Below are 461373 nucleotides of genomic sequence, written 5' to 3'. Positions count from 1 at the left end.
CGCCGAGGTGATCGCGGCGGGCGTCGATTCGGTCAGCCATGTCTGTTACCTCGGCTATGAAGCGCAGCCCCAGATGCTCGCCGCCTATGAAGACCGGACCCCGGTGAAGGATGAATTGCTGGCGCCAAGCGGCGACGATCCGGTCGTCGCCCGGCTGTTCGACGCGATGCGCAAAAAGGGCACGATCCTCGATGCGACGGGCAGCCTGTTCGTCAAGTTCGAAGCCGAGCGCAAAGCCGACCCCAAGGCCAAGCCGCTGCGCTGCACCGGCGCGCGCACGATCCGCCTGACGCAGCAGGCATGGCGCGCGGGACTGCCAATCTCGACCGGCACCGACTTTACCAACAAGGCGGGCGACGCCTGGCCCGAGGTCCACGCCGAGCTGCGCTATCTGGCGCACGACGTCGGCATGCCGCCGCTCGCGGTGATCCACTCGGCAACGCTCGTCGGCGCGCGCGCGGCCGGACAGGACAAGGACATGGGATCGATCGAGGCGGGCAAGCTCGCCAATTTCGTCGTGCTCACCGCCGACCCGCTCGCCGATATCGACAATATCGAACATATCGACATGACGGTGAAGCGCGGACGCGAATATCGGCGCGCCGATTATGTCGCACCGACGGGGAAGGAACTGGGCGATGAGAATTGACAGGCGCGCGATGATCGCAGGCGCTGCGGGGTTGGCCGCGACGTCGATGTTGCCGGCGGCCGCGCGCACAGTGGCGCCCGACAGCCGCAAATGGATCTTCGTCAACGCGCTGGGCGGCCTTGCCGACCCCAATGTCCGCGATGCCTCCGATCCCTTTTCACCGCGCGCGCTGGCCGAAGCTCATGCGTCGGGGATCACGGCGATCAACAGCACGCTCGGCTACGTCGCCGGGCCTGCCGAGCCGTTCGAAAAGAGCGTCGCAGATGTCGCCGAAATGGACATGCTGCTGCGCCGCTATCCGCGCGACCTCGTCAAGATATTGAGCGTCGCGGATATCCGCCGCGCCAAGGCCGAGAAGAAGATCGGCATCATCTATGGTTTCCAGAACGGCGCGATGATGGGCAAGGACGCCGCGCGCGTCGATATCTTCGCCAATATGGGCGTACGGATTTTCCAGCTCACCTACAATCCCGCGAACCAGATCGGCGACGGGTCGATGGCCCCCGAAAACCGCGGCCTGACCCCGTTCGGGCACGAGGTGATCGAACGGCTGAACGCGCAGCATATGATCGTCGACCTGTCGCACAGCGGCGAGAAGACCTGCCTCGAAGCCGCGCGCGCGTCGAAAGCGCCGATCTCGATCAATCACACCGGATGCCGCGCGGTGACCGACCTGCCGCGCAACAAGACCGACGCCGAACTGCGGCTGGTCGCCGAGAAAGGCGGTTTTATCGGCATCTATTTCATGCCCTTCCTCAATATCTCGGGCCATGCCCGCGCCGAGGATGTCGTGCGTCATATCGAGCATGCAGTGAATATCTGCGGCGAGGATCATGTCGGCATCGGCACCGACGGCCACGTCGGCCAGATCGACGACCTCAAGGCCTATGAAGCGGTGCTGGCAAAGGAAATCGCCGATCGCCGCGCCGCGGGGATCAGTGCGTCGGGCGAACGCCCCGATACCTATCCCTTCGTCGTCGACCTGCGCGGCCCCGACCAGTTCCGCAAGCTGATCAGCCTGCTCGCCGCGCGCGGCTATTCGAGCCGGCGGATCGAGAAAATCATGGGCCTCAATTTCCTGCGCCACGCCGAAAGCGTCTGGGGTGGCTAACGCGATCCGCTTCATCGATGCGGTCGAAGTCCGCCGCCACCTGCCGCACGATATCTGTATCGGGCTGATGCGCCCCGCGATGATCGCGCTCGCCGAAGGGCGCAGCCGGCAATTGCTGCGCGGGATCATCGATCTGGGCGCAGGCGACCTGTTCGGGGTGATGCCCGGCGCGCTCGACGGTGCGGGCTTCGGCGCCAAGATCGTCAGCGTCTTTCCCGCCGCCGCCGCGTACGGCAAATCGCATCAGGGCGTCATCATCCTGTTCGACCGCGCGAGCGGCGCCCCCGTGTGCGTCATCGACGCCGGCGAAGTCACCGCGATCCGTACCGCGGCCGCCTCCGCCGCCGCCACCGATGCGCTTGCCCGGCCCGATGCCCGCCGTCTCGCGATATTGGGCACGGGCGAACAGGCCTGGCAGCATGTCGCAGCGATCCGCCACGTCCGACCGCTGGGCGAAGTCCGCATATGGGGCCGCGCCGCCGACAAGGCCGAAGCGCTCGCAAAACGCATCGCCGACGATTTCGGCATGGCCCCCACGGTTGCAAATTCGGCGGCCGAAGCAGCGAGAGACGCCGATATCATCTGCACGCTGACCGGTGCCGCCGATCCCATCTTGTTCGACGTCGACGTTGCCGAAGGCACGCACGTCAATGCCGTCGGGTCGAGCCGCGCCGGCCCGTCGGAAATCGATGAAGGGCTCGTCGCGCGGGCGCGCTTCGTCCCCGACCACCGCGAAGGCGTGCTGGCGCAGGGCGCCGAATATCACCGCGCGCGCGACGCCGGGCTGGTCGGCGAAGCGCATGTGCTGTCCGATATCGGCCATGTCTTCGCGGGCACCGAAGCCGGCCGCATCGCGGCATCGGACGTCACCATCTATAAATCGCTGGGCTCGATCGTTCAGGACCTTGCCTGCGCCGCGCATCTGTGGCGCACGCGCCGATAAGCCATAACCCGCGCCTATGGGGCACCGCGATTTTCGCCGTGTCTTGCGCGGTGTCCGACACCTAGGAAGCGGCATTGTCCAGCTACCGGGAGAAGATCATGTCCGCACCGCCCCTGTCTGCCGCCCGCACCGCCGGCAACCTGGTCTTCACTTCGGGCCAGCTCGCGCGTGGCACCGACGGCGCGATCATTCCGGGCGGGATCGAGGCGCAGGCCGAACGCGTGCTCGCGAACCTTGTCCGCGTGCTTGCCGACGAAGGCTGTACGCCGCGCGACGTCGTCAAGGTGACCGCATGGCTCACCGACGCCGCTTTCGGCCCGGCGTTCAACGCGGCCTATCGCCGGATCTTCGATGCGCCCTATCCCGCCCGGTCGACCGTCGTGTCGGCGCTGCTGGCGCCGGACGCGCTGATCGAGGTCGAAGCCGTCGCGCAGCGCCCATGACCGCAAACACCGTTGGCCCGCGGCTTCTGCGCGGGTACACACGGGTCATGCGCTTTCGTCAGATCGAGGTTTTCCACGCCGTCTATACCCACGGGTCGATCAGCGCCGCCGCGCGTGCGCTCGGCGTGTCGCAGCCCTCGATCTCGAAAACGCTGCGCCATGCCGAAGACAGCCTGGGCTTTCCCCTGTTCCAGCTCGCGCGCGGGCGGCTGGTCCCCACCGACGAGGCGCATGCGCTGATCCGCGAGGCCGGCGACGTGTTCGATCGCCTCGCTTCGTTGCAGCAGACGGCGCGCAACCTGTCCCAAGCGGGTGGCGGGCATATCCGGCTCGGCATCGTTCCCAGCCTCGCGCTCGACGTGGTGCCCCAGGCGATCGCGCAGTTCCGCCGCGACTGGCCGCGCGTGACCTTCGAAGTGCATACCCATCACCACGATGACCTCGTTCGCTCGCTGATCGAGCGCGAGACCGATATTGCCGTCGCCTACACGCCGCCGCCGCACCCCAGGCTGACGCGCACCCTGCTGACCGAGGGTGAGCTGGTGATCTTTGGCCCGACCGGGACCTTCGGCGCGATCAAGGACCGGCTGCCGCTCGGCGAACTTGCCGACCGCGACCTGATCGGCGTCGCGGCGACCGGACCGATCGGCGACGTATTGACCCGCGCCGCGCGCGAACGCGGCATCGCGTACCGCGAAGCGGTGTCGGTGCAGACCTTTTTCATCGCGGCGCGGCTCGCCCAGCTCGAGGGGAGCGTCACGGTGGTCGACGAATTTACCGCACGCGCATGGCAGGCACCCGGCTTTTCCTGGCACCGTACCGAACCGCCGCTCGGCTTCACCATCTCGTGGGTCACGCTCGAAGACCGCCAGCCATCGAAAGTGGCGCGGCTGTTCCTGCGCACGCTGGAAGATGTTCTCGCCGCCAGCCGGACGGCAAAACCATAACCCCAGTCTATATCAGTCCCAAATGATTACAGCTTTGCGACAGCCGACGGCTCGATAATCTGTCAGCCAAGGAGGCGGGCACCGCATGGGCATGCGGGCGCGACCTCAAGGGGATCGGGTCGAAACATGCGGGCAGAATTTCGCCTTGGCGAAGCGATGGTGACGACACGGCCACAGGAACTGGTCGTCGTCGGGGCCGGCGTCGTCGGCATGGCGACCGCGCTCACCCTGTCGGATCGTGGGCATCGCGTCACCGTTATCGAGCAGGCCGACGAACCCGGGCATGGCACGAGCTTCGCCAATGGCGCACAATTGAGCTATTCCTACACCGACGCGCTCGCCAGCCCTGCGACACTCGCCCAGTTTCCGCGCCTGCTGGTCGCGCGCGATCCCGCCTTCCGCTTTCATCCCAGCCTCGATCCCGATTTCCTGCGCTGGACGCTGGCTTTCCTTCGCAACGGCAGCGCCGGCCGCTTTCGGCGCAACACGCTCGAAGGGCTGGCGCTTGCCATCGAATCGCGGCGCGCGCTCCACGCGCTCACGCGCCGCCACCACATCGACTTCGCGCATGACAGGCCCGGCAAGATCATCCTCTATCGCGCGGCCAAGAGCTTTGCCGCAGCGCGCGCCATCGCGGCCGACAAGGCGGTGGCCGGGACCGAGCAAAGCTTCGTCGACGCCGACGGCGCCGTCGCGATCGAACCGATGCTTGCGTCGATCCGCTCCGAAATCGTCGGTGCGATCCACACCCCGAGCGAAGAAGTGGGCGATCCCTATCGCTTTTGCATAGGCGTCCAGGCCGCGCTCGCCGCAGCCGGAGCGGAGGTTCGCTGCGGCGTCGCGATCGACCGGATCGACGCCGACGGCAAGCACCCTGCCGTCGTCATGCGGGGCGGCGAGCGCCTTGCCGCCGATCGCATCATCCTGTGTGCGGGCATGGCTTCGACGGGGCTCGCCCGTACGGTCGGCGCGCGGCTGCCGATCATGCCGATGAAGGGCTATTCGATCACCGCCGCGCCGGGCAGCGCGGCACCCCGCGTCAGCGTCACCGACGCCGCGAACCGCGTCGTCTTCGCCCGGCTTGGCAATCGGATACGAATCGCCGGGCTTGCCGATCTCGGCCGCCGCGACGCCGGTGTCGAGCCGGACCGCCTCGACGCGCTGATCGACAGCGCGCGCGCGGCACTGCCCGACGCCGCCGATTATGACGCGATCGAATCGAGCTGGGCCGGCCTGCGGCCGATGACCCCCGATTCGCTCCCGATCACGCGGACGATCGCCCCCGGGGTGATCGCCAACGCCGGTCATGGTGCGCTCGGCTGGACCTACGCCGCGGGATCGGCCGAACGCGTCGCCGCCATCGTGGAGGGAGAGGGCTGAGAGGCTCGCCGCAACAACATCGTTTCAGAGGGAAGGGCATAATGATGAACAGGGGTCTTCGTATCACCAGCTTGATGGGCGGTATTTCGCTCCTCGCCAGCGCGAGCGCCGCGATGGCACAGGACGCACCGCAGGCCGAGGGGCAGGCCGACGACGAAATCGTCGTGATCGGTTCGCAGATCAGGGGCGCCGACGTTGCGGGATCGCTCCCCGTCACCGTCCTCGGCGAGCAGGATATCGACGCGATCGCCGCGACCAACGGCGACGAACTGTTCCGGGCGATTCCGCAGGCGGGCGACGTCGCCTTCAACGAAAGCCGCGATGCCGGCGGGATCAACGACGCGCGCGGCGACGTCGCGTCGATCAACCTGCGCGCGCTCGGCACCGGCAACACGCTGGTGCTGCTCAACGGCCGCCGCATGGTGCTGCACCCCGGCACCCAGTCGGAAAACCTCGTACCGGTGCAAAGCGTCAATACCAACACCATTCCGGTGCTTGGCGTCCGCCGCGTCGAGGTGCTGCTCGATGGCGCCGCAGCGGTCTATGGGTCGGACGCGGTGGCGGGCGTCATCAACACCGTGCTCAAGGACAATTTCAACGGCCTGCGCGTTTCGGGCGAATACAGCCTGACCGACGACAGCGACCAGCAGGAATATGAACTGTCGTTCGAGGCCGGTCACACCTTCAACGACGGCCGCACCAACATCTCGCTGTTCGGATCGTTCAACCACCGCGACCCGCTCTATGCCCGCGAGCGCCGCAATTCGCGGTCGGCAGACCTGCGCCCGCTCGTCGCCGGCACCCCGTTCGAGGGCGACAGCGATTTCGACAATACCTCGGTCGACAGCATCTGGGGCGAATTCCAGCGGCTGACGGGCAGCTATGCCCGCTCGACGACCGCAGCGCAGGTCAACGGCACAACGCTCACCACCAGCGGCATCTTCCACATCCAGCCCGACACCAACGACGGCTGTATCGCGCCGACGCAATATGCGGGGACCTGCTGGGACAACAGCTCGCTGTCGACCGCATCGACCGACAACAACCTCAAATATGACATCAACGATCCGCGCACGATCCTCGGGCGCAACAACCGGCTCAACCTGTTCGGATTCTTCAATCACGAGTTCGATTCGGGCCTCGAATTCTATGCCGAGGCGGGTTGGTATCACGCCAAGTTCCAGTCGATCCGCGAACAGGAGACCGCGCTCGCCAGCCAGCGGCTGATCATTCCGGCCAATGGATATTGGAACCCCTTCGGCCCCGTCGGCAGCCCCAACCGCATTCCCGGCCTGACCGGGGTCGCGGCGGGCGGTGTGCCGATCGAGCTGATCGATTATCGCCCGGTCGATGCCGGCCCGCTGGTCGTCAATGTCAAGAACGACACGACGCGCTTCCTCGCCGGGTTCCGCGGCGACCTGCTCGGCTTCGACTTCGATACCGCCGCGCTCTATTCGAAGGCAAAGACGACCGACAAGATGCGCACCGTATCGCTGAGCCTGTTCCAGGAAGCGCTCTCGCGGACCGACGCCACCGCCTATAACCCGTTCAACGGCGGCGATCCGCTCAATCCCGGCCGGCTCGATTCGACCCCGAACCCGCAAAGCGTGATCGACAGCTTCATGGTCGACATCGGCCGTGCGAGCACGACCGAGCTGTTTCTCGCCGATTTCAAGCTCAGCAAGAACGACCTTTTCACCCTGCCAGGCGGGCGCGTCGGCATCGCGGCGGGCGTCGAGTTCCGGCACGAGACCTTCAAGGACGACCGCGACGACCGGCTCGATGGGACGATCTTCTTCACCGCGCTCGACGGATCGTCGAACGGCAGCGACACGATGGGCGCCAGCCCGACGCCCGACAGCAAAGGCTCGCGCGACGTGCTGTCGGCCTATCTCGAATTCGCCGTGCCGCTCGTTTCGCCCGCAATGCGCGTACCGCTGATCCACTCGCTCGACCTGCAACTCGCCGGGCGCGCCGAATCCTATCAGGGCTTTTCCTCGGTTGCGAAGCCAAAGGTCGCGCTCAGCTGGTATCCGGTCCCGAACCTGCAATTCCGCGGGTCCTGGTCGCAAAGCTTCCGCGCGCCGAACCTGCCGCAATTGTTCGAAAACGGCATCCAGCGGTCGAACACGCGCACCGACTGGGTCCGCTGCGAGGCTGATTTGCGCGCCAATCGCATCACCAATTTCGACGACTGCACGCAAAGCCAGGGGATCGTCAGCAACCGGTCGGGCAGCAAGGAACTGCGCCCCGAAACCGCTGAAAACCTGTCGCTGGGCGGCACGTTCCAGCTCAACATGGGCGCGGCCGGCCGGCTGACGCTCACGACCGACTATTGGGAAATCCGGCAAAAGAACGTGATCGGGCTGTTCGGCGATTCGAACGCGCTGATCCTCGATTATCTGCTCCGCCTGCAGGGATCGTCGAACCCCAATGTCGAGCGCGTCGATCCGACGCAGGCCGATATCGACGACTTCGCCGGGACCGGCATCGCCCCGGTCGGCGACGTCATCCAGGTGGTCGACAATTACACCAACCTCAGCCCGCGCAAGGTCCGCGGGATCGACTTCGGGCTCTATTATCAGGTTCGCGACACCGGCATCGGCGAATTCAACCTGCGCCTGAACGCGGCGCGCCTGCTCGAATTCTACCAGACGCCGGGCCCCGTGCAGCAATCGCTGATCGACGCACAGGGAGCGGGCGACATCGATCCGACGATCATCATTGCCGGCGCAGAGGATCTGATCGAACAGAATGGCCGCCCGAAATGGCGCGGTTCGGCCAGCCTCAGCTGGCGGTACAAGGGATGGGGTGCGGGCTGGTTCGCCAGCTATGTCGGCCCGGTCAGCGACACCTCGGCCTCGCTGGCCGACGGCACGCGCTTCCGCGTCAAGGATTTCACCTCGCACAGCGTCTATGTCCAGTATGAGGCCGAGAAAGGCCTGCTCGAGGACACGCGTTTCCGCGTCGGGGTGCGCAACCTGTTCAACAAGCTCGCGCCGCTCTCGGATCAGACCTATGGCTATATCGGCGATCTCTACAGCAATCGCGGCCGCCAGTTCTACGCCTCGATCAGCAAGCGTTTCTGACGCATGTCCGGGGGTGAGGATATCATGACCGATACATCCGCCGCCACCCCGCCCCCGACGCCCGGCCCCCTCGGCCGGGCGCTGCGGGCGTGGTTCGGTATCGCGCTGTGGAAACGGATCCTCGCCGCGCTGGTCGTCGGTGCCGTCGTCGGGGTGCTGTGGGGCGAAGGCGCGACGGCGATCGGCTGGATCGGCGAACTGTTCGTCCGCTTGATCCGTATGCTCGTCGTCCCGCTGGTCTTCCTGACGATCGCGTCGGGGGTCGCGGCGCTGGCCGATCCCAGAAGGCTCGGCAGCATCGGGATCAAGACGCTCGGCATGTATGTCTTCACCACCGCGCTCGCGGTAACGACCGGGCTGGTGGTCGCGACGCTGATCGGCCCCGGTATCGGCGCCAGCTTTGCCGATGCGGTGCCGCGCGCGGTCGCCGAGCCGCAGGACCCGGCGCGCCTGTTTATCGAGATTATCCCCGACAATCCGATCGGCGCGATGGCGAACGGCGCGACGCTGTCGGTGATCTTCTTTGCGATCCTCGTAGGCGCGGGCGTGATCGCCGCGGGCAAGGAAGCCGAACCCGTCCGCCGCCTGCTCGCAAGCGGGACCGAGGTAATGCTGCGCATCGTCGGCTTCGTGATGGAAACCGCGCCCTTCGGCGTCTTCGCGCTGATCGCGGTCGTCATGGGAACAAGCGGTCCCGCGAGCTTCCTCGCGGTGCTCAAGCTCGCGATCTGTGTCGTCGTCGGCGCGACCTTCGTCACGCTGGTCGTCCACGGGCTGATCGTCGTCCGGCTGCTCGCCTGGTTGCCGACCCTCCCCTTTTTCCGCGGCATCGCCGACGCGATCATGGTCGGTTTCTCGACGTCCTCGTCCAGCGCCACGCTGCCCGTCGCGATCCGCGTCGCCGAACGCAATCTCGGCGTCTCGCCGCCGGTCGCCTCGACCGTCCTGCCGCTGGGCGCCACGATCGGCATGGACGGCGCGGCGATGTATGTCGCGATGCTCACGCTGTTCGCGGCGCAAGCCTTCGGCGTCGACCTCAGCCTTGCCGATTATCTCGTCATCGCCGGGACGACCACGATCGTCGCGATGGGCGTCGCACCGGTGCCGTCGGGGTCGCTCTTCGTGCTCGCCGCGGTACTCCACGCCATCGGCATCACGCCGGCGCAGACCGCCATCGTCGTCGGCTTCATCTTGCCCTTCGACCGCATCCTCGACATGATCCGCACCGTTCCCAACGTCACCTCCGACCTGTCGATCGCAACCGCGGTTGCGCGCTGGGAAGGTGAAATGGACGTCGCCGTCTATCGCTCGCGCGACGATGTATAAGGAAATTCCGATGATCTTCCGCCGCCTTCTCGCCGCGACGCTGTCGTTCGCGCTCGTCGTCCCCGCCCCGCTCGCCGCGCAGAGTCGGCATCTGCTCGAATATCCGTCGATCCATTCACCGACGGTGGGCACGCGCGGCATGGTCGTCAGCCAGAATGCGATCGCGAGCGAGGTCGGCGCAGAGGTGCTACGCGACGGCGGCAACGCGGTCGACGCCGCCATCGCGATCGGCTTTGCGCTGGCGGTGACGCTGCCGCGCGCGGGCAATATCGGCGGCGACGGCTTCATGACCGTCTATGACGCCGCGTCGGGACAGGTTCGCGTGCTCGATTTTCGCGGCGTCGCGCCGCGCGCGGCCACGCCGGCGATGTTCGTCGACAAAATGGGCAAGGAGCGTGACGCTGCAAGCTATGGCTATCTTGCCCCCTCGGTCCCCGGCACCGTCGCCGGTCTCGATCTCGCGCATCGCAAATGGGGCAAGCTGCCGTGGGACCGTCTCGTCGCGCCCGCGATCAAGCTGGCCGCCGACGGCGTTCGCCTCACCGCCGATGAGGCTTTTGTCTTCAGCTGGGGCAAGGAGCGCCTGTCGAAAAGCACAAGCGGACAGGTGACCTTCTACAAGCCGGGCGGCGCGCTCTATGCCAAGGACGAAGTGCTGAAGCAGCCCGATCTCGCCTGGACGCTGGGCGAGATCGCCAAGCATCGCGCCGATGGATTCTACAAGGGCGCGGTTGCCGGGCGCATCGCCGCCGACATGAAGGCGCATGGCGGGCTGATCACCGCCGTCGACCTTGCCGCCTATCGCCCGGTCGAACGCGATCCGCTCGTCGGCAGCTATCGCGGCTACACCATCTATACCGCCCCGCCCGCAAGCGCGGGCGGGGCGACGCTGCTCAACATCCTGAACCAGCTCGAACATTTCGACATCAAGGCCATGGGCGCAAACAGCGCCGCGTCGCTGCATGTCATGGCAGAGGCGATGAAGCTCGGTTATGTCGACCGTTACCGCGCGCTAGGCGATCCCGCTTTCGTTACCGCGCCGGTGGGGGGCTTCATTTCGAAAGATTATGCCGCCGAACGCGTCAAGCTGATCGATCCCGCCAGGGCGAAACCCGCCGCCGACATGCCGTTCGGCGATCCGCTCCGCTATGAGAGCCCGTCCACGACGCATTTTTCGGTCGCCGACAAGGACGGCAATGTCGTCTCGACCACCTATACGCTGGGATCCGATTTCGGTTCGGGGGTGATGATTGAGGGCACGGGCATATTGCTCAACAACCAGATGAACAATTACAGCCACGAACAGGCGTGGGAAGCCAAGCGCGACGGCACGCCGCCGCCGCTCAACGCGCTCGCTCCCGGCAAAAGAATGCTCTCGACGATGATGCCGACGATCGTGATGAAGGACGGCAAGCCCTGGCTCGTTACCGGGACGCCGGGCGGCAGTACGATCATCACCTCGGTCGTGCAGGTGATCGTCAATACGATCGACCATGGCATGAATGTTGCCGAAGCGACGCACCAGCCGCGCATCTATCAGGGCAATGTCGATGCGCTGCGCGTCGAGCCCAATTTCAATCCCGACACCGTCGCGGCGCTGAAGGCGATGGGTCATCCGATCACGAGCGACGAAACGATGGGCAGCGCACAGTCGATCATGATCGAGAACGGCCGCTTCCTCGGTGCCGCCGATCCGCGTCGCCCCGGCGCGATGGCGGTCGAGCCATGAAGCACGCGTTTCTTCTCGTCGCGGCGCTTATCGCCGCCGGCGCGCCTGCCGCCGCGCGCGAACCTGCAACCAGAGCGGGCGAACGGCAAGCGTTCGTGGCGGCAGCACATCCGCTTGCCGTCGAGGCGGGGCTCGACGTCCTGCGCCGCGGCGGAAATGCGGTCGACGCGGCCGTCGCGATCCAGGCGATGCTTGGGCTGGTCGAGCCGCAGAGCTCGGGGCTCGGCGGCGGCGCCTTTCTGGTCCATTATGACGCGGCGACGCGAAAGATCGGCGTCTACGACGGCCGCGAAACCGCACCCGCAGGCGCGACCCCCGACATGTTCCTCGACGATGGTGGCAAGCCGATCGCCTTTCGCACCGCCGTCGTGAGCGGTAGCGCCACGGGCATCCCGGGCGCGGTGGCGATGCTTGCCCTCGCGCACAAGGAACGCGGCAAGCTGGGCTGGAGCACCCTGTTCGGCGAGAGCGAGCGCGTCGCGCGCGCGGGATTCACCGTCAGCGCGCGTCTCGAACGCTTCGTCCACGGCCCCTGGCCGCAAGCGTCGGCGCCCGATGTCGCGCGCTATTTCAGCGACGGAAAGGGCGGCAAGATCCGCGCCGGCGATACGCTGCGCAACCCCGCCTATGCCGCCTTCGTCCACCGCCTCGCGAACGAAGGTCCGGATGCGCTCTATCGCGGCGAGACCGCCAGGCGCATCGTCGCGCGGCTTCGCGAAGGCGATCTTGCGAGCAGCATGACCGAGGCCGATCTGGCCGGATACAGGCCCGTCGTCCGCGAAGCCGTCTGCAACGGCTATCGCATCTATATCCTCTGCGCCCCGCCCCCGCCGTCGAGCGGTGTCGGTCTGCTCCAGCTGATGGCGCTGATCGAACATACCGACATTGCCGAACGTGGCCCTGGCGACCCTGTCGCATGGGTCGAATATGCCGAAGCCAGCCGGCTGATGTACGCCGACCGCGACGCCTATGTCGGCGATGTGCCGGGCGTCCCCGTTCCGGGCCTGCTCGACCCCGCCTATGTCGCGGCCCGCGCAGCGCTGATCGGCGAGACCGCCGGACCGCCTCCCGAGGCAGGAAACCCGCCCGGCGTGACGCCCGCGCGCATCGACGCGACCGCCGAAGTTCCCGGAACCTCGCATTTCGTCGTCGTCGACGGCGACGGCAATGCGGTGTCGATGACGACCACCGTCGAAAGCTTTTTCGGATCGGGACGGATGGTCGACGGCTTTTTCCTCAACAACCAGATGACCGATTTTTCCTTCGTTCCCGACGGCCCCAATGCGATCGCCCCCGGCAAACGCCCGCGATCGTCGATGACCCCGACGATCATCCTGAACCGCGACCATAGCCTGGCCGGCGCGATCGGATCGCCGGGGGGCAACGCGATTCTCGCCTATGTGTCGAAGGCGCTAATCGGCGTTATCGACTGGAAACTACCGATGGATCAGGCGTTCGCGCTGCCCAATCTGGTCGCGCGCGGCGGCAGTTTCGCCGGCGAAGCAAGCCGGTTCACCGCCGAACAGCGCGCCGAAATGGCAAAGCGCGGCGTCGAAGTCCGCGCCGGCTCGGGCGAGGATTCAGGCCTCCATGGCATGCTGATCCGCGACGGGCGTTTCGAGGGCGCCGCCGATCCGCGGCGTGACGGTGCCGCGCGGACGATCATATTGCCGGTGAAGAAATGATACGCCTCCTTGCCCTTGCCGGCTCCATCCTCCTCCCCCTTCCTGCGGCGGCGCAGCAGGTCGCGGTCGAGCCGGTGGAATTCCTCAGCCGCGACGGCAAGACCGACATCAACGGCTATGTCTTCAAGGCGGCCACCACGGCGGCCGAAGCACCTGCGGTCGTCATGATGCACGGCCGCTCGGGCGCCTATTCGGGACGCGCCAACGGCAAATATGGCGCAGAGACCCTGTCCGCGCGCCACAAGGCCTGGGGCCGGTTGCTCGCACGGAATGGCTATGTCGTGCTGATGGTCGACGATTTCGGCCCGGTTGGCTATCCGGGCGGTTTCAAGGCCGGAACGTACAAGGACCGACCTGCTGCAGTGGACGAGGTCGCGAACCGCCCGCTCCATGCCTATGGCGCGCTCCGCTATCTGCAACAGCGGCCCGACGTCGACGGCGGCAAGGTCGCGCTGCTCGGCTGGTCGAACGGCGGCAGCGCCACACTCGCAGCCATGGCCGACGACAAGCCCGGCGATATGCGCAAGATCGGCTTTCGCGCCGGGGTGTCGATCTATCCCGGCTGCGGACTCAAGAACCGCTTCGAGAAACAGGGGTACCGGCCCTATGCGCCCGTCCAGCTTTTCATGGGTAGCGCCGACGAGGAAGTGTCGCCGGCATCGTGCGAGAAACTCGTCGCGCGTGGCCGTGCCAAAGGCGGGGACATCACGCTCACCTCTTTCGCCGGCGCAACGCACAGCTATGACACGCCGATCGAAAGCCGCCGGTCGGTGAAAGCGAATGCCGACGCGAAGGCCGCGACCGAATCCGCCGTTCTCGCCTTCCTCGCCCGGATCCTCAAGGAGCGCTGACATGTCCGACCTCGCCCCCTTCCACTTCGCCTTTCCGGTGCACGACCTCGACGCCGCACGCCATTTCTACGGCACCATATTGGGTTGCCCCGAGGGACGCAGCGACAGCGAGTGGATCGACTTCAACCTGTACGGCCACCAGATCGTCGCGCATTGCGTCGGCGCACGGCGCGATGCCGTCGCAGGACATAATCCCGTCGACGGTCATGCGGTGCCGGTGCCGCATTTCGGCGTTGTTCTTCCCCCCGCCGAATGGCGCGCGCTTGCCGACCGCCTACAGGGTCATGGCGTGACCTTCGTGATCGAACCGCACACGCGCTTTCCGGGGCAGGCCGGCGAACAATCGACGATGTTCTTTCACGATCCGTCGGGTAACGCGCTCGAATTCAAGGCTTTCGCCGACCTCCGCCAGCTGTTCGCGAAATAGGCAGGGATATGCGGGGAATCGGACGGTTGCTGGGATCGACGGGCGCCGCGCTCGCTCTCGCTTTCGGCATGGGACAATGTTCCGCCGTCGCGGCGGGCGAGACCCGAACGGCCGCGGCCGCGATACAGGAGGTCTCCGGCTCGCTGCGGATCGTGGGGGGCGAGGTCGACCCAAGCACACTCGATATCCGCATCAACGGCGAGCCCGCACGCGTCGCCGGCAATGGCGACATCGCGGCAAAGATGGCGGCAGCCGACCTTTACCAGCTCAGTGTCAAGGGACCGGGCGTCTTCGACGCCATCTTCACCTTTGGCGCGGCCGAGGTTGCCGGGCCGGGCGGCACCACCGCCCTGCCCCCGGTCGAAGTCGTTGCGCGCGCCCCGGGCCGCGCCGAATTTTTCTTTGGCGGCGATACGATGATGGGCCGGCGCTTCGAAGCCCCGGCACGCGGCGAGCGCATCCTGATCCACCCCGGAAGCCGCGCGGCCGACATGGCCCGCCTGCTCGATCCGATGCGCCCCTATTTTGCCGGCGCCGACCTGGCTTCGCTCAACCTAGAAACCGTATTGGCGACGTCCGATCTGGGCGATGCGCCCGACAAATCGGTCGTTTTCTATACGCATAGCGACGCCGCGAGAGCGCTGGCACAGGCAGGCATCGATTATGTCAGCCTCGGCAACAACCATGTCTATGATTATGTCGAGCCGGGCCTTGCGGCGACAACCGCCGCGCTGGACGCAGCCGGCCTCGCATGGTCGGGCGCCGGCCCGGACGAAGCCGCGGCGCTTGGGGCCGCACGGATCGACGTTGGCGGCCACCCTTATGCGATGCTCGGCTTCGTCGGCTGGAAGGGCAAGGTCGAACCGAATCAGGTCGCCGAGACGGCCAAGGGCGGCGCGGCGTTCGGCAGCGACGAGAATATCGCCGCGGCGGTCGCACGCGAAGTCGCGGCGGGCCGCGCCCCGATCGTCCAATATCATGGCAGCAGCGAATATAGCGACCACCCGACCGACATCAGCGAGCGCCGGATGAAGCTCGCGATCGACAAAGGCGCGGTGCTCGTCGTCTCGCACCATCCGCATGTCGCGCACGGGCTCGAACTCTATAAGGGCCGCCTGATCGCCTATTCGCTCGGCAATTTCCTCTTCGACCAGGATTTTCCCGAAACGCAGGCGACTTTTGCGCTCAAACTGTGGATGGACGGCGACAAGCTGTTCCGCGCCGAAATCATCCCGATCCAGATCCTCGATTATCGCCCCGTCCCGGCGGTCGGCGGGATGCGGCAGGCGGCGCTGCGCCGGATCATCGACCTTTCGGCCGAACGCGGCACGCGGATCAGCCTTGTCGGCGGCCATGGTGTGATCGTTCCCGGCGAACAAAAGACGGTTCCACAATTGTGCGCGACGCCAGCCATTCGCGCGATCGCGCCGCTCGGCTATTCGCTTGCCCGGCCGGACGCTCATTGCGCGGCACCCGCCGGGAGGGCGAGAGGCCGCGACATTCTGGCGCGGGGAGATTTCGAAGCCATGGCTTATGGCGACGCCATGGATCGGACCTGGGAGGCACAGGGCGGCACGCTGAGCCCTGCGCCGGAGGGTTATGGCGGCGGCCGCGCGCTGCGGGTGCAGGCGCCGGCGGACCATCCCGCCGCGCTGGCACCCAAAAGCTTCTTTCGCTCGCCGGGTGTGCGCCATTATTCGCTGGTCGGGCGGATCAGGGCCGAGACCCCGGTAGAACTCGAAGCGCTGGTGCAGCAGCAACCCAAGGGCAGCAGCCGCGCGAAGGCGCTCGAAACCGCACCGCACCACCTGTTCGGCGCGATGCCGGTACCCGCGGGCGACTGGCAGGATTTTCGCTTCGACATCGACCTTGGCGTCGAAGCGGAACGGCTGCCCCTACGCCCCTTGCTGCGGACAGGCTCCGGTAGCCGGGTGCTTTTCGATGATGTCGCCTTGATTGCGTGGGACGATGATGCATCCGCCGAAAGCCCCGGCCCGGGCCATTCGCACGCGACAGAAGCGCGATAGGCTGCGATTTCGCTCAGCCTAGGTTCAGCGTCGGTGGTGCAGGGACGGCGATCAAATGGCTCCAATGGCGGATTGCGCTGGACCATCGGGCGTGTCCGCTGATACGGAGCGTGCCGGTAATTCTCGAATAGGGTAGCAATGACCAGATTTTCGACCATGATTGGCCTGATCGCCGTGGCCGCGGGCATCACGCCGGTGCTGGCGCAGACCGTCACCGACAGCGACGTCCCGACGACCAGCCTCAACATTCCGGGCAATGTCCAAGTTTACGGCGACGCCAAAGGCAATGTCTATCGCCCCTCCGCCACCGTGAATGGCGAGATCATCACGGCGACCGATATCGAACAGCGCATGGCGCTGATCCGTATCGCAAACAGCGATGCAGCGCTGCCGCCCGAGGAACTGCAGCGGCTGCGCGCGCAGGTGTTCAGCAACCTGATCGACGAAAAATTGCAGATTCAGGAAGCCAAGGCGGCGGACATCACGATCGACGAGAATGTCGTCAACGATCAGTTCGCCCGCCTCGCCGCGCGTTTCAAGCAGACCCCCGACCAGTTTTCGACCTATCTGGCATCGAAGGGATCGTCCGCGGGCGCCGTAAAACAGCAGATTCGCGGCGAGTTCGCGTGGGATCGTCTGTTGTCGCGCAACATCCAGTCGACGACCAATGTGTCGACCGACGAGGTTCAGGCCGTCGAAAAGCGGCTGAACGATGCCAAGGGACAGGATGAGTTCCATCTCGGCGAAATCTATCTGTCGGCGACGCCCGAAAATGCCGCCGCCGTGATGGAAAATGCGCAGAAGATCATTCAGGCGCTGCAGACGGGCGGCAGCTTTGCCGCCTATGCGCGCCAGTTTTCCGAGGCCTCGACCGCCAGCGTCGGCGGCGACCTTGGCTGGGTGCGCCCCGCGCTGTTGCCGCAATCGATGGCCGATGCTGCCGCCCAGATGCAGCCCGGCCAGCTCGTCGGCCCGGTCGAAGTGCCCGGCGGCATTTCGATCATGCTGATGATCGACCGGCGCCAGGTCCTGACGGCCGATCCGCGCGACGCGATCCTGAGCCTGAAGCAGATTTCGCTCGATTTCCCGGTCGGCACGACACAGGCCAGAGCGTCCGAACTGGCGGGCCAGTTCGCCGAAGCGACGCGCGGTATCGCGGGTTGCGGGGCCGCCGACGACGTCGCCAAATCGCTGGGCGCGAGCGTCGTCGCGCGCGACAATATCGAAATGCGTGCGCTTCCGGCACCCTTGCAGGCGACGCTGATCAGCCTGCAAGTCGGCCAGACCACGCAGCCGTTCGGCGCTGCGAACGAAGGCATCAGCGTGCTCGTCCTCTGTGGCCGCGACCTGCCGCAGACGGCGACCTCGGCAAACAGCGAGCAGATCGAGCAGCGCCTGCTCGAAGAGAAGGTCAACAAGCGTGCCCAGCGCTATCTGCGCGACCTGCGCCGGGATGCCGTGATCGAATATAGCTGATGCCCGAGTTCAACAATCCGCGGCCGATCGCGGTCACCATGGGTGACCCGGCCGGCGTCGGACCCGAAGTCACCGCCCGCGCCTGGGCGGCGCGGCGCGAAAACGCCCTTCCTCCCTTCCTTGCGATCGGCGATGCGGCGGCGATCGCGGCGGTTTGGGATGGTCCCGTCGTTCGTATCGGCGACATGGACGAGGTGGCGCGGACGTTCGACGCGGCGCTGCCGGTCTGGCATCTGGAGGACAGCGGCCCGTTGACCCCCGGCGTCCCGACGCCGGCGGGCGCGACCTGCGCGCTCCACGCGCTCGAAACCGGGATCGGGCTGACGCGCACGCAAGCGAGTTCGGCGCTCGTCACCGGATCGGTGTCGAAATATGCGCTGCACGGTATCGGCTATACGCATCCGGGACAGACCGAATTCATCGCCGAACGCTGCGGCGTTACCGCGACCAACGCGGTGATGATGCTGGCAGGCCCCAGCCTGCGCGTCGTGCCGCTGACGGTCCATATCCCGCTGTCCGAAGTGTCCGAGCGGCTGACCATCGAATTGATCGTCGCCAAGGCGCGGATCGTCGTGCGGGGACTACGGCGCGATTTCGGCATCGGTGCGCCGCGTATCGCAATCGCCGGGCTCAACCCGCACGCCGGCGAAAGCGGTCAGCTCGGCAGCGAGGAAGAGCGGATCATCGCCCCCGCGGTCGCCCAACTTGCCGAGGAAGGGATCGTCGTCGACGGCCCGCTGGCGGCGGACAGCCTGTTCGCGCCGACGGTTCGCACGCGCTACGACGCGCTGCTCTGCGCCTATCACGATCAGGCGCTGACGCCGTTCAAGGCGCTGCATTTCCACGACGGAGTCAATCTGACGCTCGGCCTGCCCATCATCCGCACCTCGCCCGACCACGGCACCGCGTTCAATATCGCGGGCACCGGCCAGGCCGATCCCGGACCGACAATCGCCGCGATCGCGATGGCCGGGCGGATGGCGCTGGCGCGCGAACGCAACCTCGCCCCCGCCGCCGCAAAGTGACCGTCCAGCCGCTCACGCCGCTGCCGCCGCTGCGCGAGACGGTCCGCGTCCACGGGCTGTCGGCGAGCAAGGCGCTGGGCCAGAATTTCCTGTTCGACGAACAATTGCTCGACCGGATCGCCGCGCTTCCCGGCAACCTCGACGGCGCAACGGTGTTCGAGGTCGGCCCCGGCCCCGGCGGGCTGACGCGCGCCTTGCTGCGCGCCGGAGCGAAGGTGATCGCGGTCGAGCGCGACGACCGCTGCCTGCCGCTGCTCGCCGAACTGGGCGATGCCTTTCCGGGCCAGCTGACGGTGATCGCCGACGATGCGATGGCGGTCGATGTCGACGCGCTGACCGGCGACGCGCCTTATCATATCGTCGCGAACCTGCCCTATAATGTCGGGACCGCGCTGTTCACGCGCTGGCTGGAACCGGCGGCATGGCCGCCGCGCTGGCAATCGCTGACCCTGATGTTCCAGCTCGAGGTCGCCGAACGCATCGTCGCGCCCGTCGGGACCGACGCCTATGGGCGGCTCGCCGTGCTCGCGCAGTGGCGGTCGAACGCCAAAATCGCGATGAAAGTGCATCGGTCGGCCTTCACGCCGCCGCCGAAGGTCATGTCGGCGATCGTCCATGTGACGCCCGCCGACGAACCCGCCGGCGTCAATCCGAAACTCCTTTCGAAACTGACCGAAAAGGGCTTCGGACAGCGCCGCAAGATGCTGCGCCAGAGTTTGAAAGGCGTCGAAGGCGCGGTCGATGCGGCCGAGGCGATCGGCATCGATCCGACGCGGCGCGCCGAAACGGTGAACGTCGCCGAATGGGTCGAACTGGCACGAACGCTGGGTCGCTGACGCAACACTGCCCTGCGTTGCGGCGACCGGACTGTCGGCTTTGGGGTGGAAAGCTGCCACTCCCAATATCCGTCATCCCGGCGAAGGCCGGGATCTCACCCTCTCGAAATGACGCGCCGGCGAGATCCCGGCCTTCGCCGGGATGACGAGGATAGAGGCGGCAGCAATCGGTCGCTCGCCGCTATTCCCGATTGTAACCCGGGCAAGCGTGGGACGCGATCAATTCTGGCTGCTGCTCGCGCCGACGGTCGCGACGACCGGCTTTGGAACGAGCACTTCGGCGGCGACGACGCGCTTCGATGCGCTGGCGGCGATCGTCTTTTCGAGGCTGGCGACTTGCGGGCAGTTCGCCTTGCAGACCCGCTGCGCCTCGGCGAGCTTTTCGCGCGCGAGTTCGAGCGCGCCCTTGTCGGCCAGCGCTTCGCCCTGCCCGGTCAGCGCGACAAGATCGTTGGGATCGAGCACCAGCGCCTCGCGATAGAGGCCGATCGCCTTGCCCGGCAGCCCCTGCGCACGCGCGACCTGTGCGAGTGCGATGATCGCCGAACGATTGCGCGGGTCGGCGGCGAGCGCCGATTCATAGAGGCCGATCGCAGAATCGAGTTCGCCGGCCTCCTGCGCCTTTTGCCCTTCGTGCTGAAGCGCGATCGAGCGCGGGAGAATGTCGTTGTCGGCGCGTTGCGCATCGGATGCGGTGGGCAGGCTGGCGAGGATCAAACCCGCAGTTAGAGCCAAAAAGCCGACGCGCATCGCATTCTCCCATCGCTTCATTGCAGGCGATGCTAACATGGCGCGGTCAGCCGTGCGAGAAAAAATCCGTCGCAGCCGTCACGGCCCGGCGTGAGCAGAAAACCGCTGCCCGCCGCGCGGCCGATACCACCCGGCAGATAGCCGGTGTCGGCCGTCCAGCCCTGATGCCGGTTCAGAAATTCGTCCACCTGTGCCCGCCCCTCGCGCGTGATGATCGAGCAGACAGCATAAAGGAGTTTGCCGCCCGGCGCCACAAGATCGGCGCCGATATCGATGAGCTTCGCCTGATCGGCGAGATGGCGTTCGAGCCGCGCGGGGGTGAGCCGCCAGCGCAGTTCGGGGCTGCGCCGCCAGGTCCCGCTGCCCGAGCAGGGGGCGTCGACGAACACGCGGTCGGCCTTGCCATGCCAGTCCGACAGCATCACAGGTTCTTGCCCGGGGTTGAGCAGCCGCGTCTCGATCCGCGTTGCCCCGGCCCGCTCGGCGCGTGGCGGCAGTTGCTGAAGTCTCGGACGATTGGTGTCGCAGGCGAGGATTTCGGCATTATTGCCGGTCAGCGAGGCGATCGCGAGCGTCTTTCCCCCGCCGCCCGCGCAGAGATCGACGATCGCCTGCCCCGCCGCCACGTCGAGCGCGGCCGACGCATATTGGCTGGCGGCGTCCTGCACCTCGAAGCGCCCTTCGGCATAGGCCGGATGCTGGATCGCCGCGGTTTCGGGCGGGAGGCGCCAGCCGTCGGGGGCGCCAGCAATCGCTTCGCCTGCGGGAAAGAGCGATGCAAGATCGTCGCGGTTCGCGCCGATGCGGTTGGCGCGGAGGTCAAGCGGCGCGCGCGCCAGCATCGCCTCCTGCTCGGGCTCCTCCACGAGCGGGTCGAACAGGTCGACCAGCGCCTGCGCGGCCAGGCCCGTTTCGGCGCGCGGTTCGTCGGCCGAGACCGGTGCGGGACCATAGGCAGAGCCGTCGAAAAGCGCCGCAAGATCGGGCTGCGCATCGGCGAGCGCGAGCATCGCCGCGCGCCCCGACGCCGGCGCCGAACGCACGGCCCGGATCGCGTCATAGACATGGGCGCGGATCGCGCGCCGGTCCTTCGATCCCGCATAGCGCCGCGCGCGCATCGCTTCGGCAAAGATCGCGTCGGCGGGCGCCCCGCCCTCGCGCGCGGCCGCGGCGATGGCGTCGAGAATCTCGATCGCCGCCTGAATGCGCGCTGCGGGCGTCACCGGCCGGCCTCAGCCCGCGGGATAGTTCGGCGCCTCGCGCGTGATCGCGACGTCGTGGACATGGCTTTCGCGCAGGCCCGCGTTGGTGATGCGCACGAATTTCGCGCGCTCGCGGAAATCCTTGAGCGTGCGGCTGCCGGTGTAACCCATCGCCGCCTTCACGCCGCCGACCATCTGGTGGATGACGTCCTTCGCGGGACCCTTGAACGGGACTTGGCCCTCGATGCCTTCGGGAACCAGCTTCATCTGGTCCTTGATATCCTGCTGGAAATAGCGGTCGGCGCTGCCGCGCGCCATCGCGCCGACGCTGCCCATGCCGCGATAGCTCTTATAGGTGCGGCCCTGATAGAGGAAGGTTTCGCCCGGCGCCTCACTGGTGCCCGCGAGCATCGATCCGACCATCACGCTCGACGCGCCCGCCGCCAGCGCCTTGGCAACATCGCCCGAGGTACGCAGGCCGCCGTCGGCAATCACCGGAACGCCGAGCTTCGCCGCTGCCTCGACGCTGTCGAGGATGGCGGTGAGCTGCGGCACGCCGACGCCCGCGACGATGCGCGTCGTGCAGATCGAGCCGGGGCCGATGCCGACCTTCACGCCGTCAGCACCCGCGTCGATCAAGGCCTTGGTCGCGTCGCCGGTCGCGACATTGCCCGCGAGCACCTGCACGCGGTTCGACAATTTCTTGATGCGTTCGACAGTCAGGCCGACGCCCTTGCTGTGGCCGTGCGCGGTGTCGACGACGATCAGGTCGCATTCGGCCTCGAGCAACGCCTCGGCGCGCTCGACGCCGCTATCGCCGGTGTTTGTCGCCGCGGCGACGCGCAGGCGGCCGCTGCCGTCCTTGGTCGCGTCGGGGAAATTGACCGCCTTTTCCATATCCTTGACGGTGATCAGGCCGATGCAGCGATAGTCGTCGTCGACGACGAGCAATTTTTCGATGCGGCGCTGGTGCAGAAGCTTGCGTGCCTCGTCCTGCCCGACGCCGGGGCGCACGGTAGCAAGGTTTTCCGCCGTCATCAGCTCGCGCACCGGCTGGCCGGGATTGTCGGCGAAGCGCACGTCGCGGTTGGTGAGGATCCCGACGAGCTTGCCGCCCGTTTCGACGACTGGAATGCCCGAAATCCGGTGCTGCGCCATCAGCGCGGTCGCATAGGAGAGCGGTGCGTCGGGGGTGATGGTGATCGGGTTGACGATCATGCCGCTTTCGAAGCGCTTGACCTGCCGCACCGCAGCAGCCTGTTCCTCGACCGTGAGATTGCGGTGGAGGACGCCGATGCCGCCGATCTGCGCCATCAGGATCGCCATGTCGGCCTCGGTCACCGTATCCATCGCCGACGACAGGATCGGGATGTTGAGGCTGATTTCACTGGTGAGTTGGGTCGAGAGATTGGCATCCGACGGCAGGATATCCGACGCGCCCGGCACCAGCAGCACATCGTCGAAGGTCAGGCCGGTGATGATTTCCATGGGGTGCCACTTTCTGCTGCGGGCGGCGCCTGCCCCGGATTTCGGGGCGACACACGCGATTCGTTTGGTGGCGGCCCATGTAACCAGTCGGACCCGCGCGCGCCAGTGGGTGGCGAACGATTATTTCGCGCGAGGCCCGATCATTTGCGCTAACATAAGAAAACGTCGCCGATGCAGCTGAATGTAACCGGTTGCATTGCCGTCGGCGTCCCGTTAGACCGCGCGTATAACATAGTTTCGGCGAAGAGGATATTCCGGATGAACGAGCCTAGCCAGGCGACCGCCCAAGGTGGCGGCCGGTCGACCGCCATGGCGGCCTTTGCCGCGGTTACCGTGCTTTTCTTCGCCTGGGGCTTCATCACCTCGCTGATCGACCCGCTCGTTGCTGCGGTGAAAGGCATCTTCACGCTGAGCGATGCCGAGGCGCAATTGTCGGCCTCGGCCTTTTTCATCGCCTATGGCCTTATGTCCTTCCCGGCGGCCGCGCTGATCGCGCGCTTTCATTCGGTGCCATCGATCCTGACCGCGCTGTCGACAATGGTCGTTGGCTGTCTCGTGATGCTCGCCGCGGCCAACCTTGCGGTCTACCCGCTCGTGCTGGCGGGCCTGTTCATCCTCGCAAGCGGCATCACCATATTGCAGGTTGCGGCGAACCCGCTCGCGGCGGCGCTCGGCGATCCGAAACGCAGCCATTTCCGCCTGACCTTCAGCCAGACCTTCAACAGCTTCGGCACCTTCCTCGGCCCGCTGATCGGCGCGCACCTGTTCCTCGAAGGCGTCGAGGTCAAGGAAGGCACGGTGGTCACCGAAGCGGTGCGCGCGCAGGCGCTTGCCGGCATCGACGCCGCCTATTTCTGGATCTGCGGCCTGATCGTCGCGCTGCTGCTCTTTTTCTGGGTCAGCCGCCGTATCGTCAACGAAGCGGTGCCGCCCGCCCCGATCGGCGCGCGCGCCGGGATGGGCGAGTTGATCCGCGAGGCCTTTTCCTCGCGCTGGGCGCTGCTCGGCGGGCTCGCCATCTTCCTTTATGTCGGCGCCGAGGTCGCGATCGGAACGCAGATGGCGTTGTTCCTCAACAGCGATGCGATCTGGGGCCAGTCGGATGCGCCCTTCCCCCTGTTCGGCTGGATCATGGGCAATGACGGCGTCGCCGGCGTGTCGCTCCAGGAGGCAGGCAAGGCGGTCGCGCTCTATTGGGGCGGCGCAATGGTCGGCCGCGCGATCGGTTCGGTGCTGCTCGCGCGCTTCTCGGCATCGAAGATGCTTGCGACCTTTACCGCCATCGCCGCCCTGCTCTGTCTTTATGTCGTCTTTGTCGGCGGGGTGAACGCGGGCTTCGTCGCGCTGTCCATCGGCCTGTTCAATTCGATCATGTTCCCCGTGATCTTCACGCTGACGCTCGAGCGTTCGACCGCGCGCGCCGAAGCGACGTCGGGGCTGCTGTGCACCGCGATCGTGGGCGGCGCCGCCATCCCCTATCTTGCCGGGCATTTATCCGACGCGGTCGGCTATGCCGCGGCGCTGGGCCTTCCGGCCGCCTGCTATGTCGCACTGTGCGTCTTCGCCGTCGCCGCGGGGCGCGAACCCGCGCGGCAGGCATCGGCCAGCGCGACGGTTCACTGAGGCCGCGCGGCGCGAGGGGGACCATGGCCGGGCTGTCGATCCGCGATGCGCGCAAGAGCTTCGGTTCGACCGAAGTGCTGAAGAGCGTGTCGATCGACGTTGCCGATGGCGAGTTCACCGTGATCGTCGGCCCGTCTGGGTGCGGCAAGTCGACGCTGCTCCGTTCGGTCGCGGGGCTGGAGGAACTGACGAGCGGCAATATCGTCATCGGCGACCGCGACGTGACCCGCTTCGCGCCGTCGGAACGCGGGATCGCGATGGTGTTCCAGTCCTATGCGCTCTACCCGCACCTCTCGGTCTATGAGAATATGGCGTTCGGGCTGCGCATCGCGAAGACCGACAAGGCCGACATCGCACGGCAGGTCGAGCGCGCAGCCAAAATCCTGGGCATCGAGTCATTGCTCGGCCGCAAGCCTGCCGAACTGTCGGGCGGTCAGCGCCAGCGCGTCGCTATCGGTCGCGCCATCGTCCGCCAACCGGACATCTTCCTGTTCGACGAGCCGCTGTCGAACCTCGATGCCGACCTGCGGGTGCGGATGCGCTATGAATTTGCCGAACTCCACCGTCAGCTCGGGACAACCACGCTCTACGTCACCCACGATCAGGTCGAGGCGATGACGCTGGCCGACCGGATCGTCCTATTGCGCGACGGACGGATCGAGCAGACGGGATCGCCGCGCGAACTCTACGAACGGCCGGCGAACATCTTTGTCGCACAGTTCCTCGGGACGCCGCGGATGAACATAGTGGCGGCGACCGCTACCGAAAACAGCCGCGCGGCGCTTGTCGACGGACGCGACATCGCCCTGCCCCCGCTCGCGGCGCCGCTTGCCCCCGGAACGCCGCTGTCGATCGGCATCCGCCCTGATGACATCGCAATCGGCGACGCTCCGGAAGCGCTGACCTTTACCACTCGCTTTGTCGAGCGCCTTGGCGGGCTCGCGACGCTGCACCTCGAGGGGCCCGGGGCCGCTGTGCCGCTGGCGTGCCAATTGCGCGACGACGGGAGTTTCGATGAGGGCGACAAGATTCTTGCCTCATTTCCTCCCGCGCGTTTGCACCTGTTCGACGCCGACGGCCAAAGGTTGGAAAAGGCGGGGGAATGACCTTGCATTTCGCCCATGTAACCGGTTACGCTGTGAACGTTTCCGCGCCCGGCGAACGAAGAGGATCGGAGTCGCAAAAGCGGCCCGGCGCCATATGAGGGAAAGGGGGCCAGCGGCATGGCTACATTGAGGGACGTCGCCCGCGAAGCGGGGGTTTCGGTGGCGACGGCATCGCGGGCGATCAACGGACTCGGCAATGTCACTGCGCCCACCAAAGCGGCGGTCATGGCGGCGGTGAAGAAGCTCAACTTCGTTCCGCACAGCGGCGCGCGCAGCCTGACTCGCAAAAAGACCGACACCGTGGGCGTCATTCTGCCCGACTTGTTCGGCGAATTCTTCTCCGAAATCATTCGCGGTATCGACCTCGTCGCGCATGAATCGGGCATGCATCTGCTGCTCGGAAACATGCACGGCAGCACGCACGAGACCGCGGCCGCGATTGCGGCGATGCGCGGGCGTGTCGACGGGTTGCTCGTGATGCCACCGGACCTGAAGCCCGAATTGCTCGCCGACTATCTCGACCCTGCATTGCCGACGGTGTTGCTCAATTACGATGCGGGCTCGCTCGACCTGCCGTTCGTCGCGGTCGACAATTATCGCGGTGCCTATGCAATGACCGAGGCACTGCTGGCCGGCGGCGCGCGGCAGGTCGTCCATATCGCGGGGCCCAAGCATAATCGCGATGCCCGCGACCGCCAGCGGGGCTTTGTCGATGCGATGAACCGCGTTGCCGGCATCCGCAATCCCGCCATCTTGCCGGGCGATTTTTCCGAGGAAAGCGGTGCCAAGGCGGCGAGCCTTCTCGTGCAGGGACAATTGCCCGCCGATGCCGTCTTTGCCGCCAACGATCAGATGGCGGTCGGGCTGATCGCCGGGCTCGCGAAAGCAGGCAAGTCGGTACCGGGCGACGTGATGGTTGCGGGCTTCGACGATATCCCGCTGGCCCGCCATCTCAACCCGTCGCTGTCGACGATGCAGGTCAAGATCGATCAACTCGGTTCGACCGCGATGATGATGTTGCTGCGCATTTTGCGCGGCGAGACGCTGGGCAGCGCGAGCGCAACGATCCTGACCCCGGCGCTGATCGCACGGGGAACGACCGGCGGCGCCCGCGCCACCGCCGCGCAGCCCATGACCGCAAATTCATGAGCCTTGCCGGCGCCCCATGCAATTGACGCGGCGCCAGATGACGGGCGCGCTCGCGGCGGCGCCCCTGCTTTCCATGCTCGGCGCGTGCGGCGGGCGCGGAGACAGCGGCCTGACCGTCTGGGCAATGGGCAATGAGGCGGCAAGCCTGCCCGACCTGCTGAAGGACATCGACTGGCCGAAGGGCGCACCGCCGATTTCGGTGCAACCCCTGCCATGGACCGCAGCACACGAAAAATTGCTTACCGGTTTTGCCGGCGGTTCGCTGCCGAGCGTCGGACAGGTCGGCAACAGCTGGATCGCCGAGCTTGCCGCGATCGGCGCGATCATGCCGGTACCGGCGCATGCCATCGCGTTGCTCCGCGACCAATTCGGCGCAGTGACCGACACCAACCGCATCGCGGGCAGGAGCTGGGGCGTCCCCTGGTATGTCGACACGCGGCTGCAATTTTATCGCAAGGATCTGTTCGCGCGCGCCGGCTATGCCGCGCCGCCGGCCGATTGGGCCGGGTGGAAGGTCGCGCTCCACAAGGTCAAGAAGATCGCGGGCGACGGCAATTTCGCCCTCCTCTATCCGCTCAACGAATATGAGCAGCTGACGACGCTTGCGCTGTCGTCAGGCGCGCGGATGCTCCGCGACGAGGGCGGACGCGGCGCCTTTTCGGACCCCGAATTCAAGGCCGCGCTCGCCTTCTACAAATCGATCTTCGACGAGGGGCTCGCGCCGCGCGTGTCGATGGCGCAGATTGCGAACGTCTGGACCGAATTCGGACGTGGCTATTTCAGCTTGCTCCTCTCAGGCCCCTGGACGATCGGCGACATGAAGAGCCGCCTCGCGCCCGAATTGCAGGCCGCATGGGCCACCGCACCGAACCCCGGGCCCGACGGCATCGGATCGGCCGCCCCCGGCGGGTCGAGCCTCGTGGTTTTCGCGGGCCGCGCGCACAGCGACAGCGATGCAGCATGGGACCTTGTGTCGCGGCTGATGGCGCCGGGCGCACAGCTCGCGCTGCACAGGGCGACGGGCGACCTTCCTGCGCGGCGCTCGGTGTGGGACGCGGCCGGGCTGGCGAGCGACCCGGCGGTCGCGCCGTTCCGTACCCAGCTCGAGCATGCAACCGCGCTGCCCAAAGTGCCAGAATGGGAGCGCATCGTTACCGAAATGCAGATCGTCGCCGAGCGTATGGTGCTTGGGCAATATAGCATCGACGAGGCTGCGAAAGAGATCGACGCGCGCGCCGACCGGCTGCTCGAAAAGCGGCGCTGGATGCTCGACAAGGGACGGGCTCTATGAGCGCTATGGGCCGAACGAACGAAGCCCGCGCGGGGTGGGCGATGTCATCGCCCGCGCTCGCGGCGATCCTGCTCTTCTTCGTCCTGCCCGCCCTCGCGTCGCTGGTCCTGAGCTTCACCGATTTCGACATCTATGCGCTCGCCGACATCGGCAACCTGCGCTTCGTCGGTTTCCAGAATTATGAAAGGCTGACCCAAAACCCACTGTTCTGGAAAGCGATGACGAACACCCTGCTGTTCGTTGCGGTCGGCACGCCCTTCATCGTCGCGCTGTCGCTGTCCGCTGCCATGCTCGTCAATTCGCGCTGGCTGAAATGGCGCCCGGTGTGGCGCGTCGCGCTGTTCGCGCCCTATGTGACGACGCTCGTCGCGACGGCAGTGGTGTGGCGCTACCTGCTCCACACGCGCTACGGCCTGCTCAACTATCTGCTGTCCGTCTTCGGGGTACCACCGATCGACTGGCTCGGCAGCCCGAACGCATCGCTCCCCGCGATCCTGATCTTCGTCGGCTGGAAGACCTTCGGCTATAATATGATCATCTTCCTCGCCGCGCTGCAGACCGTGCCACGCGAGCTCGACGAGGCAGCGCGGATCGACGGTGCCGGCTGGTTCGCGCGGCTCCGCCATGTCGTCCTGCCCGCAATCGGCCCGACCTTGCTGCTCGTGTCGGTGCTGACCGTCGCGGGCATGTTCCAGCTGTTCGCCGAACCCTATGTGATGACGCAGGGCGGCCCCGCCCAGTCGACCGTGACCATCCTCTATTTCATGTATGAGGAGGGCTTCAAATGGTGGAACCTCGGGTCGGGTGCCGCGGTCGCCTTCCTGCTCTTCCTCTGCATCCTCGCCGTGACCTTGGTGCAGTTGCGGCTCGCGAAGCGGAGCGGCGCGATATGAGCCTGCGCCGCTGGTCCGTCACGCTGCTCGCCGCGCTCGTTGCGCTGATCACGATCGCGCCGCTGTTGTGGATGGTCTCGGTCAGCTTCATGGCGCGCGGCGAGGCGGCGCAATTCCCGCCGCCGTTGCTGCCAGCCAATCCGAGCTTCGACAATTACCGCATGTTGTTCGGCAGCTTCGGGATCAGCCGCTTCCTGCTCAACAGCCTGTTGATCTCGACGCTTGCGACGGCGCTTGCGCTGCTCTTCACGATCCCGGCAGGTTATGCCTTTGCCAAGCTGCGCTTCAAGGGCCGCGACGCGACCTTCCGCCTGCTCGTCGCCGCGCTGGTCGTGCCCGGACAGATCGGGATGCTGCCGCTGTTCCTCGAGCTCAAGGCGATGGGGCTGGTCAACAGCTATGCCGGCGCGCTGATACCCTGGCTCGCGGGGATTTTCGGTATCTTCCTCGTCCGCCAATATTGTCTGTCGATCCCCGACGAAATGCTCGAGGCGGCGCGTATCGACGGCGCAAGCGAGGGGCAGATATTGCGCCGCATCGTCGTGCCGATCCTGACCCCGGTCATCGTCACGCTCGCGCTCTATGTATTCCTGTCAAGCTGGAACGATTTCATGTGGCCGCTGATCATCCTCGCCGACCAGCAGCTCTACACCTTGCCCGTCGCACTTGCCGCGATGAGTCGCCAGCATGTGCAGGACAATGAGTTGATGATGGCCGGCGCGGTCGTCACCACCCTCCCCGTGCTCATCCTCTTCCTCGCCCTCCAGCGCTATTATCTGAGCGGGCTTCTGACCGGGAGCGTCAAGGGATGAGCCGTTCAACCGAGGAAAGCATGATGAAATACTGGACCGCGGCGATGCTGGGCCTCTCTCTCGCCGCCTCCCCTGCGCTCGCAAGGACGAAAGCGCCGCCGGTGATCGAAGGCCAGACGGCACAGCAGCCGGTCGCGCCAGGCAATTATCCGTATCAGCTGTTCGTGCCCAAGGGCTATCTGGCCGACATCGCAACGCCATATCCGCTGCTGATTTTCCTCCACGGCTCGGGCGAGCGCGGCGACGATGTCGCGAAGGTGAAGGTGCACGGACCGCCGAAGATCGCCGACCGCGACCTCGACTTTCCGTTCCTGACCGTCTCGCCGCTGCTCGGCACCGATCAGGATTGGGATATCGAAAAGCTCGATACGCTCGTCGACCATATCGCCCGAACATACCGCGTCGATCCCGCGCGCATCTACCTTACGGGTCTCAGCCGCGGCGGTCACGCGAGCTGGCGCTGGGCGATCGCCGAACCGAAGCGTTTCGCCGCCGTCGCCGCGGTCGCCGGGCGCGGCAATCCCGGCGAGGCGTGCCGGTTGATGGATCTGCCCGTCTGGGCCTTCCACGGCGACCGCGACGATGTCGTCGTCCCCGAAGGCAGCTTCGCCATGGCGCGCGCGATCCGCGCCTGCGGGGGCCGCAAGGTCCGCCTGACCATCTATCCCGACCTTGGCCACAATGCCTGGGATCCCGCCTATGACGACCCGGCGCTTTACGCCTGGCTGCTCGAACAGAAACGCCCCTCCCCGATCGCCACCGACAAGGACAAGAAATGACGCAGACTGTTTTCCCCGACGATTTCCTGTGGGGCGCGGCGACCGCCGCCTATCAGATCGAGGGATCGCCGCTCGCCGACGGCGCGGGCGCCAGCATCTGGCAGCGCTTCAGCCACGACCCGCGGCTGATGGCGGCGAAGGGCGACACCGGTGACGTGGCGTGCGACCATTATAACCGCATGCCCGCCGACGTCGCGCTGATGAAGGAACTGGGGCTGAAAGCCTATCGCTTCAGCGTCAATTGGGGCCGGGTGCTCCCCGAGGGCATCGGGCGCGTGAACGAGCCTGGCCTTGGCTTCTACGAGCGGCTGGTCGACGAACTGCTCAAGAATGAAATCGAACCGCTCCTGACGCTCCATCACTGGGATCTGCCGGCAGCGCTCGACGACAAGGGCGGCTGGCTGAACCGCGACAGCGCCGACTGGTTCGCCGATTATGGCTCGGTGATGTACCGCCGCCTCGACGATCGCGTGAAGAAATGGGTGACGCTTAACGAGCCCTGGGTGATCACCGACGGCGGCTACCTCCACGGCGCGCTGGCGCCCGGGCACCGCAACCTGTTCGAAACGCCGATCGCAAGCCACAATCTGATGCGCGCGCACGGCCGCGCGGTGCAGGCCTATCGCAGCGAAGGCGCGCACGAGATCGGGCTCGTCGTCAATATCGAGCCCAAATATCCGGCGAGCGACAGCGCCGAGGACGTCGCCGCCACCGCTCGCGCACACGCCTATATGAACCGCCAATATCTCGACCCGGCGCTGAAGGGCAGCTACCCCGACGAACTCGCCGAGATATTCGGCGAAGCCTGGCCGCAGTGGCCGGCCGAAGACCTGCAAGACGTCTGCCAGCCGCTCGATTTCATCGGGATCAACTATTACACGCGCAACGTCGTAAAGGCCGACCCGAACCAGTGGCCGGTCGGCGCGTCGCCGGTGCGGCAGAATGCGACGCATACGACGACCGACTGGGAAGTCTATCCGCCCGCGCTCACCGACATGCTCGTCTGGTTCCGCGACACCTATGGCGATATCCCCGTCTATATCACCGAAAATGGCGCCGCCTTCTACGATCCGCCGAAGGCCGGGCCCGACGGGATCGACGATCCGCTGCGCTGCGATTACCTCCGCACGCATATCTCGGCGATCGGCGATGCGATCCGGCAGGGCGTCGACGTGCGCGGCTATATGGCCTGGTCGCTGCTCGACAATCTCGAATGGTCGCTCGGTTTCTCGAAGCGCTTCGGCATCGTGCATGTCGATTATGAAACGCAGGTCCGCACGCCGAAACGCAGCGCGCGCTTCTACAGCCACGTCATCGCGGCGAACGGCGGGAATCTCGGATGACCCGCGGGCTGCTGATCCTCGCTGCGGCGCTGCTCGTGCAGCCCGCGACGGCGAAGGAACGCGCCGACCGTTACAGCGCGATGACCTATAATATCCGCCTCGACCTTGCCTCGGACGGCGACAATGCGTGGCCACACCGGCGGGGCGCACTGACAAGCCTCGTCGCCTATTATGCGCCCGACCTCGTCGGGATGCAGGAGGCGCTGCTGCACCAGAAGCAGGGCGTCGAAGCCGACCTGCCCGCCTACCGGTTCGTCGGCGTCGCGCGCGACGACGGCAAGGACAAGGGCGAATATTCGCCGCTCGGTTTCCGCCGCGACCGCTTTGCCCTTGTCGCTTCGGGCACTTTCTGGCTGTCGCCGACCCCCGACGTGCCGGGCAAGGGATGGGACGCCGCCTATCCGCGCGTCGCGAGTTGGGCGCGGCTGACGGACAAGACCGCGCGGCGCAGCCTGCTTGTCGTCAACACGCATATGGACCATGTCGGCACCACGGCACGGCTGGAGGGCGCACGGCAGATCCGCCGCTGGATCGGCGCCAACCGCAAGCCCGGCGACAGCGTCATATTGATGGGCGATTTCAACAGCCCCGCCGACAGCCCGGCGCACGCCGCAATCACCGACGCGACGCCCGGCCAGATTGCGCTCCGCGATACGATCGAAATCAGCCGCGCCCCGCATTTCGGCCCGCTCGGCACCTTCACCGGTTTCAGGATCGAACAGAATGAACCGAGCCCGATCGACCATATTTTCGTGAGCGATGGCGTCGCGGTGCTGCGCCACGCGACGCTGACGCAGCAGACGGGCGGCAAACTGCCTTCGGACCATTATCCGGTGCTCGCCGACCTGTGCATCGGCAAGGGTTGCTAAGCCTTATTCGGCCTTCGCCCGATCGAGCCAGCCGCCGGTAAAGCCGATGCGCTTCAACCCGCGGACGATGTGCGGGTTCTTGCGCATCACCTTCCAGACGAGGCCGCTGCGGTGATTTTCCATCATCGCGAGGATCGGCCCCTGATCGATGCCGAGATAATCGTTCGCGATCCAGCCATGGACCGGATCGATCGTCCCGCTGCGCGAGCCAACCTCGGTGAAGGTGAAGCTGGGGTTGAAGGCGTCCTTGAAGCCGTAGCGCGTATAGAGGCGCTCGCCGTATTTCTGGCGCATCGCCATTAACGACGGGATAGTCACCTCGGGCGCGAAGGCGACCGAGCCGCCCGCTGCCGTCGGCACGATCGTGCCGTCGTCGACGACGCGGATCGCGCTGACGCCGCGCGCCATATAGGTGTTGAAGTTCCGGGGGGTGCGGCCCACGACAAGCTTGCCCTCCGAATAGGTCGGGCCGTCCGACGCGGTCCAGCCCCAGAAATCGGCGCTGTAGCCCGTCCACTTGTTCGGATTGTCGATGCCATAGGCACGCTGCGCCAGCGTCGCACGGCGGCTGTTCTCGAAATAATCGATGCCCTTGCCGCGCATGAAATCGTCCTGGATGCCGCGGAAATCGACCCAGACGTGGCTATACTGGTGCCCGAACAGCGGCTCGAACTGTAGATGCTGCTGCCCGTAATAGCTGCCCCAGTCCTTTTCGAGATCGGCCGCCCAGCCCTTGTCCCACGCATCCTTGCCGACGGGGTGCGTCGGCGAACCAAGCGCGAGCACATAGACGAGCATGCCCTCATTATAACCGATCCAGTCGTGCGTCTCGAAACCCTTCTCGGGCTTCCAGCCCATCGTGATGCCATGCGACCCCGGATGGTTCGCCGCATCGGTTCCGGTGTTGGTGCGCTGGACGAAAGTCCAGTCGACGCGCGTGTATATCTTCTCGGCGAGGGCGCGGATCTCGGCTTCGACCGGATCGTCGCGGTCGAAATAGCTTTGCGCGAACAGCGCCCCGCCAAGGAACAGGCTGGTGTCGACGGTGGAAAGCTCGTTGGTCCGGAAGCGCGTGCCGTCGTCATTTTTCAGGAAATGATAGAAAAAACCCTTGTAGCCGGCCTTGCCCGCGGCCTCGGGGCCCTGCGGTGCGGTCCAGTAAAAGCGCAGGCAATCGCGCGTACGAAGCGCCGCCTCGGCGCGCGTCACATAGCCGCGCTCGGCGCCGATGCCATAGGCGGTCAGCGCAAATCCCGTCGCCGCGATTGAAGAGAAAGGCTTGCTCGGCCAGCGGTCGGGCGCAAGGCAGCGCTCGGTATCGGTCGTGTCCCAGAAATAGCGAAAGGTGCGCTGGGTCAGATCTTCGGAAAAGGCCGCCTCGCTCAACGGCGCGACGGATATCGCTGCGGGGGTGGGAGCGGTCGGTACGGGCGTGACGGTGCAAGCGACGAGAAGCGCCACGAGGGGCAACGACAAGGCCCCGGTCCGGAACGGCATTCGGTACTCCAAAAATTGGGCGCCCGGCCCACGGGAGGGGGGGTGCGGGCCGGGCGCCTGGTCAGCCGGTCAGAAAGAGAAACCGGCCGATAGCTTAATCGTCCGCGGCGGGCCATCAATCGCATAGTCGGTCGGGTTACGCAGACCCGTGACGCCGTTGAAGCCGCTGAAATTGCGGTCGTTGAACAGGTTGATGATGTCGAGACGGAAGCGCAGCCGCGTCTCGTCGCTCACGAACTTGAGCGGAACATTCTTCGTGATCGAGAGGTCCATCTGGCGATAGCCCCACAGGTCGCCATTCCCCTTGGTTTTCGTCGACACGATGTCGCGGCTGAGCGGATCGCCCGGCGTGAACACGAATGTGGAGAGATATTTCGGCGACGCGATCTGGAATTTGCCCGACAGCGTAATTCCGTACGGGATATCGACCGACCCCGCCATCACGAAGCGATGCTTGCGCACGCCCGTCGAGGTGATGAAGGGATAGGCATCCATGTTCGGGAAATCGAGGCTGAAGGTTTCGCCGAACTGCCGGTTTTCCTCGGCATCGGTGAAGGTATAGGTCGCGTCGAGGCTCCACGGCGAGAACTCGGTATAGCGCTTCGTCAGCTTGAAATAGGCTGTGTTGGCGCGCGTTTCGATCCCGTTTGTGCCGATGATGATGCTGCCGAACGGTGCCGGAGCGAAGCCGAAAGGCGAATCCGGGTTGCCCGTCGCAGGGAAGAAGCTGCCGTTCGCCCGGCGGTTGCCGAGCAGATAGACGAAGCCGTCCTTGCTCTCGACATAGGAATAGCCGACTTCGAGATCGAGCAGGTTGAACTTGCCCCGGACGCCCAGGCTGAACTGGTCCGAATAGGGCACCTTCAGGTCGTTCTTGATGAAGCGCAGCTCGCGGCCGGCTCCGACCGGCAGCCCGGCGATCAGCGCAGCGCGGCCTTCGGGGGTCAGATACGCCGGATTCCACGCAATGCAGGTCGCGCTCGGCGCGCAAGTGTTCGTCGTGTCGCCCGGATTGTTGAAGTTGAAAGTGCGCGTTGCGAACAGGCCCTGCGTCAGTTCCTGCTGGATATTGTCGAACTGCGTCCGATCATAGGAACGGCCGTAGCCACCGAAAATCGCGAATCTTTTTTCGTCGTCGAGTGCATAGGTGAAGCCCAGGCGCGGCTGCCAGGCGCCCTTGAACGCCTTCCGCTCGTTGCCCGTCGAGATATAGTCGTTGATGTCGTAATCGGCGTTGGCAAGATTCGCATAGGGCGGCGTTACCACGCCGTTCGGTCCGGTATAGGACGCACGGCCCGCGACGAATTCGGCGATCGCCGGATCATGCTTGTAGTTCAGGAAGGCCGGGGTCCGCTCATAATCCCAGCGCAGGCCGATATTGAGCGTCAGGCGGTCGTCGATTTCCCAATCGTCCTGCGCATAGATACCGAACTGGAAATTCTTCGACCGGATGTTCGGGTCCCCGCCTTCGACGGGCGCACTGAACACCATCCGGTACGGGATGTCATCGTTGAACGTGCCGCCGTTGGGGTTGTAGTTCACATTGTAGGTGAAGACGGGGTTCACGCCATTTTGCGTGTTGGTGTTGAGTTCGACCCACTTGCCCTTCACGCCGACCTTGAACGTGTGCCCCTCGAGCCCGGTGTAGGTGAAGTCATTCGACACCTGCCAGCCATTCTGGCCCTTGTCCTGGAAATTGCTGCCCGCGCCAATGCGCAGGATGTCGCCGCGGCGGCTGGTCGTCGCCGGCGGCGGGTTCGGCACCGTCGCGTTGAAGATCGAGACATTGCCGAAATTGAGCGGGCGCGGCCCCCAGGTCACATCCTCATAGGCAACCTTGAAGTCGTTGACCCACGTGTCGGCGGTATGCTCCCAGCGAGCGAGGCCGCGCCATTCCTCGACCTTCGCGATCGTCCGCGTTTCGAACGCAGCAAAACCGCTGTTGAACTGTTCGCCGCTCTCGTCGCGATATTTGACCGAGAATTCGAACAGGTCGTTCGACGTCGGGGTGAAGTTGATCTTGCCGAAATAGAGGTTCTCGTTGAACGTCTCCTTCGCCGATCCGAAGACATCCTGATATTCCGACGGAAAATAGCTGACGGGCAGTTCAAGCCCCGGCGTGATATCGCGCGGGTTGACCCGGCGCTTGCCTTCATAAGTCACGAAGAAATGCAGCACGTCCTTGATAATCGGGCCCCCCAGCGCCCCACCGAACTGGAGATCCTTCGACCGGACTTTCGGAATATAGCGGGGAAAGTTCTCGGCCGGCCGCCGGTCGCGCAGGCTCTGGTTGGTGAAGTCGATAAAGCCTTCGCCGTGAAATTCGTTGGTACCCGACTTGGTGACCGCCGTGACGGCAACCGAACTCACTTGGTCGAATTCAGCCTTATAGTTCGAGCTTATGACGCGATATTCGCCGATCGCGAGCTGCGGGAACGGGTTGCCCTGTGTCGAATCCTGGCCGGTCACGCCATTTTTGAGCACATAATCCTTCTGCCCGATGCCATCGATGAAGATGTTCACCGAATTGCTGCCCTGCGCGCCGCCCTGCAGGCGCGACTGGTCGCTGCCGTTGGTGAGGAACTGGACGCCCGGCGCGAGGTCCGCGAAAGCAAGGAAGTTACGGTTGTTCTGCGGCAGCACCTCGATCAGGCGCTGCGAGATGTTAGTCCCGACTTCGCCGCCCTCCATCGAGCGGATACGGCTGCCGGTCACGATGATCGCATCGTCGCCGCCTTCGGCAATGTCAGGCTGCGAAAAGTCGAAATCGAGCACCGCGCTCTGCGCGACGCTGAGGGTGAATTCGTCGGTGTTGCGAACCCCGCCCGAGGTCGTGATCTCGAGACGATAGGTGCCCGCCGGAAGCGAGGCAAAGGTGTAGCTGCCGTTCGAGCTGACGCCCGAGGTACGCGTCAGGCCGGTGTTGACGTTGATCGCTTTCACTTCGGTCGCGCCGCCGTCCGCCTTCACCGTCCCGCGGAGCGACGCGTTCGACACCTGTGCATGGGCGGGAGCCGCGACCGCAATGGCCAGCGCGGCGGTCGCGCTGCTCCACGCCAAGGCGGCAGCGAGCGAACGTGCGCGCGACTGGCGTGCGGAAACAGTCTGAAAATCATGCGGAAACTTCACGGCATCCTCCCTTTTTGTGCCCCCGACATTTCCCGCGCTCGCTTCATTCGCCGACCGGCCTTGCCACCGGTCGCCGACGAGTCGCGGGAAACCGCGTCGTGTTTTTTTGATTTGTAACCGGTTTCACGATCACTGTATAGGGGGAAGCGACGCAATGGATGCAATCGGGGGCCAGCCGGTTTTCAGCCGAAATTCGGCCAATCCGCGTGACAATGTATAAGCAAACCCGACCGGGAAGGACGAATCATGCCGCCGATGAAGCGCAATCTCACATGCCTGACGCTGGCCACCCTGATGGTGGCGGGACAACTTGCCCCCGCCCCTTCGCTCGCGAAACCGGCGACGAGCGAACAACAGCCGGCTCCCGCCGATTCGGCGGGCTGGATGCGCCCCGATCCGAAGATGGACCGCTTTATCGCGGACCTGATGGCAAAGATGACGCTCGACGAGAAGGTCGGCCAGCTGAACCTGCTGACGAGCGACTGGGAATCGACCGGACCGACGATGCGCGCCGGCTATCAGGACGATATTCGCGCGGGCCGGGTCGGCGCGATCTTCAACGCTTATACCGCCAAATATACGCGCGAGTTGCAGGCGCTGGCTATCGAGGGAACGCGGCTCAAGATTCCGCTGATCTTCGGCTATGACGTCATCCACGGACATCGGACGATCTTTCCGATCTCACTCGGCGAAGCCGCGAGCTGGGACCTGCAAGCCATTGAAAAATCGGCCCGCGTGTCGGCAGCCGAGGCGTCGGCGGAAGGCATTCACTGGACCTTTTCGCCGATGGTCGACGTCGCCCGCGATGCGCGGTGGGGCCGCATGTCCGAGGGCGCCGGCGAGGATGTCTATCTGGGCAGCCTGATCGCGAAGGCGCGCGTGCGTGGCTATCAGGGCGACGACCTGTCGCGCCCCGACACGATCCTTGCGACCGCAAAGCATTTCGCAGCCTATGGCGCGGCTCAGGCCGGGCGCGACTATCATACGGTCGACATTTCGGAACGGACGCTGCGCGACATCTACCTGCCGCCCTTCAAGGCGGCGGCCGACGCCGGCGCCGCGACCTTCATGACCTCGTTCAACGAATATGACGGCGTCCCCGCATCGGGGAACCATCATCTGCTAACCGACATCCTGCGCAAGCAATGGGGCTTCAAGGGTTTCGTCGTAACCGATTACACGTCGATCAACGAAATGGTCCCGCACGGTTATTCGAAGGACCTGAAACAGGCGGGAGAACAGGCGATCAACGCCGGGGTCGACATGGACATGCAGGGCGCGGTCTATATGGAAAACCTCGCCAAATCGGTCACCGAGGGCAAGGTCGACATCAAGCGCGTCGACGCCGCGGTCAAGGCGATCCTCGAAATGAAATACCGCCTCGGCCTGTTCGAGGATCCGTATCGCTATGCCAGTGAGGCGCGCGAAAAGGCGACGCTCTACAAGACCGAATTTCTCGAGGCCGCGCGCGACGTCGCGCGCAAATCGATCGTGCTCTTGAAGAACAGGGACAATGCCCTGCCCCTCGCCGCCACCGCAAAGTCGATCGCGGTGATCGGCCCGCTGGCCGACAGTAAGGAGGATATGATCGGCAGCTGGTCGGCCGCGGGTGACCGGAAGACCCGTCCGGTCACATTGCTCGAAGGATTGAAAGCGCGCGCGCCAAAGGGAACGAGCGTCGGCTACGCCAAGGGCGCGAGCTATGACTTCGCCGCCGCGGGGAAAACCGACGGATTTGCCGAAGCGGTCGCGCTGGCGCAGAAATCCGACGTCATCATCGCCGCGGTCGGCGAGCATTGGAACATGACCGGCGAAGCCGCAAGCCGGACCTCGCTCGACCTGCCCGGCAACCAGCAGGCACTGCTCGAAGAACTCAGGAAGACCGGCAAGCCGCTGATCGTCGTGCTGATGAGCGGGCGCCCGAACAGCATCGGCTGGGCCGACACGAACGCCGACGCAATCCTCGAAGCCTGGTATCCGGGCACGATGGGCGGCCACGCGATTTCGGACGTCCTGTACGGCGACTATAATCCATCGGCCAAATTGCCCGTCACCTTCCCGCGCAATGTCGGGCAGGTGCCGATCCATTATGACATGAAGAACACCGGCCGTCCGATCGAACTCGGTGCGCCGGGCGCCAAATATGTCTCGCGCTACCTCGATGCGCCGAACACGCCGCTTTATCCCTTCGGCTATGGCCTGAGCTACACCAGCTTCACCTATTCACCGGTCACGCTCGACAAGGCCGCGATCCGGCCGGGCGAAAAATTGACCGCCACGGTCAGCGTGACCAACAGCGGGACGCGCGATGGCGAGGAGGTGGTGCAGCTCTATGTCCGCGACCTCGTCGGGTCGGTGACCCGGCCGGTGAAGGAGCTCAAGGGTTTCGAAAAGGTCGCGCTCAAAAAGGGCGAGACGCGGACGATCCGCTTTACCCTCAGCGACAAGGATCTCGCCTTCACGCGGCAGGATATGAGCTGGGGCAGCGAACCTGGCCAGTTCAAGCTGTGGGTCGGCCCCTCGTCGGCCGAAGGATCGGAAGCCGCGTTCGAACTGACCGAATAGCCGGTTGCCGCAGCGGGCGTGCCGGTTTACCCGCCGACAGGTGAGTCCCGACACGCCCGCCCCGCCGTCCGCCTTCGCGCCGTTCCGTTATCCCGCCTTTCGCGCGATCTGGATCGCGAACCTCGCGTCGAACATGGGGTCGATGATCCAGTCGGTCGCCGCGGCCTGGCTGATGACCGAACTCACCAGTTCGCACCTGCTGATCGCGCTGGTGCAGGCGGGGACGACGATCCCCGTCATGCTGCTCGGCGTCTTTGCGGGTGCCATCGCCGACAATTTCGACCGGCGGCGCGTCATGCTCGCGGCGCAGACGGGGATGCTGATCGTATCGGCGGCACTGACGTTGATCACCTATATGGGCGCGATCACGCCGCTGACCCTGCTGTTCTTCACCCTTGCCGTCGGGTGCGGGACCGCACTCAACGGCCCCGCATGGCAGGCGTCGGTACGGCTGCAGGTCGGCCCACGCGATTTGCCGCAGGCGATCGCGCTCAACACGATCGCGTTCAACCTCGCGCGCAGCGTCGGGCCCGCGCTCGGCGGCATCTTGATCTCGATCGTCGGAACCGCCGCCGCCTTCGGGCTCAATGCGCTGAGCTATATCGCGCTGATCGTCGTCCTGCTGCGCTGGCATCCCGAGACGGTACCGCCGCGCCGCACCCCGATGTTGACCGCGATCGTGGCGGGCCTTCGCTTCTGCGCGCAGTCCGACCCGGTGCGCCGCGTGCTGATCCGTGGTTTCGCTTTCGGCCTTGGCGCTGCGGGGTTTCAGGCGCTTTTGCCCTCGCTCGTCCGCGATCGGTTGCACGGAACCGAGATCATCTATGGGCTGTGTCTCGCGGCTTTCGGCGCGGGATCGATTTTCGCCGCACTGTGGATCGGCGCGGCGCGGCGGCGCTGGGGCAGCGACCGTGTCGTCACCGTCGCGTCGCTCGTCTTTGCCGCGGCGATGCTGCCGGTCGCGCTGACCGCCAGCCTGCCGCCCACGATCCTTGCGGCTTTCGTCGCCGGCGGCGCGTGGGTCTCCACACTGACAACGCTCAACGTCGCGATGCAGCTTCGCTCGCCCGAGGAAATCCTCGGCCGCTGCCTGTCGATCTATCAGGCGGTGACCTTCGGCGCGATGGCGCTCGGCGCCTATACGCTCGGACTGGTCGCCGACCTCGCCTCCCTGCCCGCCGCGATCCTCGGTTCGGCGGGCTGGCTGCTGCTGACCGCGCTGGTCCTGCGCTTCGTCGCGCCGATGCCGCAGCGCGACGAAGGCCGGATCATGCCCTGACCGCCAGATCGATCTGGATGGTCGCGTCCGCGATGTCGAACCGGTCGTGGAGCAATCCGGCGATATTGCGCTGCAGCGCACCGATGTCGCTTCCTGGCAATGCGACGGCCCGAACCGTCGCACAGTTCAGTCCGTTGCTGATCGACCAAAGGCGCAGCTGCGGCAGCTTGACGATGCCGGGGACGCCCTTCACCATGCCGCGAACTTCGCTGAGGTCGATGCCGTCGGGGACGCCTTCGAGCAGGACGTTCACCGTGCCGCGCAGCAGCACCCATGTGCGCGGCAGCACCCACAGGCCGATCAGCACGGCGACCACCGGATCGATCCATGTCCAGCCGGTAAAGCGGATCAGGACCGCGCCGGCGACGACGCCGACCGACCCGATCATGTCGGCCCAGACCTCGAGATAGGCGCCCTTGACGTTGAAGCTCGCATCTTTGCCTGCGGCAAGCATGCGCATCGCGATCAGGTTAACGACGAGCCCGACGGCGGCGACCGCCATCATACCCCACGACTGGACCGGTTGCGGATCGCGGAAGCGGTCGATCGCTTCGACGAAGATATAGATGGCGATCGCGAAGAGCATCAGCGCATTGAAAACCGCCGCGAGAATCTCGACGCGGCGATAGCCGAAGGTCCGCCGCTCATCGGGCGGCTTCGCACCGAGCCGGATCGCGAGGAGCGCGATCGCGAGCGCCGCGACGTCGGTCAGCATATGCCCCGCGTCGGACAGGAGGGCCAGGCTGTTGAAGTACAGCCCGCCCACCACCTCGACGACGAGGAACGTTGCCGTCAGCGCCAATGCCCCGCCGAGCATGCGGACATTCGCGCCCGCGACAGGATCGTGGCTGTGGTCCTGTCCCATCGTCATGCTCCTTGCGGCAAGGCGCCCGCAGGCGCCGTTTCGGCGTCCGGCGTGCGGGCGCGCGGCCTGCCGTACCGCGCATAGAGCGTCGGCAGCACGAACAGCGTCAGCAGCGTCGCGGTGATCAGCCCGCCGATGACGACCGTGGCGAGCGGCTTCTGCACCTCCGCCCCCGCGCCCGTCGCAAGCGCCATCGGCACGAAGCCGAGCGAGGCGACGAGCGCGGTCATCACGACCGGCCGCAGCCTTGCAAGCGCACCCGCCCTTGCCGCTTCGGCCCGCGTCCCGCCCTCGGCGATCAACTGCTGGATCGACGTCACCATCACCAGCCCGTTGAGCACCGCGATCCCCGACAGCGCGATGAAGCCCACCGCCGCCGAGATCGAGAAGGGCATCCCGCGCAGCGCCAGAGCCAGCGTTCCGCCGACGAGCGCAAGCGGAACGCCGGTGAAGACGATCGCCGCGTCGCGCACGCTGCCGAGCGCACCGTAAAGCAGCAGTAGGATCAGCGCGAAGCATGCCGGAACTACAAGGGCGAGGCGGTCGCGCGCCGAGGCGAGATTTTCGAACTGTCCGCCCCATTCGACATATTGACCTGCAGGCAAGCGCACCTGTTCGCGTATCGCCCCCTGTGCGTCCTCGACCACGCTTGCGACGTCGCGGCCGCGGACATTCGCCTGAACGACGATCCGCCTTTTGCCATTCTCGCGGCTGATCTGGTTCGGCCCGTCGACGACGGCGAGCTTGGCCACGCTTTCGAGCGGCACGAAACTGCCCCCCGGGGTCGGTACGGGGACCTGTCCCAGCGCCGCGAAATCGGCGCGCGCGGCGTCGGACAGGCGGATGGTGACCGCAAAGCGCCGATCGCCTTCGAAAATCACCCCGGCATCGCGACCGCCGACCGCCGCAGCGACCGTTTCCTGCAGCACCGCGGCGGTGATCCCGAGACCGGCCATTGCGTCGCGGTTCGGCCGGATATCCAGCATCGGCAAACCTTCGGTCTGCTCGACGCGGACGTCGGTCGCGCCCTCGGTCTTCCGCAGCACCGCCGCGATCCGGTTCGCGGTCGCCGCCATCGTGTTATTGTCATCACCGAAGATCTTGACTGCAACGTCGCCGCGAACCCCGGCGATCAGTTCGTTGAAGCGCATCTGGATGGGTTGACTGATCTCGAAGGCATTGCCGGGAAGGCCGGCGAGCGTCTTTTCAACCTTTGCCGTCAGTTCGGCCTTTGACAGGCGCGGATCGGGCCAGTCCTTCCGGTTCTTCATGATGATGAACGTGTCGGAGATATTTGGCGGCATCGGGTCCGACGCGAGTTCCGCGGTGCCGGTCTTCGAAAAGACAAACTTGACCTCGGGCAAGGCCGCCAGCGCACGTTCGGCGCGAAGCTGCATCGCCTGACTCTGATCGACCGACGTTCCCGGAACGCGCAGCAACTGCGCCGTGAGGTCGCCTTCGTCGAGTTGCGGCAGGAACTCCTGCCCCAGCGTGACATAGGCGCCCGCACCGACGACGAGCGCCGCCACCGCAGCCAGCATCGTCTTTCGCGGTTGTCGCATCGCCCGGTCGAGCCCGGGTTCGTAGCGTGCACCGAGCCAGCGCATGATCCGCCCTTCCTTTTCCTCGACCGGCTTCGACAGCCAGATGGCGAGCATCGCAGGCACGAAGGTCAGCGACAGCACGAAGGCGGCGGCGAGCGCGACGATGACGGTCATCGCCATCGGGGCGAAGGTTTTTCCTTCGACACCGGTCAACGTCAGCAACGGGACATAAACGAGGATGATGATCGCTTGCCCGTATACCGACGGCCGGATCATCTCGCGCGCCGCCGCAGCGACAACGCCGAGACGTTCGTCGCGTTCGAGGGTACGCCCGAGCTGATGTTGTCTTTCGCCGATGCGCCGCAGCGCATTTTCGACGATGATGACCGCGCCGTCGACGATCAGCCCGAAATCGAGCGCGCCGAGGCTCATCAGATTGGCCGACACGCCACCCTTGAGCATGCCGAAGCTCGTCAGCAGCATCGTGATCGGAATGACGAACGCCGCGATCAATGCTGCGCGGAAATTGCCGAGCAGCAGGAAGAGGATGACGATGACGAGCAGCGCACCCTCGGTGAGGTTTTTCGCAACCGTCTTGACCGTCGCCTCGACGAGCCCGGTCCGGTCGAGCACCGGCTGGATGACGATATCGGTCGGCAGCGACGCGTTGATTTCGTCGAGGCGCCCGGCCACGCGGCTCGCCACGTCGCGGCTATTCTCGCCGATCCGCATGATCGCGGTGCCGACGACCACCTCGCGGCCGTTTTCGGACGCCGACCCCATACGGATCGCCTGTCCCGTGCGCACGCTGGCGACCTGATCGAGCTGGATCGGAACCCCGCCGCGCGTCGCGATGACTGTCTTGGCAAGCTGCGCGGTGCCGTCGATCCGCGCGTCGGAACGCACCGCGAGCCCTTCGCCATTGCGGTCGACGACCCCCGCACCGATCGCGCGGTTGTTCGCCTCAAGCGCGGTCGCGAGATCGCCGAGGCCGAGACCGAGCGCCGCCAGTCGCTGCGTATCGGGAACGACCTGATATTGCTTCACATAGCCGCCGATCGTGTCGACACCCGCCAGCCCGGCCACGGGCTTGAGCAGCGGCGTGACGATCCAGTCCTGCGCGGTGCGTAAATAGGTCGCTTTTTCGGCGTCGGTGACCAGCCGGTCGCCCTCGGGCGTGATATAGCTTCCGTCGGGCTGCATTCCCGGTTCGCCGGGCTTGTGCCGGTCGTCCTTGCGATGCTCCATATGAACCGTCCACATGAAGACTTCGCCAAGCCCGGTCGCGATCGGACCCATTTCGGGGTCGACGCCTTCGGGCAACGCCTGCTCGGCAGCGCGCAGCCGTTCGGCGACTTGCGCCCGCGCGAAATAGATGTCGGTCGCGTCCGTGAACACCGCGGTGACCTGTGCAAAGCCGTTGCGGCTCAGCGAGCGCGTATTTTCGAGCCCGGGGATACCGGCGAGCGCGGTTTCGATCGGAAAGGCGACCTGCCGTTCGACCTGTTCGGGCGAGAGTGCGGGCGCACGCGCGCTGATCTGGACCTGATTGTTGGTGATGTCGGGAACGGCATCGATCGGCAGACGGCTCAGCGCCCAGGCGCCGATCAGCGTCGCGATCGCGGTGAGAAGCAGGATGAACCAGCGCCGCGCGACGGCGAAATTGACGATGGAGGCGATCATGTCAGTGCCCCCCATGTTCGGCTTCGCCCTTGGCGAGTTCCGCCTTCAGGGTAAAACTGCCCTCGCCCGCAAGACTCTCGCGACCCGACAGCCCGGTGACGGTGGCCATACCGCCGACGCGCGAGCTCACGGTCACGGGGACGGCGCGGAATCCCTCCTTCGTCCGGACGAAAACGCTCGTCCGGCCCTCGACGGTCTGGATCGCGCTGTCGGGTATGCTGAACGCATCGCCCGAAGCACCAATCTGCAGGATCGCAGTGACCGGTTCGCCGGGGCGCCAGGTGCCGCCGCCATTTTCGAGCAGCGCAACCGCGGGGACGAGACGTGTTGCGGTATCGAGGACAGGCGACACGAAATGGACGCGCGCGGTGGCCGTGCGCGCGCCCGACCGGACCTCGACGGGCGTGCCCGCGCGTATACGTCCTGCATCGGCCGGGGTCAGCGACAGATTGATCGCGACACGGCCGAGATTGGCGACGCGGAACAGTTCGGCATCGGGCGCGACGGTCTGCCCGAGCACGACGCTGCGCGCGGTTACCTGCCCGCCAATCGGCGCGACGACGCCGATGCGGTTGAGCGAACCGCCCCCGACGCCCGCCGCCGAAAGCTGCTGCCCGGCGAGGCGCAGCGCGATATTCGCCTCGGTCATCGCGGTGCGTGCGGCGATCAGGTCGCGTTCGGGCGAGACCTTGAGCGCGAACAGCCGTTCCTCGCGCGCGAGGTTGGAGCGCGCCAGATTGGCGCGCGCCTGCGCGGCCTCGACCTCGGCGCGCAATCCGGCGGCGTCGCGGCTTTCGATCACCGCGACGACTTCGCCGCGCCGGACGCCCTCACCCAGATTGCGGTTGAGCGCAACGACGCGGCCGCCGATTGCCGCCGAGACGACCTGCGTCGCCTGCGGGTCGCTTTCGATCGTCGCGGGCAGGCTGAGCACCCCCGCGCCGGCGGTCGGGCGAACAAGGGCGATTCCCGCCGCCTTGATCTGCTGCGCAGTCAGATGGACAACGCCCTCGGCTTCGGCCTCTTTCGCTTCGGCCTTTTCGGCCGGCGCCGCCGCCTGCTGGCCGCAGCCGGCGAGGATGAGCGTCAGCGCGAGCGGTAGCGCCGCCCGGTATCGATACAAGATGGTCATTGATTGTCTCCCTCGGCAGGCAGCCGGGCCGTCAGCCGCGCGAGGCGCGCGACGGCGTTATGATAGGTGGCGCGCGCGTCGATGCCGGCGCGGCGCGTGTCGAGCAGGGTCCGTTCGGCGTCGAGTAGGATGAGCTGGTCGAACTTGCCCTCGGCATAGCCGAGCCGCGCGATACGCGCCGCCTCGGTCGCGGCGGTCAGTGCCGGTTCGGAAGCCCGGACCGCCGTGGCCGCACGATCGCGCTCCGCCTCCGCCGCCGTGATTGCCCGCTCGGCGTCGAACCGCGCGATCCGGCTTTGCGCGTCGGCGCGGTCGCGCTCGCGCGCGGCCTGCGTCATCGCCGCCCTCCCGCCGTTGAACAGCGGCAGCGGCACCGAAACGCCGAACACCATCGCCTGATCGTTGCTTGCCTCGAGCCGCCGCGTGCCGGCGGTCAGGGTCAGGTCGGGCGCGCGCTGGCTGCGCGCCAGCCGCAACCCGGCTTCGGCCGTGGCGGCGTCGGCGTCGGCCGCGGCAAGCGCCAGCGTTCCGCGTATATCGACGGGGGTCGAAGGGCCCTGCCTCGCTGCCGCGGCCATGTCGAACCAACGCTGGTCGAGCGCCGAGCGAGCGCCGTCGCCGACATATTGCGTCAGCGTGACGCGCGCCGCGATGGCGGTCCGCAGGGCGGTTTCGGCGTCGGTCGTCGCGCGCACCTGTTCCAGCGCAGCGCGCTGTTCGTCGATCGGCGAATTGGCGCCAACCATCACCCGGTCGCGCGCGATGCGCAGATTTTCGGTCGTGACCACAACCTGCGCTTCGGCAACGGCGGCGCTCCGTTCCGATGCGATGGCCGCGACATAGGCCTCGGTCACCGCAAGGCGCCTGTCGGCCTCGGCGACCGCAAGGTCGACCTGAGCACGCTGGATCCGCGCGTCGGCGACCGCGATGCGCGCCGACCTTTTTCCGCCGAGTTCGACGGGCATCGCGAAGGCTATCGTCGTGTCCGATTCGCCGAAACCGCGATAGGGCCCGGTGCCGAGCGCGTTTTCGGTGTCGACGCTGATCGACGGATTGGGACGAAGCCCGGCAACGCCGCGCCCGGCCTGTGCAGCCCAGACGCCTGCTTCGGCCGCCTGCGTCAGCGGGGTGGTCGCACCAGCATCGGCCAGTGCTTCGTCAAGGGTGAGCACGTCGCCGCCCGCGGACGGGGGCGAGGTTTGCGCCTGCGCCGGCAAGGCGCAGAGCGGCGCGGCCAGCATGGCCGCCCATAATGATTTCATTGTGATTTATCCTGAACAAGCCAAAATCAGCTGCCGGATATCCGGCAGCGCGGGCTGGTTCAGGCGATCGGCGGCCTCAGGTTCGCGCCGGGAATCAGTTGCGGCACAAAATCGTGACCGGTGGCGTAATTGACGCCGTAAAACGGCAGGTGCGTGACGAGGTCGCCGGCGGCGGGAGTGCCGACCTGATGATGCCCGTGGCAGCCGCCGTGATTGTGGAGCCCCATCTTGTCGGGATCGTTCGCGGGTTCGTCTTGCGTGTGCCCGGCGTCTTCGGCGCAGGCTTCGGCCGCAACCGGAACCGGCGCCTCCACGGCATGCGCAACGCTCCCCAGCCCGATGGACAGGGAAATCAGCAACCCGATCAGGAGGCGCATCAGCGTCCGCATGCAGCGCATATAGGAGGTAAAGAACGCAATGTCACGCGGCACCCGCACTACCGTCGGCCGTGTCGATCGTGAAGCTGCTGTTCGACAGCTGCAGCTCGTCGCCGCAATGACTGCACGCGGCGACCATCCGGAGATCGTGACCGCAAGGACGATGCGTGAGCAACAGCGGCGGCCCCCGCTCGTCGGAGAACCATTTGTCCCCCCACTGCAAAAGCGCGAGCAACACCGGATAAAGGTCGCGTCCCTTGGCGGTCAGGCGATATTCGACGCGGTCGGCGTGGCTCGAATAGGGGACGGTCTTTAAAATGCCCTGCCGCACCAGCCGTTCAAGCCGCCCGGTCAATATATTCGTCGCCATCAGCGTGTCGCGCTGGATATCGTCGAAGCGGTTGATGCTGGTGAACATCGCGCGGACGACGAGTGTCGCCCAGCGATCGCCGAACAATTCGATCATCGTGTCGACAAGCGGGCGACCACCCGGCCGCCCCGCGCCAATGTCGCCATTGAAGCGGCGGCGCTCGTAATGCGGGACCACCTGCGCCAGCCCCGGCCCTTCGCGCCAATCGACATCGCGCGGGTCGACCTCGGCATGGCAATGCGCGCAGGCCGGGACAGGTTCGGTCGCGTGGCCGCAGGCGGCGTGGTGCAGCCGGACCTGGAAATCGCGGCTGTCCGCTTCCCAGCGGTGCTGCCAGCGCAGCATCATCAATGCGTTGGGGAACTGGTCCCGCCCCTTTTGGGTCAAGACATAATGAAAACCGCGCCCGCCCTTTTTCGGAACCTTGGCAAGGCAATCCTCTTCAACCAGCTTCTTCAGGCGGCCATTGACCACCGAGCGCGCGAGGCCGGTGCGCGTAACGAATTCGTCGAAGCTGTGCGTGCCGAGGAACGCCTGTTCCATCAGCAGCAAGACGGGAACGTCGCCGATCACATCGAGCGCGCGCCAGATCGAACAAGCCCTGATCGTGCGGTCGTGTTTCAAATAAGCCGTCCCTACTTCTCCCCGCCCCCTAAACGAAGCACGGGATGCCGACAAGGCTGGCACCGGCAACAGGGGGGCGGCGCAGAACCGCCCTCCCCGCCAAATCAGAAACGCCCGGTCAACTGGACCGCGATCGTGCGCGGGCGGTCGACGATACCATTATAGGCGTTGCCGGCATTGCGCGTGATCGTCGTCGCGAGCGGCATCGAGCTCGCGGTCTGAAGGATGCGCTGGTTGGTGAGATTGCGCCCAATCAGCGCGACCTCCCACCGGTCGTCGACCTGCGCGAGCGCAAGCCGAGCGCCGAGCTTCACATAACCGTCCTGATGCGTGCGCGGATCGAGGTTCGCCGCGGCGATGTAGGAGGAAGAGAAGTCGGCGTTGACGTTGAACGCGACCTTCATGTCGCTCGTCACCGGCGTGGTATAATCGAGGTTCAAATTGCCCGACCATTTGGGGCTGAGCGCGTTGCGCTTTCCCGAATAGTCGCAGAAGCCGTTCGCGCCCGGCGTCTGCAGATAATAGCATTGGCCGTCGGTGAAGTTCGAGAATTTGAAGTCGAGATAGGCGACCGCGCCGCTAATCGTCAGCCCGTTGGCAATCGCCGCGCGGAAGTCGGCCTCGACGCCCTGCGTGCGCGCTTCGGCGGCGTTGCGAACATTGAAGTTCAGCGTACCGTCGAAAATATTGACCTGCAGATCCTTATAATCGGTGCGATAGAGCGACAGGTTGAACGCGACGTTGCGGCCCTTGTATTTGAGGCCCGCCTCGAAATTATCGGCGCTCTCATCCTCGAACATGAATGCACCCGGCTTTGCGACGGTGGTCGAGCCCGGCAGCGAGTTCGAACGGATGTCGAAGCCGCCCGCCTTGGTCCCCTTGGCATAGGAGGCGTAGAGCATCAGATCGTCGGTCGCATCGAACTGGACGTTGACCATCGGATTGAAGCTGTCTTCGCTGAGTTTGCCCGATACGCTGTGCGCCTCGATATTGAGCGCGCGGAACACGGCCGCGACGACGGGTGCCGGCGCGGTGCTGAGCGGCCCCTGCACGATCGCAAGCGTCCTGCTGCCGGTCTTCTTCTCATGATTGAAACGCGCACCCGCCGTGATGCGAAGCTGGTCGGTCACCGCCAGTTCGCCTTGCGCAAAGGCCGAGATCAGGTCCGATTTCTGGGCATAATCGCGGTCGTTGCGCGTATCGCCGAGCGCGTTGAACGGCGCGCCGAGTGCGAGGAAGGTCGGATTGAATAGCGTAAAGTCCTGCACGTCCAGTTTGGCGTGCTGGTAATAGACGCCCGCGATATAGTTGAACGCCTCGCCGCCCGGAGAGGTCAGGCGAAGCTCCTGACTGAACTGGCGATAATCTTCGCGCAGGTTCGTGCCGTCGAGGAAGCTGATGCCGGAAAAATCGACGTCGACGATCTCGCGCGTCTTGTAATCGAGCAGCGACGAGACCGAGGTCAGCGTATGCTCGCCAAGTTCGAGGTCGGCGTTAAGCGTCGCCCCGAACACCTTGTTCTTGCTTTCATATCCATTGTCCTCGCGGACATAGTCGGGGTTCGTGCTGACGAAGAAGGGCCCCTGGAACACCGTGTTGTAATTGCCGACCGCCCCGAACACGTCGCGCGGTTGCCCCTTCATTTCGAAGTCGGCATATTCGAGCTTGAGTTCGGCAGCGAACGGCCCGCCCTTGTCGAACTCGAGCTTGCCGCGGAAATAATATTCGTCGACGTTGGGCTCGTCGCGATCGAGCTTCTGGTTATAGAAATAGCCGTCCATCGAGCGGTGATAGCCGACGACGCGCGCCTCGATCCCGTCGCTCAGCGGCCCCGATAGGACGCCGGTGAGCTGGAATTCCTTGTGGTTGAATTCATAGAGGCCGCTGATCGAGCCTTCGAATTCGTCGGTCGGGCTGCGCGTCGTGATGTTCACAGCACCCGCGATGGCATTCTTGCCGAACAGGGTTGGCTGCGGCCCGCGCAGCACCTCGACGCGTTCCATGTCGACGAGCGGCAGGCGCGAGAGCTGGTCGCGGCCGTAATAGACGCCGTCGACGAACATCGCGACCGACTGTTCGAAACCCTTGTTGTCGCCCGACGCGATGCCGCGGATCGCGATGCGGTTGGCGATCGCGGTCTGGGTGATCTTGAGGTTCGGGACCGACGAGGAGATTTGCTCAAGGTTGGTCTGGCCGTAGCTTTCGACCTGCTTGCCGCTGACCGCCGAGATCGAGATCGGCACGTCCGACAGGCCTTCGGCGCGTTTTTGTGCGGTGACGATGATTTCCTCGAGCCCGCCCTGATCCCCGGCGGGCGCCGCGTCCTGCGCAAAGGCAGCGGCGGGGCTGGCAAGCGCCGATGCAGCGAGCAGCGCGACGAAATGCTTCTTCATGAACTCTCTCCCTCCCACCATCGTCGGATTTGCCCCGCGATGTTTTTCTGGCCTTGCGACTCTTATCGTCTTTAAGTATCGTTATGCAAGTCAGATAATTCGGGAGAGCATAACAGTGCCGAAAAACGGCCTTCCACCAGCATTGACGCGGGGTTTGCGCCTGCCGGCGATCGCCGCGCCGATGTTCCTTGTCTCGGGCCCCGAAATGGTGATCGCGGCATCGCGCTCGGGCGTGATCGGCAGCTTCCCCGCGCCCAATGCTCGCACATCGGCGGACCTTGAGGATTGGGTGAGCCGCATCGATTCGGCGCTGTCGAACGATCCCGACGCCGCCCCCTGGGCGGTCAACCTCGTCGTCCATCCGTCGAACAGCCGCCTTCCCGAAGATCTCGCCTGTGTCGTGCGCCACAAGGTGCCGCTGGTGATCACCGCGCTCGGCAGCCCGGCGCGCGTGGTCGAGGAAATTCACAGCTATGGCGGGCTCGTCTTTGCCGACGTCAATTCGGTCGGCTTCGCGCGCAAGGCCGCGGCGGCCGGGGTCGACGGCCTCGTCCTCGTCGCCGCCGGCGCGGGCGGGCACACCGGTGCGACCGCGGGCTTCGCCTTCGTCGAGGAGGTGCGGCAATTCTGGGACGGGCCGCTCGTGCTCGGCGGTGCAATCTCGACCGGGCACGCCGTCCGCGCCGCCGAAATCCTCGGCGCCGACCTCGCCTATCTCGGCACCTCGCTGATCGCCTGCGCCGAGAGCATGGCGGTGCAGCCCTATAAGGATATGGTCGTCGCGGCGGGCGCGGAGGATATCATTCCTTCAAAGGGTATCACCGGTGTGACCGCCAACTGGCTGAAATCGAGCCTGATCGCTGCGGGATACGACCCCGCGAACATGCCCGAAGACAAGCGCCCGAACTTCTCCGACGCACAGGACGACGCCAAGGCGTGGAAGAATGTCTGGTCGGCCGGGCAAGGCGTCGGCGCGGTGCGCGGTGTCGAGCCTGTTGCCGCCATCGTCGACCGCCTTGTTTCCGAATATGATGCCGCCGCCGCAAGGCCGCGCTTTGCTGCCGCCGAAGGAGTCCCCGCATGACCGCCGAACTCGTCGACACGATCCGCACCACGATCCAGCCGAACGACCATCCCTATATGAAGGACGCGTGGCGCCCGACCTATAATGAGTGGAACGCGATCTTCGCCAACGGCGATGCCGAGGTGATCGGCAATATCCCGACCGACATCGACGGCGTCTATGTGCGCACCGGCGAGAACCAGATCCACGAACCGATCGGCCGCTATCACCCCTTTGATGGCGACGGCTTCATCCATGCGATCTCGTTCAAGGATGGCCGCGCGAGCTATCGCAGCCGCTTCGTGCGCACCAAGGGGTTCGAGGCAGAGAAGGAAGCCGGTTGCTCGCTCTGGGCGGGGCTGATGGAGCCGCCGCACAAGTCGACGCGCCACGGCTGGGGGGCGCAGGAATGGCTGAAGGATTCAAGCTCGACCGACGTCGCGATCCACGCGGGAAAGATCATCTCGACCTTCTACCAGTGCGGCGAAGCCTATCGGCTCGACCCCTTCACGCTCGAACAGTTCGGCACCGAAAGCTGGGTGCCGCTCGACGGCATTTCGGCGCATTGCAAGGTCGACCTTGCGACCGGCGAGCTCATGTTCTTCAACTATTCGAAGCACGCGCCCTACATGCACTACGGTGTCGTCGGCGCAGACAACAGGCTGAAGCATTATATCCCCGTGCCCTTAGCCGGGCCGCGACTGCCGCACGACATGGCGTTTACCGAGAATTACACGATCCTCAACGACATGCCGCTCTATTGGAACGAGGAGCTGCTCGAACGGAACCTGCACGTCGTCCAGTTTCATCCCGACGAGAAGACGCGCTTCGCGATCATCCCGCGCCACGGCCAGCCCGAGGATATTCGCTGGTTCGAGGCCGAGCCGACCTACACGCTCCACTGGCTCAACGCGTGGGAGGAAGGCGACGAGATCATCCTCGACGGCTATTATCAGGAAGAGCCGATGCCGAAGTCCTATCCGAACGCGCCCGAGGGGCTCGAGCGGATGATGGCCTATCTCGATCAAGGTCTTTTGAAGCCGCGCCTCCACCGCTGGCGCTTCAACCTGAAGACCGGCGAGACTGTCGAGCAAAGGCTCGACGAGCGCGACCTCGAATTCGGCATGTTCAACCATCGCTACGCGGGCAAGCCGTACCGCTACGCCTATAGCGCAATCCCCGAGCCCGGCTGGTTCCTGTTCCGCGGGCTCGTCAAGCACGACCTCGATGCGGGCACGAGCGAAGAGTATGAATTCGGCCCCGGCCGCTTCGGCAGCGAGGCGCCCTTCGCGCCGCGCATCGATGCCAGGGACGAGGACGACGGCTATCTCGTCTCCTTCATCGCCGACCTCGAAACCGACCGCTCCGAATGCGTGCTGATCGACGCCAAGAATGTCGCGGCGGGACCGGTGTGCCGGATCATCCTGCCCGAACGCATCTGTTCGGGCACCCACACAGTGTGGGCGAGCGGCGACGATATCGGCATGGGCCTGAACAGCGTGCTGGCCGCCTGAGATGATCGTTGCGGGAGAGGATAAAAGGCAGCGGTACCGTGACAGCGGCTGGTGGGGCGACAAGACATTTGCCGACCTGTTTTTCGCCAATGCGGTGGCGCATCCCGACCGGCTCGCGCTGGTCGATGCGCCCAACCGGGGCGACTTCGCCTTCGGCGAGCCGAAGCGGCTGAGCTATACCGAACTCGAGGCGGAGATCGACCGGATCGCGGGCGCGCTGATCGTCGCGGGGATCGGCAAGGACGACGTGCTGCTCGTCCAGCTTCCGAATATCAGCGAGTTCGTCGCGCTCTATTTCGCGGCTGCTCAGATCGGCGCGATCGTCAGCCCGGCGGCGGTGCAATATCGCAGTCACGAGCTGAAGGGCATGATCGGCGTCGTCGAGCCCAGGGCTTTTGTCTGCGCGACGCAGGTGAAGGGTTGCGATCATGTCGGCGTCGCAGAGCCGCTGCTGGGCGGCATCGCGCTGATGACCTTCGGACCGAATCCGCCCGCCGGCGCGCTCGACCTTTCGGTCGCGAAAGGCGACGAACGGGCGCTCGCCGCGCATGTAGCAGCGAACCCGGTCGATGCCGACGATATCTTCACCATCTGCTGGACCTCAGGCACCACGGGCGTACCCAAGGGCGTACCGCGCAGCCACAACCACTGGATTGCGGTCGCGGGCGCCGGCTATGAGGCGATGAAGGTCGGGCCGGGCGACGTGCTGCTGAACCCCTTCCCGCTCATCAACATGGCGAGCATCGGCGGCATCACCATGTGCTGGCTGACCAGCGCGGGTACGATGGTGCTACACCATCCCTTCGACCCCGGCGTGTATCTGAAACAGATTGCGACCGAACGGCCGAGCCTGACCATCGCCCCGCCCGCAGTGCTCAACATGCTGCTGCAGAATGAAGCTTTGCTCGCATCGGTCGACCTGTCGAGCCTGCGCGTCATCGCCTCGGGCTCGGCGCCGCTCGCGCCCGCGATGGTGCGCGGTTTTCAGGAAAAGCTTGGCATCATCATCGTCAATGTCTTCGGATCGAACGAGGGGATGAGTTTCATCACCGGCGAGGGCGACATGCCCGACCCCGACAAGCGCGCGAGCCTGTTCCCGCGGCGCGGCACCTATCAGCGCCCCTATGGCGAGGGCCGCGCGCCCAATATCGAGAGCCGGCTCGTCCCGCCCGGCGGCGGCGATCCGATCGAGGCCGACGGCGTCTCGGGCGAATTGCAAATCCGCGGGCCGACCTTGTTCGAGGGCTATCACAACGCCCCCGACCGCACCGCCGAGGCCTTTACCGACGACGGCTGGTTCCGCACCGGCGATTTGTTCGAGATCGCCGAGGGCGGCGACTTCTATCGCTTCGTCGGGCGCTGCAAGGATCTGATCATCCGCGGCGGGGTGAATATCTCGCCCGAAGAGATCGACCAGCTGCTCGGCGGGCATCCACTGCTGGCCGAGGCGTGTGTCTTCTCGCTGCCCGATCCGACGATGGGCGAGCGCATCGGCCTCGCCTATGTCCCGCGCGGCGCCGACGATGTCGGGATCGGCGAGGTCGCCGACTATCTGCGCGGCCACGACCTTGCGGTGTTCAAACTGCCCGAGCGCCTGTTCCGCTTCGACGCCTTGCCGCGCAACGTCACCAACAAGGTGATGCGCAGCGAAGTGCGCGAAATGGCGCTCGCCACTCTCGAAAAGGAAGCCTGACATGGCGAAAGACGTCTTCATCCTCGGCGGCGCGCAGAGCGATTTCTCGCGCAACCTCGAACGCGAGGGCGGCGGCTTGTTCGAACTGTTCCGCGACGTCGCCGAAGCGGCGTTCTTCGCCACGGGCATCGAACCCAAAGAGGTCGAGACCGCGCATGTCGGCAATTTCGTCGGCGAACTCTTCGCGGGACAGGGCCAGCTCGGCGGCTTCTTCGGCCATGTCCATCCCGACCTCGCGGGCATTCCCGCGTCGCGCCACGAGGCCGCCTGTGCGTCGGGCAGCATCGCGATCCTGGCCGCCGCCGCGGAGATCGAGGCCGAACGCTATGGTCTCGCGCTGGTGCTCGGCATCGAGCTGATGCGCAACGTCCCCGGCCAGCGTGCCGCCGAATATCTCGGCGCTGCGGCCTGGGCGGGCCGCGAGGCGCAGGAGGCGCGTTACCTGTGGCCGTACATGTTCGCGCGCGTCGCCGAGGAATATGACGAACGCTTCGGCCTCGACCGCGCGCATCTGCGTGGGATTTCCGCCAACAACTTCGCCAATGCGAAGAAGAACCCGTACTCGCAGACGCGCGGCTGGGCGATCACGGACGAGCATCTCGGCGAGAATGACGAGGTCAATCCGCTGATCGAAGGGAGCCTGCGCAAGTCCGATTGCGGGCAGGTCACCGACGGCGCCGCCGCGATCTTCCTCGCCTCGAGCGAAGTCGCCGAGGCCTGGGCCAAGCGCCGCGGGATTCCGCTGGAGAGCATCCCGCGCATCAAGGGCTGGGGCCATGCCACCGCGCCTTTGCTCTATTCGACCAAGGTCGCGGACAGCCGCGGCGGCGATTATGTCTTCCCGAGCGTGCGCAAGTCGATGATGGATGCGCTGCGCCGCGCGGGGATGCCCGATATCTACGCCTGCGACGGGGTCGAGGTGCATGATTGCTTCTCGATCACCGAATATATGGCGATCGATCATTTCGGGATCACCAAACCGGGCGAAAGCTGGCGTGCGGTCGAGGACGGGACGATTGCGCTGGGCGGCAAATTGCCGGTCAATCCATCGGGCGGCCTGATCGGGCTGGGACATCCCGTAGGTGCCACCGGGGTGCGGATGCTGCTTGACGGCTGGCGGCAAGTCACCGGAAACGCTGGCGATTATCAGGTCGAAGGCGCCCGCAACTTCGCGACCTTCAACGTCGGCGGCAGCGCAACGACCGCGGTTAGCTTCGTGGTCGGCGTCTGAGTTGCCGCATCCCGTCTATCTGTACGACGCCGTACGAACCCCGCGCGGCAAGGCGCGGCCCGACGGCGGGCTGGCGAACCTGAGCCCGCAGGAACTGGTACGGCAGCAGGCCGCCGCGCTGGCCGCACGCTGCGGCGAGATCGCTGCGACGCCCGAGGCCCTGATTCTGGGATGCGTGACGCAGGCCGGCACGCAGGGAGGGCATATCGCGCTGGTGTCGAAGCTGCACGCCGGCCTGCCCGACCAGACAGCCGCGCACAGCATCAACAATTATTGCGCATCGGGACTGTCGGCGATCGGCCAAGCGGTTGCGAAGGTCGCGAGCGGCGAAGCCACGCATATTCTGGCGGGCGGCGTCGAAGCGATGAGCGCGAGCCAGTTTTTGAGTGATCGCGCGGGTTTCTATACCAACGACGAACTGCCGCCGCGCGCGCGCTTCGTCCCGCCGGTGCTCGGCGCCGACCGGCTGGCGCATGCCGAGGGGATCACGCGCGCGGAGCTCGATGCGGTGGCACTCGGCTCGCAGCAGAAAGCGGCTGCGGCCGAAAACGACGCCGCGCTGCAGGCCTCGCGCATCGCGACCGGCGCGCTGGCGGGCGAGGAATGTATCCGGCCGCAAACGAGCGCGGAATCGCTTGCCGCCGCACCAGCGGCCTTTGGCGAACTGCAGGCGCAATATGCGGGCACGCTCGAAGGCGCGACCTTTGAGCCGTTGCACAGCATCGCGCACGCGCCGCCGATCTGCGACGGTGCGGGGCTGGCGCTGGTCGGCGGCGAAGGTCTGGGCATCGCGCCGCGCGCGCGCGTTGTCGCCTTTGCCGAAAGCGGCGGCGACCCCGCTGCCTCGCTAACTGCGGGGTTCGCGGCGATGGACAAGGTGCTGACGCGCGCCGGACTGACACTGGACGACATGGACCGGATCGAGTTCATGGAAGCTTTTGCCGTCACGATCGCCAAATTCCTGCGCGACCGCGACGCCGATCCGGCGCGGATCAACGTGAGCGGCGGGCATCTGGCCAAGGGGCATCCGATGGGGGCGAGCGGCGCGATCCTGACCTCGACCCTGCTCGACGCGCTCGATGCGTGCGGTGGCCGCTATGGCCTTGTCGTGCTGACCGGCGCGATGGGGGTTGGCGCGGCGATGGTGGTCGAGCGCCAATAGCCATTGCGCAAAAGCGGCATTCCGCTATGGGCGGCGCGTGCGGGGCTTGCCCCGCGCATGATCGCGCCGGTGCCCGGAAGGGCTTAAAACGGGAACGCGGTGAAGGGGTTCGTCCTGAACCCCCGAAGCCGAGGCTGTCCCTGCAACTGTAAGCGGCGAGCGAGATGCACCGGTCCGACGCGTTCGGATCAGCCACTGGGGTCACCTGGGAAGGCGTGCATCGAGCCCTGACCCGCGAGCCAGGAGACCTGCCGGCGTGGGTCGCTCAATGCCAAGGCTCAGGGAAAGGCCGCGGCACGGAGGTTTCCGTCGAGCGACGACCAAGCGGCTGGAGCCGCTTCGGTGCGGTGCCGCAGGCGTTACGCCACTTGCGACGCCGGCATCGGCCGGTCGCGCCCGCGCATCGGCAGGCTCCGCCTTCGTTGCCGGCGTGCGGGGGCCTACCCATGTTGAAATTCACGACCATTTCCTTGCTGGCATTGGCGGCGTCGCCCGCGCTGGCCGAAACGACCGATAGCGAGCGCGACGACATCGTCGTCACCGCATCAGGGATCGAGCAGCCGCGCGACGAGGTCGGACAGGCGATCACGGTCATCGACGCCGACACGATCGAAAAGCGCCAGACGGTCGATATCGTCGACCTGCTCGCGACGACGCCGGGCGTCCGCTTCAATCGCACGGGCAGCACCGGTTCGGTCGCGGGCATTTCGCTGCGCGGCGCGGAAACGACGCAGACTTTGGTGCTGATCGACGGGGTGAAGGTCAACGACCCGAGCGGCATCGGCGACGGATATGATTTCGGCCATCTGCTGACCGGCAATATCAACCGGATCGAAGTGCTGCGCGGGTCGAACTCGGTCGTGCACGGCAGCCAGGCGATCGGCGGTGTGGTGAGTCTGATGACCGCAACCCCGGCCGAAGGCTTTGCGGCGGGCGCCTCGGCCGAATATGGCTATAGCGATACGGTGAATGCCAAGGCCGATATATCGGGCACCGCCGGGGCGATTTCGGGCGGGATCGGCGGCGCCTATTTCCGCACCGACGGCATTTCGTCGGCGGCGGTCGGCACCGAGAAGGACGGATACAAGAATTTCGCCGGCAACGCGCGGCTGAAGATCGCGTTCGGCGATGCGCTGAGCCTCGACCTGCGCGGCTATTACATCAACGCCGACCTTGATTATGACAGCTTCTTCGGCGCGCCCGCCGACAGCGCCGACGTTGCCAAGCTCGACCAGTATGTCGGCTATGCGGGGCTCAACCTTGGCCTGTTCGACGGCAATTTCACCAGCCGCGCGGCGGTGACGTGGATGCGCAACGAGCGCGATTATTATTTCGTGCGCGGGACGGCGCCCGATTACGGCTATTCGGGCACCAATTTGCGTTTCGAATATCAGGGTGTCGTGACGCCGGCCAGCCAAGCGAAGCTGATCTTCGGTTATGAGCATGAACGCCCCGACTATGATTTCTTCGGCTTTGGATCGACCGACAGCCAGAAGGCCAATATCGACAGCGTCTATGCACTGGGGATCGTCCAGCCCTTTACCGGCCTGTCGCTGTCGGGCGGCGTCCGTCACGACGACCACAGCCAGTTCGGCGGCGCGACGACGTTCGGCGCCAACGCCAATTATTCGCCGAATGCGGGCGCGACCAATGTCCGGCTGAGCTATGGCGAGGGCTTCAAGGCGCCGTCGCTGTACCAGCTTTACGATGCATTCAGCGGCAATGCGGCGCTGCGTCCCGAACGGTCGAAAAGCTATGATATCGGCATCGACCAGAATCTGGCCGACGGCCGCGCGCTGATCTCGCTGACCGCATTCCTGCGCAACACCGACGACCAGATCAATTACGACAATGCGACCTTCACCTATGGCAATATCGATCGCACGCGCGCCAAGGGGATCGAGGCGACGCTGGCGCTGAAGCCCGTCGACGCGCTGAACGTCACCGCATCCTACAGCTATATCGACGCGCGTGACCGGTCGGGACCCCCCGCGTTCGACGGCAAACGCCTGCCGCGCCGCGCCGCGCATGCGGTCAGCCTGTCGGCCGATTATGACTGGTCGTTCGGCCTGTCGACCGGCGCGACGCTGACGCTGGTCGGCGACAGTTTCGACGATGCGGCAAACGCTGTGCCGATCGACGGCTATGCGCTCGCGGGCATTCGCGCGTCCTTCCCCGTGGGCGGCCATTTCGAGATTTATGGCCGCGTCGACAATCTGTTCAACGCCGATTATGCGACCGCGTTCAATTACGGCACCTATGGCCGCGCGGCCTATGGCGGCGTCCGGGCGCGCTTCTGATGAAGGCGCCCACCGACGCCGAACATACGGCGAAGATGAAGAAGATTCAGGCCGCGCAGAACAAGAAGGTCGCGACCAAGACGGTCGAAAAGGGGCTGGTGATCGTCCACACCGGCCCCGGCAAGGGCAAGACCTCCGCGGCGCTCGGCATGGCGGTGCGCGCGATCGGGCACGACATGAAGGTCGGGGTCGTGCAATTCGTGAAGGGCGCGATGACGACGGGCGAGAAAGCGGTGTTCGATCGCTTCCCCGACCTGATGGAATTCAAGCCGATGGGCGAAGGCTTTACCTGGAACACGCAGGACCGGACGCGCGACATCGCGGTCGCGCGCGAAGCGTGGGACGAGGTCAAGCGCATGATCGCCGATCCAAGCTATCAGATGGTGATCGCCGACGAGCTCAATATCGTGCTGCGGTACGACTATCTGCCGGTGGATGAGGTGCTGGCGGCGCTGGGTGCGAAACCGCATATGACGCATGTGATCATCACCGGGCGGAATGCGCCGCAGGAGTTGATCGACGCCGCCGACCTCGTCACCGAGATGGCGCAGGTGAAGCATCCGTTCCGCGAGCAGAATGTGAAGGCGCAGAAAGGGATCGAGTTCTGATGCGGCGGCGCGCGCTTGCGGCGGCAGCGGCGCTCCTCGGTGGCGCGGGGCTGCTCTGGGCGGCCTCCCCCGTCCCGCCCGCCAAGGCGCCCGCAGTGCCGCAGCGCATCGTGTCGATCAACCTCTGCGCCGACCAGCTCGTGCTCGCGCTCGCCGACCGGGGGCAGATCGCCGGGCTGACCAAAAACGCGACCGATATCGAAATGTCGGGCGAGGCGGCCAAAGCCGCAGGCATCCCGCTGCTCAGCAATTCGGCCGAGCAGATATTGGCGATCGAACCCGATCTGATCGTCGGCATGCCCGCGAGCCGCAGCGCGGCGCTGCGCGCGCTGCCGCGGCAGGATTATCCGCTGCTCGACCTCGCCACCGCGAACACGCTCGATGAAATCTACACCTCGATCCGCGAAACCGCGGCGGCGGTCGGCCATCCCGAGCGCGGCAGCGCGCTGATCGTGCGGATGCAGGGTGAACTGGCGGGATTGCCCAAGCCCGGTCGCGGCCGGGTCGCGGCCTATTATCAGCGGCGCGGCTATATGACCGGGACCGGAACGCTGATCGACGAATTGATGGGGCGTGTCGGGCTGGTCAACCTCGCGGGCAAGCTCGGCAAGCCGCCGCTGTCGCAATTGAGCCTTGAGGAAATGGTCGCGGCGGAGCCCGATTTCCTGATCGTCGAGAGCGCGACCGATGTCGTGACCGACCAGGGGAGCGAAATGCTGCACCATCCCGCGATCAAGGATATTCCGCGCATCAGCATCCCACAGGCATGGACCGTGTGCGGCAGCCCCGCCTACACACAGGCGGCGCGCAGCATGACCGCGCAGATCGCGCGCATCGACGGGGACCGATCATGAACCGCCTTGCCCTGCCCCGCTGGTCGCTGATCGCGGCGCTGCTGCTGCTGACGCTCGTCGCCGCGACCGGATCCCTGCTGTTCGGCGCGGTCGACCTGTCGGTCGCGCGGCTGATCGCGGCCGCGACGGGCGACGGCGACCGGGTGGCGTCGGTGATCCTGTTCGACCTTCGCCTGCCACGCACGATCCTCGCGCTCGGCGTCGGCGCGATCCTCGGGCTCGCGGGTGCGGCGCTGCAGGGCTATCTGCGCAATCCGCTTGCCGAACCGTCGGTGCTCGGAACGTCGAACGCCGCGGCACTCGGCGGCGTCGCGGCGCTCTATTTCGGGATCGCCGAACTCCATCCCGTCATGCTTCCCTTGCTCGCGACGGGCGGCGCGCTGCTGTCGCTCGCGCTGCTGTTCATCCTGTCGGGCAAGGCCGAAAGCCCGCTGACGCTGATCCTCGCGGGGATCGCGGTCGGTACGCTCGCGGTCGCGGGGACCAGCCTTGCGCTCAACCTGTCGCCCAACCCGTTTGCGGCGATGGAGATCATGACCTGGCTGCTCGGCAGCCTCGAGAACCGCTCGTTCGACCATGTGTGGATCGCACTGCCATGCATCGCGATCGGCGGGGCGATGCTGCTGTGGAACGGGCGCGCGCTCGATGCGTTGACGCTGGGCGAGGATGCCGCGCAGGCGCTGGGCACGGACCTTCGGCGAACAAGATTGCGGCTGCTGATCGGGACCGCGATCGGGGTCGGCGGCGCGGTTGCCGTGTCGGGATCGATCGGTTTCGTCGGACTCATCGTGCCGCATCTGATCCGGCCGCTGACCGATCGCAGCCCGTCGGCGATCCTGTTGCCCTCGGCCATCGGCGGCGCGGCGCTGCTGACGCTCGCCGACCTTGGCGTCCGGATCATCCCGACGACGAACGAGCTGAAGCTGGGGGTCGTGACCGCCTTTCTGGGGGTGCCGATCTTCCTCCTCCACCTGATGCGGGAGCGACGGATATGGTGAGCATCACGCTGAACGATATCGGCGTCGCGCTCGGGCGCCGACCCGTCGTGCACGGCGTGAGCGCGGCCTTTGGCGCGGGCACGCTGACCGGGATCGTCGGTCCCAATGGCGCGGGCAAGTCGACGCTGGCGCGCGCGATGCTCGCGCTGGTGCCCGCGAGCGGGCGCGCCGAGGTCGATGGGGTCGATGTGACGGCGATGCCGCGCGCCGAGCTGGCGCGGCGGATCGCCTATGTGCCGCAGGGGCAGACCTTGCACTGGCCGCTGACGGTCGAGCGGCTCGTCGGGCTGGGGCGGCTGCCGCACCTCGCCCCCATGTCGCGGATTTCGGATGGCGATACGGCGGCGATCGAGCGCGCGATGGCGCGCGCCGACGTGCTGGAGCTGCGCGACCGGATCGCGACCGAGCTGTCGGGCGGCGAGCGTGCGCGGGTGCTGTTCGCGCGCGCGCTGGCGGTCGAGGCGCCCGCGCTGATCGCCGACGAACCGCTCGCGAGCCTCGACCCCGGACACCAGATCGACGTGATGGACATGCTGCGCGCCGAGGCGGCGGTCGGCGGGCTGGTGATCGCGGTGCTGCACGACCTGACGCTCGCGGCGCGATATTGCGACCGGCTGCTGCTGATCGACGAAGGGCGGATCGTCGCCGACGGCACGCCTGCCGAGGTGCTGACCGCCGAGCGGCTGCGCGCGGTTTACGGGATCGATGCGGCGGTCGAGACCGGCGGCGAATGGCCGACGATCACCTTGTTCGGGCGCGCACGATGAAGGCAGCGGCGCAATTCGCCGAGCAAGGATATGCGGCCTTGCCGCTGTTCGATGCCGAGCAGGTCCGCGCCGCAGCGGGCGATATCGCCGAGCATATCGACCGGGTATCGCGGGCACTTTACCTGCCGTTCGAGCAGAGTTGCCCGGACGCACAGCTGAACGAGCGGATCGACCAAGTCTATGCGAAGGAGCGCAGCGTCGCGAATTTGTTGCGCGTCGCCGTCTGCACCGACGCGCATCGCGGCGAACGGCTGCAGGCGCTGGCGAATGATCCGCGGCTGGTCGGTGCCGCCGAAGAATTGAGCGGGCGGGCGCTGGCGGGCAAGATCGTGCGCGTGCGCGCGAGCATCGCCTGCTTTCCCGAACATCGCCACGCCTGGCACAGCGACGTCGCACGCGACGACGGCACCGGATGCGGCAAGGTGCTCGTCACCGCATGGATCCCGCTGGGCGATGCGGGACCGGCGAGCGGCGGGCTGGAGGTTGCAGCGAAGCGCCAGCCCGCGCCGCTCGCGAGCGAAGGTGACGATGGCTATGAAATTCCCGAATGGCGGCTCGCCGGACTGCCGCGCGTGCAGCCCACATGCCCGGCGGGGACGGCGCTTTTCCTCGATCGCTTTACGCCGCACCGCACGCTGCCCGCAAAGGCGACGCGCTTTGCGCTCGTCGTCTGGCTGAAGGCGGCCTAGCCGCTCCCGCCGCTGCGACAGAAGCCGACGACATAGTCGATGATCATCCGGTCGCGTTGTGGCGACGGCGGACCGAGCACGCCCTGCGCATGCGACGGCAGATGGTCGACCGCATGCGTCGCGCCCTCGCCGAAGACATAATGGTCGAACCAGCTTTTCCACGCGGCGCGCTCGGCATCGGGAAGCTCGCGGATCGAGTGCATCGCGAGCATCAGCGCGGCGAAGGGAAAGCGGTCCTGCCGCTGGCCGAACCAATAGTTCACGAGGACGTTCAGCGCCCCTTCGCTGCGCACATGATGCCACCACATCGGCGGCATATAGATGGCGTCGCCGGGCGTCAGATCGGCGACCAGCTTGTGGCGTTCGGCCTCGGTATAGAGGGGGTAGCGCGCATGATCGGGATGGTCGGGGTCGACCATGCTCGTCGGCTGGCCCGCGATCGTGCGTTCGACAGGGCCGACATAGAGGTTCGCGATCTGCTCGGGCGGGAACAGCGTGAAGCGCCGGCGGCCGGCGACGACGACCGCGATATTCGCCGCCATGTCGTAATGCGGCGCGATCCGGCTTGCATTGCCGACCCAGATACGCGGATCGACGCCGGTATCGAGCGGCAACGGATTTTCGACGGCGAAGGTCGCGACACTTTCGGGCGTCGGGGTCGACCCGGCGTAGAGGCTGGGCGCATCGGTGGTGCCGCGCAGCGCGACGAGACGTTCGACGAGCGTCGCCATCGGCATTTTTTCGCTGCGAAAATTCACGCCGCGCATGTCGTCCGAATAGAAATAGCGGCCGCCGGTTTCGGGCGGGCCGACGAGCACGGTGAGTGGCCTGCCGCCATCGCGCGCTGCGAGATAGGCGGCGATCTCTTCGTCACCGTCGCGCGCGGCGGCAACGGCGGGCCAGTCCTTCGCGATGCCGCGAATGACCGCAGGGCGATCACCCGCCGCGACCACGCGCGCGATTGCGGCGCGGTCGCTCCCGGCGATTTCTTCGAGGCTGGCGTCCACTTCGTCTCCCCTGCCCTCAGCGGGCCGGTTCGACCCGAACCGTCCGGCTGGCGCGCTTGCCGTCGGCGGAACGGCTGCGCAGCTCCGCCGCGCCGCCGACGGCGACGGGTCCGGCATAGCGCGTCCACGCGCCGCCCTCGACCCGATATTCGATCGCGGTGCCGGGGAACATGCTGTTCGCTTCGAGCTTGCCGTTCGCGATACGCACGCCCGGCGGCGCGACGCGATAGGCGACGCCGATCTTTTCCAGCATCGGGAGCTGTGCGGTGACGCGCCCCGCGAAATCCTGCCAGCCGGTTTTCAGCTTCGCCGCGTCGACCCGGCGGTCGCCCCATTCATAGCTGGCGCCCGCCTGATAGACGGGGGTCCAGGGTGCGGGCGCCCAGGCGCGTTCGGCGAGCGCAAGCAGGCGCGGGAACAGCATATAATCGACCTGCGCGTCGGTGCGGATCGTCTCGCTCCAGAGCTGCGCCTGCAACCCTGCGACGCGGTGGCCGGGTGCGAGGACGGGCTTGTCCTCGATCGCCTTGCCCTCGGCATGGATGTTGCGGATCGTCGCGGCATTGGCGGGCAGATTGTCGGGCATGAAGCCATAGACCTGATACGGATCGACGCCGCGCGAGGCCCAGTCATAACCGCCCTCGTCGGGATGCGGCGCATAGGGCATGTCGAAATAGCCGAGGTCGGGGATCGACAGCACGACGTCCCAGCCGCGGTTCAGCTGGTCGTGCCCCTCGCGGATCGCGCCGGTGTGCAGCACGCCCCAGATATTGGTCTGCACCATGTGCGGCGCCTTGGGCATCGCCGCGGTTTCGGTGTGACCCATGCCGTCGCTCCAGCCGCCGGTGCGCAGGCCCTTGGCCGCAAGGCTGGCAGTCACGCGCTCGATGAAGCGCGGGGTGAGCTTGCCCGCATCGCCGCCATTCTCGGCGATCATCGCCTTGCACGCCGGCGATTTGATCCACGCGCCCGCGGTCTCGTCGGCGCCGAGGTGGAAGGTTTTGAGCGGCGCACCCGCCTGTTTGTGCATCGCGGCGAGCGCATCGACGACGGTATCGACGAAGCGATAGGTCGCGGGAATGCAGACGTTGAGCGTGTTGTCGCTGTAATTCTGGATGCTGCGATATTCGGTCGTGTCGGCGGGGTCGATCAGGCGATATGCGTCGGCCTCGGCCTTTTTGCCCGCCGCGGTCAGGCGCGCGTGGCGGACCTCCATCGCCTTGATCGCGGCGCGGCTGTGGCCGGGCATGTCGATCGACGGGATCACCTCAATCTGCCGCACTGTCGCCGCCCGAACGATCGCGACATAGTCGGCGGCCGTCAGATAGCCGTTAACGCCGCCCGTGCCGTCGGGACCGGCGCCGAGCTGCGGCAGGATACACGTCTGCTCCGAAGGATCGTGACAGCGTTTCGAGCCGATTTCGGCAAGTTCGGGGAGCGCCGGAATCTCGATCCGCCAGCCTTCGTCCTCGGCGAGATGGAGGTGGAGCTTGTTGAGCTTGTAAGCCGCCATCGCCTCGACGAGCTTCAAAATCTCGTCGCGGCTGTGGAAGTTGCGGCCGAGGTCGATATGGAGACCGCGGAAGCCATATTCGGGCGCATCCTCGACGCGCAGCGGGGTCAGCCTGCCCTTTTCGAACGCCGCCTGCTGCGCGAGCGAGCGCAGGGCGTGGCTCGCGCCGGCGGCATCGTGCGCGGTGATCGCGATCCCCGATGCCTTGGCGTCGAGGACATAACCCTCGGGCTTTGCCACCGCCGCCGGGTCGATACGGATCGCGAGCGGCAATGCGCCTTCGGGCGCGCCGAGCGCTGCCAACGCGGGCGCGACCGCGCTGCGCTCGACCCCGTTCAGCGTCAGCGCGACGCCGCGGGTGAGGTCGACCGGCTTGCCCTTGCCCTGCGCCGCCTTGGCGGGCTTCGGCAGGATGACGACCCCCTTCGCCTCGGGCGCGAGGCGGTCCGCCTGCACGGCGAAGGCGCGCTCGACGGTCAGCCAACGCGTCTTGTCGGCATCGCTCTTGGTCGCGAGCTTCGCCTCGTCGGTCATCGGCGCGACGAAAGGCAAGGTTTCGAGACCGGTGTCGGGATCGATCACCGCGCGGGTCGCCGCGATCGTGCGGGGTTCGAGCCCGTCGGCGACCAGATAGGCGTTGGGCATGCCGAACGCCTTCGAGAAGTTCGAGCCGACGCCCCACAGCTTGATTTCATGCGTCGAACCGGGGCGCAGCGTGGCACCGGGTTTCAGCGTCAGTTGCTGGACGTCGCCGTTGATCAGCCGATGCGTGAAGATATCGCTTTCGACGAGCGGCAGCCGATTGACGAAGCTGAAATAGAGCGCGAGCCCCTTGGGCACATCGGCGGGCAGCGTTTCGGGCACGGTCAGCGTGATCGTCGTAAGGAAACAGCCTTCGATCCCCGCCGGACAGGTCGGGCCGTTGTCGACCATCGTAAGGCGGTAGCCGAGCGTATCGGCGAGGCGGTCGAGCGACGCCTGCGACGGCACCTGCGCTACAACCGCCTGCGGCGCGGCAAGTGCCGCTATCGCCATCGTGATCCACCCCGCAGCCCGCATACCCATTCTCCCGCTCGACAATTTGTATCTAATTTGTCATGCAGTCGGCGGCGGGTCAACGCCTTTCAGATGGGACGGAATTGAAAGGAAAATCGGCAAAATGACAGATATTCGTATTTTTCGCCTCATTACCGCAATCCTGATTGGTTTTACATTAGTATTGTCGTCGGCAACGCACGCGGTCGAACCGCGACGCCCGATTGTGGTCGGCTATCTCGCGGCGTTCAAGGGGCTCGACCTGTCGATCGCGCGCACCGACCTTCCCTCTTTCACCCATTTCAACCTGTCCTTTGCCAATCCCGATGCCGACGGGCGCTTCGTCCGTGACGGGCGGATGACGTGCATGGGCGACGAGACGGGCGCCAACCTGTCGGTCGAGGCGCTGCGGGCAACGGTGGCGCGGCTGCAAGCGAGCGGCGCCAAGGTGCTGATCTCGACCGCGGGCGGCGTCATTCCCGGCTGCTCGGGCGACTGGAAAGCGCTGCTCGCCCCCGAACGCCGCGCCGCGACGGTCGCCGCGCTGGTCGAACTCGCCGACACGCTGGGACTCGACGGTGTCGATATCGACATCGAAGGGCAATTGCTCACCGAGATCGATCGCGCCGGCGACTATACGCCCTTCATCGCCGCGCTGTCGGGGGCCATGAAGGCGCGCGACAAACTGCTGACCTGCGCCACGGCATCCTATGAGGGCGGGATGATACCCGTCGGCTCGATCCCTTATTTCGATCTGGTCAACATCATGTCCTACGACGCGATCGGGCCGAGCTGGGGCGAGGCGGGCGCCGAACACAGCAGCTATGCGATGGCGGTGCGCGACCTCGACCTGTGGCTTTCGCGCGGGGTCGCGCGCGAGCGACTCATTCTCGGCGTGCCCTTTTACGGCTATGGCTTCGGTGGCGAAAAGGCGAATTGGTCCTATCGCGACCTCGTGGCCGCACATGGCCTAAATGCGACCAAAACCGATGTGATCGGCGATCGGTGCGCCGGGTGCCGCTATATTACGCACAACAGCCCGGCGACAATCGAAAGCAAGGCGCGCCTTGCCGCCGAAAAGGCCGGCGGCGTGATGGTTTGGGAGCTGTCTCAGGACAGCCCCGACCACGCGCTGACGAAGGCGATCGGACAAGGGATTTCACGCGAATAATTCGCAACAAGCTTGACGTAAGGATACCAATGCAACACATGCTGCGCTAAGGCTGGTCTTATCGACCGGCTTTGCCGGGGCCATCGGGTGGAGCATCGTCCTTGTCATTGATCGAACGCGTGGGTCCGCTCCAGAAAGACGACCCGACACCGCTTTACCTCCAGCTCCAGAAAATCCTGCGCGACGCGATCGAGGGACAGGTCGTGAAGGCCGAGGAAGCGATCCCGACCGAGCGCGACCTCGCCGAAGAATTCGACGTGTCGCGCATCACGGTGCGCAAGGCGATCGACGGGCTGGTCGGCGACGGCATCGTCACGCGCCGCCGCGGCGCAGGCACCTTCGTCACCCGGCCGCGCGTCGAGAAAAGCTTTTCGAAGCTCACCTCCTTTTCGGAAGACATGGTCTCGCGCGGACGCAAGCCCCACAGCAAATGGGTGAGCAAGACGGCTGGCGCGGTAACGCCCGAAGAGGCGCTGTCGCTCGGCCTCTCGCCGGGGTCGCTCGTCTATCGCTTCCACCGCATCCGCTACGCCGACGACACGTCGATGGCGCTCGAGGTCGCGACGATCCCCGCATATTGCCTGCCGTCGGTCGAGGCCGTCGGCGCGTCGCTTTACGAGGCGCTGGAGGCGGCGGGACATTTGCCCGTCCGCGCGCTCCAGCGGCTGCGCGCGATCGCGGCAACCGCCGAGCAGGCCGAAATGCTGGAGATCGAACCCGGCACGCCCGGCCTGTTCATCGAACGGCGCGGTTTCCTGGCCGATGGGCGCACCGCCGAATTCACCCAAAGCTTCTATCGCGGCGACGCCTATGACGTTGTGGCCGAGCTGAACGGCTGAGCCGGACGACTCAAGATCATCACCGTGTCCCCGCGAAGGCGGGGATCCATCTCCGGTTGGCGCAAGATAACGCGATCGGGTGATGGGCTCCCGCCTTCGCGGGAGCACAGCGGCAAATTAGTTCAACCTTCGTAGAAATTCGATGTGCGGCGGCAGCTCGGCGAGCTGTTCGGCGACGCGGCCGCGCAGCGTTGCGAGGCGCGCGGCGAGTTCGGCATCGGAGAGACCATCGGCGATCGGGTGCCAGCTTTGCGGCCGCACCCCCTGCCCCATCAGGACGGCGTACCAGTTCGTCGGACCGAACAGATCGCCGGGTTCGAAGAGGATATTGCCCGTCGCGCGGAACGCCTCGATCCGCTCGGCGAGCGTATCGGGGATGCCCGCCGCCGCGACGTCGCGCCAGAAGGGCGTATCGTCGCGGCCCGCCAGCGCATAATGCGCGATCACGAAATCGCGGATGGTCCGATATTCGTGCAGCGCGTCGCGATTGAAGCGCGCGACGACATTGGGGTCGATCGCATCGCGCGGCAGCAACGACAGCAGCCGGATGATCGTCGTCTGGATCAGATGGATCGACGTCGATTCCAGCGGTTCGAGGAAACCGCCGGCGAGCCCGATCGCGACGCAATTGCGGCTCCAGATCGCCTTACGATGCCCTGCAACGAAGCGCAGCCGGTTGGCGTCGGCGAGCGGCGCACCGGGCAGGCGCGAACGCAGCAGCGCCTCGGCCTCGTCATGGGAATGATGCGCGCTCGAATAGACATAGCCGTTGCCGTCGCGGTGCTGGAGCGGGATGCGCCATTGCCATCCCGCCTCGCGCGCGGTCGAACGCGTGAAGGGCGACGGGTCGCCCTCGCCCTCCGACGGCATTGCGACCGCGCTGTCGCACGGCAGCCAGTGGCTCCATTGTTCGTAACCCGTTGCCAGCGCGCCTTCGATGAGGAGGCCCCGAAAGCCCGAGCAGTCGACGAAAAGATCGCCGTCGACGATGCGACCATCCTCCAGCGCGAGCGAAGTAATAAAGCCATCCTCGCCATCGAGGCGGACGTCGGCGACCTTGCCCTCGATCCGCACGACGCCCTTGTCCTCGGCATAGGCGCGCAGGAAACGGGCATAGGCGGCGGCGTCGAAATGGACCGCATGATGGACCGGGCCATGGCGCGTCGCGGGCGCGAAGCGCCCTTCGCGCGCGGCCATCGTTTCGAGATTATAGGGACCATGATCGGCATCGCCGCCCGCGGCGAGATGGCGCAGCCAATAGTGGTGGAAATGGATCCCCGACATCTCGATGCCGAGATAGCCGAAGGGATGGAAATAACGGTGGCCTGCCCCGCCCCAGCCTTCGAACTCGATGCCTAGCTTGATCGTTCCATGGGTTGCGCGGAGGAATTCGGCCTGGTCGAGCCGCAGGTAGCGGTTGAATTCGTGGATCGGCGGCACGGTCGCCTCGCCCACGCCGACGGTGCCGATCGCTTCGGATTCGACAAGCTTGATGCTGTGTGATGGCCCCGACAGCGCGCGTCCGAGGGCCGCTGCGGTCATCCAGCCCGCGCTGCCGCCGCCGACGATGACGATGCGCCGTACCGGGCGCCGGCGCGCGCTCATCCGCGGACGCGCCGCAGCGCGTCGGCGTGCGTTTCCATTGCACGGACGTCGCTCGCGACGGCGCGCAGCTGGTGCTGGAATTCGGCCATCAGCTCCTGATCCCCGGTCAACAATGCCTGCGGGTCGAAACTGCGCGGGGTGACGCCATGCCCGGCCATGACGAGCGCCCAGCTGTCCTCGACATGCGCCTCGTGACTATAGTGCGCGAACATGCCGCGCGCGGCGAACAGGTTGATCTTCGACGCAAGTTCGGCGGAGATCGGCGCGGAACGCGCAGCATCCCAGAAAGGCTCGCCGGCGCGGGCGTTCAGGCGGAAATGCTGCGCGGTGAAATCGGCGACACGCGCCCTGGTTCCGGCGAGTTCCTGATTGTAGATATCGGCCTCGGGCATCGCGGCGCGGTCGATGGGCCAGAGCAGGACAAGCTGCGCGATCGCAAGCTGGAGGAGCAGTAGCTCGGCGCCATCGAGCAGCGGGGCATCGCCGGCCGCGGGGCCAATCGCGACGACATTGCCGCTCCACAGACGCGGGCGCAGGGCGCCGGCGACGGCGACCGGCGGTGCGGCCTCGACCGGGCGCCCGAGCGCTGCCGCGAGCGCGGCGGGCGCCTCGGCGTCGGACAATGATGCGCTGTCGTAGGCGAATTCGATAGCGGTGCGGTTCGCGAGCGGGATCAGCGTGATCCACCCGGCAGGATGCGCGGCGACGCGGCTGTAGAGTGGCAGCGGATCGAAGGCGGGCGCCGAGGCACGGACGATGCGATCGCAGAAGCCGGGGCGCGCTTCCGCGCCGCCGTCGACTGCGGCGATCAGCGCGCCGTCGGTGTCGATGAACAGGTCGGCGCCGAGCTGCTCGCCATCGGCAAGGTCGATGCGGTCGAGGGCCGCTCCGCCCCGCTGCGCGACGGCGCCCGCGCCCGCGATGATGCGGATATCCGCCTGCTCGCACGCGGCGCGCAGCAGCTTCGCATATCCGGCGGCGTCGAGATGCCAGCCCCGCTTCACCGCCTGCCGCGTCGCGCTGTCGCGCGGGTCGCCGGTACATCCCTGCTTGGCGGCGGCGGCGGCAAGGCAGAAATCCTCCAGCGCGACGCGGAGCCCCGCGGCGCGCGCGCGCGTCCAGTGCTGGACGAAAGGCAGCGAGGCAAAGGCGCTGCCCGCGTCGCCATAGGCATGGAGGAAGGCGTGATCGCCACCCGACCAGCCGGCGAATTGCTGGCCCATGCCGATCGTCGCGGCGGCGTGGCGGACGAGCATGGCGTCGTCGATACCGAGCAGGCGGTGGAAGGTCGCAAGATCGGGCGGCGCGACCAGCGCCGCGTGGGGGGCAGGCGCATCGCCGGTATCGACCCAGATCACATCGGTGCCGAGCCGGGAATAGGCGCGGCCTATGGCAAGCGCCGCCATCGCCGCCGCAATCCCGCCGCCGAAAACAACGACCCGCTGCACCGAACCGGTCATGGCGCCGGTGCCGGGCAATAGCGCGCGATGAAATCGGCGTGCGACGGAACCGTCGCCGCCGCGTCGGCGATCGTCGCCGCAAGGTTCGATAGCCGCTCCTCGACCGTCGCTGCGGGCAGCACGTCGGCGAGGCGGTCGGCGGCGAGCGGCTCGATCCCCTGCCCGACGAATACGGCCTGCCAGCTCGGCGGACCGAACAGCCCGTCGCGATAGGCCTCGATATAGCCGCGATGGCGGAAGCGCTCGATCTTGCCCGCGAGCGTATCGGGCAGGTCGATCGTAGTCACCCGCTCCCACAGCGGCGCATCGGGCTCGTTCGCGATATAATGGAGGATCAGGAAGTCGCGGATCCGGTCATATTCGACGTCCATCACGCGGTTGAATTCGGCGGGCAAAGCCGGGTCGATCACGCGTTCGGCGGGCATCAGCGTCAGCATGTGCATGATCGCCATCTGGACGAGATAGATGCTGGTCGATTCGAGCGGTTCGAGAAAACCGCCCGCGAGCCCCATCGCGACGCAGTTCTTCGCCCAGGCCGCCTCGCGCTTGCCCGCCTTGAAGCGCAGCACGCGCGGGTCGGCGAGCGCCTCGCCGTCGAGGTTGGCGAGCAGGGTCGCCGCCGCCTCGTCGTCCGAGATGTCGGCGCTCGAATAGACATAGCCGTTGCCGGTGCGGTGCTGGAGCGGGATGCGCCATTGCCATCCGGCCTTGCGCCGCGTCGAGCGCGTATAGGGCGTGAAGTCGGCCGATCGCACTGACGGCACCGCCTGCGCGCTGTCGCACGGCAGCCAGTGCGACCAATCCTCGAGATCGACGCCCAGCGTCCCGCCGAGCAGCAGCGAGCGGAAACCCGAGCAGTCGACGAACATGTCGCCCGCGATGCGGGTGCCCGATGCCAGCTTGACCGCCGCGACGTCGCCGCTTTCGCCATCCTGCTCGACCTCGACGATGCGGCCCTCGACGCGTTCGATCCCGCGCGCCTCGGCCCAGCCGCGCAGATAGCGCGCGTAGAGGAAGGCATCGAGATGATAGGCATAGGCAAAGGCGCTGCGCACGTCGTTCGCGTCGCCGTTCGGCAGCATGAAGCGGTTCTGGAGCGCGGTGACGATCGGGAAACAATAGTCGAAGAGCGATGCCGCGGTGCCGGCGCGGTTCGCGCGGATCCAGTAGCTGAAGAAATCGGCCTCGCCGATCGGACGGCCGAAGGTGCCGAAGGGGTGGATATAGCGGACACCCTCGGCGCCCCAGTTCACGAACTCGATGCCGAGCTTGAAGCTCGCCTGCGTCGCCTTCATGAACTCGACTTCGTCGAGCCCGAGGAAGTCGTTGAAATCCTTCATCTGTGGGAGCGTCGCTTCGCCGACGCCGACCGTCCCGATCTCTTCGGACTCGACAAGGCGAACGCTAAAACGCGCCGGGTCGAGCTTGGCAGCGCACGCCGCGGCGCACATCCACCCCGCGGTCCCGCCGCCGACGATCACCAGTTCGAATTTATCCCCCATGGCGGGTCCAGCTTAGCGCGGAAGAAAGAGGGCGCCAGTCCGATTTGACACGGCTGACGCCCCTTCCCCCTTTTAGAAATTGAGCCGCACACCAAGCTGGTAACGGCGATCGTTCTTGAACCAGGCATTGGGTTTCAGCGTCCCCGCCGAATCCACCTGCTGGTAGAGGACCGTGTCGGTGCCGAGCAGGTTCGTCCCTTCGAGCACGAGCTCGATATTGGCGGCGGCCCGCAAGCGGATCGACGCATCCATGAACGCCGTATCCTTTTGCCAGATCGGCAGGCCGACGCAGCAATCGATGGCGGTCACCAGATATTTCGAACGCCAGTTATAGGCCACGCGCGCCGACAATATGCCCTTTTCATACATGCCGACGAGATTGTAGCTGTGCTTCGAAATGCCTTCGAGCGCATTGGGTTTGACCGCCGACGTATCGTAGCTGATCCCGCCGCCCGACGTCCCGGCGCCGGTTTCGTTAGTCAGGTTGCTCGTCTCGATCCCGTTGTTCTTCACATAGGTGTAGTTGGCCTGCACCCCGAAACCGTCGAACGGCGCCGGCAGGAAGTCGAAGAAGGTCTGGAACGCCACTTCGGCGCCGTAGATGCTCGCGCCCTTGCCATTGAACGGCCGCGAGACACGCACCTCCTCGGTCACACCATTGTTGGTGATGTCGAGAAGGAAGCTGCCCGACTGGATATAATCGTGGAACTTCTTGTAGAAACCCGTCGCGGTGAACGAACTCGACTGCCCGAAATAATATTCGAACGTCAGGTCGAACTGGTCCGCCGTGATCGGTTTGAGCCCCGGATTGCCCGACTGGCCGGTATATTGCCAGTCATAGGCGATCGCATTGCCCTGTGCGTCGCGCGTGACATTGTCGTCCGAAAAATCGTTGAGGTTCGGCGTCAGGCGATTGACTGTCAGGAAGTTGCGAAGCAGCCCGAAATCGGGCCGCGACATCGCCCGCGAATATGCGAAACGCGATACCAGCTTGTCGGTCAGGTCGAACTTGACGTTGAGGCTGGGCAAGGCGTGGAAATGATTGACCTTGGTCGTATCCGCAACGGTCGCGCCATTGCTGAAATCAATCTCTTGCTGGGTCACGACGCAGCCCGACGACGCGGTCGGCCGCGGCGGCGGCCCGGGATCGGTTCCGCGCGTACAGGTCAGCCCCGCCGGCGTGAACGGCACGGGCAGAGTCGTCGCGCCGACCGTATCGTTGCGCGTCCAGATCAGGCGGACGCCGATATTGCCCGAAACGGGAATGCCACCGATCGTCAGGCTGTCGCCGCCGAATTTCGCCATCGCATAGGTCGCGACCGTGCGTTCGCTGACCTTGTGGATTTCGCTGGGCAGGTAACAGCCATAGGATTTTTCGACGGCTTCGCCGGCGCGATAGCCGGCGCCCGAACAGACCGGATAATAATCGCCCACTCCGATCGACGGGCGGCCCAGCGCCGCCGCGAGTTGTTCGCGGTTCTGCAGCATATCCATGTTGAAGAAGGCGAAGCTGTTGTGGTTGATCCGGTTGCCGTCGAAAAAGCCGCCGTCGAACGTGTGCAGCTGATTGCTGCCGGCGGGATAGACCGGCCGGTCGATGTTGAAATAGGGCGCCTGCGTAAAGGTCCAGGTGTTCGAGATATTGGCCCAGTTATAGGCGCCCCAGCGCACCGTCTGGTCCCGATCCGAATAGCGCGCGCCGACCTTGATCGCGTCGAGCCAGCCTGAATCGACGTCATATTCGACGTCGGCGCGGAAGGCGACTTCCTTGCCGTCGCTGTCCTCGGTGTGGTCGGTGACGGCGTAGTAGAAATAATTGTTGGGGTTGTTGAGCCCGCCGTTCGACAGGTTGATATTCTCCGCCTGGTTCGGCAGGAATTCGAGCCGCGGATATTTGCCGGTCAGGTCGACGAAGGTGTCGGCGAAGGTGCGCGCGGTCACCGATGCGTTATAGTTGCTCACGCTCGCGTCGACATATTGGGCGTCGAGCGTCACGCGCACCCGGTCGGCGACGTCCCAGCGGAAATTGACGCCGAAGTCCTGCGTGATCTGCTTGTTGCGAAGCGCATTGGCGGCGGTGTCGACCTGCGGCGCACGCTGCTGCGGGACGCAGCCTTCCCAGCCGTAGCAGCGATTGAAGAAGGCTTCGCCATCCTCGTTGACGCCGAGCCCGAGATTGTCGTTGCCTTCGCCGACATAGGGGCGCGGCGCCGACCACCAGCCGCTGAGGAAATTGCCGTCGTCGTCGAAGGTGAACGGCGCCCGGCCGGTCCCCGGCGCGACCAAAGTCGGGTCGGTGACCAGATAGTCGCTGGGCTGGCCATAGATGCTGAACGCGCTCGAATAGAGCGCATATTCGCGCCAGCTATTGTTATATTGCGACCGGTTATATTGCGCGGTCAATTCCATGTCGCCGTCGTTCGACTGCCACTGGAACGCGCCCGCAACGCCATAACGTTTCCGGTCATATTCATTGTCGCGCATGAAGATGCCGCTCGGGATATATTGCTTGCCCGGCCCGAACACGCCGTCGAAGATCGCCATGCGATCGAACTGGACGCCCTGGCTCGCGGTGATCGAATGCGCGTAGGCGCCGTTGATCAGCAGGCCGATCTCGCCGATCCCCGTCTGCCAGCGGTTCGACAGGATGCCCGAGATTTCGGGCGTCGATTTCTTGGCGATGTCGCCATAGGTGTTCTTGATCGAGAAAGAGATCAGCCGGCCATCCGAATTGAACGGCAGGCGGGTTCGCAGGTTGACCGTACCGGCGATACCGCCTTCGATCATCTCGGCGGTCTGGTTCTTGTAGGTGTCGATGCCGCCGAGCAATTCGGGGGAAATATCCTGCCAGCTGAGCCCGCGCGACGAATTGGCGCTGAACGTGTCGCGGCCGTTGAATTCGGGACGCACCTGGCTGAGGCCGCGGACGATGATGCCCGAAGGCTCGGCCGAGAAATGCGCGGTATCGTCGGTACCCGCGAAGCGGATGACCGTGATGCCGGGAACGCGCTGCAACGCTTCAGCGACCGACTTGTCGGGGAAGGAGCCGATGTCTTCGGCCGTGATCGAATCAACGACCGTATCGGCGTTGCGTTTGCGATTCTGCGCCGATTCAAGATTCTTGCGAATACCCATGACGATGATGTCATTGGGATTTCCCTCGCTTGCCTCAGCCGGAGCGGCAGCTTCCTGCGCCGCGGCGGGAAGGATCATTGCGCTCGCAAGTGCCGTTCCGCAAATACCGTGAAGCAGACCGCGGCGAATCCCGTTTGTCTTGGCAGGCCCCTTAACCATTATGATTTCCCCCATCCAGTCCGGTCCAGATTGCCTTCCCACAATCTCTATAAGACCAATTGCGTCCTTGGAATATTACCAATAGACTACAAATCCAACGCGCTGTCCATTGCAAATTTATGGCAGCGTGAAGATGTTGCCTGAGGGGGCGACGGCGACCGGGGAGGCAAAGCCATGCGTTTGATTTCGCTCGATGTCCTGAGGGGGCTGACCGTCGCCGGGATGATCTTGGTGAATTCGGCGGCCGCGATGAAATATGGCGCAGAGGCGAATGTCGCACCGATCCTGCTGCACGTGAGCTGGGATGGAATCACGCTCGCAGACCTTGTTTTTCCGGGCTTTTTGACGATGGTCGGGATCGCGATCCCCTTTTCGATGCGCGATACGACGCTCGATTCGGCGCAGCGCGGGCATATACTTGGCCGCACCGGACGCCTGCTCCTTCTGGGTTTCATTCTCAGCAACCTTTACTGGTTTACCAGCTTCGCCTCGGGCGAATGGCGCCTGTTCGGCGTGCTCCAGCGAATCGGGCTGGTTTACTGCGCCTGCGCCCTCCTCTTCCTGCTCGTCGGTCCGCGCGCGCGGATGATCGCCATTGCCGCGATTCTGGCGCTTTATTGGCCGCTGGCGCTGCTGCCGTCGCTCGACGGCCTCGCGACCGACATCTGGGTCCGCGGCCATAATTTCATCGCCTCGGTCGACCGGCTGCTGCTCGGCACCCACCTCTATGTTCAGGGGCCCGAAGGCTATGACCCCGAAGGGATTCTCGGCACGCTGCCCGCGATCGCGCAAGGCCTGATCGGCGTCGCGATCGGCGAAATGCTCATTCGCCGCGAAGGCCCAGCTGCGCGGAAGCTCGCGATGGTCGGCGCCGCAATGCTCGTCACCGGCGGCATCTGGAGCCTCGCCTTCCCGATCGTGAAGGATATCTGGTCGAGCAGCTTCGTCCTCGTCACCAGCGGCATCACGATCCTCGCATTGGCCTTGCTCCACCACTGGCTCGACCGCGAGGGCCGCCAGCCCGGCATCGCCGCGACCGCGATGCTGGCCTTCGGCGCCAACGCTATCGCGGCCTATACGCTGCACCAGGTCACCGCGGGCGTCGTCACCTGGGACCTGTTGCTGCTGCCGTTCCGCGCGCTGCGCGAAACGCTCGGCGATCCGGTCGCGTCGCTGCTGCCGATCCTCGTCTACATGTTGCTGATCTGGGGCGCGATGGAGTGGCTGCGCCGCAAGAATTGGATCATCAAAATCTGATCGCGCAAACATACCTCTTGATGAGACATATATAACCTATATAGTACCAATATGACGAACGCCGTATCGGGCGCTCGACCGGAGACGATGAATGATGCTGAACGCCGCAACAGACGGACGACAGACGCTGATGGAGCAGGAAGCGGGCGAGGCAGCACGGGTGGTGGCGAATATGCTCGCCGCGAATCGCGACGCGTTCGCCGCGATCGGCCGGCGGCTTCGCGCATCGCCCCCCGCAGCGGTCGTCACCTGCGCGCGCGGATCGTCGGACCATGCCGCAACCTATGCCAAATATCTGATCGAGACGATGACGGGGACGCCGACCGCTTCGGCCGCGCTGTCGATCGCGTCGCTCTATGACGCACCCGCCGTCGCCGGGAACCGGCTGTGCCTCGCCGTGTCGCAGTCGGGCAAGAGCCCCGACCTGCTGGCGGCGGTCGGGCAGCAGCGCGATGCCGGCGCCTTCGTCGTCGCGCTGGTCAACGCCGAAGGGTCGCCGCTCGCCAGCCTCGCCGATGTGGTCATCCCGCTTTCGGCCGGTGTCGAACGGTCGGTCGCGGCGACCAAATCCTATATCGCCTCGCTCGCGGCGATCGCCGCGCTCGTCGCGGCCTGGGCCGGGGATGAGCCGCTCGACGCCGCGCTGACCGCCCTGCCCGGCCAACTCGCACAAGCGTTCGCGCTCGACTGGTCGCCCGCGGTTGCCGCCTTTCGGGACGCGACGAACCTCTTCGTCCTTGGCCGCGGTTACGGGCTGGGCGCCGCGCAGGAAGCGGCGCTCAAATTCAAGGAGACCTCGGGGCTCCACGCCGAAAGCTTCAGCGCGGCCGAAGTCCGCCACGGCCCGATGGCAATCGTCGGCGATGCTTTTCATGTCCTGGCATTCGGCGGATCGGACCGCGCGGCCGCCGGCGTTCGCGGCGTTGCCGACGAGTTCCGGGGCCGCGGCGCGACCGTCCTGCTTGCCGATCCCGACGGCGGCGACCTGCCCGCGATGGCCGCCCATCCGGCGATCGAGCCGATCCTGATGATCCAGAGCTTTTACCGCATGGCGAGTGCGCTCGCACTGGCGCGGGGCCACAACCCCGACTCGCCTCCGCATCTCAACAAGGTTACCGAGACGCTATGATCTTTCGTTTCCACAACGGGCGGGTCGCGCTGCCGACCGGTGCCGTCGGCGCGGTCGATATCGCCATCGCCGACGGCATCGTTTCCGCCGTTTCGACCGCCGGCGACGCGCCGGTGGATCGCGAGATCGATCTGGGCGGCGGGTGGCTGCTGCCCGGCTTCGTCGATACGCAGGTCAATGGCGGCGGCGGCGTGCTGTTCAACGACCAGGTCGACGTCGCCGCGATCGCGGCGATCGGCGAAGCGCATGCGCAGTTCGGCACGACGGCGTTCCTTCCGACCCTGATCAGCGACACGCCGGCGCAGATCGCCGCGGCGCTCGCAGCGGTCGACGCCGCGGTCGAACAGGGCGTGCCCGGGGTGGTCGGCATCCATATCGAAGGGCCGTTTATCAACGAGGTAAAGCGCGGCATTCACGAAGCGCACCGTATCCGTCGCCTCGATGCCGATATATTGGCGACGCTGATCGCGCCACATCGCGGGCGCGTGATGCTGACGCTCGCGCCCGAATTGTGCGACGAAGCGGATATCCGCACGCTTGTCCGTCATGGTGTGATCGTCAGCGCGGGGCACAGCGACGCGACCTATGACGAGGCGCAGCGCGCGATCGCCGCCGGGCTGTCGGGCTTTACCCATTTGTTCAACGCCATGTCGCCGCTGCATCACCGCAATCCGGGCGCGGTCGGCGCAGCGTTCGATTCCGATAGCTGGTGCGGGCTGATAGTCGACGACGTCCACCTGCACCCGGCCGTCGTGCGCCTTGCGGTGACGGCCAAGGGCAAGGAGCGCATCATGCTCGTCACCGACGCGATGCCGAGCGTCGGCACCGACGTCAGCGAGTTCACGCTGCAGGGCAAGCGGATCGCGGTGAAGGACGGCGTCTGTATTTTCGAGGACGGCACGCTCGCGGGCACGCATCTCGACATGGCGTCGGCGCTGCGCAAGACGGTCGAGGTTACGCGCCTCTCCGTCCCCGATGTGTCGATCATGGCGAGCGCGACGCCCGCCGCCTTCCTGTCGCTCGCGGATCGCATCGGCGCGATCACACCGGGGCAGCGCGCCGACTGGGTTTGGCTCGACTCCGACCTCATGCCGCGCGCTACGTGGATCGGCGGGCGAGCCATTTCCGAACCGACAGCGGGACTGGCTCAAGCCGCACAGGGATAAACGAGCCGCACGACAGAAGCGGCCGAAGTTTTGGGGATTTATCGATGGGTCTGATCATCACCTCTCCGCTCCGAGGGTGGGCGACGACGTTGGACGAAGTGCCCGATCCGGTCTTTGCCCAGCGGATGATGGGTGACGGCGTCGCCATCCAGCCGCTCGGCGATACCGTCGTCGCGCCGTTCGACGGCGAGATCGTCACGCTCCACGAGGCGGGCCACGCAATCTCCTTGCGCAGCGCCGAGGGCGCGGAAGTGCTGATCCACATCGGGCTCGATACGGTGATGCTGAAAGGCGAAGGCTTCTCCCCGCTCGTCGCCATCGGCCAGACCGTATCGCGCGGCGACCCGCTGATCCGCTTCGACCTCGACGCCGTTGCGCAGGCGGCAACCAGCCTGATCACCCCGGTGATCGTGACCAACGCCGAGGCTTTTGCGATCAGCCGCCGCACCACCGACAGCGCGATCGGCGCGTGCGAAGCGCTGATGACGCTCGTCCCTGTCCAGGCCGAAACGCGCCGACGGTCGGACGACGGGACGATGGTGGAACAGGCAGTGACGCTGTCGCTGCCGCACGGCATCCATGCGCGTCCCGCCGCGCGGATCGGCGAGGCGGCACGGCAGTTCGAGGCCGAGGTCCATCTGGTCCGCGGCGACAAACGCGGCGATGCACGCAGCACGGTCGCGCTGCTCGCGCTCGGCACGACATTCGGCGACGAGATTGTCGTGCAGGCGCGCGGCGACGATGCCGAAGCAGCCCTTGCGGCAATTGCAGCGTTGCTCGCGACCGACATGGGCGAAGGCGCGCCCGTAGTCGCAACGCCCGCCGCGTCCGCCCCTGCGGCATCGCTGGAAGCGGGACAAATCGGCGGCGTGATCGCGTCGCCCGGCCTTGCGATGGGTCCGGCGGCAAGGCTGCGGCAGGCGGACATCGCGGTTGCCCGCGACGGAACGGGCCCCGTCGAGGAGCGCGCGGCATTGATCGCGGCACGCAGTGAGGTTCGCGCGAGCATCGCGGCGCGGGCCGACGAAGCCGGCGGCGGCGTCGCTGCGGTGATGCAGGCGCATCTCGCGCTGATCGACGATCCCGAGCTGCTCGCGGCGGCCGAAAAGCGGATCGCCGGCGGGAATAGCGCGGGCTTTGCATGGCGCGGTGCGATCCACGACCAGATCGACGCGATCCGCGCGACGGGCAATGCCCATCTGATCGAACGCATCGACGACCTGATCGATATCGAACGGCAATTGCTCGCGGTGCTGACCGGCACATCGCTGAACGGCGCGAATATCCCGGTGGGCGCGATCGTCGTGGCCGAGGATCTGTTGCCGTCGCAGCTGGTGACGCTCGCTGCGGCGAAACCCGCAGGCATCTGCCTCGTGCGCGGCGGCCCAACCTCGCACGTCGCGATCCTTTGCGCGGGCATGGGCTTGCCCGCGCTGGTGGCGATGGGCGATGCGCTCGACGCGGTCGACGACGATCTGCCGCTGCTGCTCGACGCCGAGTTGGGTCATGTCACGCTGGCCCCGTCGGCCGCCGATACCGATGTCTTTGCCGCACGGCTCGCCAAGCGCGACGCCCGCCGCGCCGCCGCACAGGCGGCGGCGAACAACGCGTGCCACAGCGCCGACGGCACACGCATCGAAATCTTCGCCAATGTCGGCAGCGTCGACGAAGCGCAGACCGCCGCAAAACAGGGTGCCGAAGGATCGGGTCTCGTCCGCAGCGAATTCCTGTTCCTCGATCGCGAGACAGCGCCGTCGGAAGACGAGCAGCTCGCCGCCTATCAGGGGATTGCCGAGGCGCTCGCGGGCAAGCCGGTGATCGTCCGCCTGCTCGATATCGGCGGCGACAAACCCGCAGCCTATATCCCGATCGATGCCGAGGAAAATCCGGCGCTCGGCCAGCGCGGCATCCGCGTCGCGCTGGCCCGCCCCGACCTGCTCGACACCCAGCTTCGCGCGATCCTGCGCGTCGAACCCGCCGGTTCGTGCAAGATCATGATCCCGATGGTCGCAAGCGTCGACGAGCTCAGGCAGGTGCGTGCACGCGTCGACCGGCTGCGCGCCGACATGGGAATAACCGTCCCGGTCGAGCTCGGCGTCATGGTCGAAACCCCCGCCGCCGCGATGACCGCGGACCTGCTCGCCGCCGAGGCCGATTTCCTGTCGATCGGAACCAACGACCTGACCCAATATGTGCTCGCGATGGATCGTGGAAATCCGGCAGTCGCAGCAGGCGTCGATGCAATGCACCCTGCAGTCCTCCGCATGATCGGCGAGACCTGCCGCCTTGCCGCCATTCATGATCGCTGGGTCGGCGTCTGCGGCGGCCTCGCCTCCGACCCTGCAGCGCTGCCGATCCTCGTCGGGCTGGGTGTGGCCGAATTGTCGGCGGTGCCGAGTTTTGTGGCCGAAGCGAAGCAGATTGTGCGTGGCCTGACCCTGATTGAGGCACGCGCGCACGCCGAACTCGCGCTGCAATGCAAATCGGCGGCCGAAGTACGCGCGCTCGCCCGCGCATTCGAGGAGACACGGCGATGAGAAAAATTCTCGAAACGCTTCAGCCGCTCGGGCGCGCGCTGATGCTGCCGATCGCGGTGCTGCCGATCGCCGGCCTGCTGCTGCGCGTCGGCCAGCCCGACCTGCTCGACATCGCCTTCATCTCGGCGGCGGGCGCCGCGATTTTCGACAATCTCGGCATATTGTTCGCAATCGGTGTCGCGGTCGGCTTTGCGCGCGACGGCAATGGCGCCGCGGCGCTCGCGGGTGTCACCTGCTACCTTGTCACGACGACCGGCGCGCAGACCTTCATGGTCGCGCCGCCCGATGTCGCCGCCGGCCTGCCCGACGCGGCCGCGGCGCTGGCGGCGAAGAATTGGGCGCTCACCCAGATCGACAAGCTCGAGGTCCCGATCGGCATATTGTCGGGGCTGATCGGCGGCAATTTCTACAACCGCTTCGCGACGATCGCACTGCCCGAATATCTCGCCTTCTTCGGCGGCCGGCGCTTCGTGCCGATCGCGAGCGGGATCGCCGGGCTGCTGCTCGCCGCCGTGATCGGTTATGGCTTTGCGCATATCAGCGGCGCGATCGACGCCGCGAGCCGCACCGTGGTCGAAAGCGGCGGCGCCGGCCTGTTCGTCTATGGCGTGCTCAACCGGCTGCTGATCGTCACCGGGCTGCACCATATCATCAACAACGCCGCCTGGTTCGTGGTCGGCGATTTTGCCGGCGCGACGGGCGATCTTCGCCGTTTCTTCGCGGGCGATCCCAATGCCGGCGCGTTCATGTCGGGCTTTTTCCCGGTGATGATGTTCGGCCTGCCCGCGGCGTGCCTCGCCATGTATCATGAGGCGCGGCCCGAGCGGAAAAAGGCCGTGGCCGGCATGCTGTTCAGCCTTGCCTTCACCAGCTTCCTGACGGGGGTGACCGAACCGATCGAGTTCACCTTCATGTTCGTCGCGCCGCTGCTCTACGCGATCCACGCGCTGCTCACCGGCGCGTCGATGGCGCTGATGAACGCGCTCGACGTCAAGCTAGGCTTCGGCTTTTCGGCGGGCTTGTTCGACTATGTGCTGAACTACAGCCTGGCCACCCGCCCGTGGATGCTTCTGCCGATCGGTGCCGTCTATGCCCTGCTCTATTACGGTCTCTTCCGCTTCTTTATCCGCCGGTTCGACCTGAGCACGCCCGGACGCGAGAAAGGCGCGGTCGGCGAAATATCGGCCGCGGCAGCGGGAAGCGCGCGCGGCGATGCGTTCGTGGCCGCGCTGGGCGGTGCGGCCAATCTGGTGAGCGTCGACGCCTGCACGACGCGGCTTCGCCTGATTGTCGCCGACCAGAAGGCGGTCGACGATGCGGCGCTGTCGGCGCTGGGTGCGCGCGGGATCATCCGGCCGTCGGAAAATGCGGCGCAGGTCGTGCTCGGCCCGGTCGCCGACCTCGTCGCCGAAGAGATTCGCGGCGCGCTGGCAAGCGGCGGCGCGGCGGCTGTCCCCACGCAGGCTCGAAAGAAGGCCACGCGCGACGCGCCGCTACCCGCCAACATCCTCTATGCGCTGGGCGGGGGCGGCAATGTCCGCAGCGTCACCGCGCTCCATGGGCGGTTTCGCGTCGAGATCGTCGATCGCGACGAGATCGTCGACGACCGGCTCGCGCAGCTGACGCGCGGCGTCGCCTATCCGCACCCCGGCGTCTGCCACATCCTGATCTGAACGGGGCGGCGGTCTTCCCGCCGCTTGCCCCCGGCGCCCGCCGTGACCCTGTCCAAGGGCCGGCGGGCGTCGCAATCTCATTCGGCGGGCGGAACCGCGCCGCGCGGCCGTTGCCGATAGACGCGGACATGCTCGATCTCGAACCGGACCGGGAAGATCGCATCGTCGACCTCGCCGCCCATCGCGCCGCCGACCGCGAGATTGAGCAGCAGATATTGCGGCTGGTCGAACGGCCATTGCGCAGTGCCCGTCCCGGCATTGGCATAGCGATGATAGGGTTTGCCATCGACGGCGAAACGGATCTCGCGCGGGGTCCAGAGCATCTGATAATCGTGGAAGGCGTCGCACGCGTCGTCGACCCGCGCCTGGCCGCCGTTGCCGAACGTCCCTGCGGTCGAGCGGTTGTGGATCGTGCCGAATATATCGCCCGGCGTCTTGCCGACATGTTCCATGATGTCGATCTCGCCGCCGTCGGGCCAGGGTGCATTGGCGCCGAGCGTCCAGATCGCAGGCCAGCTGCCCTTGCCGCACGGCAGCTTCGCGCGCACCTCGATCAGGCCATAGGTGAATTCGGCCTTGCCCTTGGTGATCAGCCGCGCCGAGGTATAGCCCTGTCCGCCATGATCGGCGCGGTCGGCGAGTGTTTCCCTGCGCGCGGTGATGATCAGCCTGCCGCCTTCGACCCGCGCGTTTTCGGGGCGGTCGGCGGCGTAATATTGCAGTTCCTTGTTGTACCAGCCCGCCTTGTTCGCATGGGTGTCCCAGCTCCATTTGGCGGGATCGGGCGGTCCGTCGGTGTCGAATTCGTCGGACCAGACGAGGTCAAAACTGCCCTTTGCCGTTTCCTGCGCGGAAGTTGTCGAAGGTGCCGCGCAGAGCAGCATGATCGAACATCGCATCACCAACCGCATCGCCGTTCCCCCTTCGGTAAATTGGTATTAGATTGATATCTTACTTGTCATTATAAGATCATGCAATCGAGTCGTTGGGGGAGACGCATGATGACCAAATTCCGCACCGCTTTGCTGGCTGTCGCCATCGCCCTTGCCGCTGCGCCGGCATCGGCCGAGGAGGAAGCCGGCGCGCCGCATATGCTCAACGAGCCGACCGCGGGCTGGACCGTCTATGGCCCCGGCCAGACGCACAAGGCACGCAAGGACGGCGCGGTACAGGGCGGCAGCGCGATGCGCGTGATCATCACTGCCAAGCCGGCCAACCCGTGGGACATCGGCGCGTCGGTGCCGATCAGGGACGCCATTGCCAAGGGCGACAAGCTGATCCTCGCGCTCTGGGTCCGGCTCGCGGAAGGTGCCGCCGGCGACCCCGCCGAGCTTGGCGCCGCAATCCAGCAGAATAGCGCGCCCTATGCGCCGATCGTCGCCGGACGCGTCGCGATCACGGGCGAATGGAAGCTCGTGCACATCAAGGGCATCGCCGCCGAGGCCCATCCGGCGGGCAAGGCCAATGTCGCGCTGACGCTGGGCGACGCCGCGCGCACGATCGACCTCGGCCCCGCCTTCGTGATGAAAGCCGACTAGTCCCAATCGAGCGCGCCCTTTTTCCATTCATAGACGAATCCGATCGTCAGGATGGTGAGGAACAGCATCATCGCGCCCCATGCCTCCCACCCCAGATCGTCGACGACGACCGCCCAGGGGAAGAGGAAGGCGGCCTCGAGGTCGAAGACGATGAAGAGGATCGCGACGAGATAGAAGCGGACGTCGAACGGCTTTCGCGGCGCTTCGAACGCCGGGAAGCCGCATTCATATTCGGAGAGCTTCTCGCTGTCCGGCGCATGCGTCCCGGTCAGGCGCGACACCGCCATCGGCAGCAGGAGGAACAGCGACGACAAGATCAGCGCGACGCCCATGAAGATGAGGATCGGCAGATATTCGGTCAGCATCGCGGGGACCGCGAGCGTAGACGCAGCGGCAACGGGTTCGGGGGATTCGGGGCGCACGGCGGCCTCCTTCGAAGGTCGCCGGGCCGTCCCGGACCTGTGCCGGCGCGCGATCACGCGCCGGGGAGGACGTGGCCCCGCTTGCGATGGGCGCCGATCAGGCGGGCGACGACAGCTTCATCAGCAACAGCCCGCTGACGATCAGCAGCGCCGCGACGATGCGCGTCGCATTCGCCTGTTCGCCGAGGACGAAGATGCCGACAAGAAAGGCGCCGATCGCGCCGATCCCCGTCCAGATCGTATAGGCGGTGCCGAGCGGCAGCGATTTCATCGACAACGACAGCAGCGCGAAACTCACGATCATCGCGGCGATGGTGACGGCGGTCGGGCCGGGGCGCGTGAAGCCGTCCGACTGTTTCATCGCAAACGCCCATATGATTTCGAAAATTCCGGCAATCGTCAGATAGATCCAGGCCATGACAGCCTCCTTCCAAAGGCTGCCGGGCCGTCCCGGACTTGAAAACCCGCGGGGTGCGCGAGCGAGGACGTGGCCTCTTTCGGTTGCGGCGCCCCGATATCAGTCAGGAGGCCAAGACGCAAGGAGAGCCCCCGAACTGGCGTTGCCGCGGCGATTGTCTTAGCGAATTTGCCGCTTTTCGAGCTTCCGCGCGAGCGTCCGCCGGTGCATGCCGAGGCGGCGGGCGGTTTCGGAAATATTGAACCCGGTTTCGACGAGCGTCTGGTGGATATGTTCCCATTCGACGGTCTTGATCGACGACTGGCGGCCATCGAGCGGGGTTTCGGGATTGCCCTCGGCGCGGTCGAACGCCGCCTCGATATCGTCGGTGTTCGAAGGCTTGGCGAGATAATAGGAGGCGCCGAGCTTGATCGCCTCGACCGCGGTCGCGATACTGGCAAAACCGGTGAGCACGACGATCCGCATCGTCGCATCGGCGGCGCGCAGCGTCTGCACGCAGGCCAGCCCCGAGGCGGCGCCGAGTTTCAGGTCGACGACCGCATAGCCCGGCCGGAAAGCGACCAGCAGCTCACCCATTTCTTCGGGACTGTGCGCGACCTCGACCACGTAGCCGCGCCGTTCGAACGAGCGCTTGAGCGTCCGTGCGAACGCCTCGTCATCCTCGACGATCAGCAAGTGCCGCTGCTTGTTCATGCCGCTTCTCCACCCGGGCTCGCAAGTGCCGAAACGGGCAGGAAAATCCGGACCAGCGCGCCGCCGGCGTCGCGGTTCGACACGCTGGCGCCGCCGCCCATTTTCCGCAGCACATTGACGAGCAGGAACAGGCCGAGCCCGCCGCCGGGCCGCCCCTTCGTCGAACGATAGGGCTGGCCGAAATTTTCGAGCATCTCGTCGCTGAAACCGGGGCCGCGATCGGCAATCTCGATCACCAGCATGTCACCGTCGCGCGAGGTCGTGAAGCTGGTCCAGTCGGGCGACACCTCGGCCGCATTGTCGAGCACATTGCCGATTACCTGTCGCAGCGCGGGGTCCGACACGATCGCGATATCGGCGCCGAAACGGTCGTTGAATTCGACCGTGCCGGGGCGCCGCACCGCACGCGTGTGCGCGACGATTTCGTTGAACGCGGCGCGCATCGTCGTGAGCTGCGGCGCCTCGCCACGCGCTTCGCCCGCCGACATCAAAATGCCGCCGACGATCGCCTTGCAGCGCTGGACCGCGGTGTCCATGTCGGCGAGGTCTTCCTGCAATTCACGGTCGTCCTTCAGCCGCGGCGCCGCCTTCCAGTCGCCGATCAGCACCGACAGCGTCGACAGCGGCGTCCCCAGTTCGTGCGCCGCGCCCGATGCGAGCAGCCCCATGCGGACGATATGATCCTCCTCGGCCGCGCGCTGGCGGCTGGTCGCGAGCGCGGCGTCGCTGTCGCGCAGATTGCGGCTTATCCGCGTGACGAAGGCGACGAGCAGCACCGCGATCAGCAGGAAACAGACGAAGCTGCCCTGCAGATAGAGCTTCATCGGGTCGGCCGCATAAGGGGGCGGCAGCACAAGCGGCGTCGGATCGACGCGCAGCGCGGCGAGCGCGGCGAGCGCCGCCGCGACGATCGCCCACGACGAGCGCGGCGTGAGCAGGATCGCACCGATCACGACCTGCAACAGGAAGAGCGAGGCAAAGGGGTTTTCGAGGCCACCGCTGTGGTGAAGCTGCCAGCCGAGCGCCGCGACGTCGAAGAGCAGGACGGCGGTGAGTTCGGCATTGGTCACCGCGCGCCCGCGGCGCAGCGCCGCGATGCTGGCGAAGTTGATCGCGATCAGCACGAGGATCGCCGCCAGCAAGGGAGCGCGCGGCAGCGAAATGCCCATCGGTCCGCTGACGATGCCGATCGTCGCCAGCTGCCCGCCGACCGCCAGCCAGCGCAGCTGGATCAGCAGCGTCATGTTGCGGCGCCCGGCAGGAGCGCGGGCGGGCGTCGCCGGCAGGATCGTCGGGTGCGTCATCAGTCCCGGATACGCCACAGACGCCAGGCAAAAAAGAGGCTGAGCGCAGAGAGCGCGAACCAGGTCAGCGCGTAGACGAGATGATTGTCGGGAAAGCGGACGACGGTCAGCCCGCCGACCGGATAGCCGCCGGGGTTCGCCTGGGCATCGGCGTCGATAAAATAGGGCGCCGTGCGCCCCAGCCCGCGTGCCTTGGCGATTGCCGCGACGTCGCGCGAGAACCAGCGATCGGCCGCGGGATCGTTCCAGCGGAGGAAGGCGCCGCCCGGTTCTGTGACGCGGAGGAGACCGGTGACGGTCACCGGGCCCGCGACGTTGCCCGCCGCGCGCGCCGCCGCGTCGCGCCGGTCCTTGGGCACGAAGCCGCGATTGACGAGCAAGGTGAAGCCCGGCGTTTCGAGCGGTGTGACCACCCAATAGCCCGGCCCGCGATCGGTCACCGCCTGGACCAGCGTCTCGCGGTCGTGGCGGAACAGGCCCGTCGCGGTCACGCGGCGATAGGCGTCCTGCCTTGCGCCCATCCGTTTCCAGCCGTCCGGCCCCGGCGCGGCGACGGGTTCGGCGTCGATGCGCTCCGCGACCGCCGCGACCAGCTCATGCTTCCACACGCGCCGTTCGAGCTGCCAGACGCCGAGCGCCGCGAGCGCCGCGGCCGCAACCAGCGCCGCGGCGGCGAAGGCCGCGCGGCGGGTGCGTGTCACGGAATCTGGCTCGCCGTCTGGCTCGTCGGTTCGTGCGGCATCGGCATCATGTTGGTGTTGAGATGGTGCATCACCCACAGCGAGCCCGCGAGCATGATGACGACGACGATCACGGTGAAGATCAGCGAGGTCAGCGACCAGCCGCCCTCGGCCTTCGGCGTCATATGGAGGAAGAAGACCATGTGGACGACGATCTGGACCACGGCGAAACCCATGATGATCGCGCCGGTTGCGCCGGCGCTCAATGGCATCGTCATCACCAGCCAGAAGGGAATGGCGGTCAGGATCACCGACAGCACGAAGCCGATGACATAGTCGCGCATCGTAGCGTGCGGCATCTCGATCTCGTGGTGCGCGTCGTGCGCGTGCGTATCGTGGCTCACCGCAGCACTCCCATCAGATAGACAAAGGTGAAGACGCCGATCCACACGACGTCGAGGAAGTGCCAGAACATCGAAAGGCACATCACGCGGCGCTTGTTCGCGGCGATCAGCCCGTGCTTCGAGAGCTGGAACATCAGCGTGACGAGCCAGACGATGCCGAAGGTGACGTGGAGCCCGTGCGTGCCGACCAGCGTGAAGAAGCTCGACAGGAAGGCGCTGCGCTGCGGCGTCGCGCCGATTTCGATCAGGTGGTGGAATTCGTAAAGCTCGATCCCGAGGAAGGCGAGCCCGAACAGGCCGGTGATCGCGAGCTAGAGCTGCACGCCCTTCACCTTGCCCTGCTGCATCTGGAGCACCGCAAAGCCGTAAGTGATCGACGAGAAGAGCAGCATCGCGGTGTTGAGCGCGATCAGTTTGAGGTCGAACAGATCCTTCGGCGCCGGCCCCGCGGCATAGCTGCCACCGAGCACGGCGTAGCAGGCAAAGAGGATCGCGAAGATGAGGCAGTCGCTCATCAGGTAGATCCAGAAGCCCAGCATCGTGCTGTGCCCTTCGGGATGCGCATGCTCGTCGAGGTCGTAGAACTGGACGGGTTCGTCCGCGGCGATGGTCTTGGCACTCATCGGATCAGGCTCCGGCCGCCAGCTGGCGGGTCCGCGCGTCCTCGACCGCGGTGACCGTGGCCGCCGGGATGTCGAAATCGCGCTTGTAGTTGAAGGTGTGATAGATCGCGCCGGCGATCGTCGCGACGAAGCTCAAAGCGACGAGCCACCAGATATGCCAGACGAGCGCAAAGCCCATGACGAGGCAGAAGCCCGACAGGATCATCCCCGTACCGGTGTTGCTCGGCATATGGATGTCGCGATAGCCATCGACGGGACGCTGATGCCCGCGCGACTTCATGTCGTACCAGGCGTCGAGGTCGTGGATCACCGGCGTGAAGGCGAAATTATAGTCGGGCGGCGGCGAACTGGTCGCCCATTCGAGCGTGCGGCCGTCCCATGGATCGCCGCCCGTCATGTCGCGCAATTCCTTGCGGCGCCAGATGCTCACCGCAAACTGGACCAGCATCGCACCGATGCCCGCCGCGACGATCAGCGCGCCGATGCCGGCAATCACGAACCAGATTTGCAGGCTCGGGTCGTCGAACACGCGCATGCGCCGCGTCACGCCCATCAGGCCGAGGATATAGAGCGGCGTGAAGGCGACCCAGAAACCGACGACCCAGCACCAGAAGCTGACCTTGCCCCAGAAAACGTCGAGCTTGTAACCGAACGCCTTGGGCCACCAGTAATTGATCGCCGCGAACAGGCCGAACAAGACGCCGCCAATGATCACGTTATGGAAGTGGGCGATCAGGAACAGCGAGTTGTGCAGCACGAAGTCGGCGGGCGGCACCGCGAGCAGCACGCCGGTCATGCCGCCGATGACGAAGGTCAGCATGAAGGCGATCGTCCACATCATCGGAAGTTCGAAGCGGATGCGGCCGCGATACATGGTGAAGAGCCAGTTGAAGAGCTTGGCCCCCGTGGGGATCGAGATCACCATCGTCGTGATGCCGAAGAAGCTGTTGACGCTGGCGCCCGATCCCATGGTGAAGAAGTGGTGCAGCCATACGATGTACGACAGGATGGTGATGCACACCGTCGCATAGACCATCGAGGTATAACCGAAGAGCCTTTTGCCCGAGAAGGTCGAGGTGACTTCGGAGAAGACGCCGAACAGCGGCAGCACGAGGATGTAAACCTCGGGATGGCCCCAGATCCAGATCAGGTTCACATACATCATCGGCGATCCGCCGAGATCGTTGGTGAAGAAATTGGTGCCGACATAGCGGTCAAGGCTCAAAAGCACGAGCGTCGCGGTGAGGATCGGGAAGCTGGCGACGATCAGGATGTTCGAGCAGAGCGAGGTCCAGGTGAAGACGGGCATCTTCATCAGCCCCATGCCCGGCGCGCGCAGCTTCAGGATCGTGACGACCAGGTTGATCCCCGACAGGGTAGTGCCGACGCCGGCTATCTGCAGGCCCCAGATATAATAGTCGACGCCGACATTCGGACTGTAAGCGATCCCCGACAAAGGCGGATAGGCGAGCCAGCCGGTCTGGGCATATTCGCCGACGAACAGCGAGATCATCGTCAGCACCGCGCCCGACGTCGTCATCCAGAAGCTGAAATTGTTGAGGAAAGGAAAGCTGACGTCGCGCGCGCCGATCTGCAGCGGCACGACATAGTTCATCAGGCCGGTGATGAACGGCATCGCGACGAAGAAGATCATGATCACGCCGTGCGCGGTGAACACCTGGTCATAATGGTGCGGGGTCAGATAACCCTCGGATCCGCCGAACGCCATCGCCTGCTGCAACCGCATCATGATCGCGTCGGCAAAACCGCGCAGGAACATGATGAGGCCGAGGATCATGTACATGATCCCGATGCGCTTGTGGTCGACGGTGGTGAACCATTCCTTCCACAAATAACCCCAGAGGCGGAATTTGGTGATCAGGCCGAGCACGGCGATGCCGCCAAGGACGACGCCGATGAAGGTGACGACGAGGATCGGCTCGTGCAGCGGCAGCGCCTCGAGCGACAGCTTGCCGAGGATCGGACCGGTTTCGGGTGCGGGATGCGGGATGGTCATGGTGATCTCGGGCTTCTTCAGGACAGCGGGCGTTCGGCGGCGGCGGGTGCACGCAGCGCCGTGCGTTCAGGCTTGGACGGGTGCGGAAGCCCCTCGCCCTTCAGTTTCTCGGGCGCGACCGGCGCCGCGTCGGGGCGGTCGTTCGACATCACCGGCGAGCTGCAGAGCGCGGCGACATAGCGCATGCTCCAGCGCGCGGCGTCGACGGTGCCGCGCGCGGCGAACTTGTCATAGGTGACCTGCCGGACATTGCCGATGCCCGCGATGCCCGCGCCGCCCGCGGCATCGAGCGCCATCATGTCGTGCATGCACATCTTGCCGGGCTCGACGCACATGTTGACGACCGCGTCGAACAGTTGCGGGTCGCTCGCGGCGAAGCGGCGTACGGGTTCCTTGTGTGTCGGCTTTTCGAGTTTCAGATAGGCATCGCGGCTGAGGTCGCCTTCGGCCGACGCCTTGGTTGCCGCGACCCATTTGTCGAACTCGCCCGCGGGCAGGCTCTTCACCGCGAAGCGCATGTTCGAAAAGCCCCAGCCCGAATAATTGGCCGAGAAGCCTTCGTAATTGCCGGTCTTGTCGAACACGCCGTGCAGCTTGGTTTCCATGCCGGGCATCGCGTAGATCTGCCCCGCGAGTGCGGGCACGTAAAAGCTGTTCATCACCGACGAGGAGGAGATGCGGAAGCGGACCGGCCGGTTCACTGGCAAGGCCAGCTCGTTCACCGTCGCGACCCCCTGTTCGGGGTAGATGAACAGCCATTTCCAGTCGAGCGCGACGACCTGCACGTCGAGCGGCTTGACCTCCGCCGCGACGGGCTGGCCGGGGCCGGTGCGCGCGAGCGGGCGATAGGGATCGAGCAGGTGCGTCGCGACCCACGTTACCGCGCCGAGGCAGATGATGATGAGCAGCGGCGCCGACCAGATGACGAGCTCGAGCTGCGTCGAATGGTCCCAGTCGGGCTTGTAGGTCGCCTCCTTGTTCGACGCGCGATATTTCCACGCGAAGAAGATCGTCAGCGCCATCACCGGCACGATGATCAGCAGCATCAGCACGGTCGACAGGACGATCAGGTCGCCCTGCTGGCGCGCGACGTCGCCGGCGGGATCGAGCACGACCAGCCCGCAGCCCGACAAAAGGGGCAGCGCGGCGAGCAGCGGCAGGAGCCGCAACCGGACGGGAAAACGAGGGAGATTGCTTGGCATGATGCGCGCCTAGGCCTCCTTTGTTGCACTGCACATAGGACATTTTGTCCAATCCCGCGACCGCTCATCATCGCGCAGGGGCATTTTCATTCCGGGCGATTTTGCCCTATGACCGACTCGTGCCGCCGCATCCTGTCCTGCGAACGGCGCCAGCTCAAGGATTGTTACCATGGCTGCCGATACTGTGCCCACGACCGAGGCCGAACGCGACGCCCGCGCCCTCCACGGTGCAAGCGAGGATGGGGGCAGCCACCGCATCGACCCCGCCGAAATCGCGATCGGCGTCATCATCGGCCGCACGTCCGAATTCTTCGACTTCTTCGTCTATGCCATCGCGTCGGTGCTGGTTTTCCCGAAGCTCGTCTTTCCGCATCTCGACCCGCTGACGGGCACGCTCTGGTCGTTCGCGATCTTCGCCCTCGCCTTCGTCTCGCGCCCAGTCGGAACGATCATCTTCACCGCGATAGACCGCGCCTATGGCCGCGGCGCGAAGCTCACCATCGCACTGTTCCTGCTCGGCGGGTCGACCGCCGCCATCGCCTTCCTGCCCGGATATGAATCGATCGGCATCGGCGCGGCGCTGCTGCTCGCGCTGTTCCGCATGGGACAGGGCGTCGCGCTCGGCGGGTCGTGGGACGGTCTCGCCTCGCTGCTCGCGATCAACGCGCCGGAGAAGAAGCGCGGCTGGTACGCGATGATCCCGCAGCTCGGCGCGCCGCTCGGCCTGATCGTCGCCAGCCTGCTGTTCATGTTCCTGATCGCAGCGCTGCCCGCGGAGGATTTCCTCGCCTGGGGCTGGCGCTATCCCTTCTTCGTCGCCTTTGCGATCAACGTCGTCGCGCTGTTCGCGCGGCTGCGCATCGTCGTGACCCCCGAATATGCCGAATTGTTCGAGAACCGCGCGCTCCAGCCGGCGCCGCTGCTCGAAACACTGCGGTCGGAATGGAAGACGATCGTCATCGGCACCTTCGCGCCGCTCGCGAGCTTTGCGATGTTCCACATGGTCACCGTCTATCCGCTGTCGTGGGTGTTCCTGTTCACCGAAGAAACCCCTGTGCGCTTCCTGATGATCGAAGCGATCGCCGCGGTCGTCGGCGTCGGCGCGATCGTCGCGTCGGGTATCCTCGCCGACCGCATCGGGCGCCGCACGCTGCTCGGCGTCACCGCCGCCGCGATCGCGGCGTTCAGCGGTTTCGCACCGCAGCTGCTCGACGCCGGCGAATTTGGCGAAGCGACTTTCATGATCCTCGGCTTCATCCTCCTCGGCCTGTCGTTCGGCCAGTCGTCGGGCGCGCTGTCGTCGAACTTCCAGCCGCGCCACCGCTACACCGGCTCGGCCTTCACCTCGGACCTTGCCTGGCTGTTCGGCGCCGGCTTCGCGCCGATGATCGCGCTGTGGCTGTCGAGCCAGTACGGGCTGATCGCCGCGGGCGGATACCTGCTGTCGGGCGCGATCGTCACGCTCGTCGCGCTGTGGCTCAACCGCGAGCTTGCAAGCACCATCGACTGACGGTTTCCGCGCTCGGGATTATTGACATTGGTTCGCAATAGCGATTAGGGCGCCCCCGATATCCATTTTTCGGGGGCCTCCATGACAATTCGCACGACGATCCTGACCGCCGGCACGGCCATGCTCGCGCTGGCCAGCCACGCCGCACAAGCACAGGAAAGCGAAGCCGCGGGCGACATCGTCGTCGTCGGCGCACTGACCGACGTCGAGATCGACCGCGAGGAAATCGAAGTCCTGCAGGCAAATGACCTCGCCGACCTGTTCCGCGGCGTGCCGTCGGTGTCGGTCGGTGGCGGCGTCGGCCTCGCCCAGAAAATCTATGTCCGCGGGCTCGAGGATTCGCTGCTCAACGTCACGATCGACGGCGCACCGCAGCGCGGCACGCTGTTCCACCATATCGGCCGCGTGACGATCGAACCCGAAATCCTCGAAACCGTCGACGTACAGGCCGGTCCGGGCGAAGCGACCGCAGGATTCGGCGCGGTCGGCGGCGCGATCCGTTTCCGCACGCGCAACGCGGTCGACATGCTGCAGGACGGCCGCGACATCGGCGGCATCGCCAAGGCGGGCTGGTTCAGCAACGACGGCTACAAGTTGAGCGGCACGGTCTACGGCCGCATCGTGGGCGACATCGGCATCCTCGCCTCCTACGTCCATGTGAACCGCGATCCGTACAAGGATGGCGACGGCGTGCGCCAGCTTGCGACGGGCGCCGAGCAGAACCTTGGCTTCGTCAAGGTCGGCGGCGAGCTCGGCGGCGGGCACCGTATCACCGCAAGCTATGAACAGCGCCGCGAAAGCGGCCGTTTCGGCCAGCGCCCGAACTGGCCGGTGCTCGCCGGCGACCGATTGTTCGAGGCGAAGGGCAAGCGCCAGACCGCCATCCTGAACTATGGTTTCGAGGGTGATAGCGGCGTCGGCATCGAGGCGACGGGGTATTGGACGCGGACCAACTTCACGCAGGACCGTTATGACCGCTGGGGCCTTTATGGCGCCGAGATCGAAACCTATGGCTTTGACGTCCGCGCGAAGCTCGCCATCGCGAACCACGACATCACCGTCGGCGCCGAACATCGCCGCGACCGCGTGACGAGCGAATATCTTGGCGCCCCCGCGATGTGGCAGGACTGGGCGTGGGATCCCAATATCGGCCGCTTCACCGAAAAAGGCTCGCTGATGGGGGTCTATGTCCAGGATCATTGGCGCGTCGCCGATCCGTTGCTGATCAGCTTCGGCGCGCGGTACGATGCCTATGACCTCGACCAGAAGACCTATCGCACGGGCACCCAGAGCGATGGCCTCAGCTTCAATATCGGCGCCGAGTTCGAAATCCTCCCCGGCCTCAGCCTCAATGCCGGTTTTGCCGAGGCGTTCCGCGGCAAGGAAATCGGCGACGCCTTCACGCTCGAAAAGCGCCCCGGCCGCCTGTCGCTGTCACCGACGCTGCGCCCCGAGCGCGTCGACAATCTCGAGGGCGGCGTGAAATACGACCTCGGCGGCTTCACCGCGTCGGCGGTCTATTACGAGATGACGATCAAGAACCTCATCCTCGACCAGCTCGGCCGCGATGCGTCGCAGCCGATCCAGGACGCGGTCTATTATGAAAATGTCGGCAAGTTCAAATCGAAGGGTATCGAACTTCGCGCGGGTTATCGCACCGGGCCGTTCAGCATCGACGCCTATTACAACCATTATGATTCGCGCCTGAACGGCAACCGGATCGAGGGTTATGAGCATATCGCGCTGGGCAATTCGATGGGCGACAACTGGGCGGTGACCGCGGGTTTCCAGCCGAGCGACTATTTCAATTTCCGCGCCAGCCTGACGCGCTATGAAGACCTCAACAATATCGAGGTGCTGTTCCGCGAAGTGCAGCTCTATCCCGACGATATTTCGGAGACGCAGTTCATCGACAAGCCCGGTTATACGACGGTCGACCTGTTCGGCAGCTGGCGTCCGTTCGGGACGGACCGGCTCGAATTGCAGGCCGCCGTCTACAACTTGTTCGACAAGCGCTATATCGCGCATGCCAGCGTCGCCGATTACGGCCAGCTCGGCCTGCCCGACTATGCGATCGTGTCGGGCCTGCCCGAACCGGGCCGCAACGTCCGCCTGACCGCGTCTGTCCGCTTCTGATGGCGCGCGCGGCCGTCCGTCGGCGGCCGCGCCACGCCCTGAAGCTGTGGCACCGCTGGTTCGGGCTTATCGCCGCGCTGTGGCTCGCGCTGCTCGCGGCGACGGGCATCGCGGTCACTTTCTACGACGAACTCGATACTGCGCTGAATGCCGACTGGCGAACGGTTCCGGCCTCGGACACGTCCGCGCCGATCGACGTCGCCGTCAAGGCGGCCGAACGCGCGCTGCCCGGCTTCGCGCCGAACATGATCGAGCTGCCGGGGCATGCGGGCGACAGCCTGTGGCTGATGGGCCGCGCGCCCGTCGACGGCGCGCCGCGCCCGATCCAGGTCTTCGCCGACCCGCGCGACGGATCGATCCTCGGCTGGCGCGAGAGCGGCGCGATCAAATTCGACCGGCGGCATGCGATGGACGTGCTCTACGGCCTCCATATCGACCTGCTCGCGGGGCCGTGGATGATGTGGTTCTTCGGGCTCGTCTCGCTGCTGTGGGTGATCGACCATGGCGTCGCGGTCGCGCTCTCCTTTCCGAAGGGCATGCAGTGGCTGCGCGCTTTCCGGACCGAGGGGCGTCGCGGCAGCCTGAAGCGCCTGTTCGATTCGCACCGCGCATGGGGGCTCTGGTTCCTGCCGGTGACGCTGGTTCTCGCCGTCACCGGCGTCACGCTCGCCTGGCCCGACGACAGCCGCGAAGCCGTCGCGCTCGTCTCGCCGATCACCGGGCGCCTGCATGAAAACATGGCCGACGTGCCCGAAGCGCCGCCGGCGATCGACGTCGACGCCGCAATCGGACGCGTCACCGGCACAAGCGGCGAGCCCGTCCATAGCGTCCGCATCTTTCCCGACCATGGCGTCTATGCCGTCCGCACCTTCGACGCGCGCGACCGCGACGACCAAGGGCGGCTGTGGACCTATGTCGCGATGGCCGACGGGCGGATCGTCGGCACGCGCCACGACAATGGCACGACCGCGGGCGACCAGTTCTTTGCCTGGCAATATCCGCTCCATTCGGGGAAAGCCTTTGGCCTTGCCGGGCGCCTGCTCGTACTTGCCGGAGGCGGTGTGACGCTGTGGCTCTGCCTCAGCGGCCTGAAGCTCTGGTGGCGGCGCCGGCGGCAGCTGATCTGAGACCCTGGGCCGGACGGGCGGCGCGCGTGCTTGTCAAAGCCCGGGCGCGCCATTATCCCACGCCGATCCTGTTCCAGGCAGCTCGACCGGCGCGCGCCTTTCACCAAAGATTGTTTCCGCTGAACCCCGTTCCAGCCACTTCCCACGTCGAACAGCTCAACATCGGGGTGGGCCGCCGCGCGCTCGCCATCGGCCTGTCGCTGCTGATCCCGGCGCTGATGCTCGTCCTGCTGCTGTCGTTCCGGCTCGAACCGCCGCCCGTGCACAAGCAGGAGAGCATGAGCGTGGTGAGCATCGAGGCGGCCGGCGCGCCCGAGCCGGCCCCGGCGCCCAAGAGCACGCAGCCCGAACCAAGCGACGAGAGGGTCGCGCCGCCGCAGCCCGCCGCGCCCGCCCCCACGCCGCCTCCCCCGCCGACCCCGGCGCCGGCGGCCGCGCCGACGATCCCGCCGCCGAGCGCCGCGCCGCCGCCCCCGCCCGCCGCGCCGCGTCCGCCGAGCGGGCGCGTCTATGGCCCGCCGAATATCGGCGGCAGCCCCTCCTCATCCTTCCGCGATTCGGAACGCGTGGGAACCGCGCCGAACGGCGAGGCGCTCTATGCGGCGAGCTGGTACCGCGAACCGAGCGATGCCGAGCTGCGCGGTTACCTGTCGACCGCGAGCGGGCCCGGCTGGGGGCTGATCGCCTGCCGCACCGCGCCCGATTACCGCGTCGAGGATTGCGTCGCGCTCGACGAATATCCGAACGGTTCGCAGATCAACCGCGCGGTGCTGGCGGCGGCCTGGCAGTTCAAGGTGCGCCCGCCGCGGATCGGCGGCAAGTCGCAGGTCGGCGCGTGGGTCCGGATCCGGATCGACTATGGGACCCGCCGCGGGCGCGGCTAGGCCTGATCCAGCCGGCTGCGGCGCTGTCCGTAAACCGCATAGATGCCCAGGCCGATCAGGTTCCAGACGAGGCACCAGAGCAATGTTTCGGCAGGCAGGCTGAAGAAGAGATAGAGGCAGCCGCCGATCGTGCCGAGCCCGACCGGCCACGCCCAGCGAAGCCGGAACGGGCGCGGCGCGTCGGGCGCGCAGCGGCGCAGGACGAGCAGGCAGACCCCGACCGCGATGAAGGCGATCAACGTCCCGGCATTGGCAAGCGCCGCGACCTTTCCGATCGGAAGCAACCCGGCGAGGATCGCGACGATCGCCGCGGTCAGCAGCGTGATACGTGTCGGCGTCCCCCGCCCCGAGATATGCGCGAGGCGCCGGGGCAGGAAGCCGTCGCGCGCCATCGCAAGGAAGATGCGGCTTTGCCCGTAGAGGAAGGCGAGCAGCACCGTCGGCAGCGCGACGACCGCGGTCGTTGCGACGATCTGCGCGATACCGCCCTGCCCGATCGAGCGCAGGATCAGCGCCAGCGGTTCGGGGCTGTCGGCAAAGTTGGCGAATGGCGTTGCGCCCACCGCGGCCGCGGCGACGAGCATGTAGATCAGCGTGCACGCCGCCATCGAACCGATGATCGCGATCGGCAGGTCGCGCGCCGGACGCTTCGTTTCTTCGGCCGCGGTCGAAATCGCATCGAAGCCGTAGAAGGCGAAAAAGATGATCGCGGCGGCCGCCATCACCCCGCGCTGGACGCCCTCGCCATCGACATGCGCGGCATAGCCATAGGGCATGAACGGATCGAGGTTGGCGGCGTCGAAATAAGGCAAGGTATAGCCGACGAAGAGCAGCAATGTGACGATCTTCACGGCGACGAGGACCGCATTGATGCGCGCGCTTTCGCGGGTGCCCAGCAGCAGCAGCCCGGTGACGACAGCGATGATGACGACCGCGGGAAGGTTGATCAGCCCGCCGAGTTCGGGCCCGCGCGTCAGCGCCTCGGGAAAGCCGATCCCCATCAATAGCGGCGAGGCATAGCCCGACCAGCCGACCGCGACGGTCGAGACGACAAGCGAATATTCGAGGATCAGGCTCCAGCCGACGACCCAGGCGAAAACCTCGCCGAGCCCGGCGTAGGAATAGCTGTAGGCGCTGCCCGCCGCGGGCATCATCGCCGACAGCTCGGCGTAGGCGAGCGCCGCGCAGGCGCAGACCGCACCCGCGATCGCGAAGGAGATCAGGACCGCCGGCCCCGCGCGATCGACGCCGACGCCGATCAGCGTGAGGATGCCGGTGCCGATGATCGCGCCGACGCCCATCGCCATCAGCTGCGGCCAGGACAGGCTCGGCGGCAGCGCGTCGGCGCTGCGTTCACCGGGCGGCACAAGGGGTTTGCGGCGGGTCCAGTTACTCACGATGCGTCTCCCAAATATCCGGCCCGGTCATCCGGGTCCGCCGCTCACCCCTGTGCGTCCGTTCGATGGTCCGTTCAGGGCTTTTCGTTCGGGAACAGCAGCAGCCAGTCGGCCTCCGCCTGGATCCGCGCGAAGAAGCTCCAGCTGTCGACATTGATCGAACGCTTGAGCCAGGGCTTCGCCTTTTGGGGCTCGCCGCTCAGGATATAATAGTTGGCGAGGCTGTAGGCGGTCGACGCGGCGACCCCGTCGGCGGTGGCGAAGGCGCGGCCGCTGTCCTTGTCGCTGAAGAAGCTGTCGGCGGCGCGGTTGCCCTTGAACAGCTGGATGCCGTCGAAATAGGTGTCCGACCCGCCCTTCGGATGCACTTCGAACAGCGTCAGGTCATAATCGTCGAGCAGCTTTTGCGCCTCGCGAAGATTGCCGGCGCGCGCGAGCGACAGATATTCCCAATAGGTGTTCGCCGTGCGCGCCTCGACGTCGTGCGTGAAGGCCGCCGATTCGGCGGATTTGGCGAACCATTTTGCGGCATTGTCGAAATCATGCTTGCCGAAATAGGCCTGGCCGAGATGGTAATAGAGATAATATTGCACGACATCGGGGTCGCCCGGGAAATAATCCGGGCCCGGCTTTTCGCGTTCGAGCGGCTGGTTCTCGTAGAGCTTCGCTGCCTTCAGCCCGAGTTCGATCGACTTGTCGAATTCGCGCAGCGAGAAATGGCGATGCGCGCGGTGGCGCAGCAGCTTGCCCGAATTGGGGAACCGCTTCAGCGCCTGATCGTAAACCGCCGCCGATTCCTTCGTATAGCCCTGATAGAAAAGGATGCGGCCGTACCAGGTCGCGCTGTCGACGGTCATGTTCGCCTCATACGCCGCCTTGGCGTCGCGCGCGGCGCGTTCGAGCGTCTCGGTCGCCGCGACGTTCGCGTTGCGCGAGGGCGCGGTCACCATCGGCTGGCCGAGCAGCGAGGTGCCCTGAAAGCTGCCTTCCTGCGCGAACGCCGGAACGGGAGCGGCGATCAGCAGCAGCGCGGCCGATGCCAGCAATTTCAAATGCCTGGGGTTCATTTTATATCCTCTTCCGAAACAAATCATGCCTGCAATGTCTTCAATCGATATCGAGGTCGAACTTCACACCCTGCGCAAGCGGGAGCGAGGTCGAATAATTCACCGTCGCGGTAACGCGGCGCATATAATTCTTCCAGCTGTCGGAGCCCGACACACGGCCGCCGCCGGTCACCTTCTCGCCGCCGAAGGCCCCGCCGATTTCGGCCCCGCTCGTGCCGATGTTGACGTTGACGATGCCGCAGTCGCTGCCCGTCGCCGACTGGAAGCGCTCGGCCTCGCGTACGTCATTGGTGAAGATGCACGACGACAGGCCCTGCGGCACGCCATTCTGGAGCGCGATCGCCTCATCGATATCCGCATAGGACAGGACATAGAGGATCGGCGCGAAGGTTTCTTCGCGAACGATTTCGCTCTGCGCGGGCATCTCGACGATCGCGGGACGGACATAATAGGCGTCGGGCGTTCCCGCGACCTCGATCCGTTCGCCGCCATGGACGGTGCCGCCCTCGCTGCGCGCGCGGTCGAGCGCGCGCTGCATCCCGTCGAACGCTGCCTTGTCGATCAGCGGGCCGACGTGCGTCGCATCGTCGAGCGGGCTGCCGACATGGAGCGTCGCGGCGGTCGCGATCAGCCGCTTCACGAAATCGGCGCGGATGCTGTCGTGGACGATCAGGCGGCGCAGCGTCGTGCAGCGCTGGCCGCAGGTGCCCGTCGCAGCGAAGATCGTGCCGCGCAGCGCGAGCCCGATATCGGCGCTCGGCGCGACGATCGCGGCATTGTTGCCGCCGAGTTCGAGGACCGAGCGGCCGAAGCGGCGCTGGATGCGCACGCCGACATCCTGCCCCATACGCACGCTGCCGGTCGCGCTGACGATCGAAATCCCGGGATGGTCGGCGATGATACCGCCGCATTCGGCATCGCCGATCGCGATCTGGACCAGATGTTCGGGCGCAAATTCGTAATCGGCCGCAACCTTCTGGAGCAGCTTCGCAAAAGCGAGCGCGGTCAGCGGGGTCTTTTCCGACGGTTTCCAGATCGCGCTGTCGCCGCAGACCAGCGCGACGGTCGTCCCCCATGCCCACACCGCGGCGGGGAAGTTGAATGCCGAGATCAGCCCGAGCGGCCCGAGCGGGTGCCAATATTCGGTCAGCCGGTGCTCGGCGCGCTCCGACGCGATGGTCAGCCCGAACAGCTGGCGGGAGAGGCCTACGGCATATTCGCAGATGTCGATCACTTCCTGCACTTCGCCGCGCGCTTCGGTCAGGATCTTGCCATTCTCGATCGTCAGCAGGCGCGACAGCGCCTCCTTATGATCGCGCACGAGCTGGCCGTAACGCCGGATCAGCTCGCCGCGATGCGGCGCGGGCACCTGTTTCCACGCGAGGAAAGCGGTGCCGGCGTTGGCGACCATCGCATCCATGTCGGCGGCGCGGTGCATCCCGAGCGTCGCGAGCGCCGAACCGTCGATCGGCGAAAACACCGCAAGGTCCGATCCGAGGTCGCCCGCGAGCGACAGGCCGAGTTCGCCGAACAGGTCGGCGACTTCGCCCGCAAAGGCGCCGGAAACCGGCGAAGAGGAGAGAGATTTATCGATAGCGTTCATTATGATGTCCGTTGAAAGCGTTAGAAATGATGGCGAAGCGGCCGGATCAGGGGGCGCCCGGTCCGTCGTGAAGGATGATGCGGCCGTCCTTGATGACGGTGGAGACATGCTCCAGCAGCGTGATGTCGCGATAGGGATCGCCCGCGACGGCGATCATGTCGGCATATTTGCCGACCTCGATCGTGCCGAGATTGTCGGACTGACCCAGCAGCGCAGCGGCGTCGACCGTCGCCGAGCGCAGCGCCGCCATCGGCGTCATCGGCCCCTGTTCGACCATCAGCCGGAACTGGCGGGCGTTCTGCCCGTGCGGCGACACGCCGGCGTCGGTACCGAAGGCGAATTTGACCTTATGCTGGACCGCGAGGCGGATATTGCGCCCCGCGACACGGCGCGCTTCGGCCATCTTCGCCTGCACCGCCGGGCTGGCATCGGCTTCCTTGCGCCCGTCGAGCAGGCCGAGCGTCGGCACCAGCCAGGTCCCGCGCGCCGCCATCAGCTTCGCCGTCTCCTCGTCGAGCCAGGTGCCATGTTCGATCGAATCGACGCCCGCGCGCACCGATGCGGCAACGCCCTCGCCGCCATGCGCATGCGCCGCGACCTTGAGACCGAGGCCGTGCGCGGTGGTGACGATCGAGGTCAGTTCCTCGTCGCTCAAATGCTGGCCGAGCCCGCGCGCCTGCTGCGAATTGATCCCGCCCGTCGATGTGATCTTGATCAGGTCCGCGCCATATTTCGCCGCTTCGCGAACGCGCAGCGCGCATTCGACCGCGCCGGTGCAGGCACCGGTATAATCATAGGGGTAGAGCGCCTCGGTCGCCTTACGGTTGAGCCCCGACATGTCGCCATGCCCGCCGACGATCGACAGCGAGGTGCCCGACAGGAAGATGCGCGGGCCGACGACCGTTCCGTCATTGACCGCGTCGCGCAGCGCGTGGATCGAATAGCCGTCGGACCCGACATCGCGCACCGTGGTAAAGCCCGCCTCCAACGTCTTTTTCGCATTGGAAAAAGCAAAGAGCGCGACATCCTCTGCCGTGTCGATCGCCGCCGACCAGAGTTTCGTTTCGGGCGAGAAGCTGAAATGGACATGGGTGTCGATCAGCCCGGGCATTAGCGTCCGGTCCTTGAGATCGATCGATCGCGCATCGGCGCGCTCGACATGCCCCGGCAGGATTTCGGCGATTCGCCCGCCACGAACCACCAATGTCGTCGGCCCCAGCGGCTTTTCGCCCGGGATCGCGATGACATTGACCGCGTGGATCAACAAGGTCCCCGCGGCGTCACCGCCGGCCGGCGCCGCGACCGCCGCATTCGAAAGCGAGATGCCGATCGCCAGCATCGACAATTTCCTCAAGCCGCCCAAGCGAAATTCTCCCGTCGGTCCACGCCGCGAGGCCGCCCCTGCAGCGCTCGCCATTTGCATAGGAAGTTTTTGCTAGTTGAGCAATAATTTTTATGATAGGAAAAATTTAGAAATTATGACACATGACGGAAATCACAGCATTTCCGGGTGAGGAAACGGGTCCAAAAGGAGGGAAAAATGTCGAAGTTCGTGTCACGCCTGTTGTTGTCGTCCGCGCTCGCATTCGCGATCACGCCGATGGCGCATGCCCAGTCGGCGCCGCCCGAAGCGGATGGCGCAGAAGCCAGCGAGGGCGGCAGCGACATCGTCGTCATCGGTACGCGCCGCAAGGATCGCTCGATCACCGACAGCTCGGTCGCGATCGACGTCATCTCGCCCGAACAGATCAACGCGACGGGCTATTCGGACGTCAACGACGCGTTGCGCACGCTGGTCCCCGCGTTCAACGCGCAGCGCCTGCAGGGCAATGACGGCTCGTCCTTCGTGCGCCCGGTGACGCTGCGCGGCTCGCCGGCGGACCATGTGCTGCTGCTGATGAACGGCAAGCGCCGCCACCGCGCCTCGATCGTCCAGATCGGCACCGGCCACGCCTCGACCTCGGGCTCGCAGGGCCAGGATTTCAACGTCATTCCGCCGATCGCGCTGTCGAGCGTCGAAGTGCTGCGCGACGGCGCATCGGCGCAATACGGTTCGGACGCGATCGCCGGTGTGATCAACATGGAGCTGAAAAAGGCCCGGAGCGGCGGCTCGATCATGGCGCAGGTCGGCGAATATTATGAGAGCGAAGGCCGCACCTACGACATCCAGGGCCATTTCGCGGTCCCGGTCGGCGACAACGCCTATTTCAACATCGCGGCCCAATATACCGATCAGGCGAAGGCCTATGCCAAGAAGGCGACGCACGCCGGCGCCGAGGCGCTGAAGGCGCTGGGCGTTCCGGGCGTGCCCGAGCATCCCGAAGGCAATCTCGATCCGCGGTACATGGCGTTCAAGGCGGTGTGGAACGCCGGCATCGAGCTTGGCGACGAGCTCGAGCTCTATAGCTTCGGCAACTATATGACGGGCAAGAGCTCGGTCACCTTTGGCCTGCGCCAGCCCTTCACCGCCGGCGGCCTCAACGGCCATGGCACCTATGCCAATTCGGCGTTCGACCTGTCGCCGGCGCACCCCGAGCTGTTCAACCTCGCCGCCATCTATCCGGGCGGTTTCACGCCCGAATTCCGTGGCCATCTCGAGGATTTCAGCGCGCTCGTCGGCCTGCGCGATCAGGAAGGCCCGCTGACGTGGGACCTGTCGGCACGCTATGGCACCAACACCGTCGATTACACGATCACCGGCACGATCAACGCGTCGATGGGCGTCAAGTCGCCGACGTCGTTCAAGCCGGGGTCGCTGACGCAGCGCGAAGTCCAGTTCGACGCCGAAGTCTCCTATGAACTGAACAAGGACATCCTGGTCTTTGCCGGCGCCAGCCACCGCAGGGAAACCTATGTCATCGGCGAAGGCGATGTCGCGAGCTACACGACCGGCCCGCTGCAGGACCTGCCCGCCGGATCGAACGGATTTCAGGGCTTCTCGCCCGAATTCGCCGGCAGCTTCGATTCGAACAGCTATGCGGTGTTTGCCGAAATCGACGCCGATATCACGCCCTGGTGGAACCTGTCGGCGGCCGCACGGTACGAGGATTACGACCAGTTCGGCGACAATTTCAGCTACAAGGCCTCGACGCGCTTCGAGCTGAGCGACGCTTTTGCGCTGCGCGGTTCGGTCAGCACCGGTTTCCGCGCCCCGGCGGCGGGACAGGTGTTCGGCACCAGCCTGACCTCACAGCTCGACGGCGTCGGCGGCTTCATCCTCGACGCCGTGCTCGTCCCGGGTTCGCCCGCGGCGCAGGTCTTCGGGTCGAAGGCGCTGACCCCCGAAACCTCGTTCAACATGTCGGCGGGCATGGTGTTCACCGGCCTCGACGGCTTCCTCGCGACGCTCGACTTCTACCAGATCGACGTCGACGACCGTCTGCTGCTGACCCCGTCGCGGAACACGACCGCTGCCGAGCGCGCCGCGCTCGCCGCGATCAACTTCCCGAACGGCGCCGACATCGAGCAGGTGCGCTATTTCCAGAACGAAATGGACACGCGCGTGCGCGGTTTCGACCTTGTCAGCACCTATCGCCACAGCTGGTCGGACAATGCCTCGACCGATTTCAGCCTCGCGGTGAACTATAACGAACAGCATCTGCGCGGCGCGCCGCCTCCGGGTTTCAGCCCGGCGATCGTCACCGAGTTCGAGCGCGGCACCCCGCGCTGGCGCGGCAATTTCTCGGCCACGACCAAGGTCGGCGATTTCGGCTTCATGGCGCGCGCGATCCATTATGGCGCGTGGCGCCGTCTCGACGGCGCGAGCTTCCTGCCGCGCAAGGCGGTGACCCTGTTCGATGCCGAAGTGACCTATTCGGGGATCCAGGATGTCGAGCTGAGCATCGGCGCGCGCAACCTGTTCAACATCTTCCCCCCGGGTCGCGGCCCTGCCCGTGCCCGCGCCGGCCTGATCTATGACAACCACAGCGTATTCGGGGTTGCCGGCGGCTTCTATTATTTGAATGCAAAGTATAAATTCTGATCTCGTCCGATCGGGATCGGGCCTCTGTTTCCGGTGGGCATATACGGAGTTGGCATAGCGGATATGCCAATTCCGTAGCCTATCGGAAATTTGTGCCCTATAGTGGCGGCGGCTGATCGGCCGGACTTCTTCCTCCGGCCGTCCCCCATTGGCCGATGCCATGCGATCTCGAGCAAGTTAAGGATTGGAGATATATGCCGCCCAGAAATGGAGACGAGCCGGAAGTTCTGGGTGCCGTTCGTACCGCGAAGCGGCCTCGATCCGAAGGCTTTCACCTGGGCGAGCGACTGCGCCAGTTGCGCAAGGAACGCGGCATGACGCTGGAGGACGCCGGGCGCCTGACCGCGCTCGCCGCCTCGACATTGTCGAAGATCGAGAATGACCAGATGTCGCCGACGTTCGACGTCGTGCAGAAGCTGGCGACCGGTTTCGGCATCGACATTACCGAGCTGTTCGCGAGCAATCTGGGACAGGATGCCGCGGGCCGGCGCAGCGTCACCATGGACGGCGCGGGGCGGCTGATGGAAACCGAAGTCTATCGCCACCGGCTGATCGCCGCCGAGCTCAAGAACAAGAAGATCCTGCCCTTCGTCACGACGATCAAGGCGCGCAGCCTCGAGGATTTCAAAAGCTGGTCGCAGCACAGCGGCGAGGAATTCCTCTATGTGCTCGAAGGCGAAATCTGTTTCCAGACCGAGCATTACGAGCCCGCGATCCTGGGGGTCGGCGACAGCATCTATATCAACAGCAGCATGCAGCACGCCGCTTACTCGACGAGCGAAGAGGATGCCGTCGTGCTGTGGGTGAACACCGGTTAGGCGATCGCTCGCTCTATCATCGGGCTTGCAATAATTTTCCGATACGCTAATTTCTTTCCAATAGAAAATTGGAGAGGGCGAAGCGATGGACAGACGGAATTTCATCCTGTCGGGGGCGGCCGTGTCGGCCACGATGGCGCTGGCACCTGCGGCAGGGGCTTGGGCGAAGACGCGCCCGCTCACCTTCGACGCGATGGGCGAGGTGCGCTTCGAATATGATGCGGCACTGATCGGACAGATGCGCGCGAGCGGGCTCGACGCGATCACAATCACGCTCTGCGATCCCAAGGCTTATGAGGGGCAGGCGTATGAAGAGGCCATCCAGGCCGTTCTCGATCATGACGCGCATATCGCCAAGCATAACGACCTGTTCCTGAAGGCGACGAAAACCGGCGACATCGACGTCGCGCGCGCGCACGGCCAACTCGCGCTCTTCTACCTCTTCCAGAACAGCACCCAGTTCGGGCGCGACCTCGACAATGTCGACCTGTTCTACAAGCTCGGCGTCCGTTCGGCGCAGATCACTTACAACGACCAGAATTGGGCGGGCGCGGGGTGCAAGGAACTCGGCGCGAACGGGCTGACGCACTTCGGCCGAGACCTCGTCGGCCGGATGAACGAGCGGGGCATGCTGATCGACCTGTCGCATGCGAACATGCAGACGATGGCCGACACGATCAATGCGTCGAAGGTGCCGGTGATCGTCTCGCACACGGCGTGCATGGCGGTGCATCAGAATATCCGCAACACGACCGACGCGAACCTGCGCCTGCTCGCCGACAAGGGCGGCGTCGCGGGCATCTGCCAGATGCGGCCGTTCCTGACGACGAAGCGCGACGACGCGCTGCCCGAATATTTCCGCCACATCGACCATGCGGTGAAGGTGATGGGCGCCGACCATGTCGCGATCGGCAGCGACCGCGACCACCGCGTCGTCGAGATGACCGACGCCTATATCGCCGAACTGAAGCGCGAAGAGGGCGCCAATTTCCACGAGCCCGACTGGCCGCTGTTCATCAACGAACTTAACGGCCCGCGCCGCATGGAAGTGGTGTGGGATGGCGTGCGCAAGCTCGGCTACCCATCCGCCACGGTCGAAAAGATCATGGGGACGAATGTCCGCCGCATTTACCAGGAGGTGATCGGATGAGCCCGCGCGCCGCGATCCGCCGCTCCGCCCTCCCCCTCTCTCTTGCCATGCTGCTGATGGCAGCCCCCGCGTCGGCGAGCCAGACAGTCCCCGGCGCCGACGCGGGGAATTGCGCCACCAGCCTGATCGGCACGCCGCTGACGATCCCGAAATATTCGGCCGCGACGCAAAAGATGCTCGACGAGGATATCGCGATCGCCGCGGCGGCGCTGCGCATCGCGCCCGACCGCGAGGACAGCCACATCTGGTATGGTCGCCGGCTCGACTATGCCGGGCGCATCTGCGACGCCGTTGATGCCTTCAGCGCCGGGATCGCGAAGTTCCCGGACAGCTACAAGCTCTATCGCTTCCGCGCCCGCGACCTCACGCGCGCGCGGAAGTTCAAGGCGGCGCTCGCCGATTATGAAAAGGCGCTCGTGCTGATGGGCGATACGCCCGATACGTTCGAGCCCGACGGCATGCCGAACCCGATCGGCCTGACGATCAGTACCTATCGCGGGAATATCGTCTATTATCACGCGCAGACGAGCTTCGCGACCGGCGACTATCCGACGATGGTGACGGGCATGGCGAAATCGCTCGACCTGTCGGCCGATTTCGCGCGCGACGACATGCGCGTGCCGACCGCCTACTGGACCTATCTCGCGTACCGGAAGATGGGGCAGCACGACAAGGCGCGCGCGGCGATCGACGCGATCGAACCGGGGCTCAAGCTGATCGAGAATTTTGCCTATTATCAGGCGGTGCAGATCATGCAGGGGCGGCTCGATCCCGCGAGCGTCAAGGACACGCGCGACAGCACGATCAAGTTCGCGATCGCGATGGAACGCCGCTTCGCCGGCGACGAAGCGGGCGCGAAGGCGCTGCTGACCGAGATCGTGCGCGAAAATCCGCAAGGTCACTGGCCGTCCGAAGCCGAACTCGCGAGCCCCGACCGCAAGGGCTATTAGCCGCACCGACAGGCTGCTCGCCCCTTGACGGCGCGGGCGGCGCGGTCGATGGCGCGCGAAGGTCGATGACGGCCCGGAGCGAAGCGTGATCGACCTTTCCACCATCCTGATCGCGGGTGGCGCGGGCCTGCTCGGCGGCGCGATGAATGCGCTTGCCGGCGGCGGCACCTTTGCCACCCTGCCCGCGCTGATCGCGCTCGGCCTGCCCGCCAATATCGCCAATGCGACGTCGAACGTCGCACTGCTTCCCGGTGCGGGAACGAGCGCCTGGGCCTATCGAGGCGAACTGGGACCGGTCGCGGGCATTTCGGTCCGGCTGCTCGCGGGCCTGACCTTTGTCTTCGGGCTCGTCGGCAGCCTGCTGCTCGTCGTCACCCCGACCGAGACCTTCGACAAGCTTATTCCCTGGCTCCTGCTCTTCGCCTTCGTCGTGATGGTCTTCGGCAAGCGCGCCGCCGACTGGCTGCACGCGCGCGTCACCATCGGGCGGCCGACCCTGCTGGCGGCGCAGGCGCTGCTCGGCATCTATGGCGGCTATTTCGGCGGCGGCGTCGGCCTGATCACCACCGCGCTCTATGGCCTGCTCGCCAATATCCAGCCGCGCGAACTGTTCGCGATCCGCACCCTGATGCTCGCGGTCGCGAACCTTGCCGCCGCGCTGATCTTCATCGGCTTCGCGATGGTGTGGTGGTGGGCGTGCCTGCCGATGCTCGCCGGATCGATCGTCGGCGGATGGCTGGGTGCGCTCGTCGGCAAGCGGCTTTCGCCCCGTGCGGTGCGCGTCTGGACCTTGCTGGTGACGGGTGTGACGACGGCGGTGTTTTTCGTCCGCGCCTATGGCGGCTAACCGGGCGCGCCATGACTTTGGGCTTTGACCGGGAGTGATGATACCCTATATCATAGCGAATGCAGACCGACACTGACGATCACCAGCCCGAGGCCGGGCTTTTCCAGGAAATCGAGAAAATCCAGGGGCGCCTTAGCTGGGGCAGCCTGCTCGACGCGGGGACCGGCACGCATTCGATCGGCTGGGTCGGATCGCTCGCGACCGAGCGCTGGACCGCAGTGAGCGGCGCCGAAGCCCATGCCGCGCAAACGGCCGATGCCATCGCCGCAAAGCGCCGGCCGGACGACCGGATCATCGTCGGCAACTGGGCCGATCCGGCGCTGCTCGCGGGCGAGCGGTACGACACGGTGCTCGCCGACTATCTGCTCGGCGCGATCGACGATTTTGCGCCCTATTTCCAGCACCGGCTGTTCGCGCGGCTGCGGCCGCTGGTCGGGCGGCGGCTTTATGTCGTCGGGCTCGAGCCCTATGTCGTCGGCGAACCCGACAGCGCGGAAGGACGGATCGTCCGGGATATCGGACGGTTTCGCGATGCCTGCCTGCTGCTCGCCGGCGAGCAGCCCTATCGCGAATATCCCGCACAATGGGCGGTCGATCATCTCGAGGCGTCGGGATATCGCGTCATCGCCGCCAAGCGCTTCGCGAACCGTTACAAGGAGCGCTTCGTCAACAGCCAGATCGACATGTGCGCCCCGCGGCTCGCGAAGATTGCCGATCGCGGCCTCGCCGCCGCGCTCGCCGCGCGCGGGGAAGCGCTGCGCGCCGAAGCGCTGGCGCTTGCCGACAGCGCGAACGGGCTGCGCCACGGCTTCGACTATATATTGGCGGCCGAACCCGCCTGACCGGTCCGGCCATGATCGGCGGAAGGAGGGGCGCGAGACTGATGCCCCTCCTTCCGGCCGCCCCCTTTTGCCTAGAAGCTGGTCCGCAACCCGAAGACGAAATTGCGTCCGCGCAGCGGCGACGCATTTTTGATGAAGGATGCGTGGTTATAGGCGAGCTCGTTGGTCAGATTGGTCGCGCGCACGAACAATTCGGCATCGGCCTTCGGCCCGAGCTCCATCTTGTAGGCGAGCGTCGCGTTGAGCATGTCGTAACCTTGGGTCCGCGTCTCGAACGCCGCGATCCGGTCCTGTTCGAAGACATGATAATATTCGACGTCGGCGGATAGCGGGCCCCATTGCCCGTCAGCGCGCGCGCCGAGGCGCCCCGCCGGAATGCGCGGCAGGTTGCCGAGCCCGTCCTTGAACTTCGCGCGGACATAATCGCCGAACAGCGACACGCCGAAATCGCCGAAATCATGCCGAACCTCGCCGTCGATCCCGGTGAAGGTGGCATCGGCGGCAGTGTAGCGGATCAGGCGGAAGTCCTCGAACTGGTCGAGCGTGTTGGCGAAGATATAATCGTCGAAATCCTGATGATAGGCGCCGATCGTGAAGGTCGTCGCCCCCTTTGTCTTGCGGAAGGTCAGGTCGATCGACTTGCCCGTTTCCTTGCCCAGCGTCGCGGTGCCGAGTTCATAGGTGTTGGTCGCGAGGTGGATACCGCGCGCATAAAGTTCCTGCACATTTGGCGCGCGCTGCGAGCGCGCGAGCGACAGCGCGAGCGAATAGTCGCCGCCGATGTCCCAGATCGCCGCGCCCGAGATCGAGAAGGGCTTGTGGCTGACCTCGCGGTTCAGCGTCGTCTCGATCCGCTGCCATTCCTGCCGCGCCGCGAGTTCGAAGCGAACCGGACCGGCCGTCAGCGTTTCCATCAGGAACAGCGCGGTACTCCGCGTATCGCTTTTGGGGAGGAAAGCTTCTTCGCCGACCGCGCTGAACCGGCTTTCCGAATGCTGCACCCCGAACGCGCCGCGCAGCGGGCCGATCGGTTTGTGCGCGAGTTCGAAACGCAGCTCGTGCGCCTTGTTCTTGAAGGTCGTCGCGACCTCGTCATGTTCGATCTCGTCATGCTCATAATCGGTGAACGACAGACGGAAGCGGACCTTTTCGAAGCCCGGCAGCGGATCTTCATATTCGCTGCGGATATCGAACCGTTCGCTACGCAATTTGACGAACGGCACTTCCTCATGCTCGTGATCATGGTCGTGATCATGATCCTCGTCATCATGGCCGTGACCGCCGCAGTGCAGGCTGCTGCCGTGCGGGTGGCAACCTTCATAATCATGGTTGTGGCCGGGCAGGCCATATTCGCTGCGCTGGCGCGTATAGGCGACGCCCAGATAACCGCCGCTGCCGACCCATGAGCCGCCGACGGTGAAGGTCGAGGTGTCGTTGTACGACCCGTCGACATGGCGTTCGCCGAACCCCTTGGGCACGCGATAGTCGTTCGACGAGCGATGGACGCCCTCGACGCGGAGCGCGAGCCCCTGCCCGCCGATGGTGATCCCGCCGACCAGCGAGCGTTCGTCGTCGGCAGTACCGAAACGGCCCTCGACCGTGCCCGCGATGCCGCCGTCGGGGATCGACGTCGGTACCTTCTCGTCGAGCAGGTTGATCGCGCCGCCGATCGCGCTGCCGCCATAGAGCAGCGCCGCGGGACCGCGCAGCACCTCGATCCCGCGCAGCAGCAGCGGTTCGGTCGTCACCGCATGGTCGGGAGAAATCGCCGACGCGTCATGGACGCTGGCGCCGTCGGACAGTGCCTGGACACGCGGCGCGGTCTGCCCGCGGATGACCGGCCGGCTCGCGCCGCCGCCGAAATTGTCGAAGTTGATGCCCGGCTGCCCGGCGAGCGTGTCGCCCAGCGTCGCCTGCCGGCGATGGACCAGTTCTTCGCCCGAAAGCGTGATCACCGGCGTCGCGGTCTCGTCGGCGCGCAGGCCAAGGACATTGGCCGACACGACAATCTCGGGATCGGCGGTGCTGCCGGCCTGCAGGAAACCGGCCTGGGGCGCGGGGGCCGGGCGGGCGGGCGCCGGCGGCACCGATTCGGCCGCGAGGGCGACATGCGGAACAGCCGCCGGAACCGCGGCGGACAGGAGGAGAGCTCGAAACTTCACAAAAACCCCTTTCTTCTTTGGAGGCGAGCCCTATATGATACGTTATCTCATATCACAACCCTGACAGGGCTTTTCTTTCATGTGCGCTCTCCCCTCGCGCCCTTCGCGGCGCTCCCCCACGACCGATATGGTGGAAGGTGCGGCCATTTCGGCCTCGCTCCTCTGCCTCGTCCACTGCCTCGCCCTGCCCTTGCTGCTGCTCGCGCTGCCAGCGATCGTCGGGGCCATCTTCGAATCGGAGATGTTTCACATTGTGGCTGCAGCGCTCGTTGTGCCGGCGGCAGCGCTCGCTTTCCTTCTCGGCTATCGCCGGCACCGCAGCCTGCGCCCCGCGATCCTCGGATCGGCAGGGGTCGCCTGCATCGTCGCGGCGCTGTTCCCCACGCTCGGCGAACCGGCGGCGGCGGCCATCACCGCCATCGGCAGCCTGCTGCTGATCGGCGGCCATATCTTCAACTGGCGGCTGCGCCGGACCCTTGCCTGATGCACAAGACCCGCCCCGCCCGCCCGATGACGGCGAAGGCCGCAAGCCTGCGCGCGGCGGCGCGAAACGGACGCCCGCCGAGCTGGAAACGATCGTCCTGTCGATCCTGCGCGCCAGCCCGCGGCCGCTGGGCGCCTATGTGATCGCACGCCAGAGCCGGTCGCTCGGCGTCCCGCTGGCCCCCAACCAGGTCTATCGCATCCTCGACCGGCTGCGCGGACGCGTCCGGCGGGTCGAGACGCTGAACGCCTATTGCGAGGTGGCCGGGGACGGCGGCGCGATCATGTCGTGTCGGGCGTGCGGTCATACCGCCACGCTCGCGATCGATCTCGACGACCGGCTTTCACGGGTCTGCGGCGCGATCGGCTTTCGACCGGACCGCACGATCGTCGAGATCGTCGGTTTATGCGCGGCTTGCGCCCGGAAGTGACGGCCTCACCGCCCCGCCATCCTGTCGGCGTCGACGATGGCGCGCGCAAAATCCTGCGGCGCTTCCTGCGGCAGATTATGCCCGATGCCACCCTTGCTCGTCCGATGTTCGTAGGGACCGGTGAATTTCGCGCGATAATCCTGCGGCTGCGGATGCGGCGCGCCATTGTCGTCGCCCTCGAGCGTGATCGTCGGCACCGCGATCGCCGGGAAGGTCGCGAGCTTTGCTTCGATCGCATCATAGCGCGCTTCGCCCTCGGCGAGCCCGAGCCGCCAGCGATAATTATGGACGCTGATCGCGACATGATCGGGATTGTCGAGCGCCGCCGCCGAGCGCGCGAACACCGCGTCGTCGAACGCCCAGCCCGGCGAGGCCGTTTTCCAGATCAGCCGCGCAAAGTCATGCGTGTTCGCGGCATAGCCCTGGCGCCCGCGTTCGGTCGCGAAATAATATTGGTACCACCAGCGCCGCTCGGCTTCGGGTGGCAGCGGCTTGGCATTCGCGGCCTGGCTTCCGATCAGATAGCCGCTGACCGAAACCAGCGCGCGAACACGGTCGGGATGGAGCGCCGCGAGGATGCACGCAGTCCGCGCGCCCCAGTCGCAGCCGCCGACGATGACCTGGCGGATCCCGAGCGCGTCGAGAAAGTCGAGCGCATCCATCGCGAGCGCGGCCTGCTGTCCGTTGCGCGGCGTCGCATCCGACAGGAAGCGCGTCGCACCATAGCCGCGCAAATAGGGTATGAGGACGCGGTAGCCCAGTGCCCCCAGCAGCTGCGCCGCATCGGCGTAGGTGTAGATGTCATAGGGCCAGCCATGGATGAGCAGCACCGGCACACCGTCGGCCGGCCCGACCTCGGCATAAGCGATGTCGAGCAGGCTGGTGCGAACATGCTTCAGCGGCCCAAACCCGGCGGGCGATGCCGCCGCGCGCGCCGGTGCGGCAAGCAGCATCGTCGCGGCCGACCCGGCCAGCGCCTGCGCCATGAAGCCGCGTCGATCGGTGTTCTGAAACGGGGTCATCATAGGGTCTCCTTGGGGCGTCAGGGGATGAGGAGCAGCTTGCCGGTGCTGCGGCGGCTTTCCATGTCGGCGTGCGCGCGCGCCGCATCGGCGAGCGGGTAGATACCGCCTATGTCGACCTTCAGCCGTCCTTCAACTATCCATTGGAATAGTTGCGCAGATCGCGCGCGCAGCAATGCGGGCGTCGGAATATGGTCGGAGAAGACGGCATAGCCGAGCTTGATGCTCTTTGGCAGGCTCATGATGTCGATCGGCCCCGGACCGCCGAGCACCGGTCCGAACCAGCAAAAGGTGCCCGACCGCCGCAGCGACGCAAGCGACCCGGCGAAGGTCGCCGGCCCCGAACCGTCGAACACGACATGCACGCCCTCGCCGCCCGTCAGTGCGAGCACTTCGTCGGCGAAAAGGCCGTCGGCATCGACGATGACATGATCGGCGCCGGCGGCGCGCGCCGCCACGGCCTTTGCCGCGTTCGACACGCGCCCGATCGCCGTGCCGCCGCGCAGCTTGACGATCTGCGTGAGCAGCATGCCGAGCCCGCCGGCGGCGGCATGGACCAGTGCGACGTCGCCGGGCTGCACGGGGTAGAAGTCGGTCGCGAAATGGCTGGCGGTCAGCCCCTGCATCATGACGGCGGCCGCCGTCCGGTCGTCGATCGCATCGGGAACCCGGACCAGCGCGTCCGCCGGGATCTCGACGCGCTCCGCATAGCTTCCGGGCGCATAGACCCACGCGACGCGGTCGCCGATCGCAAAGTCGGTGACGCCCCCACCGAGCGCGGCCACGCGCCCCGCGCCTTCGACCCCGATCACCTTGGGTTCGGGCACATCGGTCCACGCCATGCCGCGGCGTACCCCGATATCCATTAAATTGACCCCCGCGGCGGCAATCTCGACGACCAGCTTTCCCGGACCGGGGACAGGTTCGGGGAGGTCGATCAGGTCGAGGTCGCCACCCGGCGATGTCATTGCAATGGCTTTCATCTCATCTTCCTTATTGAATGATCGTTCCATAATTAGGCAAAAAAAGGGGTCAGCGAAGCGCGCGAAGCGTCAATTCTCCCAGGCTGGCGAGATGCTCGTCGCGCGCGCCGCCGCGCGCGGCGATCCGGATCCCGGCAAAACTCGCGACGAACCATGTCGCGACGGTATCGGGATCGAGGTCCAGCGCGATGTCGCCGTCGGCCTGCGCCGCCTGCACCTGCGCGACGATCGCGGTGCGGAGCGCATGATCGGCGGCCGCGCGAATCTCGTTGAGGACGGGCCAGGAGGTCCCGAGTTCGGCGACCGAATTGACGCCGAGGCACGGAAGGCGCGCCTCGCGAACGACGCGGTCGACCATCGCGCGAATGCCGTCGATCGCGCGGTCGCCGGTCCGAAGCGCGGACCGGTGCGCGTTTGTCTCGCCCGCCGCATAGCGGCGCACGGCCGCGCCATAGAGGCCGGCCTTGTCGCCGAAGCTGTTGTAGAGGCTTTGCCGGCCGATCCCCATCGCATCGACGAGCATCTGCGCCGACGTGCCCTCAAAGCCATGCTCGCGAAACACGCCGATCGCGGCGTCGAGTGCGACATCGTCGTCGAAGTTTTTCGGTCTCGCCATATATGCCATATAGACGTTATGGAACGAATGTTCAATAACCATTTGCGAGCCTGGAACGCTCGGAGCACCGCTCGTCGCGCTGGCCGATGAACTGGGTCTCCGCTCCGACTAGTGCTCCGAAAGCGTATGGTCCCGGGCGCCATCCCGATAGGTCGACATTTTTTTGAACTCGAGTTCGGGGAAACCTTCGGCAGCCGATTTGTCGAGCGCGTCATAGTAAAGATTGGCGCCGCCGAAATAGATGAGGACGCGCGCGCCCTTGTCGTCGCGGTTGGCGCCCATCATCCATGAATTGACCTTGTCGCCTTCGTTCATCAGCGTCTGGCCGTGGATATCCGCCGTTGCCGCAGTCCATTCGCGCTCGGCCTCTTCGCGCGGCTCGAAGATATCGAGCCCCTCGCGTTCCATCTTGCCGATACAGCGCGAGATCCAGATCGCATTCTGCTCGATCGAGGTCGGCAGGTTGGCGAAAGGTGCTTGTGGGCCGGTCACGGTGAACATGTTGGGGAAGCCCGCGACGCAGACCCCCATGATGCACGCCGATTGCTCCTGCCATTTTTCGCGCAGCGTCTGACCGCTGCTGCCACGGATCGGAAAGGCTTCGAGCGCGCCGGTATAGGCCTTGAAGCCCGTCGCCAGAACGATGATGTCGAATTCATAGTCGGCGCGCGCCGTGCGGACGCCGGCTTCGGTGATCTCGACGAGCGGCTCCTGCTTCTTGATGTCGACCAGATGCACATTGTCGCGGTTGAAAGCTTCGAAATAGCCATGGTCGAGCGGCGGGCGCTTGGCGAACAGCGGATAGTCGTCGAAGCTGGGCGTCAGCAGATCGGCGAGCGCGGGATCGTTGACGCGCTCGCGCATCTTGGCGGCGATGAAGTCGCCAGCGATCCGGTTGGCCTCGGGACTGGCGAGGAGATCGTCGAACGTCTCGAACACCCAGCGGAAGCTGCCGGTCCAATTCTCCTCGAAGATGCGCTGCCGCTCCTCGGGCGCCGTATCCATCACATTGCGGCCGACCGGGCTGTCGAAGGCCATGCCGAAGACATGGTTGCGGCATTTGGCGACGATCGCGGGATAATTGTCCTTGATCTCCTTTTCCCACGCGGGGGTCATGTCTTTCTGCATCGCGGGGAGGACATAATTCGGCGTGCGCTGGAACACTGTCACGCTGCCCGCGGTTTCGGCGACGACGGGCAGCATCTGCACGGTCGTGGCGCCGGCGCCGATGATCCCGACCTTCTTGCCGGCATAGTCCAGCCCTTCGTGCGGCCAGCGCGAGGAATGGAAGAGAGGTCCCTTGAAGCGATCCATACCGGGAATCTTCGGGATCATCGGTTCCGAAATCATGCCCATGCCGCTGATGAAATATTTGCTGGTAAAGACATCGCCGTCGCCCGTCGTGACTTGCCAGCAGCCGCGGTCCTCCAGATAGTCCGCCTCGACAATTTCGGTATCGAGCTGGATGTGCGGCCACATGTCGCATTTGTCGGCGACGAAGCGCATGTAATTCTGGGTTTCCTCGCGGCCGGGATAGCGTTTCGTCCACGACCACTCCTGGAGCAGTTCGGGCGAGAAGGTCAGGCAGTAATAATAGCTTTCGCTGTCGGTCGCGGCGCCCGGATAGCGGTTCCACGTCCATGTGCCGCCGATATCCGACGCGCGGTCGAACACGCGGACGGAGAGGCCGAGTTCGCGCAAATAATGGATCAGCGCGAGGCCCGCAAAACCGGCCCCGATCACGATCGCGTCATAGTCCACCGCGGGCCCGCTTGGATTATTCTTCTCGGTCATCTGTCTCACTCTCCACAAATCCGACGGCGCCTTGTCCGGCGCTCGCCCTGTTCGTCAAAACCTCTCAGCCCGCACCCACGCGATCGGGGTCCACCGCGCCGATCTCGGCGAGGATCGCCGCGCGATCGGAATCGCGCCGCCACATTCTGGGCGCAACGACGTCGGTATCAGCAAAGCGCGGCGCGGGATGCGGCTGCATCCAGCCATCGGCCTCGACGTAGCTGCCGCGCGCGCGGCTGTGCTCGTGCGCCGGGGCGTCGTCCATCGTCAGCACTTCGCTGTAACAACAGTCGCGCGATTGCAGCCGCAGGGTCCAGGTCGCGCGTGGTTCGCCAGCGAAAATCGCGGCGAGCCGCGCCTTCATCGCGGGCCATCGCTGCTGGTCGTGCTGCGCGGCGAAAAGCGGGTCGTCATCCAGCCCGAGCGCGTCGACGAGCCGCGCGTAGAATTGCGCCTCGATCGCCCCGATCGCGACATAGCGGCCGTCGGCGCAGGCATAGCAGGCATAAAAAGGCGCGCCGCCATCGAGCAGGTTCTGACCGCGCCCGCGGTCCCACATATCATTGTGCCGCAGCGACCACATGCCCGCCATCAACGCCGCAGCACCATCGGCCATGCTGCAATCGATCACGCGCCCCGCGCCGCTTTGCCGCGCCGCGAGCAGCGCCGATACGAATCCGAATGCCAGCAACATCCCCCCACCGCCATAGTCGCCGATCAGGTTGAGCGGCGGCATCGGCGGCTGGCCTTCGGCGCCAAGCGCCGCAAGACAGCCGCTGATCGAAATATAGTTGAGATCGTGCCCTGCCTTGTCGGCGAGCGGACCATCCTGCCCCCAACCGGTCATCCGTCCGTAGACCAGCGCCGGGTTGCGCTCCATCAAGACGTCGGGTCCCAGCCCCAGCCGTTCGGCCACGCCGGGACGAAACCCCTCGATCAGCCCGTCGGCGGTTTCGACAAGCCGGGCGACGATCTCCACGGCTTCGGGTCGTTTCAGATCGAGCGTGATCGACCGCCGCGAACGGAGCAGGACATCGCGCCCCTGATCCTGCGACAGCGGATCGCTGCCGCCCGGCCGGTCGATACGGATCACCTCAGCTCCATGATCGGCGAGCATCATGCCGCAAAAGGGGGCCGGCCCGATCCCGGCGAGTTCGATGACGCGCACACCCGCCAGCACAGGCCGCATCGACCCGCCGTCGACGATACGGTGCGAGCGGTTCATCCGACGGTGTTCCCGGCAGCGGGGCGGAGAAACAGGCGCCGCACAAATCGCGGTGGCACCGCCGGGTCGGCCGAATGGGCCGATATATTCCGCAACAGCGGATCGACAGCCTTTGCCAAGCCAGCTCTCCCAGTCTTCAGTGCCGTCACCGACATCTTGAATTTATTTGTTAGCGTCTAGCAAATGAAAAATCAAGCGCAAAGACCATCATTCAATTGCCTGTATTAAAAGGATTTATCTCGGATAGCCGAAGAGAATCAGTAAGCGATTCCAAAGGCCTTCGCGGTCGAACGGCGATAGGCTTCGAACTGTTTGGGCAGGTCGACATTTTCGGGGGCGACGAGCCACTGATAGATCGTCCCGAAGATGAAACTGCAAAAGCCGAAGGCATAGCATTCGGCGTCGACCGACGCGTCGATCTCGCCCGCGGCGATGCCCTCTTCGACCCAGTGCGCGACATCGCTGCGATAAATTGCGTGATAGGCGGACAGATGATCGCGCACGTCATTGTGCGAACTGATCGATTCAAACCACAGGATGTACATTGCCTGCATATAGCCGGAGTGGCTCGACAGGAATCCCTCGACCGCGCGCAAGGCGGCGAGACAGGCCTGTGCGCCGCCACGCGTGCCGACCTTGTTCGCCAATTCGCGTGTCCAGCTGGTGTTGAAATGCAGTACCAGCTGGCCGAACAGCGCATCCTTCGATCCGAAACGGCTCGATGCGAGCCCGCGCGAATAGCCGGCGCGTTCGCCAACCTCCTTCAGCGTCGTCGCGTGCGTCCCCTGTTCGACGATCAGCTGCATCGCCGCGTCGAACATCCGGGCGTCGGACAGCGCGGTGCGTTCTGCCTGCGTGCGGCGAACGGCGCGCGGCTTGGCGCGCACCTTGGCGGGAGCCGGCTGGACCTCTGTCACCTCGCGCAGCGAGGCCTTGCCCTTCATCGACGACGGTGCGTTCATGAAGATTCATCAATCCTTTCAAAAGCCGTTTTGCCCGTCGCGACGGCCTCGCGCAGCGCCTGCTTGTCAATCTTGCCGACGCTGGTCAACGGCAGAGTGTCGGCGTGCGCCCAGTATTCGGGTATCCAGAAACGTGCAACGCGGTCGTTCAGAGCGCGGCGCAGTCGCGCGAAATCGGGTCTCGCGCCGTCGGTCGTGGTGACGATGGCGAGCGGCCGCTCCTCCCAGCGCGGATCGGCGACGCCGATCACCGCGGCGAGGTCGACGCCGGCAAGGCTGGCGACATGGTTCTCGAGTTCTGCCGATGGTATCCATTCGCCGCCCGACTTGATCAGATCCTTCATCCGGTCGGTGACCTGGACATAGCCGCGCTCGTCGATCGTCCCGGCATCGCCGGTATCGAGCCAGCCGTCGGCAGTCAGCACATCGGCACCCGCCCCGCGGTGATAGCCGCGCGCGATCCACGCGCCGCGCAGCTGCAATCGCCCGACGCTCTTGCCATCCTCTGCGACGCGCTTGCCGTCATCGTCGACCAGTCGCACCGACACCCCCGCGACCGGACGTCCGCTTTTCGCGCGTAAATGCCGCGCCGCCTCGCCAGCCGTATCGGCCGCCGGGTGCGACAGCACGCAGAGCGGGCTGGTCTCGGTCATCCCCCACCCCTGGATCAGCGGCACATTCCAGCGGCGCTCGACCTCGGCGATCAGGCCTTCGGACACCGCCGACCCGCCCGCGACGATGACGCGGAAACTCGCCATGTCGACCGGCTCGGCTGCGTCGGCGCGGAGCAGATCGTTGAGGATCGTCGGCACGGTCGCAGTAAAGGTCGGCGCGGTAGCACGGATCATCCTCCGGATCGCCTCGGGCTGCAAATGCGGCCCCGGCAGCACGAAATCGGCGCCCGCAAGCCAGCCCGAATAGGGGAGCCCCCACGCATTGGCATGGAACATCGGCGGCATCAGCAGGATCGTGTCGCGGTCGCTGAGCGCAAACGCATTCGCCGCCATCGACGCGAGGCTGTGCAGGAAGATCGTACGGTGCGAATAGACGACCCCCTTGGGGTTGCCTGTCGTCCCAGAGGTATAACAGGTTGCGGCCGCCGCCGTTTCGTCGGGCACCGGAAAGTCGGCGAGCGGCGCATGGTCCGCGATAAAATCCTCATAGGACGTCCAGGGCTTTTCCAGTCCGGCGAGCCCGGCCGTGTTGCCGGTGACGATGACACGCTCCAGCCCTTCAAGCGAATTGACCTGCGGCAACAGCCCGGCGAGCAGCGGGCCATCGGCAATCAGCAGCGCATCTTCGGCGTCGGCCATGATGAAGCGGATCTGGTCGGGGTGCAGCCGCAGGTTGAGCGTGTGGAGCACCGCGCCCATCGCCGGCACCGCCAGATAGGCCTCGAAATGCGCAAAATCATTCCAGCTGAGCGTCGCGACGCGCGTGTTCGAACGCACGCCCGCCGTCTGCAGCGCCGCCGCAAGGCAGCGGGCGCGTTCGGCGGTCTCCGCAAAGCTGCGCCATGCCACCTGCTCGCCGTCGAACAGACCGATACGACTGGTCGCGTGGATGCGCTCGCCATGCGCAAGGATCGTCGCGGTACCCAGCGGTTCGTGCATCATCGTGGCGTCCATCACGCCATCCCCTCGCCGCGCGCGATCCGCCGCGCGGCGTCGAGCAGCGCCGGCACGTCATGTTCGAGGCCGCGTTCATACGGTCCGTCAACCTGCCCTTCGCGAAAGAGGACATAAGCACCCTCGACGATCGCGGCGAGGCGCCAGAGCGCGAAGGCCTGAAAATATCCGAGCCGGTCGATCGACAGCCCCGTCGCATTGGCCCAGCGCCGCGCGAGATCGGCGCCGCCGACGACGCCCGCGACGTTCGACACGCGCTGAACGAACGCGAAGCCGAGCGGCAGGTTTTCGTCGCGGTTCCACATCGCGGTGACCAGCCCGACATCGACGAGCGGGTCGGCGAGCGTCGCCATCTCCCAGTCGAGGATCGCCAGAACCTTCGGCTCGGCCAGATCCATCAGTACATTGTCGAGATGATAGTCGCAGTGGACGATCCGTACCGCCTCGGGCGCCGGCGCGTTATCGGCGAGCCATGCGCCGAGCGTTTCGATCAGCGGCAGGTCGCGGACCGCGTGCGCTGCCCGCACGCCGCGCCATCGCTCGATCTGGCGGCTGACGAAGTTCCGTGCCTTGTCGGCATCGCCCAATCCTTCAGGAACCGGCTTGATCGCATGGACGCTCGCGATGGCGTCGATCAACGCGTGACCGACCGCATCGCGCGTCGCGACATCGTCCGCATAGCCAGCCGGCAGCGTATCGGTGATCGCCGCGCCGCGGACGAAGCGGGTCAGCGAAAAGGGCGCGCCGAGCACTTCGCTATCGTCACAGAACAGGATCGGTTCCGCGACCGGCGCCTTGCCCGCGATCGCCGAGATGAAGCGAAATTCGCGCGCGATCCCGGCGCCCGCGAGGTCGGATACGGTATCGGCCGGGGGATGCCGCAGCACCATCGGGCCGCTCGCGCTTTCGACGAGGCTCGTGACATTGGCGTTGCCGCCGGTCAGCCGGCGGACGATCCGCGCGTCTGCAATCCCTGCTTCAGCTTCCAGCCAGCGCGACAACCGCTCGGCCGGATCGCTCACAATCTGCACAGCAGGCCGCCGTCGTTGGAGATGATCGAGCCCGTCATATAGGGCGACCCCGCCACCCACCAGACGACGTCGGCCAGTTCCTCGGCGGTACCTTCGCGGCCGAGCGGAATGCCGGCCACCAGCTTGGCCTTGGCGCGCGCCGATATCCCGTTGGTCATTTCGGTCGAGGTCAGCCCCGGAATGACCAGGTTGACGCGAATGCCGCGCCGCGCCAGCTCGACCGCCAGCACCTGGGTCAGCCCCACGAGCCCGGCCTTGGACGCGCCGTACGCCGCGTCGCCCGAAAAGCCGCGCAACCCGACGACCGCGCCGATATTCACGATTGAAGCACCCTCGCCCAGATGCGGCAAGGCCGCGCGCACAAAATTGAACGGGCCCGACAAATTGGTATCGAGCACCGCCTGCCAATCGTCCTGCGCCAGCGCGCCGACCAGCCCGCCGCGATGGAGACCGGCGTTATTGATGAGCACATCGATGCCGCCCCAGCGCTCGACGACCTCGGCGCAGAGCCCCGCGACCGCCGCCGGATCGGTCACGTCGGCGGCCAGCCCGATTGCATTGGCGCCGATCGATCGCGCCTGCGCATCGATATCGGCGCCGCGTGCGACAAGCGCGACCTTGTCCCCCTTGCTCGCGGCCAGCCGGGCGATTGCGAGGCCCAGGCCTCGCGATGCGCCGGTGACCACCCATCTGCGCTGTTCAGGCTTCGACGTCTTGGCCATTCCGGGTTCCGCTCAGAAAGCCTGCGTCACGGCAACGCCCCACGTCCGCCGCGGTCGCGGTGCGGCATAGCTCCACACCCCCTGCACATCATAGCCGATCGTCCAGCCCTTTTCGTTGGCCAGATTCTTGCCGAACAGGCTGACCGTCGTCTTGTTGAAGCGGGCGTTGATCGACGCGTCGACCAGATACTGGCCGCCGTTGCGCAAGTTCGGGTTGTTGAGGAAGGTGATCTCGTGCGCGCCGACATAATGGACGTCGCCCGAAATCCATGCCGACGCATTGCTGCCGATATCGGCTTCATAGGTCCCGCCGACGCTCCACGTCCATTTCGGGGCGCGGCGGATCTTGAGGAAGCTCGCGTCGATCGGCGTTCCGGTGCTGTAGATGTCGCCGACGAAATCCTTATATTTCGCGTCGAGATAGCCGAGGTTGCCGTTGAGCGTGAAGCCATCGGCGACGCGCGCGGTGAGGTCGAGTTCGAACCCCTTGAGTTCGGCCGACGCCGCATTGATCGTGCGATTCTCACGCCCGGTCGAGGTCCCCGGCGCGGGCACGTCGAGGTCCTGCTGCATATCGTCATATTTCATCAGGAACGCCGCGCCGTTCAGGCGCACGCGGCCGTTTGCGAACTCGGTCTTGAACCCGGCCTCATAATTGTCGAGCGTTTCGGGATCATAGGGGATCGTCGCCGCGCCGATCGTCGACGGGCGCCCGTTGAACCCGCCGCCGCGATAGCCGCGCGACCATAGCGCATAGATCATCGCCTCGTCGGTGATTTCATAGCGAAGCGACACGCGCGGGGTGAACTTCGACCAGCTCTTCTTCACCGGATCGGCCATGACGATCACGCCGGGCGCGCTTCCAGTCGGATTTTCTTCGACCGTCGTGCCGTAGAAGAAGATCGGCAGGTCGTTGACGATGCTCGATTTCTTGTCCTTGGTATAACGCGCGCCGACCGTCAGCGTCAGCCGGTCGACGATCTCGTAATCGGCCTCGCCATAGATCGCCCAGGACTTGTTCGTTTGCCGGACATCCTGCGCGCTGGTGAGCAGCGGCGGCCCCGCGAAGCCGATATAATTTTTGAGATTGATCGTGTAGCGCGAGTCCCAGAGGTACCCGCCAAGGACAAAGGTCAGCGGCCCCGATCCGCCCTTGGTCAGGCGCAGTTCGTTCGTCGTCTGGCGCCAGCGCGCGGGCCGGTCGGTGTGATAGAGCGTCTGCGGCCCGGCGTCGAAATCCTGATTGATTTCTTCATCGGTTTTCAGCCAGCCGAAGATATAGTCGACCTGCATGTCGGACCCCAGGTCATAGGTCGCCTTGGCGATCGCCATGTCGAGCTTGAAGGTCGCATTCTTCTCGAGCCGGCCGTCGGATACGCTGACATAGCGGTCGCCCGACGTCGGCACGCCCGGCGCCGGCGAACATTGGTTATAGGCCGTGCAGAACAGATCGGTCGGCCGGTTGACCGCGAGCAGCTGCGGCGGGTCCTGCTTCGTCTTCTGATGATCGTAGCTCAGCTGGATGTCGAGATTGTCGGTCGGCTCGAACAAGAGCGCCCCCGACAGCGCATAAAATTTGGACCGCTGTCCGTCCTGGTTCTGGAAGCTGTTGAAAATATAGCCGTCGGATTTTTCGTACGCGCCGCTGACCTTGACCGCGATAGTGTCGGAGAGCCCCGTACTGGCCACGCCTTCGACCTTCCAGCTGTCGAAGCGGCCATAGGTCAGGCGCGCCTTGCCCGTGAGGTCGTAGGTCGGGCGCGAGCGCGCGAGGTTGATGACGCCGCCGGTGGCATTGCGCCCGAACAAAGTGCCCTGCGGCCCGCGGAGCACCTCGACGCGGTCGATATCGATCGCCTTCAGCAAGCTGCCCGAGCTTTGGCCGATATAGACATCGTCGAACACCACGCCCACCGCCGGATCGACCGACTTCTCGACGTCAGCGACGCCAATGCCGCGAATATAGACCGCGGCGACGCCTCCCGGCCCCTGCTGCGTGTCGTCGATAACGATGTTGGGCGACGAGTCGGCAAAGTCGCGCACGTCGGAATCGAAACGCCGGTCGAGCTCGCCCGCGGACAAAGCGCTGATCGACGCAGGCACGTCCTGCATGCTTTCCTCGCGCTTGCGGGCGGTGACGACGATTTCCTCGAGACCGCCAGACGATTCCGCTCGGGTCTCGCTGGGCGCTTCCTGCGCGCTGGCGACCGATGCCGGACACAAGATGACTGCTGCGGTGGCCAGAAGGCGCACGGATTTCACGCGATCGATCATGATGAATTCTCTCCCATCGACGGGCGCATTGGTCGCTCGCGGCCGCTTGTGCGGTTCTCGTGAGTCACGCTCCGATCAAAGCATGCCCCACTTGTTTGTTATCGACAAGCAAATTTTATATTTCCGCATCAAAGCCTCGGAAAGAATTATTTTATCTAGTTGATATTATATATTATTTATGGTCACTACGGTGCAGAAAATTATTCTTGCTTGTTCTCATCTAGTAAGTGTGCAAGAAGATTCGCCAACGATAAACACCGAATGGGAGAGTGAATTATGGCAGACCGGCTGGCCGGTAAGTCGGCCTTGATCTCGGGCGGCGCGAGCGGCCTGGGCGAGGCGCAGGCGATCCTTTATGCCCGCGAAGGCGCGGCGGTTCTGATCGGCGATGTGCAGGCCGACAAAGGCCACGCGGTGGTCGCCGCAATCGAAAGCGAAGGCGGCAAGGCGGCCTTCATCCATCTCGACGTTTCCGACGCAGGCAGCTGGGATGCAGCCGTAGCCGATGCCGTCGCGCGCTTCGGCAAGCTCACGACGCTGGTCAACAACGCCGGCATCTTCCACCCCGGCGGCATTACCCAGGAAACCCGGCAAGGCTGGGACCGCATGATCGCGATCAACCAGACCGGGGTCTTCCTCGGCATGAAAGCGGCCGCCCCTGCCCTGCTCGCCTCGGGCAATGCGGCCATTGTCAACGTCAGCTCGCTCTATGGTCTTATCGGCAGCCCGAACGCCATCTCCTACCATGCGTCGAAGGCAGCGGTGCGCGTGATGGGCAAGGCCGGTGCGCTCGAATTCGCCAAGCAAGGCATCCGGGTCAACACGATCTTTCCCGGCCAGATCAAGACCCCGATCCTCGGCGACATCACCCCCGAACAGGACGCTGCGATCAAGGCATCGATCCCGATGGGCATCGTCGGCGATCCGATGGATATCGCCTACGCGAGCCTCTACCTCGCCTCCAACGAGGCAAAATATGTGTCGGGCGCCGAACTCTGGGTCGATGGCGCATGGTACGCCGGACAATGAGCGAAAGGGCAGCCCGCTGATGGCCTGGGACTTTTCGACCGATCCCGAATTCGAGAAACAGCTCGAATGGATGCGCGGTTTCGTCGCCGAGGAGGTCGAACCGCTCGACCTCGTCTTTCGCGACCCCGCGGCGCATGTCGACCCGCATTCGCCCGCCGCGCGCGCGATGGCGCCGCTCAAGGAAGAGGTGAAGAAGCGTGGGCTCTGGGCGTGCCATCTCGGCCCCGACCTCGGCGGCAAGGGTTTCGGGCAACTCAAACTGGGGCTGATGAACGAAATCCTCGGCCGCAGCCGCTTTGCGCCGACCGTCTTCGGGACGCAGGCGCCCGACACCGGCAACGCCGAAATCCTCGCACGCTTCGGCACCGAGGAGCAGAAGGCGAAATATCTCCAGCCTTTGCTCGATGGCGAAATCGTCTCCTGCTATTCGATGACCGAGCCGCAGGCGGGCGCCGATCCCGGCGAATTTACCTGCCAGGCGCGCCTCGACGGCGACGAATGGGTGATCAACGGCGAAAAATGGTTCGCGAGCCACGCCTGCATCGCCGAATTCCTGATCGTCATGGTCATCACCGATCCCGACGTCCCGGTGCACGAGGGCTCGACGATGCTCATCGTCCCGCCCGACGCGCCCGGGCTCGAATTCGTGCGCAACACCGCGGTCGGCCCGAAGGACGAGATCGGCAGCGGCGTCCACGGCTACCTCCGCTTCACCAATTGCCGCGTGCCCGAGGCGAGCCGGCTCGGCCCCGTCGGCGCGGGCTTCAAGGTCGCGCAGTCGCGGCTCGGCGGCGGACGCATCCACCATGCGATGCGCACCGTCGGCATGCTCAACAAGGCGATGGACTATATGAAGGAGCGCGTCGTCAGCCGCGTCACCAAGGGCGAACGGCTGGCCGACAAGCAGATGGTGCAGGAAAAGATCGCCGACAGCTACACACAGATCCTGCAGTTCCGCCTGCACGTGCTCTATGCGGCCTGGCTGCTCGATCGCGACAAGAGCTACACCCGCCCCGTGCGGCGCGAGATCAGCGCGATCAAGGCAGCGATGCCGGACGTGCTCAAGGACGTCGTCTATCGCGCGCTCCATCTTCACGGCTCGCTCGGCATGTCGAACGAAACGCCGCTGATGGATATGTGGCAATATGTGCCCGAGATGGGGATCGTCGACGGGCCGACCGAGGTCCACAAGATCGGCGTTGCCAAGGACATATTGCGCGACGTGCGCCCCGCCGAAGGCACCTTCCCCTCCTATCATGTACCGACGCGCCTAGCCGCCGCCCGCGAAAAATTCGCCGCCTATCTCGACTGAAACGCCAAGCCCCGGGAGCCCCGAATGACCGAAAACATCGAACAGCGCCTCGACCGCGTCGAGAGCCGGTTCGCGATGCACGATCTCGTCAGCGACTATTGCCACGGCTTCGACAAGCGCGACTGGGACCGCTTCGCCGCGATCTGGTGGCCCGACGCCGTGTGGGACATCGGCCCGCCCTTCGGCAGCTTCGAGGGAGCCGAGGGGATCGCGCATGTTACCAAGGACATCCTCTGGGACGCCTGGCTCGCCTCGAGCCACTATACGACCAACCTCGTCATCACCTTCGACGGGAAGGATCGCGCGACGGGGGTATGCGACGTCGACTGTATCGGTACGACCTCGGACGGACAGGCGCAGACCGTCGCGGCGAGCTATTTCGATATTTTCGAGCGGCGCGGCGGCGTCTGGAAGATCGCGCGCCGCAAGGTGAAGATGTATCACTTCAACCCGCTGCCCGGCGTCACGCTGTCGCCGCCCGTATAGGAGCTTCTATGGCCTATCTCGACACCGACGACGGCGGCCGCGTCTATTACGAATATCACCGAGCCCCCAAATTGCCCGTCGTGCTCGTCCACGGCTGGGGCATGTCGGGCGACTATTGGGCATCGGCGGTCGAGGCGCTTCTCGCCGACGGCCATGCCGCTATCACGATCGACCATCGCGGTTGCGGCCGGTCCGACCGCGACTTTGCCGACATGTCGATCGACGCGATCGCGCGCGATGTCGCCGCGATCGTCGACCGCTGCGGCGCGCCGCGCGTCGCGCTCAACGGCTGGTCGCTCGGCGGCGCGGTGGTCGTAGCGGCGGCCGGACTGCTCGGCGAGCGCGTCGCGGGGATCGTCCTCACTTGCGGCGCGTCGCCGCGCTATGTGCAGGGCGAGGGCTTTCCGCACGGGGGCACGGCGGAAGATGTATTGGGCATCGGCGCCGCGATTACGGCCGACCGTCCCGGCTTCTTCCGCGCGCTCGCCGAGGGCGCGTCGGGCGAAGGCGCGAGCGAGGCGATGATCGGCTGGGTCGAGCGCGGCTTCATCGCGACGGGTCCGCGCGCAAGCACCACCCTCGCCTGTCTCGCAACGCTCGATCAGCGCGACCTGCTCGCCTCCTTCGCCTTTCCTGTCCTGTCGATCGGCGGCGTCAGGGACACGATCGCCGATCCGGCGATCGCGGGCTTTGCCGCCAACTGCGCGCAAAACGGCACGCTGCTGACGATGGATACCGGCCACTCGCCGCAACTCGAGGCGCCGACCGCCTATAACGACGCCTTGCTCGCCTTCATAAGGACGCTAGCCTGATGACCACCGCGCCGCTCGACGATCTGGCCGCCCTGCTCGCGCCGCTGCATACCCCCTTCACCTGCAAGTCGCTGAAGGCGCCGAACCGCTTCTGCATGGCGCCGATGTCGCGCTATTTTGCACCGGGCGGCGTGTTGACCGGCGACGGCGCCGAATATTACCGCCGCCGCGCCGCCGCCGGGATCGGCACGATCATCACCGAGGGCACCGGTGTCGCCATCGACCACACCGTCGCCGCCGACACGGTGCCGATCTTCGCGGGCGATACCCCGCTTGCCGCATGGAAGGGCGCAGTCGACGCGGTGCATGCCGAAGGCGGCATGTTCGTTCCGCAACTATGGCATGTCGGCGGCTGCATCGATTTCAACTTTCCCGACTCCCCGCATGCAGAGCTCGTCAGCCCGTCGGGCTTTGCCGGGCCCGATGTGCCCGGCGGCCGCGCGATGACCGACGAGGATATCGCGGACACGATCGCCGCCTTCGCCGAATCGGCGCGTGCGGCCAAACGGATCGGCTGCGATGCGATCGAGCTCCACGGCGCGCACGGCTATATTTTCGACCAATTCTTTTGGGACCGGACGAACCTGCGCGGCGATCGTTATGGCGGCCCCGACATCGCCGACCGTGCGACCTTCGCGGCCGAAGTCGTCGCCGCCTGCCGCGAAGCCGTCGGCGAGGATTTCGCGATCATCATGCGCGTCTCGCAGTGGAAGACCTATGATTATGACGTCAAACTCGCGCGCGACCCCGACGAGATGCACCGCTGGCTCGATCCGATGGTTCGCGCCGGGGTCGACATCTTCCACGCCTCACAGCGCCGCTTCTGGGAACCCGAATATGCGAGCGACCCGAAAAATCTGGGCGGCTGGATCAGGGAGGTCACCGGCAAGCCGGTCATCACCGTCGGGTCGGTCGGCATGGACCGCGACCTGATGCAGGATTTCGTCGAGGGCATTTCTTCGCCGATGCTGGCTCGACTGGAGGACCTTGTCGCGATGTTCGACCGCGGCGAGTTCGACCTCGTCGCGCTCGGCCGCGTGCTCCTCGCCGACCCCAACTGGCTGGAAAAGATCGAGCAGCGCCGTATCGACGAGTTGACCGCCTACGACCGCGCTATTGCGCTCGCGCAATATGAGCATGATTGACGTCCGCGCCGGAATACCGGTTCTGTACGCCCGAAGGCCTTATTGAGCCTGTCTCGCCAGCCAGCCCGTCAAGCCCGTGGGCCGCGACCGATGCGTTGGTCCCGACCATTGGAATCGCGCGCGAGCATTCACCATACTCGCCGATCGGCCGTCAGGCGGCGGCGAAGAAGCTGTCCAGTTCGGCGAGCAAAAGGTCCGGCACCTCTTCCTGGGGACTATGTCCGCACGGCAGCGCGCGTCCGCGCATATCGACCGCCCTCGGCCGCCAACTTTCCATGACGTCGAACAGTTCGCCCACCGTGCCCCGCTCGCCCCACAACAGCAACAGCGGCGCCTCGATCCGTCGGTCGGCGTCGGCGGCGTCATGATCGAGATCGATGCTCGCCGCGGCACGATAATCCTCGCAGATCGCATGGCGCGTCGCGGGATCGCGATAGCAGCGACGATATTCGGCAACGACGCGCGGATCGAGCGAACCCTCGACCTTTATCTGGCCCGCGAGATGACGGTCGAGGAAATGGTCGGGATCGGCCGCGATCATCCGTTCGGGCAGGTCGAACGGCTGGATCAGGAAGAACCACCAGAAATAGCGCGTCGCAAATTCCTTGCTCGTCTGCGCATACATCGTCGCCGTCGGCGCGATGTCGAGCAGGGCGAGCCGCGCAACGCGGTCCGGATGGTCGAGCGCCATCCGGTGCGCGACGCGCGCGCCGCGATCGTGCGCGACGAGGTCGAAGCGGTCGAAACCGAGCGCCGCCATCACCGCGACCTGATCGGCCGCCATCGCACGTTTCGAATAGTTCGCGTGCGCGGGATCGCCCGGCAGTTTCTGGCTGTCGCCATAACCGCGGAGGTCAGTCGCAACGACGGTAAAACGTTCGGCCAGCGCGGGGGCGACCTTGAACCAGGTCAGGTGCGTCTGCGGATGACCGTGGAGCAGCAGCAGCGGCGGTCCCGATCCGCCGATCGCCGTGCGGATGCGCACTCCATCGGCGTCGACATCCTGCCAGCGGAAGCCCGGCATCAGTTCGGGATATTCGGGGCTAGGGCTCATCGCTGCCAGCATTCATAAGCCAAGGCTTGCGGCCGAGATAGGACTTCTCGAACGCGCGGATCTGTTCGGCGTGCGTCAGCGTCTCGCCGATCCGGTCGAGCCCCAGCATCAGCGCGCGCCGCGCCGCCGGGTCGATGTCGAAATCGCCCGCATAGCCGCCCGCCTCGATCCGCTGCGCCTCAAGGTCGACGGTCATATCGCCGGCGCGGTCGTCGAGTTCGCCCACCAGCGCCGCAACCTGTTCGGGCGGCAGCGACAGGAGGAGAAGGCCATTATTGGCCGCATTGTCGGCAAAGATCGCTCCGTAAGAGGAACCGATGATGCCGCGAATGCCATATTGGAGCATTCCCCACACCGCATGTTCGCGCGACGATCCGCAGCCGAAATTGGGTCCGACGAGCAGGAAGCGCGTAGTTGCCATATCGTCGCGATTCAGGATAAAATCGCCGCGTACCGCGCCATTTTCGTCGAAACGCAGGTCATGGAAAAGACCGATGGCGAGCCCCGATCGATCGATGCCCTTCAGAAACGCCTTCGGCATGATGACGTCGGTGTCGATATTGGCCGCCGGCATCGCCGCCACGCGCCCCGACAGGCGGAGAAAACGCTCCATCAGGCGGCCCCCTCGGCAGCGAGCGTCCGGACGTCGGCGAGCCGCCCCGTGACCGCGGCGGCGGCGACCATCGCCGGGCTCATCAGGTGCGTCCGGCCGCCGATCCCCTGCCGCCCCTCGAAATTGCGGTTGGTGCTCGACGCACAACGCTCGCCGGGCGCGAGGCTGTCATCGTTCATCGCAAGGCACAGCGAGCAACCCGAGCGGCGCCATTCGAAGCCCGCCTCGATGAAGATGCGGTCGATCCCCTCTTCCTCGGCCGCGCGGCGCACACCGCTGCTGCCAGGCGAAATCATCGCGCGCACGCCGGGCGCGACCTTACGACCCTTCAATATCCGCGCGGCATCGCGCAGGTCGCTGAGCCGGGCATTGGTGCACGACCCGATGAAGGCGCGGTCGATCGCGATATCCTGCAGCGGGGTGTGCGGCGCGAGATCCATATAGGCCATCGCGCGCACCGCGTCGGCGCGGCGTTCGAGCGGCAGTTCGTCGGGATCGGGCACGACGCCGGTGATCGCAAGCGACTGGTCGGGGCTGGTGCCCCAGCTCACCATCGGCGGAATCTCGCCGGCGTCGAGCCTGACATCCTTGTCGAAACGTGCACCGGGATCGCTGCGCAGTGCCTGCCATTCGCTGCGGGCCTGCGCGAGCAACGCCGCCGAGGGCGCACGCGGACGACCCGCTATATAGTCGATCACCTTGTCGTCGGGCGCCATCAGCGCGACGCGCGCGCCGCATTCGACCGCCATGTTGCAGATCGTCATACGCGCCTCGACACCCAGTGCCTCGATCGCCGTCCCCGCAAACTCGACCGCATGGCCCGCAGCGCCGTCGGCGCCGATCCGGCGGATCACCTCCATGATCAGGTCCTTCGCCGTGACCCCCGGTGCGAGCATCCCGTCGATCGCGATCCGCATCGTCCGCAGGCGGCGATAGACGAGCGTCTGCGTCGCCAGCAGATGTTCGATATCCGACGTGCCGATGCCGAATCCGACGACGCCGAAGGCGCCATAGGTGGTCGAATGGCTGTCGCCCGCGGCGATCACCATGCCGGGCAGCACCAGCCCCTGTTCGGGCATTACGACATGTTCGATGCCCTGGCGCGGGTCGAAGAGGTCGAATATCTCGATCCCGAAATCGCGGCCGTTTTCGCCGAGATATTCGATCTGCCGGCGCGCGCCGTCGTCCAGATGTCCGGCATTCCGGTCGGGGTTGGTCGAATTGACATGATCGACCACGCCGAGCGACGCGGCGGGGCGCCAAGGCGTCCGGCCGGCCTCGCGCAGGCCGCTGAACGCCTGGGGGCTTGTATATTCGTTGAGCACCGTTCTATCGATATAGAGCAACAATCGTTCGCCGGCGCCGCCAGATTCGCCGAAAGATAATATGCGGTGTTCGTCGACGATCTTATCGTAAAGCGTTTTTGGCGCCGACATTCTTCTACCCTTCACTGCGGAATCGCAGGTGGGGCTTACCGTGCGCGGCTCGAACGAAGCCAATGCCGGGACAGTATCAATTGATGCGACGAGTGGACTGCAAATGGATATCATGTGGCTCGAGGACTTCATCAAGCTTGCCGATGAAGGCAATTTTTCCCGCGCGGCCGAAGCGCGCAACCTGACCCAGCCGGCGTTTAGTCGCCGCATCCGGGCGCTGGAGGATTGGGTCGGTGCGACGCTGGTCGATCGCGACACGCACCGGATCGCGCTGACCGAGGCAGGTCAGGCGTTCCGTGTGCTGGCCGAGGAGATATTGCGCCGGCTGACGCTGGGCCGCGACCATGTCCGCGAAATCGGCGGGACGCTCAGCAACGAAATCCGCTTCGCATCGACCCATGCGCTGTCGACCAGCTTTTTCCCCGCATGGCTCCGCAGCCTCCACGACGGGCATGAAGCCGGGACGATCACCCTGATCGCCGACCATATGGTCGCCTGCGAACGCTTCATGCTCGAGGGCAAGGCCGATTTCCTGCTGTGCCATCACCACACCGCCGCCGCGCACCGCCTCGACCCCGCGGGCTTTACCTCGCTGGCGCTCGGCGAGGATGTGCTGATGCCGGTGACCGCACCGCTGGGCGATGGCGCGCCGACGCATGTGCTGCCGGGCAGCGCGGACCAGCCGCTGCCCTATCTGGAGTTCGAGGAAAAGTCGGGCATGGGCCGCATCCTGCAGGCGGCACAGGTGATCTCGGCCGGATCGGCGGCGCTGCGGACGGTCTTCCGCTCGCATATGGCGACCGCGCTTCTTTCGATGGCCCGCGACGGACGCGGGGTCTGCTGGGCGCCGCTCAGTCTCGCGGGCCCCGACCTTGAAAGCGGCCGCCTCGTCGCCGCCGGCGATGCGCGCTGGCATGTTCCGATCGAAATCCGGATCTACAAACCCATCGCGCGGCGAAGCCCGAGCGTCGAAGCCTTCTGGACCATGCTCAAGAACCGGCTGAAGGCCGAAGCCGCCTGACGCGCGACGTAATAATGCTGCGCAGACGCCGCTTACGCCGCACGAATGATTCTATGTCGAACCGGCATTGGGATCGATCGCCGCATGTCCATAGACAGGCTGGGCCCTTGCACTAACCGACGAACGGACGGCTTTGGCAGGGTTCAGGGCGGAGAAAAAATATGATCCAGGGACCGGCAACGGCTGTCGCAAACGGCAAGCTCAGAATTTCCACATCGCTTTTCGCACTCTCCCTTTGCGTCGGCCTCGCGGGCACGGCGCAGGCACAGGAAACGGTGGCACCGACCGAGGAACAGGCAATCGACGGCGGCAGCGATATCGTCGTCACCGGCTCGCGCATCGGCCGCCCGGTACTCGACCTCCCGACGCCCGTCGGCGTCGTGACGTCGGATGCCCTCGACAATAATAACGCCCAGTTCGACATCGGCCGTGCGCTCGCACAGCAGCCGTCGATCGGCTTTTCGGGCAGCATGCAGCAAAGCCAGCAGTCGGGCGCTTCGGGCTCGCGCGGCGAGAATAGCGGCGGCCTCGCACTCGTCGATCTGCGCAGCCTCGGTTCGAACCGCACGCTGGTGCTCGTCAACGGCAAGCGCCGCGTCGCCGGCGCCACCGACAGCACGGCCATCGACCTCAATTCGATCAACCCCAACCTGATCGAGCGGATCGAAGTCATTACCGGCGGCGCGTCGGCAATTTATGGTTCGGATGCCGTGTCGGGCGTGGTCAACATCATCCTCAAGGATGATTTCGACGGCGTGCGCCTGTCGTTCAACGGGTCGCAGCCGACACGCGGCGGCGAAGGCCTGACCTATGGCGCCAGCCTTGTTGCCGGCATGAACTTCGGCGAAGGCCGCGGCAACATCACCGTTGCGGGCGACTATACCAAGGTCAAGGAAATCACCCCGCGGCAGGCCGACATGAAAAATTATGTCGCGATGCTCAATCCCGCCGACACCGGCCCCGACGACGGCATCCCCGACCTGATCGTCGTCCCCGGCGGCGAAGCGCTGCGTTTCTCGGGCTATGGCGTGGTCGGTTTCGGCGGCGACACCGGCGGGCTCGGCCGCTTCGTCTTCAACGACGACGGCACGCCGCGCCCCTTTCCGACGCCCAGCCTGACCGACGGCAGCCTGTTCGGCATTTTCGACAATTGCGGCGTCGCCTGCTTCCGTTTCGACGATTCGATCTCGATCGTCCCCGATATCGAACGCTATAACCTCAACCTCAGCGCCCATTATGATTTCAGCGACAGCGTGCGCGGCTATTTCGGCGTCGATTACAACAATACGTCGAGCTATGGCCGCGGCCAGCCGGTGATCCGGTCGGGCGTCGCGATCAACGTCGCACAGAACGCCTATCTGAACGAGGATTTCCGGCAGGACCTGCTTGCCGCCGGCGCGACCACGCTGCGGCTCGACCGCCTCTATACCGACGTCGGCCTGCGTTACAGTCAGGTCGACCGCAACAGCCTGTCGTTCGTCGGCGGATTCAAGGGCGAGTTCAAAACGGGCTTCGCCGACCTTCGCTACGACATCTACGGCACCTATGGCCGGACGAAGGCGAAGTTCATCGGCTACAATCGCCTTGTCGTCCCGAACCTGCTCGCCGCGCTCGACGCGGTCGTCGACCCCGGCAGCGGCCAGATCCGGTGCCGGATGGACGTGCCGGCCCTGCAGCCGGTCGGCTATGTCCGCCCGAACATCCAGGGCAGCGCCCCCTGTTCGCCGTTCAATCCTTTCGGATCGATCGCGAGTTCGCAGGACGCCCGCAACTTCGTGAAAGCGACGACGGTGTCGGAGGCGTTCATCCGGCAGACGACCGCGGGCTTCTCGCTCGCCGGCGACACCGAGAAGTTCCTGACGATGCCCGGCGGCGGCGCGGTCGGCTTCGCGCTCGGCGCCGAATATCGCAAGGAACGCAACGGCCGCACGACCGACCCGCTGGTCAAGGCGGGCCTCACCAACCAGGCGGCGACGCAGGATTATGAGGGCGGCTATCACGTCACCGAATTTTTCGGCGAGCTCAGCGTGCCGATCCTGACCGACATGCCTTTCTTCAAATTGCTGTCGGTCGAAGGCGCGGTTCGCCACGCCGATTACAGCCATGCCGGACAGGCGACGTCGTGGAAAGCGGGCGCGATCTGGGAGCCGACCGACGGCCTGCGCCTGCGCGCGACGATCAGCCGCGCGATCCGCGCACCCAATATCTTCGAAGCCTTCCGCCCGAGCGAGGGGCAGACGACGAACGTCAACGACCCCTGTGCGCAGACCAACCTCGGGCTCAACCCGAACCGCGCCGCCAACTGCGCCGCGCTCGGCCGCCCGGCGGGCTTCACGCCGCTCAACGGCGGTGTCGGGGTGCCGTTCATCGTATCGGGCAACCAGAATCTCAGCCCCGAAGTGTCGGACAGCTGGACCGCAGGCATCGTGCTCACGCCCAACTTCCTGCCCGGGCTCCAGATTTCGGCCGACTGGTTCAACATCGAGATCGACGATGCGATCAGCTTCCTGAGCCCGCAGCAGATCGCCGAAAATTGCGTCGACCGTGCGGGCGGCCCCGATCTCGACCTCTGCGCGCTGATCACCCGCGAATCCAACCCCGCCAGCCCGAACTTCTTCGGCATCACGACGGGTAACAGCACCTATGTGAACACGTCGAAGCTGGAAACGTCGGGGCTCGATACGCAGCTCTTTTACGCACGGCCGGTCGGCGGGGGCCGCATTTCAGCGAACCTCGCCTTCACCTACCTGCACCGCCTCCGGACCTACACCTTCCAGTCGCGACCCGACCTCTACACCGTGCTCGAAGGCTTCTATGGCTACCCCAAATATAAGGGTGTCGTCGGGCTGACCTACAGCAATGGTCCGCTGACGGTGGGTTGGCAGGGGCGCTATCAATCGAGCCAGGCGCTGACCGACATTTCGCCGGGGATCAGCCGCGAACTGCTGTCGCCCGACCGGACGGGATCGCGCTTCTACAACGATATTTCGGCATCCTACACACTGTCCATGAACGGCAAGCAGGAAGCGAAATTCTCGTTCGGCGTCACCAACCTCTTCAACGAAAAGCTGCCGGTGATGGAATCGGTTCAGGTGATCGACCCGTCGGGGGGCGGGTTCGATCAATTCGGTCCCGTCGTCCGGGTCGGGCTCGAAGTGAACTTCTGATCCCGACCGACAGGGTGAGGCCCGCGTGACATTCCCGCGCGCGGGCCTCATGTCGTTTTCGAAGGAGAATCCACCTTGGCCGGTCAGGAAGGCGCGATCATCAGTGCCGAAACCATCCGCCCTTCCCGGCAGAGGGGCTTCCTCGGCGTCGTCGAACGCGTGGGCAACCTGCTGCCCGACCCGACGATCATCTTTCTCTACCTGATCGTCCTACTGATGATCGTGTCGGCGATCGGCGCAGCGCTCGGGTGGAGCGCTTCGCTGCCCTATTCGGGCAAGGAGGCGCCCGCGGGCGCCGAACTGGCGGGCGGCATGCTCACCTATCGCGCGTCGAGCCTGTTCTCCGCCGACAATATCGCGCGGCTGTTCACCGAAATGCCGCGCACCTATGCCAGTTTCACCCCGCTCGGCATCATCCTGACGATCATGATGGGTGCCGCGGTGGCCGAGCGTTCGGGCCTGTTCTTCGCGCTGATCCGCGGATCGCTGCGCGGGACGCCTCGCCGCTACATGACCCCGATCATCGCGGTCGTCGGTATGGTGTCGCACCACGCCGCCGATGCCGCCTATGTCGTGCTGATCCCGATGGCCGCGATCCTTTTCGCTTCGGTCGGGCGCCATCCGCTCGCCGGAATCGCCGCCGCGCTCGCCGCCGTTTCGGGCGGCTATGCCGGCAATATCATGCCCGGCCAGCTCGACGTGCTGTTGTTCGGCTTCACGCAGGAAGCCGCTCGTATCGTCGAACCCGGCTGGACGATGAACCCGCTCGGCAACTGGTATTTCATCCTCGGCATCGTCGTCTTTTTCACGCCGATCATCTGGTTCATCACCGACCGCGTCGTCGAACCCCGGCTCGGGACCTGGAACGAGGAAGTCGACGAAGAGCTTCGCGCCGATCTCGAAAAGGGCGAGCTCAGCGATGCCGAACGGCGGGGGCTTCGGCGCGCCGGCATCGCCGCGCTGTTGGTCTCGGCGCTGTTCGCGGCGCTCTGCCTCTGGCCCGGTTATACGCCCTTTATCGATCAGGACGCCGAAGGTCCGATCCGCTTGCAACCACTCTACGCATCGATGATCGCGGCGCTGTTCCTGATGTTCCTGCTCACGGGTATCGTCTTCGGCCGCACCGTCGGTACGGTCAAAAATTCGAACGACGTGATCGCGATGATGCGCGAGGGCGTAAAGACGATCGCGCCCTATCTGGTCTTCGTCTTTTTCGCCGCGCACTTCGTCGCGATGTTCAACTGGTCGGGCATCGGCCCGATCATCGCGATCGGCGGCGCCGAAAAGCTTCAGGGCCTGAACCTGCCGCCGGCGCTGCTTCTCGTGTGCGTGCTGCTCCTTTCGTCGATGATGGACCTGTTCATCGGATCGTCCACGGCGAAATGGAGCGTGCTGTCTTCGGTCGTCGTGCCGATGTTCATGCTTCTCGGCATCAGCCCCGAAATGACGACCGCCGCCTATCGCATGGGCGACAGCTACACCAACATCATGACCCCGCTGATGAGCTATTTCCCGCTCGTCCTCGTCTTTTGCCAGCGGTGGGACAAGTCGATGGGGGTCGGATCGCTGCTTGCGCTGATGCTGCCCTATGCGCTCTGTTTCATGGCGACAGGGATCATGATGGTCGTCGCGTGGGTAGTGTTCGACCTGCCGCTCGGACCGCATGCGCAGGTTTTCTATCAGGTCGCAGCGCACGCCGTACCATGAGGAAGACGATGACGAATTTCGCCGGACGACATGCAACCATGTCCAATAAGCATTGGGGTCGGCCCGATGTCGCTCCTAGCCTGACTTCGCCGCTGCGCCAGGAGGAGCGTCCCCATGTCCGTTGACCTGACATCGCTCGAAGCCGACATGACCGCCTGGCGCCGGCACATCCATCAGCATCCCGAACTCGGATTTCACGAAGACGGCACGGTGCGCTTCATTCTCGACCTGCTCGAGGATTTCGGGGTCGACGAGGTTCACGCGGGCATCGGGGGAACCGGGATCGTTGCGACGATCCGGTCCGGATCATCGGAGCGCGCGATCGGCATCCGCGCCGACATCGACGCGCTGCCGATGACCGAACTCACCGAATCCGATCACAAATCCTGCACCCCCGGCGTGATGCACGCGTGCGGCCATGACGGGCATACGACGATGCTGCTCGGCGCCGCGAAACACCTTGCCGCCACGCGCAATTTCGACGGCGTGGTGCACCTGATCTTCCAGCCCGCCGAGGAGTCTCTCGGCTATCAGGGCCCCGGCGGCGACCCCGACGGCGGCGCCAGCGCGATGATCCGCGACGGGCTGTTCGAGCGCTTTCCGATGGAGGCGATCTTCGGGGTCCACAACCGCCCCGGCATCGCCGCCGGCAAGCTCGCCGGGCGCGCGGGCGCGCTTTACGCCGCCGCCGACAAGTTCGAGATCGTCGTCACCGGCAAGGGCGGCCACGCCGCGCGGCCGCACCTGACGATCGATCCCGTGCTGGTCGCGGCGCAGATCATCGTCGCGGTACAGAGCATCGTTGCGCGCAACACCGATCCGATGGACGCCGCCGTGGTGTCGATCTGCAAGGTCGAGGCGGGCACCGCCTTCAACATCATCGCCGACGAAGCGCGCATGGGCGGCACCGTCCGCACCCTGTCGCGCGCGAGCCAGGACGCGACCGAGCAGCGGCTGCGCGACATCGTGACAGGGGTTGCCGCATCGTTCGGCGCGACCGCCGAACTCCATTATGAGCGCGGCTATCCTGCCCTCCACAACCCGGCCGACCTTTACGCGAGGGTTCGCGACATCGCGATCGGCGTCGTCGGGCCCGACCGCTTCGTCGACCTCGACACGCCGGGCATGGGGGGCGAGGATTTCGCCCGCTATCTCGACGTCGTTCCCGGTTGCTTCCTGCTGCTCGGCAATGGCGACGAGGGGCCGGGTGCGGTGATGCTCCACAATTCGCACTATGCCTATGACGACAGCATTTCGCCGACGGGTGCGGCGCTGTGGGTCGCGCTGGCCGAAAATTTCCTGCCGAAATAAACAAATCCCGGAGACCGTCCCGATGCGCCGTTCGATTGCCGCCCTGCTCCATGGTTCCGCCGCACTGTGGCTTGCAGCGGCGCCGACCGCGCAGGCGCAGGAACGGGTGAGCATTTATCGCGACGATTTCGGAGTGCCACATGTGCAGGCCGAAACATCGGGCGCGGTGATGTTCGGCGCCGGCTACGCGATCGCGCACGATCGGCTCGCCGCGATGGAACTGGCGCGGCACAATACGCAGGGGCGCCGCGCCGAACTGGTGGGCGCATCGGCGATCGAAACCGACAAGGTGATGCGCGGCCGCAAGCTGTCCGACGCCGTGCTGATGCAGCGATACAAGGCGCTCGCGCCCGAGCACCGCACCATGATCCAGGCGATGGTCGACGGCATCAACAAGCGCATCGACGAAGTGAACGCCGATCCCGGCCGCCTGACGCCGCTCGAATTCATCCGCTGGGGCATCAAGCCGACGCGCTGGAGCCTGACCGAATATCTCGCGCTGATTACCGCCGCGCCGCTCGGCCGCGACACCTACGAGATCCGCAATCTCGAATTTCTGAAAGCGATGACCGACCGTCATGGCGCGGAAAAAGCGTGGCAGATTTTCAACGACGTCGTGCCGATTTCCGACCCGGATTCGCCGACGACCATTCCGGCTGGCGACGATCTGGCCCCGGTGCGTCCGACCCCGGCACCGGTCCGTGCCCCGGTCCAGTTGCCCGGCGACAAGGATGCGGCGTCGGCGGCGGCTCAAAGTGCGCCCGCCGCGCCGGTGAAGGGCGCGAGCCGCTGTCTGGTCATCGGTCCCGAAAAATCGGCGAGCGGAAAGGTGCTGATGCTCGAGGCGACCGCCGACGGCCCCGAAATCCATTTGCACGGCGGCGGGTTCGACAATGCCGGGTTCGGTTCGACCGGCTGGGGCGTCCCGACGATGGGACGTGGCGCCCAGCATGGCTGGCTGCTCGTGTCGGGCAGCAGCGAGGCGGGCACGACCTTTGCCGAAAAACTCAACCCGAAGAACCGCTACGAATATTGGTACAAGGGCGCATGGAAGAAGATGGAGCACCGTACCGAGACGCTGAAGATCAAGGACGGCGCGCCGGTCACGCACGAGGTCGCATGGACGATCCACGGTCCGGTGATCGCGTGGGACGCGGAGAATGGCACCGCCTATTCGCAGCAGATGGGCGTCCACGGGCGCGAACTCGACACATGGGTGGCCTTCGCCGAAATGGGGCGCGCCAAAAGCCTCGCCGAATTCCGCGAAAAAGGGGTCGACCGGCTCGGCTGGAACCTCGGCGCCTGCTATGGCGGCGAGGATGGCACGATCGCCTATTTCGAGGGCGGCGCGCTCCCCAAAAAAGCCGCCGGGGTCGATCCGCGGCTGCCGACACCGGGCACCGGCGAATATGAATGGACCGGCTTCCTGACGCGCGACGAAAAGCCGCACATGATCGACCCGAAGCAGCATTATTTCATGTCGTGGAACAGCAAGGCCACCGGCTGGTCGCAGGAAGGCGACAATGCCCGCATCGGCGCGACCTTCCGCACCTGGCTCGGCGACCGGCTCGCCAGGAACGGCAGCGCGGTGACCCTGCTCGACATGCGCGAGTTCAACGGCAAGATTTTCAATGCGCTGGGTGCGGTCGACCGCAATCAGGCCGCGCCCGACTTTTTTGCGCCTTATGTTCGGGGGGCCATCGAAGCGAGCGACGACCCCGAGGTCAAGCGCGCCGGCGAATATATGCTGGGGTTCAACGGCCTCTATCAGGACCGCGACGGCGACCAGCGATATGACGATCCCGGCCTGACGCTATATCGCACCTGGCTGGAAGTCGCGCCGCGAACGCTGTTCGGCGACGATATGGGCGACTGGTGGAAGACGATCGATACCGATCGCTACCTGACCTATCAGTCGAGCCTGTTGCTGCGGGCGTTTCAGGGCGATGCCGCCGGCGCGCCGCTTGGCGTCGACTATTTCGGCGGGCGCGATCGCACTGCGGTGATGATCGACACGATCAAGGCGACGATCGCCGAGGTCAAGGCACGCTTCCCCGGCAAGGACATGGCCGAGTGGAAGCAGCCGATCTTCTGGAAGTATTTCGACGCATCGCTCGAAACCCCGGACCGTCCGCAGATGGCCGAGGACGCGCCCGAACGCCGCCTGTCTGCCGTGATGCGACTGGGGCCCACGATGGCGCCGCATAATGGCGGCGAAAGCTGGGTCGGGCTGATGGAGATCGGCGCGGACCGGCGCGCGCTCTATTCGGTCGTCGATGCCGGAGGGCAAAATCTGTTCATCGACCCTGATGGCAAGGGCAATCGGCACCTCGCCGACCAGACGATGATGCACGAGACCAATGAGCTCAAGAAGATCACGCTCGTCCCCGACGAAATCCGCAAGACGGCGACGTCGAGCGTGACGCTCGAATACAGCCCCCCGGCGCGCTAGCGGGCGGCGGCGGTGCATGCCCCCCGACCGACGGTGACGCCGCTGCCCCGGCGCGCGATGCTGGGGCTGATCGCCGGACTGCCGCTCGCAGCCTGTACGCAGAAGCAGCGCGGACCGAACGAGATATGGGTCGGCTCCTCGCCCACCGGCGTGCCGTTCAGTTTCGTCGATCCGGCGACGAACGAGCTGACCGGCGCGATGATCGATATCGCGAGAGCCGTCCTCCGCCACCTCGGGACAGAGGGCGACTATCGCGCCGCACCCTTTTCGGCACTGATCCCGTCGCTGACCACGGGGCGGGTCGACATGATCGCGGCGGCGATGCAGCGGACGCCCGACCGCGCGAAGATCGTCGATTTTAGCGCGCCGGTCTTTTCCTATGGCGGCGGACTGGTGGTGCGAAGCGACGACGGCGCCGCCTATCCCTCGCTGTCGGCGGCGCGGCGCCTGCGCGTCGGGGCACAGGTCGGCACGCGCTTCGTGGATCAGCTTCATGCCGCCGGGGTTGCGCGCGTCACCACCTATGACGGATTGGGCGAGATCGTCCGCGACCTTGCTAACGGCCGGATCGATGCCGGCTATGGCGACGACCCGATCCTCCGCTACCAGCTTCGCGTCGGCCCGCGCCGTCCTGTCCGCATGTCGGCGGGGTTCCGCCCACCGGTCCGCGAAGACCTCTGCCTGATCGTCGCCAAGGGCAGCCCGCTGCTCCCACGCCTCGACGATGCGATTGCTCTCCTCAAGGCGGCCGAAATTCCAGCGATCCTCCATCATTGGGAGCTCGGTTGATGGAGGCGTTCCTCGCCGACGCCGCCCAATTCCTGCCGGTGCTGCTGCGCGGGCTCGGCATGACGTTGCTCCTCACCGGCGGCGCACTGATCGTCAGCATCCTGCTGGGCCTTATCTGGGTGCTGATGGGCTATTCGCGTTTCGCACCTTTACGCTGGATCAGCCGCGCGATCATCAATGTCATTCGCGGCATCCCGATCATCGTCCAGCTGTTCTGCATCTATTTCGTGCTTCCCGAATGGGGCGTCGACCTGCCGCCCTTCGCGGCAGGCGTCCTCGGCCTCGGCCTCGCCTATTCGGTCTATCAGGCCGAAAATTTCCGCGGCGGGCTGTCGTCGGTCGACAAGGATCTGGTCGAGGCTGGAACCGCGCTCGGCATGCGCTGGCCGGTGCTGATGCGCCGTGTCGTGCTGCCTCTCGGCATACCGGCGGCGCTGCCCTCGCTCGGCAACACGACGATCATGCTGCTGAAGGATTCGTCGATCGCCTCGACGATCACGATCGCCGAACTGACGCGCGCGGGACAATTGCTCGCCATTTCGACCTTCAAGAACGGAACCGTCTATCTGCTCATCGCCCTCCTCTATCTGGCGGCGAGCCTGCCGATGGCGGCCGGGGTCCGCTGGCTCGAACGACGGTTCGCACGCCGATGATCGAGGTTCGCAACCTTCAGAAGAGCTTCGGCGGCCGCGCGGTGCTGAAGGACGTCAGCCTCGACGTCGCGGCGGGCGAGGTCGCGTGCCTGATCGGCCCCTCGGGATCGGGCAAATCGACGATCCTGCGCTGCATCAACGGGCTCGAAAGGCACGACGGCGGATCGATCGCGGTCAACGGGTTGCCGGTGACGCCGCAGTCGCTGCCCGCGATCCGCGCCTCGGTCGGCATGGTGTTCCAGCGCTTCAACCTCTTCCCGCACCGCACCGCGCTGCAAAATGTGATCGAGGGCCCCGTGCATGTGCTGAACCAACCGGTCGCCGACGCGCATGCGCGCGCGATGACGCTGCTCGCGAAGGTCGGCATGGCGGACCATGCCGGCGCCTATCCGCGCCAATTGTCGGGCGGCCAGCAACAGCGCGTCGGCATCGCCCGCGCGCTGGCGATGGAGCCGCGCGCGATCCTGCTCGACGAGCCGACCTCGGCGCTCGACCCCGAACGCGTCGGCGAGGTGCTGAAAGTGATGCGCGACCTTGCCGAGGGCGGGATGACGATGATCATCGTCACCCACGAGATCGCCTTCGCGCGCGAGGTGGCCGACAAGATCTTCTTCGTCGACGAGGGTGTGATCGCCGAACAGGGGCCCGCCGCCGACTTGCTTTCCAACCCCCGCGCCGAACGCACCCGGCTGTTCCTCAGCCGGGTCCGCCATCCGCTATGACATCAATATCAGGGAGCCGTCCATGACCGCCGACGCGATCAGCCTTTTTCGCCCGCACGAACTGCTCGCCGCCGCCGCGATCGCCCCCGTCGCCGAGCCGCTGGGTCAGCCGGTGTCGCAGGTCCGATCGGCCGCGATCCCTGGCGCGGGCGCCAGCCGTCACGGTGTCTGGCACTGCACCCCCGGCGTCTGGCGCCGGCAGGTCGTGCAGGCCGAATTCTGCCACTTTCTCTCCGGCGAGGCGATCTTCCGGCCCGACCAAGGCGAGGCCATCCACATCGGCGCCGGCGACGCCGTCTATTTCCCGCCGCGCAGCAGGGGGACATGGGAGATTTTGAGCGACAGCGAAAAAATCTTCATCGTCTTCGACGAGGCGGAAGCCGCGCGATGACGCGCCCGCTTTCTGCCGCCCTCCCCCCCGCCGACGTCGGAAGCTACTGGCTCGCCAGCACCGGCGACGACCTGACCCCGCGCGCGCCGCTCGCCGGCGACGAGACTGTCGACGTCGCGATTCTGGGCGGTGGTTTTTCGGGGCTATGGACCGCATGGTTCCTGCTGCAGGCCGACCCGACGCTGTCGATCGCGATCGTCGAGCGCCAGTTTTGCGGCTTCGGTGCGTCGGGACGCAACGGCGGCTGGTGCTCGCCGCGCTTTCCGATCAACCCGGCCGCCCTCACCCGCCGCTTCGGCGCCGAGACCGCGCGCGCGATGCTGTTCGCGCAGCAGGCGATGGTCGACGAGGTCGGTCGCATCTGTGAACAGGAAGGCATCGACGCCCATTTCAATCCGGTCGGCGTCCTCACCATCGCCCGCAGCGCCAAACAAGTCCCCTCGCTCCTGCATTCCTACGACGCCTATGCGAAACTTGGCATGGCCGATGTCTGTGAGTTACTCGACGCCGGACAGGCACATGAGGCGGTGCATGCGACCGACGTGCATGGCGCGCTGCGGCTGCGCGTCGGCGGCACCATCCACCCCGGTCGGCTGGTGCGCGGGCTGGCGCGTGCGCTCGAACGGCGCGGCGTCCGCATCTATGAGGGGACCGAGGTGCTGCAGGTGAGCGCCGGGATGCTGCCCGCGCTCGTCACCACCGGCGGCACGCTGCGGGCGCGGCGCGCGGTTCTCCTCGCCGGCGAGGCGTTCCTGACCGGCCTGCCCGATTATCGCCGCCGGCTGATCCCGATGGCCTCGACGATCATGCTGACCGCGCCGCTGACCGCCGAGCAGTGGGATCGGGTCGGCTGGGCCGGCGGCGAGTGCCTCAGCTCCTATGTCCACACGACCAATTATCTGACGCGCACCGCAGACGGGCGCATCCTGTTCGGCAGCCGCGGCGCCCCCTATCGCTACGGCTCCGACATGAGCGAGACGGCGCTGCGCGAAAATGCCAATTTCGGCTGGATCCGCGACCGGCTGCTCGAATGGTGGCCGTCGCTGGAGGGCGTCGAGTTCTCGCACCGCTGGGCGGGCTATCTGGGCGTGCCCCGCGACTGGTTGCCGACGGTGGACTTCGACAGCAACCGCCGGATCGGTCACGCCTATGGCTATACAGGGCATGGCGTCATCACGAGCGCGATCGCGGCGCGCGCGCTCGCCGGGCTGGTCGCCGGCGCGGCGCCCGATCCGCACGCGCCCTATCTGCGCCCGCAGGCACCGAACTGGGAAGTCGAGCCGCTGCGCTGGGCGGGCATCCGCTATGTCCAGAATGCCTTTTTGCGGATGGACCTTGCCGAGACCGCCGGACGGAACCCGCCGCTCGACGCGCCGCTCGCGACCTTTTTGGGCGAACCCTGAAAAGTCGCGCTGCGGCGGGGCTTATTTCCCCGCCGCGACCCCGCCGCCGCTCGCCTTGAACGCCTGCTCCAGTCCTGGGACGAACGCCGCCCCGGCCTTCAGCTCGACGCGCGACCCGGCAAGGTCGTTGCCATAGGGCTCGGCCGGCCCGCCGAGGCATTTCGACAGAAAATGCTCGGCGATCGCGGCGAAGGAGATGTTCGTCGCATCCTTCGCATAGACATGGCCTTCGTCGGGATAGAAGGCATAGGTCACCGGCTTGCCGCGCACCTGCATCGCATCGACGATTTCCTGCGACTGGTCGGGAAAGATGCGCGGATCGTTCGCACCGTTGGTGACGAGCAGCGGCTTGCTGATCGCATCGACGCGCGCGATCGGCGAGCGCCGCATCAGGTCGGCCGCGCCTTCCGTCGTCGCCGGATCGCCGACGCGGTTGACGAATTGCGGGCGCTGCCAGGTCCACCAGTCGGGCATCGCACCGATCAGCCGCGTCAGATTGCTCGGCCCCGCCAGATCGACGCCGCACTGGAAACGGTCGGGGGTAAAGCTCAGCGAGACGAGCGTCGAATACCCCCCATAGGACAGCCCCATCACTGCGACGCGGTCCTTCGCCGTCACGCCCTTGTCGACTGCCCATTGCACCGCGTCGAGCAAATCGTCGTGCATCGTCTCCGACCATTTCCGGTCGCCCTTCGCCATGAAATCGCTACCGAAGCCGCCCGATCCGCGGAAGTTGACCGACAGCACCGCATAGCCGCGGTCGGCGAGCCAGGCGTGCTGCGGGTCGAAAGCCAGATCGTCGCGCAGCCAGGGCCCGCCGTGGACGAGCAGGACGAGCGGCACCGGGGTCGCCGGCATGCCGTTCGCGCCCAGCTTCGCGCCGGCCGGCAGCGTGAGATAGCTCGGCAGGCTGAGGCCGTCGCGCGACGCGATCGTGACCGGCAGGCGGCGCGCCAGCGCGCGCTTCGCCAGATCGGGCCGCGTCGATAGCAGGGGCGCCAGCGTGCGGTCCTTGCGGTTCCACCAGCTATAACGGTCGGGCCGGTTCGGAACCGTTTCCAGCAGCAACCAACGGACATTGTCGGGGGTCTGCCCGACGATCTTGAACGGCCCGGTGACGGCGGCCTCGAGCGCTGCGAACTCGGCGCGCGCGGTGTCCGAACGTACCGTCCACTCGCTCACCAGCGGGTCTTCGCGCGTCGCGAGCAGCGCCCCGTTCTCCTCGTCGAGCAGGGGTTCGACGATATCGGCGCGCACGGCGGCGGCGAGCAGCGTCTTCTTGCCGGTCGCCAGATCGACCGAGACAAGGTTTGCCTTGTCGCCGTCGCGGCTGTCGAGCATCGCGATCTGTCCCTTCGCGTCGATACCGAAAATCTTCGAGTTGCGCAGCGAGGCAAGCGGGATCGTCATGAATTCGCTCGGGCCCGCGGGGTCGAGCCGGAAATAGGTCGACGATCCGTCGGCATTGCCGCGAACCCCCATGCGGATGTTGAAATCGGGATCGGCGACGACGTCGATATAATTCGCCGCATTGCGGAACACTTCGGTCCGCTGCCCGGTGGCAAGGTCGATGCGATAGATATCGCGGTAGCGCCGGTCGCGGATGTTCATGCCGACGAGGATCTCACCCGGGCGCTTCTTCGACACCTTGACGATCTTCGTCTGCACCGCGGGATCGTCGGTCGCGTTGACGACGGTCTGCTTTGCGGGATCGGCGATCCACAGCTGATGATGTTCCTCGCCCCCGACATCCTTCTGGATCAGGATGAATCGTCCGTCGGCGCTCCACTGGAATGCGTCGGGCGGGCGGTTGTCGAACCTGGTGACGGGCTTCGCCGCCGCCGGATCGTCGATCGGCGCGACCCAGACATTGAGGACACCGTTCAACGGGTGGAGAAAGGCGAGCTGCTTTCCGTCGGGGCTGATCTGCAATTCGGAATAGGTCGGCGCGCGAAAGAGCTGGTCGCGCGGCACCAGCGTCGATGCCGCCGCCTCGGCAGCCGGCTTTGCCGACGCGCCGGGAACCATGACCGCGCAAATCGTGGCAGCGGCCCAGACCAGACCGCGCGCGTTGCGGCGCGGCAGCGGCCCGCGCAGGATGTTCGAAGCCATCGTCTCTCACTCCCTGAAACCGCCCTCGCGCTCCGGCCCATTTCGGGCGCCAGGCGAATGCGGTATTTCCCTCGACCAGCACAGACTGCCAATCGCCGCACGCCGGGGCCAATGCAGAATATGGATCAAACCATGCATGACAGGAAGGCTGGGCGATCGTGCGCTATCGGCTACAAGGACGGAATAAGCCGAAAGGGATTGGCACGATGGAAATGGCCTGGCTGGAGGATTTCGGCGCGCTCATTCGCGCGGGCAATTTCTCGCGCGCCGCGTCGGCACGTTGCGTGACGCAGCCTGCATTCAGCCGCCGCATCCGCTCGCTCGAGGATTGGCTGGGTGTCGAACTCGTCGACCGCAGCACGCACCAGATGACCCTGACGCCCGCCGGCAAGCGCTTCGCCGCGATCGCCGAAACCGTGCTCCGCGACATCGAGCACGGCCGCCGCGAGGTGCAGGAGATCGCAGGCACCTCGGCCTCGACGGTCAAGATCCTCGTCACGCACGCGCTCGCCCTCAACTTCTTTCCGCAGTGGCTTGGCCGGCTTCAGGCGATGATGGAAACGGTCATCCCGATCCAGCTCAACGCCGACAATATGGGCGCGTCGGAACAGATCATGCTCAATGGCAAAGCGCATTTCTGCCTCTGCTATTTCCACGCCGGCGCCCCGTCGGTCCTCGACGGCGCGGGCTTTCAGTCGATCTCACTCGGCGCCGACGTGCTGGTGCCGGTCAGTGCGCCCGATGCCGGCGGCACGGCGCCGCTCCATCCACTCGTCGGCGAAGGCGGCGGTCCGGTCAGCCTGCTCGCCTATGGCGCGGAATCGGGGATGGACCGCATCGTGTCGGCGAGGCTCGGCGCCAACGCGACACCGGTCGGCTTCACACCTGTCTTCACCTCGCACACGCTCGTCCTCGCGCGCATGGCAAAGGACGGCAAAGGGCTCGCCTGGCTCCCGCTCGGCATCGTCGACGACGACCTTGCGAAAGGTGCGCTGGTCCGCGCCGGCGACGAGGCGTGGGACATTCCCGTCGACATCCGCCTCTACCGCCCGCGCGGCCGGCAATCGCCTTCTGCCGAAACCTTCTGGCGGCTCGCGGCCGCTTAGGTCGGCCGTAATGGCCGGCCCGCCAACATGCTTACCGAGCGGCATAATTCCATCCGCAACAGGCATTGGCCGATGCCGTCCGATCCCTGTTAGTCGCGGTCCGACACAAGGGCGCCGCCCGGATCGGGGTGCCCGGTCCCCGGCCGGCGAAACGGGATTCGGAGCTCAGCCTATGAAACAGATCGCCCCCGTCGAAGCGGTCGTCTTCGACCTTCTGACGGCCCTGCTCGATTCCTGGTCGCTGTGGAACGGCGCCGCAGGATCCGCCGCGGACGGACTGCGCTGGCGCCGCGCCTATCTGGCGCTGACCTATGGGTGCGGCGCCTATCGCCCCTATGAGGATCTGGTGCGCGAAGCGGCCGTCGAGGCGGGCATATCGCCCACCGCCGCCGACGCGCTCTCCGCGCACTGGAACAGGCTCCAGCCCTGGCCCGAAGTTCCGCGCGTTCTCGGCACGCTCAGCGCGCGCGGCATCCGGCTCGGCGTCGTCACCAATTGCTCGACCACGCTCGGACGACAGGCGGCCGACCGCGTCGGCGTGCCTTTCTCGGTCGTCGCGACCTCCGAAGAGACCGGCTATTACAAGCCGCACCCGCAGCCGTATCGCGCCGCGCTCGATCGGCTGGGCACCGATCCCGCGCGCACCTTGTTCGTGGCGGGGTCGCCCGCCGATATTCCGGGCGCGGCAGGTGTCGGCATGCCCGTTTTCTGGCACAATCGGGCGGGGCTGCCGTTCGTCGCCGATACAGCGCGCCCCCTGTTGATCGCGGACACGCTCGATCCGCTGGCGGAGATCGTATGACGGGACAGACATATATGTTCGATGGGCTCGATACACCGCGGCTGATCCTCGATGCCGCGCGGCTCGACCGTAATGCCGAACGGATGCGCGTGCGCTGCGCAAACCTCGGCGTCACGCTCCGCCCGCACCTCAAGACCGCCAAGTCGGTCGATGTCGCGCGTGTCGCCGCGGGCGACGAACAGGGACCGATCACCGTTTCGACGCTCGCCGAGGCCGAATATTTCGCCGCCGCCGGCTGGCGCGACATCCTCTATTCGACCGCGATCGCGCCCGCGAAGCTCGCCCGCGCCGACCGGATCCAGCGCGATACTGACGCACGGCTGCTGTTCGTCGTCGATGACAAGGACGCGGCCGTGCTGATCGGACAGGCGGCCGCCGCCCTCGACGCGCGCTTCGGCGTGTTGATCGAGGTCGACTGCGGCGAGCATCGCAGCGGGGTCGAACCGGCATCGCCCGCGCTACTCGGGGTCGCCGACGCCATCGCCGCCGCTGCGCCGTATCTCGAACTCGCGGGCATCCTGTCGCACGCGGGCCATAGCTATGCCTTTGCCGAACCCGAACCCGTTCGGGCGCTGGCCGAAGTCGAACGCCTCGCCGCGGTGTCTTCGGCCGACTATTTGCGCGAGCGCGGCCATCCCTGCCCGATCGTCAGCATCGGTTCGACCCCCACCGTCCTGTTCGCCGGCCATCTGGATGGTGTCACCGAGGTCCGCGCCGGCATCTATCTGTTCCACGACCTGGCACAACTCTCGCGCGGCGTCTGCACACCGGAAGACATCGCCGTCTCGGTGCTCGCGACGGTAATCGGGCACCAGCACAACGGCCCCAGCCTGATCCTCGATGCCGGCGCGCTCGCGCTGTCGAAAGATGTCGGCGCCAATCGCTTCATGCCCGAGGCGGGCTATGGCCTCGTCTGCGACCCGGTCACGCTCGAACCGCTCGCTTCGCTTGCGGTCACCGTCGTGCATCAGGAGCATGGCAATGTGCCTGTTCCCGACGAAAGCTGGTTCGACCGCTTGCCGATCGGCAGTCTCGTCCGCGTCCTGCCGAACCATGCCTGCCTGACTTGCGCAGCCTATGCATCCTATGATGTGCTGCGCGACGGACAGATTACCGAGCAATGGCCGCGCACGGGCGGGTGGTGAATTAATCCGGAGAGTGACGATGACCCAGAAGCTGACCGAAATCCGTTGCGCCGACGCCCCGCCGCCGGGCGGCCATTATGCGCAGGCGGTCCTCCATCGCGATACGCTCTATGTGTCGGGCCAACTCGGCGTGACCAAGGATACGCCCGACGCCGAAACCGTATCGATCGCCGATCAGGTGGCGTTCGCGCTCGGCAATATCGAGGCGATCGCCCGCGTCGTCGGCGCCGCGAAGGAGGATGTCATCCGTTGCACCGTCTATGTCACCGATGTCGAGCATTGGGGCGAGGTCAACCAAGCCTACGCCGCCTTCTTCGGCGCTCATCGCCCCGCCCGCTCGATCGTCCCCAGCGGCCCGCTCCACTTCGGCGCGCTGGTCGAGATCGAAGCCGTGATCGCCGTCGGCTGACCCCGATAGCGATTTGAAGACAGGCAGCTTAATCCCGGTCGATCGCGCCCGCATCGAGCAGCGGTGCGGCGTCGTCGTCGCCCGCACCCAACAGGTCGGCCAGGCGCTCCGTTCCCGCCAATATCATCGCCTGTTCCCAACCGGGCAGCATGGCAAACGCCGCCTCGAATTCCACCTGGAGCATATCGGGCGCATCAACGAGACGACGACGCCCCGCGCCCGTCACCTCCAACAGGACTTTTCGCTTGTCCTGCGCGCTGCGCGTCCGGGTCACGAGATCGAGCGCAACGAGGCGATCGACGATCGCGGTGATCGTCGCGTGACTGAACTTCAGTCGCTGCGCGACGACGCCGGGCGTGACGTCTTCGCCTGCGTCGATCTCGCGCAGAACCAGCAGCTGCGATGGCGTGAGCCCGGTCGCGACAGCCAGCCGGCGCGTCCCTCCGTCGGTCGCGCGAAGCACGCGTCGCAGGGCCCGCAAGGTCGCATTGGCAATTTCAGATTCCATACGGACTGGTAGCTGCTGGAACCGCCGGCGCAAATCGATTTCGCCAGCTCCGCAGAGTCCATATATTTCGCATTGTGAAACATAATTTGGTCGACGGGGGTTGTCGATGCGCCGATCAGCCCTATATTTGCGCCGAATCACCGCCACGATGAAGTGGCTTGATCATATATTATTTCAGGAGATGAAAGATAATAGTTCGGCAAAAAGACGAAGAGTCATTGCCTCCAGGGACTGATTTGGACGCGACCCCGGCCATAAAGGCCGACATGGAGTTTCGAACGCCGACGGCTGCGGACGGCCCGGCGATTACCGCGCTGATCGCGGCCTGCCCGCCGCTCGATCGTAACTCGCGTTATTGCAACCTGCTTCAATGCGAACATTTCGCCGACCATTGCATCATCGCTGAAAAAGCGGGTCGGATCATGGGCTGGGTATCGGGCTATCGCCCCCCGTCCGACCCCGATGCCTTTTTCGTCTGGCAGGTCGCCGTGGCCGCCGAAGGGCGCGGGCGCGGGCTGGCGAGCCGGATGATCGGGGAGCTTATGACCCGTCCGGCACAGCGAAGCGCGACGCACCTGATCACCACCGTCACCGGGGACAACGAAGCCTCGTGGGCACTGTTTCGCGCGCTCGCCAAAAATTGGGGCGCGGCGATGGAACGCGGTGCCCTGTTCGAACGCGAGCCCCATTTCGCCGGCGCGCACGATACCGAATATCTCGCCCGCATCGGGCCGATCAATCACGACAAGATCCACGAAAAGCGGGGATAAGATAATGAATATGAAGCCAAAGCCGTCCGGATCGATTCCGGACCGGACGCTCTATGAACGCCGCGAATCCGAAGTCCGCAGCTATGCCCGGTCGATGCCGCGCCAATTCGGCCGCGCCGAAGGCGTGTGGATGCACGACGATCAGGGCGGTCGCTATCTCGACTTCCTGTCGGGTTGCTCGACGCTCAACTACGGACATAACCACCCGATCCTGAAGCAGGCGTTGCTCGACTACATCGACGGCAACGGCATCGCGCACGGGCTCGACCTGCACACCGACGCGAAGCGCGATTTTCTGGACGCATTCGAGACGCTTGTCTTGAAACCGCGCGGACTCGACCATCGCCTGATGTTCACCGGTCCGACCGGCACCAACGCCGTCGAAGCGGCGATCAAGCTCGCACGCAAAGTGACCGGACGCGAACTGGTGATCGCCTTCACGAACGGGTTTCACGGCATGACGCTGGGCGCGCTTGCCTGCACGGGCAATGCCGCCAAGCGCGGCGGTGCGGGCGTTCCGCTCGCACATGTCTCGCACGAACCCTATAACGGCTATTACGGCCCCGACGTCGACACCGCCGACCTGCTCGAACAGCGCCTCGCCGATCCGTCGAGCGGACTCGACGCCCCTGCGGCGATCCTCGTCGAAACGGTCCAGGGCGAAGGCGGGCTCAATGCCGCCTCGCCCGAATGGCTGCGCCGGATCGCAGCGATCGCGAAGGCGCATGGTGCATTGCTGATCGTCGACGACATCCAGGCCGGCTGCGGCCGTACCGGCGGCTTCTTCAGCTTCGAGGATATGGGCTTCATCCCCGATATCGTGACGCTCGCGAAATCGCTGTCGGGCATGGGCCTGCCCTTTGCGCTGACCTTGCTGCGTCCCGACCTCGACCAATGGGCGCCGGGTGAGCATAACGGGACCTTCCGCGGCAACAATCATGCCTTCGTCACCGCAACCGCCGCGCTCAGGCATTTCTGGAGCACGGACGATTTCCGGCGCGACGTCGAACGTCGCGGCGACCTTCTGGCGATGCGGCTCGACCGGATTGCCGCCGAACATGGCTTCGAGGTGCGCGGCCGCGGCATGATGCGCGGCATCAATGTCGGGTCGGGTGAGCTTGCCGCCGTGGTAACCGCCGCCTGCTTCGACGCCGGCCTCATCATCGAGACCAGCGGCGCGCACGACGAGGTGATCAAGGTGCTCGCCCCGCTCGTCATCGACGACGCCTTGCTCGGCGCCGGTCTCGACATCCTCGAAACCAGGATCCGCGAAGCGATGGCCGCCGATTACGCCGTCGCCGCCGAATAAACACAGGAGATATCCACATGATCGTTCGCAACCTCAACGACATCCGCAAATCCGACCGCAACGTCCGCTCGGACGGCTGGGCGAGCGCCCGCATGCTGCTGAAGGACGATGGCATGGGCTTTTCCTTCCATGTCACCACCATGTTCGCCGGCACCGAACTGAAGATGCACTATCAGAACCATCTGGAATCGGTGTTCGTCCTGAAGGGCACAGGCACCATCGAAGATCTCGCGACGGGCGAAATCCACCGGCTGGAACCCGGCGTGATGTACGCGCTCAACGACCATGACCGGCATATCGTACGGCCTGAAACCGATATTTTGACCGCTTGCGCCTTCAACCCGCCGGTCACCGGCAAGGAAGTGCACGACGAAAACGGCGCCTATCCGGCCGATGCCGAGCTCGTCACCGCAGACTGACAACCAGACAAAGAAAGGGAGGCGTCCGATGCAAGACCTCTACCCCTCACGCCACGCGGCCGAAGCAGAGATGCGGCCGCGGCAGGACGCCGTTGTCCATAGCGACTGGAGCAACGACGCGCCGATCACCGCGCGGCAGGCGGCGCAGTTCGACCGCGACGGCTATATGATCCTCGAAGACATTTTCTCGGCCGACGAAGTCGCGTTTCTGCAACAGGCCGCAGGTCGGCTCCTCGCCGACCCGGCCGCGCTCGACGGCGACACGATTGTCACCGAGCCGCAGAGCGCGGAAATCCGCTCGATTTTCGAAATCCACGCGCAGAGCCCCGTGATGGCCCGGCTCGCCGCCGATGCGCGCCTCGCCGACGTCGCGCGCTTCCTGCTCGGCGACGAAGTCTACATTCACCAGTCGCGGCTCAACTATAAGCCCGGCTTCAAGGGCAAGGAATTCTACTGGCACAGCGATTTCGAAACCTGGCATGTCGAGGACGGCATGCCGCGCATGCGCGCGCTGTCGATGTCGGTGCTTCTTGCGGAAAATACCGCCCATAACGGCCCGCTGATGCTGATCCCGGGATCGCACCGCACCTATCTCACCTGCGTCGGCGAAACCCCCGACGATCATTATCTGAGCTCGCTCAAGAAACAGGAATATGGCGTTCCCGACGAGGAAAGCCTCGCCGAACTCGCGCACCGACACGGCATCGTCGCGCCGACCGGAAAGCCCGGCACGGTGATCCTGTTCGACTGCAACCTGATGCACGGATCGAACGGCAACATCACACCCTTCCCGCGCGCCAACGCCTTCCTCGTCTATAATGCGGTCGGCAACCGGCTGGAAAAGCCGTTCGGCGCCCTCAAGCCGCGTCCCTGGTTCCTCGCCCGCCGCGGCGAACCCGAGCCGCTCGTCCCGCAGCATGGCGCACTTGCCGAGATGGTGGCGGCATGACAGGGCATAGCGTCGAGAAGATCGGCGGCACGTCGATGGCCGCGACCGCGACCCTGTTCGACAATGTGCTGATCGCGGGCCGGTCTGGCACCGATCTCTACAACCGGATTTTCGTTGTTTCAGCCTATGCCGGAATGACCGACCTGCTGCTCGAGAACAAAAAAAGCGGTGCGCCGGGCGTTTATGGTCGCTTCGTCGCCGACGACAATGCCGATGGCTGGCGGGGCGCGATGGAGGCCGTCCGCAGCGCGATGCATGCGCGCAACGCGGCGATGTTCGTCCGGCCCGAAAGCCGGGCCGAGGCTGACGACTTTGCAGACGCGCGCATCGCCACGGTTGCCGCCTGCCTCGACGATCTCGCGCGTCTCCGCAGCCACGGCCGCTTTTGCGTCAAGGAACAGTTGATGACCGTGCGCGAACTGCTGGCCGGGATCGGCGAGGCGCATAGCGCGCATAGCACCGCGCTGTTGCTGCGCGACCGCGACGTGAACGCGCGCTTCGTCGACCTGACATTGTGGGATCAGGACGATCTTCGCAGCCTCGACGCGCGGATCGGCGACGCCTTCGCCGGAATCGACCTCGCCACGACGCTGCCGATCGTCACCGGCTATGCGGGCTGCGAGGGCGGCATGGTGCGCCGCTATGCGCGCGGCTACACCGAAATGACCTTTTCGCGGCTCGCGGTCCTCACCGGCGCGCGCGAGGCGATCATCCACAAGGAATTCCACCTGTCGAGCGCCGATCCCCGACTGGTCGGCGAGGACAAGGCACGCAAGATCGGCCGCACGAACTACGATGTCGCCGACCAGCTGGCAAACCTCGGGATGGAGGCGATCCACCCCGGTGCCGGGCGTGGCCTCCGCCAGACCGACATCCCTTTGCGCGTGCGCAACACCTTCGACCGCGAGGACGAAGGCACGTTGGTGACCGGCGACTATGTTTCCGACGTGCCGCGGGTCGAGATCGTTACCGGGATCCGCCAGATGCAGGCGCTGACCTTTTTCGAACAGGATATGGTCGGGGTGAAGGGCTATGACGCCGCCATCCTCGATGCGCTGACGCGGCATCGCGTGTGGATCGTCAGCAAATCGTCGAACGCCAACACCATCACCCATTATCTGTCGGCGAGCGCCGACGCGGTGACAAAGGTCATTGCCGACCTGCAAAAAGATTATCCCGAAGCCGCCATCTCGGCGCAGCCGGTCGCGATGGTTTCGGTGATCGGCAGCGATATCTCGCGCCCCGGACTCGTCCCCGACGCGCTGCGTGCGCTCGAGGATGCGGGTATCGGCATGATCGCGCTGCAGCATCAGATCCGCAACGTCGACGTCCAGTTCATTGTCGAAAGCCACGATTTCGACGAAGCCGTGCGGACTCTCCACAAGGCCCTCGTCGAAGACGCCGCCCAAACCGACGAGGACCGGCGCGCCGCATGATGCGGCGGCCAGCGCGGCCGATGCTCGCCACGATCCTGCCCGTCCGGAGCCTGCTGGTCGCGATTTTCGTGATGATGGCGGGCAGCGGCTTCCTGTCGACGCTGATCGGGCTCAGGCTCGAACGCGCGGGGAGCAGCACGATGGTGATCGGCCTTGTCGCGACCGCCTATTTCGGCGGATTGGTTCTTGGCGCGCTCCGCGCCGGGACCGTCGTGCGCCGAGTGGGGCATATCCGTGCCTTCGCCGCTTTCGTGGCGCTGCTGTCGGCGAGCACCCTCACCTATGCCTTGGTCCAGCAACCCGCGCTGTGGGCAGCGCTTCGCCTCGTCGACGGGCTGTGCGTCGCCGGCGTTTTCATCTGCATCGAAAGCTGGCTCAACGATCGCTCCGAGCCGGGCGCGCGCGGGACGGTTCTGGCCTGGTATATGGTCGCGCTCTATTCGGGACAGGCACTCGGCCAATTGCTGCTCCGCTCGGGCAACACCGCGCCGCAGGTCCCTTTCGAACTGGCATCGATCCTGATCACGCTCGCGATCGTCCCGGTCTGCCTGACGCGCAGCGCCGCACCGGCGCTCGAGAATGCGGCTTCGCTGCCGCTCCGGCGCCTGTTCGATGCTTCGCCACTCGGCGTTGCCGGCGCGGGCATGACAGGGTTGATCCTCGGGGCCTTTTACGGGCTTGCCGCCATCTACACCCGGCGTATCGGGCTGGGCCTCGCCGACACCGCAAGCTTCATGACGACCGTGATCCTGGGGGGCGTCGCGCTGCAATGGCCGCTCGGGCGCTTGTCGGATCGCTACGACCGGCGTCGCATCATCATCGCCTGCTTCGCCGCAACGCTGGCAATCAGCATTGCGCTAGGCACCGCGCCATCGGGAACCATGCTCCTGGCGCTCGGCGCCGGCTTCGGCGGCCTCAGTTTTGCGCTCTATCCGCTGTGTGTCGCCTTTGTGAACGACCGCCTGCTTCCATCCGAGCGCGTGACGGCAAGCGGTCAGCTGGTCCTTCTCTATTCGGTCGGCGCGGCGCTCGGCCCGATCGGCGCCGCAACCGCGATGTCGCTGGCCGGCGCCGGCGGCCTGTTCCTGTTTATCGCGGCCGCGGCGGCGGCGATGCTCGGCTTCGGACTTTGGCGGCTCGCGACCACCGCACCCGTCCCCGGCGCCGAGCAGCAGGATTTCCAGATTCTGCCGCGCACGACACCCGTCGCCGCGCTGCTTGATCCGGCCGGACCCATCCATCCTCAACCCGGCAGCCCAATCCGACACACAGGTGAAGTATGAAAAAGCCCGACAGTCTCCATGCCCCGGGGCACCCTCCGCCCTTCCCTGCGCCATCGGCGCTGCACCGGGCGGTCGGCGCCTCGGCGCTCGGCAATGCGGTCGAATGGTTCGATTACGGCATCTACGCCTATGGCGTAACCTATATCTCTGCCGCGCTCTTTCCCGGCGACATGGAGGACGCAGTGCTGTTCGCGCTCGCGACCTTTGCCATCTCCTTCCTCGTCCGCCCGCTCGGCGGACTGTTCTGGGGCCCCCTCGGCGACCGCATCGGCCGCAAGTCGGTGCTCGCGATGACGATTCTTCTGATGGCCGGCGCGACCTTCGCGGTCGGCCTCATCCCGTCCTACGACAGCATCGGCTTCTGGGCGCCGACGCTGCTCATCATATTGCGAATGCTACAGGGCTTTTCGACCGGCGGCGAATATGGCGGGGCAGCGACCTTCATGGCCGAATATGCCCCCGACGACCGGCGCGGTTTCTATGGCAGCTTCCTCGAATTCGGAACGCTCGCGGGCTTTTCCTTCGGCGCGGCGCTGATGCTCGGCTATTCGCTGCACCTCGGCGACGAAGCCATGCAGGAATGGGGATGGCGCATTCCCTTCCTGATCGCCGGCCCGATCGGGCTCGTCGGCATGTATTTGCGGTCGAAGATGGAAGATACGCCGGTCTTCCGCGAGGAAATGGCGGCGGCCGAGAGCCGGAAGCCCCCCGGCATAGCGGCCTTGTTGCGCGATCACTGGCGCCCGCTGCTCGTCGTCGGCGGCCTCGTCGTCGCGCTCAACGTCGTCAATTATTCGCTGCTCAGCTATATGCCGACCTATCTCCAGCGGCGTATCGGGCTGTCGAACCAGCAGGCGCTGCTCGTCCCCATTATCGGCATGGTGTTCATGATGGTCGTCGTGCCCTTCGCCGGCGCCCTGTCCGACCGTGTCGGACGCAGGCCGATGTGGCGCTGGTCGCTGATCGGCCTGTTGATCGGCGTCGTCCCGCTCTACATGCTGATCGGCACCGGCTTTGCGGGAGCCCTCATCGGCTTCGCGCTGCTCGGGCTCCTCTATGTACCGCAGTTGGCGACGATTTCCGCGACCTTCCCCGCGATGTTCCCGACCGCCGTGCGCTTCGCGGGATTCGCCATCGCCTACAATGTCTCGACTTCGATCTTCGGCGGGACCGCGCCGATGATCGGGAGCGGCCTGATCAGCCTCACCGGCGATCCGCTGATGCCGGCCTATTATATGATGCTCGCCTGCCTCGTCGGCCTGATGGCGCTACGCTTCATGCCCGAAACCGCGGGGCGTTCGCTTCGCGAAAATCCCTTTGCGCTGCCCCGCAAAGACGTCACCGAACCGCGACGAGACGATCCTCTTTCGCATTGACCGGAGAATATTCCGGCGACCGCGGCAAGCCGGTTCCTTTCGAAGGCGTTTCGAAAGGCCGCCTTGCTCGCGCGCGACTTTTTCCCGATTGCTGCCCCCCGCAATCCAAATTAGACATCGCGGCACCGCCGGGCGCCTAGCACTTGCGGAACAGGGGGTTGCAAGGGGGTTGCAGCAAATGAACGCGATTTTCGCCCGCGCGGGGCTTGCTGCGCTTGCGCTCGGAATCAGCGCGCCCGCCCACGCGGGCGTGTCGGAAGATTTCTCGGAATGCGACGGGCTCAAGAAGCCCAAGAGCAGCGACGACGGAATGCGGGGCGAGGCGACTTTCCCCTCGTACCGCTTCGGCGGTCGCGATGCACCCAGCCAGACGCTGGCCGCGTGCAACCGCGTGCTTGAGAGCGGGAAGCTGCTGCCCGAACAGACACTGCGCCGCGCCCATGTGATGCGCGCCCGCGCTGCCGCGAAGCTGGAACTCGGGGATGCCGCCGGTGCGCTCGCAGATATCGACGCCGCTCAAGAGGCCGCCAAGGCCTACGCCGGCGATTTCTTTTACGACCGCAGCATGGGCGTCTCGCTGGATCTGCTGCGAGCCCTTGCCCTGAACGAGACGGGCGAGCGCAAGGCAGCGCTGGCGCTGGCTGAAGCGGCCGCCGCCAGGCGCACCTATGCGCTCGAGGTCCAGCGGGTCGCAGCTATGCTCCGCGCCGCCAATGGTGACAGTCCGGCCGATCCGACGATCTGGCAGAGTCTCGCCCGCATCGATCCGGCTACCCGGGGCATTTTCTCACAGTTCGCCCCCGAGTCCGGCGATCTCGCCAAACTGGCGGCCTCGGCCGGGACGCCCTCGGTGGTCATGCCCGAAGCGCCTTCGTTCAAGGCGATTATGACCAATGGCGGAAATATCGCACCGCTGCTGTCCGAGTGGTCGGCCCCCGTCAACCGGGCGATGACCAAGGCCTATGCGCTTGCCGCCCATGGCCAGCCAGCAGCCGCCCGGGCCTGGGTGGAGGCGACCCGCACCGCGCTCGACGCCGCCGGTTCGGCCGGGAAACCGCAGGTCGAGGAGGGCAAGCAGGCTCCCAAGGATATCGTTTCCCTGTTGGTCGAAATGATGCGCGCCGAACATTTCGAACCGATGGCCAATCTGGTCGACGCCCGCATTGCCATCGCCGAGGGCCGGCTGGCCGACGCCGCCGCCGCGCTTCAGGGCAAGCAATTGCGCGCGACCCCGGTGACGGAAGAATTCCACGCCGCCTATGCCGCCGCACGTACTGCGGGCGCCGTGGGCGCACCCGATCTGCCTGCGCTGGCGCCGGCTGCCAAACGCGGTCCGGCGCGCCTTTCCGGAATGGCGGACAATCTGCTGATCCGCCCCGAGTCGCAGCGCAAGCTGATCGACTACGAAAAATCACGCCCGAATATCCTCGGCGCGCTGGTCGGCGCGGCGTTTTCGATGGGAACAACGTTGCTCGGGGGGATCGACCGCACGGCAGGATTCCGTTCGAGCCCGAACGAGGACGGTTCGATCAAGGTCGAATATACCGGCAATACCACCTCCGGGCCGGTGGTTCAGGAAATGACTTTGCTGCGGGCCGCCGAACTCGCACGGGAGGCGGGCAAGACGCATTTCCACGTCGTCGCGCGGAACGATTACCAACGTTATCTCACGCAGACGATGAACGGCGTGCCCATGAACCGGACGCTGACCGGCTATAAGACCGAATTGACCATCCGTCTGCTCGGCGATGGCGAAGGTAAAGGTGAAGCCGACGCGCTCGACGCCGTCGCTGTAATCGACGCGCTGGGGCCGGTTTACTACGAGAACTGAACATGGGCATAAGACCGAGCTCGCAGACGAGAGCGGTACAATGGGTCCCCGTTCCTGAACGAAGAGCAATTTGGGCGCGATCGCCGTGCCCGGCAAACAACGCGCCCCCAATTCTGGTATTCGACCCGGCGGCTATCGCCAGGTCAGGACCCTAGCCCGGCTGAATAAACCCCTGCCATCGATGCATAAGCGATAGAGGCAATCACGGATCATCTTGCGATCCCAGAGTTGCCCGATGTTCGCTTCCATGATGACTCTCCCGCAGATTAGGCGGGGACAGTGCCGCAGCCACGCGCACCGACGAAATCGCGCGGCACGCCGATCGCCATTATCCTGTGCGCGGTGAAAGGCTCCGCGCGTCAGGCGCGTTCGAAGATCGCGGCGATGCCCTGCCCGCCGCCGATGCACATCGTCTCCAGCCCGTAGCGGCCGTCGCGACGCACCAGTTCGCGCGTGAGGTTCGCAAGGATGCGCCCGCCGGTCGCGCCGATCGGATGGCCGAGCGATATGCCCGATCCGTTGACGTTGAGGATGTCGTTCCGGCTGTCGTCGTCCGACCAGCCCCAGCCCTTCAGCACCGCAAGCACCTGCGGCGCGAAGGCTTCGTTGAGTTCGACGAGGTCGATGTCGCCCCAGCCAAGCCCATTGCGTGCGAACAGCCGTTCGACCGCCGGAACGGGGCCGATGCCCATGCGGCTGGGATCGCAACCCGCGGCGGCCGAGCTATGATACCAGGCGATCGGCGTGAGCCCGAGTTCGTCGAGCTTGTCTTCCGCCACGACAAGGCAGGCGGCCGCGGCGTCGTTCTGCTGGCTGGCATTGCCCGCGGTGACGACCCCGCCCTCGAGCGGGCGCAGCTTGCCGAGCGATTCGAGCGTCGCGTCGGCGCGGTAGCCCTCGTCATGCGCGAAGACGAGCGGGTCGCCCTTTTTCTGCGGCACCGATACCGGTACCAGTTCGTCGTCGAACAGGCCGTTCGCCCAAGCGGCGGCGGCGCGCTGATGGCTGCGCACGGCATAGGCATCGGCCTGTTCGCGCGAGATATCATAGTCCTTCGCCAGATTTTCGGCGGTCTCGATCATCCCGGTGATGACGCCGAAGCGTTCGACCGGCTGCGACATCAGGCGTCCGCGCGTCAGGCGATCGTGCAGCATCAGGTTGCCGGCGCGCACGCCCTTTCGGATATCGGTGCTGTAATGTTCGACGTTCGACATCGATTCGACGCCGCCCGCGACGACGACGTCGGACATGCCCGTTTGCACCATCATCGCGGCGTTGACGACCGCCTGCAGGCCCGATCCGCAGCGGCGGTCGAGCTGATATCCCGGAACTTCGAGCGGCAAGCCTGCGGCAAGCCACGACCAGTGACCGATGCTCGGCGCCTCGCCATTGCCATAGCCCTGCGAGAAGACGACGTCGTCGACGCGCGCCGGATCGATCTTCGTCCGTTCGACCAGCGTCTTCAGGATCACCGCACCGAGCTCGCCCGCGGTCATCGACGACAAGGATCCCCCGAACTTGCCGACGGCGGTGCGGATCGGTGCGACAATGGCGGCGCGGCGAAGGGTCATGGCTTGGGTCTCCGGTCAGGTAAAAGGGGGCGGGTCGGCGTCGATCAATTCGCCGCCGCGAATTCGCGCAGCATCTGCTTCGCGATCTGGAGCTGCAGGATCTGCGTCGTACCTTCGTAGATGCGATAGATGCGCGCATCGCGGAAGAAGCGCTCAGCGTCATATTCGGCGAGATAGCCCGCGCCGCCATAAACCTGCACGCAGGCGTCGGCGACGCGGCCGCACATTTCGGATGCGAAGACCTTGAACGCTGCGGCCTTGCGCAGGACATTCTCGCCCGCGTCGGCGCGGCGCGTGACATCCTCCATCATGCATTCGGCGGCGTAGATGTCGATCTCGCTCTGCGCGAGCATCTGCTGGATCAGCTGGAAGTTCGCGATCGGCTCGCCGAACGCCTTGCGCTCGGTCGCGTAGCGGACCGCGCTGTCGAGCGCGCGGCGGGCGTAAGCCGTGGCGGCGGCGCCGACCGACATACGGCCGTTGTCGAGGCTCATCATCGCATAGGCAAAGCCCTTGCCGAGTTCGCCGCCGAGCAAAGCCTCGCCGCCGACGCGGACATCCTCCATGATGACGTCGGCGATATGGCTGCCCGACTGGCCCATCTTCTTGTCCGACTTGCCGATGGTGATGCCGGGGGCGTCGAAAGGCACGACGAAGGCCGAGACATGCGCGTTCTTGGGCAGGTTTTCCTTGCTCGTCCGCGCCATGATCAGGCCGACCTTCGCAAAGGGCGAGTTGGTGATGTAGCGCTTGGTGCCGTTGAGCACCCAGCCGTTGTCGGTTTGCGTCGCGGTGGTCTGAAGTCCCGCCGAATCCGATCCCGAGCCGGGTTCGGTGAGGCCGAAGCAAGCGATTTCGCCCGCCGCGACGCGCGGCAGCCATTCGGCCTTCTGCGCCTCGGTGCCGCCATTTTTCAGCGCCGAGGCGAACATGCCGATGTTGATCGAGATGATCGAACGGAACGCCGGCATCGCATAGCTGATCGTATGGATCGTCCTGATATATTGGCTGACGTTCATCCCCGCGCCGCCGAACTCCTCGGGGATCGTCAGGCCGAACAGACCCATGTCGCGCATTTCAGACAGAATATCGTCGGGAATCGCGTCGGCCTCGATAATCTCCTTTTCCGCGGGGAGCAGGCGATCGCGCACATAGCGTTCGAGCTGTTCGATGAATTGATCGAAGACGTCGCCGTCCATACCGGGGTTGCTCATGGCCTGTTCCTCAAATCGGGTCGTAGGGAAAGACGTGCGCCGAAACCTCGTCGGCACGCGCGAAATCGGGACGGAAGGCGGGAATCAGCTCGTTGGCGATCGCTTCTGCTGTCCAGCCCTCGAGCTTCGCCATCGAACGCACGGGACGCGGTTTCGAAAAGAGCAATATCTCATTCTTGCGGACGCTGAAAATCTGGTTCGTGACGTCCTGCGACAGGTCCGACGCCAGATAAGCGACGAGCGGCGCGATCTTGTCCGCCGACATCGACTGGAGCCGCTTGACGCGCTCCTGTTCGGCGGGCGTCGTCGCGGGGATCGACGATGTCATGCGGCTCCAGGCGAAGGGTGCAATGCAGTTCGAGCGCACCCCGACGCGCGCCATGTCGAGCGCGATCGATTGCGACAGCGCAACGACGCCGAGCTTGGCGGCCGAATAATTGGCCTGCCCGATGTTGCCGATGAGGCCGCTGGTCGATGTGAAGTGGATGAAGCTGCCCGACTGCTGCTCGCGGAAATAGGGCGTTGCGGCTTTCGAGACGTTGAAGACGCCGGTCAAATTGACCTCGATGACGCTCTTCCAGTCCTCGTAGCTCATCTTGTGCCAGATCGTGTCGCGGAGGATCCCGGCGTTGTTCACCACCGCGTCGATGCGGCCGAACTTCGCGACCGCATCCTCGATGATGCCTGCGGCTTCCTTGGGATCGGCGACATTGCCGAAATTGGCGGCCGCCTTGCCGCCCGCAGCGATGATGTCGTTCGCGGTGGTTTCGGCCGGGGCCGCATCGCCGCCGTCGCCCGCCTGCGCCACGCCCGGATCGTTGACGATGACTGCAGCGCCCTCAGCCGCGCAGTGCAGCGCCAGTTCGCGCCCGATCCCGCGCCCCGCGCCGGTGATCGCGACGACCTTTCCGTCGAGACATAAGCTCATGGCCCTTCTCCCATCCGATTCCCGTTCAGAGCGCGATATGGTCTTACGGCAGACATTTCAACATCAGGAATTGTTTTTTCATATATATGAAACTATCGCCCGATTAATGACCGGCCCGGTACGCTCTGTTTCGCAGGCTTTTGCAATTCTCCGCCTGCTCGCGGATTCGAGGGCCCTACCCCTGTCGGACATTGCCCGGGCGACCGGGCTCAGCCCTTCGAGCTGTTTGAACCTGTTGAAGACGCTCGCGGCGGAAGGCGCCATCGAGCGCGAAGCGGGCAAGAAGCGCTATCGCATGACCTCGGCATGGCTCGCGACGCGGATATTGGCCGACGATCGGGCGATGCGGCTCATCGATCGCGCCCGGCCGGGCATGGCGCATTTTGCGCAGACGCACGAAATGGCTGTGGGATTGTGGCGCATTGTCTCGCGCGACCGGATGCAACTCGTCGTTCATGCGGAGAGCGACGCGGGGATGCGGCTGGCACTCGCCGACAACCAGCGCCAGCCGCTCGGCGCGGGCGCTGCAGGGCGCGCGATCGCTGCGGCGCAGGCCATCGACAAAAGCGAACTCGAGCGCCGCTTCTTGCCGGTTCGCTGGCAAGCCGTCCTGCCGTTCGCGCTGTACGCGCAGCAGGTCGACGAGGCCGCGAAAATGGGATTCGCCCTCGATCGCGGCTATGCGCATCGGGGAGTCTATACGGCCGCGGTCGCAATGACCGCGATCGCCCCCGGCTTTTGCTTGACCGCATCGTGCGTCGCCGGATCGCGAACCGACGGCGAGCTCGAAACGCTCGGCACCGCACTCGTCGCGCTGGCTTGCGAGCTGGTCCTGCGTTCCGACTAACACCCCGGAAGCGCATGGTTGTAGACTGTCAGCTTTCGGCCGCGATTTGCCAGAAGCTCACGTCGGCAAGGTGGAGGCTTGCTCCTTCGAAGGCATTTCGAAAGGCCGCTTTGACCTCGACCACCGATGATATATCCCTGATCCAGGGGGGGATAATATCATGACCGCACTCGACCGCGACGATTGGCAGGCGATCCAGGAGCTATTCGATGAACTCGTCGACCTGCCGCCGGATGCCCAGACCCAAAGACTGGCGGCATCGACGCGCGCACCCGAAATCATCTCCGCCGTCCGCGGCCTGCTCACCGCCTCGCGCGGCGAAGGAATCCTCGACCTGAGCCCGCCGCAACTCGGTGCGGAAGCGACAATGGTCATCTATACCTCGCTTGCCGCCGGACAGGGCATCGGCGGGTTCGAGATTGAGCGGCTCATCGGCCGCGGCGGGCTGGGCGAAGTCTATCTCGCACGCCGCGCTGGGGCAGACTTCGACCAGCGCGTCGCGCTGAAGCTGCTGCGTGTCGACGCCGCCGAGCGCGCCGAAAGCTTCGCGCGCGAACGCCGGCTGCTCGCGCGGCTCGATCATCCAGGCATCGCGCGGCTGATCGACGCAGGGGTGGCGCACGACGGGCGGCCCTATATCGTCATGGACTATGTCGACGGCGAACCCATCGATGCCTGGTGCCGCAGCCATGCCGCCGATCTCGACACCCGCCTCAGATTGTTTCGCGAGACCTGCGAGGCCGTCGCCTATGCCCACGCCAACCTCGTCGTCCACCGCGACATCAAGCCGTCCAACATCCTGATCGACCCCGCCGGCAAGCCGCGCCTCGTCGATTTCGGCATCGGCAAGCTGCTCGACGACAGCGCCGCGCTGCCTGCCACGACGCAGGCGATGCTGACGCCCGACTATGCCGCGCCCGAGCAGCTCGACGGCGACGAGGCGACGGTTTCGACCGACGTCTATGCGCTCGGCGTCGTGCTCTATGAACTCGTCAGCGGCAAGAGTCCCTGGCGCAGCGAAAAATCCTCGGTCCCCGCGATGATCCGCCGCATACTCTATGAGGATGCTGCCCTCCCCAGCCGCGCGGCCGCGGGCGCGACGCCGGTCCCGGCGAGCAAGATCGGCGGCGACCTCGATGCGATCGTGATGAAGGCGATGCGGCGCAACCCGGCCGAACGCTATCTGAGCGTCAGCGCGCTGGCCGAGGATGTCGCGCGCCACCAGCAATTCCTGCCGGTACAGGCGCGCGACGGATCGACCCGTTATATGGCCGGGCGCTTCCTGCGCCGCTATCGCTGGGGTGTCGCGGCGACCGCCGCGGTGCTCGCCGCGCTGCTCGTCGGCGCCGGTGGCATCGCGTGGCAAGCGCGCGCCACCGCGATCGAACGCGACGCCGCCTTGGCCGAGGCCAAAAGGTCGGAGGCGATCAACCGCCTGCTCACCGTGATGTTGCGTGATACCGCCGCAACCGACGAGGGTCAGACCGCGACGGTCAAGCAGATGCTGGACCATACTGCCAACAAACTCGCCAATTCGCTCGACCATAGCGCGGAATCGGCTGTTCTCGTCAGCACGCTGTTCAATCTTTACGTCAATCTGGAGGACAATGCCGGCTCCTACGCGCTCGTCAGCCGCGCGCTCGAACGCGGCGTCGGCAGCGACAGCCCCGCCGCGACCGCCGATCTGATGGTCAAAAAGGCGGCCGCCGCGGCCGTGATCGGCAACACCGACGAAATGCCGAAGCTGCTCGCCTATGCCGAACGCGTGTTCACGCCCGATCCGGTCCGCTACCGCCTGGAGATCGTCGAACTGAAACAGGCGCAGGCGCAATATCTGCGCCGGACCGGCAAGACCCAGGAAGCGATCGACCTGCTCGTCGCGACCCTCCCCGATGCCGAGGTGGTGTGGAAGGAAAACCACCGCGACGTGATCGCCATCTACAACAACATCCTCGTTTACATGATCGAGACCAGCCAGCTCGACGCGATGCCGCCGATCTTCGCGCGTGCCGATGCCCTGATCGCGCGGTCGGACGAAAAGAACAGCCCGTCCGACCTCAATATCCGGCAGTTGAAGGCGCTGCGCCTGATCCGGCTCGGCAAACCCGCCGAGGCCGAGCCGCTGCTCCGCGGCATCGTGGCCCAGCGCCGCGCCACGCTCGGGGAGTCGGCGGGGCTCGCGGTCGACCTCGTTCAGTTGAGCCGCGCCCAGGTTCCGCTCGGCAAATATGCCGACGCCCGCAAGGCGCTCGAAGAAGCCTATCCGATGGCCGCCGAAAATCTTTCGCCCAAGGCGATGCCCACGATCATCATCGGCGCCTCGCTGGCCGAAGCCCGCGCCGAAACCGGCGATATCGCGGGCGCGCAGGCGCTGATCACCCAGTTGCAGCCGTTATTCGATGCCGTGCCGCCCGGCGTACCCACGGCCGTGCTCGGTCGCGCCCGCGCCGTGCTGCGGTTGAAACAGGGCCGGATCGCCGAAGCGCGCAAGGAAATCACTGCGGCCGAGGCGCTGTTCCGCCAGGCCGGGCCCGGCGGCGAATCCTATCTCAAATCGGCAGAAACGCTGCGCAAACGGATCGACGCGGCGGGCTAGGCCGCCGCCATCTCCTGGTGGATCCAGGCGCGCGCCTGCACCCACCAACGGCGCACGGTGCGGTCGGTGACGCCCAGCACATCCGCGGTCTCGCGCTCGTCCATCCCGGCAAAGAAGCGGCAATCGACGACCTGCGCCAGATTGGCATCGAGACGCTTGAGCCCCTCGAGCGCGTCGCCAAGCTTCAGCACCTGCTCGTCCTCGGGTACCGCGGCAGCGAGTGAATCGAGGCTTTGGGTGAAGCTGTAGTCGCCCGCGCCGCCGCGCTTCGACGCGAGCCGCGCACGCGCGGCGTCGATCAATATGTGTCGCATCGCGGTCGCCGCGCAGGCGAGGAAATGCGACTGGCTTTCCCAGCCATCGGCGCGGCGCAGTTTGACATAGGCTTCGTTGATCAGCGCCGTCGTCTGCAGCGTCTGCGGCCCACCGGCGCGATAATGCTCGCGCCGCGCGATGGTCCTGAGCTCGTCGTACAGGGCTGCCACCAGCGCATCGGCCGCTTTCGGATTTTTTTCTGAAGAGGGCGTGTCCGGTTCGATCGACTTTTCCCGTCTTACCTTTTGCCGAAAGCTTTGGCGTCCCGATTTTATGCGGGCGCACCAAGGCTTTGGCAAGCGTGATCGCCGGCCCGCCGGAATCGCGCACGGGGGGCCGAACACGCCGCACGAGCGACGCCCCCAAAGGTCGCGTTTTTCATCGCAGCCGCCTGCGGGCGGCGAGGACAAGGGGACTACCGATGCGCAAGACCAGCAAATTTCTTCTGACCGCCGCGCCCGCAGCGCTCGCACTATCTCTGACGATGGCCGCCCCGGCACAGGCCGAGCAGGTTCAGTGCGATTCGACCGCCGAAGCGCCGGCAGGCAGCGTCCCCGGGACCGATGCCACCGTCTGCGGACCGGGTGCGGTCGCGCAGGGCAATCAATCGGTCGCGATCGGCGACGAAGCCGTAGCGATCGCCTCGCAGGACATCACGATCGGGGCCGGCGCGAATACCGGTACCGCTGGCGGCGTTCCCCTGACCTCGCGCAACACCGCGATCGGCCAACAGGCCTTCGCGACCGGCGGCTCGTCCATTGCCATTGGCGATCGCGCCAATGCGGAACGGCTCGATACCATCGCGATCGGCTTGACCTCTTCGGCAGAGAGCGTGGCGAGCGTCGCGATCGGTCGCAGCGCAAAAACGGATCTGCTGGGCAGCGTATCGCTCGGCGCTCAATCCAGGGCCATCGGCCAAGGGGCCGTGGCGCTCGGCGGCGGCGCCAATGCCGACGGCCGATTCTCGACGTCGGTCGGCCACAACTCCCGCGCCGTGGACAGCAGCGTCGCGGTGGGGGAAACGTCGCTCGCGCGGGGTCCCGACACCATCGCCGTGGGCGCCCTGTCGGACGCCAACGAGGATCGCGCCATTGCGATCGGCAGTAGTGCGGTGTCGAACGGGGTCGGCAGCATCGTGCTCGGCTATGACACCGAAGCCCTGAACATCGGCGGCATCGCGATTGGCGCCGAAGCCAAATCGACCGCCGACGACGCGGTCGCGATCGGCCGCCTCAGCGAAGCGTCGGGATCGAACAGCTTTGCGTTCGGCGTCGTCAGCAAGGCGATCGGGGATTTCTCGATCGCTTTCGGCGTCGGCGCGGAGACCGAACAGGCGGGTGCGGTTGCGATCGGCGGATCGTCGATCGCCAATGGCGTCGATGCGGTTTCGCTGGGCAACCAGAGCCTCGCTGGCGGCCTCGGCGCGATCGCGATCGGCGGCAACGCCGTCGCGGGGAACCAGGGCGCCCCCGCGACGATATTCAGCGGCGCCATCGCGATCGGCAACAACGCCAAGAATGAATTCGCCCAGTCGATCACTATCGGCGACGGTGCAAAGGGCAACGGCTTCGGCAACATCGTGATCGGCGGCCGTAACTCTGCGGACGAGGAAAGCGCGTCCGCGGCCCTGTCGGACGGGATCGCGATCGGCCGGTCGGCGCAGACCGGCGGCGTGTCTTCGATCGTGATCGGCCATGAATCGACGACGAACAATAATTTCACGACCTCGCTGGGCAACAATACCAGCAATTTCGGGCAGTGGGGCACCGCGCTGGGCGATCATGCCGTTGTCGGCGTCGGTGCGACCAATTCGGTCGCTCTCGGTGCCGATTCGGTCGCGGATCGCGCGGGAACCGTGTCGGTCGGGTCGAGCAACGGCGGGCGCCAGATCGTCCACGTGGCCAGAGGCACCGAACTGAATGATGCGGTCAACCTCGCGCAGCTGAACGAGGTCGCGGCGAACTCCGCCTATCTGCGCGTCAATAGCACGGGCGGGACGACGACGGCGGGCGGCGACGACGCGGTCGCGCTGGGCCGGAACAGCTCGGCGGGCGGCGACAACGCCATCGCCATCGGCCAGAGCGCGTCCGCAGGAGGCAGTTCGGCGGTGTCCTACGGCGCCGACGCGTCGGCATCGGGCGACAAGGGTAGCGCCCTCGGCGCCGAAAGCATCGCAAGCGGCGAAGACAGCACGGCGGTGGGCTATATCGCTTCGGCCGGCGGTATCGGTGCGGTGGCGGTCGGGTCCAACGCCAGTGCGACCGGCGACCAGTCGCTGTCGGCCGGCATGGGGGCGCAGGCCAATGCGATCAATTCGACCGCGATCGGCAGCGGCGCGGTCGCCGACGGGATCAATTCGATCGCCCTCGGCCATGCGTCGGAGGCGCTGGAAAACAATGTCGTCTCGGTCGGGTCGGAGTTCGTCAAGCGGCGGATTACCAACGTCGATACCGCCATCGCAGCGAATGATGCGGTCAACCTTGCGCAGCTCAACAATGCCATCGCCGGCGTTGCGGCGGGCAACAATCCCTATGTCGGTGTCGGCGGCGGCGGTGCCGCGGCGCAGGCGATGGGCGATGACAGCTTCGCCGCAGGCGCCGGCGCGCAGGCGATGAGCGACGGCGCGACCGCAATCGGCGCGGGTGCGGTCGCGCAGGACGGCAAGGCGACCTCGATCGGGTTCGAGAATGTCGCATCGGGCGACGGCGCAGTCGCGATCGGCGATCCCAATATGGCGACCGGAACCGGCGCCGTGGCGATCGGCGCCGACAATACGGCCACCGGCACGGCCGCCGTAGCGCTCGGCAATCTGAGCATTGCGAACGGCAATTCGACCATCGCCGTCGGCGACCAGGCGAATGCAGCATCGGAAGGCAATATCGCACTCGGCGGAATTTCGCAGGCGACGGGCACCCAATCGATCGCGATCGGTCCCGACAGCCGGGCGACGGATGCGCATGCCATCGCGATCGGTGCGTTCAGCCGCGCGACCGCGCTGGACGCTGCGGCCTTCGGCTGGGGCGCCCGTGCAACGGGCATTGGCTCGACAGCGACCGGCACCTTTGCGGAAGCGAGCGGAGAACGCAGCACCGCCACCGGGCGCGACAGCATCGCGAGCGGAATCGGGGCGACGACGACGGGCAATTTCAGCCGCGCCACCGGGCTCAACAGCACCGCCACCGGCACCGGCGCCCAGGCGACCAGCGAGAACGCCACCGCCACCGGCACCGCGGCCTTTGCCAGCGGAACCTTTTCGACGGCAACGGGCAGCGTCGCGCAGGCGACCGGCAGCCGCAGCACCGCGACCGGCGATTTCGCGCGCGCGACCGCCCTGCAAGCGACGGCTTCCGGTTCGGGAAGCCAGGCATCGGCGATGGACGCCACCGCCACCGGCTTCATCAGTGTCGCGAGCGGCATCGGTTCGACCGCGACCGGCACCTTTGCGCAGGCGATCGCCGAACGCGCGACCGCGACGGGCCGCGACAGCATCGCCAGCGGGATAGGATCGACGACGACCGGCAATCTCAGCCGTGCGACCGGACTGAACAGCACCGCCACGGGTATCGGGGCGCAGGCGACCGCCGAAAGCAGCAGTGCCACAGGTTCGGGCGCCGTCGCCAGCGGCGGCTTTTCGACGGCCACCGGCAGCTTTTCCCAAGCCGCGGGCGGACGCAGCACCGCGACGGGCGACTTCGCGCGAGCGACTGGGTTGCAGTCGACCGCCAGCGGCGCGGGCAGCCTGGCATCGGCGATGGACGCAACGGCCACGGGCTTCGTATCGGAGGCCAGCGCCGAGGGCGCCACCGCGGCGGGCACCTTCGCCCGGGCACAGGCACTCCAGAGCACCGCCGTGGGCCGCGACAGCCTTGCCAGCAGCGATTTCGCGACCGCCCTGGGCAGCGATTCGCAAGCGACCGCGCTAAACTCGGTGGCGCTCGGCAGTTTCTCGATCGCCGACCGCGCCAACACCGTTTCGGTCGGTGCCGCGGGGACGGAGCGCATTATAGCGAATGTCGGCGCCGGCACCGCCGCGACCGACGCGGTCAACCTGGCACAGCTCAACGCCGGGCTCGCCGGGGTCGCCGCGGGCGCCAATCCTTATGTCGCGGTGAACTCGACCGCAGCCAACGCCCAGGCAGGCGGCCTGAAATCGATCGCGGCTGGCGGCGGCGCAGAGGCGACAGGCGACGGCACGGTTGCGATTGGCGAAGAAGCCGCTGCCTCGGGCGCATCGGCGGTCGCGGTCGGCGAAAATGCGACCGCAGCGGGCGCCTATGGCATCGCGATCGGCGGCGGCGACCTGATCCCGACGCGCGCCAGCGGCGATTTCAGCATCGCCATTGGTTCGCAATCGGCGGCCGCCGGCCGAGATTCCATCATGATCGGCAATATCGGTGGGGCCCTGCGCGACGATTCGATCGCAATCGGCGCCGGCGCCTTTGCCATCGCCGACCGCTCTACGGTGATCGGGGATGCCGCCACGGCCACGGCGCTCAACAGCGTCGCGCTTGGAGCCGGTTCGAACGCCGATCGCGCCAACACGGTATCGGTCGGTTCGGCGGGGAACGAGCGCGTCGTAGCCAATGTCGGCGCGGCGACGGCAGGCACCGACGCGGTGAACCTCGATCAGTTGAACGGCGCGATCGCGACGCAGACCGCGAACACCGCGGCGGCGCAGGCCACTGCCGATACCGCGCTGGGCAATGCCGCCACCGCGCAAGGCACGGCAAATACCGCGCTCGCCAATGCCGCAACGGCGCAGACGACCGCCGACGCCGCGCAGGGTACGGCCAACAGCGCCGTGGCCAATGCTGCGGCGGCACAGGGTACCGCCGACACGGCGCTCGCCAACGCCGCCACGGCGCAGTCCGCCGCGCTCGCGGCGCAGGGCACGGCCAACACCGCGCTGATCAATGCGGCGACAGCGCAAGGTACGGCGAACACCGCCCGGCTCGAGGCGGCAAATGCGCAGGCCACCGCCGACACGGCCCGTACAGAAGCGGCGGCGGCGCAGAGCCGCGCCGACGCCGCCTTCGCAAACGCCGATGCGGCGCAGGCGACCGCCGACCAGGCGCTCGCGGCGGGGCAGGCCAACGCGGCGGCCGCAGCTGCCGCGCAAGCCACCGCCGACACCGCCCGCAACGAAGCGGCGACGGCGCAGGCGCAGGCCGACACCGCGCGCGCCAATGCCGCGACCGCGCAGGACCGCGCCGACGCCGCTTTCGCCAGCGCAGGCGCGGCGCAGACGACGGCAAATACTGCGCGTAGCGACGCTGCGGCGGCACAGCTGACCGCGACGACGGCGCGGTCGGAAGCCGCTGCGGCTCAATCGACCGCGAACACCGCGCTCGCCAATGGCGCCTATTTCCGCGCCAACAGCACGGGGCCGGGACCGCAAGCGACGGGCGTGGACTCGATCGCCGTCGGCCCCGGCGCGGTCGCCAGCGGCAACCAGTCGGTAGCGATGGGCGCCAACGCCCGCGCGATCAACGGCCAGGCGATCTCGATCGGCGCGGGGAATACCGCATCGGGCAATGGTGCGGTGGCGATCGGCGATCCGAATATCGCAACCGGGATCGGCGCCGTCGCGATCGGCGCGAACAACAGCGCGGTCGGCACCGGCGCGGTGGCACTGGGCAACGGCAGCAGCGCGACCGGCGACGGAGCCGTGGCGATCGGCAACGGCGCAGTCGCCAGCCGCGCCGGGCAGGTCGCACTCGGCACGACAACGAGCACCTACACGCTCGCCGGAATCGGATCCGCGGCGAGCAATGCTGCGCAGAGCGGCGCGCTCAAGTTGCTGACCACCGACGCCGCGGGCAATCTCGGCACGGCGGCGCTCGATATCGCGACGCTGGGCGGGCTGCCCAACCGGGTAAACCTGCTCGAACGGCAGACGACGGCGCTCAGCGAACGGACGCTGGTGCTCGAACGCCATGCGGTGCAGGCGAACGGCGGTATCGCGACCGCGATGGCCATGGGCGGCACGATGATCGTCCCCGACAGCGACGTATCGGTCTCGTTCAACCTTGCCACCTATCGCGGAGAGCAAGGCTTCTCGGGCGCAGCAGTCGTCCGTCTGGCTCCGCGCGTCTATGTCAGCGGCGGCATCGCGGGTTCGACCGTCAAGGGTTCCACCGGCGGCCGCGTCGGCGTTGCCTTCGGCTTTTGATGATCGATATCTCCGTTCCCGTCGCCGGGAACGGAGATGGCCGGTTGAAGACTGTCGGCTTTCCAGCGCGGAATGGCAGAAGAGGCCCGCAGGCAAAGCTCGCCAAACCCCTTCATTCCTATAGCGCTGGCCGCAAACCGCGGGCCGTGCCCCGACCGATCACCTGCCGCGCTTCAAGGAAGCCGATGTCACCGTCATCCGCAAATGCACCTCGGTCCGCCATTCGGTGTCGGCAGTGAGGAAGGGCGTCGACATGATCAGCATCGACGGCTTCGAATGCGCGGGTCACCCCGGGGAGGACGATGTCGGGCTGGTGGTGTTGCTGCCCGCGACGGTCGATGCACTGCCCGACACCCCGATCATCGCCTCGGGCGGCATGGCCGACGGGCGCAGCCTCGTCGCCGCGCTCGCACTCGGCGCCGATGCGGTGAATATGGGCACGCGCTTTTGCGCCACGGTCGAGGCGCAGATCCACCAGAATGTGAAGCAGCGCATCGTCGATGCGACCGAAACCGACACAGTGCTCGTCGGCCGGACGTTGCGCAACACCGCGCGCGTCGCGAAAAATGCGGTATCGGTCGAGGTCGCCGAAATCCAGCGCGACCCGACCAAGAGCTTCGACGACGTCAAGCATCTGATGGCGGGCGTGCGCGGGCGCGAGAATGTCCTGCGCGACGGCGACGTCGACGGCGGCATCTGGACCAGCGGCCAGAGCCAGGCGCTGATCCACGACATCCCGACCTGTGCCGAGCTGGTGAAGAAGATCATGGCACATGCTGAAGCGGTTCGGGATCGATTGAGCTAATCCAAAAGGCATCACCTACGTAGGTCGCTCATGGCCGGTTCCGGACGGCCCTCTTTTGGCGCCGAGACGGCAGAGAGCAGCCCCTTGTCACCTCCGCCGACACCAGTGGGGGTTAACTTTCGAGACGGGCGACCGATGAAGGAACGCGCGAAGTCTTACGCGATAATTCGCGCACTGAGCATCCATCGGACGATTCCAGGTCAATCCAAAAATATTATGGGGTTGCCGGGAGGCGACGTACCGGCGACCCCCTGCTTCGCGCTCATGTTTTTTCGGCACGCCCCCGCCATCGGAAAGCACCGATAAAATTTAAAACGTAAGCATTTAAAACATGAACTAGAGACTGTAACTAACTTCAGATTCGATTCGAATAATCCATAAAACTCGTCACATGATGACAAGTTCCAATGCGCAACTTAAATGAAATATATTTGAATCATATCTGTCACGGTGCGGAGATAGCTCCGGGAAATCGAACCATCCGTCTTAATTTGAGACAGGATAACTTTTTCCGAGTCGAGGGCTTTCCATTCCGATTTAACTGAATATTAACTCCGCCCGGGTCGCGAATCCCTTGCCAATCAGGCTGGGGTGTCATGGAAGCATTCTGCCTGGGGGGGCACGTGACTCGCTACGTACGATATTTTGCTGCAGCTGCGGCGGCGATGATTTTTGTGCCGATGGCCGCGGCGCAGGATCTGGTCCACGAACCGATCAGTCCGACCTTTGGCGGCAATCCGTTTAACTCGAACCATATCCTCGGAACTGCAACTGCGCAGAATGACTATCGCGACCCGCGCGCTACGAGCTCGTCGTCGCAAGCCGATATCTTTGCGCGGCAGCTCCAGTCGCGATTGCTCTCATCGCTTTCTTCACAGATCGTCGACGCCATTTTCGGCGACAACCCGCAGGAAAGCGGCACGATCAGCTTCGGCGGCCAGACCATCGACTTTTTCCGTTCGCTCGACTCGGTGACGCTCACGATCCGGAACGACGATACGGGCGAGGAAACGAAGATCGTCGTGCCGCTCTTCGTCGAGGTGCAATGATGCGCGGCGCCCTGAAAATTGCGGCCGCCCTGCTTTGCGCGGCTCCGCTCGCGGGCTGCATGACTGTCGGCAAAAGCGGTCGCGACACGTTCGCGCAGAGCACCAGCCTCGCCTATTTCCCGAAAAAGACGCAAACGCAGCTCCTGCTCAACGACCTGCCGAAGCCGCAGCGGCAGGTTGCGGTCGCGGTCTATGGCTTCACCGACCAGACGGGACAATTCAAGCCGACCGAGGCCGGACAGACGCTGTCGCGCGCGGTGACGCAGGGCGCGAATTCGATCCTCGTCAAGGCGTTGCAGGATGCGGGCAGCCGCTCGTGGTTCACGATCGTCGAGCGCGAACGGCTCGATAATCTGCTGAAGGAACGGCAGATCATTACCGAGATGCGCAAGCGCTATCTGGGCGAGGAGGAGCCCGATCGCAAGGCGCTGCCGGCACTATTGTTCGCGGGGGTCCTGCTCGAGGGCGGGATCGTGGGCTATGACACCAATACCGTGACCGGCGGCGCGGGTGCGGCGTTTTTGGGCATCGGCGCGCGCACCGAGTATCGACAGGATACGGTCACCGTCTATTTGCGCGCGGTGTCGGTGCGGACCGGCGAAGTGCTGACGACGGTAACGGCATCGAAGACGATTGCGTCGCAGGCGCTCGGCGCGAGCGCCTATCGTTTCGTCGCCTTCAAGGAATTGCTCGAGGCCGAATGGGGCATCACCAGCAACGAACCCGATCAGGTGGCCCTCCAGCAAGCGGTCGAGAAGGCCGTGTACGCGCTGGTGATGGAAGGGGTCGAACTCGATCTCTGGAAATTTCAGGACATGAATCTCGCAGGGCCGCTTCGCGACTATTATCGCCGCGAACGCGACGGCCTCTATGAGGCGCGCGACGTGCAGGAGGCCGTCGAAAAGGCGGGCTCGCTGTCGGCGCTCAGGATTGTCGAAGACAAGCAGCAGGAAAAGGAGGGTTCCTGACCGAGTATAGTGGGGGGCGGGTGAATATCTCCAGGCCGGCCCCGAAAAATAAGTCGTTGGAGAAAGGGCACGCAAAGAAGCGGTAACTTCGATGCGTGCGAATATTAGGCTGCGATAACCTGAAAACGCTCGGCGTCTCCTGCGCCGTGGCGTGTTCGTTATCGCCTTTTTAAAAAGGTGATGCAATCATGAAAAGCGTATATCTTACCGCCGTCTCGGCCGTCGCGCTTGCGATTTCGGCCCCGGCTTTCGCACAGACCCAGTCGTCGAACGTCGACCAGATCGGCCTCGGCAACGATGCTACGGTGAGCCAGCTTGGATCGAACAGCAGCGATCTCGACCAGACGGGTAACGACAACGTCGCGACCGTCACGCAGGACGGCGCCAACAACTCGGTGATCACGCAGGACGCTCTCGGCGCCGGCGCTTTCGTCACCCAGACCGGCTCGGGCAACGAATCGACGATCGATCAGGACGACGCATCGACCAACAATTCGATCAACCTTCCCGAAGATCCCGAAGCGACGGTCGTGCAGAACGGCACCGATAACGTCTCGAACGTCACGCAGGCGTCGGTCGCGCCGAGCTTCAACCTCGTCGGCAACGCCACCCAGACGGGCGATCTCAACGATTCGAACATCGAGCAATATGCGAATGGTCCGGGCTTCACCGGCTCGATCCGCGCCAACGTCACGCAGACCGAGGCGGCGATTTCGGACGTGATCCAGTCGGCGACCGGCGACAATGCGAAAAATCTGTTCGCGACGGTCAACCAGAGCGCGTCGACCTCGATCGTCAACCAGACCGCGACCGGTGTCCAAGCGGCCGGCGCGACGGCGGTCGTCAACCAGGAGGCTGGTTCGATGTCGACGATCGACCAGACGATCGACGCCAACAACGCCGGCAACCTCTACGCCAACGTCCGTCAGGACAATGGCGCGATCTCGACCGTCGAACAAAATGCCTTCGGCGATGGCTCGAACAACGCCGATGCGAACGTCATCCAGAATGGCGCGAGCAGCTCGTCGATCACGCAGACCTTCGACAATGTCGGCGCGAACACCTTCGCGGCGACCGTGACCCAGACCGGCGATGCTCACTCGTCGATCATCACGCAGGATGACAAGGCTCCGCTCAACCAGGCCGACGCCAATCTCTTTGCGACCGTCGTCCAGACCGGCGAAGGCAATAGCTCGACGATCGATCAGGACAATAAGGGTGCGACCGCGACCGTTACCCAGGCCGGCTTGAACAATGGTTCGTCGGTGATCCAGGACGGTGCGGGCCTCACCGCCGACGTCTTCCAGGCGAACGAGAATAACGACTCGTTCGTGACTCAGGTCGGCGCCCTGAATTCGAGCGTCGATGTCGAACAGCTGGGCGAAGGCGGCACCTCGACGGTCAATCAGGTGCAAAATGCCCGCAACGACACGGCGATCGTACGCCAGCTCGCCGGCTCGATCGGAAACGAGTCGACGATCAACCAATATGGCGCGGTCCCGAGCGCACCGGCGCTCAATCTCGCCACCGTCGAGCAGGGCGGCGAAAGCAATGAATCGCTGCTGACGCAGGCCGGCCTCGATAACGTCGCCTTCGTCGGCCAATATGGCATCGACAACGAAAGCGTCGTCAACCAGACCGGTCTCGATGGCGGCAACAGCGCCACCGTCAACCAGTATTCGGACGGCAATTATTCGAACGTGATGCAGAATGGCGCCGGCAACGTCGCCGTCGTGACCCAGGGCTCGGCGCCCTCGGCCAACTAAGTGGTTTGAAGGGGTGAACTGCACCACCCCTTCTACTCCCGGCGGGCCGGTACTCATGAGGGAACCGGCCCGTTTCGGATGAATACCGACGACAAGACCGCGCAATGGAGCGGCGGAGAAAGGAAGACCCGATGCCGATCGTCAGATTATCGCTCAAGGCCCTGTTCGCGCTGTTTGCCATTCATTCGGTCGCCGCAGCAGAGCCCATGGCTGCGCTCGTCGTTGCCGAACCAATAGGTGAAAGCGGCGCCTATATCGCCCAGATCGGCGCGGGCAACGAGGCGTCGATCGAGCAGGCCGAACCGGGTGCCCGCGCGTCGATCGCCCAGGACGGCAACGGCAATCGCGCGACGATCGTCCAGAAGGGAAGCGGCGAGCATCGCGCCGAGCTCGGCCAGGCGGGTACCGATCATGTCGCCGATATCGCGCAGGATGGCAGCGGGCAGAATTTGCTCGCGATCCTCCAGGCCGGCGGTCAAAACCATGCCGAAATCCGTCAGTATAATGGCGGCGGCTTCGCCAATGCGGCGGTCGCGAGCCAGCAGGGCCAGAATAATGTCCTCGCGCTTGTCCAGGACGGCACCGATAATCAGGCGCATCTCGTGCAAAATGGCGACGGCAATGCTATGTCCGCGTTGCAATCCGGCAATTTGAACCGGCTGGATTGGACCCAGAATGGCAGCGGCCTGTCCGACCTGCACATCGAGCAACAGGGCGGCGCCGCGATCCAGCTCATCCAGAGCAACGGTCCCGGTAACTAGACGCAAGGAGGTTCGATTGGCGATGCTGTTGTTGACGATATTGCTCTTCGCCGAACCGGTGTCGACCGCCATCGACCAGCTTGGCGCCGACGATCGCGGCGAACCGATCGAACAGGTTGCGAAAAGTGGAAACTCCGCCTTTGTCGAAGACGGGCCAGCGCCCGAAAAGCCCGGCGGTGAGGTTCTTCAGCTGTCGGCCGCCGATAATGAAGTTTCGCTGGGTCGGGTCGAAGGTATCGATCGCTGCAGCGCGGAACTTCTTTCCGCCGACGACAAAGCCTATTGCAACCGGCGTATCGAGACAAGGTCGGCGGAGTTCCGATCCGACCTCGCAGCGCCGCTCAGCCTCGAGCAGAAGCTGGTCGGCGAACGTCTCGTGCCGCTTCGCGGTATCGAGAATGCGGCGCGCACCAGCGACGCGTCGGCCAAGGACAGCGATGTTCAGGCACTCGCGTCGATCGCGCTGACGCCGCCATCCATCACCACGCCACCGGGTGATCCGGCCGCGCCGGGCAATCTTTCGACGGAAACGCAAGCACTTATCGACGCCATTGTCACAAAGCTCGCCGGCCCAGGCGACAACTGATCTGCGCAGCCCGGCCGTGTGGGGCCCGCGGCATCATGAAGCAGGAGGGCTGATCATCGGCTGACAATTTCGACCCGCGTCCGCGCGCAGCGTGGCCGGTTGCGGACCGTCGCCCTTTGGGAACAGAATGCGCTATAGTTGCCGTATCACGCAGGCGCGTGCCAACGACAAATGGCGCCATAGTATCCAACTCGGCAATGAGCTGTTCAACGTGCAATAGCCATCATCGAAAATGACATCGCGCCCGCGCGGGTTGGCGGGTCAGTATATGTACCCGCGACTACTCACCTTGGATCGACGAATCCCGGCCAGCGGCGCATATAATGGATGAAGGTGTCGCTTAGCCCTTCATTGCGCAGGTGCTGCACCGATACCGGAAGCTCGGGTGAACGATAGTCCGGATCGCGGCGCACGCGTTCGGGGAAATCGTGGCGCAATATGGCGGCACGGCCGATAACGGCGAAGTCGCACCCGGAATCGAGCACCCACGACGCATCCCCGGCGTCCATCACCTTCCCCGCCGCGCCAAGCCGGACGTTCCCGCGCGGAAGATCGGTAAAAAAGCTCACCAGCGAGCGGCCCTTGAACCGCTCTTCCTCGGGTTCCTTGCGGACGTCCCACAGCGACATGTCGAGATAGTCGATCTTTTCCTGCCGCAGCACTTCGGCCGCGACGTCGCGGATTTCTTCCAGCTCCAGCCCGAACCGTTCAGGCGAAAGCCGCAGGCCAAGCTGGAAGTCGGGGGCCGTCGCCGCGCGAATGCCGTCGATGACCTCGAAGATGATCCGCGCGCGGTTTTCGATGCTGCCGCCATAAGGGTCGGTCCGCCGGTTGCTCGTCGCCGACAGGAATTCGGCGAGGATATAGCCATGCGCGCCGTGAATCTCGACGCCGTCGAACCCCGCCTGTTCGGCGCGCCGCGCGCCCGCGATGAAATCGTCGCGCAGCGCCTCGACCTCGGCTTCGGACAGCGCGCGGACGTTGCGCTCGGGCACCTCCGACGGCGCGACCGGGGCCGCGATCAGCTCGGGCTCGGCGCGGCTCCCCGCATGATGCAGTTGCAGCGACGAGAGCGAACCCTGCGCCCTGATGGCGGCGGCAAGCGCCGACAGGCCCGCGAGATGGTCGTCGGCAAAGACGCCGAGTTGCCCCGTGAAGCCCTGCCCGACCGGCTGGACGTGCGAGGCGGCGGTCATCGTCATTGCGAAGCCGCCCGCTGCGCGCATCTCCAGCCAGCGATGCTCCTCATCCGACAGCGTGCCGTCGGCATGGCTCTGCCGGTTGGTCAGCGGCGCGAGCATCAGCCGGTTCTTCATCGGCGCCCCGCGCGCCAGCGACAGCGGCTCGAACAGCCTTGCGGACGACATATCGCTCAACTCCATATCGGGACGCGGGTGCCGGACCTATCGCAGCGTGAAGCCGCGATAGCCGTCCGCCGCCGCGTCGGAACAGATTTCGCGATAGCGGCCAAGTCCGCCGATGTAGACCGGAAAAGTGCGCGGTTTGCCCGGCACATTGGCGCCGGTGTACCAGGTGTTTGCGGTCGGGTAGAGCGACAGCGATCCCAGCGTCGTCACCTTCTGCATCCAGCCGTCTTCGGCATCGGCATTCGCCTCGATCGAGCGCAGGCCGTCGGTTTTCATATGCTCGATACAGTCGCAGACCCAATCGACATTCTGTTCGTTCAACAGGATAAAATTCGCCAGCGCCGACGGGCCGTTCGGACCCGCGATGACGAACAGGTTCGGAAAACCCTCGATCATCAGGCCGAGGTGCGAGCGTCCGCCGTCGGCCCATTTGTCCTTGAGCTTGCGCCCGTCGCGGCCCTCGATATCGATCGACAGCATCGCACCGGTCAGCGCGTCATAACCGATCGCGGCGATGATGATATCGACCTCGACCTCGCCCTCGGCGGTACGGATGCCCTTTTCGGTGATCTCGACGATCGGATGCTCGAGGCAATCCTTCAGCGTCACATTGTCGCGGTTATAGGCTTCATAATAGCCGGTATCGAGGCACGGGCGGCGCGCAAAGATCGGATAGCCGCGCGGGGTCAGCCGGCGCGCGGTGTCGGGATCCTTCACCACGTCGGCGATCTTGCCGCGCGCGAACTCCGCGACGACCTCGTTCGCCTCGCGATTGGTGAGCAGGTCGGAGAAGAGGCCGAGGAAGGACAGGCCGCTGTGCGCCCAGGCGTCTTCCATCAGCTTCTCGCGCTCGGCGGGCGTCACGCTGAACACCGGGCGGTGGGTGATCGGACGCACGCCGCCGGTCAGCGAGTGGCGTGCCGCGGCGCGCAGCCCCGGATAATGCGCCTTGATGTGCGCGACATAGTCGTCGTCGAGCTTGCGGTTGCGCATCGGCAAGGTGAAGCTCGGCGTGCGCTGATAGACGTAGAGATGTTCGGCCTGCTCGGCGACCACCGGGACGATCTGGATGCCCGACGATCCGGTGCCGATCACCGCGACGCGCTTGCCCTTCAGGTCGACGTCGTGATGCGGCCATTTGCCCGACAGATAGAGCTCGCCCTTGAACTTTTCCGCGCCGGGAATGTCGACCTGCTTCGGCACCGACAGCGGGCCGGTCGCCATCAGGCAATAGCTCGCCTCATAGACATCGCCGCGATCGGTCTCGATCCGCCACAGCGCCGCCTCTTCGTCATAGTGCACCGCGGTCGCGCGCGTTTCGAAGCTGATGTCGCGTTTGAGGTCGAGCTTGTCGGCGACGAAGCGTGCGTAGGACAGGATTTCGGGCTGCGCCGCGAACTGCTCGCTCCACGTCCACGCCTGCTGGATCTCGTCCGAGAAGGAATAGCTGTAATCGATGCTCATCACGTCGCAGCGTGCGCCGGGATAGCGGTTCCAGTACCAGGTGCCGCCGACATCGTCGCCCGCCTCGATCAGATGGACATCGAGCCCCATGCCGCGCGTGCGATGGAGCGCATACATGCCGCCAAAGCCCGCGCCGATGATCAGCGCGTCGAGACGACGGGGAGAGGTTTCGGTATTTTGATCAGCCTGTTGCATGCTCTTCTTTCCGGGGAATGTCGGTTCTGGCGCGACGCGGCTCAGCCAGCGTCGATGCGCGCGCGGGCGATATCCATGCCGCTGCGATAATCGCTCTTGCCGCTCGCATGGCGCGGCAGGACGGCGACGCGGATGATCGTGCGCGGCTGTTTATAGGCGGCAAGGTCGTGCGACAGCGCGGCGCGCAGCGCCTGATCGTCGGGCGCGTCGCCCGCCTCGATCAGCGCAGTGACGACGCTGCCCCATTTGGGATCGGGCAATCCGAACACCATCGCGTCGGCGACGCCGTCGACGCGCTTCAGCGCCTCTTCGACCTCTTCGACAAAGACCTTTTCGCCGCCGGTGTTGATGCACATGCTGCCGCGCCCCAGCAGGCGGAAACGCCCGTCGGGAAGGCGTTCGGCCATGTCGCCGGGGACCGCATAAGCCTGCCCGTCGATCGTGCGATAGACGCTGGCGGTCTTTTCGGGATCGCCGTGATAGCCCGCGCCGAACGGCGGGCGCCGCGCGAGCCAGCCCGATCCGATTTCATCATCGGCGAGCACGCGGCCCGTCTCCTGATCGACGATCACCGTCTGCGGCCCCGCCTCGAACAGCCCGGTCGGGGTCGCGCGCTCCTTGTTGGTGATCGCATAGCCGAAGCCCGACGCTTCCGACGCCCCGAGGATGTCGAGCAGGGTGAGCTGCGGCAGCGCTTCGAGCAGCGCGCCCTTCACCTGTTCGGACCACATCAGCCCCGCCGACGAGATCAGGCGCAGCGCCGACAGGTCCCAGCGCCCCGGATTGGCGAGCAAAGTGTCCGCCATCGGCCGCGCAAAGGCGTCGCCGACGATCAGGATGCGCGTAACCTTGTGCCGTTCGGCCTCGCTCCACAATTCCTCGGCGCTGAACCGGTCCGACGGCAGCAGCACTGCGGTGCCGCCGACCAGAAGTTCGGCAAGCGAGCTGTTGAGCCCCGCGCCGTGCATCAGCGGACAGGCGGGCATGACGCGCCCGGCAGTGCCCTTCAGCACCTGCGCGATATGATCGTCCATGCTCGCGGGGGTCGAGACCGCAACCGGCGATTCAAGCTGCGAGCGGCGCGCATCGGCCGAGCGCCACATCACGCCCTTCGGCCGCCCGGTGGTGCCGCCCGTATAGAGAAGATAGCCGTCGTCGGGCGAACGTTCGATGCCCAGCGGCGACGCATCGCCGTCCGATACGACGGCGTCATAACCACCCTCGCCCCCGATCTGGACCGCATAAGTCAGATGGTTGATCGCCCCGCCGGTCAGCGGAGCGACGACGGGCGCGAACTCGTCCTGATAGAAAAGCCCCGCCGCCTGACAATCGCGCAGGACATATTCGATCTCGGACGTCGTGTAGCGATAGTTGAGATTGACGTGCGTCAGCCGTGCCTTGAACGCCGCGGCCGCAATCTCGATGAACTCGGGAATGTTGCGCGCCAGGATCGCGATGCGCGCGCCGGCGTGCAGTCCCGCCGCGAGCATCGCGCGAGCCAGCCGGTTCGAGCGTGCGTCGAAATCGGCCCAGTAAGTGACCTGGTCGCCGCGAATGATCGCCGGACGATCGCCCGGCACATGCGCCGCGGTCGCGTCCAGCAGGTCGCCGAAATTCCAGTCCATGACGCTAGCCCTCAGCGGCCCTGGAAGACGGGCGCGCGCTTTTCGACGAACGCCGCGACGGCTTCCTGCGCGTCGTAGGAGGTCGACAGCTTCGCGGTGTTGCCCTGTTCGTAGATATAGCCGTCGCGCAGCGTCATATTCTCGATCGTGCGCATGCTGTCCTTGGCATAGCGCGTCGCGAGCGGGCTCTTCGACGCGATCACCGCCGCCATCTCCATGCAATAAGGCAGCAATTCGTCGACGGGCAGGCACGCCTCGATGATGCCGCGGCGATACATTTCGGCGGCCGGGGCGCGATAGCCGGTGAGCATCATCCGACGTGTCAGCGAATGCGGGACGATGCGCGAGGTGTGCTTGCCGCCGCCCATCAGGCCGACGTCGATTTCGGGAAGGCCGAAGACGGCGTTTTCGGACGCCACGATGATGTCGCAGCTCGCGGCGAGGCCGAAACCGGCACCGAGCGCGGGGCCGTTGACTGCGGCGATGACGGGCTTTGCGCAATCGGCGATCGAGTAGGCGACTTCGCGCACGACGCGATTACGGCGCCAGCGCGTACCGGGGACGGTCAGGTCGGGCCGGTTCTTGAGGTCCGCCCCCGCGCTGAAGCATTTGCCCGCGCCGGTCAGCACGGCGACGCGCACATCGTCGCGGTCGTTGAAGCTGTCGAAAACGTCGGTGAGTTCCTGGAGCATGTCGAGCGCGGCGGCGTTGACCGGTGCATTATCCAATGTGACGAGCGCGACGTAATTATCGATTTCGGTGCGAATGCTGCTCATTGATTTGTCTCCCATTTGCCGGGGGTCATTGCACCGCGCAGGCTCGATCGGGACGCGAAAGCCGCGAGACGCGTCGAAAATCTCATTCTGGATTGAAAGCCATCGTGCGGAATCGCGCTTGTGATTATCGGCGCCCTTCCGGCCGCGCGCATTGCTCTTCACGCTGCAAAGCAAGAACGGGGGCCGGTCGCCCTTCACGGGGCGGCGACACGACTTAAAGCCAGCGCACCCCCTTCGAGGCGAATCGCCAACGAACGGAAGAACGGAAGCGCGATTCACGAGGGAGTGGACAATGAACACACACAGCAAGCGTCTTTTAGCGGGAGTCGCCTTTGCGGCCATGACGATGGCGGTGCCCGCATTCGCACAGGACGACGTCGCGCACGACGACAGCGCGCAGGAAGACGCCCAGCAAGACGGCGGCCTCGGCGACATCATCGTGACCGCGACGAAGCGCGGTTCGGCGCAGAATGTGCAGGACGTTCCCATCGCGATCACCGCCTTCGGGTCGAACGAACTCGACAGCATCCACGCGCGTTCGATTGCCAGCGTCAGCTACGCGGTCCCCAACGCCTCGCTCGAAAGCGTCGGCACGACGCCGGGCTATGCGAATTTCTCGATCCGCGGCCTCGGCATCAACAGCTCGATCCCCTCGATCGACCCGACCGTCGGCGTGTTCGTCGACGGCGTCTATCTGGGCGTCAGCGCGGGCGTGCTCTTCGACACCTTCGACCTTGAGGGCGTCGAAATCCTCCGCGGCCCGCAGGGCCTGCTGTTCGGCCGCAACGTGACCGGCGGCGCGGTGCTGCTGCGCACCACGACCCCGTCGAACCGCTTCCGCCTCGACGCCAAGGCGGCGCTGTCGACCGGCCTCGAAAAGCGCGCCAGCATTTCGGTTTCGGGTCCGCTGGCGGGCGATGCGCTGAGTGGCAAGGTCGCGGTCTATTACAACGACGACGACGGCTGGTTCCGCAACGATTTCGACGGCAAGAAGATCGGCGGCAGCGAAACGCTGATCATGCGCTCGGCGCTCCGCCTGCAGCCCAACGATAGCTTCGACCTCGTCCTGCGCTACGAGCATGGCCGCATCCGCGGCGACGGCCCGGCGGTGACGAACCACGGTCTTTTCCCGCGCGACAGCTTCCGCGTGAACCAGAATTACGCCGGTTTCACCAAGACCGACTGGGATCAGGGCATCGCCGAGCTGAATATCGACACCGCGTTCGGCGACGGCAAGATCACCAACATCGCCGCCGTCCGCGCGCTCAGCAATGACTCGGGCGCCGACGTCGACGGTTCGCCCGCGACCAACCTGCACTCGCGCAACAATATCGCGCAGTGGCAGTTCAGCAACGAGCTGCGCTACGCGGGCACCTTTGGCGCGTTCGACGTGACGACCGGCCTGTTCTACTTCAATCAGGACATCAACTATGCCGAACAGCGTCTGCTGTCGGGCGGCGCGCTGACCGTATCGGGCGGCGGGCGCCAGAAGCAGCGCACGGGCGGCATCTTTGCCACCGTCGACTGGCATCTGAACGACATGCTGACCTTCAGCGTCGGCGCGCGCTATTCGGCCGAGGAAAAGGACGTGCAGGTCCGCTCGATCGGCGTTGGCGGCTGCAACCTCGACACGCTGCGCTGCAGCTATGACTTCACCGACAAGGATAGTTGGGACGGCTTCACCCCGCGCATCGGCGTCCAGTTCAAGCCGACCGACGACACGTTGCTCTATGCCTCGTTCGCCAAGGGTTTCCGCAGCGGCGGCTACAACTTCCGCAACCTCAACCCCAATGTCGACCCGGGTCCGTTCGACCAGGAAAAGCAGGACGCCTATGAAATCGGCCTGAAGCAGGAGATCGGCGGCTTCGCACGCGTCAACCTCGCCGGCTTCTACAGCCGCATCAACGGCACGCAACGCGAATTCCAGGCGCCCTTCGCGCCGTTCGGCAACTTCCAGATCATCACCAACGCCGCCGACGTGTCGATCAAGGGCATCGAGGGCGAGGTGCTGCTCAAGCCCGTCGCCGGCCTGACGATCGCCGGCCAGTTCGGCTATACCAAGGGCAAATATGAAGACATTCTCTTCGATCTCAACGCCGACGGCGTCATCAACGACACCGACTATGCGCTGAAACTGCCGCGCCTGTCGCCGTGGAGCTATGGCGGGTCGATCACCTATGCGACGAATGTCGGCGGCGATTTCGACGTCGAGGGCCGCGTCGGCGCCAATTATCGCGACGCCGCTTTCTACAACGACCAGAACACCGGCCTTCTCCGCGCGGCAACGATGGTCGACGCCAGCCTCGCGGTCACGCACGGGCGGGTGAAGGTGTCGGTTTACGGAAACAACCTCCTGAACGAGGCGACCTTCGGGACCGAGGCGCCGCTGCCCTTCTTCGCCGGATCGACCTTCTCCCCGCTCAACAAGGGCCGGGTCTACGGGGTCGAAGTCGGATATAAATTCTAACCTCTCTCTCCCACTGGGGCCCGCCCAAGGGTCCGTACTCCCTTACAGCACCGTCGAGGTTTGGAGAAAAATGGCCCAGTGCGAGGAAAGAAGGCGAAGGAATATGTCGATATTTCAAGACTTCTTGACGACGCAATGGGCCATTTTAATCAAATCCCTTCGGGACGCCCAAATGGCTTCCATGCCGATCCGAAAGCCGCTTGGAAAGGCAACCAGCCTTCCCGGCGCGTCTTTCGGCCCGACCTGTTCGCCATTTGGGCGCCTCGACGGCGCTGTAAGGGAATACGGACCCTGAAGCGGGCTCCATTTTTATGGGCAAACCCACCATGACAAAATCACTCGAAGGGCGCGTCGCGCTCGTCACCGGCGCGTCGCGCGGCCTTGGCCGCGACATCGCGCTCAAGCTGGCCGGCAACGGCGCATCGATCGCATTGCTCGACCGCAAGGCGCACTGGGCCGAAGATCTGGTCCAGCAGATCGCGGCCGACGGCGGCAAGGCGATCGCGCTCGGCTGCGACGTGTCCGACGGCGCCGCCCTGCATGACGCATTCGATACCGCCGCGGCCGAGCTCGGCGGGATCGACATCGTCGTCAACAATGCGATGTGGACCAAATATTCGCCGATCGAGGGCATCGACGCCGAAAGCCTCGACAAGATGCTGGGCGTCGGCATCGCCGGCATCATCTGGGGCACGCAGGCGGCGGCCAAGCATATGCGCGCGCGCGGCAGCGGGTCGATCGTCAATATCGCGTCGGTTTCGGCGCACATGGGCCTCCCCAACGCAATGGTCTATTGCGGGATCAAGGCGGCGGTCGAGGGCATGACGCGTTCGTCGGCGATCGAGCTTGCCCCCTCGGCCATCCGCGTCAACGCCGTCGCGCCGTCGACCGTCGCGACCGAAGGCGTGCGCGCGATGCTCGACGATGCGACCTTCGAGGCGCGTGTCGCCAGCACCCCGCTCGGCCGGCTCGGCGAAACCTCGGATATTGCCGAGGCTGTTCTCTTCTTCGCCGACAGCGACCGTTCGGGCTTCGTCACCGGCCAGTCGCTGCTCGTCGACGGCGGCATTTCGATCGCGCTGCGTTAGGCGTAGACTCCCTCCGCGATCCCCGGGACGTCGAGCCCGCGGATCGCGGTAATCCGCCCCGCTTCGGGGTGGTCGGCGACCAGCCGGTGCCCCGAATTGGCGATGCTCGTCAGATAGAGAATATCGAGCTCGGGTCCGCCGAACGCCGGGCACGACGGATAGGGCAGCGGCACCGGGATCGACCGCAGCAGCTTGCCTTCGGGCGAATAACAGCCGACCGCCTGCGCGAGCACCAGCGCAACCCATATCCGTCCCGCGGCATCGACCGTCGCGCCGTCGGCGCCCGATCCGCCATGCGCCTGGCAATCGACGAGGTCGTGGCGCGCCCCGATCGCGCCGGTCGCCTGATCATAGGCATAGCGGCGCAGCTTGCCGTCGAGGCTGTCGGCGAAATAGAGCGTGTCGCCGCCCGGCGAAAAACAGATGGCATTGCCGATCCCGATCCCGCTTTCGAGCTGCGCCGTCGCGCCGTCGGCGTCGAGCCGGAACAGCGCGCCCGCGCCCAGGGCATCGCCCGTTCGCATCGACGCACACAGGAAACGCCCGGCGCGGTCGGCCTTGCCGTCGTTCAGCCGCGTCCCCGCCGCCATCGCGGGGCGCGCCACAGGCGACACCTGCCCGCTGCGCGTATCGAAACGGCAGAAGCCGTCGGCCAGCGCGACGATCAAACCGCCTTCGGCCAGCCCAATGCTGCCGATCGGCTGCTCCAGCGTCCATTCGGCCTGATCACGCCCCTCGGCATCGCTCGAATGCAGGCGCGCCGCAGTGGAATCGACCCACCAGAGCCGTCCGCTGCGATGATCCCACAACGGGCTTTCACCGAGGCCGGCGACGCCGGCATCCAGCAGTTCGATTTCGACAGGCATAGAATCTCCTTTTCGCCGCGACGATAGACGCCGACGCGGCGCGCACAGCGCATCGCGCGCTGCGGCTCCCGATTATTCCGGATGAAATGCTTATTCGGCCGCGATGGCGTATTCGTCGATATCCTCGTCGCCTGCGGGGCGCTGATCCTGCGGGAAACGTTCGTGAAACTCGGCGATCGTCTCGCGCATGATCTCGACATATTCGGCACGCCGCGGCGACAGCCGCTCGGTCGTGCCGCCGATCCCGATGACGAGCGGAATGCCGTGAATGCTCTCGCCCAGCGGCATCGCGATGGACGCGATCCCCGGCACCGGATGCTCGGGCCAATAGACATAGCCCGTGTGACGGATCCAGCGGATGCGGCTCATCACATCCTCCAGCGTGATCCGCCGGTCGGGGTTGAGCTCATAATAGTTGGAATAACGATAGATCTTGTCGATCTCGCGGTCGCGCATCCGGCTCATCAACGCCATGCCCGACGTCGCATCGAGCATCAGCCGCATCTCGCCCGGATTGGGCGGACGCTTGTGCGGATGGTCGGGCACGCGCATCATCACATACTGGATGAACAGGTCGTTCTGCGTGACGAGGACTATCGTTTCGTCGGTCTTGCGGAAAAGCTCGTCGATCAGCCAGCTATAGCCGCTCCCGAAGGCGACATGGCCGTAAAGCCAGCTTCCGAGCGACGCCACCTGCAGCGTCGGCAGATAGGTGCGCGTGTTGCGGTTGTAATTGAGATAGCCCTCGATCACCATGCTCTTCAGCAGGTTCGTCGTGCTCGACTGCGGATAGCCGAGCGCCGAATAGATTTCGTTGAGGCGCAGCGGGGTGCGGCGGTCGCGGAACAGTTCGAGCACTTCGAAGGTGCGCGATGCCGATTTGACGGGTTTTCTCTTCATCTCTCCATCCCAACAACGAGAAGGCGTCATCGCCTTGAACGGTCGGTCTAATCGCCGTCCTTCGACGGTCTCTGATGAAGACATGATAACTTCAAAGACCGCCAAGCGGCCAAAACCGCGGCTTTCGCAGCCCATATCACATATGTGATTTCCGTGCGACCCTCAGGCGTGCGCGATGGCGGCCGTCAGATGCGCCGAAATCCGCTCGCCCCACGCCTGCCTCAGTCGCGGCGGACCGTCGTGGCCCATCGTCTCGTCGACCTCGAAAACGGCGCCCGGGATCGCCTCTGCGGTCTCGGTCGCGCGGGCCAGCGGGATCACCTTGTCGTGACGGCCATGCAGGATCAGCGCGGGGATGCGAAGCCCGCCGAGCGCCACGCGCAGGTCGGGGGCAGCGAGGCTGGCGGCGAAGTGGCGCGCGGTGCCGCCGGGGTGAATGCCGTGCCGCCAGGCGATCCGCGCCTCTTCGGCAACGCGCTCTGCGTCGAAATCCTCCGCCATGCCGTTCGCCTGCGCGACGGTGAGCTGGCGCGCGACATAGGCCTCCTCGTCCGGAATATTTTCCGTCATCAGCCGGTCGAGCGCGGCGTCGGGAACCGCATCGGCCATCGACCGGCTCATCGCCATGACCAGCGCGAGGCTCAGCACCCGATCGGCATGGTGAAGCGCGAGCTGCTGCGCGACGAGCCCGCCGATCGAACGGCCGACAAAATGCGCCGCAGCGATACCCTCGGCATCCATCACCGCCAGCACATCGGCCGCCATGTCGGCGATGCCATAGGGCGGCTTGGCGTCGCCCGCCCCCAGAGCTGCTGCCTTGATCGCGTGCAGGTCGGGCATCGCGCCGGCCATTGCGGCCGAGCGCCCCGTGTCGCGGCTGTCGACACGGATCGGCACGAAGCCCGCGGCGACGATCGGTGCGCAGAAAGCATAGTCGAAATCGGTCGACGGACGCCCTGCCCCCGCGAGCAGGATCACCGCGGGACCGGCCCCCGCCGCCATGCGCTGATAATCGATGCGGACCGGGCCGTTCATCGCAAGGGCCATGCGCGTTTCTCCTCGCCGACGGCCCTGCGCGGTCCGCGCCGGCCGTGCGAGCGTGACACGACGCGCGCGCGACATATCAGCATGGGGATAATCGCCGCGCGCGGCTGCTCGGCGCCTGCGCCCGGCAAACTCGCGCCTAAGGTGCCGCGATGAAAGACGGGCGATCTGCCCGCCACGGAGAGGCGAATGACCGGCGACACCATCCCCCATACCGACGACACCCGGCCGACGCGCATGCCCTATGGCGCGCTGTCGCTGCTGATGATCGTCTATGCCTTCAACATGCTCGACCGTCAGATCGTGACGATCCTCGTCGAACCGATGAAGGCCGACCTGAACCTTGCCGACTGGCAGATCGGGATGATCAGCGGGCTAGCCTTCGCGCTCTTCTATACATTGCTAGGCATTCCGCTCGCGCGCATCGCCGACCGCGGCAACCGCGTCGGGATGATCGCCATCGCGCTTGCGGTGTGGAGCGGCTTCACCGCGCTCTGCGGCCTTGCGCGCAACTTCACCGAATTGCTGCTCGCGCGCATCGGGGTCGGGGTCGGCGAAGCCGGCTGTACCCCCGCCGCGCACAGCCTGATCACCGACTATGTCCCGCGCGAACAGCGGGGCCGCGCGCTCGCCCTCTATTCGCTGGGCGTTCCGGTCGGCTCGCTCGCGGGCCTTGTCCTCGGCGGCATCTTGCTCGCCAGCCTTGGCTGGCGAGCCGCCTTCCTGATCGCCGGCGTTCCGGGCATCCTGCTCGCAGTGATCGTCTGGTTCACCCTCGACGAACCGCGCAAGCGCGCCATCACGACACAGACCGCCGTCCCGCACATGCCGCTGGGCCAGGTGCTCGCGACGCTGCGCCGCCTGCCCAGCTTCTGGCTGATCTCCTTCGGTACCGCGATGGGCGCCTTCGGCTATTATGGACAGGCCTCCTTCTTCGGTTCGCTCTACATGCGCACGCACGTCGCCGGGATCGACGCGATGGCCGCCGGCTGGGGCGTGCCGCCGACGGTCTTCCTCGGGCTCAGCCTTGGCCTGATCGTCGGCCTTGTCGGCATGGTCGGCACCTTCGTCGGCGGCCAGCTCGCCGACCGCGCCGCACGGCGCGGGATCAAGGGCTATACGCTGGTGCCGTCGACCTCGCTCGTGATCGCGGCGCCGCTGTTCGCGGGCGCTGCGCTCGCGCCGACCGTCGCGCTGTCCTTTACCTTCCTCAGCTGCGCGATCTTCGTTCACGCGCTCAACTATGGCTCGGTCTTCGCCTCGGTGCAGACGCTCGTCCCGGCGCGGGTGCGCGCGATGGCGGCGGCGGTGCAATTGTTCGTGACCAACGCCATCGGCCTCGCATTGGGGCCGCTGTTCGTCGGCATCGCCAGCGACCTGCTCGCCCCCTCGCTCGGCACCGAACAGGGCCTACGCGCAGCGATGGCGCTCGTCGCGCTGCCGCTGGCGATCGGGTCCTTGCTCTTCTGGCTGGCGGGCCGCCGGATCGAAGCCGACGAGGCAAAGCAGGCGGGCTGAGCCCGTTCGCCTCACAAAAAAAGCCCGTTCGCCATCAGCTTGGCGAACGGGCTTTTCGGCATATCTGAAATATCAGCGGGTCAGTTCCGCAAAGCGCGCCTTGTGATAATCGCGGTCGCCGTGCGCGAGGTCGAGCATCATCTGGCGGCGCAGGTGATGGCTGACGATCAGTTCCTCGCTGGTGCCGACCCCGCCGTGGAGCTGCACCGCCTGCTGCGCGACCGCAATGCCGCATTGCGCCACACGCACCTTCGCCGCGGCGATCAGCGACGACGCTTCGCCGCCCCTCGCAAGCTGCGACGTCGCAACCATCGTCAGCGCGCGCGCTTCCTCGCACGCGACGCTCATGTCGACGACCTTGTGCTGGACGACCTGAAAGCTGCCGATGGGCACGCCGAACTGCTGGCGGGTGCGGACATAATCGAGCGTCGCCTCGACCGCCGCCTCCATCGACCCCACGGCCTCGGCCAGATGCGCGACGATCGCGCGGTCGCGCGCCGCGTCGATACGATCCGCTGCCTCACCGATCGCGCCGACCGGAATGCCCGCGACGTCTGTCAGGTCCAGGCTGCAATGGCGGTGACTGTCGACCGACCGAAAGCGCTGGACGGTCAGCCCCTCGGCGCTCGCGGGGACGAGGAACAGGCTGACGCCGTCGCGCTCGCCCGAAACGCCCGCCGTGCGCGCCGACACCAGATACCAGTCGGCATCGGCGCCATCCTCGACATGCGCCTTGGCGCCGGTCAGTTTGAAGCCGTCGCCATCGGCCGCCGCGCGGGACGAAATGGCCGCAGTATCAAAGCCTTCCTCCTCGATCAGCGCCGCCGCAATCCGCACCTGTCCAGCCCCGACCTGCTCGATCAGAGCCGCACAATGCTCGCCGCCGCCCGCGAGCAGCGCCGCCGGAAGCACGCAATGGCTGACATAGGCGTCGGTCATCAGGTGCCGCCCGACACCTTCCATGATCGCCATGACCTCGACCGGCCCGCCACCCAGCCCGCCGTCTTCCTCGGCAACCGGCAGCATCAGCCAGCCAAGTTCCGCCATCTGCGCCCAACGCCGCGCGGCACCTTCGCCAACTTCCGCCAACCGCTTCAACCGGTCGGCAGCATTCCATTCGTCGGCGCCGAAGCGCAGGGCGCTGTCGTGCAGCATCTGCTGCTCGTCGTTAAAGGCGAACTGCATGGGTCTTCTCCCTCAAAGGCCGAGCGCGCGGCGCGCGATGATGTTGCGCTGGATCTCGCTCGACCCGCCGTAAATGGTGGTGACGCGCGCATAGAGCGCACCCTTCAACGCGAAGGGCATGTCCTCCGGCAACTCGCTTTCGTCGCCCAGCGCCGCAAAATGCTGCGCCTTCGGTCCCAGCGCCTCGACCCACAGGGCCGTCGCCTGCTGCGTCAGTTCGGACCAGCGCAGCTTGACCATCGACCCGCGCGGGCCGGAATCGGCGCCCGCTGCAGCGTCGGCCATCAGCCGCAGCACCATCGCCTGCACCGCCATCGCCTCGATCTCGACCTGCGCCAGCTTGGCCCTGAACTCGGGCTTGTCGATCAGCAGGCCGTGCCCGGTCTTGCGCCGCGTCGCCGCCTCGCGCACCGCGCGCAGCGTCTGCGGCAGGAACATCGCGGTCGCCGCAGCCACCATGCGCTCGCGATCGAGCAGCACCTTGCCGTAATTCCAGCCCATGCCTTCTTCGCCGACGACATTAGCGGCGGGAATGCGGACATCGTCGAGGAACACCTCGTTCGTATGATGCTTTTCGTCGAGCGTGTGGATGGGGCTGATGCGGATGCCCGGCGTATCCATGTCGACGAGCATCAGCGAAATGCCTTGCTGGCGCCGTCCTTCGTTCGAGGTGCGGGCAAGGATGAACATGCGATCGGCAACATGCGCGTAGCTGGTCCACATCTTGTGCCCGTTGACGACATAGTCATCGCCGTCGCGGTCGGCGCGGGTGCGCAGCGCGGCAAGGTCCGAGCCCGCGCCGGGCTCCGAATAGCCCTGACACCACCAATCCTCGCCGCTGATGATGCGCGGCAGGTAGAAATCCTTCTGCGCCTGGCTGCCATAGGTGAAGATGATCGGGCCGATCAGTTCGAGACCCTGATGGAATTGCGCGGGCGCATCGGCCGCCGAGGCCTCCGACCAGAAAATATGCAATTGCTGCGGCGTCCAGCCGGTGCCGCCATATTCTTTCGGCCAGGTCGGTGCGCCCCAACCGCGCTCGGCGAGCCGGCGCTGATAGGCGACGAGATTTTCGGGCGACAGCCGCAACCCGGCGCGAACGGTCTTTTTCCAGTCTTCGGGAATCGAGTTCGCGAAAAACTCGCGCACCTCTTGCTGAAACTCCCGGTCTTCGGGCGCCAGGTCCAGATTCATGATCGCATCTCCCATCAATTGCGGCGGGCTTAGCCGCAGCATCGGCCCGCTGGCTCGCGGACGGCGGACGACAGCGCCAATTTCGCAAATGTGATTGTGGGCCTGTGCGCCCTGCGACGCTTCGCACCCGCGCGGTGCTGGGCAATCGTCGCCGCCAATCAAGTCATTAAAGGAGAGGTTTCATGTTCGGCCTGATGCAGGCGCAGCCCCTGACGACCGCGATGCTGATCCGGCACGCGGCGACCAACCATCCGCGGCGCGAGATCGTGTCGCGGCGCGCCGACGGATCGCTCGAGCGGTCGGACTGGCAGACGGTCGAACGCCACGCGCGCCACATCGCCGCGGGGCTCGCCGATCTGGGCCTGCAACCCGGCGACCGCGTCGCGACGCTCGCCTGGAACCGCCTGCCCCACCTCGAACTCTATTATGGCGTCAGCGGCGCCGGGATGGTGCTGCACACCGTGAATCCGCGCCTCTTTCCCGAGCAGATTCGCTACATCATCGACCATGGTGGTGCGCGCGTCCTCTGCGTCGACCCCGATCTGCTCGCGGTCGTCGAGCCATTGCTCGCCGACCTGCCGAAGATCGAGCGTGTGATCGTCCTCGCCGATCAGGCCGACATGCCCGGAACCACGGTCGCCGATCCCATTTCGTACCAGAGCCTGACCGACGGCCCGCGCGCCATTACAAGCTGGCCGGACCTCGACGAGAACAGCGCCAGCGCGCTCTGCTACACCAGCGGGACGACGGGCAATCCGAAGGGCGTTCTCTACAGCCATCGATCGACCGTGCTGCACGCGATGAGCGCGCTCGCCAACGACAGCATGTCGCTGGGCGCGGCGGACTCGATCCTGGTCGTTACCCCGCTGTTCCACGTCAACGCGTGGGGCATTCCCTATTCGGCCGCGATGGCGGGATCGAAGCTGGTGCTGCCCGGATCGGCGCTCGATCCGGTTTCGCTCTATGAACTCATGCGCGACGAGGGGATCACCTTCTCGCTCGGCGTACCGACGATCTGGTTCGCCTTCCTCGATCATCTCGAACGCGAGCGCGCGGTCGAGGATCGCGAGGCGCTGAAGCTCGACCGTATCTTCACCGGCGGCGCCGCGACGCCGCGATCGCTGATCCAACGCTTCCGCAAGTTGCTCGGCGTCGAGACGATGCAGGCGTGGGGGATGACCGAGACCAGCCCGGTCGCGACCGTCTGCCGCCCGCTCGCGCATCACGCCGATCTGGACGAGGAGGCGCAGATCGACCTTCGCGCGATGCAGGGCCGTTCGGTGTTCGGCATCGAACTGCGCATCGAGGATGAGGATGGCAACGAGCTGCCGCGCGACGGCGAAGCTGCGGGCCTGCTCAAGGTGCGCGGGCCATGGGTGCTCAGCGCCTATCACCGTCAGGCGGCGGGCAGCGCGCTCGACGCGGGCGGCTGGTTCGACACCGGCGATGTCGCGAAGATCGACCCCGACGGATTCCTCCAGATCACCGACCGCGCGAAGGACGTCATCAAGTCGGGCGGCGAATGGATTTCGTCGATCGACCTCGAAAATGCGGCGGTCGCGCATCCGAAGGTCGCCGAAGCGGCGGTGATCGGCGTCGCGCATCCCAAATGGCAGGAACGCCCGTTGTTGCTCGTCCAGCTCCACGACGGCGAAGCGTGCACGAAGGACGAGATCATGGACCATCTCGCCGACAAGGTCGCGCGCTGGTGGCTGCCCGACGATGTGATCTTCGTCGGGGAGTTGCCGCATACCGCGACCGGCAAGCTGCTCAAGACCGAACTGCGCAAGCGCCACGGCGATCATTTCGCCGCAGCGGCGGATGCGATCACCTGATCGCGAAGACGTGATACATCGGGCCGTCGTCGGTGCGCATGCCATTGGCGACGGCGACGATGCGGTTCATCCAGTCATAATCGGGATGTGAGGTTACGAAACGCGGCGTCGTGCGCAGGTACAGATCCTCATAGGGTCCGGGCTCGCGCCGCCGGAAACGCTCGGCCGCTTCGGGCGAGGTCGGGACGGCGAGACCGGTGTAGTGCATCGCGATCCGCGCCCCGTCGTCGGTTTCGAGCGAGGTGCGAACGTCGATGATCATCGTGCCGTCCGCCCGCCAGGTGACCCAGTCGGCGCCGTCGGGCATCACGCGGCCCTTCAGGCGCGGCCCCTCGAACGTCCCGCCATGCACCGGGAAAATCCCGAGCCGGCCTTCGCCGCCGATCGGTTGCGCCTGATCATAGGCGACGTTCAGCCGCATCACGAACAGCGGCTCCCACGCCAGCGTGTCGATCCCCATCATGCCTCTCCCTTCGTGCCCGCACCGAACAGCGTATAAACCGGATCGTCGGGCCAGGGGCGCCCGACCGATTTGCGGTGCGCAAAGCGTTCGGCCTCGCTCTTGTCCGGCGCGGGGCGTTCCTCGACCCAGTCGAAGACGACCACACGGTCGGCGACCCGCCATTCGCCGCCGCGTTTCTCGAACCGGTCAACATAGCGCCCATGCATCGTGAGTTCGATCAGCCCGCCGTCGCCGCCGGGCTGGCGCTGCAAGGCGGTAAAATAGCTTTCGACCGCCGCCTCGTCGCCGCGCAGTTCGATCAGGATATTGTGGAGTTGATGAATCCCACGCTCGATCAGCGGCAGCGTCTGCATCGCCCAGTCGATAAAGCCGTCGGTCGTCCCCTGATAGGCGCCATGATCGTCGGTGCCGCCGGGCCAGCAGGCCGAGCGCAGCATTTCCTCGTCGGCGCGGTCGATCCCGCGGCAATAGCGATAGAGGCAATCGCGGATCATCTCGCGATCCCAAAGCGCCGCAATCCTTCGCTCGCCGTTGTCCATTCATTCCGCTCCTATTCTGTTCCGGGAGCCTGCGCCCAATGCCGACAGACATGAAATGATGTCATCGCGCGACGACCAATATCCTATGGGGGATGGTCCCAATCACGCATTTTGGCCGATTACAGACAGTCAGCTTTTGAAAACGAAACGAGGAGAACGGACGGTCGAGGAGTGTGCAATCAGTTCAACCGGTTCTTAACGATCTCGCCGGCGCGCATGATGAGATCTAGCTGACGTCCATCGGCCGCGAGCAGCCCGATGTCCTTGAGCGGATCGCCATCGACGACGATAAGATCGGCATGAGCATCAGGTTTGACGCAGCCCAGCTTACCTTCCTGCAGAAGTATTTCAGCGCCCACCGACGTTGCCTGACGCAGCATTTCCAACGGCGTGAACACCGCGCGGCGGAACTCGAATTCGCGACACTGCTGATCGTATGTTGAACCGAGCAGGTCGGTACCGAAGCCCATCTTCACTCCGGCATCGCGCATATGCTGGAGCCCGTCGATCGCCGCGTCGGCAGCGACCTTGAGCTTGGCCATGCTGTCGGGTGTCATGCCGAGCACAGCGCCGACTTCCATGTTGACGAAGATTACTGACATCGTCGGCACGACGAAGGCGCCGCTCTTCGCCACGAACTGCGCCGTCGCCGCATCGATCAGCGTGGCATGTTCGATGCAGCGGACGCCAAACTCGATAGAACGACGGATCGCACTGACCGGGTGGCAATGCGCCGAAACATAGGTGCGGCGTTCGACGCACTCGTTCACGATCGCCCGGGTCTCGTCTTCACGAAACTGGTTCATCCACATCGGATCGCTCGGCGACATCACGCCGCCGGATGCTACGATCTTGATGCAATGTGCGCCGCGGCGCAGTTCCTCCCGCGCCGCCTTGATGCATTCGACGACGCCATCGACCACCACCCCGCCCCAGTTCATCGAACCGCACGAGCAATAGCCATGGGTATGATGTTTCTCGTTCGGTGTCCGATAATCGACGTGACCGCCCGTCATCGACAGGACCTTGCCCGCGTAAAAGAAGCGGGGTGCCCGTATCAGCCCGTCATCGATGGCCGCCGCAAGCGGATAATCGCCGCCGCCGATGTCGCGGACGGTGGTAAAACCGCAATCGAGTGCATGCCCGAGCTTCCTAATGGCGTGCGCGGTCCGATAAGGGGCATCGCGACTATCGACGAGCTTGGCATTCATGTCAGAAAAATACGCGTGGATGTGGAGATCGATCAGCCCGGGCATGAGCGTCTTGCCAAGGACATTGATCCGCTGCGCCTCGTCCGCCTTGATCGGGCTGTCCGACACTTCGCGAATGATGCCATCCTCCACCAGAACGGACATGCCCTCGGCACAGTCCGGCGAATGGCCATCGAAAATTCGCGCGTTTTCGAAAATGACGTTGGCCATATTTTCCTCGCCGATTATCTTAATGATTTCTTTTCAATGCCGCTCGAAAGCAGGCTTGCGCACGTTGCTCCGCTCGGGCGCTGCTAACTGCGCCGATAGCAGGCGCGCAGGAAGCTGAACCATGCCGGCACCCCACCGCTCAAATGGCTTTCGAGCGGGATTATCTCTGTGGAAACCTGCAAGCCGGCCAGGGGGCGATGCGACGTCTCGGCGAGCATCTGGGCCGTGCCGCGGGCCAGGAGCCGTTGATAGATGCTTGGCTCGGCCAGTTCGCGCGCACCCAGCGTGACATGCAACCGACGGTCCGAATAATCGCGCCCGGAGGCGACAGCCTCGCGGTACAGTTCGAATATCCGGCTCTCTTCCCCGACGATACCCGGGCTGCTGGCGCCGATGCTCTTGAACAAGTCTGATCGCTTGATCGCCACATAGGCTGCAAACAGGCCGCCATAGGATGCACCCCAAAGACCGACATTGGTCCCGTCGATCCGAAAGATTTTCGCCAATTGGGGGTGAAGTTCCTGTTCCAGAAAGCCCAGAAACTTGTCCGCCGCCGGATTGGCGAACATCTCAAGGTAGCGCGCGCCCTCATCCTGCGGAAGCAAGCCGGCCTGGACCGACATTTCCACGGCCTGCAGCATGATTTCGGGAACCGGCTCGCCCGGCGGGAGAAGGTCGCGGACGCGCAGCCACGGCCATGCGTGGCTTTCCTGCGCGCTATAACCGACGGACACGAGAATGAACGGAATCTGCGGCGACATATTGTCGCTTTGTCCCGATTGGTGAAACGGCGCGGTGGCGGGAAAGAACAGATTGCCGTCGACCTGATAGACGATCGGATAGACGCTTTCCGGATCGGCGGCATATTGCGCGGGCGTCGTGACCCAGGCGGAAAAACGCGCTCCGGCGATTTTCGAGTCGATCTCGAAATATCGGGTGACGGGAAAAAGCGTGTCGAATGAGGGCGTCGTTTCCGTCAATTCAAAGGAATCGGCCACCGCCGATCTGCCGGGGCCGTCCGCATCTCTTGCGGCGGAGCTGGGCGCCGCGAGGGCTGCCAAGGCGGCTTCGGTGACGAGTTCGCTACCGATCGGCGACACCTTTTTGGTTTCCACAGGCATGGTCATCTCCAATCCTTCATGGGTTGTGCACCGCACCGACATGGCGATGCGGGCGGCCGACAGGGCAATCTAGAATGTGGTGCTCAGAGCGATCGCAAAACTGCGGGGCCGCATCAGATAGGAGGATGCAGGGGCGCCCGGCATATAGTTCGCAACCCCCTTGCGATCGGTGATGTTCTCGGCGCGCAGCTGCACCTGATAGTTGCGGTAATTCAGTCCTGCGCGCAGATCGAAAGTGGTGCGCCCGGGCAAGCGCATGTTCGGGTCGGAGACGCTGCCCGGGAAGGATGTGAAACGGTGCGACTGATAGCGGAAGGTTGCGCCGAGCTGGCCCTGCAGGTCGCTACCGAGCGGGATGAGCTGATCGATGGTGGCCGACGCTGTCCAACGCGGCGTCTGGGGAATCGGGTCGCCCGCCGCCGCACCGATGATGGCGGTCACGCCGGGGTCGACTTCGGCCAGCCGTGAATTGGTATATCCAAGACTGGCTGTGGCGGTGAGCCGCTCCGTCGGCCGGGCCGTGGCCTGCACTTCGAAACCATCGACCTTTGCCTTGCCGGCATTTGCCAGAAGCTGCGAGCTGTTGAATATCGTGTAGAGCTGGATGTCGTTCCAGTCGATGCGGTACAGCGACGCTTCGAGGCTTAGCTTCCGGTCGAGAAAGTCACCCTTGAACCCGAGCTCATAGTTCCACACCGTGTCCGGGTCGATCTGGGTTTGCGCCCCGGGGGGCACGATCGCGGCGACCTGCGGACCACCCGGGCGATAACCGCTCGCCGCGCGTGCGAAAAAACTCAGCGTCGGGGTCGGCCTCCAGCGCAAGGTCGCCAGATAGGTCAGCTGGTCGTGGCTCGAATGGACGGACGGGAGTGTAACCGTGCCGCCGAGGAACGCGGTATAATATACGCCGCCATAAGAGGCGTTGAAGTCCTCGGTGCTATGCGCAAAACGCAACCCGCCGGTAACATCAAGATTGTCCGCCAGATAGACGGTCAGATTGCCGAAGGCCGAAATCTCCTCATATGTGTCGTTGACCGGCGTCGTAATGATCGTGCCGAGCGGATCGGGAAGTCGAACATTGGTCGTCATGTCGCGCGCCACGATATCGGTCGGCGAGGCGATCCGCTCATGCGTGTAGAATCCGCCCGCGACAAACTCGACGCTCCCCAGCCGCCGCGACACGAACCGCAGTTCGGCAGTTTTCTTGACCGCAGGTATCGTCGACACGACGGCCACGCCGGTATTCGCGGGATAAACATAACCCACCGACGCGAACACGGGAAAAAAAGGCGCATAGGTGGAGGTTACGTCGAGCTCGGTTTGCAATTTGCTCTCGAGGTAGGCCCCCGTGGCAATGATCTGTCCAAGGTCGGTGTCGTACCGGCCGGTGACCGAGGCCAGCCGGTAGCGCACCCGGGTCGGAGCATCGAAGAAATTGCTGTATTCGCGCTCACCATAGAGCGGGTTCAGCGTACCGGTGACGCTCGTCTCCAGCGCAGGACCGCGCGTGTCGATGTCCTGCAACTGGCCGACGACATCAAAGGTCAATTGCTCGGTCGGTGTCCACCGGAGAGCGAGGCGTCCGCCCTTGAAACGGCTGCGATTGACGTTCTCCGTACCGGTGCCGATATTGTCCACAAAACCGGGCGCTTCGCGATAGAATCCGGTGGCGCGCACTGCGAGCCGGTCGGTCACTAGCGGTATGTTGAGCGTGGCGCTGGCCGAATAGCCGACGCCACCACCGTCGATCGCGGTCAGCTCGGTTCTGGCGCTGCCCGAGAACCCCGACGTATCGGGACTCTTCGATACGAGCCGGATGACGCCACCAAGGCTGGAAGCACCGTACAGCGTCCCCTGCGGACCCTTGAGCACCTCTATCCGGTCGATGTCGGTCAGTTCAGGATCCGGCGCGATGAACGCGCCCCCGCCATTGGCCGAGCTCGCGGTGAACGGGACGTCATCGATATAATAGACCGTCGTCGCCGATTGCTGCAGGCTGCCCGTTGTGAGGCCGCGAATGAATATCTTTCCATTGCCCGGGCTGCCGCTGTCCTGGATGGTCAACCCGGGTGTCAGCGTCGCATAATCGCGGACCGACCGGACACCAAGATTGGCCAAAGTGTCCCCGCCCAGCACGGTGATTGCTGACGGCACGTCGCGCAGTTTCTGCTCGCGCTTGCTCGCGGTGACCACGATTTCACCCGAGCCCTGTTCTCCCGAATCCGGGCCCGCTGATGCCGTTGCCTGCGCCGCGGCACCTGTCGCGCCGATACATAAGGCCAGCAGGCTTGCCGACATACAGCAGATCGTCTTGGTCCCGATGCGCATCAGATTTCATCTCCCCATCTGTCGACCTCGTTTTCGTGCCGACATTCAAAATTTGCTCAGGACCAGCTTCCCCTGGCCCGGCAACATTGTCTTGAGGGTCAAATTAGCCGATGCCCGGCCGCGTGGCTTTTCCGAGCCGCCAAAAGAGCTTCGCGCGCCGCCAGATCGCTCGCTGTTACGATGAAGGATAAGACGTGCCGCCTTGACGCAGACGGCCTTGATGCACAAACTTGCTCCATGGCCAACTTTCCTGACAGCGTCGTTCAGACGGGTTCCCAGGTGGTTCCGATGCGGCGTTTCCCGCCTCCGGCGAAAGATGCTGCGCAAACGTCGGTGCGATATGCCGTCGCCGATTACGCAATCGACAGGATCGACTATCCCGATCAGCTTATCGAGACGTTCGAGCCTCTTGGCGACGGTCATTATCGCTGGCAGGTAAAAGAAGCCTTCGGAAGCGGTCGCTACGAATTTTGCGGTCTGACCGACGGATTTTTCGTCACCTTTGCGGAGACCGAATATTCTACGCCGCAGTCGGCGTACTTCAATTCGCCCGACAGTCTGCTCATTTACCTCGCCAGCAACGGCGACGGCGAATATGTCGCGGGCGGTGGCGCGCCCCTGAGCTTCGAGGCGCCAAGTACCGTTCTAATCGTTGAACCGGCCCACCAGCCACCCGCCGCGGTGACACTCGCGGGAGTCGCGCGCTACATCCACATCGTCGTGCACCGCGAGGTACTCAAGACGCTGTATGCGGGAAGCGCACAGGAGCTTCCCGCCTTGCTGCAAACCTTTCTCGAAGGAGAGCTGCGACACACGACCGGGCGCGCCTTGCCTCTCAGCGCGGCTATGCTGCGTTGTCTGGAGGATGTCCAAACCTGTCCTCTCGACGGACGTCGCCGTCGAATATTTCTGCAATCGAAGGCGCTGGAAATAGTCTGCCAGGCGCTTGAAGCGTTCGACCAGACCGAGTGTTTTCAGTCGCCCGAAGCGACCAAGCTGACCGCACGGGGGGTCGTAAAGGCGCAGCGATTTCTGGAATCGAACTACGTCTCGCCTCCTTCGCTGGAAGCACTTGCAGTCGAAGTGGGGCTGAGCCGCAGCGCGCTATGCACCGGCTTCCGCCAGATTTTCGGCCAGTCGGTATTCGACTATGTTCAGGACTTGCGCATGCAACGAGCGCTCGCGCTTCTAAGCGAGGGTGATGATCCCATCACCCAGATTGCCTACGCCGTCGGCTATAATCGCTCCTCGAGTTTTTCCGTGGCCGTGCATCGCCATTTCGGCACGACACCCTCCAAGCTGCGTCAACGCGGCGCGCAATCGGCTTAGGATGCCGCCAACAAAGGGCTAGGCTCCTGCCATGCTTGTTTGTAGCATGGCCGGGCGCAATCTAGCGGCGGCCGGCCTTCATGCGATCCGGCGGAATCGTCCACAGGCGGTTCTCGAGGTCGATCTCATCCCAGACGGCGCCCCTCACCTCCCCCGATCGAGCGGCCGTAGCAATCGCGAATTCGAGAGCGAGCCGGCCCATCGTCTCCTCGCGGAGCCTCGCTGCCAGCCTCAGAAATGCTGGGCTTTCGCGTAGTCACGGGGATGTGGGGAAATGAGAGTTTGGTGGACAGGGCTGGATTCGAACCAGCGTACGGAAACCCGGGCAGATTTACAGTCTGCTGCCTTTAACCACTCGGCCACCTGTCCATTGGGGCCCGCTTTGGGAAGTGGCCCAATGGCGAAACGAGACTTGCCTGTCAATGCCAGTCATGGGAAAGGCGCCACATCATGAGACAATTTTCCCGTCATCGCCGCCCCCAGGGCGGAAATCAGCGTGGTCAGGCCATTCGTTTCTGGGGCCGCCACGCCGTATTGGCCGCGCTCGCCAATCCCGAACGCACCGTCAAGCGCATCTGGGGCACCCGCGAAGCGCTCGGCCAGCTCGACCTGCCCCCGGTGATTCCGATCAGCTACGCCGACGTCACCGACCTCGCGCGGCTCGTCGCGCGCGATGCGCCGCATCAGGGGCTGGTGATCGAAGTCGACCCGCTCGAAAGCATCTATCTCGGCGACCTGCTGCAGGAAGAAAGCGATACCGACAGCAAGCGTCCGCTGATCGTCCTCGACCAGGTCACCGACCCGCACAATATCGGTGCGGTTCTGCGCTCGGCCGCCGCCTTCGACGCCGCGGCGATCATCACGCAGGACCGCCACAGCCCGCCCGAAAGCGGCGTGATCGCGCGCTCGGCGTCGGGCGCGCTCGAAACCGTGCCGTGGGTGCGCGTCGTCAACCTGTCGCGCGCGCTGGAGGAAATCGCCGAGGCGCAATATTGGCGCATCGGGCTGATGGGCGACACCGAAACGACGCTCGGCTCGACACTCGACGGCAGCAAGGTCGCACTGGTTCTGGGGTCCGAGGGCGACGGCATGCGCCACAATGTCATGGAACATTGCGACGTGCTGGCGAAGCTCCCCATCTCGCCGCGGATGGAGAGCCTCAACATCTCGAACGCCGCGGCGATCGCGCTCTACGCGGTCGCAACGGCGAGCCAATAAGGCTCAGTCCTCGGCGGCGATCCGCACGCGGAGGCCGTCGAGCGCATCGCTGAACGGGATCTGGCACGACAGCCGCGAATTGTCGTCGCGATCGGTCGTCGAATCGAGCAGGTCGTTTTCGTCCTCGCTCATCGCGGGCATCGCCGCCTTGTCGCCCGCCTCGACATGGACATGGCAGGTCGCGCACGAACAGCAGCCGCCGCACAGCGCGAGCAGTTCGTCGAAGCCGGCGTCGCGGATATTTTCCATCACCGTCAGGCTCGTATCGCCCTCGATCTCATGCTCGGTTCCGTCGCGCGTCACGACAATCAGCTTCGCCATGCTAGTCCCCATATCTTTGGTGTTGCTGGCGCTATGTCGCGCGTTGCGCGCCAAATCAAGCGTTGCTAAAGGCAACCTTGGGAACAAAAGGAGAATATCGCGATGGGACTCAGCCAGCAGCAGCTGAACGCGGGAATCGATGCGCTCGCGGCGAGCGACACCAATTTCGCGCGCGCGCTCGGCAATGCGGGCTATCCCGAACCGCGCATCCGCGCCCCCGGTTACACCACCCTGCTGCGCACCATCGTCGGACAGCAGGTCAGCGTCGCCGCCGCCAACTCGATCTGGAACAAGCTGGAGGCGCAGTTCGGCGAGGGTTGCCCGGCGGAAACCGTGGCCGCCGCCGATTTCGACACGTTGCGTGCCTGCGGGCTGTCGGGTCAGAAACAGGGCTATGCCAAAAGCCTTGCGCAATTGATCCTCGACGGCGAACTGACCTTCGACGCGCTCCCCGTCGACGACGAAGAAGCCATTGCGCTGCTCACGCGCGTGAAGGGCATCGGGCGCTGGTCGGCCGAAATCTATCTCCTCTTTGCCGAGGGGCGTCCCGACATCTGGCCCGCCGGCGACCTCGCGGTGCAGGAAGCGGTCGGCCGTATATTGCAACTGGAAGCGCGACCCAGCGAGAAAAAGGCGCGCGAACTCGCCGAACCCTGGCGCCCGCACCGCGGCGCCGCCGCGATCTTCAGCTGGCACTGCTATAATATGGATGTGATCTGATAAGGGGCTGCAAACCTCGAACGGAGATTCGCATGACCACCACCCGCGACATCGTCACCGCTTATTATGCCGCCTTCAACGCCGGCGACACCGACGCGATGCTCGCGCTCGTCGCCGACGATATGCGGCATGACGTCAACCAGGGCGAACCGCGCCACGGCAAGCCGCTGTTCGCCGAATTCAATGCGCATATGACGCGCTGTTACCGCGAGCAGCTCACCGACATGGTGATCTTTACCGAGGGCGACCGCGCAGCGGCCGAATTCGTCGTCAACGGCACCTATCTCGCGACCGACGAGGGCCTGCCCGACGCAAACGGCCAGACCTATCGCCTGCCCGGCGGCGCCTTCCTGTCGGTGAATGCCGACGGGCTGATCGACCGCGTTACCACCTATTACAACCTCGCCGACTGGATGCAGCAGGTCGGCGCGTGAGCGTCACGGTCGCGCCGGTGACCGGCGCGGGGCTGGCCGAGGTCATCCCCGCCCTTGCCCGGCTGCGCATTACGGTCTTCCGCGACTTTCCTTATCTCTACGACGGCGACGCCGATTACGAGGCAAGCTATCTCGCCGACTTTGCCGCCCCAGAGGGCGCCGTGATCGTCGTCGCGCGCGATGGCGGCACCATCGTCGGCGCCGCCACCGCGGCGCCGCTCGCCACGCAGGACAAGGCCTGGCAGGCACCGCTCGCTGCGGCAGGTCACGCCATCGACCGCATTTTCTATTTCGGCGAATCGGTGCTGCTTGCGAGCTATCGTGGGCTAGGCATCGGCCACGCCTTTTTCGACCATCGCGAGGCGCAGGCCCGCGCGCACGGCGCCGCGCACGCCGCTTTTTGCAGCGTGATCCGCGCCGACGATCACCCTGCCCGCCCGGCCGGCTATCGCCCGCTCGACGCCTTCTGGCGCGGGCGCGGCTATGCGCCGCTCGCTGGCGTCACCGCGGCCTTCGACTGGAAATGCGTCGGCGAAGCAGGCGAAAGTCGCCACACCCTGCAATATTGGAGCCGCGCGCTATGACCCGCATCGTCCGCGTCGCCAGCGCCGCCTGGCCGATCGAGCCCTATACCGACTGGAAGGCCTATGCCGCGCGGCTCGAACATTGGGTCGGCGAAGCCGCCGGCAAGGGTGCCGGGCTCCTCGTCTTCCCCGAATATGGCAATATGGACCTTGCCGCGCTGCTCGATCCCGCGGTCTCGCGCGACGCCGCGGCGCAGGTCGAGCCGCTCGCCGACATGGCGGGCGACGTCGCGGCGCTCCACGCCGGGCTCGCGCGGCATTACGGCGTCCACATCCTCGCGGGATCGATGGTCGAGCGCGACGAACGCGGCCTGATCGTCAACCGCGCGCGCCTCTTCGGCCCCGAAGGCGGCGCGGGCTATCAGGACAAGCTGATCCTGACGATGTGGGAGCGCACCCACTGGACGATCGCGCCGGGCGCGCCGCAGGTCACTCTGTTCGATCTCGGCTTTGCCAAGGTCGGCGTGATCATCTGCTACGACAGCGAATTTCCGGCCGCCGCGCAGGCGCTCGCCGCGGCGGGCGCCGAGATCTTGCTGATCCCGAGCTGCACCGACAGCCTCGCCGGCTATTGGCGTGTGCGCATCGGCGCGATGGCACGCGCGCTCGAGACCCAATGTTTTACCGTCCAGTCGCCGACGGTCGGCGCCGCACCATGGTCGGCGGTCGTCGATGCCAATGTCGGCGCGGCGGGCATCTTCGCCCCGCCCGACCTCGGCATGCCCGCCGACGGGGTGGTCGCGGTCGGCGCGCTCGACACGCCGGGCTGGACCTACGCCGACCTCGACCTCGATGCGCTGGCCGAACTGCGCAAAAACGGCGCCGTGCGCGGCCCCGCGCATTGGGGCGAGCAGCCGCAGGCGCCGCCGCTCCGGCTTCAGATCCGCTGACCGACAACAAAAAGGCCGGGTGGATCGCTCCACCCGGCCTTTTGCTTCGCCTTGATCAGGCTTATTTCTTGGCAGCGGCCTTCTTCGCCGGAGCCTTCTTCTCGGCAGCCGGCTTTTCCGCAGCTTCGGCCTTCGGAGCCGCAGCCTTCTTCGCCGGCGCCTTCTTGGCGGGGGCTTCGGCCTTTTCTTCCTTGGCCTCTCCCTTCACCGCGTCCTTCTTGGCGGCCGGCTTCTTCGCGGCTGCCTTTTTGGCGGGCTTGTGGTCGTGGTCGTGGTCATGGCCGCAGCCCGGGCCATGGACGTGGCCGTCGTCGTCGGCTTCGATCGCGGCTTCCAGTTCCTCGCGGGTGGTTTCGCGGTCGCTAATCTCGGCCTTTTCGAACAGGAAGTCGACGACCTTGTCTTCATAGAGCGGCGCGCGGAGCTGGGCCGCGGCGAGCGCGTCCTGCTGCACATATTCGATGAAGCGCGTGCGGTCTTCGGGGCGATACTGCTGCGCGGCCTGCGCGATCAGGCGCTGCATTTCCTGGTTCGACACCTGCACGCCATGCGCCTGGCCGATTTCCGACAGGAGCAGGCCAAGGCGGACGCGGCGGACCGCGATCGCGTGATAGTCGTCGCGATCCTTTTCGAGTTCGGCCTTCGCCGCCTCGGGATCTTCCTCGTGGCTGACTTCATGCTCGAGCTGCTGCCAGATCTGGTTGAACTCGGCCTCGACCATCGTCGGGGGCACTTCGAAGTCGTGCGAAGCGGCGAGCTGGTCGAGCAGCTTGCGCTTCATATAGGTGCGCGTCAGGCCGTTCAGTTCCTGCTCGACCTGATCCTTCATCAGCTCTTTCAGCTTGTCGAGGCTTTCGAGGCCGAGCGACTTGGCGAACTCGTCGTCGATCTTCGACGCGGCCGGAACCTTGAGTTCCTTCACCGTGATCGCAAACTCGGCGGGCTTGCCCTTCAGCGTTTCGACCGGATATTCGTCGGGGAAGGTCACCTTCAGCACCTTGTCGTCGCCGACCTTGGTGCCGACCAGCTGGTCTTCGAAGCCGGGGATGAGCTGGCCCGAACCGATTTCGACCGCCATGTCCTCACCGGTGCCGCCGTCGAAGGCGACGCCGTCGACGCTGCCCGCGAAGTCGATGATGACCTGGTCGCCGGTGGCGGCCTTCTTGGTCTTCGGCGCTTCCTCGAAGCGCTTCATCTGCGCGGCGAATTCCTCGATCTTGGCCATCACGGCCTTGTCGTCGGCGGGAACGGTCAGGCGCTCGAGCTTCAGGCCGTCGATCGACGGCGTTTCGATGTCGGGCAGCACTTCGAGGCTGACGGTGATCTCGGCATCCTTGCCGGCTTCGTAATCATCGGCGAGCGTCACCGCGGGCTGCAGCGCGGGGCGAAGCTTTTCCTTGCCCATCAGGTCGCGAACGCCGGCGTCGATCGCCTTGTTCAGCGCGTCGGCGCTCAGCGCCGGGCCATGCATCTTGCGGATCAGGTTCGGCGGCACCTTGCCGGGGCGGAAACCGGGCATGCGGACGGTCGGGGCGATGCTCTTCACCTCGTCGTCGACGCGCTTGTCGATATCCTTGGCGGTGATGGTCACGCGATACTCGCGCTTCAGGCCTTCGTTCAGCGTTTCGACGGTCTTCATTGCCTTGGTCTTATCCTTGCTCAAAATCTCGTATCGAACCCCGCCGGAGCGGCGGAGTTCCCTGTAATCCCGGCCTGCATTGCAGATTGGTGCGGGCGAAGGGACTCGAACCCCCACATCTTGCGATACTGGTACCTAAAACCAGCGCGTCTACCAATTCCGCCACGCCCGCAGGTGCTTTCGGCCGGGTGCACGAAATCGCGCGCTGCCGCGCACGCCCGTGCGGGCCGCGCGGGGCTATAGCAGACGCGCGGCCAAGGGCAAGGGCACAAAGCCGCACAATCCGTGGCCGGAACAGTGGGCGCGCCCGTTCGTTGGTTAACCCAAGGAGACAGACGATGACGAACAACCCCGACCCGCTTCCCAAGCCGAAGCCCGATACGATCGAACCGCAATCGCCGCCCGAACAGCCGGTGCAGCCGACCCCGGTCGAGGACCCCGCCGGCCAGCCGAGCGAAATCCCCGGCCGCCCCGGCGGCGGCGATATCGACCAGCCCGGCCGCGGGCCGAGCGAGGTGCCGCCGCAGCAGGTTTGACGAAGCCTAGCTTGCTAATCACTTGACCCGCCCCCTCCCCCGCCGCCACGATGGCGCCGGGGAGAGACGATATGATACGACCGACCGCCGCCATCGCACTGCTGCTGGCAACCACCGCGCCCGCCTTGGCGCAGGAAACGACGCTTTACCGCGGCGGCCCGATCGTCACGATGGACGGCGACACGCCGCAGACCGTTGAGGCGGTGGTCACCACCGGCACCCGCATCACCTTCGCTGGCCCCGAAAAACAGGCACGCAAGGCCGCCGGCAAGGACGCCGCGATCCACGACCTTCGGGGCGCGACGATGCTTCCCGGCTTCATCGATGCGCATTCGCACTTTGCTGTCGCGCTCCAGATGGCGGGCGGGCTCGATCTTTGGGACAAGGCGCTGCCGCCCGTCACCGACATCGCCGGCCTGCAAGGCGTCGTTCGCGACCATATCGCCCGCCGCGCCATCCCCAAGGGCGGCTGGGTCGTCGTGTGGCAATATAATGAAGAGAAACTCGCGGAAAAGCGGCACATCACGCGCGCCGAGCTCGATGCGGTGTCACCCGACCACAAGATCGTCCTGCTCCACATCTCGCTCCACGGCCTCGTCGCGAACAGCCCCGCGCTCGCCGCCGCGGGCCTGTCGGACGCGAGCCAGCCCGAACCCGGCGGACTGATGCTGCGCGACGCCGCGGGGCGCCTCAATGGCGTGCTGCTCGAAAAGGCGATGTACCGGCTGATGCCCGCGCTGCCGCAGCCGACCGCCGAGCAGAAGCTCGCGATGCTCGACGCCGCGCAGGCGCGCTATTTTGCCGAGGGTTATACGCATGCGCAGGACGGCGCGACCCAACCCGCCGACCTCGCCTTCTTCACCAGCGCCGCCGCACGCGAACGGCTCAGGATCGACCTCGCACTGCTGCCCGTTTTTACCGGGCTCGACACATTGCTCGCCGATCCCGCGCAGCGTTTCGGCACGTACGAGGGCCATGTGAAGCGTCAGGGCATCAAATTCATCCTCGACGGCAGCCCGCAGGCGCGCACCGCCTTTTTCACCCGCGACTATGCGCGCGGCGCCCCCGATGGCGCGCATCCCTGGCACGGCCAGCCGATCGTGAAGCAGGAAGAGTTCGAGGCGCTCGCGCGCAAGGCGACCGACCGCGGCTGGCAGCTTTTCGTCCACGCCAATGGTGACGCCGCGATCGACATGGCGATCAAGGGGTTTGACGCGCTCGGCATCACCGCCGCCGACGACCGCCGCCCGATCGTCATCCATTCGCAGTTCCAGCGCCGCGACCAGCTTGCCGCCTACAAGCGCATCGGCGTCGGCCCCGCCTATTTCTCGAACCACACATGGTATTGGGCCGACGTCCATCGCACCAACTTCCCCGCCGAGGTGGTCGATTTCATCAGCCCGCTGCGCTCGGCGCGCGCCGCCGGGCTCACGCCCTCGAACCATAGCGACTACAGCGTCACCCCGCTCGACACGCGCTTCATGCTCTGGACCTCGATGGCGCGCGTCTCACCCACCGGCACCGTCAGCGGCCCCGAAGAACGCCTCACCGCCTATGAGGCGCTACAGGCACTCACCACCGGCCCCGCATGGCAGGCGCGTGAGGAAGATCGCAAGGGCCGCATCAAAGCCGGCCTGCTCGCCGACTTCGTCATCCTCGACAAGAACCCGCTGACGACGCCGGTCGACGGGATCAAAGACATCCGGGTTATTGAAACGGTGAAGGAAGGAAAGCGCGTGTGGAAGGCGACTACACGCTAAGCCAGCCGTTTCCAGAAGAAGCTAAAACCGCGCCCGCTGCATCATCGCCTGCGCTTCGGGCAGTCCGGCACCGAAATAGTGCAATTGCGGCGCATAATAGTTCGCGACAAACAGCTTACCATCCACGACCGCGAGACGAGCCTCACCAAGGCGCGTCAATTCGTCATTCGGCATCGTGTAACGATATCGAACCAACAGCCCTTTTTTCCCGCCGAGGTCGGTTGGGGCGGACTCGACAATCGTGAAATCGGAAAGCTGGTTCGCCGCACGAAAGCTGCGCTCAAAAAAATCGGCGAGTTCGGGCAGCAGCAGGCCGCTGTCGAACTTTGGCATCGGATTATTCTTCTTGTCGCGCTCCTTGTACAGCGAGCCGCCAGTCGGAATTCCCGAGAAAAACTCAAGCGCGTTGAGGCCTGTACCGTCCTGCGTCCACACGCGCCCCTGCTTGCCCGGCCGTCCGCCCTGATTCCAGTCGCTTTCGGGCGTCACTTTCAAGCCGTCGACTTGCGCGGCCTGTTTCGCGCTCATCAGCTTCCACCCTGCGCTCGCCGATGGGCTCCAAGCCGCGAGCGCAATTGCCACAAAAATCATCGAACGATGATAAATAGCCATGTCAATTCTCCAACAGCATTTTCATCGCCGCGGCATCGGAGGCCTGCGGCATTCGAACCAGATATTCCTGCAGCGCCGCCTTACCGGCAACGCTATCACCCCCGCGCATCGCTGTCAGGCCAGCGCCACGCCACGCCTCGGCCGGCGCCGAACCCGTCGCTATCGCCTGCTCGTAGAACTGGCGTGCAGTCACCAAATCGCGGGGATTTCCGCGCAACCGGTAGAGTTCGCCGCGGGCATGCAGAAGCAAACCATCCCAGCCGAGTGCTTGGGCACGACTCTGGATGACATAGTCGGCCGCGGCAAACTCATTGCCCTTAACCAAGCTACCGAACAGAGTTGGCAGAACGCGCGAAGTCGCATCCCGATAGGCTGCAGCGCCGTCATCGCCCTCCTGCGCGCCGGGCTCCGCTTCGATTTCAGAAAAATAGGCGAAACGCTGCAAATTTGTTGGATGCGTATCTGTCGCACCGGGCGTGAACCGACGGATCTTTCGCTGCTTGCGCTCCTCGCGCAGTGCATCGTCTTCTTCCATCAATCGCTTCCACACGACAGACGCTCGAAGCGGATAGGATGAAGCGCGAATATAGCCTGCGGAAAGGAAATCTGACTGCTGTTCCTGCTCTCGATTAAAACCAGCGAGGCCGGTTAAAAAAGCGCTTTCGGCAACCGCCCCCACATTTTGGCCAACCGCCGCTCCACTCAGGCTCAGCCACATCAAAATGTCACTCCCTGTCCGACGCTTCTTGAATTTATTCAAACTATGCCGAAGTTCGAAGTGAGCAAATTCATGGCCTAAAATAGTCGCCAATTCGGCCTCGGAGTGCAAGCGAGCAAGCAAACCCGTATTGACAACCATCAATCCGTTGGGCGCCATCGTCGCGTTGAAAATATTGTCTTGAACAACATAGATGCGTGCCGCCGCACATCGGTCCTGCCCTACTGTATTGCACAGAACCCGCGTTATATATTTCGTGAGTTCCTCGTCGCGAACGATCAGGGGAGAGTCACGGAAACCACGCTCGTGGTCGTCCAGTTCCATCCAAAGGCCGCGCTCATCCACCCCCTGCGGCTCATAGGCGCCGGCAAAGGTTGGGCGTTCGAATTGCGCCTCCTTCGCAGAGGCCGACCCAAAACCCGCCGATAAAAGCGCCACCGCCAGAATCGCCCGGGCCTTCATTTTGCAGCCGTAACGACCGGCTTCAGCCCCGGAAAATCCTCCAATAACTGACCGACACGTTTCTGCATGCCCTCTTCGGTCCGGACATCACCGCCCATTTGTTCGTCGGCATTCAACCAGACTAGGTCGCCGGTATGCAGGTCAACCAGCCCGGCATAGCCGACGTGCTTGCCCGAACTGACGCCCGCGCCGACCAGCCCGATCGCAAGCACCTGAAACATCTTGCGTCCAAAGGAACCATATTGGTCCTCGGTCCGGACAAACAGACCATATTGCGCACCAGTCCGCTCGGCGATCGCCTTTGTACCCTCTCCCAGCGTCCAGTCGAAAGCCTTGTTCTTTCGGGTAGGAAGCCTGTTTCCGGCGAAGAACTGGTAATGAACGACCGAATTCGCGACCGAATTGAAAAGGGCCCGATGCTCGGAAAACAGCTTGGAATCTTCGCCGACGAGGTCGGGTTCGATGATCAGCTCGTTGCTGAATTCGACCTGACGGCGCGTCAGCTCGGCGTTTAAAAGCTCGCGCGCCTGCGTAGTCCAGTCGGCGTTAGGTTCAGCCATCCCACCGGTCGATTGTTCGCCCACCCATACCGATGGACGAAACAGTAAAATTTTCTTTCCGCTAAGCGATGCAGCAGAAAAACCTTCGCGCACTGCGCCTTTCTCTTGCCCGTGCGCTACCGGCGCCACGACAAGAAGAGAAGCCGTCAGAACGACGGCCGACAGCCATTTGTTAAGCATCCCCCGACCCCCCGGATATTTCGGACTCGGGAGGTGATCCTCCCTACGCCCCAAGTAGATGCATGGTAAAAAGATTCACACGCAGCAAGAAAAAAATAGGAGCCTAGGGCGCGCTGGCCCGCGATAAACTTGATCCATTTTGCACTTTAAAGTCAGTAGCCCGCGCGCCGCTCCGCCACCTCGGCGAGCATCGCCTTCAGCGCCGCCGCATCATGCCAGCGCCCGTTCGCCATCGCGCCGAGCGGTGTCCGCAGCGTCGCGGGCTTTTCCAGCGGATTGTCGGCGACCAGCAGCAGGTCGGCGCGATAGCCCGGCGCCACGATGCCAAACCGCGCCGCGCCCGGTACCGTCTTCGCGATAAATTCGCCCGGCGTGCGCGTCGCCGCCGACAGCGCCTGAAAGGGCGTCAGCCCCGCCGCCAGCATCGCGTCGATCTCGTCGTGCAGCGCGAAGCCCGGCACCAGCCCGGGGATCGTCGGCGCGTCGCCGCCGGCGATCAGCGGGACGCCCGCGTCGGCCATCGCCTTGACGAAGCGCGCCTCGAACGCCACCCGCCGCGACAGGTCGACCGCCTTTTTCTGATAGGATGACCGCGCCCAGTCGATCCGGTCGGCGGGCGACAGATAGCGCGCCTCAGGCGCCGCGAGATAGGCCTTCACTGCCGCAGGCTTGCCGAATTGCGCCGCGATGGTGCGATAGGTGAACAGGTCGGACGTCACGAACGCGCCATGCGCCTTCACCAGCGCGATCGCGTCGGCGATGTGCGCGTCGCCGGGCGGCGCCTGCTGGTCGTCGGCGGGCGGTTCGGGAAAAAAGCCGGTGAAGAATTCCTCGACATGCGCGACCATCGCCTGCCCCGCCGCGAGCTGTTTCGCGAGGCCGACCGCCGTGACATTGTGCCCGACGACGGCGACTCCCTGCGCCTTCGCCTCGTCGGCCAGCGCCGCGAAGGCTTCGGCCGACAAATTTGTGTAGACCTTCATGAAGCTGTAGCCATTGGCCTTCGCCAACCGCACGATCGCGCGCGCCTCGTCCGCGGTGCGGATGACGAAATGCCCATATTGCGGGTCGCCATCGACGACGAAGGCGGTGAAGATGTGCGGCCCCGGAACATCGCCGCGGTTCACCGCGATCCGCGTCCGCCCGGCAAAGGCGTTCGTCGCCTCGCCCATGTTGAGCATCGCCGTGACGCCGTTCGCGAGCAACAGCGTCAGGTCGTCGCGCGTCGTCACATGATTGTGCATGTCGGCGAGGCCCGGCACCAGCCAGGCCCCCTTGCCGTCGATCACCGGCGTCCCCGCGGGCAGCTTCGCCTTGATCCCGATGCTCGCGATCATGCCGTCGCGGACGATCACCGTCGTGCGCGGGATCGCGCGCTCGCGGTCCATCGGCACGACATTCACATCGGTGAAAATGATCGTTTCCGCCCGCGCGAGCGCGGCGCCCGCGAACAGCAGCCACAGCGTCAGCAGCGCGCGCAGGACGCGCCGCACCGCCTCAGCCGGCGCAGAATTCGACAAAACGCGCAATCGCCTGCTTGCCGGCCGCGGTCGCCGCCATGTCGATCGTCCCGTTGTTGTCGGTCATGCGCAGCCAGCCGTTGGCGACAAAGGCGCGCATGAAGGGCGAATCGCCGGCAACCTCGTCGGTGGACGAGAAATAGGGCATATCGTCGGCCTCGGTCGTGCCGGCGAGGCGCAATGTCTGGTCGCCCGTAACAAGGCCGATCGCGGTCAGGTCGGGCGAATTGCCCGAAATGCCCGCGAAGATCCGGTTGCCGCCCTCTTCGCAGCTGAAATTGAGCGGCTGGTCGTCGGTATCGGCGACTTCATAGGCAAGGATCGCGCTCTGCGTCCGCTCTTCGTCGTTGACGCGCATTGCCCAGTCATAGCCGTCGTTCACCGCGGGCGCGCCCGCAGCGCTCGCCGCCACGCCCGTCGCCAGTGCCACTATGCCGCAAACCGGAACCAGAACCCGCTTCATCATCGTCCATCCTTCGCTGTCATTATGCCCTGATTTCAACGCTTATGACAGCGAAGCGCCTGAATTGCCTGTGAACCGGATCACTCGGCGGATCAGCCGAGCGCCTTTTTCAGCAGTTCGTTGACGACCTGCGGGTTCGCCTTGCCCTGCATCGCCTTCATCGTCTGCCCGACGAAGAAGCCGAACAAGGCCTCCTTGCCGCCCTTATACTGCTCGACCTTGTCGGCGTTGGCGGTCAGGATCTTGGCAATCTCGGCCTCGATCGCGCCGGTGTCGCTCGTCTGCTTCAGCCCGTCGCGCTCGACGATCACGCCCGCGGCGTCGCCGCTTTCGAGCATCTTTTCGAACACCTGCTTCGCGATCGTGCCCGAAATCGTGCCGTCGGCGACGAGGCCGAGCAATTCGCCCGCGTGCGCCGGCGTGACCGGGCAATCTGCGAAGCTCTTGCCGAGCCGGTTGAGCGCCCCGAACAGCTCGCTCGACACCCAGTTCGCCGCCGCAGCCGGCTTCGCGCCGGTTTCCAGCAGCGTATCGAACCACAGCGCGCTCTCGACCTCGGCGGTCAGCACGTCGGCGTTGTATGCCGAAATCCCCGCCGCCAGATAACGCGCGCGCTTGGCGTCGGGCAGTTCGGGCAGGCTCTCGCGGCATTCGGCCAGAAACGCATCGTCGAGTTCGAGCGGCAGCAGGTCGGGATCGGGGAAGTAGCGGTAATCATGCGCATCTTCCTTCGACCGCATCGAGCGCGTCTCGTTGCGGTCGGGATCGTAAAGCCGCGTTTCCTGCACCACGCTGCCGCCGCTTTCGATCAGCGCGACCTGGCGCTTCGCCTCGCCCTCGATCACCGCCATCACGAAGCGCACCGAATTGACGTTCTTCGTCTCGGTGCGCGTGCCGAACTCGTCGCCGGGCTTGCGCACGCTGACGTTCACGTCGGCGCGCATCGAGCCCTCTTCCATATTGCCGTCGCACGAGCCGACATAGCGCAGGATCGAGCGCAGCTTGCGCACATAGGCGCCAGCCTCGGCGGGCGAGCGCATGTCGGGGCGCGAGACGATTTCCATCAGCGCGACGCCCGAGCGGTTGAGGTCGACGTAGGACATCGTCGGATGCTGGTCGTGCATCAGCTTGCCGGCGTCCTGCTCGACATGGATACGCTCGATCCCGATGCGCTTCGCCTCGGGCAGGCCCGCCTTTTCATCGGCCTCGATCGTCAGCGAACCTTCACCGACAAGCGGATGATAAAGCTGCGAAATCTGGTAGCCCTGCGGCAGATCGGCATAGAAATAATTCTTGCGGTCGAAGCGCGACCATTTGTTGATCTCGGCCTCGATCGCCATGCCCGTGCGCACCGCCTGACGGATGCACTCGCGGTTCGGCACCGGCAGCATGCCCGGCATCGCGGCGTCGACCAGCGATACCTGCGTGTTCGGCTCGGCCCCGAACGCCGTCGCGGCGCCCGAGAACAGCTTGGCGTTGGAGGTGACCTGCGCATGGACCTCGAGGCCGATCACGACCTCCCATTCACCGGTTTCGCCCTTGATGCGATAGTCGCTCATCTCAATAATCCACCGTAAAAATTACGTTCTTCTTGGCTTGCGCGGCAATGTCGAAAAACTCGACGAGCCCCGGAAGCCAACCCAACGCATATTCAGATACATCGCTCGCATTGCCGGACGCACCAAACTGCTTGTGAACAACATGGAGTCGATCGCGGAAGTGGCCTTCCGGAATTAGCCCCAAACACGCGGAAACAACCTTAACCTGATCTGCCGGAACCAAGCCGACGAAATAATCGTCAGAATTGACCAATTGCTGCGTTCCGATAATCACATATTTCGCTGCACCGACGTCCGGCAACGGCTTCGGCCCGAAAAGGCGTGATACCAAACCGGACTTCGCTGGAGCTGCTAATGTCAACTCGCCGTCGGGATCGGTGCCGTTGAGCGCCGAATGAATATATGCCCACGACTTGTCGGTTTCGCAGGCGTCGGGCGTACCAAACTTCTTTTCTTCCAATTCGTTGGCAATGAAGTCGGGAATCTCGTCGGCCGACATTGCTTCTAGTTGAGCAAGCTCCACATCCGTCAGAGCGATATGCAGTCCCCGGCCGCTCATCTTACCACCACTTCTCCGCCCGCGCCGTAAAGCCCGCGCGTTCCTCGATCGCCAGGCCGGCGTTCAGCACGCCCTGCTCGTCGAACGCCTTGCCGATGATCTGCAAGCCTAGCGGCAGCCCTTCGCGGTTCAGCGCCGCGGGGACCGACATCGCGGGCAGCCCCGCGAGGCTCGCGGGCACCGCGAACACGTCGTTGAGGTACATCGCCAGCGGATCGGCCATCTTCTCGCCGAGCCCGAACGCCGCCGACGGCGCGGTCGGCGCGAGGATCACGTCGCAGCTGGCAAAAGCCTGCTCGAAATCGCGCGCGATCAGCGTCCGCACCTTCTGCGCCTGCGTATAATAGGCGTCGTAGAAGCCCGCCGACAGCACATAGGTGCCGATCATGATGCGGCGCTTGACCTCGGGCCCGAAGCCGTCGGCGCGGGTCGCGGCATACATGTCCTGCAAGCCCGCTTTCTCGGGCAGGTCGCGCAGGCCATAACGCACGCCGTCATAGCGCGCGAGGTTCGACGACGCCTCGGCGGGCGCGATGATATAGTAAGCGGGCAGCGCATATTTGGTGTGCGGCAGGCTGATCTCGACGACCTCGGCCCCCGCATCCTTCAGCATCGCGATACCTGCATCCCACATCGTATCGATGTCGGGGTCGATGCCTTCGAGGCGATATTCCTTGGGAATACCGACCTTCTTGCCCTTGAGATCGTTCGACAAAGCCGCTTCCCAATTGGGCACGGCCATGTTCAGGCTCGTCGCGTCCTTCGGATCGAAGCCCGCCATATTTTCGAGCATGATCGCGCAGTCGCGCACGTCACGCGCCATCGGCCCCGCCTGGTCGAGCGAGCTTGCGAACGCCACGATGCCCCAGCGCGAGCAGCGGCCATAGGTCGGCTTGATCCCCGAAATCCCCGTGAAGGCCGCGGGCTGGCGGATCGAGCCGCCGGTGTCGGTCCCCGTCGCCGCGGGGCAGAGCCGCGCCGCGATCGCCGACGAGCTGCCGCCCGACGACCCGCCCGGCGCGAGCGCGGCATTGCCGCCATCCTTGCGCTTCCACGGGCTGATCACATTGCCGAAATAGCTCGTCTCGTTCGACGATCCCATCGCGAACTGGTCGAGGTTGAGCTTGCCGAGCATCCCGCAACCCGCGTCCCACAATTTCTGCGACACGGTCGATTCATAGCGCGGCACGAAGCCTTCGAGCATATGGCTCGCGGCGGTCGTCTGGACGCCGTTCGTCGCGAACAGATCCTTCATCCCGATCGGCACGCCCGACAGCGGCTTCAGCGTCCCCGCCGAGCGATCGGCATCTGCCTGCTTCGCCGCCGCGATCGCATGCTCGGGGGTCTCGACGATGAACGCGTTGAGCGCCTTCGCGCCCGCGACATTGGCGTTGAACGCCTCGGCGACCTCGACGGCGCTGAAATCGCCCGCGCGGTGCCCGTCGCGGATCTCTGCGACGGTCAGATTGGTGAAATCGGTCATTATTCGATTACCTTGGGAACGCCGAAAAAGCCGTGCTGCGGCGCCGGCGCATTGGCGAGGACATCGTCGCGGCGATTGCCGCCGGTCAGCGGGTCGGCGTCGACGATATCGTCGCGCAGACGGAGCGTGTTGGGGATCACCGCGGTCATCGGCTCGACCCCGGTCACATCGACCTCGCCGAGTTGCTCGACCCAGCCCAAAATGCCGTTGAGTTCGCCTTCCATCGCGGCGGCTTCCGCATCGCTGATCGCGATGCGCGCCAGCGACGCGATTTTCCTTACTGTTGCCTGATCGATTGCCATGATCGCCCTAACTTTAACGAAGCCGCGCCGCTAGCATCCCGCCCCGCGCGCTTCAAGGTGCGCCTATTCGAAATCGCCGCCCACCGGCTTGCCGTTCACGAAAATCTGGCGGCGCGTTACCGTTCGCACTTCGACCGCGCCCTTTTCGACGTCGTCGGCGGTCAATTCGCGGCGCTTCTGTTCGGCCGGGTCGCTTCCTCCGTAATAGTCGTTCCATTTCTTCGTCGCGGGATCGATGGCGAAGTGGAACAGCATGCCGCCACTCGAAACGACCGCGACGCGGCCGTCGTCGACCCATTGCGCGACACAGGGTGTCGTGTGGCAAAGGCTCCGCTCGTCGAGCAACGCATAAAGCTCGGCGGGCAGCGGTCGCGCTGCGGGGAAAACGCGTATCTTCTCCTCGATCCTGCGTGCACCGAAGGCGGCGTCGCGTGGCGTCATCTCGTCGATCTCGCGACCGAGCGTCCAGCGATCCTTCGCTTTCAGCGCCCAGCTCGCGAGACCCGATTTCGTCTTGTCGGCCGACTTCGCCATGTCCGTCAGCGCCTTGCGGCCGCTCGGCCCGAAATCGAACGCCAGCGCCGCCCAGTCGAACTTCTCGACCTTTGTTGCGCCCGACTTCAACCGCGCCACCTGATCGCGCGTTGAAATCGCCCCGAAATCGAGGATCGGCAACGCAAGGAACAGCGCGAGCAGCGCCAGCCCGATCGCGAGCTTCTGCTGGAGCGGCCGCAGCCAGTCGTCGAAATCGCGCCGCCCCTTTACCACCGCCCAAAGCCCCGCAATGCCATAGGCCAGCGCGATGATCGCTGCGATCACCCCCCAGATGCGCTCGGGCGTCCAGCCATACTGGATCACGCGCAGATGCATCGAATAGAAAGCGATGATGGCGAGCGGCAGCACCGCGACCGCCAGCACCGGCGCCGCCCAGCGCAGCGCCGGGTTGGTCGCGCGGTCGTCGCTGCCGTTGCCGATCACCGCATTGGCGAGTAGCACCGCGAACGCCGCCGCGCCCATCATCACCGCCGCGGTCGAAAAGCCCGAGTCCCAAAGCGGCGTCAGCCCCGTCCCGGCGAGCGAGAGCAGGAACAGCACCAGCGCGACCGCAAGCACCGGCGCGAGCACCGCGAGCACGATCATCACCAGCCGCTGCAGCGTCGAAACGAGCCGGTCGCGCTCGCGCAGCAGGCCGACCGCGCCGCCGAACGCTGCGCCCGCGAGCATCCATCCGAACCATTCGTCATTGAGCAGGTCGAAGATCAGGTTGATCCCGATCAGCTTGAACATCTGCCCGATCAGCACCGTGAGCAGGAAGGTGATGCCGACGAAAGCCAGCCCCGCCGCGCCGATCACCGCATCGGTCCATGCATGGCTGTGGAGCCGGTCGTACGGCATCTGCCACAGCTTCCAGAAGCGCCGGTCGGGCGCCACGTCGCGCCGCGTCTGGAACAGCGGCGTCGCGACGAGCACCGCGAGCACGCCCGACCAGAACGGCCATTCGATCGGCGACCCGCCCAGATTATAGCCCGCCGAATGCCAGGTGATCAGCCCCATCACCGCACCCCAGAGCAGCGCGAACCCCAGCGCCCACAGCCAGCGGCGCTGTTCGACCCCCAGCACGAATACGATGGCAGAGAACGCCACGAACGCCGCGAGCGCGTCGAGCAAGGGCGCGGGTTCCATGACATATTCGCGGTCGACGAACATGTGGAACAACAGCCCGGCCACCGCGCAGATCGCCGCCATGATCCACGGGCGGAGCGGCCATGGCGGATCATTATCGTCGAGACGAGCCGAGGCGGGCGGAGCCGAATCGGCGGCGGCGGGTGCGGTGGCATCGGTCATGGGCCGCAGCCTATCCCGTAACTTGGTCATCCTGAACTTGTTTCAGGATCCATGGCCGCAGGCCGCGAATTAGACCATGGATGCTGAAACAAGTTCGGCATGACGAGTTGTTTGTAGGGAGACGCGGGAGCGGCTAGAGAGGCCGAAATCCGTCTCCCCCGACCGCATGGAGCGCCTTTTGGCCCGTAAATTCCTCTACATCATCGCCGCCGTCATCCTGCTGATCCTCGCCGCCGGGGTCGTGTACCAGCTGTTCCCCGGCTGGATCGCGCGCACCGCCTTCGTGCCCAGCACCGAATTCAAACCGCAGGCGGCCGTCGCGCCCAACGCCTATGACGATCCCAAAATGTGGTTCGCGCGCCCGGGGATGGAAAAAGACCCCTCGGCCTGGCGCCCCGCCGCCGACGGAAGCGAAACCCCGGGCACCGATCTTCCCGGCGAGAAGGCCGCCGCGCCGCTGATCCCGCCCGCCAAGGCCGCGCAGGCGACGACAGAAACGCCCTTCCCCAAAGGCGACGCCGCGGTCTTCTTCGTCCATCCGACCAGCTATTACAGCCGCTCGAGCTGGAATGCCCCGCTCGAGGATCGCGATTCGGACCACCGCGCCAACCTGTTCGTGCAGGGCATGGCGAGCGCCTTTGCCGACGCGGGCGAAATCTGGGCCCCGCGCTACCGCCAGGCGACGCTCGGCGCCTTCCTCGCCGAAGACCGCGTCACCGCGGGCAAGGCGATCGATTCGGCCTATCGCGACGTCGAGGAGGCGTTCGATGCTTTCCTCGCGGGCATTCCCAAGGACAAACCCATCATCCTCGCCGGCCACAGCCAGGGCGCGCTCCACCTCACGACCCTGCTCAAGACGCGGATCGCGGGCACGCCGCTCGCGAAACGCATCGTCGCGGCCTATGTCGTCGGCTGGCCGATCAGCCTCGACACCGACATCGCCGGGCTCGGCCTGCCCGCATGCCGGACGCCCGAACAAAAAGGCTGCATCCTCGGCTGGGCGACCTTCGCCGATCCCGCCGATCCGGTGATGGTCACCGACGCCTATGACGGCACGATCGGCTTCGACGGCCGCCCGCGCGCGGGCACGCGGATGCTCTGCACCAACCCCCTCACCGGCATCCCCGACACCGAAGCGGCGCCCGAAGCCAATATCGGCACGCTCAAGCCCACCGAAGGCTTCAAATCGGGCGCGCTGATCGCGGGCAAGATCGGCGCCAAATGCGACGATACGCGCGGTTTCCTGATGATCGGCGATGCGGACGTCGCGAAAAATTACGTCGTCGCGGGCTATGTGCTCCCGGGCAACAACTACCACGTCTATGACATCACGCTCTTCTGGGCGAATGTCCGCGCCGACGTGCTCCGCCGCCTCGCGACCTACGAGGGCAAGCCGTCGCCGGTGCCCCCGCCTGCGGCGCCGATCGCTCCGCCGGCTTCCCCCGTTCCGGCAACTGCCACGCCGAAATCCTGACGATGATCACCACCGCCGCCCCCGACTTCGCCGCAAACTTTCCAAGCGGCGGCCGCCTCGCGGGGCTCGACGTCGGCACGAAAACCATCGGCGTCGCCTTCTGCGACACGAACTGGAGCTTCGCGACCCCCGACAAGACGATCATCCGCAAGAAATTCTCGGTCGACCTCGAAACACTCAAGGCCCTCGTCTCGCAGCACGATATCGTCGGCCTCGTCGTCGGCCTGCCGCTCAACATGGACGGCACCGACAGCCCGCGCACGCAGAGCACGCGCGCCTTTGCACGCAACCTCGCGCCGCTCGGCCTCCCCCTCCTCCTCTGGGACGAACGCTGGTCGACCGCCGCCGTCGAGCGCGCGATGATCGCCGCCGATGTCAGCCGCGCCAAACGCGCCGAACGCGTCGACAGCGCCGCCGCCGCCTTCATCCTGCAGGGTGCGATCGACGCCCTCATCCGCCAATAGCGCCGCGCGCATGACCCCGCGCGCTTGACCGAATATTTCCTCTACTGGCTCGGCGCCGCGAACGGCATCGCCTTCGGCCTGATGGTCATCGACAAGCGCCGCGCCGAAGCGGTCGACCGCCGCATCCCCGAATCCACCCTCCTCCTCTGGGCCTTTCTCGGCGGCGCCTTCGGCACCGTGCTCGCCGCGCGGCTCGTCCGCCACAAGACGCGCAAGCAGCCCTTCGCGACATGGATGCTGATCTGGCTCTGGCTCGACATCATCCTGCTTGTCCTTTGGGCGCTCGGAATATTGGAGCCGCTGCTTGCCTCGGCGCTTGCGAGAATCGCCGCAGCGGCCTAGAGGCGTGGCTTTAATGACAAGCTCAACAATCCGGCCCGCCAGCGACTATCCGCCCGGCGGCGATGCATTTCGCCATCGCCACCTCACCGGCATCGCACCGCTCACTCCGTGGGAGATTAGCTACGTTCTCGACGCCGCCGAAGAGTGGGTCGAACTGAACCGCAGCGGCGCGTCGAAACATGACGACCGGCTCGCGGGCCTCACGATCATCAACGCCTTTTTCGAAAATTCGACGCGCACTTTGCTGTCGTTCGAAATCGCGGGCAAACGCCTCGGCGCCGATGTCGTCAATATGCACGCCGCGCAGTCGAGCGTGAAAAAGGGCGAGACGCTGATCGACACCGCGATGACGCTGAACGCGATGCGCGCCGACGCGATCGTCATCCGTCATGCGTCATCGGGCGCAGTGCAGCTTATCGCCGACAAGGTCGACTGCCCCGTGCTCAACGCCGGCGACGGCCGCCACGAGCATCCGACGCAGGCGCTGCTCGACGCGCTCACGATCCGCCGTCGCTTGGGGACCGTCGAGGGCCTCACCATCGCGATCTGTGGCGACGTCCTGCACAGCCGCGTCGCACGCTCGAACATCCTCGCGCTCACCCTGCTCGGCAACGAGGTGCGCGTCGTCGCGCCGCCGACGCTCACCCCGCCCGCGATGGAGCGCATGCACGTGCGCTGCTTCACCGACATGGACGAAGGCATAAAGGACGCCGACGTCGTGATGATGCTCCGCCTTCAGAACGAGCGAATGGACGGCGCTTACCTGCCTTCCGCGCGCGAATATCACGCGCTCTACGGTCTCACCCCGAAACGGCTCGAAAAAGCGAAACCCGATGCGATCGTCATGCATCCCGGCCCGATGAATCGCGGGGTGGAGATCGACAGCAGCATCGCCGATGATCCCGCGCGCTCGACGATCACCGAACAGGTCGAAATGGGCGTCGCCGTGCGCATGGCGTGCCTCGACATATTGACGCGCCGCAAGCGGGGAGTTGCCGGATGGAACTGAAACCGCTCCACATCACGAACGCGGGGCTGATCGACGGCGAGACGCCCCGCGCGGGCAGCCTGCTCGTGGTCGATGGCCGCATCGCCGCCATCGACCCGACCGATATCCCCGAGGGTACCGAAACCGTCGATGCCAAGGGCCAATGGCTCGCCCCGGGCATCATCGACCTCGGCGTTTTCGCGACCGACAAGCCCGCCTTCCACTTCGGCGGCATCACGCGCGCCGCGCTGATGCCCGACAGCGGCCCGCTCGACGGCGCCGGGCTCGTCGAGCGCGCGGCCAAGGGCGGCAAGCCCGACCTCTGGGTCCACCCGCTCGCCGCTGCCACGAAGGGCCTAACGGGCAAGGAACTCGCCGAAATCGGCCTGATGAAACAGGCGGGCGCGCGCGCCATCGCAACCGGCCGCGGCCGCATCGCCGATAGCGGCGTGATGCGCCGCGTCCTCGCCTACGCATCCTCGCTCGGCCTCGTCACGATCATTCACGCCGAGGATGAGGGGCTCACCGCCGGCGCGGTCGCGACCGACGGCGAGATGGCGACCCGGCTCGGCCTCGCGTCTGCGCCTGCCATTGCCGAGGCGATGGCGATCGCCCGCGACCTCGCGCTCGTCGAGGAAACCGGCGCGCCCGTCCATTTCCGCCAGGTCACCACCGCACGCGGGCTCGACCTGATCCGCGCCGCCAAGGCGAAGGGACTACCCGTCCTTTGCGGCATCACCCCCGCGCACCTGCTGCTCTCCGACACCGCGATCGGCGATTTCCGCACCTTCGCGCGCCTGTCGCCGCCGCTTCGGTCGGAGGACGACCGGCAAGCCTGTCTCGCGGCGATTGCCGACGGCACGATCGACGTCCTCGCCTCGGGCCACGACCCGCGCGGCCCCGAGGACAAGCGCCTGCCCTTCGCCGAGGCCCTGCCCGGCATGGCGGGCGCCGAAACCTTGCTCGCGCTGGGGCTCAACCTCGTCCGCGACGGCCATATCACCCCCGGCCGCCTGTTCGAGCTGCTCGCGGCCACCCCCGCCTGCCTGCTCGGCGTCGACGCCGGCAGCCTCGCGGTGGGCAAGGAAGCGGACCTCATCCTCGTCGATGCGGATACGCCGTGGCAGGTCGATGCGAAGAAGATGGCCGCCTGGGCCGGCAACACGCCGTTCGACGGCATGCCGGTGCAGGGGCGCGCCACCGCCATCTGGAAGGGCGGCCTGCGGATCCGCTGATCCGGGCTTTATCTCGCTGATTTAATTCGATACCCCTGCGCGCGGGGGATCGATAGTCAGCGAGGTTGACCCGATGCGCCGTCTTGCCCTTCCCGCTCTCGCCGCCACCCTGTTCGCGACGGCCGCCGCAGCGCAGATGCAGCCCGTCCAGGGCATCCCTTGCGCGCAGGGCCTCCCCTGCAACGCGCCGCCGCCACAGGTGCTGCAACAGATGTATGGTGACGCACGCCCCCCCGCCCCGCCGGGACAAGTCATCCCCTTCGCGCAGGAAAAACAGGATTATGTCGGCGGCTATATGGTCGACAGCTTCGCCGCGATCGCCTTCTGGCGCTCGGCATCGGGCCAGCCCGGCTATAGCTATGGCGCGCTGCGCGGCGACAGCCGCGAGCAGGCCGAAGGCTATGCGATGACCGCGTGCCGCGAGGCGGGCGGTCAGGGCTGCGTCGTCGGGCTATGGGGCGGCAATGGCCATTTCGCGATCGCGCGCGACAAGGAGGGGCAATATTATGCCGGCTTCGCGGGCACGCCCGGCGGCGCGAAACGTTCGGTGATCGACAGCTGCAAGAGCGCCGGCGCCAAATGCAAGGTCGTCGAGACGCTCGAAAGCATGCCCTATTTCTTCCGCTTCTAATCGTTTTCCGGTGCACTTCGACCTCCCCGCAGGTCGCTACGTTGACCCCCGTCCCGCCAACAGGGCATAAACGGGGCATGCGGATCGCTCCGATCGCCCTCGCTGCCTACCGGTTCCTGACCGATGCCCGTTACCGCCACCTTTATTGGCAGCGGCGCATCGAGAATATCGCCCTGCGCGAACGATGGGCCCACCACTCCGTCGAAACGCTGCCCGCCGCCTCTGCCCCCGCCTCCGCCGAGAGCGAAATCCTCGCACGCGATGGCATCCTGCGCCTCGAATCGCTGCTCTCCGCCAAAGAGATTGCCGATATCCGCGCCTATCTTGAGGCGCACCGGGCCTATGACCCCCACCACCCCCGCCTCGGCGAATTCGACGCCCCGCATGATGCACCGCCCGAAGCGCGGATCGCGCATTATGCCGACACCGTCGTGGTCGCGGCGCCGCATGTGCTGCGCCTTGCCAACCATCCGCGCATCCTGCCCGTCGTCACGCACATCCTCGGCGCGAAACCGACGATCAGCTATATGGCGATCTGGTGGTCGATGGTGCACGGCCAGCCCGCCGAGCGCGAACAATTGTTCCACCGCGACTATGACGATTTCCGTTTCCTCAAATTATTCTTCTATCTGGACGATGTCGACGCCGCGAGCGGCCCGCACCAATATGTGCGCGGATCGCACCGCGACGCGCGGCTGCTCCCGCGCCGCCGCTATAGCGACGACGAAGTCGCGCAAAGCTATGCGGCGGACGACCGGCTCGAGATAACCGGCGCAGCGGGCACGGCCTTTCTGGAAAATACATTCGGACTGCATCGCGGCCTGCCGCCACGGTCGAAACCCCGGCTGATGCTGCAGATACTCTATTGCCTCCGGCCCGACACCGGCGGCCCGCGGCGCCCGCTATGCGCGGTCGCGGCCGATCAGGACGGCGTACAGCTCGATCCCTATATCAACCGGATCTATGTCACCGTTCGGTAGGGTCAGGACCCATTAATTCCACGTTCGAGGCGTCGAAATGACGAAGATATCGGGCTTGGGCGGGTGCAGCGGGTAGCATCGCTACCCGCAAGGCCGCACGGGCCCGAGATCGAAGTCATTTCGGCGTCCCTTCGGGATTTGACCGATTTTGCCCATGGCTTCGTCGGAAAGGTTTGAAATATATTCATATTCCTTCACCTTTCTTCCTCGCCCTGAGCAAAATCGCTTCAAACCTCGATCGCGGAATTAATGGGTCCTGACCCTAGAATATTCGGCGTGCCCAGCCGCGCCCGAACGCGAAAAGGGCGCGGCCTCACGGCCACGCCCTCTCCTTGTTCGGTTCGATCCGGTTTTTAGCGCGAAGCCATCCGCAGCGGGCTGGCCTTCGCCGCCCACTGGATGCTTTCGCTGCCGCCCATCGCGCGGATGAAACAGGTCTGCCCCTGCGCCTTCAATTCGTTGCACAGGCTCGTCGCATCGGCGCGCGTCGCAAGGCCGTTGACCGTCAGGCGATAGAAGGTGCGGCCCTTCACCGTCGCGGCGTGGCTCGATGCCGGGAAACTGGCGAGCACGCTGTTGCGCTTTTTCAGCCCGCCCCATTTTTCCTTGGCGATGCCGAGGCTGTCATAGGCGCCGAGCTGGACGGCCCAGCCGGTCGGCTTCTTGCTGTCGAACGCCTTGGGGACGATCTGCGAAACCATTTCCAGCGCCTGCTGCTGCAACGGACGCAGCCGGCCTTCGCTCGCCACGCGCGGCGCGGCGCGATAGGGCGCGGCGTCGGCCATGATGACGGCGCCTGCGGGCTTCGGCTGCGGCAGTTCGGTGACCGGGACGATACCGTCGGCGCCCCGTTCAGGCATCGGCAATTCGACGCTGCGGATCGTGCCGCCGGCATCGGCGACGACCGGCGGCGGCGGCGCATAGGCTTCGACCGGCGCCGGGTCGGCGCTGGCAAGCTCTACGCCGTCGGCCGCAGCCATCTGCGTTTCGCCGAAATTGCTGAGCGCGAGGCGGACCGGCATGCCGGCATCCTGCCGCACCTTGGTGCCGATCAGGCTCGCGACGCGCATCGGCGCATCGGGCGATTCGGCCAGTTTCGACCATTCGGCCATGCGGGCTTCGAGCTTCGCGGGCGACAGATCCTGCGACGCCAGGATGCGCGCCTGCGCCCAGCGGCCCGACAGGCCATAGGCGAGCGCCAGATTCTGCCGCGTGCGGGCGCTGGCGTCGGGCGCGCGCGCCGCTTCGCTCAGCACATAGATCGCGCCTTCATTGTCACCCGCCAGCGCCAGCGCCAGCCCGATGTCCGATGCGGGCACCGTGTCGCGGTGCGCTTCGAGCAGCACGACGGCGTCGCGGTTCTTGCCCTGCGCGATCTGCGCCAGCGTCAGCGCGATGATCGTGTTGCTGTCGGTCGCGCCAAGTTCGACCGCTTCGCTCAGCGCTGCCGTTGCCGAGGCGAACCGGCCGTCGTTCAGATAGGCCTGTCCCAGCAAGGCGCGATAGCCGGCATCGCGGGGGCTCGCGGCGACGGCGGCTTCGGCGAGGCCGACGGCCTTGCTGACCTTGCCGGCTTCCAGCGCGGCGCGCGCCTGCCCCGCCGACTTGGCGGCGACGGCGGGCTTGCCGGCGGCGCGCGACGGCGCGTCGGCCATCTTGCCCATGCCGCTGCATCCCGTGGCGGCGCCAAGGACAAAGCCGTAGACGGCGAGGTTCATCAGCATCTTGCGGTTCATGACAGGTCCCCTTGTTCGTTCAGCGCGTTCGTTCAGCGCGACATCGTCTGGCGCGTCGGACGCGCCGCCGGCAGGCGGCTCGCCATCGCGTCGATTTCGGGCAGCGATGCCAGATATTCGTCGAGCAGGTCGGTCAGGATCACCTGCGACGACCGGTTGGTAACCGCGCTGGCAAGGCGCAGGCGCAGATGGCGTTCGGCGTCGAGGCGCAGCGTGAAGGCCGCTTTTTCGCGGGCCCGCAGCGCGCGCGGCGCCTTGGCTTTCGGCTCGGCCTTCGGCGCCGGGCGCGCTTCGACCTTGCGCGCCACCGCGGCGACGCGTTCGATCAGCGATTCCTGCTGGCGCACCACTTCGGGCACCTCCGGCGCTTCGGCTTCGAACTGGTCGGCGCCATAATCGTCGGTCAGCCCCGTAAAACCCGGGGTTTCTTCATGGCCGGCTTCATAGGCCGCGCTGTCATCGACCGCATGTTCGGCCTCGACATTATGCGCCAGCACCGATCCGGTCAGCAGCGGCTTCAGATCGACCATGCGCGCGGGTTCGCCCGACTGGTCGGGATCGACATCATAGCCCATGTCGTTCCAGCCAAGATCGTCATAACCGCCCGGATTGAGCGGTGCCGGGCCGCTGCCGAGCGGCTGGCGGCGCATCGCGGGACGCGCCCCGCCCTTGCGGGCCAATAGTCCTGCGCTCAGCGATGCGAGGGGTTTCGGTTCGCCCATGGTTCCCGAGCCCCCCGTCACTGACCAGCGATGCGGCGGCCGAAGCCACCGCCCATCGGGCGGACCGCGCCATAATTGCCCTGCGTCGGAATCGGCGCGGCAAAGACGGTGCGACGGAAATTCTTTTCGAGACGGTCGTTCATATAAGTCCAGAGCTGGCGGATTTCTTCGGCCGACCGGCCGTTGGGGTCGACTTCCATCACGGTGCGCCCGTCGATCATCGACGCGGCATAATCGGTGCGATGGTGCAGCGTGACCGGGGCGACCGTGCCATGCTGCGACAGCGCGACGGCCGCCTCGCTGGTGATCTTTGCCTTGGGCGTCGCAGCGTTGACGACGAATACCAGCGGTTTGCCCGCGCGTTCGCAAAGGTCGACGGTGGCGCCGACGGCGCGCAGGTCGTGCGGGCTCGGACGCGTCGGGACAACGATCAGCTCGGCGACCGAAATCACGCTCTGGATCGCCATGGTGATCGCCGGCGGCGTATCGATGACCGCCAGCTTGAAACCCTGCTGGCGCAGGATTTCGAGGTCCGATGCCAACCGGGCGACCGTGGTCTGGGCGAACGCCGGAAGGTCGGTTTCGCGCTCGTTCCACCAGTCGGCGAGCGAGCCCTGCGGATCGATATCGATCAGGACGACCGGGCCGGCGCCGGCAAGCTGTGCCTGCACCGCCAGATGCCCGGACAGCGTCGTCTTGCCCGACCCGCCCTTCTGTGAAGCCAATGCCAATACGCGCACTGCGTTACCCCCTCGGAAAATCCAGATTTCGGCGACGGGATGGCATGGGGGGCGCTAAAATTGGGTTAACGATGATAAAAAGATGGTGAACGACTTCCGCACGCACATGGTAAACGGGGCCCTAACGCCGGTCTGTCCCATAACGGATCAAATGTGGCGGCTCGCGCGTGTTGCTAACGCCGTGTTAGCCATTTCATCCTTATAAGACCCTCGGGGACTGCATCGGCTGTCATGCCGCGCAAGTCATTGGAGAATAAGATGCGTTCTTTCCGCACTGCCGCCTTGCTGGCTCTTCCGCTGATCGCGGTGTCGCTGGCGGCGCCCGCGCTGGCCGACGTCAAGGACGGCGTCGATGCCTGGCAGGCGGGCAATTACCAGGCGGCGGTCGCCGAATGGCGTCCGCTCGCGATCGCCGGCGACGCCGATGCGCAGTTCAACCTCGGTCAGGCGTACAAGCTCGGCCGCGGCGTCCCCACCGATCTCGGTCAGGCCGAAAGTTGGTATCGCCGCGCCGCGAAACAGGGGCATCTGCAGGCCGAGGACAATCTCGGACTCGTCCTGTTCACCGCGAACCGCCGCGAAGAAGCGATGCCCTTCATCACCCGGTCGGCCGAACGCGGCGAACCGCGCGCGCAATATGTTCTCGGCACCGCGATGTTCAACGGCGACCTTGCACCGCAGGATTTGCCGCGCGCCTATGCCCTCACCAAACGCGCAAGCGACGCCGGGCTCGGCATCGCGTCGGCGCGCCTCGCCCAGCTCGACAGCCTGATCCCGCTCGACCAGCGCCAGCGCGGGCTCGCGATGCTCCCCGAAATCGAGAAAAGCGAACAGCGCGCGCGCCTTGCCGCGGTCAACGCCTCGGCGCCGCCGGCGCCCAAACCCGCAGCCGCCTCGCCGGTGAAGACCGCGAGCCTGCCCGCGTCGGTCCCCGGCACCAGCTATACGCCGCCGCCGGTCATCGCGACGCCCGCGCCGGCCCCGGCGCCCGTGCGCCCGGCGCCGCAACCGATCCGCAGCGTCGACCTGCCGCCTTCGCCCGCCGCGAGCGCCGCGACCGCCGCCGCGATCGAGGCAACCACCGACGCCGCGACCGCAACCGCCGCCGCAAGCAGCGCGCCCGGCACGACCTACAGCGCGCCGCCCGAAAGCGGCGACCTGCCGCCGGCCGCACCGGCAAAGGCTGCACCACCGCCACCCGCCCCGGCAAAGCCGGCGCCAAAACCCTTCAACGACGATCCGATCGAGGTGATCGAAACCCCAGCCCCGGTGCGCGTCCACACCGCCGCGAAGAGCCCCTGGCGCGCGCAGCTCGGCGCCTTCGGGGTCGAGGCGAACGCGCGGAACCTCTGGAGCCAGCTCGAAAAGAAGAATCCGGCCTTCGCCACCCGCCAGCCCTATCTGGTCAAGAGCGGCAAGCTGACGCGGCTCCAGGCCGGCGGCTTCGCGAACAAGGGCGAGGCCGAGGCCTTCTGCGCGACCGTCCGCAAGGGCGGACAGGCCTGTCTGGTCGTCGATAAGTAGGATGCACCCCGGCCTTCGCCGGGGCCCGCACTATTTCCGCTCGCGGTCCAGCCGTTTCGCCAGCAAGCCGCGCGATCGGTCGGCATAGGCGCGGCACGCCCCCGGCTTGTCGTTGAAACGCCCCGCCCCCGCATTGTCGGGATGCGCTGAAATCAGGATGTCGCACGGTATCGCGTCCATCTTGCGATAGCTTTGCTCGAACCCCGCAACGAACGGCTTGCCCGCCGCGCTCAGATAGCGATAGCCGTCCGCCGACACGGGGTTGAGGCTCGACGCGAACACGATCGTCTTGCACGTCCCCGCCTCGCACGCCTTCCAGCTCCAGCTCATGCTGCCCATCGTGTGCCCCGGCGTCGCATGCGCGGTGATTTGCGTATCGCCCATCGCCAGCACCTCGCCATCGGCCATCACGCGCAAACGCTCGACCGCAGGCCAGGTCCCGCCATAGGCAAGCTGCGGATCGTCCGCCGCCATCGCGCCCGCACGCAGCCCCTCGGCGCCGCGTGCGCTCGCGATCACCGTCGCGCCGGTGTCGCGCGCCAGCGCGGCGAGCCCGCCGCCATGGTCGTAATGCGGTTCGGTGCTCAGAATATATTTGATGTCTTTGGGGTCAAAACCCGCCGCGCGGACATTGGCGAGGATCATCGGCACCGCCTGCGGCAGCGCGCCGTCGATCAGCACCAGCCCGTCGACCGTGTCGATCAACGCGACGCTCAGCCCGCCGAAACCGACCAGCCAGCTCTTCCCGAAAATCCGTTCGGGCGGCTGCGGCGCGAGCCATTCCTTCGCGCGTTCCACCGCCATCGGCCGCGTCAGCGGGTCGTCGGCCGCGGGCTGCGACGCCCCCGCCGTCCCCATCATCCACAATGCCAGCGCGATCGTCTTCATCATCGTTCGTCTCCCTTCGGCCACCGGGATGCCAAGCGGAGGGCGGCTTCACAAAGCATCATTTCTCGACAAAGCCATGAGAATATTTCATGTTTCGGCATGGACCGCGCCCAGCTCCCGCTCAACGCTCTCCGCGCTTTCGATGCCGCGGCGCGCCATCTCAACTTCACCCGCGCCGGGATCGAGCTCCATGTCAGCCAGGGCGCCGTCAGCCATCAGGTCGCCGAGCTCGAACGCCGCCTCGGCACCCGGCTGTTCCACCGCCTGCCGCGCGGCCTCGCGCTCACCGACGAAGGCCATGCGCTCGTCCCCGTCGTCGCCGATGCGTTCGACCGCGTCGCCGCGACGCTCGATCAATATGCCGGCGGGCGTTTCCGCGAGACGCTCAAGGTCGGCGTCGTCGGTACCTTCGCCACCGGCTGGCTGCTCCCGCGCCTCGACGCCTTCGCGCGCGCCTTTCCCGCGATCGACCTGCGCATCGCGACGAACAACAACCGTGTCGACCTTGCCGGCGAGGCGCTCGACTATGCGATCCGCTTCGGCGACGGCGCCTGGCACGGCACGCACGCCGAACCGCTCGTCGCCGCGCCGATGGCGCCGCTCTGCACCCCCGCGATCGCCGCGCGGCTCCGATCGCCCGCCGACCTGGTGTCGGAACGGCTGCTGCGTTCGTACCGCGCCGACGAATGGGCGCTCTGGTTCGCTGCCGCCGGGGTCGCCACGCCGGTGCTGCGCGGCCCGATGTTCGACAGCTCGGCGCTGATGGCCGCCGCCGCGGCGGCGGGTCAGGGCGTCGCGCTCGCGCCGCCGTCGATGTTCGCGCGCGAACTCGCCGCCGAACAGCTTGTCCAGCCCTTCGGCATCGCCATCGACGCCGGCCGCTACTGGCTCACCCGCCTGATGTCGCGCCCCGAAAGCGACGCGATGCGGCGGTTTCGCGCATGGATCGCGGGCGAACTCGCCGACGCCGCATAAAGTCCCGAATGGGCGCTGGACAGAATCGTCGCAGCGCCGCTACCGGCACGCGATGGGTATCACCGCGACAATCATGAACACCGCCACCGGCCAGCCGATCCAGAAAATGACCTTCGGCCGCATGCCGAAACCATGGGCCAGCTTCAACCTCGCCACCGGCGAACTCGTCACCGCCGAGCGGATCGACGTGGGCAAGCCCGAACCGGGCAAATTCGCCGCGACGGTGCATGTGTGGGTCAAGGTCAAGACGCCGGCCTGACCCGCAAACCTCGGGCAACAACCCGGCCTGCACGCCGCGCGCGGCAGGCGGTTTCACAAAAAAGATCCTGCCTCAGTGTTGACATTGTAAACATAGACCCCATTTGCGCGTCACCAATGTTAACATCGTAAACACTTGCAGGAGCATCGTCATGTATCACGCCATCGTCCGCCGCCAGGTTCGCAAGATTTTCGACGGCCTCAGCCGCGGCGACTGGGAGTCCGCGCTCGCCGGCATGGCCGACCGGTTCGAACATATCTTCCCCGGCGACCATGCGCTCGGCGGCACGCGCCACACCAAGGCGGGGCTCCGCGCCTGGTTCCAGCGCCTGTTCGCGGTCCACCCCGTCCTCAAATTCGAGATCAAGCATATCGCGTCGAGCGGGACGCCGTGGGACACGACCGCCGTGATCGAATGGCGCGACCGCGCGGTGATGGCCGACGGGGACACCTCTTACGTCAACGACGGCGTCCACATCATCCGCCTGCGCTGGGGCAAGATCGTCAGCCTCCACCCCTATCTCGACACCGCCAAATATGCCGCCGCGCTGAAACGGCTTGCCGATACCGGCTTTGCCGAGGCCGGCGCGCCGCCGATCGAGGATTAGGGACGGCATTGGGGCGGGAAGCAGCCGTTGCAGTAGCGAGCTGATCACCCCTCCCGCTTGCGGGAGGGGTAGCGAGGCTTGCGAGCTTGCTCGCTAGCCGCAGCGGGGTGGGCTGATCGCGGCATTGCTGCCTACCCCCGACCCCTCCCGCAAGCGGGAGGGAGAACGAACGTCCCCAACCGCCCGAAACCCGCCCCTACCCCCGCAAGATCTTCGCCATCGCCTTGCCCTTGGCAAGCTCGTCGATCAGCTTGTCGAGATAGCGGATTTCCTTCATCAGCGGGTCCTCGATATTCTCGACCCGGATACCGCAGATCACCCCGGTGATCAGCTCGCGCGCCGGGTTGAGCTTCGGCGCCGCCGCAAAGAAATCCTCGAAATTCGTGCCCTTCGCCAGTTCGCTCTCCAGCGCCGCCTGGCTATAGCCCGTCAGCCAACGGAATATCTCGTCGACCTCGGCCCTCGTTCGCCCCTTCTTCTCCGCCTTGGCGATATAATGCGGGTACACGCTCGCAACGCTGATCGAATAGATGCGATGTTTGGTCATAGGGGCCTCCACATTTCGCCTCGGTCAGGGCGCGTCACGAACCCTGGATCGGCAGATAGCGTGGCACCTTGGCCCGCAAAAGCCGGACCAGCGCCTCGTCCATGAATTCATAATCGTCCGGGATGTCGAGGCAGATAACGCGCGCCTCCTTCAGCGCAGCCCGATATCGTTTCCGCAGCTTGTTCCGATGCGTCCTTTCCATCACGAAAATCATATCTGCCCAGCCCACGAGTTCGGACGTCAGCGGGTTCTCGGCGTCGTTGTTGGTTCCCGCCGAGTCTGTTTCGATTCCCGGATAGTCGGCGAATATCTGCTCGGCGGTCGGGCTGCGCAGCTTGTTCTGGCTGCACACAAACAGGATATTGGTCACGCTCGCCAAACAGCCCGATCCTACCCCATCACCCACTGCCGCCGCGAATAGCCCTGCGCCCACAAGAGCGCGGTCAGGTCGTGGTGGCGGATCGCCGCATCGGCGGCCTCGCCTGCCGCGGGGTGCGGACGATAACCGATGCCGAGGCCGGCGCTGGTGATCATCGGAATGTCGTTCGCGCCGTCGCCGACCGCCAGCGTCTCGGCGAGCGGCAGGCCGTGCGCGGCGGCTTCGGCCTTCAGCGTCTCGAGCTTCGCCGAACTGTCGACGATCGGTTCGAGCACCCGGCCGGTCAGCTTGCTGCCCGCGATCTCCAGCTCGTTCGCGATCACCTTGTCGAACCCGACCGCCTCGCCCACCGGCCCGGCAAAGGCCGTAAAGCCGCCCGAAATCAGCACCGAATGCGCGCCGTGCGCCTTCATCGTCTGGACCAGCGTCCGTGCCCCGCGCGTCAGCTTCACCCGCTCCATGCGGCAATCGACCAGCGTGCTTTCGGCCATGCCCGCGAGCAGCCCGACGCGTTCGGTCAGCGCGGCGCGGAAATCGAGCTCGCCGCGCATCGCGCGTTCGGTGATCGCCGCGATCTGCGGCTTCAGCCCCGCATAATCGGCCAGCTCGTCGATACATTCGACCGTGATCATCGTCGAATCCATGTCGGCGATGATCAGCTTCTTGGTGCGGTCGCCCAGCGGCTGGACGACGACGTCGAGCGCGCCATGATCCATTAGCGCCAGTTCCTTGCGCGCGCTCACCAGGCTCCCGTGAAAGACGATATCGGCGGCATCATGCTCGTCGAGCCAGTGCGGCGCGCCGACATCGTGCCCCGTCGCGTCGAGCCGGTCGATCGCTTCGCGAACCACCTCGTCGGTCAGCTTTCCGGCTGCTATCAGCGTCGCGACGAACATGGCATCTCCTTCTTCCTTGACCGCGAATGCGCAGCCGCCCGTGGCACTTATCGCCGGACCCACCGCCAGCGGCAAGAGCGCTTTGGCGGTCGCGCTCGCGCAGATGGCGGGCGACGCCGTCGTCGTCAACGCCGACGCGAGCCAGGTCTATGCCGACCTCGCCATCCTGTCGGCGCGCCCGGACGAAGAAGAGATGGGAGGCGTGCCCCACCGGCTCTTCGGCCATGTCGACGCATCGCAAGCGCATAATGCCGCGCGCTGGTCCGACGAGGCGCGCGGCGTCATTTCCCACGCGCATGCCGCGGGGAAGGTTCCCGTTCTCGTCGGTGGCACCGGGCTTTACCTGCGCACCCTGCTCTACGGCATCGCCCCCGTACCCGAAATCGATCCCGCCGTTCGCGCCGCCGTGCGCACGCTGCCGGTGGCCGATGCGCATGCCGCACTCGCCGTCGCCGACCCCGACGCCGCCCTGCGCCTCAACCCCGCCGACACGACGCGCGTCGCCCGCGCACTCGAAGTGGTGCTCTCGACCGGGCGTACGCTTGCCGACTGGCAACGGGCGCGCGAAGGCGGCATCGCGGGCGATATCGCGCTCGCCCCGCTGATCCTCCTGCCCCCGCGCGACTGGCTGCGCGAACGCTGCGACCGGCGGCTCGTGGCGATGTTCGCGTCGGGCGCGATCGAAGAGGTCGAGGCGCTGCTCGCGCGCGGCCTCGATCCCGATCTCCCCGCGATGCGTGCGATCGGCGTGCCGCAAATCGCCGCCTACCTCGCAGGTGACATCGGTCGCGCCGACGCGCTCGAACAGACGCAGGCGGCCACGCGCCAATATGCAAAACGCCAATTTACGTGGTTCCGCCACCAGCCGCCGGCCGACTGGCCGCGCCACGAAGAGTCATTAAACATCGATTCCATCAAGCATTTGGCAATAATATTACGTGATAAGCTGTTGACAGGATAGAATCATATACCTATTGCCCGCACCCTGTTGCAGCGCACAAGCGCTGCCCTTTTTGTATCGGAAGGAGTTTTGTCGTGACGGAAATGAGCGGTGCCGACATGGTGGTTCAGGCGCTGGTCGACCTCGGGGTCGACACGGTGTTCGGCTATCCGGGCGGCGCGGTCCTTCCCATCTATGACGCGCTCTACAAGCACCCGACGATCAAGCACATTCTCGTCCGCCACGAACAGGCGGCGACGCACGCGGCCGAAGGCTATGCGCGCTCGACCGGCAAGCCGGGCGTCGTGCTCGTCACCTCGGGGCCCGGCGCGACCAATGCGGTCACCGGCATCACCGACGCGCTGCTCGACTCTATCCCGATGGTCGTGCTCACCGGGCAGGTGCCGACGACGCTGATCGGCACCGACGCCTTCCAGGAATGCGATACCGTCGGCATCACGCGCCATTGCACCAAGCATAATTATCTCGTGATGGACCCCGACCGCCTCGGCCCGATCATGCACGAGGCCTTCCATATCGCGACGCACGGCCGCCCCGGCCCGGTGGTGATCGACATCCCGAAGAATGTGCAGGTCGCGACCGGCACCTATTCGGTGCCCGAATTCATCCAGCACAACAGCTATCGCCCGCAGGTCGACCCCGATGCCAATGCGATTGCGCAGGCGATCGACATGATCGCCGCGGCCGAACGCCCGATCTTCTACACCGGCGGCGGCGTGATCAACGCCGGCCCCGATGCCAGCGCGGCGCTGCGCCAGCTCGTATCGCTCACCGGCGCGCCCGTGACCTCGACCCTGATGGGGCTCGGCGCCTTCCCGTCGGACGATCCGAAATGGCTCGGCATGCTCGGCATGCACGGCACCTATGAATCGAACATGGCGATGAACCGCGCCGACCTGATCATCGCGGTCGGCGCGCGCTTCGACGACCGCGTGACGGGCCGCCTCGACGCTTTTTCGCCCGATTCGAAGAAGATCCACATCGATATCGACCGCAGCTCGATCAACAAGATCGTGCCCGTCGACCTCGCGGTGGTCGGCGACGCGGGCCGCGCGCTCGACGCGCTGATCGCCGGCTGGGCCGCGAGGGGCCACAAGGCACGCGACCTTGGCGAATGGTGGCGCCGTATCGACGGCTGGCGCGCGACGCGCTGCCTCGATTTCCCCGAAAAGAAGGAAGCGGACGCCGCGATCATGCCGCAGCGCGCGGTCAAGGCGCTCTTCGACGCGACGCGCGGCCGCGACCCGATCATCACCACCGAGGTCGGCCAGCACCAGATGTGGGCGGCGCAGCATTTCGGTTTTGCGGCGCCCAACCGCTGGCTCACCTCGGGCGGGCTCGGCACGATGGGCTATGGCTTCCCCGCCGCGGTCGGCGCGCAGATCGCGCACCCCGACCGCCTCGTTATCTGCATCGCGGGCGAAGCCAGCCTCCAGATGAACATCCAGGAAATGGGCACCGTCGCGCAGTACCGCCTCCCGGTGAAGATCTTCATCCTCAACAATGAATGGATGGGGATGGTCCGCCAGTGGCAGGAACTGACCTACGAAAGCCGCTATTCGAACAGCTATTCGGACAGCCTGCCCGATTTCGTGAAGCTCGCGGACGCTTACGGGTGGACGGGCCTGCGCATCGACACGCTCGGCGAGCTCGAAGCCGGCATCCGGACGATGATCGAGACTCCGGGCCCGGTGATCGTCGACTGCCGCGTCGCGCAGCTCGCGAATTGCTTCCCGATGATCCCCTCGGGCGCCGCGCACACCGACATGATCCTCCAGCCGAACGATATCACCGGCACGATGGATGACGAAGCCAAGGCACTGGTGTAACCTCATGAAAATCAAGACCGAAGCCGGCGAGCGCCATGTGCTCGCCATCACCGTCGACAACGAGGCCGGGGTGCTCGCCAAGATCACCGGGCTGTTCACGGCGCGCGGCTATAATATCGAAAGCCTGACGGTGGCCGATATTACCGCCGATCACGCCCTGTCGCGCATCACCATCGTCACCTCGGGCCCGCCGCCGATCATCGACCAGATCATCGCGCAGCTCGACCGGCTCGTGCCCGTGCACAAGGTCGTCGACCTCAACGACGCGGGCGAGGCGCATGTCGAGCGCGAGATCGCGCTCGTGAAGGTCGCGGGCACGGGCGACAAGCGGATCGAGGCGCTGCGCATGGCCGACGTCTTCCGCGCGAAGGTCGTCGACACGACGCTGTCGAGCTTCATCTTCGAAATCACCGGGACGAGCGACAAGGTCGACCGCTTCATCGCGCTGATGCGCGAATGCGGGCTGGTCGAGGTCGGCCGCACCGGCGTCGTCGCCATCGCCCGCGGGTCGGAGGCGCTCTAGAGTTTTAACAGGAATGACGGTCCAACCTTCGTCACCCCGGATCGCATCCGGGGTGAGAAGACGAATAGGGAAGAAGAACATGCAGGTTTATTACGATCGCGACGCCGACCAGGATCTGATCAAGGGCAAGAAGGTCGCCGTCCTCGGCTATGGCAGCCAGGGCCATGCCCACGCGCAGAATATGCGCGACAGCGGCGTCAAGGAAGTCGCGATCGCGCTTCGTCCCGGATCGGCCACCGCCAAGAAGGCCGAAGCCGCCGGCTTCAAGGTGCTGTCGAACAAGGAAGCCGCCGAATGGGCCGACGTGATCATGATCGCCGCCCCCGACGAACATCAGGCGAAGATCTACGCCGACGACATCGGCCCGAACATGAAGCCCGGCGCCGCGCTCGCCTTCGCGCACGGCCTCAACATCCACTTCGGGCTGATCGAAGCGCGCCCCGACATCGACGTCTTCATGGTCGCGCCCAAGGGCCCCGGCCACACGGTGCGCAGCGAATATCAGAAGGGCGGCGGCGTCCCCTGCCTGATCGCGGTCGCGCAGGAAGCGCAGGGTGCCGGGTCGTCGGGTAACGGCTATGCCAAGGCGCTCGCCCTCTCCTATGCCAGTGCCGTCGGCGGCGGCCGCAGCGGCATCATCGAGACGACCTTCAAGGAAGAGTGCGAAACCGACCTTTTCGGCGAACAGGCCGTGCTCTGCGGCGGCATCACCCACCTGATCCAGGCCGGGTTCGAAACGCTGGTCGAGGCGGGCTACGCCCCCGAAATGGCCTATTTCGAGTGCCTCCACGAAACCAAGCTGATCGTCGACCTCCTCTATGAAGGCGGCATCGCGAACATGCGCTACTCGATCTCGAACACCGCTGAATATGGCGATATCAAGACCGGCCCGCGCATCATCACCGACGAGACCAAGGCCGAAATGAAGCGCGTCCTCGCCGACATCCAGTCGGGCCGCTTCGTGAAGGACTTCGTGCTCGACAACCAGGCCGGCCAGCCCGAGCTGAAGGCGAGCCGCAAGGCCGCCGCCGCGCACCAGCTCGAAAAGACCGGCGCCGAACTGCGTGCGATGATGCCGTGGATCGCGAAGAACCAGCTGGTCGACAAGACGAAGAACTGACGGCGAAAATCCTCCCTGTCGCGAAGCGATGGGGAGGCTTCATGGCCTTCCACATTCGCGGGCGAAGCGCTAGGACCGGGGCATGTCCTCCAACCTCCCCTTCGCCTGCGCCTGCGGCGCCGTCTCCGGCACCCTTCTCGATGTCGGTCCCGGTCAGGGCGACCATGTCGTCTGCCATTGCACCGACTGTCAGGACTTGACGCGCCATCTCGGCCACGCCGACCGCGTGCTCGACGCGCATGGCGGCAGCGCGCTCTACCAGTCGCGCTGCGCGCGTCTGCGCATCGACACCGGCCGCGAGCGGCTCGCCTGCGTCCACCTCACCGACAAGCCGACGCTGCGCTGGTACGCATCCTGCTGCGGCATGCCGCTGTTCAACACCTATGCGAACGGCAAGCTCCCCTACATCACGACCCAGCTCGCCGCCTGCGATCCGGCGACGCGCGACGCGCTGGTCGGGCCGCCGCGCGGTCATCTTTTTACGCAGGACGGTATCGGCGACACGAGCGCGCTTCCGGAAATGAGCATGGGCCAGCTGATGCGCCGCTTCTTCCCGCGCATGATCCGGGACCTGCTTTCGGGAAATCGGCGGCGCTGCCCGCTGTTCGACGCGACGACCCTCGAACCGATCGCCAAACCTCACCGATTGACCGGCGAAGAAATGCTTGCGCTGCGCCGCGGCTGAGCCGGCACGCACGCCTTTGTCATTTCGATCGCATGTCCTAAGGAGCCCCGATGCCGGGCCTCTCTCCTTTCTCCGCCCATCACGCCGATCTCGCCGCGCTCGCGGCCGACAACCGCCGCCGCGCGCTCGCATCGCGCGCCGGCCGCGATTTTGCGTCGAACGACTATCTCGGCCTCGCCGATAGCGAAGCGCTGCGCGCCGCACTCGCGGCGGGCATCGAGCGCGGCCTGCCCGCGGGCTCGGGCGGCTCGCGCCTGCTGCGCGGCAACCACGCCGAACATGAAGCGCTCGAAGTCCATGCCGCGCGCCATTATGGTAGCGAGGCGGCGCTCTTCTTCTCGACCGGCTTTGCCGCCAATGCCGCGCTGTTCGCGACGCTGCCGCAGCGCGGCGACCTCATCGTCCACGACGAGCTGATCCACGCGAGCGCGCACGACGGGATGAAGCTCGGCCGCGCCGGCCATGTCGCCGCCGCGCATAACGATGCCGGCGCCTTCGACGACATCATCGCGCGCTGGCGCGCCGGCGGCGGCGCGGGAACGCCGTGGATCGCGGTCGAAAGCCTCTATTCGATGGACGGCGACCGCGCCCCGCTCGCCGCGCTTGCCGCCGTCGCCGCGCGCCACGACGCGATCCTCGTCGTCGACGAGGCGCACGCGACCGGCGTGTTCGGCGCCGGCGGCGCGGGGCTCGCGCTCGACCTTGTGCGCCGCGACAACCTCGTCACGCTGCACACCTGCGGCAAGGCGCTCGGCGGCGAAGGCGCTTTGCTCTGCGGCCCGCAGATCGTCCGCGACTTCGTCATCAACCGCGGCCGCCCCTTCATCTTCTCGACCGCGCCGTCGCCGCTCATCGCGTGGATGGTGCGGCAGGCGATCGAGATCGTCGCGAACGAGCCCGAGCGGCAGGCGCGCCTCCACAGCCTCGTCCGCCACGCCGCCGAACGCCTCGTGCCGCTCGGCATCCCCGCCAGCGGCACGCAGATCCTGCCCGTCATCATCGGCGACAATGATCGCACGATGCGCATCGCGGGCAGTCTGCGCGATGCCGGCTTCGACATTCGCGGCATCCGCCCGCCGACGGTGGCGCAAGGCACCGCCCGTCTCCGCATCGCGATCACGCTCAATGTTGACGAAGCTAACATCGACGCCATGGCCGACGCGCTTGCCTCTGCAATGGCCGCAGCATGACGCGCTTCGTCGTCACCGGTACCGACACGGGTATCGGAAAAACCATCTTTTCCGCGGGCTTGGCGCAGGCGACCGCCACGCCCTACTGGAAACCGATCCAGTCGGGCCTCGAAGAGGAAACCGACAGCGAGGTGGTCGCGCGCCTCGCGGGCGTCCCGATCCGCCCCGAAGCCTGGCGCCTCGTCACCCCCGCCTCGCCGCATCTCGCCGCCGAAATTGACGGCGTTAACATCGACATCGAAACGCTCGCGCCACCGCCCGGCGACCTGATTGTCGAGGGCGCCGGCGGCGCGCTCGTCCCCGTCACGCGGCAGACCCTCTACGCCGACCTCTTCGCGAAATGGCAGATCCCGGTGATCGTCTGCGCGCGCACCGCACTCGGCACGATCAACCACAGCCTGCTCACGATCGAAGCGCTCAAGTCGCGCGGCGTCCCGATCCACGGCCTCGCCTTCCTCGGCGACGCGGTGGAGGACAGCGAGGCGATCATCGCCGAAATCGGCGGCGTCCGCCGCCTCGGACGCCTGCCGAAGATCGATCCGCTGAGCAGCGAAATGCTGGCAGCGGCGTTCAGGGCGAACTTCGACATCGCGGATTTCGCATGACCTCCCCCGTCTGGCACCCCTTCACCCAGCACGGCCTCGGCGATCCCATCCCGCTGATTTCACACGCCAAAGATGCGAAACTCTACGACGCCGACGGCAACGGCTGGATCGACGGCATCTCCAGCTGGTGGGTCACGACGCACGGCCACGCGCACCCGCGCATCATGGCCGCGATCGCCAAACAATCCGAAAAGCTCGACCAGCTCATCTTCGCCGGCTGGACGCACGAACCCGCCGAGAGCCTCGCCGCCGAACTCATCCGCATCACCCCCGCCCCGCTGACGCGCGTCTTCTTCTCGGACTCGGGCTCGACCAGCGTCGAGGTCGCATTGAAGATGGCGCTCGGCTACTGGTTCAACATCGGCGAGCCGCGCGGCCGCATCCTCGTCCTCGAGCACAGCTATCACGGCGACACGATCGGCACGATGTCGGTCGGCGAACGCGGCGTCTACAACCGCGCCTGGCAGCCTTTGCTCTTCGACGTCGACACCATCCCCTTCCCGCACGAGGGTTTGGAGCAGGCGACGCTCGACGCGCTCGAAGCGGCCTGCGCCCAAAAGCCTGCCGCCTTCATCGTCGAACCGCTCATCCTCGGCGCGGGCGGGATGCTCATCTATCCTGCGTGGGTGCTCGCCGAAATGCGCAGCATCTGCGCGCGCCACAATGTGCTGTTCATCGCCGACGAGGTGATGACCGGCTGGGGCCGCACCGGCACGCGCTTCGCGTGCGATCAGGCGGGCGTGATCCCCGACATCGTCTGCCTGTCGAAGGGCCTGACCGGCGGCAGCCTGCCGCTCGCGGTCACACTCTGCATCGAGGCGATCTACGAAGCCCATTTCTCGATCGACCGCGCCAAGACCTTCTATCATTCAAGCAGTTATACCGCCAACCCGATCGCCTGCGCCGCCGCGAACGCCAACCTCGAAATCTGGCGCGACGAGCCGGTGCAGCAACGCATCGACGCGCTCGCCGACGCGCAGGCCGCGCATCTGTCGCTGCTCGGCCACGACCCGCGCGCCCAAAACCCCCGCCGCCTCGGCACGATCGCCGCGTTCGACATCGTCGCCTCCGACGCCGGCTATCTCTCGAACCTCGCCCCGCGCCTGATCGCCTTTTATCGCGACCACGGCGTCCTCCTCCGCCCGCTCGGCAACACGCTCTACGTCATGCCGCCCTATTGCATCACCGCCGAGGAGCTGGGACAGCTGTGGAGCGCGATCGGGGCGTCGCTGGACGCGGTCTAGGGCGGCGGCCGTTTTCGACCGGAAGTTGCCGTTTCGGTTCTCATAACTTCGTCATTCCCGCGAAAGCGGGAACCCAGTGTGGGGTCAGCTTACGCATACTCTGGGTCCCCGCTTTCGCGGGGATGACGAATATTGGGAGTGGCACCTTCCCACCCCAAACCCAACGCTCGCCTTCACCCCCCGAATTTCGCATCGTCGGGCATCGCCGCCCAATTCTTCTCCGCCGACGCGATGAACCCCGCACGGTCTTCATCCCACTTCGCCTTCACCTCCTGGTTGAAGTTCAGGTACAGTTTGCCGTCGACGATCGCATAAGCGAGCGGGTCGCCCGGCGCGAGATAGCCGCGCGACATCGCCCATGCGCAATGCCCGCCATAACGCGGCATGAACGCCTCGGGATTGGCCTGGAACCGCGCCGCATTGGCGGCATTGGCGAAATGATAGACCGCGCCGTCATGCTCGACGGCAAAGGCCGCCTCGCCCTTCACCGGCACGCCGTCGCCCTCGAAATAGCTGATCGTGTCATAGCCGCTGACGGCAATGTTGCCACCGTCAACACCGACATAGACCGGCCGCGCATAGGCGTCCGGCGTAAAGGCCGCGAAGGACAGCGGCGCCACCACGGCGGCGAGCAGGGCAAAGAGGGCTTGGTTTTTCACGATCAATCTCCATGTCAAAGGGATCGGCCCCGTGCCGGCCCCCGTCGCACCCCGGTTCGCGCCCAAAAGGCAATCGGTTACGGCGCGGGTTCGGCTTAGGTTCATCTCCGCGCGCCAATCTGCGCCGCGGGGATCTGGGGATCTGGGAATGCGATCTGTGATGACGAAAAAAGCCGGCCTCCTCTTCCCCCTTTTCGCGGCACTCGCCTTTGCCGCGCCCGCGCTCGCGCAGGACGAGGATCTCGCGCAGTCGGGCCAGCCACCCCAGCGCACGTCGGTTCTCTACACCTATGGCGACGAACCCTGCCCCGAGCCCAAGGGCGACGAAATCGTCGTCTGCGCGCAGCAGCCCGAATCCGAACGCTATCGCGTCCCCAAGGAATTGCGCGAGGAACTGAAGGAGGATGAGGTGGTCGGCGGCGGCAGCTGGGCCTCGGCGGTCGACGGCTATACCAACGGCGCCGCGGCAGCGGGCCGTCCGAACAGTTGCTCGCCGGTCGGCTCATATGGTTTCACCGGCTGCGCCGCTGCGGCGCTCCGCCAATGGTTCGAGGCACGCCGCGCGCCCTGACCGGCCCTCGCCCGCCGGCGCTTCATACCCCGCCCGGGGTATGCCCTATCGATAAATCGCTGATATCCGGCGCCCAGGGGAGCGTGACCTGTGGGCAGGTTGCGTGGGGGCAATCGTAAACCGGATGCGCGCGTTCCAATGACGGATGCGTCCGGCTGGGGGATATCGGCGGCTGCGACCCGCCGCCGATATCCTTTCCGCATCGACGGAAAGCCGCGCGGCGGCGCGATTATCGCAGCAAACGGTTGATCAGCGCGGTCAGTTCGGCCTCGCGGCCGACGTCGCTCTTGCGCAGGATCGACTTGATCTGCGTGCCCAGCGTCTGCGTGCTCGTACCGCGCGTCGCGGCGATATGCTCGCGCGCGTCGCCATTCGCCAGCCGCAGCGCAATCTCTGCCTCGGCGGCGGTCAGGCCCAGCGCCGCGCGCAACGGCGCGGTCCGCGCCGCGGGAATATCCGCTGCGCGCCGCGCGACGACCAATAGGCGCGGCTCGAACCCGAAATCCCATTCGCGCTGCGGCAGGCGGAACAATTCGCACAGGATGCCCGGCGCGCCCTCGCGCGGCGCGGCGATCCAATATTGCTGCATCGCCGCGCCGCGCTGCGCCCGGCCAATCGCCGCCTGCAACTGCGCATCGGCGTCGCGCCGCGTCGCGCCCAGCCGGCCATGGCGCAGGCACAGCGCGCCGTCGGCGCGGTCGCCGACGATCGCTTCGGCGGCGGCCGACAGCGCCGCGACCCGGTCGTTGCGGTCGATCAGGAACGCCGCGACGCCGATCGCGTCGAACGCGCCAACGGTCATTTCGGCGGCACGCCCCGCCATCGCGCGCTGCATCCGTACCGCTGCCAGCGCATGCGCCGCGCCCGCGGCAAAGAGCTTGCGGTCGCGCTTGCCCGTCCGGCCGTCGCGCTCGGACCGCAGCGCCGCCAGCCCGACGAGCAGCCCCTCGCCCGCGATCAGTGCGGTCTGGCATCCGTTCAGCCCGTCCCAGCGGCGAACATGCTCTTCATAGGCGTCGGTGCCGCTATATTGGCGCGCGACGTCATAATGCGCCTCGCTCAATATCTCGAGCGGCCGGCCGCTCGCCGCGACGCGCCAGTTCACCTCGGGCCGCCAGGCCTCCAGCTCGATGAATTCGCGCTGATAGGCGGCGTCGACGTCGGGCATGAAATTGAACAGGGTCGCGTCGCCGCCGATGCCGATCAGTTGCGCCTGCGTCGCCCCCGTCCGGCGCGCGAGCAGGCGCAGCGCGGCGTCCCAGCCGCCCGCGCCGAACGGCGCCGCCAGAAAGGCGTTTTCGACCTCGCCCGCCTCACGAGCGAACAGCGCATCCATGTCGTCAGGCCCCCGCCCTCATGTTTCGGCCACTTTGCAGCATGAATATTTGTCGCGTACAAGCGACTTGCGACGACATGATGTCGGAACCGCGAACCGAAACGCTGCGTTTCTATGGGCCTTATTGACGCCCTCCCGCCGCTTGGCTTAGCTTCGCCGTCCCCAACAGGAGATTTCCCATGCGCCGCATCCTCCCCTACGCCGCCGCCGCGCTCGTCGCCGTCGTCGCGACCCCGATCGTCCTCGCGCAGGGCGCCTCGGCCCCCGGTGCCCGCGACAAGTCGCGCGTCGCCGCCGGCACCTATGTCGCCGATCCCGGCCACACGATGGTCGTCTGGGAAGTCGACCATTTCGGCTTCAGCAAATATTCGGGCATTTTCGGCGACGTCGCCGGCACGCTCGTCATCGATCCCGCCAACCCCGCCGCGGCGAAGGTCGAGGTGACGATCCCCGTGTCGAAGGTCACGACCGCCAGCGCCGGCCTGACAAGCCACCTGCTGCGCGCGGGCAAGGACGGCGGCAAGCCCGACTTCTTCGGCGCCGCCCCCGCCGACGCCAAATTCGTCTCGACCGCCGTCGTCCTCGACGACGATGGCGACGAAGCCAAGGTGACGGGCAACCTCACGCTCAACGGCGTGACCAAGCCGGTGACGCTCGACGTCGATTTCCACGGCGCGGGCACGAACCCCTATAACAAGAAGGCGACCGTCGGTTTCCAGGCCGAAACGACGATCAAGCGCAGCGATTTCGGCATCGTCTACGGCATCCCCGCGGTCAGCGACGCCGTCGAACTCGAAATCCACGCCGCGTTCGAAAAGCAGTAAGCGTCTTAAAGAGCGCGGCACCGGCCCGCTCCCCCTCCCGGCCTCCCTAGGTTACTATCGTTGGGGAGGCCGGGAGGGGGAGCGGGCCGGTACCGCCGAAATGCGCCGTCAGGCGCATTTCCAAACAGACGCTCCTCAATCTGTCACACGCACCGCGTATGAAACGGGGCGGGACCAGCGATGGCCCCGCCCCTTTTCGTACAGGAGCCATGTGATGAGCGAACTGGTCCGCGAAATTGTCGAAGTGAGCGCCTTCATCGGCGGCGACGAGGAAAATCCGCTGTTGACGGTCGAGGTCGAGGGCCTCGCCCCCACCACGGGCTGGGCCAATGTCCGGCTCGACCCGCATGTCTATATCACCCCGCCCGAGGACGGGTTTCAGGACTTCGACCTCGTCGGCGACCGCCCCGCCGACGCCGCCGGCGAGGCGCTGACCGACGTCGAGGCCGCGTGGGAAGGCCCGTTCGAGGACTGGGTCATCGGCGTGCGCATCCACGCCGTCGACAATATGGTCGAGGACGAGGTGTTCGAGCCCTGGGACGAGGAAGACAGCGAGAGCGAGGCCGCCTGACCCTTCTCTCCGACGTTCCCCTGCACTGCGCCGGGCCGCAAGGCCAGCTTGCGGCCCGGCGCCATTTTTCGGTTCATCGCACAGCCAGCCAAGGCGGCGTAGCCTCCCCATATTCAAGGGAGGATTCTCATGCGCAGCCTGCTTCTCGCTTTCGTCCCCATAGTCGCCCTCACCGCCACGCCCGCGCTGGCGCAGGCCAATCCGCAAATCGACTATCCCGCCTTCCAGGCGCTCACCGCCAGCGTCGCGCCGACGCGCGCCACCCGCCTGATCGCCTTCGACGCCTTCAAGGCCGAGGCCGCGAAACCCGGCACCCTCCTCCTCGACGCCCGCTCGAAAGACGCCTTCCAGCGCGGCCATATCAAGGGCGCGGTCAACCTGCCGCTCACCGATTTCACCGCCGAGAGTCTCGCCGCGGTGATCGGCGCGAACCCCGGCCGCCCCATCCTCATCTATTGCAACAATAATTTCTCGAACCATCAGAGCCCCGTGCCGCTCAAATCGGCGCCGCTCGCGCTCAATATCCAGACCTTCATCAACCTCGTCGGCTATGGCTATCCGAACGTGCTCGAACTCGCCGACGTCGTCGATTTCAACGATCCGAAGGTCGAGTGGGTGACGGGCTGACCCCGCACCCCCACGCAATTTTCGCACTCCCCCCTTGCCAAGCGCGACATTTTGCATCACTAGGGCGGCCATGCGCGGCAACGCCCTTCTTCTTCTGCGACTTACACGCCCTTGGGCGTGACACTGGCTGCGCGCTAGTCGCGGCCACCCGCTCAAGGGTCCGACCGACAAGCACCGCAACCGACAGCAGAAGAAGTTTTCAGACCATGACCATGCTCCGCGACCCCTCGGTCAAGTACAGCGCCTTCCCGCAGGTTCCGCTCGCGAACCGCGAATGGCCCTCGCGCGTCACCACGAGCGCGCCGATCTGGCTCTCCACCGACATGCGCGACGGCAACCAGTCGCTGATCGACCCGATGGATGCCGAGAAAAAGGCCCGCTTCTTCGACCTGCTCGTCCGCTGCGGGTTCAAGGAGATCGAGGTCGGCTTCCCCAGCGCGGGCGCGACCGAATTCGACTTCATCTCGGGGCTCGTGAAGAACGGCCGCATCCCGGGCGACGTCACGCCGCAAGTCCTGACGCAAAGCCGCGCCGACCTCATCCGCACCAGCTTCGACAGCCTCGAAGGCGCCAAGACCGCGATCGTCCACGTCTATAACGCGGTCAGCCCGGCATGGCGCAAGATCGTCTTCGGCATGGAGATGGACGAGATCAAGGGCATCGCGATCGAGGGCGCAAAGCAGCTCCGCGACAATGCCGCGCGTCTGCCCGGCACCGACTGGCGCTTCGAATATAGCCCCGAAACCTTCTCGACCGCCGAGCTCGATTTCAGCATCGCCTGCTGCGAGGCGGTGATGGACATCCTCCAGCCGACGACCGACAAGCCGATCATCCTCAACCTGCCCGCGACGGTCGAGGCGTCGACGGCGAACATCTACGCCGACCAGATCGAATATTTCTGCAAGAATTTGCCGAACCGCGACCGCGCGATCATCAGTCTGCACACCCACAACGACCGCGGCACCGGCGTCGCGGCGGCCGAGCTCGGCCTGCTCGCGGGCGCCGACCGCGTCGAGGGCTGCCTGTTCGGCAATGGCGAGCGCACCGGCAACACCTGCCTCGTCACCATCGCGCTCAACATGTACACGCAGGGCGTCGACCCGCAGCTCGACTTCTCGAACATCGACGAGGTCATCCAGACGGTCGAATATTGCAACAATTTGCCCGTCCACCCGCGCCACCCCTATGGCGGCGAGCTCGTCTACACCGCCTTTTCGGGCAGCCATCAGGACGCGATCAAAAAGGGCTTCGCCGCGCGCGAGCGCCAGAATGACGAGCGCTGGGAAGTCCCCTACCTGCCCATCGACCCCGCCGACCTCGGCCGCAGCTATGAAGCGGTGATCCGCGTCAACAGCCAGTCGGGCAAGGGCGGCGTCGCCTGGGTGCTTGAACAGGACAAGGGCCTGAAACTGCCCAAGAAGATGCAGGCAAGCTTCAGCCATGTCGTCCAGGCACTCGCCGACGAGACGAGCCGCGAACTCGGCGCCGAGGATATCTGGCACGCGTTCGAGGGCCAGTATCTGGCGACCGAAGCCAAACGCTTCCAGCTCGTCGACTGGTCGGAGACGCACTCGGGCACCGACCGCATCTTCGCCGGCAAGCTCACCATCGACGGCACCCCGCGCAGCGTCAGCGGCCGCGGCAACGGCCTGATGTCGAGCGTCATCGCCGCGCTCAGCGAAAGCGGCGGCCCGGTGATGGACATCGTCGACTATAGCGAGCACGCGATCGGCCAGGGCAGCAACGTGCAGGCCGCCGCCTATGTCGAATGCCGCACCGCCGACGGGAAGAGCCTGTTCGGGTGCGGGCTGGATACGGACGTAGCGACCGCGAGTGTGCGGGCGATTTTGTCGGCGGCGAATGGGGCCAGCTGACGAGCGGCGATTGCGTCCCGCCGCCGATGCGCGGATAATACGTGCCTATGTCACAGTCCGCTGCGATCAAAATCCACGTCCGCCTCTACAGCGGTGACGAGATCGCCATGGGGCCGGGGAAGGCCGACCTGCTCGACGCCATCCGCGCCCATGGCTCGATTTCCGCCGCCGCGCGCGCGCTGGACATGAGCTACCGGCGGGCGTGGCTGCTTGTCGATACGATGAACCGGACGTGGCGCGAACCGCTCGTCGAGACCCTGCCGGGCAACGCCAGCGGCGGCGGCGCGCGCGTGTCGCCATTCGGCGAAACCATCCTCGCCGAATACCGCGCCCTGCAACAGGAACTGGCAGCCGCGTCACAATTGTCGGCCTATGATGTGCTGGCCGATGCCCTGCGCGCCGCACCCAAACCGAGCCAAAAGCCCTGATCTCTCGATAAAACAGGTTTACCCGCCTTACCCGAAGCTGCGCTTGTCCAGCTATATTCCTCTGTATATAGGGCAGCCGGCAACAGAGGAAACTTGGGGGAAATCGATGCGCCTGATATCGCTTATGGCCTTGGCGGCCAGCACCGCCATGCCGGCAACCGCGCTCGCCCGGGAAGCGGACGCGCCCGCCGAAGACAGCCCCTTCACGCTTGGCCAGATCATCGTCACAGCACCCCGCTCAGAGGGAATAGAGATCAGCGGCGAAACGCTGACGGCAGAGGCGATCTACGCCTTCAACCGCCCGACCCTCGACGACGCGGTCGGCATCATGCCGGGCGTCGCGGCATCGAACAGCGGCGGTTCGCGTAACGAGCGCCTGATCTTCGTCCGCGGTTTCGACCGGTTTCAGGTCCCGCTGTCGATCGACGGAATCCGCGTCTATCTGCCCGCCGACAACCGGCTCGACTTCGGCCGCTTCCTGACCCCCGACATTGCGGAGGTTCAGGTCGCAAAGGGCTATGCGTCGGTCCTCGACGGCCCCGGCGCCATGGGCGGCGCGATCAATCTGGTGACCAGCAAACCGACCCGCGCGATCGAGGGCGAGGCGCGCGGCACGCTGAACCTCGATTCCAGCGGCGACTATGCCGGCTACACCGTCTACGGCCGCCTCGGCACGTCGCACGAGCGCTGGTATGCTCAGGCATCCTATGCGCGCAATTTTCAGGACCATTGGGACCTCGCCGATGGCTACGCGCCGACGGCCGGCTCGGCGGAGGATGGCGGCGCACGCGATTTTTCGCGCAAGGCGGACTGGCGGATCAACGTAAAGGCCGGTTTCACACCCAACGCCACCGACGAATATTCGATCAGCTATACGCGTCAGGAAGGGTCGAAAAACGCTCCCCTGCACGTCACCGACCCGCTTTCGGCGCAGCGCTTCTGGACCTGGCCCTATTGGAATATCGACAGCATCTACTTCCTGTCGACCACCGCGCTCGGCGACCGCGCGACGCTCAAGACGCGCATCTATCGTAACAGTTTCGACAATTTGCTGCGCTCCTTCAACGACCGGACGCAGACGACGCAGATGCTCGGCCGCGCGTTCAACAGCTATTATGCGGACACCGCATGGGGCGGCTCGGCCGAACTCGGCGTCGACGTCAGCGACGCCGACCGGCTCACCCTCGCCGTGCATTATCGCCGCGACAAGCATGTCGAATGGCAACAAAGCTTTCCCGCCGGAACCACCGAGCCGCGACAGACCAATGTCGAGGATACATACAGCATTGCCGCCGAAAACCGGCTGACCATTACGCCCGCGATCAGCCTGACGGCAGGAGTCAGTTACGACTGGCGCGATCTGAAACGCGCGGAGGAATTCGGGACGCCACCGGGCGGCGGCGCCAGCGCCATTTTCAGCTATCCCCTGCGCAACGCCAATGCGCTCAACGGTCAGGCACAGTTGGTTTGGACGCCCGACGCCGACACTCGCGTCAATCTCAGCGTGTCGTCCCGCACGCGATTTCCAACGATCTTCGAACGTTTCAGCACGCAGTTCGGGACCGCAGCGTCGAACCCCGGGCTAAATTCCGAACGTGCGATCAATTACGAACTCGGCGTCAATCGCCAGTTCGGCAGGGTCAAGCTGGAGGGCGCGCTATTCTATAGCGACATCCGCGACGCGATCGTGTCGGTCCGACCGGCGGGCTTTCCCGCCAACAGCACGCAGCGGCAGAATCTGGGCGACGCGAAATATTACGGCGGCGAAATCGCCCTGACCGCCGCCCTCTCGTCGTCGCTCGAACTCGGCGCAAACTACACCTATATCCATCGCACGTTCGACATCACCGGCGCCGCGCCCGGCACCATCGTTCCGGTCTTCGCCCTCACCGGCGTCCCGCCGCACAAGGGTTTCGCTTATGCCAGTTGGCGCCCCCTGCCCGGCCTCCGGATCCTGCCCAGCGTCGATATCGCCTCCGATCGCAAGACGTCGACCACCGCGGCCACGCCGGTCTATTATGACACTGGCAGCTATGTCGTCGCCAACCTTCGCATCGATTACGAAATCGGCGAGGGAATCGAGATCGGCGTCGCCGCGCGCAACCTGTTCGATGACAATTACGTGCTAACCGACGGATTCCCTGAACCGGGCCGCAGCTTCTTTGTCAGTGGTCGCTTCAAATTCTAGCGACTTTCTTCTTTCCTACATTTCACCTATATGGTTCATTATTTCGGTTTCACCAAACCGAAAGGACGAATCGATGGAAGACTCCACGCACGATCCCCAGAACCACCCTGCCTATATCCCCGCCCCCGGCAGCTATCACTGGACGCCGCGGCTCCAGCGCGAATTTCTGGAGGCGTTCGCCACCAACGGGTCGGTGAAGATTTCGGCGGCGAAGGTCTGCATGTCGCCCGGCGCCGTCTATCAGCTCAAGCAGCGGCCCGAGGGCGCGGCGTTCCGGCTCGGCTGCGCCGCGGCGCTGCTGATCGCGCGCGGGCGGCTCGTCGACGAGCTGCTCGACCGCGCGATCTGGGGGCATGACGAGATGACCACCGTCTATCGCGAGGAGGACCGCAGCCTTTACAAGCGCCGCCGCATCGACAGCCGCCTCGGCCTCGCGATGCTCGCGCGGCTCGACCGCATGGTCGAAACGCAGGCGAAAGCTGGCAAGGAGATGCTGGCGCAGACCATCGCCGGCGACTGGCCGGGTTTCCTCTCGCTCTTCGATGCCGCCCAAGCCGCAAGCGGCAGGGGCGAAGCCGCGCGCACCGTCGCCGCCGACGCCGCATCCGAAGAGACGCCCGAAGGCACCGCCGAAACCGCCCCCGCACCCGCGCCCGAAGGCATGGCCGCCGCGCTCGCGCTCTGGCTCGCCGCCCGCGACAACCGCGCCAACCCGCTCGCGGCCCTCTGGCACGACAGTGGAATCGCGAATGAAGTTTCGCAGTTTTCCGCCGATTTCGACGCCGACCCGGAAAGCGCCGACGAGGAGGGACGGACCGCCGAGCAGGAGGCGGCGACGATGACCGTCTGGCGCAGCCATGCGACCGGAGAGCTGCGCACCAATTTCCCGCCGCCCGACGATTATCTGGGCATCGAGGAAGGCGAATTCGGCGACCAATATTATGCCCGCACGCTCGCCCCCGACGAGGAAGAGGCGTGGGACGCCGCCCGAACCGAAGCCTTCGCGCCGCTGCGCATCGCCGGCGAAGCCGCCCGCCGCGCCTTCTTCGCGCTACCCGACCCCGCCAACGATCCCGCGCCGGAGAGTGGAAAAGCACGGAAATCGGCGAGTGGTTAGATCCTCTCCCCATTCGTCATTCCCGCGAAAGCGGGAACCCAGCGAAACCTTAAGAAACGGCGCGGCAGCGCCGTGCGGCAACCTCGCAACTGGGTTCCCGCTTTCGCGGGAATGACGAGGCAAGAGAAAAGAAGCTAAACCGCCCCCACCCCGACCTGCACCACCCCGCGCAGCCGTTCGGCATCGCGCGACGGCGGCAGGCCGAAGGCGCGGGCATATTCGCGGCTGAACTGCGACGCGCTCTCGTAACCGACCGAATAGGCGGCGCGGCTCGCCTCGCTGCCGCCCGCGAGCAGCCGCCGCGCCGCGTGCAAGCGCAGCGTCTTCTGGAACTGCAGCGGGCTCATCGCGGTCGCTGCCTTGAAATGCCGATGGAAGGAGGCCGTGCTCATCCCCGCAATCTCGGCCAGCGTCGCGGTCGGCAACATCTTGTCGAAATGCTCGTGCATCCACAGGATCGCGCGCCGCACCCGCGACAGCCGGCTGTCCTCCTGCGCAATGGCGCACAGCTGATGCCCCAGCGGCCCCTGCAGCAGGCGATAGAGGATCTCGCGCTCGCGCATCGGCGCCAGCATCGCGACGTCGCCCGGCCGGTCGAGCAGTCCGAGCAGCCCGGCCCAGGCTTCGACCAGTTCCTCGGTCACCGACGCGACGGCAAAGCCCGCGAGGTCGCCCGGCGGCGTGTGGCCGATGCTTGCGGGGCCCATGCTGGCGATCAGGTCGGCCAGCGCGCCGCGGTCGATGCGCAGCGCCGCGGCGACATAGGGTTTGTCGGGGCTCGCCTCGACCACGCGGCCGACTGCGGGCAGGTCGAGCGAGGCGACGAAATAGCTCGACGCATCGTATCGCAGCACCTGGTCGCCGATCACGACCTGCTTCGTCCCTTGCAGGATCAGGCAGGTCACGGGTTCATAGACGGTCGCAACCCCGCTCGTCGGCGCGCATTGCGTCGCGACGACCAGCCGCGGCACCGGCGTCTCATAATAGGGAGAAACCGCGTGGCGCAGCACCTGCGCGCATATCGAGTCGAGCCTGTCTTGCATGGACCCAACATCGGACGCCGCGCGCCCGCGCGCAAGGAGCAGCCGCACGGGCGCCGCCGCTTTGAGAGGATCAGGCAAGCACATGCCATGATCGGGCAGCGAAGCCGCGGGCGCCGCGCCTATCTTGACCGGGTCAGGGCATCCCCCTCCGCCCTGCCCCATCCAAGGAGTTCATCATGACCCGGTTCAATGCCAAATCGACCACCGACGACGTGCTTTCGGGCGTCGACCTGTCGGGCAAGCGCTTCCTCGTCACCGGCGTCTCGGCCGGGCTCGGCGTCGAGACCGCCCGCGCGCTCGCCGCGCATGGCGCCGATGTCGTCGGCGCCGCGCGCGACCTGACCAAGGCCGAAGGCGCCACCGCCGCCGTCCGCGACGCCGCCAAGGCCGGCGGCGGCAGCTTCGAGCTCATCCAGCTCGACCTCGCCTCGCTCGCCAGCGTCCGCGCCGCCGCCGATGCGCTCGTCGCCGACGGCCGCCAGTTCGACGTCGTCATCGCCAATGCCGGCGTGATGGCCGCCCCCTTCGGCAAGACCGAGGACGGGTTCGAGACGCAGTTCGGCACCAATCACCTCGGCCACTTCACCTTCGTCAACCGCATCGCGTCCTTGATCAGCGACGGCGGGCGTTTCGTCAGCCTCGCCTCGTCGGGGCACCGCTTCTCGGACGTCAATCTCGCCGATCCGAACTTCGACAACGGCGATTATGAACCTTGGGCTGCCTATGGCCGTTCGAAGACCGCGAATATCCTCTTCGCCGTCGAATTCGACCGCCGCCACAAGGACCGCGGCGTGCGCGGCATCGCGCTCCACCCGGGCGGCATCCACACCGAGCTTGGCCGTCACCTCGACGACGGCGCGCTCGAAACGCTGCTCGAACAGATCAACGCGACCGCGCGCGCCACGGGCGGCGAGGAATTCGAGTTCAAGTCGATCCCGCAGGGCGCCGCGACCTCGGTCTGGGCCGCCGCGGTCGCCGATCCGGCCGAGGTCGGCGGGCGCTATCTCGAGGATTGCCATGTCGCCGAGCTCGCCAATGACGAAGGGCTGCGCGCAGGCGTGCGCGCCTATGCGATCGACCCCGACAACGCCAAGGCGCTGTGGGCGAAGAGCGAAGAAATGGTCGGCGAGCGCTTCTGACGCCGACGCCGGGGCGGCCCGTTCGCGGGTCGCCCTATTCGGCGTCCCGCTTCGCGCGGCGGCGGCGCCACAGGATCAGCCCGCCGACGCCCAGCCCGAACAGGCCGAACATGCCGGGTTCGGGCACCGGCGTCGCGCCGCCCGAGCTGGTCCCGCCACCGCTCGACGTGCCGCCACCCGTCGAGCTGTCGCCGCCGGTCGATGTGCCGCCCGACGGCGGGGTGACATAACCGCCATTGAAGGTGCCGATATGCATCTCGCCGTCCTGCTTCAGGTTCCCGAACACCGCCGAACCCTGGATATAGTTGCGCGTTTCGGCATCGGCGAGCGGCGCGAGGACCGATCCGCCCCACGCCGTGCTCAGCTTCAGTTCCTCGGCATCGGGGAAGTTCCAGATGACATTTTCGCCGAGGTTGTTGGTGCCGCCGAGGAAATTGTCGTTGAGGGTCACCGACCGGCCGCTGACGTTGACGATCGCAGTGTCGGCGCCGTTCAGGTTGAACTGGATCTCGCCGATCTTGTCGAGGTCGGCGGCGGTGATGTTGAACACCGCGAGCCCCTGCGCATTGGGCTGCGCATTGAACGTCCCGCGGTTGCCCTGCACCGTCAGCTGGCTGTTTGCGGCGAGCGTGCCCATGTCGAACGACAGGCTGCCCATGCTGCTCTTGAGGTCCGATTTCTGCTGTTGCAGGCCGAGACCGAACGCCGGGTTGCTGGCATCGAGGTTCGAGATCACCGTATTCTGGTTGACGTTGGTGTTGCTGATCGACCCGCCGACCTTCACCGTCTGGTTCGGCCCATTGAGGTTGAAGCCGCTCGACACATTGCCGCCGACGACCGCGCCCGACCCGTTGTTCAGATTCTTGTGGCTACCGGTGACGTTGCCGACGACGGTCAGCCCCGGCTGGCCGTTCGGCGAGGTCGTCGCACGGATACCGTAATTCGACGAATTGCCGGTCAGGTTGCCGCCGACAAAGGTGCGCCCCTCGACTTCGGACGAGGATTGCAGGTTGCCGAGCACGACGAGATTCCATTCGCGCAGCGCATCGATGCCGGTGATCGTGCTGCCTTGCGCGAACACGGGCGTCATCACGGTCGCGGCGAGCGCGACGGGGAACAGGATGCGGGTCGAAAAAGCCACTGTCTTGGTATCCATAATCGAAGGGAAGGCGCGCGCGCCCATAGGGCGTTCACCGATGCTCTTACACCGAAGTGCGATAAAGCGTTGTCCCGTAATGAAACAAACGCGCTTCCATACCGCGCAGCCGTGGCAAAAATGCGGCGAGCCCGGCTCAGCCGATCGACAGGAAGGCGGTCACCGTCAACCGCCCCGCGCCGGGGTCCGCCGACAGCCGGCTGTCCGGCGAGATCGCGCCGCTATGAAGGCTCCAGCTGCGATAGAGCAGCGCCCGGTTATAGCGCGCGGGTTCGCTGCGGACGCATTCGAACAGCGGGGTATCGCCGAGCACATATCCGGGCGGCGGCGGCCCGCCGTAACGGATTTCGGTGTCCAGATGGCGAAAGAACAAATCGCGCCGCGCCGCGTCCACCCGCTCGAACCCCGTCGCCCGGTGGCGATAGAAGGCGGTTCCGTCGCCGTCCTCGGGCGACAGATAATGGACGAGCGCGATGCGGTCGGCGGTGAAGGCATCGACATGCGGCAGGCGCTGCGGAATGGAAAGCGCATCGGCGGGGGTCGAGACGATCGAAAAGCTCGCATCGACGACGCTGACCGGGCCGGAGCGACCGAAGGCTTGGGCCGCGACGGCTGCGATCACCGGCAGCTGGTTCGAAAGATAATCGGCGGGCAGTTCGGCGCGAACGCCCGGATAATGGTGGAGCGCAGGGACGAAACCCGCGGCCCCGGCGCTACGCCGCAACGCATCCGGGTCGGGCGCGAAATCGTCGACGATCGCCAGCGGCTGCGCGTCGGCGCCGATGCTTTCGACGCGGAATGCGGTCATGGTGCGCAAGCCGCAGCGCGCGCCAGCAGGAAGTCGCGCTCGCGTTCGTTGCCCGAAAGCGCCGCCGCCGCCTCGAACTGCGCCCGGGCTTCGTCGGTCCGTCCGGCGCGAAACAGGAAATCGCCTCGCGCCGCCGGAAGCGGTGCATAATGGCGCAGCGCCGCCGCATCGGCGATCGCATCGACCAGCCGCAATCCGGCCTCGGGGCCGAACGCCATGCTGTACGCGACCGCGCGATTGAGCTCGACCACCGGCGACGGCATCGCCCGACCCAGCCGGTCGTACAAAGCGGCGATCCGCACCCAGTCGGTTTCCTCGGCCGATCGCGCCCGCGCGTGGCAGGCGGCCAGCGCGGCTTGCAGCGCATAGGGCCCGTCGGCGCCGTCCAGCGCCTCGGCGCGTGCCAGCGCATTCAGCCCGCGGCGGATCAGCAACTGGTCCCAGCGCGCGCGATTTTGCTCGGTCAGCGGCACGAACCGCCCGTCGGGTCCCGCACGCGCCGCCAGCCGCGACGCCTGGATCTCGACGAGCGCAAGCAGTCCCAAAACCTCGGGCTGTTCGGGCATCAGCCCGGCAAGGATGCGCGCCAGCCGCTGTGCCTCGGCGCAAAGCGGCGGACGGACGAGCGACGGTCCGGTCGTCGCGGCATAGCCTTCGTTGAAGATCAGATAGATGACCTCGAGCACCGAGCCGAGCCGCGCGGTGAGTTCGGCCCCGCGCGGCACTTCGAACTGGACGCCGGCCTTGGCGATCGCCTTTTTGGCGCGCGTGATCCGCGCCGCGACCGCAGCGTCGTTCGACAGGAAGGCACGCGCGATTTCCTCGACGGTCAGCCCGCCGACCAGCCGCAGCGTCAGCGCGGCGCGCGCCTCGGGAGAAATCACGGGATGGCAGGCGGCAAAGATCAGCCCGAGCAGTTCGTCGCCCAGCGGATCGTCGATCGCCGCCTCGACGGCTTCCACACGCATATCCGGCTCCTCGTCCAGCTCGCGGGCGATTTCGGCCTGCTTGCGCGTCCGCATCGCTTCATGCCGCGCACCGTCGATCAGCCGCCGTTTCGCCGCGGCGGTCAGCCAGGCGCCCGGCTTGTCGGGCACGCCCGACTTCGGCCATTCGGTGAGCGCGATCAGCAGCGCCTCCTGCGCCAGCTCCTCGGCCCGGTCGACGTCGCGCGTCATCCGCGCGAGCGTGGCGATCAGCCGCGCCCGCTCGATCCGGAACACCGCTTCGATCGCCCGATGGGTCTCGTCTTTCGCCATGCCTGCCTTCTCGGGCAAGGGAGCCGGGGAGGCAAGCATGACGGTAGACATGGCTTATTCGCCGCTCAGCCGCTCGCGCAACTTCTGTTCCTGTTCGGCGAGTTCGGGGGTCAGCGCATCGCCGAAATCCTCCATTTCATAAAAGGGACGAATTTCGAGCTCGCTCGGCCCCGGCATCGGATTGGGGCAGCGCTTGGCCCAGGCGACGGCTTCGTCCATATCCTTGACTTCCCAGACCCAATAGCCCGCGACCAGTTCGCGCGTCTCGGCGAACGGCCCGTCGATCACCGACCGGTTCGGCCCGTCGAACGCGATGCGCTTGCCGTGCGAAGAGGGCTTGAGCCCGTCGCCGTCGACCATCACGCCGGCGTTGACCAGTTCCTCGTTGAACTTGCCCATCGCCTCGAACATCGCGGTCATGTCCTCGGTCGGCGGCAGGCCCTTTTCGCTGTCTTCGGTCGCTTTCACAAAAACCATCACGCGCATTTTCCATCTCCTTTTGATCGGGCCAAACAGCGGCTCGTACCCAGACGACGAACGAGCCGTCGCCAAATCGACACGAGGTACGAAAAAAATTTCAGGCGACCTGTTCCAGCGACTGCGGCGTCGAAAAACGCTGCCGATATTCGTGCGGTGACAGGCCGATCAGGCGGTGGAACAATTTGCGGAAGGCGGCCGCATCCTCATAGCCGACGCTCCATGCGACCTGGTCGACCGTGCGCTTTGTGAATTCCAGCAGCTCGCGCGCCTTGCCGACACGCAGATGCTGGACATATTCGACCGGCGTCATCGCCGTCGCGGCCTTGAAACGCCGCTGGAAGGTGCGCTCCTCCATTCCGGCCTCACCCGCCATTTCGGCGACCGCAACCGGACCCGCGCCCCGCCCCTGCAACCAGTGCTGGACCTTCAATATCGCCTCGTCGCCATGGTTCAGCTTCGGCGCAAAGCTCGCGTAATTCTTCTGCTCGCGCCCCGACGGATCGATCAGCAGGAAGCGCGCGGTCTCCATCATCACCGTCGGGCCTAGCAATCGCTCGACGATGCGCAGCCCCAGGTCGGTCCACGCCATCAGCCCGCCCGCAGTGACGATGTCGCCATCGTCGACCACCATCCGGTCGGCCTCCATCCGCACGTCCGGAAAGCGCGCCCTGAACTCCTCGGCAAAAAACCAGTGCGTCGTCGCCGGCCGCCCCGCGAGCAATCCCGTCGCCGCGAGCGCAAAGGCACCGCCGCAATTCGACGCCAGCACCGCGCCATGCGCATGCCGGTCGAGCAGCCAGCGCGCATAGGGTTCGACCTCGCCGGGTTCGAGCAGCTTGTGCAAGCTCCCCGGCGCGATCAGCACCGCGGGCGAATTGCCCGCCGCTTCACCCGGGTGACTGTCGTACCAGCGGGCAAAGCCGCCACCCTCCTGCAACCGCCAATGGCTGGCCCGGATCGGCTGCCGCCCATGCTCGACCGCAAAGCGCCCCGCGACGTCGAACAGGTCAGTGATCCCGTGCACCATGCCCATCTGGCAGTCGGGATAGGTCATCATCCCGACCTCGATCAGCGGCATATCGGCCGCGTCCGGCACCTTCAGTTTGGGCATTGCGGCTCCCCAATCGCACATATGTCGGAATCGGCCCGCATAATGTCGGGTCCGCCAATCCCGCGCAAGGGCGAGCCCGCCTATTTCCTTTTTCACCGGGACGGACACCCCGCCCTCCACATCGAAAGGAACCATATCATGACCACCATCACCACCAAGGACGGCACCAACATCTTCTTCAAGGATTGGGGCCCGAAGGACGGACAGCCGATCGTCTTCTCGCACGGCTGGCCGCTGTCGGCCGACGCATGGGACGCCCAGATGGTCTTTTTCGCCAACCAGGGCTTCCGCACCATCGCCCACGACCGCCGCAGCCACGGCCGTTCGGACCAAGTCTGGGACAATAATAATATGGACCAATATGCCGACGACCTCGCCGAACTGATCGAACAGCTCGACCTCAAGGACGTCATCCTCGTCGGCCATTCGACCGGCGGCGGCGAAGTCACCCGCTATATCGGCCGCCACGGCACCGCCCGCATCGCCAAGGTCGCGCTGATCGGCGCCGTCCCGCCGCTGATGCTCAAGACCGAAGCCAACCCCGGCGGCCTGCCGCTCGACGTCTTCGACGGCATCCGCAAGGGCACGTTCGACAACCGCCCGCAATTCTTCAAGGATCTCACGCTGCCCTTCTACGGCTATAACCGCGACGGCGCGGTGGTGAGCGAAGCGGTGCGCGACGAATTCGTGCGGCAGGGCATGAACGGCGGCCTCAAGGGCCTGCTCGACAGCATCCGCGCCTTTTCGGAAAGCGACTTCAACGAAGATTTGAAGAAGTTCGACAAGCCGACGCTCGTCCTCCACGGCGACGACGACCAGATCGTACCGATCGGCGCCGCGGCGCTCTCGACCGTGAAGATCGTCAAGCAGGCGGTGCTCAAAGTCTACAAGGGCGGCAGCCACGGCCTCACAGTCACCGAACAGGACCGGTTCAACGCCGATCTTCTCGACTTCATCAACAGCTGATAGGTAAGAGGCGCGGGCCCCCGACCGCGCCTCCTCACCAAGATAAGGAGACGTGTCATGATCCTCGGCCTCACCATTCCGCAGTTCACCGCGCTCCATGTCGCGATCAGCCTGATCGGCATCGGTGCGGGCCTCATCGCCCTTCCCGCCTTCGCCCGCGGCCGCATTCTCCGCCGCACCACCGACATCTTCCTCTGGGCAACGCTCCTGACCAGCCTCACCGGCTTCCTCTTCCCGATCGTCGCCTTCACCCCGGCACTCGGCTTCGGCATCCTCTCGACACTGATCCTCATCGCGACCTTTTCGGCCTGGTATCGCCACAGGCTCGCGGGCCGCGCCGCAACGGTCTATGCCGTGACGGCGACCTTCGCGCTCTACCTCAACATGTTCGTGCTGGTCGTGCAGTCCTTCCTGAAGGTGCCCGCACTCAACGCACTCGCCCCGAACGGCACCGAACCGCCCTTCGCCGCGGCACAGGGCGCCCTCCTCCTCGCGGCGATCCTCTTCGGATATCTCGCGGTCAAGGCGAGCCGCCGTCCGATCGCGGCCTGACCGTCCCCGAAGCGACCCAAGGGCGGCCTCCAAGGCCGCCCTTGTCGCGTCAGAACCACATGGCGTTGAGCATGATCACGATCCCGACTTCGGTAAAATTGCCCAGCCCGTGCGCGACGATCGGTGCGAGCAGGCTCCGCGATCGCTCCATCAGCCAGACATATACGAGGCCCCAGACGAACGCGTAAATCTGCTGCGCCATCGCCTGATAGAAGGGATCGACAGTGAACGACTTCCAGTGTGCCAACCCGAACATCAGCGCGACCAGATAGGCAGCGACGGGCAGGTCGAGCGCCCCGATCCGCAGCCGCCCCGGCACCAGCACGACAAGCATCCCGACAAGCAACCCGCGAAAGATCGTCTCCTCCGCCAGCCCCGTCGTGATCATCCCGAGCAGGAAGCCTGCGGAATCGAGCGGTGCTTTCGAATAGCTCATGTCGGGCGGCGTCTGCATCGCCAACGCGGGCCAATAATCGGCGACCAGCATCACCAGCCCCATGCCGACACCGATCAGCGCCGCGACCCCGGCATAGCTCGCACCCGGCGGCCAACGCAGATGCGGATCGGCAGCGGGCAGCAATCGGCGCATGACGAGGATCGCGGCGAGTCCAAGCAGCGCCTGAAAGGCAATCGCTAGAAGGAGGAAGACCGACACATGGCCATCCCAGAGCGGCAGCCCCGCACGATAGATTTCGCGCGCGGGAATACGGCCGAGTTCGAGGAGGACCTGCATCAGCACCGCGGCCAGCACGATCGGCCACAGGCGGAAGCGGAAACCGGAAAGCGCCACAAACGGGCGCAGCGAAGTGGGGGAGAGACTTGTCATGCACCGCATCTAGGCGCGAAGCGTCCCCCACTTCTTGAACGGATGTGATGTGCGGGGCGAGGTTCGAGCATTGCTGCCGCGCTTTTTTGTCGTCACCCCGGACTTGATCCGGGGCCTGCCTGTCTTGAAGGAAAAGGCGGGTCCCGGGTCAAGCCCGGGATGACGGAGAGAGGGATGCCGCCGATAGAGATTTGCCCCCCGGCGAAGCAGACCTCCGCTAGACCATCCCCGTCCGCCATCGCCGCGGCGACATCCCGGTGAGCTTCGTCACCGCGCGCGTCATATGCGCCTGATCGGCGTAGCCCGCCTCGACCGCAACCCCGGCGAGACAATCATCGCCCGCGACGATCATCCGCCAGGCGCGCTTCGCCCGGCAATCGGCACGATAGGCGGCAGGCGACACGCCATAGAGCTTCTCGAAGCTGCGCGAGACATGTTCGCGCGACTGCCCGTGCGCCGCAGCCCATTCGCCGATCCGTGGCGATTCTGCCGTGCGCAGCGCCGCCGACAACCGGTCGGGCAGATCGTCGTCTTCCGCGGCCAAGGCCGGAGCGAGGCAGTCGAGCAGCGCGGCAACCGCCTCGACCGCATCGCATTCGGCCAGCCGGACGATATGATCGGGATCGGCGACCTGCGCGCGCGCCGGCCAATCGCGCCCGTCGAACGGCAACGGCAGGTCGAGCACGACCGTCCGCTTTGCCGAAATGCGATCGCGGTGCGCCGAAAACGGACCATGAAGCAATATTTCGCCTTCGTATGCCGCGATGCGCCCGGCATCACCCGCTTCCTCATAGGCGCCCGCCAGTACGAGCGTGGCATAGGGTTCGCGATGATGGTGGCGCGCGATATCGGTCGCGGCGGGCAACAGGCTCGGCCGGAGCAACTGCATCGCCGCATCCTGTCGGGCCCGGCAACGGACCGCAACCGCCACCGGACGAACATCGGCTGCGCGTCGATGGACAACCGCAGCGCACGCCGACTAGAACGGCTCCCCGGCCGGATGCCATCGGCGCGGCGTTTTGAGGAGCGAAATCCATGCATCCCCCCTTTGCCCTTCGCGCTATCGACCATGTGGTGCTTCGGGTCGTCGATATCGATCGCATGGCCGGCTTTTACCGCGATGTCCTCGGCTGCACCGACGAGCGCACCCAATCGGAAATCGGCCTCTATCAATTGCGTGCCGGAAGCTCGCTGATCGACCTCGTCACCATCGACGGCAAACTCGGCGCGATGGGCGGTGCGGCGCCGGGAGCCGAAGGCCGCAATGTCGACCATTTCGCAATTGCCGTTGCGCCGTTCGACGAGGATGCCATTCGCGTCCACCTCGACCGCCACGGCGTCGCCGTCGAACAGGCCGGCCCGCGCTACGGCGCCGAGGGCGAGGGACCGTCGATCTATATCAGCGACCCCGAAGGCAATATCGTCGAACTCAAAGGCCCCGCGTTCGACTAGGGTCCTGACCCAAGCATCTTGCGCTACCTTCCGTTTACGTTAAGGTCAGTTTCAAACCGCAACCGGAGAGACTGATTCATGGCCCTTCCCCCGATTTTCGACCGCCTGCGCCTGCCCGTCATCGGTTCGCCGCTCTTCATCGTGTCGGGCCCCGAACTCGTCATCGCGCAGTGCAAGGCCGGCGTCGTCGGCAGCTTCCCCGCATTGAACGCGCGCCCGCAATCCTTGCTCGACGAATGGCTGCACCAGATCACCGAAGAGCTCGCCGCATGGGACCGCGATAATCCCGATCGCCTGTCGGCGCCTTATGCCGTCAACCAGATCGTCCATAAATCGAACGACCGGCTCGAACAGGATATCGCGACCTGTGCCAAGTGGAAGGTGCCGATTACGATCACCTCATTAGGCGCGCGCGAGGAACTCAATCAGGCCGTCCACAGCTGGGGCGGCATCACGCTCCACGACGTCATCGACGACCGCTTCGCGCGGAAGGCGGTCGAAAAGGGTGCCGACGGTCTGATCCCCGTCGCGGCGGGCGCCGGCGGGCACGCCGGCCGGCAATCGCCTTTCGCACTGGTGCAGGAAATCCGCGAATGGTTCGACGGCCCCGTCGCGCTGTCGGGCGCGATCGGCCACGGCCGCTCGATCCTTGCCGCGCAGGCGTGCGGCGCCGACCTCGCCTATATCGGCAGCGCCTTCATCGCGACCACCGAAGCCAATGCCGATCAGGGATACAAGGACGGTATCGTAGAGGGCCGCGCCGCCGACATCGTCTATTCGAACCTGTTTACCGGTGTGCACGGCAATTACCTCCGCCAGTCGATCGTCTCGGCGGGCATGGATCCCGACAACCTGCCCGAAGGCGATCTCAAGACGATGAACTTCGGTTCGGGCGGCAACACCAAGGCGAAGGCGTGGAAGGACATCTGGGGCTCGGGTCAGGGTATCGGCCCGGTCACCGCCGTCCGCCCCGTCGCCGACTTCGTCGCCGAACTCGAGGAACAATATCTCGCCGCGCGCCGCGAACTGGAGGCGAAGGTCAGACTCTGACCTCTGCGCCGAACAGCTTGTCGATCGCTTCGTCCAGATAGGGGCGATCGGCGAACAGCCGCATCGGATCGCGGCGGTTGAGCCAGAAGCCGCAGCCGTGCCGGTCGGTCAGCGCCCGCCGCGTCGTATCCTGCAACAACCGCAGCCGCATGACCGCGGTGCGCCGCGCCGTGCGCAGGTCGGCGGGGGCGTGCAGGACGAAATGCGCGCGAACCTTCTCGACCCGCGCCGCGACGACCTCGCTATAGCCGTGATGCGGCCCGCGATGCAGCGCATAGCCCGATCGCAGCGCCGCCGCTTCGCACGCCGGCAGCATCAGCCCGTTCCGCGCGAATTGCTGGAGCGCGAAACCTTCGGCCTGCAGATGATCGAACAGCTCCGCCATTTGCGGACGTCGCAGCAGCGCGACCGGTATCAGATGGTGGCGCTGGAAACCGGTTTGCGGCGGTGGCGCTCCATTCCAGCCCCCGCCCGGCATCAGCTACGGCCGAATTCGACAATCACGGTCGATCGCCGGCCCGCATTCTCCGGTGGGGGCAATATCTCGATCCACTCGCCCGCCTCGATGCCGCGCATCGTCCGTGGATATTGGACGGGTCCGTTGAGCATCATGTCGAGCGCGAGCCGCGACAGCCGCTTGACCATTTCGGCGACCGTCCAGCCGCCCGGTATGCGTGCTTCCAGCTCCTGTCCGGCAAACAGCGCAAGCCCGCGAGTGCCGATGCTCGCGCCGTCTCCGACGTCGTGCCGCCGGAACGCGACAAGATGCAGTATCGGCGGCATCCCGCTCGCCAGCATTTCGGCGATCGATGCACGGAATTGCGGTGCATCGGACCACAGTCGCGCCGGCGACCAGAAGATATGGCTGGCCTCGAACAGGTCGATCAGCAGCACCATCATCTTGAAAAATTCGCGCATCCGTGTCGGCTGCTCGGTCGATGTCTCCGGAGCCCCGGGCTCGCGTTCCGGGACAAAGAGCCAACACGACCCGTTCTCACCCCATTTTTGCGGAAGGCTCGCCGCCAGCAGGCTCGTCGACGGATGCCCGGGATCGGCGAAGTCGAGCGCAGCTTCCGCGGCGGGGCCGGCGAGAACCGACAACGCCCCGAAACGCAGGCGAAAACGCGGCACCGCGATCCGCTCGGCGATATCGCCGCCTTCCTGGACGATTCGTTCGGGCTTCAACCCCATGCGGCGCAGCGAAGCTTCGACCGTCTCTCCCGATCTATCCTGTTTCACCGCGCCGACGATCAGGGCGAAGGGTTCCGGTGGAACCGGCAGGATCAGAGCGTCGCTATTGCCGACATCCATCGTGTTGCGCGGCCTTTTCTGGGTCGCCCTTGCATTGCAAGACTTGCCGCGATGTTCAAACGCTTATTCGGACATGTCGCGAAGTTAACCTCGGCAATCCCGGTCAGATCGCGACCTGGCTCCCCAGTTCGACGACGCGGTTGGTCGGCAGGCGGAAATATTCCATCGCGCTTTCCGAATTGCGGAGCATCCAGGCGAACAATTTTTCGCGCCAGATCGGCATCCCGGGCTTGCTCGCGGCGATCAGCGTCTGGCGCGACAGGAAGAAACTCGTCTCGAGCATTTTGAACTCGCCGCCGCAGCTCGTGACGCGCTTCAGCGCGTCGGGCACGTCGATCGGCTGCATGAAGCCGTAATTCAGGATCAGCCGGTGGAACCCCTGCCCCAGATCGTCGAGCGCGCAGTGATTTTCCGCGCGGACATAGGGCACGTCGGCAATCTTGATCGTCAGCAGGATGATCCGCTGGTGCAGCACCTTGTTGTGCTTGAGGTTGTGCAGCAGCGCGTGCGGCACGCCGTCGCTGCTCGACGTCATGAACACCGCGGTCCCCGGCACGCGCGTCGCGCTGTTCGCCGCCGACTTGACGAAGACCGGGATCGGCATCGCGCCCTCGGCCATTTCCTGCTGCATCAGCTTGCGCCCGCGCGACCAGGTGGTCAGCAGCGTGAAGATGGTGAGGCCGATCGCCAGTGGGACCCAGCCGCCATCGGGCACCTTGATCAGGTTCGCGCCGAAATAGGCAATGTCGACGACGAAAAACACCGCCAGGACCGGCAGCGCCTTCCACGCCGGCCATTTCCACAAGGTGAAGAGCACGACCGACAGCAGGCAGGTGTCGATGAACATCGCCCCCGTCACCGCGATGCCATAGGCGGCGGCAAGATTGCTCGACGACCCGAAGAAGAGGACGAGGATGATCACCATCACCATCAGTCCCCAATTGACCATCGGGATATAGATCTGCCCCTGCGCCGACGCGCTGGTGTGTTCGACGCGCAGGCGCGGCATGAAGCCCAATTGGATCGCCTGCTGCGTCAGCGAGAAGGCGCCCGAAATCACCGCCTGGCTCGCGATGATCGTCGCAAGGATGGCGAGGATCACGACCGGCACCTGCCAGGCTTCGGGCATCATCTGGAAGAACGGATCGGCGATCAGGTCGCTGCGCGGCCCCATGTCAGCTTCGAGCACCATTGCGCCCTGCCCCATATAGTTGAGCATCAATGCCGGCAGCACGAAGGTCAGCCAGCTGAGCCCGATCGGGCCGCGCCCGAAATGCCCCATGTCGGCATAAAGCGCCTCGGCCCCTGTCACCGCGAGCACGACGGCCCCCAGCGCGATGAAGGCTGTAAACCCGTCGACGTAAAAGAAGCGCAGCGCGTTCACCGGGTTCAGCGTTTCGAGGATGATCCCCGGATGATCGACGATATGGATCAGGCCGAGCACCGCAAGCATCGTGAAATAGGCGAGCATGATCGGCCCGAACAACATCCCGACCTTCGCCGTCCCGCGCGACTGGATTGCGAACAGCCCGATCAGGATCGCGAGCGCGATCGGCACGATATAGGGCTCGAAGCCCTTGTTGACGTAGCTCAGTCCCTCGGTCGCCGAGAGCACCGACATCGCCGGGGTGATCATGCTGTCGCCATAGAAGAGCGCGGTCGCGAACACGCCGAGCAGCACGATCGGCCAAGTCCAGCGCTTGCCCTCCGACGACCGGCTGATCAGCGCGAGCAGCGCGAGGCTGCCGCCCTCGCCCTTGTTGTCGGCCTTCATGATCGTCAGCACATATTTGAAGGTGACGACCAGCATCATCGACCAGAAGACGAGGCTCAGCACGCCATAGATATGCAGCCGGTCGGCCTCGATCGGGTGATGCCCGGCAAAGGTTTCGCGAAACGCATAGAGCGGGCTGGTACCGATGTCGCCGAAGACGACGCCGACGGCGCCGACAGCAAGCTTCAGCCTGCTATCGCCATGATGTCCATGCCCTATATGGGCCGTATCGGCGGTGGCCGGAACGGCGCTCGATGCGCCTTCGGCCGCCTGTTGCGACTCAGCAGTCATCGCGCGCCTTTAGACGAGCCGGAGCCTTTGGAATAGGTTTCAATTCGGGACGTCCCCGGCCGGTGCATCGGCCGGGGCCTCCAGGGGAAGCTGCGGCCCCAGCGCCTGCCGCAATTGCCCGAGCCGCATCTCGAGGTCGCGCCGCCAGGGCGCATCGGCAGGGCTGCGCGCCAGCAGCTGGCTCCACACCGCCTCGGCGCCTTTGAGGTCGCCGCCCTGCGCGAGCGCAAGACCCGCGAAGAACGGCGGCGCCGGATGCGTCGGGTCGCGCTTCGCCGCCTCGTCGAACGCCAGCGCCGCCGCGGGCGACATCATCCCGCCGCTGTGCGCGGCAAGCGCATTGCCCAGCCCGACCCACAGGTCGACATTGTCGGGATATTTTTCGAGGCCCTTTTCAAGGGTTTTGGCCGCAAGCTCGGTCTTGCCCGTCCGCGCGAAACCGTCGGACATGCCCAGCCACTGCGCGGCGGGACCGAAACGTTCGGACATGCCCTGCCGCTGGTCGGTGATCGCCTCGCCGAACCCTTCGGGCTCGTCGGGTACCGCCACCGGCTTGCCGGGCAGCGATGGGCTGCCCTGCAACGCATAGCCCGCCAGCCCCAGCATGATCGCCGCCCCCGCCAGCGGCCGCGCCGCGGCGGGCAGTTTGCCCAGCCAGAAAATACCGCCGATCGTCACTGCGGCTGCCAGCAATATCCATATCCAGATCATGCCGCATCCTCGCCGTCGTTCTCGTTCCCGCGAAACCGCCCGAACGCCAGCCAGCCGCCGAGCGCGAGGAACAGCAACGGCCCCAGCCACAGGAAGGCCGTCGCCATGTCGAACGGCGGATCGTAACTCACCCAATTGCCATAGCGCGCGACGAGCCATGCCTTGATTTCGGCCGGGCTCTCGCCCTCGGCGATCTTGCTGCGCACCTCGTGGCGCATATCGCCCGCCAGCGGCGCATCCGAATCGGCGATCGACTGGCCCTGACAGACGAGACAGCGCAGTTCTTCCATCAGCGCCTTGGCGCGCGCTTCCTGCGCGGGGTCCTTCAGCTGCTGATAGGCATAGGGCGCCGGCGGCAACCGGTCCTGCGCGGCCAGCGGCAACGCAAGCGCCCCCAGCAGGCAGAGGAAGACAAGCCGCAGCGTCATTTCATCGCCTCGAGCTTCGCGACGATCTCGGGCACCTGATCGGCGAGGATGACGCCCTGGATCTGTTCGCGGATGATCCCCTTGCCGTCGATCAGGAAAGTTTCGGGCACGCCCGACGATCCCAGCGCGATCTGCACGCTCGACTGCATGTCCGCCCCGATACGGTCGAACGGATTGCCATATTCCTTCAGGAACATCGCGACGTCCTCGGGCCGGTCGCGGATCGCGATGCCGTCGATCGGCACGCCGGCCGCCTTCAGCGCCTCGAGTTGCGGCGCCTCGGCGCGGCACGGGATGCACCAGCTCGCGAACACATTGACGAGCCGCGGCCGCCCGTCGGCGAGCTGGCTGCTTTTCAGCCCCGCGACACCCGCGGTCGCGGGCGGCAGGTCGAACAGCGGCATCGGCTTGTCGATCCACTGCGACTGGATCAGCGTCTCGCCCGGCGTCACCAGCCGATAGACGAAGGCGCCGAACAGCAATCCCATGATCGCCAGCGGCACGAACAGGACCCAGCGGTTCCTCATGCGAAACGTTCCTCTGCCTTACGCGCACGGCGCGCGCGCCAGATCGCCAGCAATTGCGCGCGGCCCAGCATCGACAGCGCCGCACCGATCGCGATCAGCGCGCCGCCGAGCCATATCCACCACACCAGCGGTTTCCACCACAGGCGGATCTGGTAACGGTCGGCACGGCCGTCGTCGCTCGTCACCGGTTGCCCCAGCACCGCATAAAGCTGTCCGCCCGGCCGCGTCAGCAACGCCGCCTCGTTGGTCTCGGTCGGCGCAGTGCCCATCAGGCCGGGGAATGTCCGCGCCTCGGGCTTCATCGTAAAGCTGCTCCCCGACGATGTGGTCGCCACCAGCGTGCCTTCGATCGCCGTATAATTCGGCCCCGCGATCGGTTTGACGCCAGCGAATTTGACGGCGAAATCGCCGATCTTGATCACCTCACCCGGTGCCGCGGCGACCAGTCGCTCCTTGATGAAGGCGCTTTCGGCGCCCATGCCGGCGAGGCACACCGCGACGCCGAAATGCGCGATCACCATACCCCATGTCGGCAGCGGCGTGCGGCGCAGGTTTCGCCCCCACAGCGGCGCAAGGCTCGCCACCGCGACGATGCCCGCGACGGTCATGCCGAGCAGCGGCAATATGCCGACCTTGCCGCCGAACAGGATCAACGCGAACAGCACCGCCGTCCCGGCGAAGATCGCGAGCGGCAGCCGCGACCAGAGTTTCTTGCCGTCGTCCTTGCGCCAGCTCAGCAGCGGCCCCGCGACCATGACGAGGCACAGGATCAGCGCGAGCGGCCCCGCGACCTTGTTATAATAGGGCGGCCCGACCGAAATCTTCTCGCCCATCGCCTCGGCGACGATCGGGTAGAGCGTGCCGAGCAGCACGAGCGCGAGGATCGTCGTCAGCAGCAGGTTGTTGATGACCAGCGACCCCTCGCGGCTCAGCAGCGCGAATTTCTTGCCCTCGGCGACCGAGCCCGCGCGCAGCGCGAACAAGGTCAGCGCCCCGCCGATATAGATCGCCATCAGCGCGAGCAGGAAGGTCCCGCGCTCGGGATCGACGGCGAAGCTGTGAACGCTGGTGAGCAGCCCCGACCGGACGATGAAGGTGCCGACCATCGACATCGAGAAGCCGATCACCGCGAGCATCACCGTCCAGGCGCGCAGGGCATTGCGCGTCGCCGTCACCGCGACCGAATGGAGCAGCGCCGCACCCGCGAGCCACGGGACCAGCGAAACATTCTCGACCGGGTCCCAGAACCACCAGCCCCCCCAGCCGAGCTCATAATAGGCCCAATAGCTACCCGCGGTGATGCCGAGCGTCAGGAAAATCCAGCTCCCGAGCACCCACGGCCGCATCGCGCGGGCAAAGGCGGGGCCGATCTCGCGCGTGATCAGCGCGCCGACGGCAAAGCTGAACGCGACCGACAGCCCGACATAGCCGACGTAAAGCGTCGGCGGATGGAAGGCGAGACCGATATCCTGCAACAGCGGATTGAGCCCCTGCCCGTCAGGCGGTGCGACCGGCAGCCGCTTGAACGGGTTCGACGAAAAGAGCAGGAAGGCAAAGAAGCCAAGGCTCAGCGCCGCCTGCGCGGCCAAGGTCGCGATCAGCGTATCCTCGCGCAGCCGTTTCTCGAAGATCGCGATCAAGCCGCCCGACAGCGACAGGATCATCAGCCACAACAGCATCGATCCTTCGTGGTTTCCCCACGTCCCGGCGACCTTGAAGATCATCGGTTTCAGGCTGTTGCTGTTGCGCGCGACCAGTTCGACCGACATGTCCGACCGCACGAACAGCGCGATCAACAAGGCGAAGGCGACCGCGGTCAGCACGCCCTGCGCGACGCTCGCCGGCCGCACGAGCGCCGCCAGATCCTTGGGTCCGCCGCGCAGGAACAGCGTCCCCGCAACCAGCGAAAGGCACGCAAGCGCCGCCGCGATCCACAGCAGGGCCAGACCGAGTTCGGCGATCACGACCCAACCTCCGTCACCCCGGCGAAGGCCGGGGTCTCGCCCTTGGCGTTTATATGCGCCGTTGAGATCCCGGCCTTCGCCGGGATGACGATCGAATGAACGTCGCTCATACCCCCGCCGGCGCCTTCATATCCTTGGGCATGTCGCCCATCTGCGGCGGCATATAGCGTTCGTCATGCTTGGCGAGGATGCGGTCGGCGACGAAGGTCCCGTCGGCGCGCATCCGGCCGTCGGCCACCATGCCGCTTTCCTCGCCGAACAGGTCGGGCGCGATGCCCTTATATTCGACCGGCACCGACGCCTTGCCGTCGGTCGCGACGAAACGGATCGTCAGGCCATCGGCCTGCCGCTCGATGCTGCCCTTGGCGACCATGCCGCCCAGCCGCATCGCCTCACCCACCGCGGCCTTGCCACCCTCGATCTCGACCGGTGTACGGAAATAGGCCGCCTCGTCGCGCAGCGCGCTCGCTGCCAGCACGCCCGCGCCGGCAACGCCGCCCAGCGCGACCAGCGCCAGGATCAGCCGTTGATGCTTGGCCTTCACTTACGATCCTTTCGCAGCGCGTCGCTGCGCTTTTCGGCCTTTTTCATCGCGCGCCAGCTCGCCCACAGCACCGCGCCGGTCAGCACGGCCGTCAGTCCATAGGCCGCGGCAACGAACGCCCACTGGCCGCCCCCGCTGATCACCCCCGTCACGCGTCAGTCCTCCTCGTCGGCCAATCGCCGCAATCGCGCCGCGACCCGATTGTCGGCGATGATCCGCCGCATCCGCATCAGCACGATAGCCCCGAATAGCAACGAAAAGCCGACAACGGTCAAGCCCAACGGCCACAGTAGCGCCCCGTCGATGCTCGACCCGCGCAGCGTGATGCTCGGTCCCTGATGCAGGCTGTTCCACCACACGACGCTGCGGTTGATGATCGGGATATTGATCGCGCCGACCAGTGCATAGATCGCAGCGCCGCGCGACAGCGACCCGCCCTGCCTTTGCCCGTCGTCGCCGCTCGTCAACGCGATGAAGCCCGCGTAGAGGAACAGCAGGACGAGCATCGAGGTCATCCGGCCGTCCCATTCCCACCAGGTTCCCCAGGTCGGGCGCCCCCAGATCGATCCGGTCGCAAGGCAGAGCGCAGTAAACAGCATCCCCGGCACCGCGATCGCGCGCGCCGCGATGCCCGACAGCGGATGGCGCCAGACGAGCTGGATAAGGCCCGCGATCGCGAGCGAGGTCCAGCCGCCCATGCCGAGCCAGGCCGACGGGACGTGAACGTACAGGATTCGCGCAGTTTCGCCCTGCTTGTAATCGCCGGGAACCATCGTCAATCCAGCGAAAGCGCCCGCGAGCACGAGCAACAGCCCGACGCCGAGCAACCACGGCGTCAGCGGCTTGGCGATCGCAAGAAAGCGCGTGGGATTGGCGTAGGCGTGCATCGCGCGCCGAGCCTTAAGCCAGCACGCGGCGGCGGTCCAGCCAATTGCACCCGCCACCCGCAACTTTGGTATCGATACCGTACAAATTTGGAAATTAAATTACTTAGTAATGCAATCAATAGCGTCATAATTGCAACAATCTGCAAAAAAAGGAAATAATCTGTGCGAATTGCGCTGGCATCGCGGCCATCCGCGTGGAAGCCTCGCTTCGTCAACAACAAGGACAGGGGCCGCCATATGTATAAACCCGCTCAAATCTCCTCGCTCGCTCTCGCCGTCGCGCTCGTCGCCGGTGGCTGGAGCGTCCCGACCTTTGCGCAGGAAGGGGCGGCCGAAGCCTCCGACGGCGCGACGATCATCGTCACCGGCACGCGCCGTACCGACCGGACCGTCGCCGACAGCACCGTACCGATCGACGTGATCTCCAGTGAATCGTTGCAGAATAGCGGCACGACCGAAACCAACCGCCTGCTCAACAATCTCGTCCCCTCGTTCAACTTCCCGCAGCCGTCGCTGACCGACGGCACCGACTCGCTGCGCCCGGCAACGCTGCGCGGCCTCGCCCCCGATCAGGTGCTGGTGCTCGTCAACGGCAAGCGCCGCCACCTTTCCTCGCTGCTCAACCTGAATGGCTCGATCGGCCGCGGATCGGCGGGCGTCGACATGAACGCCATCCCGCCGCTTGCCATCGAACGGATCGAAGTGCTGCGCGACGGCGCGGCGTCGCAATATGGCTCGGACGCCATTGCCGGCGTCATCAATATCCAGCTCAAGAAACGCGAAGGCGGCCGGGCGCAGATCAGCTTCGGCAAATATATTACGATGATGGAAGATGTCTCAGAGGTCGCCAGCGTCGCACCGACGACCGCGGCCGGCGTCGACCCGGCCATCACCTTCACCGGCAAGGACCGCAAGCGCCGCGACGGCGACACCTATACGTTTGCGACCAATGTCGGCCTGCCGATCGGCGAGGGCGGTTATTTCAATTTCACCGCCGAATATAAGGATCGCTCGCCGTCCAATCGCTCGGGGGCCGACATCCGCCGCCAGTATGCCGGGATCGGCGACCCGCGCGAGACGAGCTTCAACCGCTACTCGCACCGCTTCGGCGATGGCGAATCAAAGGATCTCAACTTCTTCTTCAACGGCGGGATGGACGTCGGCACCGACTGGGAACTCTACAGTTTCGGCAGCTATGGCATCCGCGACGCCAACGGCGCGGGCTTCTATCGCCGCGCACTCGATCCCCGCAACGCCGACTGGGCGAATGGCGGCCAGCCCTTCTACCCCGACGGTTTCCTGCCGCTGATCACGAGCCGGATCGAGGATATTGCGATCGCCGGCGGCATTCGCGGCGAAACCGGCGGGTGGAACCTCGACCTTTCGGTCAACTATGGTTCCAACCGCCTCGACTATGGGGTCGAGAATACGTTCAACACCTCGCTCGGCGGGCTTGCCAGTCCGCGCAGGTTCGACGCGGGCGGACTGCGTTCGGGTCAAACCTCGGTAAACTTCGACGCGACGCACGGGATCGACCTCGGCATCGGCGACACGACGCTCGCGCTCGGCGGCGAATGGCGGAACGAAAATTACCGGATCGTCCCCGGTCAGCTGGAAAGCTATGTCGCCGGCCCGTTCACCTTCACCAATGGCGCCGCCCCGGGGGCGCAGGTCTTCCCTGGCTTTTCGCCGACAACCGCGGTCGACAAGTCGCGCGACAGTTTCGCCGGCTATGTCGAACTCGACGCCGATATCAGCGAGATATTCAACATCCAGGCCGCGGGCCGCTACGAACATTTTTCGGACTTCGGCGATACGGTAAACGGCAAGATCGCGGCGCGCATCGAGCCCGTCGAAGGCATCGCGCTACGCGGGTCGATATCGACCGGCTTCCGGGCTCCCGGCATGGCGCAGCAATATTTTTCGACCACCTCGACCAACAATGTGAACGGCACACTGATCGAAATCGGCACCTTCCCCGTCGGATCGCCGATTGCCGTAGCGCTTGGCGCCGAACCGCTGGAACCTGAAAAGTCGGTCAATTTCGGCGGCGGCGTGGCGTTCAACCTGGTGCCGGGGCTCAGCCTGACGGTCGACTACTACCGTATCAAGATCAAGGACCGCATCACGCTGACCGAAAATCTTCAGGGCGCCGACGTGGTTGCGATCCTGCAGGCGGCGGGCGTACCGGGCACCTCGGCCCGCTTCTTCATCAACGGCATCGACACGCGAACGCAGGGGCTCGACATCGTCGGCAGCTACCGCCTGCCCGACTTCGGGGTCGGCAAGGTGACGCTGACCGCCGGCTACAATCTCAACGACACGAAGATCACCGACCGCCGGACGTTCAGCGGTTTCACCGCGCAGCGCCTGTTCGCACGCCCCGAAAGCTTCCGCCTGACCGATGGTCAGCCGTCGAACAAGCTCAACGTCGCGCTCGACTGGGAATCGGGACCGGCGGGGCTGACGCTGCGGGCGAACCGCTATGGCAAGGTGTTCCTGCCGGGCCCCAGCCTCGACATCACCGTGCCCAAGGGCGCGGCGCCGGGAGACGTCACGCTCACCCCCAAATGGGTCGTCGATCTGGAATTGCGTTTCCGTCCGGTCGAACCGGTGCAGCTGGCTATCGGCGCGAACAACCTGCTCGACGAATATCCCGATCGCCTGCCGTTCGGCACGGTGGACGGCTTCAACTTCGGGCTGAACAACAGCTTCCTGCCCTATTCGTCGCAGTCGCCGTTCGGCTTCAGCGGCCGATTCGTCTATGGACGCCTGTCGGTCGACTTCTGACCGGCCGCCATGGGTGAACGGACAAGGCCGGGGGCCAGGGTCAGGACGCTAGGCTTCCGGCCTCGTCCAGATCCAGCTGCCGGTGACGACCGCGGCGATCACCGGGAGCATCACCCACGGCCAGGGCGAAAAGATCGCCGCCAGCACGATGCTGAGCGCAAAGGCGGCGGTCGCGGCGATCTTGCCCTTGCGGCTGATCGCGCCCTTCTCGCGCCACGCGACGATATGATGCCCGAAATGGGGGTGGGTGAGCAGCCAGGTCTCGAGCCGCGGCGACGATCGCGCAAAGCAGAAGGCGGCAAGGATGACGAACGGCACCGTCGGCAGCAACGGCAGGAAAGCGCCGATCGCGCCGAGTCCCAGCGAAGCCCAGCCTGCGACCAGATAAAAATGCCGTTTCATCGATGGCTGGCTTAGCGGAATTCGCATCCCGCGCCAGCCCTCGAAGATATCAGCCGCGCCCGATCAGCTTCTGCGCCATCCGGTCGGCGACGACCGACGCGGGCGTGCCGCTCGCTTTGCTCTCGGCCCAGATTTCGGCAAGGCGGCCGGGAATCTGGCGAATGCGGCTTTCGACTTCCTCGCGGCTGCTCTGCCCGAGATATTCGAGCGCGACGTTGATGATACCGCCCGCGTTGATCACATAATCGGGGGCATAGACGATACCGCGATCATGGACGCGCTGGCCGTCGGCCGCGGTCGCGAGCTGGTTGTTCGCGCCGCCGGCGACGATCGGGACGTTGAGCCTGGCGATGCTCTCTTCGGTCAGGATCGCGCCGAGCGCATTGGGGCTCAGCACATCGGCCTCGATCTCCATGATCGCCGCCGAATCGGCGAGCTCGGCACCCAGTTCGTCGGCGAGCGCCTTCGCGCGCGTCAGATTGACGTCGGCGAGCGTCAGGATCGCGCCATCGGCGGCCAAACGCCGCGCGACGCCGCCGCCGACGCTGCCCACGCCCTGGATCGCGACGCGCACGCCTTTTGCGCTATCGGTGCCGAGTCCCTGCCTGATAGCGGCGAGGATGCCCAGATAGACGCCGAGCGCGGTCTGCGGGCCCGGATCGCCGCCGACCTCGTCGCCCGCGACGGGCAAGCCGCTGACATGTTTGGTCTGGTGCGAAATCGCGACGATGTCGGCGACCGACATGCCGACATCTTCGGCGGTCACATAGGCACCACCCAGCGAATCGACCGCACGGCCGAATGCCGCGAGCAATTCGGGGGTCTTGACGCCATTCTCGTCGGCGAGGATCACGCCCTTGGCGCCGCCCATCGGCAGGCCCGCCATCGCATTTTTGTAGCTCATGCCGCGCGACAGGCGCAGCGCGTCGGTGATCGCCGCGGCGCGCTGCGGATAATGCCAATAGCGGACGCCGCCCGCGCCGGGGCCGAGGTGCGTCGAGTGGACGGCAATGACCGCCGTCAGCCCGCTCTTCCGGTCGCGGAACATGTGGACATGCTCATGATCGTCGAAATCGGCGAAATCCCAGACAGCGGACATATTTCATCCTCACGTTAAAAAATTACGTGGGCGAGCAATAATGCAACGGGCGCAGCGAGTCACCCCAAAAGCGTCTATGCGCAATGATAGAGAAAATGGGGCGACCAACGGGGCTCGAACCCGCGACCTCCGGTACCACAAACCGGCGCTCTAACCAACTGAGCTATGGTCGCCACATGTCCGGCGAAACCGCCTGCGACAGCGCGCGGCGATAGGCGCGCCCTCCCCCTTCGTCAAGCATTGTTCGCGCGTGCAGACGCCACTAAAAGCGCGCCATGGCTGGTAACGAACATGTCGACATGGCGACCTCGGGCGCCGACCGCACCGCCGACCGACTCGCTGCCGTCCCCGGCATCCGGCGGGCTCCAACGCCCAAGCTCCAGCAGTTCATGCTGTCCGGCTTTCTCGACACCGACACGTGTGCTGCGCTGATCGCGCAGATCGACCGCGATGTCCGCCCGTCGACGATCGCCGACCCGAACGGCGACGACGCGTTCCGCACCAGCACGACCTGCGATCTCGACCACCGCGACCCGCTGGTGATCGCGGTGAACGATCGTCTCCATGAATTGACCGGCATTCCGCGCGAATATGGCGAGCCGATGCAGGGCCAGCGTTACGACGTCGGACAGGAATTCAAGGCGCACACCGACTATTTCGACCCGCACGGCGCCGATTGGGAAACCTATTGTGCCATCCCCGGGCAGCGCAGCTGGACGCTGATGATCTATCTCAACGAACCGGGTGCCGGCGGCGCAACGCGCTTTCTCGCGACCGGCAAGATGCACCAGCCCGAGGTGGGCAAGCTGCTCGCGTGGAACAATGTGCGGACCGACGGCACCGCGAACCCCGACACACTCCACCACGGAATGAAGGTGCGCAAGGGGCGCAAATATATCATCACCAAATGGTTTCGCGAGCGCCCCTGGCCGTGGGCCGAGGGGGAGCTGGCTTAGGCCAGCCCCCGCCCGCTTTTACTTCACCAGCCGATACTGGAAATTCAGCGTCAGCGTGTTCGCGACCTGACCCGGCTCGACCGGGGTTGCCTTGGCGCCGGCGTCCATCGCCATGTTGCGTACCATCGGCATCGGCGGCTGCGGCCCGAAGCTGCCGCCTTCGCTGATCGACACCAGTTCGACGCCGCGGAAACCGGCAAGGCGGGCATAATCCTGCGCTTTTGCCTCGGCCGATTTGATCGCGGCGCCGCGCGCGCCGACGAGCTGCGCATCGGGATCCTTCATGCCGAACCAGGGACCGTCGACATTGGTGCCGCCCGCGGCAACCAGCGCGTCGAGCAGCGGTCCGATATCGTCGATCTTCGACGTCGTCGCGCGGACGCTGTTCGACACCTGATAGCCAAGGAAGCGCGGCGGCTGGCCCGGCGTCTGATTATTATAGTCATATTGCGGCGACAGGTTGATGCCACTGGTCTGGATATCCTCGGCCTTGATCCCGCGCGCCTTGGCAGCGGCGATCAGCTTGTCCATCGCGGTGGCATTGGCACGCATCGCCTCGACCGCGGTCGGCGCGGTGGTCGTCACGCCGGCGCCGACGGTCGCCTGATCGGGGCGCGAACGCACTTCTTCGCTCACCGCAAAAGTCAGGATCGGTCCCTGCGTCGTTGCTGTCGTCACCGTCGAACCTCCCTGCTGCGCGAGCGCGGGCGTTGCCGCCATCAGCGCCAGTCCGGTTGCCATAACGGCGAACATTTGCTTCGTCATTTCATTCTCCTGTGAACCGGGCTTCCGGTCTTTTCTGATCTCCGCCCCGTAACGCAGACGGAGCAGACCCGTTCCGGCCTTTGCTCCCGTGGCGCTTGCATCAGGCTGAACGTGTGGTAGCGCGCCGTTCATCATGGCAGCACCGATCTTATCTTATGAAGGCCTCGGCCTTGTGCAGGGCAGCGGCTGGCTGTTCGAGGACCTCGACATCTATGTCGGCGAACGCGACCGGCTGGCGCTCATCGGCCGCAACGGCGCTGGCAAGACCACGCTGCTCAAGCTACTCGCGGGCCAGATCGACGCCGACAAGGGCAAGCGCGTGATCGTTCCCGGTACCCATGTCGTGATGCTCGAACAGGAACCCGATTTTCGGCCGTTCGCGACGCTGATGGATTTCGCGGTCGCGGGGACCGACGGCCCAACCGAACATGGGGTCGCCGCGATAGCGGACCAACTCGGCATCGACATGGCCCGCACCGCGTCCAGTGCGTCGGGCGGCGAACGCCGCCGCGCCGCGCTTGCGCGTGCGCTCGCGCAGAATCCCGACGTACTGCTGCTCGACGAGCCGACCAACCATCTCGACCTCGCCGCGATCGACTGGCTCGAAAGCTGGCTTGCGCGCTATACTGGCGCCTTCGTCGTGATCAGCCACGACCGCACCTTCCTCACCCGCCTCACGCGCCAGACGCTGTGGCTCGACCGCGGCAGTATCCGCCGCAAGGAAATCGGCTTCGGCGGTTTCGAGGAATGGAGCGACGCGGTCGCCGCCGAGGAGGCACGCGCGGCACAAAAGCTCGATTCGAAGCTGCGGCTCGAAGCGCACTGGCTCGAACGGGGGGTCACCGCGCGCCGCAAGCGCAATCAGGGCCGGCTCGAGAAGCTCAAGGAAATGCGCGCAACGCGTGCCGCGATGATCGGCGGCCCCGGCGTCGCGAAGCTCGGCCTCGCTAACGACGACGTCCGCTCGAAATCGGTGATCGTCGCCGAGCGCGTGTCGAAAAGCTTCGGCGACCGCACGATCATCAAAAATCTCGATTTCCGCGTCCAGCGCGGCGACCGCATCGGCATCGTCGGCGCGAACGGCGCGGGCAAATCGACCCTGCTCAAGCTGCTCACCGGCGAGATCCAGCCCGACGAAGGCAGCATCACGCTCGCCCCGACGCTCGACGGCATCATCATCGACCAGCAGCGCAGCCTGATGTCGCCCGAAAAGCGCGTCCGCGACATCCTCGCCGACGGCGGCGACTGGGTCGAGGTGCGCGGCGTCAAAAAGCATATCCAGGGCTATCTCAAGGAATTCCTCTTCGATCCCGGCGTCGTCGAGGCGAGCGTCGGCGCGCTGTCGGGCGGCGAACGCTCGCGCCTGCTGCTTGCGCGCGAGTTCGCCCGCGAATCGAACCTGCTCGTGCTCGACGAGCCGACCAACGACCTCGACTTGGAGACGCTCGACCTCTTGCAAGAGGTCATCGCCGACTATGCCGGCACCGTGCTGCTCGTCAGCCACGACCGCGATTTCCTCGACCGTACGGTCACCGTAACGCTCGGCCTCGACGGGTCGGGCAAGGTCGACATCGTCGCAGGCGGTTATGCCGACTGGGAAGCGAAGCGGGTCAAGCCCAACAGCGCCAAGGCCAAGGCCGCCGGGACCGCCGCCCCGCCCCCGCCCCCGCAAGCGCGCAAGAAGCTCTCCTACAAGGACCAGCGCGACTATGACCTCCTGCCGACCCGGATCGAGGAGATCGAAGGCGAAATGGCGAAGATCGAAACCGAACTCTCCGACGGCACCCTCTTCACGCGCGACAACGCCCGCTTCACCGCGTTGACAGGCAAGCTCGATACACTGCGCGACGAGAAGACGGCGGCGGAAGACCGCTGGCTGGCACTCGCCGAAGAGGTCGAGGGGCTTCAATAGCTCTCCCAACTGCCTTCACCTCCCCGCTGGTTCTCGCCCTGTTCGGAAAGCGCCCGCTCTCTTGCCCCAAATAGATGGGTCAGCCATAAACGACGTGGGGGCATATGACTGGCAAAGCGGAAAGATCGGACCTACACGGATTGGGTGGCTGGCTAGGCTTCCTCGTCTTTATGCTGACCATCATCTCGCCAATTCGCATATTGCTGACAACCGCAGCTGGGCTCAACGTCGAAAGCGCAGTTAAGAGCCAAATCGGGCCAAACTGGCAGATTTACGAAATTCTATCTTGGGTTCTCGCAGCGGCGACAGTCTCATTGACGCTGCTTGTCGCTTGGCGACTGGTATATGTGCAACGCAGGTCGACAGTCGCCATAGCCATCGGCGGGCTGTGGGCCATCGCGATGCTACCGACCTTGATCGACGTTGCCTTCGGTCTCGTGTTGTTCTCCGAGGCTGCCAGAACCTATCTTACGCAATGGCTCATATTGGAACTGCTACGCTCGGCCATCTCGCCCGCCCTATGGTCAGCCTATTTGCTGAGATCGCGGCGTGTAGCCAATACCTATCTCAAGGATGTTTCGGAGACCGAGCGCATCTTCGGCTAACTCGCTTTACCCCGTCCCGTAAAAGCGCGCCAGCCGGTCGAGCGCCAGCCCCAGCACGAGCTTGCCCGAGCGGGCCGGCCAGCCGAGCCCCTTTTCCGCGCCGCCAATCCCCTCGCCCGCGCAGATCACCCGCCAGCAGATGTCGGCGAGCCCCGGCCCTGCCGCATCGAGCGCGGCATGAAAACGCCGGTGCGCGTCGATGCGCGCCAGCGACGCGTCCGACGCCCGTGCGCCGCCGCGGCTCTTCCCCGGCGGCGCGGCGTCCCAGCGCATCGTGACCCGCGCCGCCAGCCCCGCGCGCTCGTAATCGCTGCGCAACCGCTCGCCCGCCGCCAGTTGCGCGGCCGTGAGCATGCCGCGCGCCGCGAGCCAGGCGATCGGGCTTTCGCCGACATTTACCGTCACATGGCGCATCACCCGCGGCCCCGCCTTGCCCGGGTCGATCCGATCATCGGGGTGAACCTGCGTTTCAAATCGGCGAGCGGCCATGCGATTCTCCTTGCTGCACGCCGGACTTGACACTGGATTATTTTGTAGGAAAGAAGAAACCGATTTGGTTATTCAAGGATCCGCCATGATCAACAGCATCCGTTCCGTCCGCCGCGCCAAGGGCCTGACACTCGAGGAGGTCGGCCAACGCTGCGATCCGCCGACCACGGCGCAGACGATCGGGCGGCTCGAAACCGGCACGCGGACATTGTCGCTCGGCTGGATGAACCGCATCGCCAAGGCGCTCGGCGTCGAGGCCGCCGAACTCGTCCAACTGCCGCAGGATACGCAGCTCACGATCACGGCGTTTCTCGGTGCCGAGGGTGCACAGGCACCCACACGCACCGAACAGGCGCTCACAGCCCGCCCGGGTGAGGATATGGTGGCGGTACGCGTCACCTCGTCGATCGGCGACTATCGCGCCGGCGACGAAATCTGGTGTCGCCGGATCGAAAGCGACTGGGCCGGCGCGCTCAACCGTGACCTCCTCGTGCCGCGCCCGGCCGGCCGCTTCTTCTTTGCCCGCCTGCTCAACGTCGACGGCGAAAAGCTGCACCTGCTCCCGCTCGGCACCGGCCAGCGCCAACAGGTCGTGAGCAACCCGCCGTGGGCCGCCGTCGCCGTCCGTTTGCTCCGCACGCTCTGAATGCCCTCTGCACATCCTTTGCGCGTCCTGTCGATCGCGACGCTCTTTCCCGACGCTGCGCGGCCGAACTTCGGGCTGTTCGTCGAGAAGAGCCTGCGCGCGCTCGCGGCACAGCCCGGAATCGCGCTGACGATCGTCGCGCCCGTCGGACTACCGCCCTTTCCGCTGTCGCTGCACAAGCGTTATCGCGCGCTGCGCGCGCTGCCACGAACCGAGAGCTGGAATGGCCTTACCGTCCTGCGTCCGCGCTTTACGCTGATCCCGCAGATCGGTGCAAAATCGAACCCGGCGAAGGTCGCGCGCGCCGTCCTTGCCGCCATAAAGGGGCGCGAATTCGACATCGTCGATGCGCAATTCTTCTACCCCGACGGTCCCGCGGCGATGCGTGTTGCGGACGCGCTTGGCCTCCCCTTCTCGGCAAAAGCGCGCGGCGCCGATATCAGCCATTTCGGCCATGTTCGGGCAACAAGGGCGCAGGTGATCGAAGCGGGCTTGAAAGCCGCCGGACTGCTCGCCGTTTCCGCGGCGATGCGTGGCGACATGGCCGCCATCGGGATCGATCCGGCAAAAATCGCCGTCCACTATACCGGCATCGACACCGCACGCTTCCATCCCGGCGATCGCACCACAGCGCGCGCGGCGCTCGGCATGGATAGCGCCAAAGCCATCCTGTCTGTCGGCGCGCTGATCCCGCGCAAAGGGCAGGCTCTGGTGATCGAGGCGCTACCAGCGCTGCCCGGCGTGCATTACTGGCTCGCCGGTGCCGGCGAAGCCGAAGGCGCGTATCGCGCCCTCGCAGCAAGGCTCGGCCTTGAGAGCCGCGTTCATTTCATGGGGCCGGTCGCCAATGCCGACCTGCCGGAGCTCTATCGCGCGGCCGATGCGGTCGTAATGCCATCGGTCAGTGAAGGCCTCGCCAACGCATGGGTCGAAGCGCTCGCGTGCGGCACCCCGATCATCATCAGCGACGCGGGCGGCGCCGCCGAACTGGTCACCTCGCCCGTCGCCGGCCGCATCGTCGACCGCACACCGGCCGCCATCGCCGAAGCCGTGCAGGCCCTCTTGGCGGCCGCCCCGTCGCCGGCCGATGTCGCCGCCAGCCTCGGCGGGCGCTTCGATTGGGATCGCAACGGCCTTGAGCTCGCCGCACATCTGCGCCGCTGCGCCGGTCGCTAGGGTCAGGACCCTAGATACGGCAACGCCGGCCCGCTCTAAAAAGCGGACCGGCGTCGACGTTCACAAATTGAACGGCCTCAGACGACCGCGCCGTCGTCCTTCCGCTCGACACGCTCGCCGCCGCCGATCCCGGTCGTCGTGCGCGGGACGAAGCTGTCGGGGCCGACCTTCAGCCACACGAGCACCGGCGTCGACATCAGCACCGACGAATAGCCGCCGATGAACACGCCGAACAGCATCGCCGCGGTGAAACCGAAGATCACGTCGGGGCCGAAGATCAGCAACATGCCCAGCGCCAGCACCATCGCAACCGTGGTCATCACGGTACGCGACAGCGTCTCGTTGATGCTGAGGTTCAGCAGCGGAATGATGTCCATCTTGCGATATTTCTTCAGATTCTCGCGTATTCGGTCATAGACGACGATCGTATCGTTCAGCGAATAGCCGACAATCGTGAGCAGCGCCGCGACGCTGTTCAGGTCGAACTGCATCTGCGTCACCGCGAACAGGCCAAAGGTCAGCGACACTTCGTGGAACAGGCGGCCGAGCGCCCCGACGCCGAACTGCCACTCGAAGCGTATCCAGATGTAAATGGAGATGCCGATGATCGCGAGACCAAGGCTGATCGCGCCGGTCCGGATCAATTCGCCCGACACCTTGCCCGACACGGTCTCGACCGATCCGGTCTTCGCGGTGGGAAAGGCCTTCTGGATACCCGACACCAGTTGCTGCCCGGCGCGCTCGGCGGCGGACTTGTCGCCTTCGGGCAGCGCGGTACGGATCGACACCGCCTTGTCCGATCCGAACTGCTGGATCGTCGCCTCGCCAAGGCCGATCTCACCGACCTTCTCGCGAATTTCGTCGATCGGCGGCATTTCCTGCGTGAATTCCACGCGGACCGACTGGCCGCCGACGAAGTCGACGCCAAGGTTGAGCCCCTTGGTCGCGACCAGCGCGATCGACACGGCCACGAGGAAAAAGCTCATGAACGAGGCCAATTTCCGCCAGCGCAGGAAATCGATATTGGTGTTGTCAGGGACGAGTTTCAGCAAGCGCATCGTTTCGCTCCCTTGCTCAAATGTTGATGGTCGTCGGACGCTTGGTCCGCAGCCAATGGGCGACGAACATGCGCGTGACGGTAACGGCGGTGAAGACGCTGGTGACGATGCCGATGGTCAGGACCACGGCAAAACCCTTGATCGGGCCGGACCCGAACCAGAACATCAGTGCCGCGGCGATGACGTTGGTGACGTTGGCGTCGAAAATCGCGCGGCTCGCTTCGGTATAACCGAGTTCGACCGCCTGGAACACTTTCCGTCCCCTCGCGAGTTCCTCGCGTATGCGTTCGTTGATCAGCACGTTCGCGTCGACCGCCGCGCCGATCGTCAACACGAAGCCCGCGATGCCCGGCAGCGTCAGCGTTGCATTGAACGCCGCCATGATCGCGATGATCAGGAAGACGTTGAAGACCAGCGCGACGCAGGCATAGACGCCGAAACGGCCATAGACGACAAGCATGAGCACAAGGACCGAGACCGTGGCGATGATGCCCGCGATCGCGCCCTTGCGAATCGAATCTTTGCCGAGTTCGGGGGTGACGGTGCGTTCCTCGACCACCGTCATCTTGACCGGCAGCGCGCCCGAACGCAGCGAAATCGCCAACGCATTGGCGCTCGCGACGCTGAAGCTGCCCGAAATCTGCGCACTACCGCCCAGGATCGGCTCGTTGATCGACGGCGCCGACAACACTTTGCCGTCGAGAACCATCGCAAAACGCTTGCCGACATTCTGCGCGGTGACCTTCGCAAAGGTGCTCGACCCGCCCGAATCGAACCGGATCGAAACGACCGGCTGGTTGTTCTGCTGGTCATAGCTTTGCTGGGCGTTGATCAGCTGTTCGCCGCTGATCATGACCTGACGGCGCAGCACTTCGAACGACGCGCCATTGCCTTCGCCCTCGGCGTAGGGGACGATCTCGCTGCCCACGGGGACGCGGCCGGCGGCGGCTTCGTTCGGGTCGGCATTGGTATCGACCATGCGGAATTCCAGCCGCGCGGTCTTGCCGATCAGCTCCTTGAGGGCGGCCGGATCCTGCAGGCCGGGGACCTGCACGACGATACGGTCGGTGCCTTCGCGAATGATCGTCGGCTCGCGCGTGCCCAGATCGTCGACGCGCTTCGCAATGATGTCGCGCGCGGTGTCCATCGCATTGGCGACTGCCTGCGTCTGCCCTGCGCTCGTCGGCGTCATGACGATCCGCTGTGAATCGACGACGCTGATGCTCCAGTCGCGCTGGCCGGTCAGCCCGGCGCCCTGCGTTTCGCTGAACAGCCGCTCGCGCGCTTCGTCGAGCTTCGCCTGATCGCGGACGAGGAAGCTGATCTTGCCGCCGGCGGTCGACAATTCACCGATCGCAATGTCATCGTCGGGCCCGCGCTCGCCGCGCATCGCGGTGCGTACCGTCTTTTCCATATTGGTCAGCTGGGTCTTCCGAAGGTCGGCGACGTCGGCCTCGAGCAACAGATGGCTGCCGCCGGCAAGGTCGAGACCCAGATTGACCTTCGCCTGCGTGACGGACGGCAGGCTGTCCCGCATCTTTTCGGGAAGGAAGCTGGGAATGGAAAAGAGGATACCGAGCAGCAGGATGATGCTGATGCCGATGGTTTTCCAGCGCGGGAAATCGAGCATGGTCTAAAGTCCGATTGCAAGAGCGGGACCGCGCGGGACGCGGACCCCGCCGCGTCAGTCGTTGGCGGGCTTGCCGCCGGGCTGCATAACGTCGGCGAGGGTCGACTTCACGACCTTGATCTTCACGCCCTGCGCAATTTCGACATCGACGAAATCGTCATCGACGCGCGTCACCTTGCCAACGATCCCGCCACCGGTCACGACCTGGTCGCGCGGCTTTACCGCCGCGACCTTGGTGCGATGCTCCTTCGCGCGCACCTGCTGGGGACGAATCAGGAAGAACCAGAAAACGGCAAAAATCAGCAGATAGGGCACCAGCATCAGGAGACCGGCGGTTCCGCCGCCCGATCCGGCCGCCTGGGCCAGAAGCAATTGCATCGACATGGGTGAAAAGACTTTCTGTTTGCAGCATAGCCAATTCCCCACGGAACCGGCACGCAAATATGGCGCGGCGCCTATCACGCAGGGGACTTGCGTGCAACCGGTCGTGCGCGCCCTCCCCCTTGGCAAGCCTCGCCGAAATGGGAAGGATCGTCGGCAGATCAAGGTCGCGACCTCGAACATCGCAACAACACAGCCATCGCCGCTTGCATCGCCCGCCAACCCGCGCTAGGGGCCTCGCTCGCCCGAAAGGGCCGGTCGGGACGTAGCGCAGCCTGGTAGCGCATCACACTGGGGGTGTGGGGGTCGGAGGTTCGAATCCTCTCGTCCCGACCAATTCAACGAACAATTTGACTTTGACAGCATCCTGACAGGATAGGCCGTCATCGGGGCCGCACAGGGCGCGCCCGGCGTCGCTGTGCCTTCAACGCGCGACCATGCGCATGACCTGAAGAAGCGGAGGATATGCAGGCAGGCCTTCTGATCGTCGCCGCTGCTTTTCTGACCTCCATCCTGTCGGGTATATTCGGCATGGCCGGCGGGCTCGTCTTCATGGGCATTCTTGCCTGGATCCTGCCCGTCGCCACCGCACTCGCACTTCACGGCGTCATCCAGTTCGCATCGAACGCCTGGCGCGTCATGTTGCACCGGATGCATGTCGCCTGGCCGGTCCTGCTCTGGTTCGGGATCGGTGCGGCCGTCTCGGTCGGCTTCTTCTCGCTGGTCATCTTCGCGCCGACCAAATTCTATGTCTTCCTCGGACTAGGATTGATGCCAATTCTCGTCTGGCTGCCCGAACGCTGGCTGGCGCTCGACGCGACCAATCGCTGGCATGCGCTGGGCGGCGGCTTTGTTTCGACCGGGCTCGCTCTCGTCTCGGGCGTGTCGGGGCCCGTGACCGACCTTCTCTTCATCCACACAAAGCTCAACCGGCATCAGGTGGTCGCGACCAAGGCGGTGATGCAGGCGATCGGCCATGCCTCGAAAATCCTCGTCTATGGCGGCTTGCTACTCAGCGCCTCGGCGCGCGAGATCGTCCCGCTATCCGTGACGGCGATCGCGATCATTGCGTCGATGGCTGGCATCATGGTCGGCGGCTATGTCCTCGACCGCATCAGCGACGCGCATTTCCGCAGCAGCCGACGCTGGATCGTGACGATCATCGGCGCCACCTTCCTCTTCCAGGCGGCGCAGATCGCCCTAAGCTGAACGGATGACACCGAATCGAGACACCACCATCATCCGCGTGATCGACATGCACACCGCGGGCGAACCCGTCCGGATCGCAGAATCGGGCTTCCCGCCGCTCGTCGGCGATACGATCCTCGAAAAGCGGCGGGACGCGCTGACCCGCCTCGATCACCTGCGCACCATGCTCATGCTCGAACCGCGCGGGCATGATGGCATGTATGGCGTCATTCCGACCGAGCCTTGCGCCACCGGCGCCGATCTTGCCGTGCTGTTCACCCATCAGGAAGGGTACAGCACGATGTGCGGCCATGCGACGATCGCGATCGGCCGCTGGGCGGTCGACAGCGGGCGGATCGCGCTGGTAGACGGCAAGGCCAGCTTTGGCCTCGAAGCGCCCTGCGGCGTGATCCGCGTCGATGTTGAAGCGGGCGCGGACGGCCTTGCGCGGGTCGCGTTCGAAAGCGTCATATCCTTCGCAAACGCGTTCGACCGCGAGGTCCAGGTTCCCGGCTTCGGCCGGCTCCGCGTCGACATCGCCTTCGGCGGCGCCTTTTACGCGATCCTCCCTGCCAGCCGTCTCGGCCTGTCGTTGATGGACACCCCGCTCGCCAAGCTCGTCGAGGCGGCAACCGCGATCACCGCGGCAATCCGCGCCGGCGCCCCGATCGTCCATCCGGACGAACCCGATCTGGGTTTCCTCTATGGCACGATCCTGACCGACGATGTGGCCCTCGGCGCGCATGGCGGCCAGCCCAGCCACAATCTCTGCATCTTCGCCGACGGACAGATCGACCGCTCGCCTACCGGCAGCGGGGTGACCGCCCGCATCGCACTCGCCGCTTCGAAAGGCGAAATGCAGGTTGGCGACAGCTGCAAGATTCGCGGCGTTTCGGGCGAAGGCTTCATCGGAACGCTCGCCGCTACCGACGGCACAGGACTCGACGCGCGGTCGCGCGTGCGGGTCAGCGGGCAGGCCTGGTATTCGGGGCGCAGCGAGATGATTGCAGAGGCCGGCGACCGTTTCGCCGCTGGCTTCGCGCTGCCGCGCCGCCTTGCCGATCTCGATACGCCAGCCTGATACAAAACCGGCCGCATTGCTATGCGACCAGCTCCCGCTGGCCAAACCGGGGGATCGAACCTAGGAGCGCCCCATGGAGTTTGCGCCCGAAATTCTCGTTTTTCTGATTGGCGTCGCATTCCTTGCGGGCACGGTCGATGCGATGGCCGGCGGCGGCGGCCTTCTCACCATTCCCGCGCTGATGGCAGCGGGCGTGCCTCCCATTGCCGCGCTCGCGACCAACAAGCTGCAAAGCACGGTGGGAACCTCATCGGCTTTCCTGACTTTTTGGCGCGAAGGGCACGTCGACCTCCGCCGCTTCGCATGGCCCGCAGCCGGCGCCTTCGCCGGTTCGGTGCTCGGTGCGTCGGCGGTGCAATATGTCCGGTCGGACTTCCTCGCCGCGCTCGTCCCGCTCCTCTTGATCGCGATGGGCCTCTATTTCCTGCTCGCGCCCCCGATGAGCAGCGTCGATCGGCATGCGCGCATCGGCCCGCTCGGTCTCACCCTGATCGTCGCGGCACTCGGTTTCTACGACGGCTTTTTCGGCCCCGGCACGGGCTCGTTCCTGACGCTCACACTCGTCGCGCTCGGCGGCCTCGGGCTCGTGCGCGCGATCGGCAACACGAAATTTCTCAATCTCGCGACCAATATTGCCGGCTTGCTAACAATGATCGTGGGCGGCCATGTCCTCTGGCTGCTCGGCCTGTCGATGGCGGCCGCGAACGTCGCCGGCAACCAGCTCGGCGCGCGGCTCGCGATCCGTTTCGGCGGGCGCGGGGTGCGGCCCCTGCTCGTGGTCATGTCCTTTGCCTTGACCGCAAAGCTGCTCGCCGACCCCGCAAACCCGCTCTGGACGCTTTTTTAGGGCTGCCCCTCCTCCTCCTCGGGCGGCGGCGGCATCGCTCGTGCCCTTTGCCGCGCAGCCATTTCGGCCTTGTCGATCACGCCGTCACCGTTGGCATCGAGATGCTTGAAAAAGGCATCGACCTTTTCCGGCGACGCCAGCGTCGGATCGCCCTGTCGTTTCGCGCGCATCTCCGCCATCTTTGCGACTTCGGCCTTGTCCAGCTTGCCATCGCCGTTGGCATCCATCATCGCAAACATCCGGCCGCCATCCTGTGGCGGCTGGGCGGCGCACACGGCTGGAACCGCCAGCGCGAAGCTCGCGGCGATCATCGTCGATTTCTTCATTTCATGTCCTTCGGTGATATCGGCAATAGCGCCGGGACGCCCCGAAGCCGACATGCCAGACAGTGTGTCGCAAAACTATGTCGGCGTTCCTCGGACCGTCACGGTTTCAGCACGACCTTGCCGACCACCTCGCGCCTTTCGAGCATCGCGAAACCTTCGCGCCAGTCGGCGAGGTCCAGCGATGCGTGAACGTGCGGCCGGATCCTGCCGGTCGCCGCCAGCGCATCGATCACCGCGATATTCTCGGCCCCGCGTTCGGGAAAGCGCCGCCCATATTCGCCCGCGCGCACGCCCACGACCGAGAACCCCTTGATCAGCGGCATGTTCGCCGAAACCTCGGGGATGCGCCCCGACGCAAAGCCGATCACCAGCAGCCGCCCGTCAAAGGCAATGCAGCGCGTCGATTCGTCGAACACGTCGCCGCCGACCGGATCGAAAATCACGTCCGCCCCCTTCCCGCCGGTCAGCGTCTTCACCTCTTCGCGAAAGCCCGGATCGGCGGCGATCAGCGCATCGGGCGCATAAAGCTGTGCGATCGTGTCGCGCTTTCCGGCGCTACTCGCCGCCGCGATCACTCGCGCCCCAAGCGCCTTTGCCAGATCGACCGTCGCCAGACCGACCCCGCCCGCCGCGCCATGCACCAGCACCGTTTCGCCCGCCGCAACGCGCGCGCAGCGGACGAGCGCGACATAGGCAGTCAGATAGGCGACGGGATAAGCAGCCGCCTCTTCCCAGCCCAGCGCGTCGGGCTTACGCCGCAGCGCCGCCGCCGGAACGACGCAATATTCGGCCATCGCGCCGAAGCGGTTGCCGCCGACCACCGCATCGCCGACGCGCCAATCGTCCGTACCGTCCCCCACGGCATCGACCTCGCCCGCAAATTCCAGCCCCGACACGAACGGCAGCTCGGGCTTCAGCTGATATCCGCCGCGCGTCATCAACAGGTCGGGAAAGTTCACCGCCGCCGCGCGCACGCGCACGCGCACCTCGCCGGGCCCCGGCTCCGGGATCGGCAGTTCGACGATGGCTGCTCCCTCATGGCCGGGAAGCAGCTCGCGCACCTGAAGAGCCCGCATCGGTAAAAACCCTTTCCTACAATATCCCAATATGGTTCGTTTTGGCATCCGAACCAACCAGAAGGAGCGAATCATGCCAAGACCCGACCCCTTGATCTCCGCCGCCGATGCGATGATCGATGCCGTCATCGACCGCGAAGGCCGATATGTAAACCACCCCGCCGACCGCGGCGGCCCGACCTGCTGGGGCATTACCGAGGCGGTCGCACGCGCTGAGGGCTATGCCGGCGCGATGCGCGACCTGCCGCGTGCAGAGGCGGCATCGATCTATCGCCGCCTCTACTGGCTGCGGCCGGGCTTCGACAAAGTCGCGCTGCGCGCGCCGAAAATCGCCGCCGAACTCTTCGACACCGGCGTCAACATGGGCACCGGCACCGCCGCGGGCTTCCTTCAGCGCGCGCTCAACGCGCTCAACCGCGCCGCGCGCGATTATCCCGACATCGCGGTCGACCGCGAAGTCGGCCCGCGCACCCTGTCGGCGCTCGACGGATTTCTGAAGGTGCGCGGCAAGGGCGGCGAAACCGTCCTGCTCCGCGCAATGGAGGCGCTGCAGGGCGAACGCTACATCGCGCTCGCCGAACGCCGTCCGAGCCAGGAGGCCTTTCTCTATGGCTGGCTCGCCAATCGCATCGGGGAAGCCTGAGCCCTCTGAAAGAAGGGGGATGTAGCGTGACCTTTGTGACCTTCCAACCAACAGGAGACATTGAAATGAGCATCATCGAAGGCCTGATCGGCCCCGTCGCCAAGCTGATCGACAAGATCATACCCGACCCCGAAGCACGTGACCGCGCGAAGCTCGAGTTGCTCAAGCTCGAGGGCAGCCAGGAAATGGAAGCGATCAAGACCCGCATGGCCGCGATCGTCGCCGAGGCCGGCAGCGCCGACCCCTGGACCAGCCGCGCCCGGCCGAGCTTCCTCTACGTCATGTATGCACTGCTGCTCTGGGCGATCCCGATGGGCCTGATCGCGGCGGCGCGGCCCGAGATGGCAAAGGGCATCGCCGACGGAATGAACGCCTATCTCGCGGGCATCCCGGAACCGCTCTACGCGCTCTTCGGGACCGGCTATCTCGGCTACACCGCGGCGCGGGCGTGGGGCAAAGCGAAGGGCGTCGAGGCCTAGGCCTCGACCACCGCGGCCAGATTGGCGAGCGAGCTGTTCAACCCCGCCACATGATCCTTGGCGGAAATCCCCGGCGGCACATGGTGCGCATCGATCGTCACCAGCGTGCCGCCGCCCTTGCGCGACAGATACCAGTGCATCTCCATCGTTCCCGAAAAACGCGGATCGTCGGATTCGAACTCGACTTCCCAAACGATCAACCGTCCGTCGTCGAGCACCGGAATATGCACTTCGACGATGTCGCTCTCATCGTCGCTCTTCGTCTCGGTATCGGGGTCGTCGAACGTGAGCCGCATCCGGAAGCCGCCGCCCTCGCTGAGGTCGCAATGGTCGAACGCGCCGGTCGCGCCTTCGGGAGGCAGCCAGCGCGCGAGCTTCGCAGCACTAGTAAAGGCCGCGAATACATCGACCAGCGGCGCCGCGATCAGCCGCTCGGCATGATCGGTGCGCCGCGTCTTCTTGGTCGGTTTCAAGTCGATCGTTTTCAGGCGAGCGCGGCTTTGACGGCTGCCACGGCATCATTCGCCGAGCTGCCATTCGGGCCGCCGCCCTGCGCCATATCGGGGCGGCCGCCGCCGCCCTGTCCGCCAAGCGCCGCGACCGCGGCCTTGACCAGATCGACCGCGCTGTGGCTGCCCGTCTTGTCGTCGGTCACCCCGACCGCGACCGAGGCGCGCCCGTCGTTGACCGCGACGAGCATCGCGACGCCGCTGCCGACCTGCTTCTTCAGGCCATCGACCGTGCCGCGCAGCTCCTTGGGATCGAGCCCGTCGACGACCTGCGCAAGGAAGGCGACATCGCCGACCTGCTCGACTGCTGGGCCCGTTGCCGCACCACCGCCGCCCATCGCGAGCGCCTTCTTGGCATCGGCCAGCTCGCGCTCAGCCTTCTTGAGTTGCTCGGCCAGCGCAGCGACGCGCGCCGGCACCTCGTCAGGAGAGGTCTTGAGCGCCGCTGCCGCGGCCTTCAGCGCCTCGTCGCGGCCGTTCAGCCATTGGCGCGCTGCCTCGCCGGTCAGCGCCTCGATACGCCGCACGCCCGAAGAGACCGCGCTTTCGCTAACGATCTTGAACAGTGCGATGTCGCCCAGCGCGCGGACGTGGGTGCCGCCGCAAAGCTCGACCGAATAATGATGGTCATCGGCCGCCCCCATGCTGAGCACCCGGACCTCGTCGCCATATTTCTCGCCGAACAGCGCCAGCGCCCCAGCCGCAACGGCATCGTCGGGCGTCATCAGCCGCGTCGACACCGCCTCGTTGCCGCGAACTTGCGCGTTCACATCGGCTTCGATCTGGGCGATCTCGTCGGCGGTCAGCGCTTTGGGATGCGAGAAGTCGAAACGGAAGCGATCCTCGGCGACAAGGCTGCCCTTCTGCGTCACATGCCCGCCAAGCCGATTGCGGAGTGCCGCATGCAACAGGTGCGTCGCGCTGTGGTTGGCGCGGATGCGGTCGCGGCGTTCGGCGTCGACGGTCAGCTGCACCGTATCGCCGACCTTCAGCGTTCCCGCCTCCAGTTTCGCCTGATGCGTGTGCAGGCGGCCGAGCGGCTTGCCCGTGTCGCTGACCGACGCCTTGGCGCCCTCCAGCGTCGCGATCGTACCGGCGTCGCCCATCTGGCCGCCGCTTTCGCCGTAGAAGGGCGTCTGGTTGGTCAGCACGACGACTTCGTCGCCCGCCTTGGCTTCGTTGACCGGCTTGCCGTCCTTGACCAGTCCGATCACCGTCGCCTCGCCCGCGGTCGAGGTATAACCGGTGAATTCGGTGCTGCCATTGGTCTCGGCGAGGTCGAACCAGATTTCGTCCGACGCCTTTTCGCCGCTCCCCTTCCACGCCGCACGTGCCGCCGCTTTTTGCTGCGCCATCGCCGCATCGAAGCCGGCACGATCGACCGCGATGTCGTTGGCGCGCAGGGCATCCTCGGTCAGGTCGTAGGGGAAACCGAAGGTGTCGTAGAGCTTGAAGGCGACCTCGCCGGGCAAGGTGTCGCCCTTGCTCATGTCGACGGTCGCTTCGTCGAGCAGACGCAAGCCCTTATCGAGCGTCTGGCGGAACTTGGTTTCTTCACGCTCCAAAGTCTCGGCGATCAGCGGCTGCGCGCGGATCAACTCAGGATAGGCGGCGCCCATTTCGGCGGTCAGCGACGGCAGCAGCCGGTGCATCAGCGGATCCTTCGCGCCGAGCAGATGCGCATGGCGCATCGCGCGGCGCATGATCCGGCGCAGCACATAACCGCGGCCTTCGTTCGACGGCAGCACCCCGTCGGCGACGAGGAAGCTCGACGCACGCAGGTGGTCGGCGATCACGCGGTGGCTGGCCTGCGTCGCGCCTTCGGCCGGTACGCCGGTCAAATCGACCGATGCGGCGATCAGCGCCTTGAACGTGTCGGTGTCGTAATTGTCATGGACGCCCTGAAGCACCGCCGCGACACGCTCGAGCCCCATGCCGGTGTCGATGCTCGGACGCGGCAGGTCGACGCGTTCGCCGCCCGGCAGCTGTTCATACTGCATGAACACCAGATTCCAGATCTCGACGAAACGATCGCCATCTTCCTCCGGCGATCCCGGCGGGCCGCCCCAGATATGGTCGCCATGGTCATAGAAGATTTCGCTGCACGGCCCGCACGGTCCCGTGTCGCCCATCGACCAGAAATTGTCGCTGGTCGGGATGCGGATGATGCGATCATCGGGCAGGCCCGCGATCTTCTTCCACAGGTCGAACGCCTCGTCGTCGGTGTGATAGACGGTCGCGGTCAGCTTCTCGGGCGCCAACCCCCAGGTCTTCGTGATCAGGTTCCAGGCATGGTGGATCGCCTGCTCCTTGAAATAATCGCCGAAGGAGAAATTCCCCAGCATTTCAAAGAAGGTGTGATGCCGAGCCGTATAGCCGACATTGTCGAGGTCGTTGTGCTTGCCGCCGGCGCGCACGCACTTCTGCGACGAGGCAGCGGTGCTGTAGGGACGCTTCTCCAGACCGGTGAAGACATTCTTGAACGGCACCATGCCCGCGTTGACGAACATCAACGTGGGGTCGTTGTACGGCACCAGCGGCGCCGACGGTTCGATATGGTGGCCCGTCCCCGAAAAATAGTCGAGGAAAGAGCGGCGAATGTCGTTGGTCGATGTCATGCGCGCGATCTAGTGTGGAACGGCGCGTTTCTCAAGCGTGATGCACGCAGGCGGCGCCGCTCGCTAGCGCCGGCAGAGCCGATCGAGCTCCTCGTCGCTCATCCCTTCCTCGTCGACCAGCTTCTGCGAAATATAGCGGACGTCATATTGTGCGACCTGATATTTCCCGTCGCTGACGCGGTACAGCAGCAGCCCGCCGCAAGTTCCGGCAATTCCGGGATGCGAACTGAGGACGGCGAAATAGGCATAGGCTCCGGGGTAGCTCGCATCGGGAGGATTGTTCATCCAGGCATCGAGCCGTCCCGTGAAACTGCCGGTTCCCGTCTGATGCATCTTCGCTTCGCGGCTGAACCGGTTCATGTCTTCGGTCGTCGCCTCGAGCTGCGGGTCCATCATCGCAGCCAGCGCGCGTCCATTGCCGGCGTCCAGATTGCTCAGGAAGCGCGTCACATATTGCGTCGCAGCGGCCGTTTCGGCAGCGCTTGCTTTCCAGTTGGCCGGAACGGGCTTGTAGGGATCGGTGGCGGGGTCGAAGCAGGAGAAATTCTGGCGAAAATCCTTGATGACGGTCACACCGCGCTCGACATCGATCTGGTTGTCGAAATAGAAACGACCGAACCGGACGCTCAGCCGCCCGCACCGTTCGGCCGCCAGCACCTTCATGCGCTCGATAACCGGGTTATATTGGTTCTCGTCGATCACCGGAACCGTCGCGACATAGCCGCGACCGGACACGGTCTCGATCTTGATTTCGGGTACGGCCGGCGCCGTCGCCAACAGCATCGCCATGAGAATTGCCGCCATATCCAGTTCCCCGCCAGTTTGCGCCGTCCTCCTGGACGCCGCGTTTCGCGCCGCGATTCGATCCTGGCGCCCCCGCCCACAGCCGGGCGCAGGGGTGCGCCGACAAACAAGCCCAAATTTCGATTGGGATCACAAGGCCGTTGCGATCCCCTTGCCAAGATAACAGGGCAGTTGCCGCAGCACATCGGCCTTGGGCACGCCGTCCTCGATCAGTTCGGCCGGAACTTCCGACGTATCGATGCGCACCACCGTCCAGCCACTGCCCGGCGCTACGCGGTGAACGACGACATAGCCGCAATCCATCGTCCCGTCGCTACGATCACCGCGGAAATCGAATGCGGCATACAGCCCCGACGGTTGTCCGGCCGGATCGAGATACCAGCTGAGGCGCAACGGACGGATACGGCCGTCGGCCCAAAGGGCCGTCCGTTTGCGCAGGTTCATCTCCCATTCGAGCCGTGGGTTCGATGCCTGAAACGACAGACGCAGCATCGCATAGGCAGCCGCAAAATCGCGCTTTTCAAGCGCGAGCGTATATGCGGAGAACCGGTCGATTGCGCCTTCTTCGTCGTTTGCCGATGGTACGAACGTTTTTCCTTCGGGCACGATCACCGCGCGCTCGACCTCAGGCGCGAGCGCTTGTGGCGCGGCCTCGACACCCGAAATTGTCCCGAGCATCGCCGCGCCAGCAAGCAACAGGCGGTCAATAGCCATAATAGGCGCCGCCCTTCTCCCTCGCGCGCCGCCAGGCAGGACGGTCGTGGCAGGCGTTCACAAATGCCGCGAGTTTCGGGTAGCGCGGCGCCATGCCCTGCATGATCGCGATCTCCGCCGGAAAGCTCAGCATGATGTCGGCCGCCGACAGGCCGTCGCCGATAAAATGCCCATTCTCGCCGACGCGGCTTTCCATATATGCGAAATGCGCATCGAGTTGCTGGGCGATACGGGGCTCGAGCGGGGCTGCGGCTTCGCCCAAGCGGGCGGTATAGATGCGCAGCAGGATCGGCGTCATCGCGGACCCTTCGGCGAAATGCAGCCACTCAAGGTGGCTGATATGCGCGTCGCTGCCGCGTTCGGGCACCAGTTGCCCGCCGCCATGGCGTTCGCACAGATATTCGGTGATCGCCCCCGATTCGGTAATCACGCGGCCGTCATCCTCGATCACCGGCGACTTGCCGAGCGGGTGGATCGCAAGCAATTCAGGCGGCGCGAGGTTGGTGACGGGGTCGCGATCATAATATTTGATCTCGTACGGCACGCCGATTTCCTCGAGCAGCCACAAAATGCGCTGCGACCGGCTGTTGTTCAAGTGATGGACGATCAGGCTCATGGCGCTCTCCTATAGTGTAGTTTTTGCGGGGCCGTTGCGATCGATCAGCGCCACAAGTTCACGAATGAGCTTGGCGCCGAGAATCGCCGTGACGTCTCCGACATCGCGGCCGGGGTGATGTTCGACGATATCGGCACCGACGATCGGCGCTGTCTGCTTGTGCAGTACCGCGAGCAGTTCGCGCACTGTCAGCCCACCCGGCTCGGGGTGCGCGACCCCGGGCGCCGCCGACGGGTCGATCCCGTCGAGGTCGATCGAAATATAAAGCGGTCCTTCGAGCACCGGCACGCGGTCAGGCGTAAAATCCGCCATCGGTATCACTTCGACCCCGAAGCGCGCAGCCTGTTCACGGCAATGCCTGTTCATCGTCCGGATTCCGACCTGTACCAGCCTTTTGGCGTGGCCCGCCTCACAGATACGGGCAAAGGGCGAGGCGTGGCTGCGCGGATTGCTGGCGAAGTCGGCGTAGAGGTCGGGATGCGCGTCGATGTGAAGGATATTCACCGGCCCGAAGCAGGTCGCCGCGGCTTCGACAAGCGGGAAGGTCACGGCGTGGTCGCCGCCGAGGGCGAGTGGAATTTCACCATCTTCGCGCACATACGCCACATGGCGGCGGATCGCGGCGTCGTCGAGCGCGCTGTCCTCGGTCAGGGGGAGGTCGCCGTCGTCGTTGAGCATGATATCGACGCCGATCTCGGGACCGAGTTCGCTCGCCATATTGCCGCGGTCGCTCCACAAAGCCGCGCGGATCGCAGCGGGACCGGCGGCAGCGCCGCGTTCGAAGCTGCTGTTGATATCGGTGGGCAGGCCGAAGAGGCGGATCGCGGGCATGCGCCGCTTGTAGCCGCTGGCCGAAGCGGCGCAAGGATCAACGGCGGGCGGGCCGACCTGCAGGGGAGAGGGAATGCAGGCACCCCAAAGGGGCAAGGAGGGGGTTGGAGACCCGCCGCCGTTCGCCGTCCGATCCGCGAAAGCGAACCGGCCGGATGGCAATCAATTGTCGTCGTCGCCCTCGTCGTCGGGGCCGGCCATCATTTCTTCGGCCACCGCATCGGTGCGGGTGCGGATCGCGGCTTCGAGCCGTTCCTTGAGTTCGGGATTTTCGGTCAGGAAATTCTTCGCATTTTCGCGGCCCTGCCCGATGCGGATCGAGTCATAGCTGAACCATGCACCCGATTTTTCGACGAGCCCGGCCTTGACGCCGATATCGAGGATCTCGCCGATCTTCGAAATGCCCTGCCCGTACATGATGTCGAATTCGACCTGCTTGAACGGCGGCGCGACCTTGTTCTTGACGACCTTGACGCGCGTCGTGTTGCCGACGATTTCGTCGCCATTCTTGATCTGGCCGGTACGACGGATATCGAGACGGACCGAGGCGTAGAATTTGAGCGCGTTACCGCCGGTCGTGGTTTCGGGGTTTCCGTACATCACGCCGATCTTCATGCGCAGCTGGTTGATGAAGATCACCATGCAGCGCGAGCGGCTGATCGAGCCGGTGAGCTTGCGCAGCGACTGCGACATCAGACGCGCCTGAAGCCCGACATGGCTGTCGCCCATCTCACCTTCGATTTCGGCGCGCGGCACGAGCGCGGCGACCGAGTCGACGACGAGCACGTCGATCGCATTCGAGCGCACGAGCGTGTCGACGATTTCGAGCGCCTGTTCGCCCGTGTCGGGCTGCGACACGATGAGTTCGTCGATGTTGACGCCGAGCTTGCGCGCATAGACGGGGTCGAGCGCATGTTCGGCGTCGACGAAGGCGACGGTGCCGCCGGTCTTCTGCGCCTCGGCCAGCGTGTGCAGTGCGAGCGTGGTCTTGCCCGAGCTTTCGGGGCCGTAAATTTCGATGACGCGGCCGCGCGGCAGGCCGCCGACGCCGAGCGCGATGTCGAGGCCGAGCGAGCCGGTCGAGATCGCTTCGACCTGCATGGCTTCCTTCTGGCCCAATTTCATTACCGAGCCCTTGCCGAACGCGCGATCAATCTGCGCGAGTGCGGCGTCGAGCGCCTTCTGCCTGTCCGTGTTGTTCACTGATTTCCCCGATTCGACGAGTGACAATTGTCCGGCCATAACCGTCCCTTTCCAGCTCTAGAGCGACAGCAGAAGCATCGCAACGCCGAACCCGTGTACGGCATTTGTTCTCATGGAACAAGTGGGGAACAAAATATTTCCGGTGAAGGTTTATGAAACGCCGAATTCGTCCAGCGCCGCCTCGATATCACTGATCCGGAACGGCTTGCTGATCAGCTTGCGGTGCGCATGCGCCGCCGGGATCACGTCGCCGCCGCCCGAGGTGAAGGCGAAGGGAATGTTTTTGGCGGCAAGCGCGTCGGCGACCGGCCAGCCCTTTTCATCGCCGAGGTTGATATCGACGAGCGCCCCGGCGAATTGTTCGGCGGCGATGAAGGCCAGCGCCTCGTCATTGCTGGTCGCCTGCGCGGGTTCGGGAAGGTCGAGCGCGTCGAACATGTCGACCAGCATCATGCCGATCAGCACATCGTCCTCGACGAGCAGGATGCGGCGATCACCGGTCATCGGACACCCGATGCGACGCGTCGTCGAGGGCAGCTGACGTCGCTTCGGCGAGTTGCGCGACCGAGAAAGGTTTGGGCAGGAAGGCGACATGGTCGATGTCGATCGACTGGCGAAGCTGCTCCTCGGCATAGCCCGACATGAACAGGACGGGCAGGTCGGGCCGCTTCGCACGCATCGCGCGAACCATCGCCGGGCCGTCCATCGTCGGCATCACGACATCGCTGATAATCAAATCGACCTTCTCCATCTGCGCGAACCGTTCCAGCCCCTCCTCGCCCTGTGCGGCGGTGACGACGCTATAACCCGCGCGGGTGAGCGCGCGTTCCGCGACGGCGCGCACCATATCCTCGTCCTCGACGAGCAGGATCGTTCCGGTGCCCCATTGGCTTTTCTTCGGTTTGACCGGCGGCGGCACGACCACGGGCGCATCGCCCTCGACCCGGTGGACGGGGAGATAGATCGAGAAGCTGGTTCCCTCCCCCGGCTTGCTGTCGGCGAAAATGAAGCCCGCCGACTGCTTGATGATGCCATACACGGTCGAGAGCCCGAGCCCCGTGCCCTTGCCAACATCCTTGGTGGTGAAGAAGGGTTCGAATATCTTGGGCAGGACATCGGGCGGAATACCCGTCCCCGTGTCGCTGACCTTGAGCGCGCAATAATCGGCGGGCGGCATAAACTCATTGCCCATCTGCCGCACCTCGGCCGACGATACCGGATAGGTTTCGATCGTCAGCGTGCCGCCGCCCGGCATCGCATCGCGCGCATTGACCGCAAGGTTGATGATGACCTGTTCGAGCTGCCCCGGGTCGGCGCGCACTGCGCCGAGGCCGCGGCCATGATGCACCGACAGCTGAACGGTCTCACCGATCAGCCGCTTGAGCAGATGCGACACTTCCGAAATCACGTCGGGCAGCTGCAAGATTTGCGGGCGGAGCGTCTGCTGCCGCGAGAAGGCCAGCAATTGCCGCGTCAGGCTGGCAGCGCGGTTCGCATTGCTGCGAATCTGCTGGATATCGTCATAGTCGCTGTCGCCGGGCGTATGGCGCATCAGCATCAGGTCGCAGCTGCCGAGCACCGCGGTCAGGATATTGTTGAAATCATGCGCGACGCCGCCGGCGAGCTGGCCGACCGCCTGCATCTTCGACGCCTGCGCGACCTGCCGCTTCAGCCGTGATTCCTCGCTCGAATCCTTGAGGCTGAGCAGCACCGCCGCTTCGCCGAGCCCACGCACGCCGACGACGCGCATCGACACCGGCTCGGCGCTTTGTCCCGCGAGACGGATCGACATGTCGCCGCCAACCTGCTGTCCGCTGCTGTGTCGCCGGATCATGTCGGCCAGCGCGCCCTTGTCTTCGCCGACGACGATATCGCCGGGATAACGCGGCATCTTCCCCTCGCCCAAATTCGCCGCGCGCACGAACGCCCGGTTCATATAGAGGAAGCGCCCGTCGCGATCGACCATCGCGAGCCCGAAGGGGAGCAGCGACAGCAGGGTTTCTACATAGGTTTGCGCCGTGCCGCGGTCCGCCGGCCCCATCTCCTCATCGAGCATCGCGAGCAGCATCGGCGCGTTCGTATCGGCGGGTGCGAGCGGGATCTGTATCATCCGCACCGGCGTCGCCCGGTCGCCTTCGCGCGCGAAATACAGCGCGCCGCCGTCGTCGAGACGGATCATCGGCGCGACGTCGCGCCCCGCATAATGGCGCGCATCGCCCTCTCCGAGCGCGCGGAGCAGGAAGGCCTGATTGGCGACGCGCAGCCGCCCCTCGGCACTGACGAGCGCCGCCATCACCCCGGCATGCCCCAGCGTGCGGCCCGCCGGGCCGTCGAGGTGGCGGACGATTTCGGACACCAGATCGAGCCGCTCGACCGCCGAGAAGCGCCAGACGAGATAATCTTCGGCCTGTCCGGTCCGGGTGACCTGCGCGCGAAGCTGTAGCGGACCGACCGCGATGTCGTCGGCCTGCCCCTCGCCATCGCGCCACGCGACGCGGCCGGCATTTTTGAGTGCCTCGGCGCCGCGGCCTTCGAGCGGCAGACCCGGTGGCGTGACGAAACCGCCCATCCACGTCCCGAACAGATCGTTCGCGCAAACCATGCGCCCGGCGCGATCGGTGACCGCAATCGCGACATCGTCGTGGCTGACCGCCTGACGCAGCATCGTCCAGTCGGGCGCAGCCGCCTCGCCGACGGTGGTTGCGGGAAACAGCCGCCGCGCGAGCAACACGCCGCCGACCGCGACCGCAAGGCCGGCAAGGAAGCCCGCCGCGAGGATCGTATTGCCCGTCGCCCAGAACAGCAGCGCTGTCGACAACAGGGCGAGGCCGGCGAGCAGCGCCATGTCGACCCGCGACAGGCCCGCCGGAGCCGACAAGGGCCCGGCGGGGCCTGCCCCCCTGATGAAATCACCATCAGCGGAGGGCAGGCTTTGCGCGGTCAATTTTTAACTTTCCGATTGGCGCATCACCAGATGCGGACACGATCCTTCGGCGCCAGATAGAGCTTCTGACCCTGCTTGATCTGATAAGCCTTATACCAAGGGTCAAGATTGCGCGAGACCCAAGTCCGCTGGATCGAGGGCGAATGCGGGTCGGTCGTGATGCGCTGCGACAGATTCTGCTCGCGATAGTTGCGGCGCCACACCTGTGCCCAGCCAAGGAAGAAGCGCTGGTCGCCGGTCAGGCCGTCGATCACCGGGGCTTCCTTGCCGCCCAGCGACGCCTTGTACGCATCATAGGCGACGGTCAGGCCCGCGAGGTCGCCGATATTTTCGCCCAGCGTGAACTTGCCGTCGATATGTTCGCCGGGCAGGATTTCATAGGCGTTATACTGCGCGATCAGCGCGGCGCCCGCTTCCTCGAACGCCTTGACGTCCTCGGGCGTCCACCAGTCGGCGAGCTTGCCGGTCTCATCATATTTCGCGCCCTGATCGTCGAAATGATGGCTGACTTCGTGGCCGATGACGGCGCCGATACCACCATAATTGACCGCCGCGTCAGCGTGCGGGTCGAAGAAGGGCGGCTGGAGGATCGCGGCGGGGAAGACGATCTCGTTCATGCCGAAATTGGCGTAAGCGTTGATCGTCATCGGCGTCATGAACCATTCCCAGCGACGGATCGGGCCGCCGAGGTGGCCGATATTGTCGTCATGCGCGAACTGGTTCGAGCGGAGCGCGTTGCCGAACAGGTCGTCGGCGCGGATTTCCAGCTTGCCATAATCCTTCCACTGATCGGGGTAGCCGATCTTGGTGGTGAAGTTGGCGAGCTTTTCCCGTGCCTTGACCTTTGTCTGCGGCTGCATCCACGTCAGCCCGTCGATGCGGCGGCCCATCGCGGCGAGGACATTCTTCACGAGCGTGTCCATCGCCGCCTTGGTTTCGGGCGGGAAATATTTCGCGACATAATCCTTGCCGACCGCATCGCCGAGATTGCCCGTGGTGAAGTCGACCGCGCGTTTCCACCGCTCTTCCATCTGCGGGGTGCCCGACAGCGCGGTGCTGTAGAAGGAGAAGGCTTCCTGCGCGACGGCATCGGGCAGGACGCCTGAGAAGCTGTCGAGGCTGCGCACGATCAAGAGGTCGCGGATCACCGCGATCGGCGCATCGGCAAGCAGCTTCGCTTCGCCGGTAAAGGCGCTCGGCTGCGACACGATCAGCGTGTCTTCCTTGACCCCGAGGCCGCGGATGAAGGTCGGCCAGTCGAAGCCGGGCGCGGCCTTGGCGAGGTCGGCGACCGTCATCTTGTTATAGGCCTTGGTCGCGTCGCTGCTATCGTTCTTGTCCCAGTGAACCGTTGCGACCTGCTTTTCGAAATCGTAGATCGCCTTGGCGCGCGCCGCGGCGTTGGTTTCGCCGGCGAGCGTCAGGACATTTTCGAGATGCTTGAGATACGCCGCCTGCAGCGCGGTGTTCCGTTCATTGTCCTTCAGGTAGAAATCGCGGTCGGGCATGCCGATGCCGCCCTGGAAGATGATGTAGGTATAGACGTCGGGATTCTTGTCGTCCTGTCCGACATAGCCGCCGAAGAAATGCTGGACGCCGCTGCGGTCGGCTTCGGCGAGCAGCGCGGCGAGACCCGGCTTTTCGACGGCGCGGATCTTGTTCAGCCAGGGCTGGATCGGCGCGAGGCCCTTCGCCTCGACCGTCGCGCTGTCGAGATAGGACGCATAGGCGCGGCCGATCATGCTGTTCGGGTCGCCCTTTGCGGTGTCGAGGATTTCGCGCGTGCGCGTCTGCGACAGGTCGTTGAGCGCGGTGAACATGCCATAGTTCGACTTGTCAGCCGGAATCTGGGTATTTTTCGCCCAGGTGCCATTGGCATAGGCGTAGAAGTCGTCGCCCGGCTGGACGCTCTTGTCCATGCCGGCCTGGTCGAAACCGAAATCGCCGATTTCGGGCTTTGCGGTGCTTTCGGCAGCGGGCGCGGTGGCCGCCTTGTCCTTTGCCATCGCAGGAACGGCAAGCATCAGGGCGCCCAGCGCCGCAGTCGCGAGCAGGCGCGAAGAAATGTGCAAACGAGTCATGATATTCCCCGGTCATCGATTTGAAGCGAAAACCCGCGCCATATGGCGCAGGTTAGCGATGCGACAGCTATACGCCTGCCCCGGCCCGGTTCAACCGGCGGCGGTGTCGCTCGTCGATGCCTCAAGTCGTTGGTCGCGCGCACGGCGGACCTTGCGGCGCCAGCGGAGGCGAATCCAATTGTCCCAGATGACCGACGCGAGGACATAGCCGATCACCGCCGATGCGACCGAAATCACGAACAAACCGGCGAGCCCGCCGAGCAGCGCGGTGCCCGCATTGGCGGTGAACCAGTGCCACCATTCGACCAGCGAGGCCCCCTCGTCATAGAGGATATAGAGGTTCGACACATTGGTGTGCAGCCCGAACAGGAAGCTGCCCAGCCACACCGATGCCGCGAGGATCAGCGGGGTCGTCACGGGGTTCGACAGGAAGGTCATCGCCGCGCCGATCGGGATATTGGCGCGGAACGGCAGCGCGAGCAGCGCGACGCCCAAAATCTGCACGCCGGGGATCAGGAAGAAGATGCCGACGAACAGCCCGAGCGCGGTGCCGCGCCGGACCGATGTGCGCGTGAAGCGCCACAAATGGCTGTGCGCGACGCGGTGCGCGAACGGCTTGATGAAGCGGCTTTCGAGCAGTTCCTCGCGCGTCGGCGAATTGCGGCGAATCCAGTTCATCACCGTCGCCTTGTCCCGCGTGCGGGGGTCTCGGGAGCCGCCGCCGCTCATCCGCGGTCCTTCATCAGGCGCTGCTTGTCGCGCTTCCAGTCGCGTTCCTTGATCGACTCGCGCTTGTCGTGCGCCTTCTTGCCCTTGGCGAGCGCAAGTTCGACCTTCGCGCGGCCGCGGCTGTTGAAATAGACGCTCAAGGGGACGAGCGTCATGCCTTGGCGCATCACGCCGGCGTGCAGCTTGTTGATCTCGCGCCAGTTGAGCAACAGCTTGCGCGGACGCTTGGGTTCGTGGTTGAAGCGGTTGCCGTGGCTGAATTCGGGGATGTTGGCGTTGATCAGCCACACTTCACCGCCGGTCACCTCGGCATAGCTTTCAGCAATCGTGCCCTCGCCGAAGCGGAGCGATTTCACTTCGGTTCCCTGCAAGGCGATGCCGGCCTCGAACACCTGCTCGATGGCATAGTCGAAGCGCGCGCGCCGGTTTTCGGCGACGACCTTCTTCTTGTCGAACTCGGCAGCGGACTGGGGACGAGCCATTGCGGGACCTAAATCACTCCGGCCGCGGACAGTGCGGCATCGACGGCCCTGCACGATGCCTCGGACGCCGGGATGATAGGTAGGCGCACTTCGGGCGAAAACCAGTCATGGACGCGCGACAGCGCATATTTCACCGGTCCCGGCGAGGTGTCCGAAAACATCGCCTGGTGCAGGCCGAACAGCCGGTCGTGCAGCGCCAGCGCGCGCGCCCAGTCGCCCGCGGCGGCAGCGGCGGCGAAATCAGCGCAAAGGCGCGGCGCGACGTTTGCGGTGACCGAGATGCAGCCGACCCCGCCCAGCACAGCGTGCGGCAGCCAGAGGTCGTCGTTGCCCGAAAGCTGACAGAAGTCGTTGCCCGCCCCCGCGCGGTGCATCGTCACGCGGGCGAGGTCGCCGCTCGCATCCTTCGTCGCGACGACGGTCGGGATTTCGGAGAGCTTGCACATCGTTTCGGCGCTGATGTCGGCGACGGTGCGGCCGGGGACGTTATAGACGACGATCGGCAGGTCGCTGGCATCCGCCAGCGCCTTGTAATGCGCGATCAGCCCTGCCTGGCTCGGCTTGTTGTAATAGGGCGCGACGATCAGCGCCGCCGCGGCGCCGGCGGCCTGCGCATGCCGCATGTGGCGGATCGCGGTCGCCGTGTCGTTCGATCCGCAGCCCGCGATCACGGGCACGCGGCCCGCCGCCGCCTCGATGCAGGTGTCGATGACCCGATAATGTTCGTCGAAGCCGAGCGTCGGGCTTTCACCGGTCGTGCCGCACGGCACCAGTGCGCTGGTGCCCTCTTTGATCTGCCAGTCCACGAGGCGCGCGAAGACCGGGGCGTCGAACGCCCCATCGCGAAATGGCGTCACCAAGGCGGGAATCGACCCCGAAAACATGCTCCGCTCCTTTACAAAAACGCGCTCCGGCCGGTAGAGTCCCGTCGGCGCGCCGCTAATGGACGCCTATTCAGCGCCCCGCAAGGAGTTTGGCACTAGCATGGCCGCCATGATCTCGCTGCCCCATATTTCCCGCCTCGCGCTCGCCGCGGCCCTTCTCATTCCAACCGCGACGCATGCCAGCGAATTGACCCCCGAACAAATGGCCTGGTACCGCGCCCAGATGGGCCTTGCGTCGGCCTCGGGCTCGCCGCCGGCAACCAGTTCGGTCGGCGACGCAGTGATGGAATGGCGCCGGCTCACCGCCAATACGGGTGCCTCGTTCGACCAGCTGTCGCGCTTCCTGATGGCGAACAAGGGCTGGCCCGACGCCGACAAGATGCGCACGCGCGCCGAAAAATCGATCTCGCTCGACAGTTACGACCCCCAGCGCACCCTCGCCTATTTCCAGTCCTATCCGCCGCAGACGGCGAGCGGGCACCTGCGCTATGCGCTCGCGCTCAACGCCGCGGGCCGGCGCGAGGATGCCAATGCCGCGGTCCGCCGCGCGTGGACGAGCGGCACGCTCGACGATTTCGAAACGAGCCGCGCGCTCGCCATGTTCCCTGGCGCGATCACCCCCGCCGATCATGATGCGCGCATGGACCGCCTGCTCTGGTCGGGCGCAACCGCCGCCGCCAGCCGCCAGCTCGCCTTTACCTCGCCCGACAAGCGCGCGGTGTTCGCCGCGCGCCTAGCGATGCGCAACGCATCGGTCGACGCAGCCTTCCAGGCATCGGCGGTCGAAAGCGCCAACCCGGCGCTGGTCCGCAGCGACGCCGGCTACATAACCGACAAGGCGACCTGGCTGCGCAAGTCGGGCCGCGTCGGCGAGGCGCGCGCGCTGCTCGCGTCGCCGCGATCGCTGGCGAAGGCCCCGACCGATCCTGAAGAGTGGCTCGAAACCCTGCTCACCAATGCCCGGCAGGCGAGCGACGGCGGCGACAAGTCGACCGCCTATAACATCGCGCGCCAGCTCGACGACAGCTTTCCGCCGGGGACGGTGATCCGCGAAACGCCGCTCGGCGTGCGCGACGATTATACCTCGCTGGCATGGCTCGCCGGCCAGCTGGCCTATCGCGACCTGCGGCGCCCGGCCGAAGCGGTGCGCCTGTACCGCGCCTATGGCGAAGCCGCACGTTCGGCGCAGACGCGCACGAAAGGCTTTTACTGGGCAGGCCGTGCGGCGCTTGCCGCGGGCGACCGCGAGGCGGCGAATGCCCATTTCGCCGACGCGGCGCAGCATTATGACCAATTCTACGGCCAATTGTCGCTCGAACGGCTGAACCGCCCGCAGCCCAAGCCGACGCCGAACCCGACCATCCAGGTCAGCAACGACGAGCGCCGCAATTTCGAGGACGACCGGCTGGTCCGCGCCGCGCGCGCACTCGGCGAAATCGGCGCCTGGCGCGAACAGTCGCTGTTCCTGCGTGCGCTGGCGCAAAAGGCAACCTCGCCAGCCGACCATGTGCTCGCCGGAAAGCTGGCGTCGCAGATCGGCCGCCCCGACCTGGGTGTGATGATCGGCCGCAGCGCACAGGCGAACAGCCTCGACGCGGTCGAAGTCTCGGGCTTCCCGACCGTCCGCGTCCCCGCAGGCCATGAAAGTAACTGGACCTTCATCCACGCGATCACGCGGCAGGAAAGCCAGTTCGACCGCGCCGCGATCAGCCACGCCGGCGCGCGCGGCATGATGCAGCTGATGCCCGGCACCGCGCGCGAAGTCGCGGGCAAGCTGGGGATGAGCTATGACGCCGGGTCGCTGACCACCGACACCAATTACAACATGATGCTGGGTTCGACCTATTTCCAGCAGATGCTGCGCTATTTCGGCGGCAGCTATCCGCTGGCGGTCGCGGCGTATAACGCCGGCCCGGGCAATGTGAACAAATGGCTGCGCGCCAACGGCGATCCACGCGGCGGCGGCATCGAAATGGTCGACTGGATCGAAGCCATCCCGATTTTCGAAACGCGCAACTATGTGCAGCGCGTGCTCGAAAATGCGGTCGTTTACGACACGCTGCGCGACGGCGGCGGATCGCGGCAGCAGGCGCCTTTGAGCTTCTATCTCGGCAAACGCACGCCGGGTTGAGTCTGCAAATGCCACCTTCTTGTCGTCATCCCGGCGAAGGCCGGGATCTCGTCGGGGCATCCGAACGCGAGGGTGAGATCCCGGCCTGCGCCGGGATGACGGATTAAGGGTTCAGGGACGTGGCGGGGGAAAAGACGAACATCATCAGCCCGGCGGGCTTCGCGGCGTTGCGCGCCGAATATGACGCCTTGTTCGCCGACGAACGGCCGAAGCTGGTCGAAACGATCAGCTGGGCGGCGGGCAATGGCGACCGCAGCGAGAATGGCGACTATATCTATGGCCGCAAGCGGCTGCGCGAAATCGACCGGCGCCTGTCCTTCCTCGCCCGGCGGATGAAGGCGGCGCGCGTCGTCGACCCAGCCGAGCAGCCCGACAAGAGCCGCATCTGGTTCGGCGCGACGGTCGAGCTGGCCGACGATGATGACGCGCGCCGTATCGTGACACTGGTCGGCGACGACGAGGCCGAGGCAGGCGCCGGCCGGATCGGCTGGAACAGCCCCCTCGCCCGCTCGCTGCGCGGCGCCGCGATCGGCGACCTGCGTACCGTGCAGCTTCCCGCGGGGCCCAAGGAATGGGAAGTGATCGCGGTCAGCTATCCCTGACCGTCACTCGCCGATCCCTGCGATCAACGCGCGCTGATCCGGCCTGAGTTCGGGCAGGTCGCGCGCGAGCCGCGCCCAGTGCGCGGCTTCGCTTGCATCGGCGGTCACACCCTCGCCCATAGCATAGGCGTGGGCGAGAAGCGCGCGCGACCCCGCAAAACCGGCGCGCGCGGCGATGGCGCAATCCTCGGCGCCGCCGGTCAGCCGCTTGCCGTCGAAATGCGCCTCGCAGAGCCAATGATTGCCTTCGGGATTGCCCGCGTCGGCGAGCGCACGCAGCCGGGCCATGTTCGCCGCACGAAGATCCGGGAAATAGGTGAGCGCGAACATCGCCGCCGGGTGCCCCTGGGCCGCCGCTTCGGAATAGAGCGTTCGCGACGCGGCAAAATCGGGCGGACCGAAGCTTCCCCGGGCAAGATGATAGGCGAGATGCGTTTTCGCTTTCGAAAAACCCGCTTCGGACGCCGCACGATAGAGCGACTGCGCCCGATCCTTGCCCGCCGCCGACGGGTCCGACGCGAGGAGCAGATAGGCGAATTCGGTTTGCCCCGCCGGGAAACCCTGTTCGGCGGACTTTTCGAGGTAGGTGCGCGCGCGCGCGACATCCTGTTTCACCCCGACGCCGAGCGAGAACATATATCCGGCGAGTTGCTGCGCGAGCGGATGCCCGCCGTCGGCGAGCGCGACGATCTCGCTTGCCGGATGGCGCGACAGCACATCGGCGATGAGCACGGGCTCGTCCTCGATCGCCAGCCGGTCGAGCGAAATGTCGGCGAGCGGATCGGCCGCCGGGATCGCGGCGCCGCGCGGCGCGCCGTCCGAAGATGCTGCGCGCGCGGACGGGGCCGGCGAGGGTGTCGCAGCCGCCGCCGGCAATTCAGGCGGCGCGACGAGATAATAATCGTCGAACCAGCTGCCGTAATGGAACGGCTGCTGCGGCCCCAGCTCCATCTCGCGCGTCCGCCGATATACTTCGCGCGCGACGACCTTGAAATAATCGCCGATTTCGAGGCCCGGGATCGCGAGTTCCTTGACCACCGCCGCCGCGAACGGGCTGACGGGCGATCCGACCGGCGCGAAGTCGAGCGCCGGGCGCCCCTTGGCGGTCGAATAGAAGACCGCGCCCTGCCCGATGTCGAGAAGGCCGAGCGGTGCCGAACCCGCCTCGCCCTTTGCGACATCGGCGTCTTCGATCCGCACGACCGGATCGGTGGTGCGACAGGCGTCGACGAACACCAGCGTGAAGGCGCCGGCGGGCACCACGCGCCGCACTGCGGCTTCGATCGACAAATAGCGTTTTTCGACGTCGCCGCGGCGCGTCGCCGGCGGCGCGTCCATCGGCACGAGCCAGTTGCGCCCGCCATATTCGAAACCATGGCCGGCATAATAGATGATCACCGATTTCGCGCCCGCCGCCTCTCCGGCGAAACGTGTGAGCGCGGCGTCGAGCGACGCCATGTCGGCGTTGCGGACGATCCGCGGCGCGATGCCGGCCTTCGCGAACGCATCGCAGACATAGTCGATGTCGTTCACCGCATTCCTGAGCGATGGCCATTCCCAGTCGTTATAGGCGCTGTTGCCGATCAGCAGCGCGACGCGATCGCCCCGCAGCGGCGCGGTGCCGCAGGCCTCCGCCGCCTCGGCCATCGCCGGCGGCGCGAGGCACGCCATGCCCATGAGCGCAGCCGCCAGCGCACCGATCCGTAACGATTTTCTCACTTGCCCGCCCCCCGGCCTTTTGTCAGATTCGCGCGAACAGTGGCGGAAATCTGCGCAACTTCACTCCGGATTCGCATCATTGCGACCTCCGTCGACCCCAAGATGACGCTAGGTCGGCGGAAGGATGTAGGAAAGCGGAAACTGGACTGTGCGCCGGAGCACTGGCGGCGGCGGCGCGATGTGATAGCAGCTGATGATCGGGATCGCGCGAGGGAGAATGAGCGATGCGAAACTTGCTGTTGGTTGCCGCGCTTTTGCTGTCGGGGACGGCGCACGCGGCGCAGGATCGTCCCCCACTGCCGCCGATCACCGACCAGTTCCTGCTCGACCAGCTCGAACTCGGCGAGGAAATCGAGGGACGCGTCGACGGCGACCTGAACGGCGACGGCGATCCCGATACGGTATTTGTCGTTTCCAGCCCCGACGAGCGGCACCTGTATGTCGTGATGAGCTATCGCGGCGAAGTCGACATCGGGCACCAGCCCGCGGGCGATTTCAAGCTCGAACCCGATCCGCTTGGCCCCGCCGATCTGTCGATCGCCAAGGGCGTGCTGACGATCCGTGACCTGACCGGCGGCACGACCGCACTGTCGGCGACCTATCGCTATCGCGCGGTGACGACGAAAGACGGTCCGCGGATGCGGCTGATCGGGCTCGACGCGACGGTCTACAGCCGCACCTGGGCGCATGACGGCGACGAGATGAGCTGGAACGTCGCAACGGGGGACACGATCACGACCTTGCTGAAGGTCAAGGGTACCGGCGAAGACCGGACTTACGACAAACTCTACACGCGCAAGTTCAAACGCCCGGTGCGGACGATCTATATGGAGGATACGCCGGGCGCCGAAGAGGAACTGGTCGGCGCTACCAAGGCGAAATAGCCGAAAATCAGGGCAGCAGCGCGGGGACGATCCAGACCGCGGACAGCACGACGATCGCCGCGATCAGCGAGAAAGCCAGCACATAGCGAACATTATGTCCCTTTACCCCGCTGCTCGCCTCGGTTTCGGTCACTTCGACATGGTCATCGACGACTTTCATGGTGCGTCTCCCTTCGTCTGGTCCGTGTAGAACGCGGGCCGCGCGCGGGCGGTTCCCGTTCGCGGTTTCGGGGAGAGATGCCAGAGGGTCTATAAGCCGGGTTCTGTCCATCCCCTTGCGGGGACTGTGCGATCATTCCTCTAGGCGAACGGTTACCCGAACGCTCGAGCAGTCAACCCGGACGGCGGGGCCGGAACCAGCCCTGAGTTACCTCGTGCCATCCCTATTCGACCTTGCTCCCGGTGGGGTTTGCCGTGCCGCGTCCGTTACCGTCCGCGCGGTGCGCTCTTACCGCACCCTTTCACCTTTCGCCGGGCCGAAGCCTTTGGCGGTCTTCTCTCTGTGGCACTTTCCCTGAACCTGGCCGAGGCCCGATCCGCCGGACGTTATCCGGCACCGTGATTTCCGTGGAGCCCGGACTTTCCTCCCCCGGCGGGATACCCCACCGGCGGCGATCGCCCGACCCTCTGGCGGCCATGACTATAGCAATGTTGCGCGCGTTTTGCGAGCGCTACGAAAGGCCTCGCGCTTTGCCGGCCGGCGGTCGTAAGGAGCGGCGACCCATCCGGCCACAAGACCGTACAGGAGTGAAGAATGACGCCGCCCCGCCTCCCCCTGATGAACCGCCGATCCTTCCTTGCCGCCGGTGCCGCCGTCGCGGCGGCGCACGGCCTTGGCGCCCATGCCGCCACGAAGCCGCGGCTGATGATGGATGGGCTCAGCTTCCTGCCCGAAGACCTTGCCGAGCTTCGCGCGGCGGGACTCGGCGGCATGATCTGCGACATTTCGGAGATCGAGGAGGTTCGCGACAAGGATGGCGTCCCCCGTTATCTGCGGACCTTCGAAAAATGCAGCGCCGCGCTCGACGCGACCGTCAAAAGGCTCGCGGGGCGGCCCGAAGCGTTCGTCGCGCTCAAGGGATCGGACATCGGTTCGCGCCCGGGCTGCGCGACCTTCCTGCAATTCCAGTCGTGCGAGCCCGTCGGCACCGACCTGACGCGCATCGCCGACTTCCACCGCCGCGGGCTGCGCATCCTGCAATTCACGCATCACAATAATAATCTCTTCGCTGGCGGCGCGCTCGAACGCGAATGGAGCGGACTGACCCCGCTCGGTATCGAGGGGCTGGCCGAAATGAACCGGGTCGGCATCATTCCCGACGTCTCGCACGGCTCCGAACCGACGATGCTGGAGGCCGCGCGGCGCAGCGCGACGCCGATCCTGCTGTCGCACGGCGCGTGCAAGGCGATCGTCGATCACCCCCGCTGCGCATCCGACACCGTGATCCGGGCGATCGCCGACAAGGGCGGCATGATGGGCATCTTCATGATGAGTTTCTGGCTGACGCGCGACCCGGTTCCGACGGTCGACCATCTCGTCGCGCAGATCCGCCACGTCGCAAATGTCGCAGGGATCGAGGCGGTCGGCATTTCCAACGATTTCCCGATGGCGGGCCAGACCAACCTGGTGGCGTTGAGCAACGACAATGCGGAGGGCGTGAAGGAATATCTGCCCTGGTGGCGGGCGATGCGCGGCCAGGAAATTGCCGGGTTCGACTGGACGCCCGAGCATGTGGTAATTCCCGAGCTCAACAATATCGGCCGCATGGCGGCGATCGCCGCGGCGTTGCACAAGGCGGGCTTCGCCGCGCGCGATGTCGACAAGGTCATGGGCGGCAACTGGCAGCGCGTGCTGACCGACATACTCGGCTGAACCCCAAAGAAAAGGGGCGGCCCCGCGAGGAGCCGCCCCTTTCTTTTTTTGCGGGTCCCGGCGAACCGGGACCCGATGCCGTTTAGAAGCGGAAAACCGCCCCGACGTACAGGTTGCGACCGAACGGATCGAAGCTGTCCGCCGCCGTTTCGGTACCGGTGATGTTCGAAGCGCCGTTCTGGTTGATCACCGGCGGCTTCTTGTCGAACACATTGTCGATACCGGCGTAGAATTCCAGACGGTCCTTTTCGACCGCAAAGCGCGCCTGGAAGTCGTGGTACCAATAGGCCTTGATGCTGTTCGTGCTGTCACCCAGCGGCGAGTCGGCATCCGGACCCAGCGTGTCCTTGATCTTGCTCTGGTAGTTGGTCCGCCAGTTCAGGCTGAAAGGCCCGGTCTGGTAGGTGACCGACAGGTTCGCGCGATGCTTGAACCCCGCGCCGAGACGACCGTCGCCATCGAGCTGGCCGCGGTTGTTCTGGACGTCCCCACCCGCAAACGACTGAAGCGTAAGCTTGTCGAGATAGGTGTAGTAGAGCGCGATATCGAGGCTGCTGTCTTCGCCCCAGCTCGTCTTGTAACGGGCCTGGACGTCGATACCTGCGGTTTCGATATTCGCCGAGTTAATCGGGAAGGCGTCGATCTGGTAGAGCGTTCCCGGCGTACGCGGACGCGGCGTACCGACGTCTTCGCGGACGATCAGGTCGCAAAGCGCCGACGTACCGCCCGACATGACGCACTCGTTGATCGAGCTCTGCCGCGGGATCAGCTGGATCGCATCTTTCACCTTGATGTTGAAATAGTCGACCGTGAGGCTGAGGCCGGGAACGAAACGCGGCGTCAGCACGACGCCGGCGGTCCAGGTCTTCGCGGTTTCTTCCTTCAGGTTGACGTTGCCGCTGTCCTCGCCCTCGATGCTCTGACGATCGCGATTGTCGTCATAAGTGAAGACGCCATTGGCCGCGATCTGCTGTGCAATGCCTGCGATCGAACGGCAATAATCGTCGTTCGAGTTGGCGCGGTTCGAGGTCGCGGTGACGCCCTCGCAAGGATCGGTCAGGCCCGACGGGAAGGTCTGCGACGCGCCCTGGAACAGTTCGCCGATATTCGGCGCGCGGGTCGCGCGCGAATAGACCGCACGGAAACGAACGTCGGGCGTCGGAGCCCAGTCGCCGCCGATCTTGTAGCTCCAAACCGAACCGACGGTGTCGTAGTAATCGCCGTACCGTACGGCGGCTTCGATACCGAGATATTCGGCGAACGGCACGTCCGACAGGATCGGAACGACGGTTTCGCCATAGGCTTCGAATACACGATATTTGCCCGTGGTGTTCGTCAGCGCGTTGCTCAGCGTATTGCCCGCCTGCGTCGCGGCGTCATAGACTTCGCTGCTGCGTTCGGTGCGGTGCTCGACGCCCGCAGCGACCTTCACATCGCCGCCCGGAAGGCGGAAGAGCGAACCCGAGATGTTCGCGGCGAACACGTCCTGGTTGATCTTCGCGCGATAGGTCGAAAGCTGGCCATCATTGGTGATGTAGGCGATCGATTCGGGCGACGCCGAATTGGCACCGAAGATGTTAAGCGGACGGCAGCCGGCAGCGCGCGCTCCTGCATCGCGGCAGACCGCGGTGGCGGGATCGGCACCGACGGCGTCGAGAGCATAGTAGAGCCGGTCGCGCAGCGCGGTTTCCGAAGCCGTATTTTCGATCGTCTGGCTGCGGTTGTAATAGGCGTCCCAGCTCCAGTCGTTGAAGACCGTGCCGCGGAAGCCCGCAACGGCGCGATAGAATTCACGTTCGGCGCGGTTCGAGCGGTCGAAGATGCCGTTCGAACGCTTGGTGAAGCCGATCGTGTCCTCGCCGGCCGCGATCGCGGCATCGCGGATCGTTTGCGGAACGAAGGGATTGTCGATCGAAATGCCCGGCAGGATCGTTCCGTCGGGCAGCTGCGCATCCGAATTGTCGAATGCATAAGGCTCGAGGCGCGAACGCGACTTCACCTTTGCATAGGTGCCCTCGGCGAAGAAGGTCAGCGAATCGCTGAAATCGAAATGCGCCAGTCCGTTGAACAGATAGCGTTCCAGCGGAACCGCGATGTAGCGGTCGCCGTTGCGGTTGTAGCCGTCAACCGCGTTGTCGAAACCTTCCTTGAGGTTCCCCTGCGGATCATAGGTGTACACGCCTTCTTCACCGACGAAGAACAGGCCCTGCGGCACGAAGCTGCTGCGGAACGGAACGTCTTCGGCCGAGATAGCACGCTTGTAGGAACGCAGACCGGTGTCACGGTCATATTGGCCGGCGAGCGTGATGTTACCGCGGCCCTCGGCGAAATTCTTGCCGATGGTGAGGCCGACCAGCTGGCGGCCGTTGTCGCCTTCGTCGGTGATGCCGGCCTGGACGCGGCCGCGAATACCTTCGAAATCGTCCTTCAGGATGAAGTTGACGACGCCCGCCATCGCTTCCGAACCATAGACGGCCGACGAACCGCCGGTCAGGACTTCGACGCGTTCGAGCAGGTCGGTCGGGATGTTGTTGATGTCGACCGCGGAGGTGCCACCGATACCCGCAACGACGCGGCGGCCGTTGACCAGCACCAGCGTGCGGTTGGCGCCAAGGTTGCGCAGATTGACCTGGGCGACACCGTTACCGCTCGTCGCGAAGTTGGTGTTGGTACGCCCCATCCCCGTGCCGACCGACGGCATCTCGTTCAAAATGTCCGCAACATTCTGCGAACCCTGCTGCACGATCGAAGCCGCACTCAGCACCTGAACGGGAGTCGCGCCCTCGAGGTCGGGGCGCGCAATGCGCGAGCCGGTGACGACGATCGTGTCTTCGCTCGCTTCATCGGCGGCAGCGGCATCCTGTGCGTGCACGGGGGCCGAAATCATCACGACGCTCAGCACGAGCGGCGCGGCGGTCCATTTTAACCGGGGGAGATAAGTCTTTTTCACAGTGCAGTGTCCTCGCTGCTTTATGGCAGAATCGGCGAGGACGGCACCAAGGGAAGGATTGCAACCCAGCATCGCCCTCCCCGGCGCGGGCGATGCGCCTGTGAGACGAGTCGGTAAAGCGGTTTCGAACCGCGACGGAATTTTCCTGCTCTTTTGTGACCTATTTGCAACAGCTTCGTTGCAGCCCGCCCCGAACGGGGCACGAACTGCCTCGTTCGCGTCCCGTTTTCCCCTACGGCTTTGCAGGGTCGCCTTCGGGCTGGGGGAGCAGCAGCGCGAGCAGGATCGCGCGGCATTCGCCATCGATGGTGCCGTCGATCAATTCGGGGCGAAAGCGCCGCTGAAAGGCCACCGTCGCGGCAAATCCGTCGGTCACATCATATCCGAAACGTTCGAGCGCGAGCAGGAAGCCCGCGTCGGTCCACAGCGGGTCGGTCAGCTTGCGCGTCGGCCGCGGCAGCGCGAGGCGGCGGCGTGCCAGCTCTTCCCACGGGAAGAGTTCGCCCGGATCCTGCTTGCGTGTCGGCGCGATGTCCGAATGGCCGACGACATTGCCGCGCGTGATCGAATGACGGTCCTTGATCATATGGACCAGCCGGACGACCGACGCGACCTGCGGGTCGGGAAAGGGAACATAGCCCCATTCGTGCCCCGGATTGACGATCTCGATCCCGACGCTGGCCGAATTGATGTCGCTGACCCCGCGCCAATGCGATTTGCCGGCGTGCCAGGCGCGCTTTTCTTCGGGCACCATATGGGTGATCTGGCCGTCCTCGCTGACGACATAATGGGCCGATACCTTGGCTTCGGGGTCGGCGAGCCGGTCGATCGCCTCGGCACCCGTCTTCATGCCGGTATAGTGCAGGACGATCATCGAGATGGGCAGAGCGCGCTCGTCGAGATTGGGAGACCAGCGTTCGATAAAATCGCTCATTCGCTTTTGAGGCCCATCCTGTCCTTGCCAAGCCGTCGATTGCGCCAGCGGCGCATAAAAAGCAAGGCGGACCCTGTCGACCTAGGCGGCCGCGGCGCGGCGCACCTGCTGGTCGGCGGGTTCGTACAGGCCGCGCAGGCGCGGGCTGGCCACGAACTGGTCGGTCTGCCCGAGCACGGTTTCGCCGGCCCCGAGCACCAGAAAACTCTGCGGCGCCGCCATCGCGCGCAGCCGCGCGAAGGCCTTTTGCCGCATCGGCGCCGAGAAATAGAGCAGCAGGTTGCGGCAGAAGATGAGGTCGGCGGGACTTGCCAGCGGCGGCCGGTCGGTGAGCATGTTCTGCACCGAAAAATCGATCCGGCGCCGGAGGTCGGCCTTGGCCAGCCAACCGCCCTCGGTCTGGTCGAACCAGCGCACCATGCGCTGCACCGGCAGGCCGCGCTGGATCTCGAACTGGCTGTAGAGCCCGACACGCGCGCGGCCGATCGCATGATAGCTGACGTCGGTCCCGACGATATCGACCTGCCAGCCCGCCCATTTTTCGCCCTGTTCGGCGATCAGCATCGCCAGCGAATAGGCTTCCTGCCCGGTCGACACGCCGCAATGCCAGATCGTCACCCGCCGGCGAAGCGCATTGATTTCACGAATCCGTTCCAATGCTGTCGCAGCTATGTCGTCGAAAACGCTGTATTCGCGGTAGAAATAGGTTTCGTTGTTCAGCATTGCATCGACGGTATCGTCGAGCAGTTGCCGGCTGTTCGAGGTCACGAGCGCCGCAACCAGCGCGTCGAGATCGGCGATGCCGTGACGCTGCATCACGGGTTTCAGCGACATTTCGATACGCCAGATGCGGTTCGGCGACAGCGTTTGCCCGGTCCGCGATTCGAGCACGCCCATCAGCACGCGATAGGCCGACTCGCTGGCGCTCGCCCCCATCATGACGGGCGCCGCCGCGGAAGGAAGCTGCCGAGCATCAGCGCGATCGCGTCCGGATTGAGCGTCGCGGCCGCGAGGCCCGCCTTGGCAACCGCACCGGGCATGCCCCAGATGACACAGCTTTCGGGCGCCTGCGCGAAGACGGTGCCGCCCGCTTCCTTCAAGCGACCGGCGCCGATCACCCCGTCGCGGCCCATCCCGCTGAGGATGACCGCAACCCCGCCCTTGCCATAGACGTCGGCGACCGCGTCGAGCATCGGATCGGCCGATGGGCAGCACCCATTCTCGACGGGGCGGCGATCGAGCGCGATTTCGTGGCGGCGCCCATTGGCGACGACCAGCAAATGCGCATCGCCGGGGGCGAGGTAGATATGGCCGGGCTCGACGATCATGCCCGCGGCGGCGACATGAACGCGGCGCGTCGTCATCGTCGCAATCTGTTTGGCGTAAAATTCCATGAAGGCGTCGGGCAGATGCTGCGTCAGCAGGATCGGCGCAGTGATGCGCGGGTCGAGATTGGTCAGGAAGTTGGTGAAGGCCGGAATGCCGCCGGTCGACGCGGCGACCGCGATACATTCGATCGGCTGGTCGGTGTCGATCGCGAGCGCGGCGGGTTCGGAAACGCGGCGCTCCGCAACAGGAACCGGCACCGGAAAATCGCGCCGGTGACCGAGCGTCATGATGCGATCGGTCAGCACTTCGGCGAACCGGCCCGAAAAGCTGCCGCGCCCCGGCTTCGCAAGCGTGTCGCTCGCCCCGAGCGCCAGCGCATCGATCGCGGCGGGGCCTCCTTCGACGCAGTTCGACGAGAGGATCAGTACGCGGGCCTTTTCGGCGCGCGCCAATATATGCGGCAGCGCGTCGATCCCGTTCATTCCGGGCATCTCGATGTCGAGCACGACGACGTCGACCGGCTCGCGCGCCAGATAATCGAGCGCGTCCTGCGCCGACGCGACCGACGCGCAAATTTCGAGCCCCGGTCGCTGGTCGACGATACGCTCGAGAATGCTGCGAACGACGAGGCTGTCGTCGACGAGCATCACCCGTACCGTCCGCGCCGACGGCTCCGGGTCGGGTATCAGGGGTTGCGGTCGAGCCACTCAAAAGACCTCAAACAAAAAAACTCACGCGATGCCGACGAGCTGCAATTTTCCTTCCAGCGTTTCGCGATCGAACGGCTTCATCACATATTCGTCGGCCCCCGCCTCGATCGCGGCGCGGATATGATCGATGCTGTTTTCGGTGGTGCAGAAGACGACACGCGGCCGTTCTTCATGCCCATAGTCGAGGTCGTTGAACGCCCCGAGAAACTCCATCCCGCTCATCACCGGCATGTTCCAGTCGAGCAGGATCACGTCGGGCCGGTTGGCGCGGCAAAAGGTCAGCGCCTCCTGCCCGTCAGCCGCCTCTTCGACGGCAAAGGACATGCTTTCAAGAATATGGCGCGCGACCTTGCGAATGACTTTGCTGTCGTCGACCACCAGGCAAGATTTCGACATCAATTTAACTCCGACCCCCATTGTTTGGGCATGTTTACGGCGAAGGGGTATTCAGCCCGTTAATAAACGGCAGCAATCACGCTGCCTTTAAGGCCGGCAAGACAATGAAATGCGACGGATCGACGACGAGCAGCGAAGCGCCGGCATGTTCGATCATCGCGTCGGCGACGCGCGCCCAGCCGGGCAGCAGCTTGCCCGTGATGCGCGTTTCGGGCGCGTCGATGAAACAGACATCCTCGATCTCGTCGGCCAGCAACGCATAACCATGTTCGGCGACGTCGACGACGATCACGCGCTGCCCCGCGGCGACCGGAACGGCGGGCAGGCCGATTACGACATGCGGGTCGATCAATGTGAAGACGCGGCTGCGCAGCGCGAACAGGCCGGCGACATGCGGCGGCGCGCACGGCACTTCGACCGGCGTCCCGACGGTGACGACCGAATTGATCGCGCGGCTGCGGAGCGCGACGCGCGTGTCGGCGATGCGCGCCACAAGATAGAGTTTTTCCATCATCGGCGTTCTCCCCCGACCTGACGGCGCAGGGCATCGAGCAGCGCCTGGCGGTCGTAACGATAGACGGTGTCGTCGCCCGGCCCGGTTGCGGCGACCGAACTGCGCAGGCGGATCACGGGCACGTCGCCCACGGCACCCGGTTGCGGTGCGCCGTCTTCGGTGAGGCACAGCAGCACATCATGCGATTCGCCCGCATCGGCACCCTCCGAGGCGACGCGATAGCCGGCGCTGCGCAGGATCGGCGCGAGGAAATTCTGCCCCCAGCCGTCATGATCATCGGCGATGCGGCAGAGCGGCAGACGCTCCGCTGTCGGGGCAACGCCACCGGCATATTGCTCCATCAGCCAGAAGGGATCGATCAGTTCGACGGCATCGTCGCCGATCAGCACGACGCCGGCGACCAGCCCCGGCGCCGCCGAGGGCTGCACCGCATCGGGCAGGCGGACGATGTCGATCACCTCGGCGATCGGATAGCAAAGCACCGAACGGCCATCGTAGAGCCGCAGCAGCTTTTGCGTGCCCTCGCCCTCGGGCGCCTTTGCGGCATGAACGACAAAAATATCGTCGCCGATCCGCGCCTGGACGCGTCCGGCGCTTTCGAACAGCGCCGGCGCCGGCACTTCCTCGACCCGTTCGATTACCGACAGGCGAACCCCGCGCATACGGCCGCCGATATCGCGGAACAGGAGCAGCTGCGCGGCATTGCGCGCCGCCACAACCTCTGCCTCTGCTTCCGCCATGCGGTCGTGGCTTCGCCCTGCCTCGCGTGCGTCGATCGCCGCCGCCGCGAGCATCCCCTGCACGTCGAGCAGCAACACCGGACGACCATTGTCGGGCAATGTCGTGCCCGCATAGAGCCCGGTCGCCATGATCATCGGCGCCGCGGGCTTGATCACCAGTTCCTCATGGTCATGGATCGCCGCAACGCTGAGCGCATAGCTTTGGCCCTGCCCCGGCCGGACGATCACGAGCGCGCGGTCATCGACATCGTCGCCATGATGGCGGCCGCGCCCCAGCACCGTTTCGAGCCGGAGCAGCGGATATTGTTCGCCGCGCACGGTGGCGAATTCGCCGCCGCCGACGCGGTCGATCCGCACCGTATCGCCGCTTTCGAGCAGGATTTCGCGCACCGCGCCGCGCGGAATGGCAAAATATTGTCCGGCCGCGCGCACCATCAGCCCCGAAATGATCGTCAGCGTCATCGGCACGCGAAGCAGGATCGTCAGCCCGCGCCCCTCGTCGTTGCGCAGTTCGACGACGCCGCCGATCTTTTCGACATTGGCCTTGACGATATCCATGCCGACCCCGCGCCCCGACACCGACGTCACCTTCGCTGCGGTCGAAAAACCGGGGCGGAAGATGAGGTCGAGCTTCTCTTTCGGCCCGAGCGCCCGCGCTTCGCTCGCGGTCACGGCACGCGACGCGATCGCCTTCGCGACGAGCGCATCGGGCGACAGCCCGCGGCCGTCGTCGCCGATCTCGATTTCGATCTGGTTGCCCGACTGGCGCGCCGAGACCGAAATCGTCGCGGTGATATCCTTGCCCGCCGCGACGCGGTCCTCGAGCGGTTCGATGCCATGGTCGATCGCGTTGCGGACGATATGGATCAGCGGGTCGCGAATATTCTCCATCATCTCGCGGTCGAGTTCGACCTCGCCGCCGCTCGTCTGGAACGCGATCTTCTTGCCCATGTCCTGCGCCAAGTCGCGCACGATGCGTGGCAGCGGCGCGAACAATTTGTCGATCCGCTGCATCCGCATCTGGCTGACCGACTGGCGCATGCCCGCGATCGAGTCCGACAGGCGATCGAACGAGGCGATCAGCGACGGATTGGCACCCGATTCGCGCAGCATCCGGGCGAATTCGTTGCGCGCGAGCACGATGTCGGTCACCCCGGTCATCACGCTGTCGAGCAAGGGCAGCGGCACGCGGATCGACCGCCAGCTTTGCAGATCGGCGCTGAAATCATCGTCGCGGCGGAGCGGCACGCCCGCCACTTCGAACGGCGCATCGGCAGGTGCCGCCTGTCCGGACAGGGCGCCGATCACGTCGCGGTCGTCGCCGGCGGGCTCGACGCCATGCTGTCCGAGCGCGCCGCAAAGATCGTTCAGCCGGTCGAGGATGCCGAGCACGCCGCTGACCAGCGCGGCATTCGCCTCACGGTTGCCGCGGCGGACCTGATCGAGCGCATCTTCGGCCGCGTGCGACAGGGCGGTGACGCGCGGCAGCGCGAGGAAACCCGAGCTGCCCTTGATCGTGTGGACGAGGCGAAAAATCGCGTCGAGCTGGGCGCGGTCGGCGTGATCGGCTTCCCATGCGACGATCGCCCCGCCGGCTTCGGCGAGGATTTCGGCCGTTTCGGCCAGGAAGTCGTTCAGCAGATCGTCCATCGCCGTACCGGTGCGCCCCAAAAACTGAGGCTGCACCATGGCGGACAATGGTTAAGGGAGGCTTTACTCGGACCGTTCGGCGATGCGAACGCGGGGCGCCAAACCCTTCTTTCACACCCGCTTGCCGCGGTCGGCGGGCGATGCGCGGAACCCTGCCGACGGTCGCGCGTATTCGGCACGAGCCGACCGGGAGGAATTGCATGCGATTGAAGATATTTACGCTGACAGGTGCGGCCGCCTTGGCGCTCGCTGCGTGCACGACGAAGGAAGAGCCAACACAGGACGACGGGACAAGCGCCCCCACCGGCGGCGTCGTCCGCGAGGAGGCCAAGGCCGAGCCGGAAACACCGCCTGTTACGCCGATGCCCGCCGCGACGGTGATCCAGTCGCAGCCCGGCCCCGACGGATCGCAGGTCGACCTGCTGTCGGTGAAGGTCACGGGCGATATCCTGACCGTCACCCTGCGCTGTTCGAGCGCCGAGCGATATAATCGCGAATCGATCCGCGTCGCCCAGGTCAGCGTGATCGACGATGCCACCTCGCAGCGCATCGGCGTGCTGAAGGACAATGAAGGCAATGCGTTGGTGTCGAACCTCAACCGCAGCGGCAGCCCGGACAATGACAATATGATGGTCGATTGCACGGCCAAGCCGGGCGTGATGTGGGCCAAATTCCCGGCACCGCCGGCCACCAGCCCTACGGTTTCGATCAACCTTCCGGGGGTCGCGCCGTTCGACGGCATAGCCGTCCAGCGATGAAGCGGGTGCTCCTGGCGATCGTCGCGGCCGTTTCGATTGGCGGCTGTTCGGCGAACGCCCCGGCCGATAGTGCCGGCGACGACGAAAGCCCGACCGCGACCTCGGCGCCTTCCGGTGACACGGCCCCGCCACGAGCGTCCCCGGCCCTGAGCGCAAAAGTCAGCCCGCTCACCGGCACGGTGAGCGGGCTCCAGACGCGGGTCACCGACATGGGCACGATCATCGACCTGCCCGCCGACGCGTTGTTCGAATATGACAAGGCGGTGCTGACGCCGGCGGCCGAGGTCGAACTGCGCAAGGCGGCCGAAATGATCCGCCGCGGCCCGCCCGGGGCGATACGGGTGATCGGACATACCGACAGCAAGGGCGACGAAGCGTATAACCAGACGCTTTCCGAAGCGCGCGCGAACAGCGTTGCGGACTGGCTTCGCGAGCAGGTCGGCGTTCGCCAGCGCGAACTGCTGGTGTCGGGACGGGGCGAAACCGCGCCGATCGCGCCCAACGAAAATGCGGCTGGCGGCGACGACCCCGCCGGGCGCGCAAAGAACCGGCGGGTCGAACTGGTTGTGCCGACGACAGACCGCGGGCCATCAGCCCCGGCCGGATGACGCCGTCGCGGGAGAAGCCCCTCAGCGCCCCCTGAGTACCGCGCCGACGAGCAACGACGTCGGCGTTTCGCGCGCGAGCATGACCGTCCCCTCGTTCTGCCGCGCGACCGCCTGCACTAGGACGGCGGGCGCGGTGCGCGAGGTCATCGGGCTCGCGCCTTCGCCCTCGGCGAGGATGCGTTCGACATCGGCGTCGAGGAAGATGCGCTCGGCCTCGACATGCAAGGCGATCTCGATGCCCTCACCCTGTTTTTCGCAACCGACGTCGAGCCGGCCGCCGCGCACCAGCGCATCGACGAGGAGGAGCGACAGGTTGAGGATGATCTTCACCGCCGGCTTGGGCAGCGGGTCGGTCCCGATCATCCAGTTGAGGTCGATCGCGCGGTCGCCGATGATGCCGTGGATCGCCGATTTGGCTTCGTCGGCCGGGACGAGTTCACCGAACCCGCCCGCCGATCCGAACGCGAGGCGAAAGAATTTGAGCTTGTTCGCCGAGGTTCGCGCGCTTTGTTCGAGCAACTCGAAACAGCGCTCGCGCATCGCCGGATCCTGCTCGTCGGCAAGCAGTTCGAGGCCGTTGGCGAACGCCCCTACCGGGCTCAACAGGTCGTGACACAGGCGCGAGGCCAGCATCGAGGCGAAATCGACGCGATCGTCGGTCATTTATGAACAGGCTCCCCGCAGGGCCGGATGTTTCCGGCTCGCGCCTGCTCCCTAAGCCACCGATTCGCCCGAGACAAGCGGGATACGGCGAGCCGAGCCCCTTGAATTTCGGGGTTTCGGGACCATATCGCGATCAATGCAGGGGGATGACGAGATTTTGACCGTGACGCTGGAAGACAGCGCGGCAGGCTTGCGGCTCGACCGCGCGCTGGCCGAAGCCCTGCCCAGCCTGTCGCGCGAACGGTTGAAGACGCTGATCAAGGGCGGCCGCGTCACCGATGCCGGCGGCAATATCCTGTGGGATCCCTCGACCAAGGCGAGTGCGCCCGCGACGATCGGCGTCCGCGTGCCGGTGGCGGCACCGGCGCATAATATCGCGCAGGACATGGACCTCGTCATCGCTTATGAAGACGAGCATCTGATCGTCGTCGACAAGCCCGCGGGGATGGTCGTCCACCCCGCGGCGGGCAATCTCGACGGCACGATGGTCAACGCGCTGCTCCATCATTGCGCGGGGCAGCTCTCGGGGATCGGCGGCGTCGCCCGCCCCGGCATCGTCCACCGGATCGACAAGGATACGAGCGGGCTGATCGTCGCGGCGAAGCATGACAAGGCGCATGAGGGTCTGGCAAAGCAGTTCGCCGCGCACAGCATCGACCGCCGCTATATCGCGATCGCCACCGGCCGGCCGATGCCCGCGAACGGCACCGTCAATGCGTGGCTCGCCCGGTCGACGACCAATCGCAAGAAGATGGCGGTCGTCGCCGAAGGGCGCGGCAAGCATGCGATCACCCATTACCGGACGATCGCGCCGCTGAAGAATGCGACTTTGGTCGAATGCCGGCTCGAGACCGGGCGCACGCATCAGGTGCGCGTCCATATGGCGCATATCGGCCATCCGCTGGTGGGCGACCCCGTCTATGGCCGCCAACGCAAACCCTTGTCCGATATCCTCCGGGCGCGGAATTTCGTACGTCAGGCGTTGCATGCGGCCCATTTGGGTTTTATTCATCCGGTGACCGGTAACGAAATCGCGCTCGACAGCGAACTCCCAGCCGACATGCGGGAACTGATCGATGAATTGCGCGTTTAGGTTTCGAATGAAAATCTATTTTGACCGCCGGACCCAACCGCGGCATATTTCTCCTCTGAAAATAAGGGAAAGTCTCCAATAATGGCTAACAAAAGCAATGTTCCGGCAGTGGTGCCCGCGCTCGGCGGTGAGGCGAGCCTGAACCGCTACCTGGCCGAAATCCGCAAATTCCCCCTTCTGACGCCCGAGCAGGAATATATGCTCGCCAAGCGATTCCAGGAGCATGGCGACAATGAAGCTGCGGCGCAGCTCGTCACCAGCCACCTCCGCCTCGTCGCGAAGATCGCGATGGGCTATCGCGGCTATGGCCTGCCGGTCAGCGAGCTGATCAGCGAAGGCAATATCGGCCTGATGCAGGGCGTGAAGAAGTTCGACCCCGAACGCGGCTTCCGCCTCGCCACCTATGCGATGTGGTGGATCCGCGCCTCGATCCAGGAATTCATCCTGCGCTCGTGGAGCCTCGTCAAGATGGGCACCACCGCGGCGCAGAAGAAGCTGTTCTTCAACCTTCGCCGGATGAAGAACAATCTCGCCGCGTTCGAGGACGGCGACCTCAGCCCCGAACATGTCGCCAAGATCGCAACCGACCTTGGCGTCACCGAGGAAGAAGTGATCAGCATGAACCGCCGCATGGCGATGGGCGGCGACACGTCGCTGAACGTCCCGATGGGCGAGGATGGCGACAGCCAGTGGCAGGACCTGTTGGGCGACGAAGGCCCATTGCAGGACGAACGCGTCGCCGAAGCCGAGGAACGCGATGTGCGGCATGCGCTGCTCAACGAAGCGCTCGAAACGCTGAACGAGCGCGAGCGCCACATCCTGACCGAACGCCGCCTGACCGACGATCCCAAGACGCTCGAAGATTTGAGCCAGGTCTATGACGTCAGCCGCGAGCGCGTCCGCCAGATCGAGGTGCGCGCGTTCGAAAAGCTGCAGAAGGCGATGCTGAAGCTCGCCGGCGACCGGCGCCTCGTCGGCGCCTGACCCTGCCTTGCCCGCGATTTGACACGCGGGCCCAAAAGGACCAGCCTCCCCCTTCGGATCGGCCGAAGGGGGATTTTTCATGTGGAAATGGATCCGGATTCCCAAGGGCATCGCGCTGCTGGCATTCCTGCTACCATGGATGACGGTCAGCTGTTCCGATCAGAAGCTGGTCGAAGCGAGCGGTTTCGGCCTTGCCTTTGGCCGGGTTACCGCGATGGGACGGGTCGCCGAAGCGAGCGACGGCGCGTCGCTCAATCTGTGGCTGATCCTTGCGATTATCGCGATCGTGGGCGGACTGGCGCTCCTTTTCCTGCGTGGGCGTGAAGCCGCAAAGCTGGTCCTCGGCACCTCGGCGGCCGCGTTCATACTGATCTTCATCGGCACCTATCGTTACAGCAAGGACGCGATCCTTGCCGAGGCGGCGAAGAGCGGGTCGAACGGCGACATCGACCGTGCGGCGCTGGCGATGATCCAGGTGAATTGGGAAATCGGATATTGGTTGGCGCTATTCTCGCTGATCGCCGCCGCCGCCATGGCGTGGCTGGTGATGAGCGGCAGGGAGGCCGAAGTCGAGGCAAAGATGCGTTCGATGGCCGCCGATGCAAGCGACGCGGCAAAGGATCAGACCGACGACAAGCCGCGGGAAGGCTGAGGCTGGTCCGGGCCAGCACCAGCCTTCGGCGACGCGGCCGCAGGGTGCCCGATCAATTATGATAGCTATATAAATGGAGGGGCGCTTGTCTGAAAACGACATAGAAAATGGCGCGATCCCGGTTCAGGAATTTCAATATGCTGCGTTCATCAGCTATAGTCGGCGCGACGAAAAATTCGCCAAATGGCTGCATCGGAAACTTGAAAGCCTGAGGTTTCCGGCAATCCGCCCCGACTTGGCCAGCGCCTCCAAATGGCCGTTACGCCCGGTCTTCCGGGATGTCGACGAACTCTCCGCTTCGAGTGACTTGACCAAATCCATATGTTCGGCCCTCGAAAATTCGCGCGCGCTGATCGTCATATGCTCTCCCCAAGCCGCAGCTTCGCATTGGGTAAACCGGGAGATCGAGCATTTTTCAAAGCTTGGTCGCAGCGACCAGATTTTCCTTGTTCTTATCGATGGCGATCCGGCTTTTCATCGGGATGGAAGCAGCATTGGCGCTTTTCCCCCCGCGGTTGAAGGCCTTTTGAATGAACCGCTGTGGATCGATGCCCGCCGGGGCAGCGAGTCTCGTGAGCGAATTTTTGCAAGGATCGCGGCGGGGCTGATCGGCGTCTCTTTCGATGCAATTTGGCAGCGGCGCCGCCGCCAGAAAAAACTAGCCGCTCTTTCTTGGGGCATTGCTGCTTTGACGCTCGGCATACCGGTTGGCATTGCCCTGATCGAGCTCGTCAAGCCGATGAATTTGAAGGACTGCCCGCTGGATTTGGTGGCGTTCGAGTCGACATGGGGCAGCGAACGCTTTGTCGTCGATCGCGTCGGATCGAATCGATTTTATGCCTGTGGAAAGCGAGAGCTGTCCCTCGATGAATTTGATCGACTGGCTGAAACCGGCAAAGAATCGGCATGCGAAGGTCCATTGGGATCGATTTTCCTGAAAGGCCATTTGCAGAACATACCCCCAGGCGTCGCTTCGAACAGATACATGATCTATCAGGTATCCGACGGGTCCCCTTGCTGCCTGTGGAATTCGCCAAACGAAAATGACCTCAAATATTATACCGAAAAGAGGAATATCGAATGGTACTCCGAAAGGTCCATGCCAACGCTTGAAGAACTCATGAGTCCGGTCATCGAATTCGACGAAAATTACTCGGAAGTTTCGGCCGACGGCTATCTTTCGAACATGAAATTCAGTCCAAATGTTTGCGAATATGATACAAAACGCAAGATGACATCGATCCTTTCCGGCTGGTTTTCGGACGAACGAAAAGCGTCGCAGTGATGCTGTGGGCCGCATCGAGTTGAAGTACGCGACCCGCCATTTGTTAGCAGCGGGCGCATCCACGCTCAGAACCGGCGCGCATAGCCGAAATAGAGCTCGAGGTCGGGGCTGTCGCGGTTGAGCCCGATGTTGGCGCCCACGTCCCACTGGCTGTCGTCATCGACCTGCCAGCCGGCCGAGAGCCCCGCGAGCGCCTCGGTCGAATGGCCGCCCGGATCGCGGTCGCGGGTCAGCGACAGCTCGGCGGTCATCGACAGATCGTCGGAGACGCCGAAGCCGATGCCGGCGACGCTACCCCAGGACAGGTGGCGCCCGTCGCCATCGCCGTCGACCGCCGCATCGATATGCGGCGAAAAGCCGAGCGACACCGCGCCCAGTTCGAAGCTGACCGGCACGATCAGCCCGGCGCCCCAATCGCCTGCGCCGACGCCTTCGCCGCCCACCGGTAGCGTCGCATAGGGCATGACGGCCGCCGCAAAGCCGGACCCGTCGGGACTGTGCAGATTTTGCCGCAGCGCGAGCGTCACGTCGCCCGTCCGCGTCCGGCGCGTCAGGTCGCCGCTCGTCCGGTCGCGCTCGCGCATATGGCCGACCATGGTCCAGCCAAGTTGCACCTCGAGCGACGGCGTGATCCCGGCCCGCAGCAACATATCGCCAAAGGCGAATGCGTCGGTACGGCTGTCGGCGCTACGGTCGAGTGTCCAGTCGGCGATCCCGACCTCGAGCATCACAGCGCCCGCGTCGAGCGTACAGGCGGGGGTTCCGAGCCCCGGCCGGTCGGGACAGAGATCGCGGCGCGCCTCCTGCCCTGCGGCGGGCACGGCGAAAGCGATCATGGCGAGCAGCAGGACGGTACGAAGCGACATTTGGCTCTCCCCTTTCGCAAACTTGTCCCGGAAGTCGGCCGATCGATCAAGCCCGCTTGCCTCCGGCCCGCAAGCGGCTAGTTTGCCGCGCATGGCAACCTCATCCCGCGCGAAGAAGCGCAAACTCCCCTGGTATCTTCGCCCGTTCAAATGGCTTTTGTGGTTTATCGCGATTTCGGTCCTGTGGGTGCTCGTCTATGCCGTTGTGCCGCCCCCGGTGACGCTGACGATGCTGACCGACGGCAACGGGATCACCAAGGATTGGGAAAGCCTGTCCCGTATCGACCGGAACATGGTGCGCGCGGTGATCGCGGCCGAGGACGGGAAATTCTGTTCGCACGACGGCTTCGACCGCGACGCGATCGAACAGGCGATCGAACGCAACGCCAAGGGCAAAAGGATGCGCGGCGGATCGACGGTCAGCCAGCAGACGGCCAAAAATGTCTTCCTGTGGCAGGGCAGCGGCTGGACGCGCTATGTCCGCAAGGTGCCCGAGGTGTGGTTCACCTTCCTGATCGAAAAAATCTGGGGCAAGCGCCGGATCATGGAGGTCTATCTCAACGTCGCCGAAACGGGGATCGGCACCTATGGCGTCGAGGCCGGAGCGCAGCGCTATTTCAAGCATGGCGCGGACAAGCTGACGCCGCGCGAGGCCGCGCGGATCGCGGCGATCCTGCCGCTGCCCAAGAAGCGCGAGGCAGTGAGCCCGTCGGGGTTCACCCGTCGCTATGGCAACACGATCACCGCGCGCGTCGGACAGGTGCGGCGCGACGGGCTGGACGCATGCGTTTATAAATAGGCCGCGACGCTATTCCGACGCATCGCGGGCCGCGTCGGCGACGAGCAGCCCGCCGATCACCAGAACCGCGACGACGCCGATCGCGATCCCCGCCTCGGTCGAGATATTGTTCCGCTGTTTCCGTTCGAACGGACGGCCGTTGAGAAGCAGACTCTGCTTGCCGTCTAACGCGATACCGATCCGGCTTTCGAAACGCCGGTCCATGCGATCCGACTGGCGGCTGCCGTCGATATTGACCGTGTCGCGTGCAAGACGCAGTTCGAGGCGTGGTGCCTCCGTCTTCCGACCGCCGCCAAGGGGGAGTGTGAAGGAAGCGCCGACAATGCCTTCGGTGCGACCGCCCGCTTGATCGCGAAAGCCCACCGACTGCGCCAGGGACGGTGTGGTCAACGCCGCAGCAAGCAGCATCGCAATCAAGGTTCGCATATCGCCGGTACCCCCATGTTCGTTCTGAACGACTCCATGTTAAAAATATATAACATAGAATCAATCGGAATTTTACATGATCGAGCCGCTGCCCACGCCGGCTAGGCCGGTTTCCAGCTTTTCCGCTCTTCGGCCTGTTTGAGCACCTCGAACGCCGCCTGCCCGGCCGCAAAGCGCTTCGCGGCTTCGGCGTCGTCGGGCTTTACATCGGGATGGCATTCCTTGGCATAGGCCCGCCACGCCTTCTTCGTCGCATCGAAATCGGCGTCGGGATCGAGACCGAGCAGTTCGAGCGCGCGCATCTCGTCGGCGCTGCGACTGCCGTCGCCAGATCCGCCCCACGCATAATGTTGCGCGCGGGCGTAGCTGCGCGCGCCTTGCGCCTCTTCAGCGGCGCGCGCCGCGGCATCCTCGGCGGACAGGCCCGCGAAATAGTCCCAGCCGCGATTATATTCGGCGGCGTGCGTTTCGCAGAAATACCAGCGCTCGGGGCTGTTCGGCGACTTGGGTGCGGGGCAATTTCCGGGATTGGTGCAGCCATGACGGTCGCAGAGGCGAACCTTCTGCGCCTCGCGCGACGAGCCATAGGGGCGCCAGCGGGGAAAACCCCAATCGTCGGATCTCTTGGCGCGGCTCATCACCCCCATGTAGCGGCGGAGGGCACGAATTGCTAGCCGAGCGGGGCTAAAAACCTAGTCTTTGGGCTTGTAGCCGAAGGCCTTGGACGCCAGCTTGACCACGGCGGGATCGAGTTCGGCCGGCGTCATCGGCACCGCGCTCTCGAGCGTTTCGACGATATGCGTCAACGCCGCGATGCGCGCGGCCTTCTTGTTGTTGCCATCGATGACCTTCCACGGCGCCCAGCGCGTGTTGGTCTGCGCGAACATCTCGTCCATCGCGGCGAGATAATGTTTGCGCTTCGACCGGTTCCGATAATCCTCGGTGCCGGTCTTCCACCGCTTCCACGGATCGTCGAGCCGGTCGGCAAAGCGCCGGTCTTGCTCGTCCTGCGTGATGTGGATGAACAATTTGACGAGGTTGGTGCGGCTGCCGGTCAGTTGCGCCTCGAACTCGTTGATTTCGTCATAGCCCTTGCGCCACTCGGCTTCGGTTGCATAGCCCTCAACCCGCTCGACGAGGACGCGGCCGTACCAGCTGCGATCAAAGATCGAGATTTCGCGGTTTCCGGGCAGGCGTTTCCAGAAACGCCAGAGGAAATGACGCGCCCTTTCTTCCTCGTTCGGCGCACTGATCGGCCATACCTCGAAATAGCGGGGGTCGAGCGATGCGGTCAGCCGCTGGATGATCCCGCCCTTCCCCGCCGCGTCCCAGCCTTCGAACATGATGATGCTGCGCTGGCCGTTGATGATGTGCGCCGCCTGAAGCCGTTCGAGCCGGTCCTCCAGCACCTTGAGCGCGTCGGAATAGTCGCCGTCGTAGCGGGCGCCGGTTTCATGATCGGAAAGGGAAATGCTCATGCAGGCTTCCTAGCGCAAGCAAAGCCCTCCTACCAAGCGCGATAAGCCGATGTCATGTTCTGGCACAATCGATCGCCGCCTCGTTACACACGGGCAGCAGAGCCGTCAGAGATATTCCGCGATCAGCGCGGCGACGCGGGCCGGATTTTCCATCGGGATGAAGTGACTCTGGTCGGCCCAGAGCTCGTCGCGATCGGCACCGATTGCAGGACCCAGCCCGGTCCAGGTCGGGCTCAGCGAAAAATCTAGCGGGCCACCGCGTTCGCCCGTCGGCGCGCGGATCACCGCCGAAGGCACGGCCAGATAGTGCAGCCACTCGTGCGGGCTGGTGCGCAGCGCATTCTGATAGACCGATGCTTCGAGCGCCGGGGGACAGGCGAGTTCCAGCCCCTCGCCATCGGCGGGAAGCAGGCCGTGAGTGCAATAGTCGGCGAGGACCCGGGCGTCCCAATTGGCATAGGGCGGGCGATCGGCGAAACGCGCCTGCATCTCCTCCACGCTCGCCCAGCTGTTGCGGCGGCGCGCGACGGGATGCTCGGCGGCATCGGGGATCGGCCGGGCCGCCTCGCCTTCGTAAAATTCGGGGGCCATGATCACCGGATCAATCAGCACGAGACGGCCGAACGCGGCCGGCCGCTGCGACGCGAGCCGGGTCAGGACATAGGCACCCATGCTGTGACCGACGCCGACAAGCGGGTGGCCGCCGAGCCCGTCGAGCAATGGCAACAGCACATCGGCGGTCGCCGCCCAGTTGGCGAGCGTCGCGGGACGGAAGCTGCGCCCATGGCCGCGATGGTCGGGCGCGACGACATGCGTTCCTGCGGGCAGCGCCGCGACGACCCGATCCCAGAGGCGGGCGTGAAAGCCCGTCGCGTGGAGCAGGAGCAGCGACGGCCCCTGCCCGCGCTCACCCCATTCGAACCAGCAGATATCGCCTTCCGGCGTTTCCAGCCGGTGCTCCCGGGGTTCGCTCATGCCTTAGCTCTTCGGGCCGTCGACGAGCCGGATGCTCAGTTCCTTGAGCTGTTTTTCGCTGACCGGCGCCGGGGCGCCCATCATCAGATCCTCGGCCTTTTGCGTCATCGGGAAGACGATCACTTCGCGGATGTTCGGTTCGTCGGCGAGCAGCATCACGATACGGTCGACGCCCGGCGCCGACCCGCCGTGCGGCGGCGCGCCGAATTTGAAGGCGTTGATCATGCCGCTGAAGTTCGCGTCGACGTCGGCCTGCGAATAGCCGGCGATTTCGAACGCCTTGTACATGATGTCCGGACGATGGTTCCGGATCGCACCCGACGACAGTTCGACGCCGTTGCACACGATGTCATACTGGTAAGCGAGGATATCGAGCGGATCCTTGTTCGTCAGCGCGTCCATCTCGCCCTGCGGCATCGAGAAGGGATTGTGGCTGAAATCGATCTTGCCGGTGTCCTCGTCGGCCTCGAACATCGGGAAGTCGACGATCCAGCAGAATTCGAAGCGGCTCTTGTCGATCAGATCGAGCTGGTCGGCGACGCGCGTGCGCGCGAGGCCGGCGAGCTTCGCCGCCTTCGCCTCGACGCCAGCGGCGAAGAAGATGCCGTCGTTCGGGCCGAGACCCATCGCGTCGGCGATCGCCTTCATGCCGTCCTGGCCATGGTTGTTGGCGATCGGGCCGCCGAACACGCCGTCCTTCTGCGTCGCATAGCCGAGGCCCGGGAAACCTTCCGACTGCGCCCAGCTGTTCATCTCGTCGAAGAATTTGCGGCTCTTCTCGTGCGTCTCGGGCGCGGCGACGGCGCGGACGACCTGCCCTTCCTCGACCATCGTCGCGAAGCGGCCGAAGCCCGACCCCTTGAAGAAGTCGCCGACGTCATGGACGAGCAGCGGGTTGCGCAAATCGGGTTTGTCGCTGCCATATTTCAGCATCGATTCGCGGTAGGGAATGCGCTTGAACGGCAGCGGCGAGACGGTGCGGTCTTTGCCGTCGAAGTCGGCGAACTCCTCGAATACGCCGTGCAGGACGGGTTCGATGGCGTTGAAGACATCGTCCTGCGTGACGAAGCTCATTTCGAAATCGAGCTGGTAGAATTCGCCGGGCGAGCGGTCGGCGCGCGCATCCTCGTCGCGGAAGCAGGGCGCGATCTGGAAATAGCGGTCGAAGCCCGCGACCATCAGCAGCTGCTTGAACATCTGCGGTGCCTGCGGCAGCGCGTAGAATTTGCCGGGGTGGACGCGGCTGGGCACCAGATAGTCGCGTGCGCCCTCGGGGCTGCTCGCGGTCAGGATCGGCGTCTGGAATTCGGTGAAGCCCTGATCGATCATCCGGCGGCGCAGCGACGAGATCACGTTCGAGCGCAGCACGATATTCTTGTGCAGCCGTTCGCGGCGGAGATCGAGGAAGCGGTTGGTGAGGCGGACTTCCTCGGGATAGTCGGTTTCGCCGAACACCGGCAACGGCAGGCGGTCGGCCGACGACTGCACCGTCACCGCGTTCGGATAGATTTCGATCTCACCTGTCGCGAGCTTCGGGTTCAGCGTCTCGGCCGAGCGCGCCGCGACCTTGCCGGTGAAGGTCAGCACGGACTCGGGACCCTGCGCGTTGACGATGGGATAGAGGTCCGAACCGGTTTCGACGACGATCTGGGTGATGCCATAATGGTCGCGAAGATCGACGAAGAGCACATTCGCATGTTCGCGCGTGCGGTGCACCCAGCCCGAAAGACGGACTTCCTCACCGACGTTGGCGGCGCGAAGGTCTGCGCATGTGTGGGTGCGATAGGCGTGCATTTTATCGTCTTTCAAAGATGGAGGCGTTCAACAAAAAGTTGAAATTATGGCCGCGCCTAAGGCAGCGCGGCGCGCCATTTGTCAAGGGTTGAAGCCCAAATCAGCAGGTCAGTCCGAGGCCGTCGAGCACCGCGCTGCCGAACAGCGCGCGATGCGCCGGATCGGGAAGAAGCCGGCCCTGCGCCGCGCGCCAGCGGCGAAAATCCTCGCCATAGTCGGCGGCGACGCGCGCGGCGTCGAGGTGGCAGCTTTTCGCCCAGTGGCGGGTAAATCCGATCCCTTCCGCATCGAGGCATTCGACGACGCGGGCATAGGCGTCGGCGGTGCGCTGGCTGCGCGGGCCGTCGAAATCGATCACGGCGTTATGCGTAAAGCGCGCTGGAGCGAGCAGCCCCTCGGCGCGCTCCATGAAGCGCACGGTGACAACCGTCGAGCCGCCATGTTTGGCATAGACCGCGCAGATGCGTTCAAAGGCGCGTGCGAGGTCCGCGCGGTCGATGGTGACCGACGCATTGAAAAGGTCGGCGAGCGGCCGGTGCGTGTCGAGCCCCTCCCCCCAGCTGCCAAAGACCGGCGGGTCATCAACGTCGGGGCCAGCCGCATAGCCCTGCTTCATCGCGAATTGCAGCAAGGGTCCGCGCGCCCATGGATAGTCGTTGAGCAGGCGGCCGAGCAGGCTGAGCGCGTCATAACCCGCGCCAAGCTGGCCGGGCGTCGCGCGCGGATAATCGTCGCGCCATGGCTCGCGATAGAGGAACCGCAGCATCGCCGGCCGTTTGAACGGCTTGTAGGGGTTGACGATCATCTGGACGAAATCGGGATCCTCATCGAGTGCATAGGCAGCCGAAAAGCGCCGGAAATCACCCGCAGCAAGCCAGCCCAGCGCCGCCGCATCGACCTTGCGCAGATTCTGGATCGGGCGAACGAGGAATTTCGGGACGCTGTCGACGACGAGCGCGGTGACGATGCCGAGCGCCCCCACCGGAAGCTGTGCGGCGGCGAACATCGCGTCGTCGCGCAGCGGGGTCGATCCCGTCGCGGCGACAAAGGCATCGCTCATCACGCCCGCATCGGGCTCGATCCAATGGATGCCGGCAGGCGTGACGACCTGCAACGCGCGGATATGGTCCTGGATGCCTCCGCGCGCGATCATCGATCCGTGGGTGCCGGTGGCAGCAGCACCCGCGAAAGTCTGGCCGTTGCCTGCGCCGCTCGTCCACAGCGAGCGTCCCTGTTCCTCGAACTTGTCCGATACCTCGTCAACGAGCGCGCCCGCTTCGACAAGCATCAGGGCGCCCGCGTCGATGCCCGGCCGCACATCGTCGGCGCCGATACGGAAGCAGCGATTAAAGCGGCGCGTGTGGAGCAGCCAGCTTTGCGAGCTGATATTGACGTTCGACGGCGACCAGCCCGCGCCGAGCGGCCGGACGCGACGTTTCGCCGCGGCTGCCTGTGCGAGCCAGTCCTGCACCGATCTTGCCGCGATCGCGATCTCGTCGCGTCCGCGCTCGGCGTCGCCGCTGCGCAGCGCGAAGCGCGTCGCCGCCTCGCAGGTTCCCGTCCCATGATAGTTGGTCCAGCGGCCTTCGGCGCCGAGCTTGACGATCGGCATCAGGCGTCTCCCAGCGGCAGGATGCCGGCATGCGCGCGCCAGGCGATGGTGACGGGGCGCAGGAAGCCAAAGGTGGCGATCGCGACGAGCATCTGGCGGCGTGTCGCGAACATACGCACATCGCACAGCCCATGGTCGGACTCGGGCGTCACGAAAGGCTGTGCGGCCTCTGCCGCGAATCCCCAGCCCTTCAGCGTCACGACCATCTTTTCCTCGTCGAGCGGGCGCGGATTGGCGATCGACAGGAAAATATCCGCCTGCCCTGCCAGATACTGGCCGAAAAGCAGCGCAAAACCGAGCGCAGCGAGCGCCCAACCAAGCCAAATCATGCCAAAAGCCCCTTCGTCTTTTCCCCGGCCGGTGTTCCGACTCTGCGACCCGAAGAGCTAGGGCAATTTTTCCTGCCCGTTCCTTTCAACTAGCTGTATAGGCGCGCTATGCAAGTCCATCCGTTGATCGAAACCAACGCCGCGCTCGTCGAATTCTGCGACCTCATCCGGAACAGCGATTTCATCGCGGTCGATACCGAATTCATGCGCGAAAACACTTTCTGGCCAGAGCTTTGCCTGATCCAGGTGGCCGACCGCGCCCATGCCGCAGCGATCGATCCGATGGCGCCGGGCATCGATCTGAAACCCCTGCTCGACCTGCTCGTCGATAATGAAGACATGTTGAAAGTCTTCCATGCCGGCGGACAGGATGTCGAAATCATCTTCAACCTGACCGGCAAGACGCCGCACCCGATCTTCGACACGCAGATCGGCCAGATGGCGATCGGCCAGGCCGAACAGGTCGGCTATTCGAACCTCGTCGAGGCATGGATCGGGCTGCAACTCGACAAGGGCGCGCGCTTTACCGACTGGAGTCGTCGTCCGCTCGACAAGCGCCAGATCGACTATGCGATCGGCGACGTCACCCATCTCGCCAAGATTTTCCCGATGATGCTCGACAAGCTGATCAAGACGGGCCGCGGCCACTGGCTGGACGAAGAGATGGAAAAACTGGCGGACCCCGCCAATTACAGCGTCGATCCCGACAAGGCGTGGCAGCGGATCAAGATCCCCTCGCGCAAGCCCGACGTCCTAGGCCGGCTGCAGGCGCTCGCGGCATGGCGCGAGCGCGAGGCGCGCAACAAGAATCTGCCGCGCGGCCGCATCGTCAAGGACGAGACGCTCGCCGATCTGGCCGCGCACCCGCCGAAGGACCAGGACGGGCTCGGCCGCGTCCGCGGGCTGTCGGCGACCTGGCGCACGAACGATATCGGCGCGCGGCTGATCGACGCGCTCGCCAATGCGAAGCCGCTGTCCAAGGACGACATGCCCGACCGCGCGCCGCGCGGCCCGGGGCTCGGCAAGGAGGGCGTGCTTGTCGCGGACCTGCTGAAGCTGCTGCTCAAGATCCGGGCACGCGAACTCAATGTCGCGGCCCGGCTGATCGCGCGCAGCGACGACCTTGAAGCGCTGGCGGCGGGCGGTCGCGAGGGCATCGCGATGATGCAGGGCTGGCGCTACGATGTTTTCGGCCATGCCGCGCTCGACCTTGTCGAAGGCCGGATGGGCTTCGCGGTCAAGAATGGCAAGCTGGTGATGAGCGAGATCGACGCCGCGGCCGGCGCAGACTGATCGTCCGCTAGAGCAGCACCAATTCCGCTTTGGCGTCGAGCGCCTGCGCCAGCGAGCGCAAGCGGCGTTCGACCGATTCGCCTGCGAGATGATGCCAGCCGCGATCGAGGCTGAGCTGCAATTTTCCGTCGACGAGGGCAATGCTGCTCGCTTTCAACGGTGCCTCGACGCCGCCGGTCAGGCGCTGCGCGAGCCGGATCGCCAAACCCCATTGCCGCGCCCGCGCCAGCCTGTCCGACCCGACGAGGTCGCCCATCGCCGGAAAATCGCTGTCGGCGCCGCCGAAGCCGGCATGAAGCGCGCGGGCCAGCAGAATGCGGCCCGGAATATCGATGCCGCGCCAATTGCCATGAAGACCAATTTCTGTGCCGCGTTCGGCGCGGAAATCGGGATTGGCGGACCAGGCCACGTCGCTGAGCAGGCTCGCGGCCAGACGGACACGGCTGTCGGCTGCTGCCTCACCCGCGAACAGCGGCGCGATCCATTCGGTGATCGCGCGCCCATGCGGCGCGAAACGCGCCAGCCGGCGCCCCTCGAACTCGGCGGCGACGATCAGAGGATCCTGCGCCCGCGTTTCCGCGTCGAGTGCCTGATACAGCAGGCCTTCGCGCAAGCCCGACGACGACACGGTCATTTCGGGGATATCGATGATGTTGGCGAGCGCGGCGAGCAAGGCGGCGGCGTCGGGCAAGGCGGCGGCGCGGTTCGACGCCATGCCCGGGATCGCGCGTAGCTCCTCGAAACTCAGCCGCTTGGTCGCGCGGACAAGGCGGCGCAGCGCCGTCCGCGGGAGGGTATGCTGGTCGAGCACGGCAAGCGGGTCGTGCGTCAGTTCGAGGTCGAGGCGCGACAGCGCACGCCAGGAACCACCGACGAGATAGAGCGGAAGGCCGGTCAGACCGCCGGGCCAGCCGGCGTCGCGGAGCATCTTGCGGACCGCGCGCTCGAAAGCCTGTTGCCCGTCCTTGCGCAGCGCCGGCAGGCGCAACACGCCGAGCGGGAAGGATGCGCGCCGTCCGACCTGTCCGTCGGATACTTCGGCGAGTTCGAGGCTGCCGCCGCCAAGGTCGACCGCGATGCCGCGCGCATCGGGAATGGCCGCCAGCACGCCATAGCCCGCCGCTTCGGCTTCTTCCTCGCCCGACAGCAGGCGTATCTTGAGCCCGGCCTCGGCCGCAGCGGCGATAAAGTCCGGGCCATTCGCGGCGTCGCGAACCGCCGCGGTGGCCACGCATTGCAGGTCCTTGACCTCCATATGCCGGGCGAGCAGCGCATAGCGGCGCAGCGCGGTCAGCCCGCGTTCGGCATCCTCTTCGGCGATGCGGCCGTCGATCGCGAGCCCGCGGCCGAGGCCGGCCGCAACCTTTTCGTTGAAGATCACCGCCGGCGCGCGCGCGGGGCCTTCATAGACGACGATACGCACCGAGTTGGAGCCGATGTCGATGACCGCAGAACGGTGGACCGCCTGTTTCGAGGAGCGTAGCAAACCCAAGTCTATTTTCTCAATCTTCGCGCACATCGAATGCGAGCGTCGGGACGTCCTGACGCTTGTGAAGTGCGGTTCCGCGGCCCGAAAGCGACGGGTTGTTCATGAAATAATGGTGCAAATTGAATGGCTTGTCTCCCGAACTCACGCGCACCGAGGTGCCATCGGGTTGCAATATCCAGCTTTGTTCATTGTCGATCAGGTTCGCCACCAGCACCTGGTCGAGGATCTGGTCGTGGACCGTCGGATTTTCGATCGGGATCATATATTCGACGCGGCGGTCGAAGTTGCGCGGCATCCAGTCGGCGCTCGAAATATAGAGCTTCGCCCCGCGGTGCGGCAGCGGGGCGCCGTTCGCAAAGGCCCAGACGCGGCTATGTTCGAGGAAGCGGCCGACCACCGATTTGACGCGGATCGTCTCCGACAGCCCCGGAACCCCCGGACGCAGGCAGCAGATGCCGCGCACGATCAGTTCGATCGGCACCCCCGCCGCACTTGCCTCATAGAGTTTGTCGATGATGTCGGGATCGACCAGACTGTTCATCTTGGCCCACACGCCCGACGGCAGCCCTGCCTTCGCCGCCGCGGTTTCGGCGTCGATCAGTTCGGACAGGTGCGCGCGCATGTTGAGCGGCGACATCGTGATCAGGTCGAGCCGTTCGGGTTCGACATAGCCGGTGATATAATTGAACAGCTGCGCCGCATCGCGCCCCGCGCGCGGATCGGCGGTGAAGAAGCTCAAATCGGTATAGATGCGCGCGGTGACGGGGTGGTAATTGCCGGTGCCGAAGTGGCAATAGGTGCGGTACCCCTGCCCCTCGCGGCGGACGACCATCGAAATCTTGGCGTGCGTCTTCCACTCGATGAAGCCGTAGACGACCTGCACGCCGGCGCGCTCGAGCTGGTTCGCCCAGAGGAGATTCTGCTCCTCGTCGAAACGCGCCTTGAGTTCGACGACCGCGGTCACCGACTTGCCCGCCTCGGCCGCCTCGATCAGCGCGCGGATCACCGGCGACTGGTTGCCGGCGCGGTAGAGCGTCTGCTTGATCGCGACGACGTCGGGGTCGGCCGCCGCCTGCCGGAGGAAGGAGAGCACGACATCGAAGCTCTCGTACGGATGATGGACGACGATGTCCTTCGAACGGATCGCCGCGAAACAATCGCCGCCATGTTCGCGAATCCGTTCGGGAAAACGCGCCGAATAGGCGGGGAATTTGAGGTCGGGACGGTCCACGTCGACGAGCGCGGAGAGAGCGGCGAGCCCGATAAAGCCGCCGATCTTGGCAACGATCGCCTCATGCCCCTGAATATCGGCATTCAGCACCTCGGCGATTTCGCCGGGCATGTCGGCTTCGAGTTCGAGGAGGATCACGCGGCCGCGGCGACGGCGGCGGATCGCGGTGCGGAACAGGCGCACAAGATCCTCGGCCTCTTCCTCGAGCTCGATATCGCTGTCGCGAATGATGCGAAACACGCCCAATGAGCGGATCGCGAAGCCGGGGAAAAGCAGGTCGCCGAACAGTTCGATCAGATATTCGATCGGCACGAAATGCCCGGGCTGCCCCGGCACCGGCACGAAGCGCGCGAGCGAGGCGGGGATCATCACCAGTTCGCGGATCGTCTCGCCGCTCGCCTTGCGCTGCAGGTCGAAGATCACCCCCAGCCCACGGTTCGGGATGAAGGGAAACGGATGCGCCGGGTCGAGCACCTGCGGCGTCAGGATCGGGAAAATCTGGTCGATGAAATATTGGCGGAGCGCGGTGCGCAGCGCCTCCTTGTTCGACCCGGTGCCGTGGACGACAATGCCCTGTTCGGCGAGCAGGCGGTGCAGCAATTGCCATTCGCTCTGCTGCTGGTCGACGAGGCGGTTCACCTCGGCCTCGATCTCGGCGAGTTGCTGTCCGGGCGAGCGGCCGTCGGCCGAGGGATCGTCGATGCCCTGCAGTTGCTGGCCCTTCAGTCCCGCGACGCGGACCATGAAGAATTCGTCGAGGTTGCTGCCCGAGATCGACAGGAAACGCAGGCGTTCGAGCAGCGGATGCGCGGGGTTGCGCGCTTCCTCCATCACCCGCCGGTTGAAAGCGAGCCAGGAGAGTTCGCGGTTGAAGAAGCGTTCGGGACCGAATGTCGGCGGCGTCGACGCCGTTTCTGCATCATTGTCGGCGCGAAGGGGCTGTCCGGTTAGCGACATGTGGCGGCATCCTGTCGTTCGAGGAGATCGGGATCGATCAGCCCCTGTGACAGTAATGTTTCACGCGTAAGACGGATGCCGATGCCGCCGCCCTTTTCGAGCGACGCAGCATCGAGCGCAGCAACGACCCGGAGGATCGCGGCATAGCTGCGCTCCATCCGCGGCACGATATAGGAGGCGACGCCGGGCGCGAGCGCGATGCCGCGCTGCGCGAACAGCGCCTCGATCAGATCGCGCGCAAGGCAATCGTCGGGGTCGCCGATCGTCAGCACGGGGACCGCGGCGAGGCGCGACCGAAGGTCGGGAAGCGCGACATTCCAGTCCGACGGCGGCGCATCGGCGACGATCAGCAGTGGCGTACCGCCCTGCTGCGCGGCGTTCCAGGCGTGAAAGATTTCCTCTTCCGGCACGCTGTCATGGCCGTCGATCACCCGGCCGCCGGTTTCGGCGGCGAAAAGCCGGCCCATCAGGCTGCGTCCCGATCCGCGCGGCCCGGTGAGCACGGCGGTCCGTACCGGCCAGGTCGCGACATGGCGCAGATAGCGCACCGCATCGGCGTTGCTGGTCCCGACGATCAACGGCCCGTCGTTCGACCCGCCCGCGCTCCAATCGAGCGGCAGGGCGATCTGTCCCGATGTCCTTGCCATCAGCGACTGATCCTGAGCGTGCTGCCGCCTTCCTGCACCTTGTACCCGCGTCCGGCGAGCGCCGCCTTGAGCGCGCCGATATCGCCGCGGAAGGTCACGCGCATCACCGACGTGCCGCCAAGCGCAAGGCTGGTGGTCGAAGCCGACTGGACCCCCGCGATGCCGCCCACCGCGCGTTCGGTCGCGGTCACCGAATCGACGTCGGGCGAGCTGTACTGGACGGTGAAGCTTTGTACCCCGACCGGTGCGGTCGTCGGCACGCTCGCGTCGGTTTCGGTCGGCAGCGCCTCTTCGTCGGTCGCGACCTCTTCGGGCAGGTCTTCCTTTTCGACCGGTTTTTCGAGGACGAGATAGGTATCGGTCCGCAGGACGCCGGCCGCGAGCGCGTCGATATAAATGCGGTCCATCCGCGCGACCGCCTTTTCCATCATGTCGGGCAGCGCCGCGGGGCTGGGGCCGGTCATCGTGAAGCTGGAAATCAGCTTGCTGTCGGGACCGAAGCGCGCGGTGAAATAGCCTTTGATCGGGCCGCCGGGATAGGAATATTCGACCCGCGCGATCGGGGTCAACACGTCGGCGGCGCCATATTGGTCGAGGATCACGCGCCACCAGACGCGGCCGCGGCGGCCGGTCTGCCCCGCGTTGATCAGCAGCGTATCGGCGCCGGTGCCCGCAGTGCGGACATAGTCGATCGCGCTCTGCCCCGTATTATATTCGGCCCATGCGCGCTGCCAGGCGCTGCGCTGTTCGAACACCTGCGGAATGCCGTCGATCGAATAGACGGGGATGACGAGCAGCGGCGGCGAGCGCAAAGTCCGCCCGCTGACGCCGAGAATCTGGCCCGCGCGGACGCGGTCGAATTGCACACCGAGCTTAGCGACATAACGACGCGGGCCGATCTGTTCTTCCTCTACGACGATCGCGGTGACGATGCCGTCGAGCACCGAATCGCCGAGCTTGGGGCCGTCGCTGCCATTCAATTTGCGATAGAGTTGCGCCCAGCCGAGGCGCTGCGCCTCGCGCCAGCCCTTTTCGCGGGCGTCGTCGGCATTGTCGCCGGTGACGTCGACCATGATGCCGCTGGCAAGGAAATCGCCGCTGCTGTTGATCGGGGTGATGCCGCGATCGCCGCGGCTGATCTGCCCCTCGACCACGCCGACGAGCAGAATCGCGAAAAACAGGCCAAAAAGTGCGGCCCAGCGCCAGTCACGGCCGCGCAGCAGGTCAAAGGAAAAGCTCGGGGCGAAGCGGGGGAAAGCGGCCGAAATCATATCTTCTCTATGCTTTGCCCAAAAGCGTGGCCCCGGACAAGGAAATCATGGCATTTCGTGGCCAGAGTCGTTAGTCGCGCTGGCCATGGATTCCAAGCACAACCAACCCGCCTCCTACACTTATGCCGAGGCCGGCGTATCGATCGAGACCGGCAACGCGCTGGTCCGTGCCATTGCCCCGCTCGCCCGTGCGACGCGCCGCCCCGGCGCCGACGCCGACCTTGGCGGCTTTGGCGGTTTCTTCGACCTCAAAGCCGCGGGGTTCAACGATCCCTTGCTCGTCGCCGCGAACGACGGCGTCGGCACCAAGCTCAAGCTCGCCATCGAATCGGGCAAGCATGACGGCGTCGGGATCGATCTTGTCGCCATGTGCGCGAACGATTTGATCGTGCAGGGCGCCGAGCCGCTGTTTTTCCTCGACTATTATGCCACCGGCAAGCTCGACAATGACGTCGCGACCGAAGTCGTCGCGAGCATCGCCGAAGGGTGCAAGCAGGCCGGCTGCGCGCTGATCGGCGGCGAGACCGCCGAAATGCCGGGCATGTATTCGGACGGCGACTATGACCTCGCGGGCTTTTGCGTCGGCGCGGTCGAGCGCGATCAGGTGCTGACCGCCGACAAGGTCGCGGCGGGCGACGTCATCCTCGGGCTTGCCTCGTCGGGGGTGCATTCGAACGGCTTTTCGCTCGTTCGCCGGCTCGCTGCTGACAAGGGCTGGAAACTTGAGCGTCCAGCGCTGTTCGACCAGAATATCCTGCTGATCGACGCGCTGATGGCGCCGACGCGCATCTATGTGAAGAGCCTGCTCCCGCTCGTGAAGACCGGCCGGATCCACGCACTCGCGCATATCACCGGCGGGGGACTGCTCGAGAATATCCCGCGCATCCTGCCCAAAACGCTGCACGCGCATGTCGATGCCGATGCTTGGGAGCAGCCGCGGCTGATGGCGTATCTGCAGGCGCAGGGCCATATCGAGCCCGAGGAAATGGCGCGCACCTTCAACTGCGGGATCGGCATGGCGGTGGTCGTTGCCGAAGGCGATGTCGCCGAAGTGACGGCGGCGCTCGAAGCCGCGGGCGAGACGGTGCACCGGATCGGCCATATCGCCGAGGGCGAAAAGGGCTGCACCGTAACGGGCAGCGCTGAGACATGGAGCGCGATGGGGTCATGGAGCGCCACGCATAATGGCTAAGGCGCGTGTCGCCGTCCTGATATCGGGCGCCGGCACCAATATGGCGGCGCTGCTTTATGCGGCGAAGGCCGGAAACTGCCCCTATGAACTGGTGCTCGTCGGCAGCAACGATCCCGACGCGCCGGGCCTGAAAATCGCCGCAGCCGAAGGCATCGCGACCTGGGCGTTTTCGCACAAGGGTATGAACCGCGACGCGTTCGACGCGCTGGTCGACGAACAATTGCGCGCGGCGGGCGCCGAGTTCGTCGCACTCGCGGGTTATATGCGAATCCTGTCCGACGATTTCGTCGCCCGCTGGGCGGGCAGGATGATCAACATCCACCCCAGCCTGCTGCCGCTCTACAAGGGGTTGAACACCCACGCCCAAGCGATCGAAGCAAGCGACAAATTCGGCGGATGCAGCGTCCATATCGTGACGGCGGGCGTCGACGATGGCCCGGTTCTGGCACAAACGCCGGTCGCGATCCTTCCCGGCGACACGGTCGAAACGCTGGCGCGGCGCGTGCAGTTCGCCGAGCATCAGCTCTATCCCGCGACGCTCGCCGCTTTCGTGACGCGCGAACGGTCGCCCGACTATTTGCGCACCCGCGTCCGCGACCTTGCGATGGCGCTGCCCGAAGCCGACGAAGTCACCTCGCACGGCATGCCGTGCTTCGGTATCGCCAAAGGCAAGAAATTCGCCTATTTCACCGAGGACCATCATGGCGACGGCAAAATCGCGCTGCTGGTGAAGATCAGCGGCGCCGAGGAGCAGGCGATGCTGATCGAGCTCGACGCGGACCGCTATTACCGCCCCGCCTATTTCGGCGACGGCTGGATCGGCATCCGGCTCGATCTTGGCGACACCGATTGGGATGCAATCGGCGAGTGGCTGCGCAAGAGCTGGCTGGCAGTGGCGCCGAAGAAGCTGGCGGGACTGATGGGGGTGGCGGAGGAGTTCTGACGATGACGCGATTGTTCGCTTGTCTGTTGATCCTGTTGCTTGGCGGCTGCGGCATGGCGGTTTCCGAAAAACCGATGTTTACTGCGGCTGATACGGCGGGGGCGCCAGTGCTTGCCGATGGCGTCTGGCTGATGAAAGACGATCCTGCCTGCCGCGTCGATATCGCCCTGCCCGTGTCGCGCTGGCCCGCCTGTGCCAGCTGGGTGGAGCATCGCGATGGCCAGTGGTCCGAACCATCGGGCGGAACCATGCCGACGGTCAAGCCGCTCGAAAACGATATCCTGTTCGTCGGCGGCAAGATCGGGCTGATGCAGGTCGGCTTCAAAGACGCCGAAACCGAGTGGGACGGTCCGACCTATATGTTCATGGCGTTCGACAATCCGGCCGGCGGCGACAAGCTCAAGTCCATCGCCCTATGGCCCGTCATGTGCGGCACGATGATCGATTATAAAAGCGCGGCCGAAGAGCGGAATGCGACGCCCGTCGTGAAACAGCGCTTTGCGGGGTTCGACGAGAAATGCCGTCCGGCGTCGCAGGACGCGCTGCGCGCCGCCGCCGCCCCGAGCCGTCCGCATCCGTCGAAACTGCTGCGGTTCCGATGGGTTCGCGAGCGCCTCGACTAAAGGACCTAATTTACGAAAAAAGGCCGCCGGATCGCTCCGGCGGCCTCTTGTCGACCTTGCTGCCTGTGTCGTTTAGCCGACGATTTCTTCGGGCTTGAAGAAATAGGCGATTTCGATCGCCGCATTCTCGTCGCTGTCGCTGCCGTGAACCGTGTTCGCCTCGATGCTTTCGGCCAGTTCCTTGCGGATCGTGCCGGGTGCAGCATCCTTGGGGTTGGTCGCGCCCATGATGTCGCGGTTCGCCTGCATGGCGTTTTCGCCTTCGAGGACCTGGACGACGACGGGGCCGCTGATCATGAAGTCGACGAGTTCGCCGAAGAAGGGGCGTTCCTTGTGGACCGCGTAGAAGCCTTCGGCCTGTTCGCGGCTCATGTGGATGCGCTTCGACGCGACGACGCGCAGGCCGGCGTCTTCCAGCATCTTGGTGACGGCGCCGGTGAGGTTGCGACGCGTGGCGTCGGGCTTGATGATCGAAAAGGTGCGAGTAACCGCCATGGGGGAAGCTCCTGTGTTATTATGGTCTGCGATGCGCGCGCCTCTAGCCGCGCTTTCGCCGCGCCGCAAGGACAGAGCGCAGTCGGCGGCTATGCGCCGCTGCCATAGGTTATCGCGCCTTCGACCATGTCGCCGGTCTGGGTCGCGGTCACCTGGATCGAGGTTTTCGTATCGTCGGGCTTTTCGGCGCTGATGATGACCGTATCCTCGGCGGTCATTTCGGACTTCACCTTGAGACCGGCGGCCTCGATCTGGCGGCGATAATGGGCGACCACCTCGGCCGCCCTGCCCTTGACCTCGAAGCTCGCGAGACCGCCCTTGCCGTCCTTGCCCGACCCGGCGAAACCGCCGGTCATCTTCGATCCCGGAAAGGGCGTCAGGCCCGCGGGCAGCTTCGCCGCGCCACCGAACTGCACTTCGCCATCTTCGGTCTTGATCGTGACCTTGTCGTTTTCGCCATCCTCACTGCTGCTGATACTATAATCGGCGGTCTTGCCGGTTTCGGGATCGGTATAGGTGCCGCTCGCGACCTCGGTTTCCGGGCTGGAGCCGCAGCCGGCGAGGAGCAGCGTCGCGGCGGCGAGCGCAGCGCAGAGGGAGGGAGTGGGGCGGATCGTCGTCATATCGAAGGCTCCTGCTGAAACGAAAGCCCGGCCGCTCTGGCGGGCGCCGCGCGCCCTGTCGGTGACATATGTCACAGCCGCCTAGGGCCCTTCGGACCAGCGGCCGTTTTCGTCCTGTTTCCAGAAGCGGTTGTCGACATCGTCGCGCGCCGCCAGCGTGCGCCACAGCGCGCGCGCATCGTCGATGCGGCTGTTGTCGAACAGCAGGAAGACGCGCTCGAACCCGAGCGCCTCGTCGCGCCATTCGCCGTCAGCGAGCGCAAGATATGTCGCGCGGTTCGGCGGCGACGGATCGAGCGTGCCCGCGATCAGGATCGGCTCGATCTCCTCATCGGGCGAGCCGGCAGCCCCGTGCGGCAGGAAGCTCGCCGGCTGGAGCGACCAGAGCGCGGCGTCGATCGCCTGCCGCTGCATCGCCGGCGCGGCGACCACCAGCAGGCGGTCGCCGTTCGCGAGGATTCGCGTCGCGAGGGCGGGGAGCACGCGTTCGGCGGGATCGCGGGTCAGCCGGTAGAAGTCGACGCGCGCCATGCTCCCCTGCCCCTGCGCCCTCAGCCTTCGTGGTTGGCGGCGATATAGCGGTCGAGCAGGCGCACGCCGTAGCCGGTCGCGCCCTTGGCGTAGACCGGGCCGTCCTTGTCGTGCCAGGCCATGCCCGCGATATCGAGATGCGCCCATTTGACGCCTTCGTCGACGAAGCGCTTGATGAACTGCGCCGCAGTGATCGAGCCGCCCTCGCGCGGGCCGACGTTCTTCATGTCGGCGATCGGGCTGTCGATCAGCTTGTCGTAGGCGGGCGACAGCGGGAAACGCCACAGCTTGTTGTTCGACGCCTCGCCCGCGGCGATCAGCTGGTCGGCGAGGCCGTCGTCGTTGGCGAAGATGCCCGCATATTCATGGCCGAGCGAAATCACCATCGCGCCGGTCAGCGTCGCGAGGTCGACGATCACCGAGGGTTCGTAGACCTGCTGCGTCCAGGTGACGGCGTCGCAAAGCACGAGGCGCCCTTCGGCGTCGGTGTTGAGCACCTCGACCGTCTGGCCCGACATGGTCGACACGACATCGCCGGGGCGCATCGCATTGCCGTCGGGCATATTTTCGACGAGCCCGACGATGCCGACGACATTCGCCTTAGCCTTGCGCCCCGCGATCGCCTTCATCGCGCCCGCGACGGCGCCCGCGCCGCCCATGTCCCATTTCATCATGTCCATGCCCGCGGCGGGCTTGATGCTGATGCCGCCGGTGTCGAAGGTCACGCCCTTGCCGACGAAGGCGATCGGCTTCGCGCCCGGCTGACCGCCGTTCCAGCGCATCGCGAGCAGCCGCGGCGGGCGCGTCGAGCCCTGCGCGACGCCAAGCAGCGCGCCCATGCCGAGCGCCTTCATCTGGCGTTCGTCGAGTATTTCGAGCTCGACACCGAGGTCGGCGAGATGCTGGCAGCGTTCGACGAAGCTTTCGGGATAGAGGATGTTCGGCGGCTCGGCGACGAGCGTCTGGGTAAAGGCGACACCATCGGCGATCGCCTGATTTTCCGCCCAGCGCGGCGAGAGGTCGCCGTGCGACGACGCGATCGTCACCGCCTTCAGGCTCGGCTTCGCCTTGTCCGAAAGGCGCGTGCGATAGGTATCGAGGCGCCAGTTGCGCAGCAGCGCGCCCATCGCAAAGGCTAGGACGTCGTCGGCGTCGCTCTGCCCGGCGCTGGCGAAATCGACATGGACCGCGGTCACGCCGCTGGTCTGGAGCTTCGCGGTCAGCGCCGCGCCGCCGCGTTCGAGGTCGTGCTCGCCGCCTTCGCCGATCCCGACGAGCAGCAGGCGCTTGGCCACGCCGCCGTCGATGGTCGCGGTTTCGGCGATCGTCCCCGCCGTACCGTCGAAGCGCGCCTGCGCCGCCGCGGCACCGAGCAGCGCGCCGAGCGCGCCGGCTTCGCCCTTGCGGACCGGAAAAGCGACGACGTCGGCAGACGCATCGATTTGCGCGACAAACTGAATGTCCATGCCTTAACTTTCTTATGCGATGATTGATTGGAACGTGGCGGACCGATAGGGGTTTCGCTTGCGAGTTGCAAAAACAAAGCGGCCGGTCCAAGCCGGCGAATGTCGATATAGGGTTCGGGACAAAGGGATTAAATGAGCTGGGCTTTGTTCCAACAAGCGGCGCGTGCGCGGCCGTTCTGGCTGGCGACGGCGAGCGGTGCCGCATTGGCGGCCAGCCCGGTGCTGGCCCAGAGCGAGGCGAATCCGGCCCAGTCGGCCGAGGTCGCCGGCGAACCCGATTTGCAGACGCCCGACGTCGTGCCGACCGGTTCGGACGCGCCCGACGTCAAGGGCGAGGAACAGATCGGCTTTGCCGCCGATAACCTGAACTACGACAGCGATACCGAAATCGTCATTGCCGAGGGCAATGTCCAGATGAACCGCGAAGCGATCGAGATGCGCGCGGACAAGGTGACGTGGAACCGCAAGACGGGCCAGGTTTTCGCCGAGGGCAATGTCGTCATCAAGAATCCCGAAGGCGACACCGCCTATGGCGACAAGATCGAGCTGACCGATACGTTGCGCGACGGCGTCGTCGAGAATCTGCTCGTCGTGCTCGACAACGGATCGCGGCTGGCGGCGATCAAGGGCACGCGCTTCGACAATGGCAATATCGAGCTGGAAAACGCCGCCTACACCCCCTGCCCCGTCGAGGATGACGCAGGCTGCCCCAAGAACCCGAGCTGGCAGATTCGCGCCGTCCGCGTGATGTACGACCGGGCGAAGAACAAGATCCGGTACAAGGGCGCACGCGTCGAAATTTTCGGCCTGCCGCTGATCCCGCTGCCGGGGCTCAGCCATCCCGCGAACAGCGAGGCCGGAAGCGGCATATTGGTGCCCGAGATCCGGCTCGACCGCAGCAACGGCTTCGAAATCGCCGTGCCCTATTATCTGCGCATCGCGCCCGACCGCGACATCACGATCACGCCGCATATCTACACGAGCGCAGCGCCGATGCTGGAAGGCGAGTTTCGCGCGCTGACCGACATCGGTTCGTTCCGTATCAACGGCTATGCGACCTATGGCTCGCTGGTGCCGCTGACCGGCGACGATCCCGATACCGAGAAGCGCTTTCGCGGCTATCTTGAAAGCGCGGGCAAGTTCCAGTTCGATCCGCGCTGGAGCCTGACCTATTCGGGCCGCATCGCGACCGACCGCACTTTCATGCGGCGGTACGATATCAGCCGCGACGACCGGCTGCGTTCGACCTTCGAACTCGAACGCATCGGCAACCAGAGCTATCTCTCGATCGCCGGCTGGGCGACGCAGACGCTGCGCCGCAACGACGAACAGGGCCAGCAGCCGATCGCGCTGCCGATCATCGATTATCGCCAGCGGTTCGACGATCCGCTGCTGGGCGGGCAGCTGGAATTGCAGCTCAACACGCTCGCGATCGGGCGGACCCAAGGGCAGGACACGCAGCGCGCCTTTGCCGGCGCGCGCTGGGACCTGCGCGGCCTGACCGGCCTTGGTCAGGAAGTGACGCTGACCGCGCTGGTTCGCGGCGACGTCTATCACAGCGACGAGAATCTGCTGACCGCCATTCCCGGCTATCGCGGCAAATCGGGGTGGCAGGGGCGCGGGATCGCCGCCGTCGCCGCCGACATGCGCTGGCCCTTCGTCGGCGAATTCCTGGGCGGCACGCAGACGCTGACCCCGCGCGTCCAGATCGTCGCCACCCCGCCGATCAAGAATCTCGACATTCCGAACGAAGACTCGCGCGCCTTCGACCTCGAGGACGGCAATCTCTTTTCGATCAACCGCTTCAACGGTTACGACCGGTTCGAGGACGGCGCGCGCATCACCTATGGGATCGAATGGAATTTCAGCCGGCCGGGCTTCAACATCAGCAGCGTAATCGGGCAGAGCTATCGCCTGTCGGACAAGCCCAGCCTGTTTCCCGACGGCACCGGGCTGACCGACCGCACGTCGGATATCGTCGGGCGAACGACCGTCGCCTATCGCGATTTCCTGCGGCTGACGCACCGGTTCCGGCTGGACAAGGACAGTCTGGCGATCCGCCGCAACGAGTTCGACGCGACGATCGGCGGCCGCTCGACCTATGCCGTGCTCGGCTATTCGCGGCTCAACCGCGACATATTGCTGCTCGGCGAGGATCTGCAGGATCGCGAGGAAGTGCGCGCAGGCGGACGCGTCGCGGTTGCGAAGAACTGGTCAGTCTTCGGGTCGGCGATCGTCGACCTGACGCAGCGCAGCGACGATCCGCTGAGTTCGGCCGACGGCTTCGAACCGATCCGCCACCGTCTGGGCGTCGCCTATGACGATGAATGCCTGTCGATCGCGCTGACCTGGCGCCGCGACTATGCCGACACCGGCGACGCCCGGCGCGGCAACAGCTTCTCGTTCCGCATCGCGTTCCGCAACCTCGGCTTCTGAGCGGGCGGGCGCCTTGGCGTCCTAGCCCTTGTAGAACATCCAGCCGATCATGACGGCGCCGGTCGCGACCAGCGCCGCGGAAAGCCAGCGCCAGCCGCCCATGCCGCGCCAGATGCCGTTCCATATCGGCCGTTCCACGACGGCAGCGCGGGCGCTGTGCGCGATACGGTGCGAATAGATCGCGGCCCCCGACAGCGCGAGCCCGGTCATCAGCAGCCCGAAGACGAACCAGGGTATGCGCGTCCAATAGCCGGCGAAGGTCCCGAAATGCAGCGGGTCGGCCATCTCCGAGATACGCTGGTGGACATCGAGGCTGCGCCCGTCGCTCGCCATGACGACGCGCGCGGTCGCGGCATCGACCCAGACCGCATTGGCGCGCGGCCGGACGAGCCAGGCGCTCCGTTGCCCCTGAAAGACGAAGGCCCCCGATTCCTTGTCGGGAAACTGGACCATCTCGATATCGAGCGCGGGATCGGCACCGCGAACCGCGGCGAGGCTGGCCGCGAGCGAATGTGCCGCGGCGACCATATCCGCCGGCGGGCGTTCGACGATCGCGCCCTTCGGTTCGGGCAGGTCGGGCGCGTCACCGCCCAATTGTTCGACAAGGTACCAGAGCCCCGTCAGCGCGATCAGCGCGACGAACCACAGGCTCCACACCCCGGTGAGGCGGTGGAAATCGCCCCATGCTGTGCGGACATCGCGCCAGCGGATCGGCTTGAAGAAGCCGCGCCACCATTTGCGGTAGACGACGAACGATGTGACGAGGCTGATCAGCAGCAGGAACGACAAGGACCCGACGATCGGCACGCCATATTTGACCGGCAGGTTGAGGTGCCGGTGGAGGTTGCGCAGCACGCGCTGGCTGTCGATGAAGCCCTGTTCGCCCTGCACGCGCCCCGTGGTCGGATGGACGTGCAGATAGCCGCGGCTCTTGTCCGCGCGCTGGAACGCGACGCGCGCCGCAAAGGCGCCCGCGTGCGGCCGCGCGATATAGTTGATCGTCGCGACGCCGGGATAGCGCGCCGCATTTTCGGCGATAAGGTCCCAGCGCGGCGCACCCTCGACCGACGAGGGCGCCACGCGCAGCGTCGGGTGCAGCAGCCAGTCGATCTCGGCGCTGAGCACCGCGAGCGTTCCCGTGAACAGGACGAAGGCGAGGAAGAGCGACAGCTTCAGCCCGACCCATTGATGGACGGCCCACCAGAGGCGCCGCCCGCTCGCCTTTTTTGCCTTGGGTTTTGCGGCCTGCGCGGTCAGAATTTATACCCCAGCTCGACGAAGGCCGACCGCGGCCTTCCCGGGAAATGCCCGCCGCGGTCGTTGAAGCCCGAAGCGGCATAGGTCTTGTCGAAGATATTGTCGACGCGCAGCCGCACGTCCCACGGACCGCGCGTCCAGCTGACCGATCCGTCGAAGACGAAATAGGGGTTTACCGGCTGGTTCGACAGGCTGATCCGCTTCGACACATAGTCGCCGCCGAGCGCGAAGGCGAGACCCGTGCTCGGGATCTGGTAGCGCGTCCAGAAGCCGAGCTTGTTCTTCGGCGCGTTGGCGAAGCGGCCGCCGGGGACGACATTGGTGATGCCGCCGTTGGAGACCGTCGTCGACTTGGTCACCTTCGTGTCATTATAGGCGTAAGTCAGCGTCAGCACCCAATTGTCGGTGATGTCGGCCGCGATATCGACGTCGACGCCCTTTGACGTAACTTCGCCGAACGCCAACGAGTTGTTGATGCCGTCCGGGGGAGTATCGGTATCACCGCCGGGGTCGGCCTGCAGCAAATTCTGCCGCTTGATCCGGTATACCGACAGGCTGCTCTGGATCCGTCCGCCGAGCAGCGCGGTCTTCACGCCGCCCTCGAACATGTCGCCCGTCGTCGGCGGGAACGGCCCGCCGGCGCGCGGATCCTGCGCCGAGGCCGATTGCGGTTCGAAGCTTGTCGCATATTGACCGAACAGCGACAGATCGTCGCGAACGCGCCAGACGAGGCCGACGCGATAGCTTTCGTCGCGATCCTTGAAGCGCGTCCGCGTGCCGTTGGCGGCGATGCTGACGTCCTCGAAACTGTCGGTGCGGATGCCCGCGACCGCGATCAGCCGGCCCAGCGTCAGCTCGTTCAGCAGGTAAAAGCCGTTGCGCTTCGTCTCGGTGAACGTGGTCGTCGCAGCGGGCATATTGTACAGCGTCGGATCGCAGGCGCGGTAGACGGGATTCGCGAAGTCGAGCGGACATGGCAGGCCCGCCGCCGCGGTCGCGCGCCCGGTGAGCTGCGAGGCGGTCGAGGTCGCATCCTCGGTGCTGTAATCGAACCCGGCGAGCACGCGGTTCGAGACCGTGTCCGAAATCTGCGCCGACCAGACGGCGTTGCCCCCGAACGACCAGCTTTTCGTCCCGCGATACTGGTCGCGATACTGGCGCGCGACCGCGTCGAAACGGCCGTCGGCGTTGCGATCGAGCAGCGCGATCGGTTCGTGATATTTCTGCTTTTCCGATGCGTCGATGCGGCGCCCCGCGACGTCCAGCTTGAGATTTTCGGTCGGCTCGAACTCGAGCTTCGCCTGCACGGCGGTCGAACGCAGGTCGAGGAAATCGCTCGGCTCGTTATGATTCCAGCGCCGGTTTGCAAGGAAATGCCCGTCGGCGTCGACCGCGATCCCGCGCAGGCGGTTCGCCGCGAGGTCCTGTTCGATCCGCCAGACCTGCGTCGTCAGCTTCGCGATGCCGAGGTCGAAGCTGGCGCCGGCATCGAGCAGCAGCGACCGGTTGCCCGCATGGTACCGCGGCAGGTCGCGATCCTCGAAAAAGGCACCGCCGCGCAGCGCGATGACGTCGTTCACCGGGCCTGTCACCTCGACCTGCCCGCCGTAGCGATCCTCGGTCCCTGCGACGATCCGCGCCGATGCGGCGAAGGTCTGCGACGGTTTCTTGGTCACATAGTTGAAGAGGCCGCCCGGCGCGGTCTGGCCGTAGAGCATGCCCGCCGGTCCCTTCAGGAACTCGACCCGCTCGATGTTGAAGAGCTGCGGGACGGCGAAACCGATATAGGGGTCGCCGCGCAGCCCGTCGTAGAAATTCTCCTGCTGGCGGAAGCCGCGTGCGGTGACGCCGGCGTAGGAGAAGACGCTGACCCCCGAGATATTGCGATAGAGATCCTGCGCGTCGCGCGCGCCCTGATCGTCGATCAGCTGCTCGGTGAGGACGGTGATCGATTGCGACGATGCCAGCGGTTCGGTCGGCATCTTGCCGCTCGCCGTTTCCTCGATGCGATAGAGTTTCGCGACGCGGCCGGTGACGATGATTTCGTCGGCGGCGGCCTCGGCCGCAGCGTCGGCGCCGTCTTCGGCATAGGCGTCCGGCGCGATCAGGGCGGTCGACATCGACAGCCCGAGCATCATCTTGCGAATCATTCTCACATCCCCTGCTGAGGGACGCGCGGCTAGCGCAATTGAGAATGAGTTGCAACAAACGGCGTGACCGGCGCTTCGCGGGGCGGATGGTCCAACGCAGCGCCGGCCGGCTAGCCGAAACGGCTGGTGGCGGCGCGATCAGCCTTTCTTGGGCGCGGCAACGGCACCATCGGCATATTTGATCGAGCAGCCATAGGGCTGCGCAAAGGCCGTCGCGACCGGACGCCCCGCCGCTTGATCGTCAAGCGCGGCGCGCACGAAATTCTTCGCGCCCGCAAGATCCTCGACCTTGTTGGTCGGCTTGTCGTCGATCCCGCCGGCGTAGATGATCCGGCCCTCGCCATCGATCACCCGCATGTCGGGGGTCGTCTTGGCGCCATAGGCCTTGCCCGTCGCGCCCGTCGGATCGAGGAGAAGGTGGGTGAAGCCGGCGTTGAAGCGCTGTCCCCAGTTTTTCGCGCGATCGCCTTCGACGAAACCCTGTTCGCCGGGGGCGGACGAAATGATCGTCAGCCAGACGACGCCGTCGCCGACCGCCTCTTTCTGCAGCGCCTGCATCGCGCCGCTATAATGTTTCTTCACATAGGGGCAGTCCTCGTTCGTCCATTCGAGGACGACGGTCTTGCCGCGAAAATCGGCGAGCGAGACCTGCTCGCCATTGGCATTGGCAAGCTGGAAGGCGGGCGCGACCTGCCCCCCGGCCGCCGCGGCCTTTTCGGTTGCGGCAGGCGCTTCGGCGGTCTTGTCGGCACCCTGCCCGCACCCGGCAAGCAGCAAGGCCGACGTCGCGGCGATCGAAAGCAACAGATGTTTCACGGCTAATCTCCTCTCGGTCATCGTCATGTTGAACCCTTTGCGCCCGCGCGCCTGACGGCGTCGGCCACGATCCCCGGCGTGAGCAGTTGCGGCAGGATTTCGGGCGCCGCCTTGTCCGGCGAATAGACGAGGTAAAGCGGGACGCCCGACCGGCCGAACCGCTCGAGTTCGCGCGCGATCACATCGTCGCGCCGCGTCCAGTCGGCGACCATATAGACGGCGTCGGGACCGGCGAACAAGGCGCGCGTCGCGTCATTCGCCAGCGCCGCGCGCTCGTTCACCTTGCAGGTGACGCACCAGTCGGCGGTGAAATTGACGAAGACGACCTTGCCCTCCGCGCGCGCCGCGGCGACCGCGTCCACCGACCAGCGCGTGTCCGAAGCGCTTTGCGACCCCGCGGCTTCCGCCCCGGGTCCGAACGACGCGGCGGACAATGTAACGGCGACCGCCGCGATCGACGACAATGCCGATACCGCCGTCGTCCAGAGCGCCCGGCGCCCCGCCATGCGCGCGGCCTGGCGCCAGCCCCAGAGCGTCAGCCCGAAGGCGAGGAAGAGAGAGCCGGCGAGGATCAAAGCCAGCGCTTCGCCGCCCGTCTGCCGCGCGAACACCCAGAGCAGCCAGAGCGCGGCGCCATACATCGGAAAGGCGAGGATCGATTTGAGGCGGTCCATCCACGGACCCGGCCTTGGGAAGCGGCGGAGGATCCGTGGCGACAGGCTGATGACCAGATAGGGAAGCGCGAGCCCGAGCCCGAGCATCGCGAACACGGCGAGCGCCATCGGTGCGGGCATGACGAGCGCCGCACCCAGCGCGAAGGCCATGAACGGCGCCGTGCAGGGCGCCGCGACGACCACCGCGAGCATGCCGGTGAAAAAGGCCCCCGCACCGCCGGGCAGGCGCGTCAGCCTGCTGCCCGCGCCGCCGCCCGAAAGGCCGACCTCGAAAACGCCCGAAAGATTGAGCCCGACCGCGAGCATGAGCAGCGCAAGCAGGCCGGTGACGGCCGGGTTCTGGAGCTGGAAACCCCAGCCCGCGGCCTCGCCCGCCCCGCGCAGCGCGAGCAGGGTGCCCGCGAGCAGGATGAAGGTCGCGAGCACGCCAAAGAGGAAGGCGATCCCGTCGCGTCGCGCCGCTCGCGGCGTGTGTGCCGACGCCGACAGCGACGCGGCCTTCATCGCGAGGATCGGGAAGACGCACGGCATGAGATTGAGGATGAGGCCACCGATCAGCGCGAACAGGGCGGCCTGGCCGAAGAGAAGGAGGCTCGTCTCACCACCCCCGGCTGCGGGCGCCGCCGCCGTGTCGGCGACCACTTCCCACGCGCCGCCCGGCGTCGCGATCACGCCCCCCAGCGGCTTGCCGAGGCCGCTCGCGAGGACGGCTCCGCCGGCCTTCATCCGGAGGACCAGCTCGCCGCCCTTCCACTCGGCGTTCTGGACGGCGGGGTGGTCGACGATGCCCCCGTCGAAGGGAAAGAAATAGGCGTCCGCGGCGGCACCTTCGCGCAAGGCGGCACCGCGGAGGCGGAGTATGAGGTCGGCGCCGTCCTGCGCGACATGCGCCGCGATGTCGGCCGGGCGCGGCGCGGCCTCGACGACGCGCTCGATCGCGGCGCCTTCGGTACCGGCGAGCGGCGGCACGCCATCGCGAACGGGAAGATCGAATTTGACCGTCCGCTCGTCGGGAACGCACATATCCTCGCTGCAGACCATAGAGAGGACCGTGACCGCGAGCGACAGGGTCGTCCCCGCTTTCGCCGATCGCGGCACCTCGATCGGCACCGGCAGATAGACCTGCCGCGAATAGCCATAGTTCATCAGCCCCTTAACCGGCTGGCGTTCGGGCAGCGGCCACAGGATCGGCCCCGCGGATACGCCGGCCGGAAGCGACCATGTGAGCTCGGTAGCGCCGCCCGAGTCCCCGGGATTGCGCCAATAGGTGTGCCAGCCGGGTTTGATATCCTGACGCACCGCGACGATCGCGGTCGATCCGGGGGCGGCCCATTGGTGCATCGGGACCAGCGAAACCTCGACGTTCGCCGAATACATCGTCTGGGCGGCGCCCGGCACCCCCGCCAGCGCGAAAAGAAGCGCGACGAGAAGCAGGCGGAGCGAAGCGAGCATGGGACAGACCTGCCAAAAACTTTTGCGGTGCGACACCCCGGTCTGTCGCATCGGGCCAAGCCATCACGACTTTGTCGCAACTTTATGGCAAAATCCGCTTATCGCTCCGCTCGGCCTTCATTTTCCTTCGGACCGCGCACGCACCGTATCGAAATCGTGCCGCACGAGCAGTTCGCCGTTGCGCCACACGGGCACCAGCAGGTCCTCTCCCGCGCCGAGCGTATCGAGCCTCGCCGCGGCCATCCGGCCATCCTTCATCACGACCGCCTGTCGTCCGGCCTTGCTCGCCTTGCCGGGGTCGGTGCTCGGCATCTTGAACACATCGTGCCAGACGCCGTCGCTGCCCAGCATCGCATTCGCCTTCATCGCGAAGCGCAGCGTGTCGCGGTTGACGTGCTGCAGCATCCCGCCGCCCATGCCGAAGGCGATATTGTCGATCGCAAAGCCTTCCTCGATCATCCGCGCCACCAGCGTCCCGATGCTGTCGACCGTCATCCCGTCGCCCTGGATCACACGGACATGCGGGTCGAGCACGCGGTAGCCCTTGCTGTTCACGGTCCCGCCGAACTTCTCCCACAAAGTCTTCACCGTGCGCAGCGGCGTTTCGATCGGGTCGCCGCTGTCGGGGCGCACGACGAGCGTGCCCTGCCGCCCCAGCACTTTTTCACGCAGGCTGCCGCCCCAGATGTCGGCGACCGCGGCATCGAGGTCATAGCTGTCGGAGACGACCGCGACGATCCGCCCCTCGCCCTCGAACCGGTCGAGCATGTTGCGATAGGCGTCTTCCTCGCGCTCGCGGCCCCAGCTCGTCATCGTGCTGTGCTCGGCGGCGGGGATGGAAAAGCCCGCCATGTCGGCGCCATAGTAACGCCGCGCCGCGACCAGCGCCTCCATCGTATCGGTGCCCTGGAAATTGACGAGATGCGCGAGCCCGCCCAGCCCCGCGCTCTCGGCAGAGGACACCCCGCGCGCGCCGAAATCGTGGAGCTTGAAGGGGAGCTGGCCCTCCACATCGTCGGACGTCTTTTCCAGCCCGGCGCGGATCACCTGCTTGCACTTCCAGCTCAGCGTCGCGACCGTCGTCGGATACCAGATCGCGCGCAGCATCGCGGTTTCGATGAAGGTCGTAAGCCAGGGCATGCGCGGATCGGTGTTTTCGAGCTGGACCATCGGCACCCCGGCGGGAACGATCGTTCCTTCGGGCAGCGCCTTGATCTCGAGCGGCAGATAGCCGCCATGGTCGGCGACGATCGCCTCCCATCCCGCGCGGTTGAACGGAACGCCGTGCGCGACGCAGATCGCCTCGGCCTCGTCGATGTCCGCCGCCGCGATCGGCTGGCTGAAATAGTCGACCAGCAGCGGCTGCAGCCCGAGGAAGACGATTGCGCCGGAAAAGGGGTTCGGCCGCGCCTCGACATAGGCGCTGATGATGCGCGCCTCGGGCGGATATTGCAGATAGTGGCTCTGCTTGTAGCTGTCGGTCGCCAGGATCGGGTTTTTCATGATGTGAACTCCTCACATTCTTGCTTGTAGGCAGGACTCCCCCGCCGCGGGTTTACAGGTCGGCCATCTCTTCGATGATCGACCAATGGTCTTCGAAAAACATTTCGGGGCGGAGGTCGCCGAGGCGGTACCAGCGCGCATGCGCCGCATCGTCGCCGCCCTTGACCGCGAACAGCTTGCGCCGCTCGGGCAGCCGGAACAGATAGGCGTGCGTGATGACGCGGCCACGCAGGCTGCGGTTCGGGGCGTCGAACACGCGCGTGCGATGATCCTCGATGAAGCTGCCGAGCATTGCGGGCGGGATCTGGCCCTTGCCGTCGCTGATCCCCGTTTCCTCGCGCAGCTCGCGGATCGCGGCATCGCGGATGCGCTCGCCCGCGTCGACGAAGCCGCCGGGCAGCGCGAGCAGGCCTTTGCCGGGCAGCCGCCCGCGCTCGACGAGCAGGATATGGCCGGACTGGACGACGACCGCATCGGCGGTGACGAACGGGCCCTTGCCCCATTGCTTCGGATAGTCGGCGAGATATTCGCTTTCCTCGAGCAAGGTGCGGAACGTCTCGCCGAGCTTGAATGCGTCGAGCCATGCCGCCACGTCAGGAGTCAGGATCGAAGCGGGCACTTCCGGGATGCGCTGAAAATAGCGGCGCCGGACGTCGGTCGAGCTGAAGGTGCCGTACTGGCTGTCGATCTGGATATTGTCCCACTCGGGAAACAGGCGAAGATAATAGGAGGAGGCATCCTTGCCATAGCCCGTCAGCGCGACCTTGAAATCGGCAAGCCCGTGGCTGCCGAAGCCGTGCCCGTTGCCGACGTCGAGGATGATGCGGTTCACGCGGCGCTGCACCTCGGTCACCCAGGCGGTGTCCGAATAGAGATGGTCGTCGAGCGGTTCGACGATCAGCCGTTCCTCGGCCATTTCGTGGCGGAACGCGGCGCGCAGCATCGCGGCGCGCTCGTCGAAGGTGAAGGGATTGCGCGGATCGCGCGCGACATTCGCCGAGCCGACGAGGATGATGAGCCGGCCGACCTGTTCCAGCGCCTGCCGGATGACATGTTCATGCCCGATATGCAGCGGCTGGAAGCGTCCGATAAAGACGCCGAAATCTGCTTTTTTCATCGTTCGAGGCTCCCTCGATCCTTTTCATTCCCGGCCTCCCCGGGATGAAGGCGACCCCGACTCGGTGTCGCTGACCATCTTATATTCATTTGACATATATCTAGTCAAGATATAAGTACGCGCCATGTCCGAACCCTATGATCCCGCGGCCTTCCCGCCCCTCGCGGTGACGGTCGACCTTGTGTTGATGACGGTACAGGATGGCCATCTGGCGGTCCTGCTGCAGCGCCGCAGTGAGGATCCGCACAAGGGCGACTGGGCGCTCCCCGGCGGTTTCGTCGGCGCGGCTGAAAGCCTCGACGATGCGGCGCAGCGCATCCTTGCCGACAAAGCCGGGATGACCGGAGGCTGGCTCGAACAGCTCTACAGCTTTGGCGATCCGGCTCGCGATCCGCGAATGCGCGTCGTTACCATCGCCTATTTCGCGCTGTTGCCCGAGCACCGGTTGCGCGATGCGCTCGCCGGTCGCGCCGACCTGACGCTGGCGCCGCTGGACGCACTGCCCGGGCTCGCCTTCGACCACCGCAGCATCGTCGATCACGCCGCCGCGCGCCTGCGCGGCAAGCTCGATTATGCGCCGATCGCCTTTGCGCTCTTGCCATCGCGCTTCACTTTGCGCGCACTGCAACAGGTTCACGAGGCGATCCTCGGCAGCCCGCTCAACAAGCCCGCCTTTCGCCGCCGGATGCTCGATGCGGGCTGGATCGAAGGCACCGGCGAGCGCGAGGAAGGCGGCGCCTTTCGCCCCGCAGAGCTATACAGGGTCCGGTAAACGTGGCGGATTCTGCCATCGCCCCCGCCGGGAACCAATTTGGCGCCGGACTGTTCCAGCCCGACAAGCCGCTTGCTTTGCACGGGCGGTCAAATCGGGGAATTGCGTGCGCCGCGTCTTCCATTGCCTTTGCTGGCTGTCCTGCATCGCGATCCTGGCGCAGGCGGGACCGTTGCGGGCGCAGGATGGACAAAAGGCGCCAGCGGCCGACAGCGCGATGGACGCCCGGAAATCTGCCGAGGCCGAAGCGGCGATGTCGGCCTATCGCGAGCGCACCGCGGCGCAGCGCCGCAAGGTCGCGGCGGTCGCCGAAGCGACCGCGCCCGACAGCCCGGAAACCGCGGGCGAACTCTACCTCCTCTCGCTCTACCTCGCGCGGCAAGGCGAGATCGACGAAGCCGCCACGATCGCCGAAGAGGCTTATGCGATACAGGCGCGGACGCTCGGGCGCGACCATGGAGATACGCGCGCATCGCTCTACCAGCTTGCGACGATGCTCCGCCGCGCCGACGAGGCGCGCGCGCTGCCCGGTGCGGCGCTGTCCGGCCAAGCCGACGACGCGGCGCCGGCGGAAAGCGACGAGGATGTCCGCCGGCTGATCGATCGCGGCCGGTTCGCCCGGGCGGAGACCGCGGTTCGCGCGCGGATGGCCCGGCAGCGGTCGGACGCCCGCTCGGCCGCGGCGGCGACGGACAAGGAATTGCTCGCCAACATCCTGTACCTGACGGGGCGCGCCGACACCGCCGAAACGCTGATGCGCGAGGCGGTCGCCATCCGCGAGCGCCGCCGCGACCCCAAGGCGTTGTCCGCGGCGTTGCGGCGCCTCGCGCTGGTGCTGTCCGCCCGCGGCCAATATGCCGCCGCCGAAACCCACGCCCGCCGCGCGATCGAGCTGGTCGAGCCGCTGGACGGCGAGACGCGCTCGCTATCGGCGGCTTGGGGCACATTGGGCGAGATCCTCGCCGGGCAGCGCCGCCGCCCCGAAGCATCGACCGCGATGCAGAAGGCAATCGACCATGCCAAAGCGGCGTTCGGCGACGACGATGCGTTCGTGGTCGAGGAATATAATGGCTTCGCGCTGAACCGCGAGGAGATGGGCGACGTCGAAGGCGCCGAGGCGATCTATCGCCGCAATCTCGACCTGCTCGTCCGCGCGAAAGGGCGCGGCAGCCTTGAAACCGCGCGCACGCTCGCGCTGCTGTCGAACAATCTCGACCGGCAGGACAAGGCGCTCGAGGCCGAAGTCCGGCTGCGTCAGGCGATTGCGATCCGCGAACGCGAGCTCGGGCCGGGCAATCCCGATACGCTCCGGTCGCTCGGTAATCTCGTCGGCCTGCTCATCAAGGGCGGAAAATATGACGAGGCGGGCGCGCTGCAAACACGCGTCATCGCGCTGCGGTCGGCCCTGCCCGAACGCAATCGCGAGGAAGCAATCGCCGACCTCGGGCGGATGGGCGATATCCTGTCGAAGCAGGGCAAGGTCGATGCCGCGATCGATTATCAGCGCCGCGCGCTGACGCTCGCCACCGATACGCTCGATCCCGGCCACCCCTATGTCGCGATCGCGTCGATGGCACTCGCCCGCTCGCTCGCGCGAACGGCGCCCGAATCGGACGAATATGTCGAGCTGATGCGCGGGGCGGTCGACCGCGCGCGCGACGAGCGGACGCGGGTGCTGTCGGCGACCGATGTGTCCGGAACCAATGCGGGCGAGCGCGCCGTCGCCGCCGCGATCAGCAACGACGATTGGTCCGACGGCCCCGGCGCCGGCGTCTTCGCCCTCGCCCTCACCCTCAATGCGAGCCACGCAACCACCGTCCGCAGCGAGGAAGAGGCTTTGCGCGCCGAATCCTTTCGCATCGCACAGGATTCGACGTCGAGCGCCGCCACGCGTTCGCTCGCCGGCATCGTCGCGCGCGAGGCGCTCGGCGATACGCCGCTCGCGCGGCTGGTCCGGCGCCAGCAGGACCTCGCCCTCGAAATCCGCGGCCTCAACCGGCGGCTCGGCACCATGATGATCGGCGCGCCCGACGACGCGGCGGGCATGAAGGACCGGATCGCCATGCTCGGCCGTGACCTTGCCGCCGTCGAAGCGCAGCTCCGCGACGCCCATCCCGACTATGCACGCCTCGCGGTCCCGCAATCGCTGAGCGAGGCGGAGGTGCGCCGCCGGCTGCGGCCGGGTGAAGCGCTGCTCCTTGTGACCGAGGGCGAGCTGTATGATTTCACCTTCGTCGTCACCCCCGACGGCGCGAGCTGGAATGCGGTGCCGCGGCTGCAGGCCTTTCTGCGCGGTACGATCGAGGCGTTCCGCTGCGAGGTCGATCCGCAGACCTGTTCGGGCATCTGGACCGCCTCGCCGCTGTTCGAGCGCCGCTATGCCTGGGACCTCTACCGCTTCCTCGTCCAGCCGCATGAGGCGTTGCTCAAGGATGTGAAGACGCTCTATGTCACGACGTCGGGTCCGCTCGCCGACCTGCCGTTCGCAGCGTTTATCACCGCCGAACCGCAGGGCGAGGACAGCGACGCCGCGCTCGCCGCGTCGCCATGGCTCGGCGACCGGTTCGCGATCGTCAACCTGCCCTCGGTCGAAGCGCTGCGCGCCGGCGCGCCGCAACCGGCGAAGCCCGGCTCGCGCCCCTTCATCGGTTACGGCGCGCCTGTGCTCGCCGAGGCTGGAAGCGGGCGCGCGGTTACGGGGGGCCTGGCGCCGCACGCGGGCAAGTCCGGCACGGAACTCGCCGATCCCGCGCGACTGCGCGCGCTCCGCTCGCTGCCGGGGACCGAGGTCGAACTCAACGCGATGGCGCGCATACTCGGCGCCGAGCCCAGCGCCATCCACCTGGGCGCGGCGGCGACGGAGGCGGCGGTGCGTAGCAACGACCGACTGCGCGACGCGCGGATCGTCGCTTTCGCGACACACGGCATCCTGCCCGGTGAGATCGAGGGCTTTGCCCAACCGGGACTGATCTTTACCCCGCCCGGGCGCGCGACGCCGGCCGACGACGGCATATTGACCGCCGCCGAAGCCGCCGGGCTCGACCTGTCGGCCGAGTGGGTCATCCTGTCGGCGTGCAATACCGGCACCACCGAGGGGCCCGGCGGCGGCGACGCCTTGTCGGGGCTCGCGCGTGCTTTCCTCTATGCCGGGGCCGACGCGCTGCTGGCGAGCCGCTGGCGCGTCGGCGACAAGGTCACCGCCGCGCTGACCGTGGAAACGCTCCTCCATGCCCGGCAGCATCCGGCCGCGGGCAAAGCCGCCGCCCTTCAATCCGCGATGCGCGCCATCCGGACCGGCAAACGCGACGACGGATCGGCGATCGAAGGCTGGACGAGCGACTGGGCGCATCCTGCCGCCTGGGCGCCCTTCACACTGATCGCCACCAGCAACTGACGGCCGGCAAAGGGCTGACTTTGCGTTGGCGCGGCCTTTTCAGCGCGCGACATCCCGGGCACCGGCGGACGCGCCGTCGAGCGCGGCGCGGGACAGCGGCGCAAAATCCCCCCGCAGTCCATGTTTGAGCCCCGCCAGTGCAAGGCCGTTCGTCGCGGCGCCGACCAGATCCCTGCCCTGCCACAGCCCGTCCAAAACGCCCGCGGCAAAGGCGTCGCCGGTGCCGATGCGGTCGACGACCGGCGTGATGATCGCCGGCTCCCCCGCGCCGCCCTCCGCCCTTGTATCGATACGCGCGGTCAGGCGGTGCGTATCGGGGCTGACGATATCGCGCGCCGTCGACGCGACATATTCGAGCGCGGGAAAGGCTTCGAGCAAGGCGAGCGCCGCATCGCGACGGCGTTCCGCGCCGTCGCCCGAAAAATCGCGGCCGAGCAGCAGCGCCGCATCGCGGTGATTGCCGAACAGCAGCGTCGCCTGGGCGATGATCGGTTTCAATATGGCGGCCGGATCGGGCTGCCAGCGTTCCCACAGGCGCCCGCGCCAATTGCCGTCGAACGACACGCCGATCCCCGCCGCGCGGGCGCGCGTCGCTGCCTCCAGCGCGGCGGCCGCGCTGCGCGGGCCGAGCGCGGGAGTGACGCCCGACAAATGCAGCCAGCCGGCGCCGTCGAGGAGCGCGTCCCAGTTCCAGTCTTCGGGCGCCGCTTCGGCAAAGGCCGATCCCGCGCGGTCGTAAATCACCTCGGCGGGGCGCATCGCTCCGCCGGGCAGGTGATAATAGAGCCCCATCCGGCCCGCCGGGCGAAGGACCGGTGCGACATCGACGCCATGCCGGCGCAGTTCGCCGAGAACGCCATCGCCGATCGGCCCGCCGGGGACGGCGCTGATCATCGAAGTGGCGCGGCCGAGCGCGGCGAGCGCGACCGCGACATTGGCCTCGGCGCCGCCGACACAAGCGTCGAAACGCGCCGATTGCAGCGGGAGCTCGCCGTGCGGGACCGAGACGCGCATAACGATCTCGCCGAAACAGGCGATGGTGCCGTCGGGTGCAGTCATGACTGGAATCCGGTCTCCGTAACAGCCGTGCAGGCGATCCGCGCGGCGGCACCGAAGCGCGCCTCCGCGTGCTGGCCGATAGCGATCGGATGGACGCCGGTGATCGCGCCGGCCGAAATCCACTGGCCGGGGGCAAGCGTGATGACACCGCGGCGGTGCAGGCCAAGGAGGAAGTTCAGCGACCCCCACGGGCCGTCGAGGACGTCGATCGCGCGACCGGTGCCGACCAACTCGCCCGCGACCCGCGTTTCGACCGCCAACTCCGCGAAATCGGCACGGTCGAGCGACGGCCCGAGCAGCAGGCCGTTGTTGATGCCGATGTCGGCGACGATGCCGAACGGGGCATGGGCGTGAACGTCGGGCGCGGGCGAACTCGCGACCTCGAAGCCCGCGCGGATATCGTCGATCCATGCGGCACCGTCGTCGCTGCCGTTCACGTCGGCGTCGGGGACCGCGCGGAGACGGAGCATCACCTCGGCCTCGATCGCCCCCGCGCCGCCGTCGAAGACCCGCGCCTCGCCCATGGCGTCGCCGAGTTCGGCGATACGCAGCACCGGGCCCGCGACGCGTTCGGCGCCGAGCGTTTCGATCAGGGCCGGCGGGATACGCCCGACCTTCCAGCCGCGTACGGGCGCACCGAGCGCCGCGGTAAGCCGCTGCTGGATATCATAGGCATCCGCCAGCGTCGCGGGGACCGGCGCCGGAAAGGCGGGGAGCGCCTGGCCCGAGAGCCGCGCGGCGAGGAGCGCCGCGGCCGGATCGGGCCCATGCGGCATCAGGCGAGCTTGGCGCTCAGCAAATAGCGCTGGCGGCTTTCGGCCGACTGGCGGCGCAGTTCGACCATCGCGCGCTCCTCGGTTTCGTCGAGCATCGACTCGAGCAGCCGGTTGAAGTGGCGCCGCATCGCGAGCCGGGCGCCGGTCGCATCGCGGTTGCGCAGCGCCGCGACGACGTCGGCATGTTCGGCCTGGCGCGCCGATCCGTCCTTGCGGCAAACGAGCGAATGGCTGCTCCGCACCTCGGGCAGTTCCATACGCATCCGCCACAGGCTTTCGATCACATGGATGATCGCCTTGTTGCTCGACGCGGCGGCGATCGTCATGTGAAACTCGCGGTCGATCGCGCTGATCTCTTCCTCGCTCTTGTTGTCGTCGGCCATCGCTTCGAGCAATTCGTCGAGCTTTTCGAGCGTCTCGCCCGAGATGGTCGGCGCGGCGAGCGCCGCCGCTTCGGCTTCGAACAGCGAACGCGCCTCGGTGAGTTCGAAGGCGCTGACCTTGGGCAGGACGGCATTGTCGCCGGGCAGGATCGCCTCGACATAAGCGCCCGCGCCGGTGCGGATATGGATCCATCCCGTCGCCTGCAGCGCGATCTCCGCCTCGCGGATCGTCACCCGGCTCACCTCGAACCGCTCGGACAGCTCGCGCTCGCCGGGCAGCCGCGTTCCGGGCGGGAAGGTCCCGTCGAGAATCAGGCGCCGGATCGTATCGGCGACATCTTCGAAAAGGCGGCGTTCGGCCATGGTCAATCTTCTCCCCGCATCGGCGTCAGGAAGTCCATACAATCCGGTATGACAAGTTTGAAGCCCATGACCGAAGTTAGTTTCTAAATTCGCGCCCGGATGCCGATGAAATATTTCGCGCCATAATAATGATACTGACGGCTGCTGCCATAGACCGGCATATAGGTCGCCTTTGGTTCGTTGAAGATGTTGAGCGCCTCGAAGCGCAGCGACACGCCCTTCATCAGGTCGAGCGATGCCCGGAAATCGACGGTTTCGCTGGGGCCGACATAGCGCAGCTGGCTGTTCCCGCCGACAAAGTCCTGATAATATTTCGAGCGGTAATTATAGATCGCCTGCAGCGAGACGGGCCCGATTTCATAATAGGCCTGCGCCGACAGCACATGCTTCGAATAGCCCGACAGGCCCGCCGCCGCGATCAGCCCCGGCGAGACGGTGTCGGTTTCCGGATCATATTGGTCGCCAAGGTTGATGTCCTGATTTTTGAAGTTCGAATTGGCGTAATTGTAGCTGACCTTTGCGCCGAGGCCGTCGAGCGGTTTGGGCAGGAAGCTGAAACGCGTCGCGGCGGTGAGTTCGAGGCCATAGATGCGCGACTTGTCGGGGCTGTTGCGCGTCTGCGTCACCGGGACGTTGACCGTTTCGCCGTTGATCGTGAAATCCTCGTTATAGACCACCGGCTGGAAGCCGCCGTTGAACTGCTTGTAATAGACGGTCGCCGACAGGAGGCTGTCCTTGTTCGGGTACCATTCGATCGCCGCATCGGCGTTCCACGACATCAAAGGCTTGAGCCGCGGGCTGCCGTTGGCGCGGACATTGTCGATGGCTTCTTCGATCGAAGTGAAGCCGCCTTCGTCACCGTCGCCGAGCGTGAAGGTACGCCCGGCGCCGAGCGCGCTGGGGTTGGGGCGCGACATCGCGCGATAGCCCGCAAGGCGTACCAGCGTGTCGGGCGCGACCTCGAAGATCGCGTTGATGCTCGGCAAGATGCGCGTGCTGCTGCTCTTGATCCGCACCGCCTGGAAATCGCCGGTCTCCTCGAGCGTGAACCGGCCGGGGTCGGCGGGGTCCGGGACGAGAACGAGGTCGCTACGCAGTCCGTTCGATGTGACGTCGGTCTTGACGACGCGGACGCCGAAATTGCCGCGGACGGGCATGTTGCCCAGATCGGCATCATATTCGGCCATCACATAAGCCGCCAGCGTGCGTTCGGTCACGTCGCGATTGGCGGCCGCGCGCCGTTCGTCGGGCAGCCCCGGGTCGACGGTGCCCAGATAGGCATCGAACAGGCAGTCGACGTCGAAGGTCGCCCAGCTGTGGATGCTGTTGCCCTTGGCCGCAGACAGATAATCGGTCTGCGGAAAGGCCGTGCGGCAGAGATTGTTGATACGGCGATCCTCGGCGATCGCCGGGTTCAGGTTGAAGTCGCCGTTGCGCAGGTCATAGTCGCGAAAGGTGAGTTCCGACCAGCGCGCACCCGCCGAAATCCGGCTGAAGAAGCCGTCCATCTCATATGCGGCATCGAAACGCCCCGCGATGATCTCGTTGCGGCGCTTGCTCTCGTCGCGGCGGAAGCGCGCATCGTCCCAGAAGAGGTCGTGGTTGTTGAGGTCGAAGCGCGGGTCGATCGTGATCGTCGGGACAAAGCTGCCCGGCGCGAGGTCGTAGGTGTAGGGAATGCGCATGTTGTTGAACACCGTACGCACGCCATTGACGTCCATCGGGTCGGTGCGCAGGCGGAAGTTGCGTTCGATTTCCTTGCGGATCGTCCGCGAATAGCTGCCGTCGACGGTCAGCGTCAGCCGGTCGTTCGGCTGCCATTCGACCGACAAGCCGCCGCCGAGATATTCCTCCGACCGCGACAGTTCGGAGCCATTCGATTCGAGCGAGCTCTGTCCCTCGAGGTGGCGGATGACTCCATTTTCGTCATATTCGACATTGGTCAGGCTGCGTCGCGCCTCCGACAAGGTCAGGTCGCGGCGGCTTTCGACGAAGGTGCGGTCCGAATATTGGACGTCGAGGTTGATGTTGAACCGGTCCGACGGGCGCCACTGGATCGCGCCGAACGCCGCGTCGCGCTTGTCGGTCTCGCTGATCTGACGAAAGATATGGCTGTTGGGTACCAGATAATAGGGAATGTCCGACCCATAGTCTTCGCGAGCGAGTTCGGTGCAATTGTTGTTGGTGACGGTGATGTCGGCACGGCATGCGGTCCAGGTCGAGCTCGCCGCGTAGGTTTCCTCGGGATTGTTCGTGTCGTTGCGCTGGAAGCCGAGCGAGATGCCGATCGTGTCGTTCGCGAACTGGTCGACATAGCTCAAGGTCCCGCGCCAGCCGACGCCGCCGCCGGTACCGACGACGCGGTCGCCATAGGGGTTATACTGCGCCTTGATCTCGCCCTGGAGGCGGCGCTTGCCGAAATCGAGCGGGCGCAGCGTGCCGATCTCGATCGTTCCCGCGACGCCGCCTTCGACGAGGCTCGCCTGCTGCGTCTTGTAGATCTTGATGTTGTTGACGAGTTCGGAAGGGAACTGGTTGAAGTTCACCGAGCGGTCGCCGCTGCCGTTCGTCGCGTCGCGGCCGTTGAAAGTCGCGTTCGACAGGAAGGGCCCAAGCCCGCGCAGCGCGATTTCGGAGGCGTCGCCCTTTTCGCGGTGCGTCGTCGCGCCGGTGATCGTCTGGATCGCCTGCCCGACCGAGATCGCCGGAATGTCGCCGATGTCGTCCGACGACAAAGCGTCGACGATCGCGGTTTCGGCGCGTTTGGTGTTGATCGAATTCTGGATCGTCTCGCGGATACCCGTGACGATGATCGCATCTTCTTCGCCGGCCGCCTCGGGCGGCGTGTCCTGCGCCATCGCCGGCACTGCAGCGACGAGCAGCGTCGAACCGGCACCAGCCAGCAACGCGGCGCGCAAGCTGCGCGCGCGGATCGGATTGCGAGAATTCACCTGATCTCTCCCTTGAAGTCGATTCTGTTCTGACCAATGCTCTCAAGCATGGCGGCCAATTTGTCAACAATTGTGTATGGCAAATTGGTTAGTCCAAATTGCCATACATCCTTTTCGTCAGCGAACCAGCTGACTCCGCAGCCCCGGCACGGCGCGGGCGAGCGCCTGTGTCACCAGTTTCGCGGTCAACTCGGCGCCGACGTCGCCGAGGTGGGTATAGTCGAACTTGCGCGTCACCTGCCCGCGCGCGCCGTCGCCGGCGATCGGCGGCGGCGGAGGCGGCGCCGGGCGCGCGGTCAGCGTCGTTCCGGCTTGCGCGGCGGCGAGCTCTTCGGCCGTCGGCGGTTCCTGCGCGAGCTTGGTCGCCGTCTCGGCGCCCATCTCCTGCGCCTGGCGTGCGCTCAGCGCGTTGAGGTCGACGAGCGGCACGTCCATCGCCTTGGCTACGGCGCGCACCTGATCGGACCAGCTCGCGAGCGTGTTCTTCAGCTTGCCGTCCTTGAACTCGCGGCGCGTCAGCGGCGTCACGAGCACCGGGGTCGCCCCCGCCGCCCGCACCTCTTCGACGAAGCGGCGGAGGTTGGCGGGAAATTCGGTCGTCTCGTCGGTCCAGCGCTCGGACTTCGAGGACTGGTCGTTGTGCGCGAACTGGATGAGGACCCAGGTGCCGCGATATCCCGGCACCTTCGCCTCGGCGAGCGCGATGTCCCAGCCGCCCTCCTGCCGATAGCTGCGCGTGCTGCGGCCGCCGCGCCCGGCGTTGACGCACGCGACCGACGATTTGACGTGGCGCGCGCAGAACGCCCCGCCCCAGCCGCTGTGCGGCGCCATCGTCGAATCGCCGACGAGGATGATCTTGTACGGCTCGAGCGGCGGCGCGTCGGTCCGCTCGCGCGTCTGCGCCTGCGCCCCGCTCGCGAGCAGGGCGGCCGCCGCGGCGGTGGCGAGCAGCCGGATCATGAGAAAGCCAGCCCGCCGTTGATGTCGAGGCAGACGCCCGCGAGGAAGCTCGCCGCGGGCGAGGCGAGATAGACGATCGTGTCGGCAACCTCGTCGGGATGGCCTTCGCGGCGGAGCGGCGTGTTGTTCGCCGTCGCGGCGCGGCCCTCGGGCTTCGAGAAGATATCGTGGAAGCTGGTGCCGATCAGTCCGGGGCAGACCGCGTTGACGCGGATGCCCTGCGGCCCGAGTTCCTTCGCCATCGAGCGCGTATAGGTCATCAGCGCGCCCTTTGCGGTCGCATAGACCGACGCGCCGGGGCCGCCACCGTCGCGGCCGGCAAGCGACGAGACGTTCACGACCGCCGAGCCTTCGCCGAGGAAGGGCAGCGATGCCTGCAACACGAGGAAAGCCGACTTGAGGTTGAGCGTCATGACATGGTCGAAGAAAGCTTCGTCCATCTCGCTCAGCGTCTTGCGCGCGACCATGCCGCCCGCGAGGTTGACGAGGATGTCGAGCCGGCCGCTGAACGCGATGCCGACCTCTTCGAGCATCGCCTTCACCGCGCTGCTGTCGGTGACGTCGGCCTGCACCAAGAAGGCGTCGCCGCCCGCGTCCTTGATCGTCTTCAGCGTGTCCTCGGCGGCTTCGCGACCGCTGTTGTAGTTGATCGCGACGCGGACGCCGGCGCGCGCGAGCGCGATCGAGACCGAACGGCCGATGTCGCGGCCGCCGCCGGTGACTAGCGCGGTTTTCCCCTGAAGGTTCATGTGATGCTATTCCTTATTCTTGATTGTTGGCGGGTTTGACGGTGACCGGTGCGACGCGGCCGCCGACCAGCCAGAAGCACAGGAAAGAGATGGGCACGATCGCCGCGGAGAGTGCGAAGATCGGCGCGTAGCTCGTCTCGGTAAGCACCGGCACGAGCCAGGTGGTGATCAGCGTGCCCGCGACCGCGGCGGTACCGCTGATCCCGGCAAGACTGCCGACCGCGCCGCCCCCGAAATAGTCGCTGGGCAACGTCTGGATATTGCCGATCGCCATCTGGAACCCGAAGAGGATGCACGCGATCAGCAGCACCGCGGTCAGCGGATCGCTCGCCCCGATGGTGAAGAGCAGCGCGGGCAGCATGATCGCGCAGCCGATCGCGATGGTCAGCGTGCGCGCCTTGTGGACGCCGCCGCCCTTGCTGATGATCCTTCCTGCGAACCAGCCGCCGAACAGGCTGCCGAGCATCGCGCCGACGAAGGGCACCCAGGCGAAGAGGCCGATCTGCTTGACATCGAAGCCGAAGGTTTCGGCGAGATAGATCGGCAGCCACGAGACGAAGAGCCACCACACGGGATCGAGGAAGAAGCGCGACAGGATGACGCCCCAGCTCTGGCGGTAGCGCAGCAGTTCGCCGAGCGGTACGCGGCGGCTGTCGTCGCGGCCCGCCTCGGTGCGGCCGGTCAGGATATATTGGCGCTCTTCCTCGCTCAGCCCCGGGTGCTTTTCGGGGTCGGCCTTGTAGAACCAGAGCCAGGGGACAAGCCAGACGAAGCCGAGCACACCGATCAAAAGGAAGGTGCCGTGCCAGCCGAACTGGACGAAGAGCAATGCGATGAGCGGCGCCGAGACGATGCCGCCGAGCGAAGCGCCGGCGTTGAAGATGCCCTGCGCCAGCGCGCGTTCGCGCGAGGGGAACCAGAGCGCGTTCGCCTTGGCGGCGCCGGGCCAGTTGCCCGCCTCGCTGATCCCCAGCGTCGCGCGCAGGACGAGGAGCAACGGCATCGAACGCACCAGTGCATGCGCCGCGATCGACAGCGACCAGACGACGATCGAGATGGTGAAGCCCATCCTTGTCCCGATCGCGTCGAAGATTCGCCCGAAGAGCGACTGGCCGAAGGCGTAGAAGATCATGAAGATCGTCACCAGCAGCGCGTAATCTTCCTTGGTGGCGCCGATTTCCTTCGACACCTCGGGCCACATCACCGCGAGCGCGTTGCGGTCGATGTAATTGATGACGGTGGCGAGCGCGATCAGCGAGATCACGCCCCAGCGGAAGCGGCCCTTGATATTGCTCATTTCTTCGCTCCGGTCTTGGCGAGGTCGAGGCGACCGACGGGGCCGGTCCATGCGAGGGCGCGGCCGTCGACGGCGAGGCTGTGCTTCGCATCGGCGGCGACATCGTCGGCGACCGCGATGGCGATGCGGCGGCCGTCGACGAGAGTGACGAGGACGAGGTCCGCGCCGCTTTCGCGGCGATGCTCGATACCTGCGACGCGCGCGCTGCTCGCTACGACCGTTTCGGCCGAGGCGTCATAGGCGCCATGCGGTTCGAGCAGGCTGACGAAAGTCGCATCCGCCGCCCCGTCGACGCGCTGGATCAGCGCGGGTTCGCGGCGGAGGTTGAACTCGGGATCGTTCGCGCCGCTTTCGGCGACGATGAAGCGCGCGCCTGCGGGCGGCAGCATATGGTAGCTGTAGAAGCGGCTGCCCTGCATCCACGTCAGCCGTGCCTTGCCCGCCTTCGTCCCTTCGCCGTCGACCCACAGATGCTGGTAGCCGTTCGCCTTGCCCAGCACCGGGCGTTCGGCGATCTTGCGGTCGAACGCGATGTCGCTGTCGATGATATGCCCGGAAAAGTGCAGCGGCAGGTCATAGCGATGCCTGTCGCTGCCAGCGGCGTGGAGGATATCGAGCGTGAGAGGATTGGCGAGGCCGTCGACTTCGACGAGCAGCAGCGCGCGGCGGATTTTCACATCCTTGTACGCGCTGTCGATTTCGCCGATCGTGTAGCGGGTCGGGCCTTCGAGCGATGCGGCGAGCTGGCGTGTCCCGTATTTTTCTCCGGCTTTCCAGTCGCCTGCGAAATGGCTTTGCTCGTCGACGACAAGCGTGTTGTGCGCGATCGTCGCGCTCGCCCAGCTGTCGTTTTCGGGGAGGTAGCGCCCGCCGCGCTTCGCCTCGACGTTGAGGAAGCGCGCGGCGCCATAGTCGGTCACCACCGCGCCGGTCTCGTCATAATAGAGCCAGCCGAGCCGGTCGAAATGGCCGTGCCCCATGCCCTGCACGGTGTTCTTGGCGACGAGCAGCGGCCCGATCGGATCGGGCTTGGTGCGCAGGAGGACGAGCGCGCCGCCCTTGCCATCGGGGCCGTCGGAGAGCAGCCGTGAGCCGAACGGCCAAGGCTTGGCCTTGCCCGCCGCAAGGTCGGCGGCCATCGCCTGTCCTGCGGGCGTCAGCACGGTGCGCCCCTGCCAGTCGGCGATCGACAGGAAGGCCGGGTCCCTGGTCGCGGCATAGGCGATGGCGACGGCGTGATAGAGTTCTTCGGTGCGCAGGCTCTTGTCGGGCATCGCGTCGTTGATCGGCAGGAAAGTGCCGTCGTGGGTGACGTCGATCGCGGTGCGGATCGCCTTCAGCACGATGCCGCCGCGATACTCGAAAATCTTGCGGCCCGGATCGTTCGCCGCAATCGCCGCCGCGAAGACGACGAAGGGTTGCAATGCATAGCGCTGATAATAGGGGCCTTCGGCATAATAGCCGTCGGGCGAAAAGAGCAGGTCGAGCTGGCGCAGGAAGCCCGCCTTGCCGCTCTTGTCGAGCCCGAGCAGCGCCTTGTCGACGAGGTCGCGGTCGCCGAGCAGATAGCCCGAGAGGCCGACGCCCGCCGCGGCCCATGTCGCGTGATTGTGTATGCGGTCGATCACCTCGGGCGAGCCGTCCGACAGGAAATGCGCCATCGGACGGATCACCTTGTCGTCGATGCGCTGGCGGTCGGCCGGGGACAGCGCGCCGCGGATTTCGGCATAGCCCTGCACGGCATTGACGAGAAAGACGCTGTCGTTGAGGCTCTGCCAGAAGAGGCGGCCCGCGGTCTGGTTCGCCTTGGCCGGATGCGGCCCGAGTCCAGGATAGAGGTCGGCATAAGCGAGCAGCATGTCGCGGACATGGTCGCGGTAGCGCGCGTCGCCGGTCAGGCGGAAAAGCTGCCCACCCTCGAAAATGACGCGGTAATTGCGCTTGTGCTGTTCGTGGGTGAAGCCGCCGCCGGGATCCTTGGGCACGGGCACGTTGATGCCGGCCTTGATCGACGCGTCGACGTCGCGCCGCGCGCGCTCGACCTCGCCGGCGAAGAGTGGGGCGTAGGCCTGCGGCGACGCGGCGGGCGGGGTTTGCGCCTGCGCTGCGGTCGGCGACAGCGTTGCGGCGGCGAGCAGGAATGCAAGCGTTCGGGTCACGGGCGCGCCTCCACATTATTTTCGACCAGCCCGCGCGGCGGGCCTTTCCATGCGAGTTCCTCGATCCGCGGCGCAGGCGTCGCAGCGAGGGCGTTCGACGCGATGCGCGTTTCGGGCGCGCCGACCGAATGGATCACGAGGATGCCGTCGGACTTGGCGAAATTGTTCCGCACGATGTCGGTGTGCTGGGCACCCGAGATACGTAGCGATGCGCCGTCGGCGCCACTGTCGGCGACGCTCGAACCGGTCATCGAAAACCAGGGGCCGAAGGTGCTTTCGTCACTGCCTTTGCGCAGCAGGTCGGCGACCATCGCGACGCGCGCGAAATTGCTGCCCGCGATTGTCAGCCGCTCCATCGGGTACCAGCCCTTCGGCTCCTGCTCGCCGGTCGCGGCGACGACGACGCCCATCCCGGCGAAATTGCTGTTCGTGATGGTCACATCGTCGGCAAAGGTGCCGCGCGCCATAGTGATTCCGTTTAGCCGGCCTTTGCCGGGGCCGGCCACCGAAACGCCGTCGAATGACAGGCTGTAATTGGGCGCAACGCCGGGACCGACCGCGATCAGCGCGCCCTCCCCCGTCGCGGCCCCCGCGTCGATCGCCAGATTTTCGAGCCGCAGCCCGCCGCCGCGCTCGACCCGCGCGAGCCCCGACGCGACGCGCAGCACGGGCTTGGCATCCTTCGCGCCGGCGATCGTCAGCCGGTGGCGCAGCGCGAGCGGCGCGACGACTTCGTATGTGCCCGTTGCGAGCGTAAGCGTATCGCCGGCCCCGCTATCGGTCACCGCCTCGGCGAGCGAGGCGCCGACGGCGAGCGCCTGCGTCGTCCCCGCACCGAACCTCGCCTCGGGGGCATCGCCGCGGTACCAGCTGGCGCCGACCTCGGCGCGCGTCACGGGTTTGAGGTCGCGCGGTGCACCGACCGCGGCGAACGCCGGGTCGGTCGGATAGAGCAAGCCGTTCGCGGCGCGCTCAAGCGTCACTTCGCGCTGTTCGACGCCGACGCCGAGCAGCGGCTTCGCGACCCGCGCCTCGACATTGCCGGCGAGCGCGATGCCGCCGATCTCGCCCTCGGCGCGGAACGGGTCCTCGCCCTTCGTGCCGACGATCAGATTGCGCTCGAACTTGCTGTCGACGGGCGCCGCCGAGCGTTCGGCATCGGCCCCGGCCGCGAGCGTGATCCGTGCGCTGTCGATGATGCTGTTATTCTCGATCCGCGCGTTCGCGACCTGATGATAGCGGTTGATCACCGAATTGGGCACGCCGTTCATCACGCTGATCGCGCTCTTGAACGAGCTGCCCGCGAGCCCCTCGAAATAATTGCCGCGGACGATCTGGTCGCGGTTGATCACACGTACGCCGCCCGTATCGGGCACGCCTTTGCCAAGGAAGATATTGCGTTCGACGAGGTTGCCGTTGCCGTGGCGGAGCACGAAAGCGCCCTGCGCTTCGAGCACGAGATTTTCGCGGATGATATTGCCGCCCGACTTGACCGAGACGATCTCGACCTCGCCGCTCGTACGGTCGAAAATGTTGCGCTCGACGATGCTGTTCGATGCCGACAGCGATTCCTCGCTGGTGCCGATGCGGATCGTCTCGCCGCCGTTCGACCCCAAGGGCGGGCGCGGGCCGAAATAATTATGATCGATGCGGTGGCGGTTATCGAGCGGGTCGCCCGCGCGGCGGATCACCGCGAGCGTGACGCCGCTATTCGTTTTGCCCTCGAAATGCGAATGGTCGACGCGGTTGCCGGTGCCGTAGAGCGCGACCCAGATATCCTCGGCGCGGCGGTCGGCCTTGCTGAAGCCGTCGATGACGACCTCGGTCACGCGGGTGTCGGTTGCGAGCGTTTTGGAATCGCGGCGGAAGCTGATGACCTGATCGGTTGGGCTCGCGCCATTTTTGAAGACGAGGCCCGAGACGAGCAGATGCTTTCCGCCGATACGCAGGTTCGACTGGCCGGTAAGCAGCACCTTGCCCTTGGTCTGCGCGGTCAGCGCGATCGGCTTGGCGGCAGTGCCGGTGCCGGTGAAGACGATCTGGAAATCGCGCCATTCGCCGTCGGCGAGGACGATGGTGTCGCCCGGCTGCGCCTTTTTGACCGCAGCCTCATATTGTGCCTGATCGGTGACGAGCAGGTCGCGCGCCAGCGCCGGATGCGCCGCCGAGACCAGCAAAGCTGCCGTTAGAACCGCCCTTATCTGCACCATGCCTCACCCATTTTCTGATTCTCGCTCACTGGTCTATACAACAGGTAGGACAATAACAACCCGGTTTTGGTCTGAATCATGGGTTGACATATTGGCCTGACAGGAGGAGCCTTGGGCCAAACAATACCTGGGAGGGAGAGGGACATGATTCGGGGCAGCCTGATGCGCGTTTCGCGCGGCAAGATGAATTTCGCGGCGACGTTACTGGGCACGACAGCGCTGCTCGGCGTCCCCGCCTTTGCGCAGGACAGTGCCGCACAGGACGGTGCCGCTACCGACGCGGCGGGTGATGACACGATCGTCGTATCGGGCATCCGCAGCTCCCTTGCCACCGCGCTGGGCGAAAAGCGCACATCGGACAATATCGTCGAGGTTATCCAGGCCGAGGATATCGGCAAGCTGCCCGACCAGAACCTCGCCGAAGTGCTGGAAAATGTCACCGGGGTCCAGATCACCCGCCAGGCCGGCGTCGGCAATGCGGTGCAGATCCGCGGCACCGATGCCAACCGCACCGAGATCAACGGCGTGTCGACCGTCGGATCGGGCGCGGGCCGCTCGGGCATCAGCTTCGAGGATTTGCCCGCCGCGCTGATCGCCTCGGTCGAAGTGACCAAGGTGCCGACCGCGCAGACGATCGAAGGATCGGTCGGCGGCACGATCAATTTGCGCACGATCCGTCCGCTCGACCTCAAGGACCCGCTGATCGCCGCGCGCGTGCAGATGGAGAATAGCGACCTTTCCAAATCGACGCTGCCGCGCGTCTCGGCGACGCTCGGCAATCGCTGGGATACCGGCATCGGCGAGATCGGCGTCGTGGTGAGCGGCAGCTATGCGCGGCAGGATGTCGCGGCGTTCAAACCACGCGTCGACCGCGACGCACTCGTCCTGCCGGGTTCGGGTCCGAGCGCCGAAGCCTTCCCTTTCCTGCGCATCCAGTTCCTCCAGCAGGGGCTCGAGAACTACGAATATGAAACTTACAATGGCACCGCCGCGCTCGAGTGGAAGCCCAATGACGACCTGAAATTCTATTTCGACGCGACGCTGAACAACCAGCGGCGCGGACAACAGAGCCACCGCATCCAGATTTCGGGCACCGCGACGCCGTCGGTGGTCGACGCGATGAACAACAGCGCTTTCGAAGCCGTCGATTTCGGTACGCTCGACGGGCCGAACGGTCCGATCGATCTCGGCACGGTGCAGGCCGCACTGGCAGGCACGATCGGTATCGGCGGCTCGACGGGCACGGTGATCGATCCCAATTTGCGCGCATCGAGCGATACCGGCGCGCGCGTGACCAAGAGCCGCGTGTTCGACCTCGGCACCGAATGGCAGGTGACCGACAAGCTCAGCATGCGCGCCGAACTGTCATTGTCGACGTCCAAATCCGATTTCCCCAATTTCTCGACCACGCTCGATTTCATCAACCCCAACGGGCCGCAGCCGGTGATCGGGCGCAGCATCGACAATGGCGTGCCGATCGAATTCGACCTGCGCGGCGGCACGCTGCAATTCGGGATCGACCAGTCGAGCCCCGTTGCGCCGACGAGCGCACAATTGCTCGATCCCGCCAACTACCAGCTGCAACAGGTGACGCAGGGCGCGAATTCGACCGACAATGAAGAACGCGCAGCGCGACTCGACTTCAGCTACGATACGAGCGACCTCAACCCCTTCGTGACCTCGATCGACTTCGGCTGGCGCTGGAACCGCACCTCGGCCGAGAACAGCGAGTTTTCCAACAATGTCAGCCTGACCAACACGACCACGGCGTGGAACCGGCCGTCGGGCGACCTTTTCTCCGACATATTGATCCCCGGGCCGAGCAACTTCAACGCCGCCGACGGGCGCCGGCTCTATTTCCCCGACTTCCTGCTGATCGACGGCGGCCTCGCTTTCCGCGATCCGGCGGCCGTGCTCGCGGCGCTCAACGACGCGATCGCGGCGAGCAATGCCGCACGCACGCAGGGACCGCCGGTCGCTTCGCTCGCGACGCCAACCGAATCCTTCGCGGGCTTCTTCAAGATCAAGGAAACGACGAACGCCGCCTATTTCCAAGCCAATATGGAAGGCGAGATCGCGGGCATGCCGGTACGCGGCAACGCGGGTTTCCGCTGGCTGCGCACCGAATTGTCGTCGACGGGCAACAATATCGCGAACGGCACGGTCACCGGCCAGACGGTCGCGAAAAGCTCGTACAACTTCCTGCTACCGCGCTTCAGCCTCGTCCTCGAACCCGCCGACAAATTCCTCGTCCGCGCAGGCATCGCGCGCGATATCCGCCGGCCCAATTTCGACACGCTGTCGACGTCCTTCTCCTTCGGCACGGGAGCCAACACGCCGGTCGCGGTCGGCAACCCCGAGCTCGTTCCCGAGGCGGTGTGGTCGTTCGACCTGTCGGGCGAATATTATTTCGCGCCGTCGAGCCTGGTCAGCATCGGCTTCTTCCACAAGAGCCGCACCAATTTGTTTGCGCAGCGGCAGGAGGATCCTGCGCCGAACCTCGACGCGAACGGCAATCTCAACATCTCGATCGACCCCGCCTGCCCCGGCGGCGGCATCTACAACCCGATCGCCAATCGCAACATCAACAACCCGATCCAGGGCGTCGGCATCTGCGTCCCGCGCAGTTCGACCTTCAACGTGCCCGGCAGCACGACGCAGACCGGCGTCGAAATCGCCTTCCAGCACGATCTGTCGGCGTGGGAAGACACGCTCGGCTTCGCCTCGGGCTTTGGCGTGATCGGCAATTTTACTTATCAGAAGACCGGCGGATCGGCGCGCGAATATCGCGCCGCCGACGGCCCGCGGACGGTGTTCACCCAGCTGGGTTTCCCGAATTCGCGCGATCTGATCACCCTGACCAACCTGTCGAAATATGCCTATAACGCGACGCTGTTCTACGACAAATATGGCCTGAACGCCCGCGTGCGCTACACATGGCGGTCGAGCTATGTGTCGAACGATCCCTTCTTCTTCGGCCTGCCGCTGATCAACGGGGCGCGCGGACAGCTCAATGCCAGCATCAACTACGACATCACCGACAATATCAATGTCGGGGTCGAGGGTATCAACCTGCTGCGCGGCGACCAGAACCAATATTGCGTGAACAACAAGGCGCTGCTGTGCTTCCAGGGTCTCACCGACCGGCGGATCACCGCCGGGTTGAGCGTCAAATTCTAGCTCTCACGCGGGATCCGGGGTCGATTTCGGGGCCATTGGGATACCTTCGGGGTCGCTCTGGACGGGCTTGAAGGCCGGCGCGGCGTGGCGGCCCGCTACCGGATCAGGGCTCTGCGCGTATCATCGGCAGCCACACGCCGCTGGCGTTGATCCGTCCACCTCGATCGTCGCCGTCGCGCGCCGGTAATCGGCAGCCTCGTATCGACAAAAAAGAGGCGCCCGCTCAGGTTGGACCGAGCGGGCGCCAGATGAAGAATTCGTCCTCTTGCGAGGTCGAGCTCTCCTGGGTCGCGCGGCGGCTGTTAGGGCCAGGATCCGGGATGCGATTGTACCGAAACGCCAAATCGGCGGCGCTGCATTGCCGCGCTCGCAATCGGCGGCTAGCAGATTGCAGATCAGCGGGGGCGGATAAAGATGTGGAGATTTTTGGGACGGCTTGCGGCGACAGCCTGTGTGATAAGCCTTTCACCGCCCGCTCACGCGCAGCCCGAAGCACAGGAGGAGGCGCGCAAAGCCGATTTCGACAAGCGCATGTCGGACCTCCGGCGCCGCCAAAGCGCACTCTCTTATGAAGACAAGGCCGCACGCATGATGCTGCTCGCCGAACGCGCCGCGATCATCGGCCAATATCACGGCGAAGACAGCGTCGCGCATGCCGACGCTCTCCAGCTTCTCGCTTTCGAATATTATTCGGCGAAGCGCTGGACGGAAGATGCCACGCTTCGCGCCCGCGCCCTCGCCATTCGCCGGAAGATACAGGGCGATCGATCGAGCGATACGCTCTACGCGGCGCGCGCGCTCGCCCACTCGCTGTCCGAGGGCGGACGAAAAGCCGATGCGGCAAAGATATTGGCCGATGTGCTTGGAGCATGGGACGGTGGCACGACCTTGGCCGACGCGGCCGAGCACACGGTGCCGCGCGGCCGCACGGTGGAAGGAAAAGCACTCGGCATGGCGGCCGCCGCGCACGCGAAACTCGCGCTCGATAACGGCGATGCGGCGTCGGCGCTGGCATCCGCCCGTATCGCGGCTGCGTCTTCCCTTGCCTATCGTCGAGGCTTCGGGGTTGGCGTGCTCGATGAACAAATGGTCGAACTCGCCGAAAAGGATCCGTCCAGCCACACCGGAGAGGAGACGTTCGCGGAGTGGTCGCGCCTCTACGCCGACATGCTTTGGGAATCCGGCCAGAAGACCCCCGCAGGCAAGGCCGACGCACTTCTTGTTCTCCAGGACATTATGGCGGGCCGGACCTCGCGCGCGCTGGCGCGCTCGGCGGCGACACAGGCCGCAGGCCTATCGGGAGCCGCCGGACTTGCCGCCGAGCGCGACGCCAAAACGTCCGAACTCGCCGCGCTCTTCGCCCGGAGCGAGAGCGTAAGAGCGGGCAGCGACGCCGATAGGGCCCTGTGGCAGGAAATCGGCACGGCCAATGCAGCGCTGGAGACAATAGATGCCCGGCTGACGGCAGCAACGCCGGGCTATTTCGAACTGGTGAAGCCGGCGCTCCTCGACGAGCCGTCCGCTCGGGCCCTGCTGGCAGATGACGAGGCCTTTGTGACGATTGTGCCAACGCCGCGCGGAACGCACAGCCTCGTCGTGACGCGAGAGGGCATTGAATGGCACCGTTCCGAAATGACCGAAGCGGAGCTGACCCGCCATGTCCGCCGACTGCTTTGGGATGTCGGCGCGAACATCGATGTGACGCCCGAAGAAGAAGAGCGCTGGTCTGCCGAAGGCGAAGGCGATTTCCCTTTCGATCGCGGCACGGCCTTCCGCCTCTACGAAGAATTGATCGCGCCCGTGAGCGCGGCGCTTGCCGGCAAACGGCATCTGTTCACGGCCGCAACGGGTTCGATCTCCTCGCTGCCCCTCGGCATCCTGGTAACCGAGAAGCCGGTAGGCATCGACGGCGATCCCGCCGCATTAAGAGCTACACCCTGGTTCGCCGACAAGGCCGCGATCGTACAGTTGCCGTCGCTCCAGTCACTACAGCTCATACGGGCGGTTGCGGGCCGCGACGCTCCGACAGGAAGCAGCATGATCGGCTTTGGCGACCCCCTGCTCGAGGGCAATGCCGCGACGCGCGGCGTCGGGGGGCGCGTCCGCGCAGCGCGAGGCGGCAGCATGCCGCTCGCCAGCAGCATGTGGCGCGCGTCGAGCGGCGGGACGCAGCTCGCCGATCCCGCAGCTCTGCGCCGGCTCGCACGGCTTCCCGGGACGGAGAGGGAACTGAAAGCCATGGAGGCGCTCCTCGGGTCTACGCAGACGAAGCTGTTCCTGGCAGGCGCAGCAACGGAATCGAATTTGAAGGCGGCTGACCTCGCGTCCTCCTCGGTCCTGTTTCTCGCGACCCACGGACTCGTCGCCGGCGAAGTCGGCGAGATTGGCGAGCCGGGACTCGTCTTCACACCGCCGGCAGCCGCCAGCGCAGCGGACGATGGATTGCTGACCGCGAGCGAGGTGGCAGCGCTCCGCATCGGCGCGGGCTGGGTGATCCTGTCGGCCTGCAACACTGCGGCGGGCGACGGCCGGGCCGGAGCGCCCGGCCTCTCCGGCCTCGCTCGCGCCTTCTTCTTCGCGGGATCGGAAAGCCTGCTCGCCTCGCACTGGCCGGTCCGCGACGACGTCGCGGCCGTGCTGACAGTTCGCCTGTTCGAGATTTTGCGGGCCGATCCACGCCTGTCGCGCGCCGAAGCACTCCAGCGCGTCGAGCGCGAAATCCGCAACGACACGCGCGACGATCCCTATCTCAAGAGTTGGTCACATCCGAGCGCCTGGGCGCCATTTTCACTGATCGGAGATGTCGGTCGCTGATGATCTCGCGACCAACCGTTGGTCGCATATGGAGGCACTTGGCAAGATTTCATTAACCTCGACCGCGCATGTTTTGCGCGGGGGGGCACATCAAGCGGCTTCAGCCGCGCGAATGGAGAGTTCGCGGTGCTCGAATTGGAAACGAGACCGGCATCGGTCGCGGGCCCGGTGGGTCCGATCACGATGGCCGACCTGCCGTCGTCATGCGCGACGCATTGGGTCGCCCGGCGCAAGGCCGAGCTTCTTGCTGCGATCGACGGCGGGCTCATCGGGCTCGAAGAAGCCTGTCAGAAATATCGCCTCAGCCTGGAAGAAGTAGAAAGCTGGCGGCGCACAATCGACCGCGCCGGGGTGCCGGGGCTTCGCGTCACAAAGATGCGCCGGAGCCGAAAACGATAGGATTATACGACGATGCCGCGCGTCCCCCACAAACGCGTGCGGCATTAAGAGGGCGGCGCGAGCAGACTGGTCCCTCTCGCGCCGTCTTTTTTGCCTGACCGATATCCGGCCCAGACAAGGGGAGCAGCGCTGCTACATCGGCGGCCAAGGTTCCGATTTGAGGACCGTTCCTTTTGAAGGCTGCCAGCTTTCGAGCGGGAACTTGTCCCATTTCCCCTCGGAAAGCCGCTTGCGATACCAGCCGAAAGCGTGCGCCTTGTCGGTCGTCATCCAGCAGGAACCCTCCTGGCCTTTTTCGTCCCGGGCAAACTTCGTGAAACTGCCCCACAGGCGTGAGTAGAGGCCATCGACCAATCTGAGAACGGACGCCCGCCGATTACGCCAGCCGCCTCTACTTCCGCCCGAGCACGATAGTGATCCGGTAAAAACTGATCATTGTCATAGCCAATGAACCGGCCTTGATCGACGCGTCCATAGCGCGTCATTCGCCGAACCGCCTCCGGGCCCTCTGAGGCGGGCCTGGCAGGGGCAGCAGGACTCGAACCCGCGACCCTCGGTTTTGGAGACCGATGCTCTACCAACTGAGCTATACCCCTAGGCCGGAGTGCGCCACTAGCCGGATTGAGCGGTCCCGGCAAGAGGGATCACGGGTTGCACGCACCAGCCGGACTGATATGCGCAATTTTGCATGAGCGCCGCCGCCTCCCCCGCCGCCCCCGACGGCCCGCCGCAAAATTATCTGGGCGGGATCGGGCTACGCCTGCTGGCGATGATCAGCCTGTCGCTGATGTTCGTCCTCGTCAAAAACATCGACGCGGCGGGTATCCATATCGTCGAGAGCCTGTTCTGGCGGCAGGCGCTCGTCCTGCCCTTCCTGCTCGCGTGGGTGGTGGCGACGAGCGGGCTGTCCTCGCTGAAGACGACGCGGATCGGGGCGCATGGCCGGCGGATGCTGATGGGGCTGACCGGCATGGCGTGCAATTTCGGCGCGATGATCCTGCTGCCGATGGCCGAGGCGACGACGATCAGCCTGTCGGTGCCGATCTTTGCGGTGATCTTTGCCGCGCTGATCCTTGGCGAGGCGACGGGATGGCAGCGGTGGAGCGCGGTGATCGTCGGCTTTATCGGCGTACTCGTCGTGCTCGACCCGCTGGCGAGTTTCGCCGGCGGCTTTGGTGGCACCCACGGAATCGGCACGCTCGTCGCGCTGACCGGCGCGATCATGACCGCGCTGATCACCATTGCCGTGCGCGACCTTGGCCGTACCGAAAATGCGGCAACGATCGTCTTCTGGTTCAGCCTTCTTTCGATGATACCGCTGGGGATCGCCCTGCCCTTTGTCTTTACCCCGCACAGCCTGCACGACTGGCTGCTGCTGATCGGGCTCGGCTTCCTCGGCGCGATCGTCCAGATGTCGCTGACCGGCGCGCTGCGCCTCGCCCCCGTATCGGTAGTGATCCCGATGGATTATTCGAGCCTGCTGTGGGCGATCGCCGCGGGCTGGTGGTTCTTCGGCACGCTGCCCGCCGACACGACATGGGTCGGCGCGCCGTTGATCATCGCGTCGGGCCTGTTCATCGCCTGGCGCGAACATCGCCGCCATATCGAGCGTCCGAAGGAGGTTGCCGCATGACGAGCCAGAACACCCGGCCGATCCTGTACCATTGTCCCGACGCGCGATCGCTGCGCTGCCTGTGGGCGGTCGAGGAGGCGGGGATCGATGTCGACCTGCGCCTGCTCAAATTCCCGCCGCGCGCGTTCGAGCCCGACTATCGCGCGGTCAATCCGCTGATGACGATCCCCGGCTGGGTCGAGGACGGGCGGCTGATGACCGAATCGGCGGCGATCTGCGAACGCATCGCCGAGGGAACGCCACTGGAGGTTCGCCGCGACGAGGCCGATTATTGGGCATGGCGCAACTGGCTGCACCGCAGCGATGCGACGCTGACCTTCCCGCTTGCGATCATGATCCGTTACACGCGCGTCGAGGCCCCAGAACGGCGACTGGCGCAGGCCGTCGACGACTATAAGGCCTTTTTCGGCGGCCGCGCGAAGAGCATCGAAGCGGCGCTGGCCGACGGGCGCGACTGGCTGGTCGCGGGACGCTTCACCACTGCCGATATCGTGATCGGCTATGCCGCGTTTCTCGCGACGACGCTCGGCGCCGACGATGTGCTGGGCGAAGCGACGAAGATATGGCTCGGCCGCTGCATGGCGCGCGACGGCTTCAAACGGGCACGCGAGCGACAGAAGGGCTGAGCCGCCGTTGGCGGCGCCCGCCCGGCTGCGCTAGAGGCGATATGATGGACAAGCCCAGTTTCCAGCAGTTCGGTATCGTCGGGTCGGGCCGCGTCGCGCGAGCGTTCGCGCTCGGATTCGCGCCGCATTCGGCCGCCCCGCCACTGTTGTGGGGGCGATCTTCCGAACATGTCCGCACCGCCGTGACGGACATAGGCGGCGCTGCGGCGCAGGACCTCAGCCAGATTCTCGCCAGGTGCGATGCTGTCGCCATCGCGGTGTCCGACGACGCCCTTGCGGACGTCGTCGCCGATATGGCGGCGCTTGTCCCGTCGGGCCATACGCCCTTTGTCTTTCATGTGAGCGGACGGAGCGGGGCAGCCGTGCTCGCCCCCCTGCGCGCCGCGGGCGCGTCGACCGCCGCCATCCATCCCGCGATGACCTTTACGGGCGACCCGGAAAGCGAAGTCCGGCGCATGGCGGGAGCGCGGTTCGCGATCACCGGGTCGGCACCCGATGCGACGGCATGGGCGCATGAGACGGTATCGTTGCTCGGCGGCGTCGCGGTCGAGATCGCCGAGGAGCGGCGCGCGCTCTATCACGCCGCGCTCTGCCATGCGTCGAACCATCTGGTGACATTGATTGCGGGCGCGTCGGATGCGCTGAGCGATGCGGGGATCGACGATCCCGCCGCGCTGCTCGCTCCGCTCGTCCGTGCCGCGCTCGAAAACAGCCTTGCGCAAGGCTTTGCCGGATTGTCGGGACCGCTGCTGCGCGGCGACCACCACACGATCGGCGATCATCTGGATGCGCTGGGCGCGTTCAGCCCCGACCTGCTGCCCGCCTATCGCGCGATAGCGCGGGCAACGCTGGACGAACTCGAGCGCCGGGGCCGCGACATTCCGGCAGAAATGGACCGCAAGCTTCGCTGATGCAACGAAGTCCGGCGGGTCAGTTCACCATCCGCTCGTAACCGGCCCAATAGGGCGCGCGCAGATCCTTGCGCAGGATCTTGCCGCTGGCATTGCGCGGCAGCGCCTCGATCACGTCGATACTGCGCGGGCATTTGAACGGCGCGATACGCTCGCGCGCCCAGGCGATGATGTCGGCTTCCTCGACCGTCGTGCCGGGCTTCGCGACGACGACCGCCTTCACCGTCTCCCCCCATTTCTGGTCGGGGATGCCGATGACCGCCACCTCCTGCACCGCGGGGTGGCCGAAGATCGCGCTTTCGACTTCGGCCGGATAGACATTTTCGCCGCCGGTGATGATCATGTCCTTCATCCGGTCGTGGATGAAGAGATAGCCGTCGGCGTCGAGGAACCCCGCGTCGCCGGTACGAATCCAGCCGTCGTCGGTCATCGTTTTCGAGGTCGCGTCGGGCAGGTTCCAGTAACCGAGCATATTGTTCGACGAGCGCGTCACCACCTCGCCCACCTCGCCCGTCGGGACCGATTGACCGTCGGGGCCGAGGATGACGATTTCGACCCCGGGAAGCGCCTTGCCCGCCGAACGCATGCGCGCGTTGCCCGCCGGATCATGATCCTCGGGCGGCAGCATCGAGATGGTGCCCGTGGTTTCGGTCATGCCATAGGCCTGAATGAACTGGGCGCCGAAGACCTGGATGCACTGGCGCAGCAGTTCGAGCGGGATCGGCGCGGCGCCATAAAGGATATATTTGAGGCGGCTATAATCGACGCTGGCGCAGCGCGGGTGCATCAGCAGCATCTGGAGCGCCGCGGGCACCATGAAAAAGCGCGTGACGCCATGCTGTTCGACCGCGTCGAACACGCCGTCGGGGTTGAATTCGGCGAGCACCACCCCGGGAAGCCCCGCCGCAAGCGCCATGATGCCAAGCCCGGTGCCGCCGATATGCGCGCAGGGCATCGCGACCAGCACCGCCTCGTCATCTTCCCATTTGGTGTAGGGGAGATCGAGCGTGTTCGAATGTTTGCGCAGCGCGAAGAGGTTGCGGTTCGACAGCACCGCGCCCTTGGGATTGCCGGTAGTGCCCGAGGTATAGAGCTGGAGCACCGCGTCGTTCGTCGCCGAGGGCTCGAACGCTTCACGCTCGGCGCCTTCGATCATCGCCCATGCCTCGGTCGCGCCAACGATTGCAGGCGCATGCTGGAGCTTGCCTGCGAGTTGTTCGGCGACGCCGTCGAAACCCGGGCCGGCAAAGACGATCTTCGCCTGCGTATCGTTGACGATAAACGCCCATTCGGTCGGCGAGAGGCGCCAGCCGATCGGCGCCATCACGATACCCGCGCGTGCAGCGCCATAGAATAGGGTGAAATAGAGATCGCTATTCTTGCCGATCCACGCGATGCGGTCGCCCTTTTTCAGCCCCGCGGCGATCAGCGCCGACGCGGCCCGAGCCGTCAGATCGTCGAGCTCGGCATAGCTGTAGACGCGATCCTCCTCGCGCATCGCCACCCGATCGGGGCGTTCGCCGGCCCAATGGGTCAGGAATTCGTCGAATGTAAAAAGGTCCGAAACGTCGCGGCCCATCGCCTCTCTCTCCTCGAATCGCGTCGTTTGCGCGCAATTGGAGGAAGGCTAGCGCCTCTACCCGCGAGGTAAAGCGCCGATCGTCGATCCTGTCAGGTCCGTCAGGTGCGGTGGAACAGCAGCATCAGGTTGTTCGCCGGCATCGCGCGGCGCTCGGCGAAGGCCAGGCCGGCGTCCGCCGCCGCGGCCTTGACCGCCCCGGTATCGCGCAGCCCCCATGCCGAATCGCGCGCGCGCAGATTTGCATCGAAGGCAAGGTTGCTCTCGGCTGTCGGCACATCGGGTTCGACATAGGGACCATAAAGGATCAGCGGCATCCCCGATGCGAGCAGTCTCGCAGCGCCCGCGAACAGGCCGAGCGTCGCCGCCCACGGGCTGATATGCACCATGTTGATGCAAAGGATCGCATCGGCGCGATCGACCGGCCAGCGGTCGGCCGCGGCATCGAGCGCCAGCGGGCGCGCGATATTCGCAAGGCCGGCTTCGGCGCGCCAGGCCGCGATCGACGTCAGACCCGCCGGATCGGGGTCGCTCGGCTGCCAGTCGAGATACGGGAAAGCGGCAGCGAAGTGCACGATATGCTCGCCCGACCCGCTCGCGACCTCCAGCACCGTGCCGGTCGCGGGCAACCAGTCGGCAAGCGCGTCCGCAATGGCATCGCGATTACGCAGCGTCGCGGGCGCGTGCCGCTTTTCGGCGGCAGCGCCGTCACCCGGCATCCATGGCTGCGGTGTCACTTTTTGGCCAGCGCCCGCGCGCGGCGCTCGCGAACGATCAGCCATGCGAACAGCCCGACCGGGCCGACCATCAGCGTCAGGAAGAGGAAGGGAAATTGGACGATACGGCTGAAGCCCTTCTGGTCGGCGTCGCGCGCGATCCACATGCCGGTGAACAGGTCGAACGCCAGATAATGGATCCACCCCATCGTCGTTCCGCCCGGGCTGTCGAACAATTTCATAACGCCCTTCAGCGTTGTGAAATCAGCGCCCCCCGCGCCGCCCGAGTCGATGCCGCCGGTCATGAAGCCGACGATCAGCACGGTATAGGCGAGGCAGAGCAGGAACACGCCGGCATAAAGGATCGCTGCAAGAATTCGCGGGCTGCGCGGCAGGAAAGCCAGCGCGATCCATCCCGCAAAGGCCCAGTAGTTGGCGAATAGAAAGATATTGTCCCAGCTCATCCGTTGCTCCCCGCCCTGTCAGATCAATCCGCCGAGCCCGAAAAGGACGACGCCCGCAAGCAATGCAATGGCGCCGGTGATGGTGATCAGCAAGGCCATTCGCGCCGCCGATGCACGGCGCGATGCAAGAAAAGCGGCTACGAGACCGAAGCCGATCGCGAACATGGGAGCGTAGAGGAATACCCAGTCATAGCTGAACTCGCGGCGGACCTCGATCATGCCCCATTGCTCGACGACGAGGCCATAAGCCGTGATCGCGATCAGCCAGCCGAGGATCGCAACGATCGCGAACAGCGCGCCGGCCGCGACGCACCCGGCGCCGGAGCGCGGTTCGGGGCGATCGGGGCCGGGCGCGGGTTCGGTCATCAATCCTCCCAGGCGAGGACGGGTTTGCGTGCCGCCAGCGTCTCGTCGAGCCGTGCGCGCGGCGCGAAATGCGGTGCGGTCTTGAGCGCGGGGTCACCGTTCTTCGCACGCAGCGCGATGCTGCGCAGCGCGCCGATGAACTGGTCGAGCACCGCCTTGCTCTCCGTCTCGGTCGGCTCGACGAGCATCGCGCCATGGACGACGAGCGGGAAATAGACCGTCATCGGATGATAGCCCTCGTCGATCAGCCCCTTGGCGATGTCGAGCGTCGAGAAGCCTTCGGCGAGGCCCTTGTCGCTGAAAAGCGCCTCGTGCATGCACGGACCCGATGCCGCGAACGGCGCATCTAGCACATCGGTCAGGCTGCGCAGCACATAATTGGCGTTGAGCACCGCGTCCTCGGCAACCTGCTTGAGCCCGTCGGCGCCGTGGCTGAGGATATAGGCCAGTGCGCGGGTGAACATGCCCATCTGACCATGGAAAGCGGTCATGCGGCCGAAGGTCTGTGGATGATCCTCGCCCGCATTTTCTTCCTCGATCAGACGGAACGCATCGCCCTGCTTCGTCACGAAGGGCAAGGGTGCGAAGGGCGCGAGCGCTTCGGACAGCACGACCGGTCCCGAACCGGGGCCGCCGCCACCGTGCGGGGTCGAGAAGGTCTTGTGCAGGTTGATGTGCATCGCATCGACGCCGAGGTCGCCGGGGCGCACGCGCCCGACGATCGCGTTGAAATTCGCGCCGTCGCAATAGACATAGCCGCCCGCAGCGTGGACCGCGTCCGAGATCGCCTTCATGTCGCGCTCGAACAGGCCGCAGGTATTGGGATTGGTGATCATCACGCCGGCGACGTCGGGGCCGAGGCGCGCTTTCAGCGCTTCCAGATTCACGCGCCCTTCCTCGGTCGCCGGGATATCCTCGACGGTAAAGCCGGCGAAGGCGGCGGTCGCGGGGTTGGTGCCGTGCGCGCTTTCGGGGACCAGAATGACGCGGCGGTCCTCGCCGCGCGCCTCGAGCGCCGCCTTGATGCAGAGGATGCCGCACAGTTCGCCATGCGCGCCCGCCTTGGGCGACATTGCGACGCTGTGCATGCCGGTCAGCGTGATCAGCCATTCGGCGAGTTCGTGGATCACCGCATAGGCGCCCTGCACCGTTTCCTGCGGCTGCAGCGGGTGCGCGTCGGCAAAGCCGGGCATCCGCGCGACCTTTTCATTGAGGCGCGGGTTATGCTTCATCGTGCAGCTGCCGAGCGGGAAGAGGCCGAGGTCGATCGCGTAATTCTGGCGCGACAGGCGCGTGTAGTGACGCACCGTTTCGGACTCGCTGAGCCCCGGCAGGCCGATCGGCGCGGTGCGCGCGAGGGCGCCGAGGTCGGCGGCGGGCGCGGCTTCGTCGAAATCGACCCCCGTGGTGTCGAAGCCACCGATTTCGAAGATCAGCGGTTCTTCGAGCATCAGCGCGCGGTTGCCGGTGAAGGTGACATTGTCGTCGGCACCACCGGCACCATTCATTTCGGGGCGCCAGCCGGCGCGGTTGAGCGCGGTCATGCCAGCACCTCCTTCAGGGCAGCGGCGAAGGCGGAAATATCCGCTTCGGTGACGGTTTCGGTTACGGCCACGACAAGGCCGTTCTCGAGGCCGGCGTTGTCGGGATAAAGACGGCCGAGCGACACGCCGCCGAGGATATCCTTCTCCGCCAGCTTATGGATCACGGGCCGCGCCGCGGTCGGGAGCCGCAGCGTAAATTCGTTGAAGAAGCTGGTGTTGAGTACCGACACGCCGGGAATCTTCGCGAGTTCGGCGGCGGCCGCCTTGGCACGGCCATGGTTGATGGCGGCAAGCTGGCGCAGGCCGGCCTCGCCGAGCAAGGTCATGTGAATGCTGAAGGCCAGCGCGCAAAGGCCCGAGTTCGTGCAGATATTGCTCGTCGCCTTTTCGCGGCGGATATGCTGTTCGCGCGTCGAGAGCGTGAGCACGAAGCCGCGCTTGCCGTTCGCGTCGACGGTTTCGCCGCAGAGGCGGCCCGGCATCTGACGGACATATTTGGTCTTGCACGCGAAGAGGCCGACATAGGGCCCGCCGAATTGCAGCCCCACGCCGAGCGACTGCCCCTCGCCCACCACGATGTCGGCGCCCATTTCGCCGGGCGATTTGATCAGGCCAAGCGCGACGGGTTCGGTGACGACGGCGATGAGCAGCGCGCCGGCGGCCTGGCAGGCCTCGGCCAGCTTCGTCATATCGTCGATACGGCCAAGAATGTCGGGATATTGGACGACGACGCAGCTGGTGTCCTTGTCGATGCTGTCCGCCAGCGCCGCCCAGTCGGTCCCGGCCTCGAGGCTCGGATCGCCGTCGACGAGCAGGTCGCCGGTATATTTGGCCATCGTGCGCGCGACGCTGCGGTAATGCGGGTGGAGCCCGGTCGACAGCAGTGCCTTCGCACGCTTGGTGATCCGGCGCGCCATGACGATCGCTTCCCAGCAGGCGGTCGAGCCGTCGTACATCGACGCATTGGCGACGTCGGTGCCGAGCAGGCGCGCGACCTGCGACTGGAATTCGAACAGCATCTGCAGCGTGCCCTGCGCAATTTCGGGCTGGTACGGCGTGTAGGCGGTCAGGAATTCGCCGCGCTGGATCAGATGATCGACGCTGGCGGGCACATGGTGGCGATAGGCGCCGGCGCCGAGGAAGAAGGGGCCGTCGCCCGCCGCGCGGTTCCGGCGCGACAGGGCCGCCATATGACGCTCGACCGCCAGTTCGCTCGCCTGCATCGGCAGGCCGGCGATCGGGCCGTCGAGGCGTGCCTCGGCAGGCACATCGACGAACAGGTCGTCGATCGACGATGCGCCGACGGTCGCGAGCATCGCGGCGCGATCATCGGATGTAAGAGGGAGATAACGCATGGACTACTCCGGAGAAGATTCGGGTTTTGCGGAAAAAAGTTGCGCGGTGTCGGTCAACGCGCCGGTGAAGACCGTCGGGCCGGCGTGCGTCGTGCGGATCCACGGCGCGAGCCAGATGCGGAAACCGGCGTCGCGGACGCGCTGGCAAAAGGCATAATCGTCGGACAGCAGGGCCTTCGTTTCGGAATCGATCAGCGGGCAGAAAAAGGCGGGCGCGATGTCCCCGATCCCGTGCGCCTGCCGCTCGGCGGGGTCGGGTCGGAAGACGAGTTCGGGCATCGCGCTGCGCATCCCCTCGAGCACCTCGCGGCGGATCAGCATCATCGCCGTGCCCAGACGCGACAGCTCGACCAGATCGGTCATCCTGAAATTCTGGTCGGGATGCAGGAAGTGCAGCGCGAAATCGCCCGAATAGCGCGCGAGGTCGTCGGGATTATCCTTTACCATCCCCATTTCGACCGCGCGCGCAACGTTGCGCCAGTTGATCATCCGCCGCGGATAGGCGCCGCCGAGCACCCCGCATTGCGGATGCCCCTCCATCACGCGGATCATCGAAAAGACGTCGTCGGACGAAAAATCGATGTCGGCGTCGATGAACAGCATATGCGTACAGTCGCTCGCAAGGAACATCGCCGTCAGCGTGTTGCGCGCGCGCGTGATCGACGGCTGGTAGAGGATGAATTCGAAACGCACCGGCATGCCGATCGCTTGCGCACGCAGCGCAAGATCGAGCGCCGCGCGGACATAGGTGCCCTGCGCGCCCTCATAGATCGGCGTCGCCACCATCAGGCGGCAATTGGCGAGTGCGGTGTCGGTCATCTTGTCCCTCCCCCTCCCGCCCGCGGGAGGGGCGATCGCTTACAGGGCGTCGCAGAACGCCTTGTAGGCAGCAGCGTCCATCAGCCCGTCGAGCTGGCTCTTGTCGCCGAGCGTCATGCGGAAGAACCAGCCTTCGCCTTCGGGGTCCGAATTGACGAGCGCGGGATCTTCCTCGAGCTGGCCATTGCCTTCGGTCACGGTGCCGTCGACGGGCGCGTAAACGTCGCTCGCGGCCTTTACCGATTCGACGACGGCCGCATCGCCGCCCTTGCTGAGTTCGGCGCCGGTGTCGGGAACCTCGACGAACACGATGTCGCCAAGCTGGCCCTGCGCGAAGTCGGTGATACCGACCGTCGCGACATCGCCGTCGACGTCGATCCACTCATGCTCTTCGGTAAAATAACGCGGCATCAGTCAACCTCCTGTTTTACGAACATATCGGTGCGGGACGAACGGCATCGCCGTGACGGTGCAATGGACAAGCTTGCCGCGAACTTCGGCGGCAATCGCGGTGCCGGCAACGGCGTGGTCGCGCGGAACATAGCCCATCGCGATCGGCGCACCGACGCTGGGCGCAAAGCCGCCCGAGGTCACGACGCCGATCTCGTCCTCGCCATCGAACAGCTTGGCACCTTCGCGCACCGGCAACTTGCCGTCGACGAGCAGGCCGACGCGTTTGCGCGGCGGGCCGTCTTCGAGATGACCGAGGATGCGCGCCGCGCCAGGGAAATTCTCTTCCTCGCGCCGGCGTTTGCTGACCGCGAAACCGAGGTCGGCCTCGGCAGGGTCGATCGCCGGGGTGAGGTCGTGGCCGTAGAGCGGCAGTCCGGCTTCAAGCCGCAGCGAGTCGCGCGCGCCGAGACCGATCGGCTTGACCTCTTCCATCGCGCAGAGCGCGTCGGCGAAGGCGGTCAGCGCCTCGTTCGGCAGCGAAATCTCGAACCCATCCTCGCCGGTATAGCCCGAGCGGCTAAGCGCGATCGCATGGCCGTTCCACGTCGCGCGCGCCGCCTGCATGAAGACGAGGCTCGCGGCCTCGGGTACCAGCCGCGCGAGCGCGTCGACCGCCTTCGGCCCCTGCAACGCGAGGAGACCATAGTCCTCATTGTGATTGAGCGTGATATCGTCGGGCAGGTTTTCGCGCAGATGCCCGATATCTTCCCACTTCACGGCACCGTTGACGACGATACCATATTGGTCGCCTTCGTTGGTGATCATCAGATCGTCGAGGATGCCGCCGTCTTCATCGAGCAGCAGCGAATAGCGCATCCGGCCGGGCTTCAGCGCAGAGATATCGCCGGGAAGGAGCGTTTCGAGCGCCTCGGCAACCTTGTCGCCCGAGAGCGACAATTGGCCCATATGGCTGACGTCGAACAGGCCGGCGCTTTCACGCACCCACAGATGTTCGGCCATGATGCCTTCATACTGGATGGGCATCCAGTAGCCGGCGAATTCGACCATCCGGCCACCCTTCGCACGGTGCCAGGCGTCGAGCGGCAGCGTCGCGGTCTCGATCGCCGCTTCGTCGCCCGTAAATTCCGTGTCGGTCATGCCAGTCTCCCGCGGTTGCACGGCGTAGCGCAGCCCGGTGCCGCGCCCTGTCGCCATGCCCCCTCTGTCACGGGAACCTGAGAGTTTTCCCCCATATCATGGGGTTACCCCTTCGGTGGTTCCGGTTTTGGCCGGAACGCTTTCCAGAGTGTCCGTTCCAGCCTGCGCGGTCCGATTGACCTGAGAGTTTCCGGGGCGGTTGCTCCTTCGGTGGTGAGGCGCCGGTTGCCCTGCCCTCACGCTCTCCCGCGCGGCCGGTCGAATCTCTTGCGGGACCCGACAGACGCTGCGAGCCTTGGCGCTGCCCCTTTAAGGAGTCAATCGGCGAGCACGCGGATCGCGTCGTTTTCGTGGATATGCACGCCCGAACCGCCCTGCCCCGCGAGCCGGACGATCGCGGCAGCGACGCTATCGCCCGATATCGAGCGGTAGCGGCGGAAGCTGCCGTGGAGCAAAGCGTCGGTCAGCGGTGCGGCGATCGTCGCCAGCCCCTCGCCCAGCCGTTGCGGCCCCGGGCGGTCGCCGCGCAGCAGCCCCGGACGAATGAGGTCGAGCCGGTCGAAGCCGAGCGCCACAAGATCGTCCTCGGTCTCGCCCTTGGTGCGCAAGTAGAAATTGGCGCTCTTTGCCGATGCACCGACCGAGCTGACTGCGATCATGTGCGGTGTGCCCCCGGCCCGCGCGCCGCGTGCGGAAGAGAGGACAAGATCGTGATCGACCGCGCGGAACGCCGCCTGCGACCCCGCCTGCCGGATCGTCGTGCCGAGGCAGCAGATCAGGACCGATGGCTTTTCGGCGGCAACGAGGTCGCCCCAGCCCTCGGACGGTGCGACGATCTGCCGGTGGTGCGATGCGAGCCCGTCGACCTCGCGGCGCGCCAATATGGTAACGGGCGCCGCGCCGAACCGATCGATCACCGCGCGTCCGACCATCCCGGTCGCGCCGACGATCAGCGCGTCAGGCATGCGCGAGCGCCGCAGGTACGGCGGCGCGGCCGAATATTTCGGCATAGCGGTCGATGGCGAAGCGGTCGGTCATGCCCGCGATATAATCACCGATATGCCGGTTTGTCGCGCATTCTTCGCCCGGCAGCCGCGCCGGCCAGTCGCCGCCCATCAGGCGCGGGTCGGCGGCATAGGCGGCGAAGAGGTCGCCCACCACCTTGTTCGCGGCCTCGGCAGCGGCGAGCTGTTCGGGGTGGTGATAGAGGTTGGCGTACATGAAGCGTTTGAGTTCGCGTTCCTCGGCCGCCAGTCCGGCCGAGAAGCCGCCGAGCATGCGGCCGGCGGAGCGGACTTCTTCGACGCTGGCGACGCCCGCTTCTGCGACATGGGCCATGGTCGCCGCGATGACGTCGTTGACCATCACGCCGATCTGGTCGCGGACGAGTTCGCGGAGCAGTCGGTCGCGCGGCGCGCCGGGGAAGCGGCCTTCGACGGCGCGGAAATTGGCGGCGACGAAGGGCTGTTCCATCAACTGGTCGAGATCGAGCAGCCCGGCGCGGAGGCCGTCGTCGATGTCGTGATTGTCATAGGCGATATCGTCGGCGATCGCGGCGATCTGTGCCTCGAGGCTGGCGTGGCTGGCGAGGTCGAGCCCGAAGTCGGCATCGATTTCCGCAAGCGCCCAACCAGGGTTCGTCACCGGGCCATTATGCTTGGCGAGCCCCTCCAATGTCTCCCACGTCAGGTTGAGCCCGTCGAAACGCGGATAGGGACATTCGAGCCGCGCGAGCGTGCGGAGCGTATGGCCATTATGGTCGAAGCCGCCATGCGCGGCCATCGCGGCCTTCAGCGCATCCTCCCCCGCGTGGCCGAAGGGCGGGTGGCCGATATCGTGCGCAAGGCACAGCGCCTCGGTCAGATCCTCGTTGAGCCCGAGCGCGCGCGCGATGCCGCGGCCGATCTGCGCGACCTCGATACTGTGCGTTAGCCGGACGCGATAATGATCGCCGTCGGGGGCGACGAACACCTGCGTCTTGTGGCGCAGGCGGCGGAAGGCGATCGAATGGATGATGCGGTCGCGGTCGCGCTGAAAATCGTCGCGCGGCCCGCGCACGACGCGGCCGAGTTCTTCAAAGCGGCGACCACGGCTGTGCGCGGGGTCGCTGGCGCAATCGCGGACGCTCACTTGACCGGATCGACGGACTGGCCCGCCTCGCTGTTGAAGAGGAAGCCGTCGCCGCCCGCCTTTTTATAGTCGCCGAGCCAATCCTGCGCCGCCTTGCGGTCCTTGAACGGCCCGACAAGCAGACGGCGCGTCTTGCCCCATTCGGCCGTCGCGCCGGACTTGCCCTTGAACAGCGCAGGGCTTTTCTTCGCGAATTTGCCGAAGTCGGTCGCGAGCGCCTTGGCATTGGCGCCGGTCGCGACCTGCACCCAGATGCGGGCGGGATTGGCCTTTTTTTCGGCCGCTTCGGCTTTCGCCTTGGCGTCGGCTTCGGCCTTGACCTTCGCCGCCGCGGCTTCCTTCTCCCGCTTTGCGTCTTCCGCCGCTTCGGCCTTGCGCTTGTCCTCAAGCAGCTTGGCGAGCGTATCGGCGCCGATGGCGTTGTCGGGGCGGCTCAATTCCTCCGCCGGAATCTCGATCGAGCCGACGATATCGGCGAGCGAGGCGAGCGGGGCGGCCGCCGCCGGAGCGGGAGCGGGCACGGCGGCGGGCGCATTGGCCGGTGGCACCGAAGCGGCGCCATTCTCCACGGGCGCCGGTACGGCGGCAGCGGGCGCGGCCGGCGTCGCCGGGGCGGTCGCGGGCGGCGTGGCCGGGGCGGCCGAAGCCGGCGCCGAGGTGGACGGCGTCGTGCGCCCCATGTCGGCGATCGAAAAGCCCGGGCCGATCGGCCCCTTGCTATCGTCGATCGCAGTCCCGATCGGCGTCGGCGTTGCTGCCGCGGGCGCTGTCGCCGCGACCACCTGCGATGCCGCCGGCGGCGTTGCCGGGGTGGCCAAGGGCGGCGTTGCCGGAGCCGCCGTTGTGGGCGGCGTGGCCGGCGGCCGCGCGGCCACGGCGGCGGGCACGCTTGCCGGCGTGGCCGCGGTGACCGGCGGTTTTCCCGCCACGTCGGGTTTGCGCGTCACCGCGACGGGAGCCGCGGGCGCGGGTTTCGGTGTAGGGGTCGCGGCCGGTTGCCGCCTGCTATCAGCAGGGGGCCGCCTGGTCGTCGCGGCGGGGGTCGGCGCGGCCGGCGCCGGGGTCGCCGCGGCGACCTGCACCGGCTTGCGTTTCGGCCCGAGCTGGCCGTTGGGGAAGCGGCCGAAATGCGCGGCTGCCGCCTGCTGCGCCGGGTTGAGCCGGTCCATCTGGGTCAGATAGGGCAGGATATTCTGCGCCATCGCCGGGGGCATCGTCGCATTGACGATTTCGGTCGCTTCCTTGTCGCGCCCGTTCATCGCGAGGATCATCGCGCGGAGCCGCCATGCTCCGCGATCCTGCGCGCGCAGCTGCGGGGTCAGCATCGCGATCGCGCGGTCGGCGTCGCCGCTGATCCCGAGCGACAGCGCATAGCGCCGCGTCAGTTCGTCATTGGGGGTGATCGACAGCGCGAGCTGATAGTCGCGCTGCGCAGCATCCTGTTGCCCGAGCAGGTCGCGTGCCAGGGCGCGATCGGCAAGGAAAAGCCGCTCGGATGCGCCCATCAGCTGCGCCTCGCCGAAATAATCGAGCGCGCGTGTCGGGTTTTCCATATGGACCATCGCCGAACCCAGCGCGGCCTTGACCGCGCCGTCGCGCGGGTTCGCCTGTTCGGCGCGAACGAGGAAACCGAGCGCGGCGCGATAATCCTCGAGATCGATCGAGGCCCGGCCCGCATCGAGCAGCGCGACGGTATCGCTGCCGTTCGCGGCGATGCGCGCGAGCGCCGACGACAGCAGGGTGCGTGCCGTCGTCCGCTTTTCCATCGCAGCGCGCGTCGCCGCATCGGGCGGCGTCGCCTGTATCGCATGGGCAGGCGAAATAGCGACGGTCCCGAGCAACAGCGCGCCGAGCGCGCCGGCCATTCGCCGTGCGCGTCCCGGCTTCGCCGTCAATTTCACCTGCCGCATGGGCAAATCATCCCGATTTCCGGCCTGCCGTGCCCAAGCGGGCAGCCGTTCGATGCCCCGTTACTGGTTGTTCTGGCGCCCCAGGAAACGCGGGATATCGACCCCGTCCTCCTTGTCATCCTGTTCGCCTTCGGGCGGTGTCGCCCCACGCGACAGGCGCGACATGCGTTCGAACAATGTGCCGCCGCCAATGCCGCGCGAAGCAGGCTCGGCCGCGGGTGCCGCATCGGCAGCGGGTGCCGCGCGATAGTCGGCCGGCGCGGCTTCGGGCGCATCGAGGACCAGTTCGTCGGCGGTATCGTCATAGGTCGCGGCGACCTGCGACAATTCCATCGGCTCCTCCTCGGCAACCGCAGCTTCGGCGGCATCGCCCAGCGAAAAGCCGGGAGCCGGTTCATTGTCCTGTGCGGCCGGTTCGGGCTGAACCAGCGGTTCTTCATGAACTTCGGGTTCGACCACTTCCTCGGCCACCGGTGCGGGCGCCGCGGCGCGCGCGGGAGCAAAGGAGAAGCTGCGCGTCGCGGGCGCGGCCTGCGCATTTTCGCCCGTGCCGTCGATGCCCGTCGCGACGACCGAGACGCGGATCTTGCCGTCGAGATTGTCGTTGAAGGCGCTGCCCCAGATGATGTTGGCGTCGGGGTCGACCAGTTCGCGAATATGGTTCGCGGCCTCGTCGACTTCCATCAGGCGCATGTCCTCGCCGCCGGTGATCGAGATGATGACACCCTTGGCGCCGGCCATCGACACACCGTCGAGCAGCGGGTTCGCGATCGCCTTTTGCGCGGCTTCGAGTGCGCGGCCGTCGCCTTCGGCTTCGCCGGTGCCCATCATCGCCTTGCCCATTTCGCGCATCACGCTGCGCACGTCGGCGAAGTCGAGGTTGATGAGGCCGGGCATGACCATCAGGTCGGTGATGCCGCGCACGCCCTGCTGGAGCACTTCATCCGCCATGGTGAAGGCTTCCTTGAAGGTCGTGTTCGGGTTCGCGACGAGGAAGAGATTCTGGTTCGGAATGACGATCAGCGTATCGACATGGTCCTGCAGCTCGGCGATGCCGGCCTCGGCAGACCGCATGCGGCGCTGGCCTTCGAAGGTAAAGGGCTTGGTCACGACGCCGACGGTGAGGATGCCGCGGTCGCGCGCCGCCTTGGCGATGACCGGGGCCGCGCCGGTGCCGGTGCCGCCGCCCATGCCGGCCGCAACGAAGCACATATGCGCGCCGTTCAGCGCCTCTTCGACCTGCGCGATGCTTTCCTCGGCGGCCGCACGGCCGACCTCGGGCCGCGAACCCGCGCCCAGCCCCTGGGTGATCTGCGTCCCCAGCTGGATGCGCCGTTCGGCCGGCGAAGCGTTCAGCGCCTGCGCGTCGGTGTTGGCGACGACGAAATCGACACCCTCGACGCGCGCCGCGATCATATTGGCGATGGCATTGCCGCCCGCGCCGCCGACGCCGATCACCGCGATGCGCGGCTTCAGCTCATCGACCTGCGGCGGGCCAATATTGATGCTCATCAATCAGTCTCCCTGCAGCGGCGAACCGGTGCCGCTTCCCTCACCATGCGACCCAGACGGACGGTGGTCCTGCCGTCCGGATTCCTGTCACCGCATTGCACTATTGTGACGCCGGAATCACCCAAAAAATTAACCTTTTTGCCGTTGCGGCAACTAAAAACTGCTTTTCAATGCGGCCATCAGCCGGTGAAGGATCGAAGTCCCCGCCGGCTTGTACACATCCTGTGCCATCATCGGCAGATCGCGCAGATCGACCGGGTCCGACGCCGCATAGAGAACCAGACCGGCGAGCGTCGCGAAAGCCGGGCCGCTGTGCGCATCGGGCAGACCGTGCAAGCCGCGCGGTCGCCCGACGCGCGCGGCACGGCCGAGCGCGACTTGCGTATAATCGGCGATGCCCTTGAGGTCGGCGCCGCCGCCGACGAGGACGACCTGGCGCCCGATCGGGCCGACGAAATGCAGGTCTTTCAACGTCCTGCCGATCTCGCCCATCATCGCGTCGAGACGCTGACGGATCACCGTGACGAGCTGGGCCCGGGTGATGCGCGGGGAATCGCTGCCCGACGGCGCGCCGGGCTCGAGCTCGATGATCTCGTTATTGTCGCGCGGGCTGGCCGACGCCGAGCCGTAGAAGCTCTGGAGCCGCTGCGCCTGGCTGCGCCGGATGCCGAAGGCCGAGGCGATATCGTCGGTGATGTCGCTCGCACCGAAGGGCAGCGACACCATTTCGACGAGCATGCCGCCGGCATAGAGCGAGACGGTCGTCACCGCGGCGCCGAGTTCGACGAGCGCGACGCCAAGGTCGCGCTCTTCGTCGGAGAGGCAGGCAAGCCCCGCCGCGATCGGTGACGCCACGACCGCATTGACGTCGAGATGCGCCTGCCGGACCGCGGCTTCGAGGTTCCGCACCGGCGCGCCGTCGGCCATGATGATGTGGATGTCGACGCCGAGCCGGTCGGCGTGGAGGCCGATCGGATTCTTGACCCCGGTGAGGCCGTCGAGCGTATAGAGCGCCGGCTGCGCATGGAGGATCATGCGGCCTTCGGGATCGATGCCCGCGCGGCCCGCGGCAAGGAGGTCGTCGATATCCTCCTGCTCGATGCGGTGGCCGCCGAGTTCGCTTTCGATCGGGGCGACGTCGCTGAGCAATCCGCCCGCCGAGAAGCTGACCCAGACATCGTCGATGTTGAGCCCCGCGATACGCTCGGCCTGTTCGATCGCCTCGCGCACGATATGCTCGGTCTGTTCCATGTCGGCGACATAGCCGCGCTGGACGCCGCGGCTTTCGCGCTGGCCGGTGCCGAGCACATGGAGCTGGCCGTCGGCGGTCTGCCCCGCGATGAGCGCGCAGACTTTCCACGACCCGACATCGAGTGCGGTGAATATCTTTTCGATGCGCGGCGGCGGCATGGCGCTATCCCTCGTTCGACGTCGCCGAGGCGACCGCATCGACCGCGGCGCGCGCATCGTCGAGCTTCGCGGGCGCGACCTGCCCCTCGTGCGGCAGGCGCAGCACGAAACGGTCGGGATCGCGCATATCGAAGCGGAGGATACCGCGGCCGAGCAGGCGGTTGGCGCCGTCCATATGCGCGAATTTGGCGAGCGCGGCCTTCGCCTGCACCTCGCCTTCGGGCAGCGAGAGCGTCTCGCCGCTGCGAAAGCGCAGATCCCAGCGGCGGTTGCCGACCCAGGTCGCGCCGGCGAGCAATTCCTTGAGGCTGCTCGCCTCGGCGAGCAAGCGGTCGAGATCCTGCGAGCGCTGGTTGGCCTTCGGCCCGATGACGAGCGGCAGGTCGGGCATCGTCGCGACGGTGACGGGTTCAAGCACGACGCCCTTCTCGTCGATCAGCGACAGGCGATTATTATGCTGCCAGATTGCCGCCGGGGTACGCTCGACGATGTCGACGACGAGCGTGTCGGGCAGGCGACGCGACACGCGCGCATCCTTGATCCAGCCATATTTCATCAGGTCGCCGCGCACATCCTCGAGATCGACCGCGGCCATCGAGCGGTCTTTCTGCGCGAGCGCGATGTCATAAACCTTGAGCCGGTCGATGCGGTCGGCGCCGACGACTTCGACCTTCCTGACCTGGAAACCCGCACGGCCGACCGCCTGCGCATATTCCTCATGGATCTTGGCGGTCACCCCGGTCGCATGCGCGGCGATGGCCGCGACCGCGCAGAGGCTGAGCCCCACCGTCCAGTTGGCGATCTTTTGCAGCCGCTGCGGGCTGACGGGCAGCGCGTTCATGATCGCGTTGAGGCGCGACTGCTGGACCTTGCGCCGTTTTTTCGGTGCGCGCGCGGGCCGCCGGGGCGGCGCCTTTGCGCGCTTGATCTTGGTACTGCTCATGTCAGCGCTTCCCCCACGATGCGTTCGACGAGTTCGGCATAATCCATGCCGACGGCGCGCCCCTGTTCGGGCACAAGGCTGAGCGGCGTCATGCCGGGCTGGGTGTTGACCTCGAGCAGGAAAATGCCCGCGAGGCCATGCTCGTCGTCCCAGCGAAAATCCGAGCGCGAGGCGCCCTTGCAGCCGAGCAGGCGGTGCGATTGCAGCGCCAGATCCTTCATCCGCTGCGCGACGTCGGCGGGGACGTCGGCGGGGCAGATATGCTCGGTTAGGCCCGGGGTATATTTGGCGTCATAGTCGTAGAAGCCCGACTTGACGCGCAGCTCGGTGACCGCGAGCGCCTGATCGCCGAGCACCGCGACCGTGAGTTCGCGCCCCTTGATAAAGGGTTCGGCGAGCAGGCGGTCGAACTTCTGCCAAGGACCGACCGCATCGCGCGCAATCGGGTTGCCGTAATTGCTGTCGTCCTTGACGATTGCAATCCCGACCGACGAGCCTTCGTTGACGGGTTTCAGGACATAAGGGCGCGGCAGAGGGTCGACTGTAAAGAGGCTCTCGCTGTCGACCATGGTCCCCGTCGGCATGGGAATACCATGCGGCACGAGCGCCTGTTTCGTCAATTCCTTGTCGATCGCGATCACCGAGGTGACGAGGCCACTGTGGGTATATTTGAGGCCCATCAGGTCGAGCATGCCCTGCACGGTGCCGTCCTCGCCCGGGACACCGTGGAGCGCGTTGAACACGACGTCGGGCTTCGCCTCGGCGAGCCGCAAAGCAACGTCGCGGTCCATATCGATGCGCGTGACCTTGTGGCCGCGGCTTTCGAGCGCGTCGGCGACGTCATTGCCGCTCATCAGCGACACTTCGCGTTCGGCGGACCAACCGCCCATCAGGACGGCAACATGCCAAGGACCCAGGCTCACTTCTTCACTCCTACGCGCTGTATTTCCCATTGCAGTTCGATGCCGCTCTTGTCCTTGACGCGGCGGCGGACTTCCTCGCCGAGCGCCTCGATGTCGGCGCTCGTCGCCTCACCCGTGTTGATGAGGAAGTTGGTGTGCTTTTCGCTGACCTGCGCGCCGCCGACCGCGAAGCCGCGGCACCCCGCCTCGTCGACAAGCTGCCAGGCCTTGTGCCCGTCGGGGTTCTTGAAGGTCGAGCCGCCGGTCTTCGAACGCAGTGGCTGCGACGCTTCGCGGCTGGCCGAGATGCGGTCCATTTCGGCCTGGATGGCGGCGGGATCGTCCCGATAGCCGCGAAATGTGGCGCCAACAACGACGGCGCCTTCAGGCAGTTCGCTATGGCGGTAGGTATAGCCAAGGTCTTCCAGGCCAAGGAATTTGCGCTGACCTGACCGCAGGACGACCTCGCAACTGATCAAAATGTCCTTCACCTCGCGGCCGTAGGCTCCGCCATTCATACGGACGAATCCGCCAACGGTGCCAGGAATGGAACGAAGGAACTCGAGGCCGCCGACACCGGCATCCCGGGCCGTCGAAGAGACCAGAATGCCAGAAGCGCCGCCGCCGCAGCTTAGCGTCTGCCCATCCTCAATCACCACCTTGGCGAAGGCCTTGCCGAGGCGGACGACGACGCCGGGGAAGCCGCCGTCGCGGACAATGAGGTTCGACCCGAGCCCGAGCGCCATCACCGGCACGGCGGGATCGAGATCGCGCAGGAAATCGGCGAGGTCGTCGGTGTCCTTCGGCTCGAACAGCCAGTCGGCCGGGCCGCCCGACTTGAACCAGACGAGCGGCGCCAGCGGCGCCTTTGCCGTCAGCTTGCCGCGTACGGCGGGAAGTGTGTCAGCCGCGCTCATGCTGCCTCCACCGCCGTGGCGAGACCCGCCGCGATCTTGGTGATATCGCCCGCGCCGAGACAGATGATCATGTCGCCCGCGCCAAGGTTGCCCGCGCGGATCGCGTCGGCGACGGTTGCTGCCAGCGCGCCGGCGTCGGCGACGGTCGACGCATGGCGGTGGCCGCGATCGCGCAACCCCTGTACGAGCGCGTCCGACGTCACGCCTTCGATGGGGGCCTCGCCGGCCGTGTAGACGGGGAGCGCGAGCACCATGTCGGCGTCGTTAAACGCCTGCTGGAAATCGTCCATATGATCGCGGAGGCGCGTGAAACGGTGCGGCTGGACGACACCGACGACGCGCCCTGCCCCCGCCCCTTCGCGCGCGGCGGATAGCACGGCGCGGATTTCGACGGGGTGGTGCGCATAATCGTCGATCACGGTGACGACGCCCTCGCCCGCGGCGATCTCGCCGACCTTGGTGAAGCGGCGCTTGACCCCCGCAAAGCCGTTGAAGCCCGAGACGATCTTGTCGTCGCCGACACCCATGTGGAGCGCGACGGCAATCGCTGCGAGCGCATTCTGGACATTGTGGCGGCCCGACATCGGCAAATGGATGCCCTCGATCGTCCGGCTGTTCCCGTCGCGGTCGCGCACGACAACGTCGAAGCGGTTGCCGTCGGGGCCGGGCGTGACATTGGTGCCGCGCACGTCGGCTTGCGCCGAGAAGCCGTAGGTGACGATCCGGCGGTCGCGGATGCGCGGGATGATCGCCTGCACCTCGGGATGGTCGAGGCAGAGCATCGCGGCGCCATAGAAGGGCACATTCTCGATAAACTCGACGAACGCGTCCTTGATCGCGTCGAAGCTGCCATAATGATCGAGATGTTCGGGGTCGATGTTGGTGACGACCGCGATCGTGCCATCGAGGCGCAGGAAGCTGCCGTCGCTCTCGTCGGCCTCGACCACCATCCAGTCCGACGCGCCGAGGCGAGCGTTCGAGCCGTAATTGTTGATGATGCCGCCGTTGATGACGGTTGGGTCGATCCCGCCAGCGTCGAGCAGCGCCGCGACGAGGCTGGTCGTCGTCGTCTTGCCGTGCGTGCCGGCGATAGCGACGGTCGATTTCAGCCGCATCAGTTCGGCGAGCATTTCGGCGCGGCGGACGATGGGGATACGCTGCGCGAGCGCGGCCTCGACCTCGGGATTGCCGCGCTTGACCGCGGTCGAGGTGACGACGACTGCGACGCCGTCGACGTTCGACGCTTCATGCCCGATCGCAACCTTGATCCCGCGCCCCCGCAGTCCTTCGACGACATAGGAGTCGGCGATGTCGCTGCCCTGCACCTGATAGCCGAGATTGTGCATCACCTCGGCAATGCCCGACATGCCGATGCCGCCGATGCCGATGAAATGGATGGTACCGATGTCGGTCGCAACGCCGCGCATCATTTGTCTCCTGCGCGGGTGGCGGCGACGCCGCCAGCGACCGCAGCCGAACGCGATGCGGCGCCGACGCGGATCACATCCATCATCGGCGGCGCGGCAAGCGATTCGACCAGTTCGGCCAGATCGCGCGTCGCGTTGGGAAGGCCGCAACCTGCCGCACGTTCGGCGGCGTCTTCGAGCACGCCGGGTTCGAGCGCCATGCGCTGGATATGTTTGGCGACCTCGGCGGCGGTGAAATCAGGCTGCTGGAACGAAATCGCCCCGCCCGCCTGGACCAGGTCGACGACATTATAAGTCTGGTGATCGTCCATCGCGCTGGGATAGGGCACGAAGATCGCCGGGCGCCCGGCGCAGGCGAGTTCGGCGACGGTCGAAGCGCCCGCGCGCGCGATGACCATATGCGCCCAGCGCAACCGTTCGGGAAAATCGGTGATGTAGGAGGCGCATTCGGCGGCGACGCCGAGTTCGGCATATTTGGCGCGGACGGCCTCGATATCGTCCTCGCGGCACTGCTGCACGACCTGCAACCGGTCGAGCAGCGCGCGCGGAAGCATCGCGATCGCCGCGGGCACAACTTCGCTAAGCACCGTGGCGCCAAGGCTGCCGCCGACGACGAGCAGACGAAAGATGCCGTCCTCCGGCAACGGGGGGAAGCCATCTTCGCGGATCGCGACAATCTCTTCGCGCACCGGGTTGCCGGTGATGTGCAGCTTGGCCTCATGCCCCGCCGGGAAACGCTGGATATTACGATAGGCGACCGCGACCGCATCGACGCGCGGCGCCATCAGCCGGTTGACGCGGCCGAGCACGGCATTTTGTTCGTGGAGCACGCGCGGACGCTTGGTCGCGCCCGCCGCGAGCAGGCTGGGCAGCGACGGGTAGCCGCCGAAACCGACGACGACGGCGGGGTCGAATTCATCGATCAGGTCGATCGCCATGCGGCGCCCCTTGCGGATCGCGAGCGCGGCCTTGAGCCAGCCGACGGGTCCGCCCGATACGCGGCCCGCGGGAAGGACATGCGTTTCCATGTCCGCGGGAGCCCCCGGAATCCTGAGCCCGCGATCGTCGCTGACCAGCGCGACGCGGTGCCCGCGCGCGATCAGCTCGCCGGCAAGGGCGTAGGCGGGCAGCATATGTCCCCCCGTCCCGCCGGCGGCGAGAAGGAAGTGGCGGGTTGCGGTCATTTCTTGTTCCAGTTTCGGGTCATCGATACCCGAGCCGCATAGGGGTTTCGCCGGGTCAGCGACAAGAGCAAACCCATGCCGATCGACAAAGCGATGAACGACGAGCCGCCATAGCTGATGAAGGGCAAGGTCATCCCCTTCGACGGGAAGATCTGCGTGTTCACCGCCATGTTGATCACCGCCTGTCCGCCGAACTGCGCGATCAGGCCGGCGACGGCGAGGATCAGGAAGCTGTCCTCTTCGTCGAGCAGGCGAACGAGGACGCGGACGATGATCGCGAGATAGAGGATCGCGATCGCGATGCACGCGATCATCCCGAATTCTTCGCCGATGACCGAGAAGATATAGTCGGTGTGCGCTTCGGGGAGCTGGAATTTGGCGAGACCCGCGCCCGGGCCGGTGCCGATGAGACCGCCCGCGGTGAGCGTCGCATGCGCCTTGTCGACCTGAAAGCTGTCGCCTTCGGCAAAGAGCCAGATGTTGATGCGCTGCTGCGCGACCGGATAGAAGAAATAGGCGAGCACGAGCCCGACGACACCCGACGCCGCAAGTCCGGCGAGGATGCGCATCGACAGCCCCGCGACCATCACCAGCACCAGCCAGGTCGCGACGAAAATGACCGTCTGCCCGAGATCGGGCTGACCCATGAGGAGCAGCGCGATCACGCCCGTGAGCGCGAGCGCCAGCGGCACGACGGGCAGGCTCTGGTCGTGCAGCCGCAGCGACAACACCCATGCGAGCGCGACCGCGAAGAAGGGCTTCAGGAATTCGGAGGGCTGGAGGCGGAACACGCCGCTTCCGATCCAGCGCTGCGCGCCGTTCACCGACGTCCCGACCAGCGGCACGAGGAAGAGCAGGAACAGGAAGGCGATCGTGCCATAGATAGCGAAGCGCCGCGCCTGCGGCTTGGGCAGCATCGACACCGCGAGCATCACGGGAACGCCGACCATCACCCACATCAGCTGACGATAGAAATAATAGAGCGGATCGAGCGACGCGGTCGAGGTCGAGAGTTTCTGCGCGGCGACGGGCGAGGCAGCGGCGACCGCGACGAGCCCGATCGCGACGAGGATCGAAACGAGGAGCAGCAGGACGCGATCGATTTCCCAGAACCACAGGCCGAGCGGCGTGCGGTCGGCGCGGCTGAGGCGCGGGCCGCGCCGCTTGACCGTGCGCGTCGTGGTGGCGATCACCGGCCTTTCGGTCGTCGCGTCCATATTGTCCGTCCCCCCGCTCATGTATCGAGCGCCTGTACCGCCGCGCGGAAGACATCGCCGCGCTGCTCATAATCCTTGAACTGGTCGAACGACGCGCACGCCGGCGACAGCAGGACGATATCGCCCGGCCTGGCCGCCGCGGCGGCATGGGCGACCGCGGTCGCCATGTCGCCCGCCAGATCGACCGGCAACGCATCGCCGATCTCGGCCGCAAAAGGCGCCATCGCTTCGCCGATCAGATAGGCGCGTTTGACATGGCCGAACCAGGGGCGGCACGCCGCGAGCCCGTCACCCTTCGCCTGCCCGCCGGCGATCCAGTGGATACGCTGGTCCGGCGCCGGCGGGAACGCCGCCAGCGCCGGTGCAGCGGAAGCCGCGTTGGTAGCCTTGCTGTCGTTGAACCAGCTGACCCCCCCGACTTCGCCGACCAATTCCATGCGGTGCGGCAGCGACTTGTAGGTCGCAAGGCCGCGTTCGATCTGTTCGTCGTTCAAACCCAGCACGCGGCACACCGCGATCGCGCAGACGGCGTTCTGGGCGTTGTGCGGCCCCTGCAACGCGGGCCAGCGCGCCTGGTCGACCGGGTCGATATCCCTGCCCGACACGCGGTGGAGCCGGTGATTGATGCGCCCCGCGATCATCTTCGACGGGTCGTCGTCGACCGCGACGATCGCGACCTGATCCCGATGCTGGAGGCCGAACAGCCGCGCCTTCGACGCGGCATAGCCCGCAAAACCGTCGTAGCGATCGAGATGGTCGGGCGTCAGGTTGGTGAGCACCGCGACGTCGCACGCAAGGCTGTGCGACAGGTCGATCTGGTAGCTCGACAGTTCGAGCACATAGACGCCGCCTTCCGGAAGCGGCTCGCGTGTCAGGATCGGCAGGCCGATATTGCCGCCCATCAGCGTCGGGAGCCCCGCGCTTTCGAGCATGTGGGTGATCAGTGCGGTGACGGTCGACTTGCCGTTGGTGCCGGTGATGCCGACGACCTTGTGCGGTGGCATGTCTCCGCGCGCTTCGGCGAACAGCTCGACGTCGCCGATGACCGGGACATGCGCTTCGCGTGCATGCGCGGCGATCGGATGCCGGTTGAGCGGAACGCCCGGCGAAACGACGACGCCCGCGAAACCGATCAGGTCGATCTCGGTCGGGTTGCCGATGTCGGCGCCGAGCGCCATCGCGTCGTCGCGCGCTTCCTCGCGGTCATCCCACGCGGTGACGCCCGCGCCGCTCGCGATCAACGCCTCGACCGTCGCGAGACCCGAGCGCGCCAGTCCGAGCACCGCATAGCGGCGGCCAGCAAAGGCGCGCGAGGTGATCACCGCAGCTTCAAGGTCGCGAGTCCGGCGAGTGCGAGGACGATCGAGACGATCCAGAAACGGATGACGACGGTGGATTCGGGCCAGCCCAATTGCTCGAAATGATGGTGGATCGGCGCCATTCGGAAGACGCGTTTGCCCGTCCTTTTGTACCAGAAGACCTGGATGATCACCGACAGCGCCTCGACCACGAACAGCCCGCCGATGATGACGAGCACAAGTTCATGTTGCGCGGTGACCGCGATCGTCGCGAGCGCACCGCCGAGTGCGAGGCTGCCCGTGTCGCCCATGAAGACCGCGGCGGGGGGCGCGTTGAACCACAGGAAGGCGAGGCAGGCGCCGATGATCGCAGCAGCGAAGATCGCGAGTTCGCCCGCGCCGGGGACGTGCGGAATGCCGAGATAGCGCGCGAAGACGGCGTTGCCCGACAAATAGACGATTAGCAGCATCGCCATGCTGGCGATGACGACGGGGAAGGTCGCGAGGCCGTCGAGACCGTCGGTGAGGTTCACCGCATTGCCGAAGCCGACGATCAGCACCATCGCAAAGACATAATAGAGCGGCCCGAGTTCGAGCACGGTACCGCTGAGGAACGGCAGATAAAGGTCGGTGCCGGTGCGCGACACGATCAGGAACACCGCGACGCCCGCGATCAGGAATTCGATGAGCAGGCGCACGCGCCCCGGAATCCCGCGGTGGCTGGCCTTGGTGACCTTGTCGAGATCGTCGAGAAAACCGACCGCAGCAAAGCCGCCGGTGACGAAGATACACGCCCAGACGAAGCGGTTCGACAGGTCCATCCAGAGCAGCGCGGAGATCATCAGCGAAATCAGGATCATCAGCCCGCCCATCGTCGGCGTGCCCTTTTTGGCGAGGTGGCTTTGCGGGCCGTCGTCGCGGATCGGCTGTCCCTTGCCCTGCCGCATGCGCAGCATCAGGATGAAGCGCGGGCCGATCCACAGCCCGATGATCAGCGCGGTCGCGATCGCCGCGCCCGAACGGAAGCTCAGGTAACGAATGAGGTTGAGAACCCCCGGAAAGCCAAGCCATTCCGCCAGCCAGTATAACATCAATAATCCCCGTTGGTCAGCGCCGTCACGACATGCGACAGGCCGACGCTGTTCGACCCCTTGACCAGCACGGCGTCGCCCGGACGGATCAGATCCTTGAGCCGCGCCGTCGCAGCCGAGTGGGCGGCCACATGCTCGAAATCGATGCGCCCCTCAAGCGCTTTGGCGAGCGGCGCCATCTCGTCGCCGACAAGCAGGGCGAATTGCACTCCCGCCGCGACGAGCGGAGCCGCAAGGTCGGCGTGATAGGCCTCGCCGCCCGGCCCCAGTTCCTTCATCGCGCCGAGAATCGCGACCTTGCGGTCGGCGGATTCGGTCGCGAGCTGGCCGATCGTCGCGGCCATCGACGCCGGATTGGCGTTGTAACTTTCATCGATGACGAGGATGTGGCCGCCCGGCACCGCGACGCGGTGGCGCGCGCCGCGCCCGGCAAGCCCGCCCATTTCGGCGAAGGCCAGCCCCGCCGCCGGCAGGTCGCCGCCGACCGCCTTGACCGCGGCGAGCACCGCGAGCGAGTTGGCGACCCAATGCGCCCCCGCCTGCGCGATGGTGAAGCAGAGTAGCGAATCCTGCACCTGCGCCGTGACGAGCGAACCGCCCCGCCCGTCGGGCAGCCAGTCGACCGCGCGGACGTCGGCGCCGTCCTTCAGCCCGAAGCTGACGATATGCGCGGCATGGCGTTCGGCCTTGGCTCGCAGGCGCGCATAATGCGGGCTGTCGAACGGCACGATCGCGGTGCCGCCGGTTTCGAGCCCTTCGAAAATCTCGCCCTTGGCGTCGGCGATCGCCTCCTCGCCGCTGAAAAATTCCATATGCGCGGGGGCGATGGTCGTGACGATGGCGACGTGCGGGCGCACCATCCGCGTGAGGTCGGCAAGCTCGCCCGCGTGGTTCATCCCCATCTCGAACACGCCGAAATCGGCGGTCGACGGCATGCGGGCGAGGCTCAGGGGCACGCCGACATGGTTGTTGTAGCTTTTGACCGAGCGGTGCGCCTTACCCGGACGGAAGCGGTCGAGCGCGGCGAACAGCGCCTCTTTCGTACCCGTCTTGCCCGCCGAGCCGGTGACGCCGATGATGCGGCCATGGCTGCGCGCGCGCGATGCGGTGCCGAGCGCATTCAACGCGAGCGCGCTGTCGGCGACGCGGACGTGCGGATGATCGATCGCGGTTTCGCAGACGATGCCCGCGGCCCCGGCAGCAATCGCCTTGTCGATGAAGGCGTGGCCATCGGCGACTTCGCCCTTCATCGCAACGAAGAGGTCGCCCCTCGTCACTTCACGCGAGTCGAAGGCGACGCCCTGCACGGTGAAGTCGGCGCTGGCGGCGCCCCCGGTGGCGGCAGCAATGGCGCGCGCGGTCCAGAGCGGGTTCATGCCGCCTCCTCGCGCGCGACCGCGACATCGTCGAACGGGATGACGCGCATCGCGTCGCCGCGCCCGACGATCTGGCCCTGTTCGTGCCCCTTGCCCGCGATGCAGACGATATCGTCGGCGCCCGCGGCGGCGATGGCGGCGGCGATGGCGGCGCGGCGGTCGCCGATCACCTCTGCCCCCGGCGCCGCGGCAGCGATGGCGGTACGGATCGTCGCTGGGTCTTCGCCTCGCGGATTGTCGTCGGTAATGAAGAGCAGGTCGGCCTTGGCCGCCGCGACCTTGCCCATTTCGGGGCGCTTCGCCTGATCGCGGTCGCCGCCGGCACCGAAAACGAGGATCAGCCGGCCCGTCGCATGTGGGCGCAGCGCGTCGAGGGCGGCCTCGATCGCATCGGGCGTATGCGCATAATCGACATAGATCGGCGCGCCGGTCCGGGCGATCGCCGCGCGCTCCAGCCGGCCGCGTACCGGCTGGAGCCGCGCGAGATTGCCGAGCGTCTGTGCCACATCGCCGCCGGTCGCGATGACGAGGCCCGCCGAGACGAGCGCGTTGGCGACCTGATAGGCGCCGATCAGCGGCAGATCGACTTTCTGCGTGAGGTCGCCCGCGGCGATGACGAGCGACTGGCCGAGCTGGGTCGGCTCGCGCGAAACGAGGCGGAGCGCTTCGCCGCCGGCGCCGACGGTCATCAAGCGCACGCCGCGCGCCGCGACCGCGTCGATCACCGCGGACGAATAGGCGTCGTCTGCCCACACAACCGCCGACCCGCCGGGTTCGACGACCTCCGAAAAGAGCCGCAGCTTGGCGGCGAGATAGGCCTCCATCGTCCCATGATAGTCGAGATGATCGTGGCTGAGATTGGTGAAGGCGGCCGCCTTCACCGGCAGCCCCTCGGTGCGATACTGATCGAGGCCATGGCTGGAGGCCTCGAACGCCGCATGGGTCACGCCTTCGATGGCGAGCCCCGACATGTTCGACAGGAAGGTCACGATGTCGGGTGTGGTCAGGCCGGTCGAGGCGCTCTCGAGCGAGGTCGTGATACCGAGCGTGCCGACCGAAGCGGCGTTGAACCCCGCCATCCGCCAAAGCTGGCGCGTCATTTCGACGGTCGAGGTCTTGCCGTTGGTGCCCGTCACCGCAACGCAGGTTGCGGGAAAACGGTGAAAGAAGCGCGCCGCGATATGTGCAAAAGCGCGGCGCGGGTTGGCGTCGGCGATATGCACGGCGCCCTTTACCACGGCTTCGGGGCGCGCGACGATCGCGACCGCGCCGGCGTCGACAGCGGCCGCGATGAAATCCTCGCCATTGAATTTTTCGCCGACGAAGGCGCCGAAGACGGTACCCGGCGCAACCTTGCGATGATCGATCGCGAGCCCCGTGACGACGGGATCGCTGCCCTCCAGTTCCCGATTGTCGAGCAGCGTGGCGAGACGCATCAGTGCGTTTCCTCGCCCCGACGCAGCAACGGGAGGAGTTCCGACACGTCGACGTCGCGGCTTTCGTCGGGGAAGACGCCGAGCATCGGACCCGCGCGCGTCACCACCTTGCGCACGACCGGCGCCGCGGTCCAGCCGGCGGTACGCTGGCCCGAGCTGTAGGCGTTGCCCTTGGGCTCGTCGATCATCACGATCACCACATAGCGCGGATTGTCCATCGGGAAAGCCGCGGCAAAGGTCGAGACGAGCGAATGGCGACGATACCCCCCCGCGCCCGGCTTTTCGGCCGATCCGGTCTTGCCGCCGACGCGGAAACCCGGGGCATTCGCCTGTTTGCCGGTGCCGTCGGAGACGATGAGGCGGAGCAGCTGGCGCATCCGCGCGCTGGTCGCCGCCTTGAACACGCGGCGCCCCTGCGGCGGCGCCTTGTCGCCGAGCTTCATCAGCGTCGCGGGGCGATAGATGCCGCCGTTGACGAGCGCGGCATAGGCGCTGGCGAGATGCATCGGGGTGACGGCGATGCCGTGACCGTAGCTCGTCGTCATCGTCGTCACGCGGCCCCAGTCGCGGGGCCAGAGCGGGAATGCGCGTTCCTTGAGGTCGATTTGCGGACGCTTGTCGAAATCGAGGTTGCGGAAAAGCCGTTCCAGATTTTCGCGGCCGAGTTCGTCGGCGATACGCGCGGTCGCGATGTTCGAGCTTTCGATCAGCGTTTCGGGCACATTGTACCAGCGGCCGGGGTGGCTGTCGCGGATGCGGAAGCCGGCGATCGGCAGCGGCGCGGTCGCATCATAGCGGCGCGCCATGTTCGTCACCACGCCGTCGTCGATCGCGGCGGCGATCGAGAGCGGCTTGAAGGTCGAGCCAAGCTCGTAAAGATTATAGGTGAAGGCGTTGCGCCGCGTCGCCGGGTCGCTGCCGGTCAGCTTGTTCGGGTTGAAGGTCGGCAGCGAGGTCATCGCGGCGACTTCGCCGGTGTGGACATCGAGGATCACGCCTGCGCCGCCAATGGCTTCCAGATTGGCGACCGCGGCGCCGAGTTCGCTTTCGAGCACACCCTGCACGCGCGCGTCGATCGACAGCGCCAGCGGGTCGCCGCGGGTCGCCTTGTCGATCAGCCGCTGGTCGAACGCCCCCTCGACACCAGTCACGCCATGCCCTTCGGCATCGGTGAAGCCGAGCACATGCGCCGCGAGCGTCAACTGCGGATAGAGGCGTTCCTTTTCGCGCGGGAAATCGAAACCGACGTCGCCGATCGCGTTCACCGCCGCGACCTGGTCGGGCAGCGCACGACGGCGGATATAGGTGGGACGCGGCCCGCTGAGCTTGGCAAGCAGCACTTCGCGCGGCGTGTCGGGAAAAATCTTGTGCAGCTCGTCGGCCAGATATTGGCGGTTGTTGAGAAGTTTCGACGGCACGACGCGGATCGAATAGCCATCGATCGTGCGCGCGAGCGGCACGCCGTTGCGGTCCACAATATCGGCGCGGGCGGGAATGAAGGCCGTCGCGGCGTGATTACCCGACGAGGTATCGAACAGCGCAAAAAACAGCAGGCGCACCGACACGACGAAAAATGCCGCCGCGAACAGCAGCATCAACATCATCAAACGCTGTTGTGCGGTCAGCAATATCTGCTGCCGCACACCAGCGGTTCGAACCCGGGTCGGACGGACGACCAGCGTGTTCATCGGCCGGACTTGCCTCCGGCCGCTTCGGCGGCGGCCGCGCGCTTGAGATCGGCGAGCGTCGATTCGGCGAGCAGCTGATCCTCGATCATCTTCAACTGTTCGCGCCGGCGCGTCGGCGCCATCCGCGGCGGCGTGTCGCTGCGGACCCCGCTTTCGGCCTGTGCGAGCACGACGGGCTTGGCGGTCGGCTTCGCCGCAGCAGGGACGGGCTTCGGCGCGTCGTCCGCCGGCGCGACGGGCGCACCGACCGGCGAGACCATCGCCATCAGCACCGGCGCCACTTCGTTCGCGCCGCGCGCACGCGGCAGGCGGTCGAGCGAGGCGAGCTGGCGCTCGTTCGCGAGATACTGGCCGGCGTCGGGCGCCGAATAGCCGAAGGTGTCGGCATTCCACTGTTCGAGCTGGCGCATCGAGGCACGCACCGCGAGTTCGGATTCAAGATAGCGGATATTGTCGCGCGTCCGGTCGATCTGGCGCTCGATGCGCGTCAGTTCGCTACGCGTTGCCGCGACTTTCAGCGACACGGGGTAGAGCATCATCGCAAAGATGAGCACGAGCAGGACCAGGCCGATCCCCTGGAGCTTGCGGGCCGCCATCAGCATGACATCGCCTCCTTCATCGTTGAATGCGCCGGCGCAGCGGTCCGCACCGCGCTGCGCAACGTCGCCGAGCGCGCACGCGGATTGCGCGCTTCCTCTTCCTTGCCCGGCCGCACCTTGCGCGCCGGGGTCTCGAATGTTGCGGCCCGCGCCTGAGAGGTCGGCGCGGGCCGGTGGCGCGAACCAGCGGCATCGCCTCCGCTGCGTTCGCGCAGGAAATTCTTCACAATCCGGTCCTCGGTGCTGTGAAAGCTGACGACGGCGAGGCGGCCACCGGGACGCAGCAGGCGTTCGGCGGCATTGAGCCCCGCAACCAGTTCGTCGAGTTCGCTATTGATGTGGATGCGGATCGCCTGAAAGCTTTTGGTCGACGGATCCTTGGGCGCGCCCGGCGGATGACGAAGCGCCTTGCGGATCACCGTCGCGAGTTCGGCGGTGCGCGTCAGCGGACGCGCCGCAACGATCGCGCGCGCGACGCGGCGCGACTGGCGCTCGTCGCCATAATGGAAAAGCACATCAGCGATCTCGCCCTCGTCGGCGCGGTTCAGCCAGTCGGCGGCGCTTTCGCCCTCCTGCGCCATGCGCATGTCGAGCGGGCCGTCCTTCTGGAAGGAAAAGCCGCGCTCGTCGCGATCGAGCTGCATCGACGACACGCCGATGTCGAAGGTGATGCCGTCGACCGCATCGATCCCGCGCTCGGCGAGCAGCCGGTCGATCTCGCCGAACCGGCCATGGATCAGCGTGAGCTTGCCGCCGGCCTGCTCGACCAGCGCCTGCCCTTCGGCGATCGCATCGGGGTCGCGGTCGCAGGCGACGACGTCGGCGCCCGCAGCGAGCATCGCGCGCGTGTAGCCCCCAGCACCGAAGGTCGCATCGACATGGCGCTCACCCGGGGCGATGGCGAGAGCGGCGATGACTTCTTCACGGAGGACCGGATCGTGACGGGGATCCCGAGGGAGGTCGGGGGAAAGGTCGGTCACTTGCGCCCCTTCCCTTTCGTGGCATCCCACGAAGCGGCGAGCCGCTGGAGCACCGGGTCGGCCTCGGCACATTCGGCCAGCGTCGGCAGCCACCAGATTTCGAGGCGACGCCCCGAGCCCACAAAAGCCGTCGCGCCGGCATCGCCGACGCGGTCGCGGTGGATGAAGCTGGGAAGGAAGCGACCACTGTCGTCGAGCGTATAGGGCTCGGTGTAGCTGAAGCGCTTCTTGAACTCGGCATCCTCGTCGAAGTCGAGGTTGCGCAGCCGCGCGGTTTCGCGGTCGCGTTCGATCTCGCCGTTCAGCCGGTCATACTGGTCCTGGCCATAGGCCACCAGACAGGGCAGTTTTTCGTGAAAACCGACCCAGAGCACGCGCTGGCCGTCCGCAGTGAGGGGCACATTGTTGCGGAACTGTGAGGGGACGGCGATGCGTCCCTTGCCATCGATCGCGGCGAAATTGGTGCCCGCATACTGGCCGGGCGTCACAATCGCCATCGCTCTGCCCCCCGTATTCGCGCCACCGGGCAAAACTTTCCCGTCCCCGGAATCGCATGATTCCAGATGGTTCGGCACGGGTGGAGATTGCCCCTCTCCGATTCCTGAGTATCAACTATAGATCGGGGTGGAAAGGGGTAATTTAGGGTGAAATAGGGATTCTACCCCCTATTCATCGCAAAATAACTGAATCAGCGACCAAAAAACGGCCGCAGCGGGCAAGGCGCCGCAACGGAGCGAGATATTTTCGGGGTGAAATGGGGCGGAGCCCGACTCAAATGGTGCGGCTGCGAATCCACAGCGGGTGGAACAGGCGCTCTCCGGCGCCGGGCCACAAGCGCACCGTCAGCCATTCCATCGTGTCGGCTTGCCGCAGATGACCGGCGCCCGGAACGAGCGGTTGCCACAAGGGTGCGAAGAGCAGATCGGCGTCGCCGACCAGCCAGACCTCGCCGGCCCCCACGCGGCATTGGAGAATGCCGTGCTGCGCATAGGCGCGACATTGTTGCGACAGGCGCACAAATCGGCCCGCGCTGAACAGGTGCAGACGGGTGCCCCCGATATCGGCCGCCTGCGGCGCGATCTCGTCGGCGGATGCGGCGCCAAGGACAATGCCCCAATGGTCGAGCAGCGGGGTGAGCAGGCTCGTCACCGGCGGATTGCGCGGATCGCCGAGCGGATGCCGCGCCGGCCAGCCCGAGAGCGCATCGGCGAGGACGACCGCGCGGCCGCCGCCGCGCACAAAGGCATCGATCGCAACCAGCTCGCGCGGCGCCAGCGCGCGCGGGTGCGCGACGAGCAAGGCCCCGCCGGACGGCGGGACATGATCGACGAGGCTGTCGACGAGTGATACGGGGCCCGCCGCCTCGATCCGTACCAAAGCCGGATCGTCCTGCGTCCCCTCGGCGATCATCGCCGCCATATCGCTGCCGCCGGGCCAGCGCAGCGGCAGGCCGGTCAGGATCGTGACGACGGGCGATCCCGCCGGAGCGACCGCGGGGCGATAGAGAAACGCGAGCAGGCCGTGCCCTGCCCCGAACCAGCCGGCGACGAGCAGCAGCCCCGCCAGCCAGGGCAGCAACCGGAAGGCGGGGCGCCACTGGACGATCCGGTCGGCAACAAGGGCTGCGACCGCGCCGGCACCGGCCACGAGGGCAAGTTGCGACCAGCCCGCCGATCCGGCGAGACAATAGGCCAGCAGCGCCTGAGCCACCGCGACACAGACAAGGGAAAGAAGCGCGGTGCGCCGGCGGATCGGCGCGGGCTCGTGCTGCTGCCACCAGCCAAGCGCGAGCATCGGGACGGCGAGGAGCGGAACCGAAAGCGCGGGGTCTATACGGCCGAGCAGCGCCTGCCCGCCGAGGATCCAGCACAATCCGATCGTGAGGATCGCGACGGCAAGAGCGCGCAGCACCGGCCCGCGCGGAGGCGCCGTCACTGTTTCGACTGGCGCGCGCGCTGGAGGGCGGGGTCGGGTTCGAGGTCGGGGACGGTCGATGGCGCCGCCTGCGGCACCTTCACCGGGGTTGCGGCATTTTCATCCTTCGACGAAGGCGACACCGGCTGGACACCCAGCTCCTCGAGCGGCGCGCCGCTGCTCGCCTGCTCGTCGCCCGGCATCTTGACCTCGGTCGCGGTGGCGGCGTCGGCGGCTGCGTTCTGGCGCGCGCGATCGCCGATCAGCCCCGCCATGCCGACCAGCAGCAGGACCGTGAGCACCCCGGCGATGCCGATCTGCAACCTTCGCATCGTGTCGTTCACCGGCGGCGGCGCATGCGCGGCCGCCGGTTTGGGCGCGATGCCATTGTCGATCCGCATGTCCTTCATGCCCTGACCTCCTCAGGCGCATCCGCAAGCCCCTTGCTCGCCAGCCATTCGGGGTTGAAGAGCGTCGAAAGATAGCGAAACCCGCTGTCGCACAGGATGGTTGCAATGCGCTTGCCAGGGCCGAGCTGCCGCGCAAGCGCCATCGCGCCCGCGACATTTATCCCCGACGACAGGCCGAGGCACAGCCCCTCCTCGTCGAGGAGCTGGCGGACGACCGCGAGCCCCTCGGCATCGGAGATGCGGAACTGCGTATCGATCGGCGCCCCGTCGAGATTGCCGGTGATGCGGTTCTGGCCGATCCCTTCGGCGACACTGTTGCCTTCGGGCTTCAATTCGCCGCACTGGTAATAATTATAGAGCCCGGCGCCGTGCGGATCGGTGAGCGCGACGACGATGTCGCTATTCTTTGCCTTGAGCCCGAGCCCGGTCCCGGCGATCGTGCCGCCGGTCCCTGCGGCGCAGGTGAAGCCGTCGATGCGCCCGTCCATCTGCGCCCATATCTCCTCGGCGGTGCCGAAGATGTGCGACTTGCGGTTGGCGATATTGTCGAACTGGTTCGCCCAGATCGCATTTTCGGTTTCCTCGGCGATCCGGCGCGAGGTGTGGACGAAATGACCGGGGTTGGCGAAGGGCGCGGGCGGGACGAGCACCAGTTCGGCGCCGAGCGCGCGGATCGTCGCCATTTTTTCGGCGCTCTGGTTGTCGGGCATGACGATGATCGTCTTGTACCCCAAGGCATTGCCGACGAGCGCGAGCCCGATCCCGGTGTTGCCCGCGGTCCCCTCGACGATCGTGCCGCCGGGGCGCAGGCTGCCGTTCGCTTCGGCATCGCGAACGATATAAAGCGCGGCGCGGTCCTTCACCGACCCGCCGGGGTTCGCATATTCGCACTTGCCCCAGATTTCGCAGCCGGTGGCTTCGCTCGGCCCCCTGAGCAGCACCAGCGGCGTGTTGCCGATGAGGTCGAGGCTGTTTGCAGCAATAGTCATGGCCATGATCTAGGGCGGCGCTCGCGGCCCCGCAAGACAGCTTCGCTTGGCCCTCCGATCATCGGCCTTTGTCGACCAACGGGCATCGGCGTCCGACGAACGACAGGCGGATTTCGCCTCGGGGCTTGCCATTGTAACAGTATAACATTACTGACGCGCCAACAGGTCGCTATTACAACAGGACTCTCCCCTTATGCGTTTGCTTTGCTCCGCCGGCTTCACCCTTGCCCTCTTCCTGACTGCCCCCGCCTTTGCGCAGGACGGTGCCGCGCCGAGCAACGAGGACGATGTGCACGCCGGCGGACCGATCGTCGTCACCGCACCCTATGTGCGCAGCCTCGACATCCTCGGCAATGTGTCGGTGCTCGAAGGCGACGAGCTGGCACGCGACATCCGCGGCCAGATCGGCGACACGCTGACGCGCCAGCCGGGCGTGTCGGCTACCAGCTTCTCCCCCGGCGCGTCGCGCCCCGTCCTGCGCGGCTTTTCGGGCGAACGCGTCAAGATCCTGACCGACGGCATCGGGTCGATCGACGCGTCGAACACCTCCGCCGACCATGCCGTCACGATCGACCCGCTGACCGTCGAACGCGTCGAAATCCTGCGCGGCCCCGCGGTGTTGCTGTTCGGCAGCCAGGCGATCGGCGGCGCGGTCAACCTGTTCGACCGGCGCATACCGCGCAAGGTTCCCGCCGACCATGTCCATATCGACGCGATCGGCGGCTATGCGACCGCCGCGAACGACCGCAATATCGGCAGCTCGATCGACGTCGCGCTGAGCCCGCAGGTCGTCGCTCACGTCGACGGTAGCTGGCGCAAGACGGGCGATACGCGGAGCGGCGGCTTTGTCTTTGCGCCCGGGATTCGCGACGACCTGCTCCACTTGGCCGAACATGAAGCCGAAGAGGGCCATACCGACGAAGCCGCCGAACTGACCGCACAGGCGGGCAAGCGCGGCAAGATCGACAATACGCAGAGCGAGACCTGGACCGTCGGCGGCGGCCTGTCGCTGATCAACGACGGCGGCCAACTCGGCATTTCGGTCGGCTATTTCGATACCAATTATGGCGTTCCCGACCGCCCGAACACGGCACATGCGCATGAAGGCGAAGAGGAAGAAGGCGGCCACGACCATGGCGAAAGCCCCGTCACCATCGGCATGAAGCAATGGCGCGCCGACCTGCGCGGCGAAGTCGAACTGGGCGACGGCTTTTTCGACAAGCTGCGCGTCCGCGCGGGCTTTGCCGATTACAAGCACACCGAATTCGAAGGCGACGAGGTCGGCACCGTCTTTACCAACCAGGGCATCGAGGGCCGGATCGAGCTGGCGCAGAACGATCATGGCGGCTGGCGCGGCGCGAGCGGCGTCCAGTACAGCCACCGCGACTTCAACGCGATCGGCGCCGAAGCCTTTGTGCCGCGCAACCTGACCGACCAGTTCGCGCTGTTCACGCTGCAGGAATATACGGCGGGCCCGCTCGGCCTCGAAGCCGCAGCACGTTATGAAAAGACCAATGTGCGCGCGCAGACGCTCGGTTTCGAGCGCAGCTTCGACAGCTTCTCGGGCGCGTTCGGCGCGACCTACGACCTGTTCGAGGGCGCGAAATTCGGTCTGTCGGTGTCACGCGCCGTCCGCGCGCCCTCGGCCGAAGAGCTGCTGTCGAACGGGCCGCACATCGCGACGCAGAGCTTCGAAGTCGGCAACCCGAACCTGAAGCGCGAGTCGAACTGGGGCGCCGAAGCCTCGTTCAAGCTCAAGACCGACGCGTTCAACCTCAGCCTGACGGGCTATTCGAACTGGTTCGACAATTTCATCTATTCGGCCGCGACCGGCGCCGAAGAGGATGAACTGCCCGTCTTCCAATATTTCCAGCGCGACGCGCGCGTCTATGGTTTCGAGGCCGAAGCGAGCGCGCGGCTGGCGCAGATCGGCGGCTTCAACATCGTCGGCGACGTCACCGCCGACATGACGCGCGCGAAGATCAAGAATGCGGGGCTCGACCGCAACGTGCCGCGCATCCCGCCGATGCGTATCCTCGGTGGGCTCGAGGCGCAGGGCGAACGGCTCGACGCGCGCGTCGAGGTCGAATGGACCGACGACCAGACGCGCACCGCGCAGTTCGAGACGCCGACCGACGGCTTCACGCTGGTCAACGCTTCGCTGAGCTGGCGCCCGCTGCCCGACACGAAGAATCTGACGCTGAGCCTGTCGGCGAACAATATCTTCGACGTCGAAGCGCGCCGCCACGCGAGCTTTACCAAGGATTATGTGCCGCTGGCGGGACGCGATTTCCGCCTGACGGCCCGGGCGAGCTTCTGACCCCTCTCTGTGCTCGTCCCGAGGGCCGGGTCCGGTTGAACCGGATCCGGCCCGATCCCGTTCAGGACAGCATCGCCATGCCGCCGTTCACATGCAGCGTCTGGCCGGTGACATAGCCCGCTTCCTTCGATGCGAGATAGACGACGGCGGCGGCGATATCGCCGCCCTCGCCCATGCGGCCCGCCGGGATGCGCTGGTTGAGCGCGTCCTTTTGCGCGTCGGGCAGCACTTCAGTCATCGCGGTCGCGATGAAGCCCGGCGCGACGCAATTGACGGTGACGTTGCGGCTGGCCAGTTCCTGCGCCAGCGCCTTGGTCATGCCGGTGACGCCGGCCTTCGACGCGGCATAATTGGCCTGCCCCGGGTTGCCCGTCGCGCCGACGACGCTGGTGATCGAGATGATGCGCCCGAAGCGTGCCTTCATCATCGGCTTCGCCGCCGCGCGTGCGAGGCGAAAATTGGCTTCGAGGTTGATGCGGATGACGTCCGACCATTCGTCGTCCTTCATGCGCAGGATGAGGTTGTCGCGCGTGACCCCGGCGTTGTTGACGAGAATGTCGAGCTGGCCGAGCGCGTCGACCGCCGACGGTACGAGCGCGTCGACCGCCGCGCCATCGCCGAGGTTGCACGGCAGCGCGACATGGTCGCCGCCGAGCGTATCGCGAAAGGCGTTCAGCTTGTCGGCGTTGGAACCCGACACCGCAAGGCGAGCACCCTGCGCCGCGAGCGCCTGCGCAATAGCCGAGCCGATACCGCCGCTGGCGCCGGTAACGAGGGCAGTCATGCCGGTGAGATCGAACATTCGCTTATTCCTTATTTCTGCATCTAGTCATCGGATACGGTTGATTATTTTCCAAATAAAAAAATAACTCAAAGATAAGTTACATTTTTCTACTGAAAGTCTCTAAGATTCACTGAACCTCTGCTTAGCATAATCTACCATTCCTCGGGTTAGGAGCCACGCACCTATGTATTTTGTGATCTCCGTATTTATAGGAAGGCCTGATCTCCGCGTAATATTCTCGTTCAAATATTCAATTTCCTCTGGCGAAGGTGGAGGCACAGCTTTCACTGCAAAAATAGCATTGAGAGCAGGCAGCATGATAGACTCCAAACGTTTTCTATCTGCTGTCGAATAAGCCTCGCCGAGCCGAACCATTTGCTGAGAATTCAAGGGGGTATTCGCATCAATGGCCATCGCCGTAAGAGCGCTGATTTTGTAATAAACAGCCTGCTCAACAGCCCTCAAGGGCCATTCGTTTGAATCCGCGCACTTTCGCACGTGCTTAGCCAGCAGATTCTCAACTTCATTTGGCAGACCTTTGCCAGCCTGCCAGTCCGCCAAGCTATAATTCTCAACAAAGCGATTCATCGCAGCCACTTCCGTGTCGGAATAACCCGCGTCCATACATGCGAGATTCTCCGCTGCCTCGACACTTGTTGAAGCCAAGCTGAAGAGCGCTGACCCAAGCCACGGCACGAGCTTCGACATTAACCGCTGCATTTCAGATACTTTTCAGCAAAGCTTCGATATCGTCCATCGAGATCAGGCTGGTCACCTCAACCTCACCGCTCGCACTGCGCTTGACCATCGGGCCCAGCACCTTGCCGCCGAATTCGACGAACTGGCCAACGCCGATATCTTCCATCGAAGCGACGCTTTCGCGCCAACGGACGCGGCCGGTGACCTGCTGGACAAGGAGGTCGCGAATAGTGTCGGCATCGCTGACCGGGCTAGCGGTGACGTTGGCGAAGACGGGCACCAGCGGCGCCGCGGGCGGGTTTGCGCCGAGCGCTTCGGCCATCGCATCGGCGGCGGGCTGCATCAGCGGGCAGTGGAAGGGCGCCGACACGGGGAGCAGCACGCCGCGCTTGATGCCATAATCCTTGACCAGAGCGACCGCGCGCTCGACCGCACCCTTGTGGCCCGAAATCACGACCTGCGACGGGTCATTGTCGTTGGCGACGGTGCAGACCTCACCCTCGGCCGCGGCATTGGCGAGCTTCTGCGCCGTGTCGATGTCGGCGCCGAGCAGCGCGGCCATCGCGCCCACGCCGACGGGCACGGCCGCCTGCATCGCCTGCCCGCGCGTCTTCAGAAGCCGCGCGGTCGTCGCGAGATCGAAGGCGCCCGCAGCGCAGAGCGCGCTATATTCGCCGAGGCTGTGGCCAGCGACATAATCGGCCTTGGCAGCAAGCGTGACGCCGCCTTCCTTTTCGAGCACGCGCAGCGTCGCGATCGCGTTCGCCATGATCGCGGGCTGGGCGTTTTCGGTGAGGGTGAGCTGGTCCTCGGGGCCTTCGCTCATCAGCTTGAACAGGCTCTGGCCGAGCGCGTCGTCGACCTCCTGAAACACCTCGCGCGCGACCGGCGACGCGTCGGAAAGCGCCTTGCCCATGCCGACCGACTGGCTGCCCTGACCCGGAAAGATGAATGCGCGCATATTGCGTCCCCTAGCGTAATTTCGAATTGCGCCGCGCCTATTCCTTCACCCCGCGCGATGCAAGCCGAAGGGCACGACCTTGTTCGCCGCATCGTGGCCGATGTCGGCCCGGCCGAGCCACGGGATGCCGGCACGCGCGCACCAGCCCTGCGCGATTTCTTCGGCTTCCATGCCGAATGGACGGTCGTTTTCGGGGATGTCGCTGACGCGGCCGAGACGGATGCCGGCAAGTCCGCGCGGGCCGAAGTAGCTCGCGACATGGAAAAATGCGCGGTCGAAGGCATAGAGATATTCGCTGACCTCCTCGACGATGAGGACATGGCCGCCAAGGTCGGGTTCGAGCGGGGTGCCGAGCAGCATCGACAGCGTCATCAGGTTGAACGCCGCGTGCCGGGCGCCATGCTGCAAGCCCGGCTCGCACGCCGCAGGGTCGCGCGCGACGAGCCAGTCGAGCGCGCGCAGCACCGCGGCGTCGCCGCCCTCGCGCCGGATATCGGCGACCATCGGGCCATGCGCGACATGGTCGAAGCCGTCGCGATAGAGCGCGCCGAGGAGGTTCCCCTGATCCGAATAGCCGAGGAACGCCTTGCCGCGCGCGACGTCGGTCATCGCCGCGACCGCATCCTCGGCGATCCGGCATGCCCCATAACCCCCGCGCGCGAACCAGACCGCGTCGATATCGGAGCGGTTCGCCATTTCGACGAGTGCGGCGAAGCGATGCCCGTCCTCGCCCGCGAAATGGCCGTGCGTCGCAAAGCATTGCGGGTCGAAAACCAGCTCGACATCGGGGTAGCCAAGGCTCGCGAGCGCGCGCACTGCCTCGGCATCGTCGGGCAGGATCGGAGTCGACGGGGCTGTGATGCCGATACGCATGGACTGGCTAGTTCCTCGATCCGCCCGACACGAGCGGTTATTGCGGCGGGCGCGGTTGCAAACCCATGATCAAAGCCATATCGCGCCGCGATGGCCGAAAACAAATCCTATTTCTTCTGCGGCATCGGCGGGTCCGGAATGCTGCCGCTCGCGATGATCGTTGCGGCGCGCGGCGCGGCGGTGTCGGGGTCGGATCGCAGCCGCGACCAGGGCCGGACGCCCGAAAAATTCGCCTGGCTCGAAAGCCAGGGCATCGCCTTTTACCCGCAGGACGGCAGCGGGCCGCGTATGGGACAGACCCTCGTCGCGTCGGCCGCGATCGAGGACAGCGTTCCCGATATCGCCGCGGCCAATGCGCTCGCTCTGCCGCGCATGACGCGCGCCGACCTCAATGCCGCGCTGTTCAACGCAGCCGAGCACGCGATCGGCGTCGGCGGCACGAGCGGCAAGTCGACCGTCACGGGGATGATCGGCTGGATCCTCGAGAATACGGGCCGCAAGCCGACGGTGATGAACGGCGCGGTGATGCGCAATTTCTCGGGCGAGGACCGGCCCTTTGCCAGCGCGCTGGTCGGCGATGCCGCCATCTATGTCAGCGAGGTCGACGAAAGCGACGGGTCGATCGCACTCTATCGCCCCGACGTCGCGGTCGTCACCAACATCAGCCTCGACCACAAGAGCCTCGAAGAACTGCACCGGCTGTTCGGCGATTTTGCTGCGAAAGCGCGCGCCGCGGTGGTCAATGCCGACGATGCGGAATCGGCTCCGCTGATCGGCGGCGACAATGTCGTGGGCTTCGGCTTCACCGACGCCGCGGACGTGCGCGGCGGCGATTTCGAGGCGCTCCCCGACGGGTGCCGTTTTGCGGCCTATGTCGACGACTATCGGTACGAGGTCCGGCTTCGCATGCCGGGGCGCCACAATGCCGCCAACGCCCTCGCCGCGATCGCCGCCGCGCGCGCGGTCGATATCCCGGTTGCCGAGGCGGTCAACGCGCTGACGAGCTTCGCAGGCCTCGCACGCCGTTACGAGGTGTTGGGTCAGGCGAACGGCGTCACCGTCATCGACGATTTTGCACATAACCCGGACAAGGTCGCCGCGACACTCGCCGCCGTTGCCGAACTTTCCGGCCGGGCCCTGATCTTTTTCCAGCCCCACGGTTACGGGCCGCTGCGCCAGATGGGTAAGGAACTGGCGGCGAGTTTCGCAAGCGGGATGCGCGACGGCGACAAGCTCTATGTCTGCGATCCCGTCTATTTCGGCGGTACCGTCGACCGCAGCATCGGCAGCGAAGCGCTGGTTGCCGATATCGTCGCCGGCGGCGGCGACGCGGTGCACCTGACCACCCGCGCGGCGTGCGGCGCGGCGATCCTCGACGAGGCAAGGCCGGGCGACCGCATCCTGATCTTCGGCGCGCGCGACGATACGCTTACCGAATTCGGCAAGGAACTGCTCGCGCGGCTCGGCTAGCTGAACGTATCTTCGATGTTGCTGATGCCGGCCTTGCGTGCCCGATAACGCCCGATGCCAAAGCCGACGAAGAAGACGATCGTCTCGAGGATTAGCTCGAATGCGATCGTGAAGAGAATGGCGACGCCTACCGGAACCGTGTCCCCGCCGGCAATCAGGCCGCCCAGTCCTCCGAACAAGCACGACAGTAGCAGGATGACTCCGGCGTGCTTCAACATAAGCCGGTCGCTGTTCAGCCCCCAACTGAACAAACCGATCAGCGCAGCAATTTCCAGCATCTCATTCCCCCGCATCACCACAAAGGATGTTGCGCGTCACCGCCGGAGGAGCAAGCCTTTTCGGACGCAGCCTTGATTTCCGCACGCGAATCTGTATAGGCGCGCTCATTCGGGGCGAGGCCTTGTGCCGTTCGCCCCGTTTGCTTTGCATCAATACGCAAAGCCGGACGACAGCCGGAGGGGTTTCGCGATTGGCGCGAAATCAGCGATCGGCCAAATCGAAGGACGCAAACCATGCCGTTTTACGAGCATGTCTTTATCGCGCGTCAGGACCTGAGCCAGGCTCAGGTCGATGCGCTGGCGGAAACCGTCACCAATGTCATCGGCGAGTTCAAGGGTACGGTCCACAAGACCGAGACCTGGGGCCTCAAGCAGCTCGCCTACAAGATCCAGAAGAACCGCAAGGGTCACTATGTGATGCTGTCGGCCGAAGTGTCGGGCGAAGCGATCGCAGAGATCGAGCGTCAGGCTGCGATCAACGAAGATATCATCCGCTGGCTCACCATCAAGGTCGACGAACTCGAAAAGGGTCCGTCGGTGATGATGCGCAAGCAGGAACGCCGCGGCGGCCGTGGCCGTGACCGCGACGGCGAAGAATAAGGATAACGATCATGGCACGACCCTTTTTCCGCCGCCGCAAGACCTGCCCCTTCAGCGCGAAGGACGCACCGGTCATCGATTACAAGGACGTCCGCCTGCTCCAGGGTTACCTGTCGGAGCGTGGCAAGATCGTCCCGTCGCGGATCACCGCGGTGTCCACCAAGAAGCAGCGTGAGCTGGCGAAGGCGATCAAGCGCTCGCGCCACATCGGCCTGCTCCCCTACATTGTGAAGTAAGGAGGGCGGACCGATGGAAATCATCCTGCTCGAACGTATCGAGAAACTGGGCGGTATCGGCGACGTCGTCACCGTCAAGAACGGCTTTGCCCGCAACTACCTGCTCCCGAACAACAAGGCGCTTCGTGCGAACGACGCGAACCGCAAGCTGTTCGAAGCCAACCGTTCGAAGATCGAGGCCGACAACGCCGAGCGTCGCACCGACGCCGAAGGCCGCGCCAAGGATATCGACGGCAAGCAGGTCGTCCTGATCCGCCAGGCGTCGAACACCGGCCAGCTTTACGGTTCGGTTTCGGTCCGTGACATCGTCGACGCGCTCGCCGAAGACGGCGTCGTCGGCGTGACCAAGTCGATGGTCGAACTCGAGCGTCCGATCAAGTCGCTCGGCCTCGTCGACGTCAAGGTCAAGCTGCACCCCGAAGTCGCCGTGACCGTCGGCGTCAACGTCGCGCGTTCGCCCGACGAAGCCGAAATGCAGAAGCAGGGCATCGACGTCATCGCCGCGATGTTCGAGGAAGAACAGGCCGAAGCCGTCGCTTCGGCGCTGGAACCCGACAGCGAAGACGAATTCGAAGACGCCACGCCGCCTTCGGAAGTCGCTGCCGAAGCTCCGGCTGCGGACGAGGAAGAAGAGGCTTAAGCCCCTTCCCGCTTTCGCAAGAAACAGAAAGGCCCCGGACCGCTAGGTTCCGGGGCCTTTTCTTTTGCGGCGTTTCAGCTGGCAGCTGTTTTGGGGTAGGGAGCTGCCCCTATGTGTACCCCGGCGAAAGCTGGGGCCCATCTTCCCACGGCGCTACGGGGCCCCGGCTTTCGCCGGGGTGCACATCAAGGCCGTTACAGGCCTTCGTCATCCCGGACTCGATCCGGGATCCATCGCAGCGCCATCGTCGTGGCCCCCGGATCAAGTCGAACGAGCCACGTATCTCGTTCGAGGGTGACGATGATGGAGAGGTTAGTTTCCGGAGCCTCAATATCCCATCAGCGCCAGCACTTCCTTGCGGCTGCGTTCGTCGTCGAGGAAGCAGCCGAGCAGGCGGCTGGTCACCATGCCGACTCCGGGGGTGCGGACGCCGCGGCCGGTCATGCAGCCATGCTGCGCGTCGATCACCACCGCGACGCCGTGCGGGTGGAGATTGTCCCAGATGCATTTCGCGACTTCGGCGGTCAGGCGTTCCTGCACCTGCAGGCGCCGCGCATAGCCGTTGAGCACACGCGCGAGCTTCGAAATGCCGACGACGCGATCCTTGGGCAGATAGGCGATCGACGCCTTGCCGGTGATCGGTGCCATATGATGTTCGCAATGCGACTGGAACGGGATGTCGCGCAGCAGCACGATCTCGTCATAGCCGCCCACTTCCTCGAACGTCCGCGACAGATGGATCGCCGGATCGTCGGCATAGCCCGAGCAATATTCCTTCCACGCGCGTGCCACGCGGCGCGGCGTATCGAGCAAGCCTTCGCGCTGCGGATCGTCGCCCGCCCATTCGATCAGCGTGCGCACGGCAGCCGCAACATGGTCGGGTACCACCACCTTGCCATCGGGTCCCAACTCGATCTTTTCGTTGCTCATCGCGCCGCTTTCACTGTTGCCTTGATGTCGCACATTTCGACGTCCCGGTGCCGATAAGCAAGGGCCGGACCAAAAGAAATTGTCCTCCCCCATCAACTTTACGTTGCGGAAACTTAGCTTTTTCACTTTTCCGAGAGGCGCGGTTTCGCGTCCTTTTTTGGGCCTAACAAGTGACTTGACGCTTTCGTCAACTCGGCGCACCTTTGTCTTGCATTACAGAACCCGCCCAAGCGGGTCGTGATCCGGAGAGGCCGAGCGTTTTCCCCGACGCCGGCGGGAGAGGACGATGACCAGCACAGCTGGCAAGAGGGACATAAATACGCACCCGGCCATCGCGGCCCGGTGTCCTTTGCCATGTCTGGTCGATTCCCCTCCCCTTACCACAATTTGAAAGTTGGGCGTTCCCGCATCGCGCGGGTTCGAAAAAGGGAGGTTATAAATGAAGTTCAAGGCACTGATCGGAACCTCGATCCTTGCGATGACGGTGGCGACACCGGCCTATGCGCAGGACGCGGCGGATGAAGTTGAACGCGATGCATTCGGCGGCGAAATCGTCGTCACGGCGCAGCGCCAGTCGGAACGCCTGCAGGACGTGCCGATCGCGGTCAGCGCCTTTTCGACCGAGGCGCTCGAAGCGCAGCAGATCAAGACTCCGTCGGATCTGCAGCTGACGCTGCCCAACGTTACCTTCACCAAGACCAACTTCACCGGGGCCAGCTTTACGATCCGCGGTATCGGCGACCTTTGCGTCGGCACGACCTGCGACAGCGCGACCGCGATCCACCTGAACGGCGACCCGCTGTTTTCGACCCGCCTGTTCGAAACCGAATTCTTCGACCTCGAGCGCATCGAAGTACTGCGCGGACCGCAGGGCACGCTGTTCGGCCGCAATGCAACGTCGGGCGTGGTCAACGTGATCACCGCAAAGCCGAAACTCGGCGCCTTCGAGGCGGCCGCCGAAGCCGAATATGGGAATTATGATTCCATGAAGGGCAAGGCGATGGTCAACATCCCGCTCGGCGACACGATGGGGCTGCGCATCGCGGGCATCTATCTCAACCGCGACGGCTATACGAAAAATGCCTTCCTGGGCACGCGCATCGACGACCGCGACCTCTATTCGGTCCGCGGTTCGTTCCGCTGGGAGCCTACCGAGGACACGACCATCGACCTGATGGCGTCCTATTTCCGCGAAAAGGATCAGCGCACCCGCATCCAGAAACAGCTTTGCCAGCGCGACCCGACCGGCATCCTCGGCTGCCTCAACAGCCGTCTCGACAATTCGCCCTTCAATGGCAACGCGACCTTTACCGCGGCGCTGACCTCGCGCGAATTCCTCGCGATCCGCGGCATTCCGCAGGGCTTTGCGCTCGGCAGCCTCTATGGCCCCGACGTCTATGCCAATACGACGATCCCCGACGATCCGCGGACGGTGAACACCGCCTATACGCCGAGCTATTTCACCAGCGAGCTGACGCTGCAGGGGCAGATCGAGCATAATTTCGGCCCTGTCTCGTTGCAGGTTTCGGGCCAGTATCAGAAGGTCAAGCTCGACGCGTCGCAGGATTACAACAGCAATGTCGGCGACCGTTCGCTCTATGCGCAAGGGCTCAACACGCTGGCCTTTTTTGCCGCGAACCCCATCCCGCTCGGTGTCGGTCCGAACGGACCGATCCTGTCGAACGCCTATTTCGGCCCGGTCGCCGCGGCGATCATGCCCAACGGCCCCAACGGCCAGCTTTGCACGTCGCTGCCCGAAGAGACGGGCTACGGCAGCTTTGGCGGCAAGAAGATCTGTAGCGACCAGTCGCTCCAGTTCGACCGGTCGAACCAGTATAACAGCAGCTGGTCGGTCGAAGGCATTTTGTCGAGCGACCTCGACGGGCCGTTCAACTTCCTCGTCGGCGGCATCTATGCCGATTATCACCTGACCGAGAACAGCTATTATGTGAATGCCTTCCCGATCGACTATCTGACGGGCGTTCTCGGGGCCTTCACCGCGGCCACGAACCGCGTCCCCGATCCGAACAATCCGGGCCAGACGATCGCGGCCCCGCTGCCGCCTTCGTTCCTGGCGACGCCCTTCTTCCGCAACAACACCGACGATCTGAAGATCACGTCGTACGGCCTGTTCGGCGAAGCCTATTTCGAGTTCAACGACCGGCTGAAACTGACCGCCGGCCTGCGCTACAACAATGACAAGAAGAGCGTGACCGCACGGTCGACGCTGGCGAGCTTCCTCGCCCCGCATGGCGGCACCGGCAGCGTCTTCGATTCGCCGTTCGTCGCCTCTTTCGACGCCGATCCCGGCACGCCGGGCAACCAGATCATCCAGGCACGGACGGTCAAGTTCAACAAGCTGACCGGACGCGTGGTGCTCGACTTCAAGGTCACCGAGGATAATCTCCTCTATGCCTCCTATTCGCGCGGCTATAAATCGGGCGGCATCAACCCGCCGCTGCAGCCGATTTTCGAGGTGCCCGAATCGTTCCGGCCCGAACAGGTCGATGCGTTCGAAATCGGGTCGAAGAACACCTTCGGCGGCGGCGCGCTCCAGCTGAACCTGACGGCCTTCTATTATAAATATAAGGATCTGCAGCTCAGCAAGATCGTCGCCCGCACCGCGGTCAACGACAATGTCAGCGCCGACATCTATGGTTTCGAGGCCGAAGGTATCGTCCGCCCCGATCCCGACTGGGTCATCAACCTCGGCTTCAGCTACCTGCACAGCAAGGTGACCGAGGACAAGCTGACCAGCAACCCGCGCGACTTCGGCGGCGGCCGCGCCGATGCGGTGATCATCAAGGATATCACCAACGCCGCGAACTGCGCCGTCGCCTCGCGCTCGGGCAGCGCGGCGCAGGTCAACGCCTATGTCAACCAGGTCCAGGCGCTGATCAACGGCGGCCTGATCCCGGGCGTACAGGGCGGCGCGAACCTGCAACCGACGACGGCCTTCCCGGCCGACGGCGGCATCGCGTCGACCGGCGCGTTCAGCATCTGCTCGGTCATGGAAGCGACGGCGGGCACGGTGGGCCAGGCGTTCGGCGGGATCGATTATTTCTCCGCCGGCGTCCCGGTCAACATCAAGGGCAACCAGCTGCCGCAGGCGCCGAACTACAAGTTCAGCGCGGGCGTGCAATATACGGCGCGGCTGGGCGACGGCGGCATGTCGCTCGTCCCCCGTTTCGACCTGGCCTATACGGGTGAAAGCTATGGCAGCATCTTCAACGGCAACGTCAACCGCATCAAGGGCTATGCACAGGTCAACGCCCAGCTGCAGCTGAACGGCACCGACGACAAATGGTATGTCAAAGGCTTCATCCAGAATATCTTCGACGCCAACAGCGTCACCGGCCTGTACATCACCGACCAGTCGTCGGGTAACTACACCAACATCTTCACCCTCGAACCGCGCCGCTATGGCATCGCGGCGGGCGTGAAGTTCTAAAAAGCCGCGGCGGCAACGCCGAAAAAAAAGCCCCGGCCTCTCCATCGAGAGGCCGGGGTTTCTTTTGTCTGTCGTTCCGGTAGCCGGAGCGCGTTACCGCCCCGGCCGCCCCGATCAGAATTTGTAGCGGATGGTGCCGCCATAGGTGCGCGGCTGGCTCGGATAGCCCGAGACGCTGCCCGCCTGCGCGACGGCCGGAAAAACCGTCGTGAGATACTGCGCGTTGGTGAGGTTGCGGCCCCACACACCGACGTCGATGCCGTTGGTCAGGCGAACCGTGAACGACGCGTTGAGCGAGTTCACTTCGCGCTTCAGATTCTGCGCGACGCTGGCGGGGAAGCCCGACAGGCCCTCGACGATCTGGACCGGGCTTTCATAGGCATAGTCGATATGCGCGATCGCCTTGGTCCCGCCGGCGAACTCGTGCGTATAGGTACCGCCCATCGACAGCGACAGTTCGGGGATACCGGCCGGGGTCGTGCCCGAGATATCGCCGAACGCCGAGTTGACGAAGCTGTCGTATTTCGCGTCGAGATAGGTCGCCGCGAGCGTCAGGTTGAGCCCGGCGACCGGGCGGACCGAACCGTCGAACTCGATGCCGAAGGTCGACTGCTTGCCGGCGTTCGCCAGCGCGAAGCCGGTGCCGGTAAAGACGTTCGACTGGAAACCCTTGATCGACTGTTTGAACACCGCGACGTTCACGGCGGCGACGTCCCACTGCCCCTTCAAACCGAATTCGTAGACGGTCGATTCTTCGGGGTTGGCGAAGCGCGAACCCGAAACGAGGTTCGGCGTGCCGAGACCGCCCGCGATGATCGCCGGCAGGTCGGCGGCGGTCGGACGGCTGTCGCGCGACAGGTTGATCGAGCTCGCCTTGAAGCCCGTCGCATAGGTCGCATAGACGTTGACCGTGTCGGTGAGCTCATAGGCGGCGCGAATGCTGTACGAGAAGTCGCCGTCGTTGGTCTTGCCGCGTTCCACCGCGTTCGGAACGTTGAGGAAGGGCGGCAGGAACTGGAATGCCTTCAGCCCGTTGAGCGGATTCGCCGCCGGATTGTTCTGGTTGGCGTTGGCGAAGGCCTGAACACCCGCCGAGATCTGGCCGAAGGCCGCGGGGTTCGCACCGGCGAACGCGCCGATTTCGGCAGCGGTCGCCGAACGGCCGAGCCCGAGGACGGTGCCGACCTGCGACGCGAGGCCGCCCTGGAACAGCAGCTGGTTGCGGAACGGCGCATAGGCCGCGGCGTCGAGGTTGATACCCGAGAAGACATCGCTGCTGACGACGTCGGTCGAGAAGCGCTTGCGGTCCTTGGTGTAGTTGCCACCGAGGGTCAGCGTCAGGCGGTCGGTGACTTCGAAGTCGACGGTGCCGAAGATCGAGAAGGCCTCGTTCTTCATCTTGTAGCCCTCGTCGAGGCCATCGCCGGCGCGGAAGAAGCTGCCGAGATATTTCGCCGGGTTGCCTTCAAGCGCGCCGAGCGTACCTTCGAGCAGGCCGACGTTGAGCGCGCCGCCGCTCGCTGCCTGGATCAGCGCATTGCCATAGGGACGGAACTGCGTCCCGAACTTGATCGCGCTGGTCTGGTCGACCTTTTCGTTGAAATAATAGCCGCCGATCAGGAAGTTGAGCGGACCGTCGAAGTCCGACGTCAGGCGCACTTCCTGCGTGAAGGTGTCGATGTCGACATAGTCGCTCTTCTCGCCGATCAGGTCGGCGCCCGAGAAGTCCGAATCCTGGTTCGTGTCGGCGCGCACCTGACGATAGGCGGTGATCGAGGTCAGCGCCATATTGCCGAGGTCATAGTCGATCTGCGCCGACCCGCCGTAGTTCGCGATCTCGTTCGACGACAGGAAGTTGTTGTAGACCTTGTACGAGAAGGGGTTGTTCGCGTCGACGCTGGGGCCGCCGGCGAGCGCGTTGGTGATCGCGACGGTCGGGCCGGCGATGACATTGCCCGCGATGCAGCAGTTTTCGTCGATCTTGTCATAGTCGCCGATCAGGCGGATCGACAGCGCGTCGGTCGGTTCGAACAAAAGCTGGCCGCGAACGCCCCAGCGGTTGCGATCGTTGACGTCGGTGCCCAGCTTCAGGTCCTGCGCATAGCCGTCGCGGCGGTTGTAGCTGCCGCCGATCGAGAAGGCGACGGTGTCGCTGATCGGGCCGGTAACGTCGCCCTTGACGGTGATTGCGTCGTAATTGCCATAGGTGACTTCGGCAGAGCCGCCAAATTCGAACTGCGGCTTTTGCGTCACGATGCTGATGACGCCCGCCGACGCATTCTTGCCGAACAGCGTCGACTGCGGGCCGCGCAGCACTTCGATGCGCTCGACGTTGGGAAGGTCACCGATCTGGGCGGCCGAACGCGAACGATAGACGCCGTCGATGAATACGCCGACCGACGGTTCGATACCCGCGTTGTTCGCCCCGTTGCCGAAGCCGCGGATGATGAAGTTGGTGTTGGCGCTCGACTGGAGCTGCGACACGCGGAGGCTGGGAACTGCCGACTGAAGGTCGATGAGGTCGCGGATCTGCGATTCCTCGAGCGCGGCGGCCGAGGTCACCGAAACAGCGACGGGCGTGTCCTGCAGCGTCTGCGAACGCTTGCTCGCGGTGACGATGATGTCGTTGCCATAATCGGTGTCATCGGTCGCTGCGGCCGCACCGTCGGCGGGGGCGGCGTCCTGGGCGAAAGCGATGGCGGGAGTCGTGGCGGCGCACAGCATAGTAGCGCCCAACAGGATGTTGCGCAAAGTCATGATGATGTCTCTCTCCAAAACCACCCGGGCGCAGCTGAAAGCTTATCGGGAGATGCCCGGCAGTGATCCATCGCTGTAACGCACCGCCCTGCCGCGTCAACGCGCGCGCGCGGGAAGCACCGGGTTTTCGCGCGATTAGTGGCTAAAAAGCAACAGTTTACGCTACGGAAGACGTAACCCGGCTGTCACAAAGAAAAGCGAATTTCGATGAGGGGAAATGGTGCCTGGGGACGGGATCGAACCGCCGACACTGCGATTTTCAGTCGCATGCTCTACCAACTGAGCTACCCAGGCGAGGCCGCAGCGACCGGACGGCCGCGCTGGCGAGCGGCGGCTATAGGCAGGGCTTTGCGTCCTGTCCAGCACCTTTCTGAGGCTTTTATCCTTCGTCGAAACGATCGGTATCGGCGGTGCCGTCGGGCGCCTGATCGGCTGGGACGCGATAGTCCTCGCCGAACCAGTTCAGGAGGTCGCGGTCGCGGCAACCGCGGCTGCAAAAAGGCTTGAATTCGTCGACGCGCGGCTGGCCGCACAAGGGGCAGCGCGGCGGTTTACTGGGCATGACCGGATCCTTTCACGGCCGCGTCCGCGATCAGGCGGACCGGACGACCGGTGCGATTTTGCAGCATATCGACCCACGCCGGATGCGCTGCGATACGATCGATCACGCCGCCGCGCGCGGTGAGCGTCAGCTCGCCCGTGCCCGAGGCGCGCTCGGCCTGACGCAGCAGCAGCGCGGCATCGGTGGCGAGGGGATCTAGGCGGATCTGTTCGATCAGCGAGGGCCGGTCGCGGCGGCGAATGATCTGCATCAGCCCGAACCCGTTGACCGCGGTGCGCTCGAACGGCGCCGCGAGCGCTGCATCGACCGCGGCATCGACCGCCGCACGCGCCGCGCGGTCGGGAAGCGAGGGAAAATCGATACCGATCGAACCGCCGATGTCGCAGCAACGTATGACGGCGGCGGCAGCCGCCGCGCCGGCCTTTGAGAGCGCAAGCGCGTCGCCCTCCCCGTCGATGTCGATCAGCACCATCGCGGGCGTGGCGTCGACCCACAGCGCGCCGCCCGCGAAGGGCCAATGGCCGGCGCGCACGGCGTCGATCAGTTCGGACCAGCCCGCCTGTTCGAGACGATCGGGCTCGCCCGCGCGCAATTCGGTGACCGGCAGTCCCGTCGCGGCGATCCGGGCACGGAGGTCGGGGCCTTCGGCGGGGACAGCACCCGCCTCCGCGAGCCGGGCCCGCGCCGGCTTGTCGCGGCCGCGCTCGCGCAGCGACAGGCGCGTGATTTCGACAAGCAGCGTCGCGCCGATCGACGTTTGCGGCGGAAGCGTGGCGAGGGTCGCGTGGAGCTGGCCGGAGCCATCCAGCGTGACGAATGCCCCCTTCCCGCCTCGTCCGACCTCGGCCAGCCGCGCCGAAACGATCGCGCCGAGGCGCGGACCTTCGCCCTCGCGTTCGATCCGGGCCTCGACAATTTCCCCCCGATCGACCAGCGCCGCCCGCGCTTCGCCGATACCGGCTTCGTACAGCCATTCAGCCAAGAGGGATTCCCGCGCTGGTCAGGAGGGTGCCGGTTTCGAAGACCGGCAGGCCGACGACGTTCGAATGGCTGCCCGACAGGAAGCGGACAAAAATTTCGGCGCGCCCCTGGATCGCATAGCCGCCCGCCTTGCCCATGCCTTCGCCCGATTCGACATACCAGTCGATCTCGGCGGCGCTCAGCACCTTGAAGGCGACGATCGTATCGACCGCGCGGACGCGCGGCTTGCCGTCAGTCCCGATGACGCAGATGCCCGACCAGACATGGTGCCGCCGCCCCGAAAGCAGCCCCAGCATGCGGCGCAGATCGGCTTCGTCGACCGGCTTTTCGAGAAGGCGGCGCCCGACCGCGACGGTCGTGTCGCCCGCCAATACGACTTCCCCTGCCGCACGCTCGACCGCCATCGCCTTGCCGCGAGCAAGGCGCGTCACATAGTCGCGCGGCAGCTCGCCCTTCAGCGGCGTCTCATCGATGTCGGGCGATGCGATGCGGGCCGGGACCACGCCGATACGCGCCAGCAATTCGCGCCGGCGCGGCGAAGTCGAAGCCAGAACAAGCGCAGGCATGGTCGCCGCGCCGTTCACTTGAAGCGATAGGTGATCCGACCCTTGGTCAGGTCATAGGGCGTGAGTTCGACGAGCACCTCGTCGCCCACGAGAACGCGGATGCGGTTCTTGCGCATCTTGCCGGCCGTGTGGCCCAGAATCTCGTGGTCGTTTTCCAGTTTGACGCGAAACATCGCGTTGGGCAGCAGTTCGACCACCTGGCCGCGCATTTCCAGAAGTTCTTCTTTCGCCATCTATCCTCAGGGTCTCAAAATATCAGGATGCGGGCCCATAACCGCAATTGGCGGCAATTGAAAGCAATCTGTCATTCGGCCGGATTATGCTTGGCCAAGAAGGCATCGAGCCGATCGAACCAGTCCTTCTGGTGCGCGGGATCGGAAAAGCCATGCCCCTCATCGGGATAGGCGACATATTCATAATTGGCGTTCCCGGCCGCCTTCAGCGCGGCAACGAGCTTTTTCGACTGGCTGATCGGCACGTTGCTGTCGTCTTCGCCATGGCCGATCAGGACGGGGCGCCCGATACGCGCCGCCTGCTGCGTCGGCGACACCGCGACGAGATCAAGCTCGCCCGTCCCGGTGACACGCGCCTGCCACTGTGCATTGGCGGACTTGGTCAGGTAGCGGCCGTCATATTTCAGCATTGCCTTCCAGTCGGCCACGCCGGCGAAACTCGCCGCGCAGCGGTATCGTTCGGGATTGCGCGCTACCGCCCATAGCGCCGCATAGCCGCCATAGGAGGCGCCGACGACGCACACGCGCCCCTTGTCGACGACGCCGTCCTTGACGAGCCAATCCATGCCGTCGTCGAGGTCGTCCTGCATCTTGAGGCCGATCTGCCCGATGCCCGCGTCGCCGAACGCCGTGCCATAGCCGCCCGACCCGCGATAATTGGGCTGGAGCACCGCATAGCCGCGATTGGCGAAAAATTGGACCTGCGGATCATATTCCAGCCGGTCGCGCACCCCATATGGCCCGCCGTGCGGATAGACGATCAGCGGCAGGCCGGTCGCGGCCCGCCCCTTGGGCAAGGTCAGATAGGCCGGGATCTTTGTACCGTCGCGCGCCGCATAGGTCACCGCCTTTGTCTCGGCGAGCATTTCGGGCGCCAGCCCGCGCATCATCATCGCGAGCGGCGACATCTCGCCCTTGGCCCGGTCGAGAAGATAATAGAGTCCGGGTTCGTCGGGCGCGGTGGCGAGAATCAGCATCGTCTTCGCATCGCGGCTCTTCGAGGTGACCCATGCCTGACGGTCCGGGATCGCACGGTCGAGCTTTCCCTGCAGGCTTTTCGAACCGGCGTCGAACCATTCGACCCGGCTGCGATCGTCGGTGTAGGACACGCCCTCGAGCGCCGTGCCGTCGCTGCTGAGCCAGTAATCGTCGATGTCGTACCGGTCGTTGGCATAAACGAGGTCACCGATTTCGCGCGTGCGATAGTTGAATTTATAGAGCGCCTGCCGCCCCGTCTTTTCATCGCTGAGGACATAGCCGTCATCCGACCCGGTCACGACATTCGCGATGTCGAAAAAGGCGTCCTCGTCGTCGGGCCGCACCGCGCCGATCATCGCGAATTTTTCAGCCTCGGTGCGGCGGTAGTAGAATTTCGTCTTGCGATTTTCCCAGCCGACGCCCGCGCGCACGATGCCGGCATTGTCAGCATACCATTCCCACACCGGCGCCCGTTCGCGCACGATTTCACTCATCTTGCCGTCGGGCAGCGACACGCGGAACACCGAGGGATAGTCGTAGACGCTCCGCTGGATCGACAGCAGCAGATATTGGCCGTCGGGATCGACGAACAGGACGTCGTCGCCTTCGAGCCCCTGCCCGTCGCGGTTCAGCGCCTTGACCGCACCGGTGGACAAGTCCTTCATGATCAGCAGCGTCTGCCGCGCTTCGTCGCCGAAATAGGGGACGTTTCGCCCGACGCTGAACAGAATGCGATCGGGGCCCGCCCAGCGCAGCCAGTTGAAATCGACCTTTTCGGGCAGGTCGACCCGCTGGACCACGCCGTCGCGCACGCCGCGATAGGCAACCGCCTCCCGTCCGTCGATACGCGCCAGAAACGCGATGCGCGTGCCGTCCGGCGACAGCATCGCGTTCGAAATTTCGGGAAGCTGCGCAAGGTCGAGGGTCGGGATGCGCGGCGGCCGCGGCGCCGGTGCCGACGGTGCGGCCTCGACCGCGGCGCTCGACGGAACACCAACCCACGCCGCCGCAAACAGCAACGCCAAAACCCGGTTTTTCATAGCCCCTGCAACCCCTTGCCCCAATGCCGCAACGATATGAAATTGTTGCGACAAGGCAAGAGGCAATCAGTGCACGATCCGCAGCTTTCGCGCGACGCGCCAGCCGACCGAGCGCACCCAGGCATAGCTGGGCCAGCGCGGCGGCATCGCAGGGTCGAGCCCGATGCGGCGCAGCGCGGCATTGGCCGCATGCGCTTCGGATTCGCGATAGCTCCATTCGCTGCGCCAGGTGATCGACAGCGAGATCGACGGCGCATCGCCGTTGGCGACGAAATGCGGCGCCATCACCGGCATCAGCACCGCATCGCCGGGGGCGAGCGGGACCTGCTGCGCGTCGCTGCGATAATCGTCGTTCCACGGCAGGTTGCGATGACCGCCGCCGTGGTAGCGTTCATGCTCGCGCCGATCCGCAAAGCGTTCGTCGCCGGCGGGCCAGACATTCATGACCTTCGTCCCGCGCAGTTGCAGCAGGATATTATGTTCGGGGTCGAAGTGGAACGGCGTGATCGATCCCGGCGACGAGATGAAGACGAACCCCTGCGGCGTCAGCATGGCGCCCGTGCGCGGTTCGACGACGGGCTCGAGCTCGCCGAGCAGGTCCATCAGCAGCGTGCGATAGGCGGGGACATTCTCGATATTCTTGAGCACCGCCCAGCTGTTGTTGCTGTCGATGGTACGGATCGTTTCGCCGATCGACAGGCCGTTCGATGGAATATCCTGCGGCAGCACGCCGATCGGCACATCGCCCGGATTATATTCGACCTCGCTCGCGGGCAGGCTTTCCCCAAGCGTCGCGAGCGCTTCGAGCGACAACAGCGGATGGTCGGGCAGGTGATGGTGGAGCAAGCCCGCCTGCAGCGGATAGAGCGCGGCCATCCGATCGAGCGTTTCGGCAGGAAAAACGGGCCGGGAAATCGGCTGGTGCGCGGTCATGATGGGCTTTCTACTTCATTTTGCGGTGCGGGGGCAGCCTTCAGGCGCCGCCAGAGGCGTTCGGCGCGCGCCAGCATCGCGAAGCGCAGCCGGTCGGCGGGTGCCGACAGCGGAAGATTGACCCACAAGAGCGCGCGCCGTTCGCGCCACACGCTGTCGATCATCGGATGCCCCGGCGCGGCGCAGCTGTCGACCCAGTTGATGCGCGGATCGTCGAGCAGGTCGAGATTGACCTGTTGCAGCAGGACGCCCGGCGAAAAACGGGCATAGTCCTCGTCAAACGCAGTCTTGAACGAAAAGCCGCCGGGCGGAACGAGGAAATTGACGAGCATCGCGAGCGGGCGGCCGTCGAGGTCGAGCGCGCGCATATCTAGCTTCCCCGCATCGGCCGCGCCGGTCAGGATCGCGCGGAACCAGGCTTCGGTATCGCCATGGCTGGCGAGCGCCGACCCGGCACGCCCTTTCCACCCGCGCGCTTCGAGATCGAGGAAGCCGTCGATCCAGCGATCGAGCGGCTCGCCCGCCTGCCAGCGGCGAAAGGATATAGCGCCCTGTTCGGCCAGCCGGTTTGCCTGCCGGCGCAGTTCCTTGCGTTTTTTCGCGCGAACGGCGGCGTCCCAATATTGTTCGGGCGACAGGCGGCTTTCGAGCAGCGCGCGCTCCTCGCGGTGGACGACCTCGGCCTCGCCGCCGCGCACGCGGGCGACGTCGACCAGCGCACGGTGGAGCGGCCCGCCCTCGGTCAGGCGCGGGACGTGCAGCAGCGTGTGCGCCCAGGGCGCCGCGTCGCACCAACCGAGCAGGATCGACCAGAACAAGCTTTCGAACCCCGCGCGGACCAGCGGGGTCCCGAGGAAATGATTGGGATGCGCCCACCCCGTCACATGGCGTAGCGGCAGGCGCCCGTAGCGCGCCACGGGCGCGATCGGCATGATGCCGATCACCGGCCCGTCGCTGCCGTCGCGGACGAGGACGAGGCGCGCGTGCCGATCGGGGTCGAGCAGGTGCAGCGCCGATTGCAGGCACCAGCGTTCGGCAAAGGGATTGGGCTCGCTTGCGTCGTCGGCCAGCCGGTCCCACGCCGCCGCCAGATCGTCCGACAGCGATAGCGGATCGACGACGCGCACCGTGAGCGGCGCACCCTCGGCGGGAAGCGCCGTACGATCGGACAAAAAGGCAGGATGAACCGTCATCGGCAGCGAGCCTAGCAGCCAAGCGTTAAAAACGCGTGGCGATTCCGCTTGGGAGCACCGCAGCCGAACGAAGAGAAAAGCCTATATCCCGAACAGCTTGGCGAGCGATTTTTCGAGCATGAAGAATTGCCAGATCAACCGGCCATGGTCGCGCCGCCCCGACTGGTGCGCAGCGACGATGCGTTCGATTTCGGCCATGTCGAACCAGCCCGACCGGGCGAGTGTCGACGAGGTCGCCAGCGCCTTCGCCTGCTGGGCGAGCGGGCCGCGGAACCAGTGCGACACCGGCGTCACGAATCCCATCTTGGGTCGATAGAGGATATCGTGCGGAAGATAGCGTTCCATCGCCTGCTTCATGATCGCCTTGCCCGTGCTGCCCTTCACACGCATCGACGCGGGCAGGCTCGCGGCGAATTCGATCAGGCGATAGTCGAGCAGCGGCTCGCGCGCCTCGAGGCTGACCGCCATGCTCATCCGGTCGGTCTTGGTCAGGATGTCGCCGGGCAGCCAGATCATCAGGTCGGCATATTGCGCGCGGTCGAGCGCCTCGCGCGCCGGCGCGTCCGCCATCGCTTTCCAGTAGCGCGCCTCGGCGACATGGTCACCGAGCGCGCGATGCGCGGCGTCGTTGAACAGGCGCGAGCGTTGCTGGACCCCGGTCACGCCGACGGCTTCGGCATAGCCCTCCGCCCCGCTTTTCGACAGGCTGGCCAGCGTCGCGCGTGCGCGCAACGGTCGCGGCGCCCAGTCCATCTGCGGCCAGACACGCGACAGCGGCCCGAGCAGCCCGCGGCGCATGAAGCCCGGGATCAGCCCGCGCAGCCGCTCCTCCTGATGCTGGAAAACGAGCCGGCGGTATCCGGCAAAGGCCTCGTCGGCGCCGTCGCCCGACAGCGCCACGGTGACCTCTTCGCGTGCGAGTTCGCACACGCGGTAGGTCGGCAGCGCGCTGGCGTCGGCGAAGGGTTCGTCGAACTGGTCGGCGATCCGGTCGACGAGCGCAAAATCGCTCGCCGCCACGGTGCGCGTACGGTGGTCGGTCGCGAAACGTTCGGCGATCGCTCCCGCATAGGCGGTTTCGTCGAGCGCCGCCTGGTCGAAACCGATCGTGCAGGTCTTGACCGCCTTCGCGCTCGCTTCGGCCATCAGGGCGACGACCGCACTGCTGTCGACGCCGCCCGACAGGAAGGCCCCGAGCGGCACGTCGGAGACCATGCGGTCGGTCACCGCGGCGCGCATCAGATGGACGAGATGCTCGGCCGCCTCGCCTTCCGATGCGCGGACGCGTTTCGAAAAATCGGGCGCCCACCAGCGCACCGGCGCAGCTATGGGCTTGCCGCGTTCGAGCATCAGATAATGGCCGGCGGCCAACTTCTCGACCCCCGCGACGATGCAATTGTCGTCGGGGACATAGCCGAAGGCGAGGAAATCCTCGATCGCCGTCAGATTGGCTTCCTGGCGGAGCAGCGGGTTGCGGAGCAGGCCCTTGAGTTCGGAGGCGAAGGCGACCGAACCGTCGGACAGCCGGACATGGTGGAGCGGCTTTACCCCCAGCCGGTCGCGCGCGAGGAACAGGCATCCGCGCCGGTGATCGTGGATCGCGAAGGCAAACATGCCGTTGAGCCGCGACAGGCAATCGGGCCCCCATTGGCGCCAGGCGGCAATGATGACCTCGGTATCGCCGCTGGTCCGGAACCGGTGGCCGCGATCCTCGAGCTCGGCGCGCAGCTCGCGGAAATTGTAGATTTCGCCATTATAGGTGATGGTGACGATCTCGTCGTCGCTCGTCATCGGCTGCGGGCTGCCCGCAATATCGATGATCGAGAGGCGCAGATGCGCAAGCCCGACGCCGGGCGCGGTCCATTCACCCGAGCCGTCCGGGCCGCGATGCGCCATCGGATGCAGCATCGCCCGCAGTCGCGCAGGGTCGACGGGCTTTGCCGTTTCAACGTGATAAATGCCCGCGATGCCGCACATATATTGATCGTCTAGCGGCTTTTCAGCGCGCGGTCAGCCATGGCGTTGACTCCACCCGACGCGGAAACGAAATCCTCTATCGCATTGCGGCCGCCATGCCGCTCCTCGCTCGACACGATCAGCGTCAGCGCGCGCGGGTCGCCGCCGAACAGCCGCGCCCGCAGGCCTGCGAGCTTGGCGCGGCGCGGATTACCGCTCACCTCGCCGCCGACGACATACCATGTCGCGGCGTCGCGCAGCACCGGGCCGGGGTGCAGCAGCCGCTCGGTCTTCGCCCCGTCGACCGCCGGCAAGGCCGCGCTCCACGCCCATTTGCTGTCAAGATCGATCGCGCCCTGCCCAAAGGCAACGACCTCGCGCCCTTCGGCCTGCCACTCATATCCGCCGATCGCGACGGTGACGACCTGCCCCTTGCCGTCGGCGAACTGGCGCAGCAGCCGCAGGTCGGCGCCGTCGAAACGCGGCGCCCAGGCGGTGCCCGCCACACGCGCATCGCTCCATCCCGCGGGCGCAGCAACCGTCATGCTGTCCGGTAGCGGAGCGCTGCGCCCGCCGACCAGCAGGCCCCAGCCGGCGAACAGCAAGGGCAAGGCCAGCGCGGCGGGCAGCACGGCACGCGCCGCGCCGGTAAAGCGCGGCGCACCGCCCAGCGCACCGACATCGACCGCGACATCGTTCGCCGGGCGATCGAACCAGCGCATCGCGACGAGCATGACGAGCAGGATGACGAGCCCGAAGAATATCCAGCCATAGAAGATATGATCGATCCCGCCCGCCGCCTCGATCCCCCAGATTTCGGCGGCGACCATCGTCCCATAGGCGCGCAGCGCATTGGCGAGGATCGTGGTCGCGAGTGCGGCAGCGACGAAGACGATCCGCCGCGTCCAGCTTTTGAAGCAGAGATGCGCGGCGAACACCGAATAGGCGAGCATCGCGATGAGGAAATTGACCCCCGAACATTCCTCCGCAACCTCGAAAAAGCCCGCGTTGGTTGTGATGAACACGCCCTGCATTTCGGCCGCGATGCCCGACAGGTGAAGCAGGACGACGCTGATATTCGCGGTGAAGGTCTGGAGCAGCGGCACCAGTTCCTCGCCGAACGGGACAAGCAGCAGCGCATAGCCGAGCGGAAACAGGAGCCCGCGCACCATCTTTTCACCCAGCGCCGCGCCGACCGCCGCTTGAAGCATCAGCACGAGACCGAGTTGCCGGAACAGCCCGACCCCCGCCGCTTCGCCGATGAGCCAGACCAGCCCGCCACCCGCCATCCAGACGAGCGCGGGCCACCAGAAAGCCGGGGTGAGCGGACGGAGGAGCGCAGCGCGTTGCGACACCAGCCATCCGATCATAGGGACCATCAGCAGGCAGTGGGTGAAGGTCGAACTATGCCACCAGATGCTGGCCATGTCGGCGGCATCGCGCCAGAAGACCGCGAGGATCGTCGCCGCAAGCAATGCAAGCGCGCCAAGATGGCGTTGCCAAAGCGTCATGCGGGCAGCCCCAGCAAGTCGCCGAGCGGCGCGAGGCGCGCGTCCCAGCCGTAGCGCGCGATCATCCGCGCGCGCGCCGCCTGCCCCATCGCAGCCGCCCTCGCGCGATCGTCGAACAGCGCACCGACCGCGCCGGCGATGGCATCCGCGCTATCGGCGACGAGCAGATGCTCGCCCGCCACCGCATCGATCCCTGTCGCCGCGGCGGCGCTTGCGACCACCGGGCGCGCCATCGCCATCGCCTCGAGCAGCTTGTTCTGGATGCCGCGCGCGAGCAGCAGCGGCGCGACCACCGCGTCGGCCGCCGCGAGCCAGGGGCGCACGTCGGGCACTTCGCCCGTCACGATCACGCCGGGCAGTTTTTCGAGCGCGCGCACCTCGTCCGTCGGCGCGCGGCCGACGATCGCAAAGCGCGCGTCGGGGTGGCGCGCGCGGATCGAAGGCAGGATTTCCGACGCGAACCAGCGCACGGCATCGATATTGGGGCGATAGTCCATCTGGCCGGTAAAGACCGCAAGCGGTCCCTCGCCCGCTCCGACGGGTTCCAGAATGATCGACGGATCGAAGCGGTCGGTGTCGATGCCATTCCCGACCGCAAGCACCCGATCGGCACCAAGGCCGCTACGGCCGCGGAAGAGATCGGCCTCGGCCTCGCTGACGAACAGGCTGGCATCGACGCGGCGCGCGACTTCGGCCTCATAGGCGCCCAGCGTCCGGGCTTCGCGTCTGTGGATCCAGTTCAGCGGCTGGCGCTTGTCCTGCTGCGCGTAAGTGGCGAATTTGGCCGAATCAACGTCGACGAAATCCATCAGCACCGGACCGGTGAAACCGGCGGGGATATATTGCGCCATCTGGCCCGAAAAGGCGACGATATGGGTGATCGCGCCGCGCTTGACGAGCGCATCGACTTGGTGCGCCAAGGCAGCATTACGGAACAGGCGGTTCGACACCGGCTCGCCGCGCACGACCGCGTGCATCAATGCGAGCGGACGCGATACGCTGCGCACTTCGACCGCCAGGCTCTTGCAAAGCGGTGCCATCTTGTCGCGCGCCAGCAGGGCATCGGCTTCATTGTCGGCGAGCGTCGCGACGTGCACGGGTGCGAGCCGGGCCAGCGCCTCGAACATATGCCAGCTACGGATCCGGTCGCCGCGGTCCGGGGGCCAGGGCGCGCGGTGAACGAGAAACAGGATTTCGGCCATCACCCCAATCCGCGGGCGATCAGCGGCCCGATGCGGTTCGCCGCCCAGAGCGGCAGCTTTTTCCAGAGATCGACTTGGAGGCGATATTTCGCGCTGTTGGGGTTGGTATCGCGGGGGGTCTCGCCGGGCGCGAGCCAGCGCGCATAGATAAGCGGCTGCGGTTCGAAACCCCAGTTCTTCTTGTAGGCGAAGGGCCCCGTCCCGACCTTCGACCGACCGAAGTCGAAGCGCGTGCAGCCCTGCGCGCGCGCATGGCGCATCAGCGCGAAATACATGAGTTCGTTGGCACGCAAGCGGCGCGCATCGGCGGTGCCGCCGCCCCAATAGGGCATGACGGTGCCGCGCCAGTACAGGCTGAGCACGCTTGCAACCGGCCGGCCATCCTCGCGGACGGTGAGAATGTCGGCCGCGTCGCCAAAGGCGTCGAGCACCGCATCGAACAGCGCCTTGGGAAAGACCGGCGTTCCGAGATTGCGGACGCTGGTCGCATAGATGCCATAATGATCGCGTCGCTCGGCGGCATCGCGGCCCGTGGTTACGTTGAGCGCGCTTTCGAGGACCTTGCGCACCTCGGCGCGCTGCTTGCGCGGGATGGCGAGAAGTTCGGCATCGTCATCGGCGGCAAGGTTGCGGGCAAAACCGGCGTAGACACGCTCCTCGCGTAGCCAGCCGTCGGCGTCCGGTTGCGGACCGCCGCGCAATTCGACCGACGGCACGCCGAGCGATGCCGCCATCGCGGCCGCGCCCTCCGCCAGCGTCGCCGCAATCGCCGGATCGTCGGTCAGAATCCCGCCGTCTACGGCAAAGCCGCTGCCCACCAGCGCCTGTCCGAACAACGGCGAGCGGATATGATGAAGCGGGAGGATACCGGTGAGCGCCCCGTTCGCATCGCGCGCGGTGACGAGATGGCAGCGATGCCCCGTGGCCCTCGTGATCGCCTCGCACCAGGCGCGGCTGTGGAACGGCGTCGCGCCGGCATGCGCGGCGACATAGGCGTCCCATTCGGCCGCGTCGGATAGCGGCGTACCCGAAAAACCGTCCTTCACAGGAAGTGTCGGCGCGTTCACGCCGCCGCGCGCCACGGCTGCGCGCGCTGCTGCTGCGCGGGAAGCAGCGCATCGGCGCGCGTCCATTCAAAGTCGGCGAGCAGTTTCCTGAGCTTGCCAGCCATCGCAGACAGGCCGCTGTAATGACGGATTTTCGACTTGATCGGCGCATCGGCCACGCGCGGCTGGCCGGGGTCGATTTCCCACGGATGGAAATAGAGGATCGCGGGGTGTCCCTCGGCGTTCATCCGCGCGATCGCCCAGCGCGTGAAGCCATAGGGAAGCAGGCGCATGAAACCGCCCCCGCCCGCCGCCAGCGTGCGCCCCGCGACGCGCGCGGTCGTGACGGGCCATTCGACAAGGTCGCTGTCGGCAAGCGGACGCCAGGCGTGGCGCGGGCTCTGCGGCCAGCCATAATGATCGTGAACGACCGGCGCGACGCTCGACGAATAGGCGTAACCCTGTTCGGCGAGCACCGCATGCGCCCAGGGCGTGCGCGTATCGACCGAAAAGCTGGGCGCGCGATAGCCGCGTATTGCGGTGCCGCCGATATCCTCGAGGATTGCCTGCGTCTTTTTAAGATCGGCCGCAAATTCGTCGGCGGTCATGTTGAACACGCGCTTATGGTCGTAGCCATGGCTTGCGAGTTCGTGCCCCGCCGCAACGATGCGTTTGATCAGCGCAGGATAGCGTTCGGCAACCCAGCCCAATGTGAAGAAAGTGCCCTTTGCTCCCGCATCGGCGAAAATCTGCAGCACCGCGTCGCAATTTGCCTCGACGCGGCATTCGAGCCCATTCCAGTCGTCGCGGTCGATCGTGCGCTCAAAGGCGCCGACCTGGAACCAGTCCTCGACATCGACCGACAGGCCGTTCTGCATTTTTCCTCACCTTCATCAGCAGGATAGCCGATTTTGGCCGCGCTGTCAGGCCGCCCAGGTCCGCGAATTTGCCGGATTGGGTGCATTTTCGGGATCGCGCTCGACCCACTCGATCAACAGGTCGAGCACGCGGCGCAGCGCCGCATCCTGTTCGACGAGGCGTTCCTCGAGCGATGCGATCTGCGCTTCGAGCGCCGCGAGCTGTTCGGGGGCGACCGCCGGCGCGGCAGGCGCGGGCGCTTCGACCGCCGCTTCGGGTGCGAGTTCGAAAACACTGTCGCCCGCTTCGGCCGGCTCGGGCGGAGTCAGCGTGATCACCTGCGCCGACGGCGCGGGTGCGGCGAAAGGCGCTGGCGCATCGGCGGCGGGCTGTGCCGCGCGCTGCGGCCATTCGAGCGGCGCTTCGCTCGCGGGCGCCGGG

General features: G+C 65.7%; 397 protein-coding genes, 6 tRNA genes, 1 other RNA gene, 3 pseudogenes and 3 riboswitches (2 of these 410 only partly in view). Of the genes and pseudogenes, 180 read left to right on the top strand and 227 right to left on the bottom strand.

Going from position 1 to position 461373, the window contains the following annotated elements:
• The 16 genes from VGU00_RS14895 to rsmA all read left to right on the top strand — a co-directional run.
• Nucleotides 1-649, top strand: partial view of an amidohydrolase family protein gene (locus tag VGU00_RS14895; RefSeq protein ID WP_327469798.1) — the 3' portion only. 704 nt of this gene lie to the left of the window's left edge; only the last 649 of its 1353 coding nucleotides appear in the window; its start codon lies beyond the left edge, outside the window; it ends in the stop codon at nucleotides 647-649.
• Entirely contained in the window at nucleotides 639-1760 is a 1122-nt protein-coding gene (locus VGU00_RS14890) for a dipeptidase (protein ID WP_327469796.1), read from the top strand. Before VGU00_RS14895 ends, VGU00_RS14890 begins: the two co-directional genes overlap by 11 nt.
• Nucleotides 1753-2703 (top strand): ornithine cyclodeaminase family protein, encoded by a 951-nt coding sequence (locus VGU00_RS14885; RefSeq protein ID WP_327469794.1) that lies wholly within the window; start codon nucleotides 1753-1755, stop codon nucleotides 2701-2703. Before VGU00_RS14890 ends, VGU00_RS14885 begins: the two co-directional genes overlap by 8 nt.
• Before the next feature lie 98 nt (nucleotides 2704-2801).
• Nucleotides 2802-3146, top strand: coding sequence for a RidA family protein (locus VGU00_RS14880; protein WP_327469792.1), 345 nt, complete (start codon nucleotides 2802-2804; stop codon nucleotides 3144-3146).
• A 47-nt stretch (nucleotides 3147-3193) separates the two neighbouring features.
• On the top strand, nucleotides 3194-4093 hold the full coding sequence (locus VGU00_RS14875; RefSeq protein WP_327469790.1) for a LysR family transcriptional regulator: 900 nt from the start codon (nucleotides 3194-3196) through the stop codon (nucleotides 4091-4093).
• A 126-nt stretch (nucleotides 4094-4219) separates the two neighbouring features.
• On the top strand, nucleotides 4220-5473 hold the full coding sequence (locus VGU00_RS14870) for an FAD-dependent oxidoreductase (protein ID WP_327469788.1): 1254 nt from the start codon (nucleotides 4220-4222) through the stop codon (nucleotides 5471-5473).
• Between the two features lie 41 nt (nucleotides 5474-5514).
• On the top strand, nucleotides 5515-8562 hold the full coding sequence (locus VGU00_RS14865; RefSeq protein WP_327469786.1) for a TonB-dependent receptor domain-containing protein: 3048 nt from the start codon (nucleotides 5515-5517) through the stop codon (nucleotides 8560-8562).
• 24 nt (nucleotides 8563-8586) lie between these two features.
• On the top strand, nucleotides 8587-9888 hold the full coding sequence (locus VGU00_RS14860) for a dicarboxylate/amino acid:cation symporter (RefSeq protein WP_327469784.1): 1302 nt from the start codon (nucleotides 8587-8589) through the stop codon (nucleotides 9886-9888).
• 10 nt (nucleotides 9889-9898) lie between these two features.
• Nucleotides 9899-11617 (top strand): gamma-glutamyltransferase, encoded by a 1719-nt coding sequence (gene ggt / locus VGU00_RS14855; protein ID WP_327469782.1) that lies wholly within the window; start codon nucleotides 9899-9901, stop codon nucleotides 11615-11617.
• Nucleotides 11614-13302: a gamma-glutamyltransferase family protein gene (locus tag VGU00_RS14850; RefSeq protein ID WP_327469780.1), complete on the top strand. Its 1689-nt coding sequence runs from the start codon at nucleotides 11614-11616 to the stop codon at nucleotides 13300-13302. Before ggt ends, VGU00_RS14850 begins: the two co-directional genes overlap by 4 nt.
• Nucleotides 13299-14153: a dienelactone hydrolase family protein gene (locus VGU00_RS14845; RefSeq protein ID WP_327469779.1), complete on the top strand. Its 855-nt coding sequence runs from the start codon at nucleotides 13299-13301 to the stop codon at nucleotides 14151-14153. Before VGU00_RS14850 ends, VGU00_RS14845 begins: the two co-directional genes overlap by 4 nt.
• 1 nt (nucleotide 14154) lies before the next feature.
• Nucleotides 14155-14580: a VOC family protein gene (locus VGU00_RS14840; protein ID WP_327469778.1), complete on the top strand. Its 426-nt coding sequence runs from the start codon at nucleotides 14155-14157 to the stop codon at nucleotides 14578-14580.
• An 8-nt stretch (nucleotides 14581-14588) separates the two neighbouring features.
• On the top strand, nucleotides 14589-16607 hold the full coding sequence (locus tag VGU00_RS14835) for a CapA family protein (protein WP_327469776.1): 2019 nt from the start codon (nucleotides 14589-14591) through the stop codon (nucleotides 16605-16607).
• A gap of 138 nt (nucleotides 16608-16745) precedes the next feature.
• The gene (locus VGU00_RS14830) at nucleotides 16746-18083 is read left to right on the top strand and encodes a peptidylprolyl isomerase (protein ID WP_327469774.1); all 1338 of its coding nucleotides are present in this window, start codon (nucleotides 16746-16748) and stop codon (nucleotides 18081-18083) included.
• Nucleotides 18083-19108 carry a 4-hydroxythreonine-4-phosphate dehydrogenase PdxA gene (gene pdxA, locus VGU00_RS14825; protein WP_327469772.1) on the top strand — a complete coding sequence of 342 codons (1026 nt, stop codon included), beginning with the start codon at nucleotides 18083-18085 and terminating at the stop codon, nucleotides 19106-19108. The genes VGU00_RS14830 and pdxA overlap by 1 nt, the downstream gene beginning before the upstream one ends.
• Nucleotides 19105-19944 (top strand): 16S rRNA (adenine(1518)-N(6)/adenine(1519)-N(6))-dimethyltransferase RsmA, encoded by an 840-nt coding sequence (rsmA, locus tag VGU00_RS14820; RefSeq protein ID WP_327469770.1) that lies wholly within the window; start codon nucleotides 19105-19107, stop codon nucleotides 19942-19944. The genes pdxA and rsmA overlap by 4 nt, the downstream gene beginning before the upstream one ends.
• Nucleotides 19945-20163: 219 nt before the next feature.
• Here rsmA and VGU00_RS14815 read toward each other — a convergent pair whose 3' ends face one another.
• The 3 genes from VGU00_RS14815 to guaB are packed head-to-tail and all read right to left on the bottom strand — an operon-like array spanning nucleotide 20164 to nucleotide 23384.
• Nucleotides 20164-20715 carry a tetratricopeptide repeat protein gene (locus VGU00_RS14815; RefSeq protein WP_327469767.1) on the bottom strand — a complete coding sequence of 184 codons (552 nt, stop codon included), beginning with the start codon at nucleotides 20713-20715 and terminating at the stop codon, nucleotides 20164-20166.
• 11 nt (nucleotides 20716-20726) lie between these two features.
• The gene (locus tag VGU00_RS14810) at nucleotides 20727-21917 is read right to left on the bottom strand and encodes an RsmB/NOP family class I SAM-dependent RNA methyltransferase (protein WP_327469766.1); all 1191 of its coding nucleotides are present in this window, start codon (nucleotides 21915-21917) and stop codon (nucleotides 20727-20729) included.
• A gap of 9 nt (nucleotides 21918-21926) precedes the next feature.
• Complete coding sequence (guaB, locus tag VGU00_RS14805; protein ID WP_327469764.1) at nucleotides 21927-23384, bottom strand: IMP dehydrogenase; 1458 nt, start codon at nucleotides 23382-23384, stop codon at nucleotides 21927-21929.
• Between the two features lie 258 nt (nucleotides 23385-23642).
• Here guaB and VGU00_RS14800 point away from each other — a divergent pair, with 258 nt between their 5' ends.
• The 9 genes from VGU00_RS14800 to VGU00_RS14760 all read left to right on the top strand — a co-directional run bounded on the left by VGU00_RS14800 (nucleotide 23643) and on the right by VGU00_RS14760 (nucleotide 33249).
• Complete coding sequence (locus VGU00_RS14800) at nucleotides 23643-25007, top strand: sugar MFS transporter (protein WP_327469762.1); 1365 nt, start codon at nucleotides 23643-23645, stop codon at nucleotides 25005-25007.
• A 23-nt stretch (nucleotides 25008-25030) separates the two neighbouring features.
• Nucleotides 25031-26113 carry a sn-glycerol-3-phosphate ABC transporter ATP-binding protein UgpC gene (locus VGU00_RS14795; protein WP_327469760.1) on the top strand — a complete coding sequence of 361 codons (1083 nt, stop codon included), beginning with the start codon at nucleotides 25031-25033 and terminating at the stop codon, nucleotides 26111-26113.
• Nucleotides 26114-26230: 117 nt separating this feature from the next.
• Nucleotides 26231-27262 carry a LacI family DNA-binding transcriptional regulator gene (locus VGU00_RS14790; RefSeq protein WP_327469758.1) on the top strand — a complete coding sequence of 344 codons (1032 nt, stop codon included), beginning with the start codon at nucleotides 26231-26233 and terminating at the stop codon, nucleotides 27260-27262.
• A 37-nt stretch (nucleotides 27263-27299) separates the two neighbouring features.
• Nucleotides 27300-28553 carry an extracellular solute-binding protein gene (locus VGU00_RS14785; RefSeq protein WP_327469756.1) on the top strand — a complete coding sequence of 418 codons (1254 nt, stop codon included), beginning with the start codon at nucleotides 27300-27302 and terminating at the stop codon, nucleotides 28551-28553.
• A gap of 41 nt (nucleotides 28554-28594) precedes the next feature.
• A complete protein-coding gene (locus VGU00_RS14780; protein WP_327469754.1) occupies nucleotides 28595-29446 on the top strand; it encodes a sugar ABC transporter permease in 852 nt (283 codons plus the stop codon).
• Nucleotides 29443-30258, top strand: coding sequence for a carbohydrate ABC transporter permease (locus VGU00_RS14775; protein WP_327469752.1), 816 nt, complete (start codon nucleotides 29443-29445; stop codon nucleotides 30256-30258). Before VGU00_RS14780 ends, VGU00_RS14775 begins: the two co-directional genes overlap by 4 nt.
• Nucleotides 30255-31037, top strand: coding sequence for an alpha/beta hydrolase-fold protein (locus tag VGU00_RS14770; protein WP_327469750.1), 783 nt, complete (start codon nucleotides 30255-30257; stop codon nucleotides 31035-31037). Before VGU00_RS14775 ends, VGU00_RS14770 begins: the two co-directional genes overlap by 4 nt.
• A complete protein-coding gene (locus VGU00_RS14765) occupies nucleotides 31034-32380 on the top strand; it encodes a GH1 family beta-glucosidase (protein ID WP_327469748.1) in 1347 nt (448 codons plus the stop codon). The genes VGU00_RS14770 and VGU00_RS14765 overlap by 4 nt, the downstream gene beginning before the upstream one ends.
• Nucleotides 32377-33249, top strand: a complete 873-nt coding sequence (locus VGU00_RS14760; RefSeq protein WP_327469746.1) for an endonuclease/exonuclease/phosphatase family protein — start codon at nucleotides 32377-32379, stop codon at nucleotides 33247-33249. Before VGU00_RS14765 ends, VGU00_RS14760 begins: the two co-directional genes overlap by 4 nt.
• 3 nt (nucleotides 33250-33252) lie before the next feature.
• Here VGU00_RS14760 and VGU00_RS14755 read toward each other — a convergent pair whose 3' ends face one another.
• Both VGU00_RS14755 and VGU00_RS14750 read right to left on the bottom strand, forming a co-directional pair.
• Nucleotides 33253-34710: a glucoamylase family protein gene (locus VGU00_RS14755; protein WP_327469744.1), complete on the bottom strand. Its 1458-nt coding sequence runs from the start codon at nucleotides 34708-34710 to the stop codon at nucleotides 33253-33255.
• 105 nt (nucleotides 34711-34815) lie between these two features.
• Nucleotides 34816-37875 (bottom strand): TonB-dependent receptor, encoded by a 3060-nt coding sequence (locus VGU00_RS14750; protein ID WP_327469742.1) that lies wholly within the window; start codon nucleotides 37873-37875, stop codon nucleotides 34816-34818.
• 246 nt (nucleotides 37876-38121) lie between these two features.
• Between VGU00_RS14750 and bglX the strand changes: the two genes are divergently transcribed.
• The gene (bglX, locus tag VGU00_RS14745) at nucleotides 38122-40440 is read left to right on the top strand and encodes a beta-glucosidase BglX (protein ID WP_327469740.1); all 2319 of its coding nucleotides are present in this window, start codon (nucleotides 38122-38124) and stop codon (nucleotides 40438-40440) included.
• 40 nt (nucleotides 40441-40480) lie between these two features.
• Entirely contained in the window at nucleotides 40481-41719 is a 1239-nt protein-coding gene (locus tag VGU00_RS14740) for an MFS transporter (protein ID WP_327469738.1), read from the top strand.
• On the opposite strand, the gene VGU00_RS14735 is transcribed toward VGU00_RS14740, so the two are convergent.
• The 7 genes from VGU00_RS14735 to VGU00_RS14705 all read right to left on the bottom strand — a co-directional run bounded on the left by VGU00_RS14735 (nucleotide 41709) and on the right by VGU00_RS14705 (nucleotide 51969).
• A complete protein-coding gene (locus VGU00_RS14735; protein ID WP_327469736.1) occupies nucleotides 41709-42584 on the bottom strand; it encodes a cation diffusion facilitator family transporter in 876 nt (291 codons plus the stop codon). The two genes, VGU00_RS14740 and VGU00_RS14735, sit on opposite strands and share 11 nt — an antisense overlap.
• 2 nt (nucleotides 42585-42586) lie before the next feature.
• On the bottom strand, nucleotides 42587-45811 hold the full coding sequence (locus VGU00_RS14730; protein WP_327469734.1) for a CusA/CzcA family heavy metal efflux RND transporter: 3225 nt from the start codon (nucleotides 45809-45811) through the stop codon (nucleotides 42587-42589).
• 1 nt (nucleotide 45812) lies between these two features.
• Complete coding sequence (locus VGU00_RS14725; protein ID WP_327469732.1) at nucleotides 45813-46943, bottom strand: efflux RND transporter periplasmic adaptor subunit; 1131 nt, start codon at nucleotides 46941-46943, stop codon at nucleotides 45813-45815.
• Nucleotides 46940-48205 (bottom strand): TolC family protein, encoded by a 1266-nt coding sequence (locus VGU00_RS14720; protein ID WP_327469730.1) that lies wholly within the window; start codon nucleotides 48203-48205, stop codon nucleotides 46940-46942. Before VGU00_RS14720 ends, VGU00_RS14725 begins: the two co-directional genes overlap by 4 nt.
• Nucleotides 48206-48264: 59 nt before the next feature.
• Entirely contained in the window at nucleotides 48265-48594 is a 330-nt protein-coding gene (locus VGU00_RS14715) for a hypothetical protein (RefSeq protein WP_327469728.1), read from the bottom strand.
• Nucleotides 48595-48625: 31 nt separating this feature from the next.
• The gene (locus tag VGU00_RS14710; RefSeq protein WP_327469727.1) at nucleotides 48626-49576 is read right to left on the bottom strand and encodes a winged helix-turn-helix transcriptional regulator; all 951 of its coding nucleotides are present in this window, start codon (nucleotides 49574-49576) and stop codon (nucleotides 48626-48628) included.
• 104 nt (nucleotides 49577-49680) lie between these two features.
• Nucleotides 49681-51969: a TonB-dependent receptor gene (locus VGU00_RS14705; RefSeq protein WP_327469725.1), complete on the bottom strand. Its 2289-nt coding sequence runs from the start codon at nucleotides 51967-51969 to the stop codon at nucleotides 49681-49683.
• Between the two features lie 181 nt (nucleotides 51970-52150).
• Here VGU00_RS14705 and VGU00_RS14700 point away from each other — a divergent pair, with 181 nt between their 5' ends.
• From VGU00_RS14700 to VGU00_RS14650, 11 genes are all read left to right on the top strand, one after another.
• Nucleotides 52151-53053: a nitronate monooxygenase gene (locus tag VGU00_RS14700; protein WP_327469723.1), complete on the top strand. Its 903-nt coding sequence runs from the start codon at nucleotides 52151-52153 to the stop codon at nucleotides 53051-53053.
• The gene (locus VGU00_RS14695) at nucleotides 53050-54546 is read left to right on the top strand and encodes a carotenoid oxygenase family protein (protein ID WP_327469721.1); all 1497 of its coding nucleotides are present in this window, start codon (nucleotides 53050-53052) and stop codon (nucleotides 54544-54546) included. The genes VGU00_RS14700 and VGU00_RS14695 overlap by 4 nt, the downstream gene beginning before the upstream one ends.
• 1 nt (nucleotide 54547) lies before the next feature.
• Nucleotides 54548-56239, top strand: a complete 1692-nt coding sequence (locus VGU00_RS14690) for a class I adenylate-forming enzyme family protein (RefSeq protein ID WP_327469719.1) — start codon at nucleotides 54548-54550, stop codon at nucleotides 56237-56239.
• Nucleotide 56240: 1 nt separating this feature from the next.
• A complete protein-coding gene (locus VGU00_RS14685; RefSeq protein ID WP_327469717.1) occupies nucleotides 56241-57470 on the top strand; it encodes an acetyl-CoA acetyltransferase in 1230 nt (409 codons plus the stop codon).
• Nucleotide 57471: 1 nt separating this feature from the next.
• Entirely contained in the window at nucleotides 57472-58632 is a 1161-nt protein-coding gene (locus tag VGU00_RS14680; protein ID WP_327469715.1) for an acetyl-CoA C-acyltransferase, read from the top strand.
• A gap of 51 nt (nucleotides 58633-58683) precedes the next feature.
• A riboswitch (cobalamin riboswitch) is annotated at nucleotides 58684-58902 on the top strand.
• A 176-nt stretch (nucleotides 58903-59078) separates the two neighbouring features.
• The gene (locus tag VGU00_RS14675; protein ID WP_327469713.1) at nucleotides 59079-60932 is read left to right on the top strand and encodes a TonB-dependent receptor plug domain-containing protein; all 1854 of its coding nucleotides are present in this window, start codon (nucleotides 59079-59081) and stop codon (nucleotides 60930-60932) included.
• The gene (gene cobO / locus VGU00_RS14670) at nucleotides 60932-61540 is read left to right on the top strand and encodes a cob(I)yrinic acid a,c-diamide adenosyltransferase (RefSeq protein WP_327469711.1); all 609 of its coding nucleotides are present in this window, start codon (nucleotides 60932-60934) and stop codon (nucleotides 61538-61540) included. The genes VGU00_RS14675 and cobO overlap by 1 nt, the downstream gene beginning before the upstream one ends.
• On the top strand, nucleotides 61540-62394 hold the full coding sequence (locus VGU00_RS14665) for an ABC transporter substrate-binding protein (protein WP_327469708.1): 855 nt from the start codon (nucleotides 61540-61542) through the stop codon (nucleotides 62392-62394). Before cobO ends, VGU00_RS14665 begins: the two co-directional genes overlap by 1 nt.
• Nucleotides 62391-63392: a FecCD family ABC transporter permease gene (locus tag VGU00_RS14660; RefSeq protein WP_136173854.1), complete on the top strand. Its 1002-nt coding sequence runs from the start codon at nucleotides 62391-62393 to the stop codon at nucleotides 63390-63392. Before VGU00_RS14665 ends, VGU00_RS14660 begins: the two co-directional genes overlap by 4 nt.
• On the top strand, nucleotides 63386-64159 hold the full coding sequence (locus VGU00_RS14655) for an ABC transporter ATP-binding protein (RefSeq protein WP_327469703.1): 774 nt from the start codon (nucleotides 63386-63388) through the stop codon (nucleotides 64157-64159). The genes VGU00_RS14660 and VGU00_RS14655 overlap by 7 nt, the downstream gene beginning before the upstream one ends.
• A complete protein-coding gene (locus VGU00_RS14650; RefSeq protein WP_327469701.1) occupies nucleotides 64123-64848 on the top strand; it encodes a hypothetical protein in 726 nt (241 codons plus the stop codon). The genes VGU00_RS14655 and VGU00_RS14650 overlap by 37 nt, the downstream gene beginning before the upstream one ends.
• Here the strand turns inward: VGU00_RS14650 and VGU00_RS14645 are convergent.
• Both VGU00_RS14645 and VGU00_RS14640 read right to left on the bottom strand, forming a co-directional pair.
• Nucleotides 64845-65855 (bottom strand): cupin-like domain-containing protein, encoded by a 1011-nt coding sequence (locus VGU00_RS14645; RefSeq protein WP_327469699.1) that lies wholly within the window; start codon nucleotides 65853-65855, stop codon nucleotides 64845-64847. The genes VGU00_RS14650 and VGU00_RS14645 overlap by 4 nt on opposite strands.
• A 16-nt stretch (nucleotides 65856-65871) precedes the next feature.
• Nucleotides 65872-68433: a family 20 glycosylhydrolase gene (locus VGU00_RS14640; RefSeq protein ID WP_327469697.1), complete on the bottom strand. Its 2562-nt coding sequence runs from the start codon at nucleotides 68431-68433 to the stop codon at nucleotides 65872-65874.
• 94 nt (nucleotides 68434-68527) lie between these two features.
• Between VGU00_RS14640 and VGU00_RS14635 the strand changes: the two genes are divergently transcribed.
• Nucleotides 68528-69574 (top strand): glycosyl hydrolase family 18 protein, encoded by a 1047-nt coding sequence (locus VGU00_RS14635; RefSeq protein WP_327469695.1) that lies wholly within the window; start codon nucleotides 68528-68530, stop codon nucleotides 69572-69574.
• Between the two features lie 101 nt (nucleotides 69575-69675).
• On the top strand, nucleotides 69676-70413 hold the full coding sequence (locus tag VGU00_RS14630; protein WP_327469693.1) for a GntR family transcriptional regulator: 738 nt from the start codon (nucleotides 69676-69678) through the stop codon (nucleotides 70411-70413).
• A gap of 117 nt (nucleotides 70414-70530) precedes the next feature.
• Here VGU00_RS14630 and VGU00_RS14625 read toward each other — a convergent pair whose 3' ends face one another.
• From VGU00_RS14625 to VGU00_RS14610, 4 genes are all read right to left on the bottom strand, one after another.
• Nucleotides 70531-72018 (bottom strand): tryptophan halogenase family protein, encoded by a 1488-nt coding sequence (locus VGU00_RS14625; protein ID WP_327469691.1) that lies wholly within the window; start codon nucleotides 72016-72018, stop codon nucleotides 70531-70533.
• A complete protein-coding gene (locus tag VGU00_RS14620) occupies nucleotides 72015-73478 on the bottom strand; it encodes a tryptophan 7-halogenase (RefSeq protein ID WP_327469689.1) in 1464 nt (487 codons plus the stop codon). Before VGU00_RS14620 ends, VGU00_RS14625 begins: the two co-directional genes overlap by 4 nt.
• Complete coding sequence (locus VGU00_RS14615) at nucleotides 73475-74980, bottom strand: tryptophan halogenase family protein (protein WP_327469687.1); 1506 nt, start codon at nucleotides 74978-74980, stop codon at nucleotides 73475-73477. The genes VGU00_RS14620 and VGU00_RS14615 overlap by 4 nt, the downstream gene beginning before the upstream one ends.
• A gap of 72 nt (nucleotides 74981-75052) precedes the next feature.
• On the bottom strand, nucleotides 75053-78193 hold the full coding sequence (locus VGU00_RS14610) for a TonB-dependent receptor (protein WP_327469685.1): 3141 nt from the start codon (nucleotides 78191-78193) through the stop codon (nucleotides 75053-75055).
• 255 nt (nucleotides 78194-78448) lie between these two features.
• Between VGU00_RS14610 and VGU00_RS14605 the strand changes: the two genes are divergently transcribed.
• The 5 genes from VGU00_RS14605 to nagE all read left to right on the top strand — a co-directional run bounded on the left by VGU00_RS14605 (nucleotide 78449) and on the right by nagE (nucleotide 86036).
• Nucleotides 78449-79531 carry an acyltransferase family protein gene (locus VGU00_RS14605; RefSeq protein ID WP_327469683.1) on the top strand — a complete coding sequence of 361 codons (1083 nt, stop codon included), beginning with the start codon at nucleotides 78449-78451 and terminating at the stop codon, nucleotides 79529-79531.
• Between the two features lie 94 nt (nucleotides 79532-79625).
• Entirely contained in the window at nucleotides 79626-80660 is a 1035-nt protein-coding gene (locus tag VGU00_RS14600; protein WP_327469861.1) for an SIS domain-containing protein, read from the top strand.
• Nucleotides 80657-81826: an N-acetylglucosamine-6-phosphate deacetylase gene (nagA, locus tag VGU00_RS14595; protein WP_327469681.1), complete on the top strand. Its 1170-nt coding sequence runs from the start codon at nucleotides 80657-80659 to the stop codon at nucleotides 81824-81826. Before VGU00_RS14600 ends, nagA begins: the two co-directional genes overlap by 4 nt.
• Nucleotides 81827-81870: 44 nt before the next feature.
• Nucleotides 81871-84363, top strand: coding sequence for a phosphoenolpyruvate--protein phosphotransferase (gene ptsP / locus VGU00_RS14590; RefSeq protein WP_327469679.1), 2493 nt, complete (start codon nucleotides 81871-81873; stop codon nucleotides 84361-84363).
• On the top strand, nucleotides 84360-86036 hold the full coding sequence (gene nagE, locus VGU00_RS14585) for an N-acetylglucosamine-specific PTS transporter subunit IIBC (RefSeq protein ID WP_327469677.1): 1677 nt from the start codon (nucleotides 84360-84362) through the stop codon (nucleotides 86034-86036). Before ptsP ends, nagE begins: the two co-directional genes overlap by 4 nt.
• 77 nt (nucleotides 86037-86113) lie before the next feature.
• On the opposite strand, the gene VGU00_RS14580 is transcribed toward nagE, so the two are convergent.
• A complete protein-coding gene (locus VGU00_RS14580) occupies nucleotides 86114-86947 on the bottom strand; it encodes a glycoside hydrolase family 16 protein (RefSeq protein ID WP_327469675.1) in 834 nt (277 codons plus the stop codon).
• A gap of 87 nt (nucleotides 86948-87034) precedes the next feature.
• On the opposite strand from VGU00_RS14580, the gene VGU00_RS14575 reads away from it, so the two are divergent.
• Nucleotides 87035-87574 (top strand): carbohydrate binding domain-containing protein, encoded by a 540-nt coding sequence (locus VGU00_RS14575; RefSeq protein ID WP_327469673.1) that lies wholly within the window; start codon nucleotides 87035-87037, stop codon nucleotides 87572-87574.
• On the opposite strand, the gene ndhC is transcribed toward VGU00_RS14575, so the two are convergent.
• From ndhC to cyoA, 9 genes and pseudogenes are all read right to left on the bottom strand, one after another.
• Entirely contained in the window at nucleotides 87571-87939 is a 369-nt protein-coding gene (ndhC, locus tag VGU00_RS14570; RefSeq protein WP_327469859.1) for an NADH-quinone oxidoreductase subunit A, read from the bottom strand. The two genes, VGU00_RS14575 and ndhC, sit on opposite strands and share 4 nt — an antisense overlap.
• Before the next feature lie 154 nt (nucleotides 87940-88093).
• Complete coding sequence (locus VGU00_RS14565; RefSeq protein ID WP_327469671.1) at nucleotides 88094-88414, bottom strand: multidrug efflux SMR transporter; 321 nt, start codon at nucleotides 88412-88414, stop codon at nucleotides 88094-88096.
• Between the two features lie 159 nt (nucleotides 88415-88573).
• On the bottom strand, nucleotides 88574-89107 hold the full coding sequence (locus VGU00_RS14560; protein WP_327469669.1) for a response regulator transcription factor: 534 nt from the start codon (nucleotides 89105-89107) through the stop codon (nucleotides 88574-88576).
• Nucleotides 89104-90411 carry an ATP-binding protein gene (locus VGU00_RS14555; RefSeq protein ID WP_327469668.1) on the bottom strand — a complete coding sequence of 436 codons (1308 nt, stop codon included), beginning with the start codon at nucleotides 90409-90411 and terminating at the stop codon, nucleotides 89104-89106. Before VGU00_RS14555 ends, VGU00_RS14560 begins: the two co-directional genes overlap by 4 nt.
• On the bottom strand, nucleotides 90411-91112 hold the full coding sequence (locus tag VGU00_RS14550; RefSeq protein WP_327469666.1) for an SURF1 family protein: 702 nt from the start codon (nucleotides 91110-91112) through the stop codon (nucleotides 90411-90413). Before VGU00_RS14550 ends, VGU00_RS14555 begins: the two co-directional genes overlap by 1 nt.
• Nucleotides 91109-91495 (bottom strand): cytochrome o ubiquinol oxidase subunit IV, encoded by a 387-nt coding sequence (gene cyoD, locus VGU00_RS14545; protein ID WP_327469664.1) that lies wholly within the window; start codon nucleotides 91493-91495, stop codon nucleotides 91109-91111. Before cyoD ends, VGU00_RS14550 begins: the two co-directional genes overlap by 4 nt.
• Nucleotides 91492-92118, bottom strand: a pseudogene (gene cyoC, locus VGU00_RS14540) (cytochrome o ubiquinol oxidase subunit III). Before cyoC ends, cyoD begins: the two are co-directional and overlap by 4 nt.
• Nucleotides 92119-92122: 4 nt before the next feature.
• Complete coding sequence (gene cyoB, locus VGU00_RS14535; protein WP_327469662.1) at nucleotides 92123-94135, bottom strand: cytochrome o ubiquinol oxidase subunit I; 2013 nt, start codon at nucleotides 94133-94135, stop codon at nucleotides 92123-92125.
• Between the two features lie 17 nt (nucleotides 94136-94152).
• On the bottom strand, nucleotides 94153-95337 hold the full coding sequence (cyoA, locus tag VGU00_RS14530; protein ID WP_327469661.1) for a ubiquinol oxidase subunit II: 1185 nt from the start codon (nucleotides 95335-95337) through the stop codon (nucleotides 94153-94155).
• A gap of 169 nt (nucleotides 95338-95506) precedes the next feature.
• On the opposite strand from cyoA, the gene VGU00_RS14525 reads away from it, so the two are divergent.
• From VGU00_RS14525 to VGU00_RS14510, 4 genes are all read left to right on the top strand, one after another.
• A complete protein-coding gene (locus VGU00_RS14525) occupies nucleotides 95507-96847 on the top strand; it encodes an MFS transporter (protein ID WP_327469659.1) in 1341 nt (446 codons plus the stop codon).
• A gap of 81 nt (nucleotides 96848-96928) precedes the next feature.
• The gene (locus VGU00_RS14520; RefSeq protein ID WP_327469657.1) at nucleotides 96929-98983 is read left to right on the top strand and encodes a TonB-dependent receptor domain-containing protein; all 2055 of its coding nucleotides are present in this window, start codon (nucleotides 96929-96931) and stop codon (nucleotides 98981-98983) included.
• Nucleotides 98983-100110: a PepSY-associated TM helix domain-containing protein gene (locus VGU00_RS14515; RefSeq protein WP_327469655.1), complete on the top strand. Its 1128-nt coding sequence runs from the start codon at nucleotides 98983-98985 to the stop codon at nucleotides 100108-100110. Before VGU00_RS14520 ends, VGU00_RS14515 begins: the two co-directional genes overlap by 1 nt.
• Nucleotides 100111-100136: 26 nt before the next feature.
• Nucleotides 100137-100994 (top strand): hypothetical protein, encoded by an 858-nt coding sequence (locus VGU00_RS14510; protein ID WP_327469653.1) that lies wholly within the window; start codon nucleotides 100137-100139, stop codon nucleotides 100992-100994.
• Here the strand turns inward: VGU00_RS14510 and VGU00_RS14505 are convergent.
• The 4 genes from VGU00_RS14505 to VGU00_RS14490 form a co-directional block, all read right to left on the bottom strand.
• Nucleotides 100991-102391: an amino acid permease gene (locus tag VGU00_RS14505; RefSeq protein WP_327469651.1), complete on the bottom strand. Its 1401-nt coding sequence runs from the start codon at nucleotides 102389-102391 to the stop codon at nucleotides 100991-100993. The two genes, VGU00_RS14510 and VGU00_RS14505, sit on opposite strands and share 4 nt — an antisense overlap.
• Nucleotides 102392-102465: 74 nt before the next feature.
• Nucleotides 102466-103458, bottom strand: a complete 993-nt coding sequence (locus VGU00_RS14500; RefSeq protein ID WP_327469649.1) for a hypothetical protein — start codon at nucleotides 103456-103458, stop codon at nucleotides 102466-102468.
• A gap of 40 nt (nucleotides 103459-103498) precedes the next feature.
• Entirely contained in the window at nucleotides 103499-105061 is a 1563-nt protein-coding gene (locus VGU00_RS14495; RefSeq protein WP_327469647.1) for an aldehyde dehydrogenase family protein, read from the bottom strand.
• A 46-nt stretch (nucleotides 105062-105107) separates the two neighbouring features.
• Nucleotides 105108-106400, bottom strand: a complete 1293-nt coding sequence (locus tag VGU00_RS14490; RefSeq protein ID WP_327469645.1) for an amidohydrolase family protein — start codon at nucleotides 106398-106400, stop codon at nucleotides 105108-105110.
• Between the two features lie 201 nt (nucleotides 106401-106601).
• Here VGU00_RS14490 and VGU00_RS14485 point away from each other — a divergent pair, with 201 nt between their 5' ends.
• The 6 genes from VGU00_RS14485 (at nucleotide 106602) to VGU00_RS14460 (ending at nucleotide 113650) form a co-directional block, all read left to right on the top strand.
• Complete coding sequence (locus VGU00_RS14485) at nucleotides 106602-109043, top strand: TonB-dependent receptor (protein ID WP_327469643.1); 2442 nt, start codon at nucleotides 106602-106604, stop codon at nucleotides 109041-109043.
• A gap of 194 nt (nucleotides 109044-109237) precedes the next feature.
• Entirely contained in the window at nucleotides 109238-109861 is a 624-nt protein-coding gene (locus VGU00_RS14480) for an XRE family transcriptional regulator (protein ID WP_327469641.1), read from the top strand.
• Nucleotides 109862-109946: 85 nt separating this feature from the next.
• Nucleotides 109947-111011 carry a dipeptidase gene (locus VGU00_RS14475; RefSeq protein WP_327469639.1) on the top strand — a complete coding sequence of 355 codons (1065 nt, stop codon included), beginning with the start codon at nucleotides 109947-109949 and terminating at the stop codon, nucleotides 111009-111011.
• Complete coding sequence (locus VGU00_RS14470; protein ID WP_327469638.1) at nucleotides 111008-111961, top strand: hypothetical protein; 954 nt, start codon at nucleotides 111008-111010, stop codon at nucleotides 111959-111961. The genes VGU00_RS14475 and VGU00_RS14470 overlap by 4 nt, the downstream gene beginning before the upstream one ends.
• 85 nt (nucleotides 111962-112046) lie before the next feature.
• On the top strand, nucleotides 112047-112808 hold the full coding sequence (locus tag VGU00_RS14465) for a sulfite exporter TauE/SafE family protein (protein WP_327469637.1): 762 nt from the start codon (nucleotides 112047-112049) through the stop codon (nucleotides 112806-112808).
• Nucleotides 112809-112867: 59 nt separating this feature from the next.
• Nucleotides 112868-113650: a hypothetical protein gene (locus tag VGU00_RS14460; RefSeq protein ID WP_327469636.1), complete on the top strand. Its 783-nt coding sequence runs from the start codon at nucleotides 112868-112870 to the stop codon at nucleotides 113648-113650.
• 71 nt (nucleotides 113651-113721) lie between these two features.
• On the opposite strand, the gene VGU00_RS14455 is transcribed toward VGU00_RS14460, so the two are convergent.
• Entirely contained in the window at nucleotides 113722-115812 is a 2091-nt protein-coding gene (locus tag VGU00_RS14455; RefSeq protein WP_327469634.1) for a TonB-dependent receptor domain-containing protein, read from the bottom strand.
• A gap of 127 nt (nucleotides 115813-115939) precedes the next feature.
• Here VGU00_RS14455 and VGU00_RS14450 point away from each other — a divergent pair, with 127 nt between their 5' ends.
• Both VGU00_RS14450 and VGU00_RS14445 read left to right on the top strand, forming a co-directional pair.
• Nucleotides 115940-116296, top strand: a complete 357-nt coding sequence (locus VGU00_RS14450; RefSeq protein WP_327469632.1) for a MerC domain-containing protein — start codon at nucleotides 115940-115942, stop codon at nucleotides 116294-116296.
• Nucleotides 116289-116726 (top strand): transcriptional repressor, encoded by a 438-nt coding sequence (locus VGU00_RS14445; protein ID WP_327469630.1) that lies wholly within the window; start codon nucleotides 116289-116291, stop codon nucleotides 116724-116726. Before VGU00_RS14450 ends, VGU00_RS14445 begins: the two co-directional genes overlap by 8 nt.
• Nucleotides 116727-116731: 5 nt before the next feature.
• Here the strand turns inward: VGU00_RS14445 and VGU00_RS14440 are convergent, their stop codons facing one another.
• From VGU00_RS14440 to VGU00_RS14395, 10 genes are all read right to left on the bottom strand, one after another.
• The gene (locus VGU00_RS14440) at nucleotides 116732-117748 is read right to left on the bottom strand and encodes an alpha/beta hydrolase (RefSeq protein ID WP_327469857.1); all 1017 of its coding nucleotides are present in this window, start codon (nucleotides 117746-117748) and stop codon (nucleotides 116732-116734) included.
• 20 nt (nucleotides 117749-117768) lie between these two features.
• On the bottom strand, nucleotides 117769-118731 hold the full coding sequence (locus VGU00_RS14435) for a quinone oxidoreductase (RefSeq protein WP_327469628.1): 963 nt from the start codon (nucleotides 118729-118731) through the stop codon (nucleotides 117769-117771).
• A gap of 49 nt (nucleotides 118732-118780) precedes the next feature.
• Nucleotides 118781-119347 (bottom strand): TetR/AcrR family transcriptional regulator, encoded by a 567-nt coding sequence (locus VGU00_RS14430; protein ID WP_327469626.1) that lies wholly within the window; start codon nucleotides 119345-119347, stop codon nucleotides 118781-118783.
• A gap of 108 nt (nucleotides 119348-119455) precedes the next feature.
• Nucleotides 119456-121141 carry an NAD(P)/FAD-dependent oxidoreductase gene (locus VGU00_RS14425; protein ID WP_327469624.1) on the bottom strand — a complete coding sequence of 562 codons (1686 nt, stop codon included), beginning with the start codon at nucleotides 121139-121141 and terminating at the stop codon, nucleotides 119456-119458.
• Nucleotides 121142-121205: 64 nt separating this feature from the next.
• Entirely contained in the window at nucleotides 121206-122366 is a 1161-nt protein-coding gene (locus tag VGU00_RS14420; protein WP_327469622.1) for a CaiB/BaiF CoA-transferase family protein, read from the bottom strand.
• 257 nt (nucleotides 122367-122623) lie between these two features.
• Entirely contained in the window at nucleotides 122624-123328 is a 705-nt protein-coding gene (locus tag VGU00_RS14415) for a TetR/AcrR family transcriptional regulator (RefSeq protein WP_192646693.1), read from the bottom strand.
• On the bottom strand, nucleotides 123325-124956 hold the full coding sequence (locus VGU00_RS14410; protein WP_327469617.1) for a long-chain-fatty-acid--CoA ligase: 1632 nt from the start codon (nucleotides 124954-124956) through the stop codon (nucleotides 123325-123327). The genes VGU00_RS14415 and VGU00_RS14410 overlap by 4 nt, the downstream gene beginning before the upstream one ends.
• Nucleotides 124956-125987: a phosphotransferase family protein gene (locus tag VGU00_RS14405; protein WP_327469616.1), complete on the bottom strand. Its 1032-nt coding sequence runs from the start codon at nucleotides 125985-125987 to the stop codon at nucleotides 124956-124958. The genes VGU00_RS14410 and VGU00_RS14405 overlap by 1 nt, the downstream gene beginning before the upstream one ends.
• A complete protein-coding gene (locus VGU00_RS14400) occupies nucleotides 125975-126709 on the bottom strand; it encodes an SDR family NAD(P)-dependent oxidoreductase (protein WP_327469614.1) in 735 nt (244 codons plus the stop codon). Before VGU00_RS14400 ends, VGU00_RS14405 begins: the two co-directional genes overlap by 13 nt.
• 12 nt (nucleotides 126710-126721) lie before the next feature.
• Nucleotides 126722-128983, bottom strand: coding sequence for a TonB-dependent receptor (locus VGU00_RS14395; protein WP_327469612.1), 2262 nt, complete (start codon nucleotides 128981-128983; stop codon nucleotides 126722-126724).
• Between the two features lie 276 nt (nucleotides 128984-129259).
• Here VGU00_RS14395 and VGU00_RS14390 point away from each other — a divergent pair, with 276 nt between their 5' ends.
• The 5 genes from VGU00_RS14390 to VGU00_RS14370 are packed head-to-tail and all read left to right on the top strand — an operon-like array spanning nucleotide 129260 to nucleotide 133767.
• Nucleotides 129260-130012 carry a glucose 1-dehydrogenase gene (locus VGU00_RS14390; RefSeq protein ID WP_327469611.1) on the top strand — a complete coding sequence of 251 codons (753 nt, stop codon included), beginning with the start codon at nucleotides 129260-129262 and terminating at the stop codon, nucleotides 130010-130012.
• A 19-nt stretch (nucleotides 130013-130031) separates the two neighbouring features.
• The gene (locus tag VGU00_RS14385; RefSeq protein WP_327469610.1) at nucleotides 130032-131324 is read left to right on the top strand and encodes an acyl-CoA dehydrogenase family protein; all 1293 of its coding nucleotides are present in this window, start codon (nucleotides 130032-130034) and stop codon (nucleotides 131322-131324) included.
• 24 nt (nucleotides 131325-131348) lie between these two features.
• Nucleotides 131349-131810, top strand: coding sequence for a nuclear transport factor 2 family protein (locus VGU00_RS14380; RefSeq protein ID WP_327469609.1), 462 nt, complete (start codon nucleotides 131349-131351; stop codon nucleotides 131808-131810).
• A gap of 8 nt (nucleotides 131811-131818) precedes the next feature.
• Entirely contained in the window at nucleotides 131819-132622 is an 804-nt protein-coding gene (locus tag VGU00_RS14375; RefSeq protein ID WP_327469608.1) for an alpha/beta hydrolase, read from the top strand.
• Nucleotides 132622-133767: a 12-oxophytodienoate reductase gene (locus tag VGU00_RS14370; protein ID WP_327469607.1), complete on the top strand. Its 1146-nt coding sequence runs from the start codon at nucleotides 132622-132624 to the stop codon at nucleotides 133765-133767. Before VGU00_RS14375 ends, VGU00_RS14370 begins: the two co-directional genes overlap by 1 nt.
• A 151-nt stretch (nucleotides 133768-133918) precedes the next feature.
• Here the strand turns inward: VGU00_RS14370 and VGU00_RS14365 are convergent, their stop codons facing one another.
• Genes VGU00_RS14365 through leuC form a run of 3 tightly spaced genes read right to left on the bottom strand, consistent with a single transcriptional unit; the run spans nucleotide 133919 to nucleotide 136870 of the window.
• Nucleotides 133919-134821: an alpha/beta hydrolase gene (locus VGU00_RS14365; RefSeq protein ID WP_327469606.1), complete on the bottom strand. Its 903-nt coding sequence runs from the start codon at nucleotides 134819-134821 to the stop codon at nucleotides 133919-133921.
• Nucleotides 134811-135434, bottom strand: coding sequence for a 3-isopropylmalate dehydratase small subunit (leuD, locus tag VGU00_RS14360; protein ID WP_327469605.1), 624 nt, complete (start codon nucleotides 135432-135434; stop codon nucleotides 134811-134813). The genes VGU00_RS14365 and leuD overlap by 11 nt, the downstream gene beginning before the upstream one ends.
• On the bottom strand, nucleotides 135434-136870 hold the full coding sequence (gene leuC, locus VGU00_RS14355) for a 3-isopropylmalate dehydratase large subunit (RefSeq protein ID WP_327469604.1): 1437 nt from the start codon (nucleotides 136868-136870) through the stop codon (nucleotides 135434-135436). Before leuC ends, leuD begins: the two co-directional genes overlap by 1 nt.
• A 103-nt stretch (nucleotides 136871-136973) precedes the next feature.
• Between leuC and VGU00_RS14350 the strand changes: the two genes are divergently transcribed.
• From VGU00_RS14350 to VGU00_RS14305, 10 genes are all read left to right on the top strand, one after another.
• Entirely contained in the window at nucleotides 136974-137891 is a 918-nt protein-coding gene (locus tag VGU00_RS14350; RefSeq protein WP_327469603.1) for a LysR family transcriptional regulator, read from the top strand.
• A 161-nt stretch (nucleotides 137892-138052) separates the two neighbouring features.
• Nucleotides 138053-141058: a TonB-dependent receptor plug domain-containing protein gene (locus VGU00_RS14345; protein ID WP_327469602.1), complete on the top strand. Its 3006-nt coding sequence runs from the start codon at nucleotides 138053-138055 to the stop codon at nucleotides 141056-141058.
• Nucleotides 141059-141133: 75 nt separating this feature from the next.
• On the top strand, nucleotides 141134-142765 hold the full coding sequence (locus VGU00_RS14340) for an AbgT family transporter (RefSeq protein ID WP_327469600.1): 1632 nt from the start codon (nucleotides 141134-141136) through the stop codon (nucleotides 142763-142765).
• 114 nt (nucleotides 142766-142879) lie between these two features.
• The gene (locus tag VGU00_RS14335) at nucleotides 142880-144076 is read left to right on the top strand and encodes a M20 aminoacylase family protein (protein WP_327469598.1); all 1197 of its coding nucleotides are present in this window, start codon (nucleotides 142880-142882) and stop codon (nucleotides 144074-144076) included.
• Nucleotides 144077-144098: 22 nt separating this feature from the next.
• Nucleotides 144099-146528, top strand: coding sequence for a penicillin acylase family protein (locus VGU00_RS14330; protein ID WP_327469597.1), 2430 nt, complete (start codon nucleotides 144099-144101; stop codon nucleotides 146526-146528).
• A 33-nt stretch (nucleotides 146529-146561) separates the two neighbouring features.
• On the top strand, nucleotides 146562-147317 hold the full coding sequence (locus tag VGU00_RS14325; RefSeq protein ID WP_327469595.1) for an ABC transporter substrate-binding protein: 756 nt from the start codon (nucleotides 146562-146564) through the stop codon (nucleotides 147315-147317).
• Nucleotides 147317-147970 (top strand): amino acid ABC transporter permease, encoded by a 654-nt coding sequence (locus tag VGU00_RS14320; RefSeq protein WP_327469593.1) that lies wholly within the window; start codon nucleotides 147317-147319, stop codon nucleotides 147968-147970. Before VGU00_RS14325 ends, VGU00_RS14320 begins: the two co-directional genes overlap by 1 nt.
• Nucleotides 147967-148692 carry an amino acid ABC transporter ATP-binding protein gene (locus VGU00_RS14315; protein WP_327469591.1) on the top strand — a complete coding sequence of 242 codons (726 nt, stop codon included), beginning with the start codon at nucleotides 147967-147969 and terminating at the stop codon, nucleotides 148690-148692. Before VGU00_RS14320 ends, VGU00_RS14315 begins: the two co-directional genes overlap by 4 nt.
• Nucleotides 148693-148714: 22 nt before the next feature.
• On the top strand, nucleotides 148715-149083 hold the full coding sequence (locus tag VGU00_RS14310) for a cupin domain-containing protein (protein ID WP_327469589.1): 369 nt from the start codon (nucleotides 148715-148717) through the stop codon (nucleotides 149081-149083).
• Nucleotides 149080-150486 carry an FAD-dependent oxidoreductase gene (locus VGU00_RS14305; RefSeq protein WP_327469587.1) on the top strand — a complete coding sequence of 469 codons (1407 nt, stop codon included), beginning with the start codon at nucleotides 149080-149082 and terminating at the stop codon, nucleotides 150484-150486. The genes VGU00_RS14310 and VGU00_RS14305 overlap by 4 nt, the downstream gene beginning before the upstream one ends.
• A 21-nt stretch (nucleotides 150487-150507) precedes the next feature.
• On the opposite strand, the gene VGU00_RS14300 is transcribed toward VGU00_RS14305, so the two are convergent.
• Entirely contained in the window at nucleotides 150508-152598 is a 2091-nt protein-coding gene (locus tag VGU00_RS14300) for a S9 family peptidase (RefSeq protein ID WP_327469585.1), read from the bottom strand.
• A gap of 206 nt (nucleotides 152599-152804) precedes the next feature.
• On the opposite strand from VGU00_RS14300, the gene VGU00_RS14295 reads away from it, so the two are divergent.
• The 4 genes from VGU00_RS14295 to VGU00_RS14280 all read left to right on the top strand — a co-directional run bounded on the left by VGU00_RS14295 (nucleotide 152805) and on the right by VGU00_RS14280 (nucleotide 156060).
• Nucleotides 152805-153704 (top strand): LysR family transcriptional regulator, encoded by a 900-nt coding sequence (locus VGU00_RS14295; RefSeq protein WP_327469583.1) that lies wholly within the window; start codon nucleotides 152805-152807, stop codon nucleotides 153702-153704.
• A gap of 172 nt (nucleotides 153705-153876) precedes the next feature.
• The gene (locus VGU00_RS14290; protein ID WP_327469581.1) at nucleotides 153877-154506 is read left to right on the top strand and encodes an HAD-IA family hydrolase; all 630 of its coding nucleotides are present in this window, start codon (nucleotides 153877-153879) and stop codon (nucleotides 154504-154506) included.
• Nucleotides 154503-155651, top strand: a complete 1149-nt coding sequence (locus VGU00_RS14285) for an alanine racemase (protein WP_327469579.1) — start codon at nucleotides 154503-154505, stop codon at nucleotides 155649-155651. Before VGU00_RS14290 ends, VGU00_RS14285 begins: the two co-directional genes overlap by 4 nt.
• Before the next feature lie 19 nt (nucleotides 155652-155670).
• Nucleotides 155671-156060, top strand: coding sequence for a RidA family protein (locus VGU00_RS14280; RefSeq protein ID WP_327469577.1), 390 nt, complete (start codon nucleotides 155671-155673; stop codon nucleotides 156058-156060).
• 28 nt (nucleotides 156061-156088) lie between these two features.
• Here VGU00_RS14280 and VGU00_RS14275 read toward each other — a convergent pair whose 3' ends face one another.
• Nucleotides 156089-156568: a MarR family winged helix-turn-helix transcriptional regulator gene (locus VGU00_RS14275; RefSeq protein WP_327469855.1), complete on the bottom strand. Its 480-nt coding sequence runs from the start codon at nucleotides 156566-156568 to the stop codon at nucleotides 156089-156091.
• Between the two features lie 266 nt (nucleotides 156569-156834).
• On the opposite strand from VGU00_RS14275, the gene ectA reads away from it, so the two are divergent.
• The 8 genes from ectA to VGU00_RS14235 all read left to right on the top strand — a co-directional run bounded on the left by ectA (nucleotide 156835) and on the right by VGU00_RS14235 (nucleotide 165941).
• A complete protein-coding gene (gene ectA, locus VGU00_RS14270) occupies nucleotides 156835-157338 on the top strand; it encodes a diaminobutyrate acetyltransferase (RefSeq protein WP_327469575.1) in 504 nt (167 codons plus the stop codon).
• A 4-nt stretch (nucleotides 157339-157342) separates the two neighbouring features.
• On the top strand, nucleotides 157343-158647 hold the full coding sequence (ectB, locus tag VGU00_RS14265) for a diaminobutyrate--2-oxoglutarate transaminase (protein WP_327469573.1): 1305 nt from the start codon (nucleotides 157343-157345) through the stop codon (nucleotides 158645-158647).
• 17 nt (nucleotides 158648-158664) lie between these two features.
• Complete coding sequence (locus tag VGU00_RS14260; RefSeq protein ID WP_327469571.1) at nucleotides 158665-159066, top strand: ectoine synthase; 402 nt, start codon at nucleotides 158665-158667, stop codon at nucleotides 159064-159066.
• A 28-nt stretch (nucleotides 159067-159094) separates the two neighbouring features.
• Nucleotides 159095-160015, top strand: a complete 921-nt coding sequence (gene thpD, locus VGU00_RS14255) for an ectoine hydroxylase (RefSeq protein WP_327469569.1) — start codon at nucleotides 159095-159097, stop codon at nucleotides 160013-160015.
• Nucleotides 160012-161451, top strand: coding sequence for an aspartate kinase (locus VGU00_RS14250; RefSeq protein ID WP_327469567.1), 1440 nt, complete (start codon nucleotides 160012-160014; stop codon nucleotides 161449-161451). The genes thpD and VGU00_RS14250 overlap by 4 nt, the downstream gene beginning before the upstream one ends.
• A gap of 20 nt (nucleotides 161452-161471) precedes the next feature.
• Complete coding sequence (locus tag VGU00_RS14245; RefSeq protein WP_327469853.1) at nucleotides 161472-162734, top strand: MFS transporter; 1263 nt, start codon at nucleotides 161472-161474, stop codon at nucleotides 162732-162734.
• On the top strand, nucleotides 162731-164110 hold the full coding sequence (locus tag VGU00_RS14240; RefSeq protein ID WP_327469565.1) for an MFS transporter: 1380 nt from the start codon (nucleotides 162731-162733) through the stop codon (nucleotides 164108-164110). Before VGU00_RS14245 ends, VGU00_RS14240 begins: the two co-directional genes overlap by 4 nt.
• 178 nt (nucleotides 164111-164288) lie before the next feature.
• Nucleotides 164289-165941: a hypothetical protein gene (locus VGU00_RS14235; protein WP_327469563.1), complete on the top strand. Its 1653-nt coding sequence runs from the start codon at nucleotides 164289-164291 to the stop codon at nucleotides 165939-165941.
• 359 nt (nucleotides 165942-166300) lie between these two features.
• Here the strand turns inward: VGU00_RS14235 and VGU00_RS14230 are convergent, their stop codons facing one another.
• Genes VGU00_RS14230 through VGU00_RS14220 form a run of 3 tightly spaced genes read right to left on the bottom strand, consistent with a single transcriptional unit; the run spans nucleotide 166301 to nucleotide 169654 of the window.
• Nucleotides 166301-167512 carry an acetyl-CoA C-acetyltransferase gene (locus VGU00_RS14230; protein WP_327469561.1) on the bottom strand — a complete coding sequence of 404 codons (1212 nt, stop codon included), beginning with the start codon at nucleotides 167510-167512 and terminating at the stop codon, nucleotides 166301-166303.
• A gap of 44 nt (nucleotides 167513-167556) precedes the next feature.
• Nucleotides 167557-168726, bottom strand: a complete 1170-nt coding sequence (locus tag VGU00_RS14225) for an acyl-CoA dehydrogenase family protein (protein ID WP_327469559.1) — start codon at nucleotides 168724-168726, stop codon at nucleotides 167557-167559.
• A gap of 10 nt (nucleotides 168727-168736) precedes the next feature.
• Nucleotides 168737-169654, bottom strand: coding sequence for an SDR family NAD(P)-dependent oxidoreductase (locus VGU00_RS14220; RefSeq protein ID WP_327469557.1), 918 nt, complete (start codon nucleotides 169652-169654; stop codon nucleotides 168737-168739).
• Between VGU00_RS14220 and VGU00_RS14215 the strand changes: the two genes are divergently transcribed.
• Nucleotides 169551-170501, top strand: coding sequence for a helix-turn-helix domain-containing protein (locus VGU00_RS14215; protein WP_327469555.1), 951 nt, complete (start codon nucleotides 169551-169553; stop codon nucleotides 170499-170501). The two genes, VGU00_RS14220 and VGU00_RS14215, sit on opposite strands and share 104 nt — an antisense overlap.
• Nucleotides 170502-170661: 160 nt before the next feature.
• Nucleotides 170662-173097 carry a serine/threonine-protein kinase gene (locus VGU00_RS14210; protein ID WP_327469553.1) on the top strand — a complete coding sequence of 812 codons (2436 nt, stop codon included), beginning with the start codon at nucleotides 170662-170664 and terminating at the stop codon, nucleotides 173095-173097.
• On the opposite strand, the gene VGU00_RS14205 is transcribed toward VGU00_RS14210, so the two are convergent.
• The gene (locus tag VGU00_RS14205; protein ID WP_327469551.1) at nucleotides 173094-173711 is read right to left on the bottom strand and encodes an ECF-type sigma factor; all 618 of its coding nucleotides are present in this window, start codon (nucleotides 173709-173711) and stop codon (nucleotides 173094-173096) included. The two genes, VGU00_RS14210 and VGU00_RS14205, sit on opposite strands and share 4 nt — an antisense overlap.
• 122 nt (nucleotides 173712-173833) lie before the next feature.
• On the opposite strand from VGU00_RS14205, the gene VGU00_RS14200 reads away from it, so the two are divergent.
• The 7 genes and pseudogenes from VGU00_RS14200 (at nucleotide 173834) to VGU00_RS14170 (ending at nucleotide 185519) form a co-directional block, all read left to right on the top strand.
• Nucleotides 173834-179584, top strand: a complete 5751-nt coding sequence (locus VGU00_RS14200; protein ID WP_327469549.1) for a hypothetical protein — start codon at nucleotides 173834-173836, stop codon at nucleotides 179582-179584.
• A 151-nt stretch (nucleotides 179585-179735) separates the two neighbouring features.
• Nucleotides 179736-180389, top strand: a pseudogene (locus VGU00_RS14195) (NAD(P)H-dependent flavin oxidoreductase); the annotation flags it as partial.
• 665 nt (nucleotides 180390-181054) lie between these two features.
• Nucleotides 181055-181438, top strand: a complete 384-nt coding sequence (locus tag VGU00_RS14190) for a curli assembly protein CsgF (RefSeq protein ID WP_327469547.1) — start codon at nucleotides 181055-181057, stop codon at nucleotides 181436-181438.
• A 59-nt stretch (nucleotides 181439-181497) separates the two neighbouring features.
• A complete protein-coding gene (locus tag VGU00_RS14185; protein WP_327469545.1) occupies nucleotides 181498-182406 on the top strand; it encodes a CsgG/HfaB family protein in 909 nt (302 codons plus the stop codon).
• 188 nt (nucleotides 182407-182594) lie between these two features.
• Complete coding sequence (locus VGU00_RS14180) at nucleotides 182595-184172, top strand: Curlin associated protein (protein ID WP_327469543.1); 1578 nt, start codon at nucleotides 182595-182597, stop codon at nucleotides 184170-184172.
• Nucleotides 184173-184303: 131 nt separating this feature from the next.
• Nucleotides 184304-184933, top strand: a complete 630-nt coding sequence (locus VGU00_RS14175; RefSeq protein ID WP_327469541.1) for a hypothetical protein — start codon at nucleotides 184304-184306, stop codon at nucleotides 184931-184933.
• A gap of 16 nt (nucleotides 184934-184949) precedes the next feature.
• The gene (locus tag VGU00_RS14170; protein WP_327469540.1) at nucleotides 184950-185519 is read left to right on the top strand and encodes a hypothetical protein; all 570 of its coding nucleotides are present in this window, start codon (nucleotides 184950-184952) and stop codon (nucleotides 185517-185519) included.
• Between the two features lie 284 nt (nucleotides 185520-185803).
• On the opposite strand, the gene VGU00_RS14165 is transcribed toward VGU00_RS14170, so the two are convergent.
• From VGU00_RS14165 to VGU00_RS14150, 4 genes are read right to left on the bottom strand one after another with little or no spacing between them, the layout of a single operon-like run.
• Nucleotides 185804-186886, bottom strand: coding sequence for an NADH:flavin oxidoreductase (locus tag VGU00_RS14165; protein WP_327469538.1), 1083 nt, complete (start codon nucleotides 186884-186886; stop codon nucleotides 185804-185806).
• Nucleotides 186887-186922: 36 nt separating this feature from the next.
• Nucleotides 186923-188545, bottom strand: a complete 1623-nt coding sequence (locus tag VGU00_RS14160; RefSeq protein WP_327469536.1) for an NAD(P)/FAD-dependent oxidoreductase — start codon at nucleotides 188543-188545, stop codon at nucleotides 186923-186925.
• Nucleotides 188546-188586: 41 nt separating this feature from the next.
• Nucleotides 188587-190170, bottom strand: a complete 1584-nt coding sequence (locus VGU00_RS14155; RefSeq protein WP_327469534.1) for an AMP-binding protein — start codon at nucleotides 190168-190170, stop codon at nucleotides 188587-188589.
• An 11-nt stretch (nucleotides 190171-190181) separates the two neighbouring features.
• Nucleotides 190182-190946: an enoyl-CoA hydratase/isomerase family protein gene (locus VGU00_RS14150; protein ID WP_327469532.1), complete on the bottom strand. Its 765-nt coding sequence runs from the start codon at nucleotides 190944-190946 to the stop codon at nucleotides 190182-190184.
• A gap of 292 nt (nucleotides 190947-191238) precedes the next feature.
• Here VGU00_RS14150 and VGU00_RS14145 point away from each other — a divergent pair, with 292 nt between their 5' ends.
• Nucleotides 191239-193413, top strand: coding sequence for a TonB-dependent receptor (locus VGU00_RS14145; protein WP_327469530.1), 2175 nt, complete (start codon nucleotides 191239-191241; stop codon nucleotides 193411-193413).
• 326 nt (nucleotides 193414-193739) lie between these two features.
• The gene (locus VGU00_RS14140) at nucleotides 193740-194501 is read left to right on the top strand and encodes an SDR family oxidoreductase (protein ID WP_327469528.1); all 762 of its coding nucleotides are present in this window, start codon (nucleotides 193740-193742) and stop codon (nucleotides 194499-194501) included.
• Here VGU00_RS14140 and VGU00_RS14135 read toward each other — a convergent pair.
• The 3 genes from VGU00_RS14135 to VGU00_RS14125 form a co-directional block, all read right to left on the bottom strand.
• Nucleotides 194498-195367: an SMP-30/gluconolactonase/LRE family protein gene (locus tag VGU00_RS14135; protein WP_327469526.1), complete on the bottom strand. Its 870-nt coding sequence runs from the start codon at nucleotides 195365-195367 to the stop codon at nucleotides 194498-194500. The two genes, VGU00_RS14140 and VGU00_RS14135, sit on opposite strands and share 4 nt — an antisense overlap.
• A 90-nt stretch (nucleotides 195368-195457) precedes the next feature.
• Nucleotides 195458-196267 (bottom strand): IclR family transcriptional regulator, encoded by an 810-nt coding sequence (locus VGU00_RS14130; protein WP_327469524.1) that lies wholly within the window; start codon nucleotides 196265-196267, stop codon nucleotides 195458-195460.
• A gap of 162 nt (nucleotides 196268-196429) precedes the next feature.
• Nucleotides 196430-197314, bottom strand: a complete 885-nt coding sequence (locus tag VGU00_RS14125) for an alpha/beta fold hydrolase (protein ID WP_327469522.1) — start codon at nucleotides 197312-197314, stop codon at nucleotides 196430-196432.
• A gap of 186 nt (nucleotides 197315-197500) precedes the next feature.
• Here VGU00_RS14125 and VGU00_RS14120 point away from each other — a divergent pair, with 186 nt between their 5' ends.
• Nucleotides 197501-198829 (top strand): MFS transporter, encoded by a 1329-nt coding sequence (locus tag VGU00_RS14120; protein WP_327469521.1) that lies wholly within the window; start codon nucleotides 197501-197503, stop codon nucleotides 198827-198829.
• Between the two features lie 72 nt (nucleotides 198830-198901).
• Here VGU00_RS14120 and VGU00_RS14115 read toward each other — a convergent pair whose 3' ends face one another.
• Together VGU00_RS14115 and VGU00_RS14110 are read right to left on the bottom strand one after the other, a co-directional pair.
• Complete coding sequence (locus VGU00_RS14115) at nucleotides 198902-200014, bottom strand: acyl-CoA dehydrogenase (protein WP_327469519.1); 1113 nt, start codon at nucleotides 200012-200014, stop codon at nucleotides 198902-198904.
• A gap of 12 nt (nucleotides 200015-200026) precedes the next feature.
• Entirely contained in the window at nucleotides 200027-201208 is a 1182-nt protein-coding gene (locus VGU00_RS14110; protein WP_327469517.1) for an acyl-CoA dehydrogenase family protein, read from the bottom strand.
• Between the two features lie 182 nt (nucleotides 201209-201390).
• On the opposite strand from VGU00_RS14110, the gene VGU00_RS14105 reads away from it, so the two are divergent.
• A complete protein-coding gene (locus VGU00_RS14105) occupies nucleotides 201391-203043 on the top strand; it encodes a long-chain fatty acid--CoA ligase (RefSeq protein ID WP_327469515.1) in 1653 nt (550 codons plus the stop codon).
• On the opposite strand, the gene VGU00_RS14100 is transcribed toward VGU00_RS14105, so the two are convergent.
• The 5 genes from VGU00_RS14100 to VGU00_RS14080 form a co-directional block, all read right to left on the bottom strand.
• Nucleotides 203036-203506 carry a DUF3237 domain-containing protein gene (locus VGU00_RS14100; protein WP_327469513.1) on the bottom strand — a complete coding sequence of 157 codons (471 nt, stop codon included), beginning with the start codon at nucleotides 203504-203506 and terminating at the stop codon, nucleotides 203036-203038. The two genes, VGU00_RS14105 and VGU00_RS14100, sit on opposite strands and share 8 nt — an antisense overlap.
• Complete coding sequence (locus tag VGU00_RS14095; RefSeq protein WP_327469512.1) at nucleotides 203503-204045, bottom strand: nuclear transport factor 2 family protein; 543 nt, start codon at nucleotides 204043-204045, stop codon at nucleotides 203503-203505. The genes VGU00_RS14100 and VGU00_RS14095 overlap by 4 nt, the downstream gene beginning before the upstream one ends.
• Before the next feature lie 179 nt (nucleotides 204046-204224).
• Complete coding sequence (locus tag VGU00_RS14090) at nucleotides 204225-205466, bottom strand: amidohydrolase family protein (RefSeq protein WP_327469510.1); 1242 nt, start codon at nucleotides 205464-205466, stop codon at nucleotides 204225-204227.
• Between the two features lie 83 nt (nucleotides 205467-205549).
• Nucleotides 205550-206587: an alpha/beta hydrolase gene (locus VGU00_RS14085; RefSeq protein ID WP_327469508.1), complete on the bottom strand. Its 1038-nt coding sequence runs from the start codon at nucleotides 206585-206587 to the stop codon at nucleotides 205550-205552.
• Between the two features lie 69 nt (nucleotides 206588-206656).
• Nucleotides 206657-208915 carry a TonB-dependent receptor gene (locus tag VGU00_RS14080; protein ID WP_327469506.1) on the bottom strand — a complete coding sequence of 753 codons (2259 nt, stop codon included), beginning with the start codon at nucleotides 208913-208915 and terminating at the stop codon, nucleotides 206657-206659.
• A gap of 237 nt (nucleotides 208916-209152) precedes the next feature.
• On the opposite strand from VGU00_RS14080, the gene VGU00_RS14075 reads away from it, so the two are divergent.
• Entirely contained in the window at nucleotides 209153-210244 is a 1092-nt protein-coding gene (locus VGU00_RS14075; RefSeq protein WP_327469504.1) for an AraC family transcriptional regulator, read from the top strand.
• 283 nt (nucleotides 210245-210527) lie between these two features.
• On the opposite strand, the gene VGU00_RS14065 is transcribed toward VGU00_RS14075, so the two are convergent.
• Nucleotides 210528-210613, bottom strand: a tRNA-Tyr gene (locus tag VGU00_RS14065).
• Between the two features lie 81 nt (nucleotides 210614-210694).
• Here VGU00_RS14065 and rlmB point away from each other — a divergent pair.
• Nucleotides 210695-211462, top strand: coding sequence for a 23S rRNA (guanosine(2251)-2'-O)-methyltransferase RlmB (rlmB, locus tag VGU00_RS14060; RefSeq protein ID WP_327469503.1), 768 nt, complete (start codon nucleotides 210695-210697; stop codon nucleotides 211460-211462).
• A gap of 3 nt (nucleotides 211463-211465) precedes the next feature.
• Here the strand turns inward: rlmB and VGU00_RS14055 are convergent, their stop codons facing one another.
• Nucleotides 211466-211783 carry a 2Fe-2S iron-sulfur cluster-binding protein gene (locus VGU00_RS14055; RefSeq protein WP_327469501.1) on the bottom strand — a complete coding sequence of 106 codons (318 nt, stop codon included), beginning with the start codon at nucleotides 211781-211783 and terminating at the stop codon, nucleotides 211466-211468.
• 102 nt (nucleotides 211784-211885) lie between these two features.
• Here VGU00_RS14055 and VGU00_RS14050 point away from each other — a divergent pair, with 102 nt between their 5' ends.
• Genes VGU00_RS14050 through VGU00_RS14035 form a run of 4 tightly spaced genes read left to right on the top strand, consistent with a single transcriptional unit; the run spans nucleotide 211886 to nucleotide 214411 of the window.
• Nucleotides 211886-212503, top strand: coding sequence for a DNA-3-methyladenine glycosylase 2 family protein (locus VGU00_RS14050; protein WP_327469499.1), 618 nt, complete (start codon nucleotides 211886-211888; stop codon nucleotides 212501-212503).
• Between the two features lie 32 nt (nucleotides 212504-212535).
• On the top strand, nucleotides 212536-212937 hold the full coding sequence (locus tag VGU00_RS14045; RefSeq protein WP_327469497.1) for a ketosteroid isomerase-related protein: 402 nt from the start codon (nucleotides 212536-212538) through the stop codon (nucleotides 212935-212937).
• Nucleotides 212934-213521, top strand: a complete 588-nt coding sequence (locus VGU00_RS14040) for a GNAT family N-acetyltransferase (RefSeq protein WP_327469495.1) — start codon at nucleotides 212934-212936, stop codon at nucleotides 213519-213521. The genes VGU00_RS14045 and VGU00_RS14040 overlap by 4 nt, the downstream gene beginning before the upstream one ends.
• Nucleotides 213518-214411 (top strand): carbon-nitrogen hydrolase family protein, encoded by an 894-nt coding sequence (locus VGU00_RS14035; protein ID WP_327469493.1) that lies wholly within the window; start codon nucleotides 213518-213520, stop codon nucleotides 214409-214411. Before VGU00_RS14040 ends, VGU00_RS14035 begins: the two co-directional genes overlap by 4 nt.
• A gap of 61 nt (nucleotides 214412-214472) precedes the next feature.
• On the opposite strand, the gene tig is transcribed toward VGU00_RS14035, so the two are convergent.
• Both tig and VGU00_RS14025 read right to left on the bottom strand, forming a co-directional pair.
• The gene (tig, locus tag VGU00_RS14030) at nucleotides 214473-216050 is read right to left on the bottom strand and encodes a trigger factor (RefSeq protein ID WP_327469492.1); all 1578 of its coding nucleotides are present in this window, start codon (nucleotides 216048-216050) and stop codon (nucleotides 214473-214475) included.
• 87 nt (nucleotides 216051-216137) lie between these two features.
• Nucleotides 216138-216222: transfer RNA gene (locus VGU00_RS14025), tRNA-Leu, on the bottom strand.
• A 166-nt stretch (nucleotides 216223-216388) separates the two neighbouring features.
• Between VGU00_RS14025 and VGU00_RS14020 the strand changes: the two genes are divergently transcribed.
• Together VGU00_RS14020 and VGU00_RS14015 are read left to right on the top strand one after the other, a co-directional pair.
• Nucleotides 216389-216586 (top strand): hypothetical protein, encoded by a 198-nt coding sequence (locus VGU00_RS14020; RefSeq protein ID WP_327469490.1) that lies wholly within the window; start codon nucleotides 216389-216391, stop codon nucleotides 216584-216586.
• A 71-nt stretch (nucleotides 216587-216657) separates the two neighbouring features.
• Nucleotides 216658-218346, top strand: a complete 1689-nt coding sequence (locus VGU00_RS14015) for an amidohydrolase (RefSeq protein WP_327469488.1) — start codon at nucleotides 216658-216660, stop codon at nucleotides 218344-218346.
• Nucleotides 218347-218367: 21 nt separating this feature from the next.
• Here VGU00_RS14015 and VGU00_RS14010 read toward each other — a convergent pair whose 3' ends face one another.
• The 10 genes from VGU00_RS14010 to VGU00_RS13965 all read right to left on the bottom strand — a co-directional run bounded on the left by VGU00_RS14010 (nucleotide 218368) and on the right by VGU00_RS13965 (nucleotide 228609).
• Nucleotides 218368-218874, bottom strand: coding sequence for a hypothetical protein (locus tag VGU00_RS14010; protein ID WP_327469486.1), 507 nt, complete (start codon nucleotides 218872-218874; stop codon nucleotides 218368-218370).
• A gap of 85 nt (nucleotides 218875-218959) precedes the next feature.
• The gene (locus tag VGU00_RS14005) at nucleotides 218960-220138 is read right to left on the bottom strand and encodes a M48 family metallopeptidase (protein WP_327469484.1); all 1179 of its coding nucleotides are present in this window, start codon (nucleotides 220136-220138) and stop codon (nucleotides 218960-218962) included.
• A complete protein-coding gene (locus VGU00_RS14000) occupies nucleotides 220135-220878 on the bottom strand; it encodes a hypothetical protein (protein WP_327469482.1) in 744 nt (247 codons plus the stop codon). The genes VGU00_RS14005 and VGU00_RS14000 overlap by 4 nt, the downstream gene beginning before the upstream one ends.
• Before the next feature lie 152 nt (nucleotides 220879-221030).
• The gene (locus VGU00_RS13995; protein ID WP_327469480.1) at nucleotides 221031-222371 is read right to left on the bottom strand and encodes an amidohydrolase family protein; all 1341 of its coding nucleotides are present in this window, start codon (nucleotides 222369-222371) and stop codon (nucleotides 221031-221033) included.
• Nucleotides 222372-222375: 4 nt separating this feature from the next.
• Nucleotides 222376-222864 carry a hypothetical protein gene (locus VGU00_RS13990; protein WP_327469477.1) on the bottom strand — a complete coding sequence of 163 codons (489 nt, stop codon included), beginning with the start codon at nucleotides 222862-222864 and terminating at the stop codon, nucleotides 222376-222378.
• Between the two features lie 89 nt (nucleotides 222865-222953).
• The gene (gene gatB / locus VGU00_RS13985; protein WP_327469476.1) at nucleotides 222954-224420 is read right to left on the bottom strand and encodes an Asp-tRNA(Asn)/Glu-tRNA(Gln) amidotransferase subunit GatB; all 1467 of its coding nucleotides are present in this window, start codon (nucleotides 224418-224420) and stop codon (nucleotides 222954-222956) included.
• Between the two features lies 1 nt (nucleotide 224421).
• Nucleotides 224422-224979 (bottom strand): DUF1877 family protein, encoded by a 558-nt coding sequence (locus VGU00_RS13980; protein WP_327469474.1) that lies wholly within the window; start codon nucleotides 224977-224979, stop codon nucleotides 224422-224424.
• A gap of 1 nt (nucleotide 224980) precedes the next feature.
• Entirely contained in the window at nucleotides 224981-226462 is a 1482-nt protein-coding gene (gatA, locus tag VGU00_RS13975; RefSeq protein WP_327469472.1) for an Asp-tRNA(Asn)/Glu-tRNA(Gln) amidotransferase subunit GatA, read from the bottom strand.
• Complete coding sequence (gene gatC, locus VGU00_RS13970; RefSeq protein WP_327469470.1) at nucleotides 226462-226764, bottom strand: Asp-tRNA(Asn)/Glu-tRNA(Gln) amidotransferase subunit GatC; 303 nt, start codon at nucleotides 226762-226764, stop codon at nucleotides 226462-226464. Before gatC ends, gatA begins: the two co-directional genes overlap by 1 nt.
• A gap of 63 nt (nucleotides 226765-226827) precedes the next feature.
• A complete protein-coding gene (locus tag VGU00_RS13965) occupies nucleotides 226828-228609 on the bottom strand; it encodes a DUF4153 domain-containing protein (RefSeq protein ID WP_327469468.1) in 1782 nt (593 codons plus the stop codon).
• 178 nt (nucleotides 228610-228787) lie between these two features.
• Here VGU00_RS13965 and VGU00_RS13960 point away from each other — a divergent pair, with 178 nt between their 5' ends.
• The 7 genes from VGU00_RS13960 (at nucleotide 228788) to VGU00_RS13930 (ending at nucleotide 234723) form a co-directional block, all read left to right on the top strand.
• The gene (locus VGU00_RS13960; protein ID WP_327469466.1) at nucleotides 228788-230083 is read left to right on the top strand and encodes a DUF3089 domain-containing protein; all 1296 of its coding nucleotides are present in this window, start codon (nucleotides 228788-228790) and stop codon (nucleotides 230081-230083) included.
• 2 nt (nucleotides 230084-230085) lie between these two features.
• On the top strand, nucleotides 230086-230547 hold the full coding sequence (gene ruvX / locus VGU00_RS13955) for a Holliday junction resolvase RuvX (RefSeq protein WP_327469464.1): 462 nt from the start codon (nucleotides 230086-230088) through the stop codon (nucleotides 230545-230547).
• Nucleotides 230548-230571: 24 nt separating this feature from the next.
• Entirely contained in the window at nucleotides 230572-230889 is a 318-nt protein-coding gene (locus VGU00_RS13950) for a DUF1294 domain-containing protein (RefSeq protein ID WP_327469462.1), read from the top strand.
• 13 nt (nucleotides 230890-230902) lie between these two features.
• Nucleotides 230903-231898 carry an aspartate carbamoyltransferase catalytic subunit gene (locus VGU00_RS13945; RefSeq protein ID WP_327469460.1) on the top strand — a complete coding sequence of 332 codons (996 nt, stop codon included), beginning with the start codon at nucleotides 230903-230905 and terminating at the stop codon, nucleotides 231896-231898.
• Entirely contained in the window at nucleotides 231889-233112 is a 1224-nt protein-coding gene (locus tag VGU00_RS13940; protein WP_327469458.1) for a dihydroorotase, read from the top strand. The genes VGU00_RS13945 and VGU00_RS13940 overlap by 10 nt, the downstream gene beginning before the upstream one ends.
• Nucleotides 233113-233185: 73 nt before the next feature.
• Nucleotides 233186-233743, top strand: coding sequence for a DUF4189 domain-containing protein (locus VGU00_RS13935; protein ID WP_327469456.1), 558 nt, complete (start codon nucleotides 233186-233188; stop codon nucleotides 233741-233743).
• 77 nt (nucleotides 233744-233820) lie between these two features.
• Nucleotides 233821-234723 (top strand): phytanoyl-CoA dioxygenase family protein, encoded by a 903-nt coding sequence (locus VGU00_RS13930; RefSeq protein ID WP_327469454.1) that lies wholly within the window; start codon nucleotides 233821-233823, stop codon nucleotides 234721-234723.
• Between the two features lie 353 nt (nucleotides 234724-235076).
• Here VGU00_RS13930 and VGU00_RS13925 read toward each other — a convergent pair whose 3' ends face one another.
• The 3 genes from VGU00_RS13925 to VGU00_RS13915 are packed head-to-tail and all read right to left on the bottom strand — an operon-like array spanning nucleotide 235077 to nucleotide 237921.
• Nucleotides 235077-236459 (bottom strand): SPOR domain-containing protein, encoded by a 1383-nt coding sequence (locus VGU00_RS13925; RefSeq protein ID WP_327469452.1) that lies wholly within the window; start codon nucleotides 236457-236459, stop codon nucleotides 235077-235079.
• A 32-nt stretch (nucleotides 236460-236491) separates the two neighbouring features.
• Complete coding sequence (locus VGU00_RS13920) at nucleotides 236492-237181, bottom strand: hypothetical protein (RefSeq protein WP_327469450.1); 690 nt, start codon at nucleotides 237179-237181, stop codon at nucleotides 236492-236494.
• Nucleotides 237182-237198: 17 nt separating this feature from the next.
• Nucleotides 237199-237921: an AAA family ATPase gene (locus VGU00_RS13915; RefSeq protein ID WP_168452508.1), complete on the bottom strand. Its 723-nt coding sequence runs from the start codon at nucleotides 237919-237921 to the stop codon at nucleotides 237199-237201.
• A gap of 258 nt (nucleotides 237922-238179) precedes the next feature.
• Between VGU00_RS13915 and VGU00_RS13910 the strand changes: the two genes are divergently transcribed.
• Nucleotides 238180-239445: an SPOR domain-containing protein gene (locus tag VGU00_RS13910; protein WP_327469446.1), complete on the top strand. Its 1266-nt coding sequence runs from the start codon at nucleotides 238180-238182 to the stop codon at nucleotides 239443-239445.
• Nucleotides 239446-239475: 30 nt separating this feature from the next.
• Here the strand turns inward: VGU00_RS13910 and bla are convergent, their stop codons facing one another.
• A complete protein-coding gene (gene bla / locus VGU00_RS13905; protein WP_327469851.1) occupies nucleotides 239476-240333 on the bottom strand; it encodes a subclass B3 metallo-beta-lactamase in 858 nt (285 codons plus the stop codon).
• Nucleotides 240334-240432: 99 nt separating this feature from the next.
• Here bla and VGU00_RS13900 point away from each other — a divergent pair, with 99 nt between their 5' ends.
• From VGU00_RS13900 to VGU00_RS13890, 3 genes are all read left to right on the top strand, one after another.
• Nucleotides 240433-241308, top strand: a complete 876-nt coding sequence (locus tag VGU00_RS13900; RefSeq protein ID WP_327469444.1) for a LysR family transcriptional regulator — start codon at nucleotides 240433-240435, stop codon at nucleotides 241306-241308.
• 52 nt (nucleotides 241309-241360) lie between these two features.
• Nucleotides 241361-241567 carry a hypothetical protein gene (locus tag VGU00_RS13895; RefSeq protein ID WP_327469442.1) on the top strand — a complete coding sequence of 69 codons (207 nt, stop codon included), beginning with the start codon at nucleotides 241361-241363 and terminating at the stop codon, nucleotides 241565-241567.
• Nucleotides 241568-241718: 151 nt separating this feature from the next.
• A complete protein-coding gene (locus VGU00_RS13890) occupies nucleotides 241719-242174 on the top strand; it encodes a nuclear transport factor 2 family protein (protein WP_327469440.1) in 456 nt (151 codons plus the stop codon).
• 196 nt (nucleotides 242175-242370) lie between these two features.
• On the opposite strand, the gene VGU00_RS13885 is transcribed toward VGU00_RS13890, so the two are convergent.
• Genes VGU00_RS13885 through serB form a run of 3 tightly spaced genes read right to left on the bottom strand, consistent with a single transcriptional unit; the run spans nucleotide 242371 to nucleotide 243996 of the window.
• On the bottom strand, nucleotides 242371-242721 hold the full coding sequence (locus tag VGU00_RS13885) for a DUF2200 domain-containing protein (RefSeq protein WP_327469438.1): 351 nt from the start codon (nucleotides 242719-242721) through the stop codon (nucleotides 242371-242373).
• Between the two features lie 34 nt (nucleotides 242722-242755).
• Complete coding sequence (locus tag VGU00_RS13880; RefSeq protein ID WP_327469850.1) at nucleotides 242756-243091, bottom strand: low molecular weight protein tyrosine phosphatase family protein; 336 nt, start codon at nucleotides 243089-243091, stop codon at nucleotides 242756-242758.
• A gap of 20 nt (nucleotides 243092-243111) precedes the next feature.
• A complete protein-coding gene (serB, locus tag VGU00_RS13875) occupies nucleotides 243112-243996 on the bottom strand; it encodes a phosphoserine phosphatase SerB (protein WP_327469436.1) in 885 nt (294 codons plus the stop codon).
• Here serB and miaA point away from each other — a divergent pair.
• The 8 genes from miaA to VGU00_RS13835 all read left to right on the top strand — a co-directional run bounded on the left by miaA (nucleotide 243995) and on the right by VGU00_RS13835 (nucleotide 252153).
• Nucleotides 243995-244957, top strand: coding sequence for a tRNA (adenosine(37)-N6)-dimethylallyltransferase MiaA (gene miaA, locus VGU00_RS13870; protein ID WP_327469434.1), 963 nt, complete (start codon nucleotides 243995-243997; stop codon nucleotides 244955-244957). The two genes, serB and miaA, sit on opposite strands and share 2 nt — an antisense overlap.
• A 74-nt stretch (nucleotides 244958-245031) precedes the next feature.
• Nucleotides 245032-246786, top strand: a complete 1755-nt coding sequence (ilvB, locus tag VGU00_RS13865) for a biosynthetic-type acetolactate synthase large subunit (RefSeq protein ID WP_327469432.1) — start codon at nucleotides 245032-245034, stop codon at nucleotides 246784-246786.
• A gap of 4 nt (nucleotides 246787-246790) precedes the next feature.
• Nucleotides 246791-247309: an acetolactate synthase small subunit gene (gene ilvN / locus VGU00_RS13860; protein WP_325031018.1), complete on the top strand. Its 519-nt coding sequence runs from the start codon at nucleotides 246791-246793 to the stop codon at nucleotides 247307-247309.
• 79 nt (nucleotides 247310-247388) lie between these two features.
• Nucleotides 247389-248429: a ketol-acid reductoisomerase gene (gene ilvC / locus VGU00_RS13855; RefSeq protein ID WP_327469430.1), complete on the top strand. Its 1041-nt coding sequence runs from the start codon at nucleotides 247389-247391 to the stop codon at nucleotides 248427-248429.
• Nucleotides 248430-248511: 82 nt separating this feature from the next.
• Entirely contained in the window at nucleotides 248512-249114 is a 603-nt protein-coding gene (locus VGU00_RS13850; RefSeq protein ID WP_327469428.1) for a DUF6151 family protein, read from the top strand.
• Nucleotides 249115-249164: 50 nt separating this feature from the next.
• Nucleotides 249165-250304: an 8-amino-7-oxononanoate synthase gene (locus tag VGU00_RS13845; RefSeq protein ID WP_327469426.1), complete on the top strand. Its 1140-nt coding sequence runs from the start codon at nucleotides 249165-249167 to the stop codon at nucleotides 250302-250304.
• Complete coding sequence (bioD, locus tag VGU00_RS13840; RefSeq protein WP_327469424.1) at nucleotides 250301-250909, top strand: dethiobiotin synthase; 609 nt, start codon at nucleotides 250301-250303, stop codon at nucleotides 250907-250909. Before VGU00_RS13845 ends, bioD begins: the two co-directional genes overlap by 4 nt.
• Nucleotides 250906-252153 carry an adenosylmethionine--8-amino-7-oxononanoate transaminase gene (locus VGU00_RS13835; protein WP_327469422.1) on the top strand — a complete coding sequence of 416 codons (1248 nt, stop codon included), beginning with the start codon at nucleotides 250906-250908 and terminating at the stop codon, nucleotides 252151-252153. Before bioD ends, VGU00_RS13835 begins: the two co-directional genes overlap by 4 nt.
• A gap of 173 nt (nucleotides 252154-252326) precedes the next feature.
• Here VGU00_RS13835 and VGU00_RS13830 read toward each other — a convergent pair whose 3' ends face one another.
• Nucleotides 252327-252812: a YHS domain-containing (seleno)protein gene (locus tag VGU00_RS13830; RefSeq protein ID WP_327469420.1), complete on the bottom strand. Its 486-nt coding sequence runs from the start codon at nucleotides 252810-252812 to the stop codon at nucleotides 252327-252329.
• Nucleotides 252813-252972: 160 nt separating this feature from the next.
• Between VGU00_RS13830 and VGU00_RS13825 the strand changes: the two genes are divergently transcribed.
• On the top strand, nucleotides 252973-253383 hold the full coding sequence (locus tag VGU00_RS13825; protein ID WP_327469418.1) for a hypothetical protein: 411 nt from the start codon (nucleotides 252973-252975) through the stop codon (nucleotides 253381-253383).
• A gap of 229 nt (nucleotides 253384-253612) precedes the next feature.
• Here the strand turns inward: VGU00_RS13825 and VGU00_RS13820 are convergent, their stop codons facing one another.
• Complete coding sequence (locus VGU00_RS13820) at nucleotides 253613-254719, bottom strand: helix-turn-helix transcriptional regulator (RefSeq protein WP_327469416.1); 1107 nt, start codon at nucleotides 254717-254719, stop codon at nucleotides 253613-253615.
• 179 nt (nucleotides 254720-254898) lie between these two features.
• Here VGU00_RS13820 and VGU00_RS13815 point away from each other — a divergent pair, with 179 nt between their 5' ends.
• From VGU00_RS13815 to VGU00_RS13785, 7 genes are all read left to right on the top strand, one after another.
• A complete protein-coding gene (locus VGU00_RS13815; protein ID WP_327469414.1) occupies nucleotides 254899-255543 on the top strand; it encodes a YceI family protein in 645 nt (214 codons plus the stop codon).
• A gap of 214 nt (nucleotides 255544-255757) precedes the next feature.
• On the top strand, nucleotides 255758-256114 hold the full coding sequence (locus VGU00_RS13810; protein WP_327469412.1) for a hypothetical protein: 357 nt from the start codon (nucleotides 255758-255760) through the stop codon (nucleotides 256112-256114).
• 129 nt (nucleotides 256115-256243) lie between these two features.
• A complete protein-coding gene (locus VGU00_RS13805; RefSeq protein ID WP_327469410.1) occupies nucleotides 256244-256741 on the top strand; it encodes a rhodanese-like domain-containing protein in 498 nt (165 codons plus the stop codon).
• A 206-nt stretch (nucleotides 256742-256947) separates the two neighbouring features.
• Entirely contained in the window at nucleotides 256948-258615 is a 1668-nt protein-coding gene (gene leuA, locus VGU00_RS13800; protein ID WP_327469408.1) for a 2-isopropylmalate synthase, read from the top strand.
• Between the two features lie 47 nt (nucleotides 258616-258662).
• The gene (locus VGU00_RS13795) at nucleotides 258663-259043 is read left to right on the top strand and encodes a ModE family transcriptional regulator (RefSeq protein ID WP_327469406.1); all 381 of its coding nucleotides are present in this window, start codon (nucleotides 258663-258665) and stop codon (nucleotides 259041-259043) included.
• A 106-nt stretch (nucleotides 259044-259149) separates the two neighbouring features.
• Nucleotides 259150-261231, top strand: coding sequence for a TonB-dependent receptor (locus tag VGU00_RS13790; protein WP_327469405.1), 2082 nt, complete (start codon nucleotides 259150-259152; stop codon nucleotides 261229-261231).
• A 73-nt stretch (nucleotides 261232-261304) separates the two neighbouring features.
• A complete protein-coding gene (locus VGU00_RS13785) occupies nucleotides 261305-262348 on the top strand; it encodes a hypothetical protein (protein WP_327469404.1) in 1044 nt (347 codons plus the stop codon).
• Nucleotides 262349-262482: 134 nt separating this feature from the next.
• Here the strand turns inward: VGU00_RS13785 and VGU00_RS13780 are convergent, their stop codons facing one another.
• Entirely contained in the window at nucleotides 262483-263391 is a 909-nt protein-coding gene (locus VGU00_RS13780; protein ID WP_327469403.1) for an AraC family transcriptional regulator, read from the bottom strand.
• 176 nt (nucleotides 263392-263567) lie between these two features.
• On the opposite strand from VGU00_RS13780, the gene VGU00_RS13775 reads away from it, so the two are divergent.
• Nucleotides 263568-264530, top strand: coding sequence for an SDR family NAD(P)-dependent oxidoreductase (locus tag VGU00_RS13775; RefSeq protein ID WP_327469402.1), 963 nt, complete (start codon nucleotides 263568-263570; stop codon nucleotides 264528-264530).
• A gap of 34 nt (nucleotides 264531-264564) precedes the next feature.
• Here VGU00_RS13775 and VGU00_RS13770 read toward each other — a convergent pair whose 3' ends face one another.
• The 5 genes and pseudogenes from VGU00_RS13770 to VGU00_RS13750 all read right to left on the bottom strand — a co-directional run bounded on the left by VGU00_RS13770 (nucleotide 264565) and on the right by VGU00_RS13750 (nucleotide 269344).
• On the bottom strand, nucleotides 264565-265686 hold the full coding sequence (locus tag VGU00_RS13770; RefSeq protein ID WP_414713541.1) for a choice-of-anchor A family protein: 1122 nt from the start codon (nucleotides 265684-265686) through the stop codon (nucleotides 264565-264567).
• A 136-nt stretch (nucleotides 265687-265822) separates the two neighbouring features.
• Nucleotides 265823-266494, bottom strand: a complete 672-nt coding sequence (locus VGU00_RS13765; RefSeq protein WP_327469401.1) for a DUF6445 family protein — start codon at nucleotides 266492-266494, stop codon at nucleotides 265823-265825.
• Nucleotides 266491-267753, bottom strand: coding sequence for an RNA polymerase sigma factor (locus VGU00_RS13760; RefSeq protein WP_327469400.1), 1263 nt, complete (start codon nucleotides 267751-267753; stop codon nucleotides 266491-266493). Before VGU00_RS13760 ends, VGU00_RS13765 begins: the two co-directional genes overlap by 4 nt.
• 126 nt (nucleotides 267754-267879) lie before the next feature.
• Nucleotides 267880-268239 (bottom strand): annotated as a pseudogene (locus VGU00_RS13755) (YciI family protein); the annotation flags it as partial.
• A 91-nt stretch (nucleotides 268240-268330) separates the two neighbouring features.
• Nucleotides 268331-269344, bottom strand: coding sequence for a GlxA family transcriptional regulator (locus tag VGU00_RS13750; protein WP_327469398.1), 1014 nt, complete (start codon nucleotides 269342-269344; stop codon nucleotides 268331-268333).
• A 138-nt stretch (nucleotides 269345-269482) separates the two neighbouring features.
• Here VGU00_RS13750 and VGU00_RS13745 point away from each other — a divergent pair, with 138 nt between their 5' ends.
• Both VGU00_RS13745 and VGU00_RS13740 read left to right on the top strand, forming a co-directional pair.
• Nucleotides 269483-270310: an alpha/beta hydrolase gene (locus tag VGU00_RS13745; RefSeq protein ID WP_327469396.1), complete on the top strand. Its 828-nt coding sequence runs from the start codon at nucleotides 269483-269485 to the stop codon at nucleotides 270308-270310.
• A gap of 57 nt (nucleotides 270311-270367) precedes the next feature.
• Entirely contained in the window at nucleotides 270368-270862 is a 495-nt protein-coding gene (locus tag VGU00_RS13740) for a hypothetical protein (RefSeq protein WP_327469394.1), read from the top strand.
• A gap of 49 nt (nucleotides 270863-270911) precedes the next feature.
• Here VGU00_RS13740 and VGU00_RS13735 read toward each other — a convergent pair whose 3' ends face one another.
• Both VGU00_RS13735 and VGU00_RS13730 read right to left on the bottom strand, forming a co-directional pair.
• Nucleotides 270912-271652, bottom strand: coding sequence for a CPBP family intramembrane glutamic endopeptidase (locus VGU00_RS13735; RefSeq protein WP_327469392.1), 741 nt, complete (start codon nucleotides 271650-271652; stop codon nucleotides 270912-270914).
• 253 nt (nucleotides 271653-271905) lie between these two features.
• The gene (locus VGU00_RS13730) at nucleotides 271906-272577 is read right to left on the bottom strand and encodes an AraC family transcriptional regulator (protein WP_327469390.1); all 672 of its coding nucleotides are present in this window, start codon (nucleotides 272575-272577) and stop codon (nucleotides 271906-271908) included.
• A gap of 146 nt (nucleotides 272578-272723) precedes the next feature.
• On the opposite strand from VGU00_RS13730, the gene VGU00_RS13725 reads away from it, so the two are divergent.
• A complete protein-coding gene (locus VGU00_RS13725) occupies nucleotides 272724-273140 on the top strand; it encodes a VOC family protein (protein WP_327469388.1) in 417 nt (138 codons plus the stop codon).
• A 78-nt stretch (nucleotides 273141-273218) separates the two neighbouring features.
• Nucleotides 273219-274190, top strand: a complete 972-nt coding sequence (locus tag VGU00_RS13720; RefSeq protein ID WP_327469386.1) for a nitronate monooxygenase family protein — start codon at nucleotides 273219-273221, stop codon at nucleotides 274188-274190.
• Here VGU00_RS13720 and VGU00_RS13715 read toward each other — a convergent pair.
• From VGU00_RS13715 to ccmC, 10 genes are all read right to left on the bottom strand, one after another.
• Complete coding sequence (locus tag VGU00_RS13715; RefSeq protein WP_327469384.1) at nucleotides 274180-274668, bottom strand: AHH domain-containing protein; 489 nt, start codon at nucleotides 274666-274668, stop codon at nucleotides 274180-274182. The genes VGU00_RS13720 and VGU00_RS13715 overlap by 11 nt on opposite strands.
• The gene (locus VGU00_RS13710; protein WP_327469382.1) at nucleotides 274668-275501 is read right to left on the bottom strand and encodes a hypothetical protein; all 834 of its coding nucleotides are present in this window, start codon (nucleotides 275499-275501) and stop codon (nucleotides 274668-274670) included. Before VGU00_RS13710 ends, VGU00_RS13715 begins: the two co-directional genes overlap by 1 nt.
• Before the next feature lie 103 nt (nucleotides 275502-275604).
• Nucleotides 275605-277566 carry a potassium transporter Kup gene (locus tag VGU00_RS13705; protein ID WP_327469380.1) on the bottom strand — a complete coding sequence of 654 codons (1962 nt, stop codon included), beginning with the start codon at nucleotides 277564-277566 and terminating at the stop codon, nucleotides 275605-275607.
• Between the two features lie 39 nt (nucleotides 277567-277605).
• Nucleotides 277606-278277, bottom strand: a complete 672-nt coding sequence (locus VGU00_RS13700) for a cytochrome c biogenesis factor (protein ID WP_327469378.1) — start codon at nucleotides 278275-278277, stop codon at nucleotides 277606-277608.
• On the bottom strand, nucleotides 278274-278705 hold the full coding sequence (locus tag VGU00_RS13695) for a cytochrome c-type biogenesis protein (protein WP_327469376.1): 432 nt from the start codon (nucleotides 278703-278705) through the stop codon (nucleotides 278274-278276). Before VGU00_RS13695 ends, VGU00_RS13700 begins: the two co-directional genes overlap by 4 nt.
• Nucleotides 278702-279232, bottom strand: coding sequence for a DsbE family thiol:disulfide interchange protein (locus tag VGU00_RS13690; protein WP_327469374.1), 531 nt, complete (start codon nucleotides 279230-279232; stop codon nucleotides 278702-278704). Before VGU00_RS13690 ends, VGU00_RS13695 begins: the two co-directional genes overlap by 4 nt.
• Entirely contained in the window at nucleotides 279229-281196 is a 1968-nt protein-coding gene (locus VGU00_RS13685) for a heme lyase CcmF/NrfE family subunit (protein WP_327469372.1), read from the bottom strand. Before VGU00_RS13685 ends, VGU00_RS13690 begins: the two co-directional genes overlap by 4 nt.
• 106 nt (nucleotides 281197-281302) lie before the next feature.
• Nucleotides 281303-281740, bottom strand: a complete 438-nt coding sequence (gene ccmE / locus VGU00_RS13680) for a cytochrome c maturation protein CcmE (protein WP_327469371.1) — start codon at nucleotides 281738-281740, stop codon at nucleotides 281303-281305.
• Nucleotides 281737-281892, bottom strand: a complete 156-nt coding sequence (locus VGU00_RS13675) for a heme exporter protein CcmD (RefSeq protein WP_184644855.1) — start codon at nucleotides 281890-281892, stop codon at nucleotides 281737-281739. The genes ccmE and VGU00_RS13675 overlap by 4 nt, the downstream gene beginning before the upstream one ends.
• A 3-nt stretch (nucleotides 281893-281895) precedes the next feature.
• Nucleotides 281896-282627 carry a heme ABC transporter permease CcmC gene (gene ccmC / locus VGU00_RS13670; RefSeq protein ID WP_327469846.1) on the bottom strand — a complete coding sequence of 244 codons (732 nt, stop codon included), beginning with the start codon at nucleotides 282625-282627 and terminating at the stop codon, nucleotides 281896-281898.
• Between the two features lie 237 nt (nucleotides 282628-282864).
• Here ccmC and VGU00_RS13665 point away from each other — a divergent pair, with 237 nt between their 5' ends.
• Entirely contained in the window at nucleotides 282865-285417 is a 2553-nt protein-coding gene (locus tag VGU00_RS13665; protein ID WP_327469368.1) for a TonB-dependent receptor, read from the top strand.
• A 48-nt stretch (nucleotides 285418-285465) separates the two neighbouring features.
• On the opposite strand, the gene VGU00_RS13660 is transcribed toward VGU00_RS13665, so the two are convergent.
• From VGU00_RS13660 to VGU00_RS13650, 3 genes are all read right to left on the bottom strand, one after another.
• Entirely contained in the window at nucleotides 285466-285819 is a 354-nt protein-coding gene (locus VGU00_RS13660; protein ID WP_327469366.1) for a YbaN family protein, read from the bottom strand.
• Between the two features lie 49 nt (nucleotides 285820-285868).
• A complete protein-coding gene (locus VGU00_RS13655) occupies nucleotides 285869-286918 on the bottom strand; it encodes a Glu/Leu/Phe/Val family dehydrogenase (protein WP_327469364.1) in 1050 nt (349 codons plus the stop codon).
• 96 nt (nucleotides 286919-287014) lie between these two features.
• Nucleotides 287015-287091 (bottom strand) — tRNA-His (locus VGU00_RS13650).
• A gap of 102 nt (nucleotides 287092-287193) precedes the next feature.
• Here VGU00_RS13650 and VGU00_RS13645 point away from each other — a divergent pair.
• The gene (locus VGU00_RS13645) at nucleotides 287194-287874 is read left to right on the top strand and encodes a 2OG-Fe(II) oxygenase (RefSeq protein WP_327469362.1); all 681 of its coding nucleotides are present in this window, start codon (nucleotides 287194-287196) and stop codon (nucleotides 287872-287874) included.
• A gap of 18 nt (nucleotides 287875-287892) precedes the next feature.
• On the opposite strand, the gene VGU00_RS13640 is transcribed toward VGU00_RS13645, so the two are convergent.
• Nucleotides 287893-288639, bottom strand: coding sequence for an SIMPL domain-containing protein (locus VGU00_RS13640; protein WP_327469360.1), 747 nt, complete (start codon nucleotides 288637-288639; stop codon nucleotides 287893-287895).
• A 133-nt stretch (nucleotides 288640-288772) separates the two neighbouring features.
• On the opposite strand from VGU00_RS13640, the gene VGU00_RS13635 reads away from it, so the two are divergent.
• Together VGU00_RS13635 and VGU00_RS13630 are read left to right on the top strand one after the other, a co-directional pair.
• A complete protein-coding gene (locus VGU00_RS13635; protein ID WP_327469358.1) occupies nucleotides 288773-290551 on the top strand; it encodes an ABC-F family ATP-binding cassette domain-containing protein in 1779 nt (592 codons plus the stop codon).
• A 104-nt stretch (nucleotides 290552-290655) separates the two neighbouring features.
• The gene (locus tag VGU00_RS13630) at nucleotides 290656-291156 is read left to right on the top strand and encodes a DUF2569 family protein (protein ID WP_327469356.1); all 501 of its coding nucleotides are present in this window, start codon (nucleotides 290656-290658) and stop codon (nucleotides 291154-291156) included.
• Nucleotides 291157-291162: 6 nt separating this feature from the next.
• Here VGU00_RS13630 and VGU00_RS13625 read toward each other — a convergent pair whose 3' ends face one another.
• A complete protein-coding gene (locus VGU00_RS13625; RefSeq protein ID WP_414713539.1) occupies nucleotides 291163-291645 on the bottom strand; it encodes a DUF6456 domain-containing protein in 483 nt (160 codons plus the stop codon).
• Nucleotides 291646-291730: 85 nt separating this feature from the next.
• On the opposite strand from VGU00_RS13625, the gene VGU00_RS13620 reads away from it, so the two are divergent.
• Both VGU00_RS13620 and VGU00_RS13615 read left to right on the top strand, forming a co-directional pair.
• Nucleotides 291731-292291, top strand: a complete 561-nt coding sequence (locus VGU00_RS13620; protein WP_327469354.1) for a helix-turn-helix domain-containing protein — start codon at nucleotides 291731-291733, stop codon at nucleotides 292289-292291.
• Nucleotides 292292-293467 carry a glycosyltransferase gene (locus VGU00_RS13615; RefSeq protein WP_414713538.1) on the top strand — a complete coding sequence of 392 codons (1176 nt, stop codon included), beginning with the start codon at nucleotides 292292-292294 and terminating at the stop codon, nucleotides 293465-293467.
• Nucleotides 293468-293544: 77 nt separating this feature from the next.
• On the opposite strand, the gene secF is transcribed toward VGU00_RS13615, so the two are convergent.
• The 3 genes from secF to yajC are packed head-to-tail and all read right to left on the bottom strand — an operon-like array spanning nucleotide 293545 to nucleotide 296539.
• Nucleotides 293545-294525 (bottom strand): protein translocase subunit SecF, encoded by a 981-nt coding sequence (gene secF / locus VGU00_RS13610; protein ID WP_327469350.1) that lies wholly within the window; start codon nucleotides 294523-294525, stop codon nucleotides 293545-293547.
• 16 nt (nucleotides 294526-294541) lie between these two features.
• Nucleotides 294542-296155 (bottom strand): protein translocase subunit SecD, encoded by a 1614-nt coding sequence (secD, locus tag VGU00_RS13605; RefSeq protein WP_327469348.1) that lies wholly within the window; start codon nucleotides 296153-296155, stop codon nucleotides 294542-294544.
• A 54-nt stretch (nucleotides 296156-296209) separates the two neighbouring features.
• Nucleotides 296210-296539 (bottom strand): preprotein translocase subunit YajC, encoded by a 330-nt coding sequence (gene yajC, locus VGU00_RS13600; RefSeq protein WP_058802072.1) that lies wholly within the window; start codon nucleotides 296537-296539, stop codon nucleotides 296210-296212.
• Nucleotides 296540-296795: 256 nt separating this feature from the next.
• Between yajC and VGU00_RS13595 the strand changes: the two genes are divergently transcribed.
• The 4 genes from VGU00_RS13595 (at nucleotide 296796) to VGU00_RS13580 (ending at nucleotide 299652) form a co-directional block, all read left to right on the top strand.
• A tRNA-Pro gene (locus tag VGU00_RS13595) sits at nucleotides 296796-296872 on the top strand.
• 129 nt (nucleotides 296873-297001) lie between these two features.
• Nucleotides 297002-297745 (top strand): sulfite exporter TauE/SafE family protein, encoded by a 744-nt coding sequence (locus tag VGU00_RS13590; protein WP_327469346.1) that lies wholly within the window; start codon nucleotides 297002-297004, stop codon nucleotides 297743-297745.
• 4 nt (nucleotides 297746-297749) lie between these two features.
• Nucleotides 297750-298805, top strand: coding sequence for a proline racemase family protein (locus tag VGU00_RS13585; protein WP_327469344.1), 1056 nt, complete (start codon nucleotides 297750-297752; stop codon nucleotides 298803-298805).
• A 73-nt stretch (nucleotides 298806-298878) separates the two neighbouring features.
• Nucleotides 298879-299652: a TSUP family transporter gene (locus VGU00_RS13580; RefSeq protein WP_327469342.1), complete on the top strand. Its 774-nt coding sequence runs from the start codon at nucleotides 298879-298881 to the stop codon at nucleotides 299650-299652.
• Here the strand turns inward: VGU00_RS13580 and VGU00_RS13575 are convergent.
• Together VGU00_RS13575 and VGU00_RS13570 are read right to left on the bottom strand one after the other, a co-directional pair.
• Nucleotides 299649-299978: an EF-hand domain-containing protein gene (locus tag VGU00_RS13575; protein WP_327469340.1), complete on the bottom strand. Its 330-nt coding sequence runs from the start codon at nucleotides 299976-299978 to the stop codon at nucleotides 299649-299651. The genes VGU00_RS13580 and VGU00_RS13575 overlap by 4 nt on opposite strands.
• Before the next feature lie 98 nt (nucleotides 299979-300076).
• Nucleotides 300077-301054, bottom strand: coding sequence for an NADPH:quinone oxidoreductase family protein (locus tag VGU00_RS13570; protein WP_327469338.1), 978 nt, complete (start codon nucleotides 301052-301054; stop codon nucleotides 300077-300079).
• Between the two features lie 73 nt (nucleotides 301055-301127).
• Between VGU00_RS13570 and VGU00_RS13565 the strand changes: the two genes are divergently transcribed.
• Both VGU00_RS13565 and VGU00_RS13560 read left to right on the top strand, forming a co-directional pair.
• A complete protein-coding gene (locus VGU00_RS13565) occupies nucleotides 301128-301697 on the top strand; it encodes a glycoside hydrolase family 108 protein (RefSeq protein ID WP_327469336.1) in 570 nt (189 codons plus the stop codon).
• 65 nt (nucleotides 301698-301762) lie between these two features.
• Nucleotides 301763-302176, top strand: a complete 414-nt coding sequence (locus VGU00_RS13560; protein ID WP_327469334.1) for a holin family protein — start codon at nucleotides 301763-301765, stop codon at nucleotides 302174-302176.
• Here VGU00_RS13560 and VGU00_RS13555 read toward each other — a convergent pair.
• From VGU00_RS13555 to dapA, 13 genes are all read right to left on the bottom strand, one after another.
• Entirely contained in the window at nucleotides 302173-302649 is a 477-nt protein-coding gene (locus VGU00_RS13555) for an SRPBCC family protein (protein ID WP_327469332.1), read from the bottom strand. The genes VGU00_RS13560 and VGU00_RS13555 overlap by 4 nt on opposite strands.
• 11 nt (nucleotides 302650-302660) lie before the next feature.
• A complete protein-coding gene (gene alaS, locus VGU00_RS13550) occupies nucleotides 302661-305303 on the bottom strand; it encodes an alanine--tRNA ligase (RefSeq protein WP_327469330.1) in 2643 nt (880 codons plus the stop codon).
• A gap of 63 nt (nucleotides 305304-305366) precedes the next feature.
• Nucleotides 305367-306107: a hypothetical protein gene (locus tag VGU00_RS13545; RefSeq protein WP_327469328.1), complete on the bottom strand. Its 741-nt coding sequence runs from the start codon at nucleotides 306105-306107 to the stop codon at nucleotides 305367-305369.
• A 129-nt stretch (nucleotides 306108-306236) separates the two neighbouring features.
• The gene (locus VGU00_RS13540) at nucleotides 306237-306821 is read right to left on the bottom strand and encodes a hypothetical protein (protein WP_327469326.1); all 585 of its coding nucleotides are present in this window, start codon (nucleotides 306819-306821) and stop codon (nucleotides 306237-306239) included.
• Nucleotides 306811-307437: a glutathione S-transferase gene (locus VGU00_RS13535; protein ID WP_327469324.1), complete on the bottom strand. Its 627-nt coding sequence runs from the start codon at nucleotides 307435-307437 to the stop codon at nucleotides 306811-306813. The genes VGU00_RS13540 and VGU00_RS13535 overlap by 11 nt, the downstream gene beginning before the upstream one ends.
• Nucleotides 307438-307446: 9 nt before the next feature.
• Nucleotides 307447-308268, bottom strand: coding sequence for an arginase family protein (locus tag VGU00_RS13530; RefSeq protein ID WP_327469322.1), 822 nt, complete (start codon nucleotides 308266-308268; stop codon nucleotides 307447-307449).
• A gap of 162 nt (nucleotides 308269-308430) precedes the next feature.
• On the bottom strand, nucleotides 308431-309510 hold the full coding sequence (recA, locus tag VGU00_RS13525; RefSeq protein ID WP_327469320.1) for a recombinase RecA: 1080 nt from the start codon (nucleotides 309508-309510) through the stop codon (nucleotides 308431-308433).
• A 111-nt stretch (nucleotides 309511-309621) separates the two neighbouring features.
• The gene (locus tag VGU00_RS13520) at nucleotides 309622-309975 is read right to left on the bottom strand and encodes a response regulator (protein WP_327469318.1); all 354 of its coding nucleotides are present in this window, start codon (nucleotides 309973-309975) and stop codon (nucleotides 309622-309624) included.
• Entirely contained in the window at nucleotides 309965-312316 is a 2352-nt protein-coding gene (locus VGU00_RS13515; protein ID WP_327469842.1) for a hybrid sensor histidine kinase/response regulator, read from the bottom strand. Before VGU00_RS13515 ends, VGU00_RS13520 begins: the two co-directional genes overlap by 11 nt.
• A 122-nt stretch (nucleotides 312317-312438) precedes the next feature.
• The gene (locus tag VGU00_RS13510) at nucleotides 312439-314496 is read right to left on the bottom strand and encodes a M13 family metallopeptidase (protein WP_327469316.1); all 2058 of its coding nucleotides are present in this window, start codon (nucleotides 314494-314496) and stop codon (nucleotides 312439-312441) included.
• 90 nt (nucleotides 314497-314586) lie between these two features.
• The gene (locus tag VGU00_RS13505; protein WP_327469314.1) at nucleotides 314587-315174 is read right to left on the bottom strand and encodes a DUF2062 domain-containing protein; all 588 of its coding nucleotides are present in this window, start codon (nucleotides 315172-315174) and stop codon (nucleotides 314587-314589) included.
• Nucleotides 315175-315221: 47 nt separating this feature from the next.
• The gene (gene smpB / locus VGU00_RS13500; RefSeq protein ID WP_037554711.1) at nucleotides 315222-315707 is read right to left on the bottom strand and encodes an SsrA-binding protein SmpB; all 486 of its coding nucleotides are present in this window, start codon (nucleotides 315705-315707) and stop codon (nucleotides 315222-315224) included.
• Between the two features lie 8 nt (nucleotides 315708-315715).
• On the bottom strand, nucleotides 315716-316591 hold the full coding sequence (gene dapA / locus VGU00_RS13495; protein ID WP_327469312.1) for a 4-hydroxy-tetrahydrodipicolinate synthase: 876 nt from the start codon (nucleotides 316589-316591) through the stop codon (nucleotides 315716-315718).
• 100 nt (nucleotides 316592-316691) lie between these two features.
• On the opposite strand from dapA, the gene VGU00_RS13490 reads away from it, so the two are divergent.
• Nucleotides 316692-318722 (top strand): lytic transglycosylase domain-containing protein, encoded by a 2031-nt coding sequence (locus VGU00_RS13490; RefSeq protein WP_327469310.1) that lies wholly within the window; start codon nucleotides 316692-316694, stop codon nucleotides 318720-318722.
• 119 nt (nucleotides 318723-318841) lie between these two features.
• Nucleotides 318842-319324, top strand: a complete 483-nt coding sequence (greB, locus tag VGU00_RS13485; RefSeq protein ID WP_327469308.1) for a transcription elongation factor GreB — start codon at nucleotides 318842-318844, stop codon at nucleotides 319322-319324.
• A gap of 3 nt (nucleotides 319325-319327) precedes the next feature.
• Here the strand turns inward: greB and VGU00_RS13480 are convergent, their stop codons facing one another.
• Nucleotides 319328-321043 (bottom strand): caspase family protein, encoded by a 1716-nt coding sequence (locus VGU00_RS13480; RefSeq protein WP_327469306.1) that lies wholly within the window; start codon nucleotides 321041-321043, stop codon nucleotides 319328-319330.
• A gap of 224 nt (nucleotides 321044-321267) precedes the next feature.
• Between VGU00_RS13480 and VGU00_RS13475 the strand changes: the two genes are divergently transcribed.
• Nucleotides 321268-321927, top strand: a complete 660-nt coding sequence (locus VGU00_RS13475; RefSeq protein WP_327469304.1) for a hypothetical protein — start codon at nucleotides 321268-321270, stop codon at nucleotides 321925-321927.
• Nucleotides 321928-321934: 7 nt separating this feature from the next.
• Here the strand turns inward: VGU00_RS13475 and VGU00_RS13470 are convergent, their stop codons facing one another.
• Together VGU00_RS13470 and rnpB are read right to left on the bottom strand one after the other, a co-directional pair.
• Complete coding sequence (locus tag VGU00_RS13470; RefSeq protein WP_327469302.1) at nucleotides 321935-322087, bottom strand: hypothetical protein; 153 nt, start codon at nucleotides 322085-322087, stop codon at nucleotides 321935-321937.
• 76 nt (nucleotides 322088-322163) lie between these two features.
• Nucleotides 322164-322558, bottom strand: an RNA gene (gene rnpB / locus VGU00_RS13465) — RNase P RNA component class A.
• A 123-nt stretch (nucleotides 322559-322681) separates the two neighbouring features.
• Between rnpB and VGU00_RS13460 the strand changes: the two genes are divergently transcribed.
• Nucleotides 322682-323800, top strand: a complete 1119-nt coding sequence (locus VGU00_RS13460) for a membrane dipeptidase (protein WP_327469300.1) — start codon at nucleotides 322682-322684, stop codon at nucleotides 323798-323800.
• 82 nt (nucleotides 323801-323882) lie between these two features.
• On the opposite strand, the gene VGU00_RS13455 is transcribed toward VGU00_RS13460, so the two are convergent.
• The 7 genes from VGU00_RS13455 to VGU00_RS13425 form a co-directional block, all read right to left on the bottom strand.
• Nucleotides 323883-326750, bottom strand: coding sequence for a TonB-dependent receptor (locus VGU00_RS13455; RefSeq protein WP_327469298.1), 2868 nt, complete (start codon nucleotides 326748-326750; stop codon nucleotides 323883-323885).
• Nucleotides 326751-326982: 232 nt separating this feature from the next.
• Nucleotides 326983-327684: an N-acetylmuramoyl-L-alanine amidase gene (locus tag VGU00_RS13450; RefSeq protein WP_327469296.1), complete on the bottom strand. Its 702-nt coding sequence runs from the start codon at nucleotides 327682-327684 to the stop codon at nucleotides 326983-326985.
• Between the two features lie 81 nt (nucleotides 327685-327765).
• Nucleotides 327766-328623 carry a CheR family methyltransferase gene (locus VGU00_RS13445; protein WP_327469294.1) on the bottom strand — a complete coding sequence of 286 codons (858 nt, stop codon included), beginning with the start codon at nucleotides 328621-328623 and terminating at the stop codon, nucleotides 327766-327768.
• Nucleotides 328620-329720, bottom strand: coding sequence for a chemotaxis-specific protein-glutamate methyltransferase CheB (gene cheB, locus VGU00_RS13440; RefSeq protein ID WP_327469292.1), 1101 nt, complete (start codon nucleotides 329718-329720; stop codon nucleotides 328620-328622). The genes VGU00_RS13445 and cheB overlap by 4 nt, the downstream gene beginning before the upstream one ends.
• Before the next feature lie 24 nt (nucleotides 329721-329744).
• The gene (locus VGU00_RS13435) at nucleotides 329745-330119 is read right to left on the bottom strand and encodes a response regulator (protein WP_058802094.1); all 375 of its coding nucleotides are present in this window, start codon (nucleotides 330117-330119) and stop codon (nucleotides 329745-329747) included.
• A 76-nt stretch (nucleotides 330120-330195) separates the two neighbouring features.
• Nucleotides 330196-330633, bottom strand: coding sequence for a chemotaxis protein CheW (locus VGU00_RS13430; protein WP_327469290.1), 438 nt, complete (start codon nucleotides 330631-330633; stop codon nucleotides 330196-330198).
• Nucleotides 330630-333023 (bottom strand): chemotaxis protein CheA, encoded by a 2394-nt coding sequence (locus tag VGU00_RS13425; RefSeq protein WP_327469288.1) that lies wholly within the window; start codon nucleotides 333021-333023, stop codon nucleotides 330630-330632. The genes VGU00_RS13430 and VGU00_RS13425 overlap by 4 nt, the downstream gene beginning before the upstream one ends.
• A gap of 200 nt (nucleotides 333024-333223) precedes the next feature.
• Between VGU00_RS13425 and VGU00_RS13420 the strand changes: the two genes are divergently transcribed.
• On the top strand, nucleotides 333224-333781 hold the full coding sequence (locus tag VGU00_RS13420; RefSeq protein ID WP_327469286.1) for a hypothetical protein: 558 nt from the start codon (nucleotides 333224-333226) through the stop codon (nucleotides 333779-333781).
• Nucleotides 333778-334389: an OmpA family protein gene (locus tag VGU00_RS13415; protein ID WP_327469284.1), complete on the top strand. Its 612-nt coding sequence runs from the start codon at nucleotides 333778-333780 to the stop codon at nucleotides 334387-334389. The genes VGU00_RS13420 and VGU00_RS13415 overlap by 4 nt, the downstream gene beginning before the upstream one ends.
• 21 nt (nucleotides 334390-334410) lie before the next feature.
• Here VGU00_RS13415 and VGU00_RS13410 read toward each other — a convergent pair whose 3' ends face one another.
• On the bottom strand, nucleotides 334411-335052 hold the full coding sequence (locus VGU00_RS13410) for a histidine phosphotransferase family protein (RefSeq protein ID WP_327469282.1): 642 nt from the start codon (nucleotides 335050-335052) through the stop codon (nucleotides 334411-334413).
• 136 nt (nucleotides 335053-335188) lie between these two features.
• Here VGU00_RS13410 and VGU00_RS13405 point away from each other — a divergent pair, with 136 nt between their 5' ends.
• From VGU00_RS13405 to VGU00_RS13390, 4 genes are all read left to right on the top strand, one after another.
• The gene (locus VGU00_RS13405) at nucleotides 335189-336145 is read left to right on the top strand and encodes an RluA family pseudouridine synthase (protein WP_327469280.1); all 957 of its coding nucleotides are present in this window, start codon (nucleotides 335189-335191) and stop codon (nucleotides 336143-336145) included.
• A gap of 81 nt (nucleotides 336146-336226) precedes the next feature.
• Nucleotides 336227-337129, top strand: coding sequence for an RNA polymerase sigma factor RpoH (gene rpoH, locus VGU00_RS13400; protein ID WP_327469278.1), 903 nt, complete (start codon nucleotides 336227-336229; stop codon nucleotides 337127-337129).
• Nucleotides 337130-337208: 79 nt separating this feature from the next.
• Nucleotides 337209-337781 carry a hypothetical protein gene (locus tag VGU00_RS13395; RefSeq protein ID WP_327469276.1) on the top strand — a complete coding sequence of 191 codons (573 nt, stop codon included), beginning with the start codon at nucleotides 337209-337211 and terminating at the stop codon, nucleotides 337779-337781.
• Between the two features lie 85 nt (nucleotides 337782-337866).
• Nucleotides 337867-339066, top strand: a complete 1200-nt coding sequence (locus tag VGU00_RS13390) for a toll/interleukin-1 receptor domain-containing protein (protein WP_327469274.1) — start codon at nucleotides 337867-337869, stop codon at nucleotides 339064-339066.
• 65 nt (nucleotides 339067-339131) lie between these two features.
• Here VGU00_RS13390 and VGU00_RS13385 read toward each other — a convergent pair whose 3' ends face one another.
• A complete protein-coding gene (locus tag VGU00_RS13385) occupies nucleotides 339132-339932 on the bottom strand; it encodes a transporter (protein WP_327469272.1) in 801 nt (266 codons plus the stop codon).
• 91 nt (nucleotides 339933-340023) lie between these two features.
• On the opposite strand from VGU00_RS13385, the gene mtgA reads away from it, so the two are divergent.
• Entirely contained in the window at nucleotides 340024-340731 is a 708-nt protein-coding gene (gene mtgA / locus VGU00_RS13380) for a monofunctional biosynthetic peptidoglycan transglycosylase (protein ID WP_327469269.1), read from the top strand.
• A 9-nt stretch (nucleotides 340732-340740) separates the two neighbouring features.
• Here mtgA and VGU00_RS13375 read toward each other — a convergent pair whose 3' ends face one another.
• The 7 genes from VGU00_RS13375 to VGU00_RS13345 form a co-directional block, all read right to left on the bottom strand.
• Complete coding sequence (locus VGU00_RS13375; protein ID WP_327469267.1) at nucleotides 340741-341121, bottom strand: hypothetical protein; 381 nt, start codon at nucleotides 341119-341121, stop codon at nucleotides 340741-340743.
• A 137-nt stretch (nucleotides 341122-341258) separates the two neighbouring features.
• The gene (locus VGU00_RS13370) at nucleotides 341259-341795 is read right to left on the bottom strand and encodes a J domain-containing protein (protein WP_327469265.1); all 537 of its coding nucleotides are present in this window, start codon (nucleotides 341793-341795) and stop codon (nucleotides 341259-341261) included.
• Between the two features lie 54 nt (nucleotides 341796-341849).
• Nucleotides 341850-342635, bottom strand: a complete 786-nt coding sequence (locus VGU00_RS13365; protein ID WP_327469263.1) for a polyphosphate kinase — start codon at nucleotides 342633-342635, stop codon at nucleotides 341850-341852.
• Between the two features lie 105 nt (nucleotides 342636-342740).
• Nucleotides 342741-343610 (bottom strand): alpha/beta hydrolase, encoded by an 870-nt coding sequence (locus tag VGU00_RS13360; protein WP_327469261.1) that lies wholly within the window; start codon nucleotides 343608-343610, stop codon nucleotides 342741-342743.
• 3 nt (nucleotides 343611-343613) lie between these two features.
• Complete coding sequence (aspS, locus tag VGU00_RS13355) at nucleotides 343614-345404, bottom strand: aspartate--tRNA ligase (RefSeq protein WP_327469841.1); 1791 nt, start codon at nucleotides 345402-345404, stop codon at nucleotides 343614-343616.
• Between the two features lie 100 nt (nucleotides 345405-345504).
• Nucleotides 345505-347016: an FAD-binding protein gene (locus tag VGU00_RS13350; RefSeq protein WP_327469259.1), complete on the bottom strand. Its 1512-nt coding sequence runs from the start codon at nucleotides 347014-347016 to the stop codon at nucleotides 345505-345507.
• Nucleotides 347016-347345 carry a hypothetical protein gene (locus VGU00_RS13345; RefSeq protein WP_327469257.1) on the bottom strand — a complete coding sequence of 110 codons (330 nt, stop codon included), beginning with the start codon at nucleotides 347343-347345 and terminating at the stop codon, nucleotides 347016-347018. Before VGU00_RS13345 ends, VGU00_RS13350 begins: the two co-directional genes overlap by 1 nt.
• A 108-nt stretch (nucleotides 347346-347453) precedes the next feature.
• On the opposite strand from VGU00_RS13345, the gene rnd reads away from it, so the two are divergent.
• Nucleotides 347454-348638 carry a ribonuclease D gene (gene rnd / locus VGU00_RS13340; protein ID WP_327469255.1) on the top strand — a complete coding sequence of 395 codons (1185 nt, stop codon included), beginning with the start codon at nucleotides 347454-347456 and terminating at the stop codon, nucleotides 348636-348638.
• Between the two features lie 7 nt (nucleotides 348639-348645).
• On the opposite strand, the gene VGU00_RS13335 is transcribed toward rnd, so the two are convergent.
• From VGU00_RS13335 to VGU00_RS13320, 4 genes are read right to left on the bottom strand one after another with little or no spacing between them, the layout of a single operon-like run.
• Nucleotides 348646-350157 carry a Ppx/GppA family phosphatase gene (locus tag VGU00_RS13335; protein WP_327469253.1) on the bottom strand — a complete coding sequence of 504 codons (1512 nt, stop codon included), beginning with the start codon at nucleotides 350155-350157 and terminating at the stop codon, nucleotides 348646-348648.
• The gene (locus tag VGU00_RS13330) at nucleotides 350141-352315 is read right to left on the bottom strand and encodes an RNA degradosome polyphosphate kinase (RefSeq protein ID WP_327469251.1); all 2175 of its coding nucleotides are present in this window, start codon (nucleotides 352313-352315) and stop codon (nucleotides 350141-350143) included. The genes VGU00_RS13335 and VGU00_RS13330 overlap by 17 nt, the downstream gene beginning before the upstream one ends.
• Complete coding sequence (locus VGU00_RS13325) at nucleotides 352306-352962, bottom strand: HdaA/DnaA family protein (protein ID WP_327469249.1); 657 nt, start codon at nucleotides 352960-352962, stop codon at nucleotides 352306-352308. Before VGU00_RS13325 ends, VGU00_RS13330 begins: the two co-directional genes overlap by 10 nt.
• A complete protein-coding gene (locus VGU00_RS13320; RefSeq protein WP_327469247.1) occupies nucleotides 352962-354233 on the bottom strand; it encodes a heavy-metal-associated domain-containing protein in 1272 nt (423 codons plus the stop codon). Before VGU00_RS13320 ends, VGU00_RS13325 begins: the two co-directional genes overlap by 1 nt.
• 85 nt (nucleotides 354234-354318) lie before the next feature.
• On the opposite strand from VGU00_RS13320, the gene purM reads away from it, so the two are divergent.
• The 3 genes from purM to VGU00_RS13305 are packed head-to-tail and all read left to right on the top strand — an operon-like array spanning nucleotide 354319 to nucleotide 356991.
• Nucleotides 354319-355425, top strand: coding sequence for a phosphoribosylformylglycinamidine cyclo-ligase (purM, locus tag VGU00_RS13315; protein WP_327469245.1), 1107 nt, complete (start codon nucleotides 354319-354321; stop codon nucleotides 355423-355425).
• A complete protein-coding gene (gene purN / locus VGU00_RS13310; protein WP_327469243.1) occupies nucleotides 355418-356368 on the top strand; it encodes a phosphoribosylglycinamide formyltransferase in 951 nt (316 codons plus the stop codon). The genes purM and purN overlap by 8 nt, the downstream gene beginning before the upstream one ends.
• A gap of 2 nt (nucleotides 356369-356370) precedes the next feature.
• A complete protein-coding gene (locus VGU00_RS13305) occupies nucleotides 356371-356991 on the top strand; it encodes a hypothetical protein (protein WP_327469241.1) in 621 nt (206 codons plus the stop codon).
• A gap of 72 nt (nucleotides 356992-357063) precedes the next feature.
• On the opposite strand, the gene ndk is transcribed toward VGU00_RS13305, so the two are convergent.
• From ndk to VGU00_RS13285, 4 genes are all read right to left on the bottom strand, one after another.
• The gene (ndk, locus tag VGU00_RS13300; RefSeq protein ID WP_054588335.1) at nucleotides 357064-357486 is read right to left on the bottom strand and encodes a nucleoside-diphosphate kinase; all 423 of its coding nucleotides are present in this window, start codon (nucleotides 357484-357486) and stop codon (nucleotides 357064-357066) included.
• 89 nt (nucleotides 357487-357575) lie between these two features.
• On the bottom strand, nucleotides 357576-358109 hold the full coding sequence (locus VGU00_RS13295; RefSeq protein WP_327469235.1) for a hypothetical protein: 534 nt from the start codon (nucleotides 358107-358109) through the stop codon (nucleotides 357576-357578).
• An 81-nt stretch (nucleotides 358110-358190) separates the two neighbouring features.
• The gene (locus VGU00_RS13290; RefSeq protein ID WP_327469233.1) at nucleotides 358191-358640 is read right to left on the bottom strand and encodes a DNA polymerase III subunit chi; all 450 of its coding nucleotides are present in this window, start codon (nucleotides 358638-358640) and stop codon (nucleotides 358191-358193) included.
• Nucleotides 358641-358660: 20 nt separating this feature from the next.
• Nucleotides 358661-360106 carry a leucyl aminopeptidase gene (locus VGU00_RS13285; protein WP_327469231.1) on the bottom strand — a complete coding sequence of 482 codons (1446 nt, stop codon included), beginning with the start codon at nucleotides 360104-360106 and terminating at the stop codon, nucleotides 358661-358663.
• 132 nt (nucleotides 360107-360238) lie between these two features.
• Between VGU00_RS13285 and VGU00_RS13280 the strand changes: the two genes are divergently transcribed.
• The gene (locus tag VGU00_RS13280; protein WP_327469229.1) at nucleotides 360239-362542 is read left to right on the top strand and encodes an LPS-assembly protein LptD; all 2304 of its coding nucleotides are present in this window, start codon (nucleotides 360239-360241) and stop codon (nucleotides 362540-362542) included.
• A 21-nt stretch (nucleotides 362543-362563) separates the two neighbouring features.
• Here the strand turns inward: VGU00_RS13280 and VGU00_RS13275 are convergent, their stop codons facing one another.
• From VGU00_RS13275 to VGU00_RS13250, 6 genes are all read right to left on the bottom strand, one after another.
• The gene (locus VGU00_RS13275) at nucleotides 362564-363799 is read right to left on the bottom strand and encodes a PepSY-associated TM helix domain-containing protein (protein WP_327469839.1); all 1236 of its coding nucleotides are present in this window, start codon (nucleotides 363797-363799) and stop codon (nucleotides 362564-362566) included.
• On the bottom strand, nucleotides 363796-365949 hold the full coding sequence (locus tag VGU00_RS13270; protein ID WP_327469227.1) for a TonB-dependent receptor: 2154 nt from the start codon (nucleotides 365947-365949) through the stop codon (nucleotides 363796-363798). Before VGU00_RS13270 ends, VGU00_RS13275 begins: the two co-directional genes overlap by 4 nt.
• 138 nt (nucleotides 365950-366087) lie before the next feature.
• Nucleotides 366088-366765 (bottom strand): thioredoxin family protein, encoded by a 678-nt coding sequence (locus tag VGU00_RS13265; RefSeq protein WP_327469225.1) that lies wholly within the window; start codon nucleotides 366763-366765, stop codon nucleotides 366088-366090.
• A 23-nt stretch (nucleotides 366766-366788) separates the two neighbouring features.
• Entirely contained in the window at nucleotides 366789-368891 is a 2103-nt protein-coding gene (locus tag VGU00_RS13260; protein ID WP_327469223.1) for a protein-disulfide reductase DsbD family protein, read from the bottom strand.
• Nucleotides 368892-369008: 117 nt separating this feature from the next.
• Nucleotides 369009-370394 (bottom strand): nicotinate phosphoribosyltransferase, encoded by a 1386-nt coding sequence (locus tag VGU00_RS13255; RefSeq protein WP_327469221.1) that lies wholly within the window; start codon nucleotides 370392-370394, stop codon nucleotides 369009-369011.
• Between the two features lie 52 nt (nucleotides 370395-370446).
• Nucleotides 370447-371511, bottom strand: coding sequence for a bifunctional nicotinamide-nucleotide adenylyltransferase/Nudix hydroxylase (locus VGU00_RS13250; protein WP_327469219.1), 1065 nt, complete (start codon nucleotides 371509-371511; stop codon nucleotides 370447-370449).
• 124 nt (nucleotides 371512-371635) lie between these two features.
• Here VGU00_RS13250 and VGU00_RS13245 point away from each other — a divergent pair, with 124 nt between their 5' ends.
• Together VGU00_RS13245 and VGU00_RS13240 are read left to right on the top strand one after the other, a co-directional pair.
• Entirely contained in the window at nucleotides 371636-372283 is a 648-nt protein-coding gene (locus VGU00_RS13245) for an NUDIX hydrolase (protein WP_327469217.1), read from the top strand.
• A 106-nt stretch (nucleotides 372284-372389) separates the two neighbouring features.
• Complete coding sequence (locus VGU00_RS13240; protein WP_327469215.1) at nucleotides 372390-375677, top strand: CHAT domain-containing tetratricopeptide repeat protein; 3288 nt, start codon at nucleotides 372390-372392, stop codon at nucleotides 375675-375677.
• Nucleotides 375678-375716: 39 nt separating this feature from the next.
• On the opposite strand, the gene VGU00_RS13235 is transcribed toward VGU00_RS13240, so the two are convergent.
• The 9 genes from VGU00_RS13235 to VGU00_RS13195 form a co-directional block, all read right to left on the bottom strand.
• Complete coding sequence (locus tag VGU00_RS13235) at nucleotides 375717-376736, bottom strand: sugar kinase (protein ID WP_327469213.1); 1020 nt, start codon at nucleotides 376734-376736, stop codon at nucleotides 375717-375719.
• Complete coding sequence (locus VGU00_RS13230) at nucleotides 376733-377512, bottom strand: 2-keto-4-pentenoate hydratase (protein WP_327469211.1); 780 nt, start codon at nucleotides 377510-377512, stop codon at nucleotides 376733-376735. Before VGU00_RS13230 ends, VGU00_RS13235 begins: the two co-directional genes overlap by 4 nt.
• Nucleotides 377512-378258, bottom strand: coding sequence for a FadR/GntR family transcriptional regulator (locus VGU00_RS13225; protein WP_327469209.1), 747 nt, complete (start codon nucleotides 378256-378258; stop codon nucleotides 377512-377514). Before VGU00_RS13225 ends, VGU00_RS13230 begins: the two co-directional genes overlap by 1 nt.
• Before the next feature lie 83 nt (nucleotides 378259-378341).
• Nucleotides 378342-381209 carry a TonB-dependent receptor gene (locus VGU00_RS13220; RefSeq protein WP_327469207.1) on the bottom strand — a complete coding sequence of 956 codons (2868 nt, stop codon included), beginning with the start codon at nucleotides 381207-381209 and terminating at the stop codon, nucleotides 378342-378344.
• Nucleotides 381210-381326: 117 nt separating this feature from the next.
• Entirely contained in the window at nucleotides 381327-382169 is an 843-nt protein-coding gene (locus tag VGU00_RS13215; protein WP_327469205.1) for a rhamnogalacturonan acetylesterase, read from the bottom strand.
• Nucleotides 382166-382918 carry an SDR family NAD(P)-dependent oxidoreductase gene (locus VGU00_RS13210; protein WP_327469203.1) on the bottom strand — a complete coding sequence of 251 codons (753 nt, stop codon included), beginning with the start codon at nucleotides 382916-382918 and terminating at the stop codon, nucleotides 382166-382168. The genes VGU00_RS13215 and VGU00_RS13210 overlap by 4 nt, the downstream gene beginning before the upstream one ends.
• Nucleotides 382919-382931: 13 nt before the next feature.
• Nucleotides 382932-384215 carry an MFS transporter gene (locus VGU00_RS13205; protein ID WP_327469201.1) on the bottom strand — a complete coding sequence of 428 codons (1284 nt, stop codon included), beginning with the start codon at nucleotides 384213-384215 and terminating at the stop codon, nucleotides 382932-382934.
• On the bottom strand, nucleotides 384212-386374 hold the full coding sequence (locus VGU00_RS13200) for a heparinase II/III domain-containing protein (RefSeq protein WP_327469199.1): 2163 nt from the start codon (nucleotides 386372-386374) through the stop codon (nucleotides 384212-384214). The genes VGU00_RS13205 and VGU00_RS13200 overlap by 4 nt, the downstream gene beginning before the upstream one ends.
• Complete coding sequence (locus VGU00_RS13195) at nucleotides 386371-388584, bottom strand: chondroitinase-B domain-containing protein (RefSeq protein ID WP_327469197.1); 2214 nt, start codon at nucleotides 388582-388584, stop codon at nucleotides 386371-386373. Before VGU00_RS13195 ends, VGU00_RS13200 begins: the two co-directional genes overlap by 4 nt.
• 144 nt (nucleotides 388585-388728) lie before the next feature.
• Here VGU00_RS13195 and VGU00_RS13190 point away from each other — a divergent pair, with 144 nt between their 5' ends.
• A complete protein-coding gene (locus VGU00_RS13190; RefSeq protein ID WP_327469195.1) occupies nucleotides 388729-391764 on the top strand; it encodes a TonB-dependent receptor in 3036 nt (1011 codons plus the stop codon).
• A gap of 465 nt (nucleotides 391765-392229) precedes the next feature.
• Here VGU00_RS13190 and VGU00_RS13185 read toward each other — a convergent pair whose 3' ends face one another.
• Entirely contained in the window at nucleotides 392230-392571 is a 342-nt protein-coding gene (locus VGU00_RS13185; RefSeq protein WP_327469193.1) for a hypothetical protein, read from the bottom strand.
• A gap of 81 nt (nucleotides 392572-392652) precedes the next feature.
• Between VGU00_RS13185 and VGU00_RS13180 the strand changes: the two genes are divergently transcribed.
• Complete coding sequence (locus VGU00_RS13180; protein ID WP_327469190.1) at nucleotides 392653-394578, top strand: CHAT domain-containing protein; 1926 nt, start codon at nucleotides 392653-392655, stop codon at nucleotides 394576-394578.
• 126 nt (nucleotides 394579-394704) lie between these two features.
• A complete protein-coding gene (locus VGU00_RS13175) occupies nucleotides 394705-394977 on the top strand; it encodes a DUF1153 domain-containing protein (protein WP_327469188.1) in 273 nt (90 codons plus the stop codon).
• 132 nt (nucleotides 394978-395109) lie between these two features.
• On the opposite strand, the gene VGU00_RS13170 is transcribed toward VGU00_RS13175, so the two are convergent.
• Together VGU00_RS13170 and VGU00_RS13165 are read right to left on the bottom strand one after the other, a co-directional pair.
• Nucleotides 395110-395331 (bottom strand): hypothetical protein, encoded by a 222-nt coding sequence (locus tag VGU00_RS13170; RefSeq protein ID WP_327469187.1) that lies wholly within the window; start codon nucleotides 395329-395331, stop codon nucleotides 395110-395112.
• Nucleotides 395332-395497: 166 nt separating this feature from the next.
• Nucleotides 395498-395573 (bottom strand) — tRNA-Trp (locus VGU00_RS13165).
• 92 nt (nucleotides 395574-395665) lie between these two features.
• On the opposite strand from VGU00_RS13165, the gene VGU00_RS13160 reads away from it, so the two are divergent.
• Genes VGU00_RS13160 through VGU00_RS13150 form a run of 3 tightly spaced genes read left to right on the top strand, consistent with a single transcriptional unit; the run spans nucleotide 395666 to nucleotide 398147 of the window.
• The gene (locus tag VGU00_RS13160; protein ID WP_327469185.1) at nucleotides 395666-396610 is read left to right on the top strand and encodes a DMT family transporter; all 945 of its coding nucleotides are present in this window, start codon (nucleotides 395666-395668) and stop codon (nucleotides 396608-396610) included.
• Nucleotides 396607-397236 (top strand): glutathione S-transferase, encoded by a 630-nt coding sequence (locus VGU00_RS13155; protein ID WP_327469183.1) that lies wholly within the window; start codon nucleotides 396607-396609, stop codon nucleotides 397234-397236. Before VGU00_RS13160 ends, VGU00_RS13155 begins: the two co-directional genes overlap by 4 nt.
• A gap of 41 nt (nucleotides 397237-397277) precedes the next feature.
• Nucleotides 397278-398147, top strand: a complete 870-nt coding sequence (locus VGU00_RS13150) for a Rossmann-like and DUF2520 domain-containing protein (RefSeq protein WP_327469181.1) — start codon at nucleotides 397278-397280, stop codon at nucleotides 398145-398147.
• A 19-nt stretch (nucleotides 398148-398166) separates the two neighbouring features.
• Here the strand turns inward: VGU00_RS13150 and VGU00_RS13145 are convergent, their stop codons facing one another.
• The 31 genes from VGU00_RS13145 to VGU00_RS12995 all read right to left on the bottom strand — a co-directional run bounded on the left by VGU00_RS13145 (nucleotide 398167) and on the right by VGU00_RS12995 (nucleotide 431874).
• On the bottom strand, nucleotides 398167-399726 hold the full coding sequence (locus tag VGU00_RS13145; protein WP_327469179.1) for a fatty acid--CoA ligase: 1560 nt from the start codon (nucleotides 399724-399726) through the stop codon (nucleotides 398167-398169).
• 101 nt (nucleotides 399727-399827) lie between these two features.
• Nucleotides 399828-400445, bottom strand: a complete 618-nt coding sequence (locus tag VGU00_RS13140; protein WP_327469837.1) for a DUF938 domain-containing protein — start codon at nucleotides 400443-400445, stop codon at nucleotides 399828-399830.
• Between the two features lie 14 nt (nucleotides 400446-400459).
• On the bottom strand, nucleotides 400460-400906 hold the full coding sequence (locus tag VGU00_RS13135) for an ABA4-like family protein (RefSeq protein ID WP_327469177.1): 447 nt from the start codon (nucleotides 400904-400906) through the stop codon (nucleotides 400460-400462).
• Between the two features lie 18 nt (nucleotides 400907-400924).
• Nucleotides 400925-401272: a hypothetical protein gene (locus tag VGU00_RS13130; RefSeq protein ID WP_327469175.1), complete on the bottom strand. Its 348-nt coding sequence runs from the start codon at nucleotides 401270-401272 to the stop codon at nucleotides 400925-400927.
• Nucleotides 401272-402780 carry an aminomethyl-transferring glycine dehydrogenase subunit GcvPB gene (gcvPB, locus tag VGU00_RS13125; protein WP_327469835.1) on the bottom strand — a complete coding sequence of 503 codons (1509 nt, stop codon included), beginning with the start codon at nucleotides 402778-402780 and terminating at the stop codon, nucleotides 401272-401274. Before gcvPB ends, VGU00_RS13130 begins: the two co-directional genes overlap by 1 nt.
• A 32-nt stretch (nucleotides 402781-402812) precedes the next feature.
• Nucleotides 402813-404171, bottom strand: coding sequence for an aminomethyl-transferring glycine dehydrogenase subunit GcvPA (gene gcvPA / locus VGU00_RS13120; RefSeq protein WP_327469173.1), 1359 nt, complete (start codon nucleotides 404169-404171; stop codon nucleotides 402813-402815).
• Nucleotides 404172-404174: 3 nt separating this feature from the next.
• Nucleotides 404175-404990, bottom strand: coding sequence for a hypothetical protein (locus tag VGU00_RS13115; protein ID WP_327469171.1), 816 nt, complete (start codon nucleotides 404988-404990; stop codon nucleotides 404175-404177).
• A gap of 39 nt (nucleotides 404991-405029) precedes the next feature.
• A complete protein-coding gene (gene gcvH, locus VGU00_RS13110; protein WP_293642948.1) occupies nucleotides 405030-405401 on the bottom strand; it encodes a glycine cleavage system protein GcvH in 372 nt (123 codons plus the stop codon).
• 3 nt (nucleotides 405402-405404) lie between these two features.
• Entirely contained in the window at nucleotides 405405-406541 is a 1137-nt protein-coding gene (gene gcvT, locus VGU00_RS13105; RefSeq protein WP_327469168.1) for a glycine cleavage system aminomethyltransferase GcvT, read from the bottom strand.
• 54 nt (nucleotides 406542-406595) lie between these two features.
• Nucleotides 406596-406698: riboswitch (glycine riboswitch) on the bottom strand.
• Nucleotides 406699-406800, bottom strand: a riboswitch (glycine riboswitch).
• Between the two features lie 58 nt (nucleotides 406801-406858).
• Complete coding sequence (locus tag VGU00_RS13100; protein WP_327469167.1) at nucleotides 406859-407506, bottom strand: NAD-dependent dehydratase; 648 nt, start codon at nucleotides 407504-407506, stop codon at nucleotides 406859-406861.
• Nucleotides 407499-408671 (bottom strand): deoxyguanosinetriphosphate triphosphohydrolase, encoded by a 1173-nt coding sequence (locus VGU00_RS13095; RefSeq protein WP_327469165.1) that lies wholly within the window; start codon nucleotides 408669-408671, stop codon nucleotides 407499-407501. Before VGU00_RS13095 ends, VGU00_RS13100 begins: the two co-directional genes overlap by 8 nt.
• Nucleotides 408668-410536, bottom strand: a complete 1869-nt coding sequence (locus VGU00_RS13090; protein ID WP_327469163.1) for a tetratricopeptide repeat protein — start codon at nucleotides 410534-410536, stop codon at nucleotides 408668-408670. Before VGU00_RS13090 ends, VGU00_RS13095 begins: the two co-directional genes overlap by 4 nt.
• Nucleotides 410537-410641: 105 nt before the next feature.
• Nucleotides 410642-412093, bottom strand: coding sequence for a cell division protein FtsZ (gene ftsZ / locus VGU00_RS13085; protein ID WP_327469162.1), 1452 nt, complete (start codon nucleotides 412091-412093; stop codon nucleotides 410642-410644).
• 153 nt (nucleotides 412094-412246) lie between these two features.
• Nucleotides 412247-413503, bottom strand: coding sequence for a cell division protein FtsA (ftsA, locus tag VGU00_RS13080; RefSeq protein ID WP_327469160.1), 1257 nt, complete (start codon nucleotides 413501-413503; stop codon nucleotides 412247-412249).
• 4 nt (nucleotides 413504-413507) lie between these two features.
• A complete protein-coding gene (locus VGU00_RS13075; RefSeq protein WP_327469158.1) occupies nucleotides 413508-414446 on the bottom strand; it encodes a cell division protein FtsQ/DivIB in 939 nt (312 codons plus the stop codon).
• The gene (locus VGU00_RS13070) at nucleotides 414443-415369 is read right to left on the bottom strand and encodes a D-alanine--D-alanine ligase (RefSeq protein WP_327469156.1); all 927 of its coding nucleotides are present in this window, start codon (nucleotides 415367-415369) and stop codon (nucleotides 414443-414445) included. The genes VGU00_RS13075 and VGU00_RS13070 overlap by 4 nt, the downstream gene beginning before the upstream one ends.
• Complete coding sequence (gene murB, locus VGU00_RS13065; protein ID WP_327469154.1) at nucleotides 415366-416265, bottom strand: UDP-N-acetylmuramate dehydrogenase; 900 nt, start codon at nucleotides 416263-416265, stop codon at nucleotides 415366-415368. Before murB ends, VGU00_RS13070 begins: the two co-directional genes overlap by 4 nt.
• A complete protein-coding gene (gene murC, locus VGU00_RS13060; RefSeq protein ID WP_327469833.1) occupies nucleotides 416262-417692 on the bottom strand; it encodes a UDP-N-acetylmuramate--L-alanine ligase in 1431 nt (476 codons plus the stop codon). The genes murB and murC overlap by 4 nt, the downstream gene beginning before the upstream one ends.
• Nucleotides 417692-418876: an undecaprenyldiphospho-muramoylpentapeptide beta-N-acetylglucosaminyltransferase gene (murG, locus tag VGU00_RS13055; RefSeq protein WP_327469152.1), complete on the bottom strand. Its 1185-nt coding sequence runs from the start codon at nucleotides 418874-418876 to the stop codon at nucleotides 417692-417694. Before murG ends, murC begins: the two co-directional genes overlap by 1 nt.
• On the bottom strand, nucleotides 418873-420114 hold the full coding sequence (locus tag VGU00_RS13050) for a putative peptidoglycan glycosyltransferase FtsW (RefSeq protein WP_327469150.1): 1242 nt from the start codon (nucleotides 420112-420114) through the stop codon (nucleotides 418873-418875). The genes murG and VGU00_RS13050 overlap by 4 nt, the downstream gene beginning before the upstream one ends.
• Nucleotides 420111-421415, bottom strand: a complete 1305-nt coding sequence (murD, locus tag VGU00_RS13045) for a UDP-N-acetylmuramoyl-L-alanine--D-glutamate ligase (protein WP_327469148.1) — start codon at nucleotides 421413-421415, stop codon at nucleotides 420111-420113. Before murD ends, VGU00_RS13050 begins: the two co-directional genes overlap by 4 nt.
• Entirely contained in the window at nucleotides 421412-422482 is a 1071-nt protein-coding gene (gene mraY, locus VGU00_RS13040) for a phospho-N-acetylmuramoyl-pentapeptide-transferase (RefSeq protein ID WP_327469146.1), read from the bottom strand. Before mraY ends, murD begins: the two co-directional genes overlap by 4 nt.
• Entirely contained in the window at nucleotides 422482-423858 is a 1377-nt protein-coding gene (locus VGU00_RS13035; RefSeq protein ID WP_327469144.1) for a UDP-N-acetylmuramoyl-tripeptide--D-alanyl-D-alanine ligase, read from the bottom strand. Before VGU00_RS13035 ends, mraY begins: the two co-directional genes overlap by 1 nt.
• The gene (locus VGU00_RS13030) at nucleotides 423855-425294 is read right to left on the bottom strand and encodes a UDP-N-acetylmuramoyl-L-alanyl-D-glutamate--2,6-diaminopimelate ligase (protein WP_327469143.1); all 1440 of its coding nucleotides are present in this window, start codon (nucleotides 425292-425294) and stop codon (nucleotides 423855-423857) included. The genes VGU00_RS13035 and VGU00_RS13030 overlap by 4 nt, the downstream gene beginning before the upstream one ends.
• On the bottom strand, nucleotides 425294-426982 hold the full coding sequence (locus tag VGU00_RS13025; protein ID WP_327469141.1) for a penicillin-binding protein 2: 1689 nt from the start codon (nucleotides 426980-426982) through the stop codon (nucleotides 425294-425296). The genes VGU00_RS13030 and VGU00_RS13025 overlap by 1 nt, the downstream gene beginning before the upstream one ends.
• Nucleotides 426979-427584: a hypothetical protein gene (locus VGU00_RS13020; RefSeq protein WP_327469139.1), complete on the bottom strand. Its 606-nt coding sequence runs from the start codon at nucleotides 427582-427584 to the stop codon at nucleotides 426979-426981. Before VGU00_RS13020 ends, VGU00_RS13025 begins: the two co-directional genes overlap by 4 nt.
• Nucleotides 427578-428561, bottom strand: a complete 984-nt coding sequence (gene rsmH / locus VGU00_RS13015) for a 16S rRNA (cytosine(1402)-N(4))-methyltransferase RsmH (RefSeq protein ID WP_327469137.1) — start codon at nucleotides 428559-428561, stop codon at nucleotides 427578-427580. Before rsmH ends, VGU00_RS13020 begins: the two co-directional genes overlap by 7 nt.
• The gene (locus VGU00_RS13010; RefSeq protein WP_327457489.1) at nucleotides 428558-429058 is read right to left on the bottom strand and encodes a division/cell wall cluster transcriptional repressor MraZ; all 501 of its coding nucleotides are present in this window, start codon (nucleotides 429056-429058) and stop codon (nucleotides 428558-428560) included. The genes rsmH and VGU00_RS13010 overlap by 4 nt, the downstream gene beginning before the upstream one ends.
• Nucleotides 429059-429332: 274 nt before the next feature.
• On the bottom strand, nucleotides 429333-430496 hold the full coding sequence (locus VGU00_RS13005; RefSeq protein ID WP_327469135.1) for a Gldg family protein: 1164 nt from the start codon (nucleotides 430494-430496) through the stop codon (nucleotides 429333-429335).
• A complete protein-coding gene (locus VGU00_RS13000) occupies nucleotides 430493-430885 on the bottom strand; it encodes a hypothetical protein (protein WP_327469133.1) in 393 nt (130 codons plus the stop codon). Before VGU00_RS13000 ends, VGU00_RS13005 begins: the two co-directional genes overlap by 4 nt.
• On the bottom strand, nucleotides 430882-431874 hold the full coding sequence (locus VGU00_RS12995; protein WP_327469131.1) for a cysteine synthase A: 993 nt from the start codon (nucleotides 431872-431874) through the stop codon (nucleotides 430882-430884). The genes VGU00_RS13000 and VGU00_RS12995 overlap by 4 nt, the downstream gene beginning before the upstream one ends.
• A gap of 193 nt (nucleotides 431875-432067) precedes the next feature.
• Here VGU00_RS12995 and VGU00_RS12990 point away from each other — a divergent pair, with 193 nt between their 5' ends.
• A complete protein-coding gene (locus VGU00_RS12990; RefSeq protein ID WP_327469129.1) occupies nucleotides 432068-434194 on the top strand; it encodes a TonB-dependent receptor in 2127 nt (708 codons plus the stop codon).
• Between the two features lie 61 nt (nucleotides 434195-434255).
• On the opposite strand, the gene fabG is transcribed toward VGU00_RS12990, so the two are convergent.
• The 4 genes from fabG to VGU00_RS12970 form a co-directional block, all read right to left on the bottom strand.
• Entirely contained in the window at nucleotides 434256-434996 is a 741-nt protein-coding gene (gene fabG, locus VGU00_RS12985) for a 3-oxoacyl-[acyl-carrier-protein] reductase (RefSeq protein ID WP_327469127.1), read from the bottom strand.
• Nucleotides 434997-435098: 102 nt separating this feature from the next.
• Nucleotides 435099-435686 carry a hypothetical protein gene (locus tag VGU00_RS12980; protein WP_327469125.1) on the bottom strand — a complete coding sequence of 196 codons (588 nt, stop codon included), beginning with the start codon at nucleotides 435684-435686 and terminating at the stop codon, nucleotides 435099-435101.
• Nucleotides 435687-435699: 13 nt separating this feature from the next.
• A complete protein-coding gene (gene fabD / locus VGU00_RS12975; protein ID WP_327469123.1) occupies nucleotides 435700-436638 on the bottom strand; it encodes an ACP S-malonyltransferase in 939 nt (312 codons plus the stop codon).
• Between the two features lie 45 nt (nucleotides 436639-436683).
• Nucleotides 436684-437511, bottom strand: a complete 828-nt coding sequence (locus VGU00_RS12970; RefSeq protein ID WP_327469121.1) for an LD-carboxypeptidase — start codon at nucleotides 437509-437511, stop codon at nucleotides 436684-436686.
• A 90-nt stretch (nucleotides 437512-437601) separates the two neighbouring features.
• Between VGU00_RS12970 and VGU00_RS12965 the strand changes: the two genes are divergently transcribed.
• Nucleotides 437602-438981, top strand: coding sequence for a Mur ligase family protein (locus VGU00_RS12965; RefSeq protein ID WP_327469119.1), 1380 nt, complete (start codon nucleotides 437602-437604; stop codon nucleotides 438979-438981).
• Here VGU00_RS12965 and VGU00_RS12960 read toward each other — a convergent pair.
• Nucleotides 438978-439259, bottom strand: coding sequence for a hypothetical protein (locus VGU00_RS12960; RefSeq protein WP_327469117.1), 282 nt, complete (start codon nucleotides 439257-439259; stop codon nucleotides 438978-438980). The two genes, VGU00_RS12965 and VGU00_RS12960, sit on opposite strands and share 4 nt — an antisense overlap.
• Nucleotides 439260-439493: 234 nt before the next feature.
• Between VGU00_RS12960 and rpsF the strand changes: the two genes are divergently transcribed.
• From rpsF to rplI, 3 genes are read left to right on the top strand one after another with little or no spacing between them, the layout of a single operon-like run.
• Nucleotides 439494-439859: a 30S ribosomal protein S6 gene (gene rpsF, locus VGU00_RS12955; RefSeq protein WP_037554563.1), complete on the top strand. Its 366-nt coding sequence runs from the start codon at nucleotides 439494-439496 to the stop codon at nucleotides 439857-439859.
• Between the two features lie 11 nt (nucleotides 439860-439870).
• A complete protein-coding gene (gene rpsR / locus VGU00_RS12950; protein ID WP_037554562.1) occupies nucleotides 439871-440095 on the top strand; it encodes a 30S ribosomal protein S18 in 225 nt (74 codons plus the stop codon).
• Between the two features lie 13 nt (nucleotides 440096-440108).
• Nucleotides 440109-440735 carry a 50S ribosomal protein L9 gene (gene rplI, locus VGU00_RS12945; RefSeq protein WP_327469115.1) on the top strand — a complete coding sequence of 209 codons (627 nt, stop codon included), beginning with the start codon at nucleotides 440109-440111 and terminating at the stop codon, nucleotides 440733-440735.
• A gap of 327 nt (nucleotides 440736-441062) precedes the next feature.
• On the opposite strand, the gene folE is transcribed toward rplI, so the two are convergent.
• Nucleotides 441063-441665 (bottom strand): GTP cyclohydrolase I FolE, encoded by a 603-nt coding sequence (gene folE, locus VGU00_RS12940; RefSeq protein WP_327469113.1) that lies wholly within the window; start codon nucleotides 441663-441665, stop codon nucleotides 441063-441065.
• Between the two features lie 439 nt (nucleotides 441666-442104).
• Between folE and VGU00_RS12935 the strand changes: the two genes are divergently transcribed.
• Entirely contained in the window at nucleotides 442105-445116 is a 3012-nt protein-coding gene (locus VGU00_RS12935) for a TonB-dependent receptor (RefSeq protein ID WP_327469111.1), read from the top strand.
• A 114-nt stretch (nucleotides 445117-445230) separates the two neighbouring features.
• On the opposite strand, the gene VGU00_RS12930 is transcribed toward VGU00_RS12935, so the two are convergent.
• From VGU00_RS12930 to VGU00_RS12860, 15 genes are all read right to left on the bottom strand, one after another.
• Nucleotides 445231-447873, bottom strand: coding sequence for a TonB-dependent receptor (locus VGU00_RS12930; protein WP_327469109.1), 2643 nt, complete (start codon nucleotides 447871-447873; stop codon nucleotides 445231-445233).
• A 218-nt stretch (nucleotides 447874-448091) separates the two neighbouring features.
• Nucleotides 448092-448167, bottom strand: a tRNA-Phe gene (locus tag VGU00_RS12925).
• An 85-nt stretch (nucleotides 448168-448252) separates the two neighbouring features.
• Entirely contained in the window at nucleotides 448253-448435 is a 183-nt protein-coding gene (locus VGU00_RS12920; protein WP_327469107.1) for a DNA gyrase inhibitor YacG, read from the bottom strand.
• Nucleotides 448425-449417, bottom strand: a complete 993-nt coding sequence (locus tag VGU00_RS12915; RefSeq protein WP_327469105.1) for a ribonuclease E/G — start codon at nucleotides 449415-449417, stop codon at nucleotides 448425-448427. Before VGU00_RS12915 ends, VGU00_RS12920 begins: the two co-directional genes overlap by 11 nt.
• Nucleotides 449410-449982: a Maf family protein gene (locus VGU00_RS12910; RefSeq protein ID WP_327469103.1), complete on the bottom strand. Its 573-nt coding sequence runs from the start codon at nucleotides 449980-449982 to the stop codon at nucleotides 449410-449412. Before VGU00_RS12910 ends, VGU00_RS12915 begins: the two co-directional genes overlap by 8 nt.
• A 14-nt stretch (nucleotides 449983-449996) precedes the next feature.
• Nucleotides 449997-450215: a translation initiation factor IF-1 gene (gene infA, locus VGU00_RS12905; RefSeq protein WP_010162480.1), complete on the bottom strand. Its 219-nt coding sequence runs from the start codon at nucleotides 450213-450215 to the stop codon at nucleotides 449997-449999.
• 71 nt (nucleotides 450216-450286) lie between these two features.
• On the bottom strand, nucleotides 450287-452233 hold the full coding sequence (locus tag VGU00_RS12900) for a S9 family peptidase (RefSeq protein ID WP_327469102.1): 1947 nt from the start codon (nucleotides 452231-452233) through the stop codon (nucleotides 450287-450289).
• Nucleotides 452234-452299: 66 nt separating this feature from the next.
• Nucleotides 452300-453166, bottom strand: a complete 867-nt coding sequence (locus VGU00_RS12895; protein WP_327469100.1) for a cupin-like domain-containing protein — start codon at nucleotides 453164-453166, stop codon at nucleotides 452300-452302.
• Nucleotides 453163-454359 carry a GNAT family N-acetyltransferase gene (locus VGU00_RS12890; RefSeq protein WP_327469098.1) on the bottom strand — a complete coding sequence of 399 codons (1197 nt, stop codon included), beginning with the start codon at nucleotides 454357-454359 and terminating at the stop codon, nucleotides 453163-453165. Before VGU00_RS12890 ends, VGU00_RS12895 begins: the two co-directional genes overlap by 4 nt.
• Nucleotides 454360-454440: 81 nt before the next feature.
• The gene (locus tag VGU00_RS12885; RefSeq protein WP_327469096.1) at nucleotides 454441-456336 is read right to left on the bottom strand and encodes an XrtA/PEP-CTERM system amidotransferase; all 1896 of its coding nucleotides are present in this window, start codon (nucleotides 456334-456336) and stop codon (nucleotides 454441-454443) included.
• An 11-nt stretch (nucleotides 456337-456347) separates the two neighbouring features.
• Nucleotides 456348-457826: an exosortase A gene (xrtA, locus tag VGU00_RS12880; protein WP_327469094.1), complete on the bottom strand. Its 1479-nt coding sequence runs from the start codon at nucleotides 457824-457826 to the stop codon at nucleotides 456348-456350.
• Nucleotides 457823-459028 (bottom strand): TIGR03087 family PEP-CTERM/XrtA system glycosyltransferase, encoded by a 1206-nt coding sequence (locus VGU00_RS12875; protein WP_327469092.1) that lies wholly within the window; start codon nucleotides 459026-459028, stop codon nucleotides 457823-457825. Before VGU00_RS12875 ends, xrtA begins: the two co-directional genes overlap by 4 nt.
• Nucleotides 459028-460095: a FemAB family XrtA/PEP-CTERM system-associated protein gene (locus VGU00_RS12870; RefSeq protein ID WP_327469090.1), complete on the bottom strand. Its 1068-nt coding sequence runs from the start codon at nucleotides 460093-460095 to the stop codon at nucleotides 459028-459030. The genes VGU00_RS12875 and VGU00_RS12870 overlap by 1 nt, the downstream gene beginning before the upstream one ends.
• Nucleotides 460092-460952: an XrtA system polysaccharide deacetylase gene (locus tag VGU00_RS12865; protein ID WP_327469088.1), complete on the bottom strand. Its 861-nt coding sequence runs from the start codon at nucleotides 460950-460952 to the stop codon at nucleotides 460092-460094. Before VGU00_RS12865 ends, VGU00_RS12870 begins: the two co-directional genes overlap by 4 nt.
• Before the next feature lie 45 nt (nucleotides 460953-460997).
• A protein-coding gene (locus VGU00_RS12860) for an XrtA/PEP-CTERM system-associated ATPase (RefSeq protein ID WP_327469086.1) crosses the window boundary here: on the bottom strand, nucleotides 460998-461373 show its 3' portion. Its footprint extends 908 nt past the window's final position; 376 of the gene's 1284 nt are visible here — the last part of the coding sequence; its start codon lies beyond the right edge, outside the window — the gene reads right to left on this strand; its stop codon occupies nucleotides 460998-461000.

This window comes from Sphingopyxis sp. (assembly GCF_035944815.1).
In the GTDB taxonomy this organism is placed as follows: Bacteria; Pseudomonadota; Alphaproteobacteria; order Sphingomonadales; family Sphingomonadaceae; genus Sphingopyxis.
This window is presented reverse-complemented; position numbering and strand designations above follow the sequence as displayed.

Bases quoted from the DNA above. Each gene is read 5' to 3' on its own strand.
- VGU00_RS14890 (WP_327469796.1), top strand. From the start codon at position 639: ATGAGAATTGACAGGCGCGCGATGATCGCAGGCGCTGCGGGGTTGGCC.
- VGU00_RS14880 (WP_327469792.1), top strand. From the start codon at position 2,802: ATGTCCGCACCGCCCCTGTCTGCCGCCCGCACCGCCGGCAACCTGGTC.
- VGU00_RS14875 (WP_327469790.1), top strand. From the start codon at position 3,194: ATGCGCTTTCGTCAGATCGAGGTTTTCCACGCCGTCTATACCCACGGG.
- VGU00_RS14870 (WP_327469788.1), top strand. From the start codon at position 4,220: ATGCGGGCAGAATTTCGCCTTGGCGAAGCGATGGTGACGACACGGCCA.
- VGU00_RS14865 (WP_327469786.1), top strand. From the start codon at position 5,515: ATGATGAACAGGGGTCTTCGTATCACCAGCTTGATGGGCGGTATTTCG.
- VGU00_RS14860 (WP_327469784.1), top strand. From the start codon at position 8,587: ATGACCGATACATCCGCCGCCACCCCGCCCCCGACGCCCGGCCCCCTC.
- ggt (WP_327469782.1), top strand. From the start codon at position 9,899: ATGATCTTCCGCCGCCTTCTCGCCGCGACGCTGTCGTTCGCGCTCGTC.
- VGU00_RS14850 (WP_327469780.1), top strand. From the start codon at position 11,614: ATGAAGCACGCGTTTCTTCTCGTCGCGGCGCTTATCGCCGCCGGCGCG.
- VGU00_RS14845 (WP_327469779.1), top strand. From the start codon at position 13,299: ATGATACGCCTCCTTGCCCTTGCCGGCTCCATCCTCCTCCCCCTTCCT.
- VGU00_RS14840 (WP_327469778.1), top strand. From the start codon at position 14,155: ATGTCCGACCTCGCCCCCTTCCACTTCGCCTTTCCGGTGCACGACCTC.
- VGU00_RS14835 (WP_327469776.1), top strand. From the start codon at position 14,589: ATGCGGGGAATCGGACGGTTGCTGGGATCGACGGGCGCCGCGCTCGCT.
- VGU00_RS14830 (WP_327469774.1), top strand. From the start codon at position 16,746: ATGACCAGATTTTCGACCATGATTGGCCTGATCGCCGTGGCCGCGGGC.
- pdxA (WP_327469772.1), top strand. From the start codon at position 18,083: ATGCCCGAGTTCAACAATCCGCGGCCGATCGCGGTCACCATGGGTGAC.
- VGU00_RS14815 (WP_327469767.1), bottom strand. From the start codon at position 20,715: ATGAAGCGATGGGAGAATGCGATGCGCGTCGGCTTTTTGGCTCTAACT.
- guaB (WP_327469764.1), bottom strand. From the start codon at position 23,384: ATGGAAATCATCACCGGCCTGACCTTCGACGATGTGCTGCTGGTGCCG.
- VGU00_RS14800 (WP_327469762.1), top strand. From the start codon at position 23,643: ATGAACGAGCCTAGCCAGGCGACCGCCCAAGGTGGCGGCCGGTCGACC.
- VGU00_RS14795 (WP_327469760.1), top strand. From the start codon at position 25,031: ATGGCCGGGCTGTCGATCCGCGATGCGCGCAAGAGCTTCGGTTCGACC.
- VGU00_RS14790 (WP_327469758.1), top strand. From the start codon at position 26,231: ATGGCTACATTGAGGGACGTCGCCCGCGAAGCGGGGGTTTCGGTGGCG.
- VGU00_RS14785 (WP_327469756.1), top strand. From the start codon at position 27,300: ATGACGGGCGCGCTCGCGGCGGCGCCCCTGCTTTCCATGCTCGGCGCG.
- VGU00_RS14780 (WP_327469754.1), top strand. From the start codon at position 28,595: ATGTCATCGCCCGCGCTCGCGGCGATCCTGCTCTTCTTCGTCCTGCCC.
- VGU00_RS14775 (WP_327469752.1), top strand. From the start codon at position 29,443: ATGAGCCTGCGCCGCTGGTCCGTCACGCTGCTCGCCGCGCTCGTTGCG.
- VGU00_RS14770 (WP_327469750.1), top strand. From the start codon at position 30,255: ATGAGCCGTTCAACCGAGGAAAGCATGATGAAATACTGGACCGCGGCG.
- VGU00_RS14765 (WP_327469748.1), top strand. From the start codon at position 31,034: ATGACGCAGACTGTTTTCCCCGACGATTTCCTGTGGGGCGCGGCGACC.
- VGU00_RS14760 (WP_327469746.1), top strand. From the start codon at position 32,377: ATGACCCGCGGGCTGCTGATCCTCGCTGCGGCGCTGCTCGTGCAGCCC.
- bglX (WP_327469740.1), top strand. From the start codon at position 38,122: ATGCCGCCGATGAAGCGCAATCTCACATGCCTGACGCTGGCCACCCTG.
- VGU00_RS14735 (WP_327469736.1), bottom strand. From the start codon at position 42,584: ATGGGACAGGACCACAGCCACGATCCTGTCGCGGGCGCGAATGTCCGC.
- VGU00_RS14730 (WP_327469734.1), bottom strand. From the start codon at position 45,811: ATGATCGCCTCCATCGTCAATTTCGCCGTCGCGCGGCGCTGGTTCATC.
- VGU00_RS14725 (WP_327469732.1), bottom strand. From the start codon at position 46,943: ATGACCATCTTGTATCGATACCGGGCGGCGCTACCGCTCGCGCTGACG.
- VGU00_RS14720 (WP_327469730.1), bottom strand. From the start codon at position 48,205: ATGAAATCATTATGGGCGGCCATGCTGGCCGCGCCGCTCTGCGCCTTG.
- VGU00_RS14715 (WP_327469728.1), bottom strand. From the start codon at position 48,594: ATGCGGACGCTGATGCGCCTCCTGATCGGGTTGCTGATTTCCCTGTCC.
- VGU00_RS14705 (WP_327469725.1), bottom strand. From the start codon at position 51,969: ATGAAGAAGCATTTCGTCGCGCTGCTCGCTGCATCGGCGCTTGCCAGC.
- VGU00_RS14700 (WP_327469723.1), top strand. From the start codon at position 52,151: ATGTTCCTTGTCTCGGGCCCCGAAATGGTGATCGCGGCATCGCGCTCG.
- VGU00_RS14695 (WP_327469721.1), top strand. From the start codon at position 53,050: ATGACCGCCGAACTCGTCGACACGATCCGCACCACGATCCAGCCGAAC.
- VGU00_RS14690 (WP_327469719.1), top strand. From the start codon at position 54,548: ATGATCGTTGCGGGAGAGGATAAAAGGCAGCGGTACCGTGACAGCGGC.
- VGU00_RS14685 (WP_327469717.1), top strand. From the start codon at position 56,241: ATGGCGAAAGACGTCTTCATCCTCGGCGGCGCGCAGAGCGATTTCTCG.
- VGU00_RS14675 (WP_327469713.1), top strand. From the start codon at position 59,079: ATGTTGAAATTCACGACCATTTCCTTGCTGGCATTGGCGGCGTCGCCC.
- cobO (WP_327469711.1), top strand. From the start codon at position 60,932: ATGAAGGCGCCCACCGACGCCGAACATACGGCGAAGATGAAGAAGATT.
- VGU00_RS14665 (WP_327469708.1), top strand. From the start codon at position 61,540: ATGCGGCGGCGCGCGCTTGCGGCGGCAGCGGCGCTCCTCGGTGGCGCG.
- VGU00_RS14660 (WP_136173854.1), top strand. From the start codon at position 62,391: ATGAACCGCCTTGCCCTGCCCCGCTGGTCGCTGATCGCGGCGCTGCTG.
- VGU00_RS14655 (WP_327469703.1), top strand. From the start codon at position 63,386: ATGGTGAGCATCACGCTGAACGATATCGGCGTCGCGCTCGGGCGCCGA.
- VGU00_RS14650 (WP_327469701.1), top strand. From the start codon at position 64,123: ATGGCCGACGATCACCTTGTTCGGGCGCGCACGATGAAGGCAGCGGCG.
- VGU00_RS14640 (WP_327469697.1), bottom strand. From the start codon at position 68,433: ATGGGTATGCGGGCTGCGGGGTGGATCACGATGGCGATAGCGGCACTT.
- VGU00_RS14635 (WP_327469695.1), top strand. From the start codon at position 68,528: ATGACAGATATTCGTATTTTTCGCCTCATTACCGCAATCCTGATTGGT.
- VGU00_RS14625 (WP_327469691.1), bottom strand. From the start codon at position 72,018: ATGAGCGCGCGCCGGCGCCCGGTACGGCGCATCGTCATCGTCGGCGGC.
- VGU00_RS14620 (WP_327469689.1), bottom strand. From the start codon at position 73,478: ATGACCGGTTCGGTGCAGCGGGTCGTTGTTTTCGGCGGCGGGATTGCG.
- VGU00_RS14615 (WP_327469687.1), bottom strand. From the start codon at position 74,980: ATGGGGGATAAATTCGAACTGGTGATCGTCGGCGGCGGGACCGCGGGG.
- VGU00_RS14610 (WP_327469685.1), bottom strand. From the start codon at position 78,193: ATGATCCTTCCCGCCGCGGCGCAGGAAGCTGCCGCTCCGGCTGAGGCA.
- VGU00_RS14605 (WP_327469683.1), top strand. From the start codon at position 78,449: ATGCGTTTGATTTCGCTCGATGTCCTGAGGGGGCTGACCGTCGCCGGG.
- VGU00_RS14600 (WP_327469861.1), top strand. From the start codon at position 79,626: ATGCTGAACGCCGCAACAGACGGACGACAGACGCTGATGGAGCAGGAA.
- nagA (WP_327469681.1), top strand. From the start codon at position 80,657: ATGATCTTTCGTTTCCACAACGGGCGGGTCGCGCTGCCGACCGGTGCC.
- ptsP (WP_327469679.1), top strand. From the start codon at position 81,871: ATGGGTCTGATCATCACCTCTCCGCTCCGAGGGTGGGCGACGACGTTG.
- nagE (WP_327469677.1), top strand. From the start codon at position 84,360: ATGAGAAAAATTCTCGAAACGCTTCAGCCGCTCGGGCGCGCGCTGATG.
- VGU00_RS14580 (WP_327469675.1), bottom strand. From the start codon at position 86,947: ATGCGGTTGGTGATGCGATGTTCGATCATGCTGCTCTGCGCGGCACCT.
- VGU00_RS14575 (WP_327469673.1), top strand. From the start codon at position 87,035: ATGATGACCAAATTCCGCACCGCTTTGCTGGCTGTCGCCATCGCCCTT.
- ndhC (WP_327469859.1), bottom strand. From the start codon at position 87,939: ATGCTGACCGAATATCTGCCGATCCTCATCTTCATGGGCGTCGCGCTG.
- VGU00_RS14565 (WP_327469671.1), bottom strand. From the start codon at position 88,414: ATGGCCTGGATCTATCTGACGATTGCCGGAATTTTCGAAATCATATGG.
- VGU00_RS14560 (WP_327469669.1), bottom strand. From the start codon at position 89,107: ATGAACAAGCAGCGGCACTTGCTGATCGTCGAGGATGACGAGGCGTTC.
- VGU00_RS14555 (WP_327469668.1), bottom strand. From the start codon at position 90,411: ATGACGCACCCGACGATCCTGCCGGCGACGCCCGCCCGCGCTCCTGCC.
- cyoB (WP_327469662.1), bottom strand. From the start codon at position 94,135: ATGACCATCCCGCATCCCGCACCCGAAACCGGTCCGATCCTCGGCAAG.
- cyoA (WP_327469661.1), bottom strand. From the start codon at position 95,337: ATGCCAAGCAATCTCCCTCGTTTTCCCGTCCGGTTGCGGCTCCTGCCG.
- VGU00_RS14525 (WP_327469659.1), top strand. From the start codon at position 95,507: ATGGCTGCCGATACTGTGCCCACGACCGAGGCCGAACGCGACGCCCGC.
- VGU00_RS14520 (WP_327469657.1), top strand. From the start codon at position 96,929: ATGACAATTCGCACGACGATCCTGACCGCCGGCACGGCCATGCTCGCG.
- VGU00_RS14515 (WP_327469655.1), top strand. From the start codon at position 98,983: ATGGCGCGCGCGGCCGTCCGTCGGCGGCCGCGCCACGCCCTGAAGCTG.
- VGU00_RS14500 (WP_327469649.1), bottom strand. From the start codon at position 103,458: ATGAACCCCAGGCATTTGAAATTGCTGGCATCGGCCGCGCTGCTGCTG.
- VGU00_RS14495 (WP_327469647.1), bottom strand. From the start codon at position 105,061: ATGAACGCTATCGATAAATCTCTCTCCTCTTCGCCGGTTTCCGGCGCC.
- VGU00_RS14490 (WP_327469645.1), bottom strand. From the start codon at position 106,400: ATGCTGGCGATCGGCATCTCGCTTTCGAATGCGGCGGTCGCGGCGCCG.
- VGU00_RS14485 (WP_327469643.1), top strand. From the start codon at position 106,602: ATGTCGAAGTTCGTGTCACGCCTGTTGTTGTCGTCCGCGCTCGCATTC.
- VGU00_RS14480 (WP_327469641.1), top strand. From the start codon at position 109,238: ATGCCGCCCAGAAATGGAGACGAGCCGGAAGTTCTGGGTGCCGTTCGT.
- VGU00_RS14475 (WP_327469639.1), top strand. From the start codon at position 109,947: ATGGACAGACGGAATTTCATCCTGTCGGGGGCGGCCGTGTCGGCCACG.
- VGU00_RS14470 (WP_327469638.1), top strand. From the start codon at position 111,008: ATGAGCCCGCGCGCCGCGATCCGCCGCTCCGCCCTCCCCCTCTCTCTT.
- VGU00_RS14460 (WP_327469636.1), top strand. From the start codon at position 112,868: ATGCAGACCGACACTGACGATCACCAGCCCGAGGCCGGGCTTTTCCAG.
- VGU00_RS14450 (WP_327469632.1), top strand. From the start codon at position 115,940: ATGGTGGAAGGTGCGGCCATTTCGGCCTCGCTCCTCTGCCTCGTCCAC.
- VGU00_RS14440 (WP_327469857.1), bottom strand. From the start codon at position 117,748: ATGACCCCGTTTCAGAACACCGATCGACGCGGCTTCATGGCGCAGGCG.
- VGU00_RS14435 (WP_327469628.1), bottom strand. From the start codon at position 118,731: ATGAAAGCCATTGCAATGACATCGCCGGGTGGCGACCTCGACCTGATC.
- VGU00_RS14430 (WP_327469626.1), bottom strand. From the start codon at position 119,347: ATGGCGAGACCGAAAAACTTCGACGACGATGTCGCACTCGACGCCGCG.
- VGU00_RS14425 (WP_327469624.1), bottom strand. From the start codon at position 121,141: ATGACCGAGAAGAATAATCCAAGCGGGCCCGCGGTGGACTATGACGCG.
- VGU00_RS14420 (WP_327469622.1), bottom strand. From the start codon at position 122,366: ATGAACCGCTCGCACCGTATCGTCGACGGCGGGTCGATGCGGCCTGTG.
- VGU00_RS14415 (WP_192646693.1), bottom strand. From the start codon at position 123,328: ATGAACGCACCGTCGTCGATGAAGGGCAAGGCCTCGCTGCGCGAGGTG.
- VGU00_RS14410 (WP_327469617.1), bottom strand. From the start codon at position 124,956: ATGGACGCCACGATGATGCACGAACCGCTGGGTACCGCGACGATCCTT.
- VGU00_RS14400 (WP_327469614.1), bottom strand. From the start codon at position 126,709: ATGGCCAAGACGTCGAAGCCTGAACAGCGCAGATGGGTGGTCACCGGC.
- VGU00_RS14395 (WP_327469612.1), bottom strand. From the start codon at position 128,983: ATGATCGATCGCGTGAAATCCGTGCGCCTTCTGGCCACCGCAGCAGTC.
- VGU00_RS14390 (WP_327469611.1), top strand. From the start codon at position 129,260: ATGGCAGACCGGCTGGCCGGTAAGTCGGCCTTGATCTCGGGCGGCGCG.
- VGU00_RS14385 (WP_327469610.1), top strand. From the start codon at position 130,032: ATGGCCTGGGACTTTTCGACCGATCCCGAATTCGAGAAACAGCTCGAA.
- VGU00_RS14380 (WP_327469609.1), top strand. From the start codon at position 131,349: ATGACCGAAAACATCGAACAGCGCCTCGACCGCGTCGAGAGCCGGTTC.
- VGU00_RS14375 (WP_327469608.1), top strand. From the start codon at position 131,819: ATGGCCTATCTCGACACCGACGACGGCGGCCGCGTCTATTACGAATAT.
- VGU00_RS14370 (WP_327469607.1), top strand. From the start codon at position 132,622: ATGACCACCGCGCCGCTCGACGATCTGGCCGCCCTGCTCGCGCCGCTG.
- VGU00_RS14365 (WP_327469606.1), bottom strand. From the start codon at position 134,821: ATGAGCCCTAGCCCCGAATATCCCGAACTGATGCCGGGCTTCCGCTGG.
- leuD (WP_327469605.1), bottom strand. From the start codon at position 135,434: ATGGAGCGTTTTCTCCGCCTGTCGGGGCGCGTGGCGGCGATGCCGGCG.
- leuC (WP_327469604.1), bottom strand. From the start codon at position 136,870: ATGTCGGCGCCAAAAACGCTTTACGATAAGATCGTCGACGAACACCGC.
- VGU00_RS14350 (WP_327469603.1), top strand. From the start codon at position 136,974: ATGGATATCATGTGGCTCGAGGACTTCATCAAGCTTGCCGATGAAGGC.
- VGU00_RS14345 (WP_327469602.1), top strand. From the start codon at position 138,053: ATGATCCAGGGACCGGCAACGGCTGTCGCAAACGGCAAGCTCAGAATT.
- VGU00_RS14335 (WP_327469598.1), top strand. From the start codon at position 142,880: ATGTCCGTTGACCTGACATCGCTCGAAGCCGACATGACCGCCTGGCGC.
- VGU00_RS14330 (WP_327469597.1), top strand. From the start codon at position 144,099: ATGCGCCGTTCGATTGCCGCCCTGCTCCATGGTTCCGCCGCACTGTGG.
- VGU00_RS14320 (WP_327469593.1), top strand. From the start codon at position 147,317: ATGGAGGCGTTCCTCGCCGACGCCGCCCAATTCCTGCCGGTGCTGCTG.
- VGU00_RS14315 (WP_327469591.1), top strand. From the start codon at position 147,967: ATGATCGAGGTTCGCAACCTTCAGAAGAGCTTCGGCGGCCGCGCGGTG.
- VGU00_RS14310 (WP_327469589.1), top strand. From the start codon at position 148,715: ATGACCGCCGACGCGATCAGCCTTTTTCGCCCGCACGAACTGCTCGCC.
- VGU00_RS14305 (WP_327469587.1), top strand. From the start codon at position 149,080: ATGACGCGCCCGCTTTCTGCCGCCCTCCCCCCCGCCGACGTCGGAAGC.
- VGU00_RS14300 (WP_327469585.1), bottom strand. From the start codon at position 152,598: ATGGCTTCGAACATCCTGCGCGGGCCGCTGCCGCGCCGCAACGCGCGC.
- VGU00_RS14295 (WP_327469583.1), top strand. From the start codon at position 152,805: ATGGAAATGGCCTGGCTGGAGGATTTCGGCGCGCTCATTCGCGCGGGC.
- VGU00_RS14290 (WP_327469581.1), top strand. From the start codon at position 153,877: ATGAAACAGATCGCCCCCGTCGAAGCGGTCGTCTTCGACCTTCTGACG.
- VGU00_RS14285 (WP_327469579.1), top strand. From the start codon at position 154,503: ATGACGGGACAGACATATATGTTCGATGGGCTCGATACACCGCGGCTG.
- VGU00_RS14280 (WP_327469577.1), top strand. From the start codon at position 155,671: ATGACCCAGAAGCTGACCGAAATCCGTTGCGCCGACGCCCCGCCGCCG.
- VGU00_RS14275 (WP_327469855.1), bottom strand. From the start codon at position 156,568: ATGGAATCTGAAATTGCCAATGCGACCTTGCGGGCCCTGCGACGCGTG.
- ectA (WP_327469575.1), top strand. From the start codon at position 156,835: ATGGAGTTTCGAACGCCGACGGCTGCGGACGGCCCGGCGATTACCGCG.
- ectB (WP_327469573.1), top strand. From the start codon at position 157,343: ATGAATATGAAGCCAAAGCCGTCCGGATCGATTCCGGACCGGACGCTC.
- VGU00_RS14260 (WP_327469571.1), top strand. From the start codon at position 158,665: ATGATCGTTCGCAACCTCAACGACATCCGCAAATCCGACCGCAACGTC.
- thpD (WP_327469569.1), top strand. From the start codon at position 159,095: ATGCAAGACCTCTACCCCTCACGCCACGCGGCCGAAGCAGAGATGCGG.
- VGU00_RS14250 (WP_327469567.1), top strand. From the start codon at position 160,012: ATGACAGGGCATAGCGTCGAGAAGATCGGCGGCACGTCGATGGCCGCG.
- VGU00_RS14245 (WP_327469853.1), top strand. From the start codon at position 161,472: ATGCTCGCCACGATCCTGCCCGTCCGGAGCCTGCTGGTCGCGATTTTC.
- VGU00_RS14240 (WP_327469565.1), top strand. From the start codon at position 162,731: ATGAAAAAGCCCGACAGTCTCCATGCCCCGGGGCACCCTCCGCCCTTC.
- VGU00_RS14235 (WP_327469563.1), top strand. From the start codon at position 164,289: ATGAACGCGATTTTCGCCCGCGCGGGGCTTGCTGCGCTTGCGCTCGGA.
- VGU00_RS14230 (WP_327469561.1), bottom strand. From the start codon at position 167,512: ATGACCCTTCGCCGCGCCGCCATTGTCGCACCGATCCGCACCGCCGTC.
- VGU00_RS14225 (WP_327469559.1), bottom strand. From the start codon at position 168,726: ATGAGCAACCCCGGTATGGACGGCGACGTCTTCGATCAATTCATCGAA.
- VGU00_RS14215 (WP_327469555.1), top strand. From the start codon at position 169,551: ATGACTGCAGCGCCCTCAGCCGCGCAGTGCAGCGCCAGTTCGCGCCCG.
- VGU00_RS14220 (WP_327469557.1), bottom strand. From the start codon at position 169,654: ATGAGCTTATGTCTCGACGGAAAGGTCGTCGCGATCACCGGCGCGGGG.
- VGU00_RS14210 (WP_327469553.1), top strand. From the start codon at position 170,662: ATGACCGCACTCGACCGCGACGATTGGCAGGCGATCCAGGAGCTATTC.
- VGU00_RS14200 (WP_327469549.1), top strand. From the start codon at position 173,834: ATGCGCAAGACCAGCAAATTTCTTCTGACCGCCGCGCCCGCAGCGCTC.
- VGU00_RS14190 (WP_327469547.1), top strand. From the start codon at position 181,055: ATGATTTTTGTGCCGATGGCCGCGGCGCAGGATCTGGTCCACGAACCG.
- VGU00_RS14185 (WP_327469545.1), top strand. From the start codon at position 181,498: ATGACTGTCGGCAAAAGCGGTCGCGACACGTTCGCGCAGAGCACCAGC.
- VGU00_RS14180 (WP_327469543.1), top strand. From the start codon at position 182,595: ATGAAAAGCGTATATCTTACCGCCGTCTCGGCCGTCGCGCTTGCGATT.
- VGU00_RS14175 (WP_327469541.1), top strand. From the start codon at position 184,304: ATGCCGATCGTCAGATTATCGCTCAAGGCCCTGTTCGCGCTGTTTGCC.
- VGU00_RS14165 (WP_327469538.1), bottom strand. From the start codon at position 186,886: ATGTCGTCCGCAAGGCTGTTCGAGCCGCTGTCGCTGGCGCGCGGGGCG.
- VGU00_RS14160 (WP_327469536.1), bottom strand. From the start codon at position 188,545: ATGCAACAGGCTGATCAAAATACCGAAACCTCTCCCCGTCGTCTCGAC.
- VGU00_RS14155 (WP_327469534.1), bottom strand. From the start codon at position 190,170: ATGGACTGGAATTTCGGCGACCTGCTGGACGCGACCGCGGCGCATGTG.
- VGU00_RS14150 (WP_327469532.1), bottom strand. From the start codon at position 190,946: ATGAGCAGCATTCGCACCGAAATCGATAATTACGTCGCGCTCGTCACA.
- VGU00_RS14145 (WP_327469530.1), top strand. From the start codon at position 191,239: ATGAACACACACAGCAAGCGTCTTTTAGCGGGAGTCGCCTTTGCGGCC.
- VGU00_RS14140 (WP_327469528.1), top strand. From the start codon at position 193,740: ATGACAAAATCACTCGAAGGGCGCGTCGCGCTCGTCACCGGCGCGTCG.
- VGU00_RS14135 (WP_327469526.1), bottom strand. From the start codon at position 195,367: ATGCCTGTCGAAATCGAACTGCTGGATGCCGGCGTCGCCGGCCTCGGT.
- VGU00_RS14130 (WP_327469524.1), bottom strand. From the start codon at position 196,267: ATGAAGAGAAAACCCGTCAAATCGGCATCGCGCACCTTCGAAGTGCTC.
- VGU00_RS14125 (WP_327469522.1), bottom strand. From the start codon at position 197,314: ATGGCCCTTGCGATGAACGGCCCGGTCCGCATCGATTATCAGCGCATG.
- VGU00_RS14120 (WP_327469521.1), top strand. From the start codon at position 197,501: ATGACCGGCGACACCATCCCCCATACCGACGACACCCGGCCGACGCGC.
- VGU00_RS14115 (WP_327469519.1), bottom strand. From the start codon at position 200,014: ATGCAGTTCGCCTTTAACGACGAGCAGCAGATGCTGCACGACAGCGCC.
- VGU00_RS14110 (WP_327469517.1), bottom strand. From the start codon at position 201,208: ATGAATCTGGACCTGGCGCCCGAAGACCGGGAGTTTCAGCAAGAGGTG.
- VGU00_RS14105 (WP_327469515.1), top strand. From the start codon at position 201,391: ATGTTCGGCCTGATGCAGGCGCAGCCCCTGACGACCGCGATGCTGATC.
- VGU00_RS14100 (WP_327469513.1), bottom strand. From the start codon at position 203,506: ATGATGGGGATCGACACGCTGGCGTGGGAGCCGCTGTTCGTGATGCGG.
- VGU00_RS14095 (WP_327469512.1), bottom strand. From the start codon at position 204,045: ATGGACAACGGCGAGCGAAGGATTGCGGCGCTTTGGGATCGCGAGATG.
- VGU00_RS14090 (WP_327469510.1), bottom strand. From the start codon at position 205,466: ATGGCCAACGTCATTTTCGAAAACGCGCGAATTTTCGATGGCCATTCG.
- VGU00_RS14085 (WP_327469508.1), bottom strand. From the start codon at position 206,587: ATGCCTGTGGAAACCAAAAAGGTGTCGCCGATCGGTAGCGAACTCGTC.
- VGU00_RS14080 (WP_327469506.1), bottom strand. From the start codon at position 208,915: ATGCGCATCGGGACCAAGACGATCTGCTGTATGTCGGCAAGCCTGCTG.
- VGU00_RS14075 (WP_327469504.1), top strand. From the start codon at position 209,153: ATGGCCAACTTTCCTGACAGCGTCGTTCAGACGGGTTCCCAGGTGGTT.
- rlmB (WP_327469503.1), top strand. From the start codon at position 210,695: ATGAGACAATTTTCCCGTCATCGCCGCCCCCAGGGCGGAAATCAGCGT.
- VGU00_RS14055 (WP_327469501.1), bottom strand. From the start codon at position 211,783: ATGGCGAAGCTGATTGTCGTGACGCGCGACGGAACCGAGCATGAGATC.
- VGU00_RS14050 (WP_327469499.1), top strand. From the start codon at position 211,886: ATGGGACTCAGCCAGCAGCAGCTGAACGCGGGAATCGATGCGCTCGCG.
- VGU00_RS14045 (WP_327469497.1), top strand. From the start codon at position 212,536: ATGACCACCACCCGCGACATCGTCACCGCTTATTATGCCGCCTTCAAC.
- VGU00_RS14035 (WP_327469493.1), top strand. From the start codon at position 213,518: ATGACCCGCATCGTCCGCGTCGCCAGCGCCGCCTGGCCGATCGAGCCC.
- tig (WP_327469492.1), bottom strand. From the start codon at position 216,050: ATGAAGACCGTCGAAACGCTGAACGAAGGCCTGAAGCGCGAGTATCGC.
- VGU00_RS14020 (WP_327469490.1), top strand. From the start codon at position 216,389: ATGACGAACAACCCCGACCCGCTTCCCAAGCCGAAGCCCGATACGATC.
- VGU00_RS14015 (WP_327469488.1), top strand. From the start codon at position 216,658: ATGATACGACCGACCGCCGCCATCGCACTGCTGCTGGCAACCACCGCG.
- VGU00_RS14010 (WP_327469486.1), bottom strand. From the start codon at position 218,874: ATGAGCGCGAAACAGGCCGCGCAAGTCGACGGCTTGAAAGTGACGCCC.
- VGU00_RS14005 (WP_327469484.1), bottom strand. From the start codon at position 220,138: ATGAAGGCCCGGGCGATTCTGGCGGTGGCGCTTTTATCGGCGGGTTTT.
- VGU00_RS14000 (WP_327469482.1), bottom strand. From the start codon at position 220,878: ATGCTTAACAAATGGCTGTCGGCCGTCGTTCTGACGGCTTCTCTTCTT.
- VGU00_RS13990 (WP_327469477.1), bottom strand. From the start codon at position 222,864: ATGATGAAGCGGGTTCTGGTTCCGGTTTGCGGCATAGTGGCACTGGCG.
- gatB (WP_327469476.1), bottom strand. From the start codon at position 224,420: ATGAGCGACTATCGCATCAAGGGCGAAACCGGTGAATGGGAGGTCGTG.
- VGU00_RS13980 (WP_327469474.1), bottom strand. From the start codon at position 224,979: ATGAGCGGCCGGGGACTGCATATCGCTCTGACGGATGTGGAGCTTGCT.
- gatA (WP_327469472.1), bottom strand. From the start codon at position 226,462: ATGACCGATTTCACCAATCTGACCGTCGCAGAGATCCGCGACGGGCAC.
- gatC (WP_327469470.1), bottom strand. From the start codon at position 226,764: ATGGCAATCGATCAGGCAACAGTAAGGAAAATCGCGTCGCTGGCGCGC.
- VGU00_RS13965 (WP_327469468.1), bottom strand. From the start codon at position 228,609: ATGACCGATGCCACCGCACCCGCCGCCGCCGATTCGGCTCCGCCCGCC.
- ruvX (WP_327469464.1), top strand. From the start codon at position 230,086: ATGATCACCACCGCCGCCCCCGACTTCGCCGCAAACTTTCCAAGCGGC.
- VGU00_RS13945 (WP_327469460.1), top strand. From the start codon at position 230,903: ATGACAAGCTCAACAATCCGGCCCGCCAGCGACTATCCGCCCGGCGGC.
- VGU00_RS13940 (WP_327469458.1), top strand. From the start codon at position 231,889: ATGGAACTGAAACCGCTCCACATCACGAACGCGGGGCTGATCGACGGC.
- VGU00_RS13935 (WP_327469456.1), top strand. From the start codon at position 233,186: ATGCGCCGTCTTGCCCTTCCCGCTCTCGCCGCCACCCTGTTCGCGACG.
- VGU00_RS13930 (WP_327469454.1), top strand. From the start codon at position 233,821: ATGCGGATCGCTCCGATCGCCCTCGCTGCCTACCGGTTCCTGACCGAT.
- VGU00_RS13925 (WP_327469452.1), bottom strand. From the start codon at position 236,459: ATGAACCGCAAGATGCTGATGAACCTCGCCGTCTACGGCTTTGTCCTT.
- VGU00_RS13920 (WP_327469450.1), bottom strand. From the start codon at position 237,181: ATGGGCGAACCGAAACCCCTCGCATCGCTGAGCGCAGGACTATTGGCC.
- VGU00_RS13910 (WP_327469446.1), top strand. From the start codon at position 238,180: ATGCGTTCTTTCCGCACTGCCGCCTTGCTGGCTCTTCCGCTGATCGCG.
- bla (WP_327469851.1), bottom strand. From the start codon at position 240,333: ATGAAGACGATCGCGCTGGCATTGTGGATGATGGGGACGGCGGGGGCG.
- VGU00_RS13900 (WP_327469444.1), top strand. From the start codon at position 240,433: ATGGACCGCGCCCAGCTCCCGCTCAACGCTCTCCGCGCTTTCGATGCC.
- VGU00_RS13895 (WP_327469442.1), top strand. From the start codon at position 241,361: ATGGGTATCACCGCGACAATCATGAACACCGCCACCGGCCAGCCGATC.
- VGU00_RS13890 (WP_327469440.1), top strand. From the start codon at position 241,719: ATGTATCACGCCATCGTCCGCCGCCAGGTTCGCAAGATTTTCGACGGC.
- VGU00_RS13885 (WP_327469438.1), bottom strand. From the start codon at position 242,721: ATGACCAAACATCGCATCTATTCGATCAGCGTTGCGAGCGTGTACCCG.
- miaA (WP_327469434.1), top strand. From the start codon at position 243,995: ATGGCATCTCCTTCTTCCTTGACCGCGAATGCGCAGCCGCCCGTGGCA.
- serB (WP_327469436.1), bottom strand. From the start codon at position 243,996: ATGTTCGTCGCGACGCTGATAGCAGCCGGAAAGCTGACCGACGAGGTG.
- ilvN (WP_325031018.1), top strand. From the start codon at position 246,791: ATGAAAATCAAGACCGAAGCCGGCGAGCGCCATGTGCTCGCCATCACC.
- ilvC (WP_327469430.1), top strand. From the start codon at position 247,389: ATGCAGGTTTATTACGATCGCGACGCCGACCAGGATCTGATCAAGGGC.
- VGU00_RS13850 (WP_327469428.1), top strand. From the start codon at position 248,512: ATGTCCTCCAACCTCCCCTTCGCCTGCGCCTGCGGCGCCGTCTCCGGC.
- VGU00_RS13845 (WP_327469426.1), top strand. From the start codon at position 249,165: ATGCCGGGCCTCTCTCCTTTCTCCGCCCATCACGCCGATCTCGCCGCG.
- bioD (WP_327469424.1), top strand. From the start codon at position 250,301: ATGACGCGCTTCGTCGTCACCGGTACCGACACGGGTATCGGAAAAACC.
- VGU00_RS13835 (WP_327469422.1), top strand. From the start codon at position 250,906: ATGACCTCCCCCGTCTGGCACCCCTTCACCCAGCACGGCCTCGGCGAT.
- VGU00_RS13825 (WP_327469418.1), top strand. From the start codon at position 252,973: ATGACGAAAAAAGCCGGCCTCCTCTTCCCCCTTTTCGCGGCACTCGCC.
- VGU00_RS13820 (WP_327469416.1), bottom strand. From the start codon at position 254,719: ATGGATGCGCTGTTCGCTCGTGAGGCGGGCGAGGTCGAAAACGCCTTT.
- VGU00_RS13815 (WP_327469414.1), top strand. From the start codon at position 254,899: ATGCGCCGCATCCTCCCCTACGCCGCCGCCGCGCTCGTCGCCGTCGTC.
- VGU00_RS13810 (WP_327469412.1), top strand. From the start codon at position 255,758: ATGAGCGAACTGGTCCGCGAAATTGTCGAAGTGAGCGCCTTCATCGGC.
- VGU00_RS13805 (WP_327469410.1), top strand. From the start codon at position 256,244: ATGCGCAGCCTGCTTCTCGCTTTCGTCCCCATAGTCGCCCTCACCGCC.
- leuA (WP_327469408.1), top strand. From the start codon at position 256,948: ATGACCATGCTCCGCGACCCCTCGGTCAAGTACAGCGCCTTCCCGCAG.
- VGU00_RS13795 (WP_327469406.1), top strand. From the start codon at position 258,663: ATGTCACAGTCCGCTGCGATCAAAATCCACGTCCGCCTCTACAGCGGT.
- VGU00_RS13790 (WP_327469405.1), top strand. From the start codon at position 259,150: ATGCGCCTGATATCGCTTATGGCCTTGGCGGCCAGCACCGCCATGCCG.
- VGU00_RS13785 (WP_327469404.1), top strand. From the start codon at position 261,305: ATGGAAGACTCCACGCACGATCCCCAGAACCACCCTGCCTATATCCCC.
- VGU00_RS13780 (WP_327469403.1), bottom strand. From the start codon at position 263,391: ATGCAAGACAGGCTCGACTCGATATGCGCGCAGGTGCTGCGCCACGCG.
- VGU00_RS13775 (WP_327469402.1), top strand. From the start codon at position 263,568: ATGACCCGGTTCAATGCCAAATCGACCACCGACGACGTGCTTTCGGGC.
- VGU00_RS13770 (WP_414713541.1), bottom strand. From the start codon at position 265,686: ATGGATACCAAGACAGTGGCTTTTTCGACCCGCATCCTGTTCCCCGTC.
- VGU00_RS13765 (WP_327469401.1), bottom strand. From the start codon at position 266,494: ATGACCGCATTCCGCGTCGAAAGCATCGGCGCCGACGCGCAGCCGCTG.
- VGU00_RS13760 (WP_327469400.1), bottom strand. From the start codon at position 267,753: ATGGCGAAAGACGAGACCCATCGGGCGATCGAAGCGGTGTTCCGGATC.
- VGU00_RS13750 (WP_327469398.1), bottom strand. From the start codon at position 269,344: ATGCCCAAACTGAAGGTGCCGGACGCGGCCGATATGCCGCTGATCGAG.
- VGU00_RS13745 (WP_327469396.1), top strand. From the start codon at position 269,483: ATGACCACCATCACCACCAAGGACGGCACCAACATCTTCTTCAAGGAT.
- VGU00_RS13740 (WP_327469394.1), top strand. From the start codon at position 270,368: ATGATCCTCGGCCTCACCATTCCGCAGTTCACCGCGCTCCATGTCGCG.
- VGU00_RS13730 (WP_327469390.1), bottom strand. From the start codon at position 272,577: ATGCAGTTGCTCCGGCCGAGCCTGTTGCCCGCCGCGACCGATATCGCG.
- VGU00_RS13725 (WP_327469388.1), top strand. From the start codon at position 272,724: ATGCATCCCCCCTTTGCCCTTCGCGCTATCGACCATGTGGTGCTTCGG.
- VGU00_RS13720 (WP_327469386.1), top strand. From the start codon at position 273,219: ATGGCCCTTCCCCCGATTTTCGACCGCCTGCGCCTGCCCGTCATCGGT.
- VGU00_RS13715 (WP_327469384.1), bottom strand. From the start codon at position 274,668: ATGCCGGGCGGGGGCTGGAATGGAGCGCCACCGCCGCAAACCGGTTTC.
- VGU00_RS13710 (WP_327469382.1), bottom strand. From the start codon at position 275,501: ATGGATGTCGGCAATAGCGACGCTCTGATCCTGCCGGTTCCACCGGAA.
- VGU00_RS13705 (WP_327469380.1), bottom strand. From the start codon at position 277,566: ATGACTGCTGAGTCGCAACAGGCGGCCGAAGGCGCATCGAGCGCCGTT.
- VGU00_RS13700 (WP_327469378.1), bottom strand. From the start codon at position 278,277: ATGATCTGGATATGGATATTGCTGGCAGCCGCAGTGACGATCGGCGGT.
- VGU00_RS13695 (WP_327469376.1), bottom strand. From the start codon at position 278,705: ATGACGCTGCGGCTTGTCTTCCTCTGCCTGCTGGGGGCGCTTGCGTTG.
- VGU00_RS13690 (WP_327469374.1), bottom strand. From the start codon at position 279,232: ATGAGGAACCGCTGGGTCCTGTTCGTGCCGCTGGCGATCATGGGATTG.
- ccmC (WP_327469846.1), bottom strand. From the start codon at position 282,627: ATGCACGCCTACGCCAATCCCACGCGCTTTCTTGCGATCGCCAAGCCG.
- VGU00_RS13665 (WP_327469368.1), top strand. From the start codon at position 282,865: ATGTATAAACCCGCTCAAATCTCCTCGCTCGCTCTCGCCGTCGCGCTC.
- VGU00_RS13660 (WP_327469366.1), bottom strand. From the start codon at position 285,819: ATGAAACGGCATTTTTATCTGGTCGCAGGCTGGGCTTCGCTGGGACTC.
- VGU00_RS13655 (WP_327469364.1), bottom strand. From the start codon at position 286,918: ATGTCCGCTGTCTGGGATTTCGCCGATTTCGACGATCATGAGCATGTC.
- VGU00_RS13645 (WP_327469362.1), top strand. From the start codon at position 287,194: ATGGCTGGTAACGAACATGTCGACATGGCGACCTCGGGCGCCGACCGC.
- VGU00_RS13640 (WP_327469360.1), bottom strand. From the start codon at position 288,639: ATGACGAAGCAAATGTTCGCCGTTATGGCAACCGGACTGGCGCTGATG.
- VGU00_RS13635 (WP_327469358.1), top strand. From the start codon at position 288,773: ATGGCAGCACCGATCTTATCTTATGAAGGCCTCGGCCTTGTGCAGGGC.
- VGU00_RS13630 (WP_327469356.1), top strand. From the start codon at position 290,656: ATGACTGGCAAAGCGGAAAGATCGGACCTACACGGATTGGGTGGCTGG.
- VGU00_RS13625 (WP_414713539.1), bottom strand. From the start codon at position 291,645: ATGGCCGCTCGCCGATTTGAAACGCAGGTTCACCCCGATGATCGGATC.
- VGU00_RS13620 (WP_327469354.1), top strand. From the start codon at position 291,731: ATGATCAACAGCATCCGTTCCGTCCGCCGCGCCAAGGGCCTGACACTC.
- VGU00_RS13615 (WP_414713538.1), top strand. From the start codon at position 292,292: ATGCCCTCTGCACATCCTTTGCGCGTCCTGTCGATCGCGACGCTCTTT.
- secF (WP_327469350.1), bottom strand. From the start codon at position 294,525: ATGCGCTTGCTGAAACTCGTCCCTGACAACACCAATATCGATTTCCTG.
- secD (WP_327469348.1), bottom strand. From the start codon at position 296,155: ATGCTCGATTTCCCGCGCTGGAAAACCATCGGCATCAGCATCATCCTG.
- yajC (WP_058802072.1), bottom strand. From the start codon at position 296,539: ATGTCGATGCAATTGCTTCTGGCCCAGGCGGCCGGATCGGGCGGCGGA.
- VGU00_RS13590 (WP_327469346.1), top strand. From the start codon at position 297,002: ATGCAGGCAGGCCTTCTGATCGTCGCCGCTGCTTTTCTGACCTCCATC.
- VGU00_RS13585 (WP_327469344.1), top strand. From the start codon at position 297,750: ATGACACCGAATCGAGACACCACCATCATCCGCGTGATCGACATGCAC.
- VGU00_RS13580 (WP_327469342.1), top strand. From the start codon at position 298,879: ATGGAGTTTGCGCCCGAAATTCTCGTTTTTCTGATTGGCGTCGCATTC.
- VGU00_RS13575 (WP_327469340.1), bottom strand. From the start codon at position 299,978: ATGAAGAAATCGACGATGATCGCCGCGAGCTTCGCGCTGGCGGTTCCA.
- VGU00_RS13570 (WP_327469338.1), bottom strand. From the start codon at position 301,054: ATGCGGGCTCTTCAGGTGCGCGAGCTGCTTCCCGGCCATGAGGGAGCA.
- VGU00_RS13565 (WP_327469336.1), top strand. From the start codon at position 301,128: ATGCCAAGACCCGACCCCTTGATCTCCGCCGCCGATGCGATGATCGAT.
- VGU00_RS13560 (WP_327469334.1), top strand. From the start codon at position 301,763: ATGAGCATCATCGAAGGCCTGATCGGCCCCGTCGCCAAGCTGATCGAC.
- alaS (WP_327469330.1), bottom strand. From the start codon at position 305,303: ATGACATCGACCAACGACATTCGCCGCTCTTTCCTCGACTATTTTTCG.
- VGU00_RS13545 (WP_327469328.1), bottom strand. From the start codon at position 306,107: ATGGCGGCAATTCTCATGGCGATGCTGTTGGCGACGGCGCCGGCCGTA.
- VGU00_RS13540 (WP_327469326.1), bottom strand. From the start codon at position 306,821: ATGGCTATTGACCGCCTGTTGCTTGCTGGCGCGGCGATGCTCGGGACA.
- VGU00_RS13535 (WP_327469324.1), bottom strand. From the start codon at position 307,437: ATGAGCCTGATCGTCCATCACTTGAACAACAGCCGGTCGCAGCGCATT.
- VGU00_RS13530 (WP_327469322.1), bottom strand. From the start codon at position 308,268: ATGCCCGCGATCCGCCTCTTCGGCCTGCCCACCGATATCAACAGCAGC.
- recA (WP_327469320.1), bottom strand. From the start codon at position 309,510: ATGGCCGGACAATTGTCACTCGTCGAATCGGGGAAATCAGTGAACAAC.
- VGU00_RS13520 (WP_327469318.1), bottom strand. From the start codon at position 309,975: ATGACCGGTGATCGCCGCATCCTGCTCGTCGAGGACGATGTGCTGATC.
- VGU00_RS13515 (WP_327469842.1), bottom strand. From the start codon at position 312,316: ATGGCGCTGCTCGCCGGCCTCGCCCTGTTGTCGACAGCGCTGCTGTTC.
- VGU00_RS13510 (WP_327469316.1), bottom strand. From the start codon at position 314,496: ATGACTCGTTTGCACATTTCTTCGCGCCTGCTCGCGACTGCGGCGCTG.
- VGU00_RS13505 (WP_327469314.1), bottom strand. From the start codon at position 315,174: ATGAACTGGATTCGCCGCAATTCGCCGACGCGCGAGGAACTGCTCGAA.
- smpB (WP_037554711.1), bottom strand. From the start codon at position 315,707: ATGGCTCGTCCCCAGTCCGCTGCCGAGTTCGACAAGAAGAAGGTCGTC.
- dapA (WP_327469312.1), bottom strand. From the start codon at position 316,591: ATGTTTTCGGGGTCGATTCCCGCCTTGGTGACGCCATTTCGCGATGGG.
- VGU00_RS13490 (WP_327469310.1), top strand. From the start codon at position 316,692: ATGGCCGCCATGATCTCGCTGCCCCATATTTCCCGCCTCGCGCTCGCC.
- VGU00_RS13475 (WP_327469304.1), top strand. From the start codon at position 321,268: ATGCGAAACTTGCTGTTGGTTGCCGCGCTTTTGCTGTCGGGGACGGCG.
- VGU00_RS13470 (WP_327469302.1), bottom strand. From the start codon at position 322,087: ATGAAAGTCGTCGATGACCATGTCGAAGTGACCGAAACCGAGGCGAGC.
- VGU00_RS13460 (WP_327469300.1), top strand. From the start codon at position 322,682: ATGACGCCGCCCCGCCTCCCCCTGATGAACCGCCGATCCTTCCTTGCC.
- VGU00_RS13450 (WP_327469296.1), bottom strand. From the start codon at position 327,684: ATGAGCGATTTTATCGAACGCTGGTCTCCCAATCTCGACGAGCGCGCT.
- VGU00_RS13445 (WP_327469294.1), bottom strand. From the start codon at position 328,623: ATGATGGGGGCGAGCGCCAGCGAGTCGGCCTATCGCGTGCTGATGGGC.
- VGU00_RS13435 (WP_058802094.1), bottom strand. From the start codon at position 330,119: ATGTCGAAATCTTGCCTGGTGGTCGACGACAGCAAAGTCATTCGCAAG.
- VGU00_RS13430 (WP_327469290.1), bottom strand. From the start codon at position 330,633: ATGATGGAAAAACTCTATCTTGTGGCGCGCATCGCCGACACGCGCGTC.
- VGU00_RS13425 (WP_327469288.1), bottom strand. From the start codon at position 333,023: ATGGACGATCTGCTGAACGACTTCCTGGCCGAAACGGCCGAAATCCTC.
- VGU00_RS13420 (WP_327469286.1), top strand. From the start codon at position 333,224: ATGCGATTGAAGATATTTACGCTGACAGGTGCGGCCGCCTTGGCGCTC.
- VGU00_RS13415 (WP_327469284.1), top strand. From the start codon at position 333,778: ATGAAGCGGGTGCTCCTGGCGATCGTCGCGGCCGTTTCGATTGGCGGC.
- VGU00_RS13410 (WP_327469282.1), bottom strand. From the start codon at position 335,052: ATGACCGACGATCGCGTCGATTTCGCCTCGATGCTGGCCTCGCGCCTG.
- VGU00_RS13405 (WP_327469280.1), top strand. From the start codon at position 335,189: ATGCAGGGGGATGACGAGATTTTGACCGTGACGCTGGAAGACAGCGCG.
- rpoH (WP_327469278.1), top strand. From the start codon at position 336,227: ATGGCTAACAAAAGCAATGTTCCGGCAGTGGTGCCCGCGCTCGGCGGT.
- VGU00_RS13395 (WP_327469276.1), top strand. From the start codon at position 337,209: ATGTGGAAATGGATCCGGATTCCCAAGGGCATCGCGCTGCTGGCATTC.
- VGU00_RS13385 (WP_327469272.1), bottom strand. From the start codon at position 339,932: ATGTCGCTTCGTACCGTCCTGCTGCTCGCCATGATCGCTTTCGCCGTG.
- mtgA (WP_327469269.1), top strand. From the start codon at position 340,024: ATGGCAACCTCATCCCGCGCGAAGAAGCGCAAACTCCCCTGGTATCTT.
- VGU00_RS13370 (WP_327469265.1), bottom strand. From the start codon at position 341,795: ATGAGCCGCGCCAAGAGATCCGACGATTGGGGTTTTCCCCGCTGGCGC.
- VGU00_RS13365 (WP_327469263.1), bottom strand. From the start codon at position 342,635: ATGAGCATTTCCCTTTCCGATCATGAAACCGGCGCCCGCTACGACGGC.
- VGU00_RS13360 (WP_327469261.1), bottom strand. From the start codon at position 343,610: ATGAGCGAACCCCGGGAGCACCGGCTGGAAACGCCGGAAGGCGATATC.
- aspS (WP_327469841.1), bottom strand. From the start codon at position 345,404: ATGCACGCCTATCGCACCCACACATGCGCAGACCTTCGCGCCGCCAAC.
- VGU00_RS13350 (WP_327469259.1), bottom strand. From the start codon at position 347,016: ATGCCGATCGTCAAGCTCGGCGCCGAAGGCCGCTGGACCAACTATCAT.
- VGU00_RS13345 (WP_327469257.1), bottom strand. From the start codon at position 347,345: ATGATTTGGCTTGGTTGGGCGCTCGCTGCGCTCGGTTTTGCGCTGCTT.
- rnd (WP_327469255.1), top strand. From the start codon at position 347,454: ATGCAAGTCCATCCGTTGATCGAAACCAACGCCGCGCTCGTCGAATTC.
- VGU00_RS13335 (WP_327469253.1), bottom strand. From the start codon at position 350,157: ATGTGCGCGAAGATTGAGAAAATAGACTTGGGTTTGCTACGCTCCTCG.
- VGU00_RS13330 (WP_327469251.1), bottom strand. From the start codon at position 352,315: ATGTCGCTAACCGGACAGCCCCTTCGCGCCGACAATGATGCAGAAACG.
- VGU00_RS13325 (WP_327469249.1), bottom strand. From the start codon at position 352,962: ATGGCAAGGACATCGGGACAGATCGCCCTGCCGCTCGATTGGAGCGCG.
- VGU00_RS13320 (WP_327469247.1), bottom strand. From the start codon at position 354,233: ATGATTTCGGCCGCTTTCCCCCGCTTCGCCCCGAGCTTTTCCTTTGAC.
- purM (WP_327469245.1), top strand. From the start codon at position 354,319: ATGGATTCCAAGCACAACCAACCCGCCTCCTACACTTATGCCGAGGCC.
- purN (WP_327469243.1), top strand. From the start codon at position 355,418: ATGGCTAAGGCGCGTGTCGCCGTCCTGATATCGGGCGCCGGCACCAAT.
- VGU00_RS13305 (WP_327469241.1), top strand. From the start codon at position 356,371: ATGACGCGATTGTTCGCTTGTCTGTTGATCCTGTTGCTTGGCGGCTGC.
- ndk (WP_054588335.1), bottom strand. From the start codon at position 357,486: ATGGCGGTTACTCGCACCTTTTCGATCATCAAGCCCGACGCCACGCGT.
- VGU00_RS13295 (WP_327469235.1), bottom strand. From the start codon at position 358,109: ATGACGACGATCCGCCCCACTCCCTCCCTCTGCGCTGCGCTCGCCGCC.
- VGU00_RS13290 (WP_327469233.1), bottom strand. From the start codon at position 358,640: ATGGCGCGCGTCGACTTCTACCGGCTGACCCGCGATCCCGCCGAACGC.
- VGU00_RS13285 (WP_327469231.1), bottom strand. From the start codon at position 360,106: ATGGACATTCAGTTTGTCGCGCAAATCGATGCGTCTGCCGACGTCGTC.
- VGU00_RS13280 (WP_327469229.1), top strand. From the start codon at position 360,239: ATGAGCTGGGCTTTGTTCCAACAAGCGGCGCGTGCGCGGCCGTTCTGG.
- VGU00_RS13270 (WP_327469227.1), bottom strand. From the start codon at position 365,949: ATGATTCGCAAGATGATGCTCGGGCTGTCGATGTCGACCGCCCTGATC.
- VGU00_RS13260 (WP_327469223.1), bottom strand. From the start codon at position 368,891: ATGCTCGCTTCGCTCCGCCTGCTTCTCGTCGCGCTTCTTTTCGCGCTG.
- VGU00_RS13255 (WP_327469221.1), bottom strand. From the start codon at position 370,394: ATGAAAAACCCGATCCTGGCGACCGACAGCTACAAGCAGAGCCACTAT.
- VGU00_RS13250 (WP_327469219.1), bottom strand. From the start codon at position 371,511: ATGAAAAAAGCAGATTTCGGCGTCTTTATCGGACGCTTCCAGCCGCTG.
- VGU00_RS13245 (WP_327469217.1), top strand. From the start codon at position 371,636: ATGTCCGAACCCTATGATCCCGCGGCCTTCCCGCCCCTCGCGGTGACG.
- VGU00_RS13235 (WP_327469213.1), bottom strand. From the start codon at position 376,736: ATGACTGCACCCGACGGCACCATCGCCTGTTTCGGCGAGATCGTTATG.
- VGU00_RS13230 (WP_327469211.1), bottom strand. From the start codon at position 377,512: ATGCCGCATGGGCCCGATCCGGCCGCGGCGCTCCTCGCCGCGCGGCTC.
- VGU00_RS13225 (WP_327469209.1), bottom strand. From the start codon at position 378,258: ATGGCCGAACGCCGCCTTTTCGAAGATGTCGCCGATACGATCCGGCGC.
- VGU00_RS13215 (WP_327469205.1), bottom strand. From the start codon at position 382,169: ATGATCCGGCTGCTCGCCACCGCCGCGGCGGCCGCCCTGCTCGCGAGC.
- VGU00_RS13210 (WP_327469203.1), bottom strand. From the start codon at position 382,918: ATGAACCTTCAGGGGAAAACCGCGCTAGTCACCGGCGGCGGCCGCGAC.
- VGU00_RS13205 (WP_327469201.1), bottom strand. From the start codon at position 384,215: ATGAGCAATATCAAGGGCCGCTTCCGCTGGGGCGTGATCTCGCTGATC.
- VGU00_RS13195 (WP_327469197.1), bottom strand. From the start codon at position 388,584: ATGGTGCAGATAAGGGCGGTTCTAACGGCAGCTTTGCTGGTCTCGGCG.
- VGU00_RS13190 (WP_327469195.1), top strand. From the start codon at position 388,729: ATGATTCGGGGCAGCCTGATGCGCGTTTCGCGCGGCAAGATGAATTTC.
- VGU00_RS13160 (WP_327469185.1), top strand. From the start codon at position 395,666: ATGAGCGCCGCCGCCTCCCCCGCCGCCCCCGACGGCCCGCCGCAAAAT.
- VGU00_RS13155 (WP_327469183.1), top strand. From the start codon at position 396,607: ATGACGAGCCAGAACACCCGGCCGATCCTGTACCATTGTCCCGACGCG.
- VGU00_RS13150 (WP_327469181.1), top strand. From the start codon at position 397,278: ATGATGGACAAGCCCAGTTTCCAGCAGTTCGGTATCGTCGGGTCGGGC.
- VGU00_RS13145 (WP_327469179.1), bottom strand. From the start codon at position 399,726: ATGGGCCGCGACGTTTCGGACCTTTTTACATTCGACGAATTCCTGACC.
- VGU00_RS13140 (WP_327469837.1), bottom strand. From the start codon at position 400,445: ATGCCGGGTGACGGCGCTGCCGCCGAAAAGCGGCACGCGCCCGCGACG.
- VGU00_RS13135 (WP_327469177.1), bottom strand. From the start codon at position 400,906: ATGAGCTGGGACAATATCTTTCTATTCGCCAACTACTGGGCCTTTGCG.
- VGU00_RS13130 (WP_327469175.1), bottom strand. From the start codon at position 401,272: ATGACCGAACCCGCGCCCGGCCCCGATCGCCCCGAACCGCGCTCCGGC.
- gcvPB (WP_327469835.1), bottom strand. From the start codon at position 402,780: ATGAATGGTGCCGGTGGTGCCGACGACAATGTCACCTTCACCGGCAAC.
- gcvPA (WP_327469173.1), bottom strand. From the start codon at position 404,171: ATGCGTTATCTCCCTCTTACATCCGATGATCGCGCCGCGATGCTCGCG.
- VGU00_RS13115 (WP_327469171.1), bottom strand. From the start codon at position 404,990: ATGACCGACACCGCACTCGCCAATTGCCGCCTGATGGTGGCGACGCCG.
- gcvH (WP_293642948.1), bottom strand. From the start codon at position 405,401: ATGCCGCGTTATTTTACCGAAGAGCATGAGTGGATCGACGTCGACGGC.
- gcvT (WP_327469168.1), bottom strand. From the start codon at position 406,541: ATGACCGACACGGAATTTACGGGCGACGAAGCGGCGATCGAGACCGCG.
- VGU00_RS13100 (WP_327469167.1), bottom strand. From the start codon at position 407,506: ATGCCTGACGCGCTGATCGTCGGCGCGACCGGGATGGTCGGACGCGCG.
- VGU00_RS13090 (WP_327469163.1), bottom strand. From the start codon at position 410,536: ATGGCCGGCGCGCTCGGCGCGCTGTTGCTCGGGACCGTCGCTATTTCG.
- ftsZ (WP_327469162.1), bottom strand. From the start codon at position 412,093: ATGAGCATCAATATTGGCCCGCCGCAGGTCGATGAGCTGAAGCCGCGC.
- ftsA (WP_327469160.1), bottom strand. From the start codon at position 413,503: ATGCCGCCGCCGCGCATCGAAAAGATATTCACCGCACTCGATGTCGGG.
- VGU00_RS13075 (WP_327469158.1), bottom strand. From the start codon at position 414,446: ATGAGCAGTACCAAGATCAAGCGCGCAAAGGCGCCGCCCCGGCGGCCC.
- murB (WP_327469154.1), bottom strand. From the start codon at position 416,265: ATGAGCGCGGCTGACACACTTCCCGCCGTACGCGGCAAGCTGACGGCA.
- murC (WP_327469833.1), bottom strand. From the start codon at position 417,692: ATGCGCGGCGTTGCGACCGACATCGGTACCATCCATTTCATCGGCATC.
- murG (WP_327469152.1), bottom strand. From the start codon at position 418,876: ATGACCGCAACCCGCCACTTCCTTCTCGCCGCCGGCGGGACGGGGGGA.
- VGU00_RS13050 (WP_327469150.1), bottom strand. From the start codon at position 420,114: ATGAGCGGGGGGACGGACAATATGGACGCGACGACCGAAAGGCCGGTG.
- mraY (WP_327469146.1), bottom strand. From the start codon at position 422,482: ATGTTATACTGGCTGGCGGAATGGCTTGGCTTTCCGGGGGTTCTCAAC.
- VGU00_RS13035 (WP_327469144.1), bottom strand. From the start codon at position 423,858: ATGAACCCGCTCTGGACCGCGCGCGCCATTGCTGCCGCCACCGGGGGC.
- VGU00_RS13030 (WP_327469143.1), bottom strand. From the start codon at position 425,294: ATGCGTCTCGCCACGCTGCTCGACAATCGGGAACTGGAGGGCAGCGAT.
- VGU00_RS13025 (WP_327469141.1), bottom strand. From the start codon at position 426,982: ATGAACACGCTGGTCGTCCGTCCGACCCGGGTTCGAACCGCTGGTGTG.
- VGU00_RS13020 (WP_327469139.1), bottom strand. From the start codon at position 427,584: ATGCTGATGGCGGCCCGCAAGCTCCAGGGGATCGGCCTGGTCCTGCTC.
- VGU00_RS13010 (WP_327457489.1), bottom strand. From the start codon at position 429,058: ATGGCGATTGTGACGCCCGGCCAGTATGCGGGCACCAATTTCGCCGCG.
- VGU00_RS13000 (WP_327469133.1), bottom strand. From the start codon at position 430,885: ATGAAGGACATGCGGATCGACAATGGCATCGCGCCCAAACCGGCGGCC.
- VGU00_RS12995 (WP_327469131.1), bottom strand. From the start codon at position 431,874: ATGACTATTGCTGCAAACAGCCTCGACCTCATCGGCAACACGCCGCTG.
- VGU00_RS12990 (WP_327469129.1), top strand. From the start codon at position 432,068: ATGCGTTTGCTTTGCTCCGCCGGCTTCACCCTTGCCCTCTTCCTGACT.
- fabG (WP_327469127.1), bottom strand. From the start codon at position 434,996: ATGTTCGATCTCACCGGCATGACTGCCCTCGTTACCGGCGCCAGCGGC.
- VGU00_RS12980 (WP_327469125.1), bottom strand. From the start codon at position 435,686: ATGTCGAAGCTCGTGCCGTGGCTTGGGTCAGCGCTCTTCAGCTTGGCT.
- fabD (WP_327469123.1), bottom strand. From the start codon at position 436,638: ATGCGCGCATTCATCTTTCCGGGTCAGGGCAGCCAGTCGGTCGGCATG.
- VGU00_RS12970 (WP_327469121.1), bottom strand. From the start codon at position 437,511: ATGCGTATCGGCATCACAGCCCCGTCGACTCCGATCCTGCCCGACGAT.
- VGU00_RS12965 (WP_327469119.1), top strand. From the start codon at position 437,602: ATGGCCGAAAACAAATCCTATTTCTTCTGCGGCATCGGCGGGTCCGGA.
- VGU00_RS12960 (WP_327469117.1), bottom strand. From the start codon at position 439,259: ATGCTGGAAATTGCTGCGCTGATCGGTTTGTTCAGTTGGGGGCTGAAC.
- rpsF (WP_037554563.1), top strand. From the start codon at position 439,494: ATGCCGTTTTACGAGCATGTCTTTATCGCGCGTCAGGACCTGAGCCAG.
- rpsR (WP_037554562.1), top strand. From the start codon at position 439,871: ATGGCACGACCCTTTTTCCGCCGCCGCAAGACCTGCCCCTTCAGCGCG.
- rplI (WP_327469115.1), top strand. From the start codon at position 440,109: ATGGAAATCATCCTGCTCGAACGTATCGAGAAACTGGGCGGTATCGGC.
- folE (WP_327469113.1), bottom strand. From the start codon at position 441,665: ATGAGCAACGAAAAGATCGAGTTGGGACCCGATGGCAAGGTGGTGGTA.
- VGU00_RS12935 (WP_327469111.1), top strand. From the start codon at position 442,105: ATGAAGTTCAAGGCACTGATCGGAACCTCGATCCTTGCGATGACGGTG.
- VGU00_RS12930 (WP_327469109.1), bottom strand. From the start codon at position 447,873: ATGACTTTGCGCAACATCCTGTTGGGCGCTACTATGCTGTGCGCCGCC.
- VGU00_RS12920 (WP_327469107.1), bottom strand. From the start codon at position 448,435: ATGCCCAGTAAACCGCCGCGCTGCCCCTTGTGCGGCCAGCCGCGCGTC.
- VGU00_RS12910 (WP_327469103.1), bottom strand. From the start codon at position 449,982: ATGCCTGCGCTTGTTCTGGCTTCGACTTCGCCGCGCCGGCGCGAATTG.
- infA (WP_010162480.1), bottom strand. From the start codon at position 450,215: ATGGCGAAAGAAGAACTTCTGGAAATGCGCGGCCAGGTGGTCGAACTG.
- VGU00_RS12900 (WP_327469102.1), bottom strand. From the start codon at position 452,233: ATGAAAAACCGGGTTTTGGCGTTGCTGTTTGCGGCGGCGTGGGTTGGT.
- VGU00_RS12895 (WP_327469100.1), bottom strand. From the start codon at position 453,166: ATGACCGCGCACCAGCCGATTTCCCGGCCCGTTTTTCCTGCCGAAACG.
- VGU00_RS12890 (WP_327469098.1), bottom strand. From the start codon at position 454,359: ATGACGGTTCATCCTGCCTTTTTGTCCGATCGTACGGCGCTTCCCGCC.
- VGU00_RS12885 (WP_327469096.1), bottom strand. From the start codon at position 456,336: ATGTGCGGCATCGCGGGCATTTATCACGTTGAAACGGCAAAGCCCGTC.
- xrtA (WP_327469094.1), bottom strand. From the start codon at position 457,826: ATGACGCTTTGGCAACGCCATCTTGGCGCGCTTGCATTGCTTGCGGCG.
- VGU00_RS12875 (WP_327469092.1), bottom strand. From the start codon at position 459,028: ATGGCCGAAATCCTGTTTCTCGTTCACCGCGCGCCCTGGCCCCCGGAC.
- VGU00_RS12865 (WP_327469088.1), bottom strand. From the start codon at position 460,952: ATGCAGAACGGCCTGTCGGTCGATGTCGAGGACTGGTTCCAGGTCGGC.